Here is a 444,315-nt window from a genome sequence, read left to right as displayed (position 1 = left end):
ATTGCATACGGTCAAAACTGTCCTTGCTAGTCTGACTCTTATCCTTAAAGGTCACCTTCTTGTTCCAAAAGAAACTGTTCGCTGTCCCTGCGCTATAAGAAATAATCTGTGCCGGGGTATTCATCATACCCAGAGAATGCAGCAAGGTAAATACGGCGAAATCAATCAGCGTATTCAGTAAGCCTACAGCATTGAATTTTAAAAACTGGACAAATCCCGCATTCAGCTTCCTATCTGCCATAATCATTGTCCTCTTGCCGCTCCTCATGCTCTCTACCCCGGTAACCCTTGGTCTCACGCACGATATACAGCGGTCTATCCTTGGATTCATCATATATCCGTCCAATATATTCACCTATTACGCCAAGCAGCATCAGCACGATGCCGTTAAACAACAAATTGACGCCGACGATGGAAGCCCAGCCCGGAACCGTCCATGAGGTGAAAAAGATTCTCTGGAACAATACAAAGAACAGATACACAAAACTGGAGAAGGAGAGAAAGAAGCCTATATATGAGGCTATCTTCAGCGGCTTATGTGAAAATGAGGTGATGCCGTCAACCGCAAACCGGATCATTTTCTTCAACGGGTATTTGGTTTCACCTGCAAAACGTTCCTCCCGCACATATTCCACCATCGTCTGCCGGAAGCCGACCCAGCTTACTAAACCTCTGACATAGCGGTTTTTCTCTTTGAGACCGCGCAGCACATCGCATACTTTACGGTCGATGAGCCGGAAGTCGCCTGTATCGGTTGGAATCTCCACACTGGTCATGCTGCTGAGCAGACGGTAAAAGAGCTTGGCGGTCACTTTTTTGAAAATAGTCTCCCCATGCCGTTTCAGCCGTTTGGCGTAAACTACCTCATAGCCCTCTTTCCACTTGGCAATCATCTGCAAAATGACCTCGGGCGGATCTTGAAGATCCGCGTCAATCACCACGACAGCCTGGCCTTGCGCATAGTCCATTCCGGCCGTAATCGCGACCTGATGACCGAAGTTACGGGAGAAGTCAATCAGCTTAACATGCTCGTCGCTGCTGCTGATTCCACTCATGATCTCAGCTGTGCGATCACGGCTCCCGTCATTGACGAAGATCAGTTCATAGGTATCACCGCATTCGTCCATGACTTTCTTAAGCCGCTCATACGTATATTGAATAACTTCTTCCTCATTGTACATGGGGACAATTACACTGTATCTGGCTTTCACCTTTGTTCCTCCTAAAAGTTTTGTAGCATTACGCCTCCCTTCCTAGAATACCCAGGAAGGGAACCAGCGCAGCACATCCGTCACATATTCTTTGTCAACCACCATTCCCGACAATACCGGATAGAACAGTACAAAAAGCAGGGCAGCGACAGCCACGTATGCATACCGGATGTACCTAGCTTCCCGATATTTGCTGTCCAGCAGCTTCATGATATATACAATAGCAAGAATCATGAACGGTACCATCGCAAAATAATGGTATAGGAACGTCTCACGCGGTACAAGCATCCAAGGGACATACTGCGAGAAAAAGCCGATCCAGATCATATACATGCTTTTGTCTTTCCGTTTTATGGTAAGCCATACCGTAGCCAGCATCGCGAAGATCCCGGTCCACCAGATTAGCGGATTGCCTATGGTGACTATGCTGCTTACCTTGCCTTCCGGCAATCCTTCGCCGCCGCTGAAGAACCATACCGGCCTTTTCATAAACGGCCATTCCCACCAGGAGGAAGCAAACGGATGCGTGGCGACAAGCTGGCTGTGGTAGTTATACATATTCTTTTGCGCATCGATCAAGCCTTTTAAAGTAAACCCGTCGGCTGTTACGGACAGCACAGGAATAAAGGACAGGCTATAGATCACGGCAGGAATAACTACAAAGAATACAACACAGCTGGCCAGCGTAACGATGGTGTTCTTCCAGAAGGAACTATCTGCCGTCCGGCAGGCGTCCTTGAGCTCCTGGTCACTTAATTTGCCTTCTGCCAGCACACGCCCAGCGGCCTTATGTTCCCTATAGCGTTCAAATAAGGCAAGCGCCAGCATAATGGCCAGCCCGGCTCCTCCATAGAGCACAATCCATTTGGAGGCGACGCCGATGCCGAAGAACAATCCGGACCAGAACAGCGGGACGAGTGTCTTGCGCAGCGGAACACGGTAGAAATTCATCATGAAATACCGCTGCATGAAATAGAACATTAACATGATGAAGAATACGCCGTATACATCAATTGTAGAAATCCGCGTCTGCGTGAAATGCATGAAATCCAGTGCGAACAGTCCCGCGGCAAGGGCGGCGTAAATGCTCTTTTTGAACAAACGCAGCGCCATGATATAGATTAGCGGCAACATAGCGATTCCGAACAAGGTACCGATAATCCGCCAGCCGAACGGATTAACACCGAATACCTCCATGCCGATAGCAATCAGAAGCTTGCCGAGCGGCGGGTGGGTATTCTCATAAGGGACGATGCCATGCGTGTATTCATAAGCTGTCCGTGCATGGTAAATCTCATCAAAATAGGTGCTGTTCATGAAACCGGTATTTTCAGGTATGATTGACTGTTCGTCAAACAGGTTGGAGGGGACGCCTCTTTTTGGCGCTGCACCGGCATCCGGGGTGACACTTGTAACCGGAAGCGGAGTTTTTCCGCCCCCCTGCTCGTAGAAGGCCATTTCATTTAAAGTAAAACCCGGTGAAGTCACTGTAAGTTTCACGTATCTTGCCGCAACGTTCAGCGGCTGGCTTTTCCAGATGAATACATTGCCGACATCCTCATTCACATCGAGCGGACTGCTCCAGGCATCCGGCGTCTGGCTGAATTCGAGTTTGAATTTACCGGTCCCGACACCTCCAAATACGTTGACACGCTCCAACTGGCGGCTCTGGCCCAGGTCGACATAAAAGCTTTCGCCGCTGGCAGCTGGTTCCCATAAGGTTTCGGGAGCTTTTGATGAGCCCAAGTGGTAAAGAGCCAGGGCTGCGAAGATGCCAGTAATAGCCAGCATCCAGATCCAGTCTTTACGCTGCAGTCTGAACCTGGATTTCTTACCCGGCTGCGGAAGCGGACGAAGCTCCCCGGCGAGTTTCATATCAGCTTCATACTTCTCTGCAGGGGCAGAAGGCAGCGGAAGCAGCTTCGTTTCGTTACGGATATACACCGAATACCCAATGTACAGCATATATAACAACAAAGCGAGATTGGCAATCGACGTAACCAGAACTATTCCGTCCGAAGGCGGATTATTTCCGGCGTTCAGATGGGCAAGCGTGTAGCCTACATTAATGTATTGCGTCAGCGAAAATCCGAGAAACAACGTCAGAAAACGGCGGTCCCGGCTTTCAATATAAGCGAACAGCGAAAGAATCAGAACCGGATACATGTAACGCTCATGCATTTTGGTTCCGAGTACAAACATAATGACAATCAGCACCATGCCGATGAAGAAAGATTTGGACAGCTCCTTGCGGTCCCGCTTGAAGGAATAATAAGCCGCCACGGCTACCGCTGCCAGGATGCAGACATAACCCCAGACCCGGTATGTAATCCCAAGCCATGTAAAATCGAGCGGGGACCACATCGGGTCAGTCAGTGCATAGAGATTAAACGCATTAACCGTAGAGTACGGATAGGAAGACAGCGTGCTCTTATACAGATCAATAAGCGCATCTAACCCGCCGTTATTCCAGAAGAATGGTGCCGCCAGCAAGGCAAAGATCCCAAGTCCGTAAAGAGCTCCCACCGCAAGCTGCTTCCAGGCCCGGTGATGATAGAAGGCAAACAGCAGGACTGGTGTAAAGATAAGTGCCTGCGGTTTGATCAGCGTGGCCAAGGCAAAAAATATCGCTGCACGCACAAAGGCCTTATCGGAGGCCCCGGCAACGCTAAGCAGCAGGAACAATAAAAAGAACGAATCTGCCTGTCCCCAGGCAGCAGAATCCATCAGCACCGCCGGATTAAACAGGAAGAGCAGCGTTAAGCCGATTGCCATGCCTGATCCGAGCTTTTTGCGGCCGCCTTTGTAAATCAAATACCCCAGCACCAGATCGGAAAGGACCGCCGGCAGTTTAAAGAGCAGCGTTTCCCCGCCTGAGCCATGCGCCAAGCCGAATAAACCGCGGATCGAGGCCAACAGGTACAATATATATAAATACCCTGGAGGATAGTCTGCAAAATACCCCTCCTCATAGAACTTGCCCGGACCCAAATCCACCATGCGCTGACCCCAGGCTATAAAGGTATTCATGTCATTCTGATAGCCCTGCGCAGTCAGGCCAATCCAGACCCGCAGGATTAAAGCAGCTCCAACGATGAGATAAAGCCATCTTGTATAAATCACATCCGGCTGCTTCAGCAATCTGTCGCTCCTGAAGGCTCTATTATATAGAAAAGCGAAGAACACACTGAATAACGCCGAGATCAGCAGCAGCTTGGCTGGTGATACCTTATGCGGTGTTTCCTCTGCCGGATTGTCACCTCCCTGGGCGGCGGCGCCGCTATCCAGCGAAATGACGCCAGTTCCCTCGGGGGCGGCATCCAGCTGTTCTACAGCCAAATCATCAAAATAAGCTTTGCCCTGAATCAAATTGGCGTATCCGCCAAGGGCTGCACCTATACCAAGTTCGGTCTGCTCTTTCCCGGTCTGACCGATAAACTCAAGATACTGCCAGTCTCCGGCAGTATCCGTTGTAGCAGGATACCCGCTGCCGATGCCGACCGGGAATATATTAGCCCCCAGCCCCTGGCCTGCGGCGCTGGCGATTTTGACAAACCCCGAGATCTTGTAATAGCTGTCTGGAGCAACGCTTATGTTCTGCACCCATTTCAGATGGTTCGGTTCAAGATTCTCAATGACTGCGGCTTTACTGCCGGAATGAACCTCCTCAGACTGGACCGACAATACGCCGGAGCCGTCTCCGGATATCCATGCATCCTTGGTCCAGCTGGAGGGTGCACCCTCCTCCCCATCTTCAAAGCCTGGATTCTGCAATAAGTTTCCTTCTGCATGGATGCTTGTTGCCGGAAGCACAAACAATAACAGCATCAAAACAATGATAGCAGCCGCGCGTGTATTTTTGATCATCGTTCCAACCTCACCTCGTCAATGTTAATCCAGCCGTTCCCGCCGGTTATGAAAATCTCTGCCCGATCTCCCTGATTTAGAGCAACAGGCGGCAGTGTAATCTGATGGTATTCATCTCCCTTGGTCAGCTCTGCTTCAGCCTGCACGATACCGTTCACCCGCAAGCCGATCCTTCCACCCTCGCCGCCGGCACTGACCATGGCTGACAGCTTGTATTCCCCCGGCTCTGTTGGTGCTGCAAAAGCCTGAACGACACTTTTGTCACCACCGGCATCAAGATAGGCAAGATAAGTTCCGGCACCCGGGTTATTGCTGGCAACCCCCGTTCCCTCTGAAAAACTCCAGCCTGCGGCCCCCTCTTCAAAACCACCGTTTGAAAACTCCTTATCCGCTGTTGTGTCCAGGGGCGTTGCCCCGTCTGCATACTCTTTAACAAGAAGAACACTATAATTAGCAAAATGCTTGACCGTCCCCTCTCCTGCCACGGCTTCAGGGAGGGGGGTTCCATTCCTGAAGAGGTATGCCGAATTCCCAGTCACAACATCCGGTTTGCCGAACCTGTATCTGCCAAAGGCAGATACCTGCTGAAACGCCGCCCCCGGATTGGCATAGACAACAGATTCCAGAAAATCATGCGGATTGATTCTTTCGTAAAACAGCACAAAGATATAAGGCATATTGATTTCGTCCGTAATGTAGACGTCTTCTGTACTGTGTTCAGATGCATATTGTATCGCCTCACCCAGCGAATCATAAAACGCCGGACCGATACGCCCGGGGAAATCACGGAAATATGCATTCGTGAATGACCCGAACAAAATGGTGAAAGTAAGAGCAGACAGGATACCTGCAATTTTTATTTTTTGGTATAGCCATGTAAAACCAGCTGCAACCAGCAGGATCAACGGATAAAAGATAATGTTGATCCGGTTGATATTCACAGTCGTGATAGAGCTCATGAGTACGGCAAGGGAGAGCCACAGCAGCACAACCGCATGCGGGATACCTTCGCGGCCGCGTGTCCGCAGCGCATGAATCATCACAAGAAGGCCAGCTATAGCAAAAGGCAAAGCGATCGGGTAAGCATAGCCATACGGTGAGATTGAATTCCACGGCAGGCCGTCGCTTCCGCTGAGTAGTATTTTGCCAAAAGCACTAAAATTGTCTGCAGCGGTCTGCAGCAGCTGTCCGCTGAATACGGAAGAGACCTCTTCTACACGCGGCATAGTTAATTTGGGAATAGAAAAGAATGGAGTCGCTATCCCCTGCTGTTTATAGCGGTTGATAACTACAAATAAAAATATGGGAAGGGCCAGCAGGATAAATAGTGCCCCGTTCCACAATAATGTCCGTAATTTTAGCGCTCTACTATACAATAGAAGAAGTGCGGTGCCTAAGGCAAATAAAGGTACAAAAAAGTAGGCTGTTCCGTATGCATAAAGCGACAGGGCAAGCATGATTGTAAAACCGCAAGTCCATTTGGCGCTGCGGAAGGATTTCAGCCCAAAATATACCGCAATACATACCAGGGTAGGCAGCAGGTTGGACTCCAGTGCCCATCTCGACATCATAATATGCCAAGGATTAATCGCGATAAAAGACATGGCGGCAAGACCCGCCACTTTTGATGGGAACAGCTGCCTCATAATTAAATAGAAAAATAGCATGCCCAGCAGCCCCATCACGATACTTACCGCCCGCACAGACAGTGGTGTCAGACCGAACAGCAGGAGAAAAGGCAGCGATAAATAGGCATAAAGTGCATTTTGCCCGCTGCCCCAGGAAATGAGATGAATGGGCAGATGAACGCCGTTCCGGTCTATCCCATAATGGAGGATAGCATAAGCATCATAGCCTATGGATGCTTCATCCTGGTTAAGTCCCGGAGGGATACTCCCTATGTATATCACCCGCACGATGGCCCCCAGCAGGAAGATCAGCAATGGCCAAGGGTTGTTCCTCCAGGAGCTGTACGCTCTATTAACAATGCCGGACAACATTAATCACCTCTTCAACAATATAATCTAAATGCCGGTTGAAGAAAAGACCGGGACCGGTTGATGTCCCTGGCCGAAACTGTAAGATACAGGTGCATTGATTCTTGTTCTGCTATAGCAAAACGGCCCCTTCATCACTGAAGGAGCCGTAATATTCGGGTTTATATTAAAAGTAAACTTAGCCTTGGCTGCCGATCAACACGTAGCGCAGCACAATTAGAACGGCAAGCACCCACATCATCCAGTGGATATCGTATTTTTTCTTGCCGGCCAGATTGGCTACACAAGCCAAGATTACATAGGTAACAATCCCGAACGAAATGCCGTTGGCAATGTTGTAAGTGAATGGCATGATGACGAAAGTCAGGAAGGCTGGAATAGCATAAACCATATCCTGAAAGTCGATCTCGCGAATCGATTGCGCCATAAGCACGCCGACCACAATCAATGCCGCTGCCGTAGCGGAACCAGGAATTAGCGCAACCACCGGAGCAAGGAACAGAGCAAGCAAGAAGCAAACACCGGTTGTTACAGCAGTCAGACCTGTCCGGCCGCCTTCAGCAACCCCGGCAGCACTTTCTACATAAGCAGTAGTTGTGGAAGTACCCAGCATCGCACCACCGGCAACAGCAACCGCATCAACAAACATCGCATTGCCGACACGTCTCTTGCCATCTTCCTTGTCCTTCATAATTCCTGCACGTTCAGCAGTACCGACAAGCGTGCCAAAGGTATCAAACAATTCTACGAACGTAAAGGTGGCAATGGCGGAAACAATACCGGTGTGCATAATGCCTTCCCAGTCAAATTCCCAAAAATTCAGCTGTGTGAAATCAGGAACCCAAGGCGTCTGTGGATTGTTCAGCGAGCTGAAATCAACTGCACCCATGAGGATGGCGACAACGGTAGTTCCCAGAATTCCGAACAAAATCGCGCCGCGGACTTGCAGCACCATCAGAATAGAAATCAGCAGCAAGCCGATGATGACCAGCTGGACATTGGTATTTTCAAGGCTGCCCATATGAATAACAGTTTCGAAGGACAAAACATCAGTGAACTTGTTAGCAGCAATGTCGCTGCCGGCTTCAACGCCGATAGTCATAAGACCGCTGTTCTTCAATCCGATAATGGTAATAAACATCCCGATCCCCACGGTAATGGCATGCTTCAGATTGTCAGGGATGGCTGTGAGTAATATTTGCCGCACCCTCGTTACCGTCAGCAGGATGAAGATGATACCGGAAATGAATACGGCAGTCAGACCCATCTGCCAGGTAAATTCATGTTCAGTTGTAGCCGAGGATAAAACCACGGATGCGAAATATGCATTAAGGCCCATACCAGGCGCCAGAGCTACCGGGAAATTAATGAAAAGTCCCATGGCAATTGTAAAAATACCAGCTGCCAGCGCTGTAGCCAGAAACACGGAATACCAGCCCATGTCAATCCGCCCAAAAGCCGTCAAAGTCCCGGGATTAACCGAGAGAATGTAAGCCATTGCCATGAATGTGGTCAGACCGGCCATAATCTCTGTGCGTACTGTGGTGCCGTTTTCTTTCAACTTGAAAAAGCGATTCAAATTGTTCTCCCCCTAAGATCTATGTGAGTGTCTCGCGTGCAACAGAAAAGCCGGTATCTTGGTAGACACCGGCCCGAAAAAAGAGGATTCACCTGCCTGTCTTCAGCGCAAAGGCCAAAGATGTCCGGGAACTCGCTCTTCTTAATCGTAGCCAGGTCATTACGGTGACCTTGTAGAGACTTTCGGGCCGATTCCCGAAATTATACGAATATTTATGTTGCTCAACGCTTTATCATTTTAGGTGTACATCACATAAGTTGTCAATGGCAAATACGAACAATACGCGTTATATTTTTAATATTGTTCGTAAATCAAACATTTTCATGACAAAATCTGCAGGAATGGTTAATCTGGAACCTCACTCATAGGATACGGGCGGTATTTCTCTGGCTCACTGCAGGAGATGATGGAGCATCCGTCAAAAGTGCTGGTTTTGCCATCATAAAGACAAGTAAAGCGCCAAACATTGCTTACGGTTTGCTCCTTGGCATCAAAAAAGGATTCAAGGATATCCCATTGCAGAACCTTATTCCCTGAATCATGCCAGCCGCGAAACCACTCCTGACATTCGAGAATGCCGGAGTATTCTGCCCCATCGCATTCTTCTATTCTGACCTCCGCCTCCGTTCTCCATTCATTCGTTAATGTCTGCGTGCAATTGCATGCTATCATTTTACCACCTGACACGAAATTCATTTTCTTACATTAAACAAAAAAAAGCCGGAAACACCCTGTTAAAATGGTGTTCCGGCTCTGGATATACTCTTATTCAACTGATTGCTATTCCCATTCAATTGTTGCAGGCGGTTTCGAGGTAATATCATAAACGATGCGGTTCACGTTATCCACTTCGTTGACGATCCGCACGGAGATCTTCTCCAGCACATCCCACGGGATACGCGCCCAGTCGGCGGTCATACCGTCGATGGAAGTTACTGCACGGATGCCCACGGTGTAGGAATAAGTGCGCTCGTCTCCCATAACCCCGACACTCTTCATGTTAGGAAGTGCAGTGAAATACTGCCAAATCTCCTGATCCAAACCGGCCTTGATGATTTCCTCGCGCAGGATGTAATCGGAGTCGCGGACAATCGTCAGCTTCTCTTCGGTCACTTCGCCCAATACGCGAATAGCAAGTCCAGGACCCGGGAATGGCTGTCGCCAGACGATGGCACGCGGCATGCCCAGCTCTTCTCCCAGTTTGCGGACCTCATCCTTGAACAGCGTGTTCAAAGGCTCGATCAGGCTGAACTTCATGTCTTCCGGCAATCCGCCGACATTGTGATGCGATTTGATAGTCTGTGCTGTTGCTGTTCCGCTCTCCACAATATCCGTGTACAGTGTACCTTGGGCGAGGAATGCGAAGTCACCCAGCTTGGCCGATTCTTCGTCAAAGCAATAGATAAACTCGTTGCCGATGATTTTACGTTTTTGTTCGGGATCAGATACACCGGCCAGCTTGCCCAGGAATCGCTCGCGGGCATCGATCTTCACGACATGAATATCGAACTTGCCGACGAATGTCTCCATTACACTCTCTGCTTCGCCTTTGCGCAGCAGGCCGTGGTCAATAAACATACAGGTCAATTGATCGCCGATGGCCCGGTGAATCAGCATGGCCACAACGGAGGAATCCACACCGCCGCTGAGTGCGCAAAGCACCTTCTTGTCCCCGACTTTAGCACGGATATCCTTAATGGCATCGTCAATGAACGATTCCATCGTCCATTTGCCCTCACAGCCGCAGATCTCGTACAGGAAGTTCGAAATCATCTCATTGCCGCTTACGGAATGGCGAACCTCCGGATGGAACTGAACAGCGAAGAATTTTCGGGCAGCATGGCTCATTGCGGCAATCGGCGCACTTTCCGTACCGGCATCCAGATTAAATCCGGACGGAAGCTCCACTACATGGTCGCCGTGGCTCATCCATACCATCTGTTTGCTCTCAAGCCCTGCTGCAAGCACAGCTCCCGCTTCGAAATCGACATCAGCTTTGCCGTATTCGCGTTTGGCTGCACGTTCCACCTTGCCGCCGAGCTGGTGAGCCATGAGCTGCATGCCGTAGCAGATGCCGAAAATTGGCAGTCCCAAATCATAAATAGCCGGATCCAGATGTGGTGCGTCCTCAGCATACACACTGCTTGGTCCTCCGGAGAATACGATCCCCTTCGGCGAAAGTGCTTTGATCTTCTCAATTGGCGTATTGTACGGCAGAAGCTCGCTGTATACCCCCAGGTCCCGAATTCTGCGCGCGATAAGTTGATTATACTGTCCCCCGAAATCGAGAACGACGATCATTTCATTTGGCTTGTTCATTACGTGCCTCCCTTGATTATTGGATTCATTATACTCATGGATAAATCTCATCGTCAAGGAAAGGAGGACACGTATCTCTTACGCTTTTGGCGCAGTTCATCCGGCCGCTTGAACGATCTGAGGATAGCGGAAAAGACTTATGGCATCTTTTGGTCAAGGTATCCGCTTCCATGCGGCCCGTAAGGATTTATTGCCCAGCCGGTGCCTGCCAGAAAGCCTCAGGTCAGGCGAAAAATGATGAGCAGGCAGCGGCTGATAAAGCCTGCGGCCTCCGCAGCGGCTGCATCCGGCGGTGGCGGCGCCGGGCCGGGACGCGGCGTGGCACGCTGAGCCTGTGCCGTACCGCTGTACGCCAGGGTTTCCCACTGGCGGACGAACCCCCGGACGGCGGTGCGCAGCCCCGCGTCCTCTATATTCAGGGAGGCAGCGTACTCCCTGGCCGTCACACCGGGCAGCGGCGGGCCGTACCGCGCCGCCAGCCCGCGCCAGGCCAGAGCGGCTGCGCGCAGCTGCCGCTCGCGGCTCACGCTGCCGGCGCGGCGCGCCGCCGGCAGCAGAGCCAGGCTGCGCCGCCAGCGCCAGGCGGCGGCGAGCACCAGCGCCGCAGCCGCAGCGGGCGGCGCGGGGTTCCCGCCCGCCAGCGGCAGGGCGGGCAGGATGTCCGCGCCGGCAGCTGCGGACGCGGGGGTTCCCTGCGGCGCAGATGCAGCCGCAGCGGGGGCCGCCGCCGGACCTGCTGCGGCGAGGGCAGCGCCGGGGGTGGGATCAAACGGGATCCAGCCGGCGCCGGGGAAATAGACCTCCACCCAGGCATGGGCATCGCCTTGGGTAACGGCATAACGCTGCGGCGAGGAATCGGCCTCCGGTGTCCCCGGTCCATAGCCCTGGACATAACGGGCCGGAATGCCGCTGCTCCGCAGCAGCACCGTCATCGCCGTGGCGAAATGCACGCAGTAGCCCTGCTTCGTCGTGAAGATGAAATCATCGGCGAAGTCGGCGCCGGCCGGCGGAATCCTAGTCTGCAGGCTGTAAGAGTAGCCGCTCTGCAAATAATTGCGTACAGCAGCAACGGCATCATAGCGGCTTACGGCAGAAGCTGTGAGCCGCTGTGCCAATGCGGCGACCCGCTCCGGCATTGCCGCGGGAAGCTGCAAATAACTATCGGCAATGGACTCTGGATCCTCGCTGCCCAGAACGCGCAGCACAGCCGGATCACTCTCCGGCAACAGAGAGCTCACTGTATACCCGGCAATCTTCGCAGAGCTTGCCGTCTCGGGCAGGCGGAAGCTATTCTTCTCCCGGTTCGCCAGCACATAGCCTAGCCGGCTGCCGTCCGCCAGCCTCACCTGTTCCACGTTCACCACGGTTCCGGCACTGAACAGCGGCAGGTTGCCGGAGGAAGGCACGGCAAACTGGATTTCCTGTACCAATGTCTGATCTTCGTTATTAGCGAATACCGGCAAGTCCCCGGCAGGCAAGCTCGTTAAACTAAGCGGGATGTATGCCGTCCCTTCCCTGATCCAGCGGCGGCCATCATAATAAGCTGAGCTTTCTCCTCTCCAGTAAGCCGTGCGGCTGGATGTGACCGTAAATACGGCTTTTGTACTGGGGGATAGCGCTGCCCCAAGCTCACCTTTGCCCGAACCGTAACCTGTAGTTCCTGCCTCAAGCCGGATTTCCTCCTCCGTCTGCCGCTGAACTTGTCCAGTCGCCCATTCCTGTAATTGGTTAAATACCGGCTTCAGGGTAATAGGTACAGCCGGCTGCGTTCCATACAGCTGGCCGCCTATCCAGGATGCTGCCGTCAGCAGCATTGCTCCTGCGAGAGCAGAACCTCCCCAGCGGACATAGGGAAGACTAACCCGGCCGGTTCGCTCCTTCAGGCGCAGCAGCCCGCTCATGCCCTGCATCCACAGAATCAGTCCCGCAGAGACCAGCACTTCGCCGGTTGTCTTTACCCCAAATCCTATATCCAGCATCAGAAGATAACATACAGTCACAGCTGCGAACAGAGCCGTGCTTCCTCTGTACAGCGCAAGCTGCTGCACGGAAGAAACCAGCAAACCCCAGCCCAATATCAGAATCAACAGCCGGCTGTGTTCACTTAGCTGCGAAATCTGTCCCGTGAACAACAGGACCGCGTCCTCCGGAATTCCTGCAACATAAGGGCCAAATTGCGCTATTCCTTCACTGCTGGCGCAGGTGTATAGCCAAGTCAGAGCAATCAGAATAGACCGGATACTGAGCTGCAGCAATCCCGGGAGCCTAAAGCAGCCCCATAGCAGCAGTGCCGCAGCAGAGAGCATCAGAATTTCGAGCAACTCCGCAGTAGGGGGCAAAGTTGTGGATCTGTGCAGCGGAAGCAGCCATGCCATAAACAAACCCATAATGGCCAAAGAGAACAGCAAACGATAATGCAGGGGGATGTCCTCCCTGTTATCGGTATAACTGTTCTCAGCTTGTCCATCCACCGCCTGCGGTTTAACCGTCACTGCCGGTTTGCCGAACGGCCCTTCGTCCTTCCAGGTGCTGGAAGAATCAGCCGATATTCCGGCAGTCCCCCGATATCTACCGTTCTGTCCGTTTCCCCGGAGATTCATGGAATTCCGCCCCCTTGTACCCGTATGACAGAGAGGAATTCTCCAGACAGTAGATTCGCGCTCCAAGCCGCTCCAGACTGCCCCTTACCGTCCCGGTATTACGCTGTGTGCCATTCCCCGGCCATTCTTTCATCTCCGTTGAATGCTGCTGATTTACCGGAGCAGGCAGGTCCCACACATAATAAATCTCCACCTGCACGCCCTGTACCAAGAACCGGGCAAGCGTCCGCGCGGATTCCTCCTCCAGCTTTCCTGTGATCACCGTTACCGTCATCCCCGGAATCCAGCTCCGTGAAGCATCTTCCAGCAGGCCGCTCAGGCTTCGGGTACCGTCGGGAGCAATTTCCGTTAGCATATCCTGCACTCTGGCAGGGATTTTGCCGAGTCCCTCATGTCTGGCTATACCTTCCGGCCATCCGCCGCTGAACAGCTGCACATATGTGCCGGAGCGCTCCGCTGCAAGCATCAGGCCCATTGCTGCAGATACGGCTTTTTCGAATGCCGGAGTTGTTGTGCCACGCAGCCCGCGCGGAGTGAGTGCTCCGTAGGGAATCTCATAATTTTCCGGGCTGTTGGCAAGAACGATACAAGCCATCCTGCCCTGTTCACGCACCGGTACCCTGCTCTGCAGCGTTCCCTTGCGGGCGCTGTTCTTCCAGTCAATCCGGCTAAGCGGATCACCCGGGGCATACTCACGGAGATCTGCCGCTTCACTGCCGCTGTCTCTTCCCCTGCCCATGAGCATCATATCCCCGGCCAGCAGGCCGCTCCCCGGTACAGCTGCCCCTACATAGAGCGGTCTGGGAAGCACTTTGAAGCTGTCCTTGAACTCCGGCTTGGTTCCGCCTGTGAACAGCCCCGGCAGATCTCCCCAGCTTATGCTGCAGCTCTGAAGCCGATGAGTTCCCCGGGGGACTTCCTGCAGCTCATAAGAATAAGTGAATTTGCGCCGGAACCCGGGAAACAGTAATTCCTGATGCCGCCGTCCGCCCCAGTAATCGGCAATGATCATCCACGGGAGTGGAATCCGTGAAGAGAAGCTAAGCTGTACTTCTACTGTCAACGTATCTCCGGCTGCCGGATGCAAAGGGGATATACGGCGGACAATCTGCACTTTCCGTGGACCGCAGAGCTGCAGCAGGAGTCCGCCGAACATAAGAATTCCGGCTGCCGACAAGAGGAACAGCAGAGACGCACCTCCGCGCCATGCATATAAAGCACCGATGACTGCCGTTATAGCCAGCATCCGCAGCCATTCACCTAAAACGCTGCGGTTTCGCGGGACAGGCCGGAGCATGTCTCCCGGAGAATCAGACTTCTGCTGCTGCATATTTTTTTCTTGCTCTATTAATGATGAAGAGGACAAGGTGACACCCTTCCTTCGGCGATAGACTAGCTCCGCCCTGCTGCCGCGATCAACGTGGAAGTACTTTCGGGAGCCTATTACTGTCTATTCTTCCCACGAACAAGAGTGCCCAAACCCTTGGAGTTACTTTGGTCCCGTACTTGGACGGCATGCCGAAGGGCTGCTTAAGTTGTTCTAACTCTGCGCTCCTCTGCCGTCGCGCGGGCCTCCTGCGGCAAATGCCCCGCTGTTGTGAGCAATTCCCGCAGGGATATCCAGAGAGAGGAACCAATCATTTGCACCTCTGCCCCGCTTGTTTCCAAACTTCCGTCAGGCAAAGCAAGTTTTAGCTGCTTCTGTAATGCATCCACTGTCAGGTTCCGCCCGTTCCAGGCAATCAGTCCGCTGCGGCTGGCGCTATCCCAGCTAACCCGTCCGCCCAGCCGTTCAATGACCGCGCGCAAGGGAACCATGTATTGCCCTTGGCTGATTCTGTATTCTCCCGGGTCCAGTTTGGTCTCCAGCCTGCCCACCTCCAGGACCAGCGGCTTGCCGGAGGCAAATAATCCGGCATTCGGCACAATGTTAGAATGAATCCAGTCCTGTGAAGGTTTCGAGCGGTTGGCGCCTGCCATAGTTGCAGATACTCTGAAGTGTACAGGCTGCTGACTTGCGTCCAGCTGACCAAAGTTATACCCGGCAGCCTTATAACGCTCAATAATCTTGGGCAGTGCTTTGGCACTCTCTTCATGTCCCGCACCGTCATGCAGCAGCAGGATGACTTGGGAGGAAGACATGTCCGCCACCGATCCCTGCAGGATTTCCGACGCCGGCACACCCCTGCGTCTGGAATCTCCGCTGTCCACTGTCCAGTCCATTACCGAGTAGCCCGCTTGCTTCAGCAGGTCGAAATAGGTTGCATCAAAATGTCCGAAGGTGCCTCCCGGCGCACGGACAAGCTGTGGACGGACCCCGGTAATCTCTCTGACAATCTCTTCAGTTTTCTTGATTTGCGTCCAAAATTCTGTGAATCCGCTATATAAATCATGATAATTATGATTATAGGTATGATTGCCAATGACATGCCCCTGCTCCCAAATCGCATTAATCAGCTCGGGGCTGCTCCGGGCCCGCTCTCCCAGCACGAAGAAGGTTGCCTTCACCTCCTGCTGGCGCAGTATTTCCAGCACCTTTGCAGTGACTTTGCTGGGCCCGTCGTCAAACGTAAGATATACTGTCTTCTGTGTTTTCTTTGGGGCAGCGGCCACCACAGCTGCTGCGGGTGCAGCCTTGGATTTGACTAACGCTGATATAGCTGCCGAATCTTCTGGATTCTGGAGATTTTGGGTCGATGTTATTGCCGTGGAGACAACCGGGGCTGGTGAGGCAGAGCCTCCTGAATTCACAGCCGGGGCAGGCAAATCTTGCGTCTGGGCAGCCGGCAGATTATTCTTAGAGAGTGCAGGCTCAATTTTACCAGCCTGTAGAGGATACATTTTCGGCGATGCCGAAGACTGTCCAGTTTCCCAATCAGGCTTTACCAATAATATAATTGCCATAGCAAGCAGCCCGCGGATAAGGATCCGGCGGATCTGGGTACTTTTGCTATCTTTCATCTTCTCTACCTCCAGCATTCTATTCACTTCCAGAACCATTTGGTAGATTGTATGAAGACAAGCTTCAAAATAGAATTAGGCATGCGGCCCTTGGAGAGTGACAATATTATGGAAATGTTGAGATGGATACAGGAATTGTTCGCCAGTTACGGATACAGTGTGCTCTTCTTCGGATTGCTGCTGGAATTTATTGCGCTGCCCTTTCCCGGGGAAACAACAATGGCTTTTGCAGGCTTTCTTTCCTATACCGGCAAGCTTGATTTCATGACACTGGTAGTACTGGCTTTTGCAGGTACAACAAGCGGGATGACCATTACTTATTTCGTCGGGCTCAAGGCAGGGATGCCGTTTATCCAGCGCTACGGCAAATGGTTTCTCTTTTCACCGGCCAAGCTGGAGAAAACGCAGCGCTGGTTCGAGCGTTACGGCAGTTTTCTGATCTCGATCGGTTATTTTATTCCCGGCGTCCGGCATTTCACCGGCTATTTCGCCGGTATTATCGCTTTGCCTTTCCGCAAGTTTGCCCTGTATGCTTATGGAGGAGCGCTGCTCTGGGTACTGGCTTTTCTGGGCATAGGCAAATTATTCGGGCCGCAGTGGATGGGCATCTTCCACCTGTTTGAGCTGTATGCCCTATGGATTGTCTCCGGTATCCTGGCTATCGCAGCCCTGATCCTTCTTTACCGCTACCGCCGGGGCATTTCCGCCCGCCTGCTGCGGCGCAAGGTCAAAGGTTAAATCTTAAGCATAATGCAAAAAATATAGAGAGTTTCCGGGGACGCCACGCAACCTGAAACATTAAAAAAGCAGCCGTTTGACGCATCATTCGAAGAACCCTTCGAAGAGCATCGACAGCTGCTTTTCTTATGCAACTCGAGATGAATTTACTGACTTTAAATACGGGACAGACTCTTTCGTTTGCTGCGAACCAGGTAATATCCTCCCAGCAGCAGCGCAATTCCGGCAAAGCCGGCACCTCCGGCAAACCCTAATTGCCGGGGTTTCACGTAGTCAAGCAGCCAGCCTGCGCTTAGCATTGATATCCCAATCAGTGAACCGCCCGCCGCCGACAGCATTCCGAAAATAACCGGCTGCATGGAAGACGGCGTCTCTCTCATCACCAGCGTGTCCAGACAGGCATTGCCAATTCCACCCGATAAAGACAGCAGAATATACAGGAGAAATGCGGCCGCAAAATGGCTGCTGGCACTGATCCCCATCAGCAGCAAACCTTCCGCCAGCAATCCTGCCAGCGCCACCGCGAGCAGCCTCTTCTTCACCAGGCGGCCGGCAAAAAAACTGAGGCTTAGCCCGATGCCAAGTGCCGCATAAAACGCTCCGACTCCGACATCGCCGGCATGAAACACCTGCACGGCATACACACTGATCAGCACATTGTCCCAGCCGTTGATAACCGGCACCAGCAGCTCATAACCAATAATAACCTGCAGCACGAGACTTCCCCCTGCCACGTATTTAAGCGTCCGCAAGCGCCCTTTATCGCCTTGCTTTAGTTCGCTCTGTTCTGCAGAAGAATCATGTTTTGTTCCCGCTTCAGCTTTCCCGGCATTATGCGGAAACTGCAAACCCCATAGCAATAAAGCTGCAACCAGAAAAGATGCGGCGTTCATGACGAATGCCGTCTCCGGCCCGAACCAAAGGGACACCAGCCCTCCCGTAAAGGCCCCTAGAATGAGCACAGAGCCATTCATCAGCTGTTCCAGGCCATTAATGCGGAGCAATGAACCCGGAGCAGCCAGGAGCGGGATAGAAGACTTGCGGACCGGACTGTAAACCGCCTCTCCCGCTGCCAGTATAAAACTGCCTGCATACAGCAGCCACAGCCGGTCCTCCCCATTGATCCAAAGAAAGGATAAGGCTACAGGCACTCGCATAATATCAACGGCTATCATAATCGTTTTGCGCGGCAGCCTGCCAGCCAGCATCCCGCCGAGCGGAGCCATAAAAAGATAGGGCAGCACCCTTACACCAAGCGATATGCCTACCGCCATTCCCGATCCGGTCAGTTGAAGCACCAGCGCCAGCATGGCCACACTGCTGAACCGGTCGCCTATTCCATTGATTAATCCGGCTGCGAACAGCCTGGAATACCCCTGCCCGCCCAGAACAGATAATCCATTTCCGGTTTGTGTCATTTCATGAGCCCTCACAATCGAAATTAAATATATATCTAATTAGATAGTAATCGAATATTATATTTATGACAATGTATTATTTTCTTTCTTTGACCAAGATTATAGAATGAGGGTTGACTGAACTCTCCGGGAAAGAAGGGACTCATCTTTTGAAAATAGATCGTTTGCTCTCCATAGTCATCCTGTTGATGAACCGCCCGCTCATTCAGGCCAAGGAGCTGGCCGACATGTTCGAGGTCTCCGTCCGCACCATCTACCGCGATATCGACAGCATTAACAGTGCTGGCATACCTGTCGTAACCTATCAGGGTGCAAACGGCGGGATTGGCCTCATGGAGGGATACCGCCTGGACCGCAATCTGCTGACGGAGCGTGAGCTGGCCGATATTTTCACCGCTTTGCAAAGCGTCTCTTCCTATGTCGGAGGAGAACACACGCTGCTGATGGAAAAAATCAGCAGTGTAATCCCCCCTGCCCAAACCGCTGCCTTCCGGAGCAAAACAACCCAGTTGATCGTCGATTTCTCTCCTTGGGGATTGAATGGACCCCTGGAAGAGCGGCTAACCCTGCTCAAGGAAGCGCTGGAGGAAGGTGTCACTGTCGCCTTCGAATATGTGAACGCCGACGGCAGGATGAGCAAGCGCTCCGTGGAGCCTTACACGCTGGTGCTCAAAGGGCAAGCCTGGTATTTGTACGGCCTGTGTGCAAAGCAGGGGGAGTTCCGCCTGTTCAAGCTGCTGCGTATGAAAGCGCTGGTGAAGGAAGACCGGGTGTATGTCCGTCAAGATATCCCCTTGAAGGATTTCCCCTGGACTAAAGGATGGATGCGGCCCGCTGACTCACTGCCCGTGGTACTGCATTTCTCGGCGGCAGGCAAACATCTAGCCGAAGATTATTTCGATGCTACTGAACTTCAGCCGGACGGCAGCGGCGGGTACACCGTTAGGGTTCATTATCCGGAGGATAACTGGCTTTACAGCTTTTTGCTGGGATTCGGAACCTCGGTTGAGGTGCTGGAGCCGGAACATATCCGCCTCCGGATGGGCGAGCTCGCTGCAGGCATCGCAGCAAAATACAAATAATTTCCAAACGCTATGTAGATTGAACTTGAGAATATACATTTGGGAAAAGTGCGGAGGGGAATTTTGGAACTGTAGGAGCGATAGCGTCCGCCTGAGAGCTTTCCGTAGGAAGGCTCTCTTCGGAAGCATGGGCAAGGTTTGGATTTCTACGGCGATTCGCAGTTAAATTCAGGAAATCCAAACCTAGCAGCGGCCGGAAGTCCAAACATTCTCTGTAGTCACTGCCAGTCCCAAAATAGAAGAATTATAAGTTCAATCTATATAGCAACTCTCCAACAAACCTGACTGAATGCTGTCTAGTTTGATGGTTTATACTGGACTGGAATGCGGGCGGTACTCGTCCCGCGAAATCTAAGGGAGTGTGTTGATATGAATATGGAAAAGACTTCGCCCCATCAACATGAGGCCGTATTCTGCCAGAGCTGCGGAATGCCAATGCCTGAAGCGGAGCTCCTGGGCAGTGAGCAGGATGGCACTAAGAATGAGGATTATTGTATCTACTGTTACGAAGCCGGAGAATTCAAGCAGCCTGAAATAACACTGCAGGGTATGACCGATCTCTGCACCGGATTCATGGTGGAGGAAGGCATGGATGAGGCTGCGGCGCACAAGCTGCTCGCCGAGACGCTTCCTTTACTGAAACGCTGGAAGACGGCAGCCGCGGTGCAGTAAGCGGGGTCTTCTCCATAACAAAAGGGACTAGCTATACACCCGCCGGTGCTGGATAGTCCCTTCTTTAGTACATCACAAGTTATGCCTGTTGAGATTTAACTGCTTGAGGTTGTAAAGACTCGGCTTCTTCCGTCTTCAGAAAGTCCGGCTGCGGTGAAGTCTTCTTGATGAACAAGGCCAGCACCAGAGCCACTACAGTCACCCAGGTTGCCACGGCGAATGCATGGGTAATCCCATTGATTGTCGCTTCCTGTGTAAGTTTGAGCATCGCCGCCTTATCGGTCTGTGAGACAGCGCCGCTGGTTACTGCTTCCGTAATATTGCTCTTCGTGCGGTTGGTCATCAGGCTGACAAACAGCGCCATCCCAAGTGCTCCCCCGACCGTACGCAGCGTGTTCGACATCGCTGTACCGTGCGAGCTGAGCCGCTGCGGCAGCTGGTTAAGTCCGGCTGTCACAATCGGCATCATCAGCATCGACATCCCGAACATCCGCGCCGTATACGTCAGGATCAGATGTGTATAGGTTGTGGAATCCGTAATTTGACTGAATTCCCATGTTGTAATGGTGGTAATCAGCAATCCGATAACCGCCAGCCATCTTGCACCAATCTTATCAAAGATAATTCCGGTGATCGGAGACATAATCCCCATCAGAATGGCACCCGGCAGCAGCATCAACCCGGATTCCATCGGTGTAAAGCCGCGGATGGTCTGAAGATAGATTGGCAGCAGGATCATACCTGCGTACATGGCCATGGTAATAATAATATTGATTACCGTTGTAAGTGAGTACATGTTATAACGGAAAATGCGGAATTCGAGCAGTGGTTTGTCGGCGGTAAGCTCGCGCCATACAAACAGGGCCAATGCCAGGGTTCCGAGGATCAGACAGGCAATAACAGTCGTGCTGCCCCAGCCGTCTGTTCCGGCATCACTGAAGCCGTACAGCAGTCCGCCGAACCCAAGGGTCGAGAACACGATGCCGGTCTTATCCAGCTTCGGAGAAGTCAGCTTCCCGACGTTCTGCATGGTCTTCATCCCAAGCAGTGTGGAGAAAATGGCCAGCGGCAGTACGATAAAGAACAGTACGCGCCAGGAATAGTTTTGCACAACCCAGCCCGAGAGGGTAGGTCCGATCGCCGGGGCAAAAATCATCGCTACCGCCATGAGTCCCATGGCTTTACCGCGTTCTTCAATCGGGAAGATACGCAGGAACACAATGTTCATCAGCGGCATCAGAATTCCAGCACCGACGGCCTGGATTACTCTGCCGACCATAATCATTTCAAATCCGGTTCCGATACCGCAGACAAGCGTACCTATAGAGAATAGTATCATTGCTGTAGTAAACAATTGGCGGGTGGTAAACTTCTCCACCAGATAAGCACTGATTGGAATGAGCACACCGTTCACAAGCATAAACCCTGTGGTCAGCCATTGTGCCGTATTGGCGACAATGTTAAGATCCTCCATCATTTTCGGAAGCGCCACATTCATCAGCGTTTGATTCAACAACGCGACGAAAGCGCCAATTAAGAGCGCTGCGATGATAGGCCCTTTGCGTATAGCCTTAGTTTCCGCAGCAGCGTTAGCAGTTATTGTACTCATGGCTACTTTTTATCTCTCCCTTGTACCAAAATTTTTACGATTTCACCATGAAGCCGCAGCAGTTCCTTGACATCCTCTGGAGGGATGCCGGACAGCGGCTGCAAATGCTTTCTCATGGACTGCTTGCTTCGTTCCCGGATTTCCTGACCTTTGTCCGTCACCGCAAGATTGAATATACGCCGGTCGCTCTGAGAGCGTTGTCTGGTGATCAGTCCTGCCTTTACCATACGGTCAACTACTCCGCTAGCAGCGCTGTTCCCTAAATGGAGCAGGTCGGCAAGCTCGGTAATTCCGATGTCCGGGTGCATGGCCAATTTGCGCAGCACCATCAGTTGGGTGGAGGTAATCTGCAGCTCCTCTGCGTCCTTCCACAAAAGCTGCTGGAAATTATGATTGATACAGCGGAAAGAGCTCAGAATATCATCAAGCTGCTGTTCTTTTTCCTCCAACACCATCACCCCGTTAGTTTGATAAATAAATACTTCGTATACGAACTATTTTACTATTTACCTATTTATCCGTCAATCAAATTACTGAAAATTTCTGAAAAACTCTTTCTTTGTTTCATTTAACTAACATGCTCTGCCGCCCCGGAATAGACACCCTTCCAGAGTGCCCAGCTTTGGGGATTTTAGATATAATTCAGATGGATGACAATACTCGAAAGCGGTGATTGTGCAATGAATCCTGAACAGCGAAAAATTTGGAGTGACGGACATAAAACTTTAACGGGACTCTTGAAGCGGCCGGAGGAGCATGAGAATGCGGTTGCTTTATTCCTGAGATTGCATGCCTCTCTTTACGCGTCAAACGGGGAACATCCGGAGCAGCCAACCTTTGAAGACGAACTTCTGAAAGATATCCGCGAGTCGACCCTGCGCAGCTATCCGGTACATACCCCCGGCAGTAAAAATTCTATAGTGTGGCATCTTTGGCACAGTGCGAGAATTGAAGATATCACAATGAATATTCTTGCCGCCGGCAGCGGGCAGATTCTTCACGAGGCGAATTTTACCGACAAATTACAGACAGTTTACATCCATTCAGGCAATGGCATGACCGATGAGGAAATTTCCGGTTTCAGCTCGTCGGTTCATATCGAGTCTTTATTGGAGTACAGGAGAGCGGTTGCCGGCAGAACGCGGAGCATCATATCTTCATTGAGTTCCGAGCAATTGAGGGCGAAGCTGAGTCCTGCCAGGATCAGAAGAATATCAGAAGAAGAGGCGGTAAAAGATACGGAGCAATGGCTGATTGACTACTGGGGAAATAAAAACATCGCCGGTCTGGTGCTGATGCCTGCCACAAGGCATAATTTCATCCACCTCAACAAGGCGATGCGCGTAAAGCTTAAACTTCAGAAATAAGATCATTCAAATGTTTCTTATAAATTAAAGCGGGCCCGGGAGAATTGCCCCGGACCCGCTGTTTAATGTGGATTGCACTTTATGGATTGTACTTTTCTTATATCCCGCTCCCTAAGCTCCCCACCACCACCGGCCGCTGTGGTCCTGAGATTTCAGCAGGCGTTGAACTACTGCCGCTTTCCAGACCGCAGGCGATCGACATCATCAGTTTGATCCGGTTGGCCTGGTTCACTACACTGACCCCGGCATCATAATCAATAGCTGCGATATTGGCCCCGGGATACAGCTCCTTCAGTCCTTTGATAGAGCCGCGTCCGGTAATATGGTTCGGCAGACAGGCAAACGGCTGGATGCAGACAATGTTATTCACACCGTTATCCAGCAAATCCATCATCTCCGCCGTCAGGAACCAGCCTTCGCCCATCTGATTGCCGACAGACACAAGCCGGCTGGCCTTCTCCGCGAGGCCGTAAATATTCTCGCGGCCTTTGGCCAGTCCCGCTTCCTCCAGCGCCACTTTAACCGGCTTGCGGTAGATTTCCAGGTACGAGATCAGCATGGGATTGATGTATCCCAGCTTCTTGCTTTTGCCGAATTGCTCCGCTTTGTAGATCGGATTGTACACGCAATAAAAGATAAAATCGAGGAAGTCCGGCATTACTGCTTCGCCGCCTTCGGCTTCGATCATCTCAATGATCCGGTTGTTGGCGTCGGGATGGAACTTAATCAGTATTTCGCCGACAATGCCCACCCGCGGCTTCACTGCCGGTGTGACCGCCAGGCGGCTGAACTCGGCGACGATCTCGCGGATCACCCGCTTATACTCCCGGAAGGAGAACGTCGACAAGCTGCTCTTGCAGCGCTCCATTCCTTTGCGGTAGAGGGCTTCCGTGCTTCCCGGAATCCGCTCATAGGGTCTGAAGCGGTGTAGCAGCCGCATCATCAGATCACCATAGCAGGCAGCGGCGATCAGCCGGTTCGCCAGCTTGAGGTGGATGCGGAAGCCCGGCTGATTCTCCATCCCTGAGGCATTGAGAGAGATGACCGGAATTTGCCCCAGGTCGGAATCCTTCAGCGCCTTGCGCAGCAGCGAGATATAGTTGGTAGCCCGGCAGCCCCCGCCTGTCTGCGACATGATGACCGCCGTCCGGTTAGGATCGTAGTCCCCGCTCTTCAGAGCCGAGAGGATTTGCCCGATGGTGACAATCGCCGGATAACATGCATCATTATTGACGAATCTGAGGCCTTCCTCGGTCTCCTGCGGACCGGTGGTTTCCAGTACCTTGAGACGGTACCCGGCGTCACGGAAGACGCGTTCGAACAATTCAAAGTGAACCGGCGACATCTGCGGCGCCAGAATGGTATAGGTCTCCTTCATTTCCTTCGTAAACGGAACGTTGGCCTGTGTCTTATAGAGGAGCTGCGGCTGCACATCGCCCTTCTCACGCTCACGCATCGCTGCCTGCAGCGACCGCAGCCGGATACGCGCAGCGCCGAGATTGCTGATCTCATCAATCTTGATCAGGGTGTATACCTTGTTGTGGCGCTCCATAATCTCCTGCACGGCATCGCAAGTGATCGCGTCGATGCCGCAGCCAAAGGAGGTGAGCTGCACCAGCTCCAGATCATTTCTGCCGGCTGCAAGGCGGGCGGCACGGTACATCCGGGCGTGGTACGTCCATTGATTCACCACAGCCACATCGCCTTCGCTGCGGTCCAGATGGCAGACCGAATCCTCGGTCAGCACGGCGAGCCCCATTCCGGTAATCATATCGGCGATGCCGTGATTGATTTCCGGATCGGCATGGTAGGGATGGCCGCAGAGCAGAATCCCCTTTGTCCCGGTGGAGGTCAGAAACGCCAGCGTTTCTTCGCCCTTCGTACGCAGATCATTTTTGGCTTGCTCAGCTTCGGCAATTCCAGCCTGTACCGCTGATGCTATCTCTTCTCTCGGAATATCCATAAAGGTCTTGATCAGGCTCTTGGTCAGGGCCGAAATATCGTCGAAGGTCAGAAACGGGCTGACGAGCGGAACCCCACTTTCCTTGAGACCATCCATATTATTGCGGATAACCTCAGGATAAGAAGCAACCACCGGGCAGTTGAAGTGATTCTGTGCCGCATCGTCCTCCTTCTTCTCATACACAACCGCCGGATAAAAGATAAAATCGACGCCTTTGCCGATCAGGCTCTGCACATGTCCATGGGCCATCTTCGCGGGATAGCAGATCGATTCCGAAGGAATCGTATCCATTCCGCTCTCATACAGCTTCTTGCTGGACTTCGGCGACAACACTGTCCGGTAGCGCAGTGTTGTAAAAAAGGTGTGCCAGAACGGATAATTCTCGAACATATTCATGGTCCGCGGAATGCCGACGGTGCCCCGCTCTGCCTGTTCTTCCGGCAGCCCTTCATAGTCAAAGAACCGTTCATATTTATACTGCATCAGGTTCGGCAGGTTGTTCTTCTCTTTCTTGCCTCCCGCACCGCGTTCGCAGCGGTTGCCTGTAACGTGAAAGCTCTTATCGGGGAAACGGCTGATGGTCAGTGCGCAATTGTTGGCGCAGCGGCTGCAGCGGCCCGGCGATACCTGATATTGGAAGGTTTCCAGCTCTTCCGGGCCAAGAATCGTGCTGAAGCCGTCCAAGCCGGCATGTTCTCTGGCAATAATCGCACAGCCGTAGGCTCCCATAACACCGGCAATATCAGGTCTGACCACAGTCCGGCCAGTCAGCAGCTCAAAGGCCCGCAGTACGGCTTCGTTATAGAAGGTGCCACCCTGCACAATGATATTGCGCCCGAGGTCCTCGGGGTTGCGGATTTTGATAACCTTTTGCAGGGCGTTCTTGATTACGGAATAGGCGAGTCCTGCGGACAGATCAGCCAGGGAAGCCCCTTCCTTCTGCACCTGCTTCACCTTGGAATTCATAAATACGGTACAGCGCGAGCCCAGATTCACCGGTTTGCTAGACTCCAGCGCGGACTTGGCAAATTCCTCGATACCGAGCTCCAGCGCGGAGGCGAAGCTCTCAAGAAAAGAGCCGCAGCCCGCCGAGCAGGCCTCATTCAGCATCAGGCTGTCAATTGCCCCTCCGCGGATCTTGATGCATTTCATATCCTGTCCGCCGATATCCAGAATAAAGTCCACCTCAGGCATGAACTTGGACGCAGCCTTATAGTGGGCCACTGTCTCCACTTCACCGCCGTCGGTACGAAGCCCGGCCTTAACCAATCCTTCGCCATAACCGGTCGCATAGGAGCCGGCAATATAGCAGCCTTCCGGCAGAATCCGGTAAATCTCCTTCAGTGCATCGGTGACGGACTGCAGCGGATTGCCTTTGTTGCTTCCGTAAAAGGTATAGAGAATTTCATCGGCGGCGCCGGTAATAACAAGCTTTGTTGTCGTCGAACCGGCATCAATGCCGAGATAGCAAGGTCCGCGGTATGAAGCCAGCTCAGCGCGGGCAACCGAGGCCCTGCCATGGCGGAGCCGGAACTCGGCTAAATCCTGCGCCGTCTCAAACAGAGGCGCCAGTTCAGCATCCTCTGCACGGTCCGCCTTGAAGTCCACCGCTTCAATCCGTTCCAGCCAGCCGGATAGCGGCAGCACGAGCTGATCGCTCTGTGACAGCGCCGAACCAATCGCCACAAAATATTGCGAGCGTTCCGGGAAGAGCACCTCCCCTTCCCTCAGCCCCAGCGTCTCCGCGAAACGCTCCCGCAAGGCGGGCAGAAACGTCAGCGGTCCGCCCAGGAAAGCCACCCGCCCGCGAATCGGACGGCCGCAGGCGAGGCCGCTGATCGTCTGGTTCACGATACTCTGGAAGATCGAAGCCGCGACATCCTCACGCCGCGCCCCTTCGTTCAGCAGCGGCTGTACATCGCTCTTGGCGAATACGCCGCAGCGCGAGGCGATCGGGTAGATCCGCTCATGCTTCTCTGCCAGCGTATTCAGTCCGGCAGGGTCAGTCTGCAGCAGCGAAGCCATCTGGTCGATGAACGCTCCGGTGCCGCCGGCGCAGGCGGTATTCATGCGCTGTTCGATGCCGCCGCTTAAATAAATAATCTTGGCGTCCTCCCCGCCAAGCTCAATCGCCGTATCGCATCCTGGAATCAGCTCGCTGATCGCTTTGGTGCAGGCGATGACCTCCTGGACAAAGGGTACTCCGCCAAGCTTTGATAAGGACAACCCCGAGGAACCGCTTACAGTCAATGCTGCCTCTCTATCCGGGAACCTGTGCTGTACGTCTGACAGGAGGGATAGAGCCGCTTTTTTTATATCGCTATAATGTCTCACGTAATCCTGATAAATAATTGTACTTCGTTCCATAACAACCAATTTGGCCGTAGTTGATCCGACGTCCAGCCCAATACGCAGTATCATCATGCCATCACCATGCCTTGCTCCAAATTTGAAGTAATATGAGGCAACTATATCATGAGAGCGCATTAGGAAGGCTGTTAAAAATGTAACAGACATTTACAATTCACTACTAGCATACTTAATTATTTCGTGATTTCACTCAATGCTGTCTCCACATGACCTTTAACACGAATTTTTCTCCACGCCGCCGCAAGCTTGCCTTGCTCATCTATAAGAAAGGTGGAGCGCACGATGCCCATAAACTCCTTGCCGTACAGCTTTTTGAGCTGCCACACCCCGAATATCTCGCTTACACTATGCTCCTCGTCGGACAAGAGCGGAAAAGGCAGGCTGTTCTTCAGGGCAAACTTAGCGTGCGAGGCCAGATTGTCGGCACTGATTCCGAGTACCACGGCACCCTGCGCAGCAATCCGGTCGTGGGCGTCACGGAAATCGCAAGCCTCCTGTGTGCAGGCGGGTGTCATATTCTTCGGGTAAAAATAAAGCAGCACCTTGCGGCCGCGATATTGGCTTAAGCTGATGTTCCGGCCCGTGGAGGCGGGAAGGCTGAAGTCAGGGACTTCATCACCGATTTCGATTTCCTTCATTTATGCTTCACTCCTAAAGTTATTGGGGGAATAATCCGAAATTGCTTGTATTCCTAAAAGAAATTATAATGTAGAGAATGCAAATGTGAAAGGAAGAACGAAATGCCTCCAAGAAAGAAACGGCACGTAAAAGCCGGCAAATCGAAGAAGAAACCGCTGCTCTGGACTCTGGCAATTATACTTCTCCTAGTGATCGGCGGAATTGTCTACTATTTCTCCTCTGTCTACAACCAGCTCGACAATATGCACAAGACGGGTGATAAATCGCCGTTCGCGTCTGTTCCCTCCCCTTCGGCGGATATAGCTGAGCCTCCTAAATGGGAAGGCACGGAGCCTGTAAATATCCTGCTTATGGGCGTGGATGCCCGTGGTGTGAAGAAAGGGGAAGTCCCGCGCTCGGATACGATGCTGGTTGCCTCCCTTGATCCGGTGCGAAAGAAGTTCTATGTCTTCTCCATTCTCCGGGATACCTATGTATCTATACCAGAACATGGCAAAGACCGTATTAATTCGGCAATTACACACGGACCCAATACGGCGATGCAGACAGTAAGCGACTTGCTGGGCATCCCGATTCAATATTATGTCTATACCGATTTCCAGGGCTTCATCAAACTGGTGGATGCCGTCGGCGGGGTGGATTACGAAGTTGAAAAAGACATGGTCTATAAGACAAAAGCTGACGGGCCGGAATTCGACATTGATCTGAAGAAAGGCTTTCAGCATCTTGACGGCAACATGGCGCTGCAATATGTGCGTTTCCGTCATGATAAGACATCCGACTTCACCCGGACGGAACGGCAGCGGGGTTTCCTCAAAGCTGTTGCGGACAAGGTGATCAGCACCACTTCCATTCTTAAACTGCCTAACATATTGTCTGAGGTGATCCCATACATCGATACCAACATGGAAATCAGCGATATGTGGAAGCTTGCCACCGTCGGTTATGACGGCTCGATGGGCGGCAGTGAGCAAATACCGCCGATGAACTTGCTGACTGAAGAGACAACAAGCGGAGGCTCCTCCGTTATTGGCATCAGCAGTGAAGATAAACTGAAGCAATTCGTGCAGGATACCATTACTGCACCTGAGCCGACGCCATCGACTGAGGCTTCCCCGGACAGCAGTCCGTCCGCTAGCGCAGAGAACAATTAAATCAACAACCCATGCTTGGCCTCAGGACGGGCGAACAGCGGCATCCGCCGCCAGTTCGCCCGTTCCCTTGCCCCAAGACATATGAAAGGATGATTTTTCATGAACCGTACCACATCAGAACAGTTGTATCAGGAAGCCCTTCAGCATATCGTCGGAGGCGTCAATAGCCCCTCCCGGTCCTTCAAGGCTGTTGGCGGCGGCGCGCCGGTATTTATGAAACGCGCGGGTGGCTCACGCTTCTGGGACGAGGACGGCAACGAGTACATCGATTACCTCGCAGCCTACGGGCCGATTATTACCGGCCATGCCCATCCACATATCACAGCGGCGATTACGGAAGCCGCACAGAATGGCATCCTGTATGGCACACCCACCCAGCTTGAGATCAAGCTGGCCAAAATGCTCAAGGAAGCAATCCCTTCGATGGATAAAGTGCGGTTCGTCAACTCCGGCACGGAGGCCGTAATGACCACAATCCGGGTGGCCCGCGCTTATACCAAGCGCAGCAAGATCGTGAAATTCGCCGGCTGCTACCATGGCCACTCCGACCTAGTGCTGGTCGCTGCCGGCTCCGGCCCTTCCACACTGGGCATTCCTGACAGCGCCGGAGTTCCCGGCAGCATCGCCCAGGAAGTCATCACCGTTCCGTTCAACGATCTTGGCGGACTGCGCGAGGCGCTGGAGAAATGGGGTGCTGACGTAGCCGCTGTTATGGTGGAACCGATCGTCGGCAACTTCGGTATGGTTATGCCGGAGCCAGGTTTCCTGGAGGGGCTGTGCAAGCTGGCCCATGATAACGGATCGCTTGTCATTTATGACGAGGTCATCACCGCTTTCCGTTTCCATTACGGTTCTACTCAAACTTATGCAGGCCTTGATAATCACGAAGACATTACACCTGACCTGACCGCGCTCGGCAAAATCATCGGCGGCGGTCTTCCGATCGGCGCTTACGGCGGCCGCAAGCATGTGATGGAGCAGGTTGCGCCGCTCGGTCCGGCATACCAGGCCGGAACTATGGCCGGCAACCCTGCCTCCATCTCAGCAGGTATCGCCTGTCTTGAGGTGCTGCAGGGTGAAGGGGTGTATGAGGAAATGGAACGGCTCGCCATCCGGCTGACAGAGGGACTGCAGCAATCGGCAGACCGTCACGGCATTCCGCTGACGATCAACCGGATCCGCGGGGCGTTCTCCACCCATTTCTGCGCTCATCCGATCACCAATTATGAGGAAGCCCAAGATACAGACGGCGAAATGTTCGCCAGCTTCTTCCGCCATATGCTGAACCGCGGGATCAACCTTGCCCCGTCCAAATATGAGGCCTGGTTCTTGACCACAGCGCATACGGATGCCGATATTGACGCAACACTGGAAGCTGCAGAAGCTTCCTTCCAGGCAATGTCGGCAGAGAAATAATCTTTAACACCTGCCCGGCTGCAACACTGATTACTTAAGCTTACTAGACCTGCTTCCATTAACAAATTCAAACCCACTGCGGCAAGCCGCAGTGGGTCATTTGCATTGCCGGATTCAGGTGTGAGAATCAAGCCAGCTGATCAATAGAAATCAATCTGCTTGTCCAGTTTGACCTCTTCGAACGCGGGACGCTGGAATCTGCTGCTTCCGGGCACCAGAGAAAACTGTGTGGTGCTGAGATCGTCCGGAAGCGGCGGAGAGATCATGAACTGCATGTGAACATGCGCTCCGCCGCCGTTTGCACCGTGATTTTCTACTTCATAGCTTGTCTCACTTAGAACAGCAAGCTTAAGCATGGGATTAATATGGACACGCTCCACCGTTTCTTTCAAGCACTTGATTTCCAGGGTGACGATGCTTAACTTCTCATACTGCATGGAGTGGGTCAGCATATATTCAAAATCGCCATCCAGCGTAGTCTTCATTATTGCCAGCACCCCCAGCAGCGGCCCGGGCTCATCCCAGAAATGCCGTCTGGGCCGGGCTTCGTTCAGATTGCTTAGAATCAGCGATATTTCCGAAACCTCAAGACCAGACTCCGCCGCCAGCTGATTCATGGCTTCCTCTTCCGGAAAAAGCCCCCTCCCTCCGGAGAGCGCCTTGCGCTGCTGCACCAGTCTTAAGATCTGTTCATCAATTACTCTGGCCTCATCATTATAATCATTCGGTATTCCCCGTAGTGGCATCCTGCTCCAGCCCATTTCTTTCCCCTCCCGGATTCAGTGTAATCTGTTAACATCCTATCTACGATTGTTCTATTGTATCATTTTTTCCATTTATAAGAAATTCAGATACACAGCACAAAAAGCTGTCATCCCTAAGGACAACAGCTTTCTGCCATCAACAACTCTCTTCAGTTTGCTTTCTGATCATATAGGCTGCGGATTTCTACATCCTGCGGAAGCTTGAACGGATTCTCCTGGTTGATCCGGTCATAGAACATAATCCCGTCCAGGTGGTCCATTTCATGCTGAATCACAATGGCCTGGTAACCCTTGAACTTCAGGACGACTTCCTTGCCGCTCAGATCATAGCCCTTTACTTTTACCGTCTCATATCTCGGAACAAAACCATGAACCGGGCGGTCCACAGACAGGCAGCCCTCGCTCTCCGGCAAATACACCATCGCCAGCGAATGGCTGATGATCTTGGGATTCACCCAGGTATGCTCCACAATCTTGCCCTTGTCATCCTTCAGGTACATCACGAACATCCGCTTCTGAAGGCCGATCTGGTTCGCGGATAAGCCAATGCCGGAACGCAGCTTATGTTTGGCGGAAGCCTCCGGGTCCTGGCTGTTCTTCAGAAACTGCATCATGCATTGCAGCGCTTCACGGTCAGTATCCTGCAGCGGCAGCTGTACCGGCTCGGTTACACTGCGGAGAATAGGATGACCTTCCCGTATAATATCATCCATCGTGATCACATAATCTGCACTATATTTTGTACTAGACAACAACACTCATCCACCTTTGCCATGCGGGCTAAATTCATAATGATGATTTATAAATTGCAACTTGCACCTATAAGTATTTGCTCAAGGCGTTACACTATTATCTTATGCAGCTTTATGGATTTATGAAAGCAGTCTTCAACTGGCTGCTGTATTTCACGTCGAAACCGAGTCCCGTAGCAAGTGCGGCAAGCGGCAGGTAAGTTTTCTCCTCTTTGCCGACCTTTTGCAGAAACGCCGGTGTATCAATTGCTTGATCTTCCCCGTTGACCTTAATATACTTCGAGCCAATGGTAATAACCACCGTCCGGTCACCGTAAACAATTGTTGCGCTGGCTGTCTTCCTGTCCCACTTTCCACTGGCACCCACAGCATTAAGAACATCGCGCAGTGCGAGAAAGTTCTGGCCGTTCTTAATGACTGGCTTATTTGGGGTATTAAGCTCTGTGCCTTTTACCACAATCGACATCGGTGCCGAACCCGGCGCTGTTGCAAGAGCAGACGGTGTGCGGTATTCTCCCCACTGCAGTTCTGCAAACACCCGGGCGATTTTCTCATACCCCAGCTGTGTGGGATGAAAATCCAACGATATGATATGTGTCAGCGAGCCCTCAAGACCCACGAATTGTTTGGCAATATGGGCTACCCGCACCGGTGCTCCGGTCTGGTCGAAACTGGCCGCAATACTGTCCGCCATGGCTGTCAACCGCTCCGCTGCGCCCATCAGCTTGGGATAGGCCTCTTTTACCGCAAATTTGGGAGCCGGCTGATACTGGTCGGCTAGCAGAATGGTTGCTTGCGGGTTCACGGCACGGATGTTCTCAAGCGCTGTCTTCACATTCGTATTGTAGGCGCTCAAACGCTGCTCCAGCTGAGCCTGGAAATCTTCATCCGTCAGTTGCTTGTACTGAAGGAATAGGCTGCTGACATCATTTCCGCCGATCGTGACTGTAATTAGATCCGCCTGAGCAAGCTCGGTCCGAATCTGCGGAGTCAGTGCCGCAAACTGCTCTATCCGCGGATCGGGCAGCCCTGCCTGAATACCCTCAGCTGTAATCACAGCCCCGTCTTTAATCGCTCCGGTATAATTAAGCAGCCCTGTTGAGGTTAGCCCCAGAATACCGTAATTGCCGAGTGTGCTTCTTCCATGATAATACCCCTGTTCCAGCAGTCTTTCTGCGTAACCGTAGGGTTTCACGTTTACATCGGTCATCCCCGGCTCATATCCGGCAGTTATCGAATCTCCCAGTGCTACAATGCGAAAGATATCCTGCTCCGCTCCCTGGGTTGCTGCAGCAGCCTCCTCGGCCTTGGCGTATCCTGCACCTGCGCTAACCAGTATGGCGAGCAGCAGCAGACCGCTTGTTCCGGCAGCCGCTATTTTCCTCCATGTATTCAGCATCGTTCCCCTCCTAAAAGTAATATAATTCCATTCTAACATTCGGCCGCTCTGCGCAGAAGAGCGGTTTCCCGTTCGGGAAACCGCTCCTGCTGTTGGCCCGGTGACTTATTCCTGTCCGCTGCCGGACCCGGTGCTGTTCTTTGTACCCTCGGCGTTGCGGGGAGCATGGCTCTTCCCTGCACGCTCCAGATATCTGTCATAACGGTCATCCAGTTCATAAGCTATTTTACGGTAGCGCAAGGTTTCTTCTACAATAGGATCGAGTGTAGTCTGGATCCGGATTTCATACTTGGGCGAGATTTGACGGATTTCTTTGTCCTTGTTGTCGCCCTGCTCCATGTCCCCGTCTTCCAAAAGCTCACTGAGCTTGCGCTCCAGATCATCATTACTGCTCATGGTTCCAGTTGCCTCCTTAAAGCTAAAATCCCGTTGCTTTGGCTTCCTTCAGGGATGAAACCAGATAATCATGAATTTTACCGTTGCTCGCCACAACATGGCGAGTGCCGATGTCATAAGGATTACCCAAGGTATCGGTAACCTTGCCGCCGGATTCCCTAACGAGCAGCACGCCCGCTGCGCAATCCCAAGGACTCAGGCCGACCTCCCAGTAACCATCCACCCGGCCAACCGCCACGTAGGCCAGATGCAACGCAGCTGAACCTCCGGCACGGATGCCGCGGACCTGAGGCAGAATCTGCTGCAGTCCCGCCATATTTGCCGGCTGTGCAAAGGTGCGGTCCGGTGGAAAACCCATCGCAATAAGACTGTCCCCAGGCACCGTCTCGGCAGAAACCGAGGTAGGCACGCCGTGCATGTAAGCTCCTTTACCCTTCTCGGCGACGAACATCTCGTCACGGATAGGGTCGTAAATAACACCAACAGTCAGTTCTCCCTTAACGGCGAGAGCGATGGAAACACAGTAGAACGGAAATCCGTGCACAAAATTGGTGGTGCCGTCAATCGGATCGACAATCCACAGGTATTCGTGTTGGCGTCCCTCTTCCAGAGCGGCGGCAACCGAATCTGTTCCCGGCTGAACACCCTCTTCCCCAAGGATAGCATGGTCGGGATAATGGGTCAGGATCAGCCGGCGGATCATCTGCTCCACGCCTTTATCAACTTCCGTTACCAGGTCCTGGGCCGATGTCTTGCTGCCCAGCTCCTTCACTTGACCTTGTCTGCTCTTGATCCATTCCCCCGCTTTGGCTGCCGCGTTAATCGCTACCGCCGTGTGCCCCTTACTTGTAACTACATAGGGCTCCCGTTCCTTCCGGTTCTCAGGATTTAAAGGATTCATATCTTCACTCCACTTTCTTTTACTTAATCGCTCTCCCATGAAACATTGCTGCTACACACAGGCTCACTGCTGCTTAAGTTTCATTCAACGTACCTTATTTCAGTCTACTTATCAAGTCAAACCTGCCAGGCTTCCTGCCCAAATCTTCTGGCATGGTGCAGGTTACGGCTCAATATTAATACTCGCCCCGTCCAATATCGTAATTCCGTTGCCGGCCTCCGCCAGCTCCTTCATAGCCTCCATCAGACCAAACAAGGCACCATCCTTCGATTTCGCTTCAATCATGGCATCCACAGCAGGGGTATCGGCTGCAATCCGCTTTAGAAAAGCCAGCAGCGGCGCCGGTTCCACACCATCGGCATGGCTGCGGGGATCAGAAGGACTGCGCGGACTGGAGACATGGATCTTAGGCGGCAGCAGTTCACCTGGAAGCACATCCTTCAGTGCCAGCGGACTCTTCCAGGTCTTCTGAATCTCCGGCCACAGCTCCCATGGAAGCTCGCCTTCATTATTCACCCACTGGTGATGAATATCGAGCACCATCGGCAGCCCGAGACTACGGGCAACCTCCAGCGTCTCCCGCGCGTTAAATGTCTTATCGTCGTTCTCGAGCGTAATCCGCTCCTGCAGTTCAGGCGCAAGCCCTGCAAACTGCTCCCGGAACCGCGCTGCCGCCACAGGCTTGTCCCCATAGGCTCCGCCGATATGAATGTTGCTCTTGGCTGTTGCCGGCAGCCCCATTGCAACGAGCATATCCGTATGATGCTGCAAATCACGGATAGAACTCGCCAGCACCTCAGGACGGGGCGTGCTGAGCACCGTAAAGTGATCAGGATGAAAGGACACCCTCATCCCGTGCTTCTTCACATAGCTGCCCACTTCGGCAAACTCTTCAGCCAGTACGGCCAACGGGTTCCAGTCCCGCAGATCAGGATGCGTTGCCAGCGGAATCAGCTTGGAAGTCATGCGGTACACCATAATATCTGAGCCGGCATTATGCTTCAGGAGGCGCAGCGTATTATGCAGGTTCATCTTCGCAAGGGTCGCCAGACGCCGCAGCCCGGCTTCACGGTCGTTCAGCTTCGCAAAGCTTGCCATCGTCATTGTCTTGGATGGTGAACAGTCTGGGATGACAGTGGACATGGCTACATATCCGAAGCGGACAATCATCCTTCTTCTCCGAAGAACATCTCATAGGCAAGCGCCGTCTGCACCCGCGACTCTTCTTCGTTCAGCTTGCGTACCAGCTCCATCTCGACCGCTGTAACCTCATTGCCCTGGAAGTTGATCTCCGCGATCGAAGCGGAGATCTTGACGATCGCCACAGCCACATTCTCCGGTGTATAGGCAATAACCTTCTGGCCGGTCGGATACACGCGAAACCCCTGCTTCACCATCTTGGTGCGGCCGTACTCGAGCAGTTCATACAGCTCCTGCTCATTCTTGAACTTGCAGACCGAATTGAATTCCGATTGAAACCCCATGCTGTTGTCTCTCCTTTCCGGCCGGAAGGACCCCGCCGCTCACCTGATTTTATTCATTGTCGTATTTGAGGCCTTGTTTATACTTGTAACGTTCCAGCGCCAGCTCGATCATGCGGTCCAGCAGAGCAGGATACGATACACCTGTCTCGCGCCACAGCAGCGGGTACATGCTGAACGGCGTAAAGCCCGGCATTGTATTCACTTCATTAATCAGAATTTGGCCGTCGGACTTCCGTACGAAGAAGTCGGCACGGGTAATCCCGCTGCCTTCGATCGCCCGGAAGGCAGCAATCGCCGATTCACGCAGGCGGTCCGCCACCTCAGGATCGACAGGAGCCGGAATCAGCATCTGCGATTTGCCGTCGATATATTTTGCCGCATAGTCATAATATTCTCCGGAAGAGACGATTTCACCCGGAACGGAAGCCTCGGGGTCCTCATTGCCAAGTACGGCAACCTCCACCTCGCGGGCATCAACAAATTCTTCAATGATGACCTTGGTATCATAGCGGAAAGCAAAATCGACAGCCTTGATTAGACTTTCCTTGTCTACGGCTTTGGAAATGCCCACACTGGAGCCCAGATTGGCCGGCTTGACAAACACAGGGTAACCCAGCTTATCCTCTACCCCCATAATCAGCTCATGGCTTTTGTGCTTCCATACGGCAGCGTTGAAATAACAATAATCGCATTGCGCAAGACCCGCTTCGCCGAACAGCTTCTTCATCACGACCTTATCCATACCTGCGGATGAAGCCAGCACACCTGCGCCGATATAAGGAATATTCGCCATTTCAAACAGGCCCTGAATCGTACCGTCTTCCCCATTGGTACCGTGCAGCAGCGGGAACATCACATCAATGCTCTTCTCCCCGCCCGCTAGCCCGCTGAATACCGTATTCAATGCTGCGCCCATATCTCCGGCTGCCCCGGCAAGCTTCAACTGCTCAATTCCGCTGTAAGCGGCAGTGAGTGTTTCGCCGACCTTCCACAGCCCCTGTTTGGAAATATAGAAAGGAATAATCTCATATTTATCGTAGTCAAAAGCGTTCATAACCGCGAATGCCGTCTGCAGCGATACCTCATGCTCTCCGGATTTGCCGCCGTACACCAGTCCTACGGTTAATTTTGTGTTCCCCATGCCCTAACCTCTTTCTGGATTATAAGTAGTCATTGATATGAAAAAAACGGTAGGCCGTTCTGTCGGTCCATGCATAGGAATCACGGTAATCCCAGAAACGGTGACGGCTGCTGACCGTTCTTGCATTCACCAGCGGCATTCCGCCCGCGTCAAAAGCAGTGACGATCGTGCTGTGCTGGTAATGGCCGTTGCCGTCCCAGTCGTACAGGATGACATCGCCAAGCATCAGCTGATCCGGCCGCTCCACGGCCTCAGCGCGAAGTCCGCTGTTCCGCTCCCCGCTCAAATAGCGCTGCAGGCTGTCCGACACAGCCCAGCTGAAGCTCCACCATTCCTGCGCTCCATTGTAGCCTTTGTACCACCAGCCGGTTTCTCTTTTACCAGTATAGTTGATAGGTGCGCCCCCTGCAAAGAGACATTGAGACACATAATTTGTGCAGTCCACATCAAAAACCTCAAACTCCGGGTTGCCGTCCTTCCACCAGCGGTCAGCATAAGCCGCCGCTTCTTCCCGGCGGTAACGGACCTCCTTTGATCCGGCAATCCCGCGGAGCACATTCCGGTTAAGCAGGGGCTGCGACGGCTGCGGGGCAGGCAGTACCTCACCCCATTTGGACAACCGCAGTGCGGGATCCGCCTCCAGTGCTCTGCGCTGCGTATTTCTTTCCTGCACACTGCGCTCCACAGTGGCTATCTCCCATGAACTGCCTTCCCGCACAAAAGTCAGACGTTCCGTCTCGATCGTATCCTCGCGGTGCGTCATTCCGCCCTTCTCATAATACAGTGCACTGTGCAGCGCTACATCGGCTACGACCTCACCCGGATTCTGGCGGACGGTGCGCAGTGTCCTGACACCGGTCTCCGCACGCAGAGGAGTAATCCCCCGGCGGTTATACCACTGGGCAAGCCGCCGGGAGCGCTCCCCCTGGGCCACGAGATAACGCGGGTCCATGACGGCAGTACGGCGCGGATCGGCCCCCGGTGCCACACGCGCCTTGTTTAACTGATCCACATAAACATACAAGCTTTTCTTCCACTCTAATTCCATCCCGTTTCCCGCCCCTTCATCCCTGTTTGGCTGCTGTCCTATGTATATGAAGGAATACCTGCGGCTATACAGATGGAATCAGTGAATGACAAGCAGGCCAAGCTAATTTCCAAGCTTTAGGCAAAGCGCAAGAAAGCGCACGGGACAGGGCAAATCTGGGTAAAAAAGCAGCAAAAAAAACTTTACTCCCCCCTTTGTAACCGTTATACTTAACATACAAACAATATGAAATGATGTTTCACCAGATGAAACGAGGAGGCGCATATATGCCAAGCAAGGACCATTTTTCCCTGGCTAAGAACCTGGAGTCAGGCGGCAAAACCTACCGCTACTATCATCTTAATTCCCTTGAAGAACAAGGCGCAGGCAGCATTTCATCCCTGCCATTTTCCATCAAAGTACTGCTTGAGGCGGCTGTCCGCCAGTATGACGGACGGGCGATCACGGAAGAGCATGTAAAACAGCTGGCCGGCTGGTCAGGTGGCATAGACCGCAATAAAGAGATTCCTTTTATTCCTGCGCGGATCGTCCTGCAGGATTTCACCGGTGTGCCCGTGGTCGTCGATCTTGCTGCAATGCGCGATACCGTCAAGAAAGCGGGAGGCGATCCCAAGAAGATCAATCCGCTCGTTCCGGTTGACCTTGTCATTGACCACTCTGTCATGGTCGATGCCTTTGGCACCGCCGATGCGCTCGAATACAACATGAATGTGGAATTTGAACGCAATGAAGAACGCTACCGTTTCCTGCGCTGGGCGCAGACAGCCTTCAACAACTTCCGCGCTGTTCCGCCGGCAACAGGAATTGTGCATCAGGTCAACCTAGAGTATTTGGCGTCCGTGGCCACCACTAAGTCCGTTGACGGTGAAACTGTAGTCTATCCCGATTCCCTGGTCGGCACAGATTCCCATACCACTATGATCAACGGTCTTGGAGTCGTTGGTTGGGGTGTGGGCGGTATTGAAGCCGAAGCAGGCATGCTTGGGCAGCCGCTCTATTTTGTTACACCAGATGTGGTTGGCTTCAAGCTTACAGGCAGCCTGATGGAAGGTGCTACGGCAACCGACCTGGCCTTGACAGTAACGCAAATGCTGCGCAAGAAAGGCGTTGTCGGCAAATTCGTAGAGTTCTACGGACCGGGCCTTGCCAACATCAGCCTTGCTGACCGTGCGACCGTAGCCAACATGGCTCCCGAATACGGAGCGACCATCGGGTTCTTCCCGGTTGATGAAGAGACGCTGGCCTACCTGCGCAGCACCGGACGTCCGGATGAGCTGGTCGAGCTGGTTGGTGACTATTACAAAGCTCAAGGCATGTTCCGCACCGCGGATACACCGGACCCGCAGTTCAGCGACATCATCGAGCTTGATCTTGCCTCTGTTGTTCCCAGCCTTGCCGGACCGAAACGTCCGCAGGACCGTGTCGAGCTGACACATATGAAAGAGAACTTCGAAGGCATCATCCGCACACCTGTAGACAAGGGAGGCTACGGCCTCAGTGATGAGAAGATTGCTGAAGTCGTGGAAGTGCAGCACAAGAACGGCAGCACCAGCAAGCTCAGCACCGGTGCCGTCGTAATCGCAGCGATCACCAGCTGTACGAATACCTCCAACCCGAGCGTTATGCTTGGAGCCGGGCTGCTGGCCAAAAAAGCCGTGGAACGCGGTCTGACTAAGCCAGGCTACGTGAAGAGCAGTCTCACTCCGGGATCGCTTGTGGTTACGGAATACCTGGAAAAAGCCAATCTCCTGAAGCCGCTTGAGGCTTTGGGTTTCTATCTGGCCGGCTACGGCTGCGCCACCTGTATCGGCAACTCCGGCCCGCTGCCGGATGAAGTCAGCCAGGCCATTTCAGAACATGATATGACAGTAGCTGCAGTAATATCCGGCAACCGGAATTTCGAAGGCCGTGTGCATGCCCAGGTTAAAGCAAATTACCTGGCCTCACCGCCGCTCGTTGTAGCCTATGCCCTGGCCGGCACTGTGAACATTGATCTGAAGACTGAGCCGCTGGGTTATGATCCGCAGGGTGAGCCTGTATTCCTTGCAGATATCTGGCCGACTTCGGCAGAGATTCGTGAAGCAATCAGCCTTTCCCTAAGTCCCGAGATGTTCCGGCGTAAATACGAGAATGTATTTACTGCCAACGAACGTTGGAATTCGATCCCTGTGCCGGAAGGCGAGCTGTATGAATGGGATGACAACTCCACATACATCCAGAACCCGCCGTTCTTTGAGCATCTGGCGGATGGTGTCGGAGATATCAAGGACATCAGCAACGCGCGGGTATTAGCGCTGCTTGCCGACTCCGTCACTACTGACCATATTTCACCGGCGGGCAATATCTCCACCTCCGGTCCTGCCGGAGAATATCTGCGCAGCCATGGCGTGGAACGCGCCGACTTCAACTCCTACGGCTCACGCCGCGGGAACCATGAGGTGATGATGCGCGGCACGTTCGCCAACATCCGGATCCGCAACGCGGTTGCACCGGGTACGGAAGGCGGAGTAACCACCTTCCTGCCGAGCGAAGAAGTGATGTCGATCTACGATGCGTCTATGCTGTACCAGTCGGCTGGACAGAACCTGATCGTTATCGCGGGCAAGGAATACGGCACAGGCAGCTCACGTGACTGGGCCGCCAAAGGTACACTGCTGCTTGGGGTCAAGGCGGTCATCGCCGAGAGCTTCGAGCGGATTCACCGCAGCAATCTGGTCGGCATGGGCGTTCTGCCGCTGCAATTCCAGGAAGGTCACGGCTGGAGCAGCATGGGGCTGACCGGACGCGAGACCTTCAATATCACCGGACTTGACAACTACGTGCTCCCAAGCCAGGAACTCACCGTCACCGCCACCCGCGAGGACGGCACACAGTTTGAATTCCCGGTCATTGCCCGGTTAGACAGCACCGTTGACATCGACTACTACCGCAATGGCGGCATTCTGCAGACGGTACTCCGCCAGATGCTGGCTGATGCTGCCGCTTCGGAAACTGCACTGCCTGTAGAATAACTACAGCTGGTCAGGATGGGTGGAACCCACTGTGGCTTGCCTTCCATCCTGACGGTGCTGAACAGACTAAATAGCCCCCGACAATCCCGTAAGGGAGATTGTCGGGGGCTATTTAGCTTACCCTGTGGCTATGCTTGATCCAATCCAAGCGGTATCCGCAGCTTCGGATCGGGCCTAAATCTCGATGCGTTCAGCATCTAGTATCTTCTTATAGATAAGTGCAATTATTTGCGAGCGGTCGGTTACGTTCATCTTGTTAAAGATACGGCTCAGGTGATTTTTGACGGTATGTTCGCTGATAAACAGCGTGCTGGCAATTTCCTTATTCGTCTTCCCATGGACAATTAGCTCAAGTACTTCTTCTTCCCGGGGTGAGACCCCCCATTCTTCCTTCAGTGTAGTCAATGCCGGGCTATCCAGCAGCCTCGCTGCCGATACGATTCTCTTCTTAGGCCGCGAATCCTCCCGGCTCAGCAGAAACGACTGGAACGAGGAAATCCGTTCATCCTCAATCCAGGAAGCAATATTGTAGTCCTTGCTGTATCTGGATGGATCAATCCATTTGTGCGGAAGGCTGCCCAGATGTTGCTGATCGGCACCTCTTCCTGTATGCTGCAGTATCAGCGCAAGCACCTGGCCGGATAGAGGCAGGGGAGGCTTCTCCACAGTAAAGAATTGAGAGGCCAACTCGTCTACCTGCTGCAACAGCAGGATTTCATCCGGGTAATATCCAAACTCCGTTAACGCGTCAATCTGGAAAGGAGACAGCAGAGCCGCCCTTACCACCCTTTCAGCTTCCTCTTCAGTCAGGCCTATGTAACGGGCAAAATCTGCCGCCATATTGGAAGCGTCCAGCGATAGACTGCTCAGTTCAGTGTTTACATTCTGGAGGTAACGGCGCAGTTCGGTCAAAAAGGCCTCGGCCTGCTCTAGATACCTTTCTTCCTTCTCAAGAAGACGAATGGCAGCAGTGGCCAGACAGGCTACCGATTCGATGAAGGTCTGCCATTGCTCTGCTTCACTTCTCCCCCTGAATCCGACAGACAAGAGTCCTTTGAACTCGTTCCCGGATAGCAGCGGACATTCGAGCAGAACCGAACCTCCTGCCACCTCAAAGATGACAGCAGACGAGAGAAAGGATTGCCGGGAGTAGCGGGACTCCAGCCCTTTGACATACAATGCATCCTCATCTGAGGCCCAGCCCCTGGAAAAATACGTAATGTTTGAACTCACGATTTCCTGAAAGTAAACCAACGTGGATAGGGGATAAAAAGGCATGGCCATGACAACATCCAGCAGTTGCATACCCAGGTCTTTCCTCGACAACGCTTGCGGCAGCAGTCTAGCAGCTTCCTTAAGAAGGAACGTCCCTTCTTCAAGCAGTTTTCCCCTGCGCAGCAGCATTTCTCCCCAGTCGGATATTCCCAGCAAAGAGGCAACGATTTGCTCCTGCCGGTCGTAGCCCTGAACCTGTTCGTTTCTTCCAAAGCTGATTGCCAGCATAAGCGATCTTTTGCCGTTGTTGATCAAAACCGGATAACAGGACAGGCATTCCGGCAGCGTCATCCCCCGCCGGGTGAAGTAAAGAGATCTTGGATCCTTGGCAATGTCTGTCCAATGTCTCGGATCTTTGCCGAGGACCGCTTGTCCAAAAAAACCGTCCCCTTGCGAAAATACAGCATTCAGCAAAAGATGTGCCTCTTTTCCCGCAGCATAATTCACCTTGAATTGCCCTTCATCGTTCTCCTTGGCAAACGCATACAAATCAGCGGCTGAAAAAGTCCCTGCCAGTTGCTGGAGCACCTCTTCAATCTTCAGGAAATCCTCCTCCAGATGAGTCAGAAGCCGCGAAATCATCATAGCGTTTCTTTCCGTCACCGGCTTAAGGGCAGAGCCTCCTATTAATTTGCACAGGATACTGCCAAGAACGGCTATCTTGTCCCTGATCTCAAATATACGTTCACTACTGCTCTCGGGTAAGGCAGATAGCTCGGAACTTAGCTGATCATATTCCGGATGATTCTTCATCTTGGACTCGAAGGCTTGCAATACCAGTTCCTTCGCACCTTCCTCCATATAGAGGCCTGACCAGAGATAGTAAATCTCTCCGTACTCCGGAACCAGCGGGGTAATGATATACTTCAATCCAGGAATCCACCGGTCCAAGACGGCAGGATATGACAAGGCCCCCAAGCGGCGCAGTGTCTGCTCAAAAGGACGGTGTATGTGCTGCAAGGAATCAATAATTTCCTTATAAAACCTTCCTGCAATGGTTGGACGGGTTATCAGGTTTCCTTCCTGATCCGTTAGCACAAGAGCCTGACTCGTAACAGCACCGAATGTGTCTTGAAGTTGTTGAATCTCTTCCATTAATGAATCGGGTACTGCAGCGCTCAATGGAATCACCCATCCCCCCCGGAATAAAAGTTTAATTACTTATAAAATCTGAAACTTATAATTTGTAATCATAGTTCATTTTTACTATAGTTACAAATTGAATATTACTGTTCCTGGCAGTTTTCTCTTTAATTTACCCCCATAATTCGACTACATAACCAGACTTTCCCGATTAACCCATCATTAATCCCATTTCGGCTGCATTTTCCGAGAGAACCACAGCATATTCCTCGAGAGTTTCCCGGGACAAGCGGCTGACAGGGCCGGACAGGGAAAGGGCTGCCACCACGCTGCCATTGCGGCCGACAATAGGCACAGCCACCGCAGCAGCTCCTGGTTCCCGCTCCTCGAAGCTGGTCGCATAACCCCGGCGGGTAACTTCCTTAAGCTGCTCCAAGTATAGGCTTCTATCTACAGTTTCCGGCCAAGCCGGATCTGCCAGCAGCCGGATCTGCACCTCATGCGGCGCATAGGCGGCCAGCACCTTGCTGGAAGCGCCAACAGATAAGGGCAGCCGGGCACCAATCTGCGCCACCCGTCGGATTGCCTGCCGGCTCTGCACAGCCTGAATGCGCACACGTTCCAAACCATCGCGCAGATAGAGGCTGACCGTCTCTCCCAGCCGGTCGCGCAGCCGCTCCATCGCCGGAAGCAGCAGTGCCGCCGGCTCATCCAGCGTCGGCAGATGGGTTGACAGCTCCCAAATCCGCATACCGAGCCGGTATTTCTCGGTACTTTCATTGCGCATCAGAAAACCCTTCTCCTCCAGGGTAGTGAGCAGCCGGTGCACAGTACTCTTATGGAGGCCGATTTTGGCAGCAATCTCAGTCAAGCTTAAATCATCATTCTCCTTCGTAAAACACAGCAATATATCCAGCGCCCGCTCTACAGCACGTACGGTCAGTTTACGATCCTCCACAGCAATCTCCCCTTACCTGTTTCATTAAATGAAACCCGGTTACATAATTGTACATAGTTAATTCTATCTTAGAGCAAAAGCCCAAGGAAAGTCCAGTATATTAACTAACAGGAAAAGGCTGGGCCGCACTTTACAGTTAGATTACAAAAACGGCGAATTCATTGACTTTATGAGGGCGTCACCATACGATTAAACATATGAATTAATTATGCCGATACAAATGGAAATAGTTCATAACATGAAGCAGTTCAGCTTGATTTTGACTTTGCGATTTTAGGAGTGGATCTTATGGATCTGGCAACTCACCGTACCGGCAGACCGGTCTCACGCAAGACCAAGGAGGATAAGTCAGACATCGCCCCCAACCTTTCACTGGGGATGATTCGCGTTAAACATATTGTAGTTGCATTGCTGTTATCCGTATTTTTCTTCTTTGTGTTCTGCTTCATTGCCCTGCATGGCTATATTGCCTGGGTGCTGTCTAATCCGACAGTGGCTCCCCTGTACTCCAACCCTTCACTGGCCAAGGGGCTGGACTATGAAGATGTGACCTTTCAGGCGCATGACGGAAGCCGGACGATGCAGGGCTGGTATATCCCGTCCAAGGACTCTACCAAAACCATTGTCTTCAGTCATGGCTACGGCGCCAACCGCGAGGAATCCTGGGTACCGATGTATGATCTGGCCCATTATGCCCATAGCCTGAATTTCAACGTCGTCATGTTCGACTACGGCTTCGCTGCCCAGACCAACAAGGATATCGCTACCGGCGGCAAAAAAGAATCCCAGCAGCTCTTAGGCGCCATACAGTTTGCTAAGGACCGGGGGGCCAGAGAGATCGTCGTTTGGGGCTTCTCCATGGGTGCCGGCACAGCGCTTCAGGCGGGGTTAGTTACCAAGGACGTCGATGCGATGATTCTGGACAGCACTTTTTTGCTGGAGCCGGATACACTTTACCATAATATCAAACAAAATATCGATCTTCCCCGCCAGCCTTCCCTGGAAATTATGGAGCTGCTCTTTCCGGTACTGAACGGCACAGGGCTGAATCAAATTCCGTATTCCAAGGTAAAAGCTGAAGATTATCCTTTTCCCGTTCTGTTCATGCACGGCACGAAGGATGACAAGGCGCCATACCCGATTGCCGAAGAGCTTGCGGCCAACCAGAGCAACCCGTACTCGGATTCATGGATCGTCGAGGACAGCCACCATGAGCTGCTGTTCCGCGAGCATCCCCGCGAATATCTGCGCCGTGTTTCCGCTTTTCTGGGCAATGTGCATTTGGCTAAGAACCAGGAGAATGAGCAGACTTCCATTGCTGGCAAATAACCTCATAAGGTATCATCTTTTTTCAAAAATAATAGCGTGCAGAATGTATTCATAAAATACAACTCTGCACGCTATTTTTGTTATTTAGCTGCTACCGTCTTAGCAAAGCCCATGAAATCAGCCAACCCTTTGCAGTCTGCAGCTTTGCAAATGATCTCTTTAAAGATGTTCTCTCCCGGCAAGGCCACATAAGACACTGCTTCCGCTCATATAATGAACCGTTTAAGAAATCGGACGGGGGGACTGCATGTAATGCTATATGTATACGGACCGCTGCTGCCAGCACGAATACTCGAAGAAACTGTATTTTGGAAAACCCAGGAGAAAGAGCATACCGAAGTCATCAAAGCAATTGTGCCTCAATTGGAAGAGCCTTATGTCAAACTGCTCGATGAATGGGCTGTTGTCTTTGGTGCCACAGAGCAAGCCGCGCGGCGGCTGCTGGAAACTTCGCTCACTCCGGCATTTGCCGGACAGCGTGAGCTCGCTGCCCAAACAGAGCTGCTGCTGCAGACTGTCTGTTCCCAGTCACGTGAGTTCATCCGCCAGCTATACGCACTGTGCGAAAGCAGCAAGGCGGTGAAAGCCCAGCCGCTGGCGGCTATTGTACTGCTGCATATTATTCGCGAGTCCGAGTATTTCCTTGCTGTTCTGGAGGGACTGGGCACGCCCGGACAGGTTTCGGTTCTAATGCGGGATAGCGCAGCGGACCCGGCGGAGTATGCGTCTGTAGCTTCTGCAGAGGGCAGCGGCAACGGGTTTGGGCCTGCAGCCCCGGCAGTCCAAACCCGTGAACCCGGTTCTGTGCCTATAGGCGGGCATAAGCTGCCTCCGCTCCCTTATGCTTATAATGCGCTTGAACCGTATATCGACGAGAAGACCATGACTATCCATCATGACAAACATCACCAAAGCTACGTAGACGGACTGAACAAAGCAGAAATCAAGCTGGCGGAGGCCCGCAAAACCAACGATTTCGATCTCGTCAAACATTGGGAACGAGAGCTTGCTTTTAATGGTGCCGGACATTATCTTCACACCATCTTCTGGAACGTAATGTCTCCACAAGGCGGCGGACGTCCAACCGGCGCCTTGCTGGACGCCATTGAACGCAGCTTCGGCAGCTATGATGCCTTTAAAACGCAATTCACCGAAGCAGCGAATAAGGTTGAAGGCGGGGGCTGGGCTATTCTTGTCTGGAGCCCGCGCAGCCGCAGACTGGAAATTCTCACTGCAGAGAAACACCAGAATTTGTCGCAATGGGATGTTGTGCCGCTGCTCGCCCTGGATGTGTGGGAGCATGCCTATTACCTCAAGCATCAGAACAACCGCGCCGCCTATATTCAAGACTGGTGGAAGGTCGTCAATTGGCCTTATGTCTCACAGCGTTATGCCGCCGCCCGCAAGCTGGTCTGGCAGCCCTTTTGACACTCCGGGAAAAAACCAATAAGTTCTAAGCCCCGTGGACTGCCATTGCGTTACGGCAACTTATAAATAAACAGAGCCCTGCTCTCATCTAAAGTGAAAGCAGGGCTCTGTATGTGTACAAATCCGGGAGAATCTCCCCTATCATCTTATTCCTTGATCAAAGCCAAAAACTCCGCGCGTGCGGCAGCATCCTCACGGAAGCTTCCTCTCGTCGCCATGGTCACCGTCTTGCTGCCGGGCTTCTTCACCCCACGGGCACACATGCACAGATGCTCGCCTTCCACGACGACCATAACCCCATGAGGATTCAGTACCTCGGTCATGATGTCGGCAATTTGAGTCGTGATCCGCTCCTGCACCTGCAGACGGCGGCTAACCGCTTCAACGAGACGGGCCAGTTTGCTTAGTCCGGCAATACGCCCGCTTGGGACGTAGCCGATATGCACTTTGCCGAAGAAAGGAGCCATGTGATGCTCGCATTGGCTGTAATAGACGATATCCTTTACAATGACCAGCTCTTCGTGAGATTCATCAAAAGTTACACCTAGCGCCTCTCGGGGATCTATCGAATAACCGCCAAATATCTCCTCGTACATCCGCGTGACCCGTGCCGGTGTTTCCAACAGCCCTTCGCGGCCGGTGTCCTCTCCGATTAACTCCAATATCTTCTCAACATGGTACTCGATCTGCTCGCGGTTCACCGTGACCTTGCCGTTTACGTATTCCTTGATGCCCCCCATGAAACCTCCCCCTTCCGCACCCGCGTACACCTTCATCTATCCGGACCGTGTTACTTGCCCTTGCGCCGCTGCCCTTTGTTTGCAACAGGAGCACGTCCAGGCTGATTATTGTTCTTCATCATTTGCTGTGCACGCTGCATTTGCTTGCCGTTCAGGTTGTAACCCATTTGCTTCGCAACCTTCTGCAGCATTTCCGGATCATTTTGCATCGTTGTCATTTGTCTGCGTAGATAATATACGCCGATAAAGAATCCGCCGATCAGACCAACAACAAGCGTAATAATAGGCCATACAATATCCATCTGGAATCCACCTTTGTACTCAATTGTCTGCAGCGCCCGCTGCGGGCATGCGAATCTATCATAGCATTTCAAGAACTGGACAGCAATTGGTAAATCCCATGAGTCAGAAGAGGTAGGTTCCGGTGCCATCCGGGAGGGCGTGCTCTGCTTCGAGCTGCAGCAGCCGGGTCTTGATCGCAAGGCCACCGGCGTAGCCGACCAGCGTTCCTCCCGCACCGATTACCCGGTGACACGGTACAATTACCGGAACAGGATTGCGGTTATTAGCTCCGCCTACAGCGCGCACAGCCTGCGGATTGCCGATCCGCACAGCAATATCCTTATAGGAAGCGGACTCTCCGTAGGGAATACCGCGCAGCGCCTCCCATACCTGAAGCTGGAAGGCCGTGCCACGCATATCCAGAGCCAGCGTGAAGTCCTGCAGTCCTCCGGTAAAATATGCCTCAAGCTGTGCTATAGCCGGCTTCAGCCGGGACTCATCTTCGATTAATATCACGGTTCCAATCCGTACCTTGAGCCATTTCTCCAGGTTCTCCCGGCTCCCGGCAAATGTCCCGAATTCTATAAGACATAATCCCGCCTCTGTTGCACATAAGGTCAGCGGGCCAATCGGCGATTCCATTTCACTATAATACACAGCAGTTTCAGTTCCCAGACTGCCCCCCGCCAGCTTGCTCATTACTCTCCGTCTCCTCCCGCTTCAGCAGCTTCTCCCGCGCCCGTTCAAGCATCTCCCGGACCTGGTTGTCCTCTTCAGCCAACTGTGCCTTTTCAACAGCCGCCAGCGCCTCTCCGCCGCCAATGCGCCCAAGCGCCCAGGCCGCAGTCCCGCGCATTTCCGGGCGTGACTCCCGCAGCACAATTTCGGTCAGCTTCGGTACAGCGCCAGCCTCTTTGAAATTGCCAAGCGCGATAATCGCATTGCGCTGGATCGGCTTTTTGCCACGCCAGGCCGCCGAACTGCTGCCGAATTTCTCTTTAAACTCACGATTGCTGAGCTCAAGAATCGGCAGCAAAAGCGGCTTGACGATCTCCGGATCAGGCAGCAGCTCCGGACGGTGGTTCCAGTTCTTCCCGCGATTTATCGGGCAGACAATCTGGCAGGTGTCGCAGCCATACAGCCGGTTGCCGATCTTGGTCATATACTCATCGCTTAAGAACCCTTTGGTCTGCGTTAAATAGGAAATACAGGCCTGGGCGTTAAGCTGACCCGGGCCAACAAGTGCCCCGGTAGGACAAGCGTCAATACATTTCGTACAATCTCCGCAGCCTTCCTCCACGGGTTCATCCGGGGGAAACGGAATATTCGTCACCATTTCCCCAAGATAGATCCATGACCCCCACTTGGGAGAGATGATCGCACAGTTCTTGGCACTGAAGCCGATTCCTGCCCGCTCCGCTACAGCTCTGTCTACCAGCACGCCTGTATCCACCATACTCTCCAGCACAGCATCCGGCACACGCTCACGGATAAAAGCCTCCAGCTTCCCCAGCGCTTCACGCAGCACATGATGGTAATCCTGGCCCCAGGAAGCCCGGGCCAGAATGCCCCGGCGTGCACCCGGTTCAGATTTGGGCGGATTCTCCATCTTGGAAGGATAGGCCACCGCAATCGCCAGAATGGATAGCGGCGTCTCACCGGACGGAAGTGCCGGAATAGTCCGCTTATCCAAATCAGGCTCTTCAAAACCGGATTCATACCCCTTGTCCCGGTGATCCTGCAGGATGTTTTTTAAATATAGAAACGGCTCCGCTGTCGCAAAACCGATATCATCTATGCCCAGCGCCGGAGCGGCAGCCTTGATCTCCGCCTTGAGATCTTCCCATATGGAAGGCGGCGGAGCATAGGATGACTGAGTTTTAATGTTCATTTCCGCCTTCACCTTCTCTTATAATGAATTCAGTTTGGAAAGCGGCCACCAGATATAAACTGCCTTGCCGACAATACTCTTCTGCGGGACGGTGCCAAAGTAACGGCTGTCCTTGCTGGCTCCGGCATGCCGGTTATCACCCATCACAAAATAGCTTCCCTTTTCAACAGTCAGCCCCGAAAAATCAGGATCCTGAATCTCCGTATCAATATACGGCTCATCGGCCATTTTTCCGTTAACATACAGTTTATGGCCCTGTACCTCTATGAAATCACCGGGTACCCCAATGACGCGTTTCACCAGATATTCCTTGCGGTCCGGGCCGGTGCTGGGATCATGCAGCACAATAACATCTCCCCGCGACGGGTTCGCAAAGCTCAAAGTGATCTTGTTAATGATCAGCTTCTCCCCCTCAACCAGCGTAGGCTGCATGGACTGGCCGACCACAGTAGATATGTTGAAAATAAATATATTCAAAAGCGACATGAACCCAAATACAATTGCCGCGGTGATTACCCAATCCCGCAGTTCTAGAATCCATCTGTTTCCCGGCTGCAGTTTGGAGCCGTGATGTGTGACAGATCTGTATCTTTGCTTGCGGCTTCGCATAAATTCCCCTTCAAGCTCCTGGTCCATATGCCACCTTCTTGCCCAGATTGGTAGATCAAGTCTATAACAATAGAAAAGCATATCTCCCGGCCATTTGCAATGGACTCCAGGGAGATATGCTTTAGTATAATGGATCAGACTATGCAAGTCGCTATAGTTCTCTATTTAGTAAATGTTTCCGCTTACGCAGCACCCAAGATAAAGGACATTATCCAACGATGCTGAGCTTCCGTACTGATTTGAAGATTTGATTCTCGTCATATCCCATAGCTTCATACAGCGGCAGTGCAAAGGAATTGTGCTCATCAACGGCTACGAAAATACCGCTGACCTTGCGCGCCTGAAATCTGTGTTCCATCGCCGTTACAAGACTTCTGCCGATTCCTCTGCGGCGGTAGTCGGGATGGACGGCAATTCGGAAATAACAGCCGTGGTTCTTCTCGATTGTACCTATCAGCGCACCAACAATTTCTTCTTCATCCTCAGCAACTACAATGAGATCTGAATCCCAAGAAAGCTGTCTGGAGAAGGGCTCGATCGTGCTTTCAAAACATTCTTCCGATAATGCGCTCTGCAGCAGTTCAGTCACAGGGGTAACGTCGCTTAATTGAAAGGAACGAACGTGCATTCTTTAAAATCTCCCTTTTCTATGGCTTAGAATTTAACAAAAAGAAGGAGTTCCCGTAACAGTATAAAGAGGAAAAAAGGCATCAGAAAAGCAAAAATGGATGAATTTCGAGAATGTTGTCGAATCCATCATTTCAAGCAGCTTTTCGTGCGATCAAAGAAGTATTAACCTAATGTAAAATAGTCGGAAACTTCTCTAATCTCCAAAAACCGAGGAATACCTGCTTTTGACTCTATTAAAGCACACTTTTCCCGTTATATCACCATTTTTCTTTTGAAAGCGCTTAATATCAAGCGTTTTCATGAAGTATGTTTACATATTTTCTTTATAAAGGTAAATTCTAAGGTATAAAAGTAGAGTCTCCACGGAATTCTATAAGTTTAACACAGCATTTACACTTCCGGTCAGGTTTGTTAGATCGCAACTTTTTAAACGTTTATGTTTGTTTAATGTTGCATTATTGTTCCAGATACGGTTTAATAAAAGTATCTTATCGGATATAACCAATAAGAGGCATTGGAAATAAGGGGTTTTGACGTCAAGACTGCCAAAATTCTTTATCTATACAATTCTAATAAACTCAGGAGGGATTTTTCCATGGCATTTCAATTACCGGCACTTCCTTATCCGAACAACGCTCTTGAACCGCACATCGACGCATTGACGATGGAGATTCATCATGACAGGCACCATAATACTTATGTGACGAACCTGAACGCCGCTCTGGAAAAAGCACCTGAACTTCAAAACAAGAGCATCGAAGAGCTTCTCACCGACCTGAACGCTGTACCTGAAGCCATCCGCACTGCTGTTCGCAACAATGGTGGCGGACACGCCAACCATACCCTGTTCTGGGAAGTCATCGGACCAAACGCCGGCGGCGCACCTGCAGGTGCACTGGCAGCTGCGATTGACAGCGAGCTGGGCGGATTCGACAAATTCAAAGAAGATTTTGCTACTGCAGCAACTACCCGTTTCGGCAGCGGCTGGGCTTGGCTCGTGGTTAAGGACGGCAAACTTGCTGTAACAAGCACACCGAACCAAGACAACCCAATCAGTGAAGGTGCTACTCCGATCCTCGGCCTCGATGTATGGGAGCATGCTTACTACCTGAACTATCAAAACAAACGCCCTGACTACATCAAAGCCTTCTGGAATGTAGTAAACTGGGAAGAAGTCGGCAAGCGTTACGAAAGCGCGAAGTAAGGAACTGCGGCGACATCGCCGCGCCTCGCTCAGCCTACTCTAATCTATAACTCAAACGGCCCCGTCCTTTTTTAAGGACGGGGCCGTTGCTGTACGCAGGATGTGGTGTCCAGCTTACACCTTATCCCTAGATGTGAAAACGGCTGCGCCGTGTCCGGATTGGACATAGTGCAGCCGTTTTTCATTGATAGGCCCGTTATCTAGACTGAACTTGATTCGTAGCGCTTATGTCTGATTCCTGCCAGGCATTTATATGTGAATGCACTTTCTGCAGTAGAGCTCATTGCTCAGCAATAAATGACATTCTGCTGTATTTTGTACAACAGATTTCTGGATTTATCGCCAAAAACGCCTTTTCCACTAGATTCTGCTGTACAGCGTGCAATAGATTCTATTCTTTCCCGGACTTTGGACACCATTTCGTACCGCCCGTTCCGCCAGCCTATTCAGCCCTATTCCCCTCATCAAACCAATCTCCTCCGGTCTTACAGTTTCTGTGCTTCCAGCTCATCGAAATAATGGTTAAGCAGCTTTAAAAAAACGTTCGGAAAGGCGTAGTTCGCCATGTCCTCGCGGTTGATCCACCGCACGGCTCCGGCATCCTCCGGATTTCCGCTGCCGTCTGCGAACTGCTCGACCGGGCTGTCCGCGGCGGAGAAGAGATCAACCACATACGCATCTGGCGTGTCCATGGCGGGCACAACACTGGCTGCCGGCATGCCTGAGGCCAGTGCAGCACCAGCTTGCGTGCCATCTGCGGGTGCAGCGCTACTCGGTGTGCCATCAGCAGGCACACCGCCGCCTAGTGTGCCATCTGTGGGCACAGTAGTGCCTGGTGTGCCATTTACAGACACAGCACCGCCTTGCAGGCCATCAGCAGGTGCAGCACCAGCCTGCGTGCCATCTGCGGTCCCTTCGCTACCAGCCGTGGGCACGGCGGCAGCCGCGTTCCCAGCCGCGTATGCCGCCCGTCCCTCCGCCGCCAGCGGCAGCGCCGGGGCGTCCTCTTCCCTGCAGCGGTACACCTGCAGGGTCCACACGATATGGCTGAACGTATGTTCCGCAGCCATCCAGTGCTCTTCAGGCCGGGCGAAGATCCCGGCCTGCCGTAGTGACCGGCGCAGCCGGTCCAGCGCTGCCGCCTCAGGCAGCAGCGCTGCGGAAGCGCAGCCCTCCGCAGGCGGCGCCGGCCAGTGCGGCAGCTCCCACATGCGGGCCAACAGCCCGCTGGATGGCCGCTGCCGGATCAGCACCCGGCCCGCGTGCTCGCCGCGGCCCGTAACAAGGGCCGCCAGCCGCTCCTCGGGGCGCGGCGGCTTGGCCTTGGTCTTGACGGGCAGCGACGTCTCGCAGCCCGCCAGGCGCGCGGCACAGTGCTCCATCACCGGGCAAGGCAGACACCGCGGTGATTTCGGCGTGCAGACGAGCGCCCCGAGCTCCATTAGCGCCTGGTTGAAATGCGAAGCCTCCCCCTCCGGGATCAGCTCCGCCGCCAGCCGCTCCATCTTCACCCGCGTCGGCCCCTTAGCGATGTCATCCTCCATCAGAAAGTAGCGGGACAATACCCGCATCACATTTCCGTCTACCGCAGGTTCAGGCCGGTTGAACGCAATGCTGAGAATAGCTCCTGCCGTATAGGGGCCAACCCCTTTAAGGCTGAATACGGCATCGCGGTCATTCGGAACCATTCCGCCGTATTGTTCCTTCACCTGCCGCGCGGCATGCTGAAGATTCCGTGCACGGGAATAGTAACCAAGACCCTCCCAGCATTTCAGCACATCCTCCTCCGGTGCGTCGGCAAGCGATTCCACCGTAGGAAACCGCTCAATGAAGCGGTTGAAATACGGAATAACCGTATCGACTCTCGTCTGCTGCAGCATAATTTCCGAAATCCAGATATAATACGGATTGCGATGGCGCCGCCAAGGCAAATCACGTTTCTGCCCATGGTACCATTCCAGCAAATTACGGCTAAAAAACAACTTAGTATCTTGCTGCGCCTGCTCCTGTTGTTCATGCGTTGTCATCATTTATTCTCCTTGATTCTTTATATTCACTTCACACAGGCATCAGTGGAGCTACGGCCTGTCAGTTCATTCAAGTCCCATACTATAAGCTCCAGCCTTCCTTGCCGCTCAAACCGTCCGTTCCATTACCGCAAAGGTCGAAGCCAGCTCACGGCTGTGGGTAATGGTAAGATGAATAAGGTACTCCCGGCCTTTCAGCCGGAGCCGTTCCCAGGCCTCCTCCGAGAGTGTAACGATCGGTTTGCCATATACATCCGGCAGGATCTGAATATCCTGAAACCCCACTTCCCGGCCGATGCCGCAGCCCAGCGCTTTCACAACCGCCTCCTTGGCCGCGAACCGCCCGGCTATGAACTCCGCAGCGTTACCGCCCCGCCGCTCCAGAAGCTCAAGCTCTGCCTCTGTAAGGATGCGCCGGATAAACTTCGCTCCAGATCCTTTATTCATTAATGCTTCAATCCGCTGGATTTCCAGCACATCATGCCCGATCCCGTATATCAAAATCCCACGCTCCTTATGGACGTGCAGTCATAAACCGCTTCAATCTGATAGCTATCCTTAATAGCTTTGTTAATGGTATGATCTTCATATACATTATCCGTAAATCATATAGATTATAGTTGTCCCGGATTCTTTCTGCTATCTTAAAAGAAAAAACTGCTGAAGTCTATTCTGCTGCTTCCCTCATCATGAATCTTAACCACAGAATCTCAATTCTACATTAAGAAGACATAATAATCTCTGAAAGCTATAGAGAGGGGAATCGACCATGAACCGCAATTTTCAGTTGCCTGCCGGAGAAGATGCCGTCCTGCGCTGCTCACATTTTCCAGCTCAAGGCAAAGCCAATAGTTTGATTGTTATTGCCCACGGGTACAAGGGCTTTAAGGATTGGGGAATGTTCCCCTACCTAGCAGCCGCGCTCAGCCAGGAGCATGAAGTGATCTCCTTCAATTTCTCCCATGCGGGAATCGGTGAGGATCTGCAGAATTTCACCGAGCTTGAGAAGTTCGCCCGCAATACCTATAACCGCGAGATCAAAGACATGGAGATTCTGCTCTCCTATCTCAGCCAGCATCATAAATTTGGCAGCCTGCCCTTATTCCTGCTGGGTCACAGCCGCGGCGGCGGCGATTGTCTGCTTTACGCACTGGACCACCCGGAGGAGATTGCCGGAGTCATCTCCTGGAACGGAATCACCGATCTGGATTTATTCACAGATGAACAAAAACGCGAAATGAAACAAAGCGGCCGGACTCATGTACTCAATGGCCGCACGGGTCAGCAAATGCCGCTCGATGCCGTCATTATTGAAGATCTGGAGCGGCAGGCCGAGCGTTACAATCTTCTGGAGCGAATGAAGACCGCCGCTTTTCCCGTTGTCCTTGTTCAAGGGACCCAGGATAGCGAACGGCTGCGCCGCGGCTCGGAGCAATTGGTCAACCTCCGGCCCGATATAGAGCGGGTGCAAATTCCGGAGGGAAATCATACCTTTGGCAGTGTTCATCCTTTTGCCGGTACCACTCCGCAGCTGGAACAGGCGATCGACGCTACCCGCCAATTCATCCGCAGCGTACTGGCCGGATAACCGCCATATCATATAGTACTACACACAAAACCGCCGGAAAGTCTGAGTATGCACACAGATTCTCCGGCGGTTTTGTGTATAAAATTCTCCTTCTAGATGCCCGGTATTACATTGCGCTTGTGCGCCGTTCTCCGGTAATAAGCTTCCAGTTTCCCGGCAACCTCAGTGCTGACCTGTTTGCCCTCCAGATAGTCGCTGTTGTCATCATACGTAATACCCAGCTCGGTTTCATCCGTCTGTCCGGGCCAGAGGCCGGCCGTCGGTGCTTTGGTCACGATATCCGCTGGTACTCCCAGATAGGCTGCAAGCTGGCGTACCTGGCGCTTGTTCAGCGAGCTCAGCGGTGTAATATCGACTGCGCCATCGCCCCATTTGGTGTAAAAGCCGGTAATGGCCTCGGAAGCATGATCCGTTCCCACTACCAGCAGATTATTCTCGAAGGAGAGTGCGTACTGCATAACCATGCGGGTTCTCGCCTTCACATTGCCTTTGCCCTGATGTGTAATGTGACGGTGCTGGCCCAGCGCTTTCAGGCTGTGTTCAACCTCAAGTGCGATCTCATTTACAGCTTCCTCAATATTGGTCTCAACCTTATGTGTCAGTTCAAAAGCTTCAGCCACCGCGTAGCTGTGCTCGATATCCTCCTGAACACCGTAAGGCTGGAATACGCCAAGGGTGATGTACTCCTTGCCTTCTTCTGCGGTCAGCTCATCGGTTGCCCGTTTGCACAGGCCTGTTGCCACCGCACTGTCGACTCCGCCGCTGATCGCAATGAGCAGCCCTTTTGCTCCTGCCTGCCGTACATATGCTTTCAGGAAATCGACACGCCTCCGTACCTCTGCCTCTTCATCAATGGCCGGCTTTACGCCGAGGGCAGCAATAATCTCTTCTTGCAAGCTCACAAACCACACCCCGTTTCATCACTTTGAATGGTTCATCCCAAGTTCAACATAATTTATAGCATGAAGCATATAAATTCTTATGTTTTGAAAAAATCCCGCAGCAGCCGGATTGCCGGCCACCGCGAGATCCTATGAATTAACCGCTATTACTGGCACAAACGGTTGAATACTTCCTTCAATTCAGCAGCAATTTCGGCAGCTGAACGGTCTTCTACCCCATGACGCTCAATAAAATGCACAAGCTCCCCATCCTTCATCAAAGCGATAGATGGTGAAGAAGGAGGATATGGAGCGAAGTATTCACGTGCTTTAGCAGTGGCTTCCTTCTCCTGTCCGGCGAACACGGTGAACAGATGATCCGGCAGAATTTCGTTCTGCAAAGCTTGGGCTACACCAGGACGGCATTGGCCGGCTGCACAGCCGCATACAGAATTGACGACAACGAGCGACGTCCCCTTTGCGGTTGGAAGAGTGGTTTCCACCTCTTCTGGAGTCAACAACTCCTGGAACCCGATACTTGTCAGGTCATCACGCATAGGCTGAATTGAATCTCTCATATATTGATTAAATGACATGGACATTCCTCTGCACTCTCCTTTGCCTTGTAAAGTGTTTGGTCAGGCTGCATTACAGCAGCACTTACTAACTTTATTATACATGCATACTCTGTGAAAGCAAGGAGGGCCCTGCTGCTGCAGCGGAGCCCATCGTCTGTGACTTGTGCCTCTATCAAGGGATGTTCACTTCAGCAGCCTAGTCGTTGCTGCACTTTCTTCCTTCTCAAAAGGAAAGGATACGGTGAACACTGTGCCCACGCCCTCCTGCGATTCAACCGCGATCTTTCCGTTATGCCGCTCGGCAATGCTCAGACAAAGCGATAACCCGAGCCCGGTTCCATGATTTTTTGTTGTGAAAAAGGGGACAAATAAATTCTCAATCTGGCTTGTTGAAATTCCGCCTCCAGTGTCCTTAATCATCAGCTCAACTCTATCCTCATTCACACGTGTCTCCAAGGTCAACACCCCCTTCGGGTCCATGGCCTCCATCCCGTTGCGGGCCAGATTAAGGACGAGCTGCTTAATCTCCCTGACATTCAGCATCAGCAGAGGCAATGACGGGTTTAGCCGGAGTTCAATGCTCTGGCCCCTGAGATTGGCATCTGCCCAGATCAAAGGACTCAGCTCTTCTACTATAAGATGAAGCTGCACCATTTCTTTATCCGATACACGGGTCTGTGCCAGGGACAGAAAGTCATTGATGATAGCGTTGGCCCGGTCTAGCTCATCCATCACGATCTGGTAGTATGAATCCAGCTCGCCCGGACTCTTCTCTCTCATAAGCTGGAGAAATCCGCGTACGACTGCCATGGGATTGCGGATCTCGTGCGTGATGCCTGCAGCCATCTGTCCAACCAGCGTTAGCCGCTCTACATTATCAAGCTCGCTGCGAAGCTTCGCCTCCTCGGTCAGATCCTGAACGATCATCACAACGCCGCCAGGAATTCCGGAATCCTGCAGCAGAGGCTCTGTATAAATTTGATATGTACTCGTTGCACATGTAATTTTGGCATTGGTGCGCTGTTTGCTGCGGACGATGTCCTCCAGCCGGGAATAGGTCTGCTCGTCAATATATTTTCTGAAAAGCTGGCCTGCAGGTTGGGACATTATAGTCTCCCTTGTCAGTTCAGGATAATGGCGATGAATCAGCTTGAGCATAAATTCGTTAAGTTCTGTCACATACCCGCTGTCATCCATCGACATAATATTCAGCTGTACTGCATCGGTAATCTGCTGAAGCTTCTCTGATTCCAGCTTGAATTTCTCAGAGATCCCCTTCATCTGCTCCTTATATTGAAGCTTATCCCAAGCGGTTTCGATACAAAATATAAATAATCCGCCGAGCATGATAGTAATAAACAGATATACCGTGATCAGCAAGGTATCTGCCGAAAGGGTTTCATATGTATTCTTGCCGTACATTTTGGGTACGAGCACAATAAAGAGCATGCTGGGGGCTAAAACAGCCCATAACCTGCCTATCTTCTGGACAATCTTTGCTTTCTTAAACGGCCGGACAAAGGCAAACAATAGCGGATACATAAGAACCCCAGTATTAATTACCCATTTGTCTATTCCATGTGATACCGAAAACAGAGCCGTGCAGAGCATAAAAAAAGCAGCCAGGCTTATCCCGGAGCGGAAATTCCCATATAATATACCGATATAAGCGGGTAATATAGCCAAATTCAAATAAACAACCCCGAATAATGTTGTTGAGAAAATGGTGCAAAGGGTAATGCTAATGGCACAGCAAATCATCAGCAAAGCCTGATCATCCGGGAATTGCCGATTTCTGCGTATAATGTGGCTTTGATCCAGCCACCATTGAAATAGAAATATAAAGGAACTGGCAGATAAGATTTGCAATAAAATATCCTTTACCGCATCTAAAATTGCAATCACTCCCCAAGTTGGACAAATTACCCTTTCCACTTAGATTAAAGCACAGCCGGGCTTTTCTGACAACGATAATCACAAGCCGGTTCCACAGGTCTGGCTACACCGCGGCCGGAATGGTATGATGCCGTTAGTAGAATACCGAAAATGCTGAAATTCGCTATACCTTAAGCATGTAAAGGAGCAGATTCATGAGCAACTATGATGTAATCGTCATTGGGGGCGGCCCCTCCGGGCTGATGGCCAGCGTGGCCGCTGCGGAGCACGGCGCCTCCGTATTACTGATTGATAAAGGGGCTAAGCTGGGCCGGAAGCTGGGAATCTCGGGCGGCGGGCGCTGCAATGTAACCAACGTCAAGGAAACCTCCGAGCTTATTGCCCATATCCCGGGCAACGGCCGCTTTTTATACAGCGCATTTGATCATTTTAATAATCGGGATATTGTCGATTTCTTTGAAAATTTGGGCATCGCCCTGAAAGAGGAAGACAACGGGCGGATGTTTCCCGTGTCGGACAAGGCCTCCAGCGTCGTTTCCGCTCTAATCGGCAAAGTTCGCAGCCTGGGTGTGCAGATTATGACAGATAGCCCGGTGCAGGAGGTCCTGTACGGAGACGGTAAAGTAGAAGGAATCCGCCTGAAATCAGGCAAGGGGGTTGCGGCTGGCGCTGTCGTAATCGCCACGGGAGGCAAATCAGTGCCTCAGACCGGTTCAACCGGCGACGGCTATCCTTGGGCGATCACCGCCGGACATACAATTACGGAGCTGTTCCCGACGGAAGTGCCCATTATTTCTAGGGAGGAATGGATCAAGTCAGGGGAACTTCAGGGGTTGTCCCTGCGGGATGTGACGCTGAGCGTCTGGAATCCCAAAGGCAAGAGGGTGATCTCCCACCGGGGAGATATGATCTTCACTCATTTCGGGCTGTCCGGCCCGATTGCGCTGCGGTGCAGCCAGTTCCTGCGCCAGATCCAGCGTAAATCCGGAACGGACACAGTTGAGCTGTCCATTGACCTTTTTCCCGACCATCACCCGCAGGAGGTGGAGTCCCAGCTGCAGAACAAGCTGGAATTGGAGCCTAAGAAGGCCATCCGCAATTCCTTGAAAGGTTTGATTCCGGAGCGCCTCATTCCGCTGCTGCTGGCCAAAGCCGGGGTGGACGGAGACATCACCGGCTATCATCTTCCCAAAAGCGCCTTGCAAGCGCTGGCCGCCCTTCTGAAACGGATGCCGGTCTATGTTCACGGCACCCGGTCTCTGGCTGAAGCTTTTGTTACCGGCGGAGGTGTCAATCTGAAGGAAATCGATCCCAAGACGATGGAGTCTAAGCTTATGCAGGGACTTTATTTCTGCGGTGAGGTGCTGGATATTCACGGCTATACCGGCGGCTACAATATTACCGCTGCTTTCTCCACAGGTTACACAGCGGGCAAACATGCAGCTGGACAGCATTAGAAGCAAGGGGGCATCCACCGTCTAGGACTACAAAGCCCGCCCAAATAGCGTCCCCTCTAATTAAAAACAGCGTTACTTGCGTAAATCGGCAAGTAACGCTGTTTTGTATTTAGCGGGTCTGCGGCAGCTATCTCTGAAACCGCATTGTGCTGAACATTCTGGCAATGAAAGCCCCGGTTAAATAACCGAGTGGAATAAACAGCAGCAGCCCCCACCATCCATACAAAGGAATGCACACCACACCAGAACAGATTGCTGTATATGGAACTAGCAGAATCGGTATTGCTGCGGAACCGGCATCGGCTTTCTGAGCTTTGGTAAAGGGCAGGATCCCGATATAGTCGTCCCCTGCAAACAATAACCAGAAAGAAGTCAGCCAGTAGGCCATTAATAACGCCAGAATAATGAGCAACCCCCATTTCAAAACCCCTGGAACGATAAAAATAGCTATCATAGAAACGCCCGTGAACGCAAAATAGAGCTTCAGGTGTGCCGGATTGCGCACAAGTGCTTTAATGCCAGCCGCCGCGAAGCGGCTCTCCGGCTGCTTCGAAGCCAGGAGCGGCTCGGATTTGCGGAAAATCCAAGGTTTATAGCGTGTGGGACGCGGTTTATCAAGCACGCCCCGCAGCAATAAACCGGCAATTCTCATTCGCTGCTTGTAGTCTTCCCGCACATCGCTCATAAAGGTTGCGTGCAGCCGTAAGCGGAAGCGTATCGCCCATACAACCACAGCACCATATACGGCGGCAGCGGCCAGCAGCAACAGAGGCTGGCTGTCCCAATAAATAGCAGCCCTGACATAAGCGGCACAGGGGACGGTCACGGCCGGAATGAGCCACAGCCAGCGGCGGAAGCCCTGGCGTTGTACCTTAACGAGGTGTCCCAGCAGTTTGACGCACCAGCTGCAGGTTATGGTCATTGCAAGAAGCGATGCGGCAGCTGCCCCGCTGAGTCCATACCCCCGGACGATGAAGGGCAGCAGAATAGCAAATACCGCTGCCATCTTGAGGGCAGTTACGGTAAGACTATACAGAAGCCCCCGCAGCATAATGCTTCTGATCCAGTTTTGCCGCTGCCTGAGAAACAACGAATCCCCTTCCTGGAGCAGCAGCACCATACCTCCGGTAGCAATTAGAGCCGCCAGCAGCAGCGGAAGCAGCATAAAGGGGGTCGCGGTCGTCCATGTTGGCATTTCCCCGCTCCAGAACCCGAAATAGAACCGTCCGCCCAGCAGGCCGCCGGGAATAACTAGGTAGAGCAGGACCGTCCAGTCGGCCGCCGTGCGGATAATCGCCGATTGCTCACGCCAATGGGAGATCAGGCGCCGCCGGAACAGCTGCGGAGCCGTAGGAAACGCATACCCGGCTTTTTTGCCGGAGGTTTTAGGGTTAAGAACAGCCTGTTCCTGACTGCTCATGTCAATTCGTCGAAGCAATCAAACAACGACCCCTCCGGCAATCCGGCAATGTCGCGGATTTCCTCCAAAGTGCCTGTTGCTGTTACTTCCCCGCTGGAGATCAGCACGAAGCTATCGCAGATTTTCTCCGCAGTATCCAGTACATGCGTGGACATCAGAACGCCCGCACCGCGCTTCCGCTCGGCCTCCAGGAGACGCAGGAAATCCTTCGTGGCACGGGGGTCAAGCCCGATAAACGGCTCGTCCACAATGTAGACGTCAGGCTGGACCAGGAAGCCAAGCATCAGCATCATCTTTTGCTTCATACCTTTGGAGAAGCCTGCAGGCAGGTCATCCCGCACATTTCCCATACCAAACTGCACCAGAAGCTTCTCGGCGGTGGCCACAAAAGTCTCGTAGCTCAAACCGTAGGCAGCGGCTGCCAAATCGAGATGCTCCCACAGTGTCAGGTCCTCGTAAAATACCGGCTGTTCCGGTACGTATGCATACGATTGACTCTCTCCGCCGATAACCACTTTAGCCTTGGCATATTTCAACAAGCCGAGCAGCGTCTTGATGGTAGTGCTTTTCCCTGCTCCGTTTGGTCCGATCAATCCCAGCAGCTGGCCGCGCCGCACCTGGAAAGAAATATCTGAAATCCGTTTGTCGCCCGCTTCGTAACCGGCTTCCTCAATGGAAACATCGAGCACGATATCTTCCTCTTCCCATTCGCCCTCAGCTTTGAACCCCTCTGCAGAATCATCTTCAAACTCTGTCTCTTTCATACGGCTTCCATCTCCTAAGTATCAATTCACAAGTGTCCCGGCTGCTTTTACCGTTCTTTTTTATCCATTATACGGACAAATGGGAAGAATCATCAAACATTACTTCCCCGAAGTGCAGAAAGAGACTTCTCCGGCTTAAGGAAAGACCCCCAGATTGCACCAGATTGCACTATGATCAGGCAACACTTCCCATGCTAATCTTTGCTTCTTTGTAATTTATAGTAAGGGAAGCCAAAGGTTTGTTCATCAATCCCCGGGAGTAAATCTCCACCGCGCCAGAGGCTGAAAATGCCCTCCCACCGGAGATGTACACCAAAAAAACCAATTCAATATGCACCTTTTGCGTGCTCTAAAAAAATTGTTTGATTTTTAATAATTAAAAGTGTGCTCATTGTGACAAATCACATGTTCTTGATCCATTGTTTGACGTATTGTAAAGCTATATCAAGTCATTGCACAGCTAAACCGTGCAATTCAAGCCGTGATTTAGTACCGTACGGGGCAACCCGTACGATTAACGATAGAGGGTGGAGAAGCATGATACAATCCTATGAACGCGATACTCAACTGACATTGCATTTGTACCGGGTTTTTGCCAAGTCTTTCAAGAGCATCAACGAGCATGCCGTTACCGGAAGCAAGATTGAAGGTTTCAATCCTACTGCTTTTGCTGTTATGGAGGTCCTCTACTATAAGGGGCCGCAACCCATTCAGCAGATCGGTGCCAAACTGCTCTTACAGAGCGGCAATGTTACTTACGTGATCGACAAGCTTGAGGAACGCGGCTACCTGCAGCGTAAGCCTTGCGCAAACGACCGCCGGGTTATTTTCGCCGAGCTGACTTCGGAAGGCGAACATCTGATGAACGAAATGTATCCGAAGTATTCGGAGCGCCTGCACCTCGCTTTCAGTGGCCTGAGTGATGAAGAAAAGGAACAAATGATTACTCTTTTGAAGAAGATGGGTCTCCAGGCTGAGAAACTCTCCCCGCTCCCGCGCAAATAGGGTTCGGGTCAACAAGATTGTGAATATATTCACTTCTTAGAATAGCTCCAGAACAAGTAGAAACGGCTGAGCCGTCCTGTTAAGGATGACTCAGCCGTTTCTAGTTTGTTGCAGCAATAGATGGGTTCTGACACAAGTGTTATTCACTAAGCCTTCTTAAGCGCCGGATTCTCCTCCGCAATGGAAGGAACGCCACTCCGCAGACCTGAAGAAATAATCAGGGACAAGACTGCGAATACCGCCATTACAATAAAAAGTGAATGCAGGCCGCCTTCCAGCGCACCATGCAGACTGCTCAAGGCCTCCCCGGTCAGTGTGCTGCCGCCATGCGGATTAAGTAGTGTATTGATGTCATCCCCTGTAACTGCACTGCCGGGCTGCTCCGCCAGCCGTCTGTCAATCGTAAGGTTCAGCCAGGAACCGAAAATTGCCACCCCAACCGTCTGCCCGAGTGAACGGGTAAACGTATTGAGTGCCGTTGAGGCCCCGCGCTGCTCATGCTCCACAGAGGACTGGGCGATAATGGTAAAGACGGTAGAGGCATAGCCAAACCCGACTCCGCAGAACAGCATAAGACATAGAAGCAGCAATTGTGAGGAATCCCCGTTCATAAACGCAAGGCCGATGGCCCCTATGGAAATCAGCGCCAGACCAAGCATGCCCGTCCGGCGGGAGCCGGAGCGCAGGATCATCCGTCCTCCGGCAATGGAGCCCAGCATCCAGCCTACAGACATCGGAGCGAGCAGCAGGCCTGAGAGGGCAGCACTTTTTCCGAACACTCCTTGTACCCACAGCGGTACATAGGTGGACAAGCCAATGATCAAGGTACTGACCAGCAGATTGGCCCCGGTGGATACAGCAATATTACGAACAGAGAACAGCGTGAGCGGCAGCATCGGTTCAGGAGCACGGCGCTCCACAAACAGAAATACTATCAGCAGCAGAATTGCCGCCCCCAATATCGCCAGCAGGAGCGGAGACGTCCAGGGCAGATTCTGCCCTCCTGTCGTCAGTCCGAAGAGCAGAGCCCCCATCCCTGCCGCGAACAGCAGCACACCGGCTACATCAATCTTCGTCTTGCGTCTTACCCGTTCTTCCTTCAGATAGCGGGAAATAAATATAATAGATAACAGGCCAAAAGGCAGATTAAACACAAACACCCAGCGCCAGCTTAAGTAATCTACAACATAGCCGCCGAGCAGCGGTCCAACCAGAGAGGAGATCCCCCATACCGAACTCAGCAGCCCCTGTGTCTTTGCCCGTTCTTTAATGCTGTAGATGTCACCGATTATCGTAAAGGTCATCGGAATCAGTGCTCCCGCTCCGATTCCTTGGATGCCGCGGAATATAATAAGCTGTTCCATGCTCTGCGATATGCCGCACAGCAGCGAGCCAAGCAAGAATACCACAGCTCCACCGATGAATACAGGCTTGCGGCCAATCAGATCGCTCAGCTTGCCAAATATCGGGGTCGTGACCGCCATGGCCAGCAGATAGGCGGTAAATATCCAGCTCAGCCACTGCATCCCCTGAAAATCCCCAACAATCGCCGGTCCGGCAGGCCCGGTTACTGTCCCTTCAATTGCAGCCAAAAATGTAGCCAGCAGCACCCCTATCAAAATAAGCTTGCGTTCTGTTTCTCCTGGAGACTTCAATGAATCCAAATCCTCTCACTATATATTAGCGTCTAGCCTCACTGCGCAGCAGCGCATACAGAATAACGTCCTGAAAGCCTGAGGACGTATGACGGTATTCCCGCAACAGCCCTTCCTCCCGGAAGCCCAGTGCTGAAAACAGCCTCTGCGCCCGGACATTGTCCGGATGGCATAATACTTCAATCCGGTTCAGCCCCATGGTGCCGAAGCCGAAATCCATTACAAGCTCCAGCGCTTCCTGCATATATCCCTGCCCCCAATGGGACGGTGACAGCTCACAGCCGATTTCCCCCCGGTACGCTCCCGGCAGCTGCCAGTAGTTATAGCCGCAGCTGCCGATTACGTCACCCTCCGGTCCTATGATGCTCCAGCGCAGACTCGCTTCTTCCCGCGCCATCTGCCGCAGTAATCCAATCAGATGCTCTGCATCAGCAGCCGAAGACAGAGGGGGCATGTCCAGCCAGAGCGCCACCTCAGGATGACACCAGAGGTCATATAATGCGGCGGCATGATCTTCGGTCATAACACGCAATTCCACTCTTTCTCCGCTCAAAGCCGGTACCATCCCATTGCACACGTACAACGCTCTCGTCCCCTTCCAACCTTATAAGTATACAACATATGTAAGGATGTCCTGAATAGAAACATAAATTTCACACACATAGAAACGGTACTGTCCTTAACCGGGACGGTACCGTTTCAGTGAGAAACCGTTTGAAAAACGCCTTTATCAGGGCGGCTTGGTCCCACCCTGATGCAGACGTTTGTTTTTGTGCATAAGGTTCGCTCATGCCGTTGTATAGTGGAAATGGGCATAATCTTCAGGATTAACCTGAGGCCCCTGCTGCCTTGACCGGCTTAAGCACCTCGGTGCAGAGAACCTGAAGCTTTTCCTGGATCGCCTTGAATTCTTCAATCCCCGTCCCGGTAATGCTGAATCCCTCGCCATGGGCAGTCAGGAAGTTCTCCTGAGAGAGCCGCTCCAGTTCCTGCTTCACTTCACGTTCCGCCACCCGGTATCCCAGATTCTCGAGTTCCGGCTGCATTTCTGATACTGTAAGGTCCCTCTCATGTGCAAAATAAAGCATATGAATCCCTACGAACAAGTTCTGTACATCGGCGCGCATATTCCACTCCTTCCGGCCAAAAGCCTCCAGTTTTAGTAAATTCAATCACTGCTTATTCTTATAAAAGCATTACCCTAGTGATGGCTTGTGGAAACACGAGGGACTGTTACGGTAAGGGGGTAAGCTCTGCAATCTGCATAAATCCGGTAATGCTTGACGTATTGAACGTTGCTGTACTATGTTGTTAGTTACAGTTATGGATTCATACTGACTCAAGGTACAGGAAGGTGATGCTTCATGTTTCAGGCTATGCCCTACGACGGAACGCGCAGCGAGCGTTTTGAAGCGGTTCTATCCCAGCTGGGAGCGCTGATGGAAGGGGAGCCAAATGCCGTTGCCAATCTGGCGAATGCCTCGGCACTGCTTAAGTTCTCTCTACCGGATACCAATTGGGCCGGTTTCTATTTATTTGACGGCAAGGAGCTTGTGCTTGGACCCTTTCAGGGACTGCCTGCCTGTATCCGCATTCCACTGGGCCGCGGAGTATGCGGAACGGCCGCAAGCGAGCGCCGGACACTCGTCGTGGATGATGTGCATGCCTTCCCGGGACATATTGCCTGCGATGCCGCTTCGAACAGCGAAATCGTCGTGCCGCTGATTAAGGAGGACCGGCTGCTGGGTGTGCTGGATATCGACAGCCCGCTCAAGCACCGCTTCGATGATGAGGAACGCCGCTTCCTGGAGCGGTTCGCGGCTATGGTTTCGGACGTAATCTAATTTTCCCGGCTGCATGTAAAAGGCCGCCACATTCGCAGGAGTACCTGCGTTTGTGACGGCCTTTTTGCTGTTGATCGTTTTTATGCTGAGGACAACGCCCGATTACTGCCGGACCGGACTAATATTCCAGATTTCAGAGGCGTAGCGGCTGATCGTGTTGTCACTGGAAAATTTGCCGGAATGGCCGATATTGATAATCGACTTTTTCAGCCATTCCTTCTGGTTGCGGTAGGCGAGATCGATTTTGACATGAGTCTCCACATAGCTGGCAAAATCCTTAAGCACAAAAAATTCATCATTATTGTCGAGCAATGACTGATAGAGCGAATCGAACTCCTGGGTATGGCAGCAGATTGGACCCGGTGTGATGAGCTGATCCAGCACTTCCTTGACTCGTCCATCGCCATTATAGATATCACGGGAATGATAGCCTCCATACTGGTAGTAATCAAGCACCTGCTCTGCCCGCAGTCCGAACAGGAACATGTTGTTGTCACCCAGCATTTCGTGCATTTCCACGTTGGCCCCGTCCATCGTGCCGATGGTCAGCGCACCGTTCATCATAAACTTCATGTTGCCGGTGCCGGAAGCCTCCTTGCTTGCTGTAGAGATTTGTTCGCTTACGTCAGCTGCGGGAATAATCTTCTCCGCCAAAGAGACCGAATAATTCTCCAGGAAAAAGATGCGGATCTTGCCTTTGATATCCGGATCCTTGTTGACGACATCAGCCACTGTATTAATCAGTTTAATAATCCGTTTGGCCAAATGATAGCTGGGTGCAGCCTTGGCCCCGAATATAAAGGTGCGCGGCACCATGTCCATAGATGGATTATCTTTAAGCTGATTGTACATATGCATAATATGCAGAATGTTCAGCAGCTGGCGTTTGTAGGCATGCAGCCGTTTGACCTGTACATCGAAGATGGAATCCGGGTCTACCTGCACCCCATGCTTCTTGCCGATGTATTCCGCCAGGCGCTGCTTGTTACGGCGTTTGATGCCAGCCACCTGTTCCTGGAATGAAGCATCCTCACAATATTTAATTAGCCCGATCATCTCCTGCGGATGGTGAATCCAGCGTGTACCAATGGAATCATTGATCAATCCGGCCAGCTCGGGATTGGCATGCAGCAGCCAGCGGCGGTGTGTGATACCGTTCGTCTTATTATTGAAGCGGTGCGGATACATCTCATTGAACAGCCGCATCTCGCGTTTCTGCAAAATCTCTGTATGCAGCGCAGCCACTCCATTCACGCTATGGCTGGCTACTATCGCCAGATGGGCCATCCGCACCTGATCATCATGAATAATTGCCATCTGGTTGATCCGGTCCTGATCGCCGGGATATTTGCTCATCAGCTCACCGCAGAACCGGGCATTGATTTCCTCAATAATGAGGAAAATACGCGGCAGCAGCTCCCGGACCATCCCCATCGGCCATTTCTCCAGTGCCTCGCTGAGAATGGTATGGTTGGTATAGGACACCATCCGGGTCGTCATGCTCCAGGCCTGATTCCAGCCGATGCTGTGTTCATCCATCAGAATCCGCATCAATTCGGGGATAACCAGTGTTGGATGCGTATCATTGATGTGCAGAGCCACTTTGTCCGGGAGCAGTTCAATCGGCAGGCCCGTCTTGCTGTACGTCCGCAGAATGCTCTGCAGACCTGCGCTGCACAAGAAATACTGCTGCTTCAGACGGAGCAGCTTGCCTTCATACTGTGAATCATCCGGGTACAGGAATTCAGAAATTGATTCCACTGAACGTTTGTATTCCAGAAACTTGTGATAATCCGTTCCAGCCAGGGAGCCGGTTATTCTCGAGGACGGGTTGATCGATTCGGCACTCCAGTTCCGCAGTGTATTCACATGCTTGCGGTCCGCCCCAATAATCGGAATATCATAAGGAACCGCCCGCACCGCTTCATAATCCTTATGCTCGAAGGCCAGCTCACCGTTCTCCTCACGGGTCTCCACATGTCCCCAGAACCGTACTTCCACCTGCTTGTCTTCCCGGCGCAATTCCCACACATTATCGTTCTGCAGCCAATAATCGGGCAGCTCCACCTGATATCCGTCAACAATCTTTTGCTCAAACAGGCCGTATTTATAACGGATGCCGCAGCCATGCCCTGCATACTGCAGGGAGGCCAGCGAATCCATGAAGCAGGCGGCCAAACGCCCCAGACCTCCGTTGCCGAGGCCTGCATCTGCTTCTTCCTCTTCAATATCCTGAAGACAAAAGCCCAGTTCTGCAAGTCCTTCGCGTACTACCTCCAGCACGCCCATGTTGAGCAGATTATTGCCCAGAAGCCTGCCAATCAGAAATTCCATGGAAAAATAGTAAACCTGCTTTTCCTTATCAGCCTTAAATTTCTGGTTGGTATCCGCCCAGTTTTTACCTGCATTCTCACGGATCATATTGCCGATGATGTTATACACATCAGCATTCGAAGCTTCTTCAAGCGGCTTGCCCAATTTCCTGATGAGTGCCTCGCGGAACGCTTGTTTAAAGGTTTCTTTATCGTTGAACAACAGCGGGTTCCTCCTGACAGAGCCTTATTTTGTGAATGGCGTATTTATGAAAACTCAGGATCAGCTGAACTGGGTGCTGCCCGGTGTTCAACTGATCCTGAGGTTAAATTTTGCTGCTCTTGGCTATAACAAATGGACGTTTGTTATCTCCGACCAGAATCCGGTCTCTGCTTAAGTGTACATCTTTATCCATAATGACATTTTCAATCACGGCATTTTCTTCAATTACACATTTCTGCATGATGACAGAATTGATGATTCTGGCCCCTTCTTTGATCTGCACGCCCCGGAAGATCACGCTGTTCTCCACGGTTCCGGCAATGATACAGCCGTTGGCCACCAGCGAGTTGCTAACCTCTGCGCTGTCCAGATAACGGGTTGGCGCTTCATATTTAATCTTGGTCTGCACCGGATTCTCCTTGAACAGGCTGAAATAATTATCCTGGCGGAGCAGCTCCAGACTATTTTTGTAATAGCTTTCCAGCGAATTGATCACCGCATGGTAACCTTTGTACTCGTAGGCGGAAATTTTGAATTTGTGCCGGTTCTTCTGGATCACATCGCGGAAGAAGAAGCTTTCGCCATGGGCGATGCAATGTTCTACCTGCTCCAGGAACATTTTTTTCTCCATGATGAAGATATCCAGATACACATTGTGATGGTCCTTCTCATGATGAATATTCGTAACCGCATTCTCTTCGTCTACCTCAACACGCAGGCAGGGATCATGCTCAGGCTGCAGCTGGTCTATCGTTTTGTAGACAAGTGTTACATCCGCGCCCTTCTCCAGATGGTACTGGAATACCTCCTGGAAATCCACAGTGTTGATATGCTGACTGCCGGAGAACACAATATATTTGGCCGAGGCCCGTTTGAAGAAATCCAGATTGTTATGATAATGCTGTAAATCCCCAAGCGAGGTGTCTGTCGGATCATTCCAGTCAGGCGGCAGAATAAACAGTCCTCCATGCTTGCGGTTCATATCCCAGGACTTGCCGTCGCCGAGATGATCCATCAGCGAACGGTATTTACGGCGGACAAACAGTCCAACGCTTTCCAGCTCTGCCCGCATCATATTGGAAAGAACGAAATCGATCAGCCGGTAGCGGCTGGCAAAAGGCACGGCAGCACCGCAGCGGAAATAGGTCAACTCATTTAATTTATCCAGTTCATGATCAAGATTGATTACACCCATAAGCTTTTTCATCCCGGTTCACCGTCCTCTAATGGTTATATGGTTTTGGCTGCAACTGATTTACGTTTCTTGCTCCGATTATCGATCAGCAGGATTTCGTCCTCATTCTCCCGATCGACTCCGATCTCCATATAATCCTCGATTACCGTATTTTCGCTGATGATAGCCTTATGGATCCGTACATTCTTGCCGATCTTAACCTTGGGCATAATGACGGAGTCGGTAATGACGCTGCCTTCTCCCACTTCCACGCCGTAAAAGAGCACCGAATGCTTCACCTCTCCGTACACGATGCAGCCCTCATTAATAATGCAGCTCGATACCTTTGCTCCTGGAGCTACATATTGTGCCGGCTGATTCGGATTGCGGGTGAAAATGCGCCAATTGGGATCATTCAGATTCAGCGGCGGATGATCACTTAACAAATCCATATTGGCCTCCCACAGGCTGGCCACTGTACCTACATCTCTCCAGTAGCCTTCAAATGGATAGGCAAAAAGGGATTTATCGTCCTCCAGCATCAGAGGAATAATATCTTTGCCGAAATCATGGGAGGAGTCTGCATTCTCCCCGTCTTCCAGCAGATGCTTGCGGAGGACCTCCCATTTAAAAATATAAACGCCCATCGACGCCAGCGTGCTCTTCGGCTTCACCGGCTTCTCGTCAAACTCATAAATCTTCAAATCTTCATCTGTGTTAAGAATGCCAAAGCGGCTGGCCTCCTCGAGCGGAACATCAATGACCGAGATGGTGCAGTCAGCATTTCTAGATTTGTGATATTGCAGCATAGCATTGTAATCCATTTTGTAAATATGGTCGCCGGAAAGTATAAGCACATGTTCCGGATCAAATTGATCAACAAATTTCAGATTGCGGTAAATTGCATCAGCCGTTCCCCGGTACCAGCTGCTTCCATTCTCCCGTTCATGCGGCGGCAATACAAATACACCGCCATCCTTACGGTTCAAATCCCAGTCACTGCCTACCCCAATGTATGAATGCAGTACAAGCGGCTCATATTGAGTGAGCACACCAACTGTATCAATACCTGAATTGGAGCAATTGCTTAAGGGGAAGTCGATGATTCTGTAAGTTCCCCCAAAATAAACAGCGGGCTTGGCAAGCGTTTTGGTCAATCCCTTCAACCTTTTCCCTTGGCCTCCCGCCAATAGCATGGCTACCATTTCTTTTTTCTTCATGGAAGAGCCTCCTTGACATATGGGTAGTAAAACATGTAATAAATAAGGTTGAATGAAGTTTGGTGGTGCGAAATAGACCCAAGATAGAATTCAAAAAGAAGTGAACCAGCAAGAAGTAAAATGAAAGAAATGTGCTTGATAGGAAATTTGGATAAGGTTAACAAACGGGGGGACACCTGATATCGGGACAAGTTGCCGGATTCATGAGAAAAGCTCTCCAAAAACCGGGTTTGTATCCTTATTGTAAAGTGTTCTAGAGTCGCCGTCAAAACCCTTTATTGAATTCCAAAAACCTTAGATTGTAATTATATTCCTTATTAATAACACTTATATTTCTTATAATTAGATTAACCAGAATGATTAACCATGAACTAAAAATTCTAATCTGATATTGAACTTAAGGAGACGCTTCTTTCAGCAAACATTCAACGTAATGGGTCATAATGAACTATCTTTTACTGTAAACGGAGGTACTACTCATGAAAGCTGCCCAAGGCGTGCGACTACTGCTCGTAGATGACGAGCCTCATATCCTGCAGTTTCTGGAACTGGGTCTGATGAACGAAGGATTTGAAGTAATGACTGCACCTGACGGTGTCAGCGCGATCGCAATGGCTGCCGATTTCAAACCGCATGTGGCCATTCTGGATGTGATGATGCCGGGCATGGACGGCTTTGAGGTCTGCCGTTACCTGCGTTCAGAAGAAGCGGAGATTGCGGTCATCATGCTGACTGCAAAAGACGAAGTGGACGACCGGGTCAAGGGCCTCTCCATCGGGGCTGACGACTATATGGTCAAGCCGTTCAGCTTCGACGAGCTGCTGGCCCGGATTCAGGCCCGGCTGCGCAATCAGTTCCCGGGATTGCTTGGGGAAGTGCGCTGCGGCCCCTTCCGGATTGACGGCCGCCGCAAGGAAATCCGCCACAAGGAAGAGGTTCTGGAGCTGTCCCCTACCGAATATGAGCTGCTGCAATACCTGGTCATCAATCATGGCCTGGTACTGAGCAAGCCGATGATTCTGGACAAGGTATGGGGATATGATTTTGGCGGAGAGGAAAATATCGTGGAGGTCTATATCCGTTCCCTCCGCGAGAAGCTTGGCGATAAAGAGCATAAGATTATCCGCACGCTGCGCGGCGCGGGATACCGCGTGGACCTGGTATGATTGCCCGCCTCTCGGGCTTCATCAGCAGGCTTCCGTCTCCACGTTCCCTGCGCAAGCAGCTGCTGGCCATCTCGCTCATCATTTTGTCCGTGCTGCTGCTGCTGATCGGTGTGCTGCAGTATGTGCTGATGCGGAACTTCATCTACACCAACCGGGCGGAATCCATGGAAACGCAGCTGCGGTCCGTGCCGCGTGAGTTCTATTTTACGTTTCTTAATTCCGGGAAGCCGGAACTGCCTGGTACCAGCCCCGCCACGAGCGGCGGTTACGCAGCACCCGGGGAGAACCAGAACACCAGCCCGGACGGGCAGCGGATGGGCGGTGACAGGCGTCCTCTCCTGCTGGATGCCCATACAACTATCGCCATCTATAGCCCGGACGGCACCTTCAGGGACTTCCAGGAGGATACGCTTTCCGATTCTGCCGCTCCAAGAATGACGAACAAAGAGTATGATGAGCTGCTCAAACATACTGCGGACAAACAAACGGGAAAATACCGGCTGATAACCGCTGAGGATGGCAGTGAACACCTGGCCGTGTTCATGAATCTGCGCAAGCCGGGTGCACCCAAAATGCTGCTGCAAATGAGCGTAGCCACCGGCCCGCTGAGAGATGTAATCATGCAGCAGCTGATGATCTTCGCCGGCTTGGCGGTAATTGCTTTGCTGGCCGGGCTGTTCCTGTATTTGCCTGCACTGCGCAAAACACTGGTTCCCTTATCCAATATGGGCGAAGCCGCGCAAATCATCGACGCAGGCAATTTGGACGTACGTTTCCCCGTCAACCAGGGACAGACAGAAATCGACAAGCTGTCCCAGTCCTTCAACGGGATGCTGGAGCGTCTGGAAATTTCGTTCCATAATGAACGTGAAGCCAAGGAACAGATGCGGCGTTTCGCCGCCGATGCTTCCCATGAGCTGCGGACTCCCCTCACTTCGATTCACGGCTTCCTGGAGGTGCTGCTGCGGGGAGCTGCGGATAATAAAGACCAGCTTTACGGCGCCCTGAACAGCATGCACGGTGAATCCAAACGGATTAATAAGCTGGTCGAAGACTTGCTCCTGCTGGCCCGTATGGACGGCGCGCCTCAGCTAAGGGTCAAGAACCTGCTGCTGGGTAAAGTCATCGATGAGATGCAGCCGCAGCTCCTGGTGCTGGCCGCGAACCGCAAGGTCAACTTCGACATTTCTTACGGCATCCGCGGCATGTATGATCCCGACAAAATCAAACAGGTCATTCTCAACTTGTTCCACAATGCCGTGCAGCATACGGATGCAGACCAGGGGACGATCCATATCGCCCTGCACGCCCGGGACACCGGAGCAACGCTGACTGTCAGGGACAACGGCTCCGGCATCTCTGCTAATCATCTCCCCCATGTGTTCGACCGGTTCTACCGCAGCGATTCCTCGCGCACGCGCAAATACGGCGGTTCGGGCCTTGGATTGTCCATTACAAAGTCTATTGTGGATGCACATAACGGGAACATCAGCGTGGAGAGTACTCCCGGTGGAGGCACTGTCTTTAAAGTCTCTCTTCCATGCTTGCTGGATTAGCTTATGTAGTGTAATCAACGTTATAATAGTGTGTGAAAAGTATGCTATGCTCACAAAACTTAAGTTATGCTTTCGAAGTAAGTTTATGCTTTCGAAGTGAGTTTTGTACGAAGTCGATTCAAGGATGTTATGCTTATAAAACTTTTAGGAGGTCGAATTCATGTACGAAATCGCCGTGATCGGAGCCGGACCAGCCGGTGCCAGTGCAGCCCTGTTCGCCGCCAAAGCGGGCAAAAAAACGCTGCTGATTGACAATGACAAAGGAATGACCCGCAGAGGGTGGTATGAGAATTTTTATGGAATCTCCGAAATCGGCGGTCCCGACCTCGTGGAAACCGGACACAAGCAAGCCGTCAAATTCGGGGCGGAATTAGTAGCTGATCAAGCTGTGGGTCTTACCACGGGCAGTGAAGGTTTTGTCATTGAAAGCGAGAGTGGTGCCACTTATGAAGCGAAACATGTGATTCTGGCTACAGGCGTCCTGACCGATTTGGCTGCTAAAGCCGGTGTGGAAACCAAGGATGGCACGGAGCCAAGAATCAAGACTGTGGTAGCCGTCAACGCCGAAGGTAAAACAAATGTCGAAGGCATCTGGGCCGCCGGAACCGTTGCCGGAGTAAGCGTGCACGCTATTATTACCGCAGGTGACGGCGCGAAGGTCGCCATTAATGTCATAAGCGAATTGAACGGTGCAAGATATGTCGATCACGATCTGCTGAAGGCATAATTATATTCATACGAGAGGGACTCCGGGCGGATACTTCGCTTCAAGAGTCCCTCTCTTAGCTGAATTGAGGCCAGCCGCGATTGCGGTTGGCCTTTTTCATCCGATAATTGCAGTTTGTACAGCTATTTCTCCACTTTTAGCGGCCTACGAAGAGGTAGTTGCACTCTGTACATTTATTTTCACGAAATTCCACTGAACCGCCACGGTTCACAATTTTTAATTGTACTCAATACACTTATACTCTAGAATCGGCCCTTAACGCACCAAATAGCTGTAGTAAATACAACTACGTTCAATTCAAGCGTTCAAATAATTATCTCCATGCGGATCACCTGCACGTTCTCTGCACTGCGGCGTGATAGCGGGGGGAACAACCCACTTTTGAAAGCAAATTTAAGGGATGCTCTTTAGCAGCAAAGGGCGCACGTGACAACTCTAAATTTGTAATATGTACAGTTTCGATTGGCGGGCCTGCACAAAAGGCTGCTCCAAATTAGGGATGGCTGTACGCCAATCATTATCCGGAACAGCCTATTAAGTTTACACGAGGTCTGCCTGATATTTGCCCCGGCTTCAGCATCAAAGGATGCGGCTGCTTCTGCCTGCTGCCTTACTCCCCAATACAGCCTGAGCTTCCTCACTGCTCTCCAGGCTGCCGAGCAGCTTTCGTAAATACGGCAAAAGCTGCGGCCGCAACTCTTCACGCTGCAGCCCTATTTCCATGGTGGCCTGAATGTACCCGAACTTGTCGCCAATATCATAACGTTTGCCCTGCAGATCTAAGGCTAACAGCCCTTCATTCCGGCACACTTCATGCAAAGCATCCGTCAGTTGATATTCACCGCCAGCTCCGCGCTCAAGTCTAGCCAGCACCGAAAAGATCGAAGGCTGCAAAATGTACCGGCCCATAATCGCATATTCCGAAGGCGCGGCCTGCGGCACAGGCTTCTCCACCAGTCCGCTTACGGCATGCACACCGTCTATGGAACCTCCTGAAGCAATGATCCCGTATTTGCTGACTTCCTGCCTTGGCACCCGCTGAACACCGACAATCGTCTTCTCCGCCTGCTCATACAGCTTCATCATCTGCGAGAGTGCCGGGGGCTCGGACACCATAATGTCATCACCGAGCAGCACCGCGAACGGCTCATCTCCGATAAATTGCTCTGCACAATGAATGGCATGACCCAGCCCCAGCGGTTCTTTTTGCCGGATGTAATGAATGCTTGCCAGCTCGCTGATTCCCTGCACCTCGCGGAGCAGGTCCAGTTTTCCTTTCTCCAGCAAGGTCTGCTCCAGCTCCACCGATTTGTCAAAATGATCCTCAATCGATTTTTTGTTACGGCCGGTTACGATAATAATACTCTCAATACCGGAGCGGACCGCTTCCTCTACGATGTATTGAATCGCCGGCTTATCCACAATGGGCAGCATTTCCTTCGGCTGGGCCTTGGTAGCCGGCAGGAAGCGCGTGCCCAGACCGGCCGCGGGTATCACAGCTTTTCTGATTTTCACGTTGGATCGCTCCCTTCGTTATTTGTTAAGTGGAGCCATTCTGCGCTCCCGCACATCCTGCTGCTTTTTGCCGCCATAGAACTCCTGGACGATATAGAGTGGACGGCCCTTGGACTCATCATAAATCCGGCCGACATATTCACCGAGAATGCCCAGCATAATAAGAACGAATCCGTTAAAGGTCAAAGTAATCCCGATCATCGACGCCCAGCCCTTAACGGCCTCGTCCGTAAAGAGCACCAGGTACAGCACATACATAAGGTAGAGAAACCCGGAAGCGGACAGCAACGCTCCCAAGTATCCCGCCAGCTTCAGCGGTTTGTAGGAAAAGGATGTGATGCCGTCCAGAGACAGCTTGAGCATCCGCTTGAGGGGATATTTGGTTTCTCCCGCCAGCCGTTCATCGCGTTCATATTCGATCGCCTTTTGACGAAAGCCCACCCAGCTGACGAGGCCGCGTACAAAACGGTTTTTCTCCGGCAGACGTTTCAGCTCATCGCAGACCTTGCGGTCAATGAGCCGGAAATCTCCGGTATCCACCGGGATCGAGATGTCCGTTGAGTAGCGCAGCACTCTGTAAAAGGCGCTTGCCGTCCACTTTTTGAACAAGGACTCGCCGCGGCGTTTGATGCGCTTGGCGTATACAACCTCATAACCTTGCTTCCATTCTGTGATCATGTCCAGAATCAGCTCCGGCGGGTCCTGCAAATCGGCGTCGATAATGACCACCGCATCGCCCAGTGCATAATCCATACCCGCGGTTATCGCGATCTGATGCCCGAAATTCCGCGAAAGGTCGATCAGCTTCACACTTTCATCCCAGTAGCTGTATTCTTCAATCATTTGCGCACAGTTGTCAGTACTGCCGTCATTGACGAAGAGCAGTTCATACGGCTCACCTGTCGTTCCCATCACTTTTTTGATCCGGCGGTATGTCTCCTGAATCACTGCCTCTTCATTAAACATCGGTATAATTATGGAATAGCGCACGTTGTAGCCCATGAGCAGCTCCTCCTCAAATTGTAGTGATGAAGCGCGCCGGACAAATAATGCGGCGCGCTTCACGTATATCCGGCAAACAGAACTAGTTCAGGGTGATCTCGTACAAGGTTCCGCCATTGCTGCCTGTTACTGTACCTTGCCAATCGGCTGACGGCACCTCTGTACCGTTCTCGGTAATCCATCTAGTGATATCGGAATTGCCGCCGCGTCCGCCGCCCATACCGCCGCTGGTAACGAGGAAGTATTTCACTTTGCCGCTCTCTACCAGGGCCTTCAGGGTGTCGGTCGTATAAGGCACATCCGAACTGTTGAACCCGTTCAGGATCACAACCGATTCACCTTCGTCGATAATGTAAGGGCCTGCCGTTCCGTAATCCATAGCGGCGAACAAATACTCCTCGCCGGTATTATGCTCCTTCAGGTAGGTCAGCAGAGTCTCGTTCACACCGGCGGTACTGTTTCTGCCGCCTCCAGCTCCAGCTCCACCTGGGCCCATGCCTCCGCGGCTTTCACTGCTGTCAGGTCCTGCTGCCGGGGTCATGCTGTTCAAGCCATAGGTGATCGGTGTAAATGCCCAATAAAGCGGACCGATCAACAGTACGAGCAGACCGGCGATGGCTGCAGCTTGGGCAAATGGCCTTCTGTTATCTTTAACTATTCGAAGAATCAAGAGCAGAAGGGCGGCAATCATTCCTGCTGCCAGAACCCCAATCGCCCAGCCCTTGCCGATGGTGTCGTCATAAGGATGAATAATGTACCATTCAAAAACCGCTGTTGTGAGAACTGCCGGCGGCAGCAGCCAGGAAAGCCAGGTTGAACGTTCCTTGTAATAGCTCCACAGCTGGGACCAGCCTGCTCCAGCCAGCGTAGCAATCGGCGGTGCCATCATAATCAGGTAATATTGATGGAAGAATCCGGCGATGCTAAAGAATCCCATGACCGGCACCAGCCAAGCCAGCCAGAACAGTGCTTCCCTATGCTTCTGCGTGAAGTTTGTTCTGCGCAGGCTGGCAAAGATACCGATGCACCCGAACAATACGAATGGCAGTAGCCAACTGGCTTGACCAGACAGAGCGGACTGGAACAGCCGCAGGGGACCAGCTGTCCCCGTATTGAACATTCCGCCACCTCCGCCGTTCATGCCGCCGCGATTGCCTTGGTCCCCGTCGCCGCCGAACTGCCGTCCTCCATCATCCGTTCGACTTCCCGGTGCCTGCCCTGGCATTCCTCCATCCTCGGAGGATTGGCCTCCGGTGGCTGAGCCGTCGGTTTGGCCCGGAGCTGTTCCCCGGCCGTCAATTTGTTCGCCGTCAGCTCCATTCATCGCCGGCATCTCACCATTTAACGCCGGCATCCCACCGTTCATTGCCGGCATCTCACCGTTCATCCCAGGCATCCCACCGTTCATTGCCGGCATCTCACCGCCACTGCCGAACATTCCGCCGCCAGTACTGCGGTCGCCGGTTAAACGGGATACCCCGTTATATCCAAAGGCCAGATTTAATACAGAGTTGGTACCGCTGCTGCCCATATAGGGCCGTTTACTCGCTGGAATGGAATCGACAATGACGGCCCAGGAGAGTGAAACCGCCAGAAGTACTGCGGTGCAGGCTGCCAAAACCCCGGTTTTTTTCTTCCAGTTCACTTTGCCGGCCAGAATATAAAAGAGATAAAATGCCGGTAAAACCATATATGCCTGCAGCATCTTCTCATTGAAGGCAACTCCAATTAGCCCAAATGCAGCGAGAAGACTGCCGATTCTATTCGTCTTTGTTCCTTTGAACAAAAACCATGCTGCCAGCAGCAGCGTGAACACCAGCATGGCATCAATATTGTTCGTCCGGCTGACAGCAGCGGCTACCGGCGTGGAAGCCATGGCCAGTGCCGCCAACCGTGCTGCGGTTCTGCCGAAGGTTGGCTTGACCATCAGGTATACGAGAAGCACTGACCCTACACCGCCAAGTGCCTGAGGCAGGATGACGCTCCAGCCATGCAGCCCGAAGATCAGGGCGCTGACCGTCTGAATCCAGAATGTAACCGGCGGCTTATCCACCGTTACTGAACCTGCTGAGTCAAGCGATGCGAAGAAGAAATTGTGAAAGCTCTGCATCATGCTGCCCACCGCAGTGGTATAGTACGTATTTACATATTGATCATTCCAGATTCCATAGCCGTACAGAAACGCTGCAAGCAGCAAGATGCACAGCAGCACAACATCTGAATCCAGCTTCTTAAGCAGTCTCATCTTTCTCCACTCCCATTCCTCTATAACTCAATCATTCCGGCAGTGCTCTGCCCCCCGGCCCAATCTTTGATTAGCTGTATTATTGCATCCGTACCTTAACTCATAATGAAATGTGGCTGAATGTTTGCTGAAAGCCAGGAGAGCGGCATAGCCTTCCTAATAACGCAGGCTTCCGGGTGCTGGCTGTACTTGGTATCGCGCCGAAGGATTCTTTTCTGCGAGTAATACAAAAAAAGCCCCGGAATCCAGGGCTTCGTCTAAAGACTGCTATGTACATAAATGCAGCAGATTGCATAAACCGCAAAACCATAATTACGTGATTTGTATTCTAAACCGAACGTCCTAATGCAGCCAGCTTGTTTACCGTATTCCAATTGCGGGCAGTAATAGGCGTCCCGAGAAGCTTGTCCAGCTGAACCTTAAACAGCGGCGATTGGCTCACACTCACCTCATACAGCGTGTACATCTCCTTGCCTGTTACCCGCACCTTATCCGCTCCATCCTCGTAGGGACGCAGCTTCTCCAGTGCCTCTGCCGTAGGTTCATCAGCCAGAAAGGAGACATACAGCCGCTTGAACTCGTCAGCTTCCGTAAGCTGAAATGGGTTGCCCGCAATCGCTGCTTCCAGCTCTTCCAGACTGCGGATAATTACGGATACGTCAAAACCAAAGGTCTCCCGGATCTGCTCTCCGATCACTGCAGCAAGCTGGTGGCCTGACCCCTCCGCGCTTTCAAATACAACATTGCCGCTCTGGATATAGGTGCGGACATGCTCAAAGTGCAGTGCCTGGAACATGCTTTTCAAATCCTGCATTTTAATGATTTTGTTGCCGCCGACATTAATGCCGCGCAGCAGCGCAATATATGTAGTCATAGCACACCTCTTCCATAGGTAATTCAAATGGCCGAACTCTTGCTCAGACGTTTGCGGATTTCCCGGACAAGCTGCTCCTTCTCCTGCACAGGAACACCCTCAACAAGGCGCGCCGCCGCTACGGGCAGAATCCAACCGTCTATTGCGGCATAGGATTGCCCCGACAATGCGAGGTATTCCCGGATATATCCTTTGGTAAGCCTTTGTCTCATAAAACCTATAACGAATTTAGCCATCTGGGAGGCTCCTGGTGGCATAGCGCCCATACTAAAGAGAAGCACCGAACGCGCCGCATCACCGGCAGGATTCCCCATGATACCGGTCATCCAGTCGATGATCCAGACTTGTTCATTGATAAGCACATTGTCGGGGTGAAAGTCTCCATGGCACAGCTTATTCCCCTCTGGAAGTCCTTCCAGGTGGTCCAGCACTGCCGACTTCTCCTCCATGGTGAGCATGGGTGCTGCAATAATGCTTTTTCTCAGCTCCGCCTTTTGCCGGCCAAAGTCTTCTGTTCCCTCCAACTGATGCAGGTTATTATGCAGTCTAGCCATCTGCTTGGCATATTTGCCAAGCTGCCAGGGCTGTCCGCTGATCATCCCCAGCAGGGAACGGCCCTGAATTTGCTGAAATACGATTCCTTTACGTCCGTCAATCCCGACAAGCTCCAGCGGCTCAGGAGTGCAGAAACCCTGTTCAAATACATATTTACTGACCAAATATTCCCGTTCCACATACGGCTCCGGGATGTCCCCGTTGTAGAGTTTAATGATTCTTCCTTCGCCATGCTCCCACACCTCTGCCGTGCGCCCTTTTCCAACCTGCTTCCCCTGCATCTTATGTTACGCCTCCCGTTTATTCCAAATGGATACGTTCAAAATGCTCTACGGCCGGGAATGGGCTGTAATAATGGTGCAGCAGCGCCTTCCATTGCTGATATTGCCCGGATTCCCTGAAGCCGACGGTGTGGTCCTCAAGCTTGCGCCATTTGACCAGCAGCAGATATTTGTGGTCATCCTCCAGACGGTGCTGCAGCTCATGCCCCAAATAGCCTTCTATAGAAGCAATTAACGGAGACGCCTCCTTAAAGCTTGCTTCAAATTGACTTGTCATTCCCGGTTTCACCTGAAGCATTGCCGCTTCTAGTATCATTCGATCCACTCCTTGAGATAGATTAGATGGCTATTCAATGCTACAATGCATCGCGGAAAAATTCATGATAGAAATTAATAATCACCAGAAGCACCGCCAGTGACTCATTGACGCTGCCTACCTCCAGCGCATGATTGGCATCGTCGATCCTGTATACCCTGATGTTCTGCAGTCCGGTGATCTCAGCGGAATGCTGTTCATTGAACAGCGGATCGCTGCCGCCGTAGATCATGCTGCCCCGGCTCTGCTTTATCCAGGGAATGGAGTCTACAAGCGGTGTCAAATAAAGATGGGAGGTTTTCTGCTGGACACCCATTTCAGCCGCCACTCTTCCGGCTATGACGGTACCCATGCTTTTACTGATGAACAGCAGCTGTTCATATTCGGGAAGTGCAGGAAGCGCAGCAATCGCCGCCTTGCATTCCTCTATAACGATATCCATGTCTTCGCGCTTAAAGTCCGCCCGTGCACTCTGATAGCCGTACTCCAACAGCAGCAGATCACAGCCATGTTCCCGGGCCACCTTGGCCGCATAATCGAGCAGGGAGCGCTCCACGGAATAATCCTTCCCCGGAAAGACGACAGCCAGTGCCTTCGCTTCGCCTTGGGCCACATATTTATGTCTGACTTCCCTGCCCCAATGTGAGGACATAACGATACGTGATACACTCATAATGCCTTCTCCTTCCCGTTATCCGTCATCAGCCGTTCTAAACGGATTTGAAATATTTAAAGAAATCAATCGTTTCCTGCAGATCAGCCTCGTCCTGATAAATGTCCATCATCCTGCCGAGTTCAAGCGCAAAATCAACATACCCGTTGGGCTTAGCCGTAAGAATATTCCCGTCCCTGATTACATTGACCTCGTCTGATGTTTCCGCGTCCGGCAATCCTTTGGCATTCTCCGCAGCTTCCCTGCCCTCCTGATTGTCCACATAGGATCTGCCTTCCAGAACCCCGGCAGCTTTCAGCACCGTAACCCCGCCGCAAATACCCGCGACCGTTTTACCTGAAGCGTTCATGCTGCGGATCAAGGCAAGCAGACTCTCATTCGCAGCAAGCTCTCCCACTTCACCCCCAGGGATAACCAGCAGATCTATAGCGTTCACATCCATATTCCCGAGTACCGCTGACGGGTTAATAGAGAAGCCCTCACAGGAAATAACGGGCATACTGTTCAGCCCCAAGGTGTGGACCTCGCTCTGTGTCTTCATAAAATAAGCAGCCAAAACTACCTCAAACTGAACAAAGCTGTTATATACAAGTACATATGTATTCATCGTTAAGCTAACAGCCCCTTCCACCTTTACGGTCGCAAACATCCTATTCTCTATGACTATCATTATAGCTATCTTCCCTGCAGCTGGGAAATCACAAAAAAAACCCGGCCCGGGAGGAGGTGGATTTCAAGCTTTTCAGATCCGGCACTACGGCTGCGGGGCTGTCTGCTTGCGGCTCGCTTTTCTGGACATAAACTCGGCAACAATCCATAAGAGCAGCGGAATGACCACCTGAAACGGCAGGGCATAAATTTTGTAAATATGGTAGGCAAAGTATTGCATTTGAAGAATATCCTTGTAGATAAAGACAGACATATAGACCATGATCAGGCCCATCTGCATCACAACGGAACGGTAGCTCTTCAGCTTAAAAACTTTAGCTACCCCATTACTGGCTACATACAGACACAAACTCGTTTTAATGAACAGCGCAGTTACAAAAGTAATGGAGGAGGAGCCTTCGATTCTGGTGAGAAAATCCCCCACATTAATTCTGCTCACCGCGACATAAGAGGGGAAATACAGGCTGGATAAAATCTCGGGACCCAGCACCAGCAAATTCCGCAAAGTAACGAAGAGCATAATGATTCCTGCAATCAGCAGGCTGCTGAGCAGCACGCGAAACGCTGAACCTTTCTTCGGGAGCACACTAAACGCGCCGAGAAAAATAACAATTTCGCCAAACGGAAAGGTAAAAGAGCCTATTGCATCTGTAAAGACAGGTCCCCAGCCGCTTTCCAGCAGCGGTTTCAAATAATGGAACTCATACTTGGGAATGGAAAGCAGCTGTGCTAAGGCAGTCGCCATTATTGTAAACAGCAGCAGAAATTTGGCGCTTCTCCCAAGCACCTCAAGTCCCGCGTTCACCACCCAAATGCAGAGGAGGACGATGATCAGCATCGGTGCTAACATTGGTGTCGAGGTTAAGGCTACCGTCTTGCTGAATTCCCCGAAATTCCGCAGCACAAGCGATCCCAAATGCAAGGAATACCAGATATACAGGCAGGAAAACAACCTCCCGAATATAGAGCCGAACACCGCATGCAGCATGTCATACAGATCCTTGCCCGGGAAAAGTTTATGGAGCCTCGCGTAGAGAAGCATAAGCGGGACCGCCAGCACAATGGCAAAAATCAGCCCGATCCAACTGCTGTTGCCGGATTGCCCCGAGACTCCCATGAACAGCGAACTGCCGATAATAAACAGGATCGCTATGCTGATCGACTGTCCCGCCGGTACGATTTCCTTGCTCATGTCTTCCCCCTCCTTTCAGGAGTGCATTCTAGAACAGCTTTTTAATCAAATAAACGATCGGCTCTGAGGGACTGGGAATTTCCCAATGCATCGACAAGGCAAAAGCAAGGGAGAAGGAGATCAGGCACAGCGCGGAGCAAACGTACAAATCCCGCCTCTTCCCTTGCTTGAGCAGACCATAGGGGTCAACCAGCACGACAACAGCATACATAAGCACTACATAAATGACCATGCTAATCCCCCAGCTTAATCGCCCGTGTTGTTTTGGCAGTGCTCTGAATGATCACCTTGGAGCTGACGTCGACATCCAGATTGACAAATTCATCCGGCCATTGCTTGCGAAGCTTAGTCCAAGTCTTAGGCAGATGCTCATGAACAGCTTCGCCAAAGCCAAAGATATCGGCATGGTATTTCTGCTGCGCCTTATGAATTACCGAGAGTATCTCCTTTTGCAAATTCTCGCCTGCACGTTTTTCAATGGCCGCTATGCTTTCGTTGCCGGATAAACCCTCTGCAGTCATCACCTCATCCAGCCCGGTATGCGTCACTGTATTGATCTGTATATGAACTTTACCATCTATCATTGTAGGCCTGACTTTCGTCCTGCTTGATAAAATTTCAAGGGAATAAGCCGGTGTCCCCTGCATATTATTCACCTCCAGTACACCACCTTTTATATCATTTTTGGCGAAAAGCATGCTTTTTGCCTCTTTCCCGTTCAATTTCCCGACCATTATATCCTTTACAAATACTGCTGCTCCATCTACACGCTCATTTTTCTTCCCGTTCTTCTCATTGATATACACCAGCGGTGCGACGGCACTATAACCTGAGGTCTCCAGCTTGTCGATGAAATCCCAGATTTCCACAACCGGAGCGCTGCCGAGATACTTTTCATCACGCATCATCTGTGCCAGTTCAAAGGACATAATGGCCTCTGTTGTACTGTTCAGGTTAATTATCTCCCGTGCATTTATCTGTTCGGATACAAAAATAAAAACATCGGACCGGGTCTCTGTATCCCTGCTGTACCAGTCTATCGCTTTGATCAAGCCTTCCCGCGCAACCTCTTCACTGAAAATAATCACCTTGGCGTGACTCCATAACAGCTTCTTGCCAGTCGTCGATATCATATCGCGGGCAATTTCAAATATAGTATTTCCTGTGAAACTAAGCGTCTTGAAGCCTGTCTGATTCTGCTGAAGCCCACCCTGAGTGTCCACCATTTCCACTGTCATCTGCAGCTTGCCGTCCGCCTTGTTCCTGTCGATGGCAACACCGGCTACGATGGACATATCATCAATTTCGGTATAATTCCAGCAGCCCGGCATGATAAGCAGGAGCATTGCAGAGAGCAGCGCCAACAGCATTTTTTGTCCCCTGTTCATAAACGCTTAACCGGTTTCTTGGGTGGCTTCCGCTTCATGTTGCGCGCCCCGATGATCGCCGGACGCAAATACATGTCCCACCAGGGTGCACGGATGGCGGTGTCCTTGATATCCTGCGGCCGGATCGAGCCCACCCCGAGCATATAGGGAACTCCGAAGGAGCGCAGGCTCATCAAATGGATGACCAAACCGAGCAAACCGAAGAAATAGCCGTAGATTCCAAAAAGGAAACTCATCAGCAGCAAAAGGACCCGGACTACGATTAACGGTCCGGTGAGCCGGGGATTCAGCAGGGTGGTAATCCCGGTAAGGCCCACAACAATGACCATCGGGGCACTGACGATCCGCGCATCCACCGCAGCCTGGCCCAGCACCAGCGCGCCTACAATGCTAACCGCCTGGCCAATGGAATTGGGAATCCGCGCCCCCGCTTCACGCAGAATCTCAAAGATGGTCAGCATAAGAATTGCCTCAACTATTGTGGGAAAGGGTACCGATAATCGTGCGGTGGCAATGCTTAGCAACAGCAATGTAGGAACCATCTCCTGGCTGTAAGTAACAAGTGCGACATAAAGCGCAGGAATACTGATGGACATGAAGGCTCCCATCACTCTGAGCAAACGGTTGAACGTAGAAAACATATAACCGATATAATAATCCTCACTGGCCTGAAAATTCTCTACAAAAACATAGGGCAGCGTCAGGGCAAACGGACTTCCTTCAATCAGCAGGGCAATTCTGCCCTCCATGATCTTGCCCACCACCGAATCCGGCCGTTCCGTACTGCCGATCATCTCAAAAGGCGAATACGGTTCATCACGAATCAGCTCGGCCAGATAGCCGGTATCCAGCAAATGGTCGAGCTGCACCCTCGCAAGCCTTACATGCAGCTCCTTGAGAATATCCGGTGAAGCAAGGCTTTCCATATAGCAGATACAGACCTGGGTTTTAGACCGGGTACCGATGTCGGTAAATACAAACTTCAAATCGGAATTCTGCACTCTGCGGCGGATCAGGGTCAGGTTGGTCATCAGCGATTCATTGAAGCCTTCCCTTGGGCCCCGGACCGCTTTGTCGGTCGTAGGTTCTTCAATAGCGCGGGTCTGCCAGCCTTGGGCATTAATATTCAGCGCACCGGCGTATCCGTCCAGCAGAAATACCGTTTTCCCTCCGACTATCGCCCCTATTAATTCATCCAAATCTGTAGAGACCATAATGTCACTGATATTAATAATCTGAAGGCGGATTAGTTCCATAAGCTCTGCCGGGGTTCCCAGATCCTTGTCCGGGAATTGATGAGTCATCAGCGGTTTGGTAATTCCATTTTGAATCAAATCCCGGTCGGTCATCCCATCCACATAAATCAGACCACAGCGGATCCGCGTGTTATTTGTATTCTCAATAATCCGCACTCTCAGTGTCCCGTCGTTGCTGAAGATACGCCGGAATAGAGCCACCGTCTCATCCAATGAGGGACTGAGCGGCTGGGAAGAAGCTATTTTGCCGGAAGAACGGTCGCGTGTTTCCACAGCCTCTGTATTCTTCACAGTATTCACTCCCGTCACTATTCTTTTGATCTGATTATCCCCCGACACTCTAACTCCTATTCCCCAACTTTTTGCTGTAGAGGAAATTATGAGCTTGTCTCTCACAAGTGGAAACGGCTTCGCCGTCCTCAAAAGGAGGGTTTCCGTTTCAGCGAGAAATAGAAGGATAATTTATAGCGTGAAGCCTATAAATTCTTATATTTGCAAAAAAAGAAGCCGCGGCTGCGGCTCCTTCTTGAAGAGTGTGCTATGTAGTTAATTGATAAATGTGTTGCGCACTCGGCGCGACCGTATAAAGTAAGGAATCCATACCAGGAGTAGAACCATGCTTCTGCCAATACTTTGCACGTCCGGATCCTCTCCGAACTCGGCAAGCAGCGGAATATTGGTGAGCAGCACGTAATCAACGATATGAAACAGCGTGTTGGCGGCATAAAAAAGGATCATCCAACGCGGAAAAGAAGCCTTTTTGCGGTACATCAACACGACCAGAAAAGCAGCAAATAAAAGAAAGACAACGTTGCCTGCCAATTCGAAAATCAATGTCGGCTTCCATAGCGGGTCATAAACGTTAGAATCCGGTGAAGTAAGTATATCCCATACCTCTCCGCCAAGCGTTGTGAAGAAAAAATGAATTACAGATAAAATCAAAGTAAAAATAGTAAGAAAAAGTCCAATCTGCACAAGCACCAGCCAGCCGCCAATCCCCTTCGGCTCATTGGACATCAGCTTCATCCCGCGTTTATCGGGTATCAATGTTCCCAAACCACATGCCCCCTCTGTTATAATTCATTGTAATGATCTGAAGATACTACTGCCTACGTAAGCTTAAGGAGCCGTTATGACACCATTTACAGAGAAGGTTATTTGTATTATTCAATCCATCCCCGAGGGGAAGGTTATGACCTATGGCGGGATCGCCCGTGCAGCAGGAAGCCCCAGGGCGGCCCGGCAGGTCGTGCGCATTCTCCATTCCATGAGCCGCAAATACAAGCTGCCTTGGCATAGAGTTGTTAATTCCCAGGGCAAAATTGCACTTGCCGAAGATGAGGCAGTCTCTACACAAAGATTGTATCTGCTGGGAGAAGGCGTTCTTTTTGATGATGATGGCGTGATCGACCTGGAGTTGTTTCAGTTCCATCCGGAGCAGGACGATTATCTTTTTCCGCCTTTGGAATAAGCCTGCACACTCCCTGAGCCCAGACCATTCAGCAGGAAATACAGCGTGGCATAGATGACCAGCAGAACAGCTGCGACGAACAGGCTGAAGAAGAGCGATTGCCGGTTCAGGCTGTCAACCACCAGCTGGTAGAGCTGATGCCGGTCGGTCAGAACATCCCAGCTGTTGAGCCGGTATACCCGGCCGAGCAATACGCCATATCCGCCCAGCGCACAGGCTGCGAGGACAAAAATCCAGGAAAGCAGCAGATTGCTTCTGCGGAAGATGACGCTTTGAAATTGGTACAGGGAGAAAAAACCGGTCAGCCAGCCACTCCAGGTGAACAGCAGCAAGGTAATTAAATCGTACCAATACCGGCTCTGAACAACTCCGTCTACGAAATATATGTTTTTTCTGATCGTCAAATGCAGCAGGTCGGTCATCAGGTAGGGCGCATTCGGAAAAAACAGCAGCCATGCTATGCCAAGCGGCAGCAGCAGCAGCCCGGAAACCTTACGCTTATCCAGGCCGTAAGCGGCCATGGAGAATAAAAAGGGAATCCAGGCCAGAAAGAAGTTCCAGAGCAAAAAGTCAAAAAACGTATCGGTCCGCAGCGAGACCACACGGTAGACAGCCAGCGTCGCCAGTGACAGTCCTGCCAAAAGCATGAATACTTTAGGATAATTCAATTCCTTCATTAGGTTGCGGTCTCCTTATCAATCGTAGTGAGATCTGTTCCAGTATAGAACAGATTCATTACGTTAATTGTACAAATCTGGCAGTCATTAGTCCATTATAATATAACAGCCCGGGCAAAATGCACCCGGGCTGTTATATTATGGTGAAATTCAGCAACACAGGGATGGGCCCATGCTGTTCCCGCTGGTTCGGCAGTGCGTGCTTAAACTTCGCTGCCCAGTTTACCCGCCACTGCCGGTTTGCGGGCTCTAAAGACGCTGCGGCCCGGCGATTCTTCAAGGCCGCACAACGCGCTGCATTCCCGAAACGCCCCATGCCGGCAGCCGGCGCAGCGGACCGGATTGATCAGTTCCAGCGCTTCATTGATCGCTTCTCCAGTATGGTCAAAAAACTGCGCAGCCCCAATTCTATCGTACAGTCCCGTCTTCTTCAGCAGATCAAGCGGCTGCGGCTGAATACCGGAGATCATTAGCCTTCCTCCGTCTGCCTGCAGCTGCTTCACCAGTCCAGACAGATTGGCCTCCCCGGTGGTATCCATAAACGGCACCTTGCCCATACGCAGCAATATAATTTTTGCAAGGTCCGGTCCAAGCTCCGGCATCGTTGACTCGAATCTATAGGCTGCTCCAAAAAACAGCGGGCCTTCCACATTATAAATTCCGATTTGCGGGCAGTCATGGCTCTCCGTTACCATATGCGCCTCTACCTTGACCGACGAGGGGTCGGGCAACACCTTAGATACCAGATGCCCTTCACCCATCCGTTTCACAAACAGGACTACGGCAAGCACCAGCCCGGCCTCTACCGCAATCGTTAAATCCGCAAATATCGTTAAGAGGAAGGTAAGGAACAACACCAGGGAATCCCCGGTTTTGAGCTTCAGCAGGTGCAGAAATTCCTTGCGTTCGCTCATATTCCAGGCGACCACCATCAGGATCGGCGCCATGGCTGCAAGCGGAATGCTGGAAGCATAAGGCGCAAACAGCAGAAGAATAAGGAACACTACGACACCGTGAATCACTCCCGACAGCGGGGATGCGGCCCCGCTGCGAATGTTGGTGGCGGTTCTGGCAATTGCACCTGTGGCCGGGATGCCGCCAAACATAGGTGCGGCTATATTCGCGATACCCTGGCCGATCAGCTCACGGTTGCTGTCATGGCGGCTGCCAGTCATCCCGTCGGCTACCACCGCCGACAGCAGCGACTCAATCGCCCCCAGCATGGCGATGATAAACGCCGGACGAAGCAGCTGCCTGATCCGCTCCCAGGTGATCACCGGAAAGTGAAAACTCGGCAGCGTGTTTGGAATATCGCCGTATGCAGAGCCGATCGTAGTCACCTTGCCGCTGAAGAACAGCACCGCAACTAACGTTGCGAACAGCAACCCGATCAGCGATCCCGGCACCTTGGGTGCAAAACGCATGCCAAGCACGACAACCGCCAGACAAATGACTGCTGTCAGAACACTGTACAGATTGACCGTTGAGATATGCTGGCCGATCTCTTGCATGTTGTCCACGAAGCTCTCATGCCGCTCCATATCCTTCAGGCCGAGGAAATTGGCAATCTGCCCGCTGAAGATAATGACGGCAATCCCTGCCGTAAAGCCGATGGTTACCGGCTTCGGGATAAACTTGATCAGAACTCCCAGCCTCAGCAGCCCCATAACGACGAGGATGACTCCGGCCATCATTCCTGCAATCAGCAGGTTCTCGTACCCGTACTCCATGGCGATCGCGAACAAAATGGGTATAAAGGCTCCCGTAGGTCCGCCAATCTGAAATTTCGAACCTCCGAATAAGGAGATTAGTATACCTGCGACAATGGTTGTATAAATCCCGTACTCCGGCTTCACGCCCGAGGCAATAGCAAAAGCCATCCCAAGCGGGATGGCAATAACGCCGACGATCGTCCCTGAAATGATATCCTTACGCAGAGAAGCAATGCTGTAGCCTTTAAAGCGGCCCCACCCTGTCATCATCTAACCTTCTTTTCTTTGAATATCTGATTATTTGAATATAAGAGCAACATTACTCCTGCCTGCCGCTCTTGTCAACGGGAAATCCGCCCCCGGATGGTCCGGGGTTATTCGCTGCGGATGCCCTCCAGGAGTGAAATGGCATTCACGAGATGGTTATCGAATATCTGTCTGGCCACCGCCAGCAGGTCTTTAATCAGGGGGTCGCGCAGAGAATAAATGACGGTGGTTCCTTCTTTTACACTGGCTACTACATTCTTGGCGCGGAGTACAGCAAGCTGCTGGGATACGGCGGAGCCTTCCGAGCCGAGAATCGCCTGCAGTTCGTTCACATTCTTCTCGCCTTCGCTCAGCAGCTCCAGGATGCGGATCCGCATCGGATGAGCCAGCGCCTTGAAAAATTCTGTCTTAAATTGCTGAATATCGCTGTTCATTGGACTTCTGCTCCTCATAGCTTTACTTCAAATCTATTGTTATCTTAGCTCATTTCTTGTGCAGTGGCTATGCCGGCAGTAAATTGCATGCCGTATACGGCTGCAGCACCCCGCCCCGCTTACAAGAATACGGGATACATCCCCAGCTCTCCGGTCCGGATCTCCACATAGCCGCCCAGCGCCATCGGCTCACCCAGGCATTCGAACATGATCAGGTCGCCGGCAATCCGCAGATAACCTGTTCCGTCTGCCTCAATATTCTCCAGCACCCCGGTTAAGATCATCTTATCCCCATCCATTCGGATGCCGTATTCCACGCCGCTTACAGGCACAATATCCACCCAGCGCATAAATAGCGGGGAGAGCTCAAATTCGACCTCAAGCTCCTCACCCGCTTTCACAGGATTACCATTCCATATCCCCTTGCCTTCGCCATACTCCGCAGCAAAATACACTTCGTTCTTACGGGGGCCGTTCCGTAATATTGTAATGTTCATCTCTTCCGCTCCATCATCATAGTGTTACCGTTTATTATACAGGATAGTGACCCCATTAACGATCAGGTGTAGTTCTGGGTTGCCTTATTTAGATAAGTGCTGGGATGCATCCACGGATGCTTGAAGAACTCTTTCTTGTCGCTGATCTTTTTCGAAACGCCAAGGTCATAATCAATCATGGATTTAATTTTCTTCGCGAATCCTACTCCCTTGACCAGCAGTCCCAGCTCAAAGTCATGGCAGGCGCTTCTTTCATTGATATTATAGGAGCCGTGAAAAACGGCCCGCGACCTGTGGTCATAGGTGATTTTCCAGTGGGAGAAGCGCCCCGTAAAGCTGTAGTCATAAAAAGAAACACCGTTAAGAAAAGGCTCATACATATTGCTGCGTACAGCCGCCCGGTTCGTCGGGTGGTCATTGACTTCCAGCGGATTGCATATGGCCAGATGGCAGGAACAGTCCGGGCCAAGCTCACCCAGCCGGTCCCAGAAGGCCTGATCAATCAGATAGGGGTTCACGATCACCGTCTCCTCGGCTGCATAAGTAATTAAATCCAAATAATATTGCTGGATCAGATTAACAGGGTTGCCCGGAAAACTCACGAAGAGCGTGCACTCCTCCTCACCGAATGCATAATTTATATCAGGATGGTAGAAGTCATCTTCCGGATCAAAATGATCGCCCCCAAGCAACAGCCATCTTGATTGAAAAACAGCATTCAGCGGCAACGCCGCCGCGCCCTGAATCCGGAAGCAGCCATCATGCCACTCCTCCTCACCGCTTGGAATACCCAGCGGCCGGCCGTCTACTTCTACCGGTGAAGAGGCCTCTATCGGTGTCTGATACGTATATTGATCCCCGAAGTTCAGGCTGCCGACAATCGAAGTAATCCCGTCAATGACCATGAATTTCCGGTGGTCAATGACATTGAGTCCTGTAATCTCCACATCCTCCTGTACTTTATCCTGCAGGAAGAGAATACTTTCGGATACCCCACGGGACTTCAGCTCGGCCCGTTTCTCACTCCATTCTGCCGCAGAATAATAGGAGTTGAACGTATCGAGCAGCCTGGCCCCTGCATTCTCCAGCATTGTGGAGATCTTGGAGAACTTACCCACCTCGAGATTCTTCCCATAGCCAAGTGCGGTAACCGTATAATTCACCATGATGCGGACTTCGACACCCCGTTTTAGTGCCTGCAGCAGCGCTGCCCCAATCAGATTTCCCGAATGGTCGTTAAAGAATAGCATTATGGACAGATGAATATAACGGCGCGCCTTCCCGATTTCCTCAAGGATCATTTCCAGGCACTGCGGTCCGTTCACATAAGGGTCTACCCGGTTATGACGTGTCGTCTGCGGAGCCAATATTCGAAGCTTATCTGAGTCCAGTCCGCTGACTTCAAGCGCAAGCCGTTCAAGCAGCTCCCCGCTAATACCCGGTATGCCGGACAACTGGCGAATCTCTGTAATCACTCCGCCGAGAGCCTGCCGGTGCGCACGCGCCTCCCGGCCATTCAATACATCGGCAAGCAGCTCCTGGGCCTTGTCCATTTCCTTTGCAGCCTTCAGGGAGCCACCGGATAAATAATAATTCACAACATTTATGATATCCTGCTCTACCCTGTTATCCCATTCCGCTTGCGGAAGTTTGTTGTTCATATGTAAGTCCTCCATTCCACTGCCTTCCTCTCAGGTGCACATAGGTCTCTGATCGGGCTAAGGTTAGATACCCCTCAGGATTTACTTATAAACAGCCGCTACCCGCACACGCAAATGCCTCATACAAAATCGCCTTATTTCATCCGTCAAATCGTTATGGTTGCACCGGATCAAAAAAGCTTCAGTCCCGCTATCCGTTCCACCGCTTCTGCAAGCCGCGCTTCATCGCTTACCAGCCCAACCCGCACATAACCTTCGCCATAAGCACCAAAACCCATCAGCTTAGCCTTGGCGGCTAGCTCCGGGCTGATGTCCCCATAGGCTGGCAGAAATCCATGTTCCGCAGTCAACGGCATCATCTCCATGACCGCCCGGGCCAGTTCGATGCCTGACCAGTAATCAGGATATCCGGGATCCGGCACAAGTGCTGTATCCCCCGGATTGAGGAGACACTGCACCACTTCAACCAGCCCGGTTTTCCCGCTGAACAGAATGGCGATCTCCTGCTGCGGATCCAGCTCCACTCCGTACTCCCGCTTATAAAAGCTGGCTGCAGCTTCCTTGAGATAGCTGTGGCCGCGAAACGGCGGATACCTGTGGTTCAGCGGGTTAACCGCTGCCGCCTGCAGTGCTTCTACAATGTGGGCCGGTGTAGGCATATCAGGATTCCCCTGTCCAAGATGGATCACATCATGTCCTGCGGCGGCGACAAGGCCAGCCTTGGCAACCAGCGCGGCGAAGAACTGCTTGGGCAAAGCATTCAACACATCGGAAGGCTCAAAAATATTCACTGGCAATGGTCACCCTTTCCTCAGAGGTTACTTGCTGTAATCGTCATTCATATTATAATACAAAAAAAAGAGCCTCCTGGTAGACAATGTCCTGGTGGAGTGCTCTTTTCTTCCTGGATACAGTTATTCCCTGCTGCCAATAAACTTTCGGATAAATACGATTTGACCAATGTGATAGGCATTGTGCATTGCCGCGTTGCTGATAATCTCCCACCATTCCGCCGGCACAGGAAACCCTGCCGCTTTAGCCTCAAGTCTGTCTTCCTGCAGCAGCGGCTGCCAACCAAGCAGCACCTCCAGCAGCTTCGTTCTTAACTGATCAAAGGCTGTGCCCTCCGGTATAACAAAACTGCTGTTGTTATCCTCAACCGGAGGAACAGCATCTACCCGGCCCAGATGGTATCTGGTTTGCCAGGCATTGTTCCAATACAGCAGATGCTGCGTAATTTCAGCGATACTGTTGCTGTTCCCGTCAGGCTTCCAAAAGGCTTCTTCCTCTGTTAAACCCTCAACCGCCTGCGCGAACGGAGAATACCAGCTTGGATCATTAGCATTGGCTAGTAACTGATTGGCCAGAACATCTTTTGCATGAACGATTCCCTATCCCTCCCCACTTGTTACATTGCCCTTACTGCTGCAACAGCTCGCCGTTATATACCTTCATATCCAGCGGCGCAGTCAGAAACTCGCCTGCCTTAGCGGCAAACCCCGTTAAATGCGGGCTTGTGTTATGGCTGCCTACAGCAGCTGCATCGCGCCAGGTTTCAACCATAATATATACATTCTCTTGCGCGGCATGCTTGTACAGCTCATAGGAGAGGTTGCCTTCTTCCTCATGAGTTGCTGCAAGCAGCGTCTTGGCTTCAGCCAGGAACTGCTCCTCGCGTTCAGGGTTCACTTGCATTAAAACGTGGATAATGATCATAATTTTGTTCCTCCTAATGGTTTTGTCAGAATGAACTTCATAACTCTGAAATTGGGAGCTTACGCTCTTATTTCCACTCGGCGATAGTGTCAATCGGCAGGCGGACGGATGCGTATCCTTCTCCATCCGCTTTGCCGATCGAAATCAGCATAACCGGGATGTAACGGTCTTTGTCCATACCGAAGACTTCAGCAATTTGGTCCTTTTCGAATCCGCCGATAGGGTTGGTGTCATAGCCGTGGGCACGGGCAGCCAGCATCAGCTGCATGGAAGCCAATGCACCGTCAATCATCACAGTCTCTCTGTTCACATCTGCTGGCAGTGTCGCGAAATGGCTGGCCAGACGGGTTAATTGATTCTCTTTGACATCCTGAGGCATAAGTCCGCGCTCAACAGCCGTACTGTAAATCTGTTCAGCATAATCAAAATTGTTCAAGTCGCCGAATACGGCAATAACTGCTGCGGAGGTTTCTACCTGCAGCTGATTGAAGCGGGCGATAGGAGCCAACTTGGCTTTGCCTTCCGCACTTTCGATCACGAGGAAGCGCCAAGGCTGCATGTTGACCGAGGAAGGAGCCAGTGTAGCCTCAGTTAGAATCTCGGTCATTTCCTCTTTGCTGATTTTGACGGAGGTATCATATTTGCGGACCGAGCGGCGGCCTGTAATAATAGAATTGAAATCGTTGGTTCTGGTAGCATTCATTTGTAATAATCTCCTTTATAATTGGTATATAAGTCAGGCTACAGTAAATCGATGTTTTGCTGCAGCCGGGTAAGCATATCTATAAGCACTTTGAGCTCCTGCCCTTCAAATCCGGTGAGCAATGAGCGGAGGAACCGGATCTTCTCCTCCTTGTAGGAGAGAATTTTCTCCCGTCCTTGTTCAGTGAGCGAGACCAAAGTCACCCTGTTATCAGCAGGATTGTTGCGGCGGGAGATCATGCCGTTCTCCTCCAGCCCCTTCAAATGGCGGGTGACAGCTGCAGCATCAATGTCGACTTCCTTTTGCAGCGAAATCTGGCTAATTTCTGCAACCTGAAACAGCTCGTGAAGCAGGCGGAGCCGCGTAGGGCTGATGCCTGCACAACGTTCAAACTTGGGGCTGATTCCCTTGTTCAGCGCCTGCAGCAGTTCTAATATTCGCTCTTCTTCCTCAGGCAGATGTTCAGTCAAAATTAACCCCCTTAAAGTTTTATAAGCTACACTACTGTGGATTGCTTTGTACAAGACTAGATTTAAAAAGAATACACTAACGCAAATATATTGCGCAAAATCCTTTTGATAAAAAGTAGTTTACACCGATATGTTTGACCCGTCAACTAATTTATCAATAATTATGAAAGAGGAGGCTGGAAATATGAAAATTTCCCTGATTCAGCTCGATATAGCATTTGGCAAACCAAAGGCAAATTATGTAGCGGCTGAACACAAAATACGCCAGGCCGCGGCAACTCGTCCTGACTGCCTCGTTCTCCCCGAATTATGGACGACCGGATACGATCTAACGCGGCTTGATGAAATTGCCGATCCAGAGGGGCAGATTACGAAGGACTTTATTTCCGGCCTTGCCCGCGAATATGGCATCAACATCGTTGCCGGTTCCGTAGCCAACAAGCAGGCTGGCGGGATCACCAACAGCATGTTCGTCTTTGGCCGTAATGGCGGGCTTGCCGGGGAATACAGCAAGCTGCATCTGTTCCGCCTGATGGATGAACACCTGTATCTTCAGCCAGGAGAAGCCAAGGGGCTGTTCAGCCTGGACAGCGCGTTATGCGCCGGATTGATCTGCTATGACATCCGCTTCCCGGAGTGGGTGCGTGCCCATACGGCACTCGGGGCGGAGGTGCTGTTCATCAGCGCAGAATGGCCGTTGCCCCGGCTGTCCCACTGGCGTGCCCTGCTGATCAGCCGGGCAATCGAAAACCAATGCTACGTCGTTGCCTGCAACCGCGCCGGGGCTGATCCGGCGAACATTTTCGCAGGGCATTCCATGATCATTGATCCGTGGGGCGACATTATATGTGAGGCCGGAGAAAGCGAGGAAATCCTGAGCGGCGTTATTGATTTGCAGAAGGTACGGGAGGTAAGACAGCAGATTCCGATCTTCTCAGACAGACGGCCAGAGCTGTATACGTAGCCGCTGCCTGCAGAAAAGCCGAAACAAAAACTATATAGTTTGAACAAAACAGCGGTCTCATTACACCGCACCATATACTCATTACACCGCACCATATAGATGTATTTACTGCAACTAATTAGGTCCAAAATGGAGATTTCTTGGGAATAAGTGTATTTTCTGCAATTAAAAATGCCGGAAAGCTATGTTTGGGCCGGTTCGACACTTTTTAAGTGTACAGAGTGCAGTTATCTCCTTGCAGGGCCTAAAAGGCCAGGTTTTAGTTGTATGGAGTGCAGCTATCCGCTTAGCAGTGCCTCTTATTATCGTGGACACTGTGCGGGTTAACATGGGCACGGGATTAGTTGCAAACTTGCGTTCAGCTCTGCATATATCCGTAAAATTGCGGTTCCTTATCACCTCATAACAAAAGATGCTGCCGCAGCTGCTTAAAGCAGCTGTCTTGCAGCACCTTTTGTGGGATTTAGCCGGAATCGCCCAACCCAAACCCCAAACTCAAACCCCAGTTCCAACTCAAACTCAAGCTTTAGCTCAGAATCCAGCTCAACCCCTGCAGACGCACAAATCTCAGCGGGCATACCGTTCCCGCAGCACCCGTGCTGCTTCCAGCACACGCTGATCCGCATACTGCAGGTCATAACTTGTCTCCTCCCTTAAGAGGGCAGCCGGTTTAAGCTGCACTCCGCGCCCGGATATCGCCTGCCGGATGCTTGAGACGAACACCGCCGCCGAAGCCGGCCCGCCGAGTTCGCTTAACGCGGCGATGGTCTCCGGGCGGACCCGCGGATAAGCCAAAGACTCGTCCCCGCCGGACGCAGTCTCATAGAATCCGCGGATCAGCTCCCCGCGCTCCTGCCCGGAGCCGGAGACCACAACGAACGCGTGAACGAAATACGCGCTGCTCTGCCGCCGCTGGGCAATGCCGCAGAACTTGCGGCCGCCGATAGCCAGATCGAAATCACCGGGACAATAGGAACCGGTGATTTCTCCGGCCTGGATCAACGCCGCAGCCTGCGGATGGCTTACCGCTACAGCTTCCTGAATCAGGGAAGCCAGCAGCCGGAAATCGTCATGAAAATCCAGCTTGCCCGGAGTTTTGGGAAGGACCAGCGCCACATTGACGATCCCGGCATCCAGCGGCACGGCAGCCCCCCCGGAGTGACGGACCGCTGTACGAAACCCGCGCCGCTCAAGCCCGGCCATCGCCTCATCTGCGCGGGGCAGTTTGCTGTCCCGCAAGCCCAGCGCAACACCTGCGGGATGACTCCAGAGATGCAGGGCTGGAGGGGCCAGTCCCGCTCCAATGTCCCGGCACAGCGTCTCCTCAAATGCAAAGGGAACCAGCATGCCTCCCGCCTCTCCAGCATCTCCTGCCATCACAGCATGTTCCGTCTTCCCGGCATCTCCTGCCAATGTAACATGTTCCGCTTCTCCTGCTTCTCTGGCAATCACAGCATGCTCCGCCACCACTCCACCTTCAGCAGCCCCACTTCCGCCATATTTTGCTGCCTTCCCGTCATCATCTGACAAATGCTCAAACAACACCATTACATTCGGAAGAGCGCGCTCCGCGCCCGGTTCTACTATGTTAATTCCTTTATTAATCATCATTCATCCCCCGAGTACCTATTGAATGTTAACCACTGTCCGAACCAATAGTCATATTGTAACCGATCCGCAGCCTGGCGCGAAGGCAAAGCGTGGGTTCAGCATTTGAAATAGTTGCTGGATACCGTTATCCTAATACCATAACAAGTTTCAATCAGCGGCAAGATTAAGCGCTGAAGCTCATGCTATACACAACCTTGAGGAGTGATGCCGCATGACAGTCGAACAACTTGCGAAGGACAGGCAGTTAAGCAAGACCAGGCAATGGGAACAGGCGATGCACAAGCTGTATATCAACTTTAGAGACTACAGCAAAGACGCGCTCAAAAACTTTGATGACGAGGATATTCATCAAGCCAGAGTCAACAGCCGCAAGCTGCTGACCCTGCTGTCCATTCTCGATCCGGATCATTCCGCAGCAGCCGAGCTGTACAACGTATTCAAGCAGGCCCAGAAAAGGCTGGGCAAGGTCAGGGATGCAGATGTTCTTATTGAATCTTTCAAGGAAAGACGCAAGAGCGCCAAGGAAGCCGGCGAGGCGAAAACTGCCGAACTGCTGAAGGCGGTCATCAAACACCAGAAGGATAAGCGGAAAGAATACCGCAAGAAGCTGGAGGCGGAGCTCCCAAAGCTGGCCGGCAAGGAATTGGACGGGTTATGGGAAGCTTTTAGGAGCAGCACGCTTGAGCCGCTGGCAGCAAAAAGAGATGTAAACGTCGTCATGCGCGAACTTGAAGTAGCTTTTGAGCAGAAGAAAAAAACATGCAAAACCCTATTCAAAGGTGCCGAGGCAGAATCCAAGGAAGCCTTCGACGCACTGCATGAGCTGCGGATCGCCGCCAAGGAGCTGCGCTATACAGCCAATGCGGCCGCATTCGCACTCAGCCAGAAATTCCATGCCCATGAGGAGATTTACAGACAGATCCAGGAGCAGCTTGGCGAAATTAATGACAAACACGTGTGGCTGGAAACACTGAATTCTATCGGACGCGATGAGCTGGGTGTTGGCAAAAAGACGTGGAATGAGTTCACAGATGCTCTTCGGACCGAAGTGCTGGAGGCATTGCATCATAATGAGGTTGTTCCCTTTACAGAGAAAGCCAAGTCACTTTGAATTCATAATAAGACATAGGAAGAGGCAGGAAGCGCATGCTAGGCATGCCGCTCCCTGCCTCTTATTCTCTTATCTGTTGTTTACAGCCGCATACTTGTTCAATACACCCTGGTAGGCCGATTTAGGACGCAGGCCGACCAGCTTCTCCACTGGTTGACCTCCACTATACACAATCACCGTAGGCAAGCCCATGACTCCGGCCTCCCCCGCCAGCTCCGGCAGTTCATCACAGTTCACCTTAACGATAGCCACACTGTCTCCATACTCGTCATTCAGCTCCTCCAGAACAGGCAGCAGCATCTTGCAGGGCGCGCACCACGGTGCTCCGTAATCAACCAGTACAGTCCCGCTGCCGCTTAGCTTGGCTCTCAGATCCTCAGTTTTCTCTGCATTGATAATAGCCATCGTTAGTTCCTCCCATATATCTTGAATAATACAAAAGTGCATTCTTTGGCCCGTCTTCATTCAGACAGCACGTTATCGGGTGCCTCCGCTTCCAGCCGTTCCTGGTGGATGGAAGCCATCCGCTGCTGCAGGTTCAGCTTAATTTGGCTGAGCTGCACAATCTGGCGCTCAATCTCCTCCAGCTTGCTGCGGTATAGGGGCATCACTTCCGCGCAGAACGCTTCTTTATTCTTCAGCACGCAGTGCAGAAAACCGGAAATCTCTTCCGTGGACAAGCCCAAATTTAAATAGAGCTTAATCGTCTCCACCGTCTCGACAGCAAGCGCTGAATACTCCCGGTATCCATTCGCCTGGCGGAGGGGAGCGATAAGTCCCTGACGCTCATAATAACGCAGTGATCGGACACTGACGCCCGTCTGTGCTGCAAGTTCACCTATTTTCATAGCATTCATTCTCCCCGGGGTTCATGAGAACTTCTATTCCAAGTATAAACCCTGACACCAGTGTAAGGGTCAAGGACTTTCTTGAATAACCTTGCTTTATTCGGTGGAGGTCCCGGAAGCTCCGTATTCCTCTATATGCAGCTTGACATCAATGGTTATCGGAACCCGGCTGAAGGTATCATCCCAATTCTCCTTCACCTTTCTCCATACGGTAGGATGCTGAATACGCAGGATTTTGCCGAATCCTGCGGCGTCAGCATGCAGCTTTTGCTGCATTGTCTCCATAGAGGCTCCGACCATTTCCTTTACCTTATCCTGCAGCACCAGTTCATCCTGCTTCATATAAACAGCGTCCAGCTTTTCTCCTCCACGCGCAAAAGTCTCGGCATATCTGCCTGTAGACTCGATCTTCACGGCGAAAGAGATATTGCCCTCCTCGACCTTGGCTTTAATTTTGCTGTCCATGGACTTAATCTCATAAGTAATCAGCCTGCCGCTGCCATCCTCATTGGTCTTAAGTACGCCGCCCTTTCCTTTTCCCGTAAGCCAGACCACACCTTCCAGCTCCTCTTCGTTTAAGAAGCCTTGCAGCTTGCCCGTCTCCCCCTTGATCACACCGGCTCCGGCAAATTTCATCTCATTCTTAGCAGCAATTACATTCTGCAACATAAAGGTGGTTTTTCCATGCAGGGGACCTGCAGCCTTGGCGATAGACACTGGATCCCAGATCCGCAGGTTCCGGTCCCGGTTGTCAAATATCCCCTCCAGCACAAACGCCGGTGTCTGGCCCGGCAGCACGTTGTTCAGCACATCACTGGCCTTTCCCTTGCTGACGAGAAGCAGCACACTAGGGCGGATATCATTATCCCGGCTGAAAAAATCGATCAGCTCTGAAAGCTTGGTAGAACGTGCCAGCTGCTCGCCGATCACGATGATCTTCAGATGATGTCCAATGGGAGGATTGTTTGTACGCAGCGACAATTCACGGATCGCTTCGAAAACGGAGTCTCCAGTTTCAGTCATATTATAGAAATTTCTGGAGGATGCGCCTTCTTTTTTTGAACCCACTGAACCTTGGGGTACGATAAACTGATAGGTGCAGGACATTCGTTTTTTCTTCGGATACCCCCCGCCCCTCTGCTCAAAATCCTCTTCAATTGGTGTTTCATCCGCTATGTCGAGCGCAACGGCCACTTCCATATTTAGGTTCTCAATGGGCGTGCTGCTCCAGCAGCCGGATAACCCTATGCTTTGAATTAGAAGCACGGCAAGCAGTACAATTCGCTTCATGATCCGGCTCTCCTGAAATGAGCAATAAGCAGCAGCGGCAGCGGCAGTAATCCGAACAGCAGAATGGCCCAATTGCCAAGGCTGGTACCAAATGCGAACAGGCCATTGATATTCGGAGGAGTTTCCGTAATAAAAAAAACAAGCGGAAGCAAGGCGAATAGACAATGGTCGAGCTTTTTGTTGAAGATTTGCGATATTCCCAGCGCTGCCCCATAGAAGGAAATGCAGAAGGTACAAAAAATTTGCATAATCCAGATGACCAGGAGCAGAGATTCGAAACGTTCAAACAGCAGGTTTACCTCAAAGCTGCGTATCAGATCGATGAAGGGCCATGTGCGGGTGACTACACCCTCTACAGAGAATGCTCCTATCGTCATGACAACAGCAACAATATAAAAGATCATAGAGATCAATGTCCCTGCAACAAGCACCCGCCCTGCTTTTTTTGGTTTTTCCATAAAGGCTACCAGGAACAGCAGTGCTTCACCTGCCGTATAAGTCAGCGCTGTCGGCTTAACGCCTCTCCATACCGGACCCAGCCCTTCCCCGAGCACAGGGCGGAGATTGTCTATATCAAATATTTTCAGGCTAAGCAGACAGACACCGAAAAAAATCGCCCCGGCCATAGGGGCAATCAGCCTGCACAACCGGGACAGCGCATTGATTCCCCCTCTGCATAAATAAAGCGCAATCCATAGGAATACAGAGGATACCGCCCAATAGGGCGTCCCCTCCAGCAGAAAGAATCCGGTGACCTCCTGCATCGAACGCAGCTCATATCCGGAAATACATAGAAAAAATGCGGCGATGACCACTCCCAGAATCGCCGCAAGCGGCTTGCCGATAATACTCCTGCTGTATTGATAAACGGTTTTGCCCGGAAACCGCTGGCTAAGCAGCACAATTACCATCCCGGCCACCATGGATAACAGGGCGCTTACAATAAGTGATATCCATACATCAGGAGTACCGGCGGCCTGTACAGTTGTCCGGGGAAGGGTGAATACGCCTGCTACGAGGATGTAATTGACCATAATAATGGTCGCTTGGCTCGTCGTGATGCTATCCTGTACTTTTGCATTCATGATTCTCACCTCAGTCTCCTGAATTCAAGTTTATTTTTTACGAATTGGATCCTTGGGCTGCAGCAGTGCCGGACGGCGCTTCATCAATTGCAGGGGGATGCGGATAATGAAATCGCGCAAATCGCTCATCCTGTAGGGAGTAACCATGCTTAAGTAGGGAACCCCAAAGCTCTTCAATTTAATCAAATGGCTGCTGAGCAGGAGGAAAAACATAACAACACCGTAAAGCCCGAATACAGCTGCGAAAAACATCGCTATGAAACGGAGAAAGCGCAAGGTAATCCCCGCACTATACATGGGAATCGAGAAAGAGGAGATCGCTGTAACCGCAACGACAATGACTAGAATCGGACTGACAATCCCCGCCTCTACCGCCGCCTGGCCGATAATCAGACCTCCGACAATGCCCATGGCCGGTCCAATGGGTTTGGGCAGGCGCAGGCCGGCCTCACGTAATATTTCGATAGAGATTTCCATAATCAGCGCTTCAATTAATGTAGCAAAGGGGACGCCCTGCCGGGAGCTGATGATTGAAATCGCCAGTTTGGTAGGAATCAGTCCGGGATGAAACGAGAGAAAAGAGATGTAGAGCGCCGGAGCAAACAGCGCAACTGATGCGCTGAAAAAACGCAGGAGCCGCAATAGTGAACCCGAAAACCAGCGGTCATAATAATCCTCCGGTGACTGCAGCAGCATTCCGAAGGTAGTCGGCATTATCAGCGCAAACGGTGTGCCATCCAGAAGAATGGCCGCCCTTCCCTCCAGCAGCGCCGCCATGACCCGGTCCGGCCGTTCTGTGTTCTGGATCTGCTGAAAGGGGCTGAGGTAGTTGTCTTCCATGAGTTGTTCCAAATATCCCGATTCCTGCACATCATCTATATTGATCGTCTTGATTCTCCGGGTGATTTCCTTAATCAGCTCATCGTTGGCGACGCCTTTCAAATAGGTCAGCACCAGTTCCTTCTCAATTCGCTCTCCCACCGTAAAAGAAATCATGGCCAGCTCCGTGCTCTGCCCGTGTCTGCGCAGCATCGCTGTGTTATCACTGAGCGTTTCATTGAAGCCCAGCCGCGGACCGCGCAGAAGCGCCTCCGATATCGGCTCCTCCACGCTTCTTGTGTTGCCTTTCGGGGTACCTAGTATAAAAACCTCCGACATTCCGTCAATTAACAATACCGCAGAGCCGAACAATACCTTTTGCAGCGAGAGTCTCAACTGGTCGGTAAATTCAATTTCCGAGACCTGTACTACCTGGTGCACGATAATCCCTTTCAATATCTCTGCTGGCGGGGCTGCATTCATGCCTTCAAAGGGCCTCACCGTGTTCATCAAGGGCATCAGGATGTTCTGATCCATGCCTTCTTTGTCCGTAAGTCCATCCACAAAAAACAGCGCTGCCTTGATTTCCAGACTTCCGATGCGCAGCTCTCTGACATTAACGTCGGACATATCGGTACTTATCTCCCTGAAGGACTGAACATCATGTTGGAACTCTCCGGTATAGGTCAGGGAAGGAGTGGCCTGTAAAGCGTTGTTTTGAGCAGGGGGTGCGGGTGCGGCGGATTTTTTATTCTGCACAGCGATGCTGGTCTGATCCGCCTCCCCAGTATCTTCGGAACTTGGAACCCCCCCGCCTTTTTTGCCTTCAGCCCGCATTCCCCGGGTGCTCGCCTTGCCCTCTTTCATTCGGAGCCAGATCATTAGGCGGGTTAAGACAACCGGAACGATGAAGATGACAAAACCTTGAAACAGCACCTTCCAGCCGGGCACAAGATCCCATAGCATCTTCCACATTCCATGCGCCCCCCTTTTTATTCGTAACCCTATTTTGACCGAAGCTGGAACATTCATACATCAAAAAAAACAGCTGCATGCTCCTCTTGGGGAACGTGCAGCTGTTATGATGTGCGAAAACGATTCAAAGGTAGGAGTTACAGCAGACCCGCTGCCCACATTCCGCCTTGGCGGATCATTTGGCGGAACGGCTCTACCGAGAAGGAAGGCAGATGATGCCCCGGCATCAGATAAACTACACGGCCAAGTCCGAACGCATGGCACCAGGCTGCCTGACGCATGGCCCCTTCATGAAGGTACTCTGCCAGCACAGTCGTCTCAAAATAAGGATGCATTTCAAAGTAGTACGGCTCGTCCTCAATGACGAACTCGCTAATCCCCTGCATAATGGGATGCCCGTGTGCCGGTATTTTCATATGCAGGGAGGTGTATTCCGGATGGTGGGTGAAATGCGCGCCTAGCATAGCGCCCAGCTCCTGATTCCGCTGCAGGGAGATTCCGTTATGTACAACGAGCAGACCTCCGCCCCCCGCTACATAAGACAGCAAAGCGGCACTTTGCTCCGGGGCTATTTTCTGTTCGGAAAATTCGGTATAGGCGATAACCAGCTTCAAGCCCTCAAGGTTGTCTTTGCTCAGGAGACTGTAATCTTCGGAAGCCTCCACCTGCAGATCAGGTGACAGAATGCGCTTAATCTCGTGATCCACACCGGTAAAAGGATGGTATTTCACCTCACTGTAGCTGCCAAGTGCTAGTGCTTTCCATTCAGACATGTTCTTCCCGCCTCTCTTCCTGCTTCTCTTAGTGTATAGTTACCAGGGCCAGGCATTTCCGTCCAGGTCGAGATAAGCCGGCTCCTCACCCAAATACTTCTTGTGCCCCTGCACGATATTCATAATCTTACGCGCCGACTCTTCAGGAGGAATAGGTGCCTCCAGAGCCTTCTCACCATTCATATAGGATTGCAGCCAGCCGGGGTGAAAGACCATAACCTGCCCGCCCATCACCTTCAAATGGTTGTGCAGCAGGGAGGACTGCATATTAAGCGCTGCTTTGGACATACAGTATCCGTACATATTAATCCGTTTGTTCCGGCCAATGCTTCCGGCTTCTGAGGAGATATTAACAATCAATTTCTGCTTGCTCTGCATCAACAGGCCCATCAGTTCATTACTGACCCTCAAAGAACCAAGCGTGTTTACATTATAAATGTGAGCCATGGCTTCATCGTCCATATCAACAAGCATCGTGGCATCATCGGCTCTATGAATAATACCGGCATTATTGATAATCATATCAACATGAGCGGTACTGCCCGAAATACTACGTGCCGCTTGCTTGACACTCTCACGGTCGCCGATATCCAGCGGGATCAGAGTTAATCGGTCCGGGTACTGCTTTTTCAGTGCGTCCAGCGATTCCGACTCCTTCATATACTGACCGGCAAATACGGAATATTTGTTCTCTAGAAGCCAGCTTGCCAGAAAAAAACCTAAACCACGGTCAGCACCGGTAACAAAAGCAACCCTTTTCATGATTATGGACACACCCTTTACGATTCTTCAGGATACACGCGGCATCTCTCTCACATTAGCATGGCAGTCACGTTTTTTCAACGTCCTTCATGGGACTGTAATTCCGCTGAAAGGGGTGCTCTAACTTCCTTTTTGATTTAATTTTGAACTATGTTACAATCGTAGTTACAAGTACTTATAGGAAGGTGAGATACCGATGTCTATCCAACAACTTCATACTCTGGAAGAACTGCAGCAATATGTTGCGCAACCAGGTAAAAAACTGCTTTTCAAGCATAGCACTACCTGCCCGATCAGCGCCAAGGCCAACGAGGAATTCACAGCCTATGCGCAAGGCTCCGAGACTCCAGCTGCCATTGTCCATGTGATTGAAGACCGTCCGTTGTCCAATCAGATTGCCGAAGATTTCGGGATCAAACATGAATCTCCGCAGATCTTCCTCCTGGAAGACGGCGAAGTCCGCTGGAACACCTCCCATTGGAAAATCACCCGGGACGCCATCAAGGCAGCTGTGAGCCAATGAGCCAGCCGGTAATTGTCTATTCCACCACAGGGTGCAGCGACTGCAATCAAGTGAAGCAGTGGCTGACCGAGCAAGACGTTAGCTTCGAGGTGCGTGATGTTATGACAAGTACAGTGTATCAGGAAGAAGTCGAGAAGCTGGGCTTCATGGGTGTGCCTGTTACCGTGTACGAAGGCCGCGCAGTCAAGGGCTTCAATGTTTCCGAGCTTAAGGAGCTTATTGGAGCAACCGCTGAATAATTTATAGCATGAAGCATATGAATACTTATATTTTGAAAAAGGCATCCCCTTGGACCTCTGTCCAGGGGATGCCTTTTATTTGCCCTTTTATTTGGCCTTATCCTGGATTCGTTGAGACATCCGCCAGAAAAGAGACATTTCCGCTGTGGGAATAGATGACGGAATCCGCTCCAAGCCCTTTATAGACCAGTCTGGGATTCATCGAAGTCGTAATTACGTATATTGGCTTTGTCGTCCAGGTCCGGCACATCTGGATATACCGGCAGCATAAGGTCACACTGCTCTCGAACAGAAATACTCTGCCTACCGGAAAAGAGGGGCGGAACCATGTATTCTGATGATGTGTATCCACCACGAGATTGACCTCGATTCCCAGCTCCTCCAGACGCCGCTTCTCCGCCGCATTGTTGGCGATTCCTGCGATCTTATAGCCTCTAAACTTTAAGATTTTGATAAAATGCTCCCCCGCTTTAGTCGGAGCGTTAATGAGTACATATTCTTCCGAATTCGCCATATCTTCCTCTCCTCCGGCTTAGGACTTCCATTCATTTGCCATACGAACACAGCAAAAAACCACAAAGGAATTCCCTCTGTGGTCCAATTAACGGTCACATTGTGCTCATCCTCTCTAATACGCTTACGAGGTTAGCTGTCGGATTCGGGCAGTGAGAGTCGCCCTACCTGTATCCATGCGAGCATTCTCTCGCACTTTCACAGGATTCACCCCATAACCGGCTCCGACTCTCACATCGGCTGCCGATTGTTGGTTCCCCCGCTTTCCATAACGGAAATTAAGCGGACTGCGTATTCGATTGTGTAGTAAACAGAAGTAATCATACTCTGGCGATCACGACCTTGTAAACCGCCAAACCTGCCAAAATAATGCATTTAGTAAACCCAAACCAGATCAGGTAGCGCTTACTTAAGCCTCGATCTCATCATTCCTCTTATTTACTCGGCTTATCAGCGATTTGCGAAAAAGCATTCAGTATTGTGATTATATTCACCCGATGTTGAGCAAATTGCCTTTTATGCTCTGATCACCCTAAATCAAAAGCAGTCGTATGAACGAGATAAAAAGCCGAAAACCGTTGATAAACACCCTTTTAGCACATCCTACCGTTTCCTTTGCCAGAATTCCCTGAAATTCGGCTCAGAAGAATGTTTTTTCCTTTTTACAAAGCTCATGCGAAAAGAGTATGATTCGGTTTGAATCCAATGCACGAAATGCGATATAAACGCTGAATTCCCGCAATGCGGGAAACGGGGGAACCATCAGGCCCGCAGGGGCCTTACCTGGAAGATAAGAATCTTTCTTGGGGTGAATCCGAAGGAGACTGTGGTCTCATTAGGTAGGGCGACTCTCACCGTCCGAATCCGACAGCTAACCCCGTAAGCGACTAGAGAGAACCTTGATCCGCCACGTTTTTGCGCCAGGTGTATTTAAGCCTGTACCAAAACCGCAGCAGAGGTCCTCCTCTGCTGCGGTTTTTTGTGCTGAGGCTGCAGCTTATAAATGGGTAGGAGGGAAAACGAAATGAACCAGCGCAGGCTGTTACGTATAGAAGTGTTTGTATTCGATGCCCCCTGGCCATTCCATCAGGCCACGGAGTCATCCGGCAAATGCCGATATGGTGTGCTGAAGCTTACGTGCAAGGCTGGGTGCAGCTGGGGAGCGGGGATACTGTCTGCGGAAGGCGATCATTTTGACGTCATTAAATGGAGCAGCTTCCTGAGAAGTATACGCAATCACAGGCTGGAAGAAGCCATAGAAATTGTACAGCAGCTAGGTGCGCAGTGGGAGCCGGGTCAGCAAGAAATCGTGCAAACGGCCCTGCTGGATTTAAAAGCCAAGCTGCAAGGCAAGGTCGTCACGTCACATCTGCAAATGGTCCCCTATTCCCGTACAGCCGGGGCCGGCGGTACGCCCCCCTTCAGACGGATGTACTATAAACCTTCAAGTTCCCTGCTGCATAAAGGCAGCTGGCAGGAACCGGACATAGCCGAGCTAATGGACAGATCCATCGCTTATTTCTCCCTCTTATAATTTCTTATTCAGAAAGGAACGTGAAGACATGCCAGACCCATTATCCCCGGAATGGACAGCTGCCAGCGAGTTTGCGGAATATGTCCAAAAGAACACCGGAAATATTTATGCACTCACCAGTCTGCTGCTGGGAGAGGGTGCCGTTGCGGAAAAGACTGCGATGAAGACCTTCACTGAGCTTTACACCCGGTACCTTCATGATGATTTCATACCGCAGCCTTTCTCGCTGGTTGCCTACCGGGAGTGCATTCAGCAGTGCTCCCGGGCTGCGGAGGAGTGCAGCCTCTTTGTTTCCAATGGATTAGCCTGGGAGGATCAGATTGTCCAGGTGTTATGGTACGGCATGCTGCTGCCCCTGCCTGCAATCAGCACCATTCTTGAGCAAAGCGTGCCGGTGCTGAAAACCCGGCTGAGACATGTGCGCGAGCAAATGTGCCGGTTAGAAACATTGCGGCCTGAAGCAAATTTATTTGTTGTATAGCTGCTCACATAGATTAAAGAAGCACTGTGGGCCCCTCTCTTATCTCCGCTGATGTAATGGGCAACTTGTCGAAGCGCATGAAAAAGCCGCAGCATAATGCCGCGGCCTTTTCTATTTATACTCAGCTCTTGCCCTTGCCGCCTTTGGCGAATCTCCAGGCCGCTGTACAGCAGCCCAGCAAGCCCACTCCGAGCATTAACGTCTGCAGCACACCCAGCAGGGTAGAGCCCTCCGGCTTAAGCATGCTGCTGAGCAGAATCAGCAGCATTGAAGCTGCGAGTATCGCGGGGATTTGATTGTTTTTTTTCAAGATTACCACTCCTTATTCAATAACATACACCATAAGCCTTCACTGATCCAGTTTGGCTCTGAACTCCCCCGGGAGCCGCAAAAAAGCCGCGGTTTCCGAACCGCGGCTTCCTCAGTAAAACCTATGATCACTTCTTAGTGTGCGCGTTTAGAATGTCTGCCAAAAATGATTAATGACGCAATCATACCGGCAATGCCCATTCCTGTCATAAGCCCTTGAATGAAATCAAGCAGATTCGATCCATTGGACGGCATTAACCTGGCGACCAGTACGATTAACGAAGAAACTGCAAACAGCAACCCGAATGTTTGTTCATGCTTTTTATTCATCCTTGCCACTCCTCAAAAGGTATATATTGATGATTCCAATTAAATTTTGTAGGCCTTCATTGCTTTTCTGATCTCCTTGATGCTTGGGCGTTTGCCGTACATCAGCACTCCCGTGCGGTAGATCTTGGCGGCAAGCCAGCCGAACAGTAAGGTGGTTGCCAGTAAGATGAGAAGCGAGACCAGAATCTCCCAGGTCGCTACCTCGCCAACACCAATGCGCAGCAGCATGCTGAGCGGAGAAGTGAACGGAACAAAGCTTGCTACTTTAACCAGCAGGGTATCCGGGACAGAGATGCTGAACATTGGAAGATATAAATTGACGAAGCCCAGCATAAGAATCGGCATGATCGCCTGACCCAGGTCCTCGGTACGGCTGACAATGGAACCTACAGCTGCGTACATCATGGCGTACAGGAAGTATCCCAGAATATAGAATATCAGTCCGTATAAAAGAATGCTGATATCCAGCTGCCCCAGGTCAAGATCAAAATCGGTCAGGATACTGGCATTATGCGGAAGCATAAGGTTCGCAGCTACGCTTGCGGAGATAACCGCAATTTGCAGGATGCCGACCAGGAAGATGCCGATTACCTTGCCGAACATTTGCGTCAGCGGTGCAGCGCTCGTAATCAGGATCTCCATGATACGTGAGCTTTTCTCCGAAGTGATTTCGGCGGAGATCATATTGCCTGTCATCATAATCGACATAAAGAACAGCATAAGCAGGGCATATACAATCACGTAGTTGATAATTGGCGGTGATTCCTTTGCCGCACCTTCATTTCCGGCACCTTCTGAGCTGATCTGCTGGGTACCGATGGATACCGGGGTGTACATCGCAGCTACCTGTTCCGCAGTCAGCTTATCACCTACGATCAGCTGAGTATTGGCTTGCTGCAGTGCATTCTGCAGATAGCTCTGCACATCCGAATCAATCTCACCGTTCTTGCTATAGTAGGTAACCGCGGGAATGCCTTCACCGCTCTGTGCACCCAATGTGATATAGCCCTCAATGTTTTCCTCATCCAGACCTTTCTTGAGCGCTGCATCGTCAGCAGTAGCATATGGACTGATCGTTACCGGTGCCACGCCCTCTGGCGGACTATAAGCCTGGAGGAGCTCAGCTACTCGGTTGCCATCCTCTGCCACGACTCCGATCTGCACTTGGTTCTTTGCGGACCCGTCGTCTCCCTGGAACAGCTTCACCATATACGGAATATTCATCCCGATGCTCAGCAGAACCACCAGAATCAGCGTAGTAATCAGAAATGCCTTGGTTCTTACTTTATTCTTGAATGTAAAACCGATAATCGTCCCCATCTTATTCATTGGATTCACCTACCGCTCTAATAAAGATTTGGTTTAGCGTCGGTTCCTTGATCTCAAAATGCTCTACCTCACCCTGTGCAACAGCATGCTGTAAAATGCGCTGGGCCGCACCGATCTCGCGGATCGAAAGAACATATCCCCGTTCCTGCCGCTGGACGGCAGTTACACCGGCGATACTTTCCAGGCCAGCCACTTCGCCCGTTGTGCGGAGTATAACCTCCTCGCGCGGGTAGCCTTTCTTAATCTCGCGGATATCTCCCTGGACCACTGTATTGGAACGGTCAAGAATAGTAATGTTACGGCATAATTCCTCAACATGCTCCATCCGGTGTGTAGAGAACAGGATACTGGTGCCCTGATCCCGCATTTCGCGGACGGTATCCTTCAGCAGTTCCACATTGACGGGATCAAGCCCGCTGAAGGCTTCATCGAGAATCAGAATTTGCGGTTTATGAACAACCGCGGCGATAAAGCCCATTTTCTGCTGATTTCCCTTGGAGAGCTCTTCAATCTTCTTATTGTAATACTCCGGGACTTCAAAGCGGTCCAGCCAATAACGCAGGCTCTTGTCCGCATCGGCTGCTGCCATGCCGCGCAGGCGGCCCAGATAAATAATCTGGTCGCTCACCTTCACCTTCGGGTACAGTCCGCGTTCTTCCGGCAGATAGCCCATCAGATGCTGCAGTTCATTGCTATAGGACTTGCCGTTGTAAAGAATCTTGCCCTCGTCGGGATAGATCAGGCCAAGCACCATGCGCATTGTTGTTGTTTTGCCGGCGCCATTGGCTCCGAGCAGACCGTAAATCTCACCTTGCTCTACTTTTAGACTGATTTTGTTTACTGCGGTTTTGTCTCCGTACTGCTTTACTACCTGTTCAAGCTTCAAAGCTTCCATTCGTTAGTCCCCTCTCTTCTGGTCGATCAGGATCGGACGATGTCCTTGTGTCCATAAGCTTAAAATCTCATCCAGCTCCAGACTGCGGCTCTTGATAACCTTTACGCCCAAGTCCTGAATGCGTTTCTCATTCTGATTAAATTGCTGGGTTATAAATGAAGCGACTCCCGGTGTCTCCAGTGCTAACTGCTGAGCCCCCGGCAATTCAGCCGCCAGCTCCCTAAGCTCTTCCTCATCCTGCACGCCCACCCACACCTCGCTCCATGAACCAAACAGGCTGTCCTTCTCCGCCATTCCAAGCAGCTGTCCCCGATGCATCAGCACAATAAAATCAGCCAGCCGCCGAACCTCCTCGACGATATGGGTGGAGATAACAACGGTCGCATCGCTCTCATCCATATACTTGCGGATCGACTCAATCATACTCTTCCAGGCGAAGGGGTCGAGACCCGAGGAGGGCTCATCCAGCAGCAGCAGCCGGGGCCGGGAAGCCAGCGCAGCGGCAATCTCGAATTTACGGCGTTCACCCTTGGACATCTTGCCCAGCTTGGCTCCCCTCGGCACTTCAAATTTATCCTGCAGCTCCTGAAAATAGTCATGATCCCAGGAAGGGTACCAATGCCGGCGGAATTCGGCAGCCTCATCTGAGGTCCAGTAATTCTCCTCCGTTAGCGAGGTTTCCGGCACATAAGCAATGCTCTGGCGCAGTTCAAGCGGCAGACCTGCCTTGTGCTGCTGTTCAAACCAGAGGATCTCGCCTTCCTCCGGAAAGGTCAGCTGCAGCAGCATATGAAGTAACGTGCTTTTGCCGGAGCCGTTCTGGCCCACCAGTGCGGTAATATAGCCTTGCGGGAGATTCAGATTAAGTGGCCCTATCGTCCTGCTGCGCCGCTTCTTGCTTACATTCCGCAGCTCTATAGCCTGCTGTACCATGAGATGAACCCACCCTTCATTCCTGTTTGTTGTATTTGTCTTTTACAATCTCCACAAATATTCCCGTCAGTTCCTCTTCACTGCATTGGACCGACAGGCCAACATCCACCGCACTTTCCAGAGCTTTACGGACGGCATCCCGTTTGTATTCTTCCATCGCCCCGTCACCCACATGGGAGACAAAGGTTCCGGTTCCCTGTCTTGTCCGCAGCAGCCCCTCATTCTCCAGATCCTGATAGACCCGGCGGACGGTGATTACGCTGCATTTCAGATCTCCGGCAAATTCACGTATGGAGGGAAGCAGTGTCCCTTCGGTGATGCCTCCGCTGATGATCAGCGACCGGAGCTGGGTTTCGATCTGATGGTACAGCGGCTCGGCACTGTTCTCGTTAATCTGTATCGGTATCCACATAAGTTACCTCCGCCCTCTCATACGAGATCGCGGCTTTTAAGCCGGTGTATCGTCAATTTGGAAAATAATTGCACGGATACCGTGCCCAGCAGCAGCGTTCCCCACATCAGCGGAGATAACAGCCCCCATTCCTTCGAGCAGGAGACGCTGTACAGAAACAAATTTCCATCCGCCCATTGAATCAGCAGTGCAACCCCGAAGGACAGCGTCATCAGGGCCAGGGTGATCCAAAAGTACACTTTGCCGCTAACCAGAAACTCCACAACAATATAGATGCCAGTCATTATCAGGCCATAACCGATCCAGGTAAATGCAAACGCAACGTATGAAGTCCCTGGCAGCTGGCTGCGTATATCGTCACTAATCGCGTACATTAAACCGAAGAACAATACGCCATTCAGACAAAATGAGAACATTGCATCCAGCTTTCTTTTGCACAGGATCACCGCAGCCGGAACAGGCAAACTCCGCATATAGGCCAACATCCGGGTATAGGAGTCTTCACTTAAATATTTCATGGTACGCCGCGAGAGCGTGAAGCCCAGCATGGGAATCATAGAAATCAGCAGGAAGTCGGACATCAGCCTTCCGTCACTTCCGCTCAGCGCGTCTTCCGTGACCATTCCAGTCATAGCGGCCATATAACCCATAAAGATAATGGAAAACAGCAGGGCCCTCACTATGTTCAGCTTGTCACCGCGGAAATCTGCACGGACCAGCACCCAGGCGTCTCTAAATATTGTCATTACCTTTAACCTCGCTTTGTTGTTTCTCCTGCGGTAGGCTGCAGCGGATAGACACGGTTCAGTGTGTATCTCTCTGTGCTTACTGTATATATCTATATACACAGTATATGACCTGTATTTTCCATTGTCAAGAATCATTTGTAATAAAATTCAATCGGCTATAAAGTAGGAATCAGCGGAGATTTGTAGGCTACCGAGAGAAAACACTCAGGATCGGGAGGTTCATATGATTAGTGACCCATGGTTTACTGTTCAGCAAATGGATGAAGCCACATTCGCAATCAGCGAATACGGGCATTGGGAGAAGGTGCATTCCTTTCTGCTGCTGGGGGAGGAAAAAGCTGCACTGATTGATACCGGTCTTGGCATCGGCAATATCAAAGAAATAACGGATCAGCTGACCCGCTTGCCGATTGAAGTGCTCACCACTCATGTACATACGGATCATATCGGCGGCCATGGACTATTCAGCAGTATTTATGTCCATGAAGCGGATAAGGACTGGCTGGTCCATGGCATTCAGGGTTTGTCTATCGAGCAAATCCGCAGGGACATCGGCAGAGATCTGACCCGGCCTGTGCCGGAGGGCTTTGACCCCGACGCTTACAAGCCTTTTCAGGGCGAGCCCGCCGGCTTATTAAACGACGGGGACCTCATCTCTTTGGGCGGCAGAACACTTAAGGTGTACCACACTCCCGGGCATTCTCCGGGTCATGTATGCTTTGTCGATAAAGACCGCGGTTATTTGTTTTCGGGTGATCTGCTGTATGATGAGACGCCTGTGTATGCTTTTTATCCTTCAACAAGTCCTGCCGATTTGGTCAATTCCCTGGAGAGAATGGCTGCATTAGAAGGAATCAACAAAGTTTACGGTTCACATAATACACTGGGTCTAGAAGCGGAGATTCTGGAGGAAGTGAAGCTGGCGGTTAAGTTTCTGCGGGAACATGAACTGGATCATTTCGGGACGGGGATTCACCGGTTTGGCCGCTTCAGCGTGCAATTCTGACCTTAATGAGAACACAGCCATGGCCGGGATGCCCTGGAGATTGCAATAATCAAGCGTGAAGCATATAAACTCTAATATTTAGAAAAAGCCTGTGCTGTCCGCTCCCCACAGAAAGGTTGCAGATGCACAGGCTTATTCCAATTTCAGCTACGCGTTCAATATGATGTCCCAGACCGGCTTTGTGTGCCCGCCCGGATAAAAGATGTACAGCAGCACATACACAGCCACACCCGTAATGGCGGTAATAAACCAGATGACCGCAGTCACTCTTCCCCATTTCCGGTGTTTGGCAAATTGAGCCTTGAAGCCCAGCGTCAGCGTAGTGATGCCGAATACGGCGGCTACCGTCGCCAGCACGATATGGAAAATCAGAAAGATGTGGTAGAGCGTCGACAAATCGGCCGGTCCGCCCCAGGATGTATTGCCTACGAATGCCGTTCTGGACACGTACACAATGAAAAACAAGATGGCAGCAACAGCAGCGGCAATCATTGTCTTCTTGTGTGCTTCACGCTTGCCCTTAATGATTTGTCTCCAGCCAACCGCCACCAATAGCGCACTGATTACGATGAAAGATGTGCTGATCGTTGGAAACAATGTGAATATATCCATGATTATCCCCCTCGGCGCTCGCCAGCTATGCACGAGCAAGAAGAAGCCGCTACATTGTTCTTTGCAGAACGTAGCTTCCGATGCCAGCAATACTCTATATCGCTCTCAGGTATCCGTTGCTTTAGAAATACAAGGATAATTCCGGTGTGGGACTCAACCTTCCTTATATTTCAAATAGCCACCCCCCGGTTCGGCGGATGGCGCGGATACCTCCGCATCGTCTTGCCCGTTCTCTTTTTTATACCAATGATAGAACACATAAGCAAGCATCGAGGCAAAAATAAATTCCTGAATGAACTTCATAGCGATGCCCCCCACCTGCTGATCGACCTTGGGCGACAGCCACCCGAAGAACGCCGGACCGCCGAACGTCTGCAGCAATGAAGCCGGATTTCCCGATACACAGTAGCCCATCGCCCGCGCCCAGGTGTCGGGATCACTGTACGTGGAATATAGTGGAGTCCCCGCAAAAATAATCAGCCCGCAGGCCGGTGTCAGCAGCACCATATTCAGGAAAATAAAGCCCACCTGGCCCAGGCCGCCAAGTTTCCGGCACTCTGGCAGAGGATTTATCAGATTCCACCACATGAGCACAGAGGTCAGAAAAAGCAGGCCGTAATAGAGCCGGTGAACTGTAAAATGCAGCATCACGTAATCATGAACCACTGGAATATGGTAGAGCGAGAACAGTCCGTTGAACAGAAGGGCCGCCACCACCGGCTGTGCCAGAAAAGCAAAACGCCGCAGCGGGTTCACCTTAAGAAAGGCACGCCAGACCCAGGCCGGAATCCCGAGCATAATCAGCGGCACTGCTACCAGATAGGACAGAGCCATACTGACCATATGGAAGGAAAAGAAGATATGACCCAGCAGGCTGACCGGCCCGCCCTGCGCGAGGTAAAGAGCCAGCATTCCGCTAAGAAACAGCCCCCTGCGCCATACAGGAACTGCAGAAGCACCGGAGAACCGACTGGCAAGCGGACCGATCCATACGAAATATCCAGCCGTCAGCAGCAGCAGGACCGCCAGAAAAAGCGGACTCCACAAATCCTCAAAGCTGAAATACTGTAATCCCAGCATGATCAGAAGCCTCCTTAATCCCACCAAACCCAATACAGTGCCATGATAATGCTGGTTCCGGCGATAAAAAATCCGCCCAGCATAAATAGAATCGGTATCAAGTGTCCCTTGTCCTTCAGATGCATCCAGAAGCCCATCTGCAGAAAAACCTGCAGAACAGCCATGACCAGCAGCAGAATCACAGCAAAGGTCGCGTTGACTCCTCCGGCCGCAACAGCTGCGAAGGCAATCAGCGTCAGAATAACAGAGAAGATAAACACCACGATATGCCGCTGCGGCCCTTCCTGCCGGTGGCGGTGCTTCACCGGGCTATCCGGAGAATGCTGTTCTGTCGCCATAGCTAACCCACCTTTCCGAGCAGGTAAACAACCGTGAAGATAAACACCCATACCACATCAATAAAATGCCAATACATCGCGGACACATAAATCTTTGGTGCCGTGACCACCGTCAGCCCTTTATAGCTCAGCTGCCCGATCAACACGGCGATCCACACAATGCCGAAGGCAACGTGAGCCCCGTGGAACCCGACCAGCGTATAGAACGCCGAGCTGAATGCACTGGTGGTCATCCCGAACTTCTCGTGTCTTATATACTCGCTGAATTCGTAGATTTCCAGCCCGAGAAAGGCCGCGCCGAGCACTACAGTAACCAGCAGCCAGTTCCGCAGCAAGGCGGGCTGGTTCCGGTGCATCGCCTGAATGGCAAATACGCTCGTCAGGCTGCTCACCAGCAGCAGGAAGGTTGCAGCGGCAACCAGCGGCAGATGGAACAATTCGTTCGCAGACGGACCGTCATTCGTCTGGTTTCGCAGCGCCAGGAACGTAGCGAACAAGGTGCCGAAAAGCACCGCTTCTCCACCAAGGAACAACCAGAAGGCTAGGACTTTGTTGCGGCCTTCCGCCGTTGCTTTCTCCAGTTCGTGCGGAAGAGTACCTTTTGCAGCTTCAGCATGTGCCGTTGTCATGTCGGTTCACCTTCCTTCCAGCTCTTCAGGTTCGATATGCCAGCCATGATCGTCAAATAGCGAGCGCATCAGCATCGATCCGAAGGTTATCAGAAGACCAAGCGCAGTAACGATATAGTTATTAAAGAGAAAACTCATAAAGCTGTTGCCAAAATCATCACGGCTGAACATAAAGCCAAGCCCGGCAATAAAGATACCCACCGACATCAGGAACGGGTGCACCGTCGCTGAAGGCATATGAATGGAGCCTACCGGTTCGGATGGCGTCATGCCCTTGTGCCCGGCTGTTTTTTCCTTCCAGAAAGCATCCAGGCCGCGCACCAGCGGCGTTTGCTTGAAATTGTATTCCGGAGGCGGTGAGGAAATGGTCCATTCCAGCGTCCGCCCGTCTTCCCACGGATCATCCGCCGCATCTGCCGGCTTTCTGGAAGTGATGAAGACATTGGCCAGGAAAAACAGCATCCCCACACCCATAAGCCCTGCCCCGATCGTACTGATCAAATTGAGCAGGTCGAATTGCTGATTCGGCAAATACGTAAATACGCGGCGCTGCATCCCCATAAGCCCCAGGAAATGCTGTACAAAAAAGGTCATGTGAAACCCGATGATAAAGGTCCAGAAGGTCCATTTGCCCAGGTGTTCGCTCAGCATTCTTCCGAACATTTTAGGCCACCAATAATGCAGGCCCGCGAACAAGCCGAGCACCAGGCCGCCGACAATCACATAATGAAAATGGGCAACGACAAAATACGTGTCATGAAACTGGAAATCGGCAGGAGCAGAAGCCAGCATGACACCCGTAACCCCGCCCATGGTGAAGGTTGGAATAAAGCCGACCGCGAATAAATTCGGGGTGGTAAAGCGTACTTGCCCGCCCCACATCGTGAACAGCCAGTTGAAAATTTTGATTCCTGTCGGAACGGCGATCAGCATCGTGGATACAGAGAACAAGGCGTTCGCTACCGGACCGAGGCCTGTGGTGAACATATGATGCGCCCAGACCATGAAGCCAAGGAAAGCGATCAGGATCGTGGCGAAGACCATGGAGCTGTACCCGAACAGGCGCTTACGCGAGAACGTCGGGATGACCTCGGAGATAATGCCGAAGGCCGGAAGAATCAGAATATACACTTCGGGATGACCAAAGATCCAAAAAATATGCTGCCAGAGCACCGGATTTCCTCCGCCGCTGGTCTCGAAGAAATTGGCGCCGAGAATCCGGTCGAAGGTGAGCAATACAAGTCCTACTGTAACTGCGGGAAAAGCGAACAGGATAATAGCGGAAGTGATGAAGGTAGCCCAGGCGAACATCGGCATCCGCATAAATGACATTCCCGGAGCCCGCATCGTAATGATCGTAGCCAGGAAGTTAATGCCGCCGATTAGTGTGCCTAGTCCCGCAATCTGCAAGCCGATCGTGTAGAAATCCACCCCGTGGGTGGTGCTGTAGGAGCTGGAGGACAGTGGGGTATAAGCGGTCCAGCCGGCATCGGGCGCTCCACCCATAATCCAGCTGAGATTGAGCAGAATGCCGCCGAACAGAAACGTCCAGAAGCCAAGCGCATTCAGAAAAGGAAAAGCTACGTCGCGCGCACCGATCTGCAGCGGGATGACCGCATTCATCAACGCAAAAATGACCGGCATGACCCCGAGAAAAATCATCGTTGTCCCGTGCATCGTAATCAGTTCGTTAAAGGTCTGGGCATCCAGAAAGGTATTCATCGGCTTGATCAGCTGGATGCGGATCAGAATGGCCTCCAGCCCGCCGATGCCAAAAAAGATCCCACCGGCCCAGAGGTACAAAATGGCAATCTTCTTATGATCGACGGTGGTAATCCAGTCCATGATCCCGGTATGCCGTTTGACGCTGTGGCCATGCCTCAAGGGCTGGGAAGGATTCAAGGATTGCGCTGCTTGAGCCAAGGTACGTACCCCCTTTTCAAATATGCTGCTTCTGCTTTGGGCAATAGGCTTTATTCCAGCGTGTAGCCGGCCAGATATTCGGCAATTCCGTCAATCTCTTCATCACTGAGTCCCAGTTCCTTGGGGTCAGGCATCCGGTTGCCCGGCTTGACGCTTTGCGGATCATGCAGCCAGGTCTTAAGATTCTCCAGGATCGGCGCTCCGTCGACACCTGTATCGTCGTTCAGCAGGATACCAGCCACCGACTCGCGGGACCCGACCCCGGTGAGGGATGGACCGTTGCTGCCTACCATATCACCCACTGCGTGGCAGGTCAGGCACGCGGATTTGAACTTTTCCGCAAGCGCCGGATCTTCAGGCATCACTGCCGGGGCTTTCATGGAAGCAATCCATGCCGTGAACGCATCCTTGCTGACCGACTTCACTTTAAATTCCATAAAACCGTGGGAAGGACCGCACAGCTCCGCGCATTTGCCGCGGTAAACGCCTTCATTTGGCGCACTGAAGCTGAAATGGTTCGTTGACCCGTCCGGGTTGGTGTCTATTTTGCCGGAGAGAGAAGGTACCCAGAATGAGTGCAGCACATCCTTTGTAGTCAGCTCAAAGGCGATATCCACGCCTGCAGGAATCACCAAGTCCTGCGCCGTTGTCACACCGTAATCGGGGTATTCGAATTCCCACCAGTATTGGTGACCGGTCACCTTGACCTTAACTGCATTCTTATCATCCGAATGATCATCTCCTGCGGCAAACACCGCCTGTACGGTCGGAACCGCCAGCACAATTACAAGGATCAGCGGGATGACCGTCCACAGCACTTCAAGCTTGAAGCTGCCTTCCACCTGTTCAGGGATCTCATGCTGGCCCGGCTTCCTGCGGTAACGGATAAGCACATAGGCCGCAATGGCAAAGACGATCAACAGCACGACAATCATGATGGTAATCGACAGCTTCATGAGTCCGAACGAGCTCTCCGCTGCAGGTCCCTGCGGTCTGAGCACCGACAAGTCCTGCCGCCCGCATCCTGCGAGAATGAGTCCAAGCGTTGCTGTCATGGGAAGAAGCCGTTTACCAGCCTGCCACGTTTTCATCATTGATCTACCCCGCTTTTCCCGATTTCGTAGATTAGAGGATTTTCCTGTCAATTATAACAATCACTATTAATATAAGTTTATGGGGGTCTTTTGTCAATCGTTCACAGCAAGTTCACAAAGCATTTTTTTAAACAGCAAAAGCTTGTCCTTACTGTATTTAAGAGCGCTTACAAAAAATGAATCTTTTATCATTTTTTCTTTAAAGCGCATACATATCTATTTGTGTCTATTAATTCATTTGACTATTTCATGGTTTATGATCATGCAATAAATATGCGCACAAAAAAAACCGCTTCCTGCGGCGGCAAGCCGCCCGGGCACGGTTTATGAGAATCCTCATGGATGTAATTCCAAATTTGATGTCGTCAAATAGCAGGAAGTATTCCTGTCTGTAAATTAGGAGACGGATGAGTTTATTCTTCCCAACTCATGCTCCACGACCATAGTCAGCTCTTCTTCATAGCCTCCCGTGATCCGATACTTCCGGACATACTCCTTCACAAATTTCTTGGGATCTTTGGGCCGGAAAATGCGTGTCATTTCCCGTAGACTTTCCTTCACTTCGTTATGACCTTTACTTGCCATGATCAGTTCCCTCCCAAAACATTGAAAATGAATGCTCCGTTGTAGAGAATGCATGATGAAAAGTCCGCCGTAACCTCGAAATGCAAGTCAAGAAACCGTAACACATACGTGGCTTGCATTATCCGCCTAAACGTTCATTCCATAAATATGGAGGTCCGCCTTGCCGGTGAAGCAGGTTCGTCGTGATTTGGGCTGAGAGTAAGATGCACCAAATGCGGAACACCTTGACACTTTACTTACCCGAAGAGCCACTTGCTGAATCACTCCTTTCGGGCCTTATCGTTATATTGTATCATATTCCAGTCCAACTTCCACCTTTCCTTGTAAAATTTACGTACGTAAAATATTTTTTTACTCTTCTCTACCGCAGCAGGTGAGTCTTGCAGACTTTTGGTTAAAATAACATATCCGCCGCCGCATCCTAGACTCCGGCAGGCAGCGTGGAAAGGGGATTGCTATGAGCAAGCAGCTGTCTTTACTAAACACACCTAACAACCCGGCACCCGATATAGCAACAGCCCGTCCGGATGACACCGGAACCTGCCCTCTTCAACTGGAGAAGGCCCATCAGGCAGTTACGAAAGAATATCCCAAAATGCATAGTATGCTTGTCGTCCGCCACGGGCAACTGATATTTGAACGGTATTACGGGGGATATCATGCCGGAATGCTGAATGATCTTCGTTCGGCCACCAAAAGCTTCCTCTCTCTTCTTATCGGCATTGCTATCGGCAAAGGCCATATTCCGGGAGTCCACACCTTTGTAGCCGAAGCGCTTCAGAGGTATTTGCCGCCCCGCTGCTCTCCGCAGCTATCGGAAATTACGCTGTGCCACCTGCTGACCATGACCTCCGGCTTCAGGTGGATTACCGGCAAGAGGCTCGGAGAACCGCTCGTGCGTAATCTGCAGCGCAGCCGCCGCTGGACTTCGTACGCACTTAGCTTGCCCATTGATCATGAAAATATTGGGCAATTTCAATACCGCAGCAGCGACTCGCATCTAATATCGGTTATGCTGAGCGAATTCTCAGGGCTGGACGCTTACAGCTATGCCAGAGAGCATCTGTTTGGACCGCTGGACATTCACCATACCGCCTGGCTGCCCAGTCCTGAAGGGCACAGCATGGGCCATATCGGCTTATACCTGACCTCGCGTGATCTGGCTAAGGTCGGTATGGTCCTGCTGGGCGGCGGCCTTTACAAAGGGCAGCAGATGATCCCGCAACATTGGCTGGAAGAGGCGTTCATAGCCCAGACCCCTGGATATCCGGCCTACGGTAATTACGGGTATCAATTCTGGAACGGCATAATGAGCAGCCAGCCCTACGTGCTGGCCCATGGACACGGGGGCCAGCAGCTATTGCTGCTGCCGAAGCTGGACGCCGCCGTTATATTCACCGCCGAGAGCGCGGTCAGCCGGTGGAAGCACCCCCGCAGACTGGTTGAACAATACATTATACCGGCTATGGAGCTTTAGCATGTCTAACGGAAAGGAAGAATGCTTTTTTACTTGAAACCCTTCCCGGTCCACATACTTTGCCGGGACAAATCATAGGCTCATAGAGAAGAGGGAACCGGGTTAGCCGCCTTCTTCTCCCAAGTACAAGGAGAGTGAGCCTTTTGTCCCCTTTCAGATCCTCCACCGGACTGCCTGACCATATTGCCGCCGCCCTATGCTACTTCTTCCCCTTTATTGGGGGCATCGTTTTTCTGGCCCTGGAGAAACGCAGCCGCTTCGTGCTCTTTCATGCGTTGCAGTCGCTGATCGCCTTCGGGACACTGATGATTGTCCATGTCCTCAGCGGATTCATTCCGCTGCTCGGCGCTCTCGTCGCCGCTTTAATTTCCCTTTGCAGCTTCGCCGTATGGCTTCTCATGATCTACCATGCTTTGGGCGGAAGATGGTATAAGCTTCCCTGGGCAGGGGAGATCGCCGAAAGCCAGCTCCGTCAGTTGTAGCCTGCCTCCTGCTATTATCCTTATTTTTAAGATTCCCTTTTGAACGTCCACTCCGTACAATGGAATCAGGACATAGAGGAATCGACAGGCTGGAGGAACATACATGTACTTATTGATCATAAATCCCCGTTCCGGCGGCGGAGCAGGCCAGCGGACATGGCAAGCGGTCGAAGGGATGCTGCATTCACGCGGCATCCCTCATGAGCCCTTGTTCACGCAAAACGCTGACCGCGCCGAAACCCAGGTGCTTGGGGCGCTCGCCCGGCGCGACGACTGGCGCGCCGCCATCGTCATCGGCGGCGACGGCACGATCCACAGCGTGCTGGGCGCGCTGCGGCGCAGAGGTGTACCGCTCGCCGTCATCCCCGCCGGCTCCGGCAATGACACGGCACGCGGCTTCGGCATCCCGCTGTCCACAGAGGCCGCGCTGGAGACTGCGCTGCAGGACCGTTGCCTCGAAGCCGATCTGCTCTCGGGAGCGGGCGGCCTCACCCTGACCGCCGTAGCCAGCGGCTTCGATGCACAGGTAGCCGTAAATGTGAACAACAGCTTCTACAAACGGCTGTGCAACGCCATCGGTGCCGGACAGCTGGCCTATATCATCGGCATTCTGCATACGCTGATGACCTTTAAGCCCTGCCGGGTGAGCGTCACCTGCGACGGGAAGGAGCAGGCTTTCGAGAAAGCCTGGCTCGTCTCGGTCTGCAACCTGCCAAGCTATGGCGGCGGGCTGCTGATCTGCCCGCAGGCGGAGGCCGATGACGGCCTGCTCGACGTCTGCGTCGTGCACGGCTGCAGCCGCATGCAGGTGCTGCGGCTGTTCCCGACGCTGCTGAAGGGCACGCATGTTGCGCTGCCCTTCGTGACGATGCTGCGCGGGCACAGCGTAGCTGTCCGCTTCGCGCAGGCCCGCCATGCCATCGGCGACGGCGAGCCCCTCGGCACGGCGCCGCTGGCCGTGCGCTGCGAGCCGGGCGCGCTGCGCGTGCTCTCGCCGCTGGCGGCGGCCCGCGAACAGGGCGCAGCTGGCCCTTGCCAGGCAAGCGTGTAGGACGCGGCTGGACCGCACACAGTCAGCGTCATGTAGGACGCGGCGGCTGGGGTACCCGCAGCGCGAGTTCCATCGCGCTTGCGAATGAATGGCCTGCGGTGGCCACGCTTCGGCGGCCGGCGGCTGGCCCGCACACAGTCAGCGTCATGTAGGACGTAGCGGCTGGGATACCCGCAGCGCGAGTTCCATCGCGCTTGCGAATGAATGGCCTGCGGTGGCCACGCTTCGGCGGCCGGCGGCTGGCCCGCACACAGTCAGCGTCATGTAGGACGCGGCGGCTGAGGTACCCGCAGCGCGAGTTCCATCGCGCTTGCGAATGAATGGCCTGCGGTGGCCACGCTTTGGCGGCCGGCGGCCAGCCCGCAAGCGCAGCTCTACTCTGCTTTTACTTAGCCTTCCAGTTGCGGGGTATGCTGCTGCCCTTTGAGTTTGAAGGGGATAATTGCAGTTTGTACAACTAAACGGGCTGGTTCCGCTTCCGTTCAGCACTTAACTGCACTCTGTACATCTAAATTCTGGTTTCCGGTCCATTTTCGGCATTAAGACGGATATCTACTGTACAAAATACAACTAAAACGGTACGCCGGGCAAATAAGGAACATTTAGTTGTACAAATTACAATTACTGCGCAGTACTCCCTATAGCCACAGCATAAAGACCCCATACTCCGCAAAGCTGGAGCATGGGGTCTTCATGAGCTATAATACTGCGGGGTCAGCCCGGCAGGCCGCCGGCTTCCTCCACGAAGGAGATCAAGCCATCGTCAAGCGAAGCAATCCGTACCAGCGATTCCACACGGTAGCCGGCTTCCTTCAGCAGCTTGTTGCCGGGCTGGAAGGCTTTTTCGATCACGATTCCGATTCCGGCTACGCTGCCTCCCGCCTGTTCCACGATCCGGGCCAGCCCGAAGGCCGCTTCACCGTTGGCAAGGAAATCATCGACGATCAGCACGCGTTCACCGGGAGCAATGAACTTTTTGGAAACTGTGATATCATTGCTTTCTTTTTTCGTAAAAGAGTAGACCTTCTCCACATAAATATCTTCGGTCAGGGTCAACGATTTCTGCTTGCGTGCAAAAATGAGCGGAACCTCAAGCTCCAGCGCCGTCATAATGCCGGGAGCGATCCCCGAGGATTCGATGGTCAGCACCTTCGTCACCTTTTCTCCGGCAAAACGGCGGGTAAACTCGCGGCCGACCTCACGCATCAGAAACGGGTCCATCTGGTGATTCAGAAAAGAATCGACCTTGAGCACACCTTGACCGAGAACAATACCTTCATTGATAACCTTCTGTCTCAATAACTCCATTCTGTGCTCCTTCCTCTCCATCTCAAATGGACCCTGTCTTAGTTTTTACAGGCCAGACGGCTTCTGCGGCAGCAAATTGCCGACAATCGACTTCAGTTCGTTGTCCTCTTTGCTATTCGCCTTGCCGCTGTCAAAGCTCGTGATGCGGATTTCCGAGTACTTCTCTCCCGGATTCACAGGTTTAAAAACCAGCTTCTCACGGTCTTCCAGCCGAACATTGAACTTCATGTCCTTGAACATGCCAATCAGTTCATTTTCTCCGGGGACTTTACCGGCTTCCAGAAACAAGAGACCTCTGAGTGACTTGATCCCTTCCGGATGCTGCACATCAAAATGAATAATACACTCCACGCTTTCACCTCCCCAGCTTAATTTCGGCTTGCGAGCAGCTTGACCCTTACCCAAACACGTTTCCTAATGTCCTGGCTCTTGCTGTTCTTGCTGCTCTCCCGAGTCTTCCAATTCTTCATGTTCCTCTTGTTCGTCCGGTTGCTCCTGTTCGCCCAGTTGTTCATACTCCTGGTCATGCAGTACATATTTACCGTAAATGTGGCTGTAGCGTTCCCCGTACCTTTTTGTTAGCTCGGGGCCCATATCCTCTTCCAGCTCGAAGAGCACCATCTCCTGCGTAAAGTGGTTCAGCAGCAGTTCCACCAGCACCTGATGTTCGGTTACGACCGCCTGTGCCGTTCCGTCCTCATACCGCATGCCGAGCATGCACCAGTTCCTGTCGATCACAAAGGAAAACTTCCGCCCGCCGCTCCGGCGCGGCTTGCCGCCCAGCGGCGGCCATACCGGATAAGGTGCGGGAACCTCGTTGCCGCCGTCAAAGGCCCACAACAGCTTCACTCCCCGCAGCTCTGCCTGCTCCAGCTCATTGCGCAGCAGCGAAGCCTCCTCACGCCATACATCTACTACGATTTCCTGCTCAGCAAGATTCAATTGGCGGATCAGTTCCTCCATCACATTCCGGTCACCCTCCACATTGTAGAAAGAGGGATTGACCGGGCCGCCGCGCGGCATTTCACTTTCCATATAAGCCAGTGAAGCCGATACCCGTCCGGAGATCATGGTCGCGAGCTCTTCCGGGTCCAGCACACTGTAACGCGCCGGTTCCCCTTCACCGCATCTTACATAACCTTGCTGAGTCAGACGCTGAAGCGCCGCATATACGTTGGATCTTGATACTCCGAGCTGCTTTGCCACTTCATAACCCGAAGCCTGGCCTTTGCTGGCCAGCTCGACCATAATTTTGGATTCCATCTCTGTGAAACCCAAATTTCGCAGATGCAGCAGCAACTGTTCCATCTATGTTGTCCCCCTAAGCTGACTGTAAATGCTGACTAGATTTGTTCTGATCCGCAACGCGGGCACCACATGGAACCCTTGGGTAAATCCGCCCTGCAGATCTGACATTTGACGATATCCCGCACGCCGCCTTCACTGGATGCAGCTTCTTCCGCAGGCTCACCGGCTTTCCAGTCACGGATACGCCGGTCAAGCTCAAGCTGTCTTTCCCGCTCCCGTTCGAGCTCATCGGCTTCACGGCGGCTGCGTTCGGTATCCTGCACCGCTCCGCCATATTCCTCCTGCGGCAGTTCATGGTCTACCGGAAGCACTTCGGTATACACCGTACGCTGCTCCGATCTCATCGCCAGCTCTTTCTCCGCTTCCGTCAGCTCCTCCTCGCCATAATATTGATCTTCCTCTTCATCCTCATGAATGCTGTGCACTGTGACGGGCACCGCTTCTTTTCTTGAAGCCGGTTCCTCCAGCTTACGTCCGCATTTCGGACAGAAATTGGCGTCCAGAGCTACAACATTCCCGCAGGTGCAGAGCTTTTCATTCTTCAGCTCGGCAATCCGGAAGCGCAGCTCCTCAATCTGTTCCTGAAGCTTCAGGCAGGCCCGGGAATGCTCCACCATCTTGCCTTCGGCCAGGGACAAATCCTTCGAACGATATCCGTCGTAGAACAGCTTTCCCATTTTCATAAATTCAATTTCCATCTCATGTTCGATATCGGAAATATGCCCGTTAAGCTTGCCGATCTCCACCGAGCTTTGCGCTTTTTCACTCACCCGGCTGGCACCGTCTTTAATGCGTTGCAGAAAATTCATTGTAGTTCCTCCTTCTCCAGAGTGAGAACAGGGCCGATTTGCAGCCAAATATTATTCCAAATAAACCCTTAACGCTCCGTTCAATAGCGGTAACGTGCTTCTATCATACCAAATGTCTCGATTAGATTCATTATTTGTCGTTCTGTGTATAATAGTAAAAAATAACCATGGACAAGCTTACCGACAATGGAGGGATTAATCTTGCCGGACGAAGAGAAAAAACGCTATTTCGTATCCGTAAACCACAGCCTTATTCAGGACGTGCGCAATGACTCCAATGAATTTGAAGTGCTGCTTAACGCTGAAGAGCTTACCCTTCTCCAGGATCTCCTGAACGAACTCGAACGCGGGGATGATTACGCCTTCCGGCGCGCCTTTGTGCCTTATAAGTCTGCCGATCACGATGAAGCTGCCCGGCAATTTGACGATGAGACCGTCAGACTGTACCAGACCCTGCACCGTTTTGGCAGCATAGAGACGCAGCAGACCATTAAGCAGCTGGGTATACTCCCCAAACTGGAAAATACCGGGTATCACGATAAAGGTTATGACGGAGGCTCACCTACGAACAAATAATCAACGTAAGCGCCGTACTTTCTATCCCTTATGTGTGCTAATACGCTGCTGCGGGAAGAATGTTGCGCTATTTTGGGTTGGCCGGATTATAGTTGCAAACCGCCTGGACTCTTCAGCACTACAGGGAGGTCTGGTTTTTTTTGCTTCTGGGGCAGTACATCGGTTAAAATAGGAATATAGACTGGTCCCGGAATATATAACATATCTTTACTCATGGGTTCATTTTATCCAGTCACAAATAACTAAACTTGGGAGAGTCTCAGTGGAAGAATATGATAGTACACAGGTTACACTGAATCAGCTGCAGGTGCATGTCAAGGATCTGAAGAAGTGGCAGGTTAATGGGGATTTCGCCAAACAAATCGAGGATTTCAAAGCTTTGCCGGCGCTGTACCGCCATGCCCTGAATGAGCTTGAGAATAAAATTGATGTGATCAAAACGGAATGGCAGGTGCGCGACGGCTTCAGTCCGATTGAGCATGTCAAGTCGCGGATCAAAGAGCCGAAGAGCATTCTGCAAAAGATGGAACGCAAAGGGCATGAGTTTACCCTGGAAAATATGGAGCAGCACATTCATGATATTGCAGGCATGCGGATTGTCTGTGCTTTTGTGAAGGATATCTATCGTCTGGTCGATCATCTATGTGCGCGGGAGGACATCCGTGTGCTGGAGATCAAAGACTATATTGCACATCCCAAACCTAACGGCTATCAAAGTCTGCATCTGATTGTGTCGATACCGCTTGTGCTGCTGGAAGGAACCCACTGGGTAAAAGCGGAAATCCAGCTGCGTACACTTGCCATGGATTTCTGGGCCAGTATGGAGCATATCCTCTACTACAAATTCGATAAACAGCTTCCGTCGCATGTCGCCGAGGAACTGAAAGAAGCGGCACGTGCCGCCGATGAGCTGGATCAAAAAATGCTCCGCCTGCGCCGGGAGATTCTTGAGTTGTCCGAGGGAAGCAGTGCGGGTGAACCCCCGTCCGGGGAGTAATGCCATTTCTGTTTATGGAACGTGGCTGAAAAGGTAATAAAAGAAGGCAGTGCCCTACAGCTGAGCTGTTGCGGCACTGCCTTTCTATTATTCTCAAGAAGGAATCAGCAGGTTTCTCCAAGTGTGGCCCCCGTCTGCCGTGCTCCAAAGGATTTCCGGCCCGGAAATCCAGCCGGTTCGAGATGTAGAGAACTGTATCTCCGTTGCCTTATCGAACGCTGAACCTTTGGCAGCCTGTTTCCAGCTACCTCCGCCATCGCCTGTAGCAAGCAGCCTGCCGCCTGCCTGCAGCGCCCAGCCAGAACGGGCATTCAGCCAAGCTGTCCTTGACGCTTCAACCCCTTGAATGCCGGGGCCATGCTTCCAAGTCTCTCCGCCATTATTGCTGGTGTAAAAGACCATGCTTTTAACACCGTTCAGGACAATTTCCAGCGGCAGCACCCCATCCTTCTTATCCTTGCCGGAAAAGACAGGAGGGTAGCTGTTGCTATACGCATACCCCGAAAGCGCTGACGGGGAGATGAGTTTCTCCGGCTTCCAGCTCTTGCCCCCATCAGCAGTTCTAAAGGTAAGAATGGACTTCTGTCCGTGATTACTGGAGGTTATCCAGCCGTTATCGCTGTCCCGGAAGGTTATGCCCGTTGGATAGGCAGCAATGCTTGCGGTAAGATCGCCCACTCTGCTCCAGCTTGTCCCTCCATCCACCGTGCGGTATAACGACTTCTCCATCATGCCAAGTGCCGGTTCGGAACATAGCAGAATATACCCGCCCTGCTTATCGGGAAAATGCATAAACCCGCTGGCGTATCCTTGCTCCCAGCTTTTCTTCACCGGAAGGCGAATAGTCTTCCAGGACTTTCCCTTGTCTAGCGTATGAAAAAGGGCTGTAGGCTTGTGCGGGCCATAGGCGCTTAGAATCCACGCCTCATTGTCACCCGTAAAGTAATGCGCCAGTTTGCCAAGCTGGACATCATTACCGGGCATGGGCACCGTATTGCTGAGCGGATGCTTCCAGCTTAACGCACCGTCCGCTGTATGCCACACTCCGCCCAGCGTGATTCCCCAGCCCTCTTTCACGCCTGTCATTTGGAAATTGTCCGGATATCCCTTCAAGGTGATGCTGGAGCTTTGCGCCGGTGTCGCCCCGATGGTTGAGGCAGAAATTAGAAGCGTACCTGCTATGAACAGAGAAGCCAGAATTTTATAAACTCTCAAGTTAAGCTCTCCCTCATTTCCTGTTTGTCCTGTTATCATAAGACCCCAGCAGGAACATTAGGTTACGATCAGTTCATTCCGCAGTGAAAATATTGTTAATTAAGAGCAACTAGAGCAGCCTTACAGCTTACCCAGCCCTGCCGCCCTGCGGGCTGCGGCTTCTGCAACGCGCTGCATGATGAGCACAAGCCCCTCACCGGCACGGGGTGTCTTGTCGAGCAGGGCACCCCAGTTTTCGGTCGGCTTCGCAACCACCGGTGAAGCCGGAAACGGCCGGGCTGCGATTTCATGAAACATGGGACCCGGCTGGTGGAGCGAGCCTTCAGCAGCCGCTTCGGCCAGCCATTCTCCCGTCGGGACAGCCGGCCCTTTCCGCTCCAGCCGGGCCAGTTCGGCTGCAAGCAGGCCGGACGGGGACGGGCCGGCATCCTCGCTGTCCTCCGCTTCCTCTTCCGCCCAAAGGGCAAAAACTCCGGCCAGCAGCGTCTCTTTGTCCAAACCGCGCAGTTCAAACGCCAGCAGCGGTTCCTCTTCCAGCTGCTTTTTGACCAATCCCAGCAGGGCCATCTGTTCCGGCCCTGAAAGCTTCTGTCCGGCCAACGCCAGTTCTTCATCGCCGGGCAGAAGCTTCATCGCCGCCAGGCCTCCACTCAGGTTGCCTTGCAGCAGGTTATACAGCTCACCCGGGTGCTCCGCGAGCCGGACCAGCACTTCCTGTTTCACTTCATCAGACCAGCGCGGAATTTCCAAAGAGAGAACCGTCGTTGGCGCTTGCCCTTGGGCAACAGCAGCAGCGGCGTTTCGCTTGGTTTTCACCCCCGGCGCTTTGGCCGAGAGCTGTGTTCCCGTCGCCTTAACCACCCCGGGCTCAATTTCCAGCCGCAGTTCCAGCAGTTCACTCATTGCCCATTCCTCCTTTATGCCAAGCTTATTCCACTACATCCAGTCCTGCCCCTGAAGCTCGATAAGCTCCTTGAGCTCATGATTGGACATCTCTGTCAACCAGTTTTCTCCGGAACCGACAACCTGCTCCGACAGGCTTTTTTTACGCTCGATCAGTTCATCAATCCGTTCTTCCAGTGTTCCCTGGCAGATCAGCTTATGAACCTGCACATTCTTATGCTGGCCGATCCGGAACGCCCGGTCGGTCGCCTGATTCTCCACCGCCGGATTCCACCAGCGGTCATAATGTATGACATGGTTGGCCCGTGTGAGGTTCAGACCCACACCGCCGGCTTTGAGTGATAGTACGAAAAACGCCGGCCCTTCCCCCTCCTGAAAGGCATGCACCATCTCATCGCGTTCCCGTTTGGGGATGCCGCCATGCAGGAACAGCGGCGGCGAGCCGTAACGTTTCGCCAGCCTGCTGACCAGCAGCTCGCCCATCGCCACATATTGGGTGAAAATAAGTGCGGATTCCCCAAGTTCGGCAATGCTGTCCAGCACCTCGAACATCACATCCATTTTGCCGGAATGCTCACTGCGTTGGGTCCGGCCCTCCTCCTTGCGGTACAGCTGTGGATGGTCGCATATTTGCTTCAGCTTGGTCAATGAAGACAATACCAGCCCCCGGCGGGCCATGCCGGAGCGTTCCCCGATGACACCGAGCATTTCATCCACTACACCCTGATACAGCGCCGCCTGCGTTTCTGTAAGCGGACAATAAGACTTCAGCTCCAGCTTCTCCGGCAGATCCTTGGAAATGTCCGGATCACTCTTGAGCCGCCGCAGCAGGAAAGGCGAGACGAGGCGGTGCAGCTCCCGCAGCCGCTCTCCGCCTTCACCGGATACATACCGCTGGCGGAACGAATGATAAGTCCCCAGATACCCCGGATTCAAAAAGTGAAAAATGGACCACAGCTCGCCAAGCCGGTTCTCTACTGGTGTGCCTGTCATCGCAATTCGATGCGGTGCTGACAGCTTCATCACACTCTGTGCCTGCTTGGTGCGGTGATTCTTGATATACTGCGCTTCATCCAGCACAACGGTCGACCAACGGACTCCAGCGAGATCCTCGCTGTCCCGGCCTGCGAGATGATAAGTGGTCAGCACGATTTCATGGCTGGTGGCCAAGTCGATGAAGCCTTCCCCGCGAACCCGTCTTCCCCCGTGGTGAATATGCACACTCAGAGATGGTGCGAAACGCTGCAGCTCCCGCTGCCAGTTGCCAAGCAGCGAGGTCGGGCAGAGAATCAGCACCGGCTCACGCTTCTCCTCCGGCGGAGCAGTCAGGGCACGGTCTAGCAGACAGGTGATGACCTGCACCGTCTTCCCGAGGCCCATGTCATCGGCAAGGCACACACCAAAGCCGAGACCGCTAAGCGCAGCCAGCCATTGAAAGCCGCGCTCCTGATAAGGTCTAAGCGTTCCATGAAGACCCTGTGGCACAGAACGCAGCGGAAGGCCCCGCAGAACATCGCCATGCATGAGCGAAGCGAGCATGCCGGAGGTTTCCATGCCGGTCACCGACATTCCCTTCCAGAGCCGCTCGTCACCATCCTCGGCCTCCAGACGCATCCAGTCCGCCGCCGACATTTCTCCGCTTTCGTTGCGCTTCATATATCTCAGAACCTGACGGATCTCCTTCGGATCGACTTCAATCCATTCTCCCCGGAAGCGTACAAAAGGCACTCCGGCCTCCACCAGCGCATTCAGCTCTTCCTCGCTGATCGTATTATCGCCCAGCGAGGCCTCAATGCGGAAGGAAATCAGCTCTTCCATGCCAAGGGAAGGCTGGGTTGAACCATCTATGCTGCCGCCGGGCGGCTGCATCTTCATCTTCATTCCGATCCGCCGCCGGCCTTCACGGCTCCAGCGGGATGGCATCTGCACCGTAATTCCCCGCTCCCGCAGCTGCTGCACGCTCTCCTTCAGAAAGAAATAGACGCGGTCCGGCTCCAGTTGAACTCCATCCGGAGCCGGTCCGGCTAGCGCACGCTCAATATCTGGTGATATTTTCGCGGCCCGGCCGAGTGCAGCCAGCAGCTGCTGCTGAATATTGCGGTAGCGCTTGCCCCATAAAGTGAACTCCCGTTCCCTGCTGCTCCAGATCGCCGCCGCAGGAATCCAGAATTCTCCTTCCTCCCGGTTCTCCGCCCAGAAGGTTAAATTCCAGGCATCGCCTTCGTTCGCAGGCGGCTCCAGGCGCAGACCCAGACTAAGCTGGCCGCTGTGGACCTCCTCCGCCCCGGAGTTCGGAATCTCATTCTCAGCCGTACCGTTTACAGCAGCAAGGAGGTCCGCCACCTCGGCCGGAGTCCCCTGCACCGGGATATCACGGCTGCCGGTGAGCAGGCTGTTCCACCACAGCTCGGTCAGCGGTGAATAACCACGGCGATAATTCGCTTTGAATGGCCCCAGCTCGCTTTCCATTCCCGCAATAACCTTTTTGATCTCGGCGGTCATTACAGCCTGCAGAAAAGAATACAGCACATAAGCTCCCGCTTCTTCACGCGACGACAAGTCCCCCTCCTCCGCAACATGGGTTCCCAGTGCCAGCACCGGCATGGAAGCTGCCATCTGCAGAAAGAAATCCTTGTCTGACTCCTGCCGAAAGGCCGGAGACCAGCAGGCCGCAGCGGCTTGTTCTCCCCCGCGGCGGCGCGAGCCTATAGGCCTTGGCGGCATTGCACCGGGCACAATCCCGCCTGTGCCCATCAGTTCAAGGGCAAAACGGGCCGCAGCCGCCCAATAGCGCAGTTCTCCGCCAGGCTCCACTCCCTGTGCACGGCACATTTCCTCGTCCCAGGCCAGCAGCAGCTCAAAGGCGTCCTTCGGGGCCAGGGCAAGCCCTTCCAGCGTGCGTCCAGGCAATCGCCGCGATGTCCTCCCTTCCGCAGAGGCAGCAGCCGGATACTTCACTTCCGCCAGCCGCAGCGCAGCACCCGCAAAAGGACGTCCTCCTCCCCGAAGCTCCAGCCGTTTGACCACACGTGTCCATGCGTCAACTTTCGGCTCTGAAGTTTCGCCAGAGAAGCAGAATAATACGTCCCCTAACCATATTGCATACAGATGCTTAATCATTGGTGATCTCCTGTCTTTTTATGCAAACAGAAAGCGTCAGCCGGTTCCGCCAGAAGAAACGGCTTCGCCGCCCTAAAGGACGGAATCCGTTTCTAACCTTGCAGAAGGCTGAATCCTTCTCCGCGAGAAATATATTTTTAAGCTGAATCAACAGATGTGAACCCTAACGAGAAACATAATCCCCATTATTCCAGAAGTTTTTTTCTTCATCCCTTCATCTTATACGAAAAAGTCCTGATTTAAAAACGTTTCTGTATATTTTCTGCAGATTTTATATTCCGGCACCGTCCGTAATTGAAAAAAACCCGCCAGCAGGCGGGTTCAAGTCGTATCAAAGGGTTCTAAAGTGTTCCGTTTTCTGCTCCGCTACCTCCATCCGCAGCTCCCCGCCTTCCGGGTCATCGTCCACTTGAATAATTACCGCACCGCTCTTGCCATTGCGTGCCCAGCCCCGCCGTCCTTCCTTAAGCTGCTCCAGACTGATTTCGGAGAGTCCTTCCACCGATCGGGTGAAGAAAAACGGATAACAGAGCGCGAAGCGCAGCATCTCCCTGCGGGGCATAAATTCACGGACTTCATAAGACCAGCCTATCCGCAATATCCCTGCTCCTCCGGCGGCCTGCACGTTGATTTGCGAATATTGCCCTCCTCTGTACCCGAAGCTGTGCCCGTCATCTTCATACAGGGTAAAGGCAGCCGAGAATCCTTCCTTGGCTTCCGCACCGTACAGGTGAAACACTACCGTTTCCTCTGTTTCTTCGAGTGCGTATTGTTTGAGCGGACCTTCGGCGACAAAACTTCCGGCCTTCACATACATCGGCATAATGTTTAGCGGTGCATCGGCGAGGATATGGCGTCCGCCCTCATGAACTTCACCATCCCAATAATCCAGCCAGCACCCTTCAGGCAGATACACCGAGCGATGCTCCGTATCCGGGCGGTAGACAGGGGCGATCAGCACATTTTCCCCGAGCAAAAATTGATCGCACAGGTTGGTCACATAGGGGTCGCGCGGATACTCCAGAATCAGCGGCCGGATCACAGGAAGCCCACAGGTTTCCGCCTCATGAAAAAGGTTGTAGATATGAGGCATCCAGCGGTAGCGCAGGCCGATGAATTCGCGGAGAATCCCTTCGACCTCCTCACCGAACGACCATGGCTCCTGGCGCAGGGTACCGATGGAGGAATGGTTGCGGCAATAGGGGAAGAAAACACCCATCTGTGTCCAGCGCACCAGAAGCTGTGCGGAGGTATGGTGGGCGAAGCCGCCGATATCCGGCCCGGAGAAGGCCAGCCCCGAGAGTCCCATATTGAGCACCATAGGTATCGCCATCGCCATATGCTCCCAGAAGCTGCGGTTATCCCCCGTCCATACCGCGGCGTAACGCTGTATCCCGGCATAACCGGCCCGGGTCAGCACAAAGGGGCGCTCTCCCCCCATATGCTCCGCCAAGCCTTCATAGGTTGCCTTGGACATCATCATCCCATACAGGTTATGGTATTCCTCATGTGTGATCGGATGCCCGTTGTTGAAATGCATCACATCCAGATCCATCGTTTTGCTCTCATTAAACACCGCCGGCTCGTTCATATCATTCCAGATTCCGTCAATGCCGAGGTCGGTATAGTATTTATGCAGATCGCCCCACCATTCAGCCGTCCGGCTGTCGCTGAAATCAGGGAAGGCACTGATGCCCGGCCACACCTCGCCGAAGAATATATCGCCTTCCAGCCTGCGGCAGAAATGCTTTTCGAGAACCCCCTGCTTGTACACCTCGTAATTGGGGTCTTTCTTGACGCCGGGATCAACAATCGGTACGATCCGCACACCGAGCTCCTTCAGCTCCGATATCATCTTTTCCGGCTCGGGAAAGTTAACAGGATCAAAGGTGAAGACACGGTATTCATCCATATAATGAATATCCAGATAAATGACGTCGCAGGGAATCTTCTTCTCACGGAAGGTCCGGGCGAGCTGCAGCACCTCCTGCTGGTTCATATAGCTATAACGCGACTGGTGATAGCCGATCGCCCATTTAGGCGGAAGCGCAATCCGTCCGGTCAGCGAAGTGTATCTTGTTACAACATCCTTCATTTCGGGACCATTGATAAAGTAGATATCATAAGCTCCAGTGGAGCAGCCGATCGTAAAAGCAACCCCATGGGACCGCATATCAAAATCGCTCCGGCCCGTATTGTCGAGAAATAATCCGTAGGAGAGGTCGCCATGCATATGAATAATCAGTGGAATGGACTCATACAGGGCTTCTATCTCCGGCAAATGTGGCGCAAATACATCGGTGTTCCAGTTCGTATAACGCTCCCCGCGTTTGTCTAGAAAGCTGGATTTCTCCCCCAGCCCGTAAAAATGCGAATCCGGCTGCATATCATACTCGGCATGACTGGCCCCGCGCGGATTCCAGCTTGTCAGGTTCTGCTGCATGATGACCTTGCCCTCAATATTTTCCACACGGAGAAGAAAAGAGGTTTTCTCAAGGATCAGCCGAATCGCGCTGGTAGTGAAGATCAGTGCATCCTCTGTCTCCTCCACCGGGAACAAATGCGGCACACAGCTCTCCGCCAGCACTGCCGCAGATGTTGTCAGATCCGGAACGCTGCTGCGAAACACCTTCATCCGGAACATTTCATCATTCAAAAAGACAAATACAATCCCGCCGCGCTCCCCGCGGACGATATAAATATTCTCTGAACGTTCCCAGGATTCAATGCTCCCAGGGGTATTCCAGGTTTCCTTCATAACAAGTGGACCCATTTTTTCGGGACGTATTGCTTCGCTGCTCTCCATCGCCTCTTATCCCCCTCCGGCTGTTGCCGCCTTGTTAGAATTTCCTATTCTACTTCTATTACCCCGCTTGTGCGGACGGCTATCCGCAGCTTTATGACCTGCAGGTCATTTTTTTGGGTAATATAGTCTTAACCGCTGATAAAGCGGGTATATTCTATGTAGACTCAGACTTCACCGTTATACAATTTACTTAAGTATCCTACCTATTTCACACCGGCCGGTTATGCTTTTTCCATCTGGTCGCTGATCTATCTCCTGCTTGCCGGTTTTATCGTATATCAATTCCGCGGGAGCACCGGGTCACGGGATTCGGTTAACTCTTTGGGCATTTGGTTTGTGCTGAGCTGCGTCTTTAATATGGGCTGGCTGTTCCTCTGGCATTATCTTTACATCGAGCTGTCGCTGGTTGTCATGGTGCTCATGCTGATTACACTAATCGTCATCTATCGTAAAACCCGCAGCGTCACCGATCCGGCTGCAGGGGAAAAATGGCTGATCAAGCTGCCCTTCAGTATTTATCTCGGCTGGATCTCGGTTGCCACAATTGTAAATGTCAGTGTCGTGCTGGAGAAGAACAACTGGGACGGATTCGGACTCAGTGCTCCCGCCTGGGCAGTTATCATGCTCTGCGTAGGCGTACTGCTTGCTGTAATGGTCAGTTTCCCTCACCGGGACAGCATTTATCCACCGGTCTTCGTCTGGGCGTTTATCGCGATTGCCCTTGAGCACAGAGACACCGGAAATGTATTCGTGACCGCTTCAGCGGCGGCAGGACTCCTGATGCTCTACAGCATTTGGCTGATGTTTACTTCGCGCCGCCGGAGCAGATATTGACGTGTGGTTCCCGGAGTTTCAACAACAGACTGTTTACAGCCCATTCACTGGTCAAAAAAAAACCCGTTGCCTGCTCGTACCGGCAACGGGTTGTTAAATTCATTTGATTTCGTTCAGTTAGCTATCGTAATTAACAACTATAAGGCCCATTATTTCTTGCGCGCTACCGCTTCAATCTCCACAAGACCATCCTTCGGCAGTCGGGCAACTTCAACCGCACTGCGGGCAGGATAAGGTTCTGTAAAGAAACTGCTGTACACTTCATTCACAGCTGCAAAGTCATTCATATCCTTGAGATACACGGTCGTCTTCACGACATGATCCAGCGTTGCGCCGGCCTCTTCCAGAATGGCCTGAACGTTGCTTAGCGACTGGCGTGCCTGCTCCTGTACACTTTCCGCAAGTTCTCCTGTTTCCGGATTCAGACCCAGCTGTCCTGAAGTATATACCCAGTTTCCGGCTACAATCGCCTGACTATATGGCCCGATGGCTCCTGGGGCTTTGGTTGTAGCAACCTGTTTTTTACTCATGATACGCTCCTCCTGTGGGTACACGACATTAATGTCATGATGTACATATGAATTTATGTCCCATTGTACGTGCTGCACTCTGTTTAATGCAAACTTCCCTTCTAGCGGCGACCAATAACATGTATCACATCATTGGGATAAACATGTACGCCGCCTGTGTTGGCAAGTGCAATATTCACCATTGCTTTCGCCACTTTGGCACCGGGGATAGCCCGGTACTTCGCTGCTTTGCCGACCATCGCAAAATCAAGTGCCTTCATCAGCACGGCAGCAGCACGTTCTCCCAGCCTGAATTCCTGACGTTCTCCCAGCAGCAGCGAGGGCCTGAACAGGTGCAGGCCATGAAACCCGGCGACGATTAACCCCTCTTCCGTCCGGCCCTTGGTACGGCTGTAGAAATTGCGGGATTTGGCGCTGGCCCCCATGGAGGAAACCGCCAGAAACTGCCTCACACCGCATTCTTTGGCAAGTGCAGCGGCCGCAAGCGGATACTGCAAATCCACACGTTCAAATTGCTCCTGTGAGCCTGCTTTTTTAATCGTGGTGCCCAGGCAGCAGAAGACAGCATAGGCTCCGCTGAATTGTTCCTTATATTGCCCAAGCTTTTCCCAGTCAATACTGGTTTGCTTCAGCTTGGGATGCTGCAGCTCTAGCGGACGGCGGACCAGCACCCGGACCTCATCCCAATCCCCGGTTAGCAGTTCCTCGGTAACTGCCTTGCCTACCAAACCGGTCGCTCCCAGCACTACGGCTATTCTAGTCACGTAATCCCTCCTTTGCTCTAGCACTGCAAATGTATATATGATAAGTCTATTCATCTCTGAGAATACGGCGTCCCAGCAGCAGCGCCAGGGCGATCATCAGCACCCCGACAACGAGCTGCATGCCATAGACCTGCGTCCAGCGGGGCCACTGTGCGATCCATTCGTAAATTCTGCCCCCGATCAACGGCCCGAAAAAAGCAGCCAGACCTGTAAGCGCCGCATACATTGCCATATACATTGGCCGTTCCTTTTTCGGCGTATCCCCGATAATGAAGTTAAAGGCCAGCTGGTTGAAGCCGCCTACCCCCATGCCGAATACGATATGGGCCGCAAACAGAACCGGCAGCATCGGGAGAACGGAGAGCATTCCCCACAGCAGCGAGGATGCCGCGATAATCGGCAGCGTCCAGAGCAGCAGGCGCTTATTGCTGTATTTTGCATTCAAATTGCCCCACACGTAAAAGCTGGCCATCATAAAGAGGGTCTGCGACACATTGAGCAGCGACAAGGTCTCATAATTGATATGGAGAAGCTGCAGCATCACATAGGAATAAAGCGGAACCGTAAGGTTCTGCAGCAGCAGCCAGGCGGAAAGAAATAAGGTTGATTTCATAAACAGCGTATCATGTAGCGGTTTCCTGAACATCGGCAGAAAGTCCTTCTCCTCTGATTTCTCAAAAGGCACATCCGGATAGAAGAAGAACACGATGATGTTCGAAATAGAGAATATCCATACCACGATATATAAAATAAGGAAGCCATGCCCGCCGGGATACCGGTCAAGAACAATCCCGCCGCCATACATCACAAGGCTCCCCAAAGCGTTCAGGAAGGTGTTGCGGATGCCAAAATACCGGCCTCTCACACGGGCAGGGACGAGATCGCTGATGACTGAGCTCCACAGCACACCACCCGCCGTGTTAGCAATGAAAGCGATTGTATATAACACTATAAATGCAATAACCCAATGCTCTTTAGGAAATATGAACGGTACAAGTCCCGTTGAACCCCACAGCAGTCTGTGCAAGCCGATAAAAGTTACCATAGCCCACTTGCGGCTTGGCAGCTTCTGAATCAGAAAGGCTACACCGATTTGTGCAACATTGACCAGGGTAGTAAGCGCCAGCACAAAACCAATCTGGCTGGAAGTGGCTCCTAAATATAATAGAAAGCCGGTCAGAAACTGACCTTGCAGCAGCACCTGGAAGATAGTAGACGGTATCCCCTCGAATGTAGCAATCTGCAGATTCTTGCGTTGTACCGAGGCTTTGCGGATACGCTTTGGGCGAATACCGGGCAGCCTGTTTCTCATGATGTTCATGGGGGGTATTAACACTCCTTAGATGCGGCGTTTGCTTCATTCTACTCCGCATCATCGTCCTGTCAATACACCAAAATCACAAATTAAATTGGAGCAGAAATCCACCGCAGCGCTGAGCCTTACAAGGGCAAATAAAGGGAGAATTGACTACCCTTATCCTCCTGGCTCTGTAAAGTGATGAATCCGCCAAGCAGCCTGGCCAGATCATTGCTGATGGACAGTCCCAGCCCTGTTCCGCCATACTTCCGTCCAATGGTCTGATCCGCCTGCTGAAAGGCTTCGAAGATGATATCATGCTTCTCTGCGGCTATTCCGATGCCGCTGTCTTCCACATCAAAAACAATCCAGCGCCGTTCGAGCGCCCCCTCCTTACGCTCCAGTGTACGGATGTTTAAGGAGACATGCCCTGACACTGTGAACTTAATGGCATTGGAGAGCAGGTTACGGAGAATCTGCTGCACCCGCTGGGGGTCTGAATGAATGACCAGAGGCACGTCATCATGCAGTGCGATATTGAACTCCAGCCCCTTTTGTCTGGCTGATACACTAAACTGCATAGCCAGCAGTTCAGGAATTTCACTGACATTCAAATCTTCCTTAAGAATATCAAGCTTGCCTGCCTCTACCTTCGACATGTCCAGAATATCATTGATCAGCGTCAGCAAATCCTCCCCCGAACGGTGAATGATCCCGGCATATTCGGCCATTTCCTCCGGAGTCAGCGATGCCTCATTTTCTTCTATTAATTGCGAAAGATTAATGATACTGTTCAGCGGTGTTCTAAGCTCATGCGACATATTAGCCAGAAACTCAGACTTGTACTGGGAGGCCATCATCAGCTGCTCAGCTCTCTTCTCCAATACGATCTTATTCTTATGCAGCTCCTCCGTCTGGGCAGAGAGCAGCTCATTCGCTCTGACAACCTGTCCGTTACGCATCAGCTCTAATTGGAAGTCACGGATAATTAGCGCGAAAAGTATGCTTAGACCCAGCCCGGCGGGCAACGTAACCGGCATGATATCCGTTATGTATTCCCGGGCAGGTATAACTCCAAAAATGGTGATATTGATTACGTTCATTAGGTTAACTACGATAATAGTGACTAACCCTTTGTTCATCATGGAAGTAGTGGTACGCCGTATCCAGAAGCCCAGGCCCGCGCAGACGAAACCCAGGATAGATAAATTCAGCACTCCTACCACTGCTGCTTCATTAATGCCGAAGGTTAACCTCGTGAGCCCGGTTCCTACACCAATAATAATAAGGATGAAGGGATGCGGGTAAGCCAGAGTAGAAATAATGAGCGGCACAAAACGCAAATCAAAGATAACGTGCTCTTCCAGTCTGTACCCGAAGAAGGAACTGATCCAGCCGGCAAAGATAGCCAGCAGCACCCAACTAACCTTTTTAACCCGTTCCGGAGCATATGTAATTGTGTGTTTATATATTAAATTCGCCAGATAAGCCAATGTTATGAGAAGGGCTGTGTTCATAAAAAATATTTTCAAATACTCCATGGCTTCACTCCTACATCATTTACGTAATAGCAAACATCTTATCTATACTATCACAGTGGTGGATTGAATTCATGAAACTACAGCTCTATTACTGTATATCCGGACAGTGCGCACAAGCTAGTTTCTTACAATTAAAGAAGACCGCAAATGAACAGGAGCGCAAATCAAATGCGATTTGCGCTCCTGTCTTCCAGCTCTATAGTAGGCTCTTCCAGGTCATATTCGGGCTTGTGTCCACATCTCTGCATCCGGATTTGTCCATAAGACACCGCCTCTTCATGAATATGGACTACCCTTTCATGAGGCCTGATTGTCTGCTAGCTGCGGAACGACTTCTCCCAGCTGTTATATTCCGCCTCTGCGGCATCCTTGGTATGTCCGTAACGTTCCTGCAATTTACCGACCAATTTATCCTTCTCTCCGTCAATTACGTCAAGATCATCGTCAGTAAGCTTGCCCCATTGCTTTTTGGCTTCACCTTTAAGCTGCAGCCATTTTCCTTTAACCACATTGTTATCCATTACATGTCATCTCCTTAGCCTTATTTAGGTATCATTTAGAAGCTCATGTCTAGTAAATACTTAACCGTGCTCCCCGGATATGAATCTGGACAGTCTGCGGAATGAAGTCGTATTTTGTCACATAATAGTCTTTTAAAATAGGTATCAATATATTATTAAAATTGATATAATCCAGATGTAAATTAATTTTTTGTTCATTAAGTGATTATTTTCACATGATTTTCCCTTCCCTTGTGCTAAAATGCCATCGAAGTAGAAACAAGATGTCTAAATTTTTTTATAATGCTGACCGATATATGTCAAGGTAATGCTACAATTAGGGTCTAAAGCCTTGGGTACACGTGACATATGTCATTTATAAAGTGATTTTTGTCACTTCCAACGACTATTAAAATGTTTTACATTTTAATATATATATTTTAAACTATTTTTGGAGGTCATATCAAATGAAAAAAGCTTCTGTAATCTTGTCGAGCGCTCTTGTACTCGGTACTCTGCTCGCAGGTTGTGGCAACAACAATGATGCTAACAACGCTGCACCAACTAATGCTCCTGTAGAATCTACTGCACCAGCTACCAACTCCGGCAGCAACACTGCTGGAACAGAGACTGGAAAATACAAGGACGGTACTTACTTCGGAACTATTGAAGCTGATGCAGAAACCGGCTGGCAAACTTACGCCCTGTTGACTGTAGAAGGCGGAAAAATCACCAAAGCGGATTGGAATGCTTTTAACGTTAAAAATGCAGGCGATCTGAAGAAAAAAGTTTCTGAAGATGGTAAATATGGTTTGGTTGAAAAGGGCGGCGCTCAATCCGAATGGCATGAGCAAGCAGTTAAAGCCGAAGCTTACCTGATCGAAAAACAAGATCCTGCAGCAATCACTGTTGATGCTGAAGGACATACAGATGCAATCTCCGGTGTATCCGTACATGTAAATGACTTTGTCGCTGCTGCTCAAGCTGCACTTGCTGCCGGTCCTGCCGAAGCTGGTGCTTACAAAGATGGCGGATATCATGCAGAAGGCGAAATGGATAAAGAATCCGGCTGGAAATCCACAGTTGACCTGACTGTTGCAAACGGAAATGTTGTTGCTGTTAAATTCAGCGGTTTGAATGCTGCTGGCGACGATAAGAAACAATTCTCTGTAGACGGCAAATACGGCATGAAAGCCGGCGGTGCTTCTGCTGAATGGCATGAAGAAATCGCATTGGCTGAAAAGTATTTCCTTGAAAACAAAGGTGCTGCTCCTACTTTGGATGCCGAAGGTAAAACAGATGCCATTTCCGGCGTATCTATCCACGTAGGCGAATACTTTACACTGGCAGAAAAAGCACTCGAAGGCGCGAAATAATAATTCGCACTCCTCTTGCAGCTAATCAGACGAATGAGGTGAGTTTCTCTTGAAGAAAATAGTCATTTTGGGCGGCGGCTACGGCGGCGTACTCACGGCTAAGAAACTGGCAAAGAAATTTAAGAACGACAAAGATGTAGAAATTAAACTGATCGACCGGAATCCCTATCACACTCTATTGACTGAGCTGCATGAGGTTTCAGCGAACCGCGCGCCCGAGGATTCAATTAAGATTGATCTGAAGAAAATCTTTGCAGGTCTTAAAGTAGATGTAGTTCTTGATGAGATCAGCAACATTGATTTCAAGAACAAGAAGCTTAAATCCGACAAAGCTACCTATGCTTATGATTACCTGGTAATCGGCACAGGCAGCAAACCTACTTTCTTCGGGATACCGGGAGCTGAAGAGAATACCTTCTCCTTCTGGTCCTATGACGACGCGGTTGCGCTCAAACGTCAAATCCGCGACATGTATACCAAAGCGGCTCAAGAAAAAAATGCGGCTGTACGCCGTTCCATGCTGACCTTCGTTATTATCGGCGCCGGCTTTACGGGTGTCGAGCTGGTTGGGGAAATGGCCGAACAACGCGAAGAATTGTGCAAAGAGTTCTACATCGACCCATCTGAAGTGCGGCTGATTGTAGCCGATATGGCTCCTAAGATCCTGCCTATCCTGCCGGATAAGCTGATCCAGAAAGCAGAAGCCCGCCTTCGCAAGATGAATGTAGAAATCGTTACAGGCGCCAAGATCACCGAGGTAGGCAAAGGCAGTGTAGCTCTCGGTGAGAAAAACATCGTGGATGCACAGACCATCGTCTGGACAGCCGGTGTTGAAGGCTCGGAAATCGTTGGCAACCTTGAAGTTCAGCAACAAGGACGCAAGCGGATTGTAACGAATGAAAACCTTGAAAGTGTAGACCACAAGAACGTATACGTTGTAGGGGATAACATCTTCTTCATCCCTGAAGGCGAAACACGTCCTGTACCACAAATGGTTGAGAACGCCGAACAAGCAGCTCCAGTCATTGCCGGCAACATTACCGCCGACATCAAAGGAACTGCCAAGAAAGCTTACAAACCAGGTTTCCACGGTACAATGGTTTCCATAGGCAGCCGCTACGGTGTGGCCAACGTCGGCCTCCCAGGCAAGCTGTTTATGCTTACCGGCTTTATGGCTATGCTCTCCAAACACTTTATCAATATGTTCTACCTGTCCCAGGTTGTTGGTTTCAACAAAGTCTGGACTTATATGATGCATGAGTTCTTCCATGTGGAAAACCGCAAGAGCTTCCTCGGCGGCCACTTCTCCAAACGTTCGCCGAACTTCTGGCTCGTTCCGCTCCGCATGCTTCTCGGGGGCATGTGGCTGTATGAAGGTATCGACAAGATGAAGAAGATATGGGAAGATCCGGATAAGATTTTCTTGATCCCTGCAGCACCATTCGCTACAGATGCCGCATCATCGGCCAGCGTTGCCGTTGATGCTGTAAAAGATACAGTAGATGCACAGTCAGCTGCTTCTGCAGTTACGACAGCCAAAGAAGCGGTTGAAGCTTTGCCGGTTCCAGGCTTCGTATATGATATTACGAACTGGTTCATGGATCTAATGTTCTACAACAATGACGGAACTTATACGTTCCTGGCTAAATGGTTCCAAATCGGTATGGTTTGTGCCGAAATCGTCTTTGGTATTATGCTTATCGTAGGTCTGTTCACAGCAATTGCTTCGATCGCTACCATCGGTATGGCCGTCATGATCTGGTCTACGAAGATGGCGTCGACGGAAATGCTCTGGTATGTTGGTGCGGCAATCGCCACAATCGGCGGATCCGGCAGCATCTTCGGTCTGGATTACTACGTTCTTCCTTGGCTCAAAAAACAGTGGAAAAGGATACCTCTCGTCCGGCGATGGTATCTGTATACCGACTGACGTTAGGCAGGAATGAAATACCGCTGCAGTTGAATATGATGTTCATAAGAGTAATGTGTCCCTAGGACACATTACTCTCCTTATTTACACAGGTGAAAGTATCTTTCACGTCCTAATTTGTATTTCCAGCAAGCAGGCAATGATTCAAGCAAACGCCTGTCTTTGTTTTAAACAATGGTTTTGTAGGGATAATCAAGGCTATGGTTTCTTCCGGCAAAACCGACAAGAAGGAGAGAATATGGTGAACAAACAACTCATTGAAGATACCTTCCGGCTATTGCAGACTGAAATGTCACCGATTGCCGGAATTCAATTGCATCTCTCTCCGGCAGAATGTGAGCAGCTGCTCCCGGTACTGGACCGCCATGATCTGGAATATAACCGCAAAGTCCATTTGCTAGGTATTTACACGATTCTTACCATGGCGGCAAGGCGCCATATGGAATGTGTCCCACATCATCCCGACCTGACCCGCAACATTTTGGATGGAGACTACTTATACAGCTTCTACCTTCAGTTTGCGGTGAAATGCCGCGAGCTGGATCTGGTTGCATATTTGGCTCCCTCAATCAAAAAAATGCAGATACGGCGTGCAAATGGAGACTTCACGGATCAAAATCCGGCTGCGGGAATTGAAGAATTCCTTCTCCAAGAGCAAAGGCAGCAGAACCGCACAAGCAAAGCCATTTGACAGGTGGGAATCTTACTATGAAGCTGCATGAAGCCTTGAATATAGACATTAATGAAATTAACCGCGAAATTGAAAATCTTGTAGCCCGTGACCGGGATGTGCCCAAAAAGTCACAGCTGGCCCAGAGTATTCTTGAGCTGATCGGCTCAGGCGGGAAACGCCTGCGTCCGCTGATGGTCATTGTGGGCAGCCGGTTCGGACGCAAGTTCCCAGGCCGCAGAGCGCTGCAATTATCCGCTGCTGCCGAGTTTATTCACGCGGCCTCTTTAATTCATGATGATATCATTGACGATGCAGAGCTTCGGCGGGGCGGGGCAGCGCTTCATACCAAAACCGGTGTATTATCCGCTGTGCATATCGGAAACTATATGTCCGCCCGCGTCATTGAGCTCTTAAGCAAATACACAGGTGACAAAAACCGCTACGTCCATGATCTATCCTCCGTAGCCACCGCTCAATTATGCCTGGGTGAATACCAGCAAATGGAGCATGCCTACGATTATGAGCTGACGTTTGAGCAGTACCTGGAGAAATCGCGCAATAAAACAGCGCTGCTGATGGCTACCTGCCTCAGGGTAGGCGCACTGTCCGCTGAAAGCACTGAAGAAGTGGCGAATCTTCTCTATGCCTTCGGTGAAGCGCTCGGAATGTCGTTCCAGATCCAGGATGATCTCTTAGACTTCACCCAATCTGCCGAGGTGCTTGGTAAACCGGCCGGAAGCGACCTGCGCAACGGTCAGGTAACCCTGCCCACCCTCTTTGCACTGCAGGACCCGGAGCTGGCCCCTCTCATCCGCAGGATCGGCCCCGGCTCATCCGGGAAGGAAGTCGCCGAGGTACTGGAGCTGATCAACCGCAGCGATGCCTTGTCCCGCACAGAGGACGTCAGCCAGAATTACCTGGATCAGGCCTCAGCCATAGTGCAGCAACTTTCCGGTTATCCGGCTAATGCCGACCTGGAGACGCTGCTGCAGTATTTTGCGGGACGTGACCGCTGAACTCCGGCTTAGAGATCCAATGGATGCTGAATAGAGCAAGCCAATTCCCTAAATACTATGTCCACATACAAAAGAGAGCCTCACAGCGGGCTCTCTTTTGTATGTATTCAACTGTCATGCTATTCTTCTTGGTGCTGTGATTAACTATCGGACTCCAGCGAAGTTATTTCGAGAATTAACTCAATATCCGCGCTCTATCGGACCGTAGTGCAGTTACTTTGCATTTTCGAAGCCCATCTTGCTGCTTTCTGCAGGAATAAGGTCTCTCCAGTCCGCGTGCAAAGGAAATGAGCTAAGATCAGGTGAATAGCGTCTCCCTAGTCCGAAACAGGAGTAAAGGAAAGCTGTCTGCTTTGAATCCTTCTTGCCCACGCAAAAAAAGCGCGTCAGCCTAAGCTTTCCGCGCTCTTCTGCCCCCCCCCCCCGCTGGGTAGGCATGTTGTCTTTTTTGAAGTTAACTGCCGGAAAGGTTAGGACGGAACGGAGCGGAATTTTGGAACTGGAGAAGCGTCAGCGTTCGCCTTTAACCTCGGATTCCTACCGCGATAAGTGGTTCCAATCAGGGAATCCGAGGTTAACAGCGATCGGAAGTCCAAATATTCCGCGTAGTGCAGCTCCTAACCGCCCCACCACCTAGTTAACGTAAAAATAATCAATCAGCGTACACAGCAATATCACCATACTGATCACCTGATTCAAATTATAAGAAGCCACCTTCATCAGCTTCCGGTTCGACGGCTTGATGATCTTATGCTCTGCCATCAGAAGCAGCGTGGCAATACCGATGCCCACAAGATACATCCAGCCCAGATCACGCCAGAGATAGAGGAACAGCAGCAGCAGGATCATAATGAAATGCAGGCCTTTGGAGATCCGCAGTGCATTTTCGAGCCCGAAGAAGCTGGGAATCGACCACAACCCGTGCCGCCGGTCAAAGTCGATATCCTGAGTGCCGTAAATGATGTCAAAGCCGGCAATCCAGAGCATCACGACTGTACCAATCACAAACGGCGTAAAAGCGATATTTCCTGTCACGGCGAACCAGGCACCGATCGGTGCCGAGGCAATGACAAAGCCTAGGTACAGATGGCTGAGAAAGGTAAACCGTTTCGTGTAGGAGTAAGTAGAGATCAGGACAATAGCCACTGGCGACAGCAGCAGACAAAGCAAGTTCAGCATACCGGCAGCGACTATAAACAGAGCATAGTTGATGACAATGAACAGGATGACTTCCTTCTCCTCAAGCAGCCGCTGCGGCAGATGGCGGTGCGCCGTGCGCGGGTTCTGTTTGTCAAAGGTGCGGTCCACCAGCCGGTTAAAGGCGTTCGCGCCGTTGCGTGCTCCGATTAACGCAATAAGCCCCCACAGCATCATATGGCCGGAGGGCCATCCCCCGGCAGCCCATACCATCGAGATGATCGCAAACGGCAGCGAAAAGAGCGTATGCGAGAACATAACCAGTTCGCTGAACATTTTCAGCTTGAGCGCGGTGGTTTTGAAAGCATTCAATATAACCATATCATTCTTCCTTCATCTTCATTTCCCGTGCCGCTGTGAGGCTTGAAGCAGCACTTCATTTAGTGCTTTTATCATACCATCAATATCTTCCGCTGTAACGATCAGCGGCGGTTGAAAGGCGAGAACATTACGGTTCACACCGTTTTTGCCGATCAAATAGCCACGGTCCTTCATCTCTTCCAGCACATCGTCCGTCAGCTCTGCCGCAGGAATGGCGTCGCTGCCTGCCAGCTCCGCCCCCAGCATCAAGCCGGTACCCCGCACATCGGAGATCAGTGCCGGATAACACTCCTGCAGCTGCTGCAGACCGCGCTTCAGCAGCTCCCCAAGCTCTGCCGCCCGCTCCGCCAGCCGTTCACCCTCAATATAATCCAATACGGCCAGTGCCGTAGCCGCTGAGACAGGATTGCCTCCGAAGGTGGAGGCTGAAGGCCGGTTCAACGAGGCGGCAATTTCATCCGTAGTCGCGAAGGCAGCCACCGGAACCCCGTTGCCCAGCGCCTTGGCCATGCTGATGATGTCGGGAACCACACCGAAATGCTCCATGGCGAACATGACTCCGGTGCGGCCGTAGCCGGTCTGAATCTCATCATCAATCAGCAGCACACCGTATTGGTCCAGCAGCGCCTTGACTTCGCGGAAATACCAGGAGACCGGCATAATCATGCCGCCATTGCCCTGAATCGGTTCGACGATCATCGCAGCAATGTGTTCCCCTTTCTCCTGCAGCACATGTTCGAGGTTCTGGAGCGACCGCGCCCCGGCCTCTTCCAGCGTAAGTTCAGGATCATACGGGCGTGCAATGAACGTTACATCCTCATCCAGATACTTGTCGGTTCTCCACATTTGGAGACCAGTGACGCTCATCGTAAGATTAGTCCGTCCGTGCAGCCCGCTTTCCAGGGCAATGAATCCCTTGCGTCTGGTATGCATTCGGGCCAGTAGCAAAGCCCCTTCATTGGCCTCTGAGCCGCTGTTGACGAAGAAGGTCCGGCGCAAGCTGCCCGGCAGCAGCTGTTCGAGCCGTTCCGCCAAGTCCACACCCGGCTGTGTAAGGTAGACCGTGGATGTGTGCTGGAGCTGCTGAAGCTGCTCGATCGTGCGGGCTGTAATCGCCGGGTTGCAGTGCCCACAGGCCACGACAGATACCCCGGCGAAAAAGTCCGTATATTGCTTGCCGTTCTCATCATAGACAAACTGCATGCTTCCGCGCACCAATTGCGGCGCATCACGGTAAAAGTGTGCGGTGCAGGGATAGAAATACTGCTTTCTTTTAGCGGCTACCCCATCTCTTCCAATGAATTGCTGTTGTTCCATCTATGGTCCCTCCCCTTCTGCTGCTCATCTATAACTCTCTTAATATGGAAAATAAATCAGTGCAATAGTTTGTGAAAAAAATAACTTATCACTCTAGCATATACTGTTAAAATTGCTATCCAGAAACACTTAAAAATTCAACTATCAATTAAACTGTAGCGAACCCAGGGTATAACCTGCATACACCGGCTTCAAACCGCCGAGCAGCTCTTGCTTTTCCAAAGAACCGTTGATTGCTGCCTGATAGGCCTTAATAATACCGCGCAGCTCTTCCACACTATAGGTCGCTCCTTCAATCCGCAAGCTGGCAATGCCAAGGCCCTTCATCTCCTCCACCATAGGCAGATAGCAAAGCTCCTTGGAGAACAGCAGGTGGCAGCGGCCATATTGGTCACGATACACCGGATTCTCACCTTTATCCGTCTTCAGCACAAGTACCTCATTGCTTACAAACAGGTTGTCTTCTTCACCAATCGGCTCCATTACCTCGGTATTCTCGAACAGATCATGCTCCATATACATCAGCGCCGGTGTGCCGTGAACGACAACTTCGAGCGGCAGCTCGCAGCCGGAGGTAAAGGATGCAAAATGCTCCATCGTCATTTCCGGTGAAACCGTTAGCTTAGCCAGTCCCAGTCCGGCATACAGCCCGGCAGAAAGATGGTTGTATACATTCAGATTGGCGTCCCCGATCATCGGGTATCCCGTCTGGGCGAAACGGCGAATCGCTCCAAGGTTCGTAATCAGCAGCCCGTCAATCGGCAGGCGTTCCCCGCTCAGCAGATGATCGTATTGATCAAAATGCAGCTCCGTCATCATCCGCGGCATCCCGAGGTAGAGCTTAGTCTTTCCTTTTAAGGCGCCAAGTTCCTTAATGTCCTGCTTCGTAAACGGACGGTCCGGCTCGAATACATCACCTGGCAGATATAAATGATCAACACCCAGCTCAAGCACCAAACGGGCCTGCTCCATATTATTCACGCGTACCGCAAGCTCCGGTTTACTTTGCTCACTGCGTCTGCCTTCCGCAAGCCGCTCGCGCAGCTGCATTACCCGGTCCACCGATAGCTCCCGCTCTGCAGTAGGTGTACTGAATACCTTGCCTGTACTGTAAAATTTGCCTGTACCTTCATAGCGGCGGTTGATGTTCGCCAGTCCCGGCTTGCCAAAAGCATACGCGGTGGAAAAGTCACGTTTCCGGTTTTGGTGCAGCATCTTGGTATCTACGGTACGGTCAAAACCGATTGGATCCTCAATATAACGGTCAATGGCTTCACCATAGCTGTTCGCGAGCATCACCATGAACTCTTTGTCGCGCATCCGGCCCTCAATTTTAAAAGAAGTAATGCCTGACTCAATCAGCTCCGGGAGATGCTCATACATGAACATGTCTTTGACAGCCAGCGGATATTCAGCCGGGAAGACATAGCCGTCTTTCTTGATCCGGTAATCCCAGCGGCAGGGCTTCATGCATTTGCCCCGGTTGCTGCTCATGCCGAAGACCTGGGAGCTGAAATAGCAGTTCGCCCCGTGCACAGAGCACATGTCTCCGTGAATGAAATACTCCAGCTCCATGCCGCTCCGCTGCCCCAGCAGCTTTGCCGTCTGCAAATCCATCTCACGCGAGGTGACCACCCGGCTTACCCCAAGATCACGCAGCGCATAAACCATCTCCAGATTGTGCACATTCATCATCACCGAGGCGTGAACCGGAAGCGTAAGCTCCATCTCGCGGATCAGCTCCAGCACAGCCATATCTTGAACGATCAGCGCATCGGGATGAACTCCGTCGAGAAAACGAAGATATTCTCTGGCTTCCTCCACATCATCCTCACTGAACAGGTTGTTTACCGTAATATATACTTTTTTGTCCAGGCTGTGGGCGATCGCAAGGGCTTCAATAATCTCCTCATGAGACAGGTTGTAGCCTTTGCGCATCATTCTCATGTTCAGCACAGGACCGCCAAAATAGACGGCGTCACATCCCGACTGCACCACTTCCTTGAAAATTTCAAACGTTCCCGCCGGTGCCAGCAGTTCGATTTCCTTGCCATTAAAATAACGTGCCATTTTTGTTTCCCCCTAAAATTACAATAATGCTACTGCAACTCCCATGATGATGAACATAGCGACAAAAACAGTATCGGCCCAGCCCCACCTGAGGCGGTGATACCGGCTGCGCGGCGCATCCATGCGGAACCCGCGGGCTTCCATGGAATAGACCAAATCCTGAGCGCGCCGGAAGGCGCTGGAGATTACCGGCACAAGCAGCGAGACGAGCATCCGCCCTTTTTCCTTAAGCGGCAGCTCCTTCAGGTCGGCTCCGCGTGAGGCTTGCGCCTTCATGATGATCTGCGATTCGTCAAGAATCGTCGGAATGAAGCGCAGGGCGATGCTGATCATCAGCGTAATCCGTTCCGGCGACAGCCCCAGCTTTTTGAACGGGGACAGGATGCCCTCCAGACCCCGGTTCAGCTTCGCAGGATTTGTAGTGAAGGTAAGCAAGGCCGTGAAGGTGATCAGGAAAAACATGCGGATGACGGAAAACGCGGCCAGCCGCAGCCCGCCTTCATGCAGCGAAAAGGAGCCGATAGAGAAAACTGCATCGCCCTCCTTAACAGTCAGGGCCTGAACGACAAAGATAAACAACATTAAATAACGCAGCGGCTTGGCCGCTTTGACGAAATATTTAAGCGATATTCGGGTTGATGCCATGACCGCTATCGAAAATACGGCCAGCAGCGCCATCGCCATCCAGGAATGCGACAGTAAAATAACAACTAAATATAAGATCATCCCGATGATCTTGGCCCGGGCATCCAGCTTGTGCACCCAGGAGCCGGTCTCAATGCTGCGCCCGAGCAGCAGCCGATCATTCATAGCTATCCCTCTTTCCTGCAAGGCCCGGGCCCTCCGCTGCTCCAGGCAGCGAAGCAATCAGCTCGGCGAGGCTGCCCGCGGTCAACCGCGGCTTCTCCCCCGCAAGACCGAAGCGGTCGGCAACCGCCCGCCAGTAACGGAGCGACTGCGGCACCGTCAGGCCGCAGCGTTCCAGAATATCCGAATCGGCAGCAAGCTCCTGGCTACTGCCTTGAAAAGCCAGCTCGCCTTCCTTAAGCAGCACCCAGCGGTCGGCATAGGGAAGCAGCTCATCCATCCGGTGCGTCACGATGATAATTGTCCGGCCCTGCTCACGGCAGAGCCGCTCCAGCAGCCCGATCAGCTCCGCCCGGCTGATCGGGTCGAGTGTCGCTGTCGGTTCATCCAGCACAACGATATCCGGGTCCATGGCCAGCACCGAAGCGATGGCCGCCTTGCGCATCTGTCCACCGCTTAGACGGAACGGATTGCGCTCCAGCAGTCCAAGATCGAGCCCCATGTCCGTCATCGCCTTGCGCGTGCGCTCTTTGGCTTCTTCAAGACTCATGCCAAAGTTAAGCGGGCCGAAGCACAGATCCTTCTCTACCGTCTCCTCGAACATCTGCTGCTCGGGAAACTGAAAAACCAGACCGACCCGGCGGCGCAGCGGCAGCAGCTTCGGAGATTTCTCGCCGGCGCGGATAGTCACATCAAGGACACTGACCGTCCCCTCCGTCGGCTTCAGAATTCCGTTGAACAGCTGCAGAAGTGTCGATTTCCCCGAGCCGGTTGCCCCGGCAATGCCCACCATCGATCCACTGGGGATGTTAAGATTAATCCCGTCCAGCGCTGTCTGCCTCCAAAGGCTCCGGTCCGCGTAGGTGTAGCTTACTTGTTGTAGTTGTATGGCCATAATGTGTCTATAAGCTCCTTTTCACTGGCGGGAACATCCACCTTGATCCCCAGGTTCTGCAGTTCACGGGCAAGCTGCCAAGGATACGGCTCCCGCAGGTGGCACTTCTCCAGAAGCTCTTCATTCCGGAACAATTCCGCAGGGGTTACATCTGCGGCCAGTCCGCCCCCGTGCAGGGCCAGCACACGATCCGAGGCCAGGATTTCATCAGCATCATGTGTAATCATGAGCAGGGTATAGTTCCCTTCCGCGCGCATATCCTGCAAAATGCCCATCAACTCGTTCCGGCTTCCTTCGTCCAACATAGAAGAGGCCTCGTCAAAGATGACGATGCCTGGCTTCATGGCTAGAATGGAGGCAATGGCGACCCGCTGCTTCTGGCCGCCCGACAGCTCGCCGGGATGCTTGGCCAGCAGATGGCCGATCCCCAGTTTCATGGCATAGGATTTCAGCCGTTCCTCCATCTCCGCGTGGGGTAAACACAGCCCCTCCAGGCCGAATACGATGTCTTCCTCTACCGTTGCCCCGATAAACTGGTTGTCAGGGTTCTGGAACACCATGCCAATGCACTGACGGATCGTTCCAATATTCTCTTCCTGCAGCTTATGGCCGCAGATGAAGATATCTCCGCCACTTTTAGGCAGCAGGGCATTCAGCAGCTTGACCAGCGTTGATTTGCCGCAGCCGTTCGGTCCCACGATGCTTACCCACTCACCCTGCCGGATAGACAGTGTGATATTCTGGAGGATCGGGTGCTCGGGGTCATATCCAAACGATACGCCTGCCAGTGAGATCACTGGCGGTTCCGTTCCAGCTTCCAGCTCATTATTAAATTCATTCATGTTAGTCATCCTTCCCAGCTAGTGACCCGTTCCGCCCAAGAACTCTTCAAACAGCGATATTTTGGATAACGAGGCTACCACATACCGCACCGCGAAACCGACGACAATCCCCGTGACCACTCCGGTAATCAGCAGCATCGGAAAGTAGTAGAACGTGCTCGATGATTTCAACACTATGGAAGCGGCGAGCAGCTGCCCTGTGTTGTGAGCCAGTCCGCCGGCAATACTGATCCCAATGACACTGAGTCTTTTCCCGCCAAACCGGACGAGCAGGTACATGACTACAAAGCTGAACAACGAGCCGAACAAGCTGAACAGCAGACTTGAAAAGGTACCCAGCAAAAATGCGGTAAGCAAGGTCTTGAGGATTACCAGTACAAATGCGTCACGTGCGCGCAAAAAATAGATGCAGGTCAAAATCATAATGTTGGCAAATCCCAGCTTGGCACCGGGCATCAGCCCCATCCCTGCGAGTGGAATCTGAGCTTCCACAATACTCAGCACAACCGCCACCGCGGCAAAGAGCGCTACAATCACCGTTCTTTTCAGGGCTGTTGAAGACTCACTACTGGACATAGGCATCTATATCATCTCCTCCCGACGCGCCTGCAATTTCTACTAATACCCTGTGCGGCAAACAGACGATCGTCTGCTTGGGCAAGGTAATAAACCCAAAACCAAGACAAACCTTGTCGGGACAGTCAGCGTCATACATTTCAATACCATAATCATGCACTTTTAAAAGGTTATACCCGCGATCGGTACGGACTTCTACCGTTTGTTCTTCCTCTGTAAGCTGAACCGTCTTGAACAGCTTGCCGTCCACCATTATATTGGCCACAAGATTTTTCCCCGGGCCGCCTTTATCGTCTGAAAACCACCTCGGTGCAAGAAAAGCGAGAGCGGCAATGAGCACGATGGAAACCAGCAGCACATCTGCGCGTTTCATAAAATTCTCCCTTATTTTTTAATTAAAATCCAGACTTAATAATTATAACGGTCTACCCTCAATCCTTCAATGAATGTAGTCGTTAATTGTCGGTTTTAAAGACCAGTTCACAAAATAGGCACTCAACGAGAAGCGGATACCCCCATAAATTGGATGGTATCCGCTTCCGCAAGAAATATTAGGATAAACAGCAAGCAACCCCCTGCTTGCCCGTTTCACCCCGCCCTTCCGGGAACTTCCGCTTCTTCTGAACTTGCCGTCTTCCCGAAGTATGCCAGGAATAACCCGGCGAATTCAGGATCCCACTGGCTTCCTCTGCCCTGTTCCAGAATAGCCAGCGCCCGCTCATGATCCATCCCTTTCCGGTAGGGGCGGTCCGATGTCATGGCGTCGTAGGCATCGGCTACGGCAATGATTCTGCCATGCAGCGGGATGGACCTTCCGACAAGGCCATCCGGATAACCCTTGCCGTCGTAACGCTCATGATGTGAGCGGACTCCACTTATGTAAGGCGCCATCTTCTCCACAGGCTCAATCTGCCGCAGAATATTTTCCCCAAGCACCGGATGGCTCTTAATCTGATCGAATTCCTCATCCGTAAGATTTCCCTCTTTAAACAGGACATTGTCGGGCACACCGATTTTGCCGATATCATGCAGCAGAGCTGATTTCCGCAGATCATCGAGCCTTTGACCCGTCAGCCCCGCCAATTGTCCAATAATGACCGAGTACTCCGCCACCCGTAGTGAGTGTCCCGCGGTATAGGAATCACGCGCATCCAGAGCCACGGCAAGAGTGGTGAAATAACTGTCCAGAAGCTGTCTATTCTGCTGTTCCCGGGCCTGAAGCCCCCGCACCATCATATTAAACCCGGCCACCAGCTTGGAGAATTCATCCGAATATTCATCCTGCACCTGCAAGAGGCGCCCGTCCTTGACGTTATTCATCGCCTTGTATAGTTCATTGATCGGGTGTTGAACGCTGTTAGTCAGGAGCCAGGCGGCAATGGAGGAGAATAATGTGCCGACCATCAGCACCATCCCTGCCCAAGCCCAATAGCTCTGCAATCCGGCAAGCGAACTGCTGTTGAGGCTGTCCATGCGGATATGTGTTGCCATGATAAAAAGAAACAGCGGGAATGTCCCGATCAGCATGCAGCTGATCAGAAATTTTGGGCGGATGGCTACAAAAACATGTCCTTCCAGCGAAAAGTCCACATTATACATATCCAAAGCGCGGTTTCTGAATTCTTTGATTAGCGGAATAATGGCCGAGCAGGTCAGGAAAAATTCGATCAGCGCATGCATGCACGCCACCAGAGTCGCCCCGACCATGGCCAGCAGCAGATAAAAATAAGGGAGGTTGATTAATCCGGTCTGGATCATCCAGAAGGTCATTAGGGCCGCCGGCAAGGATAACCCGAGAAGATGCGGGCCTAGAATCCGCTGTACTGCATTTCTGGGCATTCGGTGGGTATAGAGATAAACTTCTTCCAGCATGGCCAGCGTAGGCTGCTGTTCTTTCATTGCAGTCCGTATCGGTTTGAGTTGATTCATGAACACACTGACTTCCGTGATTGCCATAATTAAAAAAGAGATCAGCAATACGATTAACAGGCGGGAATACTCCACCGCACTTATCTCCAGCGAAGAGAGCAGCAACAGGCTTCCCACGGCCAGCACACCAATCACGGAGCCAAAAAAATAATTTCTGATCTGCTTCTTCAAAAACACCCCGTAGATATTCATCTGTTCCCCCATTTCCAGCCTTACCCTGCTGCTTATATTCTACTTGCATTACTATATATTCCGTGATATAATAAAGTAATATTTGTTTTCGTGTATATACATCCCCATCAAGAAGATGTCAGGCCGATTGGTTACTTTTTATTTATTATCGGTATTTTGGACACAAAATCTTACGTTTTCTTGCATGACTCTTCCTTTTTATGAGACTAAATTCGAACATAGCATTCCGATTCACACTGGCGCGGTCACGGAGCCGCAAGGACAAAAGAGAGGTAGGGCTTTTGTCGTTTTGGAAGGATTATTCTCGCCATATGGCTGCTGGAAATAACAGGGAATTACGACACCCGTTTCGCTCACAAACGGCGGGGGATTAATATACGAGAAGATATGGACGTGCCGTTCCCCGTTGCAAGGAACGCTGCCATATGTGGAACATATAAGCGCCCGATCTCCGCAGCTTGCGGAGATCGGGCGCGTCTACTTTCTAGGGGCTTAATCCGGAACTAATGTACATAACGGGCAACAAACTGGCTTACCTTGCTGATATATCCTGCCTTATCCGTATCATACGCAAGTCCATGCCCTGCTCCACGAACCATAAATTTCTCTTTTGGGCTTTACAAGGCACGAAAAAAATTTCCTGCATCGCCATGGATAAACATAATCGGCACCTTTTCCTCACACCTGCCTCAGCACTGAGGCCTCCCCGAAGAAATTCCCAGCCCTAAAGGGCTTAGATCCTGTAAACCAATCAAATAATATACATATTTTTACTATAATTGTGATATGCTAGAAACGGTAAGCTTTTACAAATTTAATTGAGTCACAACTTCGGGATTTTTTTTAATTCAATTAAATAAGTTTAAGTTTTTATTGACTCTAAGGAGGGCATATGATTAAAAAAAGCAAAACAATAGCATTCATTTTTTTAGTACTTACACTGGCTTCAATTTTAGGATGTTCCTCATCTGGAGATGCTGATCTCGCGAAAGCTAACGAAAAAGTTAAGAAGCTTAGTCCTCTCACCGAAACACCCAAAATTGCCGGTTTGGATATTAAGGAAATAATTGTTAAAAAGGGATTAGAAACCGATAATCCCCCTCAAAATACAGTTATACTAACTTACACCGACAATAAGGGTGAAAAAGAGAAAGCAGAAGCCTATGATAAAAGCATTGAGTTGCTTTATGGTCCATATGAGGGCGACAAAGTATCTACACTTTCTGTAAGCGACATTGAAGTAGAACTTACTAATAACATGAACACAAAAACTGTAAATGGTCTCGAGCTTCTCTATACAGAAATTAATGATTCATTATTAATATATGCTCGTCATAATGGACTCTCGTACACTTATGAAGCTCAAATAACAAATAAATACACCAAAGATAAACAGTTCGAATTATTCTCAAAAGTAATCACTTACAATGAAACTGATTAGAACATCTTATCAATATGCTTCGCTCATCTTTAAAAGAATCATCTTTTTATCATAAAGTACAAAGCGATAGAGAGATGATTCTTTAATGATCATGTGATTACATTGCGCAATACATCAACAGGTACATAACTAATACACTCGATCGACTCAGGGAATAAACACCCCCGAACGTAGGCGAGTCTACTTTCCGGGGGTTATTGGACTACTTCACGTACCGGTTAACAAACTCACTTACCTTGCTGATATATCCCGCCTTATCCGTATCATAAGCAAGTCCATGCCCTGCGCCATGCACTACAAACTTGTCCTTGGGGCTGCGGCATGCCTGGTACACTTTGTCCATCATGGCATAGGGTACGAACTTATCGGCATCACCATGGATGAACAAGATCGGCACCCGTGCCTTACGCACCTGCTTCAGCGCTGATGCCTCACCGAAGAAATAGCCTGCTTTCAGCCGGGTAATCAGACTGGCAATCTGCACGAAGGGAAAGCTTGGCAGATGATACATCCGCCAGAGCTGATAAGAGAGCTGTGCTTTGACCGAGCTATACCCGCAGTCGGCAACAACCGCCTTCACCTGCGGCGGAAGCTCTTCACCCGCGGTCATCATCACCGTTGCTCCCCCCATAGACACCCCATGCAGCACAATCTGCGCCTGCAGCCCATTCTCTTCAATGATGTATTCGATCCACTTTACATAATCCCGGCGTTCGGGCCAGCCAAAGCCTATGTAATTGCCAGTGCTTTCACCATGTCCTCTGGCATCGGGAATCAGCACATTATAGCCCAGGTTTTCATAATAAATCTTGGCGTAGGCCCCCATATCCTTTGCTTTGCCGGAATAGCCGTGGGCAACGATAGCTGTACGTCCGGCTGCCCGCTCTGACGGCAGATAATAACCCCGCAGCTTCAGTCCATCCTCTGAGCTCATGTCGACATTCCGGAAGCTCTGCCGGGCGATCCACTCCGCCCCTTCTCCCCAGGATGCGCCGGCCACCGGTGGGTCCACCTTCAGTGCAGGTGAAGTCGCCAAAAACTCCTTAGGTGCCCGATGGATCGCCACTCCATAGAAAAAGAAACCCGCATAGGTTAATCCTCCGGTAATGACGATAATAATCGCCAGTATAATTACACTCCACATGAATATTCTCACCTTTCCTTCTCGTAGCTGTAGGATACTCCAGTCACCATCATGCGGGCTCCGCAATGATTTCTGCATAGTATAACATGGTAGCCTTGCCTGCGAGAAATGTACGTATAACAGATGATTGAAATCTAAACGATTGTTGTATAATAACCCTTAAAACGTAGTAAACACCGTATAAAAAGGCCGCTTCCGGGGATTTCCCGAAAGCGGCCTGAATTATGTTAAGAACATAGCTTATAGACTGCTATTGGCCTTAGTGTGATTCAATGAAAGCCTCAGCGTTTTCGTCTGCTGGTTCTTGCCGTTCTGCTCAGCAGCAGACCTACTCCGGCAATAGCGAGACCGGTAATATAATAAGGTGCCGGGCTGGCTTCACCCGTCTGCGGCAGACTCTCGGCTGGATCCACAGGACCCAGCGGTATTTCTTCATCAAGAATAACTTCTTCATCCGGTACCGAAGCAGGTACTGGGACAGTCACTGGAGTAGTCTCCGGCGTTGGCTGCACAGACGAAGGTGTGGTCACAGGGCCCAAAGGCAGCGGATCCTCATCAATCGTAATCTCCTGATCGTCATTCGTACCAATCACCGTTGGTGTCGGAGATGGCGTTAGCGTCGGGTCTACCGTTGGTGCTACACTCGTCGGCGCTGGCGTTGGGTCTACCGTTGGCGCTACGCTTGTCGGCGCTGGCGTTGGGTCTACCGTTGGCGCTACGCTTGTCGGCGCTGGCGTTGGGTCTACCGTTGGCGCTACGCTTGTCGGCGCTGGCGTCGGGTCTACCGTTGGTACTACACTCGTCGGCGCTGGCGTTGGGTCTACCGTTGGCGCTACGCTTGTCGGCGCTGGCGTTGGGTCTACCGTTGGTGCTACGCTTGTCGGCGCTGGCGTTGGGTCTACCGTTGGCGTTACACTTGTCGGCGCTGGCGTTGGGTCTGCCGTTGGTGTCGGTGTTGGTGTCGGTGTCGGTACCGGCGTTGGCGTTGGCGTCGCCGTCGGTATCGGCGTCGGTGTTGGCGTCGTCGTCGGTATCGGCGCTGGTGTTGGTGTTGGCACCGGTGTTGGCGTTGGTGTCGGCACCGGTGTTGGCGTCGTCGTCGATATCGGCGCTGGTGTTGGTGTTGGCACCGGTGTTGGCACCGGTGTCGGCGTTGGTATCGCCGTCGGTGTTGGCGTCGCCGTTGGTGTCGGTGTCGCCGTTGGTGTTGGTGTTGGCGTTGGTACCGGCGTTGGCGTTGGTGTCGGCACCGGTGTTGCTGTCGGCGTTGGCGTCGGTGTCGCCGTTGGTGTCGGTGTTGGTACCGGCGTTGGCGTTGGTACCGGCGTTGGCGTCGCCGTCTGTGTCGGCGTTGGCGTTGGTGTCGGCACCGGTGTTGCTGTCGGCGTTGGCGTCGGTGTCGCCGTTGGTGTCGGTGTTGGCGTCGCCGTCGGTGTTGGCGTCGCCGTTGGTGTCGGCGTCGCCGTCGGTGTTGGCGTCGCCGTTGGTGTCGGTGTCGCCGTTGGTGTTGGTGTTGGCGTTGGTACCGGCGTTGGCGTCGCCGTCGGTGTCGGTGTCGGTGTTGGCGTCGCCGTCGGTGTCGCCGTTGGTGTCGGTGTCGGTGTTGGCGTCGCCGTCGGTGTCGCCGTCGGTGTCGCCGTTGGTGTCGGTGTCGGTGTTGGCGTCGCCGTCGGTGTCGCCGTTGGTGTCGGTGTCGGCCCGACTGGCGGCACCGTTCCCTCAAAGGTATGATGATGCATCTGAATATAACCGCTGAATCCTTTTGCAATAAGAGTACCATGCAGCTCAGCACGGCTGAACGCCACAAAGGCATGAGGCGCTAACATGGAGCCTTCAATGGTCGTGTTGCCATTAGCTACAGAAGAAGCTTCGTAGAAGTTGAACAACACATTATGAGATTTTCCGTTCCACATTTGAAAATCCGGAATGACGACCTTATTCCCGCTTACATTGATAATTACCGTGGCGTTTCCTGCAATATTGAACTGGAGACCGTTGGTAACCGCCAAATCCGCAGCAGTCAAATGAATGACATTAAAGGAATCCGGAGCGTTAATCGTCATTTTCCCTCCATCTCTGACAAAGGGCTGCGTTTGTTTCAGAGCAGCGAGTTCACTCGAACGCTGAATCAAAAATTGCTCCTCAGCTTGAAAATCGATCGGATGATCCTGCCGCTTACCTCCTTTAAGATCGGCTCCTGAACTTTTCATACTGCCTCCATACACAGAGGTGCCATAAACTGTTCCATTTGAAAAGTCGATGTCTTTGCCGGCGATAAGCACATCTCCGCCCACAGCATCCTTGGATACGCCATATCCCTGAAGAGTAATGTTCCCTGCAGCAGCGAGCCGTCCGTGGATCTGGTCATTGCTTTGTGCAAAATCTCCAAAGATAAAGGCGTTGAAATTCCCGGCGACTCCCAGCACCGGTGTTGGGGTGTACGGCATACTTGCCGCCGCTTCTGCATTGATCCCCGGATGAAGCATATTGCCGACGGTTAAAACCCCCGTCAGAATCAAGGCTAATGATTTTTTCCTCAACAATGATATGTACCTCCTATGTAACTATTCTATGAATGCACAGATTAGCCCGTAACAACAAAAAGACCGCCAAGAAGGGTTAGCTTCATGGCGGCCGGACGATCGTGGCACCTTTAGAGTGCTGTAGATTCCTGACTTTGCGTCCCGCTCTTTCGAACGGTTTGCGATTATACATGAGAAGTTGGTAACAGTTGTTTTCTATGTAGTCTATGACTTTTGTTACTTTCGGACTAGAATCAGTCTATCTCTTCACCCCTCCGTTTGTCAATCTATTCCTTATTTTTTTTGCTAGATTCTCTGAAAAAGTCCTCAATTCCGCAACACATAAGGGTTTCGTTGTATTCACCGATCACATAAAACAAATTTTCAATATTAAAAATTAGTATATTCGAACCATTTTTCAACTCATGTCGAAACAGCAAAAAAACTGTCGCCAGCTCTTGGCAGCAGTTTTTAGTCATTGTCAATTTACATAAGTCAGCGGGCAACGGCCGGACTTAGGATTTGTATATTTTATAACAGCTGAACCCAGCCGATCATGGACATCCATAGTGGAACACTTAAAAACAACCCGAACAACAACCCGCGGCGGAGACTTCCCTCATAATTCATCACAATTCTCCTTTTTAATGAGCTTTATTTTTCAATATTTATTATTTCAATTTTAATATAAAATAATTCTTATAATTATTTTGTGAATTATGTCACATTGTTTCAGTTGTTTAGAAATTCCATTGATTAATTTTCGAATAATCGGTTAAAATACGAATATACGTTCTTATTAGAGGTGATTGAATTTATGCATAGAGCGGAGAGTAACGATAATACACTGGTCAAATCCTATATATTGCTTCCGCTGATTTTATCAGCCTTTGAACGGGATTCAGCCATTATGTCGACACAACTGCGGACCCCCGCCCCATACATGGATGTTCTCCGTACTGCTGCGAATGCGGCTACTGCCGATCTGAGGGATGTGCGCGCCGAAATGAGGAAACGCGGAGTTAAAGTCTATGAACAGCAGCGGCTCCAGGTCGGCATCGAGGCCAAATTTATATGCCGGGGATATCATGAACGGATGCTGCTACTGGATGACGTCATCGCTGCACAGGCCGCTATCCATATGCGCAAATACCTGGGACTCGATATCTCCGGCTACTACAGTTATGAGGAACAGTACAAAATCAAACCCGGTCCTCAAGCAAGCCTATAGACTTTGGAGCGTTGAAGAATAAAAACAGGCCTCGCCATGGGAGTCGGCAAGACCTGAATAAAGTACCTGCTATAAATTACATTAAAACCTTCCAATAGCCCAATGTGCCGAAAATAACTACCAGCGCCACGGGATATAGAATTCTCCGGCTTACCTTATCCTTAAACGTAAGAAATAAACATAACATGCAAAGCCACGCAATAAGAAGACTGCCCATTTCCTATGCATACGCTCCTTCCTGAACAACCTGATTGGCTCCGGCAGAGATAAAGATACACAAAGCCCTATATTTAAAAAGATACCCGGGCGGTATCCCTTTCATACTTGTATTTCACCGGACCGCCGGAACAGGATACTCCCAGAAGCCCAGTCGGCCCTTGGCCGGAATGTTCCCCTCCAGAGGAGTGACCCCCGTCAGTTCCCAGGCAAACCGTCCCTCCCTATAATCTCCAAAGATATATTCGCTGCCGTAGGGCCAGCCTTCTTCAGCCATACCAGCTGTAACTTCATAACAGTTTATCAGCGAACCTGTCGCTATAATCGCTCCGGCAGGCAAATTGTCCGCTGTAAGACCGTGACGGGCGAGCACCGATTGGAAAGGCTCCTGTAGGCATATTGCCTTATCAATCTTCAAACCGGCATGAATGGCGATTTCACCCCGGTAAGCCGTTCTCCAGGAACGGGTCTCGAATGATTTTTCACCAAGCGCAATGAGCGTCGCCCAAGGCTGCCGTATCGTCAGGCATCGCATAACATCCTGCCCCCTCTCTGCAACAAAGGAAAGACGCAGTCCACCGGAAATCCGGAAAACCGCGCCGCATTTAGTTTTTTGAGATGATGGCGAAGGGATCCCCCCCCCGGCTTAAACATTGTGAGCGTAACCCACACCTATCTATAAGGTTCAATTAGGTTCTGTATGATCTTTGCGGCGCTTCACTACTCATTATAAGGTTCAATCAGGTTTTGTAAAGTTTCTCTCAACGGTAGAAGAAATGCCAGATGGATGGATGGCTATTCCAAGGTTAAGGCTCCGGCTTTGCTTCATGCTGCAACTTTTTCCAAATCAGCAAGTCTAAATAAAAAAAGTAAAGGATGGATTAACTTGAAGAAAACAATATTTTTGTTTTTTACTGTAATGTGTAACTTTTCAATCGGCGGTACAGCGAATGCTGCTAACCCCTAAAACTAAATGTAAACGGGGTGTTACAGGATGAGTTACCTTCTCCTTTCGTCAGGAAGAACGTGAGTTATGTTCCTATTCGCACTGCGCAGTCTTTGGGTTAGGTTTGCCCCGGGTTCAATTTTATTATTCCACTGTGCATCCGGAAGGCCCTATGACTAGTTTTATTTACACTGAAAATGACTATTCTAAGTGGTATTTCCTGCACAGCGATAGCGTTTATTATTACGAGTTGAAGAATGGATACATGAGCCTTGTTTGGGAAGGTCAAATGACGGCTAAGACTCCGGGAAACCCATCTAGTCCCTTGGCCAAATTTTTGGTTACAGGCATAGATACTCTACCCTAAACAATTGAGTGACATTATCGTTAATTTCAAAGAAGAAAATCAATGAGCATTCTCTCCTTAAGAATGTAATACATCAAATAATAATTAATGGGCATTCGCCGTCAACAATATAGGTTATAGTCCATAGACTGTTGTCAGGATGTATTTATCTGAGGAGGTATTATTTTATGGACGCAAATAATTATCAACAGGTCGCTTGGAGTTGCATGAATAAGTACGTTGGTGTAACTACTACGGATGGTCAGTCTCATGATGGGTTTATTGCCCATGTAGACCAGGATTTCGTTACTCTTGCTATTCCTACAAACGAGATGTTTCAGGGTATGCCTGCGCAAAACTCTACCTACAGACAATTCGGTTTCCATCCAGGCTTTTTCCCCAGACGCCGCTTTATCCAGAGACGGATTCCTTTTGGTGCCATCACTGCATTGTTTTTACTCCCGTTTTTTATTTAATGATAGGAGGGAGGCAATTCCCCCTCCCTTCTCCTATGCCATTACCTCAAAATAACGTTGTCGTGTAACCGATATCCCCCGCGTGCAATCTCTACATATTGTGGTCCCCTCTGGAATCCGTTTACACATTCATCCTGACCGGCTAGCTGTCTCTAAATGATTGCCTCCCTGCGGACGAACTCTTTGAATTAGCTGCATACCATATCTCAAAAACTATGGGAGGCTTGATGTATGACACGTTTACTCGATGCTCGGACTTCTCAAAACGCTAGCATTGCCGGCAGCATGAATGGCGCAGGATTGACAGCAAACCAAAATGTATTAATTGGCCAGATTGGATTAACCACTGCCGGATCTCAGGGCCCTATTAGGGTACAGTTCAATGGCGTCGCAACTTTTTTTGTGTTTTCAGGAGGATTTATCACTTTAAACCTGTTTGTGGTTAGGGGGAGTGCAGCTACTGATCCCATAGTTGCTTCAAACCGGCTTCAGTTAAATCCAGGGGCAACAACACCTACTAACTTGTTCCCGCTTTACTTAATAGGCTCTGACTACAATCCCGCTCCAGCAGCTGAGATCATCTATTCCTTATTTGTGAACAGCACTGTAAACGTTAACCGTGTCGGACCTGAAAGTTTTAATGGGTGTGCTTATTCAGACTAGCGCTTATATAGCAAAAGAGCCTGCATGTTAATGTTTAACTATGTATGACTAGCCATAAAATTATTAAATGATGACAACAACTATCAAGGAGGTTTTGAAACTTTTTTATGACCACGGTTCTGTCTGTACGGATATTGATTGGATTAATTTCAACAAGCATTGGGTTTCTTCAACGCGTTCACCAACCTTTTCGATGAATGACGGCATAGAGAAATGGTCTTTTGCCCGACTGAGCAAACGGGGCAAACCGGATCGTGTTAAAGCAATCAAGGAGGTCATAAAGTTCAAAAATACGGATCTGCGATCCATGGAGAACTATTTATCTGACAGCGCCTAACAGCAGCTCGTGGAGTGAAACCGGCTATGTAATGCGTTAAAATTAGCAGCTGTCCCGTAAAGCAACTTAAACCTAATCCCCTTTAATCAGCAACTGGGGCTGTCTCAGTTGCTGAACTCTCGTATGTCCAAACCACGCTATGTGAGTAACACAATTTGGGTTAAAATAGGAGTTTACCAAACCGTAACGGTTGCCAGCAGGTCATATTTCCCGTTTTTTCGTAGGCAGAGGGGATGTTTCGGTCAAATAAGCCCCATAAAACCATTAAAAAAACCGTTAGTGTAGCAATGTTCCAAGGTGTTTACTTCAAGTCTTACAATTCGCTCAAGTTATCTTGAGTAAGTTCTAGCTCCTTACCATTTTGATTAACAATATAAATTTTCTCAGGTGGACTTTCTAGGCTTTTCCCCTTAATTAACAGTTGGTGTCCTCCTTCAATTTTGTACTTTCTTATATATATTCCTGATCCGATATCCTCAAAGGAATACTTGTCAAAATCCCCCCAATTCAATGATACGCCTTTTTCAGCTAAGCTTTTTAATTCATCATACGAAATGTACTCCTTTGGCCCTTCTTCTTTGTTGCTTTGGCATGCTGAACAAATAATTAAAATGAATAATAATGTCATTGAGAACTTAAAGCATTTTGCTAGTGTCATTAGAACTTCTCCTTTTTTACCATTATTTTACTGGTAATATTTAGAAGATAATCATACCATAAAAAGGTAAAACAAGCATCTTTTAATCCCGATCCGGAAAAGTGGTTGGAATGGTTTAACAGCTTGCCTGAAGAAGTGCAATTAGAAGTCAATTATAGACCTGCAGGATTTGATTCCACATTAAATAAAGCAGTTTTACCAAACAATGATATACCAATCAATGAAACGCAATATAGTCAAAATTCATCTGAACCAAAAGAGGATTCCAAAAAGTCCGTAGGATTGCAGTTACTTGAAACAATGGTAACTGGTGGATACGAACATCCTTATGATACTAGTGTTTGGGCACCATTAACAGATAAGGCCAATTGCTATGCTTATATGTTAAACATATCTACTTATTCTGGGCACAAACTTCAACCAGGTGAAAAGGCTGGGAATATTTTCTCAAGCTTAACAACTACAAGCATAATTAATGCTGCACAAGCTGATATGCCTTACCTGAGTAAATCTATTCGTAGTTCTAGTTATAGTGAAGTTCCAGGTTATCGGGAGTACAAAGTAGCATTAGTAATTGCTCCTAATTATGATTATCACTGGTATAGACAAGATGCTGACGGCGGCTGGTCACACAAAAGAGGCTTAACTGCAATTGATTTTAGAGATGCAAGCGGAATTTCAATTCGCAACCCGCAAACAGCTAATCGCAATTATGGTAATGGTCTGAATTATTCTACATTTAGCGGATGGTATATTATTAAATATTAACAAAAATTATAAAAGCCATCATGCACATCCCCTCTCCCTAGGATACCGGGCTTCTAAATTTCCATGTGAAATTTTAGGTGTATTCATTCCAATTGAGCGAAGCTAAATTACACTTGTTTCTAGGTGTAGCGGTTGGTAAATGCCTTCGCCAGTTTGAGTACAGTGGGGTAAAATAATTTTTTCAAGGAGTTTAGTAATGTAGAATTGATATGCCATGAGAAACCGCCCTTTTAATAGAGCGGTTTTTTGTTAATTCGCAAATTTATTTATCACACAGCGATTGTTGGCTTTTTTTATGCCGAGTTATGAAATTGACTCAAAACAAAACTTTATATCTTTATATTATGTACGCTCCTTGAATTCATTCTGTTATCGGTGCTGCCACCCGTGCCCAAAATCTTCTTATCCTACACAATATGCAGAGTACGTAGTCTACATTTAAGTAATAAACAATTATCTGCCTGGCAATTGAGGTCAGCGCGACTCAGAAACACCCCTTTACTCGGGTAAAAATAAGAAGAATGGTAGAAAAATCAAAAAAAAAGCGCAGCCCCCCCGAAATTCCAAGAAGCCGCGCCGCGTATGTTTTTTTGGGATGCTGGTGAAGGGAATTGAACCCCCGGCCTACGCATTACGAGTGCGTTGCTCTACCCCTGAGCTACACCAGCTTAAAGCATTTTTTCTGTCAAACAAAAAATATTATACAACTTTCAGCCAAAAACGCAACCTTTTTTCACAACATCCGGGCTTCAATTCTCCTGCAGCTTGCGTTCAACGGATTGCAGCTTACTGCGGCTTGTAGACGGCTTGTCGCGGCGGTCATCAATCTTCAGCGACGTGGATACCCGCTGTGCCCCGGCAGCGAAAGGCGACTCATGCAGCGCTTCTACGGCAGCGAGAATCCGCGGGATCGGTCCTTCGATAATCGTCCCCATAGATGTAAGCTCATAAGTGATCCCTTCCACTCCCCTGAGCACACGCTGCATATCGGCCACATAACTGCTCAGGCTCGTGCTGCCTGTGCCGATTGGAATTACGGTTACTTCGCCAATTGCCATTCTGAATCCCTCCTTAATATGCTGTAAATAAAACCCTTTATTGGAAATTTCCTCGCGCGACCTTATTACGGACTATAAACCTAAAGTTCCTGATATATGTCTCCGGCCTGTTCTTATTGTAGCAACTCCGCCGCACACCCACAAACCGCTAACCCCCACCATTCGTAACCCTTCGTCCCCCATATTTCTTCATTAGGCATTCCAGTGTCACGCTCACAATATTTATGGACTCTTTGTGGCATCTTTTAAGACAATTTATGACTTTATCCAGACACTTTTTGCACCCAACTTGTGGATTACCTGTGGACTAACTGTGGATCATTTGTGAGTAAAACCGCAGAACCCGCTCCCCGCGCGGAGTTTCAAAAAATGGTTTACAAACACAACATATTGGGTTATTTTTATCTAACGACAACAAAATATAGTGGAAACAGGTGTTTCGCTCTTTCAAGCGAGCTGAAGCTTAATAGGGAAACGCGGTGCAAATCCGCTGTGGTCCCGCCACTGTAACCGGATGCCTGCAGGCTTTCTGAAGCCCGTCAAGCAGCGTCTACCGGCAATAGCCACTGAGGGGCCTCAAAGCTCTCGGGAAGGCGCCGGAGGATTCACCGGAAGCCAGGAGACCTGCCTGTTTCGCCGACACCATCATTCATGCCTGCGAGGACCAGGTGAGGTGTCCGCAATGCGGCCTGCACAAGCAGACATAGCCTTCCCGTGTTTTAAGGAGCCAAGGCTGCCGATACCTGAGGGCTATAAACCGTTATCGCCCTCAGGTATCGGCTTCTGCGGAATATATAAGAACAGGACAGAGATTACCCCTGTCCCCTGCTTGTATGTTCATCAAGACAACCGGCAAATATCCTTGTAAGGATATTTCGTACGCATTCGGGCATTTTCCGCCTCTTCGGCGGGAGATGCTTTTTTACTGCTATCAGGAAGTATATACTTCGTTCTTACTATACCGAGGGGAGAGAGCTAGACAATGACGCTGCTGGAGAAACGGTACAACGGTGGACAAGCTGCACAGGAAGTTCTTTTGGAGGAAGTTATTCATTTGGGACGGGATATTATCGACAGCCGGGATTTGGATCTGCTGCGCGAGAATGCCAATTTGAACGGAGAAAGCTTCTCCGGCAAAATGAGCAAATTCGGCAGTGAATATTCCAAGTGGTATGCCCGCAACTTCACGATGCCGCCACAGCTCGTGCAGGCCATTCAGGATAATGTCGTGTACGTCCACGATCTGGATCAATACGCCATCGGAACGACCAACTGCATCTTTATCCCGTTTGAGCGCCTTCTCCGCGAAGGCTTCAATACCGGCAACGGCAGTGTCCGTCCTCCGAACTCGATTATGACCGCAATGTCGCTGGTGGCGATTATTTTCCAATCCCAGCAAAATGCCCAATACGGCGGCGTATCCGCCAATAAACTGGATTATGATCTTGCCCCGTACGTGACCAAATCCTTCGCCAAGCTGTTCCGCAAGGGACTGGAGTACTTTGAAGAAGGACAAGCCGGTGATCACCTCGGCGAAATCTCGATGAGCCGCAGCGATCTGGCGGAGCAGTATCCTCGCGCCTTCCGCTTTGCGCAGAAAGAGACCGAAAGCGAAACACTGCAGGCAGCAGAGAGTATGATACATAATCTCAATACGATGTCCAGCCGTTCCGGCGGACAGATTCCTTTTACCAGCATCAACTATGGCACCTGTATCTCCCCCGAAGGCCAGCTTGTGATCAGCTCCCTGCTGACCGCCACCATGAACGGCCTCGGCAGCGGAGAAACACCGGTGTTTCCGATCCAAATCTTCAAATGCAAGCAGGGCGTCAACCAGCAGCAGGGCGATCCGAACTATGAGCTGTTCCTCAAAGCAGCCGAATGTTCCGCACGCAGACTGTATCCGAACTTTGCCAATCTGGATGCTCCGCTCAACATGCAGTACTATGATCCGGCTGACCCGGACACTGAATTTGCTACGATGGGCTGCCGCACCCGGGTACTGGGCGACCGTTTCGGACGTAATCACTGCTCCGGCAAAGGCAATCTGTCCTTCAACACCCTGAATCTGGTCCGTCTGGGCCTCGCTCACGGCACTGTAACAGGCCGCCGTCTTGCTCCCGACGAGGAAGGCTTCTACGACGACCTGAATCATTATATGGATATTGCACTGGAAGGCCTGCTGCACCGTTTCCGGATTCAAGCGGCCCAGAAAGCCAAAGCCTCCGATTTCATGATGCGCGAAGGTGTCTGGGAAGGCGGCGAACAGCTTGCTCCCGAGGACAGCGTAGGCGAGCTGCTGAAGCACGGCAGTCTGTCGCTCGGCTTCATCGGTATGGCGGAGTGCATGAAGGCCATGTACGGCAAACATCATGGCGAGGACATGGAAGTCCATGCCAAAGCGCTCGCCGTTGTCCGCCATATGCGCGAGTACTGCGACCGCAAGAGCGAAGAGCTCAATCTTAACATCACGCTGTTTGCAACACCTGCCGAAGGCTTGTCCGGCAAATTCACCAAGGTGGACCACAAGGTGCTTGGCTCTATTCCCGGCGTAACCGACCGCGAATATTATACGAACTCCTTCCACATTCCAGTGTATTACGAGCTCAGTGCGGCCAAGAAGATTAGCCTTGAGGCCCCTTTCCATGAGTACTGCAACGCCGGAGCCATTTCCTATGTGGAACTGAACGGCAATGCCCGCAGCAACCCGGCGGCTTTTGTCAAAATCATCCGCTACGCGCTGGAGCAGGAAATCAGTTATTTCAGCATTAACCACCCGATTGACCGCTGCTCCGGCTGCGGCTATGAAGGGGTTATCGGCACGAACTGCCCTTCCTGCGGCGCGCATGAGCATGACACCCATATCCGCCGCCTGCGCCGGGTAACCGGATATTTGACCGGCGATTACCAGACCCGCTTCAACGCCGCCAAGCAGGCCGAAGTAAGAGACCGCCTCAAGCATCTATGAATATTTGCGGCTACTACCCGGAATCAATTAATGAGGGAGAGGGCATGCGGGCCGTCCTCTTCCTCAGCGGCTGCCGCCACCGCTGCCCGGGCTGCTTCAATCCGAAAACGTGGAATTTCAATTTTGGTGAAGTGTTCACCCTGGAGCGGCAGCGTGAGATTATTGCCGAAATTGCCGCTAATCCGCTGCTGGACGGCCTGACGCTGGCCGGCGGGGACCCTTTTTTCTCGGCAGAAGAGGCTGCGGGCTTCATTCATGAGCTTCGCGCTGTGCTGCCGGATTTCTCAATTTGGATTTATACCGGTTATACGTATGAAGAGCTGACGGCTTCTCCGGGCTCGCCGGAATGGAATCTGCTGGCCTTGTGCCATGTAGTGATTGACGGACGATTTGTAGAAGAGCTTAAAGATACTACCCTTCCCTACCGGGGAAGCAGCAACCAGCGGATTATCGACATTCCGGCCAGCCTTGCCGGCAAGGAAGTCATCCATTGGCAGCCTGCTGTACTTTAGCTTTTTGGAAATATAAATTTCATGGTATACTTTAAGCTTCTGTTTTCCGCAGACCCGGATTCCAGCACGCGATACGATCTATCGCCTGCTTCGAAGGCAGCTTTGAAATGTCGGCTTAGCCGCCATTTCCTGGCCGCTTTCTGCGCTATAATATATCAATTTTTAATATTGAAAATTAAACCCAAATACGAAAGGATGAATCCCCTATGCCAGAACTCGTAGTGAAACCCGACAACCGCCAATTGGCTTTTGATGAAATCCGCCTCTCCGTTTACGCCGACCGTATCCTGAACGGCCTTGAGCAATTAAGCAAAGAAACCTTGCTGCGCGGGGTGCAGTCCAAGCTTCGCCGGAGCGAGGTCAGCGGAGAGGAAATCAGCAGCGCCTTCACCATGAGCGCCCTTGAGCTCGTAACCAAAGAAGAACCGGATTGGAAGTTTGCTGCTGCCCGCTCGCTTTTGACGACCCTATACAAAAAAGCCGCGGTTAACCGCCGCTATAAAGCCTACCCGGATGAGCCATACGGCGAGCTGTACCCGCTGATTTCCGATCTGGTGAAGAAAGGCATCTACCGTGAAGAGCTTCTGACCCACTACACCAAAGAACAGATTGCCGAGCTTGGCGGCTGCATTGATCATACACGCGACCTGCTGTTCGATTACATCGGCTTGCTTACATTGTCAGACCGTTACCTGGCCCATGACTTTGACGGGCGTGTGATGGAGCTTCCGCAGGAGCGTTATATGATTATCGCCATGTTCCTCATGCACACAGAGCCGGAAGAGAAACGTCTGGATCTGGTTAAAGAAGCCTACTGGGCGATGAGCAACATTTACATGACGGCTGCAACGCCAACGATGTCCAACGCTGGTAAAAAGGTTGCCGGACAGCTCTCCAGCTGCTTCATCGACACCGTAGACGACTCGCTCGAAGGTATCTTCGACTCCAACACCGACGTAGCCCGGCTGAGCAAAATGGGCGGCGGCATCGGCGTCTACCTCGGCAAGGTACGGGCCCGCGGCTCCGATATCCGCGGCCACAAGAATACCAGCTCCGGCGTTATCCCGTGGATCCGCCAGCTGAACAATACCGCCGTCAGCGTCGACCAGCTCGGCACACGCAAAGGTGCGGTTGCCGTTTATCTCGACGTCTTCCATAAAGATATTCTCGCCTTCCTCGACCTGAAGCTTAACAACGGCGACGAGCGGATGCGCGCGCATGATGTGTTCCACGGCGTCTGCCTGCCGGATCTGTTCATGGAGGCCGTAGAAGCGCGCGGCCACTGGAACCTTTTCTGCCCGCATGAGGTGAAGAAGGTAATGGGCTGGAAGGATGAGAACGGCCGCGCACTTGGCCTTGAGGATTTCTATGACGAAAAGCTTGGCCAAGGCGCATTCCGTGACAAATATGCCGAAGCTACCGCCAATCTGGAGCTGTCCCGTATTACGGTTCCGGCCATCGACATTATGAAGCGGATTATGAAATCACAGCTGGAAACCGGCACACCTTATATGTTCTACCGCGATACGGTGAACCGCTCCAACCCGAACCGGCACCAGGGGATGGTCTTCTCCTCCAACCTGTGCACAGAAATTATGCAGAACCAGTCGCCAACGGTCATTGAGAGTGAAGAGCTGGTTACCAAAGACGGCCAGACCCGGATCGTCATCTCAAAGGTTCCCGGCGACTTCGTAGTCTGCAACCTGAACTCCATCCACCTGGCACGGGCCATCCCGGCCGGAGTACTGGAGCGGCTGGTGCCGATTCAGGTACGCATGCTAGACAACGTCATCGACATTAACAATATCGAAGTGCTGCAGGCGCAGTACACAAACAGCCAATACCGTGCAGTCGGACTCGGCACCTTCGGCCTGCATCACCTGCTGGCGCTGGAGGGCATCCGCTGGGAGTCCGACGAAGCCGTGGAATACAACAATCACCTGTATGAGCACATCAACTATCTGCTGGTACGCTCCAGCATGGAGCTGGCCCGCGAGAAGGGCCGCTATCCGAAGTTTGCGGGCTCCGACTGGGATACCGGAGCCTACTTCGACTCGCGCGGTTATACAAGCGGCGAGCAGGAAGGCAAATATGTGACAACGGAGCAGTGGCGTGAGCTGCAGCAGGAAGTAGCCAAAGACGGCGTACGCAATGCCTGGATGTTCGCGATTGCTCCAAACGGCTCAACCTCGATCATCGCCGGCTCCACAGCCAGCATTGATCCTCTGTACGAGCTGCTCTCCTACGAGGAGAAAACAACTTACAAGATCGCCAACCCGGCACCGGATCTGTCCGAGAAGACGATTTGGTACTACAAAACGGCGTTCCTGATTGACCAGAACTGGTCGATCCGTATGGCCTCAGCCCGCCAGCGCCACGTCGATCAGGGCCAGAGCTTCAATCTGTACGTGACGCCGGACATCAAGGCCACCGATTTCCTGAACCTGCATCTGAACGCCTGGAAGGGCGGACTCAAGTCGACGTATTATGTGCGGAGCCGTGCATTAACCATAGAAGAGTGTGAATCTTGCGCGAGCTAATTGTCTTCATGCCTTGAATAGAAACACGGTGATGTATTCGTAACTACGAGGAATGTTTGGGCTTCCGGCCGCTGTTGTCATCAGATGTTTTGATTGTCCAAACTTCCTCTACGCGTCATTTTTCTGCCCATCTTTAATCAATAAAGGGAATTACCACCGCTATCTGTGCCCTGGATTGAAAATCGCACAAGGAACGGGAATTCTGCCCGCTAAGTTTTCATAAAAGGGCTCTATTTGATAAACAGTCCCTAATAGCGACATGAATTCCCTCTATAAGAATAAATAGAACCATTTATATAAAATTACCGGGCGACTTTCCCGTTACCCCCTTTTAGCAGTCAGGAAGCTTGCTCCCCTTCTCCTTTTGGAAGCCCGCTTCCGGCGAGAGGCCATGGCGGCGGAAACCTACCACAGTTTGAGCGCAAAATATAGGAGGGAATATAAATGCAACTGCAAAAGATTTTTAATACAGAAGCGCCGAATATGTCTACCCGCATCATTGACGGGGAATGCTCGGGCATTCTGAACTGGAACGATATCCGCATGCCGCATATGTATAAGCTGTACAAGGTGCTGCTGCTCAACCACTGGATCGCCGATGAAATCCCCATGTCCAAGGACGCCCAGCAGTTCCCGATGCTGGAGGCTGAAGAACAGCGTGTGTTCAAGATCAACATCTCCCTGCTCGCAGTGCTGGACTCCATGCAGACCATGTTTGTGGGCGACGTAAAGCGGTATTTTACCGATTCTTCCCTGGAGGCGATCTCCGCGATCATCGGACAGCAGGAGGTTGTGCACAACCAATCCTACTCCTATGTCCTCTCTTCCATCGTTTCGGACAGCGAGCAGAAGGAAATCTTCGAATACTGGAAACATGATCCTGTCCTGCTGGAGCGCAACCAGTTCATCTCCGATATTTATCAGGAGTTCCGCGACGAGCCGTCGAAAGAAACCTTTTTCCGCGCGCTGGTAGCCGATCTCATTCTGGAAGGGATTTTCTTCTACAGCACGTTTGCTTTCTTCTACAATCTGGCCCGTGACCAGAAGATGATGGCAACCAGCCAGATGATCTCCTACATCCAGCGCGACGAGAACCAGCATTGCTACTTCTTCGCAGAAGTGTTCAAGCAGCTGCTCGTGGATTTCCCAGAGCTCAACACTCCGGAGAATATGGATTACGTGTACCGCACCATCGACCGCGCCGTAGAGCTGGAAACCAACTGGGGTCACTACACACTTACCAACGTGCGCGGCATTGACATGAATGAGCTGAGCGATTATATCAAATACACAGCTAACAAACGCCTGACCCTGATGGGCATGGAAAAAGCCTATAAAGGCGTGGACGTCAACTGCATGCCATGGATTAAGCCTTTCTCCGACGAAGCGCTGAACGCCACCAAAACCGATTTCTTCGAAGCCAAGTCACGCAATTACGGCAAAGTCGGCGACGACAACGGGTTCGACGATTTGTAAATGCGGCGAAGTAACGGATCACGCTAATCTATGCAGAATGTGCACTAGATTAACCTGATCTCAGCCCAAAAAGACCATCTGCTGTATTTCATGCAGTTGATTGCCTGAAAAAAGCCTTTTCGTCTGGAACGCGGCAATTCTGCTGCACAAAACGCAGTCAAGTCTGATTAGCGTCTGAAACGCGGCAATTCTGCTGCAAAAAGTGCAATCAGCCTATGTGCCTGCCCTTTCCATATACAAAAGAGCTCCTTCTATCCACCGGATAAAGGGAGCTCTTTAAATTATTGTAAGACAGGCATGGCTAGCGCAGCCGGTTACTCTCCGGCCTTCCGGGCCGCTTTATGTGCAGTCTCTTCCGCCAGCTCCGCCAGTACGCTGTTCAGCCGCAGCTTGAGTTCCTCGGCCAGTTCAACTATACCCTGATCGCCCCTCACAGCCTGTGAGTCCACGGCATATACGCCGCCCAGAATATGCCGTGCGCCCAGCACGGACAATACCGGCTTCAGTGCGTAGTCTATGGTGAGCAAATGTGCCAGGCTGCCGCCCATAAAGAGCGGGAGCACGATTTTGCCGGCCAGCCCTTTTTGCGGGATCAAATCGAGGAAGGTCTTGAGCACTCCCGTATAGGAGGCTTTATACACCGGACTAACCACGATTACTGCGTCTGCTTCGGCTACAAGACCATTGGCTTTGACGATCGCTTCACTTTCAAACTTGGTATGGATCAAATCCTCCGCCGGCAGCTCAGCGACATTAATGCGTTCCACCTCAAACCCTCGCCCGCGTAAATCGTCCTCCGCATATTCAATAACCGCGTTGATCCGCGATACCAGAGACGGCGTTCCGTTGATCACAACTATTTTGCCCATTTCTCCACCTCTTCCGTTCATTTCACAATATATGCAAGATGCACCTGATCTCAAGCCTGAATACTTTAAATTAGTAATAATCCTATCAAAGAGCAAGGATTAATGTCAAACAGGAATTACCCTTGCACCCCGCAAAATCATGGGATATAATAAGCGGCAATACTATATCCCGACCAGGCCAATGAACGGCATCCAACCGCGAGGCGTCTGCGACCGGAGCATTTACTTGTTCCCTAAGTTTACCGGGTTTCGCCCGTTACCGCGAAGACCAAAGAGGATCGGATTCCGCTAATGAAGCAGCTTTACAAGGATTCGGTCAACCTGGGTGGCACCGCGAGCTGACGCTCCTCGTCCCATGGATGAGGGCGTTTTTTGCATTTTTTTAAACCAAAAGGAGCGAAGCGGTATGCTGGACATGAACTGGATCAGGGAGAATGAGGAACTCGTAAGAAACACGGCAGTGTGGAAAAAGGTGGATTTCCCGCTGGATGAATTGCTGGAATGGGACGATAAGCGGCGGGTTTTGCGCCGGGACACGGAGCAGCACCGGGCACAGCGCAACACGCTGACCAAAGAAGTGGAACAGCTGCTGCGGCAAGGCGACACCCAAGGCGGAGAAGCTGCCAAGGAGCAGGTGCGAAAGATCAACGCCCTGCTCGGCAAGCTTGAAGCTGATCTGGCGGAGGCGGACCGCCGCTGCGGAGAGCTGCAGCTGCTCGCCCCGAACCCGGTATCGGGTGATACGCCTATCGGCGACGATGATAGCCAGAATGTGGAGCTGCGGCGGACCGGTGCGCTGCCGGATTTCGGCTTTATACCACGCGATCATGTCGAGCTTGGCGAACTGCATGATATCATCGATATACCGCGTGGCGTCAAGGCTGGCGGACCGCGCAGCTATGTGCTGAAAGGCGCGGGTCTGAACCTGCATCTCGCTGTGCAGAGGCTGGCCCTGGATGTGCTGGCAGCACGCGGCTTCACGACAATGGATGTGCCGGTTATCGTCCGGCCGGAGGCGCTGGAGCGGACGGGATTTTTCCCCGGAGGCATGGATCAGACCTATGAGCTGACCGGTGAAAAACGCTGGCTGGCCGGAACCTCGGAAGTATCGCTTGTTTCATTATATAGCGATGAGATTGTCGATCTTGCGGAGCCTATGCGGTTAGCGGGGATGTCCACCTGCTTCCGCCGCGAAGTCGGCTCAGCGGGACGCGATGTGCGCGGCCTGTACCGCGTGCATCAGTTCTCGAAGATCGAACAGGTTGTGTTATGCAGAGGTGATAACAAGGTCTCGGAGCAAATGCTGCAGGAAATTCTGGCGAATGCCGAGCATATTTTGCAGTTGCTCGAGCTGCCTTACCGGGTCGTGGCCGTCTGCAGCGGTGACATGGCGCTGAAAACGCATAAGCAGTACGACATCGAGACCTGGATGCCCAGCAGAGGCGCTTATGGGGAGACCCATTCAGCTTCGAACCTGCTCGATTTCCAGGCCCGCCGTTCGGGCATCCGTTACCGGGATGAGGACGGACAGCTGCAGTACTGTCACACCTTGAACAACACCGCAGTGGCTACGCCGCGGATTCTGATTCCGCTGCTTGAGAACCATCAGCAGGAGGACGGAACGATTTATATTCCGAAGGCACTCCAGCCTTATATGGGGGGCAGGGAGTATCTCCCTGCTCCGGCACAGACAGAGTAATAGCAGAATACAATCCTGCAAATCTTTTTATCGTTTCACAAATGCCCTTGGCCTTACCGTGGCCGGGGGCATTTTTACGTTCTCTTCACATAAACATAACATACAGATAACACTAACTAATTCACAAAAGATAGTCTCAAACCTATCATTTCATAAATTCAACACAACTGTTTGGATTGAACGAGAAAAATATCATCGTCTTTTGTGCTCTGAACCAAAATTTCCAATTTTTCTATGTTATTCAACCCATGTTTAATATATATTTAATGGTAGACAACCTATCATTTAATGAACAAATGATAGAGTTAGGTTAGGTTGAGTGATTATCGTAAACGAGAGGAGAAGATTCGAACAAATGAAAATCTCATCAAGGCAAAGAAAATGGTGGTCTGCGGCACTCTCAATGCTGCTCGTTACCGGTATTGCCCTGCCCGCACCACAGACCGCTTCTGCGGCCGGGGATAACAGCTCACCCGTAATCTCCCAGGTATATGGCGGCGGAGGAAACTCCGGAGCCAAGTACAAAAATGACTTCATTGAGCTTTATAATCCGACCGATACAGCTGTCGATCTGACTGGCTGGAAGGTTAGATATGCAGCAGCTGGCGCATCATCAAATTTTGAAGATAAAGAAAAAATGTTCACCCCATTAAGCGGGAGTATCCCTCCTGGCGGATTCTTTTTGATACAAGAGGCGGCTGGCTCTGGAGGTACTGATGCCTTGCCGGCACCTAATTTGGTTTCCGAAGGTACCGCTGTCATTTCTATGGCAGGTGCAAGTGGCAAGGTTGAACTATTGGATGCTTCGGGCACCCGGGTAGACCTTGTGGGGTATGGTTCTGCAAGTATTTTTGAGGGTTCAGGCCCTACTGGTTCCTTAACTAACACAACTGCGGCCGTGCGCAAGTCATCTAACGCTTTACCATCCGGAAATCGCGGACAAGATACCAATGATAATGCCGCAGACTTTATTACTACACAAGCACCAGATCCGCGCAGTTCCGGTTCCGGGGTAGTCGACCCCAAATCTCCGGCCGTTGCCGCATCCATCGCTTCCGGCCTGCTCGTGGGCAAGGGAACTGAACTCGCCCTTACTACAAGCAGTGTAACCGCAAGCGTATACTACAGTGTATACGCAAATGGCAGCACTGACGCCTTAGCAGATTACGCATGGTATAATGCCCCGATTGTTCTGCAGGATGACAGTATCCTGATCAAAGCTTTCTCTAAAGAAGAAGGCAAACCCGACAGCGATATTTCACAGTTTAACTATACGACCAAGGATGCCGTGAGCGGACTGACGATTCCCCAGATCCAGGGCACCGTCCAATCCTCTACGTACACAGGTCAATTGGTGAAGGGCGTGCCGGGCATTGTGACTTACACAAGCGGCAGCACCTTCTATATCCAGAACGCTGCGCCGGACAGCGATGTCCGGACCTCCGAGGCAATCATGGTCTACCTCCCCGGGAACAAGGTGAAGGTTGGCGATTCCGTGCTCGTGGACGGATCGGTCAAGGAGTATAAGGAAGGCGGATATAATGATGCCGTAGATCTGCTGACTACGGAAATTGCCGCAGCTCAGGCAAAAGTCATATCTTCCGGAAACGCTCTTCCCGCTGCTACCGTTCTTGGCACCGGTGGCCGCGCTATTCCCGCTGCTGTCATTTCTGGCGGTTTGAGCAAAGAGCTTGAACCTGCCAAATATGCGCTCGACTTCTACGAGAGCCTTGAGGGCATGCGCGTTCAGCTCAATACCCCAAAGATTATCGGACCTTACGATCATGAAATTCCGGTTACCGTAAACAACGGTACCAGCACAACAGAAGTCAGCTCCCCGGCGGGCGGTCTGGTCCTTACAGGAGCGGACTATAATCCCCAGCGGATTCTGATTGCCAAGAAACCAGGCAGCCCGGTCAAAACAGGGCAGGTTTTTGCCGGCAACATCACCGGTATTCTCGGCTATGATTACGGAAACTTCAAAGTGCGTCCAGATGCCGAGCTGCCTGCGGTAAACCCGGGAACCTCCAAGGACCGGGAAACTACCGCTTTGACAGCCGAAGCGGACAAATTGACGGTTGCTTCATTTAATGTGGAGAATTTCTCCAAGATCATAGATCCCAAGAACCCCAATAAAATCAGTAATGTAGCCAAAGCCATTGTAAGCAATTTGAAAACACCGGATATCGTCGGCCTGCTGGAAATCCAGGACAACGACGGTGCCACGGACAGCGGCAATGTCGATGCAGCTGAGAGCTACAAGGCGCTGATCGACGCCATCACAGCACAGGGTGGTCCAGTCTATTCATATACTGACATCTCCCCTGCAAACAACATGGATGGCGGTGCACCAGGCGCTAACATCCGGGCCGGATTTATTTACAACACTGCACGCGTTAAACTGGCTGGATCAGCCAGCAAAGGCGACGCAGCAACAGCAGTTGCTTACACTAAAGACGGCGGACTCAGCCTGAATCCGGGCCGGATTGATCCTACCCACTCCGCATTCAACAGTTCCCGCAAGCCGCTTGCGGCCGAATTTATGTTTAACAATGAAAAAGTTATGGTTATCGCTAATCACTTCAATTCCAAAACAGGTGATACTGGCCTTTATGGCGGCACACAGCCTCCGGTTAAGGCAAGTGAAATTCAACGGGCGGAAATCGCCAAAGTGGTAAATGGCTTCGTGGCAGATGTCCTGACCAAGAATCCGGATGCCAATGTCGTCGTTCTTGGCGATCTGAATGACTTCCAGTTCTCGAATACACTAAAGGTCCTGAAAGGCAGCGCATTGACCAATCTGATCGACACCCTGCCTCTGGGAGAGCGCTACTCCTATATTTATGAGGGCAATTCCCAAACGCTGGATCACATGCTGGTCAACAATAAGCTGGCCTCCAGATCCACACTCGACATCGTGCACATCAATGCCGACTTCCAGGAAGAAGAAGGACGGGTAAGCGACCATGACCCGCTGCTGACTCAAATTGACTTCGGTACCGACACTTTCAACCTGCGTGTGCTGCACACAAATGATACGCACAGCCACCTGGAGAATGTGACCAGACGCACGTCGGCGATCAGCAGCGAACGCACAGGCAACACGGTGCTGCTGGATGCAGGGGATGTGTTCTCCGGAACCTTGTATTTTACCCAGTTCAAGGGGCAGGCAGATATCAAGTTCATGAACAACATCGGCTATGACGCGATGACATTCGGCAACCATGAGTTCGATCTGAATAAGGATCAGCCGGAAGTGCTGAAGGACTTCGTGACGGCAGCCAAATTCCCGTTCGCCAGCTCCAACATCGATTTCACTACGAAGAAAAGTGAACTCGCGGAGCTCTATCACAATACGATCGGAACGCTGGAAACCGAGGAGTCCCTGAGCACGGCCAAGGATGGCAACATTTATCCTGCGGTCATCAAGGATATTTACGGTGAGAAAATCGGTATCTTTGGCCTAACAACCGAGGACACCGTTGGACTGGCATCGCCAGGTGATAAAATCAGCTTCAAGGACCATGTGGAAAGCGCCAAAAACACAGTTAAAATGCTGGAAGACCAGGGAATTAACAAGATCATCGCCGTTACCCATCTGGGTTACACTGTTGATCAGGAACTGGCGAAGGCTGTTCCCGGAATTGACATTATCGTTGGCGGACATTCGCATACGAAGGTCGATAATCCTCCGACGCCAATTGTTAATGCCGGAACCGGCAAGAATGTACTGATCGTGCAGACCGGTGAATACAGCCAATTCCTCGGCGAATTGGACGTAACCTTTGATAAAGACGGTGAAATTCTCACCTACAACGGCAAACTGCTGGATGTTAATCTATTCGGCGAGGATGCTGCAGCCAAAGCTTTGCTTGCTCCTTACGACGCTGAATTGGCAGCTGTCCGCAGCGAAGTCGTAGGCTCGACTGACGTCGACCTCTACACCAACCGCACCATCGACGGTAAGTCTGTACGTGTTGTGCGTCAGGAAGAAACACCGATTGGCAACATGATTGCCGACAGTATCGCGGAAAAAGTCAAAGAGCTTATGCCGAATTTTGTGCCGGAAAGCGACCTTGCTTCCATTAAGGGCGTTGTGGCCATCCAGAATGGCGGCGGCATCCGTGCAGCCATCGACAAAGGCGACATCACGATGGGTGAAGTGCTGACTACACTGCCTTTCGCCAACAGCCTTGCTGCGCTCAAAGTAACGGGCTCGGAAATTATCTCCTCTCTGGAGAACTCGGTCAGCGGCCTGAGCTCCGACCAAGGACGTTTTGCTCAGGTTTCCGGTATGAAATACACGTATGATTCCACGAAAACACCTGAAATTGTGGATTCCATAACAGGCAAAGTAACACAAACCGGGGAACGTATCGTATCCGTCGATATCCTGCAGGCTGACGGCTCCTACGCACCGGTTGACCCGAACGCTTACTATCTTCTGTCCACGAATTCCTTCATGGCAGGCGGCGGAGACTTCTACCGTGCCCTGGCTGCTGCCAAGGCAGACGGACGTTATTATGAGCTTGGTCTTCCCGATTTCGAGGTTCTCTTGTCCTATTTGAACAAGCATAAACCGGTCAATGTCGAAGTCGAGGGCCGTATCACGGACCTGAAGGGAACCCCTTCACCGGACGAAGATTTCTCTTTACGCATTCTGCACACCAACGATACGCACAGCCATCTGGAAACTGTAGTTAAACGGATGACGGCGATCAAGCAAGAACGAACCGGCAACTCCATCCTACTTGATGCAGGGGATGTATTCTCCGGCACACTATATTTTACGAAATTCGAAGGACTGGCCGATCTTGAATTCATGAACTATATCGGTTATGACGCTATGACCTTCGGAAATCATGAGTTTGATAAAGGACTGCCTGCATTAAGAACGTTTATTAATGAGGCCAAGTTCCCGTTCATCAGCTCAAATATCGACTTCACGAGCAAGGATAACGAACTTAAGGATATTTTTGTAAATCAAACCGGCGGCACCACTGCCACACCAGCACTGGACGGCCACATTTATCCTTCGGTCATTAAGGATGTGTATGGTGAAAAAATCGGCATATTCGGACTTACCACTGAGGACACCGTAGGCTTGTCTTCACCGGGTGATAAGATTGCCTTTAAAGATTTCAAAACAAGCGCAGAGAACACAGTGAAAGCACTGAAGGAACAAGGCATCAACAAAATCATTGCTGTCTCCCATCTGGGGTATAACATGGATCAGCAATTGGCTGTTCAGGTGCCGGGCATCGACGTAATTGTCGGCGGGCACACCCATACCAAGCTTGACGCTCCTGTAATCTTCAATAAGGACGGCGAGCCGACACTGGTTGTACAGACCGGGGAGTATGGCCAGAACCTCGGCGAACTGGATGTTGAATTCGACGACAACGGCGTTATTACCAACTATACGGGCAAGCTGCTGGACGTAAGCAAATTTGCCGATGATCCGGCCGCCAAGGAAATGCTGGTCAAATATGACGCGCAGCTTGCGGAAATCCGCCAGACCCTCGTCGGCAAAACCAATGTACCTCTGGTCTATGAACGGCTTGTCGACGGAAAAACAACCCGTGTTGTACGCAAGGAAGAAACCAATCTGGGCAATCTCATTGCCGACGGCATTAACGCTAAGGCCAAGGAATTGGTAAGCAAGCTGATTGCTGCCGAAGATCTTTCCACGATTAAAGGCTTTGTCGCTATTCAGAATGGCGGCGGCATCCGTGCCGGCATTGATCAGGGAGACATTACACTCGGTGAAGTGCTGACTGTAATGCCGTTCTCCAATAGTCTGGTGGCTCTCAAGGTTACCGGACAGGAGATTATTGATTCTCTGGAGAACAGTGTCAGCGGACTTGAGACCGACCAAGGACGGTTCGCACAGGTTTCGGGTATGCGCTATACCTACGACTCCACCAAACCGGCAGAAAAAATCAATGCAACTACAAACGTTCTGGAGCAGGAAGGAGCGCGCATAATCTCGGTTGATATTAAACAAGCCGATGGCAGCTACGTAGCCATTGACCCTGCAGCTTACTATATCCTGTCCACGAACTCCTTCATGGCAGGCGGCGGAGATTTCTACCGCTCACTGGCTACAGCTAAGGCAGACGGCCGGTTCTATGAGCTGTACCTGCCCGATTATGAAGTCTTTACCGACTATCTGAAAAAATCCGGCACTGTAAACCCTGCTATGGAAGGCCGCATTACCGATCTGAAAGGATCGGCGCCAACAACACCACCTTCCACAGGTGGCGGATCGCTGCCAACGCCAACACCGGCACCTAGTGCAACACCGGCATCATCAGCAGCACCGCAGGTGACTACAATTACAGCAGCCGATCTGACTGGAAAATTGGCATCACTGCCTAGCGGCAGCAATGAGCTCGTCATTCCGGTTACCGCCACAGCAGGCGGAGTACAGGTTGTACTGCCGGGCAGCGTGCTGGTCAAGCAGGCCGCAACCAACCCTGCGACAGTTCTTACGTTCACTTCACAGGGAGCTTCCTACTCGCTTCCGTTAAGTGTCTTGAACGGAACAGCACTGGCTGCGCAGCTTGGGACCACGGACTTTACGATTACAGTTTCCATGCTGCTGGCAAGTCCGGCAACACTCAGCAGCGTGAATCAGGCGCTGGCTTCCCAAGCCGGTTCCGTCACTCTGGCGGCTCCGGTCATTGAATTCAGTATTACCGCACAAGCGGGAACTAACAGCGTGCCGCTCAACAGCTTCGGAAGCACTTATGTGAAGCGGAGTATCACTGCTCCAGGGAAACTGAACTCCGAGAGTGCAACAGCGGTATCCTTTGATCCGGCAACGGGCAAAATTTCCTTCGTGCCTTCTCTCTTTACAACAAAGGCTGACGGAACTACCGATGTCACCATTAAGCGGAACAGCAACAGCTATTACACGGTTGTGAAATCAGCCAAAACATTCGGAGACACCACGGGGCACTGGGCCAAGTCGGCCATTGATCTCTTGGCCTCCAAGCTGATCATTACCGGAACCAGCGATACGGTGTTCTCCCCTGCCCAGAAGGTGACACGGGCGGAATTCGCAGCACTGATCACACGCTCCCTTGGACTTACGGCAACAAGCAGCGGAGCTGCCTTCAGTGATGTCAATGCAAGCGCATGGTATGCCGAGGCCATTCACACGGCAGCCGCAGCGGGCCTGATCACGGGCTACACAGACAGCAGCTTCAAGCCGAACAGTCCAATCACCCGTCAGGAGATGGCCTCCATTCTGTCGAAGGCGATGAAGTACACCGGGGCAACCCTAACTGCCGATCCGGCCCGGCTTGCGAAATTCAGCGATGCCGCCGACATTGCCGCATGGTCGCAAAGTGCGGTAGAGGAAATTGCTGCAGCGGGCATCATCCAGGGCAGAGCAGACGGCTCATTCGCTCCACAGATGTTTGCTACCCGCGCGGAAGCAGTTACCATGCTGGAGAAGACTCTGAAGTCCCTTCAGTTCATCAACTAAGCTAAGACAACTTTTACAGCAGCATAAAAAGGCGGTTCCAAAGGCGCAAATGGCGTCCTGCGGAACCGTCTTTTTTATTTTTCCTTTATATTGAAATTATTATTTAGTTCGTATATAATAAAACAAACAAATAGTTCTATATTTATAGAACAAAAATCCTGCACACACATTTACAGAAGGAAATGAGGAACCCCAACAATGTACAAAGTAGAAGTCGACTTTGCGCCCATGTATGAATGTATCGCCAGCCTGAACGCTTTTCTCTGGAAGCAGAATCATAATGCCATGGATGGAGGAAAGCTCTGGGTCCGCGAGGTCCAGGCCAGATTTGCACCGGTGCAGCTCCAGAGAATGCGGGAGATTATTACCCTTGTCGAGGATTTCAGTTTGGCACCATATATTTGGAGTTGTCCGGGGGACCGTTCGGTCAGCGGCTTTTTGCGCTGGTTCGAGGATCTGTCTGCGGGTGAGCTGTTTGAGATTGCCGGACGCTTCGGACAATCCGTCCCGTCCAACCTTGCTGAGCTGCGGGACTCCACCTCTGAGATTCTGCGTGCCTGGGATGCAGGTTACTTCAGTGGAATCAATCCCGAAATCCTTGAAGGGTTAAGCCGGGAGGCTGAAGCCAGACGGGCGATGCTGAACGGTGAGAATGACATGGAGGTCTTCGAACAAGCAACCGAGGGCATGCGGCTGTATCCTGCCGGGCAGCTGAAGCAGGTGATTATTATTCCGCAATATCATCCCCGGCCTCTGATTACTTCCGCTATGTACGATGAATTTGTATTTACCAGCTACTCCTGTGATGTTCTTCCTCCGGAAGCAGGACGTCCGGCTCCCGCACTGCTCCGGCTTACCCGGGCGCTGTCTGATGAGACACGGCTGTACATTCTCCGTCTGCTTGCAGGCAAACAGCTGAACTTCACCGAGATCGTCAAGCAGGTCGGCCTGTCCAAAAGCACGATTCATTATCATCTTATCGCTCTGCGCGCAGCAGGTCTCGTCATTGTCCACTCCAGCGGAAAAAGCGTATCGTACAGTCTGCGCCTTGAAGCACTGGACAATCTGCCTCATCAGATCGGGGCCTACCTGGAGAGCTGAAGCAGCGATTGGAACTGATCTTTAGTAAGGTTTGCCTTGAAAGGGGAGTACATCCTGTGAAAAAACGCAGCTATTATGGTTTGCTGTCCACCATATCTTTGAGCGCCTTCGGGGATGCTTTTGGCCTGCTGGCCATGGAATGGCTGGTCTACGAGCTGACCGGCTCCAAGCTGGCTATGGGGGCACTGGCCCTCAGCTCCGGCATTCCGGAGCTACTTCTGCGCCTGCTGGGCTCGCCGCTGTCCGACCGGCTGCACCGCGTGCGCTTCATGGCCTGCCTGGCGGCTATCCGCCTGCTGGCGATTGCGCTGCCGCTGGGCATGGGCCTGGCCGGGAAGCTGGAGCTCTGGCATCTCTTCGCCGCCGCCAGCCTCAGCGGGGCCTGCGCCGCGCTGTTCATGCCGACGGCCATGGCGGTGATTCCCGGCGTCACCGACAGCCGGAAGCTGGTGCGCGCCTTCGCCATTATCGACGGCTGCAAGGGGGCGGCTGCCTTGCTGGGCCCGGCACTGGCCGGTGTATTGACTGCCGCCAGCGGTGCCCTGCCGGCGCTTGGCATCAACGCGGTTTGTTATACCGCTGCTATAGCCACCCTGCTGTGCCTGCCGAAGATGCCGAAGCCATCGCCGCGCTCCGGCACCTTCTCCATACCGGCTTATATGCGGGAGATTGCCGAAGGCTTCACCTTCTATAAGCAGTTTCCGGCGATGTTGACCATTATGATGATGGCCTCCATCAGCAACTTAAGCTCCGTTGCCGTCTGGACTATGATGGTTCCCTATGTACGCGAGGTACTCCACCGTGACGCGGCGGCTATGGGCACACTAACAACAGCTTCCGCACTTGGAACCTTAACCGGACTCGGCATAATTTCCCTGCTGGGTGAAATCAAACGAAGACGTTTCGTGATGCTGGGCAGCCTGGGAGCCATTGGGCTCTCCACTGCGCTCTGGGGCCTGATTCCGAGCTTTCCGTTTGCGCTCACTGCCGTGTTCGCTGCCGGAGTCCTGGGCCCCTTCTTCGGCTCGTTAAGCTCCTCCCTGCATGGCCGGCTGGTTCCCGGCAACCTGCAGGGCCGGGTCAACTCGATCCGCTTCCTGATCGGCGGCAGCCTGCAGCCCTTTGGCGCTTTTGCAGGCGGAGCCGTCGCCGAGCTTTACGGCGTACCAGCACTGTTCCTGGCCGCCGGGCTGCTTCCTCTCCTTTGCGCCGGACTGGCGCTGCTGCTCCCGGGCCTGAAGGCGCTGGACGGTGACCTGTCTGCACTTGAAGCTAAGACCCGGCAGAGCGGCGGGACCTTTGTAGCACAAAACGCAATCGCCGAACAGTGACGAACAGATATTTCAATATATTCAGATCAACATTCAGATCAGCCCACCGGAAACAGGCGATGCCAGATTCCCGGGTCATCGCCTGTTGGCCGCTTCTATTCAATTAATAATCTACCGGAACACAAATCACGAATCAGCTAGGATTCCATTCCGGCTTCGCTTGTTTCATAATGGCTCGTATCTCCATGCAGCACAATTTCCGGCACACCGTCCGTAATATCAATTCTGCACAGGCAGGTCGGATAAATATATGGCAGATCCCATAGCTGCTTCATTGCCCTGCCTTCAAAATAGGCCATCAGCACCTTAATCACTACAGTATGCGTAACAATGAGTACGGTCTGCCCTTCATGCTTGTCCACAATCTCCAGAAGCTTCCGCAGTGCCCGTTCCTGCACTTCCCGGAATGTCTCGCTGCCTTCTACAGAGAATTTCTCCGGGTCTTTCCAGAAATAATGATGCTGCTCCGGATGAGCAAGCTCAATGTCCGCAGACTCGCAGCCTTCCCACAAGCCCATTCGGATCTCCTTGAATTCATCGCAAGCGATTACCGGGAGCGTCCGTTCTCCGCAGACAATCTCTGCCGTCCGCAGGGTCCGCTCACTGGAGCTTGCGTAGACGGCATCAATCTGTACCTTGTTTAATCCACGGTTCAACCATTCCGCCTGCTGCACGCCAAGCGGCGTAAGCGGCGAATCCTGATGTCCCTGCATCCGCTGCTGGACATTCCACTCCGTCTGTCCATGCCGCGTGAGATATATTGTTGTCGTCCCCATGTTCGCTTCTCCTTTTCCTGGCTCAGATTGTTCGTAATTCATTCATTCCGGCGGATTCAGAGATTCCGCTTCTTCTCCAGCCACTTCACCGCATAATCAACAATCTCCTGCTGCGGAATCAGCTGTGCTGCAGAGGCGGCAACCATACCATATGTAATCCGCCCCGTATCTTGGCCAAATTCCTCGCCAAGCGCTGCGAAGTCATCCGAATCCCAGTTGAAATCTCTGAATTCAACCCATTGTCTGGCTCCGTCCACCAGCATTGGCGCTCCGGCGGTGACCTCCTGCTTCCCGGCATAGCTGGCCCGGTGCTCGGCCAGATGAAGGGAGGTATTGTTAACATGATCCACCCCAAGCAGCAGCACGCTTCCCTTCAGATCATAGATCCGGGCGAGGGGAGATTGCTCCCCCAAGCCAAATTCCAGCGCATGGCCGTCAATAATCACATCCCGGTGTTTCCCCCATGCGGCGAAGGAATGGATCGGATGGCTGCTGCGCCTAACCCCCTTCTGCTTGCGGAAGCAGTCGGGGATGATCCCCATTCCCCTCAGCAGCGTCATGTCCGGATCATAGGCCGGCATCTGCTCCCGGATACTCTGCCACCATTCCTTGGGCACCGGAGGATTGCTCCAGCCGGCAGGATCGGTCAGATCGGAGGAATGGGTAGGCATCACGAGCGTCCCTTCCTCTCCCAGCACCTGCTCCAGGGCGAGTATAACACTCACCGGTCCACCGGCTACCCACTGGCCCAGCGATTTAAAGGACGAATGCAGCAGCAAAGTCATGCCTTCGGTTACTCCCAGCTTCCGGAAATCTGATGCAAGCGTCTCAACCGTATTCAAATCCCCTTGTATTTCTTCCATTTTACACTCTCCAAACAGCTAGGCTAATAGAATTCCTTGTTATCTGCACGGGAAGGCAGCCTCTCCAGCTGCTTCATCCGGTATTCACCCGGGGAGATGCCCTCCAGCTCTTTAAATACGCGGGCAAACTGCTTGCTGTTCTCGAACCCGACAGCCTCAGACACCTCCGCCAGCTTGACACGGTTTTCGGACAATAGTTTCTTTGCATGGCGGATACGGACCTTTTTCAAGTATACGACAAAGCTCTCGCCGGTATAAGCCTTAAAGGCTTCACTGAAATAGGAGTAGCTAAGCGAAACGTAATTGCTGACCATCGCCATATTCAGCGGGCGGGAATAATGCTCCTCGATGTAAGCCAGTGCCTCTTCCATATCGGCATGCTCACTATGAGCAGTCCTAATGCCTATAATATAATCGTTTATACTGATGAGCAAATGCTCCAGTGCACGGTAATAGTCATGGAAATGGCGGTAATTGTACAAATCACCGACCGTACGGTAAAGCTTCAGCACCTCTACGGAGGCCTCTCCGTGTACCCGGAACACCTCATCCAGCACACGTTCATTCATACTCCGGCCTACACTCTCCAGGTAAGCCAAATCCAATTGCGGCAAATGCTCGATCTGAAAAATAACGCCCAAAAGACTCCTGATCTCCTTCTCACGGTCTGTGCCCAGCATGTTGAGCAGCTTGCGCAGCTCCTCGTCCGGTGACGGAAAGTTAAGCCGGTTGGCCTGGATATCGGCATAATCCATGAAGCTTGCCTGCGGGGACAGGAAGGTATACTGCAGCGCGCGGCAAGCCTCTTTGTAGCAGGTCTGGAATTCCTCCGGACTGCGGCCTGTGCTGCCTATACCGATGAGCAGCCCCTTCGGCTCCCTGGCCCCGGCTTGCCGGGACAGCTCCAGAAAACCTTCCCTGCTGCTGCCGACCAGCACCAGCTTCCCCTCCCAATCCTTCAGAATCTCGATAAATTTCTGTTCCAGCGGACCGACCAGCCGTTCGGCCATCCCCTGCACTTCCTCCGGCTTCATTCGCGCACCGTCACTGTAATAATAATTCAGTACACCAACTGTAAAAGGCAGCTCCAACCGGCCCAGTTCCTCTTGCTGTTCGGGCGATGGCTGCACCCTCTGCGGCATCAGTAGTCCCTTCAAACGGGCCGAACGCAGCTCCCTGCGGAAACCCTCCGTTTCCAGCTCCAGTCTGTGGACGCCGGACTCACGCTCCTTCTTCTCCTGAACGATTTGCTCCAGAATACTGAACAGCTCATCCCGGCGGATAGGCTTTAGCAAGTAATCTTTGGCACGGTAGCGGATAGCACTTTTGGCATATTCAAAATCATCATAGCCGCTCAGGATGATAACAGCCGGGTCTTCACCCGGCGCTGCCTCCGCAGACAAGTGCTCCAGCAGTGCAATGCCATCCATGACCGGCATGCGGATATCCGTAATAATAATGTCTCTGTGTTCCTGCCTGAACAGCTCCAGCGCCTCCGTACCATTACCTGCCAGCACAATACTATACTGCGACGGATATTCCCTTTCGATCATCGCTTGCAGGCCCTGGCGGATCATTCTTTCATCATCTACAATCAGCAGTTTCATCATGGTTGTTTATCCCCCGTCAAAAGAACTTTAGGCAGCGTCATGAAGACCGTAGTCCATTTCCCTGGCTCACTCTGCACTTCCAGCCCGTAAGCGCCGCCATAAAACAGCTGCAGCCGCTGGTGCACATTCCTTAGCCCGATTCCGCTTGCTCTAGGATTACTGGCTCCCGTACCGCTAAAGCTTGCGGCCGGCTGCTCTTCTTTGACAGCGTACACGCTCTCGTTCAAAGTGGCCTGCCGCTCCGCTGTAAGCCCGATCCCATTATCATGGACAGCTATAAGGATATCACCTTCGGATTCCGAGATATCAATACAGATGATTCTCTCCTTCATTTCCTCTTTATCTCCGGTCCAGGCATGCTTAACACTGTTCTCAACTATAGGCTGCAAAGACATCTTCAGCACCTCCAGCTCTAAATAGTGAGCTTCAATGCGAAGCTTCAAAACAATAGGATACTCGAAGCGGATATTCATCACTTCAATGTAATTTTCGATATGGCGGACTTCATCACGCAGCTTCACATACTCGCCAGACCATTTGAAATTATAACGCATCATACCGCCGAGCGAGGTCAGTGCATCGGAGATTGTACGCTGATTCTCCATTTCAGCCAGCATTTTAATATTTTCGAGTGTATTATACAGAAAATGGGCATCGATCTGGTTGTGTAATGTACGAAGCTCAGCCTCCTTGGATAGTGCTTGCTTTTGTACGGCCTGAGCAACTAAAGTATTGATCGTATTCATCAGCTTTGAGAAATGATGCGCGAGTTCGCCCACTTCCCCGCCGCCCCGGATCGTAATCCCCGTGTATGCCTCACCTCTGCGCACTTTTTTCATCGTTTCGGTCAAGCGGCGCAAGTTCTTAAGAATAAATGCATTAAGCACGTAAGCAATAGCGGTCACTAATATAATAAAACCGATGTTAACGCCGATAATTAAATTCCGTGTATGTGAAATCTCCTTCATGACGCCTTCCATAGAGACTACATTGAGCAGGTGCGCATTAATCCGGTCCAGCGGAGTGTTTATAAGCAGAAAAGACTTCCCGTTCTCCGTATAGTGCATATTCCAATCCCCTGTCTTATTATACGATTGCAGACGATCCGTAATTGCTGCAGCCATCTTCCTGTTCTCTTGCAGAAAAGAGTGATCCGGCCGCGTAAACAGCTGCATTTCCCCATCGACCAGAAACATTTGAGATTGGCTATCCTGTATAGTTGTATAAGTCTTAGGTGTAAACCGCTCCAGCAGCATATCAACTTGCACCATTCCGATATGGTTATCCTCTGGGATGCTCATTTCACGCAGTAGCGATACTTTTGGCACAAGCTTTGGTTTTTGTCCGTAAAAACGCTCCAGCAGATCCCGGTCACTATTTAGAAAAGACCAAGAAAACTGCCCCTTCAGCTTTTCTGCTTTCTGGTACCAAGGCTCAGAGGCTACACGGCTTTCACGGAAGATAATGGGCCACATCTCATGAACATTACTATTTGAATACAAGCGCAAGTGTTCGATGTTCGGATTGTTATATTGGACACGTGTAATATTCCTAAAGACATTGGTGTTAAAGTCTACCAGCTCTACCAGATCCGGTTCTTCTGTATTTGCCAGATAATCCTTTACCTCCTTATCCTCATAGGCCATTTGAACCGCACGTTCCATCACTTCGATCTGATTATTGATATGCAGCTTCTCCATCTGCAGCAGATAGCTGTTCTTGTCGACTGCATCCTTGACGTAAGTATTATTGATGGCCTTATATGAATAAAAGGACACCATTAAACAGGGGCCCAAAATAATAAAAATATATGCGGCGATTAAGCGGCTTTGCAGTGAACGCCGCCCCCACCAATAAAAAAAAGATTCCCATATAGCTCCAGTACGCTTGCCCAGTCTCACGCTGTAACGTTCACCTCACCGTTAGTACGACTACTTATTTTAAACGCCCAAAAGCCCGCGGTCAGCGGGCGTTTTGGACTATTCTTTTTTACATACCGAGTTTTTTCTTGTTCTCTTCATATTTCGTTTGTTGGAAGGCCTGCACCTTTTCAAGGCCCAGATCCTTTTGTTTGTCGATGTACTCTGTCCAAATTTTGTCGAATTCCCCGTCCGAAGAAGCCATTAGCAGCTTCGGCAGTGTTTTGCTGCGCAGCTCTTTAACTTTGGCTAATATAATCCCTTCTGGAGAGTTGGCCAATGGATCAATCTGGTCAAACTCGGAGATACTGTGTGTTTTTCCCCGGGTCCAGTCTTCAAGCTGTTTGAAAGGCTCTACCGATTTAGGTGCCCATTGATCTGCGATATTGTTATTCATCAGCATCCAGAAGGTAAAGGAGGAGCCGTATTTCTTGTCGAATGCCGAACGGTCTTTATTCATCAGTTCAAATACTTCGGGTTTGAATTGATCTTTGCCATCAATGGTATCATAGCTCACACCTTTTTCCCCTAAGTAAAGATCTTTATTGCCTTCTTCACTGTTCAGGTAGCTGAGGAACTTAATGGCACGGGCTTTATCCTTCACATCTTTGGAGATAAGGGTTACTGTCCAGCCGGAAATAGCAGGCCCGTTCAGCGTAGGCGCATCCAGGTTCGTGTTAGCCGGTCCGTCTACAGCGATATAGATTTTATTCGGATCTTGCTGATACAGGGTGCCAAGCTGTGTTGCAAAGTCGGTACGTTGATACAGCATTGCGAAATAACGGCCTTGAGCAATTTTTTCTTCCATTTGCGGACGTTTGTCGATAAAGATATCCTTGGCCAGCAGTCCGTCCTGATTAGCTTGGCGAAGTGTCTTCATCCATCTGATATATTCTGGATCTGTCTCGCGGTTGTACAGCTTGCCGTCTTTTTCTCTTGGGATCGCCAGGAAGTTCTGAATGTATTGCTCCAACGAATCGTTACCGGTTGCGGTAAACTCATGCAGACCCAGCGGAATCATCGGTTGTCCATTGATATCAGGGAATTTCTCTTTTGCAGCCTTCAGTGCGTTCAGGAATCCTTCCGGTGTGCGCATGTCCGGGCTGCCGATAGCTTCATACATATCCTTGCGGACAACGAAGGTTTGGTTGGATACATATTTATCGCCATATTTCTCGTAGTCGGCTGGAGAAGAGGAAGCATTAGGATAGCCGTAAACATTACCATCCGCTTGCGTATACCAGCCTAACTTGTCTGGATCGGATACTTTGTAGAAATAAGGGTCATATTCATCAGCCAGCTTATTAAGCGGAAGCACAAGCTCGCCTTCGATCATTTTCTTAACAGCATCTTCGTACCAGCCCAGCGTGATGAAGTCGGGCAGCTTACCGGAAGCCATAAGGGTATTCAGTTTTTCATTTTCATTACCTGCAGGAACGATGAAGTTAATATCTACACCGGTTTTTTTGGTAATATATTGGGAGGTTGGGTCTACACCCCATTTATTAGGGAACCAGGCGAAATTTAGATACCAGTCAAAGGTAATCGGAGAAGTATCGGACTTCCATCCGGGTTCATCCGCAGATACGGGTGCTTTGGTCGCCTCTGCTGTTGCTGACGCATTCGCCGCTTTTCCGTTATTAGCCTTACCCTCGTTATTCTTGTCACCATTGCCGCTGGAACAGGCTGCTGTTGAAAGTGACATAATTAATGTCAACAGCAGAAGCACCATTTTCTTTGGCTTACGTTTGATTCCCATGCTTTATTACCCCTTTTCTGAGAATGTGTAATTATAAGCTATAACCCCAGAACCGTTGCGAAACGACTGGAGGAGTTACCTTGGTGTGCCGAAGCTTTGTTTTACAGGTCACTTTTAGCCCTTGATCGAGCCAATCATCATTCCCTTGACAAAATAACGCTGCAGGAACGGGTATACAAACACAATTGGAAGTGTAGTGACCACCATGGTAGCTAATTTAATCGACTGTGACGTTACCGTTTTGGTAAGGGCGCTGCCCTGAACGGCAACCATCATCTGGTTTGAACTGGACTGGGCCACCACACGGTACAAATAGGTCTGAATGGGCTGCATATTTTCATTGTTGATATAGATCATCCCTGTAAAATAGTCATTCCATTGATACACACCATGGAATAGTGCAATCGTAGCAAGAACGGGCATCGACACCGGCAGTACAATCCGCAGGAAGATCGACCAGTCATTGGCCCCGTCAATCCGGGCCGCCTCTTCTAATCCGTCTGGAATTTCCCTGAAGAAGGTCATCAGGATGATTAGATCATAGAAGCTGAACAACACTGGAATAATATAAACCCAGAAGTTCTCTAGCAGATGCAGATCCCGCATGAGCAGATAGCTTGGAATGAGCCCCCCCGCAAAGAAGAGAGTTACTGTACCCATCAGAATATAAATTTTGCCTCCGATCAGATCCTTGCGGGAAAGCGCGTATGCTACCATGGCTGTAAAGAATACATGGGCGACAACACCGATTACGGTCTTAGCAACGGTAATCCACATGGCCCGCATGATGCCGGGGCTTGCGAATACCGCCTCGAAGTTCTTAAAGGTGAACATGCGCGGCCACCAGTAAATATTGCCCAGCATGGCGTCTTTGCCATCGTTAAAGGCGTTGATCAGCACGTACCAGATAGGATATAGGGTAATGAAACATATACATAACATGAAGACATTGTTGGCTAGATCGAAGATGACTTCGCCCTTTGTTTTGCGTTTCAGTGCAAACATGTGCAGGTCCTCCTTGGCCTAAAACAACGATGTGTCGTTGATTTTTTTGGTTACTCGATTGGCAATCAGCAGTAGAATGAGAGCGATAACTGATTTGAACAGCCCGATGGCAGCAGAATAAGAGAAACGCGCCGAAAGCAGGCCGGTCTGGTAAACATAATAATCAATTACATTACTTCTGCTGTCATTAAGCGAATTGCGCAGGACCAGGATCTGGTCAAAGTTGGAGTTCATCACACCGCCGACCGCAAGAATAAACAGGATGCTGATCGTCGATTTGATCGATGGCAAAGTAACATACCACATCTTCTGGAACCTTCCGGCTCCGTCAATCGTTGCTGCTTCATACATCTCGGGAGATACACCGGCGATCGCTGCCAGATAGATGATAGCTGACCAGCCAAGCTCTTTCCAAATATCGGAAGAGATAATGACGGTCCAGAAATACTTGGGCTCAGCCAAGAAAGTAATGGGCTGGTCGATTAAGTGAAGCCCCATCAAGATATGATTGATGATCCCGACATCCGCCAGCCATGTGGCGAGAATCCCGCCGAGCACTACCCAGGAAAGAAAATGCGGCAGGTAGGAAATCGTCTGAATGGTTTTCTTATACCGGATCGAACGGACTTCATTCAGAAAAAGCGCGAATATGATCGGCAAAGGAAAACCGACAAACAGCTTGATTAAACTGATCCCCAGGGTGTTTTTCATGACATTCCCAAAATTATCATCCGCCAGAAACTCCCTAAAGTGGGTAAGACCTACCCAGGGGGCCTCGGAAATCGACTTGACGATATTAAACTCCTTGAAAGCGATGATGATGCTGTACATTGGAATATAGTTGAAAATGATCATCCAGACCACGCCGAGCAATGCCATTGTCTGCAGATGGCGCTGGGCCAGAAATCTCCTCCAGAGTGGCCTTCTGTTACCAAAACCGGTTTCGATTGCCGCAGGAATCAGCGGCCGTTTCGCCGGATTTATTCCGTCGCCTCTTTTGTTCTCCATGATATGGACCTCCAAAACCAATCTATCTATATTTAAAGCGCTTACAGCTCTATGTATTTATTGTAATTGTATTCCGCGTTCCCCGAAAGGCCGCAATTTTCATATTTAGGGGCTCATTTTTCGGATAAGGACGGAATTTAAGATATTTCACACAAAAAGAGAAAGGCCTTTTCAGCCTTCCTCATTTGCTCAGTCTCTTTAACCCATAACTGCACGGATCGCCACAATCTCTCCCCGGCGCAGGGCTTCAGCTTCCGCACCGCGCAGCAGCGCTCCCGAAATCGGGGTAACGGTCCCGTCACGGTAGACCAGCGTAAGGTTCTGGATCACCGCCCGCTCTGCTCCAAAGGTATCGGCCCGTTTAGGGTTGTAATAGGTGACCTCCGTGCCCCCCAGGAAGGTGAACGACAGATTGCCCTGTTCATCGAACAGCCAGCCCGGCAGTGCCGGTGCAAGCGCCAGCGTCAACTCACCATCCTCTACTGTGAACACACGGCTTCCGGCCATCATCGTTCTCCACATGCTCAGGAACTCTGCGGTGGAACCGCTGAGTCTGGCTACAAATCCCCGGCCGTGAGTGCCCGGGTCCGGATTCCCGCCCGTAGCAATGAACGAGGAATTCTCCAGGGTGCTGCGCCCGTATACAGCCGGATCGAGGAACGGAATCAGCGAAGTCTTCATTTCACTGAAGAACTCCTCGTACAGCCCCGATTTCAGCAGCTCCAGCAAATATTTATAGGACATATGCAGGAAATTGGACTCCCGCTCCTGCCAGCCCGGAGTAAACGCCCGTATCCGCCCGATATCGTTCGACTCCTGCTCCAGCGAGACCGACGTCCGGTACATCGAAGTGACTGGATCGTATAGACCGGTATTTTTCACTCTGGTATAGATGTCCTTTGCCTGCTCCGGGCTTTCCAGCGTTTTGAGCCAGCGGGTTGGCCCCTCCAGGAAATACGGCAGGACATAGGCTTCGAACTCTTCCACCACTGCCTTCGGCAGGCCGTAGCCGCTGATTACCGGTTTACCCGCCTCATCCGTCACCGGCTGAAAGCGCACGGCCTCGAACCGGAAATAAGTTGGAGCAAGCCCGCCGCCCATTTCTACGGCTCTATCAATGCCTTCATTAATTTTGAGCAAGAATTTGCCAAGCGCCTCACGGATGACGGTAAGTGGGACCTCGGCCAATTCACCGGCAATTCCGAACCGGATGCTCTCCCGGTAAGCTTCACGCGCCGAAGCCACAGTATCCCAGTAGCCAAATTGGCTGGTCCCGCCGGCAAGCATAACCGTCACGGCTTGATGCACCCGCTCCAGCAGCCGCGCCATCTCCACCGGAAGCGCTACAGCTTCGGTGCCGTCCCCCCCGTTCTCCAGCGCCTCCAGTAAGAAGAGGATCATCCGTTTCAGCTCGAACGTCTCACTCATCCCTGAACCAAATAATCCGGGCAGCCCGTTCATAGCATCATTCCAGCCTGGTTTGTTGCCCTCCATTTCCACACCCATACCATACGGATCAAGGGTCGCAAATTTGTTCAAGGCAAGCGAGATCATCTTCACGAACAGATTTGTGCGGTAAATCTCCCCGAACCCGCCTTCCGTGCGCAGCCACTGGGTATCTCCGGCTTTGCGCTGCAGTCTGTGCAGCTTCTCCTCGTCCTCCAGCAGTGAACCGTACTGCCGGACCTTCCCGCCGCTCAGCACATATTTCTCGCTGCGCGGAAGCACATAGGCCGGACTGTCATAGAACGTGTAGGATTCATCCCCGAACAGAAGCTCCTGCTGTTGATCCGGGAATACATCCAGATAACCTTCGACCAGATCAAGATTGTACGTCCAATGGTCGGACCAGAAGCCTTCGCCAAAGGCAGCCTCTATATTCTGCTGCGCCAGGGCAAGCACACCGCTGAGAAATTGCTGTTCGTCTACCTTCAGCGTAACGTTGTGGTCGGCGATGTAATTGATCAGGCGGCCCGGTGTGAAGCGGCCTGCGCACAGCTTCACGAGTTCCTCCCGGTGATCGGCTGCAGCTTCGGCAATCCAGCCGTTCAGCTTCTCCGCATTCTCCGGCAGCACTTCAAAGCTGGTTCCCTGCACACTGAGCGGGTTATAGCCGTCCGCCTGAATCAGGCTGTAGAACATCTTGATGTTGAAGCTGCCGACCTGCGGATGGAAAAATACATCGTTGCGCCGGTTCTGGTTCATATCGCGGAAATTCCCGTTGCCCTGGGAATAATATTCCGGTGCCAGAGAGAAGAAGTTATAATCCCGCTCCATATCGCCGTGCTTGCGCGAGTATAGATGTACGACAAAGCCGTCTTCCCCGTTGTCAAAGATAAACGGATAGCCGCCGCGCAGAAAGTTGTCAAGATAGGACTGCCGGCAGTAGGCATCGAACACTGCTGAGGAGGTACGGGTGGCGATATCCGCCGTCAGCTCCTCGGTCAGGCTGGCCGCCTCCTGCGCCTTGGCTGTAATATACTCCTCGCGGCAGATCTCCGCCGATTTCTGATTGATCTTCCCGATCTCGTTGACATGCCCGATGATCGTATTCAGCGTCAGCTTGCCGCCGGGAGCAAGCGTACGTGCTGTACCGCTGAAGCCGCAAGGCACCTTGTTCACCGGATATTGCGGCTGTTCCAGCAGCACTGCAAGCGGCTGTCCGGCGAAGCCGTCCGGGTAGGCAAGCGAGGTGTTTCCGCCAAACACAAGCTCGAAATCTACAATCGGTGCCAGCATTTCCCCCTCAGCTGTGAAGGAAAGATAGAAATGGCCGTTATTGATTTCACTGATTTCCGCATCATCATTCGTGCTGGAGCGCAGCTTATAGAATGGAATGCCATTCTCCAGGTTGTATACATCCATCCAACTGCGCAGCAGGTTGCCCATTTCCTTGTAGCCGCTGTTCTCCACACCGTAAGGCAGAACCTCTGGCAACCCGTCCAGCAGCTCAAACTCCAGCTTCTCAGTGCCTGTATTTTCGATTTCCACCCGCCGGATAAGCGCGGCGTAATCATCATTTGGCAGGTTAAAGTAGTGTACGGTCGTCTTCAATCCATGCCCGGCATGAGCTTCCTCAATGGTTAGCCCGTTCGGCAGGATGGTCATGGTCCGTTTGGCTGCTGGATCAGGACGTGCCGACTGGAACGGCTCATAGATTTCCGGCGTATTGCCCAGCTTGATGAAGGTGCGGAAGCCGGAAGACGCTACATTTTTATAAGAAATATTCGCCGGAGAAAATTCCATGATCGGCGAGTTTTTATCCCGTACCCCGAAGCTGCAGACCCCTTGGCCCCGGTTGACATAGAAGGTCCACATCGGAATTCCCTTGAGCCCGGCGAGCCCGGGCAAAAAGCTGGCAAACGGCTTACTCTCGTGAAATTGCTCCATAATAAATTTGCCTGCATCAAAATAAGATTTGCTCATGACAAGCCCTCCTAAAAGTTTTGTGAGCTTATGCTTCCTGAATTGACTTCGTACAAAACTCGCTTCGGAAGTATTTGCTTTAGTTTTGTGAGCTTATGCTGACCTACGAGAGGACATGCGTAACAATGGAGTGCGGCGCCAGGCAGCATTCAGCCAGCTCTGCACCCAGACCCAGGGTCAGGGAACGCTCTCCCCCGCTCTCATTCATCAGCACCACGGCAATGCTGCCGTCCGGATTGCGGAAAGCTGTGGAAAGCACACCTTCTGCAGTGGACTCCAGCCCGATCCGCACAGCACCCGGAGCGATAAATTTACTGAAATGCCCGATGTAATAATAAGAGCTGTTATAGTGCACCTCGTCTGTCGTCGTATCGGCAATGATCGGAGCATCACAGAAATTGCCTACATGGTTCGGTCCTCCGGTCTCATCCAGCACCAGATTCCAGTCCAAATACCCTTCGGTCCAGGCGTTAAGATCACCGATCATATTCCGCCCGTAACGTTCTCCTGTGAACCACTCTCCAAGCCGTACTCCGCCCTCCTGGCAGCCTTCCGTGAACAGTAGATGCTTATCCGGGAAAAGCTCATGCACCTTGGCCACCTTGTCGAATTCCTCACCGCCATACCAGTGAAGACCGCTGCCCCATACATATTGCGCCGCTTCGGGATCGGACAGGATAGGTGTTACACGTTCGACCATAATATCGCGGTTGTGGTCCCAAATCACGATATTCACATCCGCCAGTCCCGCTTTGTGCATGACCGGTCCGAGGTGATTTTTAACAAAATCCCGTTCCTCTTCCGCGCTGTAGACACAAGAATCCCAGGTCTGAACAGCTGCCGGCTCATTCTGAACCGAGACCGCCCATACCGGAATGCCCTCTTTGCGGTAGGCTTCAATGAACTTTGTATAATAACGCGCCCAGGCATCCCCGTATTCCGGTTTCAGCGAACCGCCGTTATTCATCTCCCCGTTCGTCTTCATCCATGCCGGAGGGCTCCAGGGAGAAGCCAGCATTGTGAAAGGTCCGCCTTTTACCTCCATGGCATCCTTGATCAGCGGCAGCACCCACTTATGGTCATGGGAGATGTCAAAGGTAGCCAGCTCTGTATCATGTTCCTGCACATAGGTGTAATTGCCGAGTGCGAAGTCACAGCTATGAATATGCACGCGGCCCATACTGTAATTCAATCCCTCAACAGGGTGAAAATAGCGGTGTATAACCTCTGTACGTTTGCCCGGACTCATACGCGATAAAGTATAGGCCGCCGCTTCAGTGAAAGCGCCGCCAAAACCTATCATCTTTTGAAATTCCACCTCGGGCTGCAGCTGCACATCGGCCTGCTGTCCGGCAGTACGGGCTTTAAACTGGATTGCCTCCTTGGGGCTTAAGCGTTCTCCTGTTTCTTTGGCGGTTACTACTGTGCTTACCTTTGTCATTTTGTCTGTCTCCTTTTGGATAAATTATGAATGCTATGATAATCGAAACCGGTTTCGATTATTTCGAAAAAAAAGCGCACCGAGGCGAACTTCCTTTTATTCATTGCCTGGCGGTGCGCAGGAATCCCGCACGACCACTTCGACGGGAAGCACAAGCGCCTCCATTTCTTGCTGATTGCCGTCGATCGAAGCCAGAAGGATCTCAGCCGCACGGGTTCCGAGATTAGCCGTATCCTGCCTAATAGTCGTCAGAGCTGGAGTAACATACCGGGCAAGCTCAATATCATCGTAACCCATAACGGAAATATCCGCCGGTACCGCCAGCCCTTTGTCTTTGGCTGCCATAACCGCGCCTAACGCCAGCAAGTCACCCGAAGCAAAGACGGCTGTCGGGCGTTCCGGCAGTTCAAGAAGACTCTGCATCGCGGCATAGCCGCTCTCCAGGGAATAAAAAGCCCCCACCGAAACATACCCCTCCTGTACCTCAAGCCCGTGCTGCTTCATTGCAGCCTTATATCCATTCTCCCGCTGTTTGCCCGGAAATGTATTCTCCCCCCCGGATATATGGGCAATTCTCCGGTGTCCCAAAGAAGTCAGGTATTCCACCGCCTGCAGCGCACCGGCAATATTGTCCGAGCAGACCGTATGTGACTGCGTTGTCTCATAATCCAGTATAACCGTGGGAATATTGCTCTCCAGCAGCTCCTGAAAATAAGGATCTTCATAATCAGAGAGAAACACCACGACTCCGTCCACGCCATGAATCCGGCAATTTTCCAAATACCCGCTTTGCTTGCCGCCGACATCCTTGGAGATAAACATCAGGGCATACCCTTTGGCCACAGCAACCTGCTTGAAGCTCTCAATCACCGCGCCGAAAAACGGATGACGGATACCGACACCTGTGCCCTCTACGAACAGCACGCCAAGAGTCCATGATTTCTTCGTAGTCAGCGTGCGCGCATGTGCATTGGGTAAGTAGCCCATCTCGCGGGCAGTCCGCAGAATCTCCTGTCGCGTCTTCTCCCGCACATCGGAGTAGTTATTAAATGCCTTTGATACCGTAGTTGGAGAGTAACCGGTTCTTTTGGCAATATCATATATAGTTGTCATTCCGGTACACTCCCCCGGCTCAAATGAAAGCCCTTTATTTGTTCACTGCCATTCTAACGTCTTTCCGCACGTCCGTCCAGCATAAAATACCCCTGTACCGCAGGCAGCAGTGTAACAGCCTGAATCAGCAGGCCCAGGCTGGTATAGATCACATGGACAACGGATACGGCGTCCATCATGTAGGTCTGCACCATGATCCAGATAATTTGCCCGAAGCCGATATAGAGGGAAAGTGCCCACGCACTATGCAGTGTCCTGAACGGATTCAGCGGGGCCGCCCACTTCCAATCCGGCTTCTTGACTAGGCCATACAGCACCAGCAGCGGCAGAAGTCCAAAGATCACCAGCAGCAGAACGCCGGGGATTGCAAAATCCTCAAAGGGCGATCTCTCCAGCACGGAAGACGGCATCCCGATCATTTCACCACTGGGGTCGGCCAGCAGCATCAGTCCTCCCCCTACCGCTCCGACTCCCAGAAAAGCCTGAAGAATATACAGTAAAATTACAGCACCCGGTCTTTTCCTGCCTTGTATCATTGCTAATCCCCTCGCATTCATCGTCCCAAAATATCGATCTTAACTTGCTTTGAGTAGATTTTACAGGTTCTTCCTCTATCCTGCTAAGACAGATGTCACAAATTTGGGGATCGGCGAATTTTTATGCTTGCGGTGTGAACAGGCGCACTTTACGTTATACTAAAGTTATTATCTGTTGAACAGGAAGCCTTTACTAATCCATAAAAAAATGAGGGGACTGGGTGATGCTGGCAAAGCATCATCCACACATGCCTATGACCGATACGAACCAGCCTTTATCCAAACAATGCGCCTATTGCCATAAACTAAAACCACTTGCCGAATTCCGCCGGCGGACCGGAAAACGCTCCAAGGGCCAGTCCCGCCGCGGGGCCTGCCGGGAATGCCGCAAGGCCCGCGAAGCGGGATCCGCTCCTGCACTGCTCCGCAGTATAGGGGCTGTGTCTGTGTCCGCTGTTTCAGCTCAGACTTCCGAACCCGGACCTGCGGCTGCATCCCGCCGTTCACCGGCCCCATCGGCACCGGCTTCTGCAGCTTCCAAAGCGCCTGCACCCAAAACCCATCTGCACTCCTTGCCGGAGCGCTCCAAGGAGGGCAAGGCCGCAACCCTTACCTCCGGAGTCAAGGGAAAGACGCGTCCGCGCGGAGCCGAGCAGCGGCGGAAATCGCCGCAGCCGTTCGGACCGAAGCCCGATCCGCAGGACGCCTCCGCCCTGATCCCTTCATTTAAGGGGATGATTCTGATGCGCGGACATAGCGACAAGGGGCGCCGCTGGCACCAGAAAATTGATCTGGAGCTGGCTGTGACCCTTGTCAGAGAGCATGCCGCAGTAGTTGTGAACCGCCGCACGATTCGCCGCCTGTACAGCAATAAGGATTTTCGGACGTTAATTCTAAACAGGGACAACTATACTTGTCATTTCTGCGGCTTGTACGGAGACACTATTGATCACTTGCTGCCGCGCGCCAAAGGCGGCCACACCACTCCCGACAACTGCGTCTGTGCCTGCAATCAATGCAACCAGACAAAAGCGGACCAATATGTAGAAGAATTTATGGGCCGTTAAGAGCGGCGGGGCAGCTTTAGGAATCCACCTGCTGATCTAGCTTGATCTATTATATTGTCCAATTCAAGCAGAATTTTCTCTACTCTCCAATGATCAACACCAATTGCCTAAACAACAATAAACGCTCCTTCCGCCGGTGGCTGCTGTGCTGTTAGGCAGCAGTAGCCAGGCGAAAGGAGCGCTATTGAAAGTTAAAAATAGGGATGCAACGGCTTGTTCATTCAGCTGGTAATATTCTTAACCCGGCCGACTTGTCCGTCCGTCAGCCGCACCTTGATGCCGTGCGGATGGCGGGGCGAATTGGTCAAAATATCTTTGACCGTGCCATGCGTAAGTTTGCCTGTTGGCTGGTCTTGCTTGAGTACAATATCCACTTCAAGTCCGGGGCGGATGTCTGCTCTGGATTGCCCACTCATGATCTTCTCCCCTTTCATAGGTTATAATGGAGTCAACAATTACTGAAAAGAATAGGGATGAGGACAGCTATGGCCTTCGGAATTAACAGAGAAGAATTAACCCGGTGGAAACAGGCAGTCTCGGCAGGAGAGATCGCTTTTCTGACACATTATTGGATTGACCCGCGTTTTCCGGGAATTACTACAGTGACTAAAGTAGGCTGCAGTGACCTGCCCCGTCTAAAACGCTGGTGTACGGAGAATGGTCTTCCGCCGCAGTATATCCACAACCGCAAACCCTTCCCCCATTTCGATCTTATGGGTCCAAAACAGCCGGAAATACTCCGGCAGGAGGGATTATGGGAGCAGTTGGAGCGGTTCCGCATGATTTGATATATACCGTATTTGCGTGACCCGATTATTTCTTGTTCCGCAGATCCTTCATAATCTGGCGCCCGGTAGGGGTCTGAGCCAATCCTCCCCCTGCCGTTTCACGGTGCTTCTCAGGCATAGCGGAACCGACTTCCAGCATTACCTTAATCACTTCGTCAGAAGGGATTACGCTGCGCACGCCGGCCAGTGCCATATCCGCTGCGGCAAGTGCCGTAACGGCACCAAAGCCGTTGCGCACAATGCAGGGTATTTCCACAAGGCCGCCCACAGGATCACAGATTAGGCCGAGTGTATTTTTGAGTGCCAGACCGACAGCATGCACGGCCTGCGCCGGGGTTCCGCCGCGCAGCTCGGTCAGCGCTCCCGCAGCCATCCCGATCGCCGAACCAACCTCTGCCTGGCATCCGCCTTCCGCACCGGATACAAAGGAGTTATTGGCGATCACATAACCAATGGCACCGGCGGCGAACAAGCCCGACACCATATAATCATCGTCCCAGCCAAACCGCTCCTGGCAGCTGAGAAATACACCGGGAATGATTCCGCAGGAGCCTGCGGTCGGTGTGGCAATAATGCGGCCCATGGACGCATTCACTTCAGATACAGCCAGCGCATAGGCCATCGCGGTACCGGCAGATCCACCAAGACACGGTTCATCCGCCTCATTGTAGGCAGCAACCCGCTGCGCATCAAGGCCGGTCAGACCGCTGCGCGAGGTGGTATCTTCGTGCATACCGCGGTGCACCGCCTCTTTCATCACTCCGTAGTACTGGCTCATCGTGGCGAACTCCTGCTCTGTGGAACGTCCAGACTCTGCGCTTTGCTCCTCAAGCATAAGCTGGCCGATACCCAAACCCCGTTCCTCGCATAGTACCGCCAACTGGCTTAATGTTTGAAAATTCATGATGAGCTATCCTTCCCTTTCTTTACTTGCGTTGGTTCGTTTAAATCAACAACCTTCACCGACTTCACGGCCGGCAGGCCTGCCAGATCCTTGAGCAGCTCTGCTGTGGCTGGCTCATCCAGCTCCAGCACTGTCAAAGCTGCACCGCTGCGGTTCTTGCGGTCCAGGGACATATGCCCGATATTAAACTGGCCTTTGCGCATTACATCGGTAACACTCGCGAGTACTCCCAGATAGTCCATATGGTTAATCAGCACTGTCGGATACATTCCCGTAAGCTTAACCCCGAAGCCGTCGATATCTACAATTTCAATATTGCCGCCGCCAATCGAGATCCCCGTAAGCGTCATTTCTGTTCCGGTCTCCCGGCCGACAAGACGTAAGCGAACCGTATTGGGGTGGGGGAACAGCCCCGTTCCCTGCCGGAAGGAAATCTCCATCCCGTCCTCTTGTGCAAGCTCGATAGAATCGGGCAGACGGTGGTCATCCGTAGCGAAATCCAGCAGCCCGCCGGCAATTGCCCGGTCTGTGCCATGCCCCTGATAGGTTGCGGCAAAGGAACCGAAGAAAATGACCTCAGCCTCGCCCGGCACTTCACCAAGCACCTGACGGGCTGCTCTGCCAATCCGGGCCGCTCCCGCAGTATGCGAACTGGAAGGCCCGACCATCGCCGGGCCGATAATTGAGAATACATCTTTAAAGCGCATAGTTCAGATCGCCACCTATCAAAATTCGACAATATACTCACATATATTATACTGCACGAATGCAGAAGCTACACTATTACATTGGTATGTCACCTTACGATAGATCATTATCAGGGCCGATGCTCTGAAATCTCTCCGCCTGATTCAGTATCCTGTGAGAAAAGAACAATCCCGTCCCGTTCCTGCCAGCCGATGCCCGACCAGAACCTGCGGCCCAGCTCATTCCCCTCAATAACCATCAAGTGGCATTTCACAATACCGGCTTCCCGCAATTTGCCTAGACAACGGGAGACCAGTTCACGGCCGACTCCTGCTCCGCGGCATTCTCCGCTGACAGCTACATGATACATATACCCTCTCCGCCCGTCATGTCCGCACATTGCAGTCCCGGCAATTTTACCCGCTTCATTCTCGCAGACTAGACTCAGTCCGGGGTTGCGCTCCAGATAACGAACAATTTCTTCCCGGGAGTCAGCCTGGCTGAGGTTCATACCTGTAGTATTCCCCCATAAAAAATAAGCTTCCTCATAATCATCTGCAACCATTGCTCTGTACTTCAATATTCCTCCCCCGTTTCCATTGTTCATTGTATGTAGGGATAAGCCTTCTTGCATATGTATTCCAGCTCCTCTTGACGAAGCCCGCCAAGGTCCAGCAGCGCCTCATAAGGATCGCCTTCCAGCTTCAGCAGTCTCGCAAAAGCCGGTTCCGTCTTCATTCCGCCTGACTTCAGCAAAATAATTTCTTTGCGGAAGCTTTCTCCCAGCAAATCCAATATCTGCCCCTCTACCAGCATATGCAGCCAAGCGTTCTGCTGCCGCGCTGGCTTGGCTTGCCCGAACAATTCAATCGGCCAGCCTCCGGCATGAAAATTAATCTTGGTGCGTGTTATTCCCCCAACCAACCGGGTTACGGCGGAATACCCAGTGCACTGCCCGAAATTAATGTGAACCTCGGCGGTAAAGCGCACGGGGTCATGTACCTCGCAGATCAGATCGAGATCGCTGCCCTCCACTTGAATTCCCAGAGGTATCGTACCTGCAAGCAGCGGATCATAGTCCGCAAGAAGCTCCATAATCCGCAGTTCCTGAAGCAGATTGTATACCTCTCTTTGAAGTACCGTGCCCTGCTGCAAATAGGCAATATTGAACCAGTTCACACGATCCGCCATACGTTCCTCCCAGGTAATATATCATTTTCTTTTTTCATAGAATGCAAGAAGATTTGTCGCCCTGATCATTGCCTGTTACAAATGCCGGATTCACACTGCGGGAGCGCACGCTTTTCTGGGCGCATGCATAAAAATATACGAATGACAGCATCCAAGGAGGAAACCTGCGATATGAATCCCACTTATCCCTATTATGGGGAACAGACGGTATGCCGCAAGCAGCCCATTGCCTTTCCACCTCAGCACCAGAACCGCCAGCCGGGACTTGAAAGTCTGATGAACCCCCGTCCGATCAGTGAAAATCCTGAGAGCCTCGGCAGCCGAAAGCTCGAAGGCAAGGTGGCGCTGATTACCGGAGGAGACAGCGGCATCGGCAAGGCGGCGGCGATCGCATTTGCCAGAGAAGGGGCGGATGTAGCCATTGCCTATCTGTACGAAGCCTCGGATGCCGAAGTCACACAGCGGCGCATTGAACAATTGGGCCGCCGCTGCCTGCGGATCGAAACTGATTTGCGGCACAAGCAAAACTGCCTCCAGGCCGTAGAGCAGACGGTACGGACCTTTGGCAAGCTGGATATCCTCGTCAATAACCATGCCGTGCAGTATCCGCAGAAGAGCATTCTCGATATTTCAGAAGAACAGCTGCTCCAGACCTTTCATACCAACATTATTCCGTTCTTTTACCTGACACAGGCCGCACTGCCGCATTTAAAAAAAGGCAGTTCCATCATTAACACCGCCTCAATTACCGCTTACCAGGGCCACAAAGAGCTCATAGACTATTCAACCACCAAAGGTGCCATCGTCACCTTTACACGCTCTCTTGCCCTTTCGCTCGCCGATACCGGAATCCGTGTCAACAGTGTCGCCCCCGGGCCGGTCTGGACACCGCTCATTCCCTCCAGCTTCTCCGCTGCCGAGGTTAGCGTCTTCGGAACGGATACTCCGCTCCGGCGTGCCGCTCAGCCTTATGAATTGGCCGGAGCTTATGTCTATCTGGCCAGTTCCGATTCTTCTTATGTCACAGGCACATGTATTCATGTTAATGGAGGGGACATGGTCACAAGCTGAGCCGCCGTCGTTTAGAGACCCTGAGTCCCCCGTGGCGTTAATCCCACCCTGAAAGGAAGTTTTAGGATGAATAAAATCAAGGATTACGATCTTCCGTCCGTCCGCCTATCCGCAGGCATGTACGCACTGACGAAACTCTCTGCAGCCGGTCTGACCTTTATGCTCGTCTCCCTGCTGATGCTGTTCTTTCCGCACGAAGGCGGAGTGCCGGAAGGCTGGCCGATATCGGTACCCTATGCCATTTACGCTTATGGACTGCCGGCGACACTGCTGGCAGATCTGCTGCTGCGCATGTTCCGTTCGTCTTCTCTTGGACCGTCACTGGTCCTGTATGCGGCTGCCGGCTATGGCGCAGGTCTGTGGCTGGCCTCAGAGCAGGGCGGAGAAGCCATGACCTGCGGCATCTACGGTATAGCTGTACTCCTGGTATTCCGGCTCGCCCAGGTAGCCGGCGAGCGGCAGCCGCTGCTGCTTCCCGTATTCGCGCTATTCATCCCGCTGCTCTGCCTGCTGCTGCTCTAGCCTGCAGGCATCAGAGTGCTTCAATGATATCCCCGGCAATTAATGCCGCCGGATGATGCCGCAAGCGGGCTGCCCGTTCCCCGGCCAGTCCGTGCAGATACACGCCAAAAGCCGCAGCCTGTGCGGCATTCAGCCCTTGAGCCAGCAGTCCGGAAATGATGCCTGTCAGCACATCGCCCGCTCCGCCGGTTCCCATACCCGGATGGCCTGTGACATTTACATAGGCTTGTCCTTCAGGCGTTGCAATAACTGTATGCGCCCCTTTCAGCACAAGCACCACGCCATGCTCCCGGGCATAGTCCAATGCCAGACCGATCCGGTCGCGCTGCACTTCTGCCGTGGCAAGACCTGCCAGCCGGGCCATTTCTCCCGGATGCGGCGTCAAGATCACAGGCCCCCGGCGGGTCCAGGAGCTGTAATTGGCATCAGACAGGATGTTCAAAGCATCGGCATCGATGACCAGGGGCATTTCCGTCCCCTCCCAAATCGTGCGGAGCCAATCCGTATCGCCCTCGAACCGGCCAAGACCAGGACCAACGGCGATAACCTCTTTTCCGGCACCCAGCCGCAGCACCTCGGCTGCCGTGTCTGCTTTCCAGGTGCCATCCTCTGCGCTGCCGGCTGCAGCCAGCATAATTTCAGGGGCGGCACCGATCACATAGGGCAGCAGCCCGCCGGGCAGTGCCCAGGTAACCAAGCCGCAACCCGCCCGTAGCGCAGCCCGGGCGGAGAGCAGGCCTGCACCGCTCAGCCCTAAGCTTCCGCCGGCCAGCAGGACATGCCCGTAAGTGCCCTTGTGGCCTTCGGGCGAGCGGCGGCGCGACACGTCGATCTGAAGACGTGTCCGCAGCACCTCCGGCGTCAGCAGGCAAGCCTGCACGCCGTGTTCCCGGGCCAAGGCAGCCGGAATGCCGATGGAGCGGACCACCACATGCCCGGCTGCTCCCGCGCCGGGATATTGCACCAGCCCGCGTTTGAGAAACGCGAGGCAGACTGTCACTGCTGCATGAATGCACGGCTCATGCAGCTCGCCCGTGTCCGCGTTCAGCCCGCTCGGGATGTCCGCGGACACCACCGGTTTGCCGCTGCCGTTCGCGGCGGCAATCAGCTCCGCATAGGCACCGCGCGGGGCTCCCGCGCTGCCGGTGCCGAGCAGCGCATCCACGATGCCGCTGCATGCGGCAAAGTCCAGCCGGTCCACGCCGTAGACGACGGCGGGCAGGCCCATGGCTGCAGCGGCATCCCGCTGCAGGGCGGCTTCGCCGGCCAGCGACTCCGGCGCGGCCGCGTACACCAGCGTGACGGCGATACCCGCCTCACGCAGATGCCTGGCGGCGGCGAGGCCGTCGCCGCCGTTATTGCCTTTGCCGATGAGAATCAGCCAGTGCTCGGCTTCGGCAGAGTCCAGGGTCAGCGCGGCATCGCCGCTGACCCTGAATCCCGGCGGCTGAATCCCCGGGCCGCCGCTTCCACGCCCCACATTCGCTCCCTCGTCCCTGCCGTTCTCTGCACCCGGTCCCGCGTTTATATAGCCGCCGCGCCCCGCTATATCTGCATCAGCACAGCCGCCTCCCGCTCCGGCCCGTCCACCGTTCCGGTCTTCTCCGCCTGCGCCTCCGCCGTGCCTGCTATGGCACAGCGCGATAACCTCCTCGGCGATGGCCCGGCCTGCATTCTCCATCAGCGCAACCGCCGGAATGCTTAAACCCTCAATCGTTTTGCGGTCCAATTGCCGCATCTGCTCAGCAGTTACCAGATCCATGACTCGCACCCCTTTGCACATAGCCGGAATCCACTGTCCCGGCACTGTATCTGTCCTGTTGTTCAGTTCAAGGCAGCCTTACAACTGCTTCTGTTCTGTACCGGCTCGACTAATAAGCTACCGTAAATCTCTCCCGGCTGAAATTGCCTTCCTCCAGTTCATCAATGACAGCCACGGCGAAATCCTCCACGCTGATGCTGCTCTCGCCATTTTCATCCACGATAAGCCGGTCCAGTCCGATGCGGAACATGCCTGTCCGCCGGCCCGGCACGATGACCGCAGGCGGGCTGATATACGTATAATCAAGTGCCGAACCTCTATAGATTTCATAGGCGTTGGCATGTGCGGCAGCCAGCGGCCGCAGCTCCTCCGGGAATTCAGCCGTGTCCATCAGCCACTCTCCCGATTCCGTCTTCAGACTGCCTGCTCCGCCGACGATCATCAGCCGTTCCGCCCCGGCTATGCGCATCCCCTCCAGCAGCGAATCCGCTGCGCCAAGCAGATCATTTTCCCGCCCGGAATCCGGTCCGAACGCGCTGATGACTTCCCCGTGCCCGCCAACTACGGCAGCTACCGAGGAAGGATTCAGGATATCAACGGTGGCAATCTGCAGCCGCTCATGCTCGATTTGCAGCGAATCCGGATGGCGGACGGCTGCGGTTACTTCGTGTTTTCTTCTTAGTGCTTCCTGTACAATTGCTTTTCCCAGCGTCCCCGACGCACCTAGCACAACAACATCCATCTCTAATTTCCCTCGCTTTCTCAAGCCCTAATTCTAATTTATCCCATAGTGGCGTTCTGAAACCCTTCGGGTAGAAGAAGCATTCAAATACCCCCGCTAGGTGGGGGGCGGCCAGCCTCAATATCATAAGGTTACAATCTGCCATTCCGGCCCGCTACCGCCGCAGGAACATCCCTTGCGAATAAGGCATTACCGGAACAAAACCATACTGATCATACAGCTTCGAAGCATTTCCGTCAGCAATGAGGCTAATATACGACGGATTGGGCACCGTATCCAGGAATGCCCTGATCTCACCCATAATGACTTTTCCGAAGCCACGCCCTTGACGGGAAGGCTTGACGGCAATATCCGTCACCTGAAAGAAACAGCCTCCGTCCCCGATGACACGCCCCATCCCTACCAGCATGTCCTCTTCATAGAGGGATACTGCATAACAAGAACGCGGAAGCCCAGTCATAGCCCCTTCTACACTCATCGGACTAAGTCCTGCCTCAACCCGCAGCGCCAGATATTGCTCCACCGAGGGAGATTCATGTCTAATTTCTACTTTTTCTGCTGCATCCATACGGTCCTTCCCTTCTCGTTCCTACAAACGGTCTCAGATCTGCAATGCTGTTACCAATATATACTTAAGCATTGATTTCAAGCAAGGCCGGGTAACCTGACGGAATGGGTACATGCGGAGATTTGAAACGTTGAAGGAATTCTGACGTAACAGAACTAATAAATTGTTTAGAAAAGAAATAATACTATTCTCAGCCTGCATCCCGGGGTAACCTAGAGATAAAGCCAAATATTCACAATATCATAAAGAAAGGATTGGTGAAGCACTCATGTCTTCTCTGGGGAAATTATTGAAATGGGGGACTTTCACTTATGAAGCGTTCCTGGCCCTGCCGATTATTGGAGGGGTGTTCGTTGTAGCCAATGCATGGGTCCCGCTCGGCATCGCCTTTTTGCTGCACGCAGTGGCTGTTATAATCATGCTTAAGGAACGGGGGCCTTTTATCGGCAACGTCATTGGTATCATTACCTCGATAGTCGCTCTAATTCCGATCGTTGGCTGGATCATGCATGTGATCACGGCGATAGTCTTGCTGCTTGAAGGCCTCTCCTCTTCCCGTCGGGGACCGCGTTATTAAGGCAATACTTATGCAATAGCCTGGAATTGATGTGCTCTGTCCAGGTTCCGGCAGAGCTGAAGCATATCACTGACAAATTATCTTTTGACGAATGGTAAGCTTCGTTAAATCAAAAAAAAGAAAGACCTTCAACTGATGGAGGTCTTTCTTTATACCTTCTATCCTCGTCCCGCAGAACGGGTATCGGTGCGCCGGCTTCCGGTCTCTCCACTATATCGTGCATTTGCAGTGCTGTTCTCGAAACGTTTGCGTTCCGTACGCTCCATCTGTACTATTTGACCTTCATGCACCACGATGTGCAATGAGCCAAACTCCATGTCATCCAGAAGTCCTGCAATCCGCGTCAGCCATACCTCATCCACTTTCAGTGGCTTAGCCATTCTCCAGCCTCCCTTTCCCCGGACAGGGGATGTTCTCCGCCTCGAATCCCGTTATTACCAACTTGTTTACTAAGATTTAACTTAGCATGGAATCAAAAGAGCTGTCAATGAGCATTTTTTCGTAACAGCCAGCTTTTGATGATCATCGTTACCAAGGCGAGCAGCAGCAGCAATGAAGCCACCGCAAACGATGCCGATAATTGATATTCATTATACAAAATCTCGACATGCAGCGGCAGCGTATTCGTTTCTCCCCGGATATGCCCGGAAACTACGGATACCGCACCGAACTCGCCCATAGCACGGGCATTACAGAGAATAATCCCGTACAGCAAACCCCATTTAATATTGGGCAGTGTCACACGCCAGAAAATCTGCCAGCCGTGCGCCCCCAGTGTAATCGCCGCTTCTTCCTCCTGTGTACCTTGATCTTCCATCAGCGGAATCAGCTCACGGGCCACAAAAGGAAAAGTCACAAACAGCGTAGCCAGAACAATGCCCGGGAGCGCAAATACGATCTTGATATCATGGTCGCTGAGCCAGGACCCGAACCAGCCATGTGCACCGAACACCAGAATAAAGATCAGCCCGCCGATAACCGGTGACACGGCGAAGGGCAGATCGATTAAGGTAATAAGGAAGCCTTTGCCGCGAAAACGGAATTTGGTCACTGCCCAGGCGGCCGCCACGCCAAAGATTGTATTCAGCGGGACGGTAATCGCGGCCACCAGCAGCGTCAGCCTAAGCGCCGAAGCGGCGTCGGGATCACTTAGCGCGGCCCAGTAGACATCCCAGCCCCTCTTCAGCGCTTCTGTCAGCACGACAATCAGCGGCAGGGCGATCAGCCAGAACAGCACCAGCCCGGCGGCGGCAATCAGCCCCCACTTCACCGCAGGAGATTCGTTCGTCGCAGGCGAGGATACGCTGGTCTTCCGCCCTGGAGCGAGCAGCGGCACAGTACCGGCCATAATTATTCCTCCTAAAAGTTTTGTTAGGATAGCAGCTTTGATTAATCATCGTACAAAACTGGCCTCGGAAGCATACGCTTAATTTTTGTGAGCGTTACCTCACTGAATGGGCTTCGACAAAAATCGCCTCGAAAGCATACTCTTAAGTTTCACTCTTCTCCTACCGTGAGCTTTTGCGGGCCCAGCGCTGCAGCAGGTTAATCACGAACAGCATCAGGAAGGAGATCAGCAGGAGAAGAAGCGCCACCGCTGTGGCTCCGGCATAATCGAATTGCTCCAGCTTGGTCATAATGAGCAGCGGGGCAATCTCTGTTCTCATCGGCATGTTGCCGGAGATGAATACCACCGACCCGTATTCTCCGATCCCCCGGGCAAAAGCAAGTGCAAAGCCGGTGAGCAGCGCAGGGAACAGCTCCGGCAGCACAATCCGCAGAAAGGTCCGCCAGCGGCCTGCCCCCAGCGTCGCGGCGGCCTCTTCCATATCCCTGTTCAGATCCTCCAGCACGGGCTGTACGGTCCGGACAACAAACGGAATGCCGATAAACATCAGCGCAAGCGTGATGCCCAGCGGTGTGAAGGCAACCTTCAGGCCGAGCGGCTCCAGAAGGGAGCCGATCCAGCCATTCTGCGAATATAGTGCTGTCAACGAGACACCTGCTACGGCTGTCGGCAGTGCAAACGGGAGATCGATCAGAGCGTCGAATACTCTTTTTCCCGGAAACTCATAGCGTACCAGCACCCATGCCAGCAGCAGTCCCAGAAAAGCATTCGCCAAAGCTGCCGCTGCCGCAGTGCTCAGGCTGACCCGGTAAGAAGCCAGGACGCGCGGATCTGTGGCTACATCCCAGAATTTAGCCCAGCTAAGCCCGGTGGAGTTGAAGAGCAGCGCCGAAAGCGGCAGCAGGACAACGAGACTCAAATACAGTACACTGTAGCCCATCGTAAGCCCGAAGCCGGGCAGCACCTTGCGCCGCACTGCAGCCGTAGTAGTGACATTCATTTACGTATTCATCCTTTCCTGCCTTCAGCTTATGGGCTGATCAGCACCCTTCACGGGACGAACTTTCCAAAGCCTATCTTTACAGACCCTGCGGCAATATCACCAGCATCGAGATCTAAATGACCGCACTTAAAGGAAGAGTTATTAGCTGCCCGGGACATAAATCTTGTCGAAAATGCCTCCGTCATTGAAATGTTTCTCCTGCGTTTCTTTCCAGGTGCCGAATTTATCAGCCAGCGTAAACAGCTTGATGTCCGGGAATTGGTCCTTGAACTGCTCCTTCACATTTTCCAGTGTGGGGCGGTAGTAGTTCTCTGCAGCTATTTTTTGACCTTCTTCGGTGTAGAGATATTTCAGATAAGCCTCGGATACCTCACGTGTTCCTCTTTTATCGACAACCTTGTCGACTACAGCAACCGGAGGTTCAGCCAGAATGCTCCCGGAAGGATTCACAATTTCAAATTTGTCCGGCCCCAGCTCTTTGATGGACAGATAGGCTTCATTCTCCCAGGCAATCAGCACATCACCGATTCCGCGTTCCACAAAGGTTGTCGTAGAACCACGCGCCCCGGTATCCAGTACCGGCACATGCTTGAACAGCTCCTGCACAAATTCCTGTGCTTTGGCTTCGTCATTATTGTTGTGATCGAGTGCATAACCCCAAGCCGCCAGATAGTTCCAGCGTGCACCACCGGAGGTTTTCGGATTCGGTGTAATCACCTCTACACCTTCCTTAAGCAAATCCGGCCAGTCCTTTATGCCCTTCGGATTGTCTTTGCGCACGAGGAAAACAATAGTCGACGTGTAGGGCGAGCTGTTAAGCTCAAATTTATTTTGCCAGCCTTCATTGATGAGTCCTGTTTCCTGCAAAGCGTCAATGTCATATCCTAGCGCCAGCGTGACTACATCCGCTTCCAGACCGTCAATAACGGCACGGCTTTGTTTACCTGACCCGCCATGGGACTGCTTGATCGTTACTTTCTGGCCAGTTTCCTGCTCCCAATAAGCCGAAAAAGCCTTGTTGTAGCTCTCATAAAGCTCACGTGTAGGATCATAGGATACATTCAGCAGCTCTACCGGATCTTTAGACGGTGCTTTGGTCGCTTCTGCCGTTGCCGCCGCATTGTTGCTCTCCGACGTACCGGTTGCTGCACCTGCGCTGTTGTTCGTATTGTCAGTATTACTTCCGCAAGCAGTAAGCCCTGCCGTCAACAACAGTGTAAATCCGGCGAGCAGCCCCTTCTTGATCCCTTTCTTCATCACAATCACTCCCCCATGTTTTCTCTTAAATAGATGATTGCTGAACTCTCTATGCGCTAATTTTTGCAAAAAAAGGACGGAGGAAGGCCCACGTAAGGCAGGTCAAACCGGTCCTGAAAGACACGTATCTGCGAGCCTGAAGCGGGCGTTCCTCCGTCTGTACGGTAAGAACTATTGTTCAATTATTCCTACCTATTTAGTAGGTTATAAAGACATAATACTGAAAGCTTCTTACCCTGTCAAACCTTTTTTTAGAAAAAGACGGCAATCAGACATTCTCCGGCTTAGCGGCAGCAAGTGGCGGCCGTTCCTGCAAGATCCACTTGTCATTAAAGCTCTAAAGTAATAAGATTGCTACATCTAATAGGGGAAAAAGAGAGAGTGGAAATCACCGCAAACTGTCGGGGGAGACAATCATGGGAATGGATTTGGAGTATGCTCCGGCGCCGGGGAGACCGCGGCTGCTCCGGAGGATACGCAGCAGTCTTGCAAAGCGAATTAGGGAAACTTACCGTTATGATACAGCACTATGGAGGATGGCACTTACCGGTCCTTGGATAATATGTGTTCTCATATTTACGGCGGCTATTCTGGGCATCCCCACCGGCCTGGGTGCCCCGGCGGATATTATATTGGCGGCCGGAACCGGGACCATCTTCCTCGCTCTGGCAGCCAACATACTGGCTCTGGTGCTGGCATTGACCGGACTGCCTGTCCCGCGGTTATTTACAGGCTCTATATTGAGTGCGGCGGGCGCCGTTCTGCTAATCCTCTATTATGCTGAATTGGAGATTGAAGCAGCGGCTGCCGTTGCTGTTCTTGCCGCTTTATTCGGCGGGTTCGGAGGACTCGTATTGGGCCTGCTGCGCAGCAGGCGGATCGTTTCGGGACTGCTGCTCGCAGTTGCTGTCGCCTTATCTTCGATAGCTCTGCCCATCAAGAGCCACGGCGGAGCGGTGCCCGTGTTGGCAGCGTCCACGATGATGGAAGATGATATCCCCGCAGCAAATCCGGGAGAGCCTGGTGACTATACCTATCGGAGCTTTACTTACGGCAGCGGCGAGGACTTGCACCGTTCTGAATACGGCAAGGAAGTCGGTCTTCTCTCCTCCACTGCGGATGCCTCGGCTTATATCAAAACCTGGCCCAAGCTGCGGACTATATTCTGGGGATTCGACTACAGCTCGCTCCCGTTAAATGCCCGTGTCTGGATGCCCGACGGTGAAGGCCCCTTCCCGCTTGTGCTTATGGTTCATGGCAACCATATGATGGAGGACTACTCCGACGAAGGCTACACTTACTTGGGCCAGCTGCTGGCCAGCCGGGGATTTATCGCGCTCTCCCTGGATGAGAACTTCCTGAATTATTCAGCCTGGTCCGGCATTCCCGACAACGACTTCAAGGTGCGGACCTGGATGATTCTAAAGCATCTCCAGCAGATCGGTGTCTTCAACGAGCAGGCCGGCAACCCTTTCTATCACAAGGTGGATTACACCAAGACCGCCCTGCTTGGCCATAGCCGCGGCGGGCAGGCTGTTGCCATGGCTGCCGATGCCGGACGCTGGTTCAAGAGCGATCCCGTGCTGGCTGACGCCAATAAGTTCTCGATAGCCTCAGTCATTGCCCTCGCTCCCACAGATAAGGCAATCGACGAGCAGCAGGCTAAGCTGGTTGACGTCAATTACCTGACCCTGCAAGGCGCACGGGACGGGGATGTGCATGACTTCTATGGAGACCGCCAGTATATTCGTTCTAGTTATTCCCGCGGCTCCTCCGCTTTCAAAAGCTCTCTATATATCGCCGATGCCAATCATAGCCAGTTCAATACCGACTGGGGACTCTTGGATCAGTCATTGCCGGCAGGATTGTTCCTCAGCCGAACGCATATTATGGACGGAGACGAGCAGCGGCAAATTGCCAAGGTCTATGTAGCCGCGTTCTTGGAAACAACCCTGCATGGAGAGGCAGACTATCGCGGGCTATTCCGCGATTACCGCCGCGGAGCGAGGTGGCTGCCGGATACTGCGTATTATAGCCGATTCCAGAGCGGAGAATTCATCCCGGTAGCCACTTTTGACGAAGACCGCAACAAGAACACAGCACTAGGCGGAACAGCAGCTGCCACGGGTCTTAGCTGGACGGAAGAAGTTGCCCGGGACCGTGAGCTGAAGAGCAAAGCAACACATGGCATCCTGCTGGAACGCAGTGCCAGCAACAGCGGTGAAGAAGCTGCTTACACCCTCACGCTTAAGGATAGTGTCACTAACGACATTGCCGGGTCCGGTGCAGAAGGCCTGAGCTTTTCCCTGGCTAACCGCAACGCCGATACTGATGAGGATGAGAATACCGGCACTGGTGACAATACAATGCCTTCCCTCTCGCCTGATGTAGTGGTCGAACTCACGGATAGCAATGACATTGCCGCCCGCCTGCCGCTGGATGAGGTGATGGAGATTCTGCCGCTGCCCCAAACCCAGTTCACGGTAAATCCCTGGCTGGAAAAACGGATAAGCGACGGCAAATACGGTGATCTTTCGGAAGCCGTATTCCAGACCTACGAGCTGCCGCTTGAAGCCTTCCTGGAGGAAGAGCCCGCACTTAATCCCGGCAAGCTGACTGAAATAACCTTCTATCTGCAGGAAGAAGGCGATAAAATCATGCTCGACGATATCGGATTTTATAACAAATCCGGCGAAATCAATGGATTGCAACAAATAGGGCCTCTCCCTTTTGCTGATTAACAGCGAAGGGAGGGCCCTTATCCTATTATTCCTATTACAATTCCTTCTTGCTTCTTATTTCAGGGCTTTTATGCAGACCGGTGAAGGAACTTCCAGTTCATTGCCGGTAGGAATCAGCCTGCCACTCTCACAGTCGATTCTAAACGAGACGATATTGCCGCTGTTCTGATTGGCAGCGAGCAGCATTCCGCCCATAATGGCAAAGTTGCGCGGCGTGCGGCCGCCCGAATTGACCCAGTCCGCCGGTTCAAGCAAACCTGTAGCTGCATCAATAAGGAATAGGGCGATACTGTCATGCCCGCGGTTAGAGGCATAAAGGAACCGTCCGCAAGGAGAAACATGAATGTCGGCAGCCGTATCATCACTGCCCGCTGTGTACTGCTCCGGCAGTGAACTGACACTCTGGAGTACTCTCAGGTCCCCCTGCTGTTCGTCGCTTGCAAATACCGTAATGGTGCTGTTCAGCTCATTGATCAGATATAACCATTGTTCTGTGGGGTGATAGGCCAGGTGGCGCGGTCCCGAACCGGGAGGCAGATCCACTTCACGATGTGTAATCAGCTTGCCGTCCTGCACACGGTACAGCAGAACCTGGTCGAGACCCAGATCGCAGACCAGCACCCGCCCGCCGGTACTGTCGGGAATTACCGAATGGGGATGCGGCGCTTCCTGGCGGTCTGTGCGAATCCCTGAGCCTTCATGCCGGACCTGGGCCGACATCTCTTGGAGAGAACCGTCCCCGCCCACAGGGAACACGTTGACATTGCCGCCCGTGTAATTGGCGACATATATGTAATCCCCTTGCGGATGAACGGAGACATAACAAGGGGCACCGCCTTCTGTACTTCTGCCGCCTAGCGGATGCAAGGCTTTGGTTCCCGCTTCAATGGCAAAGGCATGAATTTCGCCCTCATCCTGTTCGCTCGCTGCATATAGAACAGTTCCCGCACGGTTTACAGCCAGATAGGACGGATTCTCAATCCCCTTGGTACCGTCCAGTACTCTCATTTCCCCTGTATCCTTGTTCAAAGCCCCCAGCAGAATAGCATCCTCTTCCTTGGTATTATAAGTCCCCACATAAAATAGTACTTCATTAGGCTGTTCCATAGCAGCGTCTCCTTTTAGTGTAATAGCAGCGTATCTTGCTTGACCCCGGGAGACCCGCTTTCGGAGCTATCGTTTGCAGGTGTATTCCCTTACTTCTTATATACCCTGCAAAGCACCCTGTTCACTCATATCCGCGCTTCATTTTCACTATAACATGTTTATATACCCAACACATTATGCGGGTTAAACAGCATCTTTTGGGGCATACTTGAATACTGATAATAAGCAGCTAGGCAATATTTTACACATGGTTTAAACGTTCCGCTTGCGGTTAATAGTAACCATCGAAGATAACAAACACAAAGGAGCTGAAGCATAATGAGTTTATTATGGATGTTAATTGTAGGCGGGGTAATTGGTTGGTTGGCAGGTCTGATCATGGGCAGAGATATTCCTGGAGGCATTATCGGCAACATTATTGCCGGTGTTCTGGGTTCATGGCTCGGTGGCATGCTGCTTGGAAGCTGGGGACCAAAAATCAGTGATTTCTATGTCTTCCCTTCATTGATTGGTGCCATTGTCCTGATCTTTATCGTCAGCCTGATCCTCCGTTCGGTCGGTGGACGCAGCCGTTCTTAAGCTTGCCGACGAGCCAAGCTGACCAGATGAGTTGAACATTTGAACACAACCCGCCAGGGTCACCCTGGCGGGTTTATTGTGTCCCGACGAGCAGATATCCTCAGCATACCCGCCTGAATTTTTAGTTTCAGCTGCGATTCTGAACATCACAGAATTTCTGCTATAATGGAGAAATAGTGACACAAATCACAGAGAGGAAAGTGAATCATGGGCAATATTAACCCCTCGCTTCTGCATGTGGGCTCCACACTGGGGGCCGTGTTTATGGCGCTGATGGTTATTTTTATCCGCCTGAAGGCAAGCGCGAGACCGGTGACCCTCCGTAAAATATGGATACCGCCGCTCGGCATGTCCACAGGTTTTGCCATGTTCGTTGTACCAGAGGTCCGGTTTCCCTGGTGGTGGGCCGTTGCGGCTTTCCTGATCGGCTGGTTCATTTTCGCCTATCCGCTAATTCGCAGCACGGTATTTGAAGAACGGGACGGGCAGATCTATGCCCAGCGTTCCAAGAGTTTCGCCTTCATTCTGCTCGGATTGCTGCTGATCCGCACAGTGCTTCATGAGTTTATCAACCGATATGTATCCATACCGCAGTCAGGCGGATTATTTTTTATTCTGGCCTTTGGCATGATCCTCCACTGGAGGGTGTACATGTATAAGCGCTATACCCGAATGGCTCTGCCGAAGGCACCTATTCCCCAGCCCCGCGGATAAGAATGAAGCCTAAAATGAGTAAAAAGAGCATTTCATTGACCCTTAGGGCCGCACGAATGCTCTTTTTTTTATTCCTGGAAGTCCACCTTCACGCTACAAGCATAGAATATTCTATAACTCCGCCCAGTCATTCCTAACCTTTCATGTCATTTGTGGCAGAAAATGTTCGGTAAACACCCTCTTTTTTCACCTTCATGTCAGGTAACTTGCAATCAGATCAGTTAGAATATAAGCATACTTCACCAAGGATAGGAAACTCATACTTTTTAGAGAGCGAGGACAGGCAATTGAAAACAAAATCGAGAAAAGTGGCGATCGTCGGCTCCGGTAATGTGGGCTCCAGCTGTGCCTATTCCATGGTCAACCAGGCGATTTGCGATGAGATCATGATGGTCGACCGCACCTATGACTGGGCCATGGCACAAGCGCTTGACCTCTCGCATTGTATGGATTTCGCAGGGACACGCACCAAAGTATATGCCGGCACCGCCAGCGATTGCAGCGGAATGGATGTCGTTATCCTGACTGCCGGAGCCAATCCCAAACCGGGCCAGACCAGACTTGATGTCCTGGATGATGCTGCGGTTATAACCAAGGCTATTATTACAGAAATTATGGCTGGCGGATTCGACGGTATCTTTGTTGTTGCCGCCAATCCGGTTGATATTGTCACCTATATGGTATGGAAAATCTCCGGACTGCCGCGCCACCGCATTATCGGCACCGGCACCTCCATTGATTCATCGCGGCTGAAGACGCTGCTATCAGAAGTATTCTCCATTGATCCCCGCAGTGTGAACGGCTATGCACTCGGCGAACATGGAGAATCCCAGTTTGTTGCCTGGTCGCATGTAACGATCGGCGGCAAACCGCTTCTGCAGATTATGGAGCAGCACCGCGAGCGGTTCAGGGATCTGGATCTGGAGGACCTCGCCCGCAAAACGAAGGATGCCGGCTGGGAGATCTTTACACGCAAAGGCTCCACACATTTTGGCATCGGCAGCGCTCTGGCTTATATCACGCGCTCCATCCTGAATGATGAACACAAAATCATTGCCGTCTCGGCGATTCTGGACGGAGAATACGGGCAAAAGAATGTATGCGCCGGAGCTCCTGCCATTATCGGCGGGGGCGGCATTCAGGAACTGCTGGAGCTCAATCTCAGTGATCAGGAGTATGCGAAGTTTGATGCTTCATGTGGCATCATCCGATCCGGCATCGAAAGCCTGCACCTGGAAGAGCAGGTTTAATTCTCAAGTGGAAACGGCTTCTCGGTCCTCAAAAGGACGGTATCCGTTTCAGCGGGAAATAGAAGGATAATTTATAGCGTGAAGCATATAAATTCTTATCTTTTCAAACGAAAAGCCCCCGGCTGCCGCGCTGCAACTCGCGAAGCCGGGGGCTGTTCTTATTTTATCTGCTGATTAACGGAATTTCTCGATCTCTTCTTTCAGCTCGGACATCATCAGATTCAGTGATTCCGCAGAATTGACTACCTGCTTCATTAGCTCCTTCTGATCTGTCGAGGCCTCAGCGACCGCCTGGGCGTTGTCCGCGGAAGTCTTGGCGATAATCAGCATATCTGAAATGGATGCCGTAATTTCTTCCGTGCCTGCAGACATCTCTTCATTAATAGCAGATACGTCCTGGATCTGCACCGAGACCTCACGGATGGAGGAGCGGATATGGTCAAAGGCGGACCCAACTTTCGTCATCTTGTCCATACCATCACCGATTTCGGAAATACTTTTTTCCATGGATACTGCGGCATTCGTTGTCGAATCCTGAATTTGTCTGATTAATTCAACAATATGCACAATCGCTATATTGGTACGCTCGGCCAGCTTCTTCACTTCATTCGCTACCACTCCGAAGCCCCGTCCATGCTCGCCCGCTCTGGCTGCCTCGATGGAAGCATTCAAGGACAGCAGTCCTGTCTGGTTGGATATCTCTGAAATCACATCGACGATTTGCCCGATTTGTTCCGATTGCTGTGTCAGTGTGCCGATGAGTTCAGCAGTCTGGCCCGCCGTAGAACTGATTACCTTCATCTGTTCAAATGTCGCCTTGATCTCATGATAGCCGTTCTCGACCTCCACACTTACGGACTCCGCCTGATCGGATACACTCACGGAGGATTCAGCAATTCTTTGCAAGCCTACCGCCATCTCTTCCGTAGCCCGTGCGGACTGCTCTGAACTTCTGAACTGCTCCTCCATTCCCTGCGCCACTTCCTGAATCACCTCTGCAATCTCTGCCGAAGTGTTGGAGGACTGAGTGGCGTAATCCAGCAGACCTTCCGCAGATACCGCTACCTCCACTACGGTTGTATCGATCTTGCTGACAATTCCGGACAGGGATTCAATCATATGATTAATACTCCGGCTCATCTGGCCGATTTCATCCTCTGAACCAACAGCCACACGCTCATTCAGCCGTCCGTCTGCCACCCTTTTCATCACTTCTGAAATAGCGACAATCGGCTTAACAATCTTCCGGGTAAGATAGAGGGATAATACCACGACAAGCAAAATAACGATGACTATAAAAATTGTCGTCAAGGTCTGGGCCGAATTCACTTTAGCGTAAACTTCGCTTTTGGGAACATTAATCAGCAGCTTCCAATCGGTGCCAGGGATAGTTTTGAAATATGTAATAAGAACTTTACCCTCTTCGCCCTTATAGGTTACCGAACCGTTAGGCTTACTCAATATACTTTTAACCGCTTTTTGCGTCCCGGGTTTCTCTGCATAATCCGCAATATTTTTCCCGATCTTTCCCGGATCAGAGGAGGCATAATAGTTCCCTTCCCCTGAAACTATAAATCCGTACCCGGTGTCTCCCACCTTGATATTTTTGGCCATTTCCATCATTATCTCCGGTGTAACCGAAAAGGCAATACCGCCGTTAAACTGGTTATTCTTATCCATAATTGGGACCATAATCGTAATGATATGTTTATTCAGCTGTTCCAGAAAAGTCATATCAGCTATTGACGGTTTATGTGTCTCCTTAGCCTCCAAGAAATACGGGGAGGTACCCGAATCCGCCGTCATCCCCATCATATTGCTGAGTTTACCTTCTTTACTGATAACGCTATAGCCTTCAGACTGAATGTCACTCTCTTCGAGCACCTTGATTACCGGGAAAATGCTCTCCGGCACTGCCGTATCAAATTCGGGATGCGTAGCGATCAGTTCCTGCACCGCAGAGGTTTTGGACTCCAGCCATTCCCCGAGCTTGGAACTATTCATGTCCAGAGTAGTTTCCGCCAACTCTTGACTATCCGACTTGGTTACACCGCCGAAATACTGCATAAAAAAGATGGTAGCTCCCAGCAAAGGCACGATGGAAATGGCAAGAATCACAAGCGACCATTTCGTCTGCACAGATGCTGGCTTTCTTTTCTTTGCTTTCATTTTCATTTTTTCCCGCTTCATTTCTGTCTCTTCCACCTTAAGTCCTCCTAGCAGTACTAGATACAATTTTCCAATTGCTGTAAATGTATACTAATATATCGGCAAAAACAGACATAAATCATTATATTCAATACAAAAAATAAGCCCTTAGTCCCACAATATGGAATCTAAAGAGCTTACTTTTTCATACTATTTTCATGTTTTTTCACATAATTTTCAAGCTATACAAGTTGAACTTAAATTTACCGAGCCGGCATAAAACGCAACTGCGGTGAATGTTTGGACTTCCGGCCGCTGTTGTCTACAGATTTCTTGAATTTATTCCGCTGCTTTTGCCTCTTGGTAGTTCTTTAGTTCAACTGATATAGCTTCAGGACTCCTATGACATTCATTCCGATTTAGGTGCCTGCAGCGCCCTGATGCTGTTCAGCACAGCAAGTACGGTTACACCCACATCCGAGAATACTGCCTCCCACATTGTAGCAATCCCGAATGCACCCAACAGCAGAAAGACCGCCTTGACCGCCAGGGCAAAAATTATATTCTGCCATACAATGCTCCGCGTCCGCTTGGCTATTCCGATGGCTGCCGCAATCTTCGACGGTTCGTCGGTCATAATGACAATATCCGCCGCTTCAATCGCTGCATCCGAGCCAAGTCCGCCCATTGCAATGCCCACGTCTGCCCTCGCCAGCACAGGGGTATCGTTGATTCCGTCGCCGACAAAAATAATTTTCTCCCGCTGTGACTTTTCCTTCTCTAATCTTTCGACAGCTTCTACTTTATGCTGCGGCAGAAGCTCGGCATAAATTTCATCAATTCCCAGCTGGCGCCCGACAGCCTCCGCTACCGACGAAGCGTCACCTGTCAGCATGACCGTCTTGCGGATGCCCAGCGCCTTCAGTTTGCGGATCGCCTGAAGGGAGTCGTCCTTCACTTCATCAGATATAACCAGATATCCTGCATATTGTTCATCAACAGCGATATGAACGATTGTTCCGCTCACCTCAGGAGTCCGGCTGGAGATCCCCTCGCGCTCCATGAGCCGGGCATTTCCGGCGAGTACTGCCCTGCCTTCTACAGTAACGGCTATCCCATGACCGGAAATTTCATTGTAATCAGCAATAGCTTCACCCGGAATATCTGCGCCGTAAGCCGACCGGATGGATTCCGCAATAGGATGGGGCGAATGACTCTCCGCATAAGCGGCAAGCCGCAGCAGCTCGCTCTCGGCAATACCTTCCGTTGGAAAGATGCCAGTAACTTTGAACTGCCCTTTTGTCAGCGTTCCCGTCTTATCGAACACAACAATCTTCACATCATTCAGTGCCTCAAGATAATTGCTGCCTTTAACCAGAATGCCATTCCGGGAAGCCGCTCCAATGCCGCCGAAGAAGCCAAGCGGAATGGAGACAACCAGCGCGCAGGGGCAGGAAATGACGAGGAAGACAAGCGCCCGGTAGATCCAATCCGAGAAGGTGGCCCCACTGATAAACAGTGGCGGCAGTACTGCCAGCAGCAGAGCTGTAATGACTACAACCGGAGTGTAGGCCCGGGCAAATTTCGTAATGAAATTCTCTGTTTTCGCCTTGTTGCTGGAAGCATTCTGCACCAGTTCAAGAATTTTGGATACCGCTGATTCTCCGAAGGTTTGAGTGACCTGAACGGTAATCACACCGTTGCGGTTGATAAAGCCGCTTAGCACCTGAGCGCCCGGCTCAGCCGAGCGTGGCACCGATTCTCCGGTAAGTGCGGACGTATCCATCATTGCACTGCCCTCGAGGATTGTTCCGTCAAGCGGCACCTTCTCACCCGGCTTGATAACAATGATGTCTCCAACGGCTACTTCCTCCGGCGATACTTTTCTCAGCTGCTCCCCTTCCTTAAGAAAGGCAAATTCCGGACGGATATCCATCAGCGCTGTAATGGAGCGGCGGGAACGGTTAACTGCCAGGCCCTGGAAGAGTTCGCCGACCTGATAAAAGAGCATGACAGCAACGCCTTCCGGGTACTCGCCGATGGCGAAAGCTCCGATCGTCGCCAGTGCCATCAGGAAATTCTCATCGAACACTTGGCCGCGGACAATATTCCTTGCGGCTGACCAGACGACCTCGCCGCCGACAATAAAATAAGCAGCCAGGAAAATCAGCAGCTCCGTGAATCCGCTGACCGGCAGGAACATTCCGGCTGCCGCTAGAATTCCGCCGGCGCCCAGCCGCAGCAGGATTTTGTGCGTATCCCCTTCCCCATGCTCATGGCTATGGGAGTGGCCATGAGCTTCATCATGTGCATGATCATGATTATGGGCTTCATCACTGCCATGAGTGTGACTATGTCCGTGGGCCTCCCCCTGGCTATGTCCGTGAGTGTGGCCCTGATGTTCATGTTGAGCATGACTGTGGGCTTGCCCTTGTGCTTCTGAGGATGCAAAATTCACGGCAGCAGCCTGTTGCTTCTTCCTTGCACCGGCAGTTTGAACCTCCTTCAGCTTCACATGCGGCTCAAGGGTAGTTACTGTCCGCTTTGCCTCTTCGGCTGCCGTGTCCGCATAAGCTGCGGCAGTCTCCAGTGTCATCATCTTCATGGTGAAATTTACGGAGCAGGATGACACTCCTTCAATCTTTTTCACCTTGTTCTCAATTTTCATGGCGCAATTTGCGCAATCCAGACCTTCGAGCACCCACTGACGTCTTACGTTTCCCTCCACCGCATTCAAATCACTCATCTCCCTTGGAAAAATCTATATATGAGTATCTGTTCATATGTTTACTTACACATATTATATTCTCCCTAAACTTGCAGTGTCAATGCAGATTCCGTATACTTCACCACTTTTTTTAAAATGATAAGAAGATCACAATTGTTTCCAAAAGGGACTTGTAATTCAGCTCAGTTGCGAATACTATTAACATATGAGCAATCATTCATATGTTATTTTAGGAAGGGGTACCTGTATGACAAATCATCAACACAACGATAGCCACCATAAGCATGAACATCAGGAGCAGGAGCACGGACACCATCATTCGGAACATAATCATTCCGGCCATTCTCATTCTCATTCCCACTCTCACGCCCCCGATAACCTCAAAGGCCTATTAATCGCTCTGATCATTACCGGAAGCATCATGCTGCTGGAGTTCTTCGGCGGCCTGGTTACGGGCAGCTTAGCCCTCCTGTCAGACTCCGGCCATATGCTGGGCGATACGGTTTCGCTGGCCTTAAGTCTTGTCGCCATGATCTTTGCTGTAAAGCCCCCTTCTCTGAAAAATTCTTACGGCTACTACAGATTTGAGATTATGGCAGCCTTATTCAACGGAGTTACGCTGTTTATCATTGCCGGATTTATTATATGGGAAGCGTACCAGCGGTTCTTCTCACCCCCGGAGGTAGCAAGCGGTACAATGATGATCATTGCGGCAGTCGGACTGCTGGCTAACCTGGTCAGTGCATGGTCTTTAATGCGAAAAAGCAATGTGCAAGAGAACATCAATGTCCGCAGTGCCTATCTTCATATCGTTAGTGATGCATTAGGCTCGGTCGGAGCTCTGCTTGCCGGGTTAATCATGAAATTGTTCTCCTGGTATATTGCAGATCCAATCATCAGCGTGCTTGTAGCACTGCTCATCCTGAGAGGAGCCTGGGGCGTAATTAAACAGGCATTCCATATTTTAATGGAAGGAACTCCGCTTAACGTGAATACCCGTGATGTACAAGAAGCGCTGCTGCGCATTGACGGAGTCATCGAGGTTCATGACCTGCATATCTGGACCATTACCTCAGGGCTGGATGCGCTTAGCGGCCATCTGCTGATTCAGGACCCTAAGGATCATCAGCGTGTTCTCCAGGAGGCCACCAGTCTCGTGGAAGAAACTTTCGGCATTCATCATTCGACACTGCAAATTGAGGACTCCTCCATGAAGCACAGAAGCTTGAAGGTATAACGTGCGCTAGGACGGTGAAATCTCCTGACGCAAACAAAAGAAACCGTCCTTGCGCTAAAGCTAGCGCAGGACGGTTTTGTGTTTACAGCTGAGTTCTCATGAAAATCTATTCATGTCTGATATGCTCATGCGTCTGCAGAAAAATCTGTTCCACATGCGCATCGTTTAGTGAATAATAGACCGTCTTGCCTTCCTTGCGGCGCTTTACGATCCGCAGATTGCGCAAATAGCGGAGCTGATGGGATACGGCCGATTGCCCCATGTCGAGGATAACCGACAAATCGTGCACACACAGCTCTCTCTGCGACAAAGCGTAAATGAGCCGTACCCGGGTCGGGTCGCCCAGTGCTTTGAACATTTCCGCCATTTTATCCGTTGTTCCGCGGTCCGGCAGAATCAGCGCCATAGATTCCGGTTCCAGCTCCGAACCATTGCATGTGTTGTCGCATTCTTCAAGTGCCTCAGGCTCCATGCTCTCGCCCTCCTCTAATATGCTTATCCGGTGTTACTGGTTGTTAATAGTATCTTCTACGATTAATTATAGAAAAAACTTCACCGGATGTCCATGAGAAGGATTCAGCACTGCATGCAGCATAGAGATATTATACCGCTTTGCGCAAGAAGTGGAGCAGGCCTCCCGCCAAAAAGAGAACCAGGCTTCCTGTAACTACCAGCATCAAACTCTCCATCGGCAAATTAAAAGCTCCGAACTTATCTTCACCGTAAGGAGACATGGCCAGCAGCGGCTGCACCCAGGGATAATATGGGCCGTAGGTGGCTGAATTGGAGATGAGCATATTCGGTAAAGTCAGGCTTACATTCAGTGCCAGCGGTGCGCCGAAGCTGCTCCAGCCCTGGGATACTGCCAATTGCAGCGCGGCCAGCGGCAGGCAGGCGAACCAGCCGCCGAAGAGGCTGGTGAGAAGCAGCTGCCAAGGCACAGCACCTTCCGCACCGCGATATATCCCCATGCTTACCACCATAACTATAAACAGCAGCTGCACGGCGGCCAGCATTCCCATTATCAGTGTGAATTTAGCCAGGTACACAGAACTTCGTGTTACAGGCAGGGACAACAACTGCTTCCAGCCACCGTCGGTATGCTCGGAACGGCAGATTAAAGCCGCAAATATGCCGGCGAGCACGGGAAGGAACAACATTGAATGCATTAGCGACATTACACTCAGCAGCACCTGCCAGGTGATCTGCCCATCATCCTGCATATCGGCTAGCCCTCCGATAGGCAGCGCGACAGCCGGACTGAGCAAAATAAGCAGCCAGATATGAGATTTGGACATTTTCAGCTTCTCAGCCGATAGAACTCTCCAAAAGGTTCTCATCCTAGTCCACATCCTTTCGCGCAAAATGTATGGATCCCGGCAGCAGAATCAGCAAGCCAAGCAGCAAGCCTGCTCCGCTGAACAGCCAGGGCCGGGGAGCGCTCCAGGCTAGGGCCGGCCAGCTCAGGGGAACCCATTCCGACAGAAACAAGGAGAAGATGCTTAGCAGCGACAAGGTAATTCCCACCGACACCGGAAACGTCTGATTGCGGCTGGACAGGGAGAACCACAGCTGCAGTGAGATCACCGGGAGTGCTGCAGCATAAGAAGCAAAGCCGATTTGCAGCACCTTCGCATAAGGGATTGGCTGCGACTGGAACCCGAGGATCACTCCCAAGCCCACCGTACCCGCCGCCAGCAGCAGACAGGAGATAGTAAGCAGCAGCAGGCAGAGCAGCAGCTTGGCCATAAAGACAGAGGTCCGGGAAATCGGCAACGCCAGGAGCTGCTTCCACGAGCTCATTTGGTGCTCCACGTTGGCCATCATCGAACAGATCAGCGTGCCCCCCAGATAAAGAGCCACCGGAACGAAGTCAGCCACATTGCTGAGCAGCCCGCCCCATAAATCGGCATGATATTGCTGGGTCAGATAATCGTAACGTAGCCCAAAGTTCAGCCCCTGCATGGCAAGCAGGCCGATGGGGCCAAGGAAGACCAGAAACCACAGCCCTTTGCCGCGGATTTTGAGCCAGTCAGCCGACAGCGCCCGCCACATCATGATGCGCCTCCCTCAACAACCTGCAGGAAGAATTCCTCCAGTGATTGTCTGCGTTCTTCCACCCTGTAGATTGCATGTCCATCCTCGACCAGTTCTTTAATCAGGAGCGCCACTCTGGCATCGCTCATCCGCGGCAGCACGAGCCGCCCTTCCTGCATTTCACCGCCGCAGCCTCTTCGCAAGGCGAGCGCCAGTGCTGCTTCCGGCTCGGATACGGCAAGCCGGAGGTCTCCTGCCGCCTGCTGCTGCAGATGGACAATGGAGTCCTGATAAACCATCTTGCCCTGGCGGATAATGCCGACCGTATCCGCCATCTGTTCAATTTCGCTCAGCAGGTGACTGGACACAAGCACGGTAATTCCCTGCTCTTCCGGAAGCCGCTTGATCAGCGAGCGGATCTCCTGTATACCTGACGGATCAAGTCCGTTGGTCGGCTCATCAAGGATCAGCAGCTCCGGACTCCCGAGCAGTGCGGCAGCAATACCCAGCCGCTGCTTCATGCCCAGCGAGAAGCCCTTCACAGGCCGCTTTTCTTCTCCTGTCAGCGAGACAATATCCAGCACCTCGGCGATCCGCTGCTTAGGCACATTAAGAATCCGGCGGATCGCCTCCAGATTGTCCAGTGCACTCAAATGCCCGTAATATGACGGGGACTCCACAAGCGACCCCACTTTGCGCAGAATCTGCAGCTTGTTTTTACGGAGCTCCTGGCCGAATACCTTGATTTGCCCCGATGTCGGCTTGATCAGCCCCAGCAGCATGCGGATAGTCGTTGTTTTGCCTGCGCCGTTGGGTCCAAGAAAGCCGTAAATTTCACCTTTACCAATATTCAGGTTCAAACGCTCCACCGCAGCCCGGCCGCGGTATTCCTTCAGTAAATCCTTTGTTTCAATCACAGTTTCTTTCATTCTCGTTCACCTCGGTAACTAGCATAACGTCCCAAGGTTAAAAGAGCGGCGGCAGCAAGTTTAAATTTCGTTTAAATTTTATCCCGGCGCTGAGAAATGACAATAGAGGTACCCTGCTCACTGCTGTCGACCGTCCATTCCAGCTCCATCCGCTTAAGCAGCAGCTCTACAATAGACAAACCAAGTCCTGCCCCTTTGGAGTCAGAGTTGCTCATCATTCCCTTGCCATGGTCCGAGACGATAATCACAGGGCGGCTGTCCCGGACTTCCAGCGCAATGCCTACATATAGTCCGCAGCGGGCATGGCGCAGGATATTCTGAAACAGGTTGTCCAGAATCCGGCGGAACCAGCTCTCGTCTATAGTCCAGTATAGAGGTTCACCCTCCAGGTCAATATCAACCTGGAACCCTTCCTTCTCCCAAAGCGGATACCAGGCGGCGGCACTTTCGCGCAGCAGCCGCAGCACGTCCCTGCGCTCCAGCTTCAGCGTTATCTTTCCGCTGCTGAGCAGATTATAAGAGAGCAGATTCTCGATCAGCACGCTGAGCCCGGCAATCCGTTCATCCATCAGCTCCAGCGATTCCTGCCCGCGCGGCGATAGGCTTTCCTTGCCCAGCACATGGAGATGAGTACGGATTACGGTGAGGGGAGTCCGCAAATCATGCGACAGATCGGAAACCAGGCGCTTGCGCAGCCCCTCCTCTTCCGCCTCTCTAGACCGGCTGGCAGTAAGCTCAGTCACCATCGTATTAAAGGCCTCCTCCAGACGGCCAATCTCATCCGTTCTGCCGCCAGAAGTAACGGGCTTCGGAATTCCGGCCCCGCCCGTGAAACTCATCGCCGTCTGCAGGCGCAGCAGCCGGGTCCGGATCCCTATGAAGAACAGCAGCGACACCACAATGAAGCCGGCAAAAAACAAAACCAGAACGATTAAATACCACGAGCTTAGCCCATCAATACTTTCTTCATCCCTCAATGCATCCGGAATTTGCATCACCATAAAACCTTCTCCGGCTTCCGCACGGTCTCCTACAAAGGCGACAATGGCGAGCGGATTAAGCTCTGTGCTCTTTTTCATAAAGGCAACCGCCTCTGCAGCACTCCACTGCGCGGGCAAAGCATCACCCTTTACCTGCTTCTGCAGCTCGGGATCTTCCGGCATAAGGCTTAGCCTGGTTTTCCCGTGGCTGTCTACCCAGAACATCCCGGCCAAAGGATACTCACTGCTGAGCTGCCGCATCCGCTCATTGATCGCCTCCGGCGGTTTGCCCAGCAGATCCAGCGCTTCCTGATGCCACATGGTCTCCAGCTTGGTGATTCTGGAGTAAGGGGCATACTCATCAGGCGGACCTTCCCGGGTCCATGCGCTGAATAGGCCGTATCCGACAAAGGTTGCCGTCATCATGACAGGCAGGAACAGCAGCGCTGCAATAATGATCAGCAGGTAGCGGGAGAGCAGCGAACTGCGCAGTTTATACAAGCGCCTAATGGCCCTCATGCTCTCACCCGGTAGCCGATTCCCCGGACCGTCTCTATAATCTCGGGTGCAGCCGGGTCAAGCTCCAGCTTCTCGCGCAAATAACGGATATGTACCATCAGTGTCTTGTCGCCCTCTATGTAAGCCTCACCCCAGACGGCTTCATAGATCTGTTCCTTGGTCAGAATCTGCCCAAGATGGCGGAGCAGGTAGGAGAATATCTGAAACTGCTTGCCGGTTAACAGGATTTCTTTGCCGCTTGCCGCTTCTTGAATAAGGTGTTCCCCTTCATGGACGATCAGATGCTTAATCCTTAACGGTGCAGGTGCCGCAGCACCGCTCCTTCTCAGCAGGACTTCAATCCGTGCGACCAGCTCATCCGGGTGAAACGGCTTGGTTAAATAATCATCGGCAAATTCCAGCCCCTGGAGCTTATCGTCGATGGAGGTGCGGGCGGAGAGCATCAGAATTGGCAGCCCCGGATACGTCCGCTTCAGCCGCTGCCCAACGGTGAAGCCGTCAAGACCGGGCAGCATGACATCGAGAATGGCTAACTGACAGCCGGCAGCCGCCTCCACTGCCCCTTCACCGCTCTCCAGCCAGCGGACGGCATACTGGCGTTCCCGAAGATCGGCGGAAACCGCACTGCCAATCTCCCTGTCATCTTCAACATATAACAATGTAACGCTCATTTAGCTTTCAATTCCTTTCTCGGTGGAAATGGCAGGACATCATAAAAACCCGAAGGCGGCGGATTACCGTCTGCGCTTCGGGGAGGGTATAGGTTGTATTGATTAGCACCAAAGGAACCGGACCGGTAACATTATCGAGTACGTCTAAATTTCAAATTTTCAGCCCTCTAATTGTAACATGATTTACCATAAGCCAGCTATCCTCCGGACGGCAAAAAGCCATCTATAAACCGTAGGGTTTACGATGGCCAGCTGTTTCATATCTTAGGTTTATTTGCCGTTAACTGCGGCCGCAGGCTGCCAAACGCCATGCTCTTCGTTTTTGCCGACATACTCTATCCGTGCCGGTGTAAGCTCCAGAATGACATAGTCAGGATCATCCGGTCCTTTGAACCATTTCTCCAGTGATTGGTCCCATACTTTGGCCCGTAAGCCTTCATCCCTGGTAACGGCGACTGTTGCTTCGATCTCCAGCACATCCTTGCCGCCGCCCTTTTCATATCCAAGCAGCAAAAAAGCATGCGGATTATCCTTCAGCTCTTCTACCTTATGCGTCTTCCGGTTGGTAGCGAGGTAAATGTTTAACCCCTCATGAAATACTGCCATATAACGCACCTTAGGTTTGTTGCCGGCTTCTATCGTGCCGAAGGAACCGAACTTATTGTCATCCAGCGCTTTGATGATATTTTGCTCCAGCTCATTGTTATCCATTGACGAAACAGCTCCTTTCCAATATGTGTGCTTATTATAGTGTACCCGTCCGGTTCAGAATGAATCCGGGACAAAATCATGAACTCACTTATGCTTTTCTCCCGCCCTGGGGCTGGGTGTATGTCATCGCCGTGGCTGCAGACGCTGGCCATTATTGCAGGAATCCTATTTTCACTCAGCTTGGCAGCCTGGAAATTAGGGTAATATAGAAGATGTCAAAATCCTGTGCATAAGGGTGGAATCGTTAATGACTGAGCATTTCTCCGAACACACCGAACCTACACTACATACCGTTCTGCTGCAGTTTATTTTCCCCTTCTCCATCAAGGACGGTGAGGACAAGAGCCTGGCCCGGCAGCTTGGGCTTGACGGCTTCACCCGATTTTTTCTCAACAACAAAGAGCTGGAGGATGCTTATTACGGCGAAGGCTACTGCGTATCCCATGAGAAAATGGAGCGGAGCTATCTGCCGTTCGCAGCCCATGTCTTATTCCCGCGGGACAAGGATAAAGAAGATTCCTTCCGCCGGTTTTCCCGGGTAAACAATCTGGCCTGCAGGCTGGAAATGACACAGCAATCCGTAAACTTCCGGGTACTCTCGACGGATGTATTCATTTGTCCGTTTCAGCTTGGATTTCTGACCGTAAGAGTCCGCATCGAGGAAGAGAACCTGCCCTTCAGCACAGCGCTGGAATTCGCCGACCGTTTCCGCACACTCGAGGATGTCTCCTACCAGGACAAACATACCTATATCCATTACCAGGACAAAACCTTCGATCAGGTGGAGGATTTTGTGTTCAGGAATCTGGCCGATGGCCTGCAGCCGTTTATGGACCAATCGGAAATTGACGGGGCCTATTTTGAGACACTTCCCTTCTTCGTAGACGAACGAATGCTGGTCCAAGCCTTTTATGGCTTCAACCGGCAGGAGGATGCAGACGAGATCAGCGTGGAGCTGCGTTACCGCGCCTCCCAGCTGGATGGGCTGAATCTGGACGGAAAACCCTATATCAGCGCCAGCGATCCCGAGTATATCGAAGAGTACTGCCAGGCACATTCGTACAACCGCTGGGGGCCGGATACCTACTATATGACCAACGAGCAGACTTTCTGCTGCCTGAGCCGGGCCGAACCGGAGGTAGCCACTCCACTGGTCAATCAGATGTACGGGCAGTATTACTACGGGCTGCTCCTTAGTATTTTCCACAAAATCGTCCTGTTGAAGCTTTCCAATCTCCACTCCCGGCTGCGTATCAACCACGATTATGATCAAATTGAAAATCTGATCTTCCTGATCAACAAGTTTTCGGCCAAGTTTTATTTTCTGGAGCTGATTTCACAGTCGCAGGGCCGGGAGATCTTCATCCAGCTGCGCAAAGTATACGGCAATGACGCCCTCTTTGATGAAGTCAAAATGACCCTGAACGACCTGTTCCAGTACCAGGAGAAATTCCAGGCTAAACGCCGGGATACGCTGCTGATGATTCTGACTGTCTTTACAGTGGTGAGCGGCATCTACGGGATGAACCAGGTTATTGAAGACTTGAAGGGACGCATTGAATGGAGCAAAATGCTGGAATACTCTCCTTTTGAATATTTGGCACTGCTGCTCACCTTCACCGGGATCCTCGTCAGCATCCTCCTGACGCTGAAAGAGCTGTGGAACGGAATCCGCAGCCGCCGCAGAAAAAGATTTTATACCAAGGATTGATAAGCTTCCGGAAACTATCATGAGTGATTTGCCCTTCGGGCGACGTAGTATTGAATAGTATATACGCCGGAGGTTGCCTATGACGTTCAATCCAAATGACAGCCTGGCATGGGCCGGGCGGTTCAAAAACAAAGATAAAAAGGCACTCGCAGAAGCGATTGATCTCTTTGGCCCCGATGTGCAGAGACTGGTCCGGCGTATTCTGTCCGGCACCGGAAGCGCGGAGGATGTTGAGGAATGTGTGAGCGATGTGTTTATGGCGGCATGGAGCGGAATCAGCCGTTATGAGCCCGAGCGTGCCTCCTTCCGCACCTGGCTGTTCCTGCTGGCCAAATACAAAGCACTGGATCTGAGGCGCAAGCTGCTGCGCCGGGGCGGAACCGGGGAAGCAGCTGCTGCCGGAGCTGCACGGAACGAAATTTCCGCCGAACAGGAAGTTCTTTCCCGCGAGACGGCCAGTGAATTGATCGGCTGCGTGCAGCAGATGGGCGAACCGGACCGCAGCCTGTTTCTGCGCAGATATTTCCTCTATGAGAGCCTTGATCAGCTTGCGCAAACCTTCAGTCTCAGTAAAAAGGCAGTCGAAAGCCGCTTATACCGTTGCCGGACGCTGCTCAAGCAGGCGCTAGGCCTGTCTGAGAGTCAGGGAAAGGAGGCGCAACATGGCCAAAGACATGAAAATTGAGGAACAGCGCCTGTTCGGAATGATTGATTCTATGAACTTCAGTGATGCGGAGCTTGCCTTAGGTGTACTGCCGGAGATTAACCAAGGTCCGCACCTGGCAGACGAAGAGGAGACAGCTTCGCTCGCCCGCATCAAAGCACGTACACTTGCCCGTCTGGAGCCTGAAGCCGCTGTCCACACCGTCCGTTCCTTCGCCCGGAGATCCCGGAGGCGGAATATCTTCGCGGCCGCAGCAGCGGTAATACTCATTGCTGCCGGTATGCTCGCCTTCTCTCCTGAGGTACAGGCCGGGTTAAGAAAGGCGCTGAGTTTCCTTCCTGGCTTCGGCACCGTCGTGGAGAACAGCCCCGGTGACCGGATCTATGTGCTGGGCAAACCCTATGATATTGCTCTGGGGGACGGAAGTCTGACCGTAGATGCCGTTCTCCTGCAAGAGCTTGGCGGGAGTATTACGCTTCGCGGCCGGAAAGTCCCTGAAGTCAGCGAATTTGAGGCAAATATCGGCGGCAACCGCTATACTTTCACCTCTTACATGCGTTCGTCCTCGGAGAGTGAGTGGTACGGCAGCTACAGTTCAACTCAACCGCTGCAACTGAAGAAGGATAATCTTCTAACCCTGCATCTGGTCGGCACAACCGTTGGTCCGTTACAGCTCACCGCTCCGAAGACAGCTGAGGAGCTCGGGGAACTCGGCGCAAGCGATATACAGCAGGATGTGCGGATTACTGCTTTTCCGGTGGACCTTGGCGGCGGGCTTGTCCGTGTCCAGTTATTGCCCACTCTGACGGCGGAATCCGGGCTGACTGTCCATGCTTACGGACTGGAGCCGCTGGTCCCTGGATCAGGTCTCTATATAGAGAACGCAGCAGGAGAAAAGGCGGCACTGGAGCAGCCTGAATCCATGTCCTATCCTTCCGACTTCCGGTTTCATGAGACTGCCGGGGCGGGCGCTTGGCCTTATACGGTCTTCATTCCTTATATTGAAGTTTCAGATCATGACGCTGTATCTGCAGAAGTAGAGATTCCGCTGCCTGATATCGGCCAGGAGCAAATGCTCCACACACGCGCGGAAATCGCGGGCTTTCCGGTAGAGTTCACCCGCATTGAACGTACCGGCGAGACGGCTGCCAGCGTCGATGTGAATGTGAATTTCAATGCCGCAAAGCTGCGGACGCTGAAGCATTTTCTTATTCGCTATCCGGGGCAGGCGGACAACAGCTCGTTCTCTTGGGTGAATATGGACCAGACCTACGGCGTGATGAAGACCCTCCATTTAGAAACAAAACCCGGGGAGGATAAGCTGCGTTTTAAGCTGTCCGAGCCGCATTTTCTGCTCAAAGGGCCGTGGCGCCTGCCGCTGAAGCTTGATAGCTAAGCAGAGTTGCTACTGGACAACTATGGAGCAGGCGTCTATAATACACCGTAAGAACACAGCAATACCTATAACTTCATAGTACCAGGGGTGCTGGAATTGGCCGGCTGAGATTGTATCCCACAAGATACTGACCCTTATACCTGATCTGGATAATGCCAGCGTAGGAATCGTCAATCGCTTACGGCCGTTTATGGCCCAAGCCACAACCTTGCGCAAGTAACTGGTGTCCCGATTCTCGGGGCACCTTTTTTGTATGGGACTATTCAGAATTTGGAAGACTAGGGTTGCTGGAAGGAGAGAAGAAGAGAAATGGGAGTCACAAAAGTATTAAAGCTCAGCCTCACCTGCATGCTGGTCTTTGCCATTGCCGGATGCGGCAATAGCAATGGGAACTCCGGGGGGAATGCGGCAGAGACTGCCGGGAACAGCACCGCTGCTCCTGAAACCACTGCCGGGGCAGCAACGGACGCTCCGAAGGAGCTGACCAAGGTCAAGGTCGCGCTGGACTGGACGCCGAATACGAATCATACCGGGCTTTATGCGGCAAAAGAGCTGGGCTATTACGAAGAGGAAGGGCTGGATGTTGAAATCGTGCAGCCGGGCGCTGCCGGTTCCGACACGATGGTTACCTCGGGCGAAGCCGCTTTTGGCATCAGTGCCCAAGAGGCACTGACGCTGGCCCGCCTGCAGAAGGTGCCGCTTGTGTCCATCGCCGCTATCATTCAGCATAATACCTCCGGGTTCGCTGCACCGAAAAACCGCAATATTAAGACACCGAAGGATTTCGAAGGCAAAACCTACGGCGGCTGGGGTTCCCCTGCCGAAGAAGCGGCCATGAAAGCCATTATGGACCCCGAAGGCGGAGATGTGAAAAAGGTGAAGCTGGTGAACATCGGTGAAGCGGACTTCTTCACCGCCGTGAAACGCGACATTGATTTTGCCTGGATCTTCTATGCCTGGACCGGGATTGAAGCGGAGCTGCGCGGAGAACCGCTCGACATGCTCTACCTCAAGGATTATGCACCCCAGCTCGATTACTACACGCCGGTACTGACTACGAGCGAGAAGGAAATTGCCGAACATCCGGAGCTGGTGAAGACTTTCCTTAAGGCTACCTCGAAAGGTTATCAATACGCCATTGATCAGCCGGAGGAAGCCGCAGCCATTCTTTCCAAAGCTGTTCCTGAGCTGGACCCCAAGCTGGTCCTGGCCAGCCAGAAATGGCTCAGCCCGAAATACAAGGATGATGCCGTCCGCTGGGGCGAGCAGAAGAGCGAGGTCTGGCAGGATTACGCCGACTGGATGTATGGCCTGAAGCTGCTCGATCAGCCGCTGGATGTTCCAAGCACATTTACGAATGAGTTTTTGCCAGCTAACTGATTAAGGATGAAGTGATTTAAACTGAGAGGATTGATATATTGTGGCCAATACATTGCTAAGCATTCAGGTAATTCCCAAAACTCCGAACAACGAGGATTCGATTCCTTACGTGGACAAAGCCATCGAAGTGATTCAGAAATCCGGTGTAAAACATCAGGTGAACCCGCTGGAGACCACGATGGAGGGCGACATCACCGAGCTGCTTGAGGTTGTGCGCCAGATGCATGAAGCGCTGATTGCCGCAGGCAGTCCGAGCGTCATCTCCCAGATCAAAATCGCCCATAACCCGAATGGAATCAGCATGGACAAACTGACGGAGAAATACCGGCCGTGAGATCGTATTGGAAACAGATTTGGCCGCCCCTTGTGGCGGTCGTCTTTTTTCTGGGGTTATGGCAAGTTTCGGTATCCCTGTTCCATATCGAGTCATGGATCCTTCCCAGCCCAAGCGATATCGCCCGGGAAACCTCGGGCAATGCTTCCGGCATTTGGGCACATACAGCGGCTACGCTGCGCCTTACCCTGATCGGCTTCCCCATCGGCACAGGCGTGGGTCTTATTGTTGCCCTGCTGCTGCATCTGCTGCCTTGGCTCAAGAGAGCTCTCTACCCGCTGCTCATTCTCAGTCAGAATGTGCCCTCGATTGCGCTCGCGCCGCTGCTGATTATCTGGTTCGGCTTCGGGCTGCTGCCGAAGGTTGTCCTGATTACACTTGTCTGCTTCTTCCCGGTTTCAGTCGCCGCCATGGGCGGCCTGATGCAAAGCGACCGGACCATGCTGAACTATATGAAGATGGCCGGCGCGAACAAATGGCAGATCTTCACCAAGCTGGAGCTTCCGGGCTCCCTGCCCGCCCTGTTCTCGGGGCTTAAAATTTCGGCCACCTACGCCGTAATGGGCGCTGTTGTCGCGGAATGGATCGGAGCTGACAAGGGCATCGGCTACTACATGCTGCTGCAAAAATCCGCTTACCGCACAGACCGCGTATTCGTCGCCATTGCCATCATCGTGCTGCTCAGTCTTGTGCTGTTCGCACTTATCGCGCTGCTGGAGAAATGGCTGGTGCGCTGGAAGCCGCGCAAAAGTTCCTAGAAAAGGAGGATGGCCGACAATGCCGCATATTACAGATAACCCGCCATCCGGCACTGAAGCAGCCGGCATTCCTGAAGCCAGGACCTTACCGCCTGCACTTGAGGTAAAAGGAATCTCCAAAACCTTCACCCACCGCCGCCGCGAAACCCGCGTGCTGGATAACGTATCCCTTACAGTGCGGCCGCAGGAATTCGTCTCGATTGTCGGACCCTCAGGCTGCGGAAAAAGCACTTTATTCCATATTATCGGGGGCCTGGAGCTGCCGGATGCCGGAACGGTAAGCATGAACGGCAACCTTGTTACAGGGCAGCGCGGAGAGATCAGCTACATGCCGCAGCAGCCCGCGCTGTTCCCTTGGCGAAGCATCGAGGACAACGTCCTGCTCGCCGGTGAGCTTAAGAGCGCGCCGCAGGCTGCGGCGCGGGAAACCGCCCGCCACTGGCTGGCCAAGGTCGGCCTTGGCGGCTTCGAGCGGGCCTACCCGCATATGCTGTCGGGCGGCATGCAGCAGCGGGCTGCCTTCCTGCGGGCGCTGCTCGCGCCGCAGGAGCTGATGCTGCTGGACGAGCCGTTCAGCGCGCTGGATGCGCTGACGCGCAGCGAAATGCAGCGCTGGCTGCTGGAGCTGTGGGAGGAGAACCGCCGCTCCGTGCTGTTCATCACCCACAACATCGAAGAAGCGCTGCTGCTCTCCAGCCGCATCTATGTGTTCTCTGGACGTCCCGGCTCCGTCCTGCATACGGTCGATGTCCCGTTTCCCCGGCCGCGCCGTGAGGAAATCGCCGATTCGCCGGAATTCCTCCAGCTCAAGCGCCAGCTGTCACAGTGGATGCGGGAAGAGCAGGCGAAGAGTTCCAAGTAGTCTTAAGCGATATCCGCTTAACAGCCTCTACAAAAGACCAGCCGCCCTATGAACCGGACGGCTGGTCTTATTAATATGTAGTTATTTCAAGATAACGGCACACGAATGCGCACTGATTCAGCAGCGCAGGGCTCAGCAACACAAACAAAAGGAAACTTGTCCGCTAATTTTATATAAAACCCACTTAATATTGATTTAGAGGGAATTACTACCTGTATTATTCAGTAATTAGGCCATTTTTCCATTTCTCAAGGAATTACCGGTAGTAAATCCCTCTGATTACCCATCATTCTGTCGGTGGCAAAATTAGCGGGACCCTTTCCCTTTAAGCTATAGGCATACATCGGCTCCACAAAGAGACTAATAGCCCCCTTCCCGCCGCTCCATATAGCATTCAGCCTTATCACAATTTATCCGTACATAACCAGTAACAATCCACCTGTAGCACGCCCGCCACAGCATTCGGGAATATCAAGAAATAATAAACGCCTAGATCCAGCCCTTCTCCTCAGCCAGCCGTACGGCTTCGATCCGGCTTTTCACTTCCAGCTTACCCAGAATTTCCGAGATGTAATTGCGGACTGTGCCATACGAGAGGTGCAAACTCCCGGCAATTTCACCAGCCGTCTGCCCTGCACCGGCCAGCCGCAGAATCTCCCGTTCACGGGAGGACAGCGGATTCTCTTCCCGCAGGCTGCCGAAGACCAGTTCCGGAGAGACCTCACGGTGTCCTTCCATGACGCGCCGGATCGCATCCGCCAGCTTGTCGACCGGCTCGTCCTTCAGCAGATAGCCCTGAATCCCGGCCTTCACGCCCCGTTCGAAATAGCCCGGCCGGGCAAAGGTCGTCAGGATAATGATCTTCGTCCGGCAGCCTTTGGCTTTCAGCAGCTCCGCAACCTCCAGCCCGCTCTTCAGCGGCATTTCGATGTCCATAAGACACACGTCCGGCTCCAGCCGCCCGATCAGCGCAAGGGCCTCTGCCCCGTCACCGGCCTCTCCGAGAACCTCAATGTCCTCCTCCAGGTCAAGCAGCGAGGCCATCGCCCCGCGCAGCAAACGCTGATCCTCGGCGATTACAATGCCTATCATGCCAATTCCCCCTCCTTATGTTCCTTGATAATCCTCGGAATTACTACAGATAATGCTGTCCCCTTGCCCGGATTGGAGCTAAATGTCATGGAGCCGTCAACGAGCGATAACCGCTCGGCCATCCCTTTCATTCCGTTGCCTTCGCGGCGTTCACGGCCTGCTCCATCAGGAGTGAGGCCGATTCCGTTATCCTCAACGGTGATCCGCACCGCCCCCTCCGTCAGTGCAATTCCGATTCGGCAACGGGTGGCTTGGCTATGCTTCACTATATTTGTCACCGCCTCCTTGATGCAGAGGCTAAGGATATTCTGTGTCAGGTCAGGCACGTCCTCCAGCGACACCTCCCCCTGCACTTCAAGGGCGATCTCCGCAGCCCGCAGCATTCTCCCGGCCTCTGCCAGTTCCTCGGCTACGGTAACTGCCCGCATCTCCGAGACCAGCTCGCGAACCTGGCGCAGTGCCGCACGCGAGGTGCGCTGAATCTCCCTGGCTTCGGCCTGCGCGCGCTCCGGGTCCTTGGCGACAAGCCTCTCGATTAGCTGGCTTTTCAGCGTAATCAGCGACAGGGTATGGCCCATCGTATCATGCAGGTCCCGGGCAATCCGCATCCGCTCTTCGCGTTTGATTAGCTCCTCGATGACTTCATTAGCCTGATCCAGCTGTTTCTCCAGTATTTTCCTACGCCCTAGAGATTTTATCCCAAACGGAGAGACCAGCATGATAATTAAAAAAGGAAAAAAGAACAGCAGGTCATATGGATTCATCCCCCATGCCGCTATAACCAGTGGTATCAGAATCACGCCGCAAAAAACTACATAAGCTATCTTAAACTCTCTCTTGCCGGCATACCAGCCGACAAAGTTGGAAGAGAAAAAGCCCATGAAAAAATTAACCGGGTTGTAGCATAGGCTCAGCACCACAATCAGCAGCATTTGCAGCCCCAGCCAGTAGTTAAAGGCTTTGTCACCGGCCCAGTATAACTGGCGGTATGTCACGGCGAAGAGCAGCAGCAGAGCTGCTCCAATGATCAGCTTCAGACCCCGCTCCTCCTGCAGATTAAAGGCCGGAAGCAACAAATAGAACATCCATACAAAAGGGAAAAAACCGTATTTTTGCGGGAACAACCGAAACTTCCTGCCTGACAACATGCATTACACCGCTTCCTGTTTTTTTCGAATATACAGCGATAGTAACATAAATATTGCCAGATAGCCGAGCAAAATCAGCACACCGCTCCACTGTGGATGGCCTCCGCGTACAATCTCCCACGCCCCGTTTCCATAATTATAAGAAGGCAGCCAGCGGCCGATCCGCTGCATCAGCTCCGGAAGAATATCCAGCGGCATCCACATGCCGCCCGCCAGCGCCAGCCCCATATAGAGCACATTGCTGACACCGCTTGCCGTGTCTACCCGTTTCATAAAGCCGACAAGTGTGCCCAGTGCCAGAAAAGGCAGGGAGGCGACAACAATCCATAATCCGCTGAACAGCCACTGCCCTGGAGTCAGGGACACCCCGTTCATCACATAACCAGCGGCAAATATGCATACCACGGAGAAAAGCTGCATCATCATCTGAGCGAACATTTTGCCGGTGAAATAGACATAGGACGGCAGCGGAGTAATGCGGATAAAGGTGTTCCAGCCCTGGGTCCGCTCCTGCACAAGCCGGATGCCCAGCGTCATGATCGCTGACCCCATTACACTGAACGCCGCCATCGACATCAGATAATGAGCCTGCCAGAGGGCAGCGTCGTCCATGCCTGTATTCACCACTTTAGTGAAGATGAAATAGAACATGATCGGCATGACCAGCGACCAGAACACATAATAAGGATTGCGGAAGATCCGCAGCAGCTCGGACTTGCATTGGTTGATCATTATTTTCATGGCTTGACGCCCTCCTCCGGTTGAATCGTCAATTGCTCAAAGGCCTCATCCAGCCGGCCCTGATCGATGCGGACATCCTTCACTTCAAGCCCGCCGGTAAAAATTGCACGGAGCGCCTCGTCCGTATTCTCTGTCGTGACCACAATCCGGCCGTCCTTATCGTACATTTCCTCGACCGCCGCCAATTGCCGCAGCCGTCCGCGCAGCTCTTCAGGATCGCTTGCTGCCAGAAAGGACAGCGATTGCCGCACAATTCTCCCCTTAATCTCATCCGGGCTGCCGTCCGCCACCAGCGCGCCTCGGCTGAACAGCAGAATCCGGTCGGCAATATCCTCGGCCTCCTGCAGATAGTGGGTCGTGAAGAGGATCGTCTTTCCTCCAGCGGCCAGTCCGCGTACCCTGTCCCAGAAATGCCGCCGCGCTGTAATATCCATCCCAACCGTAGGTTCGTCAAAGAACAGCAGATCGGGATTGCCCGCCAGGGCCAGGGCGAAATTCAGACTGCGCCGCTGGCCGCCGGAGAGCTTCTCGGCATACCGCTGCAGATCGGCCTTGGCCAGGCCCGTCGCCTGCAGCAGAACCTCCATAGCCATGGGCTGCGGGTAATAGCTGCGGATCAGAGCGATGATCTCCCGGACCTTCAGCCGGTCCATTACGCTTACTTCCTGCAGCATGGCCCCCGTTTTTTCCCGGACCAGCCGGCTTCCGGGCGGAAGCCCGAACACCTTTATACTGCCTTCCGTCTGCTCCTTCAGTCCAAGCAGCATGGATAACACGGTTGTTTTCCCCGCCCCGTTAGGCCCCAGAATCGCAGTAACCGACCCCCTGCTGATCTTGAAGCTAATGCCGTCCACCGCTTTTTTGCCGTGAAATATCTTGCTTACCCCATCCATTTCGATCACGTTGTCTATACCGTCCATGTCCGTTCCCCCCGTATCTTAAGCCCTGATCTATATTTCTATGGTATAAAAAATGGGGAAATGAGATCAGTATGGACTGTCATTCCTTTGAGATGACAACTGTCACCTGGCTCTAAACGCATAGCAAAAAGCCCCGGCACCAAACGGCAAGCATTTGGCATGAGGCTCTTTGGATCGCTTCAAGAAGCTTATAACCATGCTATTTTTGCATGAATCCCTTTTCCTGCAGAAATTCCTTCATATGCATGCGGGCCGGCTCCGCGAAACGTTTAGCCATCATAGCGGACCAGGGTGCATCACTCTGTCCGCCCGTCCGCTCACGCATATATGCACTCGACACTTCGTCATAAGCTGCAACTTGCCCGGCAGTTTTGGCCTTGTCATAGCCGTTCCGGTGCAGTACAGCTTCCAGCGGAAGACGCGGACGACGTCCGGAGGCCCCGGCAGGATAGCCGAGACACATGCCGAATACCGGATAGACCCGTTCAGGAAGATTCAGCAGCTCCGACAATTCGGCGATATTGTTGCGGACTCCGCCGATGTAGACGATGCCCATGCCTAGCGATTCTGCAGCAATGGCAGCGTTCTGCGCCGCAAGTGCTGCGTCAACGGTGGCAACAATGAAATTTTCAGTGGAATCGAAGGATTCGGCTGATTGCAAATAGGGTGCCGTTGTTTCATGCAGCCGGTACAGATCGGCACACCAGACCAAAAAGACCGGACACTGCTCGATATAAGCTTGATTGCCCGAGAGAGCGGCAAGCTGTGCTTTAAGCCCGGGCTCAGTGACTGCGATGACACTATAGGCCTGAACATTGCTGGAGGTCGAGGCCATCTGGCCTGCGCCGATGATGGCAGCAAGCTGTTCTTCACTTACCGGCTTGTCCAGGTACTGGCGGACGGAGACATGCTGGTTTAATAATTCAAGGGTTTCGTTATTCGGTTTCATGATCTGTTCGCCTCTCTTTTCTCCTTATTAGCCACAAACAAATGAATATAGGCCACACTCTTACCATCCGCCCCCGCGTTTCACTTCTTCGACAATGGCCTTGACGCCTTCGTCGATCTGGTCCAGCCGGGCGCGTGAAATGCTGATCCGCATAAACTTCTCCCGGTTCCCGTAACCGGTCATATAGAATCCCTTGCCTGATACGACGCTGATCTTTCTCTGCGCAAGCCGCTTGACCACACGATCCAAATTCACTGTCTCCGGCAGCTTATACTGCATGTAGATCCCGGAGCTGTCCGAAGACACTTCAATCAGACCTTCCGTATTGTGCTGCTGGAGTGCCTCATACATTGCACTGATTCTTTCGGCATACAGAGCTTTTATTTTGTGCTTGTGATGCTCATACATGCCATTCCTGATATACACCTCAAGAGCTGCCTGGGACAATAATGAATTGTCCGTGTATCCTTTATACGCGCAGAATGTCTTAAACAGGGTTTCCGGCACAACAGCCGCACCCAGCCGGAGGCCCGGAAAAATGATTTTGGAATAGCTTTTCAAATAAATAACATGTGAAGTCTGGTCATACGCATAAATAGGATCAAAGCGCCGTTCTGCACCCAGGTCTGCCATATAATCATCCTCAACGATGTACACATCGTATTTGCCGGCCAACCGGGCAATGGCTTTCCGTTCCTCCGTACTGAGAGAGGTTCCGAGCGGATTATGATATCTGGGCATGGTATAAAAGAATTTGATCCCCCCGGCTCTGAACCTCTCCTCCAGCTCCCGCAGATCAATACCGGCTGCCGAACGGGTAATCCCGCTCACCGGCATCCCCTCAGCCTCCAAATAACGCAGGTACAGATCGTATCCGGGCTGTTCAACAAGGATTTCTGTCCCGCCATTCGGAAATGGCATCTTGGCAAGTACCTCCAGCGCCTGCTGGGTTCCCGAAGTGATGATAATCTGCCCCACTTTGGCAAAGACCTGATATTCCGCCAGATGGGGCACAAGGGTCTGGCGCAGCGTACCCAGTCCCAGCGTATCTCCATAGGTGAACAAGTGGTATTTGTGCCTGTCAATCGCTTTATTGAGACAATGCTGGAAATCCAAATATGGAAACACATTCAGATCGGGCGAGGCCGAGGCAAAATCAATCGTCTCCCCGCCCCTGGCAGGTCCCGCATCTTCAGACCTTTCAACCATGTAGTATCCGCTCTGCGGAATAGAATAAATCGCATGTTGTCTTTCCAGCTCCCCGTATGCCCGCAGAATAGTGCTGATGCTGCAGCCGTAGAAATCTGCACTGCTACGCACAGAGGGCAGTTTTTGCCCCGGGCTGTATTGCCCCTCTCTGATCCGGTTTTCCATATCGGACAAGACCGAAAGATACTTTTTCATAATGCGCCTCCTGAATGGCCTTCTACACTAAGTAAGTTCATGTTACCACTATTCGTCTCTATTCATTATATAGCAATCAACAAACTGTATCGGTACAGTCATAGAAAAACAGTATTGTTCGCGCAGGCATTTCCCTTTAATTTTAAAGTAACAGATAAGACGTTTAGACGATCCTGTCCTGTTAACGAAAAGGAGATGCTACTATGCCGCAAAAAGGACTCAAGCTGGCTTATATATTTGCCGTGCTTAACGCAGTTATTATCGGATTCTCATTCTTATTCACCAAAGTAGCGCTCGGTCATGCCGGACCGCTCGATACGTTAACCTACCGCTTCGCGGCTTCGTTTATAGTGATGTCGATCCCGGTTGCCTTCGGCTGGGTCAAAATATCCTACAGCGGCAAGCCGATTGGTAAAGCACTGCTGCTGGCAGCCATGTACCCGCTCGGATTCTTCACCCTTCAGGTATTCGGACTCCAGCATGCCAGCTCTGCCGAGGGAGGAATTCTCTATTCTTTCACCCCGGTTGTGACGATGATCATCGCCTCTATATTTTTGAAAGAGCGCACGACGCTTCTGCAGAAGCTGTGTATCTTCCTGTCCGTATTCGGCGTTGTGTTCATCTTTGTCATGAAAGGGAGCAGTATTAATCTGTCCAACATGACCGGGATTGTGTTGTTATTCCTGACCTGTCTGGCCTTTGCCGGATACAGCGTACTGGCCCGGTCACTCTCCAAGCATTTCAGCCCCACTGAACTCAGCTATTTGATGATGGGAATTGGCTTCGCCACATTCCTGATCATTTCGCTTACCGGACATGTGTCCAGCGGCACGCTTGGCGATTTCTTCAAACCGCTCGGCAGCAGCACCTTTATCTTGTCTACCCTTTACTTGGGTATTATAGCGTCGCTCGTCACCACCCTAACATCAACCTATATTTTGTCCAAAATCGAAGCTTCCCTTATGAGTGTGTTCACCAATCTCTCGACCATCGTCTCCATTGCGGCCGGGGCGATCTTTCTCGGGGAAAACATCACTGTGTATCACTGGATCGGATCGTTCCTGATTATTGCAGGGGTTATTGGCACCAACCGTCTGGGACGCAAGAAAGCCGCCGGGGCTTAATGCCCGGCGGCTTTTTTATCCGTTCTGCTCCAAGAAAAGAGCATTCCCCTGTGGAGAAAATGATGAGATTTACAGCTTGACCCGCTGCAGCCGCAGCGCATTCAGCACGACCGATACAGAGCTGAAGGCCATTGCCGCACCGGCAAGCCATGGCGCCAGAAAGCCTAGCGCAGCAATCGGTATCCCAATGGTATTGTAAGCAAGCGCCCAGAACAAATTCTGCTTAATATTGGTCATGGTTTTGCGGCTCATCAGGATCGCATCCGGAATGCTCATCAGATCACCCCGCATGAGGGTAATATCCGCTGCTTCCATCGCTACGTCGGTGCCGGTACCAATAGCCATACCGGTATCGGCAGTGGCCAGGGCAGGGGCATCATTGATGCCGTCCCCGACCATCGCCACCTTGGTTCCCCCGCTCTGCAGCCTGCGGATCTCGGCAGCCTTCCCTTCCGGCAGCACCTCGGCCAGCACCGTACGGATGCCAGCCTGCCCGGCAATGGCCTCGGCTGTCAGCTTGTTGTCTCCCGTAATCATGACCACTTCAATGCCCATATCATGCAGCTTGGCTACGGCAGCCCGCGAAGTATCCTTGATGGTGTCGGCTACCGCGACAATCCCGGCAATGGCCCCGTCCACGGATACCAGCATCGCGGTCTTGCCTTCCTGCTCCAGCTTCTGCATCAGCCCGGTCCACGGACCGGTGTCTGCACCGCTTTCTTCCATCATCCGCCGTGTTCCCACACGGATGCTCTGGCCGTCAACCACCGCAGAAATGCCGCGTCCCGGCACCGCCTCAAACTGCTCGGCACCCGGCAGGTCCAGGCTTCTTTCCGCAGCACCAGCCACGATGGCATCGGCCAGCGGATGCTCTGACAGCTTCTCGGCAGCAGCCGTAACGGACAGCAGCCGGTTCTCGGCCAGTACTCTGCCATGTGCGGCGATTTCCGTTGTCGTTATAATATCCGTCAGCACCGGCTTGCCGCTGGTTACAGTTCCCGTCTTATCCAGTACAACGGTCTTGATCCCCTGTGCGGCTTCAAGATGTTCGCCGCCCTTGAACAGAATCCCGAATTCAGCCGCGCGTCCTGATCCGGCCATAATTGAGGTTGGTGTAGCCAGACCTAGTGCGCATGGACAGGCGATAACCAGTACAGCGATGGCTTTCTCCAGTGCATCGGCGAACTGGCCCGGCGCTCCCCAGATATACCAGACTCCAAAGGTTACAGCTGCAATTACGACCACTATCGGCACAAAGATGCCGGAAATCACATCGGCAATCCGCTGAATCGGAGCCTTGGAGCCTTGCGCTTCCTCTACTACTCTGATGATTTGCGCCAAGGCGGTGTCACGGCCAACTTTGAGTGCCTTAATCTTCAGCATTCCATTCTTGTTCAGTGTTGCCCCAATGACAGTATCTCCCGGCTTCTTCTCTACCGGAATGCTCTCGCCTGTCAGCATGGATTCATCCACAGATGACAGCCCTTCAACGACCTCGCCGTCTACCGGCACCTTCGTTCCCGGCTTAACCAGCACAATGTCTCCCGGAATGACCTCTTCCACAGAAATGCTGAGCTCAACACCGTCACGGATGACCAGCGCCGTCTTAGCCTGCAGGCCCATCAGGCTTTTAATGGCGTCGGAGGAACGGCCCTTGGCCAGTGCTTCGAACCATTTGCCTACCAGAATCAGCGTAATCAGAATCGCGCTGGTCTCGTAATATAATTCCACCGAATGGCTCATGCCTGCCATCGACAAGGAATCTATCGTCAGGTACAGACTATAGAAATAAGCAGCCGAGGTGCCCAGAACAACCAGCACATCCATATTGGCACTGCCGTTCTTCAGCGCCTTATAGGCGCTGACATAGAACTGCCAGCCGATAATGAACTGCACAGGGGTCGCCAGCACAAGCTGGAACCAGGGGTTCATCAGTATATCCGGTGCAGGAATCCATGAAGTGAAGGAGAAATGCGCCGCCATCGCCCAGAGCAGGGGAAAGGACAGAACTGCGGAAATGATCCATTTATTCCGCTTGCGCACAATTTCCTGGCTGCGCTGATCGGCCGTGTCCTTGCGGTCCTGTTTCAGCGCAGCCTTATATCCGATGCTGCTTACTTTCTCCATGATCTCAGCCGTGCTGATGTTTCCGGGTGTATATTCCACATGTGCCGTCTCCAGGGCCAGATTCACATTGACCGCCGCGATTCCGGGCATGCGCCCAAGCACCTTCTCAATCCTTGCAGAGCAAGCGGCACAGGTCATTCCTGTAATATCAAAATCTGCCGACTCCTTCAGCGTATCGTATCCCAGCGAGCGGATCTTCTCTTCAATTTGCGGCAATCCCGCTACCGCCGGATCAAAGCCCACTGTCGCTTGCTCCAGCGCCAAGTTGACGTTGGCCCGCGATACCCCCTCCATCCGGGACAGCCCCTTCTCGATCCGGGCCGCGCAAGCCGAGCAAGTCATGCCGGTAATCTGCAGCGTGGTCTGCTGCAGGCCGGATTCTGTCGTTTTCTCCACGATCTCCGCGCCTCCTCATACCCCTTAGGGGTATATTAATGTGTAAAAGAAAAGGCTGAAGCCTACGGAACCTGCAAAGTTCCCCGCCCCAAGCCTCATTATTCATTCATCCGACTTAAACCACGTCGTATCCCTGGTCCTCAATCGCTGTCTTAATTGCACTAAGGCTTACCTTGTTCTCATCGTATTCAACAGCGACTGTCTTCGCAGGCAGGTCGACTTTGGCGGCAGCGCCAAGACCGCTTACGGCTTTCTCCACAGCACTGACACAGTGACCGCAGGACATTCCTTCTACAGTTAACGTTACGTTTGACATATTAAAAACCTCCTTAAAGTTTTGTGAGCTTAACTTCATTGATTCTACTTCGTACAAAACTGTCTTCGAAAGCATACGCTTAGTTTTGTGAGCTTTACTTCGTTGATTCTACTTCGTACAATCCTTATTTCATAAGCTTGTTAACCGTGATCAGCAGCTCATCAATAACCTCATGCTCACCGGCTTCAATGCGCTCAATAATACAGCTCTTCATATGTCCTTCAAGCAACAGCTTTCCGACACCGTTCAACGCAGCCTGTACTGCAGCGAGCTGATTAAGCACATCGTCACAGTAGGTATCCCGTTCAATCATGCCCTTGATGCCGCGAATCTGGCCTTCGACCCGGTTGAGGCGGTTCGTGAGGCCATTCTTGAATTCCGGTGAATGGTGGCTCTTGCGTTCTCCGGGGGTATGACAACCGCTATCACATGATTCAGGTGACAGCTTCTCTTCTTTGGGCGCCATCTACGCACCTCCTTGTATCCTGGCTGCAACTTAATCTTAATATACCCCCCATGGGTATGTCAAGAAAAATCATCTTCCTAAAAAAAGGTATTTTGGCGAAGTATAACGAATGAAAGACTCAGGAATCCAATTATTTCATATTTCCCATTCTTGAACAGAGGCAGGTAGGGTAATGGTTTACGATGGCATCATTCTTGGTCTAATTGTAGGGTTCTTCCGGGGCGGTTTAAGACACGGCCTCGTCCAGTTCAGCAACATTCGGCTCAAGGCAGGATGGATCTTCCCGCTGCTACTGGTATTCCAATTTTTTATGTATTATATTCAGGAGCGGTCGTCCACTGTAGCCGCAGCCAGCGGTTATATCTTTACCGCTGTGTATGTGGTTGGGCTGATTTTTTTATGGTTGAACCGGCACAACAAAGGATTCTGGCTCATTATGACGGGTGTATTCCTTAACTTCCTGGTTATGCTCGTTAACGGGGGGAGAATGCCGGTATCCTTTGAAGCGGCTTCTGTACTCGATCCGGTTTATCTGGAGATGCTGCAGAGCGGCGATGTGGTGACCAAGCACTATCTGCTTGACGCCTCAACACGCCTGCCGTTTCTTGGCGATATCATCCCCCTGTCCAGCCCTTATCCGCGTACTCAGGCGATCAGCATCGGAGATGTAGTGATGAATCTCGGGATTTTCCTCTACATTCTGTCGATCATGACACCGGCTGCTGCAGACCTGAAAACATTGCCCAAAGTAGAGGGATAAGCCGTTAACCAAGTGAAAGGAGGAGTTCCCATGAAAAAGAAACTGGAAGGCATCAAATATTCCCGTCTTGCGATCAATGCTATTATTGTAGCTTCCGTAGTTATCGCGCTTACTTCGGGTTTCAGAATCGGCGGACACTAATTCCTCCACAAGAAGCAGGCTGAAAACAGCCTGCTTCTTTGCAAATTACTATTCATTTATCCCTAAAACCATTATTATGTACACAGGCACATTTTGTTAATAAAGAGGGGTAATCATGACCAAGCTTAAAACGTTTGCAGGCAATATTAATTCAGGCCATATCTATGCACTGCTCATATCTCTTCTGGGAGTAGCGCTTTTCACGTATAGCAATCATTTGGAATTTCTGCAGTATCCAACCCCAAGGTGGGTATGGATTTATGCGCTTACCGGAGCCAGTTTAATACTCACCATTTCCCTGGTGCAGCTTCCTCCGGAGGGCAACGAACTGACCATGGAATCAGCGGTGTATTTGGCCTGCATTTTTGTCTTTGGCGGCTCTGCCACTTTGACTGTTCTTCTTCTCAACTGCCTGATCTTTTTCTTTTTTGACACAAGCACCAGCTGGTGGAAACACCTGACAAATTTCTCAATTTACTCCATTATGATCTGTGTTTCTTCCTATACCTTTGATTTGTTTGGAGGACATCCCGGACCGCTGATCAATGACGAACTGCCGGCTTATCTGATGACACTTGCGGTCTATTTTATAGGTAACACCCTCTTGATCGGACTATATTACTACATTATATATAAAGGCACCCTTTATGAGACGATTAAGGATATTATTAAAGATTCTTTCGTCGTTTATCTGTGCACATTGGTTCTTTCTCTGGTTCTCGTTGTACTGATCGTCCATAACAGCTTTTTCGGGCTTGTCCTATTCTTGTGCCTGAGCACGCTGCTCTGCTACTCCTTCAAAAGATTGTTCTCCATGTACCGCAGCATTGAAGAACGGGCCAACACCGATCAGCGGACCGGGCTATTCAATCACAGCTACTTTGAGGAAGCTTTGGAACAGGAAATCCAGAAATCAAGGGCATCGGGCGTTCCGCTTTCACTCGCCATGATCGACCTTGACGACTTCAAGAAATATAATGACCATTTCGGCCATCTGCAGGGGGACAAGCTGATCGCATTTGTTGGTGAGACGCTTAAGAGCGAAGCCCAGCAGCATGGGATTATTCCCGCCCGTTATGGCGGTGAGGAATTTACGCTGCTCATGCCGGCCTACGATATCCTTCAAGCCCGTGTTTACATTGACCAGCTGCGCAAAAAGCTGAACAACAGCCGGTTTGACGGCGTTGAAATTTTCCCGCTTGGCTGCCTCGCCTTTTCCGCCGGCATTGCCTCCTGCACCAGCGATATCCACGATAAATCACAGCTCGTCGACCAGGCCGACCAGGCTCTCTACTATTCCAAGCGCCAGGGCAAGAATACAGTGCATACGTACGGAGCATACTCCTCACTGGAGCAGGAGCTTGACTTCAGCCAGGATGTACGCGACATCGAGCAGCAGCTGAACCTGTTTATGTATAAGGATATGGAGACCTTCCGCCACTCCAAACGCGTATTCCGCTATGCGATGGATATCAGTGAGCTGCTCGACATCGACGCCCTTTCCAAAAGACACTTCACACTCGGCGCGCTGATCCATGATATCGGCAAGCTGGAAATTCCGTGGGGCATCCTTAACAAGAAAGACAAGCTGGAGCCGGAGGAGTGGGAAATGGTCAAGTGGCATGTCACCTGGGGCAAAAAAATGGCACTCACCAACGACAAATTCAAGGATCTCGCCCCCTACATCGAGCTGCATCACGAACGGTATGACGGCAAGGGATATCCCTACGGGTTTAAGGGTGAGGAAATTCCCCGCTTATGCCGGATGCTGACCATTATCGATTCCTTTGACGCCATGACTACGGAAAGACCCTACCAGCCAACCAAGTCCGTGGAGGAGGCGATCATTGAGCTGAGAGCTTGTGCGGGAAGCCAATTCGACCCTGAACTGACTGAATTTTTCATTACCTATATTGAAGCCCGAGAGCTTAGCGCCGGAGATGCAGCTATATAGCTGCAGAATTCCCCGGCCGAAGCTCTTTTTTTGTTCCCTCGTCTAGAAGCCCCCAATCCTGACCACAATACAAAAAGCTATACTTTAATTACTTAATTCCCCCCTAAAAAAAATAACTCTTGCTCACCTATTCAAATTTGAATATAATGAGTTCTGTTTCCACTTGCCGTTTTTTCTTAAGGAAATCATTAACTTTACAAAAAGGAGCCTGCGAAGCATGCACACTAAAGAAAGCAATCTCAAACTCGTAGTTGTCGGTCTGCTGCTTGGTATTCTAATGTCCGCTATGGACAATACCATTGTTGCCTCAGCTATGGGTACTATTGTTTCCGATCTTGGCGGACTCGATAAAATCGTCTGGGTCACCTCGGCTTATATGGTCATGGTCATGGCCGGAACACCGATCTTCGGCAAGCTGTCCGATATGTACGGGCGCAAGCGTTTCTTCATTTTTGGCCTTGTCGTGTTTCTGGCCGGCTCGGCACTCTGCGGGATCGCAACCAGCATCACGCAGCTTAGCATCTACCGCGCTATTCAAGGCGTGGGCGGCGGCGCACTTATGCCAATCGCCTTCACTATCGTATTTGATATTTATCCGCCGCAAAAAAGAGGCAAGCTGACCGGACTTTTCGGTGCCGTCTTCGGCATCTCCAGCGTAATCGGCCCTTTGCTCGGGGCCTACATTACTGAGTATGTAGGCTGGCAGTGGATCTTCTATATCAACCTGCCGATCGGCATTGTCGCTTTTATTCTGATCTCCATGTTCTATAAGGAATCCGTCTCCCATGCCAAGCAGCGGATCGACTGGGGTGGAGCTTTTACCCTTGTAGGCTCCGTCATCTGCCTGATGTTCGCCCTTGAGCTGGGCGGCAATGAATATGCCTGGGACTCCGCGGTCATCCTTGGCTTATTCGCCGGCTTCGCAGTACTGCTGATTGCGTTCCTCTTTATAGAACGGACAGCAGCCGAACCGATTATATCCTTCGACATGTTCCGCAAGAAGCTGTTTGCAACGAGCAGCATCATCGGTTTATTCTACGGCTCGGCCTTTATCGTAGCTACCGTGTATATCCCGATTTATGTACAGGGTGTATATGGAGGTTCCGCCACCAACTCGGGACTGATTCTGATGCCGATGATGATCGGCACGGTAATCGGCAGCCAGACCGGGGGGCTGCTCACCACCAAAACCAGCTTCCGCAATATTATGATGCTGTCAGCCGTTTTCTTTGTGGCAGGCGTCTTCTCCTTAAGCACCTTGTCGCCGGATACTTCCCGCCTGCTGCTTAATGTATTTATGGCGCTGACCGGCTTCGGTGTAGGCTTCTCCTTCTCCGTGCTCAGCATGTCCTCGATTCATCATTTCGAGATGCGCCAGCGCGGTTCGGCTACTTCTACCAGTACCTTCATGCGTTCCCTAGGCATGACGCTGGGCATTACCATCTTCGGTATTATCCAGCGCAACGGATTCACAAGCAGCCTTAGTGATGCCTTTGGGGGTGGTGCCGAAGCTTCCTCGTTCGGCGATCCACGCGCCGCCCTGACACCGGAAGCCAGAGCACAAATTCCGGCTCCTGTACTGGAGAAGATTACGGGCGCATTGTCCAGCTCCATTGCCCACACCTTTATGTGGGCGCTGATTCCGGCGGTGCTGGGTCTGGCTTTTGTACTGCTGATGCCCAAAGACCGGCTCACCGATCACAGTAAGGAAACTCAGCCTTCGGGCGGAAGAGGGTAAACGGAAATGTCCATGAAGATGGTCATTCTCGGGCTGCTGCTGGAGAAGGACAGGCATCCCTATGAGATCACACTCGTAATGAAAGAGCGCATGTATGACCGGATGATAAAGCTGCAGATGGGGTCGCTGTACTACGCCGTTGATAAACTGGCACAGGAGGGACATATTGAAGCTGTAGAGACCATCTCCAGCAACGACCGCCCGGATAAGACCATCTACCGGATTTCTGATAAGGGCAAAACCCTGTTCGAACAGCTGGTCATTCAGCAGATCAAGAAGACCGATGAGGTCTTTCACCCGCTGTACATGGCTCTTGCACTCTCCCGGCATATTGATCAGGGCAAGGTGGAGAAGCTGCTGCAGGAGCGGATACGCGAAGTTGAGCATCAGGTCAATTATGCTTATCAGGTGTACGAGGAGCATATCTCCATCGTCCCCCGGTCCGCGCTGCACTTGATGTACGGCAGATACGAGCATAGCCTCACTGAGCTGAAGTGGCTTAAGCGGCTCTATGACGATGTAGCCGCCCGCAAGCTCAGCGACATCGGAACACCGCTCGATTTGCAATAAACGTTATACACTGGAGGCCCTCAGGGGCCTCTTTGCTGTTTAACACAGGTCAAAACCGTTTATTAACGAGCAACTGCAACTGAACATCAGGCGGGTATATAGGGCCGTTCCGCCTCCTAACTTATAAGAGAGCGAGGGAATCACACATGAGTGAAGAAAAGAAATTTCAAGGAGACAAACGCGACCATCCCGAGCAATATCCAACCGACACTCCCAGTCTGTTCGACCTGGACGAAAGCGAGCAAAATGTGGATCCGATTCCGCTGGAAGACCTGAAGCTGGAGAAAGAAGAAGAGAAGGATAAAGAGGGCACGAAACACCGCTCCTCCAGCGACAAAAAATACCATACCGGTTTCTAAAGATGTACAATATTCGGTATAACGTTAATCCTATCTCACGGAGGGATATTATTGCTGAAAACGCTACCACTGCATACGCGCGGGATTCCAGCCAGCCGCATTGCTCTGGGCTGCATGGGACTGGGCGGAGGCTGGGACCATGAGCCGATCACTGCCGGGAATGTCAGACAGGGACATGAGGCCGTTGAGGCTGCACTGTCTATCGGAATCAACTTTTTTGATCATGCAGATATCTACACCCGCGGAAAGGCGGAGAAGGTATTCGGACAGCTCTTCAAAGACCGCCCCGGACTGCGGGAAGAGATTATTATCCAGTCCAAATGCGGCATCAAGCTGATTGAGCCAGGCGATACCTCTAACAGCTTCGACCTCTCCGGGGAGCATATTCTGAAGAGTGTCGAAGGAACCCTCTCCCGGTTGGGCACGGAATATATTGATATTCTGCTGCTGCACCGTCCCGATCCGCTTATGGACCCCGAAGAAGTAGCCGAAGCGCTGCGGAAACTCAAAGCGGCGGGAAAGGTGCGTCACTTCGGCGTTTCCAACATGAGTGCCGCCCAGATCCGGCTGCTGGAGCATTATTGTGACGAACCATTCGCCGTGAACCAGCTGCACATGAGTCTGGCCAAAATAAGCTGGCTGGATGCCATGGTCAGCGTAAACCGTGAACCCTGGAAAGACATCACCTTTCCCGAAGGTACCCTCGAATATTGCCGGACGCAGAACATCCAGCTGCAGGCCTGGGGTCCGCTGGCCCAAGGCTTATTCAGCGGGCGTTCACTTACAGGCCAGCCTGAGAGTGTCGTGAACACGGCGGCTATGGTCCAAACGCTCGCCGAACAGAAGAACACTACCCCTGAAGTGATTGTCCTGTCTTGGCTGATGACTCATCCTGCGGCCATCCAGCCGGTAATCGGGACGGTGAATCCGCAGCGGATCGCCGCCTGCGCGGGTGCGGACAAGCTGGAGCTTACGCGCAAGGAATGGTACGACCTGTATGTCAGCTCGCGCGGCGAGAAGCTGCCGTAAGCCTCATATCCTCATCCGCATGCCAAAAGGAGCGTCATCTCCGGTTCATGTAGCCGGAGATGACGCTCCTTTTATGTCCTATTCCCGATTCTAATTATTCTTCACCTGCTCAAAGTTATTCTTGAAGGTGAAGTTAACCGATTTGCCCTGCAGACTGTCATTATCAAAGCCGAGGCCGGTATCATCAACAAAAGTCACGTTATAGGCCAGATGCATCGTCTTCTTGGCAGGAAGAATCAGGTTCGGGAGGTTAGCATCCCGCCCAGCCCCGCTGTTGTACAAATCCTTAAGTGAACCTACATACGCATCGGAAACGCTGACCAGTACAGTCTGGCCGTTATTGTCTACGCGGTATGTCCAGTCGAGCACAGCTTCTCTGGCAATCGCGAAGGCTTCCTGTCCGTTACGTGCCAGTGCCTTCAGGAAGGAAGGACCGTTAATCAACGATTTGAACAGCCGGTCCGCAGCTTCGTTCACCTCATTGAGCGCATCGGCATTAAGAGTGACGCCGCCTGGAGCAGCCAAAGCGGCTACAGTAACCACCGCTTGCTCACCGAATGCGAGCGCATCGGCCTGCTGTGCAGGTGTTCCTTCCGGGATGGCAATCAGATCGGTCAGTTTGGCATCCAGCGTTCCGGTATTCTTGATCAGCATGGCGCGGGTATGGGTATCTTTCGGTGCCCACAATCCTGTTCCCATGCGTCCGGCATCGGAGTCGCTGGTATAGAACATCGGGCCTTCAACCGGCACGTCATTGCGGTGAGTACTTAAGGACAACGTACCGGAAGCAAAGGTGTTGCCGGTGTTTTGGGCGGAGCTGGTGAACAAGGCATACGTGCCTCCACCAATGGCGGCGCAGAGCAGCACCACAGAGGAAAATGCGGCAATCAGCATTTTTTTCTTTTTCATCATTGAAGTAAGCTCTCCTTATTAAAAAAGGGGGCAGCCCCCTTTTTATTTGATTTTTAGTTATAGATCCGTTCGTTATGAGGCTTAGTTATTTTTAGTCTGCTCTGCATCTACTTTAATGGAGGCTGTACCCGACTTACCTTGATAGCTGTTGTCAGCTGCTTTCGGGAACTCTGCTTTGACATAAATCGTCTCCGATCCGCCCACGGTAAGTACACGGTCGGCAACGGTAAGCGGTACCGTTCCAGCCGCATCTGAATATGCGGTAATAACCAGCGGGGTTGCTCCGCCGCCGAGGTCGCCGCCTACAGCCAGCGAGAGATCATAACGCAGCTCAAGCGTTCCTTTGTTGCTAACTACTACAGGCTGGATTTCAGAATCTCCCGGAGCCCAATTTGTGATGTTGAAATATTTCTGCTGAGCTTCATCCTTCTTATCCAGTTCAATCTTGAGCGTGCCAGCAGCAAACGTATTGCCTATATTTTGTGCGGAGCTCGTAAAGATAGCGAAGGATCCCCCGGCAATTAATGTTGCCCCCAGTGCTGTAGTCGCCATTGCCATTGCCATCGTTTTTTTGAGATTTGCCATTGTTATTTGTCTCCTCCTGGATCTCCATGAATGGAGTATGTTATGAATTATTTATTGAATCTTCCCTAACCACGTTAGGAGAAGCATCAACCGTTCGTAACAGGCGGGGATTCTCCGGGCGCAAGCTGCACCTCTGCAGGATCCTCTATGCGCATGATCGATTTGAAGATTGTAATAAGGGACGAGATGACCAGAAAAATCCCCGGAATAACCATTACGACAATAATCCCGGCGGTCGATTTTACCCAGTTCATGAAATATCCCAGAAACGGAACGGTAAAGTCCGCGTACTGTGCAACAACATTACTCGAAGGAATAGGATCTGCATCCTGCGCATCGTTATTGTCGCCTTTGGTGATATACTGGGTGTTTTCTCCCGAGCCGAGCACGCTGACAATGCGGTGGGTAATCAGGCTGTTTGATCCATCCAGAGCTTTGTAAGTGATTACATCTCCTGGTTTAAAAGATCCCTGACTCTGTTCACTCACCGGTTTGACGGCAATGACAGCCCCCGTCTGGATTCCAGGCTCCATGGAGCCTGAGAGCACCGTTAGAATCTCCTTGCCCAGAATCTTGGGCGTTCCGCCATTCATCCGGCTAGTGATTGCAGATACCAGCGTAAGTAGAAAAATAAGAATTAACGCATACATCAATAGGTTACGAGTCCATTTAAGTATCACTGGAGAGCACCGCCTTGGTTAGAATACGTCTTGCTTTTCGCCTGTTTTTACCGTTATGCTGTCAGGATTCGCGTCCGGGACAGGGGCTTCCGGCTCAGCAGCCTTATCAGGCTTTGCCTTCTCCTCGGCTTCGAGCTTCGCTTTCTCCTCAGCCTCGAGTTTCGCTTTCTCCTCGGCTTCGAGCTTCGCCTTCTTCTCAGACTCGAGTTTTGCTTTCTCCTCGGCTTCAAGCTTCGCCTTCTTCTCAGCCTCGAGCTTCGCTTTTTCCTCGGCTTCAAGCTTCGCCTTTTTCCCAGCTTCGAGCTTCGCCTTTTCTTCCGCTTCGAGCTTCGCCTTCTTCTCAGCCTCTTTCAGTCCTTGGATCACGTCAGCGGCCTCCGTATGCATCAGCGAGGTTTCGTCCGCATAACTCCTGGCCTGTTCGGCCGCGGTCGATGCCTGATGATAGGCTGCCTGCACATAAGCGTCCACTCTTCTGATGGAGCTTAACTTTCTAACCATCTCCTGAAATTCGCGCAGCGTCAGATTGGCTTGGCTGAGCAATTGTTCGAATACCGGGATAGCATTATTTTGTGCGGTTGTTAATTGATTAAAATCGACCTCATATGGAGAAAGTCTCTGGTTCACTTCATTGACTTGCTGCTCCAGCTCTAGTTGTGAGCGTGTTAGATAGCCTTGAAGCTCAGCTAAAAGGGCAGCCGCGCCGGCCGCAGCCTCACGCGTTTGTGCAGCAGCCTCTTGAATACCTCCAATACGTCCCTCTGCGGTCTCCGAGTCCGTATTCTTGTCCGTTATCTCCGCTAACGCCTCTCTCGCCGCTTCACGCTGCCAGGCAGCAAGCTTCATCGCCTCGCTGGCTTGGTTGGCAATGTGATCGACCGTACTTGGAAACACAAATGCTGTGGTGATATTGGAGGATTCGGTTGCTGCGACGTCAGTCAGCAATGCATACGTGGGCGTTGTAATTTGGCCGATGCCATAAGCCGAAATCACTACGATCCCTGCAATTTGGGGAAGCGTATACCGACGGATGTTTCTATTCCGGGAAGAACGTGAAAGCCTCACAGGAGCCTCTCCTTTAGCTGCTTGCAATTTCCTGCAAACAAGGTAATCTATTAACATCCAGCCTTTATGACGAACGTTATTCGTTCGTTATAAAGAACTATGACGTAAGTATATGCCATTACTCCTACAAATCAAAAATCGCATTTTGTTGCAATATTCTCAATAAAGAACAATTTATAGTTAACTTCCTGCTTTAAGCTTCATTTTCCTCAGTTTATCGTACTTTTTAACGAACGTTTTTTGCATGAAAAATCTAAATGATACCGCAGAGGAAACAAAAATAATGGGGATGTGGAGTGGAAACGACATAAAAGGGGGATCATTCATACCGGAACTGATTCTATAGTGCTTTGTCCGTCTTACGGTTATTTGATATACTGTAACAAAAAGTACGGAGGGACGTTTTTATCGTGCCAGATAATATGGGAAGTCGTATCCACCATCTCCGTCTGGAAAAAGGCTTGTCTCTTTCGGAGCTTGCGGATAAGGCTGATGTGGCGAAATCATACTTAAGCAATGTGGAAAGAAATATACAATCCAACCCCTCTATTCAATTTATTGAAAAAATCGCTGACGCACTTCAGGTGTCCATTCATGCGCTTCTTTACGGAGAGCCTTCCGGTGTACAAGAGTCACCTCTGGATGGAGAATGGTCCCGGCTCGTACTGGAAGCTATGGCTTCGGGTATAAGCAAGCGGGAATTCAAAGAGTTCTTGGACTATCAAAAATGGCGGCTGGAGCAGAAGGATTCCTGATTCATGCAGGTTCCCTCTCCTGCCGGTCATACAGAAAGGGCACAGCGGAGAGATCCGCTGTGCCCTTTCTGTATGTACAAAGCTATTAACAACCAACCGCTACATTGCCTGCAAAGTCTTCTCATTAAAAAATTGGCGGATTTCATCCGCTTGGATGCCAGCCTGCTTAGCCGACATCAGCAAATAGACCCATTCTAAATCCAGATCAACTGTCTGCAGTTCTCCGTTGTTCCCCTGGTTGGACTTATCCAAGAAATCTCCTCCTAAGATTACGCGTCCCCAGGCAGTCCGGCCGTCGTAGTATTTCTACATTAGACCCGAGACTTTGTGCCCCTGTCTTTCGGCAGGTTTACCCTTTACTGGATCCTTTACATGAAAGGATCTGGCTAGAAATTCATGAAACCGTTATCCGCAATAACATTATACAATATCTTACACGAAAAGTGTGTCGATTTATGGGAATATTGTATAAATGGAAACGGAAAATAATTGATTATTTTGCCAACTGCTTGTACGAATTACTCGATAATCCCAAAAAATTGTAGAACAAGCCTCTTTATCTATGTATGTATATATGAAAACTGAAAACAACATTTTTATTTCATTCATTTCAATCACACCGCCGCATTATTTTCATATAGTTAAGAAACCAAACTTATAATAGTTCTGTATGAATTAGGCACTGAATCATACCGTTTTGCGAACGGATTCAACCAAAGTATGAATTGATTACCCGGCTTGAAAGTTGCACAATAAGATGAGGAATGAAACCGCAAACATCGAAGCTCCACAAGGGCGCCGGCGAAATTTTGGCGCGCGTGGAGTTCATCCGTTAGGAGGATGTATTCATGGCAGCCAAAGATCCCTATAACGAAACTGTGTGGAGCAAGTATTACGGACCCAATTTGGGTTACATCCAAGAGAAATATGAGCAATTTGTAAAAGATCCAACTTTAGTAGAGCATAATTACCGCGATCTTTTCACCCGTTCCGGCCCCCCTCCATTGGCTCCCGATGCTGAACAGGCACCGCTGCCTGTGGTTTCAGGAGATACTGAGTGGCTTAGAAAGGCCGTAAGGGCATCCAAGCTGATCGCCAATATCCGCATACATGGCCATATGGCCGCCAATATCGACCCGCTGGACCGGGGAAACAATCCGATGGCGAAATATTTGGAGTACGAAACCTATGATCTGACCCGCGAGGATTTAATGGCTATGCCCGCCTCGCTGATCTGGGAGAATGCCCCGAATGACGTTCATACGGCCTGGGATGCCGTTCACCGGATGCGCCAGGCCTACACGCAGACCATTGCCTATGAATTCGGGCATGTGCGTGACGAGCAGGAGCTGCGCTGGCTGAACAGCCAGGCGGAATCTACCAGCTCTCCCGCGCCTCTAAACAACACAGAGCGCAAAGAATTGCTGAAAAGGCTGATTCAGGTAGAGCAGTTCGAAACTTTCCTTCATAAAACCTTTGTCGGCCAGAAACGCTTTAGCCTGGAAGGCAATGACGCCTTGGTGCCGATGCTGGATGAAATCGTGCGTGCTGCCGCTCATGACGGTGCCGAGCATATCCTGATGGGTATGGCGCATCGCGGACGGCTTAACGTCCTGGCTCATATCCTGGGCAAACCTTATGATATTATTTTCTCGGAATTCCATCATTCGCCGAACAAGGAGCTGTTCCCTTCCGAAGGCTCCATGGGCATTAACTACGGCTGGACCGGCGATGTGAAATATCATCTCGGCGCTGACCGCGCTGTCCGTGAAGGCGAAACCGTCCGTACACGGATCACTCTGGCCAACAATCCCAGCCACTTGGAATTCGTCAATCCGGTGGTCGAGGGCTTCACGCGTGCGGCCCAGGAAGACCGCAGCACTCCGGGTCTGCCTAAGCTAAACACCAATAAAGCCATGGCTGTGCTGATGCATGGCGATGCTGCCTTCCCGGGTGAAGGCATCGTGGCCGAAACCCTTAATATCGGCAAGCTTAAAGGTTATCAGAACGGCGGTACGGTGCATATTATCGTCAATAACCGGATCGGATTCACGACGGAAAGTGAGGATTCCCGTTCTACCCACTATGCCAGTGACCTGGCTAAGGGCTATGAAATTCCGATTGTGCATGTCAATGCCGATGATCCGGAGGCTTGCATTGCAGCCGTCCGTTTGGCCAGCGCCTACCGCAATCTGTTCAAGAAGGATTTCGTGATCGACTTGATCGGCTACCGCCGCCACGGACATAATGAAATGGATGATCCGGAAACGACACAGCCGATTGTTTATGGTAAAGTGCGCAATCATCCTACTGTATACAAAGTGTACGCGGAACGGTTACAGGAGGAGCGCGTCATCACGGTAGAAGACGTTACGGCAATGAATGCCGAAGCCGAAGGCGTACTGCAGCAAGCCTTTGATAAGATGAAGGAAGGCAAGCATAAGAACGCAGACGCCAAAACCTCAGTTGCCCTGGACAGCGCACCTACACCGCAGCGCCCTACAGCGGTTCCGCTTGACAACCTGCAGGAAATTAACCGGGAGCTGCTGTCGGTTCCGGACGGCTTCCAGGTCTATCCGAAGCTGGAGCGGATTCTACAGCGCCGCAAAGACGCTTTGAATGATGGAGAACGCGTGGACTGGGCACTCGCAGAAGCACTCGCCTTCGCTACGATTCTGAAGGATGGCACACCGATTCGTCTCAGCGGCCAGGATTCCCAGCGCGGTACCTTCGCGCACCGCCATCTGGTGCTGCATGACAGTGACACAGGGGCACTTTTCTCTCCGCTGCATCAGCTTAAGGACTCCAGCGCCTCCTTCGGGGTGTACAACAGTCCGCTGTCGGAAGCGTCGGTGCTCGGGTATGAATACGGCTATAACGTGTTTGCCCCGGAAACCTTTGTCATCTGGGAAGCACAGTATGGTGATTTCGCCAACGCCGGACAGGTCATTATCGACCAGTTCATTGCTGCCGGACGCGCCAAATGGACCCAACGCAGCAACCTGGCGATTCTGCTGCCGCACGGCTACGAAGGCCAGGGGCCAGAGCATTCCAGCGGAAGGCTGGAACGGTTCTTGCAGCTGTCGGCTGAAGAGAACTGGACCGTAGCCAATCTGACCTGTGCGTCTCAGTATTTCCATCTGCTCCGCCGCCAGGCTGCCCTTTGCGGCAGATCGGATGCCCGCCCGCTGGTGGTCATGGCTCCGAAAAGCCTGATCCGCAACACACGCAGCACTTCCCCGGGAGCCGAACTGGCTTCGGGAAGCTTCCAGCCGGTCCTGCCGGAGCCGCTTCTGGGCAGCAAGCCCGGCGAGGTTAGACGACTGGTTGTCTGCAGTGGTAAGGTCGCTATCGACCTGCAGACTGAGCTGGATTCAGCCAAGGGGCAGGATTGGTCCTGGCTGCACATTCTGCGGCTGGAGCAGCTCTACCCGTTCCCGGAACGGGAACTGGCCGCTCATCTGAGCACCTTCCGCTCCCTGCAGGAAATCATCTGGGTACAAGAAGAACCTAAGAATATGGGCGGCTGGAGTTATGCCGAACCACGGCTGCGCGCCATCGCCCCGCAGAATGTCAAAGTGAAGTATATCGGCCGTCCGGAACGTTCCAGCCCGGCCAGCGGTTACGCGGATGTGCATAGCTTTGAGCAGCGGCGTATAGTTACGGAAGCCCTGAAACTAAATTCGCAAGTACAAGCGGCTGTACCGTCCTCCTGAAAGGGGACGGTGTCACGATAACGTTAACTATTATATTTGGGGAGGTAAGGGCCTGTGTCCGAAATTAAAGTACCCGATCTGGGCGAATCCATTTCCGAAGGAACGATTTACAAATGGCTGGTTAAAGAGGGCGATACTGTCGGCCAGGGGGATGTGCTTGCTGAGCTTGAAACCGACAAGGTCAATCTTGAAATCAGCGCGGAGGAGGACGGCGTCATCTCCTCCATCCTGCGCCAGGCCGGCGAGAATGTAGCCGTTGGCGAGGCTATCGGCGTGATCGGCAGCGCAGACGCTGCTGCCGGAAGTGCGCCGCAGGCCGCTGCGGGCGGCAAGCCCGAGGCGGCACCTGCGCCAGGCAGCGTTGCACCTGCCGCTGCCGCACCTGTGGCAGCGCCTTCGGACGCTGCCGTTCCTGCCGCCGCACCCGAAGGTGCGGCAGGCAATGCGGCCCTGGCTTCGCCGGGGGCGCGCAAGCTCGCGCGTGAGCGGGGCATCGACCTCGGCGAGGTCAGCGCCCGCGACCCTATCGGCCGGATTGGCCAGGCCGATGTGAAGGACCATGGCGCAGCCGGCCCAGGGGCCGCTGCGCCCGTGTCTCCGGCGCCGCAGGGCAAGCCGGAGCCTGCCAAAGCTGCGGCGGGCAAAGCGCCGCAGCAAGAGGACGGCAAGGCCGTGGAGCGCAAGCGCATGTCGCGCAGACGGCTGACGATCGCCAGCCGCCTGGTCGAAGCGCAGCAGACCGCGGCCATGCTGACCACCTTCAACGAGGTGGACATGACTGCCATCCTCGACATCCGCAAGCGCCGCAAGGATGCCTTCAAAGAGAAGCATGAAGTCGGACTGGGCTTCATGTCCTTCTTCACCAAGGCTGTGATCGGCGCGCTCAAAGCCTATCCGCTGCTGAATGCTGAGATCGACGGCGAGGATCTGCTGCTCAAGAGATATTATGACATCGGCATCGCCGTCGCTGCCAAGGAAGGGCTGGTAGTGCCGGTCGTCCGCGATGCGGACCGGCTCAGCTTCCCTGAGATCGAACGGCGGATCGGCGAGCTCGCCTCCAAAGCACGCGCCAACACGCTCAGCCTGCAGGAGCTGCAGGGCGGCACGTTCACCATCACCAATGGCGGCGTGTTCGGCTCGCTCTTGTCCACGCCGATTCTCAATACGCCGCAGGTTGGTATCCTCGGCATGCACAAGATCCAGCTCCGTCCGATCGCCCTGGACGAAGAAAGAAGCGCCAACCGCCCGATGATGTACATCGCGCTTTCCTACGATCACCGGATCGTGGACGGTTCCGAAGCGGTAAGCTTCCTCGTCAAAGTCAAGGAATTGCTGGAGGACCCGGAAGCATTGCTGCTTGAAGGCTAACACGGCCTCAAGAGGCCGCTCTTCATCGCCAGCGTATGGATAATCACATACCAAGAGGGATACGAAGACAGCTCCATCGTCCTCGTATCCCTCTTTTCTTTAACGAACCGTTATCTACTATAAGCTGGGCCACTTTCGCGAACTGGTACCTCGGACTGTGAGTCCTGACACTTAAAACAATGAACCCGTTCTCCACATGACCGCCGCGTAAGCCGTTACTGTGATCAGCAGCCCTGAGGTTGCAGCCGTTTTGCCGGCATATCTTATTCCGCTCCGGCTCCGGACCTGCTCCAGTCCCCTTATCCGCGCCATAACGCGCTCCGTTACGTTAATGCTCGGCAACTGCTCCTCACGGGCAGCGGCTCCTATTATATCTTGGTATCCGCTATGGATTCCGGTTCTTTTCAAGAGATCCCCTCCTCTGTCTATAAATTCCCTGACTTTCCGTTTAATCCGTTCCAGCCGCTTGTGCAGCGCATTAGGACTGCTATTTCAGAATGTGGCCCATCTCCAGAAAAGTCAGCTCCTCAAACAACCGCAGCACAAGAATATTCCGCTCCTCCAGTGCAGCCATCAGCGCTAACTCCAGGGCAGGGCTAAACAGCTGCGCTTCCATCTGTTGCTCCGCACTCCAGCAAATTAAGACAATGATTGCCGGCAATTGTATAGCTCTATAACACTTGCGCCCTGCAAAAAGCCTAAGCCTGAATTATATTCTTTACGCCCCGAGCTATTTTCCATCCTATACATTCGAGTAGCGGCTGCACCTTCCTCCTACCCGATCTGGACAATCCATTTCCGAAGGAACGATCTACAAATGGCATGATTTTTATCCCCGCTTAAAATGGGTGCTTGACTTTGAGCATACTCCAAGTAGTACATTCATCACAGGTGGCCACCGTATCTTGGAACATGAAAAGGGGAAACAAGAAATGACACAACCAACAACCGTTCTGATCACAGGGGCAAATAAAGGGATCGGCTATGAAACGGCCCGGCAGCTCGGAGCCCTCGGCCATACAATTTTGATCGGCTCACGCGATGAGCAGCGGGGCAGCGAAGCAGCCGCCGCTTTGGTAAAGGAAGGCGTCGATGCACGCTTTATCCAGCTTGATCTGCAGAACCAGGATAGCATTGCAGCAGCAGTGCAGACTATTGCCAAGGAATATGCTGGTCTTGATGTGCTAATCAACAATGCGGGCATTTCCCTTGGAGGCAGTGCTGCTCCCAGCCAATTGCCGATGAATGACCTCAAAGTCACATTCGACACCAACTTTTTCGGTACGATTGCCGTAACTAAGGCTATGCTTCCACTGCTATTGCAATCTCCTGCTGGGCGGATTGTCAACATGTCGAGCGGTCTGGGTTCCTTAACCTTCAACAGCGACCCCCATCACGAGCATGCCGAATTTAATCTGCTTGCCTACAATAGCTCCAAAGCAGCGCTTAATATGGCTACAATTACTTTTGCCAAGGAATTCAAGGATACTCCGCTCAAGGTTAATTCTGGCGATCCCGGCTTCACTGCCACCGATCTCAATGGCTTCACCGGCCATCGTACCGTGGAGCAAGCGGCGGTTATTGCCGTACGTCTGGCGACACTGGATGCGGATGGCCCGACAGGAGGATTTTTCGACGAGAATGGAGAAGTTCCTTGGTAACATTACTCAAGGAGGTTTCCATGAATATCACCACGCAGGAAATTCCCGATACCGTCACCTCCATCAGCCAGGCTGCCGAGCTGACCGGCTTGACTGAGGATACGATACGCTATTATGAGCGAATTGGTCTGCTACCCTATGCCGACCGCAAACCTAACGGCCATCGGCACTACAGCAAGGATCAGATTCTGGGCATTCGTTTCCTGATGCGCCTCAAGGCTACGGGAATGACGCTGGAAGAAATGCGGCATTATCTGACACTGACCCATCAGGGCGGGGGTACGCTATCCGAACGGTACACTCTGCTAGAGGAACACAATGATAAAATTTCCCGTGAGATTGCAAAGCTTCAAGAGACGCAAGAGGTTATCCGCTATAAACTCCGCCACTTTCGCGAGCTGGCGGAGAATCCGAATACCGATTCTTATGACTGTGAGGCTCCGAAGAGCAGCGGGCAATAAGCAGCTCAGGAAAGAGTCAGACTGCTGATTGCCAGACACCGTCCAATACCGAACCCGGCGTTCACATCCATGTGGAGACCGGGTCCGATGTATTCTATTCCGTTATCACCACACCACTATATAAAAGAGATATCGCCAGCCGTTTCCACGAAGGGCCGGGATATCTCTTTTTTGAATAACTATTCTCTTTGTCTGTATACTTCTTAAGCCAACATGTTTGTATATGGTTAAGCCGTATGCCGTGATGGCTTGAGGCTCATTCCCTTTTCTCTTGCCTGTCTCTGCACCGGAGGCTTTAAGGAAACCGCCAGAAGACAGGCTACAATACACAGTGCGCCGATGACGATGAAGGTAGGCTTGAACCCGCCGAGAGAAGCGGCGATGAACGAGCCGGACAACGCCCCGATTCCGAAGCCCTGATAGACAATGCCATAGTTCTTGCTATGGTTCTTAAGGCCGAAGAAGTCGCTGACAATCGCCGGGAACACCGTAATGTTACCCCCGAAGCAGAAAGCAATGGCGGCCACACAAGCAAAGAACAGGCCGTAGCTCAAGGTCGCATAGCTTAGGGTTAGCATCGCTAGGGCTGTGACCAGCAGCGTGGCACTGACCAGCTTCAATCGGCTCATACGGTCGGACAACGCTCCAAGAATCAGCCGTCCTGCAGTATTGAAGATCGCGATCATCGCAACGGCATTAGCCGCTGTAGCGATATCCAGACCCGCCAGCTGTACCCCGATATCCTTAACAATGCCAATCAGGTAGAGACCGCTCATGCAGGCGGTGAAGAAAATTACAAACAGCAGGTACGCTTCCTTGGTGCGCAGCATTTCTTTGACGGTATAGTCTTTCACTGCAGCCGGAATTGTTGCGGCAGAGGAATCCGTCCCTCTGCTGTTTGCTTGTGCCAGTGCCGGAGCAGCCACAGGAGCTTCCCTGACCAGTAGCGAACCCGCGACAACCATGATCATAACGGCCAGGCCCCAATACAAGAAGGTATTCGATACGCCTGCCGACTCGATCAGGCTGCCGTTGATATATTTGAAGATCAGACTCCCGGTTCCGTAAGCGCCGACCGATACGCCGGAGATCAAGCCTTTATGTTTAGGGAACCACTTAATCAGATTGGATAACGAAGTAATATAGGCCGTACCATCGGCATAACCCACGACTACGCCGGCCAGCAGGTAGAACATCAGGAGGGAATTGGCCTGCGAGCTAAGCATCAGACCGAGCCCCAGCATAATCCCGGCGGAAGCAGTCAGCTTGCGGAGGCCGAACCGGTCCTGCAGTTTACCGGCAAACAAGGTTGCGAAGGCAAGGGCAAAGCTCGTAATGGAAAAAGTTATCGAAACAGCGCTGAGCTCAAAGCCGAATTTGCTGACAAGCTGCGCATTAAACAGGCTCCACGTGTAGATTGTGCCCAGTCCCATTTGCATAATCACTGTACCCAGCACGATCATCCAGCGCTTACTGCCAGATTTAGCCGTAGTCATGAGTCATTCCTTCTTTCTCTCTATTGTCGCTGCAAGGGCTTTCTTTGCTCCTTCATTGTAGCGAAACAACGCTTTCTTGAGAGAAATCGGGAATGAGATGACCGAATGCGGGAATGAAATGCCGCTACAGGCGCATGATCTGCCTGAATTCCTTGACCTTGCTGCGGCTTACCGGCACTTCAAAGTCCAAATCACGAAGCCGGAGCAGATACGTATTATTGAACCAAGGGATAATTTCCTTGATCTTGGACAGGTTCACAAGATAGGACCGGTGGCAGCGGAAGAAGCTGTCCTGCGGCAGCCGGCTGTGGAACTCGCTGATGCTCAGAGCCATGCTGTATTCCTCTCCCTTAGTCATCACGCTCGTTGTCTTCTCCTGCGCTGATGCATAATAAATCTCGTCGGCATCGACGACGATGATCTTCTCGTTTTTCCACAGATTGACCTTGTTGCTGACCGCAAGATGCCCTTCTTCTCTGGGACGGCTACGCGCCGCGAATGCCGCTTCCAGCTTGTTCAGCATGGCTTTCATCCGCGATTCACTGTAGGGCTTCAGAATATAGTCGAATGCTTCAATCTCGAAAGCGTCGGCGGCATGCTCCTTGTAGGCAGTGATAAATACTATATAGGGTTTGACCGAGAACCTGCTGATATTCTGGGCCAGCAGCACGCCGTCGATGGACGGAATATTGATATCCAGAAAAATCACATCGACTTCCTCAGCCTGCAGAAATTTCAGCGCATCCAGTCCGTCCTCAAACTCGGCGGTGATCACTATATCGCTGTGTGCTCCGATCAGAAAGGCAAGCTCACTCCTTGCCAGCACTTCATCCTCTACAATTATCGCTCTCATCGCTTCTCCTTTGTGACGTCGAAATAAATGTCCGTCCCTTTATCCAGCCGGTGAATAGTCAGACCCTTGCCATAAATCAGCTTTACCCGCTGTTGTACGTTATATAGCCCGATTTTGTTATCCGGCATGCTTCCGCTGTAGACCTTCTCCATCGTCTCCTGCGCGATACCCGCTCCGGTATCGGCGATGCCGATCCGTACGGTCTCTCCCCGGTCCTTCACCGAAATCGTTACCGTGCCCGGTCCCTTCACTTTTAAAATGCCGTGAACAATCGCATTCTCCACCAGCGGCTGAATAATCAGGCTGGGAATACGCACCTCCACTTCGTCGATATCATACTCAACGGCCAGGCGGCTGCCGAAGCGGGCTTTTTCAATCTCCACATATTGCTGGACCTGCTGCAGCTCACGCCGGATATCAATAAATTCATCGGTCAGCTCCAGATTGTATCTCATATAGCCTGACAGGTTGATGATCAGCTCCCGCGCCTTATCCGGGTTGATCCGGATCAGGGAACTAATCGCGTTCAGCGCATTGAACAGAAAATGGGGATTAATGCTCGTCTGCAGCGCCTTCAGCTCAGCTTTGTTGGCCATCTCCTTAATGCCTTCGACCCGCGATACCTCCATCAGCGTAGAGATCATCTGCGACAGCCCTACTGCCATTGCCTGCAGTGAGTAAGTGATTTTATGGGCTTTGGTATAGTAAATTTTAAGTGCTCCGGTCACTTCGCCTTTCTCTTTCAGGGGAATGATAATCAGTGACCGGATTGCCCGGTTCATATATTCAGTATCGTCATCGCGGATCGTAATTTCGCCGTCCCTCAGCGTCTTTTTCGTCTCTTCACTGATAATCTCGTTCGTCTCGGTGTAGTATTCCTCCCCCACTCCCACATAGGCGCGGATGAATCGGGTATCCGTGATCGCTACCGCATCGGCACCGATGTCCTCCTTGATAATCCCGCAAATGGTGCGCAGCGACTGGGGATTAATGTTGCGGAAATACGGCAGCGTCTTATTGGCAATGTCCAGAGCCAGCTTGGACTGCTTCGCGGCGATCCGTTCCTTCTCCCCCTCCACACTCTGGACAAGCATAACAATGAGGCCGACACTGATCTGACCCACAATCATCGGAAAAGCGATCTTCGAAACGATATCCACACCCAGCGATGAAGGATCTGCCATAACCAGAATAAGCAGCATGGTCAGTGCTTCGCAGCCCATCCCGGCCAGAATGCCGGCAATCCAGCGGCGGTCAGCCGAGGTCCGGCGGTAAATAACGCTGGATACAATTCCCGCCGTGACACTTGTAATCAGGCAGGGCACGGAAGTCACGCCGCCGATATCAATCAGAAAACGGTGAACCCCGGATATAATGCCGGTAATCAGTCCGACCCAAGGACCAAACAGAATCCCGCCGGCCATGATAGCGATAATCCGCACATTTACCAGCGAGCCGTCGACTTTAATGCCGCTGTAGGTTCCGAAGATCGCGAACAGGCTGAAGATCACCGTCACGATCACAAGATCCTGTGGAGCGTAAGCCCCTTTGACAAAAATCTCTTTAAACCGCGGCACCCGGGTCAACACAAACAGGCACATCAACAGCAGTGCCGCCCTTTCGAACAGTTGCAGCAATATCGTCAAGTTATGTTCCACAGCCACGCCTCCAATGGTCAATCTACCGGTCCATTATAAGATGTGCCAAATCATAATAGCAATCCGCCCTATTGTCTTTTTAGAGTACCCAAGCCTGTAAATTGGGCCTTATAATAAAGGCATCGGATAAAAATCCCGTTGCTTTATGTAGTTCAACTATTTAAAGGAGGACCTATGCTGCTGATCCATACGGAGGAAGATCTCCTGCGGGCCGTGAGAGAAGACCCGTGGATGATGAATATTCTATCTGCCGCCCGAGCGCTAATGCTGCCCGATTCCTGGGTCTGCGCCGGATTTGTCCGCTCTAAAGTCTGGGATGTCCAGCATGGATTTACGGAAAGAACACCGCTGGCAGATATTGATGTTATTTATTATGATAGCAACGACATCCGCGAAGAGACCGAAAAAGCCTGGGAAGCGCAGCTGCGAGCTGCCGATCCTTCTATCCCCTGGTCGGTCAAAAACCAGGCGAGAATGCATGTGGTTAACGATATTCCGCCCTATACCTCTTCTGCCGACGGCATGTCCAAATTTCCCGAGACGGCAACCGCGCTTGGGCTTTCGCTGGATGAACACGGTAATTTAAGGTTGGCCGCCCCTCATGGCATCCAGGATGTCATCCAAATGGAGCTCAGACCCACTCCGAGTTTTATAAGCAACCGCCAGTTGCACTCTATCTATGAGAAACGGATCGCCAGCAAGAATTGGAGGTTGTTATGGCCTCGGGTGCAAATTACAGCTGTCGGCCAGCTCGCCCAAGAAGATAGGAACGCTTGGTAATATCACTTCAGAACATTTACGAGCAACACCCTTGCCGCCTTTTTACTGTCTCCGTCCAACCAGACTCTGACTGTAGGGGCGACTGGGGATGATTCTACTATGGAGACCAGGCCGGAAATCGTACTTTCTTCGTAGGTGGTGATGATCCTATTTTGATCAGACGCCAAGTGCCTGATAATGATTTTGGTGGAGGCACCTACTGGAATGGTACTATTCTCTTGCCCAAGTTCTGTTGTTTCCGCTGTTTTCTTCAGCATACTATACTTAGGATTGTTATATAGGGTTATAGCGTCAGTCTGGGCAGCGGTCAAATCGCCGAACAGATCCGCCGTACTCTCATCTACGCCTGTCATGAGCTGCTTATTCTCATCTATGTATTCCATCTCCTGATCGGCAAAAGGCAGCAGGCTGCGATCCAGCACCCCCGTCACAACACCTCCGCCAAGTCCCGCCAGTAAAAAGAATCCAATGATCGCTGCAAGGAGCTGGTTTCCGGAAGGAGCGATCTTGAAGAGTGCTTTATACAAGGCTACGCCAATCACACCTCCTGCACAGTTCAACAGAATATCGTCAATATCACTGCTTCCCAGCGCAAAGATATATTGAATGATTTCAAAAGCTATACTAACCGAGAAGACGAAAACAAACTTAAATCCCCAGTTCCTGCTCTTTCCTATATAAGCTGCGGCAAGGCCTAAGGGGATAAAAATCCCGATGTTGCCCAATACATTGGTCACCATTCTATCGCTGCCGATGGATTCATCTGTAAAAAATCTGTAAATCGTATGGAAGGGGATCAAGTTCACACTTCTTAAGGCTGCGTCACCCTCTCGAATTTACAATTATGATAATTATTGTATACCATATGAGCGGGAGTTCAAATGATAGATAAATAGAAGAAGGGCAGACTCAACGCAGAAATTCCTGCAGTGAGTCTGCCCTTCTTCACTTATTCTATTGTCTTTAAGCGCCGGTTTGTTCCAGCATCCCCCGGGCAATCCATACCCCGGCGGCTCCGGCTTGAGCCAGACCGCGGGTAATGCCCGCACCGTCTCCGCCGCAGTACAGTCCGGAAATTTCCGTCTCCAGATTGTCCGTAAGCTTCGGACGGGCCGAATAAAATTTCGCCTCTACTCCATAGAACAACGTATGTTCGGAGGCGATACCCGGAGTTACTTTTTCCAGCGCTTCCACCATTTCAATCAGGCTCTTCATGGTGTTGTACGGCAGTACCAGTCCCAGATCGCCGGGTACCGCTTCCTTCAGCGTCGGCTCCAGGAATCCTTCCTTGATTCGCGTTTCCGTTGAACGCCGGCCACGGAGAATATCACCGTATTTCTGTACAATCACGCCGCCGCTGGACAAATCGTTCGCCCGCTTGCAGATTTCCCGGGCATATTCATTGGGCTTGTCGAAGGGTTCGGTGAACGTATGCGAGACCAGCAGGGCAAAGTTGGTATTCTTCGAACCCAGTGCAGGGTCTTTATAGGAATGTCCGTTGGCCGCCATCACACCGCTGTGATTTTCCACAACAACATGTCCTGACGGATTGCTGCAGAAGGTGCGGACACGGGTGCCTACAGATGTATTGAAAATGAATTTCCCCTCATAGAGATGTTCATTGATCTCCCGCATTACCACATCCGAAGTTTCGACTCTTACACCTACATCGACCTGATTATTGTACATTTTCAGCCGGCGCTTCTTCAGCACCTCGGTCAGCCAGGCCGAACCGTCACGGCCCGGGGCAATCATAACCTTATCCGCCTCATGGCTTTCCCCGTTTTTCAGCGTAATGCCTGTAATGCGGTGCGTTCCATTGTCTTTTACGGTTACTATATCCTGAACCTCTGTCTTGAACAGCATTTCAATACGTGTTTTCAAATATTCGTATATGGATTTAAGGATTTCCAAATTTTGCTCTGTCCCCAGATGGCGTACCTGTGCCCGCAGCAGCTTCAGTCCGGCAGCGTAACCCCGTTGCTCAATATTGCGGATACTCTCGGTTGTCGGATCGGTAATGACCGGTGTTGCGCCATGCTCCAGGTTAATGCTGTCTACATATTCGATCAGCTCCAGCACTTTGGAGGGTGCCAAATAATCGGTCATCCAGCCGCCGAACTCCGTCGTGATATTAAATTTGCCGTCACTGTAGGCCCCTGCTCCCCCGAAACCGGCAGTAATTGAACAGGCAGGCAGACAGCCGGCAAATTCCTTGCGCCCCGAAGCGGGCGGACAGAGCTTGATCTTCTCCTCAAGGATCGGGCAATTACGGCGGTAAATATCATGACCCTTGTCCACAAGCAGCACCTTCAAATCAGGCGCCTTTCGTGTCAATTCATAGCAGGCGAATATTCCAGCCGGACCCGCACCAACGACAATCACATCATATTTACTCATCTGTTTCTCTGTTCCTCCTAGGGAGAAACGGCATCGCCGTACTCATGCAGGCCATTGTCCGTTTCTGCGAAAATAGATAGTTTATTAACCACAACACAAAAATCCCGGATACTTCATAGGTATGCAAAATGCACCCTATTCGTAGCCAGGAATTTACGGTCCCCTGTAGAAACCCCCAAACCTTATCTTTGAGGATATACGAACAGCTTAACTTTATTATATGAGCCAATAGAAATTCTACAGATTATTCACGAATGTGTCAAGGACAAAACCATACAATAATTCGCCTTTAGATCTTAATTATAGAATCTTTAACTATATCTCCTGATTTCAATTCACTTAAACACGAACATTATTAGATGAATTCCACTGGAAGGAAACCTGAAATATTTGTCGAATATATAGTCGAATATATAGTTAAATCGCCACTGGAAAAGAGGAACCGCTCATGCACATCCCAACGCTAACTCCTCGCCAAATCTATTGGAATCGGGTACTCCTCAATTCATTCTGGATGGTGCTGATTGTACATTTGGCAAGCCAGCTATTTGCCTCCCTGTCTATGTGGGGACATCTTCCACAATTTACGAGCGGGCAATATTTCATTCCCCATATGCTGATTCCAGATTCCATCATATTTGCTCTAATTGTCGTTCTGGAAGCTGTCTACAAGTGGAAGCCCTTATTTTCGGAGTTTTCAATAGTTTTCACCAGCCATATTTACGCAATTTTGATGATTTCAAATCTTAGCCCGGAATATCATGTTAAACCCCTGATCATGCTCCTCCCATTGCTCGTCTCTATGATTTATCTGAAACAAAGCTATATGAAGGTTTCCTCAGCCGTCTGTCTGCTGTACGCCGTTATGCTGTTTCTTAATACATCGCCCTATGACTATACGCTGCGAATTGAGCATATTATTATCGCTCTCATCTTCGCCGGAACATCCCTGGCCGGATTCGGGGTGATCGTCAGAGGCCGCGAGCTCATACAATCACTGGAGAACTCTGTGAAATCCGAGCAGGATCTGCGCATTCAGAATATCATTATGGACCGTCTGTCCAAGATCGACCCCCTGACGGATTTGTACAATCACAAAACCTTTCATGAGTATTTAGGCTGGCTGATTGAGCATCAGCAGAGCACCCCCTTCCCGATGCAGCTGGCGGTGATGGATATTGATAATTTCAAAAAGGTAAATGACCAATATGGGCATTGGGTCGGAGATATCGTCCTTAAGCAGGTTGCAGGAATGGTACTGAAGCATATTGGCTCAGATGACTTTGCCGCACGTTACGGCGGAGAGGAATTCGTCATTATTCTGACCGCCAAGAAGCTGGAGGAATCAAGCGAAATTATAGGGCGGATCTTAACGGGGATTGCAGGCATGCCAGTCACCGAAATGGACGGTAAATCCGTAACGGTGAGTATCGGGATGCATGACTACCGGGGAGAGGATTCCAAGAGCTCCACCTTTCAGCAGGCGGACGATGCCCTGTACGAAGCGAAGAAGACCGGCAAGAACAAAATTATCATTTTCTAAGCCGTCCAGTAGACATTTGATGAGACTTTCCCAAGACTATTCCTGCGTGAAAAGATAAAGCGAACCCGCGGACTGTATCGTCCCGGGCTCGCTTTGCTATGCAGCCATCTCTATTTCTATTTCAATAATGAGGCTCCAGCAGTTCCCATACTCCGCGCTCAGGAACCGGCCTGCTGATTAAATAACCCTGTACCTTATCGCAGTCGAATTGTTTAAGAAATTCCAGCTGTCTGGCATCCTCTACTCCCTCTGCTACCACATCAAGACCCATTTTGTGGCCGAGAACGATGATTGTCTGAACAAAGGATTGGCTGTAGGCCTTATCCTCCAGAGAATCTATAAAGATTTTATCCATCTTCAGTGTGGAAATCGGCAGCTGCTGCAAATAACTCAAAGAAGAATACCCTGTTCCGAAATCATCCAGGGCGATACGGATCCCGCGCGACTTGAGGAATCCCAGCTTGCTTACAGTGCTTTCGAAGGATTCCATAAAAATGGATTCCGTGATTTCGAGTTCCAGACAGCTGGGCTCAAGTCCGCTTTCCGCAAGGCTGTCCAGCACCATTTCCACGAAATCATCCTGCAGCAGCTGAATGATCGAAATGTTGACGGATATTTTATATGGAATTCCGGTGCGGTCATGTACGCTTTTCATGAACCTGCTGGCTTCTCTAAGAACCCATTCGCCGATATAGATAATCAGCCTGGAATCCTCGGCAATCTTGATAAATGACAGCGGTGATACAAAACCAAGCACAGGACTGTTCCAACGAATCAAGGCCTCAAAGCCGGAAATCATCCCGGTCCCGATCTCCACCTGCGGCTGATAATGCAGCTCAAATTCATTGTTGTTCATCGCACTTCGCAGATGCTTCTCAATGTTCATCCGTTCATTAAACGCGGTATGCATGGACTTATCATAGACTACATACGTGCTTTTGCCCTCTTCTTTGGCCCGGTACATCGCCACATCGGCATTCTTCAGAATCTCCTCTGTGGTCTCCCCGTCTTCCGGATAGAAGGAGATCCCGATGCTGACAGAGACATACAGATTGCTTTCCCCGATAAGGAAAGACCTGCGGAATGACCGCATGATGTCCTCCGCCAAATTCAGCACGGCTTCACGGTCATCCGTATCCTTGAGAAAAATTACAAATTCATCTCCGCCGAGTCTGGAGAGCATGGCTCTTTCATCCACAAGCGACTGCAGCCGTTCACTCGCCTTGCGGATGAGAATATCACCCGATTTATGACCCAGCGTGTCATTGATGTATTTGAAATTGTCGGTATCCACAAACAAGAGCGCCGCTTTGCCGCCCGGCCGCTGGAAGTAATTCTCCATCGTCTCCAGCAGGCTGAGGCGGTTGGGCAGATTACTTAGTGAGTCCACATAAGCCAAACGGTGCATATTCTTCTGATTTTCGACCAGCATATCATATTGTCCTACCAGTTCCTGCTGTGTTGCCGTAAGCTGCTCATACGTCGCCTCCAGCTCCTGATAGCTGTTACTCAGCTTGAACTCAGCTTGCTTGCGTTTGCTGATGTCAATCAGGGAACCCAGGAACAGCACAATCCTGTCCTTTGGATCGACAATCGCTTTGCCGCGCACCTCAAACCATACATAGTTGCCATCATGGGTTCGCATGCGGTATTCAGTCTCGTAAATCGGGGTCAACCCGGACAGATGCTCTTGTCTCGCCTTTCGTGCAGTCTCCTGGTCATCGGGATGAATGATACTGAGCACCCCGCCGTCGAACGAGTTGATTTCTTCTTCATTGTAGCCCATCACTTCGTACCAGCGGTCAGATAGCTTATAGACCCCTGTCTCCCAATCCAGCTCCCACATATAAGCACCAGAGCTTTCTGAGGCCAGCCGGAACCGGCGTTCACTGACCCCCAGCCTGTTAAGCTGTTCCTGCAGCTCCACCTCTGCCGCCGCCAGCTCCTCATAGGTCGACTCCAGCTCCTCGTAGCTGAGCTGAAGCTTAAGCTCACTCTCCTTACGCTCATCAATATCCAGTCCAACCAGTACGAAGATGTCCTCAGCCTGCTCATCCATCCCCTTAATCAGAGTAGTCCGTATGGAGAAATAGCGGGCATCCGGCACATGATCGGGAAGCCGCACTTCAACGTTGCCTGCGTAGTCCTTGTACACCGCTTTGATAAGGAGATCTCTGAGCAAGGCTGCGCTGCCTTCCAGACCGGGAATATCATCGAGGCTTTTTCCGAGCATGTCCTGCTCCTTCAGCCCCGTCATCTTTTCCGCATACTGATTGAAACGCACGATCCTCTTATCACCCTGCACCGCCCAGACAATCATTCCGGTATGCTCAATAACATCCTCAAAAAATTCCTGCTCGGAGTGGATAGTCCGGCGTAAACGCCTGATGTAAGCCCTTATTAGAACAATACCAAAAAGCAGCACACAGAAGCCGATGACAATTCCTGAAATGATTCTCCCTTTGGTTAGGGATTGGTAATCATCCGAATGAGCGAAAAAATATTGCCGGTACAGCTCCTCAAAAGCACCGGACCGCTGCAGCCGTTCCAGCCGTGCATTAACGTAGGAAACCAGCTCCGGTGCTGATTTGCTGATACCATAAGCGATATCCTCAGGATATAAATTACTCATTTTATGAATAATCGCACCGGTTAATCCACGGTCAATAATCAAATAATCGACGACACCCTGGTTCTCGAACAAGAGATCAATCTCGCCTTTCTGCAGAGCCTCCAGCGCTTCTGGTACTGTTGCATATTCTATGTAATGTGAGACTCCTGCTTTGCCGTGCAGCACCATCTCGGAGTACTGACCCTTGCCCACTCCTACCTTATAGTTCTCCAAGGTGCTTAGCTTCACTTCTTCTTTCAGCGCCTGGCGCGAATAGACAGAGATATAGCTTTTGAACACAGGCTTAGAGAACAGTGCCTGCTTCTTTCTCTCCTCCGTAACGGCCATAAGTCCGGTGGTATCAATCTCTCCGTCAATTAGCCGTTTATACGTTTCCTCCCATTCGCCGGTGCTGTATTGAATCAGATAATCCTGCTTCTCAAAAATCATACTTGTCAGGTCAATATCAAAGCCGGTCAGATATCCGTTCTGTATGTATTTATAAGGCGGATAACCCAGTTCTGTCTGATATCTTATCTCTTGTCTTTCAGCGTGAGCGGCAGCAGGGGGTGCAATCATGAGCACAATGCTAATTAGAAGGATGAGTTTACACCGCTTCATCGCAATTCTCCTTTTTCCAATAAAAATCGGGCTAAGAGCATTTATAAGAAGCTGTATTCGACAAAAAATGGTATGGTTCCTGCAAGTTTACCCGACCTATTGTGATAAAATGTGCAAATATACCAGTTCACTGCCCCGCTTGAGTAAGGTGCTGCGCTGTCCATTACAAAAAACAGTTCATCTTTTTAATTTTTTATATTGCTTTTTTAGCTTAAAATGTGGATAATAGCAATAACACTTGATAATGATTATCATTATTAAATAAACGAATATATCCAATTCACTATATGGAGTTAAAAGGAGACTGAACACCCATGAACTCAGCCAATACCCGGACCGCTCTGCAGGTTGACGACTATCTGGATCTGCTCAATCTTGCTGTTAAAGTTGGAGATTTGAAATGGCAAAAAGAAATTAAATCCAGATTACAATATATTCTCTGCCTGCAAATCAGATAATGATCGTGCAGAATGCCGCATTCCCGGATTACGGGGGTGTGGCTTTTTTTGTTTCCATTTATAGAAAAACAATTGATACAAGCTGCGAAAGGGCCATTAATTGCTTTAAAGTGCATCTGCAAAGCTTAAAATGTTTAATGATATAGTATAATAATCAGCATAATATACTGAACAATAGTCCTATAGATCGGAGCGTGCCAGTTTGAAAAAATATATATCCTTGTTCCTGATCATCAGCCTGCTATGGATGCCAAGTATCTATGCGGCAGCGATTCCCGCTCAGCAGGGACTGATTATCGATGAAGCCGGTCTGCTCACGAAGCAGGAGACAGCTGCTATTGCCGCTATTGCTGAGGGAGACCGCTATACCATCCGGGTGCTGACTGTCGATTCTTTGGATGGCGCCGAGCCTGGCACCTATGCCACTGAAGTCTATGATTCCTGGGGCCTGACGCCGCAGGATGTTCTCCTTCTGATCTCTGCGGGAGACCAGAGAGTTGAACTGAACTTCAACAATCCGGGCCTACAGGACTCTATCAACTCCTGGTCTCAAGCTAAAGGCGGAGCCTTGGATACCGCAGCCCTCACGGGGCTGCTGGACACGTATTTTAATCCTTATGCCCGGGAAGGGGATTTTGCCGGAGGAATCCGTTCCATGATTCAGAAGCTGCACTCCTTCGGCGGCACTGGCAGCAGCAGCAGCAGCGACCCAGGCCTTGGACTGCTGAAGATGGCCGGCATTGTCATTGGGATAGCGCTGCTGGCATTAGTGCTGTATGTGCTGTTCACCGGCCTGCGCAGACGGGGGCAGCTCGGCAGCCAGCAGGAGCAGCTGGCCGACTTGCTGGTCCGGGCGAACCGGGCGCTGGAGTCCCTGCAGCCGTTCCAGGGAATTGTTCAAGGCAAGACGGGAGAAATGGTCGAGGGAATCTCCAAGCGGCTGTCTGCACAGCTGGTGGAGATCTCCGCATTGCAGAGCAGCCAAAGCTCACAGCCTCCCTTCTACCGTCTGAAGGCGCTTAAGGCTGCCAGCTCACAGTTGCAGCAGACTGAAACAGCTTTCCGCTCCTCGCTGGAGGAAGAAGAGCAGCACATTGCCGTAATCAGTGATGCTGACCGCAACGTTAAACAGCAGATTACCGAACTGAAGAAGGAAGCGCCTGAATTGAACCTCCAGCTTCAGAGTGCGGTCAAGGAGACCGGCTATGGGCTGCAGGAAATTGCCGATGATCTGAAAGAGCTGGCTGAAGAGACCGCCAAAGCGGATGAGCTGGAGCTGTTCGACCCAATTGCCGCACAGGATATGACCGGGGAGGCGCAGGAGAAGCAGGCGCAGATCGAGCAGGATCTGCACGATGTCGATACGTATGACGACAAATTGAATAACTTCCCTGGAGTTCTGGCGGCTGCCCGCAGCACAATCGCCGCATTGATCGAACAGAATTCCCTCCACAATATGAAGGTCAAACCTTATGAGAATCTGGATCAGGCCTCCGCAGCAGCCGCAACACTTGAAGCTCCCCTGCGCAGTGGAGACATGGATGAGGTGCGCAAAATCGCTGCCCGTATGGATTCCCTGCTGGGCGATGCCATTGCCATGACAGAACGCCAGGCCCTGATCCGCCAGAACAACCTGAGGGATCTGGATACGATCCGCAGCCGTTGGAGCGGGCTGTCTCAGCGGCGCAATGAGCTGAACAGCCGGATCTCCGAAGCCCGCAGCCGGTTTGCGGAGATCCACCTGACCCTGCTTGAGGAGGTAATGGAGACTGCGGGAACACAGCTCCGTCAGGGTGCGGGAGAAGTTCCGCAGATCGAAACCTGGACCAGTGACCAGCGGGGGGAATATGACAATGCCCGCAATAGCCTGGACCAGTTGCTCAAACTTCAGGAAGAAACCGCCCAGAAGTTCGACAATGTCGGCGAAAGTCTCAATATGCTGGGCCAACGCTTAGCTAACGTCACCCGGCTCCTGCCGGAAGGACAGGAGCGTGTGGATACGGCCCAGCGGCGGCTTCAGAGCAAGGGAATCGCCTCCAGAAGCCAATTCCAGCTCTCCCTAATCCCTGAGTATGGTGAACTGGAGCAGCGGCTGTCCATCCGGCCTTATAACCTGGATGAACTGGAAGCTGTGGCACATGCCTACGAGTCCCGGATTTCCTCCTTCGTGGAGGAAGCGAACCGTCTCGTACGCCAAAAAGAAGAAGAGGAGCGCCTGGCACAGCTGGCCATCCTGCGGGAACAGCAGCGCCGGGAGCAGGCACGCAAGCGTGGCTCCTCTTCCGGCGGCTTCGACGGCGGCAGATCATCCGGCGGTTCCTCTTGGGGAGGCGGCGGCCGCTCGACTGGCGGGTCATCCTGGGGCGGTGGCGGCGGCAAATCCGGCAGAAATTCCTCTGGCGGCTCCAAATGGTAGACAGCGAACATATCTATGCAAAACGCCACCGGCCCGAAATAACGGGCCGGTGGCGTTTTTGACTTGAACTCTTTTTCACTTTTCATTCGTTTTTTCTGAAATAACCAGAAACATCCAGAAAAACAATGAAAATGATAGAACGGCTTCATTATATGAGTATACAAGGCCCCATACATATCAATATGTTAATTTTTGTATTTATTTGAACATTGAGTAAAATGAACATTAGACTTACGATTAATTTGCTAATTAATTCCAAATAAGGACGAAAGAAGGCGATCAAACTATAACGCTCACTCTCTCATGCACCGTGGTATATACCCGCATGTAAGTTTCTTAAACACAGTGAAAGGAATGTGAGAACTTGTGAAAAAAGTTGCATTGGTAAGCCCATTAAGAACAGCCGTCGGTTCTTTTAACAACGGACTTTCGTCAGTTAGTGCCTCAGAATTGGGGGCAAACGTGATGACGGCCTGCCTTCAGCAAAGTCAACTAGAGCCTGCATTGATTGATCAAATTTACTTAGGAAATGTCCTTCAAGCTGGCACTGGCCAAAATCCTGCCAGACAGGCGGCATTAAAAGCCGGCATTCCCATTGAAGTACCTGCATCAACAATAAACACGGTTTGCGGTTCAGGGCTTCATGCCGTCGCTTTAGCTTACAACTCTATTTTGGCAGAACAAGGCGGCGTCCTCTTAGCTGGAGGTATGGAGAGCATGTCGAACGCCCCTTATGTACTAAGGAATGCCCGAAATGGCTACAAGCTGGGCAACAGTGAATTGATAGACACCGTGGTAGCCGACGGCCTTACATGTCCCATCAACAAATATCATATGGGAATTACCGCAGAAAACATTGCCGCGAAATATAACATTTCAAGACTTGAGCAGGATGAATTTGCCTATGGAAGCCAGATCAAGGCTATAGAAGCAAAAAACAAGCATGTTTTTGCAGAGCAGATTGTTCCCGTTCTGACCAAAAGCAAAAAAGAGAATATTTGGTTCTCAGAGGATGAACATGTAAGAGGAGATGCAAGCAAAGAAAAACTTTCTAATTTAAAACCTGCATTTAAAACAAACGGATCGGTTACTGCCGGAAATGCCTCGGGGATCAATGATGGAGCGGCGGCTGTACTTGTTATGTCGGAAGATAAATGCAAGGAACATGCGGTACAACCGTTGGCCTATATCAAGGGTTATTCACTTGTTGGTGTTGACCCTGCATATATGGGGATGGGCCCGGTGAAAGCCGTTTCGTCACTTCTTAAGGATCAGGGAATCTCCCTTGATGCCATCGATCTGTTTGAGATTAATGAAGCCTTCGCTGCACAAGCATTAGCGGTAATAAAAGAGCTTGGGGTCAACCCGGAGAAGGTGAATGTCAATGGCGGCGCAATCGCGATTGGACACCCTGTCGGTGCAAGCGGAGCGAGGATATTGGTTACGCTTGTGCATGAAATGGTACGAAGCTCTGCGCGTTATGGCATAGCCTCGTTATGTATCGGAACGGGTATGGGAATCGCGATGCTGATTGAGAATGCACTCATCTAACACTCTTCTACAAGAAAGGGAGATCCGATTGTTATGAATCCACAAGAGATTTTTTCACTACAGTCCATGCCTGCAGCCAGCGCTAGTTATGGCCGTCCCCCCTACCGCTTCATCGACAGGGAATTTTTTATAATTACCTATGAATCCGATCCCGCTGCGATTAGACAGGCGGTCCCGGAGCCTCTTCAGCCGGATGGAAGCAACACCGTTTCCTATGAATGGATCAAGATGCCTGATTCATCCGGTCTAGGAAGCTATGAGGAGAGCGGTATTGTCATCCCGTGTACCTTTCAGGGCGAACCCTGCAATTTTGTTGCCCAAATGTATTTGGATAACGCACCTGCTATTCTTGGAGGACGTGAAATTTGGGGGTTCCCCAAAAAATGGGCGAATCCCCGCCTGAGTGTTGAAGGTACAGAAACGCTGACCGGTACATTACATTATAACCATGCCCTGGTCGCCATGGGAACCATGCCTTTCAAACATAACATTCTCGGTGAAAAGGACACGGCTACAGCCATCGCAAAAACCCAAGTGAATCTAAAATTAATTCCCGATGTTGATGGTACCCCTAAAATTGCGCAGTTAGTGGCCTACAATCTCGAGAATATTACAGTAAAGGGTGCCTGGTCAGGGCCGGCCCGGTTAAGTCTGACCCCCCACGTCCATGCTCCTGTGGCAGATTTTCCTGTTAAGGCGTATATCGGCGGCAAACATTTTATTGCCGATTTAACGCTGCCCTACGCAAGAGTCATTCATGATTATCTCCAGTAAACTTTGCTTTCCAAGTGGAAACGGCTACGCCGTCCTTTTAAAGGACGGGGTGTTTCAGCGAGAAATAGACGGATAATATATAGCGTGAAACATATAAATTCTATATTTTCAAAAAAATATACAAGGAGTCAGAAACCATGAATAACAAATTAATCTCCGCAGAAGACGCCGTTAAGAAGGTCAAAGACGGAGACACGGTGATGGTCGGCGGTTTTCTGGCCGGAGGCCATCCGGAACAGTTGGTGCGTGCGCTTGTCGAGACCCATTCCGCCGGTAATCTCTCCATTATTTCCAATGATACTGGCACCACAGAATTATCTATATATAAGCTTGTAAAAAGCGGCAGAGTCAAGCGGATTTATGCATCCTATATCGGCTCCAATCCGGAAACGGGAAGACTCCTTATGACCAAAGAAGCTGAGGTAAACCTCTTCCCGCAAGGCACGTTAGCTGAAAAAATACGTGCAGGAGGAGCAGGCTTGGGCGGTGTTTTAACACCTGTAGGTGTAGGTACCATTGTAGAGGAAGGCAAAAGGAAAATTGATATTGACGGAAAGGAATATCTGCTCGAACTGCCGCTCAAAGCGGACGTGGCGCTAATCAGAGCCCATAAGGCAGATGAAGCGGGCAATCTTGTGATCAACGGATCCTCACGCAACTTCAATTTCGTTATGGCTACGGCGGCAGATTATGTAGTTGCCCAGACAGACGAATATGTAAAGCTCGGGGAGATTGATCCCAATCATGTCAACGTACCCGGAATATTTATCGACGCCATTGTAAAGGTAGGGGATATGCATGAATAACCGAGAATTCATTGTGAGAAGAATCGCCCAGGAATTCAAAGACGGCGATGTGGTCAACCTGGGTGTCGGCATGCCTACCATGGCAGTAAACTATATTCCCGATAATGTTCATATTATGCTGCAGGCTGAGAACGGAATCCTTGGTGTTGGCCCCAAAGCCACAAAGGAACAAGAAAATATCGATTGTATTGATTCTGGCGGAAGTTATGTTACAACAATGGCAGGAGCTTGCTATTTTGACAGTGCGCTTTCATTCTCCATCATCCGTGGAGGGCATGTGGACATCACCGTCTTGGGTGCCTTGGAGGTTGATGAGAACGGCAACCTTGCAAGCTGGATGATTCCAGGAAAAAAAGTGCCGGGCATGGGGGGAGCTATGGATTTGGTGGTCGGGGCCAAGCGTGTCATTGTAGCCATGGACCATGTGAACAAAGATGGGGAACCGAAAATATTAGAACATTGCAAGCTTCCCCTGACTGCTGTAAATGTTGTGCAAACCATTGTAACCGAAATGGCTGTCATCGATGTGATTCCGGGCACAGGGCTGATGCTGAAGGAAATTGCGCCGGGTCTGTCGGTGGAAGACGTTCAAAAGGCAACCAGGGCAAAGTTGTTGATCTCGCCAAACTTGAAGGCCATTGCCGTTTAAGCAAAAAGGTAACCTACGGTATTTGGCTAATTCCAAACACCACCGTCCCCAAAAAACCAGCCCGCCCTCCCAATCTGGGGAAGCGGGCTGGTTGGTCTTGGGTTAATGCGTATCCTTGGGCTTGTCATGCTCCTCGTCAAGAAACGGCTTGTTCACATAGTAATACATTACACCCATCAATACACCGCCGCCAATCAGATTCCCAATGGTGACAGGCACCAGATTGTGCACCACACCGCCCCAAGAAATCGTACCGGGATGATCGAGCACCAGTGCAATCGCAAAGGTACACATGTTAGCTATGCTGTGTTCATATCCGGAAATAAAGAAGCAGAATACGAACAGGACCATGGCGAACATTTTAGCCCCGTCGCTTTTCATTGACATCGGAACAAAAAACGCCAGACAGACCAGCCAGTTACACAGAATCGCGCGGAAGAACAGCTGCATTGCCGGGGCTTCCATCTTGTGGGCCACCACATTCAACAGGAATCCGTTCACACTGGAGTCATAGAACAATCCTGTCAAAAAAATCAGCAGCGCAAAGGCGGTGGCCCCGAGAATATTGCCGATGTAGCTGATGACCCACATCCGCACCACCTCGGTCCACTGCATCTTGCGTCTTAAGGCAGCATACGTGTAATAAAATGTATCCCCGGTGAACAAATCGCCTCCGCCGTAGGAGATCAGGATGATGGCTGCGCCGAACGTAATCGCAGCCATCGGATAGGTCATCGGTGATTGCTCCATGTAGAAAAAGTTGCCCGTCTTGAAGGCTACAATTACGCCGAATCCGATAAACATACTAGCCAGCATTGCTCTGGCGATATAACGCAAAATGCTTTGCTGATAAATCTTCTGTTTCTTCAGCGCCAATTTCTCAACCTGCAGCAGTGCCTCGTTCTCCATATGACCTCCGCTTAATGCTTGTATTTTCCGCGATGATGGCAGGCTGATACAGCCCCCTAGGGTATTATACCCAATAAACCGCTGGAAATTGCTTGAATCACGGAGCGTCAATATATTACAAATTTTATTTAGTGAGAATCCGTTGCCGCTGTGCTAGCTGCCGTCATCCGGATCATTCAGCTTGGCAATGGCTTCCGCCTTTTCGCTGCTGGCTACGACAATAAGCACAAATATCAGGCATCCCAGAATCATCCGCAGTTCCTCACTTCCTCCATACGTTGCCTTAGTGACAACTTATGTAGGGTAGTACTCTATTATGAATGAATCTTAAGCTGCTGATATCCGAGGCTTAACCGCTATGCGCAAAAAAATCCTGCTGAACCATCCAGCAGGCTAGAACGAAATAGCTGTTTATCTATACTCGGACAAGGTGTCAGTTCAAGAAGCTGCTCAGCTCGCTATCGCTGCCGGCTTGCTTCAGCACTTGCGGCTGCGAGGCTTCGTTCAGCCCGAGACGGTTGTTCAGCTGCGTGTTGATTGTCGTCATTTTGGACGTATAATCCTGGCAGCTTTCGATAATCCGGCGGTTGGACTGCTCGGAGGTATCCAAGGCACTGAGCAGATCGCCGATGGCCTGATTCACTGCCTCCAGCGACATGGAAGGCTTGGACAGCAGCTCTGTCGTCTTCTCAGTCGTGGTGCGCAGCAGACGCGCATTCTCCTTGAACTGGTCCTCAATCGTCTTGTTCGTCGCTTCCACGGCGGAAATGACATTTTCCTGATCGGCCAGGGACATTGCAATCATCGCGGATACGGTGATCAGATTTGACGTCTTGTCAATCGCATTGTTGACCGAATCAATCAGCTTATCATTGTTGTCATTGATGATGTCCGTGGCGGCAATAGCCTGATTATAAAGCAGAATCATCTCGGTCATGGACTGGATCCGCACCATGACCTTGCGCAGACCGCGCTCCAGATAAGCCTTGCGGAATTCATTCTCCGGTTTGGCGATTTCCACCTCGAACAGCTCCTTCAGCTTGTTGCCAAAGGCAATCTTGGTCTGCAGGTTGTAGATTTCGTCCATGGAGGTGCGTTTCAGCTGCCGCATGTTGACAATGCTCTCTTCAAGCGTATCACGTCCGTCCCGCAGGCCGGTCACGATGGCATCGATATTTGTGCGTACGGACTGATATTTGTAGACATAATTCTTGAGCGGACTCTTGCGCAGCATTTTGCCGAAAAAGCTGACATTTTTGCTCTGCTGCAGATTCTCACATTCATTACGCAGCTTCATAATCATATTCGGCACTTCGACGCGTTTGCCGGACATCAGATCATTGACCGGGCGATCCAGCAGTATCAGGGTTTGTCCCGCTTTTTCCTGCGTCTTCACCCCAAGCTTGCCGATATCATCCATTAAGGAATCCAGTGCAACGGTATCGGTCTTGGCTACCTTCTCAATTAATTGGGAAGCTTCTGCAACTACCTTCTGCTCATCTTCTTTTTTGAGCTCTATCAACTGCGTGGACATGGGTTTCCCTCCTATAATTCGGAACTGCTGTACCGCTGATGAATCAGTTCCGCCTTGGTCTGAAGTTCCATCAGGTCTTTATGCTCGATCGTAGAGGCAATCTCCGTAATTTTAGAATCAACATCCCGCAGACCGTTCAGCAGCATTCTCCGATTTTTCGTTTTGGCCTCACCGCCAAGCCGCAGGAAAGGATTGATGACCCCGTTCAGGTCCTTCAGCACCAATCTGCGAACCGTGTGGTTGATCTCACCGTTGCCGAGCTCCTGAAGCAGCGGAATGATCCGCAGGAGCCTGGCGATCAGTGCCAATGATTTCTCGACAATTTCATTGTCGAGCGTATCCTTCTGACCCTCCGAAATAATCATATCCTCCAAAATGCTGAGATACTCCACCACCGGAGCGAATTCCGCTCCGATCCTGACCTCAGCCTGTCCTCTGCCGGACAAGGAATGTGGTGCACCGGTTTCCGATCCTGCGGGAGCAGCCCGGATCACTTCAGGACTGCCCGCAGCAGAAGCGGGGGCGATCGCTGCCGGCTCCTGCCCGGCCGGAAGTATCTCCGCCGGCAGGTTGGTTCGTGTGCGCTTGCCTCCAAGCAGCCCGATGGCAGCTCCGGCAACCGGGAACAGCAGAGAGAGCAGCTCTGGCAGGAAAGCGCTCGTCAGCAGAGCCACAACATAGCCGGCTCCTGCATACAACAATACTTTTGATTTCGAATAAATTGTCATCACCTCTTGCGAGCGTGTGAAATCACACTCAATTCACGGGATCCGTAATAGCGGATTCATCGTGTATTCTCATGATCATAGGCTGCTCTATATGGCTGGCCAGTATATCACCGGCAAACCCGGCAGGCTGAACCTCGCCGCCCAGCGCGCTTTTAACCGCCAGATAAGGGAAGTTGATACCAGTCAGACAAGAAACATGCAGCCCGCCGGACATCCGGGGGTTAATCTCCAACAGCTTGGGAACTCCGCCGCCGTATTTCATTTGTATATTGTAATTATAAGGGATCTTATAGGTTTCGGCGACACGCTTCGCAATATTCTCAAGTTCGGGAATATGCTCCATAACCCGCAGCCGCCCGTTGTCCTTGCGGCGCGGCACGGCGGAAAGCAGACTGCCGTTCTCGTCCGCCAGACAGTCGATACTGTACTCGTACCCTTCGAGAAGCTCCATAACCATCAGGGCAGGAAACGAGTCTACTCCGGAAAGGACGCGGTATGCCTCATCAAACGAAATATGCTGCGTCACATAACCGAAGAGCTCCTCTATAGGGCTGCGGCTGTTATTAATGATACGGAAGCCAAGCCCGCCTTCCGTCTCGGTAGGCTTAAAGCAGACCTCATGCCCTTTGGCCACAAGATCCTCGTAAGCCGCCTTGAATTGTTCCGCTGTATCAACAACATGATAATCGGGAATTTCCATTATTCCGCTATCCTTAACTTTGTTATAGAACTTGCCTTTATCCAAAATCATCTCCAGCAGCTCCAAATCGCGGCAGACCAGCACTTTCGTGCCGACGGCATCAAACATTGCAGCATGTAGGGCGATATCCATCATATGCAGACGCGGGATGAAGATATCAATCTCATTGCGGCGGCAGAAATCTACACAGAACTGCACGTATTCGATCCCTTCCAGAGCAGGTTCAGTTCCTGCAACGTCAGCGCCTTGCAGCGACATATGCCGGATATCGGAGTGGGTAGCAAAGATTTGAACAGGAATGCCGTCCTCATTATTCCGTATGAGATTCATATAATGAAAAGCCACGGAGAACCAGCGGTTGAAATAAATATTTACCTTTTTCATTGCGGCCCAACTCCCAATGTCGTTAGATTGTTATAAATCTTCTGAACATACTGCATAATTTCTTCCCCGGCATGGACGCCCGACAGCTCTGTAAAGGGATAGTTCAATTCTACTAGAGTGGCCTGCTGCTCGGCAAATATTTCCCCATGCCTCGGGGCAATGGCATAATCCGCGCTCTCCAGCAGACATTTGTCCAGCAGGGAATCCCCCGAAGCAACCATCGGCTCCGAATGAACCGTGCGGCGCACATGAACAATCGCATCGCTTTTGTTCACAGCCTCCGGCACTACATACAGCTTGCGGCCCTGCAGAGAAACCTTCCAGCCCAACCCAAGCAGACGTTCTGCCAGATGGTTAATCTCATCCAGAGGCAGGAGACCGCGGTACACCATAAATGTATAGAACAGCTCATCGCAATACCGTTCGTTGATAATCCATTCCGGACGCACCACCGATCGTACAAGCTTTCCCACTTCTTCAGCGGCAGCTGAATTGCGTTCCACCAGCCTGCCGATCAATGCCCGCCACTGCTGATCTACCACTCCGCGAACAAGAATGTTGCCACCGTTGCTGGTGACGGCATAATCCGGAATAATCGTCTCCTGGAACAGGTTGATCCGCTTATACTCCGCAATGGTCCGCGTAGTCACCGGCATGAAGATGATACTTGCGGTGAGCTCCTTCAAGCGTTGCAGTGCTGCGTGTGAAATATAGGAGACCGTTTTGCCGTCAATAATTTCAGCCGGCACCAATCCCGGTGAATCCTCTGGAACAAGCAGCGCGCCCAGGGAATAGATCAGGGTACGGTCTAAATCGCTGGCGTAAATCAATCGCTTTCCCCTCCTTTCAGCGGCTGGATAATTCCGCAGCAGGAATAGGTAAGCCCGGGATACACTTCTACCGGAACCCCCCGCTCCTCCGCCAACAGCAGAATGTGGCGCAGATTCGGGTTATCCATAGTATCGACAAGAATTTTCCAGGGTACTCTGCGCAGCAGCACACGCGTCGTCTCTCCCACGCCCGGCTTGACCAGATTGATGTTATCAATGCCGAACGTCTCCTGAATACTCTGGACATCACGCATTCCCTGCCAGGTAATCTCCGGCGGCGCTTTCAGCATGCCTGCAGCTATTGCCGCAGCATCCGCGGTTACGGAAGCGAAATGGGGTGTGATCGCTTCGATAAACACATTGGAGAGGTCACTGTCCAGCCATTCCCTATAGAACTTCGCACCATGGAACTCCTCCGGGCCGATCAGATCCTCACGCAGCACTGTACGGCTTATGAGTCCTGACACCGTCGAATTTAAGCAGGCGCTTGGAATCAGATAATCCGCCCTGGTCCCGAAAGTCTGCGAACAGCTTCCCGGATCCGCAAGTACGGCCAGATCGTCATTCAGCGCAATCCCGTATTTCTTATAAAAATCGGCGCAGGATTCAATAAGCACCTGGGTGATTGCGCCTTTGCCCGTCCAGCCGTCAATAAACTGCAGATTGGCATCCATACCATGCTGCTGCAGCATGTAGAGAATTGCGTTCTCATCCATGCCTTTGCCGCGGATAATTGAGATGCTGTAATGCGGCAGATCCACGCCGTACCGTTCGGCAATATAGCGTTTAATCAGTACGCCAATCGGCGTTCCCGCTCTGGCCAAGGAGACCAGCACCGTATGGTCTGTCCCCCGCCGGGATACGATCAGCTCGGAGACAACCGCAACCGCCTGCGCAACCTTTACCGCAGAGTGCCGGAGTGTCTCCTGAAACAATGCAATATACGGCTCCGTCGGCTGGTATTCCACAGGAAGCATCTCCGAATAGCTCACCCCGGACTGAATGGCTTTCTCCCGCTCCGCCGTACCCAGCTCCAGGGATACATTACTGAGATCCTTAAGCAGAAAACGAACATCCGATGGAGGATAGCTGCCGAGCGGAACCGGAGGGGCTATTCTTTTGCTCATGATCGTTTCTCCGCTATCCGTTCCCTTCATCAGCGGGCACCTCCACTTCCAGTTCAGGACCCAGTACAATCAGATGCACCTTGTTGCCGGCCAGCCCCTTCAAAATATCCATCATCGGCTCAATCCGACTATGAGGTACATCACGCTCCAGCAGCACAAAAATATCCCCATATTGTCCGGGGTCAACATTGTAGATATAATTCGTAATCCCCGTGTCTGTGGCCGATGGATAAGCAGCTGCGCTATGCACGCCATAATCCGGCCGGCGATCCGGATGAATCGGGCTGCGGGTGGATGACTGATAGGCAACCCCTTCCCCCATTTCGGCCGCAATCCGCATAGGCAGATACATAAATTCACCGACACCCATCACCAGGGCAGAGGGGCTCTCGCGCAGTTCGCGAAGCTGCGCTGCCACCTGTGCTGCACCCTTGTCGATCCAGACATTATCCTCCGAGCTAAGACCGAAGCGGCCGCTAAGCTTCAGATACGGCGAAGTGTTGATTTCCCCGCGCGAGTCGGTAGAGCTTACTGCCAGCCGCTCCAATCCGTCACGGATATACGTAATCATAACAGGCGCCTCACGGGCAGGCTTCGCCTGTCCTTTACCAACTTCTGCATCCAGCACAGGCGTCCCCTTCACTTCAATACAACCCTGCAGCAGAGACAACGCCTTAATCTGAATCCCGAGCTCCTGCTCCAGATCACGGTAAGCCTGAATATGCCCTTCGCTTCTCCAATCCAGCAGGGAGGCTACTACGTATTCTTTGCGCGGGAACTTGGACTGGATATCCCTGATCGTGTTGATCGCCGTATTGCCGGTCGTAATCTCGTCATCTACGAGTACAATCGGCTCTTCTCCAGATAACAGGGCAGCGTCCAGGGCATAACAGAGATGGTCAACCGCATGAGAATGCTCTTCTTCAAAGCTGATAATTGACGCCATCTCCGGAATGTCTTCACGGGTGGTATGAATATATGACGCGCCTCCGGCAAAAATGTTGTACATGCTATGACCCAGCGCAGTAGCAGTCTCGGCAAAACCTACAAAAACGACCGGCCGCGGAAGCACCAGCTGCGCGGCCAGCAGCTCGTGATAGGCTTCCTCTGCATGGAGAGGATGAATAAGTCCGTGAACCGCCGCATCCAGCAGCTTGTCCATCTGCTCATTGCCGGCAGCTCCGCCGTTCATTTCCCGGTATAAAAGCAGCCCCAGCGCTGCTCCGCTGAGCAGTGGAGTATAGGGCATTACCGGAATATGCTTGCCGAGCACCTTGCTGACAAAGAGAAAGGAACGCTTTTTATTGATCCGTGCAGCCATGGAGAATAAAGCTTCAACCGGCATATCAAAGGGGTTGGATGTTTCGGTTACCGTAACTTGCAGGTTCTGGACGATATTAAACGTGTGTATATTCGTTCTCGGGCAGTAATCCGACAAAATGCTGTTGTTCATGTAACACCCCGTATACTTGAGATCGTAGTAAAATACGTCTTGCCCAGTTCAAATGCGGCTTAATTTCATTCATTTTGTTATAGTATTCGCTCTTGAACACTCCACGGCTGCCATCATTGCTCTCTACAATGCTGAGTGCATCCACATATTCCTCATGCATCACCGTATACAAGGCCTGCACCGGTCTTAGATGGGAAGGATGGATAATCGTCTTGCCGACAATCCCGTTTTCTTTATCCAAAATCACTTCACGGATCAACCCGTCCATGGCGCTGGAAATATAATTGTTGCGCATCTCCCGGCCCTCCCGGCCGAAGGTATCCTCAAAGGGGGTCTGCCGCAGCTGCGGGCGGAGCACCCGGTGTCCTTTGCTGGAGAAATACTCCCAGACCGGTCCTGAAATGACATAACCTTCTTCCACCCGGCCGAACACATTAATAATATCCGACATGCAGTCGCGGATGGGCGTTAGATCATAGATGCTTATGTCCAGGCTGCGGCGCAATCCGAACAGACTGGAGAAATCGGTCGCTCCGATCCGGACATTCAGCACATAATCACGGTAATCGCCAAGCAAGTTGCGGATGGCCAGCAGGCTGGCTATCCGGCTCTCCCGGTAAATAATCGGGGCGCTCTCCAGAATCGGCATGCCATACAGCACAGGGGCCAGATAACTGCGTGAACTGTTATAATCGGCAATCGCCTCAAAGTACTCCACGCCATTGTCTACTGAGAACTTGGGAAAGACAAACCCGGTAAGCATGGTGATAAGCGCTCCCAGCCGGAAAATCAGCTGCTGCAGCTGTTCCGGATTGCGGACGCGGATAAATAGCAGGGGAAGACTATTTCCGGGGTCAGACTCATTCTCGGCATAAGCCGACAGAAAAGAAAGATGCCTTACCACTGACTCTTCAGCGTAATCAACCTCTCCATCGCCTATCGCATCCTCCAGATCAATAATGACCGTCACCAGTCCCGAAGCTCTGAGCTTCAAAATATCTTCAGCCACAGAGGACCGGGTAGCCGGCATATAGAGAGCGGCCCCAACCGCATAAGCCAGCAGTTCCTTGCTTGTAGTATGATTAAATGAAACAGGCGGAGAGTAGAATAATGACGTTTCTTGTTCTTGTGTCAGGTAATCGAAGTATCTCAAAGGCCTTCCCCCTTATAGTTTTGCAAAGCGGAGCAAAACAAATAGCCTCTCCTTATAGAGAGCTGCAGAACCGGCTATGCCGTCCTCTCGGGGACGGCTTCCGGCTCTCTCAAATACAAGCAAAGGCCATGCTATTCCATATACGATTACCCGGGATAAAAGGGAGTCACACCTTCCCTGTGATGGTCCTCTTTATCCTATGAAACCTTAAAATTACGCGTTTCTGTTCATTTCTTTCTTTTTCTTTCCGGAACTGTACAGAATGGTTCCCACAAAGACCGCAATCAGAATGGTGAAGAAAATGAAATGCGGCATTTCAAATCCGAATGCTCCAGCAAGCATTTTGCCTGCAATCAGGGCAATCAACAGGAACGCTGTCTGCTCCAGTTCAGGGAACTTGGCAATGAGCTTCAGGAACACCTGTGCCACACCACGCATCATCAGCACGCCTAGGATACCGCCCAAGAAAAGTACCCAGACTTTGTCGCTCAGACCAAAGGCGGCTACCACACTGTCGATACTGAACGCAATATCCATCAATTCAACCAGCAGTACAGTTTTCCAGAAAGAGGTGCCTTTATGTTCTTTCCCTTCTTCACCTTCACCGGGTTCATTGCGCTTGAATAATCCTTTATAAGCGATATAAAAGAGATATAATGCCCCAAGGACTTTGACGAGCGTAAATTTAATCAGGAATGTCCCTAATCCAATCGCCAGGAATCTAAAGAGGTAAGCTCCCAGAATCCCGTAAAACAACGCCTTCTTCTGCTGTTCTTTCGGCAAATGCTTAACCATTACCGCAAGCACAAGCGCATTATCTGCCGATAGCAGCCCTTCGAGCAAAATCAAGCTCCCGATAATCCCCCAGCTGACCGGGTCAGAGAGCGTTCCTACAATGTCGCTCCAAGAGAAAAAGTGCCCATAATTCTCGCTGATACTTCTAAAAAAATCACTGAACCAATCCATTTTGCTTGCGCCTCCGGAAAAATTAAATTATTTACTGCCTGCTACCCAGCGCAGTCCCCAGCCATAGGCCTGATCCATCTCCTGATGGCCGCTGAAATATTGCACAAGCCGTTCAATGCTGAATGTATCGCCTACGTTCCGGATTAATGCAATAGCGCACATGCCTTTCCGGTTGTTATGCTCGTCCAGATTCACAATAATCTCCGGACCCCCAGCCTGAGTGATGGTGACGACTCCATCGGCTTCAGACCAGTGCGTAACCCCCTTGTAAATAAATGAAAAGATTAAAACTCGTTCTATTTCCGCAAGCTTACTTCCGTTTATACGCAAGTTCTCGCCGGATGTTACGGTGCCTGTCCGGTCATCGCCATCGAGCACCACATAAGGCGGCTGCTGAAGATTGCCGAAAGCATTGCCCAGCGCTTGAACGACTCCTTTACGGCCATTCTTCAACTCGTACAGGCAAGCGAGATCCAAATCCACGCCCCCTTTACGGCTGAATAACCCTCCGCCTTGCTTCTGATTCCAATTCAGATTGATGAGCACTTCTCCAAGACCGGCAGCTGATTTCTTCAAATTTATGGAATCGCCCTTTTTCTTCAGCTCAATCTTCTTGAGGTTGAGATTCAGAGGTGGCGCAGAAACCTCTTCAATCCTGGGTGGTGCAGGCGGTACAGCCGCCGGGATACTCCGGGATTCTTGCACGGGAGGTACGGTTGGCCGAACCAATTCCGGCGCAGAACCTTTCTGCGGTTCACGGAGTTCAGGAACCGGATCATCTTCGACATCAATTCCATAGTTAGCGCACAAGGCTTTAAGTCCGCCGTTAAATCCAGCCACAATAGCACTGAATTTCCACTCACCGCTATATCTATATAATTCTCCTACTACAACAGCTGTTTCCACAGAGAAATGATTTTCAAGATTACAGCGCAAAATCTCTATACCCGTCGCCCGATCCAGAATCCGGCAATGGGCCTCGCTCATCTGCCCGAACATTTGATTGCGGTTTTCGCCATCGTACAGTGTAATTGCAAATGCAATCCTCATCGTCTGAGCAGGAATGATATCCAGCTCGATTTCAAAGTGTTTAAGACCGCTTGATTTGGTACCGGCTACATCCTTATCCTTATATCTGATGTATGCCGTAGATGGATTGTTATAAAAGATCAGATCTTCATCGCTGCACACTTTGGCTTGTTCTCCAAGCAAAAATGCAGAGGCATCAATTTCCATAGAGGACGGAGCCTGCCAGCCAATCTCCACGATAATAGAGCGAAGCCCGGGATTTGCTTTGGTCAGGTCTGCCTTCTGGCCTTTAACCACTTCAATATTCATTCTTAAGCCACCTTTGTAAATGGATAAGAGTATAAAAAGGGCAGGATCGATGAGATCCCGCCTTTCAAGCCTTTGAAGCTGTTATTGCGCGTCCAGTCCATAGTTTCTGCATAGAGCACTTAGGCCGCCGGCAAATCCGCTTCCAATCGCCTGGAATTTCCAATCGGCACCATGCCGGTAGAATTCACAGAATACAACAGCTGTCTCCGTTGAGAAATCTTCACCCAAATCATATCGCAGCACTTCGCGATCGCTGGAAGCATCCACGACACGAACAAATGCATTGGACACCTGTCCAAAGTTCTGTGCCCGTGCATCACAATCATAGATCGTTACCGTGATCCCGATACGCTGAATATGGGCAGGAACCTTGCTGAAATCAACAATGATCTGCTCGTCATCCCCGTCGCCTTCTCCTGTACGGTTATCCCCCGAATAGGTTAAAGAGCCTGCACCGCCGGTTGGATTATTGTAGAATACAAAGTCGTCCGCACCTTTAGCTTTGCCGTCTTCATGCAGCAGGAACGCTGAAGCATCCAGGTCAAAATCCTTGCCGCCACTGTATTTGTTCGTATCCCAGCCGAGTCCCACCACTACCTTCGTCAGACCCGGATTGGTCTTGGTAAGATCAATCCGTTGTCCTTTAGAAAGACTGATCGTCACTGGCATCAACCCTCTTTCGTGAATGGTTTCATCTAAGGTCTAGATGTCTAGGTTGGCTGCAGCAAATTTTATTGCAGTCCGTAATCGCGCGTCAGACCGGCAAGACCGTCTTTGTAGCCTGCGCCGATAGCATTAAATTTCCACTCTGCTCCGTGACGGTACAGTTCACCAACCACCACGCCCGTTTCAACGGAGAAATCTTCACCAAGGTCGAAGCGGATCAGTTCTTCATTGTTTTCCTCGTTGATGATACGCACATAAGAACGGGATACTTGTCCAAAGTTCTGGCTTCTGGACTCCGCTTCATAGATGGTAATGGTAAAAGCAACCTTATCAACATCAGCAGGGATGTTCTTCAGATCCACTTCAATCACTTCATCATCGCCATCACCTTCACCGGTACGGTTATCGCCGGCATGAACAACGGAAGCATTCTCATTCTGCTTATTGTTGAAGAAGATGAAGTTGCTTTCTTTCCCAACTTTACCTGCGGCATCTGTCAGAAAAACGGAAACGTCGAGGTCGAAATCCTTGCCGCCATCGTATTTGTTGGTATCCCAACCGAGGCCGACTTTGATTTTGGACAATCCCGGATTACTTTTAGTCAAATCGATCTTTTGCCCTTTGGATAAATTAATTGCCATAGTTATTAAACCTTCTTTCCGAAATTAGATTTAAATGTATCGTTCAGCCAATTGATTGATATGTGCCGCATGGGCACCTTCACCGATTGCGGCAAACTTCCATTCTTCGCCGTGCCGGTAAAGCTCTCCACAGATCAGCGCCGTAAAGCCTGTGTAATTGTCGGTCAGATTAAACCGGATCAGCTCGGCATTTCCGGCAGCATTGATAATGCGGATATACGCCGATTTGATCATGCCGAAATCCTGCTTGCGGTTCACGGCATCATAAATGTTAACTACTACAAGGACCTTGTGCACATCGGAAGGGATCGCCTTCAGATTGACATTGATTTGCTCATCGTCTCCGTCACCATCACCCGTCAGGTTATCCCCGGAATGAACAACGGAATTGTTAGGATTCTGCTTGTTGTGAAAGCATACCAAATTCATCTTGCTGGTCAGCTTACCATTCTCGTTCAGCAGCAGCGCCGAAGCGTCGCAGTCCACATTCGCCTGTTTCTTCGCACCGAAGAACCCGCGGGCAGGTTCGGCAGGGTCCCAGCCCAAACCTACAATAACGTTAGCCAGCCCGGCATTTCCTTTAGTTAAATCAATCTTCTGTCCTTTTACCAAATTAATTCCAGCCAACTTTACGTACCTCCGTTTCCGAAAAGAATCACAGCCTGTAAGTCTAGCATTCTTGGTTGTTATACCACTCATACGGTAAAAAACCCAATCCGTTTCATCCGATTAGTGGATATTTGTTCCTGTTTTAGAGACTGAATTCGCTTGGACTAAGTCCCAGTACACTGCAGATATTCCGCACAACCGCTTTCTCATGCTCATCAAAATCACCGTCTGCTGCACCGATAGCCGAACATACACCAACAATTACGCGTCCAACCTCCGGCTTGCTGCTGAATTTAGCAATAGCTTTGAGTGCTTCCTGTTTGCCGATTTCCGGGGAAAATTCAAAATTGCTTACGTAGAAATTGAACTGGGCAATGACATCTCTCATGTCAAACACTTTGAGTTCATTGCTGAGATTCATATACCCCGCCATTTTGTTCTTTTCGGTTTCTTCAATCTTGCCATCAGCCGCCGCAACCAGCGCGCAGCCTGCAACTACCGCGTTCATGAAATCTTTATTTTTAAATTTCTTAACTTGTTCGGTTAACCCGCTCTTCGTTGTATTCAACCAATTTTTAAATGTGCTCATCGTATTCTCCTTCTATCATTATAGAGTATGATAAATAAAGATATCCCAGAGCCTCCTCTCCTTCTATTCGACAGATATTCTTAGTATTTGTCGATCCGTAAGTTTACTATTCTAATATAACCGATAAAAAAACAATATTCTAGTTTGCCACAATTTCACAGTACTTTCGACAAAAATTCCTTAGTTCGTTCATGTGAAGGATTGCCAAACAACTGCTCCGGAATACCCTCCTCAACAACAACGCCCTGTTCCATAAAAAGTACACGATCGCCTACTTCGCGCGCAAAGCCCATCTCATGCGTGACTACAACCATAGTCATACCCTCGCGGGCCAAATCCTTCATTACCGCCAGCACCTCACCGACCATCTCCGGGTCCAGCGCCGATGTCGGCTCATCGAAAAGCATGATCTTCGGCTCCATCGCCAGCGCCCGGGCAATTGCGACCCGCTGGGCCTGCCCGCCCGACAGGGATGCCGGATACATTTCCGCCTTCTCGCTTAAGCCGACCTTTCGCAGCAGTTCCAGCGCTTTCTGCCGCGCTTTGTCCTCAGGCCATTTACGGACCTGCATCGGGGCCAGCATAATGTTCTCAATGACCTTCTTGTGCGGAAACAGATTAAATTGCTGAAACACCATGCCAACCTCTGTACGGATATCGTTAATTCTTGTACTTTTGGCCATCAAGGAAGTTCCTTCAATGATAACATCGCCCTCTTGCGGCTCCTCCAGCAGATTAAGACAGCGTAAAAAGGTCGATTTTCCCGAACCCGAAGGCCCGATAACCACCACAACCTCCCGGCCGTGGATATCCACGTTAATATCGGCCAGCACCTGATGGGCACCGAATGATTTATGTAAATGTCGCACTGAAATAATAGGCTCCATATAAGGTTACACCTTCCGTTCAATATAATTGAGCAGCTTGCTGAGTGAATAGGTAAGAAGGAAATAGATAAAGGCAGCGGTCAAATAAGGCTCCCATATCCGCAAGTATTGGCCTTTCATCGTATTGCTCCAGTACATAATCTCCGGTGCGGCAATAAGCGCAAGCAAGGAGGAATCCTTGACCAGGACAATAAATTCATTCCCGAACGCCGGAACCATCCGTTTGATCGCCTGCGGCAGAATGATAAAACGCATCGCCTGCCATTTACTCATTCCAAGCGACAACGCGGCTTCCCGCTGTCCAGGATCGATCGACTGGATACCGGCACGAAAAATCTCGGCGGAATAGGCGGCAGAATTCAACGAAAGTGCGACAAATGAGGTCATCAGGACGTTGGTCGTGCCGTACAAAAGTGGAATTACCCCAAAATGCACGATCAGGATCTGTACATACAGCGGTGTGCCGCGAAAGAAGTTAATATAGGAATGGAACGGCCAGCGAAAATACCATTTCGGAGCCATTTTGCCGAAGCCTATCCCCAAGCCCAGGATCGAGCCGCAAAGAATAGATACAATAGATACTCCAATTGTGAATAGCGTTCCCTTCAGTAAGACCGGCAAATAATGAACGATGATGTCGAATCTGAAGTCCATAGAATTCTTCCCTTCTCTTCTGCTCTAATTTTAAAAAAAAGAAGCATGCGCAATAGCAATCATTACGCACGCTTTATTGTTCCTGCTTGCTTACTCCGCGCTAAGAAGTGTGGCTGTATCCGGTTCTTCCCCGAACCAGGTTTTGTAGATCTCGGCATACTTCCCGTTCTCAATAACAGCTTTGATTGCCGGATCCAGTTTGGCTTTCCACTCACTGCCCTTAGGATACAGAATGCCGTAATATTCGGAACCAAAGTTCTCCTTATCGAGGATGCCCGTTACTTTCTCTTTCGGATTGTTCTTAATGTATTCATTCACGATGGCGATATCAGCCACCACCGCGTCGGCTCCGCCGCCTTTCAGTTCCATCAGCGCTACTGCATTGCTGTCAAAACGTCTCAGGTTGGCGTTGTCGACACCCATAATCCCGCTCATCAGATCATCGGCCGTTGTAGCCCCTTGTACCGCTACGGTCTTATCTTTCAGGTCCAGCGCATTCTTAATATCACTGCCCTCTTTAACCATAATCATATTAGTGGATTCAAAGTAGGGGATAGAGTAGTCATAGGTTTCCTTGCGTTCGTCCGTAATGGATACCGAGGATAGACCTGCCTGATATTCCGTGCCCTGTTTCACACTGGAAAGCATTGTGTCCCATCCCGTATTCGTCACTGTATAATCGATACCCGCTTCTTCCATAACCGCCTTGATGAAATCAATGTCAAAGCCCTTGATCGTATCCGTATCCATATACTCCATTGGTGCGTAGCTGGCGTCACTTGCGAATTTGATCGGCTCTCCTGCCGCATCTCCGCTTTTGGCGTTATTGTTGGAACCACAGCCCACCATAGACAAGACCAAAAATGCCGCCAAAGCTGACATTGCCCACTTTTTTCTGATCCCCATTTTCCAATCCCCCACTCATTTTGTAAAATACTTAAGGAGATTTTAACAGATCACAGTGGTGATGACAATTAACTTTTCTCATTTATGTAATGTTTTATAACACCAAATCCATAGATTGTAACATCCATTGTTAAAAACAGTCCTCATATCTGCCATGAACATGCCATAAAAGCAAAAAAAGACACGGCCAAGAGATCATGATTCTCCCTGGCAGTGCCTTCTTATTTCATGTTATATACTTCTGTTCGATGGTTCCTTAAAAGGTTAAGTCCCCATCATACGAAGATATCATTCTGTACAGCTCCGGACGGCGGTCACGGAAAATGCCCCACTCTATCCGGCCCACTTCCAAAGCATCCAGATCAAATTCGCTGACCAGTACCGTCTGCTCATCCCGCCCGGCTTCAACGATTTTGTTGCCCTGCGGGCCGGCAATGAACGAGGAGCCGTAGAAGTTAATGCTGGAATCCTCGTCAATTTCCTCGCCGATCCGGTTGGAGGCCACGACAGGAATCAGATTCGCCGCCGCATGGCCCAACATGCAGGCCTGCCAGTGATCCTTGGAATCAATGGATCCGTCCTGCGGTTCCGAACCGATGGCTGTAGGATAGAACAGAATCTCCGCGCCCATTAGACTCATGACTCTGGCGGCTTCCGGGTACCACTGGTCCCAGCAGACGCCGACACCGATCTTGGCATAGCGGGTATTCCATACCTTAAACCCGGTATCCCCCGGATTGAAATAGAATTTCTCTTCATAGCCGGGACCGTCAGGAATATGGCTCTTGCGGTATTTGCCCAGCACCGTGCCGTCGGCATCAATTACCGCCAGCGAGTTGTAACGGGCGTAGTTCTTTTTCTCGTAGAAACTGATCGGCAGCACGACTTGCAGCTCTTTGGCTACAGCCTTGAAATGATTCACTGCTTTATTCTGCTCAAGCTCAGTGGCGTAGACGTAATAATCAGATTTCTCCTTCTGGCAGAAATACGGGGTTTCAAACAGCTCCTGCAGCAAAATAATCTGTGCGCCTTGAGCCGCCGCTTCCCTGACCAGACTGTCAGCCTTGCGAATATTCTCATCAATGTCGCCGGAACAGCTCATTTGTGTAGCGGCTACTTTTACTTTTCTCATGATTCTGTCCTCCCTAGCGAGTAAGTTATTTTGTGGCAGGCATCTGCTGGGTCGTGCAGTGTACGTTTCCGCCTTCGCCGATGACCGCCATACCGTTCACCGTACGGATTCTACGGTCCGGGAACAAAGCAGCCAGTCTCTGCTCCGCCAGCTTATCCGTCTCGGAAGCCGTCCCGCCGAATACCGGCAGTATAATGCCGCCGTTGACGAAATAGAAATTCAAATAGCTAAGCGTCAGGCGGCTGTCCTCATAGTCCACGCGTGGCGGCTGCTGAATCTGGATAATCTCCAGCTTCCGGCCTTTGGCATCCACCGCATTCTCCAGAATACGGAGATTCTCCTGAGTGATGCCGAAGTTCTCATCCTGCGGGTCGTCGCAGACCTGAATGATGACTTTGCCCGGAGCGGCGAAGCAGGCAATATTATCTACATGGCCGTCAGTCTCGTCACCGCTGAGGCCTCGCTTCAGCCAGATGATCGACTCGGTGCCGGTATATTTCCGTACATATTCCTCAATGTCTGCCCGGTCCAGCTCCGGATTGCGGTTCGTGTTCAGCAGACATTCCTCCGTGGTGATCAGTGTGCCTTCACCATCAGTATGGATAGAGCCGCCTTCCATTACCAGCGGTGCGTCAAAACGTTTCATCTTCAGCTGCTCCAGAATTTGCGGAGCCACCTCATCATCCAGATCCCACGGCGAATATTTGCCGCCCCAGGCGTTAAATTTCCAGTTCACACCGGCGAGCACGCCGTCTTTACCCAGAACAAACGTCGGCCCGTTATCACGCAGCCAGGCGTCATTATGCCGGATCGGCAGCATCGTTACATTCGCCCCGAGTTCTAGTTCCTCTACCATCCCCAGATCGTCCGGATTGACAACCACGGTAACCGGCTCGAACTCAGCGATGGCACGGATGATTCCGGCATAACCGTCACAAACGGATTTATGGTTGTCCGGAAAAACCATGGACGCCTTAACCGGCCAGGAGATGAAGGTCCGCTCATGTTTGCCCCATTCCGCCGGCATTGTATAGTTCAAATCTTTAGGATACATTTGTTGTTTACCTCTGCTGTTTATATTTGAAGCGGGAAGATCCCTGAAAGCTCCTTACCCATCATACAATAAACCGTCATTACGCTCAATGCCGCGCAGAATAAGGTCACCCTACAGTTTGATATGCTTAACGACGTTGCCCGTAAAATCTTTAACCGTGAACTCGCCGTTCTCAATAATACCGTAGGAATTCGGGTTATTCTCTTTGGGCAGCGAGATGGAGCCTGGATTCAGCACATAGATGCCTTCTTTTATACCGGCTACCGGCAGATGGGTATGTCCTTGGATAAATACATCCCCTTCAGCAAGTGCAGGCAAATGCTCAATGCTGAAGCCATGCCCGTGAGTAGCATAGATCTTCCGGCCTTCGTGGAGAATCAGTACATAATCCCCCATCATCGGGAACTCCAGCAGCATCTGATCGACCTCTGCATCGCAGTTGCCTCTAACAGCCACCAGAGATTTCCCGTACGCGTTAAGCTTCGTTGCGACTCCCTGGGGATTATAACCGTCCGGCAGCGGATTTCTCGGACCGTGATATAAGAAGTCCCCCAGAATCACTAGCGTATGCGGCTGCTCCTCTTCTACTTTTGCCAAAGCCTGCTCCAGCCAAAATAACGATCCGTGAATATCAGAAATAAACATCAGCTTCATCGTATAATCTCCCTCTCTGTTCAATCCGTTTAAATAGCTTATCTTTTATCTTAACTTTCCTTGGCCCCGGAACGCAAAGCGGACGCCCCGCCGGGACGTCCACATGAAACACCTATCCAAGATATACTTAAGGCAAATTGGAGGCTCCTGTCAGGAAGCGGTCGACTTCGCGCGCAGCCTGGCGGCCTTCATTAATCGCCCAGACTACAAGACTCTGGCCGCGGCGGATGTCTCCTGCGGCAAATACACCCTCGACATTGGTCGCCTGCGCACCGAATTCCGCTTTGGCGTTGGAGCGTTCATCACGTTCTATCCCAAGCTCATTCAGCACCGTTTCTTCCGGACCGGTGAAACCCAGCGCCAGCAGCACCAGCTGCGCCTTAATTACCTCTTCGCTGCCCGGAACTTCTACCGGAACCATCCGGCCCTGCTCATTGCGCGTCCATTCGATGCGCACCGTGTGCAGCTCCTGCACATGTCCGCCGTCATCCCCGGCAAAACGTTTCGTGGAAACGAGGTAACGGCGCGGATCTTCCTTATACAAGGCAGCGGCTTCCTGCTGGCCGTAGTCCACTTTGAGTACCTTTGGCCATTCCGGCCAAGGATTGTTGGATTGGCGGGTCAATGGAGACTGTGGCATAATTTCCAGCTGGATGACACTGCGGCAGCCGTGCCGGATCGAGGTAGCTACACAGTCGGTGCCGGTGTCTCCGCCCCCGATCACAACAACATCCTTGCCGGCCGCAGACAAATATTCACCGTCAGCCAAATCAGAGTCAAGCAGGCTCTTTGTATTCAGCGTCAGAAATTCCATCGCCTGATGGATTCCCCGAAGCTCGCGGCCTTCCAGCGGAAGATCACGGGCTTGTGTCGAGCCGCCGCAGAGCACTACAGCATCATTATCTTCTTTGAGCTGCGAAGCAGCAATGTCTCTGCCGATTTCGGTCCGGGTTACAAAGGTAATGCCTTCCGCCGCCAGCAAATCCACCCGACGCTGCACGGTTTTCTTATCCAGCTTCATGTTTGGAATGCCGTAGGTCAGCAGACCTCCGATCCGGTCAGCCCGTTCATATACAGTTACGCTATGGCCTGCTTTGTTAAGCTGTGCGGCACAGGCAAGGCCGGCCGGTCCGGAGCCGACTACGGCTACCTTTTTGCCCGTACGGGTCAAAGGCGGCTCGGGAACAATCCAGCCCTCGGCGAATCCTCTATCTACAATCGACTTTTCAATGGATTTAATCGTTACGGGATTACCATGAAGGCCCACGGTACAAGCACCTTCACAAGGAGCCGGACACACGCGTCCTGTAAATTCAGGAAAGTTATTGGTCTTGTGCAGCCGTTTCAGCGCAACTTCCCAATTGCCGCGGTAGACCATGTCATTCCATTCCGGAATGAGATTATGCAGCGGACAGCCGGAGGCCATCCCGGACAGCAGGCGTCCTACATGGCAGAATGGTGTTCCGCAATCCATGCAGCGCGCTCCCTGCTCCCGCAGCTTCTCCTCTTCCAGGGGCACCGAAAATTCATTCCAGTTCTTAATCCGTTCTAAAGGCTCACACTCCGCAGGAGTCTGCCGCTGATATTCCAAAAATCCGGTTGTTTTACCCATTCCTGTCATCCTCCGAGTCTCTCTAATTGACCGCCGAAAACTTCAGGGGCGGCATGTTGCCCATTCGGCTCCAAAAAGGCAGTTACGCTCTGTCACCGACTGATCATTTGTCACTGTAAAGCAGCAAAGCAAAAAACTGCGAGGAGGCCAAGTTCTCCCTCCTTCACAGGTCCTGCCAGGTACTGTCGTGGATTGAAATGCCTTAATATTATCATTGTTCCACTATACCCTAAATGAGCAATGTCACTTTTTTAAATAAAATTCCGGAGAATGGGCAGAGCTGGCTGAAAGCGTTATTTCACCTTAATCATTTTATACACAGCATTTAATACTTCCAGCAAAATCGCTGTAACCGGGAAGATCACCCAGTTGATGTCCCAGCGTTCAAAAATAAATCCGCTAATCAGAAAACAGCCGGTAGCCAGCGGCCAAGCGATGGCTGCGATAGAGCTCTTGAAGCGTTTTTCCTCTTTCTCTTCAGGGACCTCGGTGTACTACTTCTCCTTGAGCAGAAAGCCAAAGCTTTCCTTGATACTCCCATAGTAGATGAACAGGAAGACAGGCAGCGCAATGAGCACAAGCAGAATAGTGACCCCGTAGCCGCTGGCATCCTCATTGATTGCAGACCAGGCAAGGACAGGAACCGGAGAGAGTACACACAGGGATACACCCAGAGTCAGAGACAGCGTATAGGTAGGGGCAAATGCACGGCTGCGCTGCTCGATCTCGGTCCGCAAAAAATAGGGCAGATTAAAACCCTTTTGCAGATATTTATACCGCTCCAGCCTTGTGTCGCTGAATATGAACAGTGCAACCGCCAGCGCCACCAGCAGCAGCAGCACAATCACGCCAATAATTCCGGCAGTGTCTTCTGAAATCACCCCACGGAGAAAACCAAACTCTGCCAGGGTAACAAGCAGAATCAGCAATGCAGGGCCGATGATGCACAGCATTACTCCAATCCCCACCATAAAGCCGCTGGTCTTCTTGGCAACCAGATATCCCCATGTATCCTCCGGGGCAAGTACAGGCAGCAGTGTATCCTCTCCCCCCATTGTAATTCCAAGCTCGTCAATCAGCTCATCAATGTTGCCGAACTCGGAGATGACAATACCGACCGCCTCATTCTCTGATTTGCCTTCTTTCTTCAGTTCGTAATATTTCTCCTCCATACTAGCCAGCAGATCCTGCTTCAGCTTATATGTCTGTTCTGTCCTGGGCAGGGAAGTAAACATGTTGTTCAAATAGCCCATAATGGTATCCATCCTGATCACAGCTCCTTTATGAATTTGTTAACGACCTCTTGCGTAACTTTCCATTCCTCGCATTTTTCCAGATAATAAGCCAGACCTTGCGGAGTTATACGGTAATAGGTGCGTCGTTTCCCAAAGGTCTCATCCATAAAAAAGGAATCGATGTACCCATTCTTCTCAAGCCGGGTGAATGCGGAGTACAGCGTAGTCTCTTTCATGATGTACTTCTCCTCCGACAGCTTCCTGATGTTCTTGGAAATCTCATAGCCATAGGATTCTCCGTCCAGAAGCATATAGAGGATGAGCGTATCGTTGTATCCCCGTATGACATCACTACTGATCAAAAGCCTTCCTCCTAACTTATTCCTCATTACTTCATCTGTCGTAGTAATTGCATTGTAGCATAATTACTACGACAGATAAAGTAGTTTTATAAAAAATGGGCCTCGGATTCCAGTGTCCTTATTGGGTGGCTGCGCTCCGTTTATTAAGGTTTGCGGACGCTAACGGCGTTATCTCTCCAGATTGCCACCTGCGTTCTTCCCTAACGGGCAGATAACGCCCATGAAGTCCACCAATCTCACAAAACCACTGATTTGGGCACACTAGCGCCTCCTCGGTCCGTTTGGTCAGAAATCAGCCTTGCTTCACGGGAGATTGGTTGAACATGGATAGCTTCTTACTGCTCATCTCTTGTTGCTGCTGTTGGGACAATATGGATCGACGCAAAAAAAGGATGCCACTCTCCAACCGAGTAGCATCCTTTTTTATCAAATCATTATATACAGTGTATTCGGGAACTTATTGCCGGACGGCCAATACGACCATTCCAATGCCCTTGGCGGTCAGCTTGCCCCCGGCAAGCTTCGAGACCAGATCCTCACCGAAGAGGATGCTCCACTCGCCAAGCTGTGGCACATCCAATGACACTCCGGCTGTATTTGAATTATAAAGCACGTATAAGTGCAGCGCCGGATCGCCTCCGGCGTGATCCCGGAGTGTATAGGCTATTGCCCCGGCAGGCGCCTTCTCAAACATCAGCTGTGCGCGGATTTCCTCCGCGCTGCGCAGGCGAAATGCCGGGTGGGCTTGCCTTAGGGCAATCAGCTGCTTCATATAAGCAATATCCTCCACATGTGCCGCTGCGCGTTCCCAGTCCATACGGTTGATCTCAACGGGAGACTTAAAGCTGTTCTCCACCCCGTCCTTAGTTCGCATAAATTCCTGTCCTGCATGAAGAAACGGAATCCCCTGGCTCGTCATTACCATTGCCGAAGCCAGACGATGCATCTCTCTGCGCCGCTCATCGCTTTCCCCTTTGCTGGAAATTACAATTTTATCCCAGAGAGTATGATTGTCGTGGCATTCAACGAAGTTCACACACTGCTGCGGCTCATCAGCAAACGCCCCCATGGATTGACCGTACACGACTCCTCCGGTAATCCCCGTCTTCACCACCTGCTCGAGGCCAGTCTTGCCGCCGATAAATCCAGGCTCTTCATAGCGGAAAATATTCCCCTTTACTGCATCGCGGAACCCGTCGTTGAACTGTCCGATGCCCGGAAGGGCATCCGCATTGCTCTGGCTGGCAAGGCGCTCCGCCGGAAGCTCCGTATCCAGGAGCCAGCCTTCCCCGATAGTCATCAGTGAAGGATCAATTTCGTCCAGACGGCGGCGGATCTCCTGCATGGTTTCTATGTCAAGCAGTCCCATCAGATCAAAGCGGAAACCGTCGATATGATATTCATGGGCCCAGTACAGCACCGACTCCACAATAAACCGGGTCATCATGATCCGCTCAGAGGCGACATCATTGCCGCAGCCCGATCCGTTCGACAGACTGCCGTTCTGCTTATAACGTAAATAATAGCCGGGAACAAGCTTGGTGAAATTAACAAGGTAGCCGTCATAAACATGATTGTAGACCACATCCATGATTACGCGCAGTCCGCGGTCATGCAGTGTCTGGATCATTGTCTTCAGCTCGCGGATTCGCAGAGCCGGATCATACGGATCCGTAGCGTAGGAGCCTTCTGGAGCATTGTAATTTTTGGGGTCATAACCCCAGTTGTAATGAGGCTGGTCCAGCTGGGTCTCATCAACACTTTCTGTAGCATAGTCATAAATAGGGAGCAGCTGCACATGAGTCACTCCAAGATCGGATATATGATCCAGTCCGGTAAGAATCCCGCCCGGTCCGCGCGTCCCTTCTTCGGCCAGACCCAGATATTGTCCCTTATGGGCAATGCCGCTAGCCGGATGAACAGACAGATCCCGCAGATGAAGCTCGTAAATCACCGCGTCCACAGGGTCAGCCAGAGGTGGCTTATCTTCTGTCCAGCGCTGGGGATCGGTCTTGCGCAAATCGAGAATCACCGCTCGATCTCCATTCACGCCGACAGCCCGGGCGTAAGGATCGGCCGCTTCATTCCACTGCTCCCCGATGCGCACACGATATGTGTAGAACTTGCCCTCCAGGTTCCCGGCCACGCTCAAACGCCATGTTCCCCTGACATCACGGATCATCGGCAAGATATCTCCGGCGGCTTCATGCCATGAGCCATAGAGCACAACCGCTGCTTCTTGCGCGGTAGGTGCCCACAAGCAAAAGGCCGAGGAAGCAGGCGTATACGTCACACCAAGGTCATCCCCGTCATAACTGAAAAGCTCATCAAATTCCTGGGCGAACACGGATATTCCTCCGGTAGCCGCCGGATCACCATAATAAATCGGTTCTTTCAATTCCTTTTGTACGGACAAGGCCATCTGTCTCCTTTACCCTTTAATAATTGGAATTATATCCTAATTACTGATTTTGTGCAAACGTTTGTACTCGACGGTTTCATCAAGCTGCCCTTCCTGCCGCCTGAAGGTTACAGCTGATGCCCTATGGTAGCTTCCTTGATATCCAAAGCCACCATGGTTATAACATCTTTATTGACGTTATAAGGGATAAGGCGTGCCTGCCCGGGAGTGAACCCGCCGTGCTTATGCCGCATCCCGTTGTCATGAACAATAAGTACAGGGCCTCCTCCGCCCTCAGACTCCTGATAACCGATTCCCAGCACCCAATGATAATCATAGGCGTATTTTCCCCGCCAGCGAAAAGTGAGCCATTTATCGAATTTGAGCGCCACCGGCCGCTCCGCATCAATCTCTGCTTTGTACCGGTCTATATCATTAAACACACTTACGGAGAATAGTCCGTGTTCCTTCGCCTCCAGAGGAGCAGAAGACCGGATATAAGCTGTGACGCCTTTGGTAAAGCTACCCACGCTCATTCCCCAAGGTGTTCCGCCATGATGGCTGTATATGTGATTAATATGCGCCGCTTTGGAAGTAAAATGACTTGCTCCGGGAATAAAAGTCCGGCCCTTCCGCGTGCGCCAATATTCCATTAATGCGGCGATGGTCGCCGGACCGCAGGCCGAGCCGGGTGAAGCAACACCCGGTTCCCACTGCGTATAAGGTTCAGCGGGCAGCTTGTGCTGCTGCGGTGCTCCCCTCATAAGGATATCTTCTCCTGACGCTGCTGTAGTATCCGTTCAATGTCGGAGGTGAGAAACGGTTTACTGATGAAATCCTCCATACCTACAGCCAGGCATCTTTCACGGTCCTCCCGTCTGGCATAAGCAGTCACAGCCACCATAAAGGGCCGCTTGGCCTGGGGGAGCTGTTCCCTGATTCTGGCCGCTGCGGTAAGCCCGCTCATCTCCGGCATCTGCACATCCATAAATACCAGATCATAGGGCTGCTGCAGAACGGCTTGCACCGCCTGCTGGCCGTTCTCCACCAGGTCCGCAGTATATCCGCGTTTCTCCAGCATGATCAATAGAAGCTTTTGATTAACGGGATGATCTTCTGCGACCAGAATCCGCAGCGGACCGTATTTCGGCTCCAACTGAGGAAGGCCTTCAGTAAGCAGAAGGCCACTCCCTTCCTCCTCAATCCGGGAATAATCATCGGTATCGGCAACATCAAGGCTACTCTCCGGTACTGACGGAGTCTGCTCATGCACCGGTTCCTCCTCCAAATCACTAGGATCATGATCAATATCCAAGGGCAAGGTAAAGTAGAAGTTTGAACCTACGCCTTCCACACTGTCCACTGCAATCGCTCCGCCCATAAGCTCAACCAGCCGCTTGCAGATGGAAAGTCCCAGTCCGGTTCCGCCATACTTGCGGTTAATGGACGGATGCAGCTGGGAGAACGATTGGAACAGCAGAGACTGTTTCTCCGGCGGAATTCCGATTCCCGTATCCCTGACATTAAACTTCAGAGTCAGCTTATTCTGGTTAGGACAGAATTCCGTCCCCACCTCAATAGAGATATGACCTTCTTCAGTAAATTTCACTGCGTTGCTGACCAGATTCACCAGTATCTGGCGCAGCCGGGCCGCATCGCCCATGATCAACTCCGGAACATCGGAAGCAGCTTGGCAGGTCAATTCCAGGTTCTTCTCTTTCGCTTTCAGCGAGAACAGCTCGGTTACGCTTTCCAAGACCCATTCAAGACTTACCGGCTCATGCACAAGGATCATTTTTCCGGCTTCTATTTTGCTGAGATCCAGAATTTCATTGAGGATATATAGCAGAGAAGTACTGCTCTGGCTAATAATCTCCGCATATCCGCGCTGCTCTTCATCCAGCTCGGTCTCTGACAGGAGATCCGTCATCCCCATAATTCCGTTCATCGGCGTCCGCAGCTCATGGCTCATAATCGCCAGAAACTCCGATTTCGCCTGATCCGCTTTCTCTGCCGATTCCTTGGCGCGGATAATCTCCTTCTCATCCGTAATGTCACGGAACACAACAACTGCACCTTTACGGTCTCCTTTATCAAACAGCGGAGTAACCTGATACTCGGCCAGAAAGCTTGAACCGTCTTTGCGCCACAATACCGCATCTTTGCTCTGATGGGATTCCCCCGCACGGACGGCCTGCATCAGCGGGGAATCCTCCGGCCGGTAATGCAGGCCGTCCAGCGCTGTGTGCTGTATGTGATCCAGATAAGGATGGCCCATAATTTCACCGTAGGCGAAGCCCAGCATCTGCGCCCCCGCCGGATTGATGAAGGTTACCTTCCCCTCCGTATCAAGACCAAATATGCCTTCGGAGACTGCATTTAAGATCAGTGTGTAATCATTGCCCAGTTTCTCGATCTGCTCGGTATACCGGATACGCTCCGTAATGTCACGGGAAATTCCGTATACACCGACGACCTTGTCCCCGACAATAATCGGAATGTTGGTCGTACTGATTTCTACCAGATGGCCATCTTTATGAATAAGGGTCAGATCATAGCTTTGAGGCATTCCCTGGCAAGCCAGATTAAAATGATACTGCGTCTTCGCCATATCCTTCTCATGCACAAGGGGGCCGAAATAGTTGCCCACCAGCTCCCCCATTGAATATCCGCTCAGTACCTCCAGATTGGAGTTGCAGGTTAAGTAATCTCCCTGCAGATTCATGGAGTATACAGCTGACGGATTATATTCAAACAGCGACTTATAGCGCTGTTCATTCTCTTGAAGCTTGGACTCAAATTGCTTACGCTCCGTTATGTCACGGCCGACGGCAATAATCTCCACAATCCCGCCCTGCTCATCTAAAATATACCTGCTGTTCGTCTCAAACCAGACATAGCCTCCGTCCTTGCGCCGGTAACGGTAGACCGCCGCCGGGATGCAGCGGGTCTGCTCACTTTGTGCCATCATTTCTTTCATTGCTATTAAATCATCGGGATGCAGATAATCAAAAGCACTAGTGCCGACCATTTCCTCCGGCTCATAACCGAGCAGAGAGCGGCTGGCCGGAGAGCAGTATAAGAAAATGCAGTCTTCTATCGCATGGCGCGAGATCAGATCCAGGGAATTTTCCGACATTAGCCGGTAATTCCGCTCATTTTCTCTAAGCTTCTGCTCCATCTGCTGGCGTTCAGTGATATCCTGCATCATTCCGATAAGCTGAACAGGCTTGCCGGCCGGTCCCAGTACGGTATCCCACTGAATATGTACCGCAAGCAAGGTTCCATCCGCAAGGACCAGCCGGTAGGTATTCTCACCGGAATTCCCGTCTTCCAGCGTCTCCCGCACCCTTGTGAACATGTCATTGATGTCGTCCGGATGAACCAGATCGAGAAACTTCTGGTACTCGACCTCGGCTGCTCCAATACCAAGCTTCAGCATACGCTGCAATTCTTCCGAGAGAGACAGCTTGCCTTTCGTCAAATCCCATACCCAGGAACCGATTCTCGCGACTCTTTGCGCCGTGGCCAAAGCCTCCTCATTATGCTTGCGGCCCGTCACGTTACGGCCAATACCCATGATCCGGATGATTTCATTGTTTTCTCCCCGAATCACATGAAAAGAGCTTTCGAACCACAAATAATGCCCGTCTTTATGGCGTAAACGGCGGACATAGATGTCATTCTTCAGAAGACCGTCAGACTTGTCCATGCCCTCGATATCATCAGGATGATAAAATTCCAGCCGGTTTTTACCAATTAATTCCTCAGGTGCAAATCCGATTAGCGAAAGCGATGAGGGGGAAATAAAGCTTAGTGTGCCGTCGGGCAATGTGAACGAAATCATGCTCTGATCGTCTTTTAGAAATAAATCATACAAATCACGGCTGTCTACTGTCAGCTGATCGGCGATTTTCCGGTCGGTGATATCCTGCGCGTATACAATAATATGTGAAGAGTCTTGTCCTGCATCAGCCCGCACGAATGTAAGGGAAACCCATACAGAATGTCCTGCACGATTATAAAACCTTTGTTCACTCTTTAAGGTATCACCGGGGGTGTAGGAAAGACCCTCCAATACACTCATTAGTGTGAGCCCTTCCCGGTCTTCCTGTTCTGGCTGTGACGCACTCTTGTTTCTCAATAAAGCTCCGGCTAGAAATTCCGTTTCACTGCAGCCGAGGATGTTGCAAAAAGCGGAATTGACCTTTATCCATTTGTCCTTTTCTGAGGCCAGGACGGCCATTCCTACCGGAGACATCATGAAGGCTTGATCCAAAATATTGCTATTATATGCCAATTCCATTAAACAAGGCCCCCTTCGTCATGAGCCGGCTCGTATGCAGCTCTCTGTTGTATTATTAACCAGTATACGATAAGAGAAGTTCGGAATAAACGCGCAGCCTGGTTTCCATGGAAAAAAGTTTAAATTACAAATATTGACTGGGTTTTGTCCTTCCTTTATAGTTTAGATAATATTTCATTCGTGACCTATTACGACGGAAGCACCCGTAATAAAGGCTTAATAGCCTTTACTGCGGGTGCTTTTTTGTTGTTGCGGAATTAGGGATGAGAATAAGGAGGAAAAAGATGAACAAGCTTAAGAAGATTTCCCTGGCAATGCTGGCACTTCTGCTTGCAGTATTATCTTCAACAGGTGCTGTAAATGCATCCGGAACAGCACTGACCCCTTCGATTCAAGCCTCGTTTGAACTGACTGCCGCCACTGCTGACGATACTGCAAGGACCAGACTTAAAGGGTATTACAGTGATTTATCCGTTCTGATTACCCAGTATGACAGCCGTGAGGCGCAAATCCGCCGGCTCCATGACAGCAATACGCAAGCGCTGATCATTGTCCGAAACCAAATTAAGGAAATAGATCAATCCACCGTGACCCGGCTGTCCTCAGCCGTAAGCGGCACCAAAGAACGTTACCAGCCTCTCTTTGATCAATACAGCGCACTCAACCGCCGGATTAACCTCCTCAGGGGGCTTAAGGACAAGGTCCTGAAGGATGTGCTCCGCACACAGGCTGATGCTATGAAAATTCTCGTTCAATTTGCCCGTGAGGATATCCGCAATAAAGAAGCCCTGCTGAAAGCGGCCAAAGAAACCCGTACCAAAAAGATGGCCGCCGCACGTAAAACCTTGGCGGGGATCGAAAGCCCCCAGGCCTCTATCAAGTCCCAGAAAAGTGTGGCAGCCTCCTTGAACAAACGGATATCGGCCGATTTCAGCGACTTCAAATCGGCTATCCGCAAGCAAAATCAGGCTTTAACTGCTCAATCCTTGTCATCCCTTGTCTCAGGCTACCGTCAAATGGCAGCCAGCAAGCTGAAGATCATTGAGCTTGAGCAAAAAATTGCCGGTGTGATTGCGGACGTGGCCAAGCAAATCGCAGCATGATTGCTGAAGGAATGTGTCTTCCGACTCTTGGTCCGCATATGGTAGGTAGAGACAATATCCATCAGCGGGCCTTGAGGAGGCTTATATTATGCATATCTGTATTATTGCACCGGAGCAGTTCCCGGTGCCGGGGAACGGTTCAGTGGAGATCTGCATCTGGGCGATTGCCAGAAGGCTGGCCCGGCGGCATATGGTAACGGTACTAAGCCGCAAGTCACCAGGACTGCCCGACTCTGCAGAGCTTGAACAGGTCCGTATTATCCGTCTGGCTTCAGGCAGTCCTTCCCGTTATCTTGCCTCGGTACTCAAATATCTTGAGAAGACGTCCTTCGATATGATTCAGATCGATAACCGGCCGCTGCTGATGGCCGCCGTGAAACACCAGCATCCCCTGACTCCGGTACTGCTGTATCTGCACTCTCTGACGTTCGTACCGGCAGAACGTCGAATTGCCCGCAGCCTGGCGAAGGCTGACGGAATCGCTGCCAACAGCCGCTCCCTGCAGCAACGAATTTCCCGGCGTTTTCCCGGCCTGGACAAGAAACTCAGTGTCATTCCGCTGGGAGCGGACCTGTCCCGGTTCATACCGGCCGAAGAACCGGAACGGCAGCGTCTCCGGCGGTTATACAGACTCCCGCAAGTGTTCACGGTGCTGTTCGTCGGGCGGGTGATCCCCCGTAAGGGAGTGCCCGTACTCCTGCAGGCCATGCGCATTCTCAATAAACGCCTGCCCTCTCATCTGATCATAGCCGGCCGGGGCAAACCTCCATATATCCAGCGGCTCAAGACCCTCTCGCGGAGACTGGGTGTATCTGTATCTTTCGTTGGAAACATCGCCCACGAGGATATTCACAGCCTGTATCAGATGGCCGATTGCTTTGTCTGCCCTTCCCAAGGTCATGAATCCTTTGGATTGGTCAATGTGGAGGCCATGGCCTCCGGGCTGCCGGTTATTGCTTCGAATAACGGCGGCATCCGTGAGATCATCACGTCAGGCCACAACGGCTACCTGGTGGACCGTTACCGTCAGGCCACCCCTTTTGCCCGACGTCTGCTGATGATCGGACGCAATCCCGCGAAGGCGGCAAAGATCGGGATGCAAGGGCGGAGTGATGCCCTGCGGGCTTTTGAGTGGAGGCATACCACAGCACAATTGGAGGAGCTGTACCGCTCGCTTTTGCCGTAATAACAGAGGAGTCTGCCGCAAGGGTGCTCCTCTGCAATGCGACAATGTGTAACAAGAAATTAGTGATCTTATTCGCAGGATATGGCCTGCAGTAAATATTATACTCGTATTGTAAGCGTTGCCATTAACAAAATGTATTGCTTATACCGCTATCATGAAATTGGCAACCCCCTACAACACACTAATGGCTGTAGAAAGGGTGCATCGTTATGTTAATGATCAAAGCTATAGTTAGACCCGAGAAAGCGGATGAAGTCATGGCTGAATTAATGCTTGCCGGCTTCCCCTCCATCAGCAAGATGGATTTGCTAGGCCGCGGGAAACAAAAGGGAATTCAGGTCGGCACCAACTATTACAATCAAATTTCCAAGAAGCTGCTGATGATTGTCATCCAGGATGATGAGAAGGACGATGTAATCAGCATTATTATGAGAACGGCAAGAACCGGTGAGCACGGCTCCTTCGGTGACGGTAAAATCTTCGTGCTTCCTGTACTGGAAACCTTCACAATCAGCAACGGTAAAAACCAACTGTAACCCTTGTCCCTTTGATAGACAGGTCAATAGAAAAGAGGCAGCACAACATCCCCCGGTTCCGGCTGTTCCGGTTCAAGGGTACGCTTTGCTGCCTCTTAATGTTGTAGTCTTCTGACTTTAGATCATCTGGATGACTGTAAGCACAAGTCCCACGACAAAGCCGCATACCGCGCCGTTGACACGAATCCACTGCAGATCCTTGCCCACCTTGTCCTCCAGCATGTTCACCAGGCTGGCATCATCCATTTGATCAAGGTTCTCCTTGACCAATACGCCAAGCCGGTAATGGTTAGCCTCCACGAAGGTGATTAATGAAGCGCGAATCCGCTCCTCCCAGCTCTCCGTCCACTCCTTTTCCGTACTGATGCGCCGGGCCAACAGGGCATACAGTGCAAACAGCTTGCGTCCTCCGGAGCTGCGGTCCTCTTCCAGCATCGCAACCGCCTTGCCGCGCAGAGCCTCCAATTGCTTATGCAGAAACGCTGAAGCCGCTTCGCCTTGCAGCTCCTCCAGCGCCCATTCCTTCAGTGAAAGGATCCGCGCTTCGTCGTTCACAAGCTGAAACAGCGCGACGCGGATTTCCTGAATGATCTGCTCACGGTAAGGATTATCCGCTTCACGGAAATCCCGGATACCGGATTGCAGCATGCCCTGGAGCATTTCTCCCAGCATTTCGGCATCCACAAATCCGACAAATGCCTGAAAGGCCATGCCTTTCAGCCCCCCCAGCTTCACCTCAGCCAGTTTCTCACTGGCGATCTTGCCGAGCATCGCCCGTGTCTCAGGGCGGCTGCTCCAGCCGGAGATGCCTTCAAGCGCATAATCAAGCGCGGCAATATCCTTGCCGTCGTTCATTAGTTTGGTGACGATGTTGTCGGCGGCGGTACCAAGCTCCGCTTCACGGATATAATCTGCAACAGCCGTCTGAAGATAAGGAACCGCCTTATCTACCGGAAGCCGCTGAACAAAGGTGCTGAGCTGCTCCAGCATGCCGGCTCTTGCTTTTTTCCTTGCTACGAACTTCGTCAGCAGTCCGCTGCCGAGCGACACGAAGCGGATCTTGCGTAGCTTGTTCTCGATGCTCTCTTTGTTCAGCAACTCATTCTCCATAGCGGAGATAAGAGACTGAATGATCTTATCCCGGTTCTTCAGCAGAAGCGAGGTATGCGGAATCGGCAAGCCCAGCGGATGGCGGAACAGTGCGGTAACTGCAAACCAGTCGGCAATTCCCCCTACCAGCCCGGCTTCGAAGCCGCCTCTCAGCAGAACAACAGCCAGATTATCCGGCAAAAACAGTGTAAGCAGAAAACCGCAGGCCATGACAGCCAGCGATATCGTAGCTAAATTTCTGGATTTCATCTTTATCCCCCTTACCTAAAGCGTCGGACAGCTGTTTCCCTGGACAGGGAAATACCGCCAATCACATTGTGACCCTATGAGCTGACGATTACGGCGGCCGTTCACTTATTAGTCTGCCTTTCATTGTACCACGAGTAAACTCCTTTCTGAAAATTCCAGTGCGCTACACATTTTCTACGGTTGGTTTCTTTACATGAAAATGGATTTTTTATTTTCAGAACATTAATGATAAGATACTAGGAACGATCATTGCCCTAGAAGGGGACAACCTGCAGTACAGGAAGGAATGCAAACGATATGCTGATAGCACTCGATATGGATGGAACACTGCTTAACGAAGAAGGAATCATTAGCCCTGAGAACCGGGAAGCGATAGTACACGCCCAAAACCAGGGGCATATTGTAATCATCGCCACAGGCCGCTCTTACATGGATGCCGAGCGGCAGCTGCGGCTGGCCGGGCTGGAATGTCCGGTAGTCAGTCTGAATGGAGCCGTAGTGACGCTGGCTGACGGGACGCTCGTGGCAAGCAAGCCGCTGAACAAAGAGAATATTATTCCCGCGCTGCGCTGGATGAACGAAATTCCTGAATTGTATTATGAGGTGTACACAGAGGATAACGTGTATGTAGAGCTCGATAAACGGGTGCATCTGGAGAAAATATCGGAGCTTAAAGATGACGAGGTGCCGGAAGAACTCCGCTGGCTGCTTAAAGCCATGATCGACCAGCAGTTTCAGCAGGCTGCCGTGACCTACGTGGAAGACATGGAGAAAATCTGGGGCAAAGAGGATAAAGTCATCTACAAGACGCTGGCGTTCTCGCTGAACCTTGAGCTTCTGAAAGAAGCCTCTACACGTTTCGCCGCCATTCCCGGACTCATTATCACCGCTTCTCATGCCAACAATATTGAGATTAACCATCAGGACGCTAATAAAGGGGCCGGTGTAAGCATGCTGGCTGAGCATTTCGGCCTGGCTCTGGAGCAGGTAGCTGTAATGGGCGACAGTTACAACGATCTGCCGATGTTTGAGGTGGCCGGCTACCGGATCGCCATGGAGAATGCTGCTTCAATCCTCAAGGAAACGGCCGATTTCATCACGCTCAGCAATGCTGAGCATGGTGTGGCAGCGGGAATCCGCCATCTTTTGGACAAGGCGTAGGGGGAAGCTAAATGAACATGTATCCAGGCATTGCCCTGCTGTATGATAATCGGATGCTGCGCACAGAGCTGGAGTGCGAACAGTTTGAGCAGGCCCTGGAAGGCCTGGCTGGGGATACGGAGGATGCTGTGATCCAGCAGATTTTCAAGGTGTTCGATGATGATACCGAACAGGAGGAGGTTATGTTCGGTCTTGTTCATTTTCTGGAGAGCTACCAAATGGAGATGTACCTGACCCAACTGCTGGAATCGCTGCCGGAGCTGCTGGAGACAGGCCGTAATTGGGCGATTATTTTGATCCAGAGAATACTGGGCGATGACAGCTACCGCAAGGAGTTTGCCGACATCGCCGCCGGCATGCCCCTGCGGATCAAGAGATGCCTGGCGTTCCTGCTGGAAGAAATCAAGGAAGACAAGCCGCGGCTGTTCGAGCGCAGAGCCAATTCTATTCTGGGGAAATTAAAATAAGCGCAGCAAAACCCCGTTCCCAGGATACTTCACGTTGCATGGGAAGGGGCTGCAGAAGCCTATTATTGTTCAAAATCGAGATTGACCGGCGCAAGCGGCAGGGTATCTTCCCCGCCTTCATCTGTCGTGGGCGTCTTGGCATCTACGACTTCGAAGCGGAACTGATCGACCCATGCCTTGCCGGAACCGTTCAGCAGGACCCCGAAAGCTATCGCATGGCTGTCCTGCGGAATATCCAGAATGACGTTGTATTGATTCCATTCTCTGGAGCCTTTAATGGGCCTCTGGGCCATATTATCAAATTTCAGCATTTCCCCGTTCGCGGCATCGACTCTCATCCATAAGCCGGCCCATCCGAAGATATCCCCTGCTTTGACAAAAGCAGACAGCTTCAGCCTCTGCCCGCGGTAGGCTTCCGAGCTGAATATTTGCATGAGTGTAACAAATCCGTTTTCGCTTGCATTACCGGATTGCAGCAACGCCGATGCCTTGCCCATATGCACTTCCGATTTGTCCACCTTAACATCATAGCCTCCGCCGTTCATGCCGGTTATGGTCCAGCCCTGCAATGCCTTTTCTGTACTCATCCTGATCTCTCCTTTATTAAGTTCTCTTGAATAGGTCCGGTATTGTCCGGGGGTGAGCCGGTATGCTTTTTTGAAAGCGCGGGAGAAGGCCTCCTGAGATTGAAAATGGTACTCCAAGGCGATATCGAGAATACGCTTATTGCTGTAGATCAGTTCCCCTGCCGCTTTCGCAAGTCTTCTCCGCCTTACGTAATCCGCCAAGGTTTGCCCTACTACCGCATAGAAAATCCGGTAGAAATGGTGGGTAGAAAATTTGCTGTGCACCGATACTTCCCTTAGGGTAATCCGCTCTGTGAGATTCCTCTCTATATAGTCCAGTGAGCTTCTCACCGTTTTGAAGTGCATTTTATCGCTCATTGGCGTTCCCTCCTCTGTTCCAAAAATAACATAGCGGCCAAACGGATATTTGATCTTTTATCTCATAAATCGGCTGTTCTATACAGAAAGGGAAATACAGTGGTATAGTGTAAACTGGCTAAAAATTAAACCAAACCCGTATTGTAAACAAACGAAGGTGAATCTAATGAACAAGCTCTTATTTCATAATATACCGCTGGGCGCTACCGGCGAACGGATTCCCCAGGCGGCAATCGCCTCAGCCCGGACCAGCCGCGAGATGGTGAAGCCGGAGGACGGCGATGCGGCTTATTTCCGTTTGCTGGAGGAAGGCGGAATTCTCCTGAATCAGCCGCAGATCGCCGCAGTACGGCATTACCAGGGTCCGCTGCTGACGCTGGCCGGGGCAGGCTCCGGCAAAACTTCGGTTCTGATCTGCAGAACCGGTTATTTGCTGTCGGTGCGCGGCATATCCCCCAGCCGCCTGCTGCTGTTGACCTTCTCCAGCAAGGCGGCAGCGGAAATGCGCGAACGCATTGCAGTGCTGCCGGGCGTGAGCGAAAACGACGCAGCGCGCCTTCAGGCCCGCACGTTCCACTCCTTTTTCCTCTATTTCCTGAGGCGTCAGGGTCTGCGGCAGGACATCTTCCATGAGACACGCCGCCAGCACATTTTGCTGAAGCAGATCATGCGCGAGCTGGGGCTGCCAAAGGATGCTTATCCGCCGGAAACCCTGCTTGCCCTGCTCTCTTCCTGCAAGATGAATATGGGTGAGCCGGAGAATCTGCCGGAAACTACAACCGCCGAGCAGGAAATGAAGGCCGTCCTGGCCCTGTATGAACAGTGGAAACGGGATAATCACAAAATTGATTTCGACGATGTGCTGCTAATTGCCTACAGGATGCTGCAGGAGCAGCCGGCGCTACTGCAGGAATTGCAGAATAAATTTCAATATGTAATGGTTGATGAGTTTCAGGATACGAATGCGCTGCAATATGAACTCGTCAAAATGATCGCCCATCCGCAGCATAATCTGATGGTCGTCGGGGATGATGACCAGACGATATACTCCTTTAACGGAGCGCGCAGCGAGTTCATTCTTGAATTCGAGAAGCTTTATCCTGGCGCGAAGGTTATTACGCTTGATATCAATTACCGTTCCGGTCCGGCGATTGTTGGCTTGGGCAACGGAATCATCCGGCATAATACGCGGCGGCGCTCCAAAACGCTGCAAGCGGCCAAAAATGGCGGCAGCCCGCCACGGTACCTGCGCCCGCAGACGGCGGACGAGGAAGCCGAGCAAATTGTGGAGCATATTGTAAGCCAGGTTGACGGCCATTCCCGGGAATACCGCCATTTTGCACTGTTGTACCGGGCGTCGAGCAGCAACCGGGCAATTCTGGAGCTGCTGCTGCTGCGCGATATTCCCTACATTGATTACGGCGAAGGCCAGCTGCTCTACGAGCATTGGCTGATTTCCCCCGTGCTGGACCACCTGCGGCTGTCCGTGAACCGCCGGAACTTTGCCGCGATGGAGAATATTCTGCCGACCCTCTATATGAACCGCGAAAAGGGTATGGACCATATCCGCCGGATGGAGGCCATCCAGCCCAAGCAGGGACCGCTGATTCATCTGCTGTCGATGCCCGGCATGGAGGATTTCAAAGGAACCAAGCTGCGGGAACGGCTGGAGCTGATCCGGGGGCTGGGCAGCGTAACTCCAGTACAGGCTATCCGCCAGATCCGTATCAACTTCTATGATTACTTCATTGAAGCCAATGAGCGTCATCAGGCTACACTGCACCGGGAAACGCTAAAGGAAATGCTGGACGAGCTGGAAACCTCGGCGGAACGGTTCGACAACATCACCGTCTTCCTTGATTTTATTGATAATATTACCGAGCGGAATGAGCTAAGCCGCCAGACCGGCCTGAAAGAGCAAGGCAACCGGATTGCACTCATGACCATCCACAAATCAAAAGGGCTGGAATTCCCGGTAGTCTTCCTGATCGGAGCCTCTGAGGGGATTCTTCCCCACAGTTCCGCGCTGGAGGGTGACCGGCTGAAGGACCGGAAGACAGCAAAATCGACAGTAGGCAGCCCCCTGAAGACCGGTCCGGAGTCCGGCATTGCAGCGCTGGAAGAAGAACGCAGACTGGCCTATGTTGCCGTCACGAGAGCCCGGGAAGAGTTGTTCATCAGCTCGCCGGCAAGGCATCGGGGCAAAAAAGCTGAGGTCTCCCGCTTTATGCTGTCCGCCTTCCGCTCTGCCGTAGCTTCTTCTGCGCCTGCTGTGTCGGGATTAAGAAACGGGTATAACAGAACAGAGCACAACTCCACCAGAACGTCAGCGACAAGAACCCATACCGTTGCCGTCTGGAAATGCACCGGTACAAATTGTCCGGGCTGGACCCGGATGAAAGCCGGCGGAGCCGAGGATCACTTACCCTCCAAGCCCTGCCCGCTCTGCAGCTCCCCTATGGAACAAAGCACACGGGTAGTTCCCGTATAACAGATATTTCGCAAAAAAAAGCCCCTTCAGGCAGCTTTGGCTGGAATCATGAAACCATGAGTTCCCTGCACTGCTGCCGGAAGGGGCTATTAATGTCCTCTTATACTTGAGCCGGAGTCTCCGCCGGTTCTTCAACTTCTTCATGTACTGTTTTGATCTGAATCATTACTGTGCTCGGATCCGTCAGCACCTCAATGCCCTTCTGGAAGATCAGATCGGAGACAGCCAACTGGTCGCCAATTTCCAGACCGCTGATATCTACTTCCATGGAAGAAGGCAGATCGCCCGGCATGCAGCGAACTTCTACTTCATAGATTTCAACCTGAAGTACCCCGCCAGCTTTGACACCAGCAGCTTCACCGGCAAAATGGATCGTTACCTTGCTGTCCATACTGATCGACATATTCACATGCTGAAAGTCGATATGCTGCACTTTGCCTGAAATGGAGTCCTTCTGGATATGTTGAACAACTACCGGAACCACCGTATCGTCGGACAATTTCCCTTGCAGGATTGCCCGCGGGTTGGTTCTAATCACGTTCAACAGCTCTTTCTCTCCCACTTCAAGGCTTAGAGTATCTTTTCCAATACCATACAGCACAGCCGGAATCCGTCCTTGCTTTCTTGCGACGTTCAAGTTGGACTGTGTTTCTTCCGTACGATTGTTCAATAGAATAAATTTACTCATTTTTGTTTTCCCGCTCTCTTCGACCATAAATTCTTGTCATTAGAAGCATAACACGACCATAGAATCTAGTCAATTCTCACCCGTTTAGCTCATACTCCAAAAAGGGATCGGGAAGTTCAATTCTGTAGGCTTCGGCATCGCTGACGCCCACTGACAATACCGCCAGCCCGTGCTCTCCCCGAACCAGCCCGCCGCTAAAGATAACGTCCTGAAGATCCGGACGTTTGCCGGGACCGATCGGAAAATCACTCCTTGCGGCAATAATCTTGATCGGTGTGGTTTCAAACGTACCGGGATTAAGCGAGAAGACCATGGAGTAGTAATGTTTTTTTCCTAAGCGGTCAAAACAGGCGATATGTCCCAGAACGCCTATATGACCGTTCTTCAATAATTGGGCTTCATTCGCCCCGCCCCACTCCTCGGGCACAAACTGATCTTGAAATATTTCCGCTTCCAGAAAGGTCTGCTCATTTAATTCCTCCAGCGAATCGATAATCGTGAAGCCGATCATCCCTCTTCCGCCTTTCTCTCCTTGCGGCCGAGTGAATACACCGATCCGGCCATCCTGAAGCTCTATCAGCCGGATATCCTTCATCATTGCCGGCCCGGACGAGAAGTGGCGCATGGAATCAATGCGGTACCCGCGGTAGAACTGCGTAACCCACGAGACGATTTTCTGCGGGTCATCCCCTGCGGTAATCACTTCAACCCCGCCCACAATCAGTTCTCCCTTGATGTGGGTTACACAGGGGTCCTGCAGATTATAGGTATGTGTATGCGCACGGGGTATCCAGACGCCATCGCAGAGTGTAAAAAAGAAGACTTGAGAGAACTCACTGTCCCGTTCCTCAACTCTTCCCAGAATCACTTCCTCCCCGTCATGTACAAACGGGGCCGTTATATTGTATACATCGCGTTTCCCAACACCGGAAAAAGCCAGCTTCTCCACGCTCACCTGACGGAGCCTAGCATAAAAGGTGTCCAGCAGTTCGTTACAGGTTGCCGTCTTGAACGGTCTCCTTGTCATTGCCTTCCTCCTCATATTCGTTTGCTTTATCTATCGCCCAATCGTTCTCATCCGCTTCCATCCGGATCAATTCACCGGGCTGGATATTGAAATAGGTACAGAGCTTCAGAAGCAGATCCCGGGGATACTGCACCATCTCGTCTTTGTACATCCGCCGGACGGAATCGAAATGGTAGTTAATCTCTTTGGCAAGCTTGCGGATTGATAACTTGGGGTCATGTTTCTCCATAACCTCACTTAATTTACTGCGTATAACCGGCATTCCTTCACCTCCTACATCACTATATCTGGAGAACAGAGGAGAGTCAATAAATTGACAAGAAAAAATGGTCATGTTATAGTATGGGCAGGAAATAAATTGCAGAAGTCAAATTTTATACCACTTCACTTCAGAAAATAAGAACTCCTTATTTTCTTTTTTTTTCATAAAAATTCTTAGGAGGCTCTCTATGTTGAATCATGACAGCAACAACCGAAACATTGTTTTTCTATCTACAAGCCTGCCTAGAGAATGCGGAATTGCTACGTTTACCCAGGATTTATTAGATCAATTTACCGGGCTGCCGGGCTTCAATACGCCTCGGGTCATCGCCATGAACAACAATGAAACTTACCAGTACAGCAGCCAGGTCATGAGGGAAATCAACCAAGATACGTTGTCTGACTATATAGAGGCCGCCGATGAGCTTAACAAATCAGACGCCCATTTGCTCGTCATCCAGCATGAATTCGGCATCTACGGCGGGGAAAGCGGAGAATATCTGTTGTCATTGATCGAAAGGCTCGAATTGCCGTATGTAGCTATTTTTCATACCGTATTAAGAGAACCTACAGCCAAGCAGCACCTTATCATCAGCCGGATTGCAAAGGGAAGTGTCAAGGTAGTAACGATGGCCCAGTCCACCCTGCACGATCTGACCTCCATCTATAATATCGAGGATTCGAAGATCGCCTGCATCCATCACGGTGTGCCATATGTAAAAACAGCTACTAGAGCGGAGCTTAAAGTGCAGTATGGTTTCGGAGAACGCAAGATCCTCTCTACCTTCGGCTTTTTAAGTCCCGGCAAGGGAATTGAATATGCCATTCAGGCCATGCGCGGAGTGGTGAAGCAGCATCCGGATGCGCTATATATCATCTGGGGCAAAACCCATCCCGTAGTCAAGCTGGAAACGGGTGAAGTGTACCGGCAAAAACTGACGGACCTCGTCGGCGAATTCGGTCTGTCCGATAATGTGCTCTTTGTCGATAAGCTGTTGACCCAGGAGGAAGTTATTGAGTCGCTGGTGATGTCCGATATCTACTTGACCCCCTATCTCGGCAAGGATCAAGCCGTAAGCGGCACGCTTGCCTATGGCGTCGGCTATGGAAGAGTAATTGTTTCCACCCCTTACCGCTATGCCGAAGAAATGCTTGCCGAAGGCAGAGGCCTGCTGGCAAAATTCCGTGATTCAGCTTCGCTGGAGGACTGCATCCTCGAACTCCTGGATGATCCGGCCAAAGTGGAGGCCATGGAAAAACGGACCCAAGAGCTGGGACAAACGATGATGTGGAATGAAGTTGCTAAATCCTACGCTGCGATTTTTCGGGAGAAAATTTCGCAAGTGAGCCTGGCAGACCGGAGTGTGATTTGATGCAAACCTCCGTTGCTGTAACGTTCAAGGCGGATTACATGCGCAGAATAACCGATGATACGGGAATTTTTCAGCATACCAAGTTTGGCGTCCCCGACCGTTCGAAGGGCTATACGACCGATGACAACGCCCGGGCTTTAATTGCAGCTGTTCTGTTGTATAAGAAGGATCAGGATTCCGTCTCGCTCGACCTGATCCACACGTATCTCTCCTTCATTCATCACGCACAAAATGATCAGGGCAACTTCCGGAACTTTATGGATTATAGCCGTTCATTTCTCGAGGACAACGGCTCCGAGGATTGCCAGGGGCGTACGCTTTGGGCACTTGGCTTCGCCCTCTCCTATTCGTCGATTCTGCCCGACAACCTGCTGAATACCTGCCGTTATCTGATCAATCAGGCGCTGCCGCATATAGAAAAGCTTGGTTCGCCCCGTGCCGTAGCTTATGCCGTCGTAGGCCTCAGTTATCTGATCAAAACGCCCGGCGCGTTAACCTACTCCTTTCCCTATCCCCATACGCCAAGTACGGCAGAGGAAAAGGCATTTCTGTCCAAAGACTTCATCACCGGCCTGATTGAGCGCATCGCTGTCCGGCTGCATAATCAGTATAACCGCACCAAGGGAGAAGGCTGGAACTGGTATGAAGACAGCCTTACGTACGGAAATTCCATGCTTCCCTGGGCGCTGCTGAGGGCTTTCAAGCTCTCCGGAAATACTGCGCTTAAGCATACAGCCAAAGAAAGCCTTGATTTCCTTGCTTCACGGACTTTTGCCCGGGAGGGCTATTACAAGCCCATCGGCAGCCACGGCTGGCTGCTGCGCGGCGGGGAGCCGGCTCTCTACGACGAGCAGCCCATCGAAGCCTGCGAAATGCTGCTGACCTGCCGGGAGGCTGCGTCCGTTCTTCAGGACCCGTCTTATCTGCAGCAGGCTGACTTATGCTATGCATGGTACACAGGGCATAATTCCTTAAATTTGCCGCTGATTGATCCACAATCCGGGGCTTGCTATGACGGTATCCACAGCAGCGGGCTGAATCTGAATCAAGGGTCGGAAAGCATCATTTCCTTCTCCATTGCCCACCTGGTGACCCATCATGGATAAATACGCGACCATCCTTGCCGGCGGAGGGGGCACCCGGTTCTGGCCGCTGTCCAGGCAGGAGATTCCCAAGCAGCTGCTCAATATCAGCGGCAATGACATCATGCTCAACGATACGATTGAACGCTTCAAGGGCATTATTCCCCAGGAGAACACCGTCATCGTGACAAACCGCACTCAGGCTGTGCTGCTGGAGAGCATTATGCACAGCAGCGTGCAGAAGAGCAATATTCTGATTGAACCCGTGGCCCGCAATACCTCCGCCAGTATCCTGTTCGCTGCGTTCTCTATACAGCATATGGCCCAAGAGGATTCCTTAATGGTCGTCCTGCCCTCCGATCACTATATCACTGATGAACCGCAGTTCCGGCTTACGCTGGATGAGGCTTGTACGGTAGCCATGGAAAGTGACCGGATTGTCACGATCGGCATCAAGCCTACCTTCCCTTCTACAGGCTATGGTTACATCGCTTATGACAAAGAACCCATCTCAGCAAGTCCGGTAGCGGTCTATGATGTGGCTGAATTTGTGGAGAAGCCGAACTTCCAGAAAGCCCAGGGTTATCTCGCGTCAGGCAATTATTTATGGAACAGCGGGATTTTCATCTGGAAGACATCCGTAATCCTTGATAATTTCAAGCGTTACCTCCCCCGGCTGTACAACACCATGCTACCGATCAGCGAGGCGCTTGGTACGGATCAGGAAGCGGAGACGATTAACCGCATTTATCCCCTGCTTCAAAATATTTCGATTGATTACGGAGTCCTGGAGCGTTCTGACGAGGTGGTAGTCCTGTCCGGCCAATTCGGATGGAATGATATCGGCAGTTGGGATGCGCTCGGCGCTATCTTCCCTCCGGATGAGTCCGGGAACATTATTAAAGCCAACCATATAGGCATTGATACCCGCAATTCGATCATTTACGGAAACGGGCGGCTGATCACCACGATAGGTGTAGACGGATTTATCATTGCCGATACCGGAGATGCGGTCCTCATCTGCCCTAAGGACAAAGCTCAATCCGTCAAGGACATCGTCGATCTGCTCAAGGAAAAGGGCATGACTTCATATATCTAAATTCCGCAAAATGTAAGAATGGCTGTGGCTCCCGGCTTGTTTATTTCAAAAAAAGTGACCGTTGCTCTAATAGCAACGGTCACTTTTTTTGAATTCATTTATAGATGTTCGGGGTTCCCGCAATTAAGTCCACGCCCACAGGAAGCCGTCGCGGTCCCAGGCAATCCTTCCGGCATGCAGCTTGCGGAAAGCCTTCTTCACTTCCTTGGACAGCGAAGCATTTCCGTTCTCGTTCACAAATACAAATTGCTCACCAAAATTCGCCTTCACGTATTCAATCGCAGCAGCCTGGTACAAGGTTCCGGTAAATTGGATCTCCTTGACCATCCACTCCGCAACCTCTTGCGCAGTAACTTCCATCAGGTGTTGCCCCTTTCGATCATCCTCTATTTCAATGTTCCCCCATTATAGCATAAACAGCGCCGAATCCTGGAAATGTCCAGATAGGGTGTAAGTGTCCAGATGAAACTTATATCACTTCACTGCGTCAGTATTTACAGAAAGTTAGATTCCGATCTTCCGGAGGAACTGAAAATGAATAAAGCGTACAAAGAGTTATTTCTGAATACAGTCTATCTCTCCCTTGGAATTAGTGCAGTTTTCGCAGGTATAGGAGCGACAGTTAACGATGAGTCCCCGCTGGGGTTCTCCTGGGGGTTTAATTTTCTCGGTATTTTTCTGTTTATATATTTTTATAATCTGATCGTGAGTGTAATAAATTTCATCCTGACCAAGCTCTGTAAGTTATTGGCCGTACGGCTTATTGTCTTTAATGCTGCGGGGCTTTTATTGACTGCACTGCCTGCCTATCATTTTCATGAGTGGTTCCTGCTCAGCCTGTATGCTTCATTTATTGTCCTGTCGGCCCATTCCATATGGAGCCAAGGAACGGCTGACCGCCCGTAACCCCGCCTATTCGTCATTATTATAGAAGATCAAACAACCGCCCGGAGAAACTGGGCGGTTGTTTGAAGATTCAATATGAAGGAAATAGAATAGCTACCGCTTCCGCACTGCCACGCTGACCACACCGTAGCGATACAGCACCTTACGGCCGAACCAGTTGAACAACCGGTCGGTGAAAAAGCCCATAAATCCAAGGCAGAACAGCCCAACAAAAATCCAGTCCGTGCGGAAAAACAGCCGCGAATTCCAGATCAGATAGCCTACGCCTTCGTTCGAAGCGATCATTTCAGCACCGATAATCGCCATGTAGGAGGCTCCCATCGCCAGACGTACGCCGGTAAAAATATACGGAGTCGTAGCCGGAACAATAACATGCAGCAGAATTTGCCATTCACTTGCGCCCATGCTGCGTGCCGAACGGATTTTATCCTCTTCCACAGACACCACCCCGGTCAGCGTATTCAACACCACAATAAAAAATGTCGCGTACATGATCAGCGCGATCTTCGATTGCTCTCCGATGCCGAACCAGACCAGAAACAGCGTAATGAAGGCGATCGGCGGAATAAAACGGATAAAATTCAGAAACGGCTCCGCAAAAATACGGATTACATGGACTTTGCCGATTACAAGTCCTACAGGGATAGCAATCAGACTGCCCAGCACCCAGCCGACCAGCACCCGGTAGAAGCTGATGCCGATATATTTCATCAAGGTACCGTCACTAATCAGCTCCCGCCCGCCTTTAAGTGTAGCCCACGGTCCGGGGATCACATCAGGTCCATAGAGCACTGCACCCAATTGCCAGATCGCCAGTGCGGCCAACCACAGCAAAGTGACGGAGACCCATTTTTTCTCTATCCATTTCATCATGCTTCACACCCTATCCTATTCTTCGAAATGGCCTTGAATTTGGTTGTACAGCGAGTAGAACTCCGGTGATGCCACATCTCGCGGATAGGAGAGCGTGTTGTCGTAAATATCCGTAATATTGGAGGATGGACCTACGGACATAATGCCGATCCGTTCACCGAGCAGCAGCGCCTCTTGAATATCATGGGTGACGAAAATAATAGTCTTGTGCGTCTCACGCCAAATATTGACCAGTTCCTTCTGCATCGTCCGCCGTGTCATCGCATCCAGCGCACCGAACGGCTCATCCATCAGCAGGATGGCAGGATCGTTCGCAAGCACGCGTGCCAGCTGCACCCGCTGCTTCATGCCGCCCGAGAGCTCTTTGGGATACTTCTCCTCATGACCCTTCAATCCGACAAGCCCGATATAGCGGTCCGAAATTGTGCACCGCTCCGGCTTCGGTGTCTTTTTCATCCGCAGCCCAAATTCCACATTCTCACGCACCGTCAGCCACGGGAACAAGGAGGAGTCTGCCTGCTGGAATACAACTGCGCGGTCCCGGCCGGGTCTATCCACTTCAACATTGTCCACTCTGAGGTTTCCTCCGGATTTGGAGATAAACCCGGCAATCATATTCAGCAGCGTCGATTTCCCGCAGCCGCTCGGTCCGAGCAGAACAAAAAACTCCCCGCCTTTAATGACCAGATTCACATCTTTGATAATGTAATGGACGTCTCCGGCTGCAGGCTCGCTGTAGCTTTTGCGAAGCTGCTCGATATGAATGGCATTCTGCTTGGCAGTTAAGGCCATATGGACACCTCCTAAAAGTTTTGTATGCATAGGGCTCCTCGGTCAGCCTTGGTCAGAACTGGCTTCAGAACCCGCTTCATAAGAGCATGTTATTTGCCGTAGGTTACTGCATCCGGCAAAGCCCTCTTCAGCGGCTCCAGATTGAGCTTGCTGTCCAGGTCAAAATCCTGTGCGATGATCCCCGTCTCGACCATGTATTTCTTCTGGCCTGCCAAGCTGTCATAGGCAGCCTGTGTAAAACCAACCTCCCATGGGTTTACAGGCAGATCCTTCAGCGTATTTTCTCTCGGCTGCTTCACTTCCTCGTACATGAGATCCGCCACTTCATCTGGATGCTCCTGGGCATAGTCTGACGCTTCAGCAACAGCCGCCAGGAATCCTCCGATCACATCCGGCTTTGCCTCCAGAAGTTCATTGCCGGCCACAATTCCTGTACCCAGCCGCACTGGAGTTTTGGACATGTCAGTTAACTGGTGTACACCTTCCAAGGCATTCAGCTTATCTTCCAATGCTGAACCGATGACCCAGGTGGCATCAATATCTCCTTGCTTCAGGGCAATAAAGGCTTCGTCAAAAGCCCCCTGCCCGGTAAGCTTCACATCACTTAACGCGATGCCCTGCTCCTTCAGGTATTCATCCCACAGATACGGCAGGAAGGTTCCGCGCAGGAAGCTAAGATTCTTGCCTTTCAGATCGGCGGCACTCTGGATCTCATCCCTCACGTACAGCTTCCAAGCCGCCGCAGCCTGATCGGTAGCCAGACCGGCAGAAGCAATAATCGAATATTCGCCTTTGGAAATAGCGTTCAGCAGCGGGAAGTCAGCGCCGTAGGCTACATCCACCTGCTTGATGAAAAGAGCATTCACACCCTCTGCGGGGGTGCCAAAGTTGACAATTTCCGCGTCGATTCCATGATTTTTGAAGAAACCTTTATTTAGAGCTACACGGAAGGTCGGATTGGAATTCGTGTCGGCAATCTTGATTTTCACGGTCTTCTCCTTGCTGCCGGATGATCCCTCAGACGCGGCGGCATCCCCCTTGGAACTGCAGCCTGACATAAAAATTACGAAAGATAAGGATAAGAGCAGAAAAGCAGAACCATACCAGGATTTTTTCAAGTAAACACACCTCTTCATTTTCGAATTAATCTATCTCGCTCTCTGAACAGCGCTCTCATCAGCGGTAGCCACACAAGCAGCTCCTTCTACAAACGGCAGGGTTGTCGCTACACTTACTACAGAATCCGAGCCCTTCGGCGCTGCACCAGGCACTCTGAAGGTGGTCACATCTATTGGTTCAATCGCAATTTCCTTCGGCTCCTCCAATTGCGGCACCCATGCATACGGCAGCCGGTAGGAACGGTAGACCATATTCGTGTTTCGGCGGTCGGTAAATGGCGAGACATACTCCCAGACCAGCTCATACTCCGCAGTAACCTCAAACAATCTGCCGTTCGATCCTTCTGTAATCAGCGTGTTTCCATTGGCTAGCCGCTGGGCCGAGCTGATATAAGGACTGTAAAATTTATAGGAATCCGTCGGAACTGAGAATCCGGCCTCTGCCGAAGTGTATTGCCATACGACCTCTAACGTTACGGGATCAATCTCCAGGATACGGGAGTGATCGCGCACCGCATTCTTCTGCCCGAAAGATGATGCCGGATTCGGCAGACCGTAACCGCCCCAGCCGCCGTTGTCGAATACGAGAAGATTGCCTTCACCCGGCAGCCCTTTTGGAATAATGTGAGCGTGATGCTGGCCGATAATCCATCCAATATGCTTCACTTCAGGGAGAGAATAGTCCGGTCCGAGCCGCCAGACAATAGCACCTGTTTTCCTGTCCGTAATCGCGATGATGTTCGCTTCCCGGGCATCCCAGATGACGTTATCCGGGTGAAACCGTTCGTCTCCATTATCATAGAACTTGTTCAGCCCCACGTACGATGCAGAGTTGATATGCAACCAGTCGCCTACGCCGCCGCCGAGATTGCCGAAAGAACGCGTGTTAGGGTCGCGGAACAGGACATTACGGGCCGCTTCGTCAAAGCCCAGTTCAGCAAAGTGATCGCTGGCCTTCCACTCCCAGATCATTTTGCCTTCCCAATCCACTTCAAGAATGGTGTCATCCAGCAGCTCTTTGTTGGAGATGATTTCGTTGTGCAGGTTCTTATGGGCGAGAATTAATGTCTTGCCGCTGCTTACCTTAGGCTCAAGCCCCGGAGCGTAATAGCCGACCGGATTACCTTCCCGCTGGTAATCGTGGTGCTGGCGGGCATACCACAGCGGCTCATAGCCGGGATCTTCAATATGCTCATAGCTGTTGTACTTCCAGACGATATTGCCATCCCAATCGACCTGCACCAGATCCACATTATCCTGAATGCCAAACTTCGGATCTCTCCGGCCCGTGCTGCCTAGTACATAACCTCCGGGGAGGATTTTGGCCGGAAAGCCAAGCAGCCCCTGCCACAGATGAACCTCTTTGCCGTTCATGTCGATCAGCACTACACCTTCTTCACCCGCCTGAAATACCGTGTAGCCGCTCCACGCCTTGGCCGGATTGTACACTGTTGCTCCTGTTGGATAAACTGTTGAATGTCCCATAATCATCTCTCCTTAAAGTTTTGTGTATATTGGCTTCCTGAATCGGCTTCGAACAAAACTGTCTTCGGAAGCATTTGCTTAAGTTTTGTGTGTATACACTTCCTGAGTCACTTCGAACAAAACTGTCTTCGGAAGCATAGACATTATTTTCTCAGTAACTAAGATATTTGCTCTCTGTCGCGGTTCTCGGCGGCTTCAGTTCAGGGCTGGCAGGAACGGGGGGCTCGGCATTCTGCTGCGCCAGCTCCAGCAGCGTATCCGAGAATCCCTCCAGATTGCTGATGATCCGTTCATAAAAGCGGCTCTGCAGCTCAAGCTCCTCCTCCGTGAAGCCCTCGAACAGAAGCGTGATACATCGGGCCCCGATGTTGCTGTTGCGCTCGGCCACTTCCCTGCCCTTGGCTGTAATATCGAGTAATACGGTTCTGCGGTCATCTTCCTTGCGCCTGCGCACTGTATACCCGCCGGCCTCCAGCTTATCGCTTAGTGCAGTAATCGCACCGGAGGTGAAATCGAGCTGCCCGGCCAGATCGCCAAGCCGCTGCTCACCCTCGCGGATGATTTTGTGCAGAATCAGCATACCCGGCAAGGTAATCCCCGCAACACTTACACGGTCACGCTCCTTCACAAACCTGCGCACCATTTTGCGGAACAGATAATCCGCCTCTTCCAGCTTCTCCCATTGTTCTTCCGTCATGCTCTCCCTACTTCCCCTCCATCAGCCAACAAAAAAAGACTCCCGGCACACTCCCCCATAGGGAGATCATGCGGGAGCCTTTGGCGGTCCAATCGGCTCAGTTAATTATTTCACTGTTCATTTAATGACTGGTGAATTATTGCAGTAATCATAAACCCCTTTAAACCAACCTGTCAAGTGAGGATTTGAAGAAAATAAAAAGCATCCCTCAGGATGCCCCGTCCTTCATATTAAGTTAACCGGATCACGTAAGTTATGAACTGGTAAGCATTATCCTTCAAAATACCGGAAGAAGCGAGCAGCTTCTTCCCGGAAGGGCTCCAGCGCAGCTGGTCGGCCACTTCAATGTCAGCCAGAACCGGTGTTTGTTCGCCCGTTTCCACTTCGGTGATAAATAAACCATCCTGGCCCGGAGCAGCGTTTCCGGCAGTCAATGCATAAGCCAGCTTGCTGCCGTCCGGGGACCAGCTGGTTCCGAATATTTGCTGCGCCGAAGCTAGTGTTGACTGCTCATTGCCCTCCGTATCGCAGAGAACCAGGACCATCTCTCCCGGCTTGGTCCGTTTTACAATAGCCAGCCTGCTCCCGTCCGGTGAAGGAATGACCCACATGACACTTTTCTTCAGCAGCTTGGATTGCTTCGTTTCGGTATTATAAGCGTTCAACTCCTCTTCTTCACCTGTGACGTAATAGACCAGGTTTCCCGACTGCACCACCTCATGAACATACACCGCACCGGGTTTAACCACAATTTCTTGATCACCTTTTAGATCGACTCTTAGGATGTTGCCCTCCATATCAGGAAAAAGAATCTGCCCGTTATCAATCCATTTCCCCTCTTCGCTCCTGAACTGCGTATCGTCCACCTTTACGGATACTCCGGTCTCCAGATTCATAATGTAGCCAAAGCCGGTGAAATCCTCCAACTCTTTGTAGAGAAGATGCTTCTTGTCGGGAGACAGCAGGGCCGAGCCGTAATTCTTCTCCCCTACCAGGAGCGGAGTATCCTCACCCGTGGACAGGTTGTGCAGATAGAGATTATGCGGATAACGTTTCTGTCCCTCAACCGTCTGCGCAGGAAGCTGGCGATTCTCCTTATCCACAACGAGACTGTCTTCACTGACAAAATCCATTCCACGGACATTCTCCACCTTATCAATGCCCTCCAGCTCCAGCTTCGTGTAAACCGATTCGCTGGTATTGTCCAGAACGGTGATCTTCTGGCCGGATTTCTCTATGACCTGCCGGGACTCCGTTTCGCCCGTATTGCAAGCCGCCGTGCACAACAGTACTGCCGTGCACAACAGAAACAGCGCCGCCTTGCCCGGCTTTCCGCCTATCTTTGCAGCCATGATCGTTCCCCCTACAAGCTTAAGTTGCTCCAAGCATACCGGAAGAGTGTTTCCAAAGCGCCTCCGGATGTTTCCAAATTGTAAATTAAGTGACCCTCGGAAAAGACAGTTCAAATGCCGTACCTTCCCCTTCTGTCTCCAGCAGGGTAATGGTTCCGTTCTGCTTCTCCACCAGATTGCGCACCAAGGATAGACCCAGGCCAGTCCCGCCTGAGGCTCTGGAACGGTCACGGTTGACTGTGAAGAAGGGTTCAAAAATCTTGTCGCGGGCTTCGGATGGAATCCCGATACCGGAATCCTTGATGGTGATCCATACCCGCTGGTCCCGGACCCCGCTATGAAGATGAACACTCCCTTGCGGGACATTATATTTGATCGCATTGTCGAGAAGATTGATAAAGATATGCATAAAGCTCTCCTTATCAATCCAGATATGGGCGGGCTCGGCATCCAGCGTAATCGTAATCCCGTAGCGCTCCGCCTTGCCGTTCATACGCCCGCAAATATCCTCCAGGCTCCCAGCCACCTCCAGCAGTTCTGCCTGTGACTCGAAATCGTATTTCTCCAGCGCCGTCAGCTGCAGCACCTTCTCAACCATCTCATACAGCCGCTCAGTTTCTTTGGAAATATTTAGCTTGGCATCAAACAACAGCTTGGGATCATCGTCATACATATTCAGCAGGTCTACATAAGCTTTTATAGAGGTCAGCGGCGTCTTGAATTCATGGCTGATATTACCGATATACTGCTTCTGCTGCTGCTCCAGCGCCTGCAGCTTGGTGACGGCCAGCTGCAGCTTGCGCTGCTCCTCATCCTTCGCGGCAATGCTGCTCTCAATCTCGCGGCTCATGAAGTAAATGCCTTCAGCCAGCTCGCCCAGCTCATCTTTCCGCTTTACTGGTGGAGCAGAGATATATTCGGCGCGGCGGATCGACTCCGCCGCTTTCTTAAGCCGCCCGATCGCCGCAGCGGCACGGTTGAAATATAGATAGCCGACGATGAAGCTGAGCACCAGCACCGCCGCACCGGTCGTCAGGAACAGGTTCTGTAAGGTTTGCTGGAAGCTTTGGGCGCTCTTCAGCGAATACTGCAGCTGCACAACACCCATCTGCTTCTCCGGTCCTTGCACAGGAGCCAGATAAAGCAGCTTATCATCCGCTGCGTTCTGGTAGGCAATTTTATTCTGCAACGCATAAGCCAGCGCACCGGAGACATCCTGCCCTGCCGGGGCAGTCTCTCCTTGGACCGAGCTGCCAACGACCTGCCCAGCCGCATCGTAAAGTGTGACTTCCAGGCCGGTGAACCCGGCCAGCTCCACAGCCAGTGATCTGCCCCGCTGCTGCATGAATGCCTGCGGCTCGAGACGGGCACCCGTATAATATGTCTGCTTCACCCGCAGATTCACTGTTTTGACATGCTGGTCCAGGTAGTCTTCAGCCTGCAGCTGCTGGTTCCTTGCTACACCTTGCAGCACAAAATAACTCAGCACACTTACAGCCAGAATGAGCAGTACGGCCAGGAACAGGCTGAATTTCAGCTTGATGCTGATCCTCATGGGTAACTCCCGGCAGGAATGGCTTTATATCCGACCCCATAGACGGTTTGCAGCACATTCTGGTACGGCTCACCCAGCTTTTTGCGCAGCCGCTGGATATGTATGTCCACCGTACGCGTGCCTCCGGCGTAATCCATTTCCCATACCTGTTCCAGCAGCTCTTCGCGCATATAGACACGCTGCGGGTGGGACAGCAGGAGAAGCAGCAGATCAAATTCTTTTGGCGTCAGCTCAAGCTGCTGCCCGTCAAGCTCGGCGCTTCGCCGTCCGGGATACACGCGCAGCGCCCCATATTCGATAATCTCGCCCGGAGTCTCTCCGCCTTGTTTGTCCAGCCTGCGCAAGAGCGCCTTGACACGGGCCAGCAGCTCACGGATTTCGAACGGCTTGGTCATATAATCATCCGCACCCAGCTCCAGGCCGACGATTTTATCAACGATATCATTTTTGACGGTCAACAGAATAATCCCGATGTCCTTCCGGTTCTCCAGCCTGCGGCATACATCGTATCCGCTCAGCTTCGGCATCATCACATCCAGCACCATGGCATTCGGCCGGAAGGTCAACACCTTGCCAAGCGCCTCTTCGCCGTCAGCGGCGGTGTCCACCTCGTAACCTTCACGGCGGAGCGCATAGGCAATCGCACTAACAATGCCCGGCTCGTCATCGACAACAAGCACTTTTTTAGCCATCTTCGGTTCACCTTCACGCTTCCGGTTTAATTATTTCTTGGCCAATTGTTCTAGTTGTAGTATACCTTTGTTCGCCTGTTTGACCAAAATCCTTGCCTGCTTCCAAAAAAACGAACCCGCTTGCCAATTTAAACGTAGTATCCGTCAGGAGCCCAATTTTTAGGTTATCTTAAACCAGACTTAAGCTTAGCCTCAGCTTCACCGTTTACAATAAGCTTAAGCTAAAGTCCTAATTACCGTAACCTACGCCCCTTGATTGATATAACATTACACTTAAAGTGAGGATGACACTGATGAATATAAAAGATATGAACATTAAACGCATGAACATTAAACGGGTGATGATTGTCGGAACGATGATTGTAGCCATGTCCTTCGGAGGAACCACTTGGGTCAAGCCAGCTGCAGCCGCAGCCGCTCCGGTCGCCAAATGGTCCACTTCTACCAATGTGGCAGACAAAGATGAATTACTGGAGGCACTGAATCAATCCTCCGACGAGGAGCTGTACGAGGCACTCTATGACGGGAAGTCCTTACATGATATCGCTGTAGAAAACGGCGGGAATATTGACAGTGTGATTCACCTGCAGGTTGCCCAGCTAACCCAACAGCTTGATGCCAGACTGGCAAGCGGAAGCATTAGTTCGGAGCAATATACCGCTCAGAAAGCCGAACTCAGCGAACTTGTGGCTCAAAGCGTTCTTACCTCATTTGATTAACAGGAACTACATAACAATTTGAACAAAGAAAAAGTGGCATTCCAACTTTCGTTAAGTAGGAATGCCACTTTTTTATTGTGCCGCAAGGAATCTGACAGGTTATTGAATCTTTTTCGCTTCAATATCCAGAGGTACCTGCTTCTCCCGGGTAATATCCAGAATATCTAAGAAGAAGACAAAGATCGGAATGCCGAGAATAAGTCCCCATACGCCGATATAATGCTCGGAGAACAGCAGCACGATAAAGGTGTAGAACATCGGCAGGTTCATTTTGGAAGACATCAGCTTCGGGTTGAGGAAATAGCCTTCTACAAAATGCAGTACTGCAATCATCGCCAGCACATAGATCGTCATTTCCAGCCCGCCGATGCTATAGCCGATAATGCAGAGCGGAATCAGGGAGATGACAAAGCCTACAACCGGGATCAGACTGAGCATGAAGATCATGATCGACAGCGCGAAGAGGTACGGGAAGCCAAGAATCCACAGCCCGATGACCGTGAAGAAAGTATTGAACAATGCTATCAGAATTTGGGCCTCAATGACTTTGCCGAAGGAGGAGATGAATTTTTTGCCGAAATACTCCAGCTCCACATAGAACCAGGAAATCTTGCTCTCTCTCAGGCGGGAGGTAAAACTGACAATCCGGTTCTTCTCCAGGATGAAAACAAAGCTCAGAATGGTTGACAATACGAAGGTTGTGCCCCAATTGCTGATCTTGAGCACATAATCAATGCCGCTCTTCATATAGGACTCATAGTTCAAATCCTTCAGCATGTTAAATAAATACTGCATAATCTCATTCTGCGGAATATCTTCAGAGGTTAAGGTGCTGAGAAAATTGGTTAATTGCTTAATTTGCTCAAAAACCTTGGGCAGATATTTGACGAGGGCCATCACGATCATGCTGATTAAAGCGAGATATAAGATGATAATAATAACCTTACTGTTCACCTTAACAAATCTACTGGTCCGCTTGGTCAGCAATACCTGAAAGCTGTTCATTACATAAGCAATCAAAAACGTCAGCAGCACCAAATTCAGCATGTCTCGAATACTGTACAGCAACAGTGCGATCAGCGCCAGAATCAAAAACCGCCGGGCTGTTAAATTCGCGTAGTAACGCTTGAATACTTCCATTGTTCCTCTCCATTCGCTTGCAATTAGGACTTTTACTTATAGTCTACAGTAATGAAATCACTTATAGCAACTTGGAGGGCTTCTAAATTACGCGGAAATACAAACTTTATGTCAACTTATCATAGCCGAGCCTTTATTATGCTATAATGTGGAAAATAATCGCTAAATCCGCAGAATTATTTCTGCCACTGGAGGTCTTTATCTTATGGGAAAAATCATCTGTATTACCGGAGCCTCATCCGGAGTTGGCCTGGCCTCGGCCTTGAAGTTCGCACGTGAAGGCTGGATCGTCTACGCTGGTACACGAAACCCCGCACGCGATCAGGAACAGTACCGTGGAGAGAGCAATCTTCATTTTGTGGAGCTGGAGGTTACGAAGCCGGAATCGGTTCAGGCTGTGATCGAGCGGATTGATCAGGAGCAGGGCCAACTTGATGTGTTGTTTGCCAATGCGGGCTTTGGCTATCTCCGGGCGCTTGGACAAGCACCGCTGGAGGACATTCAAAAGGTGTTCGACACTAACGTATATGGCGTCATGCATACGATTCGGGCCGCGCTGCCGCTGTTGCGCCGCACCGGGTATGGACACATTGTAGCCACTTCAAGCGTCGGCGGACTGGTTGGCCAGCCGATGAACGAGATCTATTGCGCAAGCAAGTTCGCGGTGGAGGGCTTGCTGGAAAGTCTGGCTACCTACTACAAGCCGCAGTTCAATATTGATGTCACGCTGCTTGAGCCTGGAGCCATCGCCACTGAATTCAACAAGACCGTGCTCGGTCATGTAGCCGACACCGGAGGAATTCTGGAGGACGAATATAAGCCGGTTCTTGATGCCTATACCGCGACATTCCTGCAGCGGAACGTGGTGCCGCAGACCGCTGCTTCTGTAGCGGACGTCATGTGGGACCTGGTGCATATGGAAACCAAGCCGCTGCGGATCCGCACCTCGGAACAGGCGGAAGCCTTCGTCACCCGCAAGATAAGCACAGACCCTACCGGACTCGAAGGTGTGCTCAACACCCGCAAGATCCAGCTCAATCTATAAACGGCTTGAAAGAGGAGCTGGCTCTAAACTGCGTTTCCGGTCTTCAAGTCTGACCGGCAGTTTCAGCCAGCTCCTTCTCTATCAGCTCCCTGTTGCACAGTCCATCACCCGTATGCCCCGGCGCAACATAGCCGTCAGCACCTTATCTCCGAATACTAGCGTTTGCCCATCCTGTAACACCAGCGCTTTTCGATTGTAACACTGATTCCCCTCCTAGCCCGGATTAACGTTTCTATTTCATATTATATTTCAACAAAAAAAGATTGCCCCGGCAGAGCGCCGGGCACAATCTTCTCTGATGTCGATAAAACTTTATGAATGCCTTGTACCCCGTTTACCGCTGGATCGGCTCGATCCGGTATACTCCGGCCTCAGCCTGTCCAGAAATCATCTGCCATCCGAAGGAGAGCACCGCTTCCAGACGGCTTTTCTCAGTGTCCAACAGAGCCACCTCCACCGCTTCCTTGCCTTCCTCCAGCTCAAGCTTCGCCTCTTTGCCGAGGGCTACAGCAATCCAGCTGCGAATCCCGCGAATGGTATTGTACTTGATCTGGTAGCCATCCGTTACCGCACGGCGGTACTCCTCCGGCTGCTCCGCAGCGAAAGCTGCCAATTGCTGATAGTCAAAATGGAATTCACTCTCGTCCACCGGCAGCTCTCCACCGGAGGTTATTCCGAGCAGTTGCCCGCTCTCCCAACCCAAGGACCGCAGCGATTCCAGCAGCAGCGCATCCCATTGCGATAATTTAACTTTGCCCGATGTTTCTGTCATTGTATGACCTCCCTCCAGTAATAACACCATTAACTCAGCCTATCCTTATTTCAAATCATAGCACAGCTGCCCTTTATTCCGCGAAGTCGTAGGCCACAAAGTGGCCTGGGCTCACTTCCTGCAGCTTGACGGCTTCACCCTCGCCGCGCGAGACAGAGAAGCCGTCCAGATGAATTCTCTGATTCACCTTCATTGGGTCAGTCTCCAGAATGGAAGACAGCAACGCTTTGGTATACGGATGAATTGGGTTGTCGTACAGCTCATCGCTCTCCGCAACCTCGACAAGGCGTCCGCCGTACATGACGCCGATCCGGTCGGAAATATGCCGGACCATCGACAGATCATGGGCGATGAAGAGATACGTCAGTCCGAATTCGGACTGCAAATCCTCCAGCATATTGACGACTTGAGCTTGGACGGAGACGTCGAGCGCCGAAATCGGCTCGTCACAGACGACAAATTCAGGGCGCACGGAAAGCGCTCTGGCGATGGAAATCCGCTGGCGCTGGCCGCCGCTGAACTCATGAGGGAAGCGGTACAAATGATCTCTCTTGAGTCCTACCTTCTCCAGCAGCGAGGCCACCGCTTCTTTGCGTTCTTCACCTTGGTGCACGCCATGGATTTTCATCGGCTCGCTGATCAGCTCCAGCACATTCAGACTGGGATTCAACGAGGAATACGGATCCTGAAAGATCGACTGAATCCGTCTGCGGAAAGGCTTTAGCTGCTTCTCGCTAAGAGAGCCGAGCGACTGGCCGTCAAATGACACCCCGCCGCCTGTATAATCATATAGCCGGAGCAGGCAGCGTCCTACCGTCGACTTTCCGCTGCCCGATTCTCCGACCAGTCCGAAGGTTTCGCCCCGGCGGATTTGGAAGCTGACGCCGTCGACTGCTTTCAGCACGGCGGTGTCGCGTCCGCGCATATCTTTGCCTTTGGAGAAATGCTTCTTGAGATTGTTCACATCCACCAGCACATCGCTTTTACTCACAGGGCTTCCCCTCCTTCCGCACGAACTGCAGCAGCTTCCGGCGCGCCTTCCGCCAGCCAGCACATGGAGCGGTGGCCCGGAGACAGCTCGGTTACCGGAGGCCGCTCGCTGCAGCGGGCAAAGGCATGCGGGCAGCGTTCCATGAACGGGCAGCCCGGCGGCGGATTCAGCAGATCCGGCGGCGTGCCCTCAATTGGAATAAGCCGCTCGCGCGAGCCGCCGCCACGTTTCGGGATCGAGCGCAGCAGGCCCTGGGTATAGGGATGCTGGGGGCGGTAGAAGATATCCTGGACCGTCCCCTCTTCCATAATAAGCCCACCGTACATCACGATAACCCGGGTGCAGACCTGAGCTACCACACCGAGATCATGGGTAATCAGCGCGACAGCGGTCTCCGATCTTCCCTTCAGCTCTTTAAACAGGTCAAGAATCTGCGCCTGGATCGTTGCATCCAGCGCGGTTGTCGGCTCGTCGGCAATCAGCAGCTCCGGCTGGCAGGAGAGCGCCATGGCGATCATCACCCGCTGCCGCATTCCTCCGCTGAATTCATGCGGATACTGCTTCAGCCGCTGCTCCGGATCACGGATGCCCACTTGGCGCAGCATGTCCGCCGCTTCGGCATAAGCCGCTTCTTTATTCAATCCGCGGTGTCTGCGGATCACTTCCGTTAATTGCTGCCCGATTCGCTTGACCGGATTCAGCGAGGTCATCGGGTCCTGAAAGACCATGGCGATCCGGTTACCGCGCAGCTTGCGCCACTGCTTCTCCGAGAGCCCGTTCAGACTCTCGCCACGGAACTCAATATTTCCGGCGGTAATGCGGCCCGGAGGTGTAATCAAGGACATAATCGCCTTGGCCGTGACACTTTTACCACTGCCGGATTCCCCGACGATTCCCACAGTTTCACCGGCATCTATATGAAAGCTGACTCCCCGGACCGCCTGATTCTCCCCATCGCGGGTAGAGAACGATACTTGCAAATCCTCAACAGACAGCAGCCTCTGCGTCATGATGTCTTCACTCTCCTATCTCCGGATCAGCTTCGGTTCAAAGCCAACCCGCAAAATATCACCCAGCACATTAAAGCTCAATACGGTTAACAAAATCATCAGCCCGGGAAACAGCGCCAGGTAAGGCGCCTGGGCAATATAGCCCTGCGCGCTGTTCAGCATGCTGCCCCAGGTGGCATGCGGCGGTTGTACGCCGAAGCCGAGAAAGCTCAGCGAGGACTCCATCATAATGGCCGAAGCAATATTGTTCGTTGCCCCTACAATAATGACCGGCACCAGGCCGGGAAGAATATGCCGCCAGATAATGCCTGTGGCGCTTTGTCCCGACGCCTTGGCGTACAGCACATATTCGCGTTCCTTGATCGTCATCGCCTCCGCACGGATAACCCGGGCTACATTCATCCACATCAGGAGCGCAATAATGATGATAATATTGCTGACGCTTGGTTTCAGAAACACGCTGAGCAGCAGCAGAATCAGGAAGGAAGGAATCGACATGATAACGTCCAGCATACGCATCAGGAGATTATCCAGCCAGCCGCCGAAATAGCCGCTGATTACGCCCACTGTTACCCCAATGACGGTTGCCACAACCATCGAGGCGAAGCCGACCAGCAGGGACACGCGGCCGCCGTACAACGCTCTGGCCAGATAATCCCGTCCATAATCATCCGTTCCAAACCAATGGGCGGCCCCCGGCGGAGTTAGTCTCGCCATCGCATCCATTGCATTGGGATCATAGCCGGACAGGAAGGCAAAAATGGCTCCAAGGGTAAATACAATCAATATTACGAGAGCGGCGACACCCAGACCGTTCGTAAACAGCTCCGATTTTAGATTTTTCCATTTACTGCGATTCATGAGGTCACCCCTTTAATTTAATTCTCGGATCAACGAAGCTGTAGAGAATATCCGCCACCAGATTGCCGATAATCAGCATCAGGGAAGAGAATAGCGTGATCCCCATAATGACCGGGTAATCCATTCCCTTGACTGCCGTCATTCCCAGCGACCCGATGCCCGGCCAGGAAAATACCGTCTCCGTCACGATCGCCCCTGCCACCAGATCGCCCATGGACATGCCGAGCAGCGTAATTACAGGCAGCAGCACATGCTTCATAACATGACGAAACAGTATCGTCGACTTCTTCGAGCCAAAAGCATACTGAATCTGCACATATTCCTCTTTCAGCTGACCGATAGTGCTGGAGCGGATGTAGCGCACGTACGTGGCGAGAAAACCAAAAGCCAGAACAGAGCAGGGCAAAATCCCGTGCTTCAGCACATCAACCGCCGATTCCACGCCAATCGTACGCATCCCCATACTCGGCAGCAGATGCAGTTTAATGGCAAATAAGTACATTAGCAAAATGGCCAGCCAGAATAATGGCACCGAAATCCCGATGTAGGAGATAAAATTAATCAGCTTGTCGGCCCAGCGGTTGCGGTTCGCACCGGCAATCAGGCCAAGGGGAATCGCCAGCAGCACCGCAAGCAGGATCGCACTGCCCATGAGTCCGGCTGTCGCCGGCAAACGGTCCAGTAATTGATCCAATACCGGCTGATGGTTGACCAGGGAATACCCGAAGTCACCCTGGGCGATTTCTTTGATCCAGATAAAATATTGAATATACGCCGGCTTATCCAGCCCCAGGTTATGGCGGATGCGCTCGATATCATCGGCATGCATATTCGGTGTTACAAAGGACAGCACCGGATCTCCCGGAGCCAGCTTGATCATCGTAAAGCAGACAACCGACACGAAGAACAACATCGGGATCGTTTGCAGCAGTCTACGAAAAATGAGTTGTCTCATACGCATATTCTCCCAGCTCTTGATCAGCAAAAAATAAGCTGGATGTCCAGCTTATTTTTTGCCGTACTTATTTTTCGCTGCGCTTTATTTCAAATAGATTTTGGACAAATCTTCGAAAATAACGACAGGCTTCAGAACAGCTTCTTCAATTCCGCCATAGGCGTTGGACACGGCTACAACAGTTTTAGTATAAGCGATTGGGTAGATCGGCGCATCTTCAGCAACAATTTGCTGTGCTTTCTTGTAGATCTCGCCGCGTTTGGCTGTGTCAGCCTCGCCGGCTCCATCCTTCAGCAACTGGTCAACCTCTGGATTCGCATAATGCGAGTAGTTGGAGGAAGCGCCCGAAGTGAACAGGATGCGGTAAGCATCGGGATCATATCCCATGATATATCCGGTCAATGCCAGCTCGTAGTCCTTAGCCTTCAGGTCAATAAACTTCTGCACCCAGGCTGAGGAATCCATATTCTGCAATTCAACCTCTACGCCGACCGCTTTTAGCTTCTGCTGTACATACAGGGAGATGGCTTCCTGTGTCTTGTTGCCGCTTTGCACAATATATCTCAGCTTGAGGTTGCTGACCCCAGCCGCCTCCAGCAGTTCCTTTGCTTTGGCGACATCATTGTCATACGTAGTCACGTCATTGGTGAAGTATAGCGCGTCCGGAGTCAGGAATGACTTCGCCGGATCGGCATATTCACTGGAAGTGTATGCCGTTTGAATCAGTTCATCACGGCTAAGCGCCAGGGACAGAGCTTGACGTACTTCTTTTTTAGCCAGAACACCTGTGTCGCTGTTGGCATTGAACATCAGATAAGCCAGGCGGCCTTCACTGTAAGGCAGGATCTGAAAATTATTTGTAGCCTGGATAGTCGCTACATCCTTTGGATCCAGGTACTGCACGTTGATCTCGCCATTCTGCAGGGCAAGGTTGGCAGCGTTCGTATCCTTGGCAATCCGGTAAGTTACGGAATCCAGGTGCGGCTTACCGCCGAAATAGTTATCAAATCTTTCCAGTGTAAGATACTCACCGGCTTTATACTCTTTAAACTTGAATGGGCCCGAACCTACAGGAGAGGCGTTTTTGGTGCTTTTCTCCAGATCGGTTTCATTCTCAAAGATATGCTTTGGAATCGGGAACACCTGCACCAGTGCAGCTTCGAAAGCCGGGCTGACTTGTGGCAGCTGGAATTCTACAGTCACATCATCCACCTTCACCGCTTTGACCGGCTTGTCGCCGATAACAAAGCTGGCTCTGAGGAAGCTGTTCTGTGCCTCATCCAAAATGCTGTCAATGGTAAACACTACGTCGTCCGCTGTCAGCTTCTCTCCGTCATGCCAGGTGAGCCCGCTTTTCAGCTTCAGTGTATAAGTAAGATTATCGGCCGAAGGCGTAAGGCTGTCCGCCAGATAAAATGTTTTCTCTCCGTTATTAACCTGGAACAACGGGGCATACAGCGCCTGGTCAATCGTCAGGCTGACCCGGTCACCTGCATAGTTCGGATTAAGCACTACCGGATCGGAAGCCACCCCGATAATCAGGTTCCCGCCGTCTTTGGGTTCACCTGCCGCAGGCTGCTGCGAGGCGTCCGGTGACTGGCTTGCATTTGTTGATGCTGCGTTATTCCCCCCGGAGCACGCACTGATCATAACCGTTAACAATATTAGAACAATAACCCCTGATAATCCTCTACGCATTTGTTTCTCCTCCATGTCTATGAGCAACTTCATTACTTCTTTTATGAATTATATATCGGAATACTCGGAATTACAATGGATGCAATTTCACAATAATGGGAGTTCGAGGGAATCGCCTATAAAGACGGGTAGGGCGTCTAACGATTCCACACCTTAACCTCTGACATGACGTCCCCGCGCTTCAAGGCGTCCACATGCTCCATTCCTGCCGTGACTCTTCCGAACACCGTATGCCAGCGATCTAAATAATCAAACGTATCATAGCAGATAAAAAACTGGCAGCTGCCGGTATTAGGTCCGAAATGAGCCATCGACAAGGCGCCGCGCACATGCTTGTGGGGATTATTCTGCGTTTCACAGGGGATTTTATCGGTGCCTCCACGCCCCGTGCCTTCGGGACACCCGCCCTGAGCTACGAACCCGCGGACTACACGCTGAAAAGTCAGGCCGTTATAAAAGCCGCTGTTCGCCAGCTTTTCAAAATTGGCTACGGTACCCGGGGCTTCCTGCTCATGAAGCTCAAGCTCAATAAATTGTCCTTGCTCCAGCCTGATGGATGCCTGCTTCATGATCTCCCCTCCGGCTCTTCATTTCTATAAGGGCCGCCAATATGGGCAACCGTCTTGGCAGTTTCCTGCGGCGCATAGATCTCCTGTACATCCTCATCCCGCAGCGGCCGGTAGTTCCCCTCCGCATCATGCCAGAACACCTCGGCACGAGGATTCATTGCCAGCAGCAGATTGATCAGCTGTTGTACTTTCAGCGGTGATTTATCCATAGCGATAGTGCCACTCCTCCCGTCAGCCTGCCGACTGCCCGTTGCAGTCTTTAAGCGGTATTGTACAACAGGCTGTCCCCAGACACCAATCCATAAATTCCCACCCCCTATAAAAAATAAGGCTTAGTCTAGTACCTCTCTAAATATATTGAATACATATAATCTAAATCATCTATTTGTAAATCCAAGGGGATGTTCTATTAATGATGACCCTGTACTGGAATGGAAAGCTATGAGCGGACCCCAGACACGCGTACTGCTCGGCAGCCCGATCCACCAAAAACCGCTGATCCTGCACCAATTTCTAAAATCACTGCTGCGCCTGCAGCTTGAAGGTGTTGAGCTGGATTTCTACTTCATTGATGACAATGAGGATGAAGCGTCCAGTTCGCTGCTGCAGGAATTCTCCAAAAGCGCCAATAATGTATTCCTGCAGTCCTCCGGCTTCCGCGATACCTATGTCCGGGATGATCATACCCATTTTTGGAATTCGGGCCTGGTCTGGAAGGTAGCTGGCTTCAAGAACCTGATGATCCGGCGGGCTGAAGCCTTCGGCTATGACTATCTGTTCCTGATCGATTCGGATTTAATCTTGCATCCAGACACGTTACTCCACCTGATCCAGACGCAAAAAGATATTATCTCGGAGGTCTTCTGGACGCAATGGCAGCCGAACACGATGCTGCAGCCGCAGGTCTGGATGCATGACGAGTACAACCAGTGGGAGGCACTTCCGGGGGAGAAGCTTACCCACGAGGAGATCAACCACAGATTTCACGCCTTTCTGGCCAAGCTGCAGCAGCCGGGAATCTATGAGGTTGGCGGCCTTGGCGCCTGCACGCTGATCAGCCGCCGGGCTATCGAGTCCGGGGTAAGCTATGATGTGATCCGGAATATCTCCTACTGGGGCGAAGACCGCCATTTCTGCATCCGGGCCGCCGCTCTGGGCATTCCGCTATATGTCGACACCCACTATCCTGCGCTGCATCTCTACAGGGACAGCGACCTTAGCAAGGTGGAGGATTATATCCGGCTGACGTCACCCGCTCCGGAAGCAGCTGTAGGCGGGACTGATAACGGGACAGATACAGCCGATACGCTGGGAACGATGGGAGGCGCACAAGCTGCCGCTGCACCGGGAGGCGTACAAGAAGCGGAGGCAGTTCCGGGAGTGGTAGAAGAAACGGAGGGTTCTGCGGCACCCGGGGATGTACAACAAACGGAGCCTTCTGCGGCACCCGGGGATGTACAACAAACGGAGCCTTCTGCGACACCCGGAGATGTACAACAAACGGAGCCTTCTGCGGCACCCGGAGATGTACAACAAACGGAGCCTTCTGCGGCACCCGGAGATGTACAACAAACGGTGGCGGAGGCTGGCCAAGCTGCAAAAGCCGAGCCGGAAGCGGGATCCGGGGAAACGTTGGTTCATCAGGATTCACCGCAGCACTCTGCTCCGTGGACAGCGGCTGAGGCGAAGGTACGCCTGAGCAAAGACCTGCCGGCACTGCCGGGAGATGAACCCGCTGAGGCAGCGAATCGTACCGCCAATGCCGTCCCGTCGGCGTCTGCTGCCACTGCTTCTCCGGCTGCCAGACGACCAAAGCTGACTCTGACGATGGTCGTCAAAAATGAGAGCCAGCGCTTCCTGCGGCAGATTCTGCAGGAGCATCGCAAGTATATCGACGAAGCCGTCATTATTGACGATGGCAGCACGGATAACACGGCCGATATTTGCCGGGAAGCCCTCCAGGGCATTCCACTCTTTCTTATACACAACACTGTCTCCAAGTTCAGCAATGAGGCGGAGCTGCGCAAGCAGCAGTGGGATGAGGTTGTTAAGAGTGGGCCGGAATGGATCCTGAGCCTGGATGCAGATGAGATTTTTGAGGAAAGGTTTGCCGGGGACATCGACGCCCTGCTGCGGGAGGATGCTTGCGACCTGTTCTGCTTCCGGCTCTATGATTTCTGGGATGATCATCACTACCGTGAAGACAGGTATTGGCGTTCCCACCACAGCTATCGGCCGTTTCTGCTCCGCTACCGCGAGGGTTTCCCCTATATCTGGAATGAATCGCCGCAGCATTGCGGACGGCTGCCGGAGAATATTTTTGAGCTGCCCCATCAATTAAGCAATTTGCGGCTAAAGCATCTCGGCTGGTCCCGGCCAGAATTCAGGCTGGATAAATATTTGCGCTATATGCTGCTTGATCCGGATGGAATATACGGTTGGAAAGAGCAATATGCCTCCATTCTGGAGCAACACCCCAACTTGGTTCCTTGGATAGAGTGAGTGGTAGTATACTGGACCCTATGCGGTTTTTCATGCAAACTTTACTGCACACATCAACTAAACGAAACTATATTCTGCAGCTGCTGACCGTGTTCGTCAGCTTTCTGATCTGCGGCTGTACGGAATACAGCTTGGTACGCTTTTATCGCTAAATTCGCTGGGTTACCTGCTGGCCTGCTCCCTCACCGCTCTATTGATCCGCCGTATCGGCATTAAGGCTGTAAGTTTGATTTACCCTCGCCTCGATGGCCGTTTCGGGCATATTCATCTTCCTCCCGCACTGCTATCCGGCGCTTTCCAGCTCCTTCTTCCTGATATAATATACATCGACAACGGGATGCTGGAAATTGGTCTAGCTGTGCTGGGAGCGTGAATCTTCGTGAAGAATACGGACACAATGATGAATCTGTCCCATTTCTTTTACGGCCTCAGCTCAACAGTAGCACCTGATTGCTCTACCGCCATTTGAAGAAACGCGATCAACTGCTCTAGGGCCGCTGTTGCCCTCAGTTTTCTTGAGTAAAGAGCATTTTTAGTTGAAAGCTTCGGTGGACGCTCGTTTTGTGCCGGACTTGGACAATTTGATGCAGCAGAAGCAGTAGATAGCAGTAGATAGCAGTAAATAGCAGCAGATAGCAGTAGATAGCAGTAGATAGCAGTAGATACCCTTAGTCTGCTCCAGTTTTTGCTTCATCAAATGCAATAAATGGATGCCTGCCGTAAGCAGATTGATTGCAGAATTGCGGAGTACAGAATTTCAATTCCAGATCTATAGCTGTATTTCGTGCAACTATTCCCAGCCAAAAAGGCCAAAAGCGGGTTATAGTTGCAGTTCCTGCAATTAAAAAACCGTCACAAGGCTGAATGGGCGGGAAATCAAAAAAATAGCTGCACGAAATACAATTAAACCTCCACCGCTTGGATAACGGGTCGATTTAGTTGTACGAAGTGCAGCTATCTGCTGATCAGACCGGAAGAACTGCCTTGGCGGCCAATTCCAGCCAAGGCAGGGCATCAAATAGTCTGAACTGAGCGGTGCGCGATGTGGAACGCAGAGTACCAGCGCCCTGCTTCGCTGCGCGGAGTGCGGCACTAGTAATGTTACGCAGCACAGAGTGCGCACCAGCAGTGTTACGCAGCACAGAGTGCGGCACTAGTAATGTTACGCAGCACAGAGTGCGCACCAGCGGTGTTACGCAGCACAGAGTGCCTCGTATCGCGAGTTTCTTCGTGGCGCGGAACACAAGCGAACCACAAGCCGCTTAGCAGCTCAGAACGCAGCGCATCAATGCCGGCTGCTCCCTGCCCGACACGACTTGTCTGCCAGCTTCTCACACCGTGCTTATTTCTCCGCCGGCTCCGGCTTAGCAATGGAAACTTCCAGCTCACCGCCCGCATGGTGAACCTCCAGGACAGATCCCTCCGGCGCCTCCCCGGCAATGAGGGCGCGCGCAACAGGTGTCTCCAGACTGCGCTGGATGAACCGCTTGAGCGGTCTTGCTCCGTACACCGGATCAAACCCCTCCTTGGCGATGAACCGCACCGCCGCCTCGCTTAGCTTAAGGCCAACCCCCCGGTCGCTCAGACGCAGACGCAAGCCGTCGACCAGCTTGACAACGATCTGCTCAATTTCAGCCAATGTCAGCGGCTTGAACATTACGATATCGTCGACCCGGTTCAGGAACTCGGGACGGAAATGCCCGCTCAGTTCCTTCATGACTCTGTCCTTGACCGCCTTCGTCAGCTCCCCGTTATCATCGGTACCCTGGATCAGATGCGGCGAGCCGATATTCGAGGTCATAATGATAATCGAGTTTTTGAAGTCGACGATCCGGCCCTGTGAGTCGGTCAGCCGCCCGTCATCCAGCAGCTGCAGAAGAATGTTGAACACATCGGGATGGGCCTTCTCCACCTCGTCCAGAAGGACAACGGTGTAGGGCTGACGGCGCACCGCTTCGGTAAGCTGGCCGCCTTCCTCATAGCCGACATACCCCGGAGGCGCACCGACAAGGCGTGAGACGCTGTGCTTCTCCATATACTCCGACATATCAATACGGATCATGCCGTCTTCACGGTCGAACAGCGATACGGCCAGCGCCTTTGCCAGCTCGGTTTTGCCAACACCGGTCGGCCCGAGGAACAGGAAGGAGCCGATGGGCCGGTTTGGGTCTTTGATGCCTGCCCTGGCCCGGAGTACGGCATCCGCCACCAGCCGGACCGCCTCCTCCTGCCCGACAACCCGCTCATGCAGCGTATCCTCCAGCCGCAGCAGCTTATCCCGCTCGCCTTCGACCAGTCTGCTCACGGGAACTCCTGTCCAGCGAGAGACGATATCCGCGATTTCTTCCTCTGTCACAGCCTCGCGCAGCAGCCGGGTCTCCTGATCTTGCTGCGCCGCTTCCTCCGCAGCCTTCACCTGCCGCTCCAGATCCGGGATGATGCCGTAGCTCAGCTCCGCCGATTTGTTGAGGTCGTAGATTTCCTGCGCATCCACCAGGTCCTTGCGCGCCTGCTCCAATTTTTTCTTCAGCTCACGGATGCCTTGAATAGCTGACTTTTCCTTTTCCCAGCGCGCCGTCATCCCAAGATGCTTCTCCTTAAGGTCGGCCAATTCACGCTGCAAGGATTCCAGCCTGCGTTTGCTGGCGTCATCAGTTTCTTTCTTCAGCGCAGCTTCTTCAATCTCCATCTGCATCAGGCGGCGGGTCACCTCATCCATTTCTCCCGGCATGGAGTCGATCTCCGTGCGGATCATTGCACAGGCCTCATCTACCAGATCAATCGCCTTATCCGGGAGGAACCGGTCCGTGATATAGCGGTTCGACAGCACGCCCGCTGCTACAAGTGCGCTGTCATGGATTTTGACCCCGTGATGCACCTCAAAGCGGTCCTTCAGCCCGCGCAGAATGGAGATCGTGTCCTCTACATCCGGCTCGCTGACCAGCACCTGCTGGAAACGGCGCTCCAGCGCCGGGTCCTTCTCAATATACTTGCGGTACTCATCCAGCGTCGTCGCCCCGATACAGTGCAGCTCGCCTCGGGCCAGCATCGGCTTCAGCATGTTCCCGGCGTCCATCGCTCCTTCGGTTTTGCCTGCACCGACAATCGTATGCAGCTCATCAATGAAGAGAATGATCCGCCCGTTGCTCTCGCGTATCTCCTTCAGAACCGCCTGCAGCCGCTCCTCGAATTCCCCGCGGTATTTGGCTCCGGCGACCAGTGCACTCATATCGAGCGAAAAAATCGTCTTGTCCTTCAGTCCCTCCGGCACATCCTTACGGACGATCCGGTGAGCCAGCCCTTCGACGATGGCCGTCTTCCCTACGCCCGGCTCCCCGATCAGCACCGGGTTGTTTTTGGTTTTGCGGGAAAGGATGCGGATGACCCGGCGAATCTCCCCGTCACGTCCAATAACGGGATCAATCTTGCCGGCCCGCACTTCGGCCACCAGATCACGGCCGTATTTCTCCAACACCTCGTAGGTGGCTTCCGGCTCCCGGCTCGTCACCCGCTGGTGCCCGCGGATATCTGCAAGCACAGCCAGCAGCTTGTCGCGTGTAATCCCCCGGCTGGCAAACAGTTCGCGCAGCTCGCGGTTTTCGCTGCCGGAAACAGACACCATGGCCAGTACGGCATGCTCTACAGCAACGAACTCATCCTGCATCCCTGCCGCTTCCTTCTCAGCCTGCTCCAGTACGGCAATCAGCGATGGCGAAGCATACCGCCGCATCGTGCCGGCACCCGATCCGCTGACACTGGGCTTCCGCTGAAGCAGCTCATCCGTACCCTGCAGCAGCTCGGCAGCGGGAATGTTCATCTTCTGCAGCAGCCGCGGCAGCAGTCCATCCTGCTGCTGGAGCAGCGCCTTAAGCAGGTGCAGGTTACCGATCTCCTGATGTCCGCCCGCACCCGCCAGCGATTGTGCGGCTGCAACGGCTTCCTGCAGTTTTTGTGTTAGTTTGTTGAAGTCCATCTCCTTCATCACCTTTCCCTTTCTTCATCGCTCCTATATCTAATTACCCTCTGGCGGCTGTGCGCCGCTGCGCTCTGGAGCCTTGGCGTTTGGCTCCGGCCTGAAAGCTTGCACCCTCGGCCAGACGGCGGTAAATGTTCTTCTCCGCTTCCGTAGTTCCGGGCGGGATGACAATCTCAATCGCGAACAGGATGTCACCGTTTGTGCCGTTCGGGCGTTTCAGCCCCTTGCCCGGAATCCGCAGCGTTTTCCCGCCCGTGATCCCGGCGGGGATCTTCAATTTGACACTGCTGCCATCGGGCAGCGCCACCTTGGCTTCTCCGCCCAGCACGGCTTGCCATGGGGCAATTTCTACCGTCCCATACAGATCGCCGCCTTCGGGCTCGTAAATCTCATGCGGCAGGATATGCAGCGTAATCAGCACGTCTCCACCCTGCACAGCAGCATTCCCGCCGCCGGGAATCCGCAGGACCGTGCCTTCGGGTGACCGCGCCGGGATGCTCACGTTCACGTCTTTGCCAACGACCTGCACCCTTACTTTCCCGCCCTTATAAGCCTGCTCCAGCGTAATCTCCAGCTGAGCCTGCATGGTGCCCTGCGCTTGACCCCACGGTCCTCCCCCGCCTTGCCGCACACCGCCGCTGCCGGAGAAGAAATCAAATCCGGCCCGGTCCGCCGCACCACGGCTGCCGAAGAACATTCCGAACAAATCCTCTTCGGAAATACCGCCGCTCCCGGAACCCGAATGCTGCGTGCTGCCCGTATTTGCGCCGCCAAATCCGTAGCGGAGCTCTTCATCGTAGGCTTTGCGCTTTTCCTCGTTGCCCAGCACCTCGTATGCTTCTGCCGCTTCCTTGAATTTCATATCCGCTCCAGGAGATTTATTAACATCAGGATGCCACTTTTTGGCGAGCTTTTGATAGGCTTTTTTAATCTCCTGCCTGGAAGCCTGCTTGCCTACCCCCAAGGCCTCGTAATAGTTTTTTGCCGCCAATCTAACCTCTTCCTTTCTGCTGGCTGCACCCATCCTCCGGCGCTTTCCGCTTGTATTCTTAAATATACTCTTCCCGTCCCATCAACTGGTAATTCGTCAGCCGGATCATCCCTGTGCTGCAGCTTTACCTTGTCTCTTCTGCTGCCCACAGGGAATATACTCTCAGAAAAGACGCACCATAGCCGGAAATCCCACTACAATGCGCCTTCTATGGTTACTGCTATATGAAAAGCCCGGTGAAGCCGCTGCAACTGCAGGGATCAGAGGGGGCATGCGGCATAGGCCGCTCTGCCCGGGACCCCTTTTACACAGCTCATTCCTCCAGGCTTGAAAGTCTCACTTCACCTTCCATCCGAGTGCGGGACTCTCCGCTTCCCCCGGATGTTATAGCCTTGGAATATGTTACTGAAGCTGTTCCCCGGATGAACCATTATCCTGGATCTCAATGCGTTTGCCCTGAGATTTCTGCTGCTTCGGTACTTCCAGCGACAGCATGCCGTCTTTCAGGGAAGCCCGGATTTCATCTTCGGCAATATCCTGCACATAGAAGCGGCGCACATACTCCCCGTAGCGGCGTTCCCTGCGCACTAGCTGATGCTCTTCGTTCTCTTGAGCATTCTCTTCCTTGCGTACCGCTTTGATCGTCAAATAAGGACGGGTGTAATCAATGTCGATTTCCTCTTTTTTGAAGCCGGGAAGCTCGGCCTCGATCAGATAGGCCTGACCGCTCTCCCGGATATCCGTCCGGAAGGACTGGGCAGCACCGGTCATGGGAGCAAAAAACTCATCATTAAACACTTCGTTTAAAGACTTAGCCAGCACACCAAACACATCATCTCTGCGTTTTCCAAAAGGCACCAAATCAAACATGATCCATTCTCCTCTCAATGTCTTGAATTTTGAACTCAATTTTGACTTTGACTTTATTTGACCTTATGGCTTCATTATAGTCCCGCTCCCGCTGGATGACAAAACCGGAATAAGCCGAAAATCCGGCAAATCCCGGCGTTTCGGCTTATTTTATATTACAAATTTTAGCTTTTTTAACGATTTGACCTTGTTTGACCTTTATCGTAAATAACGCTCCCGGTACTCCTGCTCCAGCATGCCCATCTTGATCACATCATGGTATTCATGGTTATAAAAAAGCGCCTCCCGCTGTACGCCCTCCCTGACAAAACCGATGCTCTCATATACATGTACAGCACGGCTGTTGTAGCAAAAGACCTCCAGTTCGATCCGGTGCAAATTCAGAATCCCGAAGCCGTAATCCAGCATGAGCAGCAGAGACTCCCGGCCGAAACCCTGCCCCTGATGTTTCCCCTCGCCGATGGCGATCCGCAGATTCGCAATCCGGTTGTTCCGGTCGATATCCTGAATCGCAATGTCACCGATCACCTCGCCATTCTCCTGAAGGGCAATCAGCAGAAGCACTGCGCTGTCATCCCCGGCTTTTCGTTCAATATACCCCTCGATCTGTTCCTTGTTGATATGCTTCTGGGTGCCTGTGAGGTAGCGGGTCTCCTTATCGTAGAACATGTGGTAGTACAGTTCGGCATCTTCCCCGTTAAGCGGACGCAGATACACTTTATCTCCATTTAATAGCCCGGACTGCTTGTTCATTACGGCCAACTCCTGTCTCTTAGTGTAGCTCTATGATATTGCAAGACTGTATACTATAAAATAGACAAAATCATTCAATTTCAAAGGACAGATGGAGAGGATAATATGCTGCTTGTCCCCGCTCTCAGCGAGAACCGTGAAGTTCCCTACTATATTCAGCTATATCATTATTTCAAAAAAGAGATCATCAGCGGCTCCTTGCCGGCCGGTACCCGTCTGCCTTCAATCCGTGTGTTCGCCGCCCAGCTTAGCCTCAGCGCTACACCGGTCGAGCTTGCTTACCAGCAGCTGCTGTCCGAGGGCTTCATCGCAAGCAAGCCGCGCAGCGGCTATTATGTTCAGCCTATGCATATGTTCAGCGGGCTGACAGCCGCTGCAGGCGCTCCACCGCTTCCCGGCCGCCCGATAACAGCCCGTGACTCCCGGCCGTATGCTTATGATTTCCATATGTCGAAAAATGACTTTTCCCTATTTCCCCACAAAATATGGCGCAGCCTCTATCAGGAACAGCTCGCCAACCCTGATCTGCTGCAATATGGCGATCCGCAGGGTGAGCCTGCCCTCCGCGAGAGCATCGCCGCTCATTTGCGGCAATTCCGCGGGCTTCGCTGTACGGCGGAGCAGGTTGTAATCGGCGGGGATCAATATACGCTATGTTCTCTGCTCTGCCTCATACTGCAGGGCAGCAGCAAACGGCTCGGCATTGAAGATCCGGGCTATCATCTGCTGCCGGCAGCATTCCGCAGACACGGATTTAAGATGATTCCCATTCCTTTACAGGAAGACGGAATAGATGTGGAGAAGCTCTATACCAGCAAGGCCAGCAGCGTGTATATCTCGCCTTCCCACCAGTTCCCCAGAGGCATGACCCTGCCGATCGCCAAACGCCACGCCTTGCTGGACTGGGCCCGGTCAACGGACAGCATAATCATTGAAGACGACTACGACGGTGAGTTCCGCTATCACGGAAGGCCGATTCCCGCACTGCAGGGACTACTGGAAGACAGCCCCGTAATCTACATGTGCAGCTTCGCGCAGTCAGTAGCCCCTGCCCTTAGCATTCACTACATGGTTCTGCCGAAGGCACTGCTGCTGCTGTATCACCATCTGGCGAGGGAGCTGTACCTGGAGCATTCAGCCTCCCGGCTGAATCAGATCGCGATGCATTATTTTATGGAAAGAGGACATTTCGAGAAGCATCTGCGGAGAATGCGGCTGCTCTACCAGAAAAAACATGACCTTCTCCTCCGCTCCATTCAGCGCTATTTCGGAGACCGGGCAGCCGTAAGCGGAAGGGACGCCGGATTTCACATTCTGCTTACACTGAAATCCGGCGGCAGTGCACGGCAGCTTGCGGCTGTGGCAGAAAAGGCCGGCATTCGGGTTACCCCGATGTCTTATACCTGGTGGGAGCAGCCCGAAAACGATGACCCTGAGTTTATCCTTGGATTCGGGGGCATCCCTGAAGACCTGATCGAAGAGGGGATCCGCCGCCTGGCTGAGGTATGGCTCCCCTTGATTTAACGAAGTAATTCAGCAGACCATTCAGGAAGGTGAATCCCAATGACCCTCAATCATTACCTTGGCTCGGACAGACCGCTGCCGACCGGAAGCTTCGGATATGTATACACGTATCAGAAATATTCCGACATTCCGAAGTCGGACGATAAACATGCGCTTCACAACATTATGGATTTATCCCATCTGAACGATACCCTTGTTCAAGTGTTCGAAACGGATCTGGATGCGTCAGGACTGGACATCGGGGAAGTAAGCTCAATGCCCTGGAGGCATGAGCTGCCCATATCCAAGCCATACGTTTATGGATTTAATGGTTCTTTCACTCTCAGCAAGGAGATGAAGACGCAGAATCCGCAGGGTTATGCCTGCAGTCTGAAATCCATCCGGCTGCTGCTCTCCCATATGAATGAACATTTGGCCGCAGGCGAATCTATGGAGATCTATACCTGTTGGGACAGTGATTTCCCAAAGACCATCAACCCGGATCTAAACTGGACCCTTCATCTGCCGGACTTCGAGCCGGAAGGCCCCTTTAACCTGGTGGATAAGCAATTCATCCGCGTGACCAAATAACGAAGTTATCACCCGGCCCGCTCGGGCCGGGGGTTCGTGTACGTTATTTCCTGTCAGCTGTATTTCTCCAGCATTTCGGCAAGCATACCCTTTAGTTCCCCCACCAGCTCCGGCGGTCCGTGGACCGTTGCCCCGTTTCCAAGCCCCATAACAAATCTGGCAAAAAAGCGCAGATCGCTTCCAGGTACCTGGCCTTTCAGCCATCCGGTTCCATCTTCACGCCTATGCAGCAGGGATGCCGACCACAGCTCGGCCTCACAGCTCTGGACCCCTGCTTTCCCAAGCTCTACGTGAAGTTCGACCCGTTCCTCTTCAGGTACCTGCTCCATGGCGCTGTAAATTTCCTTATTTCCCAGGTGGATATGCCGCAAATCCAGCGGCGTTAACCCCGAATGGTCATAGTCTGCCGAATAGATCCGGTCGCAGCGGAACACGCGGATATCCCCGCGCACAAAACAATAAGCCGGGCAGTACCATAAGCCGTTGCTGGCATAAATGCCGATAGGCTGTATCGCTCTGCACGACTGCTGCCCTTTGGATTCATAGTCGATCCGCAGTACTTTCTGATCGGTAGCCGCCTCCAGCAGAATCGGCAAATAAGGAAACTCTGCCTGCCTTGACGGGGTCACGAAATCAATCCGGTTCTTCATCTCATCAATCCGGTCGCGGACATCGCCGGACATATAATTATAAAATTTGTGCAATGCTGATAGGGACTCTCCCTTAAAGGGCAGATACTGATAGTGGCGCAAGGCATGGCTGGCAAAAAAAATCGCCACCGCCTCCGCTTCCGTAAAAGCAATCGGCGGAAGAATCCGTTCGTTCAGCACCTGATACCCCCCGTGGGGGCCTACTTCGGAATACAGCGGCACCCCAAGCTCGCCAAGCTCCTGTAAATCCCTCAGAATCGTCCGTGTAGAGACCCCGAATTCGTCGGCCAGCTCCCTGACGGTAAATTTCCGCCTGCGGTTGACGGTCATCATCAGGTCCAGCAGTCTTTTCGATTTGGACATACGCCAGCCTCCATTCAGATGATTTGAAATTGGCTTCATTTACTTTTCTATTCATGACAATACTTGTCACTATTATAGACTAGAATGAAATCAAAGCCCAGCCGCAACGGGCAAATACAGCTTGAAGGAGTGAATTAGAAATGAGTATTCAATTAAATCCTTTTATCCTGCTTGACGGTACGGCAGAGGAAGCCATTGCTTTTTATCAGGACACTCTGGGAGCAAAACTTCAGTTTAAGCAAACCGTGGGACAAGGCCCGCAGAATCCGGATTCACCATTGTCGGACGAAGAAAAAGCGCGTATCGCCCATTCTGTCCTGAGTGTGGGAGACACGGATATTTTTGTGGCCGATCTTGACATCGGACAGGTGCTGCAAACAGGCAACGGCATCAACATCTGTCTTTCGACGGAGGACGCCGGGGAAGCGGAACGGTTATACAACACCCTTAAGGAAGGCGGGCAGGTAAACGTTAAACTCGGTCCGGTCTATTTCAGCCCAGCCTACGGCATGATCACCGACAAGTTCGGTGTAACCTTTCAAATTTTCACCAAACGACCACGGTAAAAAACAGGCCATGGCTCCTGCCCCTCCAAGGGCAGGCAGCCATGGCCTGTATCTGTATTAAGTGCCACGATTGAAGCGGCTTGAACAAATGTTGATTTTGTTCCTTAGATTAAACTTCGGCGATAGTAACCTTCCCGGTACCGCCACCTAATGTAGATAGAACATAAATCAAGCTGTGTTGGTCCTCATTCGAAAGTCTTACGCAACCATGTGTCGGACGTAGCGGATAAGAAGGGGCACCTGTATCTGCTGGATCTCCACCATGAATCCATAGACCTGAGCGGCCATTTTGTTCTGCAATTAACGCATTGCCACTAACAGGGTCCATTATGATATATTTCGACGGGCCATATGAACGTTTATTTTTAACCGTCTGGGGCATTGGCTCTTTCGATATTGTTGCTGAATATACTCCGGTTGGTGTATGTCCGTCAGTCTGAGACCAAGGATAACCGTATTCTGAGCGGCCAAGTGCTTGTACAGGACCAAATACTAAAGCCCCGCTATCATTATACATTTTCAGTGAACCCAATTTTGTCCGGTTTGCGTTCAAGTTAACCCTAATGTGGTATCCCATTTATAAAACCTCCAATTTTTTTGAAGGATTAGCTGATGGAGTGGCAGAGGCTAATAGATAACTCCATATCATTGTGCTCTGCATCAACCGCCTTCTATTTAATAGGGAGTTAGAGGAGGAGAATTTACAACCTTGGATTACTAATTTTCTGTATCTTGCTTTCCGCTTCCTAAAGTAGTATTTGTTAATTGTTGAATAATTCTACATTTGTGAGGTGAGGAATTGAAAGTTGTCGAATTGGCTGTTGTATTAAATGATGATCCTGGAAACCGCGTTGAGTATTTTGACTTGGTTGCCTTACCTTTTGTCCCAAGAGTAGGAGAAATGCTTTTATGGAATTATAAATCTTACCTTGTGACAGATGTTTTGTATGCTTTTGAAACAAATCCGGCTGATTATAATTATGACGCTAATCCCGCTAAACAAAGCTTGGTTGCACATGATGTATGCTATAAAGTTTATTTGAAACCCTATCACTAACTAGAGCATGTCTTCAAACTGGAAGAGCTCTGGGGAAGCAAGGATTTAGTATTGAAAGTAGGGTCCCTAAAAGCCCGCAGCGGGTTCGTTTACTCGTACCGGACTCAGGGGGCGCTATGGAGAGTAAAATCCCTGTTTATTCTCTTTTGGCGGACTCAGTTGACCTTATCTGCTCTGCATTCTATCTAAAAACGGCCGCAGGGAGAAATAACTGCGCTGGAGTCCGTTGTCCTCCTGTAACAGGCTAAAAGCCTCAAATAGTTGCAACTCGGTCCGTTCGTACTCGAAGCCAAGAATACACTTTCCGGACGCACACACACGCCTTCGGAAGAAGAGCGAAGTTTTTTAAACACCGAGACATAAGCCTCCACCGAAAAAACTGCCTAGTGGCGAAACGCCTTTCTCCGCGTGTGATCAGAAAATGGTACTGTACCCATGATTCCTTAGGGCATACAGCGGCAGTTTTGGCGGGGAAGCGGTTTAAAGACATGCCCTATACAACTTTGATTATATCTGCGACATAAACTCTGAGGTGTTCTTTAAAATAGACGTTGCCTTCCTTTCGATATTGCAGCGTCTGAGCTTATTTCAGGCGCTTTTGTATGGCATGTACCGGATGTTCTGCTTGTTTTCCATATAATGATTTTTTATGTATAAAAATACCTTTAAGTGTGACATGCGTCACTTACTAGTATGGGTGAAATAAAGAACAATGATTAGACAAAGAAATTCTTATTTTGTATTTTGTGGAATAAATGGAGAGACTTTTTTTCGTTTTTTACGGAAGGATGGATCATATTGGAGTTGGATCTTAACGGGATCAATGCTGATTCATTGGTTCAGATGCTGCGGGCATCATTTACCCTTGAAAATTGGGACGGTATCCTCCAAATCGCCGATAGGCTATACAGCGAGATTAATCAATTCTACAGCATCTATCAGCGGGAGCATGCCGATGGCCAGAAGGTGTGCAACTTCGGATTAAACCGAAGCATCGTCTATTACTTCGGCTATTCTATGTGTTTGAAAGGAATCGCGCTTGAGAAGCTGGGCCGATATGACGAGGCGAGAGAGTGCATCTCGAAGTATGAGGATTTGGGATGGATTAACGGTATGAACGCCGAGGGACGGGCCGAGGTTGAATATTATTGTGAAATTGCCCTAGCTAATCTGCACGTGATCGAACTGAACGAGGGGAACACGACCGCGCTTTCGGATTACCTGGTTTTCCTGCGGCATAACGAAGAAGAAATCCTGCCAGGCATGATATACATTCTGGAGTCAGCAATCAAGCATAAGTACAACGTCGATGAGGTGCTGATCGAGTTCAAAGAGCAGATCGACTCAATGGGGGAATACTACATAACAAAAAGGAACATCCGTTATTACATAGATTACATCTACTTGAAGGCAAAATATTATTACATAAATGGAAATATATATGATTCTATAAATGCGCTTCTATGTTCTTTGGCATCATCAGTTAAGCTTAAAGATGATACAGGGTTCCGTAAGTCAGCGGTTCTCTTTGAGAAACTCCGAAATCAAACAACTTCCGGGCAACTGGACGAGTACCTCTGCTTGATGGAACAAATACAAGACTAGGGAGGATTTCAAAATGAAGAAAAAAGTGTTTACGCTCATCTTTATTGTGGTCGCTTTGGTAAGTGTTAATGCTGCTGTTGTCAGCGCGGACGCAGGATCCACCGGCACGGATAAGTTTGCAAGCGGCGGCTTCGAACCGCTGCGCCACGGGGTAGACCATTAAATAAATCAATAGCCGGACGAGCCTCTGCAAACTCTGCAGGGGCTTTTTCATGAGCTTCTAAAAAGTGTGGGGCTATCAAAGCTGGTCTTATTTCCATTGATGCATGGTTAACTGCTGGAGGATTATAAAACACTATACCTTTAGCGATAAATAAACCATTGTATAGTAAATAGCTAATATGGAGGATTAAAGTGAAAAAGAAGCAGTTAAAAAAAAAAGAACACATAGCATCTGGAAAATACAGGTGACGAATTAATTTACCTGCAGATTGATTTAGAACGTGCGCATATGGCTTGGTATAATATTCCAGTACAATGGCATAAGGGCGGTCGGCTAATCTCCCGGAAGGGAGGTGATGCCTGTGGAGGTATACCAAGCACTGACGCTGATGATTTCATTTGCGACACTGGTTGTGCTTATACTGTCTTTTCACAAAAAAAAGTAGACCGCCCCGTCCTAGGATAGCGGTCTACTACTGACCAAACTCCGAAAGCCAACCGCTCTTATAGCGGATTGCACATGAGTGGGAGTCGTGTTGACGCACGGCTCCTTCTTTAATTGTATCTTAGCATATCGGTTTTTATACAACAAGGTGATACAAAAACAACCCAAAACTATTGACCGATTAGAATACTCGTTCACAGGCAGCGGATAGTCAATATAACGCCCGCCACAAATAAAATGTGGCATAGGCTTCCCAGCCGCGCCAGGGTACCGACAGTTCCAGCAGTTCCGCCGGGGTCGGCTTTCTATCCATTCCAGTGAGGAATTTCACCGCATTCTGCAGGCCGACATCTCCTACAGGGAAGGCAGTGGCGTCTCGCAGGCAACGCATCCGCACATACTGCGAGGTCCACGGACCGATTCCCCGGATCTTCAGCAGCCGCTGCTCGGCGGCTTCAGGGGACGGCAGGGCCAGCAGCTCCTCACGGCTCAATTCTCCTCCCGCGATCAGTGCAGCCACATCCAATAGGGTCCGCGCTTTGCTGCGGGTCAGCTGCAGACTACAGAGATCTTCCATCGAGACCTGTAGAAACGTCTCAGGCCCCGGAAAATGATAATAAGTATGCCCTTCATATTCCAGCGACTTCCCGTATTCAGCGGTGAGTTGCTGCTTCAGCCTGTAGGCAAAAGCCAGATTGACCTGCTGGCCGAGAATAGCCCAGCATAAAGCCTCGAACAGATCGGGGATGCCGATGATCCGCAAGCCCCGTTCACTCGCCGCGAGCTTCTGCAAGAGCGGGTCTGCGTCAGCCAGCCGGTAGAACGGTGCAAGATCGCGGTCCAGATCGAACCATTCCACGATATACTGCGCCAGTTCCGCCAGAGGTTTCGGACCGGGAAAAGCACCGGTCAGCAGCGTGGCCTGCAGACGCGGCGTACCAGCCGCGACCGTCAACCTCACCAGCGACGGCGTTCCTTCCAGCATGAACAGCCGGGTAACCCCTTCCCCATCCGAACGGAACAGGCATTCCAGCGGAGAGCGGTTCATGTATTCCAGACATGCGGACAAGTCAAAAAACTCCGGCAGCGGCAGCTCAAAAAGCAAATCGTTCATGTCCCGCCGCCCCCACATTCGTAATGCCTTCCAATTTCAGCAGCTCCTGCTTCAGCTTGAGGCCGCCCCGGTATCCGGTTAGTGTGCCGTTCGTACCAATGACCCGGTGGCAGGGCAGCACGACCGGCAGCGGATTTTGCCCGTTAGCCGCACCCACCGCGCGGACTGCCTGCGGTCTTCCGATGCTTACGGCAAGCTCCTTGTAGGTCACTATTGCACCATGCGGAATACCGGCCAGCCCCATCCAGACCTCCTGCTGAAACGGGGTGCCCCAGAGATCCAAAGGGATACTGCTGAAGCTTACAGGCTCTCCGTTAAAATACCTCTCCAGAAGCTGCGTGGCCCCGAATTGATCGAAGATGCCAGCGTCCTCGCTGAACTGAGGTGACGGTGCATAGGTTTTCAGCCACGATGCCGGAAGCACACCTTGATCCTCCTGATAAGATATGCGGATTAGGCCCTTCTTGCTGGCCCACAAAGTCCAGTCTCTATTCCCGACGTTAAGGGTATGATGGAAAATCTCAATGGTCTTGAGTATCTGGGTCATGCTGGATTCCTCCTTTGAACTCTGTACGGTATTCTGTCGGCGCAAGGCCGGTCTTCCGCGCAAACCATGCGGTAAAATGGGACGGTCCCTGAAAGCTGACCGCCTTGCCAACCTCAGCAATGGCGAGCCCGGTGTCCGCGAGCAGTCTGCTTGCTTTCTCCAGCCGCAGCTGGTCCAGCCTCGCGGCAGGAGACTGGCCGGTTACCCGCTTATAGGTTCTTTGCAGGTGAAACGGGCTGACTTTCAGCTGTTCAGCCAGTGACTGCAGCGTCAGCTTCTCTCCATAATGTTCTGCCATAACGGCATCTGCCTGCGCGGCAAGCACCGCGTCGGGTCTTAGCCTGCCGCCTTCCTCGGGGCGGCATCTTTTGCAGGGGCGGAATCCTGCTCTTATCGCCTCCTGCAAAGAACCGTAAAAGACCACATTGCCCGCCTTTGGTGTTCTTGCCCGGCAGGAAGGGCGGCAGACAATATGTGTAGTCAACACTGCTGTATAATAAACTCCGTCGTAGGTTGATTCCCGCTTGACTACCGAATCGTAAACCTGTTCGAATAATGCCTGATCCATATGAAATCACCTCATACCGCCAGTATAAACGATTGCTTTGGCCTTATGCAGCCTATCTCAATAGGAGAGCAAGATTACGACAGTGAAGACCTATGCAACCGGACTCTGACCAGTCACCATGCTGCGCGAAATGCGTTACAGCGGTCCGCTTCAGCCAGAAGGGAGCTTTCAACGCTGCCGGACTGGAGAGACGCTAAATAGCAAAAAAGCCCACTTTCTTGCTCAGGGGACTGCATTGACGTTATTTCCTGTTTCCTGCGGCAATTAGACAGTTTTTGTGAAAATAGCGGCGCTGGGGTCCGTTTCGCCCCCAATAAGACTGATTTTTCCGAAATGGCTGCTTCCACATGCCGGCTCATCTAAACCGGCAATCTAAAAAAGGACCCTCCGGCACCGCCCATTAGGCGCCCGGAAGATCCCAGCTTTTTGAAGCTAATCTTAGCTTTTGTAATCATCAAATATAAAAAAATTCCGTTGTTATATGATGTTATTAGATTGCAGCTTTCTGAGTTTTTAGATCCACAGGGCCATCGGCAGCCGGGGGATTCTTTTTCCGCATATAGTCGGAATAGTATGCGGTAATGATCGGAACGAGAATAGAGGTGACAATGACGGAAGCCGCAACAAGTGCTGTTGCTGATTCTGCAGCCGGCAGGAGCTCAGGCTTCATATTTGCCACAAGCATCGGATTGGCTACGGCTGCCCCGGCGGTGCTGGAGGCCGCAAGTCCGGCAGTGCCGTTGCCGCCGCCGATAAACTTATCGGCCAGAATCAGCGGAATCCCTGTAATAATGATGACTACGATACCCAGCAGAATGCCGAGCAGTCCGGTATCTACGATGACGCCGAGGTCGATGGAGCTGCCCAGTGCGAAACCGAAGAACGGAATAAGTGTTTGTGTCGCTTTGCCAAAGTAGGTACGGAGATCATGATCCAGGTTACCCAGAACAAAACCGATCAGGAAAGGAAGTACAGCACCGACAAAGACATGCGGTTCAAATACAGCTACCCCGGTGCTGCCCAAGATAAGCATCGTTACCAGCGGGCCGGATTCCAGTGACATCAGCACGAATGCGCCGGATTCTTCTTTGGTGCCATATTGCTGCATAATGGAGGCGTACAATCCTCCGTTGGTCATATCCATTGCGGAGATAATAGCCAGCACCGACAATCCGGCGAAGAAGCCGTTTTGAATGCCGCCCTCCGGCAGGAACTGGATCGCGATCAGGGCTATTACCCAGGCCACGGCAATTTTGGTCAGTACCAATGTGCCTGATTTCCGCAGCACACTTCCCGTAGCGCGTACATCTATAGCCGCCCCCATACAGAAGAACCAAACCGCCAGAATCGGTACAGTCCCCGTCATCAGCCCTTTCGTGAAGCCGCCAAAATATTCGCCAGCATTCGGGAATGCGGTGTGAATAATCGCCCCGAGGAACAAAGGTACCAGCATCATGCCGCCGGGAATTTTGTCCAGCGCTTTTTTAATTTTCATATCTTATCAAACCTTTCATGTCGGATTCTAAATTATTGCATAAATTGATGATTTTACCTGAAGAAGGCGCAGCAAATCAGCCCCAAGACCTTACCAGTCCACTAAAGGTAAATCATCAGTGAGCAGCAGATTCCGAGAAAATTTGCCTGACGGCGCTTTCATGTTACTTACGGCTTAGCCCTAGCTGCGGAATCATCCCGGAGAATAAATCGTCGCTTTCCTTCAATTGCTTGGAGAACGCTTTGCCGTCCGTGACCAGCAGCCCTAATCCGTTGATTTTCATATACTCACGGAAGTCCCTGTCCTCTGTCCCTTTGATAAAGGCCCCGGCCAGCAGCTCGGCAATAGCGTCCGGCGTATCCTTCGGTACAGCAAGTCCCCTCCATGTACCTGTGAAATTGACATGTATCCCCGTCTCTTCCTCCAGTGTAGGTACGCCTGGCATTGCCTCCGAGCGCTTGTCAGCGTTGACCGCCAGCGTCCGCAGCTTCCCTTCATCCACATACTTTTTCACTTCGGCAGGGCTTACAGGCACTGCATCGACAAAACCGTCCATCAAGGCGGAGACGGCAGGGCCTCCCCCTTCAAAAGGAATATGTGCAAACTTCACACCGGTTTCCCGCTCCAATGTTACGGCAGCCAAATGCCAAATACTCCCCGTTCCTGCGTTCCCCATTTTCAATTCACCTGGATGCGCTTTCGCAAAGTCGAGAAACTCATTTACGGTTTGCCACGGCGCTTCGGCTCTTACGGTTATGGCGGAAGGATCAAAATTCGTTTGGGCGATCGGTTTGAACTTCTCATAGGTAATCGGAAGCAGTCCCAGATGCGGCAGGATGGTGAGCTCGGCAGGAAGAAATGTGACCGTATACCCATCGCCCTTGGCATTGGCACCCTCCATGAGTCCGACGGAACCTCCGCCGCCTGTCCGGTTGAGCACAATAATCGGCTGGCCCAGTACCTTCTCTGTTGCTTTTGCTAAAGCTCTTGCTGTGGTATCCGTCCCTCCGCCCGCTGCATAAGGCACGATTAAGGTAATCGGTTTCACCGGAAAATCACCGCTTACATTCTCCCGGCTGTTATCGCTGGTTATCATGCGGTTTCCAACCCATACCATCGTCAAAACCGCCAGGACGGATGCCGTCCAAATGCCTATTTTTGTTGTCCGTTTCAAGACCATCCCTCTTCCTTAATAATGACAATTGAGCCGCAAGGCACAATGGATATACTGCGATGCGTGCGCCGCTTCACCCCCCAAATTTCTTCAATCACAGTCTCATTCACGAATCTGTGAAAGTTTTCTCAAATAGAACTTTAACGTAAACGGGGGGTTGCCATCAATCGTATAATCTTATTCTGAATCGTCAGAAACGCCGGAATGGCGCGGTTTTGGCCGATCTGCATACTCATTGGGATATTTGCTGCTCTCACGGAACTTGCCCGGTGTAACCGATTTGATCTTCCGGAAAGCACGGATGAAGCTGTTCTCATTCTGGTATCCGACCCGAAGCGCAATTTCGGCAATCTTCAGGCTGCTGCCCTGCAGCAGTTCACAGGCTTTATCTATTCTCAGGTTGGTCAAATAATCATATAGTGTCGTACCCGTCTCTTCCTTGAAGATGGTGCTTACGGAGGAGACGCCCATTTTGACATGGGCAGCGATATCCTGCAGTCCGATGTTATCCTGCAAATGAGATTCCATGTACCGGATCAGTTCCTGTACCATCAGATATTCTTTGGACTGTCTGTGCACTTCAAGTACACCTGACATATGAATAACAATACTGCAGAGCATCTCCTCAATATCGGACAAATCCATCGTCATCACCTGATGCCACGTATAATCCGCCAGCTCGGCAGGCAGCGGATGCCCCCCGGAAGTCGCCATATTTAGAATTTCTCCTATTAAATCGTCTACAACACGAACAACTTTTTGCGGCTGCACGGCTTTCTTGCGGGTATCAGCCGACCACTTGCGGACCCATTGCAGGGCAGTCGCAGCATCGAAAGACTTCAGCGCATGCAGCACCTCCAGCCTCCAGGCATCATCTGCCGCTGCGCCGCCTTCCTCATATTTGCTCTCCTTCGCCGAAAACTCACGGACATGGCCGTAGCCTTCATATAGACGATAAGATAAAGCCAGCTCGGACTCCGAGTAGGACCGGGCTGCCTGTGAAATCGCGGAGACAGGTTCGCCGATGCCTATGGATACCGATATTTTTAAGACGTCGGACAGGATAGCAATCAGCTTCCCGGCATCCTCGCGCAGATCGCCGCTGTTATCATCTTTGGGCTGCAGCAGCACCACGAGGTTGTCCTTCCGGGGAGTGGCCGTAACCGTCCGCCAGGCAGGCTCGAAGAACTCAACTACAATGTTGTTCATCGCATATTTAAGCAGCAGCTGATCCTCTTCCACATATGCGGAGGTCCACTTAGAATGGCGGTCTACAGAGATCGTCAGAATTACGAAGGGGCCTTCCTTCCAGCCTCCAAAGTAGTGCTCCCATTTCGTCAACGTCTCCTGCGTCCCGATGCTCCGGGTAATCAGATCGCTAACAAATTTGGACCTTAGCTCAGGCAGGCTCCATTCGGCCACCAGCGACTTGCTCTGAAAATCACCGACCAATTTGCCGATGACCGGCTCCAAATCATAAAGATTTCCATGACCGGCCAGCTTCTGGTCGGGCATCAGGAGTTTATTGATCCGCTTCAGCGGCCGGAATGCGGCAAAGCTGTAATAATAAATCGCGGAGCAGCCAACAGCGATCGAAATCAGCGAGAGCATCAGCATCATATTGCGCGCCGTCTTCACATTCTTCAGCAGCTGCTCCATCGGAACGAGGGAAATCAGCCGCCAGCCGGTGACATTTGAGAACGTCTGGTTCGCCATATAGGCCTTTCCTTGAAGCTTCACATGGGCAAACGGACTTACATCAATATCCGACAGCACGTTATTCATGTCCGCCAGAGGGAAAGGCAGATTGAGCTTGGGGTAAATCAGCTCTCCCTCCAGGTTATATACAAATTGATAGCTGGATAAATGGGTATACATCTTGGAGAACAGCATGTCATAGTCCAGATCGATCAATACCGCACCAGTGACGTCCCCGTTCCGGACAATCGGCCGGGCCAGAGAGAGCAGCTCCGTGCCGGTCAGCCGGGCATCCGTGCCGGTATATACTCTTCTTTTGATCAGAAGCGGCTTCTGTTTCATTTCATCAATCCATGAGTTCCAGGCATGCTCCGGTGCTTCTTCCCAAAGAGCTCTATACCCGTAATTGCTGGAGACGACGGAATGATCCCCGAACTTGATTACACTGATGGCATGGACATCCGGCTCCGTAGCGAGCGTCTTCAGGAAATTCTGCGGCTCTGCAGCCGCCAGCGCATTATCCGCCGGATCGGCATCCATATATTTAAGGACGGCCGGATGAAACGCCAGATCGACCGCTTTATTATCAGATTCCCGGAATGCCCGGTTAGTCACATCCATGTTAATTTGCAGCAGCTCTACATTTGGCGTGTTCAGCTCAGTATCCAGCGCATTCCTGTACTCTCTATAGGAAAAAAGGCCAATTAGAGTAATTAATAGAGATACACTGAATGTCAGCATCAGAATTAGCCGGGTCTGCTTATTGTTCAGCAAGTATTTTAATTTAAATCGCAGCATGGGTGCAGCTTCATCCTTCCGCAGTTCGCTTAGTTCAGACCTTAGAGTAGCATGTTCGCCTATACGGCAATATGGAGCATGTCATATTCTTTAAGATTTTAGGGAGTTAAGGATAAGATCGTCACAAATGTTATAATGAGAAAATGAGTTAAGACTAATTTGCTACAGGAGACCAATTGCGATGCAGCGAAATTTCTACATGGCCGATCAGGAATGGGACAAGCTTATTTCGGACGTAGCCTATCAATTCAGTGACATCACCCTCAAGCGGGGATTTCAGTATTATAAGCAGGACCGTGTTCATGCGTTCAAAATGATCTCAGTCGGGAGCATTCTGGCACTTGTGGAAGGCGGGGAAGACTACAGCGTAACTATTGATCTGGATACCCTGTCCGCCAGCCGTTGCAGCTGCCCGGTACAGCATTCCTGCAAACATATGGCCGCTGTATTAATGAAGTATGCCGAGCAGCAGGGCCGGCTGGTGCATATGCTGGCCAATGCCAAGACGACAAGTCAATGGATCCGCAATCCTGTGGTCAAGGAGACTCCCGTTGCCGGTGGCTCCGCCCGCCGCAAGAAGCAGCTGGAGGAGCTGGCTGCCCTGGTTCCATCCGGAAATGTGGAGCAGTGGCGTGAATACTTAGCGCTGCTCACCGCACCGCTGGCGCCTACCGTGCGAAATTCCCAATATACCGACAGGGCGCTGGCGGCCATCTCCGGGGCCACTCCAGCGCTCCCTCCGGCCTCCGGGCTGTTATATAAGCTTCATGCCCATCTCTTTGTGCTGGAAAGCTTACTGAAACCGGCAGGCCCTCACGTCCCGGGAGCAGGTGCTTCTCTGGGTTATTATACCTCTGTTGCTGTCTCCGAGCTGCAAAAAGCGGTAACGGATCTCATGAAAAATAGTCTGCCGCTCGGCGCAGAGCCGGAAGCCTGGCCGCGGGTCAGTGAAACGCTGGCCTATCTGCGGCGGGAAATGCTGAGTGAGCCGCGCGACCGTTCACGGGAACAGCCCTATTACTCCCTCTGCTACGATCTGATCTGGAGAGGCTGGATTGCACCAAATGCAAGCGGCCCGGCTATGTACCTGGAAGAGCTGGAAGCGCTCCGCCAGGCCGGCGAGGAAGCCGGCATATCACTCTCGCGCCACTCGCAGCAGTTGGCGGAGAGCCGGATGTATTTCTATCTGAACGATGACAAAGGCGCCTGGGAGCTGCTTGACAAAGCTTCCGAACGCCCGGGTCTGTACCCGGACGAGCTGATGAGTTTTCTGGCTCCCCTGGCGGAGGCCGGGCATTGGTCCCGCCTTGCCCTGTGGCTGGCCAAAATCGGCCCTCTGCTGACCAGCCGCCTATTTAACCTGAAGAATTATGCCGGATACTGGGAGGAAGCCGTCCGCCGCATGCCGGAGACCGAACCCCGGATGTGGGATACGCTGATCGGCATGCTGCCGCTGTCCCGGGAGATTTATGAAGAAATGCTGCTGGACCACGGGCGCTGGCAGGAATGGATGGATTACCAGCTCTCCTCCGGCAAGGAACCCGCCAATTTCCGTGTCAGCGACCTCCAGCCGATCGAGAAAAACGCGCCGGAGCTGCTGCTCCCGTTCTATCATCAGGCGGCAGAACGGTTCGTGCTGGAGAAGAACCGGCACGGCTACAAAGCGGCTGTAAAACTGTTAAAGCGCCTGTCCAAGCTCTATAAAAAGCTGAAACGCGAGGAGCGGTGGGAACAATTTCTGGATTCCTTCACCTCCCGGTACAGCCGGCTGCGCGCACTGCAGGAAGAGCTGCGGAAAGGAAAGCTGATCCCATGAGCAAATATATGCGAAATATTACTGTCCAGCTTGCCTTAACCCAATATGGCGATGCTCTGATCTACGGCGTGGATGACAGGGATGATTATATGCCCGGTGTTCAGCTTAAGCAGAAGCTGTTCTCCTGGCATGAGGAGTCTTTTTATGGAACGGAGTTAACGCTCCAGAACGCCGATGGGGTTGACCTTGTGGTTCTGCCCGCCGAGCAGGTCATCCCCTTCTTTGCGGAGCGCAGGCTGCTGCGGCATGTCGGCTGGAGCTGGCAGGGTGACGCCGAACTGCTGACCGGGCTGGCGCCCGCCATCGCCGGGCTGCTGGCGGAGAAGAAGTATGCGCCGAGCCTGTCCGCCTATCGCGAAGGCAAACTGCAATGGGACTGGGATGACAAGGCGCTAGAGCTGGTTACGGAAGGCAACGAGAGCGCACAGTCCGCCCTGCGCGGGCTTACCGGGCGCCGGAACCTTGCGGACGGAATGCGCGCTGCCTTCTCGGCGGCGGTGTTCCGGCAGTATTACGGCACCGAGGCCGAAGCCGCAGACCTGCGCAGCGAATACCCGCTGCTGTTCAGCAGCAGCGCGGGCGCGGCAACTGCCGGCATGGACGATGACAGCTGGCTGATGTCCATCGGCTGGAAGGCGGACACGGCGCCTTTCCGGCCGGCCCTGCAATTGCTGGAGCCGGACGACGAGAAGTCGTACTGGCGGCTCCAGCTGCTCCTGCAGGACAAGCGCGATGCATCCGCGCTTGTGCCGCTGCGGCTCACCGGGGACGGCGAGCCGCATGGCCTGTGGCCGGCAGCGTGGACGCCCCACGTCCACGAGCGCGCGTCCGGGTGGCTTTCGCGCCTGCGCGAAAGCCTGGCCGGGGAGCACATCGGCCACGGGGACGATGTGCTTGGTGAACCGCTCAGCGACGGAGACGCCTGGCGGTTCCTGACCGTGGACAGCCGGCTGCTGCTGGAAGCCGGCTGGCAGGTCCTCCTTCCGGCGTGGTGGGAAGCCGCCAGCCGGAAGAAACCCCGCCTGCGCGCCAAGATCAGCTCCGGCGAGGGCAGCGACAACAGCGGCGGCCAATCGCTGTTCGGGTTAAATGCGCTGGTCGATTTCGACTGGCGCATCTCCATCGGCGACGCCGAACTCTCCGAGGCGGAGTTCGCCGATCTGGTCGCACGCGGCGAGCGGCTCGTGCAGTTCAGGGGCAAGTGGATTCCGCTTGACCCGGCTCTGCTGGCCCAGATCCAGCGGGCCATGGCCGGGATGGACAAGTCCCAGGGCTTGTCCTTTCAGGATGTGCTCCAGTTGCACCTGCTGGGCGGCGGCGAAGAGCAGGACAACGAGGCGGCCGAGGCGGAGCAGGCCGAAGAGAATGCCGCCCGCTTCCGGCTGGAGGTCGAGCTGAACGAGCATCTGGTCCGGCTGATCGGCCAGCTCGGCCACCGCTCGGATTGGCCGAAGCCCGGGGTGCCGGCTGGCCTGCATGCCGAGCTGAGAAGCTACCAGCATGAAGGGTACGCCTGGCTTGTATTTCTGCGCCGCTTCGGACTCGGCGCCTGCCTGGCCGATGACATGGGCCTCGGCAAAACTGTGCAGCTGATCTCCTACCTGCTCCACTTGAAGGAACAGCAGAGCGAAGCCGGCCCATCAGCAACGGGGACCGGGCGGCAGACCGACCCGCCGGACTGGCCGTCGCTGATTATCTGCCCGACTTCGGTGCTCGGCAACTGGCAGAAAGAGCTCCAGCGGTTTGCTCCGTCCCTGAACATCATGCTCCACTACGGAAGCAGGCGTCTCGATGCAGGTTACTTCTACGGTGCCGCTTCCCAGGCCGACGTGGTCCTCACCTCCTACGCCACGGCCGCGCTCGACCAGGAATTGCTGAAGCAGTTCACTTGGGCTACGGTTTGCCTGGATGAGGCGCAGAATATTAAGAATGCCGGAACCAAGCAATCTGCGGCGGTGCGCAGCTTCCCTGCCCTGCACCGGATCGCCCTGACCGGAACACCGATCGAGAACAAGCTGTCCGAATTGTGGTCGATTTACGATTTCATCACACCCGGCTATCTCGGCAGTCCCAAAGCATTCCAGGACCGGTTCGCAAATGCGATTGAGAAGGAACGCAATGCGGAGCGCACGGCGGATCTGCAGAAGCTTGTAAAGCCGTTCATGCTGCGCCGAAAGAAGAAAGACCCGGCCATCCAGCTCGATCTGCCCGACAAAAACGAGATGAAAACCTATGTTCATCTCACGGCTGAGCAGGCCGCCCTCTATGACCAGAACGTAACCGGGCTGCTGGAACGGATGAAGCAGCTGGAGGGCATTGAGCGCAAAGGGGCGATTCTTGCTGCTCTGACCAGCCTTAAGCAGCTCTGCGACCATCCGATGCTGCTGACGAAGGAGGCGCTGCCTGATCCCGATGGCGAGGGTGGGCTGGATACCACGTCCCTGATTGAGCGTTCCTCGAAGCTCGAACGGCTGCTGGCGATGGTGCGGGAGTTGCGCGAAGAGAACGAACGCTGCCTAATCTTTACCCAATATGTCGGCATGGGCAAAATGCTGCAGGCCGTGCTTCAGCAGGAGCTGCAGGAGCCTGTCCTTTACTTGAACGGCAGCACGTCCAAAACGGCACGTGACCGGATGATCGAACAATTCCAGACGCCGCCGCAGGAAGACGGGGACCTTCTGGCGGCAGGCGAGCGCCAGTCCGATCAGCCAAACGTCTTTATTCTTTCCCTCAAGGCGGGGGGCGTCGGCCTCAATCTGACAGCGGCCAATCATGTATTCCACTTTGACCGCTGGTGGAATCCGGCTGTGGAGAACCAGGCCACCGACCGCGCCTACCGCATGGGCCAGACCAAGGATGTGCAGGTGCATAAATTCATTTCACTCGGCACGCTGGAGGAGCGTATTGATGAGATGCTGGAGAGCAAGCAGCAGCTCAGCGACGATGTGATCTCCGGCTCCGAGGGCTGGATTACCGAGCTGTCTACAGATGCGCTGAAAGATCTGTTCACGCTGCGGCAGGAGTGGGTTGGCTAACCCGGCCCCCTCCTTTTTCCTTCAAACTCTTGAAGAAGCAGGCAGCACCTATAAAGTGCAAAAAAGAACATCTGCTGCATGCTGCATGCGCCGGTGTTCTTTTTATATGCCCGGATTATTGAAAAAGATCGCTGTTCGGCGCAGCCAATCTTACCATTGCTCCACCATTCTAAAGGTGGCTGCCAGATTATCCTTCCCGGCGAGCGAGCTGACCACAAGCGTTACCGGTTCCTCCTGAAGGTCATATACAAGCTGCTGATTCAAAAGATTAACCACCACATCCTGATAAGCACCGGAAATCCCGGAGCCCAGGCCCTGCGTAATGACTCTGCCGCCCGTAACCGTCGAGCAGGTATAATTCACCTGCAGCGCCGTGTCATTCACGGAAATAGCGGTAGTGGGTGTCGGAAAATTAACAAAGCTGCCGTTAACGGTACCGCCGGCCACGATTTTGTAGCGGATGGGCGTTGACGCCAGAATTTCCACACCGTCAGGCCGGATCTCGGCGGCTACCCCTTCCGGAATCGTCAGCGCCCCATTTTTGCGGAAGCTGATTGCGGCGAAATCAGTACTGGTTACGGCGATGTTATCGCGAAACTCCGAGGTAATCCGGCTCACCGCAAGCTGCATCAGGCTGACCGGAAACCACTTCCCTGCACTATCCACAAGAAAAATCTGAACACCCAGCTTTTCCTGAGAATAAAGTACATTAAATTGAAAAAAATTTTCGGTGATATTATAGGTTTTGCTCACCACTTCCCTGAAGTTCACTTCAAACAATTCCTGGGCAAAGAGGGTTGCCGGACTTACATCATTGTTGAGGCCCGTTATATAGACCACTGCTTTGGCTGTTCCACTATTTAGAATTTTTACAACAGCCTGGCTGATCGGTCCTAATCCGCCGGTAGGATTCCTGGTGATCGTATTTGTAGTTAGAACTGGCATGGCTCATCCCTCCTTCCTATTAAGACAATTAGTATATTGTATGCAAACAAGAAGGTAGGAAGTTTCTGGTTGAATGGCAAATGGCCAAAAAGCCGCGAATTCCAGAAGGTGCTTGCAAAGGAACAGGATTGCCATAAAATGACTGATGTGCTAAAATGAACACAACTTTTAGGAACGGAGGGTTGCAAATGAATGTGATAGATTATATCCGGATTCGTACTTTACGCGGCTAATCAGCTTTTAATAGCGCTAAAGCTCTGCCTTGTGCAGAGGACTCAGGATAGGTCTATCCATTTTTAAAGGCAACCCACAGATTAACCAGCGGACCGATAATGTTCCGCCGCATTCGCCTTTAGAGATTCGCACAGCCATAGACAAGGAATTACCGCATGCACCAGCGGTGGAATAGGCAGCTATTCCCCGTTGCTGATGCCGGTTCTTTCCTTTTACCTTCTATGGTTATGCCCAGCTGGAAGAATCATTGCATCCTTTTGTGATGCTCTCCCAGTCCTATTCTGTTTCCTCTACGATATTAAGCACAGGCCGCTGATTGCCTGTGTTTTTTTATGCTTTCGAAGCCAATTTTGCACGGAGTCTATTCAGTGAGGTTATGCTCACAAAACTAGGTGTATTCTTTCGAAGCCAGTTTTGCACGAAGCTTATTCAATGAGGTTATGCTCACAAAACTTTTAGGAGGTTGATAAATATATGGAATCCACACCACAACACGCAGTAATCGTCGGGGTTCAACTGCAGAATGAAACTAATTTCGCCTATGCCATGGAGGAGCTGCGCAATTTGGCAGCCGCCTGCAACATCAAGGTGATCGGGGAACTCAGCCAGAAAGCCAGCCGGATCAACCCCTCCCACTATATTGGCACAGGGAAGATTCAGGAATTGTCCCTTATGCTGGAGGACAAAGATACCCTTGTTATCTTCAATGATGAATTGACTCCTTCACAGATCCGTAATCTGGAATCGTCGCTGGACCGCCAGGTGATTGACCGCACGATTCTAATTCTAAATATCTTCGCTGAACGGGCCAAAACCAAGGAGGCTCAGCTGCAGGTTGAAGTTGCCCAGCTGCAGTATATGCTTCCCCGTCTGACCGGAATGCGCGAGTCCCTCGGCCGACAAGGCGGCGGGGCGGGCCTGAAGAACCGGGGGGCCGGTGAAACCAAGCTGGAGCTGGACCGCAGAAGAATTGAGGAACGCATCTCAGCACTGCAGACGGAGCTGCAGACCCAGGTATCCAGGCGCCAGATTCAGCGGAAGCAGCGGCACAAGAATGAAGTCCCGGTGATTTGTCTTGTCGGTTACACCAACACCGGCAAATCGAGCCTGATGAATGTCATAGTAGAGACGTATCATCCGGGTTCAGGCAAGCAGGTATTTGCCAAGGATATGCTGTTTGCCACGCTGGAGACTTCGGTCCGCAGCATTAAGCTGCCCGATCAGAAAACGTTCCTGCTTACGGACACTGTAGGCTTCGTCAGCCAGCTGCCCCATCATCTGGTCAAGGCGTTTCGCTCCACGCTGGAGGAAGTGACCGAGGCCGACCTGCTGATTCATGTCGTCGATATTTCCGATCCGCAGCATAAGCAGCATATGGCGGTAACCGCTGAGACTCTGAAGGCGCTGGGCGCAGACGGCATTCCGACAATCTATGCCTACAATAAGGCGGATTTGACGGACCAGCCCTATCCTGTTGTCCATGAGGATTCTGTTATTCTTTCGGCTAAGCAGAACAGCGGAATCGCCGAGCTTACCGGGCTGATCCGGGGGCATGTCTTCAATGACTATATCCAGTGTGAAATTCTGGTTCCGTTCGATCGCGGCAGCGTCGTCTCGTACTTCAATGAGCATGCCCATATTCAGAAGATCAGCTATGAAGAGCAAGGCACAAAACTTCAGCTGGAGTGCAGGACGGCCGACTATGAAAGATTCCGCGGGGATTTCATCGAGCTTCCGCAATAACAAGGTGCAGACAGAATAGGAGCTTGCCTCAGGTCCGGTGACCAGGGGCAAGCTCCTTTGTGGTTTAACTAAATACAGCTATGGAGGAGACCATTTTATATTATATATTCGGTGTCCCTGATCAAATTTCACCTTGTGATGCGTAAGACGTTGCCACTCCGCTACCTTACTTCCGTGCTTCCTTGCTTCCTAGCAGCTCACGGATTCATTAACGGGATTTACTGCCGCTATATAGAGATTACTCCGACAATCGAACACCTAACGGAAATTCTGCCCGCTAATATTTTATAAAAAGGCTTTATTGAAGAATAAGTCCATATTAACGCCATGTATTCCCTGTATATCCCTCAAAAGGGCTGTCTGCACAAATATAGCGGGCATTTTTCCCGGTGCAATCATCATTTGCTGCTTTTCTCATAGATGCCAGTATCTTCGTTGAGGCTGCCTTCCCTGGAGATTAGCTGTACTCTTCTACTTCTACTTCTACTTCTACTTCTTCTTCTTCCTCTTCCTCTTTCTCTCCCTCTCCCTCTCCTTCTGCTGCTTCTGCTTCTTCTTCTTCTTCTGCTTCCTCTTCCTCTTCCTCTTCCTCTTCCTCTTTCTCTTTCTCTTTCTCTTTCTCTTTCTCTCCCTCTCCCTCTCCTTCTGCTGCTTCCTCTTCCTACTCTTCACCCGCAGCACGCACTCCCTAGGCCTCAAAAAGCCGCTGCCGGACCGGCCTCGCCAAGCAGCAGCGGAAGCATCTCCGTCAGGCTGCCAAATTCCTGCTGCAGCAAGGGCAGCACACCACTGCTGCGGATATTGCCGCCGGTCACGCCGAGCGCCGCAAATCCGGCCAGACGGATCGAGATGACACCCGCCGCTGAGTCCTCAATGCCGACCACCCGGCGGCGCTTCTCCGTACCCAGGCCCAGGCCGATCCTTGCCGTCTCGGCATATAGCCAGGGATGCGGCTTCGGCGACAATTCACCCAGCGTGCCCGCCTGGCCGGGATGAAATGTCTGCCCGGCCGTAATGACCGCATCGTACATGCCAAACGGATCGCCTAGATCCAGCATCCGGAAGGCTGACAGGATTTCCGGCCACGCCTTCTCGTACAGTCCCGAGGTTACAAGCCCAATCTTTACGCCCTTAGATTTCAGGGTCTGGAGGAACTCTCCCAGACCGGGCGCAGGAACAAAAGCCCCCGGCTTCCCCCGGCCCTGCATAATCTCATTCATTTCATAATGGGTAATGTCAAAGTAAAGCTGACGGGCCTCCTCTACACTGTGCTGCGGACAATATTTGGCTATGCAATACTGCAGATGCTCCGACACGGAATGCCCGGAGACATGCGGCTCATCTCCGGGGCGCAGCGCGAAGCGGGGATTTCCCAGCAGCCGGGCTACCGTCTGCTCAATAATCCACATCCAGAAGCCTTCGCTGTGGACACTGGTTCCGTCCAGATCCATCAGCACCGCTTCTGCCGGACCCTCGAAAGCTGCATCGTAAAAAGGATACAGCGCTGGGGAACCCATCGAAGACTTCACATAACAAAGTGTTTTGTCTTCATATATGATAAACTCAGTCTTCCGGTCCTTCGGTGTCAGAATAGCGGAAACACCGCCAACTCCCCTGCGGAATAACCCATCTCCTCCGCTCTCCTGCTCAAAGAAGCCGGCGGCCAGCTGTGACATTCCAAGACCAAATCCAGGCAATTTCTTCTCCGTCATCTCGCCCAAACCCCCATAGAGATCTTATAGCTAGCGATCTTTTTGGCCGGTATCGTCACTGCCAAGAGATTGGCAGCCAGCTGCAGCTCCGGCTCATCCAGAAGCGTTTCGTCCATCCGGCAGCACTGCACCTGCTCCGGGGCGATGCCGAAGGTGATGTCCGCCTTCTGTTCCGTATCCGAACCGTTAAAGAGCCGGAGAATAGTTCCGCTGCCATCCTCCGCCTGCTTCACACAGCTGACATGAAGGGCAGGGTTATTCAGCGTAAAGAAGCTGGCCTCTGCCGGAAGCGTGCCCTGCCCACGGCCGGAGGCTGCGAGCCGCACTGGAGTGTACAGCTGCGCCGCCTGTGCAAGCAGATCTGCCTCCTGCCAATCTCCTTCATGTACGTGGATGGCATATTCGAAGCTTTGCAGGCCAGGGCACTGAATGCCCTGGTCGGGCAGCTCCGTCAGCTTCTCTTCGCTCACTGCCAGCTTGATCCGGCAGGCCCGGATTAAGGTTAGCGCCAAGGTACTGTGCTCATCCTCAAAGGCTTCATATTCATAGATCCCTTTGGGCAGAACCGCGAGTCCATCTCTTCCATCCGTCATGTCGGCAAAGGTGCGCAGCGGATGAGTACCTTCGGCCCGTTCCGCCCAATCCGTGGAATCCGGCAGCGGGATGGGCCGTGATAACACATCATAATGGCTGTCGGCCCAAGTAACCCCGGTACGCAGCCCTGTAGGGAAATTGGCGCGCAACCAGTGATCTTTGGCCCTATTATCTACCGTTAGCTTCACAAGTACATGCTTGGCGCCCTTTTCCAGCGTATAGGCTACCTTCACCGGAAGCTTTGCCATTACCCGGCTGCGCGACTCTCCGTCCCCGTAATCTGCCGGAACCGCAAATTCATACTCCGCCTCGATCGTACTGCTCAAGGGACCGCTCACCGTTACCGCTACCTGGCTCGGCACACCAAGGCTGCTGTATTTGCGCTCATGCAGAGGAGACACATGCTTCCAGGCGTTTCCGTTCTCTCCCTGATCGCTCAAATAGTTGAGGCTGCTGTAGCTTCTGCCGGTTGTTTTATTGTGCAGATCCAGCGTCCCGTCAGGATTCACCTGCACTTTCAGAAATTCATTCTCCATTGTGTCGGGTCCTGTAATCAGCGTGCCGCTGCTGCGCAGCTCGCGCGCCTCCGGCACAATCCGGTACGCCCGGTAGCCGAGTCCGGGCAGACGGGTCAAGCGGGCCAATAACCGGATGCGGCGGCTCTCCAGGATCGTGGGCACATCCCATATGCTGTCCACGAACACGCTGGAATTGCCGCTGGCAATGGCCTGGCGTTCTACCAGCGGATCCAGCGCCGAGCTTAGGCTGACGGAAAGGGCCCCATTGACTCTCGGCACCTCCAAATCGAGCAGCACGATAGCATTCCGTTCCATCGGCAATGGATTATAAACGATCAGCTGCATCTCATCCTGCTCCATGCCTTCGGGTGACAGCTGCGAGGCGATGTACGCCATCGCATCCTCCGTTACGATATCTCCAATATCGCTGGCTTTCCGGTATCTATACTCCATATCGGCGCAGACGTTGTCCGGCGCACAGCCGCCGTTGGCATCATGGGTATGGTTGGACAGTAAATACCGCCATCCCCGCTCCATGTATCCAGCGGGATAGGCGGACCCCAGCGCCGAGGCCAAGGAAGCGAGCGGCTCCGCATAATACACCAGCGCATTGCTGGCCGAGAAGTCCATTTGCTTCAGATAGGTTCTCGCACTGATCGTTCCCGGGAACAGGAATGTCCACATCCCTTCCTTAAGGTAAGACCGGCGCTCCCCCGTGAGGACAGGAAGATGCTCCCGGTCCAGATGTTTTTGCGCCTCCTTCCAGAAGCCCTCCAGATCTGTCTGCTCGATGTTATATTTGTCCCCCAGCAGTTCCCGGGCATCGGCAATAATCCGCGATTCCAGAGGATGGGCTACCGAAATATCGTGCCCATGCATCGCCAGGAACACTTCAGTCGTGAAATGGCGGCCTTCACGCTCAATCATGTCCTCAACCGCCTGCTTCAACTTCTCCTTGTCGTATTGGACAACCGGTGACTTTATCTCGTAAGCCTGATCCTCTCCGGACAAGGTATCCGACAGCCGGAAAGGCAGATCATTCTCCTTGCCCCACTGATAGGTCTTGTCAAAAACCGTACCGCGGGTCACTGCACGGTGAACCTGGTAATACCAGTTATAACGTGCATACAGGCCAAAACGGCTGGCAAGTACCTGCGTTCCGTCAGGCGCGCTCCAAATCCACTCCGCATCGGCCTCGTGATGGGAGATGCCGCGGTAGAACATCATTTTATCAAGTCCGAAGTCCTGGAGAATCTGCGGCAACTGCCCGGTCTGCCCCCAGGAGGACGGGGTGTAGGCGACCGTTCCTGTCTTACCGCCGAATTTCTCCACCACGCTCCGGCCCAGGATCAGATTACGGACCAGCGCCTCATGCGAGATGCTGAACTCTTCAGCCAGCGTATAATATGGGCCTGCGATCAGCCGCCCTTCCTGCATCAGCTGTTCAAGCTGTCCCCTGCGCTCCGGCCGCATTTCCACATAATCCTCCAGCAGGATGGAATGGCCGTCCAGCGTAAAAGACGCATAGTCCGGATCAGCGGCGAGAATATCCAGTGTCGTATCCAGCATGGTCAGCAGATTCCGGCGGGTCCGCTCAAACGACCGCCGGAACTCCCGGTCCCAGTGTGTATTAGAGACAACCTTGATTTGTTTGATATGGGAGGTGTCTGGTTTCATGAGCTTCCTATCTCCTTTGTCATTCCAGTCTCGGGGAACTTCATTCTGCGGGACCCGGGCGCAGGGTCAGGGAGAAAGCTTCAGGCTCCTCTGTGCTCCCGCTGATCCGCAGCCTGCCGCTGCTGGTCATCTCCACCAGCGGCCTTGGAATGTCCCCGCCCTCCTGAATATCCAGAGAGAATACAAACGCCGCTTGCCGCAGATGGGTGAAATTAATGCTTTTACGTAGGCCGGAATACAGCACCATATCCACCAGGATGGCATCCTCGTCCGTGTGGATCTCCCAGCCCCAGCTCCGCTTGGCTCCTGAATGTCCCGTGAATGCCGCGAACCATGTGGTTAGACGCAAGACGGTCTCTCCTATCTTAATCACAGCCCCGTCTTCTACAGTTTCGGTGAAGATGCCGTCCAGGCTGCCCCCGATCTCCAGTCTCAGCCGGAAATCCCCAGCCTCAATCTCACCGTCAATGCGGTCTAGATTGGGGTGCGTATCTCCGCCATTGGTCAGAAAGTCCACTCCAAACAGGAGATGCCCCTGATCCTGTCTGGCTTTGAAACGGGCTGAACAATAGTCATAGCCGTCATGCAGACAGCGGAGCTGAATATAGGAGGGTGAACCGTTATTATCCACGTAAGCCACCAGCGGTCTTCTCTGATTCCACAGGTCACTGTCTGTAAAGGAACCTATGCTAACCTGCGGGGTCATAAAGGTGACTGCCCATTTGCCGCTGCCGTCGCCCGCATTTCCTTCGTAGAGCTGCCGCACTTCTTTTGTCCCCCTAACCTTAAATGCATCCAGATAAGCGGCTGGGCAATAGAATCCGCTCTTGTACCACTCCTCTTCATAAGGCAGTTCCTCCCAAGGAAAAAACATAACCTCCCCTTGAGTTGCGACCTGCAGAAAAGCCTTACTCTGATCATTCAGAAGCGTCTGATAGGAGCGTGAATGCGGCCCGGACCATTGGGCGGTCGCAGGATGATAATACCCGGCGACCGTCTGCCAGGTCAGCTCGATCAGCTCATCGCTGAGCCTTTTTACCGTGCTGTCTGTAGTCTCGGAACGCAGCTTGGACAGCTCCAGAATAGCGATATAGGTATAGACCGGGCTGTTGTACTCCTGAAAGGCCCCGCGCTGCTGTGTATACGCATACAATTTTTTCAGGCGTTTCAGGCCGTACTCGGCATAATCCTCGCGGCCCAATTGCTCCCCGGCAATTCTCGTAACGAAGGCTCCAATAATGGCAATATTGGTGTAATCCGGACCGACATTCCGCTTCATAATCGCCTCGCAGGCATATTCAATAGAGCGTATGACGTCTTCACGCAGAGCCTCCGGAAAGCGCCAGCCATGGCGCGACAACGCCTGAATCAGCCGGCTGCCGCAGAAATCGGCCCAGTTCCAGTCCGGAGGCGACATTTGCGCAAGCGGCTCTTCATAGAACCATGACCAGATTCCGAAGGTATCATGGCTGCGGTCTGTATCCTGCAGGGAAATCACCTGCCTGATAATATCAAAGGCCCGCTGCTCCAGCTCAGCCAGCTCGGTATCCAACAGCCCGAGTGCATACGAAAGCGAATCTCTGGTGGAATGGATAAACTCCGCCTGCTTCAGCGTTGTATGATATCCCGGGCTGCCGAACGGCGAGCGCAGCATGCAAATTCCCGGATCATATCGGGACTCCAGCATGCGCATTTTACGGATCAGCATTTGCTGCTGGTCTATCCCTTGATTGGTATTGCCGGTCATCTTGTTCATCGATATCCCTGCCTTTCTCTGGTAAAACGGTTTGGCTGATCCTACTGGGCCAAGGCCGGATCACCGACCCAGACCCAGATCTAAATTCAGATCCAGATTCAGTGCCTGCGCCAGCAATTGCATGACCAGCCCCTGCCCGTACAGCGACGGGTACAGCGCAATTTCGTTATACGCCTCCTCCGACGGCATGACGGGGGTGCCTCCCGACACCCCCTGCACCTCTCCGTTATCCTGGATAAGCGGGAGGATGCCTTCAAGTGTGACCCGGGCGCTGCCAAGATAAGAAGGTTCGAGCATACCGTGCCTGACTCCCTGAATGAAGCCGCAGGCGATACCCGCGCTCCCCGATGTTTCCTGGTAATAGTCCGGCCTGTCGAGCACCGTATGCCAGAGTCCGCCTGTATCCTGGCAGGACCTCAGCGCTGAAGCAAGCTCCGAATAGCGGCTGTACAGCTCTTCAGGAACCGGTACAAGCCCCTTGATCCCGGCTACAATTTGCGGAACGGCAAGGGTAATCCAGGCGTTGGCCCGCGCCCAGCGGACCGCCGACATATGGCTGCCCTCCCGGCAGTTCCAGCCGTGGAACAGCAGGCCCGTCCCCGGGTCCTGCAGCAGCCGCAGATGAAGCAGAGTCTGCTGCAGCGCAGCCTCGGCCATGCCGCGGTCTCCGGTGAGACTGGCGAGCCGCGCCAGAAACAGCACAGCCATATATACCGTATCTGCCCATACCTGCTCAGGGAACAGGGCCGCTTCAGTGACGGTATGCTCCAGCGCGCCTTCCCGGGTCCTCGGTGCATCTTCCAGCATCCAGGCGGCGGTTTCCTGCGCTTTATGCAGAAACCACTCATCCCCTGTCCGCCGGAACAATTCGGGGAACACGGCATAAGGAGCCATGGAATTAATGACTTTCACGCCTTCTGCCTTCTGCTTATTCCGCTCCACCCATTGCAGCAGGTAATTCATGGCCTTGTCCTGTCCGCCAGCCGCTCCATAATCCAGTATGGAAATCAGCCCTACCCCGGGGACCCAGTCCCAGTGATCCATGTCCATTCCCCAATTTCCTTGGTGCCGGGGGGAAATCATACATTCGAACAGCAGGTCCAGCTTTTCCTGCAATAACTGCTTAGTATCGGGCATGCTGAAGCCCCCTTGGGACATTGTTCATTCCCTCAGGATCTGCCTGCACCGGTGATTCCCCTTGAAACGGAATCTCCCCGAACAGCGCCTTAACCGTCAACGCCACCGTATCTTCATGCAGTGAATACGCATTTACCAGCGTGTCGAGAAACGGCATATCCCGGAGCAGGTACGGTGTGGCAAAAGAGATCCCGATCGGGTGGATCGTCTCCGCATGCTGCATCGCCCAGATCGCCTTGGCAGCCTCCCCCACCGGACGGGCCGTGTTCATCATGCCGTGGAGCGGCAGAAAATAAGGCGTGAACGCAGCATCCCAGCGAATCCCGGATTGTTCCCACTTCTGCAGCGTATTCAGCGGTTCGAATTCATCCAGAATATCCACCTGCAGCCCTCTGGCCTTCAAGTGCCCGACAAACAGCTCCATGCGGTCATATTTGCGTCCCTCTGTCACTTTGTTCAGCATAATGACGAGAACTCTGCGGGTCGTCTGCGGATTCAGGGGCAGGAGATTTCTCCGGTTACGGACCAGCGTAATACACCGCCCGGCAAGTGTCGTGCTTAGTTCTCTGGCCTCCCGGTCCAGCTCAGGATGCAATTTGTCATTCAGCAGCGGCACAGCGGAGTGATCCCGGCCCTCGGCATCCAGATGCTGCATACCCAGTTCTGCCTTCATCTCCAGAACCCGCCGGACACTTACGTCCAGCCGTTCCATCGTTACCTTACCGCTGGCGACTGCCCTTTCCATGACTTCAAAATAGTTCACACCCGGCCATAGCAGCACATCGGTCCCGCAGTTGAAACAATCTATGGTCCGCGTCTCATAATCGCCCCAGGCCAGAAATCCGCCCATATCCAGCGCATCCGACAGGACAACTCCCTCAAACCCCATACGCTTCCGCAGAAGCTCCGTTGTAATACGTGCCGAGACCGTAGCCGGAACAGGCTTATTCCCCTGCGCATTCGCCTCCAGCCAGGGAAGGGCGATATGTCCCGTCATATACGACATCACGCCCTGATCAATCATCTGCCGGGACACCCGGCCATAAGTGGCGAACCATTCCTCTTCGGACAAACCGTTGATGGTGGTAATGATATGCTGATCCCTGTAATCCACCCCGTCTCCCGGAAAATGCTTGGCACAAGCGGCAATACCGTAATCCTGCATTCCCCGCATCACAGCGCTGGACAGGCGCAGTGCCCGCTCCGCATCATCTCCCAGACAGCGGGTCGTAATCACCGGATTCATCCAGTTCAGCAAAAGATCCGTACCCGGTGCCAGCGCCCAGGTAAACCCGGCCGCACGCCCTTCGATTGCTGTATACTTGCCGTACTCGTAAGCCAGCGCTTCATCATCTACTGCGGCAAGGGCAAGCAGCGGAGGAAAAGCGGTTAAGCTTTTGACTGCAGAGCCAGCCCCGAACTCCAGGTCGCCCGAGAACAGCAGCGGATATTTGCTGACCTTCTGAAGCAGCTCCACCCACTCGCGGTATTCCTCCGCTTTTCCGGCAGCCTTCTGAATCACCTCTCCGCCGATAAAGAAGCTGCCCACCGGATATTTCTCCAAATACGCCCTTATAGTCCCTTCGTCCATCCCTTGGAATGGCAGCCTGCCCGCATGATCCTGCATCGTCTGCCCGATCTTTTCACGCAGGCTCATGGATCGTAAGGTGCGCTCTACCCAGTCCCGCTCTTCCTTAGCTAATGCCTTTCGCATGGTCACGATTCCTCCCGGTAGTTTCTAACCCCAGTGTAACGAAACCCGGCGCCACTCTAAATAAAGGCAACTACAAAATAAGTTCAAAATTCTATAAACATATAGAATCTTCTACATTTAGCAAACTGAAAAACCCCGCTGCCTCGTGATCCAAAGCAGCGGGGGAGGCTGGCCGATCCTTCGATCAATTCAAACTGATTTGAAGGGTCTTGTTTAACTTGTTATTCTCCTTGTTCATCTCCTCATACCGCCAGATATCGTTGACAAAAAAGCTGATGGTGAAGTCTCCGATGGTCGGCACTGTCCACCTTGGCGTTCCCTGGGCACTGCTGTTGGCCGTAAGGGTAATTTCCTCGCCCGGCTGGATGACCGTGTTATTCGTGTCCGACCAGGATACGACCCCGCCGTTAACAGAGAAAGCACCGCCTGTAATCTGCCCCAGCCCGGTGGAATTGTTCAGCGGGGTAGGACGCACGCCGACGTTTTTAACCTTGGCCCAGAAGATTAAGGAATCGCCCAGCTCGGGGGTCACATGGCTGGAAGGTGTGCCGTCGCTGTTTACAATATTCCAGCCGACCTCCGTGACGGTTAGATCCGCCATTGGAGCCGGGAGTGTTGACTCATAGCCCTCGAACTCGAAGCCGTGCACCATTACCGTTCCAGTGTTATGGACGACCTCGATCCGGTGCAGCCCATAATCCAGGCCCGTCAGCTCGTAGACGATCTTGTTGTCGCCTTCCAGCCCTGCCTGGGGAATGACAACGGTCTCCTTATATTGCCCATCAACGTACACATCCGCGCTGCCCATATTGCTCTTAATATCCGATCTCCAGCGGACACCGATTCCGTTAAAGTTAAACACCGCCGACGAATCCGGCGAGTAGGTTACATGGGACACCCCGTTCGGCGCTGTTTCAAACCCGGTATAGTCAATATAGGCATGGTCATGCTCTACCGTGTACCAGTCGGACACCGGAACATAAAGCCCTTCCTCCAGCTTGAAATAATCGAGATTCGCTCCGTTGCCAGCGGAAGTGAAGCTGATCGTGTTATAGCCCGGCTGAAGTGTAACGCCGAACTGTCTGGCCGTAATGTTGCTGTTCCAGCTGCCTGTTGAAGGCAAGGTAACCGTGGACTGCCTTTGTCCGTTCACGACAATATTTTTCTTCGAATCCTGATTGGAAGCGTATGCAATAGTCAGGGTATAGCTTCCGCCCACTTCCGAATACAATCCCTGGATGGAAATGCCGCCTCCATGGGTCTGTTCCACAACCTTTCCTCCGGATGCACTGCTGTTGTTACCAATTCGCAGAGGCAGGGCAAATGAGGCTGCTTCCGCTTCAAACTTGGTGGGATCACCCGGGACATGCGGCGTGATCGGCATGGCCGATGTAGTTGCCGATACGGCCGGGCTTAATGCTGAAATATTGCCGAAGTCATCCACGGCTTGAACCCTGTAGCTGTACTGCGTTTCCGGGGCCACACTATAGTCGCTGAAAAAGGTTATCCGGCCCGGAACCGTCATCACCGGAGTAACCCCGCCGTCACGGTACACGTTGTAGCTGACCACCGCATCATTGTCAGCCGAGGCATTCCAGGTCACCTTGATCTGCTCATGGCTGAGCGCTATAGCTGCAGGACTTCCCGGTACTGTCGGTGCTTCTGTCTCCAGTTTATCCAGAATATACTGGACTGTTTCGCCGGCTCCCAGGGTAACCGTAAGGGTGATATTCGGAGTTGCCGTAAGCTGCACGGTGGAATGTGCGGCAGCATAGGAATTGCCCGCTCCGAACACTTCTCCGGCATATTGCCCGCTGCTAGGCATGGTTACCCGAACCTTCATCGTCATCGGCTTTTTCTCGAAATTGACGAAGTTCAGCAGGATTTTATCCGATTCTGCCCCGATAGCCGAGGTACCCAGTGCCGACGTATCTACCGCGCGGAAGTAGACCTTTTTCATGTTCATGTTCGAGCTGCATCCACATGTATTCAGCACCTCGTAGCTTAGCGGACGGCCATGGGTAGCGTACGCGGCAGCCAGCCTGCGGAAAGTCTTCAGCCGCGTTTCTCCCGCCTCACTGCTGTTGGCCGGTACCGCAACAGTATCTTCATAACGGTGCGTGTTCCAATTGATCCCGGAAGCAAACAGCCCAAATTCCGTGCCGTCGTTAAAGAAAGCCGCATGCTGCATAATATGGTCCACATATCCAATATTTCCGCGCATCTCCCGGTCAAAAGCAGCAGCGAACCTGTAGGCATAGGTTCCATACTTCGTGTTGTCGGAATGGTTGTCATTGGCACCTGTTTCACTCATCGCCATCTTTTTGCCGAAGCCGTCATCTGCGTCGTCATAGACCTGCAGAGTCTCATAAAGGCTGCCGCCCGGCAGCGGCTGCACTCCCGTTCCGCCATAGCTGTGCCCATTCGTCACATCGGACAGCTCCTCGATCTCCCTGCGCTGCTCCGCGTCCCGCTCCCAGCCGTCGGGAGCTCCGTTATACGGCCAATACGCCCAACCCGGAGCAACAATCTTGAGATAGGGCTGACTGTTCGTTGCCCGTTCTTCATCCATCAGCTCGTGCGTGGCTACTACGGCTTTCTGGGCCCAGCCGAACAGTCCCGGTTCATTGCCGGTTTCGGCATACTGGTACAAATCACCGAACTTACTGACGAAGTTAGCGTAGTAACTCCGGAGTGCTGCCGGGACTGTGCCGCTGCTTAGCTCGCTGTTATTCCTCCAGTTGCCTCCTATGATATTGACCATCGGCTCAAGGTTCAGATCACGGAGCGTTGCCAGGTAGTTTCGCCCCTGCGGGTCCCAGCCTGCGCTGGTATCAGACCAGAAAGAAGCCCGCATCCAGTTGCCGCTATAGGCAATGCCCATCCACTTGGCCATAGGCCCCAAATGGCGGATCGCATGCTCGTCGTATTTGAAGGTTGCCGCGGCAATTGTACTTCCCAGATGGACATACCGTCCATGGATCGGCTCGACAGCCGGTGCATTCAGCGACTCCAGCTTGAAGTAATCCCACTCGAACCATAAATATTTGTCTCCGTTATAACCGGGAGCCTGCGGATCCGCGTACAATCCGCGATCCACGGTTAGCCGGACTGCATTTCGCCCGGTCTTCAGCTGTTCCTTGGGAATGTATAGCCTATAGGTTTGTTTCCAGGTATTCTCCAGCGTCTTCTCACCGTCATTCAGGCCGGTGATCTGAATAAGCCCGCTCATCAGACCGTTTGTAAATACAGCAAGCTGGGGAATAGCTGTGCTTGCATCGATAACTTTGAGGCTAAACTGGACTCCATATTCTGGAACCCGGCTCAAATGGAAGGAAAGATTCATGAATCCATTGGCATCGGCCTTCATGCCCTTGGGGACGTTATCCCAGTGGCCCGGGGGTACGGGAACTTGGAGAGTCTTGCTGTAGACATTGTTAAAGACGGTAAATTCTGCAGAGCTATTATCCGAATCGCCCACCTGCCACAACAAGGTCATCGGAGGTTCATAGGTTGATGCAGTCACCGTGCTATTGTGTACGGAATCCGCGGCCGCTTCTTGTGAATCGGCCTGATGTTCAATCTCCTGACTTGTAACAATTGCATCTTCAGCAGCGGCGGATGCCTGACCCATTGACCCATCCGGTATCCAAAAGGTCATCAGCATCAACGCCAGAATGAGCAGTAAAGCAATGTTTTTTTGAATTCGCACAATAAACACCCTCTTCTAATAAGGTAGATTCGGGGCACCCCAAGTGCTGGCTAGGCGAATATGAATACCCGAAATCCGGGCAGGCGGCCATTACGGCCAGGCTGTTTGCCGGATATCGGGTCTGCTACTGCTGCGGCTCCTTATTTGGCGGCCAAAAATGCATCCATTTGCGCTTGAATCTCGTTAATCACAGCTTCCAGTCCTGCGGCCTTCAGCTTGCTGTTCATTTCTTTGAGGATAGGTTCCGGATCTTGCTCCCCGGAGTACAAGGTATTCTTATACTGCTTCGTAATATTGATCAGTGCCCCAATCTGCGATTGCACCTTCGTCGAATCAAATACAAATCCGATAACCGGCGAAACTTTGGAGTTCTTGTTCCAGTCCGTGTAGAGCTGCACGCGTTTCGGGTCTTCATTCTTATTCAGGTAGTTGAGCAGCACGTTCCCGATCATCCAGGAGGATACGGAGTTGTAGCCGCTGTCCGCAATGAAATCAACAGTGTTCTCGCCAACCTTGTTGTAGTGTTTGCCTTCAATACCGAAGGTAAGCAAGTTGTAGAGGACAGGATCTGTATGAATCAGGTTCATAAACATCATAGCGCGTTCCGGATTCTTCGATGTTCTGGAGATGGCGAGCATCGAGCCCTGCAAGCTTTTGGTGCTTACTTGAACCGGAAGCAGCGTTTTGATAATCATCGGTTTCTCAGCGAGCCGGGTCCAGTCGTTGGTGGATGTAGGATTCATATTGCCGTACACGAACCAGGCTTTGCCGCTTTTCACCGCATCCTTAAGCTCGGTCTTGTCAGTGGCTCCGTTCTTGTTGATGTATCCGGCCTCATACCACTTGCGGATCAGCTTAAGTCTTTCCACAATTTCAGGAGTGTCATATTCGTTGAACACCTTCATGGTTTTGTAATCAAGCAGCGTTGGAATTTCATTGCTTCCGTCCAGATCTTCACTTTCCGGATACACCGTGAACCAGTTTAGGCTGTCTGTATGGTTCATGAACAGCGGCGACATGGCCGGCTCCTTCTCTTTAATGGTCTTCAGCATCGGCTCGATATCCTCCAGCTTGGTGATGCTGTTCACATCGAAGCCGTACTTGTCGACAATCGCCTTGTCAAAAGCGAACCCTACGGATTGGCCCAGCTCTTTTTCGGTTGGAACCGCATACAAATGTCCGTTTACAGTAGCCGCTTGCAGATAAGCAGGGTTGATCTGTGCCTTGGTTTCTTTGGCGTAGGTATCCAGCAGCTCTTCCAGCGGCAGATACGCGCCTTTGGCAGCATTGGTCATGAAGTTCCAGGTAAAGACCATGTCGAACACTTCACCGGATTGGATCATGAGATTCACTTTATCCGCCGGTTTATCCCAGCTCAGCTGGTTAATCTTGATCGTGGCATTAATTTTATCCTTCAAATAAGCATTGATGGCCTGCTCAACAGATGCTACATCCTTATCCGGACCGCCCGGGAGATACAGGGACAGCTCCACCTGCTCCAGCTCATTTGTTGTTTCGGCTGCTTCGGTTGCTTTGGCAGTTTCAGTGGCGGCTGGGGCTGCTGTGCTTTCCGCGGTTTTCTCGGGGGCGGCGGTTTTATTGTTATTATTATTCCCTGAGCACCCGCTGAGTGTCATTCCAATCATAAGTACAAGTGAAAGCAGTAGACCCGTGCCTCTTTTACCTGTCATTACTCTTTTCCTCCCTTTGACTTGAAAATATATGCTAAATCGGTGGATTCCGAGGTTAGCCTTTAATGGACCCAAGCGTTAAACCCTTAATGAAATAGCGCTGGAAGAACGGATACGCCAGCACAATCGGACCGATTCCGATCAGCGCCATCGCCATGCGGATGGTTTCTCCCGGCAATTTGGCCAGTTCTGTGGCCGAGCCTTGAATCAAGGCGCTGTTGCGGCTCAGATAATCCGCCTGCGAGATCATTTTATACATCAGGTATTGCAGGGAATAGAGCTTGGTGTCGGTAATAAAAATCATGCTGTTAAACCAGTCATTCCAGTAATGCAGGGTGTTGAACAATCCAATGGTGGCAAAGACCGGCAGGGAGAGCGGGAACACAATCCGAAAGAAGGTTCTTAGTTCCCCGGCACCGTCAATTTTGGAGGCTTCAATCAGCGCAGGCGGCACAGACATCTGGAAGTAGGTTTTCATAATCAGCACGTTGAAAGGAGACAGCAGCATTGGGATAATCAAGGACCATATGGAGTTTTTCAGATCCAGCACCTGGGTGTACACCATGTACCACGGCACCAGCCCCCCGCCGAACAGCATCGTGAAGAAGATCAGAAAAGCGAAGAAGCCGCGATATTTGAAATCCGTCCGTGAGATCGGGTACGCATAGAGTGAAGAGATAAATACGCTGAGCAGTGTACCGACTACCGTCACAAAGATGGACACGCCGTAGGCTTTTGCAATGATGGTGTAATCCTTAAAGATATAGGCATACGCCTCCAGACTAAGCTTCTCCGGGAAAAATTGATAACCGTTGAGCACAATATAATCATAGTCGGTAATCGAAATCATAAAGACCAGCACAATCGGCAAGAGACAGGCTATCGTCAGGATGATAAAAATAATATGGAGTATCATATTCGTTACTTTGGATATTTCGTTATTGGTCACAGCTTCTCCCTCCTCTCACAAATTTAGAAAACGGCCTGGTCTTTGTCGACCTTGCGCACGATCCAGTTCGAGCCCAGGACCAGGAAGAAGCCGACCACCGATTGGTATAAGCCTGCCGCTGCGGACATGCCCAGATTGCCCATATTGATAAGCGCGTTGTATACATAGGTATCAATGACCAGCGTTGTCGGATACAGCGCCCCGGAGTTTAGCGTGGTCTGGTAGAACAGCCCGAAGTCGGAGCGGAAGATGCCGCCGATCGCCAGGATGGTCGTGATGATAATGACCGGCCGGATGAGCGGAATTGTGATATGAAGAATCTGCTTCCACTTGCTGGCGCCGTCGATCAGAGCTGCCTCATAGTATTCGGAATCAATGCCGATGATGGCCGCAAGATAAATGACACAGCCGTAGCCCACACCCTTCCAGAGGTTAATCAGCGGCAGAATAAACGGCCAGTATTTCGGCTCCGAATACCAGTTGATTTCATTCAGTCCAAACAGGGATAAGACACCTTTATTAATGAAACCGTATTCAACATTAAGAAAGGCGAACACCAGATAACTTACAACAACCATAGATAAAAAATAGGGAAAAAACATAATACTTTGATAAAATTTCGCGGCCAGCTTATTTCTCAGCTCGTTCAGGGCAATCGCAATCGAAACCGCAATGACCAGATTGAGAATAATAAACACGAAATTGTACAGCACCGTATTTCGGGTAATAATCCACGCGTCCGAGGTCGCGAACAGAAATTTGAAATTATCCATCCCCACCCACGGGCTTCTCAGGATTCCATCAACATAGTTGATATTTTTGAATGCAATGATGATTCCGAACATCGGCAAATAATTGTTGATGAGCAGAAAGATCAAACCGGGCAGCAGCATCAGCAGCAGCACCTTATGTTTCAGCAAATGCTTAAATATGGACCCTTTTCTGGCTCCCGGCCGGACCGGTGAGCTTTGTCCAGTGTTGATCGCGCTCCTCTTCTCATGAGTAATCATCACTTCCGCCTCCTGATTCCTTAAGCAGTCTCTCTCTTCCACGACTTAAGTTTAGCCGGAGAGCGGCGGCTTCTAAATAAGGTGATCTATAATAAAAGTTCGAAATCCTACAGTCTTTTGTGTTGAAAAAGAGAGGGCTTGAAAAAACACACATGCAAAAAAGAGCAGCCCATCCTGCTGGGCCACTCTTTTGTGAATAGATGTTCTTAAGTGAGTCTGTGAACAGACCACACAATGCCTGAAGATGTGCTGCCCAGATCCAAAGGAACCGTCAACCCATCGGATTCATAGAACAGGCCGATCACATCGCCTGCCGTCAACTCGAATTCTCCTGCCAAGGTTACTGTACCGTTACCTAGTATCGTGCGGAGCGTTAACAGGAGGGCAATGTTTACATTCAGCAGCGGAAATAACCCGCTTACCAAATCTGTTGTTACAGGCGAGGTTCTCCGTACCACAAAGGCCGGATCGACTCCTGCGCCCAAAGCTACCGAAATCGCAGCAGTTGTAGAATAATTGACGGTCGCTTCAATGGAATATCTGCCCGTTGCCGGTATGGTATAGTTCCCTGCAGTTTCATCGAATGTTGGACTATCATAATATGGCGACGCCACAGTCCAAGACTGTTCCGCAGCCCGGTCGGCTTCAGCACAGTCTCTTATCGCAATACAGCACATTTTCAGTTCACATACATTCCGGCCTGCTGCGTACTCCCGTCAGCAGCTTACTCGGTCCATCCTAATCCTCACTTAACAGATTCTCCAGACTGTCATCCTTCAATGGATCTTTAGGGTTGAACTCGGGATAAATATACTCCTCGTGCTTAAAAGAATACCCGGTAGCCGCGATATCCAGCATCCGGTTCAGCCGCTGCGTCTCGCTGCGCAACGCCTCCTTCAGCTCCTTCTCCCCGGAGAGGATCTGCAGGTACAACTGCATCCGCGGACGGTCACCCGAGTCGCGCGGCTCGATCGAAACCGTATTGGGATCATATTGGTCCATGATTTGCGGGGAGAGCGGATATATTGAATCTTCTGCGGTAGGATAAAATTCCGAGAAATGCCCCAGCCCCGGAGCCATGTTGGGGAGCTCCAGGATGCCGTCAACCACCGGCAGTGCCAGTGCCTGCTTGAATAAAATCGTCAAAAACTCCTTCGATTGCAAAAATTTCCAGACCTTTACCGCTGCCTCGCGGTTGGAGGCGGCACTGTTCACAACAAGCGGAGAATGTGGAATCATCATCAAGGCTCCGGCACCCTTTTGGGCTGCTGATGTTACTGGCGGCAAAGCCACTGCCCAGTCATCCTTTGGCATATATTCCTGCAATTTCACATAATCTTTGCTCGTTACGTACATCATCCCGATATTGCCATCGGCGAACTGCCGCAAGGCGCTGTTGCGCTTCAGCAGGGTTTCTCCCGGATACAGGCTGCCCTGTGCCTTCATATCCAGCAGCATCTGCAGCCATGGGGCATATCCGCTCAGATCATAGCGGCCGGTGCGGTAATTATAAAGATAAGTCCCGCTGTAGGTACTCGACATCTCAAGTCCCGTCTGCAGACTATACTGGCTGTCTCCCGCCGGCAGGCCAAATCCGTATTTATTTACACCGACCCCGGCCTGGCTGATCTTCCCGGCGAACCGCTCCATATCCGCAAACGTAACGGGCGGCTGCTCCGGATCAAGACCGGCATTGCGGAACAGCTGCTTGTTGTAAATCAACCGTACCGTCTCAATACTGGAGGGCATAAAATAAATGCCGCCCTTATACAGCGAGCTGTCCGCAAAGTCTCTCGCCCAAATCGGGAACCTGTCTAAATCGCCGGTATTCAGAAAAGAAGATAATTCGGCCAGATACCCCTTCTCCACATACGTTGCCAGCCAGCCATTATCGACGCTGAACACATCCGGCCCTTGACCTGATGTCATCAGCATGTTCAGTGTATCCCCATAGACATCTGTTGAAAGATTCATGATTATAATCTCAATGTGGTCCGGATTGCTCTTATTGTATTGATGGATCGCATTCTTCACTTCCAGGTTCTCCGTCCAGTCATATAGTGCAATTCTGATCTGGGTAACCGGGACTGCCTCAGAGGCAGGTTCGGAAGCGAAATCAACCAGCAGCGGACGTTCATAAGCAATGGCATAGGCCACAAGCCCGCAAAGGACCAAGGTAATTCCAAGGAAGAGGATTCGTTTCACCGTGCACCTCCTGCGTTGACATCAAGACTTATCGCGTTTTACAATGGATACCAGCTATTGGGTTAAACTCATTCAGCATTTAATATATTCCAATAATATCCGTTAAATGGCAAGCGAAGAATATTCACAGGGCCAGAGGAGGACTCAAATGAAAAAACTATTTGATACTCTCTCCAAAACTCTCTTCCTGTACAATTTCAGCATCCGCAGCCGGCTCATCCTCTACTTTCTCTTTCTTGTCCTTCTCCCGACGACTATCATCTCTATTACCGTTTACAATAAATCGGCGGATATCATCACCCGTAATGTCAATACATCGATTGAGAACAATCTTAATCTTGTACAGGATAATCTCGCACAGCGTTTCGAGAGCGCCAACAATTCCATGGTCTCCCTTTACCTCAATACCGAATTTGCAGATTTGATCTCTTCCAACCGGCCCACCGACAGCACCGGCATTATCAATGAGTTGGCTGCCCTGAACAAAATGCTGGAGAACTTCCCTGCAAACGGGACCTCGGGAAGCAGCTTCGTCCCTATGCTGTATATGCTGAACCGCCCGGAATATACCCAATACAACTTCTCCAGACGGGTCTTTAATATCGACCAGATCTCACTGAAGCCATGGTATCTCGGCATACCGGCCAGATCCGATTTCACAGTGGTCGGCCTAAGCTCGCTGGACTCCCGGTTTACGCTTAAATTCGCCAAACGTCTGTTTGGCATACGGCATGCCCAGCTGCCTTATGTCGGGCTGCTCACCATTGATATTCCCGTGACGGAATTCAGCACATTGCTGGAGCACTATAAGCCAACGACGGGCAGCAGAATTTATATTGCTGACCAGACTGGAACCATTGCCATCAGCCCTGAGGAGACCCTGATCGGGCAGAACATCAGCACACAGGATTATTACGGTAAAATGGCTGCCGAACCCGCAGACCCCGACATCTTTCATTCCTTCGATCATGTGATTCAGGGCGAGAATATGCTCGTGAGCTACAAAAAAATAAAAGCCACCGGCTGGACCATTCTTTCCATCTCGCCCATAAGTGAACTGAATGGAGAATTGGCCTCGTTCCGGCGGGTGATGTATGTCGTCATCGGCATATGCATGCTGGTATCCCTGATGATGGCCCTGCTGCTGTCGGAGAACATCTCTGCTCCTATACGCAAATTCATCCAGTCGATGTCACATGCCGAAAGCGGGAATTTCAACATCATCATCCGCTACCGGCGCAAGGACGAATTTTCCTATCTGTTCAACCGTTATAACAAGCTGCTGCAGCAAATCAAAGCACTGATCGACAAGCTCTATGTCACTGAACTGCGTAAGAAAGAGGCCGAACTAAAGACATTGCAGGCCCAGATCAATCCCCATTTTCTTTATAACACCCTGGATTCGATCAACTGGCTGGCCATCAATCATGATGTCCCCGAGATCAGCCATATGGTGACCTCCTTATCCGACTTCTTCAGGTACAGCCTCAGCAAGGGGAGGAATATTATCCCGCTGCGGGATGAACTGAAGCAGGTGGAGAGCTATCTGGAAATCCAGCAATTCCGCTTTCAGGATAAACTCGCCTATGAGCTGGAGAAAGCCGACCCCCGGCTGCTGGAGGAATGTCTCGTGGTGAAACTAAGTATCCAGCCGCTCGTGGAGAATGCGATTATTCATGGGATCCAGCAGCGGCGGGGGAAGGGTACAATCCGCATAAGAGTGGACTCTTCCCATGATATCCTTTGCATATCGGTTTTTGACGACGGCGTAGGGGCGGACCCGGAGAGGCTGAACCAGCTGCTTACCGATCAGCAAGGTAACCAGTCATATGGCATCCGCAATGTGCATATGAGAATCCAGCAGTTTTTTGGCGAGTCCTACGGCATCCGTTACTATGCCAACACCGAAGATCAGGCAGGCCTGCTGGCTGTGATCCGGTTTCCGGTCGTTACTACTTGGGATGAGGTGATTGAAGATGTTGACGATGATCATAGCGGATGACGAGCCGTTTATCCGCCGCAGTCTGATCCACGGGTTCAAGTGGCAGGAGGAGTTCGGGCTTGAGGTCATCGGTGAGGCGGCAGACGGCGAGGAGGCCTATGAATTATGTATGAAGCATACTCCGGATATTCTGTTCACCGATATTATGATGCCCTTTCTGAACGGCCTTCAGGTCGCCGAGAAGCTGAAGGCCGCCGGTTGTCTAACCAAAATCATCATCATTAGCGGCGCGCAGGATTTCTCCTATGCCCAAAGTGCGATGAAGGTTAATGCCGAAGGTTATATTCTAAAGCCGGTTAAACTCGGTGAAGTCAAAGACATCTTTCATAAAGTCATTGCCCGGATTCACCACGAAAGAGATAACCAGCTGAATTTGAATCAGTTGAAGAAGCAGCTGCACGACAATATGCCGCTGATCCGCGAGAAATTCCTGCAGAACCTGATTGCCGGACTATACCGCAATGAAGGGGAGATTTGGGAGAAGGTCGACTATTTTACCCTTCCTTTTAAACGAAATGACCCACTGTCGGTAGGTGTATTGCAGCTTGACGATTACGGGGCGGCAGTAGACAAATTCACGGAGGAGTATAAGCAGCTGCTCTATTTCTCCATCCAGAATATTATGAGCGAATGCCTGAATAGCCACCCCTGCGGAATCGGATTTGTAGCCAGCGAGAATGAGTTTATTATGATCTTTTGTCCGGGGGAGGAGCCTGCATCAGACTCCATCTCAAGCCTCTGCGAGCAGATTATCGCCAGTATCAAAGAGTATCTGCGTCTTGACGCCTCGATTGGTATCGGCAGAACCTGTAGGCTCGCCGGACAAATCGAGAACTCCTATAAAGATGCGTTGGCCGCGCTGGCTTACAAATTTTATACCGGCCATGCTTCCATTCTCCATATCAAGGATATTCAGCCGGATACGGAAACGCTGCAGAGCACTTTTTTTTATAAATTCCATGCCCAGCTGATGAATGAGCTCAAAGCAGGCCATACGGACAAAGTAATGGAGCTGCTGGAAACCCTGTTCACCATGCTTGAAGGGCCCAAGCTGCAAATCGGTTATGTACAGAGCATCTGTGCGGAGATCATCTTCACTTCTGCAAGAGCCCTGTATGAAATTGATGAGGAAATCGAACGGGTGCTGAATGACCGGATTACCATCATGGATACACTCTATATCCAGAAAAATATTGCCGGACTCAAAAGCTACATGCTCTCTCTTTTTCATGATTTAAGCGTATATGTGGCAGGCAAAAACACCTCAAAGAACAGCAGAGCCATCAACAAAATCCGGAGTATCGTGCAGGAAGGGTATGCCCAGGAGCTATCCATCTCCAGGATTGCAGAGGAGGTCTTTCTGACCCCCAACTATATCAGCCTGATCTTCAAAAAAGAAACCGGTGAAACGATCACGGACTATATCACCAAAATCCGCATGGGCAAAGCCAAAGAGCTGCTGCAGACTACAGATCTGAAAGTGATGGAAATTTCCGAAAGGGTGGGCTATGAGAACCCCCATTATTTCAGCACCGTGTTCAAGAAAACCGTGGGCGTCCACCCGCTCAAATACCGGTCTGACCAGGAAGAGATGCCGTAATCCGGCTATTTATAAATATAGGATTTCACACCTATCCTGGAAAAAATGGTGTTTCTGGCACCCTTGTTCTCCGGCGTAGGGACAGCCGCCCTCATCGCTAATCCACTAATATAGGCAAAGTTGGGATGCAGCGCCTCGTCGGTAAAATAAGCAGAAGTCCGGCTTCCCGGCACTCTGTGCCGGTTGAGTGCGGCAATCATTTGCGCCGAGCTTTTGATGCCCAGCCCATGCCCGTAGTAGCGGTCATCCCCAAGCATGATCGCATTCTCCCCCTGCCATTCCGGCTTATCCGGGTTATGGTCGGGATTCTTGAAATAGACCACATCTCCTGGCAGCATATCAGACTTCTCGAAGGTAGTAATCATCTGCAGATTGCTGTCATAATTCCAGTCCCACAGGAAGATGTCTCCGAAATGCCGGTCAAAGGCGGCGTCCCCGATCGCCCCGATCGTCGCTTTATAAAGAATCATCACCATAGCCATCGCGCATTCGAATGCATAGAGAGATCCGTTCTCAAAAATATCATTGATTGCCGCCGAGGGTGCGGCACCTTCCTTCAACTGAAATCCGCCGTTGTCCGTACGGGTCCAATACCTTGGATTGCAGCGGGAGTTCTTAAAGTTGGAAAATTCAGTTCCGCCGGCATTCATGGATTCCGCCGCCGCGATAATTCCCGCCCGCATGCTCCGTTCAAACGACGGATCCCCGGGTCCATATCCAATCCCCATTCTGCTCTGCCCCTTTCATCTTAAGTTCACAAAATATAGGTTATTGTACGTGTCGGGACTTCGGTTGGTGCAGAGCAGCTGAAATTTATCGAGATAAACTTCAGGCGCTTTATTCGGAGCTGCCGGCTTCCTCCAGAAACCAGCGGTTCACCCGTGCGGTCTCTTCGGTCAGGATATCCAGATAGATGGAGGTCCGGTAATCGGTCTCCTTGAGGCTTTTGCCCGTAATCTCGGCGATCCGGTTCAGCCGGTACATTAATGTGTTGGTATGGATATGCAGAAATGCGGCGGACGCCTTCAAATTGCCGTTGAACGACAAGTAGACGGTGATCGTTTTCAGAAAATCGCTTTTGTGTTCACGGTCATGCTCCTTCAGCGGATACAGCAGTGCGCTTCGGCGGGTCATGCTGCGTTTCTGCTCCATAATGGCCGGAATATACGCCCAGAAGCCGATTTCCTCATACAGCAGCAGCTCGCGGGCATGATAGGGCAGCAGCTTTTTAAGCTCCAGAATGGACAGGGCCTCCCGGTAGGCGACAGCAGCAAGGGTATACTCCCGGTATCCCGGACTGCAGCCTGCCGCTAGCGTACAGCTTTCGCTTTTGCCCATATCGCGGATCAGCTTGTGCACGAATGAAGCCAGCCTCTCTGTCCCTTCTACCGGAAAAAGAAACGAAAACAAAATAATCAGCCGGTTCTGCTCCGACGTCAATAACAGCAGGCGCTGCCCGGCATAGGTGTCCATCATCTGGCGAAACCTCAACAGAAAATGCCCGTCGATCACCCGGTTGCTCTCCAGCACGCCGATATAGTAGCTTTCCGGCAACAGGATCGCCCCGTTCTCCGCTTCCTGACGGATGCGCGGCTCATTTTCATAATGCGAGGTCAGCAGCTTCCAGAAGAAATCTTCATGTGTCTTGTCCTGCTTCATCTTCCATCCGCGCTGCTTCAGCAGATAACGCCCGGCGATGCCGGCGGCCTTCTCCACAATGCTCTCCGCATGGCCTGAGGCCAGATTGCCCCGGTCCACAACCCAGATATAACCGAGGATTTCCTGCTGGTGTCTGATGCACATGGCAAGCCGGGGCCCCAGCCCAACCTCCATAACCGCCGGAATGCGGATTGGATGTGCGGCGTTCTCCAGCTGATGCATTACGCCCTTTTTTCGAAGGCCAATAATGACTGTATTCGGAACACGTTTGCCGATGATGGTGGAGATGCGGGCCGGGTCGCTTTCAAACTCATGGGAGCTGTAGCCGATGACATGGTGGTTGCTGTCTTCAATCGTTACCTGGGACTGAAGGGACTCGCTGAGGGTATCCGCCAGGGATTCCATGCTGTCAAAAAAACGGTCAAATATTGGCTCTGACTCTGTCATATTCCCACCCCAACCTGAAGAATAGCCGAATTTGCGCTATAGAGTGATTACATTATAGTACTCCGAGCAGCGGCTGACTATAGGATGATGAAAGAAAACCTAACATGTCCCAACAAAAACAGCCCGGTAATTTCACCGGACTGCTTAAGATTGACCTTTTGCTCTTTTTTCGGTTCTATATTAGATCAGAGTGAACTTTTGTTCTAATGCTTTCTCTACCGTGAAGTACTCTTCCCCGAGTGCTTCCGCTACAGCCTGGCAGGTGATCTTTCCATTGGCCACGTTGACACCGCTCTTCAGACCGGCATCGTCCTCAATCGCCTGGAATACCCCTTTATTGGCAATTTGCAGCGCATAAGGAACTGTAACATTGGTTAATGCAATCGTTGAGGTTTTGGCTACAGCGCCCGGCATATTCGCTACCGAATAGTGCAGTACACCATATTTCTCAAATACCGGATTATCATGTGTGGTGACCCGGTCGATGGTTTCAACGATACCGCCCTGGTCAATCGCCACGTCAACAATGACCGAGCCCGGCTTCATCGACTTAACCATTTCTTCAGTGACCAGCTTCGGAGCTTTCGCACCCGGGATCAGCACTGCACCAACCAGCAAATCCGCTTCAGCAACCGCCTTGGCAATGTTGTAAGGATTGGAGATTAGCGTATTAATCTGTGCGCCGAAGATATCGTCCAGCTGGCGGAGTCTGTCTGCGCTGAGGTCAACAATCGTCACTTCCGCGCCCAGGCCAATCGCCATTTTGGCTGCATTTGTGCCGACTACCCCACCGCCGATAATGCTGACCTTGCCTCTGCTGACGCCGGGAACACCTGAGAGCAGAATGCCTTGTCCGCCGTAGTTCTTTTGCAGAAATTGTGCCCCGAGCTGCACAGACATCCGTCCGGCCACTTCACTCATTGGCGTAAGCAGCGGCAAGGTACGCTCATGGACAACTGTCTCATAGCCGATGGCGAAGACGCCTCTTTCTTTCAATGCGGCGGCGAGGGACGGTTCCGGGGCAAGGTGCAGATAGGTGAAAAGGATGAGACCCGGGCGGAAGTAGCCATATTCGCTTTCCAGCGGTTCTTTCACCTTCATCACCATTTCGGCGTCTGCCCATACGGCAGAAGCTTCGGCGATCAGCTCCGCTCCGGCGGAAGCATAGTCTTCATTCAGAAATCCGCTGCCTGCTCCGGCTCCGGCTTCCACCAGTACTTTATGTCCTTCGGCTACCAGGCTGACTACTCCGGCAGGGGTAATGGCTACGCGGTTCTCATTGTTTTTGATCTCTTTGGGTACACCAATAATCATCGTTAATCGCTCCCGTCTTATGTGTTTCTCTTATGTAAAGAATTATAACATGTGATTTCTCGAGACAATTTGGTGAAAAATAAAAACTTTATCTGCCATGATTGTGTTTTTACACAATGAAGGTGATGGACATCCGTTGATCATTTTACCAAAGCATTGGTGTATATAGCAAACCAGTGAATCCCGCGCACAAAAAAAGACACCAGCTCAGGTGTCTTTCGTACTGAATTATTTTGTTAAGAAGATGGGTAACATGCCGGTCATAGGAAGGATTTAAGAGAAAATCATATCTAATGTTATGTTTAATAACATGAGTTACTTAGATAATACAGCCAGTACCGTTTCCAGTACAACATTCACCCCTTTTTCGCAATCTTCATAGGAAGTAAGTTCTTCTTCACAGTGGCTTTTCCCGTTCACGCTGGGCACAAAAATCATTGCCGATGGCAGAAACCCGGCCACAAACTGCGCGTCATGCCCCGCTCCGCTGGCCATCTTTTTACTGCTGTAACCCAGTCTCGATGCTGCCTGCTGAGTCAAAGCACAGATCTCCGGATCGAACCACACAGTATCGCGGCCCCACAGCTTGGTCTTGGACACCGAACACTCCAGCAGCTCTTCGGGCAGGCCGCCTATGATATGCTCAACTTCACGTACAATATCCATATCCTTATGTCTAGCCTCGACGGTAAAAATCACCTTATTAGGAATCACCGTATGAATATTAGGCAGCACGTTCATTCTGCCCATCGTATAAACTAACTCCGAATCCAGCACACCCAGCTTGCTCCGCAGCTCTGCAATCAGGCCGGTGGCGGCAAACAAGGCATCCTTGCGCATATCCATCGGCGTAGTTCCGGCGTGATCCGATTCACCCGTCACTTCAATCTCATAGCAGGCCATGCCTACGACACAGTCAACCAGGCCAATGGCGAGATTTTCTCGCTCCAGCACAGGTCCCTGCTCGATATGCAGCTCCAGATATGCAGTTGCTTCCTTGATCCGGTTCGCAGCCTCTCCCGCATAGCCGCTCGCTTCCAATGCCTCTCCAAAGGTCGTCCCTTCCGGGTCCTTTTTCTTCAGCATTTCCGTCTTGCCGAACTTCCCGGACAATACGCCGGACGCCATCATCGAAGGCTCGAAGCGCGCACCCTCCTCATTGGTGAAATTCATCACCGTCACCGGCAGCCGGGGCTTGATGTCATGGTCAACCAGAGTGCGTACCACTTCCAGGCCGGCTATGACGCCAAGCACACCATCGAAGCGTCCGCCCTTCTTGACAGTGTCCAGATGTGAGCCAATCACCACAGGCGGCCCTGCTTCCGTTCCTGCAAGCGTGGCGTACATGTTGCCCATATCATCCACTTTGACCGGCATACCCAGCTCTTCACAACACGCAGCGAAGTAATTCCGCACCTTCACATCCTGCTCCGACAACGACAACCGGGTAACTCCGTTATTGTCCGTACGCCCAAAATCGGCAAAGGCCTCAATCGTATTCTTCAATCTCTCACCGTTCACGAATATTTGCTTAAGCTGCATGGGCCTATCCCTCCATTTTGAACGCATACTTATACAGATACATTGCTTTCTATATATGTTATACCATTGCGTCAGATTGTCATTTTACACACTGTAATAATTATTTTTCTGAATTGTTCACGATGTGTTACAACGCCGCTAAGGAAGTCTGTTAAAATATGAGCTGTCAGCAAGGAAGACGGGCTGGCCAACCATTGTGAAAGGGGAGTAATTTTATGAACACCATTTTGCGCAGCGGCTCAGCACAGGCTGAGATCAGCACCCTCGGAGCGGAGCTTGTCAGCTTCACCAGAAAAGACACAGGCACTGAATATATATGGAGCGGCGATGCCGCCTATTGGACAGGCCGTTCTCCAGTGTTGTTCCCGATTATCGGCGCTGTCCGTAACGGAGAGATCAAGGTTGGTGGACAAGCGTATAAGCTTGCCAATCACGGCTTTGCCAGACGCAGCGAATTTACAGTCGTTGAAGCGGACGAGTCCCGTGCGGTCTTCCTTCTCACCAGCAGCGAGCATACCCTGTCCAGCTATCCGTTTAAGTTCAACCTGTATATTACATATACGCTGAACGATAGCACTCTTAAGCTGGATTACCGGGTGGAGAACATTGACGGAGGGAACATTTGCTTCCAGCTCGGCACGCATCCTGCATTTAACTGCCCGCTGGATGAGAACGGAAGCTTCAGCGACTATGTGCTCGAGTTCTCCGAGTCCGAAAACCTCGACCGGGAGTTCCTGAATGACGGCGGACTTCGGATCAGCGGTAAATCGGAGCCTGTGCTGAGGGAAGAGCGCAGCCTTCCATTATCCCATGAAATGTTCAAGGACGGCGCGCTTATTTTCCAGAATGTAACCTCCCGGCAGATCTCGCTGAAAAGCAGACTTACCGGAAAAAGCGTTGCTGTATCCTTCGAAGGCTTCCCGGATCTCGGCATCTGGCAGCCGCTGAATGCACCTTTTGTCTGCATCGAGCCTTGGCAGGGATTCGCAGACAGCGATGTCTTCGAGGGCGAGCTTTCGGAAAAAGAAGGTATTATCACCCTGTCGCCAGGAGAACATTTCGCCAGCTCACTGACGATAGAAATTAATTAATACCTGCATGCTTCATAACAGCTTTCCGTATTTCCAGCGAGAAATAGAAGGATATTTTATAGCGTGAAGCATATAAATTTTTAAAAAAAGAAGGCCGTTAGCCCACTGATGGGCTACGGCCTTCTTCGTACTTATATGCTTTTATTGACTAAGCGTTTCTCCACCTTCAATCCGCACTGTGAACGTGTGGTTATTGGAAGCTTCCTCAATTTCAGCATAAGCCCAGTGTGTCGTTGGGACGTCGGGCCAGCTTGGTGTGGTGACACCATATAACGGTCCGCGTCCGAACAGTCGATTGACAACCTTTACAGCTTCAGCGCGTGTCAGGCTACCGGTTGGACGGTACGTACCGTCCTTATAGCCGTTAAGGATGCCGGCCTTGCTTGCGGCCTCAATTTCTCTGGCGGCCCAGTGGCTAGCCGTATCCTTGAACCCGCCGGATGTAATAGCCGCAGTATCCAGCTTCTTATATCTCGATGCAACGGCCGCTATCTCTCCGCGGCTGATAGGAGCATCCGGGAGGAACAGGCCTTTATCGTTACCCTGCATCAACCCTGCCTCCTTGACGAATTGAATCGCCCCCTTCGCCCAGTGACTATCCTTCACATCCGGGTAAGTGGAAGCAGCTGGCGCAGCGGATGCGTCATAGCCAAGGTTTCTCGCCAGAATCGCGGCCATTTCCGCACGGGTAATGGAATGGTTCGGCTTGAAGGTTCCATCTGTAAAGCCGTTGATGAAGGCTTTGTGTTGGTTCAGCTGCTGCTGTTGTTGCTGCTGCGCTGCCTCTGTTGCCGCCAAATACTGCTCCCAGCCTTCCATGTTCAGAATGGTGAAGGTACTGAATTTGTTCACCTCGAACTGTAAGCCAAGTTCGCCGGATTTGTAATCAACAACCTTCGCCTTCTTCAGTTCCTTATCGCCATCACTATGCTCGATAAAGATGACCAGATTGGACAGGAATTCTTCTCTTTCCGAGAGATTGGCTGGCAGCTGCACGTCACGCAGAGGGAGCGTTAATGTAACCGGTCTACTCTGCATATTGGTCTCGATCGTCATCGGACGGGCGACAACATCAATTTGTTTGTCAGCTGCGATTTCTCTGACAATCCGCTCGATTCTTGCCCGGTCTTCCACCTCTTTGCGCAACGTCTGGTCTTTAATCGGCACTACATGAAAATATAAATCTTCAGTGAAATTATCCAGTGATAATTGTGATATGAGAATTCTTACGTTCTCCGTGAAGATCTCCATGTTCACGTTGGAGCCGCCGAGCGTCTTAATCGCATCTTTAGGAACATTTACATTAATATCCGCAACCTGATCCTTCTCATCAGGGATCATAATCCGGGCCGTATTATCCAAGGATCCGGCAATTTTCCGGACAACCTCCTCCACCCGATCCGTGGTGAAGTTGACTACATCATGCAGGATTCCACTTGAATCCTGCGTGCGTTGGATAACCGTTTCAGCCAGCACTGAACCTTGACCCAGTTGTCCCGATTCTACCTTCACAGTTATCCGCTCTGTCGACGCTGTCGCAATTGGTGCGGCTGGTACCGCCGGTTCAGCTGTCGGCGTGGCCGGTGTCGGCGTAGCCGGTGTTGGCGTGGCCGGTGTTGGCGTGGCCGGTGTTGGCGTAGCCGGTGTCGGCGTGGCCGGTGTTGGCGTAGCCGGTGTCGGCGTAGCCGGTGTCGGCGTAGCCGGTGTCGGCGTAGCCGGTGTCGGCGTGGCCGGTGTTGGCGTAGCCGGTGTCGGCGTAGCCGGTGTCGGCGTGGCCGGTGTCGGCGTAGCCGGTGTCGGCGTAGCCGGTGTCGGCGTGGCCGGTGTTGGCGTAGCCGGTGTCGGCGTGGCCGGTGTCGGCGTGGCCGGTGTTGGCGTAGCCGGTGTCGGCGTGGCCGGTGTTGGCGTAGCCGGTGTCGGCGTGGCCGGTGTTGGCGTGGCCGTCGGTTCTGCCGTTGGCGTAGCCGTCGGCTCTGCTGTTGGCGTCGCTGTCGGTTCTGCCGTTGGCGTCGCTGTCGGTTCTGCCGTTGGCGTTGCTGTTGGCGTTGGTGTAGCTACAGGCTGGGCCTTAATAACTTTAACTGTGTATATCTTTACAGTCCCATCCTCAGCAGTGACCTGAATATCAAATACGTTGTCCCCTTCAATCAGATGATCTAGAGAGGCCCCGTCTCTTCCAGTGATTTGGCTTTTCGCCTTTCCATCAGCCACTATCGGACTCAAGACGATGGAGTTCACATCATTTCCTACCTCTACCGTATAATCGGAAACGGCAGGATCAAAGGCCGGGTCCAAAGCTCCGACATCTACACCGATACTCCCCAAAGTAGCATCGGACGAACGTGATTGTCGGGTGATTTCCACCTTGTACACAGTTTCTGTCTTTCCATCCTGAGCTGTAACCTTCAGGTTTACGATGTTCAGCCCTTCCACCAGCGAAATAGGCATCGGACTATCTGCCGTAACACCATTTACGGTTATCCGTGCATCCATGTCCCCTTTGGCAGCATCCAGTTCAACCCGATCCACTTCATAGGGTACCGGCAAGAAGTACTTGAAGACTTCTGCGGAGAACTGGGGATTCAGAGCTTCTGTTCCTCTTGCAGAGCTGACGGTCAAATCAGTAAGAGAGGAATCCTTTGGCAGAACGGCACGATTCACAGTAACGGAATAGGTTTTTTTAGTGCTGGCATCACCAGCCGTAACCTCTACTGTAATTTGATTCGTGCCCTCATCCAGTGCTACGCGGTCGCCTGTTACGCCGGTAGAGGTTCCATTCTTCTTTAAGATGTAGGTTGCCAGCTCATTATTAGTCCTAATTAAAAAATCGGCGTCGCTTACATTGTTGTCCACATTGACCGAATAATCACTGATGCCTGCCTGGAAAACCGGTGTTAATTCGCCGGGGAAAATCGTCATATTCAGCAGAGTTGCATCTTTACTTGGATTTCGCACCAGATTAATGGTGTATACCTGCATGCTTCCGTCTTGAGCTGTGACCTTAACTTCAATAACATTCAAGCCTGTGGTCAGAGGCACAGCGTTCAGGTCTTCGATCCAAACCCCATTCACAAATACAGAGGTGCTTGCATTTGCATCATCAACAACTGCACTTAGCTTAGCTACAGAAACTTCGTCCTCGACCGTGCCGCTATAATTGAAAGTACCCGGAATGGATGTAAGGGTAATCGCATTATCCGTTAAGTCAGTCATCGTCAACTCGAGCAAATTCGCATTCGACGAAGCTGCACGGACGATAGTTACCGTGTATTCCTTGGTAGTAACTTTATCAGCCGCTGTAACAACTACTGTAACTACATTTCCTCCTACCCCCAAAGGAATAGGCACTCCTCCTGCCGACTCCAGCCCATTGATGGTATAGGTTGCCTGTTCATCACTTGTAGTTGCTGCAACTGCCATGCTGGTAACATTGTTCGGCACATACTCATAATAGGTCGAGGTTCCGCGGTCGAAACCTCCAGATAATGTTGTGCCGGACAAAGTGATATTGGTCAAATCCGCATCGGAGGAAGCTTCACGGACAATCGTCAATACATAATTTTTTGACGTTATCCCATCCTGAGCCTTGACCAAAATATTGAATTCGTTGACACCAACCCGTAGATTTACCAGTCTTGGCTGAGCATTCGCCGCTACATTCCCACTCAGGCTGATCTCTGCGTTTGCATCCTCAGGAGTAGGAGTAATCGTAAGCTGAGAGACACTGTTAGCCACGGTCACACCATACCCGGTTTGATTTTTGTCAAAAGAAGGATCGACTCCTCCTTCTGAAAGGACCAAACTGGACAGATCGGCATTGGAAGAAGCCTTTCTGATAATATTTACAAGGGTTGTTTTTACACGGACACCGCTCTGTGAAGTAACCACGATCTCAACCGTGTTCAGACCCACATTTAAGTTCTTAGTATAAGCAGTATCATCAATATGAATATTGCCGTCCACTACGAGGCTTGCCGCAGCATCCAGAAGCTTCGGAGTAAGCTCCAGCGAGGATACCTCATTAGCAACCTCAACCGAATATCCCGTTTCGTTGTTATTAAAGACAGGCGACAACGTTCCCGAAGAGACGGTCAAACCCGAAAGATCTGCCACATCCGAAGGTGCACGCAGAATAACCAGACTGTAAGACTTCTTCGTCACTCCATCCTGTGCCGTTACCTCGATCAAGTACTTGTTATTTCCTGCTGCAAGACCCGTAATGAGAAAAGGTGTACCGCTCGGGTGATCCACGCCATTCACCTTAATGCTTGCACCGAATGCGGCTGCCGGAGTGAATTCCGCAGTCGTTACTGCGTTTGCGACTTCCATTGCGTAGTCCGCCTGATTGGTATTGAAGACTGGCGAAGGTCCGCCCGGGGAAGCGGTCAGATTAGTCAGAGAAGCATCCCCCAACAGCTTTCTCACAATCACAACCTCATAGGTTTTCTTTGTTTTTCCGTCCTCTGACGTTACTACAACGGAAATCAGATTCTTCCCGTAGGCCAAGCTGACATTCCCAGTAGCATCAACAGATTCCGTAGAACCAATAGCTCCACCGTTTAATGTCGCTGTAGAGAACAGATTCGACTTTTTCAGTTCCACTTTAACCGAACTTACATCATTTTCGACGGTAGCGGTATAGTTGGACGTATTACTGCTGTAGCTTGGGGACAGCGCAATAGCTTGCCCGCCGCTGGACAAAGCCAGTCCATTCACTGCAGCCAGATTGGCATCATTTCCTGGATAACGGATGATATCAAGCTGATATTCCTTGAAATTAGATGAGAATTTATCGGCTACCTTAATCTTTATGGGCTTATATACACCCACAATCAGGCCGCTGACAGTAAACGTAGGGTAGGAGCCTGCTACCGTCACGCCAGATCCATTGTCTGCGTACGCTGTTACATTTACATCAGCAGGATTCACCGCTCCTACATTTATATCGATACTGTTGTTCGGACTGCTTCCGCTTTTGTTGGGAACATGCACTTTATTGTAGATAATCCCCCGGTTAAAAGCAGGTGCCATCACACCCACAGAGGGCGAAATGAATTTAAGATCAAATTTCCCGGCCACAACACTCAATAAAAAGCTGCTGTTACTTGAAGTAATTCCATCGTTTACTGTGACTTTGATGGTGGAGGCGCCTGTCATGTTTGCTGCCGGAGTAAGATGGATACTTCTTTCCGGGCCTTCCCCTGAAAAGGTGATATTGCCATTCGTCAAAAGGGCCGTATTCGACGAGGTCGCAGAAAGCGTCAGCATGTCGCCGTCATCCACATCAGTCAGTTTAAACGGCTTAGATACAGGAGTGTTCACCGGTGTTACCACGTTGGTGTTGAACCCTGTGTCGGACTGCCATCTGCCACTTACAATGCTGCCATTTCTTGCTCCCGTGGAGGAATCCTTGGCGACCGCTCCATCACTTGGATTATTGAATTTGTAGTTGGCCATCAGACCCGCTTCAGCTCCGCTCAGACTGGTGCTCATCTGACTTTCAATCTCCGCCTGGGTCTTTGCCTTATTCCATATCCGGTAGTCTCTCATGCCCCCCGTATAATTGGCATCCTGGGACCATGTACTCTCACCTATAAAGTTATAAGCTCTCGGCAGATTGGAGTTCTGCGCCTTGGCTTTAGCCATGTCCGTCAGATCCATAAATCCGCTGCCTTTCAGAATTCCATTCCAGTAAATATAGGCCTTTTTCTCCACATGATTATATACGGCGGCCACATGAACCCATTGATTCAAAGGCAATCGCTCCGTTGTCCTTACCAGGTAAGCTTTAACTCTGGTACCCTTTTGCGGCAACGCTTCAAGTGCTATTCTCCCTGTATTTCCTTCAAAGGTAAAATGCAAATTAAAATTATCAGGACCATAAGAGGTATCAAAGATACGCCCCCATGATGGAGCACTGCTGGCATTCACCCACGTTTCAATCGTTAGGGAATTAGCATATATGTCCAGATCGGGAAGGGTTACGTATCCCTTACCGTCAAAATCAAGGTAATCATTGCCCCCAGACTCGGAAATATAAGGAGTATCGTTAACAGGCAGGACTTTGATCTGCGCGGTTTCCTCAAATTCCCCAAAAGCCGATTCTTTTCCTGTATAGGCCTCATTCACATTTACATAGTTAGGAGGATTTCCGCCGGATTCCGCTGGAATCAACCAGTCGCGATACTTGATGCCTACAGTTCCATTCCAATCCTTCTTCGGAACAAACCGGATCATTACACCGCTGCCTAACACAACCATGTTGCCCGGACCAGGAGCTACAATCGACAGCCATACGCCCGAGTTGTTTTTGTACTGCCATTGCCCGTTGGTGTTATCCACCTCAGTGATGCCAACTCCGCTTTGATTTAAATCTGAAATGTTTTTCCCCGCAGGTTCCAGCGTGTCCTCGAGAATGGTATCCAGCGGTATTGAAGTCTGTGCCTGAGCAACATAGGGTATACCGTAAAAATTGCTAATGATCAGAATGACAACCAAAGCCATGATCAAGTGTTTTGATCCTCTTTTTATTCCCACAAATTCAGCCCCACTTTTCTAAGATGTCCTTGCTATTCAACTATGTCTGGTCTGCCCTCCCTGGCTTAGTCTGGAAAATGCTTATAATCTAATTATCGGAATTTTAGATAGCGCTGATTATGTCGAATTTATAGAATTTATTGTTAAATTCAAAAAAATTGTTACTGCTCCATGGCGGCCAATAAGTAAACTAAAGTAGTATATACAACCTTTCTCTGCCAATAGTAAGCTTAAGTTAGCTTATAATCCCAAGATTATTATGATTAATATAGATGGGAGAATCGGATAAGGGAGTGGAGTATATGCAAGGATTGTCAGTGGCTATCTGCACGAGGAACCGGGTACAGGACCTGACACGGTGCATTCATTCTATAACTAAACAAAGCATAGGCCGGACGTATCCTATAGAGGTCATTATCATTGATGACGGAGAGATTCCCGAAGGAACCCTTAAGGGGTTCGAAGCCTTATTGGCCGGTTGCGGTTATCCCCTTTTGTACCACAGCAAAACTGAGCGGGGATTATGGCTGTCCCGAATCAAGGCGGTGGAGCTGTCTACCATGGACAAGATCCTCTTCCTTGATGACGACGTCGAAATCCCCGATCATTATCTGGCCACTTTAATCCAAACCTACCTCGACCATCCGGACTGCGCAGGTGTCGGCGGGGTCGCCATCGGGATGCGCAACAGCTTCCTCGGCACGATCCGCTGTCTGCTCTCCTTCCAGCAATCTCTATCGAGCGGCAAGCTTTCCTTAAGCGGCCAGGCCGGCTCCATGTACAATTGGCATAAGGCACGGAAGATCTTCAAGACAGAGTTCCAGCACGGCTGCAACATGTCCTTCAAGAAAGAGGCCATTCAAGACATCAAACCCGTCCCCTGGCTCCAAAGCTACAGCGTCGGTGAAGACATTCTTATGTCCCGTATCGCGCAAGGTTCCGGCCCCCTTTATATCAATCCCGAACTTAAACTTCTGCATCATGAGTCCCCGGCCTCCAGAGACAATCTTGAGAATGTAGCTTATATGAGAGTGCTGAACCATGTGCATTTGCTCAAGGATAAACGTTCGGGACCTGTCGGTTATCTCGCCCTGGTCTGGACGACGCTCTATCTGATTTTGCGGGAACAGCCCAAGAAGAATACAGCTGCCATCAGCGGCTACAAAAAAGGGCTGAGAGAAATATTCTCCAGGCAAACCGCCGGTTAATCCATCAAACCTCAGGAAGGGAGTGGCCGCATGAGTGTGAGTATTGTAGTGCCCATGTACAATTTAGAACGTTATTTAACACCTCTGCTGCTCTCACTCCTGGAACAAAGCGGGAAGAGGTTCGAGCTGATTATGGTCGATGACGGCTCAACAGACCGGACGTATGAGGTGGCCGCTGACTTCCTGGAGCAGCATCCTGATCTACGTTCGAAGCTGATCCGCACTCCTAATTCTGGAGTGAGCGCTGCAAGAAACACCGGTTTGGCTTCAGCTACAGGAGATTATGTGCTGTTCCTGGACGGAGACGATTATGCCGACGTCAACCTCACGCTGAGTATCGAGGGCGCCACACGGACCACGGGTCCGGATGTGGTCTGCTGGGGCTACAACCTCGTCCGGGAGGATCAGTCGACAATTGTAAGCTTCACTTCCGGTCAGTCCGACACTACGGGAAGCGAGGCGCTGCAGAATATTTTTGTACACAAAAGCCTGAGAATCTGGACCGGAAGCATTGCCTTCAAGCGGAGCTTTCTCCTGGAGAACGACATCCGTTACACAGAGCGCTGTGTGAACGGAGAGGATCAGGAATTTATCTATAAAGCCTTATCCAGAGCGTCCCGGGTGATCTCGATCCCCGACGTATTATCCTATTATGTGCAAAGGACGTCATCCATTACAGGCACATATAATGTGAACAAATTCGATGTTGTCGATGCCTTCAAGCGGGTGGATGAATACTTCAAAGCCCATCCCTTCAGCGAGGCCAGCACCATCTCAGAGCTCCTCTTGACCCGGGAGATGACGGAGAACTACTTTTACAATCTCAAGACCTGCCTGAACGGCACTTCGGGAATCCGCATGCGTGACCTGCTTCATGACATTGAGAAGACCTACCCTCATTTGAACGAAGAGATGCTGCTCATTATGAAACGCTACAGCGGGGATGACAGACAGCTCGCTTTTAGAATCAAAGCCTTCTTAATTTCCCCGGCTTTATATGCGCGGTTGATCCACATGGACAGAAGCTGGCTCCAGTTCAAACATAAGCTCAAAACCATGATCACCAGAAAGGAAATTAAGATATGAAGAAGATGATGGTAAGCGCATATACAGAATTCAATTTGGGCGATGATTTGTTTATCAAGGTACTCTGCGAACGGTATCCGGATACCCGTTTTATGATCATTGCTCCCCGTTTATATAAGCTGGTATTCAAGGACATCAAGAACCTCAAGGTCTATGCTTCGGACTCCGTCCTGTTCCGGGGAATTAATTATGTCTTCCGAAAATTAAAGCTGCATAACAACTTTCTGCAGAGATTTCTGGGTGATCAGTCAGATGGAACCGTGCATATCGGCGGGTCTATTTTTATGCAGGGAGAACACTGGGCGGAATATGTGGCGAACGCGGAAGCCATGCGCAACAAGAGCAAGCCGTATTATTTGATGGGCGCCAACTTCGGTCCCTTTACGGATGATGAGTATTACCAGGTGCACCGGCGGATATTCCCGGAATATACTGACGTCTCTTTCAGAGAGCAATACTCCTATGATTTATTTAAGGATTTGGGCAATGTCCGAATGGCTCCGGATATTATCTTCCAGCTGAAATATAAGGCAAACGAAACCTCATCCGGACACAAACCTCCAGCGGGCCAAACGATTGCGATTTCGGTGATTAAGCCGTCGTCCAAGAACTTAAGCAGTTTTGACAACCTCTATTATGAAAAAATGAAAGATGTTGCAGTCTATTTCATCAAGCAGGGTTATGCCGTGCATTTCATGTCATTTTGCCAGCATGAAGGCGACCAGGAAGCCATTGGGCAAATTCTCGGTCTGATTCCGGCAGAATTTCAGGAGCAGACCCATGTTCACCTCTATAAAACAAACATAGATGACATCCTCGCCGCGCTGGCAGGTGCCAGCTGTATTGTCGCTTCCAGGTTCCATGCGATGATTCTCGGCTGGGTGTTTGACAAGCCTGTCTTCCCGGTGGCCTACAGCAGCAAGATGGTCAATGTCATGCAGGATGCCTATTTTACCGGAAAATACACCGATTTCGCCCATTTGTCCGAGCTTACACCGGAAGAGGTGTATGACAGTATGGCCACTAACCGGCTTGACGTGACGTTACAGGCAAATCAGGCAGAAAAGCATTTTGAACAATTGGACGCTTATCTGTCACCGGCACCGTTTATGGAAGGGAGAAGAAGCTATGAAAGCTAAACGGAGCCTGCTGAACCTCGGCTTTGGCCTTACCAGCCAGGTGATCACAATTATTCTCGGCTTCTTCATTCCAAGACTGATTATGGTCAACTACGGCTCCGAAGCCAATGGTCTCATTGCATCCATCGTGCAGATCATCAGTTACTTCGCCCTGCTTGAAGCCGGGGTCGGTGCAGCTTCGCTGCAGGCTCTGTATAAGCCGATAGCCAGCAATGACCGGGGTCATATCAATTCGATTCTCGCGGCAACCTCACGCTATTATAAAAAAACGGGAATGTACTATTTTATCTCCGTCGTATTGCTTGCAGTCATTTATCCGCTGGTCATCCACTCGGAGATCAACAAAGTGAGCATCATGGCGATTATTTTATTCTCGGGTCTGGGCGGGGCCATCAACTATTACTTCCAGGGCAAATTCAGAATTCTGCTGATCGCCGAGGGCAAAAGCTATGTGGAGACGTCCATCGTCACCATCGCAAATATTCTGAACAATGTCGTTCGGATCATCCTGCTGCTGCAGGGTGTGAACATCATTGCCGTGCAGGCTTCCTTCTTCGTGCTCACCCTGCTGCAGATCGTCGCTTTCTATTTCTATTCGAAGAAATATTATAAGTGGATCGACCTCAGCCACAAGCCGGATTTTGCAGCCATTGGCCAGAAAAACTCGGTTATGGTGCATGAGATTTCCTATCTCATCTTCCGCAATACCGACGTGTTGATTCTGACTATATTTACGAACCTGAAGATCGTCAGCATCTATGTGATGTACAACATGATCTTCACCATTGTCGACAACATCGTTCAGACCGTCAACGGAAGTATAAAGGCCGCCTTGGGGCAGAGCTACCATGAGGGCAAAGAGGCTTTCGTGAAGTTCTATGATGCTTACGAGGTCTATTTCATGGGCCTCATCTTTGCCATTCTGACCGTTGTCTATATCATCATCCTGCCGTTCATGAAACTGTACACGGCCGGCGTCAACGATGTGAACTATATTAATACCTGGCTGCCGGTTCTATTCGTGGTGATTAAATTGTTGACCAATGCCCGCACCACCTCCAACAATATCATCACGATTGCCGGACATTTCAGAAACACCCAGTTTCGCTCTATTATGGAGTCGGCGATCAATCTGGGGGCTTCGATCATTTTCGTCATCTTCTTCGGAATTTATGGCGTGCTGATGGGCACCATCGCCGCGCTGCTGTACCGTTCCATTGATATTGTTGTCTATGCCAGCCGGGTATTGCTGGAGCGCAGTCCATGGATCACTTTCCGCAGATGGCTGACCAACGTTGCGGTCTTCGCTGCCATCGTTTTTGTCACCACCAAGCTCGACCTCAGCATCACCTCATACACCGGTGTGATTCTCTGGGCCGTGCTGCTCGGCATCATCACTCTGCCCATCTATTTCCTGGTCGGATCGCTGATGGAACGCGAGGTATTCCTCTATACCTGGGGTTATCTCAAAGGCTTCCGTACGAAGCTCAAGCTGAAGCGCAAGGTTACGGCCGGGCAGGCTTAATTAAGCGGCGCAGCGCGTATGAGATGTGTGGACGGGCGGGATGCGGGCGCGCGGATGCGGATGCGGGCACGCGGGATGCGGGTGCGCGGGATGCGAGTGCGCAGGATGCGGGATGCGAGTGCGCAGGATGCGGATGCGCGGATGCGGGCACGCGGGATGCGGGTGCGCGGGATGCGGGATGCGAGTGCGCGGGATGCGGATGCGCGGATGCGGACACGCGGGATGCGGGAGTTGCGTAAGATGAGGGGGCTGACTTACTAAATGCCTAAGCCTTAGCTGCATTTCGTACAACTAAAACTTGGTATTTTGGGGCCGATACTGAAATAATTGTATTCTGTACACTTAAATAGAGTCAAACTAAGTAAAATGAACCCAATTGCCATTTATAACTGTATACAATGCACTTATTACTCAAAAATCGCTGTTTAGGCTCCATATAGTTGCACTAAATACACTTATACAACTTGCCGCGCTGCAGAGTCATTTCTCAGTTCGATTCTTGTAACAAAACCAAGGGTATGCTTCCACAGCGACTTTGCACGAAGTACATCAATGAAGCAGATGCTCACAAAACCAAGCGTATGCTTCCGCAGCGAGTTTTGCACGAAGTACATCAAGGAAGCAGGAGCTAACAAAACTTTGAGGAGGGCTGAATATGGATCACAGCGAGGAATTGCAACAGGCCGGCTACCGATTACTCCATCAGCTCCATGACGATATTCAGCATTTCTCCGCCGAAGAGCTATCACGCGAAGCCATTGTACGCCGGGGTCGGGAGATTAGCAGCAAGGAAAGCGCACCTGCGATCCAGGAACATCTGGCAACCTTGACTGAAGTGATCGAGGCTTATTTGGCGGGGAGAGCGTCTGAGGATGCGCTGGAGTACTATTTATTGCGCCAATTTCATATTGAATTGAATACGATTGAGGGACTGCTTACGCAGCTTGCCAGACTCAGCAGCGGAGCCGGGGAAACAGAGAGCCTGCTGCCTGAATCCGCCGATCCTGCTGCTTATCCGAAGGTCAGCGTTATTATCACTACTTATAATAGAAAAGACTTCCTGCATCAGGCGATTCAGAGTATTCTCCGGCAGGATTATCCCAATAAAGAAATTACCGTCATTGACGACTGTTCCAGTGATGGCACGGGCGAGATGATGCACACGAATTTTGGCGGTGACCCGCGTGTCATCTTCATGCAGAATGAAACTAACAGCGGGCCGGGGAATAACCGGCGTAAGGCTTTTGCCGCTCATGGAGATGGTGAATATATTCTGTTCCTCGATGATGACGACTATCTGATTGATTCCAGTTATTTAAGCAGAGCTGTGAATTTTCACCTGGCGCATCCTGAGGTATCATTTGTGGCCGCAAACGTATTTCTGGAATACTCCAAAAGCCGGAAGCTCACGATCTCCAGCCTGCAGCTGGCCAGCATTACCGGCAAGAAGGATTATTTCATGAATTTCGAGCAGAAGGGTTATCCCAAGCCTGCCTCTACACTAACCACAGTCTTCAAACGCGAAGCGCTGATGAGCATGGACATCCTGAACATGAACATGGTCAACGATGCCTCGATTTACCTGCGTGCCCTGCTGATCGGCGATGCCGGGTTCATCGATGGTTTGGCCGGGGTGTACCGGATTCATGGCAATAACATCACCTTTCATCTCAGCCAGTCGTTCCTGATTGAGAACCTGGAGGAGAAGCGGCTTATCCGCAATATGGCGATTGAACGCTACGGCTACAATAAGCAGGAAATGAACGAGTGGTTCAACCACAATGTGTATGACACGATCTCTTATTACCTGATGAATTCGGCCAAAAGTCATACCGACTTCAAGTTCATGTACAGCTGGGCCAGCAGCCATTCCCCCAAGGCTTACAGCCAGCTGAAACGCCAGTTCCGCACCAAGCTGATGAAAAAACAGCTGCTGCGGGTATCCTTCGTTCGCTCACTGCTCAACCGGTAACTTCGACTGCGCCCATACCAATGTAGTAACCAGGCACCTTGCGGGGTGTCTTTTTTTCGTGTAACCAATACCCTTTATAGATTGTCAAAAGCAAACTATTGCAGGACAAAAAAACAGCACCCTCCTTCATCGGGAGGATGCCATTTGAAGCTTGTTACGCTTGCTTTATCAGCTGATCCAGCAGCTTAACCGCTGCGCCAAGCTCTGCTTTGGGGATACTGCCATAACGGGCACCGATATGCATCTCAAAAAAGCAGGAGGCTTCCCCTGTTTCCCTCAGCGATGCAGTCAGCCCCACTCCGGTTTGCTCGTACACTGTAACCAGTATCGGCTCAAGCTGCTCCTTGGCTATGGCAAAATGGACATGGAACATGTTCGAGACCGGCTGCTGCGGAAGCGTGGACATCTTATGGCAGCCGCCCAACAAAGCGGCAAGCTCCTTGGCCTCCTCATAGTATTGTCCCATCTTACCGGCTCTCTGCCGGTAATAATAGCGGGCCGGGACAATGTACGGGTAAAGGCTGACCAAATCGCCGCCATGCCGCCGTTTCCAAATCTTCGATTCCTCTGTAAACTCCCTGCTACCCGCGAGAATGGCACCTGCGATACCGCCAATCCCTTTATAGAAGGAGATATATACGCTGTCAAACAGACTGCATACCTCAGCCGCCGTCTTCCCGTAATACGGCAGCACCTCAAACAATCTCGCGCCATCAAGATGCAGAATAATGCCCTGCCCGCGGCAATAGGCGGAGATGGCTTCAAGCTCTGCATACTCGGGCAGCTGACCGCCGATTTCGCGCTGCGGCAGCTCCAGCAGCAGACAAGCAATGTCCCTTCCGATGTTCTTCACATCATCCAGTGTAATTAAGCTGTCCTTATCCGCAAGAAGCAGCGGCTCGATATGATGCAGCTCTTTAAGCCCGTCCTGCTCATGAATTTCCAGATGGCATAAAGGATGATACGCTACCGTCTTCATCCCTTTGCGGCCACACCAGATTCTTAGAGCAATTTGCTGGGCCATGGTCCCGCTGGGGAAAAAGACCGCCGTCTCCTTCCCGAGAACATCCGCCATTTCGGCCTGGAAATCCTCAATCAGCCTGCCTCCTCCGTAAATATCGCTGTCCGTATGTCCATCCACGCCGGCAAAGGCCTCTTTCAATACTTCAATGTCGCGTTTCCCGTGTCCGGCCAACTTCATAGCCGTGGCGTTAAAGGCTTCAAGCAGTGATTTCGTCTCACTCATCCCGGTAAATTCCCCCTTCATTTATGCCAGCATCTGCATCAAATATCTTAAATTATATCATTTCAGGCCAAAACTCCTGATTTTTTTGAATGTTCACGTTTTATTCCCGGTACCGAGGTGAAATAAATTGACCGCTGTGCTACAATATTGAAATTGCAAAGGCAATCGCTTAGGGAGGTTTATTAAAACACCATGCTTATTATTGGTATCGCCGGCGGGACCGGTTCCGGCAAAACGACAGTAGCTCGCTCCGTCATTGACCGTCTGGGAACAGACAAAGTGACGTTCATATCTCAGGATAACTACTATAAAGACCATTCTTACCTCAGCATGGCTGAGCGCGGAGCAATCAATTACGATCATCCGCTGGCCTTCGATACGGAATTGCTGATTGAGCACCTGGATTGTCTGAAAGCCGGACAAGCTGCGTACGCTCCAGTGTATGACTTCACAGTTCACGCCCGCTCCACTGACAAGACGGTTGAGCTTGCGCCCAACAACATTGTCATTCTCGAAGGGCTGCATGTGCTTTCCGATGAGAAGCTGCGGGAACAGCTGAACATCAAGGTATTTGTAGATACAGATCCGGATGTGCGTATTCTCCGCCGGGTGCTGCGGGATATTGAAGAACGCGGCCGGACCATCCGCTCCATTCACACGCAATATCTAACGACGGTAAAGCCAATGCATGAGGCGTTTATTGAGCCTTCCAAGAAATACGCCGACCTCATCATCCCTGAAGGCGGACAGAATCAGGTTGGCATCGAGTTGTTGTCCGTATTGACCGGGAAGTATCTTTCGGGCGATGAGCAGTGGAACGGGAACACGCGGTAAACAAGTGGAAACGGACCGTCCTCAACAGGACGGTATCCGTTTCGGCGAGAAATAGAATTTTGAAATGATACGTAACAGGTACCGTTCTTTTTATAAGGATGGTACCTGTTTTTTTGAAGTAATATCGGCAATCCATGGAATAAAAGCTCCACTTTAGCAGTGGATTCTAGTCAAGAAAACAAATCGGCATCAAACAAACCCCGCCCAACTCACACTATGGAGTTATATTACCTTACATCTGTATGAAATCTCCATGTTTTTTCAGCAACAAAGTATAAAAAAACTTACCGAATGTTATTTTATTTGACTGGTAGCGCTTTATTCAATAAAATAAGGGTTGATTATTTCCGGTTCATCCACTATGATAATGTCATCAGGTGGATTTAAAAGTTAAAGCGATTAAACTTTATAAATAATAAATACAGTAATATTGCCTTTTTACGACATTTATTTACGACAAAAGTTAAAGCGCTTATACTTTTAAGATCGAAAGGTTGGTGTGTCTGTGATTAAGAGTGAGAGCAGGCGTCGGACGTTCTACATGTATTTGTTTATTTCGCCCTGGCTTATCGGTTTCCTGGTCTTCGCGCTGTACCCCATCATGTCATCGCTCTACTACAGCTTCACCGATTACGACATTATTCACCCTCCCAGGTTTATCGGCCTGGCCAACTACACTGAAATGTTTCACAATGATCTGTTCTGGAAGTCGGTAACGGTCACGCTTAGATACACCTTTATCAGTGTTCCGGTACAGATGCTGCTGGCTCTCGGCTTTGCGCTGCTGCTGCACCAGACGATTCCCCTGCGTGGCTTCTTCCGGACAGCAATGTATTTTCCCAGTATGGTGTCAGGCGTCGCGATGTCTCTACTCTGGTACTGGATCTTCAATCCACAGATCGGCCTCTTCAACTACATGCTCTCCTGGTTTGGCATTCACGGCCCGGCCTGGCTGATGAGTCCGGACACCGCACTATATGCCCTGATCATCATGTCCTTCTGGACAGCCGGGTCCGGTATGATTCTCTTCCTTGCAGGGCTGCAGGGCGTGCCGTCCAGCCTAATTGAAGCCGCCAGACTGGACGGTGCGGGCCGCTTTAGAATTTTCAAGAACATTACGCTGCCGATGATCTCTCCCGTGCTGCTCTTCCAGCTGATTATGGGCCTGATCGACTCCTTCCAGGTCTTTACCCAAGCGTTCGTCATGACGCAGGGCGGTCCCAATTATTCCACCTGGTTCTATGTTTACAATCTGTACAACACCGCCTTTAAGGAATACCGGGCAGGGTACTCGTCAGCTCTGGCTTGGGTGCTGCTGATCGTCGTTCTGGTGTTCACAGCCATCATTATGAAGCTGTCAAACCGTTATGTTCATTACGAAGGAGGGGAACGCCGATGAGTACCGTCAAGGCCACCAGCCCCCGGGTGCCAACTTCCCATTCTCGGCGGAAAGCGGATCCCGTAAAGATCGCCAGCTTCATTACTTTGCTGATTACCACCTTCCTTATGCTGCTTCCGCTCTTCTTCATGGTCTCGACCTCCCTGAAATCGAAGCGGGAAATGCTGAAATTTCCGCCGACCTTTCTCCCGGAGAGCTGGGCCTGGAGCAATTACACGGAGATTTTTGATACGCTGCAGTTCGGCACACTGTATAAGAACAGCCTGATCATCGCCGGACTCACCGTCATTGGCACCCTGCTCTCCTCGGCACTGGTGGCCTACGGCTTCGCCAGATACAGAGGGCGGGGCAACCAGCTCTGGTTCGCCCTGCTGCTGAGCACGATGATGCTGCCTTATCCGGCGATCATGATCCCGCAGTTCGTGCTCTTCTCCAAAATGAACTGGATCGACACCTTCCTGCCGCTGGTCGTGCCTGCATTCTTCGGTTCCGCCTACAACATCTTCCTCTTGCGGCAATTCTTCTCCACGCTGCCCGAGGAGCTGTTCGACGCCGGACGGATCGACGGCTGCGGCGAACTGAAGATGTGGCGTACCATTGCGCTGCCGCTGTCCGCACCGGCACTGGCGACCGTCGCCATCTTTGCTTTTATATACAGCTGGAACGATCTGCTCACACCGGTGCTCTACTTAAGCTCCTCGGACAAATTCACACTGCCGGTCGGCATGGCCTCGCTCACCTCGTCGCGGTTCCGCATCCCGCCTTGGCATCTGCTGATGGTCGCCTCCGTGCTGGCTATGGTTCCAATCGTCACCCTGTTTGCGGTGGCCCAGAAGCAGTTCGTGGAAGGCATAGTACTGACAGGTATCAAGTAATCTCCGCTGTACTCTTGGCGGCCAAATATACTTGAAATGATGGAGGGATTCGCTCATGAAAAGGAACAGTACAAGGAAGTCATTCGCACTGCTGCTTGCAGCGTCCATGGCCTTGATGGTGATGCTGTCTGGCTGCGGAGGAGGCAAGTCGGCAGGCAATGTGGCCCCGGGAAACAAGAACACCGGAGACTCCGGCGGTTCAGAGAAACAAGTGACCATTACCCATTACACGATTGATTCAGAAGACCGCACCTTTATCGAGAAGCTGATTCCCGATTTCGAGAAGGAGCACCCGAACATCAAGGTCAAGGTGGAAAAGGCGCCCTATGAGCAGTTTGACAGCAAGCTCCAGACGCTGATTGCCGGAGGCAAATCTCCCGATGTCACCAGCCACTACGGCTACGGCGGGTTCGCGGAATATTACAACAAAGACATGCTGCTTGATCTGACTGACCTGATGGCGGAGGAAGGCTTCAAAGCCGGAGATTACCACATACCGGATAACCTGATGAAGATCTACACCGTAAACAACCGTACCTACGGCATCCCGGTCAATATGTATGTTACCCTGATGCTCTATAACAAAGATATGTTCGATGCTGCGAAGCTGTCCTATCCGCCAAGCGACTATGAAGATAAGAGCTGGACGTTTGAAAAGATGGTCGAGGAAGCAAAAAAAATGACGCTCGTCTCCGACGATATCGCTAAAACACAATACGGTGTCGACTTTACCTGGGCCGAGCGGGATATGCGCCCGCTTTATTTTGGGGCGGAGCCTTACTCCGAGGACACCTGGACCAACGGCGGCGTTCCTTCCGAAACTCATTTCGATTCTCCGGAGGTTATTGCCGCGTACCAAAAGCTGTTCGATCTGATTTTCAAGGATAAAGTCTCGCCGAGTTCCGAGTGGAGCAAAAGCGTAGCCGGCCAGAACGGCGATCCCTTCGTCGCAGGCAAAATCGGCATGTCGATCGGCGGTTCGTGGAACCTCGCGGGAGCCAATGATTTCCCGTTCAACATCGGCGTAGCCGCAGTGCCATGGGGCGGCAATGATAAGGTGCGCAGCACACTGTTCGTTGACCCGCTGATGATTCTGAAGGACTCCAAACATCCGAAGGAGGCTTTTGAATGGATTAAATTCCTCCTGACGACTGAAGTTCAGGAGAAATCGATTGAGCTGAGCGGCGGCAACCCGCCTGTGAATACCGAAGCTGCAGAAGCCTACTACAAGCATTTTGACGGCATTGATCCCGCGGATGTGAAGAAGGTATACGAAGGCGCTGTTAAATATGGCTATGAATCCTACAACCATCTCATCACTAAATATTCGCAGATCAATGATATGTTCATCAATGAGCTGCAGCCTGTCGAGACCGGACACAAAACTCTTGAAGAAGTGATGCCGGTCATCCAGAAGAAAGTTACCGAAATTATTAAGAGATAAGACGTTTAGCGGAGATTCGATAAGCCTTGTATACTGGAGATAGAATATAGCTTCGGAAAATCCGCCGCAAGGAGCGCTAGCGATGAAAGTAAGTATTTTTGATGTAGCCAAAAAATCGGGACTGTCCGTTGTCACCGTCTCCCGGGTGCTGAATGGCGCCGGGACGGTGCGGGAGAATAACCGCCAGAAGGTGCTGGATGCAATCAAGGAGCTGGATTACCGGCCCAATGCGGCTGCGCGCAGCCTTGCCAGCGGCAAGACCGGGATTATCGGCCTTATCGTAACTACACTGCAGGATTCCTTCTTTGATGCCGTGGTCAAGGAGCTGAATGACGTTCTTGCCCTGCACGGCTACTACCTGGCCATCTCCATCTCGACAGGCATCGACTTCAATGAGAACCACTATCTGATTCAGGAGGACCGGGTAGATGGCCTGATTCTGCTCTCCCCGATGCAAGAAGACAATTATATTGTGGAATTGAAACGGCGCGGAATCCCCTATGTGCTGATTGATAATCAGCAGGAGGGGAATGACGCCTATTCCATCACCATTGATAACTTCAAGGGCGGCTATGCGGCGGGCAGCCATCTGCTTGAGCTTGGCCATACCTCCATCGCCCACCTCTGCGGCAATGAGATGTTCCGCAGCACACGGGAGCGGCGCGGCGGCTTCCTGCAGGCCCTGCAGGAGAAAGGGCTGGAGCCGTTTGAGATTGTCCATGGCGATTTCGACATCGGCATGGGCTATGACACCGGCAAACGCTGGCTGCAGGCGGGCAAGCTGCCCACGGCTGTATTTGCCGGGGATGACAATATCGCGTTGGGATTGATCAACGCGCTGATGGAGGCCGGCATCTCTGTGCCGGAAGAGGTAGCCATCGTCGGATATGACGACCACTATATCGCCTCACAGCTGCGCCCGCATCTGACAACTTTGCGCCAGCCGGCGGATAAGATCGGGCTTGCCGCCGCCGATATGCTGCTCAGACGCATCAACGGAAATATGAAACGCGGTGCTAACATCCGGATTGATCCGGAGCTGATTGTACGTGACTCCACCTCTTCCAGGTAGAACCGCACCTGCAATCATTCCACCTGCAGGCTTTCGAAGCCAGTTTTGTATGAAGAGATTCAGAGAAGTGATGCTCACAAAACTAAGCAAATGCTTTCGAAGCCAGTTTTGTATGAAGAGATTCAGAGAAGTGATGCTCACAAAACTTTAGGAGTGACGACCATTGGCTTACTATTTGGGGATCGATGGGGGAGGAAGCAAAACCTATGCCCTGCTCTGCGATGAGCACGGCAATGTGCTCGGCAAGGGCAGGAGCGGCAACGGCAATCACCAGATTAGCGCTGCGGAAGCCGCTGCGAGCATTCGCGAAGCCTCCTTCGCCGCACTGGCGGAAGCCAGGCTGCAGCTTGGCGATATCAAGCACGCTTATCTAGGGCTTGCCGGCGCCGACCGGAAGACGGATTATGATATCCTCCACCCGATGATACGCGGGATCGGATTTACAAATTATACACTCAGCGGCGACCCGATGATTGGACTAAGGGCAGGTACGGGCCGGCCTTACGGGGTCGCTCTGATCTGCGGTACAGGCACCAACGCCGCCGGACGCAATCCGCAGGGCCAGCATTATCAATGCGGCGGCTTCGATTACATGTACGGCGACTTCGGCGGCGGCGGCTCGCTGAATATCGAAGTGTTCCGCACTGTTATCCGCGCCTGGGACGGCCGGGAATCCCCCACCCTTCTGACTGCGCCGCTGCTGAAGCTGCTCGGCTATGAGCGGGTGGATGATATGTACAATGACTTTCTTGATTACGGCAAGCATGTGCCACTTGACGCTGCCCGCCTGCTGTTCCCGGCAGCCGCCGAGGGAGATACTGCCGCGCTAGCGATTCTGCAGCACCAAGGCATGGAGCTGGGCAAAGCTGCCGCAGCAGTCATTCACAAGCTGGGCATGGAGAATGACGCCTTCGACGTAGTGCTTGTCGGAAGCTTGCTCACCCGGGGCGACCGCGGCTGGATCCGTGGACCCATCAGCCAGGCCGTACAAGAAGCGGCTCCGCTTGCTGCAGTAGTCACCTTATCCACCGAGCCTGTGGTCGGTGCTGTCTGGTCAGCCCTGGAAAGTGACGGCCTCACCATTACCAGCGATATTTATGAGAAGATGCGTGTGTTTCAGGATTTCGAACTTATCCCTATCACAACAAGACAGGAGTGATTTATCTTGACAGCTAAGCAAGGACTGAAAATCGCCGTTATCGGCGGAGGCTCTTCGTATACACCGGAACTGGTAGAAGGATTCATTCTGCATTATAAGGAGCTCCCGGTCCGCGAGCTCTGGCTCGTGGATATTGAACAAGGACAACGCAAGCTGAACATTGTCGGCAGTCTGGCTAAACGCATGGTCGAAAAGTCCGGCCTGCCGATTGAAGTCCACCTCACCACCGACCGCCGCAAAGCCATAGAAGGCGCGGACTTCGTCAGCACACAAATCCGCGTCGGCATGCTGGATGCCCGGGGACGCGACGAATCCATACCGCTGAAATACGGCGTTATCGGCCAGGAAACGACCGGCCCCGGCGGAATGCTCAAAGCGCTGCGCACGATCCCCGTCATCCTGGACATCTGCCGGGATATCGAAGAGCTAGCGCCTGACGCGTGGCTGCTGAATTTCACTAACCCGGCAGGAATGGTGACCGAAGCCGTACTGAGATATTCGAACGTGAAGAGCATCGGCCTCTGCAATGCCCCCATCGGGCTGATCAAGGAGGTATCGGCCAAATATAACGTCGCACCTGACCGGATCTATGCCGAATTTGTCGGCCTAAATCATCTGCACTGGATCACCCGCATTGATGTCGAAGGCGAAGACAAGCTGGATGACATGCTGGCCGACACCGCCGGCTACAGTGCAAAGAATGTGCCCGCACGGGAGTGGAATCCCGAGTTCCTGCAATCACTGCGCGCCGTGCCCTCATATTATCTGAAATATTTCTATATGACCGATGCGATGCTTGAAGAGCAGCAGAAATCGTTCAAGGAAGGCGGAAATCGCGCCGAAGTGGTAAAGCGTGTGGAAGAAGAGCTGTTTGAGATCTACAGCAATCTGGAGCTGAAGGAGAAGCCGAAGCAGCTGGAGCAGCGCGGCGGATCCTTTTATTCCGAGGCGGCGGTCAACCTGATGCGTTCGCTGTACAACGGCACCAATGACATCCAGACTCTTAATGTCGCCAACCGTGGTATCCTTGACTTTCTTCCAGAGGATGCCAGTATCGAGGTCAACTGTGTCGTGACCAAGACCGGACCGCTGCCGCTGCCGCTGACCAGAATTCCGCAGATGGCCAAAGGGCTCATCCATGCCGTCAAAACCTACGAGCAGCTTGCGATTGATGCCGCCGTAAGCGGTGACCGCAGCCTGGCTATTCAAGCGATGGCTCACCATCCGCTGGTCCCTTCGGTCGAAGTAGCTATCGCTATGCTCGATGAAATGCTGGAAGCGAATAAGGAGTATCTGCCGAACTTCTTCCCATCCGCAGCAGTTCCCGCTCCGGCGCAATAAGCAACTCCTCCCCTAACCCAGAAGAGACTGCTCCACCCGCGTATGATGTAGCGGGTGAGGCAGTCTCTTCATTTTATTGCTGATCATCACCCGGCAGAAGATTTCCGACATCGCCGGGCAGTGCGGATTCAACAGCTTCTCCCAGTTCAACCGCGTATTCAATAAGCTTAGCGGCATGTCTCCATCTGCCTTCCGTAAGCATCAGGCCTCGTCCAGTCCAAGCTCCACCCTGTTGTCCTACTAAGATGAGTGAAGCTCATTTTAGCCGCTGAACCCAATGAAAAAAAGCTCCCGAGCTGTCCGTAGGGACAATTCAGAAGCTTTCATTCTTGGTATGCGGTCAAGAGGACTCGAACCTCCACGATATTGCTACCACTGGCACCTGAAGCCAGCGCGTCTGCCAATTCCGCCATGACCGCAAAGTAATGTTAATTGCAGTGCAGGAATTAATATATCATGAATTTAACAGAAGGGCAAGTTAATTTTTATTTAGCATTTAAATTTTCCAATGAAAGGCCTAACGTTTAAGACTAATATCATAGGTATACCGCTTTCATAGCTATATATTATTACTAACGATTTCCCATTTGGTCACAGATCAATAACGAGGTGATTCTGTATGAGCAGGCCTTATGTAACGGCAACAAGCACCAACAAACTTCATTTATTCTTCGCGGAACTGGATAGCAGAATGAAGGATTTTGAATCTCTGGACGGCGTCCTGGGCATCACCTTGAACGGCGGATTATCCCGCGGGTATGCCGACGAGTTATCGGAGATCGATTTGGTTTTCTACTTGGAGTCCTCCCCGTATGAGCTGTGGAACAGTGGGCAATCCCCTATCCCCCTAGGTATTACCAGGATCGGCAGCTATCTGTATGACATCAAGATCTCAGATCTGGAAGAAGAGCAGCAGCGGTCTTGGGAGAGTGTGGCGCTGTGGGATTTATCCTATGCAAAAATCCTGTACGATCCCACGGGGCAAATCGCCGAAATGATGTCAGAAAAGCTGGCGCATACACCAGAGCCGCTGCATGCCGAAGGGTTGTTATTCAATTGCTGGTGGTATTTTCGGCTGGCCGGGGATATCTGGATTCACAGAGGTGATCCCGTGCAGGGCCACTCCATGCTCAATATGGCAGCGATCCGCTTGCTGGAGGCCTTATATATTGCCAACCGTGAATATGTGCCGCATGAGAAATGGCTGGTCCACATGAGCAGAACGCTGCCATGGACTCCGGCCTGCTGGGAAACAAGACTCAAGGAGATGATGAGCACCGGGGACCTCTCCAAGGAGAGCCTGATTGTAAGACAAGCCATAATCGAGCACCTTTGGCGGGAAGTCGATTCTTATATCATCAGTAAGGAATGTCCGGGCTACAACTTGAATGTAATGCACAAAAGCTTCTATGATCTGCTGAAATTTCTGCTGCCTAAAGACAGTCTCCCCATCAAGGAATGGACGGATCGCATGGGTTTATCCATGTTGTCGCGAGAACCTTTTGTCCGCTTTACCTCCGTTACGAAAGACCAAATCATTGTAGATAAGCACAAACTTCTATCCATTCAACCGGAGGAGCTAGACTCGTGGTTTGCGGCCTTAGTAGAACAAATTAAGGAGGATTCTTGAGTGAGTAGCCAGCGATTATGTGATAAAGAAGTTGTTCCTACGGAAGAACAGATCTATACGTTTATTGGCGCAGAGGCCAAGCAAGCATGGATCGAACTCAGCCGCTTTGCCGAACAAAATTACGATCACCAGCCAGAACTCAATTTTGGCGGAAAAAATTATGGCTGGAATGTGAGATACCGCAGGAGCGGGAAGACCTTATTTGCTATGTTTCCGGAAAAAGAGGGCTTTACCGTTCTGCTTGTACTCGGGAAAAAGGAGATCGAAGCGTACACGGCTAGAATGGAAGAGTTCGGGACAACTTTCAAGTCGGTGTATGACGCTGCTGCTCAATTCCACGATGGACGATGGCTATGGATTAAAGTGCATTCTATAGATGAACTTAAAGATATTGAGCAAATGATCCTGATCAAGAAAAAACCCAAGAAGCGGGGGTGATTGGATGAACTGGAGAATTAAAGAACGGCTGCATTTCGGAAAAGAACGGAAGCTTATCGACGGCTACTGCCACTTTGGCTTTCATAATCCACAGGGTACCCGGTATATTCTAGACCATGATACACACTGGGTTGGGGAAATCGCGACGGATACGGACACTCTGAACTGGACGGCCGGAAATCAGATCGTCAGAGAGCATGTTAGGCATATCTATGCGGATATCCTCAACCCTACTTATATTACCTTTCCGGATAAGGAGACCTTTATCGTCGCCAGCAGCGGAAATAATAAAGTGTTCGCAATTAACCCTGCTGCCGGAGAAGCCCGGTTGCTGATAGATGGAGCGGCTTGTGGGTTTAAGGATATTGGGAATTGTGAGTATGATTCTGCCGGCTTCTTGTGGATCAATGAAGTGACTGGCTGCCGGGTCCATAAATTTGATCTGAAAGGTAATTTAATGACTACGCTAGGAACGGGTGAACCGGGATTTCAGGCGGGCACAGTATCTTTTACACAGGTGCAGTTTAACTGGATTTATGATTTAAGACGGGGAGCGGATGGAAACCTGTATGTGCTGGACAGCAAAAACTACTGTGTGCGCAGGATTGACCCCGTCAATGAAGAAGTCACGGTGATTGCGGGAACGGGCCGCGGCGGTTACACCGGTGATGGGGGATCTGCGCTCCAGGCTACCTTCGGTTCAAGCAGCGGAGAACATTTTGACGGGCCATGGTCACTATCTCTCGACGAAGCCTCCAATCTGTATATCGGAGACACGCAAAATCATGTCGTCCGCAGGGTTGACCATAGCTCCGGGATCATCACCACCATTGCCGGAACCCCGCACATCGTTTCTCCAGCGGAGCATGTTCTGGATACTCCCGATCTCTTCAGCCTTCAGCTGCCGAGAATATGCAGCCTCGATTATTATGACGGCCAGCTGTTTGTTCCTGAATGGGACGGGGAGCTGATTATTCTGGAAAAATGCCCATGACTGTCCGGCTCAACTGTCGGTTGGAAAACGCCGCCCCTCTCCTCTCCTTGAATCCATGGATAATGTCCAAGAGTTAAAAGAAAGTGTCTGAGACCCTATAGAAGCGCTCAAGGAGAAGGGCTAACCACTAAAAAAACAGGGAACTCGAAATTATCCGAATTCCCTGTTTTCATTAATTTTCTTCCGGAAAATTAATAATAATATCGCTCAATTGTTTAGGATTTGCAACCGTATGAGAGAACTCTACCGATCCATCCATACCAATGATCCCATATTCTCCTTTATCGTAAACAAACGCTTCATCTTCAAAATAGACTAGTCGAGACATTAATTTAGGCTGCACACCCCAAAGAGTATCTATGCCTGTATTAAAAAATTTAGCCAACGGACTAGACGAGTTCTTCTGATTTGAAGCCACCATTTGAGCTTCCCAAACAAGGCTCATATATCCGTTTTTCATCTCGTAATAGTAAATGCTACTATCCAAAATGAAATAGAACTTAGAATAGTCTTTTTCATTAAAAATATAGCTGTAACTATGACTTTCCGGACGCACAGTGGATATATAAAATTCCACCCTTGGCATCCCAATAACAGCTAATCTGGCTTTAGCCAGATCGCCGCTTTTTATCTGGGTTTGAGTTTCAGGATCTGGAGAAACAAGCACAATACCGTTATTTTTTGAATCCCAATCGACAAGCACTCCGAAATTTTCACTCATGAATCGCAGAGGAACATAAACTGTGTTCCCCTTCACAAGAGGAGGCCTATCTAAGTCTAGTTTTTTGTCATTCATCATCGCAACATCACTGTTTATGACAAGACTCAATCTATCAGAGGTGACCTTATTAATAATTAATACTGTTTTGGACCTGCTGTCCCAATTCACCTTGTAACCCAAAGATTGAACGGTACGAATAGGAACGTAACTAATACTGTTTTTAATCAAAGGTGCAGCCAAATCAGTTAAAAAGGCTCCACCTACATTTAACTGAATAGGCTTTGCTGCACTAGCTATACTGTTTAATGAAAATAAAATAAAGAAAGTGCTAAGAATCGAAATTAATGTTTTTTTCAATTTAATCCACCCTTTACTTTTTTTAGTTGATGCATCCATTTAAAGAATATTTCAGTTTAAAGTAACGCTAAATAAAGAGAAAGTAGACCCTCATCTAATTCACAACTTTATCCGTTCGAGTTTCATCAGGAATGGATTGAAGCATTCCAACTAAAAAATTCGGACTATCGTCTCGCATGCTTCTTAAGACATCTTTTGAATCCACTCTACCATAGGTTACATCTTTTGAATCTCTCGCAAGATCAAAATAAACCTCGTTTTTTTCTGGTTCAGGCCGCTCTCCATTCTCTTTTGAATACACACCTGATTTGCCTAATACCTCTACTCCCTCCCAAACTAAATAGGTTAGATCATTTTTAATCTCATAATAGGAAATTAAATTCCCCCATATGTGGTAATATCGCAAGACCTCCCCTTCAGGGAAATACAACTGATGGGATGACATTTCTTTACTTGAGGATAGTTTATTTTCTCCAATCAAAGGAAGAGACAGGGCGATTTTACGAGCAGCTAGTAAATCATCCCCCTGATATAGGGTAGAATAGGTATTTATCTTATCCCAACTATGAATAATTATTTCATTTGCATCTTTAACCCATTTCACCTCTGCTTTAAAGGCTTCACTAATAAAACGTAAAGGAACCATAATCCGCTTATTTTTGACTTGAACAGGGGACTCCAATTTTATTGTATTCCCTCCATATGTTACCTCTTTCTCTCCTGCTTTAAGAACTAACTTATCCTGGTTCACTTTTGTTGTTACAGTAACTATTTTATTTATTGAATTCCAATTCAAATTAAGATTTAACTTTCTCAGGGAATCTAATGAGACCATAGTTATTCCATTAACTACCATAGGTGGTGAATCTGAACTAACTACTTCACTATTGATAATAAGAGTAACCGGTGATTTTGCATATATTGGTATTGAACTACACAAAAACACTAAACACATT

The 444,315-nt window shown here is 51.6% G+C and carries 383 protein-coding genes, 2 tRNA genes, 7 pseudogenes and 8 riboswitches (2 of these 400 cut by a window edge); of the genes and pseudogenes, 130 read left to right on the top strand and 262 right to left on the bottom strand.

Going from position 1 to position 444,315, the window contains the following annotated elements; translation table 11 throughout:
- From NST99_RS03100 to NST99_RS03055, 10 genes are all read right to left on the bottom strand, one after another.
- Positions 1–241, bottom strand: partial view of a GtrA family protein gene (locus NST99_RS03100; protein WP_341089660.1) — the 5' portion only. The gene continues 164 nt to the left of window position 1, outside the view; 241 of the gene's 405 nt are visible here — the first part of the coding sequence; its start codon is at positions 239–241; the stop codon falls past the left edge of the window.
- Positions 231–1,211, bottom strand: a complete 981-nt coding sequence (locus tag NST99_RS03095) for a glycosyltransferase family 2 protein (RefSeq protein ID WP_341089659.1) — start codon at positions 1,209–1,211, stop codon at positions 231–233. Before NST99_RS03095 ends, NST99_RS03100 begins: the two co-directional genes overlap by 11 nt.
- A gap of 42 nt (positions 1,212–1,253) precedes the next feature.
- Positions 1,254–5,078: a phospholipid carrier-dependent glycosyltransferase gene (locus tag NST99_RS03090; RefSeq protein WP_341089657.1), complete on the bottom strand. Its 3,825-nt coding sequence runs from the start codon at positions 5,076–5,078 to the stop codon at positions 1,254–1,256.
- Positions 5,075–7,078: a glycosyltransferase family 39 protein gene (locus tag NST99_RS03085; protein ID WP_341089656.1), complete on the bottom strand. Its 2,004-nt coding sequence runs from the start codon at positions 7,076–7,078 to the stop codon at positions 5,075–5,077. The genes NST99_RS03090 and NST99_RS03085 overlap by 4 nt, the downstream gene beginning before the upstream one ends.
- Positions 7,079–7,253: 175 nt before the next feature.
- Complete coding sequence (locus tag NST99_RS03080) at positions 7,254–8,654, bottom strand: NCS2 family permease (RefSeq protein WP_341089655.1); 1,401 nt, start codon at positions 8,652–8,654, stop codon at positions 7,254–7,256.
- 128 nt (positions 8,655–8,782) lie between these two features.
- Positions 8,783–8,882, bottom strand: a riboswitch (purine riboswitch).
- Positions 8,883–8,999: 117 nt separating this feature from the next.
- The gene (locus NST99_RS03075; RefSeq protein WP_341089654.1) at positions 9,000–9,326 is read right to left on the bottom strand and encodes a hypothetical protein; all 327 of its coding nucleotides are present in this window, start codon (positions 9,324–9,326) and stop codon (positions 9,000–9,002) included.
- Positions 9,327–9,434: 108 nt separating this feature from the next.
- Complete coding sequence (gene guaA / locus NST99_RS03070; RefSeq protein ID WP_341089653.1) at positions 9,435–10,973, bottom strand: glutamine-hydrolyzing GMP synthase; 1,539 nt, start codon at positions 10,971–10,973, stop codon at positions 9,435–9,437.
- A gap of 218 nt (positions 10,974–11,191) precedes the next feature.
- Entirely contained in the window at positions 11,192–13,573 is a 2,382-nt protein-coding gene (locus tag NST99_RS03065; RefSeq protein ID WP_341089652.1) for a DUF4129 domain-containing transglutaminase family protein, read from the bottom strand.
- Positions 13,542–14,903, bottom strand: coding sequence for a DUF58 domain-containing protein (locus NST99_RS03060; protein ID WP_341089651.1), 1,362 nt, complete (start codon positions 14,901–14,903; stop codon positions 13,542–13,544). Before NST99_RS03060 ends, NST99_RS03065 begins: the two co-directional genes overlap by 32 nt.
- Before the next feature lie 200 nt (positions 14,904–15,103).
- Positions 15,104–16,534 carry a polysaccharide deacetylase gene (locus NST99_RS03055; RefSeq protein ID WP_341089650.1) on the bottom strand — a complete coding sequence of 477 codons (1,431 nt, stop codon included), beginning with the start codon at positions 16,532–16,534 and terminating at the stop codon, positions 15,104–15,106.
- Positions 16,535–16,642: 108 nt separating this feature from the next.
- On the opposite strand from NST99_RS03055, the gene NST99_RS03050 reads away from it, so the two are divergent.
- Complete coding sequence (locus NST99_RS03050; protein ID WP_341089648.1) at positions 16,643–17,272, top strand: DedA family protein; 630 nt, start codon at positions 16,643–16,645, stop codon at positions 17,270–17,272.
- 155 nt (positions 17,273–17,427) lie between these two features.
- On the opposite strand, the gene NST99_RS03045 is transcribed toward NST99_RS03050, so the two are convergent.
- Entirely contained in the window at positions 17,428–18,690 is a 1,263-nt protein-coding gene (locus NST99_RS03045) for an MFS transporter (RefSeq protein ID WP_341089646.1), read from the bottom strand.
- 149 nt (positions 18,691–18,839) lie between these two features.
- On the opposite strand from NST99_RS03045, the gene NST99_RS03040 reads away from it, so the two are divergent.
- Complete coding sequence (locus tag NST99_RS03040) at positions 18,840–19,772, top strand: helix-turn-helix transcriptional regulator (RefSeq protein ID WP_341089645.1); 933 nt, start codon at positions 18,840–18,842, stop codon at positions 19,770–19,772.
- Positions 19,773–20,141: 369 nt separating this feature from the next.
- Positions 20,142–20,444, top strand: coding sequence for a zinc ribbon domain-containing protein (locus tag NST99_RS03035; protein WP_341089644.1), 303 nt, complete (start codon positions 20,142–20,144; stop codon positions 20,442–20,444).
- A 79-nt stretch (positions 20,445–20,523) separates the two neighbouring features.
- On the opposite strand, the gene NST99_RS03030 is transcribed toward NST99_RS03035, so the two are convergent.
- Together NST99_RS03030 and NST99_RS03025 are read right to left on the bottom strand one after the other, a co-directional pair.
- Positions 20,524–22,053, bottom strand: a complete 1,530-nt coding sequence (locus tag NST99_RS03030; RefSeq protein ID WP_341089643.1) for a DHA2 family efflux MFS transporter permease subunit — start codon at positions 22,051–22,053, stop codon at positions 20,524–20,526.
- 2 nt (positions 22,054–22,055) lie between these two features.
- Positions 22,056–22,502, bottom strand: a complete 447-nt coding sequence (locus tag NST99_RS03025) for a MarR family winged helix-turn-helix transcriptional regulator (protein WP_341089642.1) — start codon at positions 22,500–22,502, stop codon at positions 22,056–22,058.
- A 201-nt stretch (positions 22,503–22,703) separates the two neighbouring features.
- Here NST99_RS03025 and NST99_RS03020 point away from each other — a divergent pair, with 201 nt between their 5' ends.
- Positions 22,704–23,420, top strand: a complete 717-nt coding sequence (locus tag NST99_RS03020) for a DinB family protein (protein WP_341089641.1) — start codon at positions 22,704–22,706, stop codon at positions 23,418–23,420.
- A gap of 97 nt (positions 23,421–23,517) precedes the next feature.
- On the opposite strand, the gene NST99_RS03015 is transcribed toward NST99_RS03020, so the two are convergent.
- Together NST99_RS03015 and bcp are read right to left on the bottom strand one after the other, a co-directional pair.
- Positions 23,518–27,807: an acyl-CoA dehydratase activase-related protein gene (locus tag NST99_RS03015; RefSeq protein ID WP_341089640.1), complete on the bottom strand. Its 4,290-nt coding sequence runs from the start codon at positions 27,805–27,807 to the stop codon at positions 23,518–23,520.
- A 119-nt stretch (positions 27,808–27,926) separates the two neighbouring features.
- Complete coding sequence (gene bcp, locus NST99_RS03010; protein WP_341089638.1) at positions 27,927–28,391, bottom strand: thioredoxin-dependent thiol peroxidase; 465 nt, start codon at positions 28,389–28,391, stop codon at positions 27,927–27,929.
- A 102-nt stretch (positions 28,392–28,493) separates the two neighbouring features.
- On the opposite strand from bcp, the gene NST99_RS03005 reads away from it, so the two are divergent.
- Both NST99_RS03005 and NST99_RS03000 read left to right on the top strand, forming a co-directional pair.
- The gene (locus NST99_RS03005) at positions 28,494–29,546 is read left to right on the top strand and encodes an LCP family protein (RefSeq protein WP_341089636.1); all 1,053 of its coding nucleotides are present in this window, start codon (positions 28,494–28,496) and stop codon (positions 29,544–29,546) included.
- Between the two features lie 99 nt (positions 29,547–29,645).
- Positions 29,646–30,962, top strand: a complete 1,317-nt coding sequence (locus NST99_RS03000; RefSeq protein ID WP_341089635.1) for a glutamate-1-semialdehyde 2,1-aminomutase — start codon at positions 29,646–29,648, stop codon at positions 30,960–30,962.
- Between the two features lie 140 nt (positions 30,963–31,102).
- Here NST99_RS03000 and NST99_RS02995 read toward each other — a convergent pair whose 3' ends face one another.
- From NST99_RS02995 to NST99_RS02955, 9 genes are all read right to left on the bottom strand, one after another.
- The gene (locus tag NST99_RS02995) at positions 31,103–31,723 is read right to left on the bottom strand and encodes a hypothetical protein (RefSeq protein WP_341089633.1); all 621 of its coding nucleotides are present in this window, start codon (positions 31,721–31,723) and stop codon (positions 31,103–31,105) included.
- A 152-nt stretch (positions 31,724–31,875) separates the two neighbouring features.
- The gene (def, locus tag NST99_RS02990) at positions 31,876–32,439 is read right to left on the bottom strand and encodes a peptide deformylase (protein WP_341097536.1); all 564 of its coding nucleotides are present in this window, start codon (positions 32,437–32,439) and stop codon (positions 31,876–31,878) included.
- 151 nt (positions 32,440–32,590) lie between these two features.
- Positions 32,591–33,877 (bottom strand): stalk domain-containing protein, encoded by a 1,287-nt coding sequence (locus NST99_RS02985; RefSeq protein WP_341089631.1) that lies wholly within the window; start codon positions 33,875–33,877, stop codon positions 32,591–32,593.
- A 105-nt stretch (positions 33,878–33,982) separates the two neighbouring features.
- Positions 33,983–34,273, bottom strand: a complete 291-nt coding sequence (locus NST99_RS02980) for a hypothetical protein (protein WP_341089629.1) — start codon at positions 34,271–34,273, stop codon at positions 33,983–33,985.
- 22 nt (positions 34,274–34,295) lie between these two features.
- Positions 34,296–35,174 (bottom strand): inositol monophosphatase family protein, encoded by an 879-nt coding sequence (locus NST99_RS02975; protein ID WP_341089628.1) that lies wholly within the window; start codon positions 35,172–35,174, stop codon positions 34,296–34,298.
- Positions 35,175–35,336: 162 nt separating this feature from the next.
- On the bottom strand, positions 35,337–36,344 hold the full coding sequence (gene uvsE / locus NST99_RS02970; RefSeq protein WP_341089627.1) for a UV DNA damage repair endonuclease UvsE: 1,008 nt from the start codon (positions 36,342–36,344) through the stop codon (positions 35,337–35,339).
- Positions 36,341–36,658, bottom strand: a complete 318-nt coding sequence (locus NST99_RS02965; RefSeq protein ID WP_038585586.1) for a hypothetical protein — start codon at positions 36,656–36,658, stop codon at positions 36,341–36,343. Before NST99_RS02965 ends, uvsE begins: the two co-directional genes overlap by 4 nt.
- Positions 36,659–36,707: 49 nt before the next feature.
- Positions 36,708–37,799 (bottom strand): D-alanine--D-alanine ligase, encoded by a 1,092-nt coding sequence (locus NST99_RS02960; protein WP_341089625.1) that lies wholly within the window; start codon positions 37,797–37,799, stop codon positions 36,708–36,710.
- 19 nt (positions 37,800–37,818) lie between these two features.
- Positions 37,819–38,847, bottom strand: coding sequence for an amidase domain-containing protein (locus tag NST99_RS02955; protein ID WP_341089624.1), 1,029 nt, complete (start codon positions 38,845–38,847; stop codon positions 37,819–37,821).
- Positions 38,848–39,113: 266 nt separating this feature from the next.
- Between NST99_RS02955 and acnA the strand changes: the two genes are divergently transcribed.
- On the top strand, positions 39,114–41,858 hold the full coding sequence (acnA, locus tag NST99_RS02950) for an aconitate hydratase AcnA (RefSeq protein WP_341089623.1): 2,745 nt from the start codon (positions 39,114–39,116) through the stop codon (positions 41,856–41,858).
- Between the two features lie 174 nt (positions 41,859–42,032).
- Here the strand turns inward: acnA and NST99_RS02945 are convergent.
- A pseudogene (locus tag NST99_RS02945) lies at positions 42,033–42,236 on the bottom strand (response regulator transcription factor); the annotation flags it as partial.
- 2,191 nt (positions 42,237–44,427) lie between these two features.
- Complete coding sequence (locus NST99_RS02940; protein ID WP_341089622.1) at positions 44,428–45,174, bottom strand: IclR family transcriptional regulator; 747 nt, start codon at positions 45,172–45,174, stop codon at positions 44,428–44,430.
- A 288-nt stretch (positions 45,175–45,462) separates the two neighbouring features.
- Here NST99_RS02940 and NST99_RS02935 point away from each other — a divergent pair, with 288 nt between their 5' ends.
- The gene (locus tag NST99_RS02935) at positions 45,463–46,503 is read left to right on the top strand and encodes an alpha/beta hydrolase (protein WP_341089621.1); all 1,041 of its coding nucleotides are present in this window, start codon (positions 45,463–45,465) and stop codon (positions 46,501–46,503) included.
- Between the two features lie 252 nt (positions 46,504–46,755).
- Positions 46,756–47,931 carry a Fe-Mn family superoxide dismutase gene (locus NST99_RS02930; protein WP_341097534.1) on the top strand — a complete coding sequence of 392 codons (1,176 nt, stop codon included), beginning with the start codon at positions 46,756–46,758 and terminating at the stop codon, positions 47,929–47,931.
- A gap of 146 nt (positions 47,932–48,077) precedes the next feature.
- Here NST99_RS02930 and folE read toward each other — a convergent pair whose 3' ends face one another.
- The 5 genes and pseudogenes from folE to NST99_RS02900 all read right to left on the bottom strand — a co-directional run bounded on the left by folE (position 48,078) and on the right by NST99_RS02900 (position 52,081).
- Entirely contained in the window at positions 48,078–48,671 is a 594-nt protein-coding gene (gene folE / locus NST99_RS02925; protein WP_341089620.1) for a GTP cyclohydrolase I FolE, read from the bottom strand.
- 50 nt (positions 48,672–48,721) lie between these two features.
- Complete coding sequence (locus tag NST99_RS02920; RefSeq protein WP_341089619.1) at positions 48,722–48,973, bottom strand: YneF family protein; 252 nt, start codon at positions 48,971–48,973, stop codon at positions 48,722–48,724.
- Positions 48,974–49,076: 103 nt separating this feature from the next.
- A pseudogene (queG, locus tag NST99_RS02910) lies at positions 49,077–50,844 on the bottom strand (tRNA epoxyqueuosine(34) reductase QueG).
- Between the two features lie 18 nt (positions 50,845–50,862).
- A complete protein-coding gene (gene lepB / locus NST99_RS02905; RefSeq protein WP_341089616.1) occupies positions 50,863–51,480 on the bottom strand; it encodes a signal peptidase I in 618 nt (205 codons plus the stop codon).
- 181 nt (positions 51,481–51,661) lie between these two features.
- Entirely contained in the window at positions 51,662–52,081 is a 420-nt protein-coding gene (locus tag NST99_RS02900) for a GNAT family N-acetyltransferase (protein WP_076112803.1), read from the bottom strand.
- A gap of 597 nt (positions 52,082–52,678) precedes the next feature.
- On the opposite strand from NST99_RS02900, the gene NST99_RS02895 reads away from it, so the two are divergent.
- Positions 52,679–53,287, top strand: a complete 609-nt coding sequence (locus NST99_RS02895; RefSeq protein ID WP_341089615.1) for a superoxide dismutase — start codon at positions 52,679–52,681, stop codon at positions 53,285–53,287.
- A gap of 1,010 nt (positions 53,288–54,297) precedes the next feature.
- On the opposite strand, the pseudogene mutY reads toward NST99_RS02895, so the two are convergent.
- Together mutY and acpS are read right to left on the bottom strand one after the other, a co-directional pair.
- Positions 54,298–55,314: pseudogene (mutY, locus tag NST99_RS02890) on the bottom strand (A/G-specific adenine glycosylase); the annotation flags it as partial.
- A 108-nt stretch (positions 55,315–55,422) separates the two neighbouring features.
- A complete protein-coding gene (acpS, locus tag NST99_RS02885; protein WP_341089613.1) occupies positions 55,423–55,815 on the bottom strand; it encodes a holo-ACP synthase in 393 nt (130 codons plus the stop codon).
- Positions 55,816–56,083: 268 nt separating this feature from the next.
- Between acpS and NST99_RS02880 the strand changes: the two genes are divergently transcribed.
- Positions 56,084–56,902, top strand: coding sequence for an alpha/beta hydrolase family protein (locus NST99_RS02880; protein ID WP_341089611.1), 819 nt, complete (start codon positions 56,084–56,086; stop codon positions 56,900–56,902).
- A gap of 92 nt (positions 56,903–56,994) precedes the next feature.
- Here NST99_RS02880 and nadE read toward each other — a convergent pair whose 3' ends face one another.
- The 3 genes from nadE to NST99_RS02865 form a co-directional block, all read right to left on the bottom strand.
- On the bottom strand, positions 56,995–57,804 hold the full coding sequence (nadE, locus tag NST99_RS02875; RefSeq protein ID WP_341089610.1) for an ammonia-dependent NAD(+) synthetase: 810 nt from the start codon (positions 57,802–57,804) through the stop codon (positions 56,995–56,997).
- Positions 57,805–57,950: 146 nt separating this feature from the next.
- Positions 57,951–58,385, bottom strand: a complete 435-nt coding sequence (locus NST99_RS02870) for a BrxA/BrxB family bacilliredoxin (protein WP_038585544.1) — start codon at positions 58,383–58,385, stop codon at positions 57,951–57,953.
- Between the two features lie 159 nt (positions 58,386–58,544).
- The gene (locus NST99_RS02865) at positions 58,545–59,810 is read right to left on the bottom strand and encodes a two-component system sensor histidine kinase NtrB (RefSeq protein WP_341089609.1); all 1,266 of its coding nucleotides are present in this window, start codon (positions 59,808–59,810) and stop codon (positions 58,545–58,547) included.
- 641 nt (positions 59,811–60,451) lie between these two features.
- On the opposite strand from NST99_RS02865, the gene NST99_RS02860 reads away from it, so the two are divergent.
- Positions 60,452–61,714 (top strand): BaiN/RdsA family NAD(P)/FAD-dependent oxidoreductase, encoded by a 1,263-nt coding sequence (locus NST99_RS02860; RefSeq protein WP_341089607.1) that lies wholly within the window; start codon positions 60,452–60,454, stop codon positions 61,712–61,714.
- A 127-nt stretch (positions 61,715–61,841) separates the two neighbouring features.
- Here NST99_RS02860 and NST99_RS02855 read toward each other — a convergent pair whose 3' ends face one another.
- Both NST99_RS02855 and NST99_RS02850 read right to left on the bottom strand, forming a co-directional pair.
- Positions 61,842–63,152, bottom strand: a complete 1,311-nt coding sequence (locus tag NST99_RS02855; RefSeq protein WP_341089605.1) for an ABC transporter permease — start codon at positions 63,150–63,152, stop codon at positions 61,842–61,844.
- Positions 63,131–63,898 (bottom strand): ABC transporter ATP-binding protein, encoded by a 768-nt coding sequence (locus tag NST99_RS02850; protein WP_341089604.1) that lies wholly within the window; start codon positions 63,896–63,898, stop codon positions 63,131–63,133. The genes NST99_RS02855 and NST99_RS02850 overlap by 22 nt, the downstream gene beginning before the upstream one ends.
- Before the next feature lie 537 nt (positions 63,899–64,435).
- Between NST99_RS02850 and NST99_RS02845 the strand changes: the two genes are divergently transcribed.
- Positions 64,436–64,903 (top strand): MarR family winged helix-turn-helix transcriptional regulator, encoded by a 468-nt coding sequence (locus tag NST99_RS02845; RefSeq protein WP_038585538.1) that lies wholly within the window; start codon positions 64,436–64,438, stop codon positions 64,901–64,903.
- 146 nt (positions 64,904–65,049) lie between these two features.
- Here the strand turns inward: NST99_RS02845 and NST99_RS02840 are convergent, their stop codons facing one another.
- The 3 genes from NST99_RS02840 to NST99_RS02830 form a co-directional block, all read right to left on the bottom strand.
- Positions 65,050–66,558, bottom strand: a complete 1,509-nt coding sequence (locus NST99_RS02840; RefSeq protein ID WP_445744942.1) for an MDR family MFS transporter — start codon at positions 66,556–66,558, stop codon at positions 65,050–65,052.
- Positions 66,559–66,583: 25 nt separating this feature from the next.
- Positions 66,584–67,111 carry a GNAT family N-acetyltransferase gene (locus tag NST99_RS02835; RefSeq protein ID WP_341089602.1) on the bottom strand — a complete coding sequence of 176 codons (528 nt, stop codon included), beginning with the start codon at positions 67,109–67,111 and terminating at the stop codon, positions 66,584–66,586.
- Positions 67,112–67,385: 274 nt separating this feature from the next.
- Entirely contained in the window at positions 67,386–67,685 is a 300-nt protein-coding gene (locus NST99_RS02830; protein ID WP_038585534.1) for a hypothetical protein, read from the bottom strand.
- Positions 67,686–67,922: 237 nt separating this feature from the next.
- On the opposite strand from NST99_RS02830, the gene NST99_RS02825 reads away from it, so the two are divergent.
- A complete protein-coding gene (locus tag NST99_RS02825) occupies positions 67,923–68,402 on the top strand; it encodes a GAF domain-containing protein (protein WP_076112815.1) in 480 nt (159 codons plus the stop codon).
- Between the two features lie 102 nt (positions 68,403–68,504).
- Here the strand turns inward: NST99_RS02825 and NST99_RS02820 are convergent, their stop codons facing one another.
- The 3 genes from NST99_RS02820 to NST99_RS02810 form a co-directional block, all read right to left on the bottom strand.
- Entirely contained in the window at positions 68,505–70,937 is a 2,433-nt protein-coding gene (locus NST99_RS02820) for a glycogen/starch/alpha-glucan phosphorylase (RefSeq protein ID WP_341089601.1), read from the bottom strand.
- A gap of 103 nt (positions 70,938–71,040) precedes the next feature.
- Positions 71,041–72,144 (bottom strand): glucose-1-phosphate adenylyltransferase subunit GlgD, encoded by a 1,104-nt coding sequence (gene glgD / locus NST99_RS02815; RefSeq protein WP_341089600.1) that lies wholly within the window; start codon positions 72,142–72,144, stop codon positions 71,041–71,043.
- Positions 72,145–72,167: 23 nt separating this feature from the next.
- Positions 72,168–73,331 carry a glucose-1-phosphate adenylyltransferase gene (locus NST99_RS02810; protein WP_038585522.1) on the bottom strand — a complete coding sequence of 388 codons (1,164 nt, stop codon included), beginning with the start codon at positions 73,329–73,331 and terminating at the stop codon, positions 72,168–72,170.
- Positions 73,332–73,810: 479 nt separating this feature from the next.
- Here NST99_RS02810 and NST99_RS02805 point away from each other — a divergent pair, with 479 nt between their 5' ends.
- The 3 genes from NST99_RS02805 (at position 73,811) to NST99_RS02795 (ending at position 76,780) form a co-directional block, all read left to right on the top strand.
- Positions 73,811–74,497, top strand: coding sequence for a response regulator transcription factor (locus NST99_RS02805; RefSeq protein ID WP_341089599.1), 687 nt, complete (start codon positions 73,811–73,813; stop codon positions 74,495–74,497).
- Positions 74,494–76,053 (top strand): sensor histidine kinase, encoded by a 1,560-nt coding sequence (locus NST99_RS02800; RefSeq protein WP_341089597.1) that lies wholly within the window; start codon positions 74,494–74,496, stop codon positions 76,051–76,053. The genes NST99_RS02805 and NST99_RS02800 overlap by 4 nt, the downstream gene beginning before the upstream one ends.
- Before the next feature lie 160 nt (positions 76,054–76,213).
- A complete protein-coding gene (locus NST99_RS02795; protein WP_341089596.1) occupies positions 76,214–76,780 on the top strand; it encodes an FAD-dependent oxidoreductase in 567 nt (188 codons plus the stop codon).
- A 579-nt stretch (positions 76,781–77,359) separates the two neighbouring features.
- On the opposite strand, the gene galU is transcribed toward NST99_RS02795, so the two are convergent.
- The 13 genes from galU to NST99_RS02730 form a co-directional block, all read right to left on the bottom strand.
- Positions 77,360–78,295, bottom strand: a complete 936-nt coding sequence (galU, locus tag NST99_RS02790) for a UTP--glucose-1-phosphate uridylyltransferase GalU (protein ID WP_341089594.1) — start codon at positions 78,293–78,295, stop codon at positions 77,360–77,362.
- 18 nt (positions 78,296–78,313) lie between these two features.
- A complete protein-coding gene (locus NST99_RS02785; RefSeq protein ID WP_038585510.1) occupies positions 78,314–79,297 on the bottom strand; it encodes a glycosyltransferase family 2 protein in 984 nt (327 codons plus the stop codon).
- 82 nt (positions 79,298–79,379) lie between these two features.
- On the bottom strand, positions 79,380–81,542 hold the full coding sequence (locus NST99_RS02780; RefSeq protein ID WP_341089591.1) for a glycosyltransferase family 39 protein: 2,163 nt from the start codon (positions 81,540–81,542) through the stop codon (positions 79,380–79,382).
- 328 nt (positions 81,543–81,870) lie between these two features.
- The gene (locus NST99_RS02775) at positions 81,871–82,416 is read right to left on the bottom strand and encodes a DUF1697 domain-containing protein (RefSeq protein WP_341089588.1); all 546 of its coding nucleotides are present in this window, start codon (positions 82,414–82,416) and stop codon (positions 81,871–81,873) included.
- A 23-nt stretch (positions 82,417–82,439) separates the two neighbouring features.
- Entirely contained in the window at positions 82,440–83,252 is an 813-nt protein-coding gene (locus tag NST99_RS02770) for a phosphotransferase family protein (RefSeq protein ID WP_341089585.1), read from the bottom strand.
- 19 nt (positions 83,253–83,271) lie between these two features.
- Complete coding sequence (locus NST99_RS02765) at positions 83,272–83,568, bottom strand: antibiotic biosynthesis monooxygenase family protein (protein ID WP_341089584.1); 297 nt, start codon at positions 83,566–83,568, stop codon at positions 83,272–83,274.
- A 40-nt stretch (positions 83,569–83,608) separates the two neighbouring features.
- Positions 83,609–84,241, bottom strand: a complete 633-nt coding sequence (locus tag NST99_RS02760) for a hypothetical protein (RefSeq protein ID WP_076112825.1) — start codon at positions 84,239–84,241, stop codon at positions 83,609–83,611.
- A gap of 37 nt (positions 84,242–84,278) precedes the next feature.
- Positions 84,279–84,848: a DJ-1/PfpI family protein gene (locus NST99_RS02755; RefSeq protein ID WP_341089583.1), complete on the bottom strand. Its 570-nt coding sequence runs from the start codon at positions 84,846–84,848 to the stop codon at positions 84,279–84,281.
- Between the two features lie 147 nt (positions 84,849–84,995).
- Positions 84,996–86,102: a GerAB/ArcD/ProY family transporter gene (locus NST99_RS02750; protein ID WP_341089581.1), complete on the bottom strand. Its 1,107-nt coding sequence runs from the start codon at positions 86,100–86,102 to the stop codon at positions 84,996–84,998.
- 28 nt (positions 86,103–86,130) lie between these two features.
- Positions 86,131–86,334: a hypothetical protein gene (locus NST99_RS02745; protein WP_341089580.1), complete on the bottom strand. Its 204-nt coding sequence runs from the start codon at positions 86,332–86,334 to the stop codon at positions 86,131–86,133.
- Position 86,335: 1 nt separating this feature from the next.
- Positions 86,336–87,490, bottom strand: a complete 1,155-nt coding sequence (locus tag NST99_RS02740; protein WP_341089579.1) for a Ger(x)C family spore germination protein — start codon at positions 87,488–87,490, stop codon at positions 86,336–86,338.
- Positions 87,487–89,037, bottom strand: a complete 1,551-nt coding sequence (locus tag NST99_RS02735; RefSeq protein WP_341089577.1) for a spore germination protein — start codon at positions 89,035–89,037, stop codon at positions 87,487–87,489. The genes NST99_RS02740 and NST99_RS02735 overlap by 4 nt, the downstream gene beginning before the upstream one ends.
- 255 nt (positions 89,038–89,292) lie before the next feature.
- A complete protein-coding gene (locus NST99_RS02730) occupies positions 89,293–89,802 on the bottom strand; it encodes a DUF2569 domain-containing protein (protein ID WP_076112829.1) in 510 nt (169 codons plus the stop codon).
- 76 nt (positions 89,803–89,878) lie between these two features.
- On the opposite strand from NST99_RS02730, the gene NST99_RS02725 reads away from it, so the two are divergent.
- A complete protein-coding gene (locus tag NST99_RS02725; RefSeq protein WP_341089575.1) occupies positions 89,879–90,217 on the top strand; it encodes an MGMT family protein in 339 nt (112 codons plus the stop codon).
- Here NST99_RS02725 and NST99_RS02720 read toward each other — a convergent pair.
- The 10 genes and pseudogenes from NST99_RS02720 to NST99_RS02675 all read right to left on the bottom strand — a co-directional run bounded on the left by NST99_RS02720 (position 90,193) and on the right by NST99_RS02675 (position 98,354).
- The gene (locus NST99_RS02720; protein ID WP_341089574.1) at positions 90,193–90,894 is read right to left on the bottom strand and encodes a DUF1361 domain-containing protein; all 702 of its coding nucleotides are present in this window, start codon (positions 90,892–90,894) and stop codon (positions 90,193–90,195) included. The genes NST99_RS02725 and NST99_RS02720 overlap by 25 nt on opposite strands.
- Positions 90,895–91,097: 203 nt before the next feature.
- Positions 91,098–92,873 carry a SulP family inorganic anion transporter gene (locus NST99_RS02715; protein WP_341089572.1) on the bottom strand — a complete coding sequence of 592 codons (1,776 nt, stop codon included), beginning with the start codon at positions 92,871–92,873 and terminating at the stop codon, positions 91,098–91,100.
- A gap of 107 nt (positions 92,874–92,980) precedes the next feature.
- The gene (locus tag NST99_RS02710) at positions 92,981–93,307 is read right to left on the bottom strand and encodes an ArsR/SmtB family transcription factor (RefSeq protein WP_038585474.1); all 327 of its coding nucleotides are present in this window, start codon (positions 93,305–93,307) and stop codon (positions 92,981–92,983) included.
- A gap of 119 nt (positions 93,308–93,426) precedes the next feature.
- The gene (locus NST99_RS02705) at positions 93,427–93,804 is read right to left on the bottom strand and encodes a hypothetical protein (protein ID WP_341089571.1); all 378 of its coding nucleotides are present in this window, start codon (positions 93,802–93,804) and stop codon (positions 93,427–93,429) included.
- A gap of 62 nt (positions 93,805–93,866) precedes the next feature.
- Positions 93,867–95,465: a phospholipase D-like domain-containing protein gene (locus NST99_RS02700; RefSeq protein WP_341089569.1), complete on the bottom strand. Its 1,599-nt coding sequence runs from the start codon at positions 95,463–95,465 to the stop codon at positions 93,867–93,869.
- A 275-nt stretch (positions 95,466–95,740) separates the two neighbouring features.
- Positions 95,741–96,256 (bottom strand): annotated as a pseudogene (locus tag NST99_RS02695) (aminotransferase class I/II-fold pyridoxal phosphate-dependent enzyme); the annotation flags it as partial.
- Positions 96,257–96,379: 123 nt separating this feature from the next.
- Positions 96,380–96,853, bottom strand: a complete 474-nt coding sequence (locus NST99_RS02690; RefSeq protein ID WP_341097530.1) for a DinB family protein — start codon at positions 96,851–96,853, stop codon at positions 96,380–96,382.
- A 31-nt stretch (positions 96,854–96,884) separates the two neighbouring features.
- Positions 96,885–97,181, bottom strand: coding sequence for a putative quinol monooxygenase (locus NST99_RS02685; RefSeq protein ID WP_341089566.1), 297 nt, complete (start codon positions 97,179–97,181; stop codon positions 96,885–96,887).
- A 67-nt stretch (positions 97,182–97,248) separates the two neighbouring features.
- Entirely contained in the window at positions 97,249–97,884 is a 636-nt protein-coding gene (locus NST99_RS02680) for a nitroreductase family protein (protein ID WP_341089564.1), read from the bottom strand.
- Positions 97,885–97,922: 38 nt separating this feature from the next.
- On the bottom strand, positions 97,923–98,354 hold the full coding sequence (locus NST99_RS02675; protein ID WP_341089562.1) for a MarR family winged helix-turn-helix transcriptional regulator: 432 nt from the start codon (positions 98,352–98,354) through the stop codon (positions 97,923–97,925).
- 184 nt (positions 98,355–98,538) lie between these two features.
- Between NST99_RS02675 and NST99_RS02670 the strand changes: the two genes are divergently transcribed.
- Complete coding sequence (locus NST99_RS02670) at positions 98,539–99,318, top strand: carbon-nitrogen family hydrolase (RefSeq protein ID WP_341089560.1); 780 nt, start codon at positions 98,539–98,541, stop codon at positions 99,316–99,318.
- Positions 99,319–99,885: 567 nt separating this feature from the next.
- On the opposite strand, the gene NST99_RS02665 is transcribed toward NST99_RS02670, so the two are convergent.
- Complete coding sequence (locus tag NST99_RS02665) at positions 99,886–100,926, bottom strand: lipoate--protein ligase family protein (RefSeq protein ID WP_341089558.1); 1,041 nt, start codon at positions 100,924–100,926, stop codon at positions 99,886–99,888.
- A gap of 214 nt (positions 100,927–101,140) precedes the next feature.
- On the opposite strand from NST99_RS02665, the gene NST99_RS02660 reads away from it, so the two are divergent.
- Positions 101,141–102,040 (top strand): CHAD domain-containing protein, encoded by a 900-nt coding sequence (locus tag NST99_RS02660; protein WP_341089557.1) that lies wholly within the window; start codon positions 101,141–101,143, stop codon positions 102,038–102,040.
- Between the two features lie 69 nt (positions 102,041–102,109).
- On the opposite strand, the gene NST99_RS02655 is transcribed toward NST99_RS02660, so the two are convergent.
- The 7 genes from NST99_RS02655 to NST99_RS02625 all read right to left on the bottom strand — a co-directional run bounded on the left by NST99_RS02655 (position 102,110) and on the right by NST99_RS02625 (position 108,592).
- On the bottom strand, positions 102,110–102,445 hold the full coding sequence (locus NST99_RS02655) for a thioredoxin family protein (protein WP_341089555.1): 336 nt from the start codon (positions 102,443–102,445) through the stop codon (positions 102,110–102,112).
- Between the two features lie 56 nt (positions 102,446–102,501).
- Positions 102,502–102,888: a MerR family transcriptional regulator gene (locus NST99_RS02650; RefSeq protein ID WP_341089553.1), complete on the bottom strand. Its 387-nt coding sequence runs from the start codon at positions 102,886–102,888 to the stop codon at positions 102,502–102,504.
- Between the two features lie 96 nt (positions 102,889–102,984).
- Positions 102,985–104,178 carry a Ger(x)C family spore germination protein gene (locus tag NST99_RS02645; protein ID WP_341089552.1) on the bottom strand — a complete coding sequence of 398 codons (1,194 nt, stop codon included), beginning with the start codon at positions 104,176–104,178 and terminating at the stop codon, positions 102,985–102,987.
- A complete protein-coding gene (locus tag NST99_RS02640; RefSeq protein ID WP_341089550.1) occupies positions 104,175–105,263 on the bottom strand; it encodes a spore germination protein in 1,089 nt (362 codons plus the stop codon). The genes NST99_RS02645 and NST99_RS02640 overlap by 4 nt, the downstream gene beginning before the upstream one ends.
- A 30-nt stretch (positions 105,264–105,293) precedes the next feature.
- On the bottom strand, positions 105,294–107,057 hold the full coding sequence (locus NST99_RS02635) for a spore germination protein (protein ID WP_341089548.1): 1,764 nt from the start codon (positions 107,055–107,057) through the stop codon (positions 105,294–105,296).
- Between the two features lie 137 nt (positions 107,058–107,194).
- Positions 107,195–107,830 (bottom strand): ThuA domain-containing protein, encoded by a 636-nt coding sequence (locus NST99_RS02630; protein ID WP_341089546.1) that lies wholly within the window; start codon positions 107,828–107,830, stop codon positions 107,195–107,197.
- Between the two features lie 39 nt (positions 107,831–107,869).
- Positions 107,870–108,592 (bottom strand): SDR family NAD(P)-dependent oxidoreductase, encoded by a 723-nt coding sequence (locus NST99_RS02625; RefSeq protein ID WP_341089545.1) that lies wholly within the window; start codon positions 108,590–108,592, stop codon positions 107,870–107,872.
- Positions 108,593–108,788: 196 nt separating this feature from the next.
- On the opposite strand from NST99_RS02625, the gene ytxJ reads away from it, so the two are divergent.
- The gene (gene ytxJ, locus NST99_RS02620) at positions 108,789–109,115 is read left to right on the top strand and encodes a bacillithiol system redox-active protein YtxJ (protein WP_341089544.1); all 327 of its coding nucleotides are present in this window, start codon (positions 108,789–108,791) and stop codon (positions 109,113–109,115) included.
- Entirely contained in the window at positions 109,112–109,354 is a 243-nt protein-coding gene (locus tag NST99_RS02615; protein WP_038585436.1) for a glutaredoxin family protein, read from the top strand. Before ytxJ ends, NST99_RS02615 begins: the two co-directional genes overlap by 4 nt.
- A gap of 97 nt (positions 109,355–109,451) precedes the next feature.
- Here the strand turns inward: NST99_RS02615 and NST99_RS02610 are convergent, their stop codons facing one another.
- Positions 109,452–109,868 carry a hypothetical protein gene (locus NST99_RS02610; protein WP_038585433.1) on the bottom strand — a complete coding sequence of 139 codons (417 nt, stop codon included), beginning with the start codon at positions 109,866–109,868 and terminating at the stop codon, positions 109,452–109,454.
- A 105-nt stretch (positions 109,869–109,973) separates the two neighbouring features.
- A riboswitch (cyclic di-AMP (ydaO/yuaA leader) is annotated at positions 109,974–110,162 on the bottom strand.
- 421 nt (positions 110,163–110,583) lie between these two features.
- A riboswitch (cyclic di-AMP (ydaO/yuaA leader) is annotated at positions 110,584–110,767 on the top strand.
- A gap of 124 nt (positions 110,768–110,891) precedes the next feature.
- Here NST99_RS02610 and NST99_RS02605 point away from each other — a divergent pair.
- Both NST99_RS02605 and NST99_RS02600 read left to right on the top strand, forming a co-directional pair.
- Positions 110,892–111,401: a hypothetical protein gene (locus tag NST99_RS02605; protein ID WP_341089543.1), complete on the top strand. Its 510-nt coding sequence runs from the start codon at positions 110,892–110,894 to the stop codon at positions 111,399–111,401.
- A 28-nt stretch (positions 111,402–111,429) separates the two neighbouring features.
- Positions 111,430–111,882, top strand: coding sequence for a hypothetical protein (locus tag NST99_RS02600; protein ID WP_341089542.1), 453 nt, complete (start codon positions 111,430–111,432; stop codon positions 111,880–111,882).
- Between the two features lie 121 nt (positions 111,883–112,003).
- Here the strand turns inward: NST99_RS02600 and NST99_RS02595 are convergent, their stop codons facing one another.
- The 7 genes from NST99_RS02595 to NST99_RS02565 form a co-directional block, all read right to left on the bottom strand.
- Positions 112,004–112,192 carry a hypothetical protein gene (locus NST99_RS02595; RefSeq protein ID WP_341089541.1) on the bottom strand — a complete coding sequence of 63 codons (189 nt, stop codon included), beginning with the start codon at positions 112,190–112,192 and terminating at the stop codon, positions 112,004–112,006.
- A gap of 134 nt (positions 112,193–112,326) precedes the next feature.
- Positions 112,327–112,521, bottom strand: coding sequence for a hypothetical protein (locus NST99_RS02590; protein WP_341089540.1), 195 nt, complete (start codon positions 112,519–112,521; stop codon positions 112,327–112,329).
- 39 nt (positions 112,522–112,560) lie between these two features.
- A complete protein-coding gene (locus tag NST99_RS02585) occupies positions 112,561–113,850 on the bottom strand; it encodes an ABC transporter permease (protein ID WP_341097528.1) in 1,290 nt (429 codons plus the stop codon).
- A complete protein-coding gene (locus NST99_RS02580) occupies positions 113,843–114,745 on the bottom strand; it encodes an ABC transporter ATP-binding protein (protein ID WP_341089538.1) in 903 nt (300 codons plus the stop codon). Before NST99_RS02580 ends, NST99_RS02585 begins: the two co-directional genes overlap by 8 nt.
- A 3-nt stretch (positions 114,746–114,748) precedes the next feature.
- The gene (locus tag NST99_RS02575; protein ID WP_341089536.1) at positions 114,749–115,678 is read right to left on the bottom strand and encodes an ABC transporter ATP-binding protein; all 930 of its coding nucleotides are present in this window, start codon (positions 115,676–115,678) and stop codon (positions 114,749–114,751) included.
- A gap of 16 nt (positions 115,679–115,694) precedes the next feature.
- Positions 115,695–116,090, bottom strand: coding sequence for a GntR family transcriptional regulator (locus NST99_RS02570; RefSeq protein WP_038585414.1), 396 nt, complete (start codon positions 116,088–116,090; stop codon positions 115,695–115,697).
- 17 nt (positions 116,091–116,107) lie between these two features.
- Positions 116,108–116,836 carry a hypothetical protein gene (locus NST99_RS02565; RefSeq protein ID WP_341089534.1) on the bottom strand — a complete coding sequence of 243 codons (729 nt, stop codon included), beginning with the start codon at positions 116,834–116,836 and terminating at the stop codon, positions 116,108–116,110.
- A 226-nt stretch (positions 116,837–117,062) separates the two neighbouring features.
- Here NST99_RS02565 and NST99_RS02560 point away from each other — a divergent pair, with 226 nt between their 5' ends.
- Positions 117,063–117,845 carry an MBL fold metallo-hydrolase gene (locus tag NST99_RS02560; protein WP_341089533.1) on the top strand — a complete coding sequence of 261 codons (783 nt, stop codon included), beginning with the start codon at positions 117,063–117,065 and terminating at the stop codon, positions 117,843–117,845.
- Positions 117,846–117,992: 147 nt separating this feature from the next.
- On the opposite strand, the gene NST99_RS02555 is transcribed toward NST99_RS02560, so the two are convergent.
- The 7 genes from NST99_RS02555 to NST99_RS02525 all read right to left on the bottom strand — a co-directional run bounded on the left by NST99_RS02555 (position 117,993) and on the right by NST99_RS02525 (position 124,106).
- Positions 117,993–118,457 carry a DUF420 domain-containing protein gene (locus NST99_RS02555; RefSeq protein ID WP_341089531.1) on the bottom strand — a complete coding sequence of 155 codons (465 nt, stop codon included), beginning with the start codon at positions 118,455–118,457 and terminating at the stop codon, positions 117,993–117,995.
- 153 nt (positions 118,458–118,610) lie between these two features.
- The gene (ctaG, locus tag NST99_RS02550; protein ID WP_341089530.1) at positions 118,611–119,537 is read right to left on the bottom strand and encodes a cytochrome c oxidase assembly factor CtaG; all 927 of its coding nucleotides are present in this window, start codon (positions 119,535–119,537) and stop codon (positions 118,611–118,613) included.
- Positions 119,538–119,551: 14 nt separating this feature from the next.
- The gene (locus NST99_RS02545; RefSeq protein WP_341089528.1) at positions 119,552–119,875 is read right to left on the bottom strand and encodes a cytochrome C oxidase subunit IV family protein; all 324 of its coding nucleotides are present in this window, start codon (positions 119,873–119,875) and stop codon (positions 119,552–119,554) included.
- 2 nt (positions 119,876–119,877) lie between these two features.
- Complete coding sequence (locus tag NST99_RS02540) at positions 119,878–120,504, bottom strand: cytochrome (ubi)quinol oxidase subunit III (RefSeq protein ID WP_341089527.1); 627 nt, start codon at positions 120,502–120,504, stop codon at positions 119,878–119,880.
- Positions 120,505–120,510: 6 nt separating this feature from the next.
- On the bottom strand, positions 120,511–122,349 hold the full coding sequence (gene ctaD / locus NST99_RS02535) for a cytochrome c oxidase subunit I (RefSeq protein ID WP_052092420.1): 1,839 nt from the start codon (positions 122,347–122,349) through the stop codon (positions 120,511–120,513).
- A 128-nt stretch (positions 122,350–122,477) separates the two neighbouring features.
- The gene (coxB, locus tag NST99_RS02530; RefSeq protein WP_341089526.1) at positions 122,478–123,521 is read right to left on the bottom strand and encodes a cytochrome c oxidase subunit II; all 1,044 of its coding nucleotides are present in this window, start codon (positions 123,519–123,521) and stop codon (positions 122,478–122,480) included.
- 396 nt (positions 123,522–123,917) lie between these two features.
- Positions 123,918–124,106, bottom strand: a complete 189-nt coding sequence (locus tag NST99_RS02525) for a hypothetical protein (RefSeq protein ID WP_038585388.1) — start codon at positions 124,104–124,106, stop codon at positions 123,918–123,920.
- Between the two features lie 457 nt (positions 124,107–124,563).
- On the opposite strand from NST99_RS02525, the gene NST99_RS02520 reads away from it, so the two are divergent.
- From NST99_RS02520 to NST99_RS02505, 4 genes are all read left to right on the top strand, one after another.
- The gene (locus tag NST99_RS02520; RefSeq protein WP_341089525.1) at positions 124,564–125,583 is read left to right on the top strand and encodes a serine hydrolase domain-containing protein; all 1,020 of its coding nucleotides are present in this window, start codon (positions 124,564–124,566) and stop codon (positions 125,581–125,583) included.
- A 143-nt stretch (positions 125,584–125,726) separates the two neighbouring features.
- Entirely contained in the window at positions 125,727–126,065 is a 339-nt protein-coding gene (locus NST99_RS02515; RefSeq protein ID WP_038585383.1) for a DUF4870 domain-containing protein, read from the top strand.
- Between the two features lie 103 nt (positions 126,066–126,168).
- The gene (locus NST99_RS02510) at positions 126,169–127,116 is read left to right on the top strand and encodes a diacylglycerol/lipid kinase family protein (protein WP_341089523.1); all 948 of its coding nucleotides are present in this window, start codon (positions 126,169–126,171) and stop codon (positions 127,114–127,116) included.
- Positions 127,098–127,268, top strand: coding sequence for a hypothetical protein (locus NST99_RS02505; protein ID WP_341089522.1), 171 nt, complete (start codon positions 127,098–127,100; stop codon positions 127,266–127,268). The genes NST99_RS02510 and NST99_RS02505 overlap by 19 nt, the downstream gene beginning before the upstream one ends.
- A 562-nt stretch (positions 127,269–127,830) precedes the next feature.
- Here NST99_RS02505 and NST99_RS02500 read toward each other — a convergent pair.
- The 4 genes from NST99_RS02500 to NST99_RS02485 form a co-directional block, all read right to left on the bottom strand.
- A complete protein-coding gene (locus tag NST99_RS02500) occupies positions 127,831–128,424 on the bottom strand; it encodes a xanthine phosphoribosyltransferase (protein WP_038585377.1) in 594 nt (197 codons plus the stop codon).
- Between the two features lie 45 nt (positions 128,425–128,469).
- Positions 128,470–128,775 carry a hypothetical protein gene (locus tag NST99_RS02495; RefSeq protein WP_341089521.1) on the bottom strand — a complete coding sequence of 102 codons (306 nt, stop codon included), beginning with the start codon at positions 128,773–128,775 and terminating at the stop codon, positions 128,470–128,472.
- A gap of 63 nt (positions 128,776–128,838) precedes the next feature.
- Entirely contained in the window at positions 128,839–129,732 is an 894-nt protein-coding gene (locus tag NST99_RS02490; protein WP_341089520.1) for a TrmB family transcriptional regulator, read from the bottom strand.
- A 35-nt stretch (positions 129,733–129,767) separates the two neighbouring features.
- Positions 129,768–130,541: a zinc ribbon domain-containing protein gene (locus NST99_RS02485; RefSeq protein ID WP_341089519.1), complete on the bottom strand. Its 774-nt coding sequence runs from the start codon at positions 130,539–130,541 to the stop codon at positions 129,768–129,770.
- Positions 130,542–130,727: 186 nt separating this feature from the next.
- Here NST99_RS02485 and NST99_RS02480 point away from each other — a divergent pair, with 186 nt between their 5' ends.
- Positions 130,728–131,117, top strand: coding sequence for a hypothetical protein (locus NST99_RS02480; protein WP_341089518.1), 390 nt, complete (start codon positions 130,728–130,730; stop codon positions 131,115–131,117).
- A 292-nt stretch (positions 131,118–131,409) separates the two neighbouring features.
- Positions 131,410–132,114 (top strand): GTP pyrophosphokinase, encoded by a 705-nt coding sequence (locus NST99_RS02475; protein WP_038598433.1) that lies wholly within the window; start codon positions 131,410–131,412, stop codon positions 132,112–132,114.
- Positions 132,115–132,207: 93 nt separating this feature from the next.
- On the opposite strand, the gene NST99_RS02470 is transcribed toward NST99_RS02475, so the two are convergent.
- The 4 genes from NST99_RS02470 to NST99_RS02455 form a co-directional block, all read right to left on the bottom strand.
- On the bottom strand, positions 132,208–133,329 hold the full coding sequence (locus NST99_RS02470) for a WD40/YVTN/BNR-like repeat-containing protein (RefSeq protein ID WP_341089516.1): 1,122 nt from the start codon (positions 133,327–133,329) through the stop codon (positions 132,208–132,210).
- A gap of 120 nt (positions 133,330–133,449) precedes the next feature.
- Complete coding sequence (locus NST99_RS02465; protein WP_341089515.1) at positions 133,450–134,232, bottom strand: hypothetical protein; 783 nt, start codon at positions 134,230–134,232, stop codon at positions 133,450–133,452.
- Positions 134,233–134,265: 33 nt separating this feature from the next.
- Complete coding sequence (locus NST99_RS02460) at positions 134,266–137,352, bottom strand: DEAD/DEAH box helicase (RefSeq protein ID WP_341089514.1); 3,087 nt, start codon at positions 137,350–137,352, stop codon at positions 134,266–134,268.
- A gap of 331 nt (positions 137,353–137,683) precedes the next feature.
- Positions 137,684–140,158: a glycoside hydrolase family 31 protein gene (locus NST99_RS02455; protein WP_341089513.1), complete on the bottom strand. Its 2,475-nt coding sequence runs from the start codon at positions 140,156–140,158 to the stop codon at positions 137,684–137,686.
- A 180-nt stretch (positions 140,159–140,338) separates the two neighbouring features.
- On the opposite strand from NST99_RS02455, the pseudogene NST99_RS02450 reads away from it, so the two are divergent.
- Positions 140,339–140,992 (top strand): annotated as a pseudogene (locus NST99_RS02450) (TspO/MBR family protein); the annotation flags it as partial.
- Between the two features lie 149 nt (positions 140,993–141,141).
- Here the strand turns inward: NST99_RS02450 and NST99_RS02445 are convergent.
- The 5 genes from NST99_RS02445 to NST99_RS02425 all read right to left on the bottom strand — a co-directional run bounded on the left by NST99_RS02445 (position 141,142) and on the right by NST99_RS02425 (position 145,645).
- Complete coding sequence (locus tag NST99_RS02445) at positions 141,142–141,522, bottom strand: RidA family protein (protein ID WP_341089512.1); 381 nt, start codon at positions 141,520–141,522, stop codon at positions 141,142–141,144.
- Positions 141,523–141,623: 101 nt separating this feature from the next.
- Complete coding sequence (locus tag NST99_RS02440) at positions 141,624–142,286, bottom strand: oxidoreductase (RefSeq protein ID WP_341089511.1); 663 nt, start codon at positions 142,284–142,286, stop codon at positions 141,624–141,626.
- A gap of 46 nt (positions 142,287–142,332) precedes the next feature.
- Positions 142,333–143,607 (bottom strand): MFS transporter, encoded by a 1,275-nt coding sequence (locus NST99_RS02435; protein ID WP_341089509.1) that lies wholly within the window; start codon positions 143,605–143,607, stop codon positions 142,333–142,335.
- A gap of 119 nt (positions 143,608–143,726) precedes the next feature.
- Positions 143,727–145,124 carry an ATP-binding protein gene (locus NST99_RS02430; protein WP_341089508.1) on the bottom strand — a complete coding sequence of 466 codons (1,398 nt, stop codon included), beginning with the start codon at positions 145,122–145,124 and terminating at the stop codon, positions 143,727–143,729.
- 317 nt (positions 145,125–145,441) lie between these two features.
- A complete protein-coding gene (locus tag NST99_RS02425) occupies positions 145,442–145,645 on the bottom strand; it encodes a CsbD family protein (protein ID WP_038585347.1) in 204 nt (67 codons plus the stop codon).
- A 446-nt stretch (positions 145,646–146,091) separates the two neighbouring features.
- Here NST99_RS02425 and NST99_RS02420 point away from each other — a divergent pair, with 446 nt between their 5' ends.
- From NST99_RS02420 to NST99_RS02405, 4 genes are all read left to right on the top strand, one after another.
- Positions 146,092–147,000: an FMN-binding protein gene (locus NST99_RS02420; protein ID WP_341089507.1), complete on the top strand. Its 909-nt coding sequence runs from the start codon at positions 146,092–146,094 to the stop codon at positions 146,998–147,000.
- A gap of 49 nt (positions 147,001–147,049) precedes the next feature.
- Complete coding sequence (locus tag NST99_RS02415) at positions 147,050–148,930, top strand: FAD-dependent oxidoreductase (RefSeq protein ID WP_038585341.1); 1,881 nt, start codon at positions 147,050–147,052, stop codon at positions 148,928–148,930.
- Between the two features lie 241 nt (positions 148,931–149,171).
- Entirely contained in the window at positions 149,172–149,621 is a 450-nt protein-coding gene (locus NST99_RS02410) for a hypothetical protein (protein ID WP_341089506.1), read from the top strand.
- A 17-nt stretch (positions 149,622–149,638) separates the two neighbouring features.
- Complete coding sequence (locus NST99_RS02405; RefSeq protein WP_341089505.1) at positions 149,639–150,619, top strand: polyprenyl synthetase family protein; 981 nt, start codon at positions 149,639–149,641, stop codon at positions 150,617–150,619.
- Positions 150,620–151,252: 633 nt separating this feature from the next.
- Here the strand turns inward: NST99_RS02405 and NST99_RS02400 are convergent.
- From NST99_RS02400 to NST99_RS02360, 9 genes are all read right to left on the bottom strand, one after another.
- Positions 151,253–152,137: a UbiA-like polyprenyltransferase gene (locus NST99_RS02400; protein ID WP_341089504.1), complete on the bottom strand. Its 885-nt coding sequence runs from the start codon at positions 152,135–152,137 to the stop codon at positions 151,253–151,255.
- Between the two features lie 18 nt (positions 152,138–152,155).
- Positions 152,156–153,454, bottom strand: a complete 1,299-nt coding sequence (locus NST99_RS02395) for an aspartate aminotransferase family protein (RefSeq protein ID WP_341089503.1) — start codon at positions 153,452–153,454, stop codon at positions 152,156–152,158.
- Between the two features lie 144 nt (positions 153,455–153,598).
- Entirely contained in the window at positions 153,599–155,524 is a 1,926-nt protein-coding gene (locus NST99_RS02390) for a peptidase U32 family protein (RefSeq protein ID WP_341089502.1), read from the bottom strand.
- An 18-nt stretch (positions 155,525–155,542) separates the two neighbouring features.
- Positions 155,543–156,334 (bottom strand): energy-coupling factor transporter transmembrane component T family protein, encoded by a 792-nt coding sequence (locus tag NST99_RS02385; RefSeq protein WP_341089501.1) that lies wholly within the window; start codon positions 156,332–156,334, stop codon positions 155,543–155,545.
- A complete protein-coding gene (locus NST99_RS02380) occupies positions 156,327–157,226 on the bottom strand; it encodes an energy-coupling factor transporter ATPase (RefSeq protein ID WP_341089500.1) in 900 nt (299 codons plus the stop codon). The genes NST99_RS02385 and NST99_RS02380 overlap by 8 nt, the downstream gene beginning before the upstream one ends.
- Positions 157,202–158,068, bottom strand: a complete 867-nt coding sequence (locus tag NST99_RS02375) for an ATP-binding cassette domain-containing protein (protein ID WP_341089499.1) — start codon at positions 158,066–158,068, stop codon at positions 157,202–157,204. Before NST99_RS02375 ends, NST99_RS02380 begins: the two co-directional genes overlap by 25 nt.
- Before the next feature lie 18 nt (positions 158,069–158,086).
- Positions 158,087–158,650: a Gx transporter family protein gene (locus tag NST99_RS02370; RefSeq protein WP_076113706.1), complete on the bottom strand. Its 564-nt coding sequence runs from the start codon at positions 158,648–158,650 to the stop codon at positions 158,087–158,089.
- Complete coding sequence (locus NST99_RS02365; protein WP_341089498.1) at positions 158,634–159,017, bottom strand: NusG domain II-containing protein; 384 nt, start codon at positions 159,015–159,017, stop codon at positions 158,634–158,636. The genes NST99_RS02370 and NST99_RS02365 overlap by 17 nt, the downstream gene beginning before the upstream one ends.
- 215 nt (positions 159,018–159,232) lie before the next feature.
- Positions 159,233–160,765, bottom strand: coding sequence for an HD domain-containing phosphohydrolase (locus tag NST99_RS02360; protein ID WP_341089497.1), 1,533 nt, complete (start codon positions 160,763–160,765; stop codon positions 159,233–159,235).
- Between the two features lie 892 nt (positions 160,766–161,657).
- Here NST99_RS02360 and NST99_RS02355 point away from each other — a divergent pair.
- On the top strand, positions 161,658–162,206 hold the full coding sequence (locus NST99_RS02355) for a hypothetical protein (protein ID WP_341089496.1): 549 nt from the start codon (positions 161,658–161,660) through the stop codon (positions 162,204–162,206).
- A 202-nt stretch (positions 162,207–162,408) separates the two neighbouring features.
- On the opposite strand, the gene NST99_RS02350 is transcribed toward NST99_RS02355, so the two are convergent.
- Together NST99_RS02350 and NST99_RS02345 are read right to left on the bottom strand one after the other, a co-directional pair.
- Entirely contained in the window at positions 162,409–163,350 is a 942-nt protein-coding gene (locus tag NST99_RS02350) for an alpha/beta hydrolase (protein ID WP_445745013.1), read from the bottom strand.
- 281 nt (positions 163,351–163,631) lie between these two features.
- Positions 163,632–165,893 carry a collagen-binding domain-containing protein gene (locus NST99_RS02345; RefSeq protein ID WP_341089494.1) on the bottom strand — a complete coding sequence of 754 codons (2,262 nt, stop codon included), beginning with the start codon at positions 165,891–165,893 and terminating at the stop codon, positions 163,632–163,634.
- 83 nt (positions 165,894–165,976) lie between these two features.
- A riboswitch (cyclic di-GMP riboswitch) is annotated at positions 165,977–166,066 on the bottom strand.
- 623 nt (positions 166,067–166,689) lie between these two features.
- Here NST99_RS02345 and NST99_RS02340 point away from each other — a divergent pair.
- Positions 166,690–167,103 (top strand): hypothetical protein, encoded by a 414-nt coding sequence (locus tag NST99_RS02340; protein WP_341089493.1) that lies wholly within the window; start codon positions 166,690–166,692, stop codon positions 167,101–167,103.
- 331 nt (positions 167,104–167,434) lie between these two features.
- On the opposite strand, the gene NST99_RS02335 is transcribed toward NST99_RS02340, so the two are convergent.
- A complete protein-coding gene (locus NST99_RS02335) occupies positions 167,435–167,854 on the bottom strand; it encodes an ASCH domain-containing protein (RefSeq protein ID WP_341089492.1) in 420 nt (139 codons plus the stop codon).
- 945 nt (positions 167,855–168,799) lie between these two features.
- Here NST99_RS02335 and NST99_RS02330 point away from each other — a divergent pair.
- The 3 genes from NST99_RS02330 to NST99_RS02320 all read left to right on the top strand — a co-directional run bounded on the left by NST99_RS02330 (position 168,800) and on the right by NST99_RS02320 (position 170,087).
- Positions 168,800–169,087: a phosphatidylinositol kinase gene (locus tag NST99_RS02330; protein WP_341089491.1), complete on the top strand. Its 288-nt coding sequence runs from the start codon at positions 168,800–168,802 to the stop codon at positions 169,085–169,087.
- 231 nt (positions 169,088–169,318) lie between these two features.
- The gene (locus NST99_RS02325) at positions 169,319–169,750 is read left to right on the top strand and encodes a hypothetical protein (RefSeq protein ID WP_341089490.1); all 432 of its coding nucleotides are present in this window, start codon (positions 169,319–169,321) and stop codon (positions 169,748–169,750) included.
- Between the two features lie 94 nt (positions 169,751–169,844).
- Positions 169,845–170,087 (top strand): hypothetical protein, encoded by a 243-nt coding sequence (locus NST99_RS02320; RefSeq protein ID WP_341089489.1) that lies wholly within the window; start codon positions 169,845–169,847, stop codon positions 170,085–170,087.
- A gap of 313 nt (positions 170,088–170,400) precedes the next feature.
- Here NST99_RS02320 and NST99_RS02315 read toward each other — a convergent pair whose 3' ends face one another.
- Entirely contained in the window at positions 170,401–170,745 is a 345-nt protein-coding gene (locus tag NST99_RS02315) for a hypothetical protein (RefSeq protein ID WP_341089488.1), read from the bottom strand.
- 123 nt (positions 170,746–170,868) lie between these two features.
- On the opposite strand from NST99_RS02315, the gene NST99_RS02310 reads away from it, so the two are divergent.
- Positions 170,869–171,513 carry a hypothetical protein gene (locus NST99_RS02310; protein WP_341089486.1) on the top strand — a complete coding sequence of 215 codons (645 nt, stop codon included), beginning with the start codon at positions 170,869–170,871 and terminating at the stop codon, positions 171,511–171,513.
- A gap of 596 nt (positions 171,514–172,109) precedes the next feature.
- On the opposite strand, the gene NST99_RS02305 is transcribed toward NST99_RS02310, so the two are convergent.
- Both NST99_RS02305 and NST99_RS02300 read right to left on the bottom strand, forming a co-directional pair.
- Positions 172,110–172,181: transfer RNA gene (locus NST99_RS02305), tRNA-Thr, on the bottom strand.
- An 81-nt stretch (positions 172,182–172,262) separates the two neighbouring features.
- A complete protein-coding gene (locus NST99_RS02300) occupies positions 172,263–172,571 on the bottom strand; it encodes an MTH1187 family thiamine-binding protein (protein WP_341089485.1) in 309 nt (102 codons plus the stop codon).
- Positions 172,572–172,986: 415 nt separating this feature from the next.
- A riboswitch (cobalamin riboswitch) is annotated at positions 172,987–173,217 on the top strand.
- Positions 173,218–173,553: 336 nt separating this feature from the next.
- Between NST99_RS02300 and NST99_RS02295 the strand changes: the two genes are divergently transcribed.
- The 4 genes from NST99_RS02295 to NST99_RS02280 all read left to right on the top strand — a co-directional run bounded on the left by NST99_RS02295 (position 173,554) and on the right by NST99_RS02280 (position 180,067).
- Positions 173,554–175,539, top strand: coding sequence for an anaerobic ribonucleoside triphosphate reductase (locus tag NST99_RS02295; protein ID WP_341089484.1), 1,986 nt, complete (start codon positions 173,554–173,556; stop codon positions 175,537–175,539).
- Entirely contained in the window at positions 175,536–176,051 is a 516-nt protein-coding gene (nrdG, locus tag NST99_RS02290; RefSeq protein ID WP_341089483.1) for an anaerobic ribonucleoside-triphosphate reductase activating protein, read from the top strand. Before NST99_RS02295 ends, nrdG begins: the two co-directional genes overlap by 4 nt.
- Positions 176,052–176,257: 206 nt before the next feature.
- Positions 176,258–178,591 carry a ribonucleoside-diphosphate reductase subunit alpha gene (locus NST99_RS02285; protein ID WP_341089481.1) on the top strand — a complete coding sequence of 778 codons (2,334 nt, stop codon included), beginning with the start codon at positions 176,258–176,260 and terminating at the stop codon, positions 178,589–178,591.
- Positions 178,592–179,035: 444 nt separating this feature from the next.
- Positions 179,036–180,067 (top strand): ribonucleotide-diphosphate reductase subunit beta, encoded by a 1,032-nt coding sequence (locus NST99_RS02280; RefSeq protein WP_038585280.1) that lies wholly within the window; start codon positions 179,036–179,038, stop codon positions 180,065–180,067.
- A gap of 314 nt (positions 180,068–180,381) precedes the next feature.
- Here the strand turns inward: NST99_RS02280 and ssuE are convergent, their stop codons facing one another.
- Positions 180,382–180,936, bottom strand: coding sequence for an NADPH-dependent FMN reductase (gene ssuE / locus NST99_RS02275; RefSeq protein WP_341089480.1), 555 nt, complete (start codon positions 180,934–180,936; stop codon positions 180,382–180,384).
- 406 nt (positions 180,937–181,342) lie between these two features.
- Here ssuE and serS point away from each other — a divergent pair, with 406 nt between their 5' ends.
- The 4 genes from serS (at position 181,343) to NST99_RS02255 (ending at position 192,562) form a co-directional block, all read left to right on the top strand.
- Positions 181,343–182,635, top strand: a complete 1,293-nt coding sequence (gene serS / locus NST99_RS02270; protein WP_341089478.1) for a serine--tRNA ligase — start codon at positions 181,343–181,345, stop codon at positions 182,633–182,635.
- Positions 182,636–182,990: 355 nt separating this feature from the next.
- The gene (locus NST99_RS02265; RefSeq protein WP_341089476.1) at positions 182,991–190,130 is read left to right on the top strand and encodes a 5'-nucleotidase C-terminal domain-containing protein; all 7,140 of its coding nucleotides are present in this window, start codon (positions 182,991–182,993) and stop codon (positions 190,128–190,130) included.
- Between the two features lie 198 nt (positions 190,131–190,328).
- Positions 190,329–191,231, top strand: a complete 903-nt coding sequence (locus NST99_RS02260) for an ArsR/SmtB family transcription factor (protein WP_341089475.1) — start codon at positions 190,329–190,331, stop codon at positions 191,229–191,231.
- A gap of 56 nt (positions 191,232–191,287) precedes the next feature.
- The gene (locus NST99_RS02255; protein ID WP_341089474.1) at positions 191,288–192,562 is read left to right on the top strand and encodes an MFS transporter; all 1,275 of its coding nucleotides are present in this window, start codon (positions 191,288–191,290) and stop codon (positions 192,560–192,562) included.
- Between the two features lie 137 nt (positions 192,563–192,699).
- Here NST99_RS02255 and NST99_RS02250 read toward each other — a convergent pair whose 3' ends face one another.
- The 11 genes from NST99_RS02250 to NST99_RS02200 form a co-directional block, all read right to left on the bottom strand.
- Positions 192,700–193,338: a histidine phosphatase family protein gene (locus NST99_RS02250; RefSeq protein WP_341089473.1), complete on the bottom strand. Its 639-nt coding sequence runs from the start codon at positions 193,336–193,338 to the stop codon at positions 192,700–192,702.
- 56 nt (positions 193,339–193,394) lie between these two features.
- A complete protein-coding gene (locus NST99_RS02245; RefSeq protein WP_341089472.1) occupies positions 193,395–194,201 on the bottom strand; it encodes an aminoglycoside N(3)-acetyltransferase in 807 nt (268 codons plus the stop codon).
- Positions 194,202–194,224: 23 nt separating this feature from the next.
- Complete coding sequence (locus NST99_RS02240) at positions 194,225–195,811, bottom strand: response regulator (RefSeq protein WP_341089471.1); 1,587 nt, start codon at positions 195,809–195,811, stop codon at positions 194,225–194,227.
- Complete coding sequence (locus NST99_RS02235) at positions 195,808–197,592, bottom strand: cache domain-containing sensor histidine kinase (protein ID WP_341097525.1); 1,785 nt, start codon at positions 197,590–197,592, stop codon at positions 195,808–195,810. Before NST99_RS02235 ends, NST99_RS02240 begins: the two co-directional genes overlap by 4 nt.
- A gap of 208 nt (positions 197,593–197,800) precedes the next feature.
- On the bottom strand, positions 197,801–199,489 hold the full coding sequence (locus NST99_RS02230) for an extracellular solute-binding protein (RefSeq protein ID WP_341089470.1): 1,689 nt from the start codon (positions 199,487–199,489) through the stop codon (positions 197,801–197,803).
- 114 nt (positions 199,490–199,603) lie between these two features.
- The gene (locus NST99_RS02225) at positions 199,604–200,494 is read right to left on the bottom strand and encodes a carbohydrate ABC transporter permease (protein ID WP_341089469.1); all 891 of its coding nucleotides are present in this window, start codon (positions 200,492–200,494) and stop codon (positions 199,604–199,606) included.
- 18 nt (positions 200,495–200,512) lie between these two features.
- Positions 200,513–201,502: an ABC transporter permease gene (locus NST99_RS02220; protein WP_341089467.1), complete on the bottom strand. Its 990-nt coding sequence runs from the start codon at positions 201,500–201,502 to the stop codon at positions 200,513–200,515.
- Between the two features lie 198 nt (positions 201,503–201,700).
- The gene (locus tag NST99_RS02215; protein ID WP_341089466.1) at positions 201,701–204,928 is read right to left on the bottom strand and encodes a cellobiose phosphorylase; all 3,228 of its coding nucleotides are present in this window, start codon (positions 204,926–204,928) and stop codon (positions 201,701–201,703) included.
- A 103-nt stretch (positions 204,929–205,031) separates the two neighbouring features.
- Positions 205,032–206,369, bottom strand: coding sequence for a glycoside hydrolase family 30 protein (locus tag NST99_RS02210; protein WP_341089465.1), 1,338 nt, complete (start codon positions 206,367–206,369; stop codon positions 205,032–205,034).
- A 96-nt stretch (positions 206,370–206,465) separates the two neighbouring features.
- Positions 206,466–207,482: a LacI family DNA-binding transcriptional regulator gene (locus NST99_RS02205; RefSeq protein ID WP_341089464.1), complete on the bottom strand. Its 1,017-nt coding sequence runs from the start codon at positions 207,480–207,482 to the stop codon at positions 206,466–206,468.
- Between the two features lie 53 nt (positions 207,483–207,535).
- Entirely contained in the window at positions 207,536–208,018 is a 483-nt protein-coding gene (locus tag NST99_RS02200) for a hypothetical protein (RefSeq protein ID WP_341089463.1), read from the bottom strand.
- Between the two features lie 224 nt (positions 208,019–208,242).
- Between NST99_RS02200 and NST99_RS02195 the strand changes: the two genes are divergently transcribed.
- The gene (locus tag NST99_RS02195) at positions 208,243–209,085 is read left to right on the top strand and encodes an HNH endonuclease (RefSeq protein ID WP_341089462.1); all 843 of its coding nucleotides are present in this window, start codon (positions 208,243–208,245) and stop codon (positions 209,083–209,085) included.
- 221 nt (positions 209,086–209,306) lie between these two features.
- On the opposite strand, the gene NST99_RS02190 is transcribed toward NST99_RS02195, so the two are convergent.
- Entirely contained in the window at positions 209,307–209,501 is a 195-nt protein-coding gene (locus NST99_RS02190; protein WP_038585239.1) for a YwbE family protein, read from the bottom strand.
- Positions 209,502–209,570: 69 nt separating this feature from the next.
- On the opposite strand from NST99_RS02190, the gene NST99_RS02185 reads away from it, so the two are divergent.
- A complete protein-coding gene (locus NST99_RS02185) occupies positions 209,571–209,873 on the top strand; it encodes a hypothetical protein (RefSeq protein WP_341089461.1) in 303 nt (100 codons plus the stop codon).
- A gap of 25 nt (positions 209,874–209,898) precedes the next feature.
- Here the strand turns inward: NST99_RS02185 and sdaAA are convergent, their stop codons facing one another.
- The 4 genes from sdaAA to NST99_RS02165 all read right to left on the bottom strand — a co-directional run bounded on the left by sdaAA (position 209,899) and on the right by NST99_RS02165 (position 212,655).
- Positions 209,899–210,777 (bottom strand): L-serine ammonia-lyase, iron-sulfur-dependent, subunit alpha, encoded by an 879-nt coding sequence (gene sdaAA / locus NST99_RS02180; protein WP_341089460.1) that lies wholly within the window; start codon positions 210,775–210,777, stop codon positions 209,899–209,901.
- Positions 210,774–211,484, bottom strand: coding sequence for an L-serine ammonia-lyase, iron-sulfur-dependent subunit beta (sdaAB, locus tag NST99_RS02175; RefSeq protein WP_340895185.1), 711 nt, complete (start codon positions 211,482–211,484; stop codon positions 210,774–210,776). The genes sdaAA and sdaAB overlap by 4 nt, the downstream gene beginning before the upstream one ends.
- Before the next feature lie 110 nt (positions 211,485–211,594).
- Positions 211,595–212,044 (bottom strand): GNAT family N-acetyltransferase, encoded by a 450-nt coding sequence (locus NST99_RS02170; protein WP_341089458.1) that lies wholly within the window; start codon positions 212,042–212,044, stop codon positions 211,595–211,597.
- Positions 212,045–212,067: 23 nt separating this feature from the next.
- A complete protein-coding gene (locus NST99_RS02165; RefSeq protein ID WP_341089456.1) occupies positions 212,068–212,655 on the bottom strand; it encodes a DUF4269 domain-containing protein in 588 nt (195 codons plus the stop codon).
- A 171-nt stretch (positions 212,656–212,826) separates the two neighbouring features.
- Between NST99_RS02165 and NST99_RS02160 the strand changes: the two genes are divergently transcribed.
- Together NST99_RS02160 and NST99_RS02155 are read left to right on the top strand one after the other, a co-directional pair.
- Positions 212,827–213,726, top strand: coding sequence for an SDR family oxidoreductase (locus NST99_RS02160; protein WP_341089454.1), 900 nt, complete (start codon positions 212,827–212,829; stop codon positions 213,724–213,726).
- Between the two features lie 66 nt (positions 213,727–213,792).
- On the top strand, positions 213,793–214,248 hold the full coding sequence (locus tag NST99_RS02155; protein WP_341089453.1) for a hypothetical protein: 456 nt from the start codon (positions 213,793–213,795) through the stop codon (positions 214,246–214,248).
- Positions 214,249–214,258: 10 nt separating this feature from the next.
- On the opposite strand, the gene NST99_RS02150 is transcribed toward NST99_RS02155, so the two are convergent.
- From NST99_RS02150 to NST99_RS02140, 3 genes are all read right to left on the bottom strand, one after another.
- Positions 214,259–216,010 (bottom strand): NAD(P)H-hydrate dehydratase, encoded by a 1,752-nt coding sequence (locus NST99_RS02150; RefSeq protein WP_341089452.1) that lies wholly within the window; start codon positions 216,008–216,010, stop codon positions 214,259–214,261.
- A 109-nt stretch (positions 216,011–216,119) separates the two neighbouring features.
- Entirely contained in the window at positions 216,120–216,752 is a 633-nt protein-coding gene (locus NST99_RS02145; protein WP_341089451.1) for an NAD(P)-dependent oxidoreductase, read from the bottom strand.
- A gap of 154 nt (positions 216,753–216,906) precedes the next feature.
- Positions 216,907–217,320: a GNAT family N-acetyltransferase gene (locus tag NST99_RS02140; RefSeq protein ID WP_341089450.1), complete on the bottom strand. Its 414-nt coding sequence runs from the start codon at positions 217,318–217,320 to the stop codon at positions 216,907–216,909.
- Positions 217,321–217,609: 289 nt separating this feature from the next.
- Here NST99_RS02140 and NST99_RS02135 point away from each other — a divergent pair, with 289 nt between their 5' ends.
- Entirely contained in the window at positions 217,610–217,897 is a 288-nt protein-coding gene (locus tag NST99_RS02135; protein ID WP_231578364.1) for a hypothetical protein, read from the top strand.
- 158 nt (positions 217,898–218,055) lie between these two features.
- On the opposite strand, the gene NST99_RS02130 is transcribed toward NST99_RS02135, so the two are convergent.
- From NST99_RS02130 to NST99_RS02115, 4 genes are all read right to left on the bottom strand, one after another.
- Positions 218,056–218,277 (bottom strand): YezD family protein, encoded by a 222-nt coding sequence (locus tag NST99_RS02130; protein WP_341089447.1) that lies wholly within the window; start codon positions 218,275–218,277, stop codon positions 218,056–218,058.
- Positions 218,278–218,381: 104 nt separating this feature from the next.
- Positions 218,382–219,245, bottom strand: coding sequence for a sulfate ABC transporter permease subunit CysW (gene cysW, locus NST99_RS02125; RefSeq protein ID WP_341089446.1), 864 nt, complete (start codon positions 219,243–219,245; stop codon positions 218,382–218,384).
- A gap of 160 nt (positions 219,246–219,405) precedes the next feature.
- Positions 219,406–220,245 (bottom strand): sulfate ABC transporter permease subunit CysT, encoded by an 840-nt coding sequence (gene cysT / locus NST99_RS02120; protein WP_341089445.1) that lies wholly within the window; start codon positions 220,243–220,245, stop codon positions 219,406–219,408.
- A gap of 144 nt (positions 220,246–220,389) precedes the next feature.
- Positions 220,390–221,505, bottom strand: coding sequence for a sulfate ABC transporter substrate-binding protein (locus NST99_RS02115; RefSeq protein WP_341089444.1), 1,116 nt, complete (start codon positions 221,503–221,505; stop codon positions 220,390–220,392).
- A gap of 416 nt (positions 221,506–221,921) precedes the next feature.
- On the opposite strand from NST99_RS02115, the gene NST99_RS02110 reads away from it, so the two are divergent.
- The gene (locus NST99_RS02110; RefSeq protein WP_341089442.1) at positions 221,922–224,246 is read left to right on the top strand and encodes a poly(ethylene terephthalate) hydrolase family protein; all 2,325 of its coding nucleotides are present in this window, start codon (positions 221,922–221,924) and stop codon (positions 224,244–224,246) included.
- A gap of 54 nt (positions 224,247–224,300) precedes the next feature.
- Here NST99_RS02110 and NST99_RS02105 read toward each other — a convergent pair whose 3' ends face one another.
- A complete protein-coding gene (locus NST99_RS02105) occupies positions 224,301–225,353 on the bottom strand; it encodes a lactonase family protein (protein WP_341089441.1) in 1,053 nt (350 codons plus the stop codon).
- Positions 225,354–225,671: 318 nt separating this feature from the next.
- Between NST99_RS02105 and NST99_RS02100 the strand changes: the two genes are divergently transcribed.
- From NST99_RS02100 to NST99_RS02090, 3 genes are all read left to right on the top strand, one after another.
- Complete coding sequence (locus tag NST99_RS02100; protein WP_038585188.1) at positions 225,672–225,932, top strand: GlsB/YeaQ/YmgE family stress response membrane protein; 261 nt, start codon at positions 225,672–225,674, stop codon at positions 225,930–225,932.
- Between the two features lie 207 nt (positions 225,933–226,139).
- Positions 226,140–226,646 carry a CcdC family protein gene (locus NST99_RS02095; protein ID WP_341089439.1) on the top strand — a complete coding sequence of 169 codons (507 nt, stop codon included), beginning with the start codon at positions 226,140–226,142 and terminating at the stop codon, positions 226,644–226,646.
- 287 nt (positions 226,647–226,933) lie between these two features.
- Entirely contained in the window at positions 226,934–227,896 is a 963-nt protein-coding gene (locus NST99_RS02090; protein WP_341089438.1) for an L-lactate dehydrogenase, read from the top strand.
- Between the two features lie 174 nt (positions 227,897–228,070).
- On the opposite strand, the gene NST99_RS02085 is transcribed toward NST99_RS02090, so the two are convergent.
- A complete protein-coding gene (locus NST99_RS02085) occupies positions 228,071–230,101 on the bottom strand; it encodes a methyl-accepting chemotaxis protein (protein ID WP_341089436.1) in 2,031 nt (676 codons plus the stop codon).
- A gap of 352 nt (positions 230,102–230,453) precedes the next feature.
- A complete protein-coding gene (locus NST99_RS02080) occupies positions 230,454–232,781 on the bottom strand; it encodes a heavy metal translocating P-type ATPase (protein ID WP_445745012.1) in 2,328 nt (775 codons plus the stop codon).
- 238 nt (positions 232,782–233,019) lie between these two features.
- On the opposite strand from NST99_RS02080, the gene NST99_RS02075 reads away from it, so the two are divergent.
- Positions 233,020–234,009 carry a cation diffusion facilitator family transporter gene (locus tag NST99_RS02075; protein WP_341089432.1) on the top strand — a complete coding sequence of 330 codons (990 nt, stop codon included), beginning with the start codon at positions 233,020–233,022 and terminating at the stop codon, positions 234,007–234,009.
- Positions 234,010–234,115: 106 nt separating this feature from the next.
- Here NST99_RS02075 and NST99_RS02070 read toward each other — a convergent pair whose 3' ends face one another.
- The 7 genes from NST99_RS02070 to NST99_RS02040 all read right to left on the bottom strand — a co-directional run bounded on the left by NST99_RS02070 (position 234,116) and on the right by NST99_RS02040 (position 239,856).
- Complete coding sequence (locus tag NST99_RS02070) at positions 234,116–234,481, bottom strand: ArsR/SmtB family transcription factor (protein WP_341089431.1); 366 nt, start codon at positions 234,479–234,481, stop codon at positions 234,116–234,118.
- A 130-nt stretch (positions 234,482–234,611) separates the two neighbouring features.
- Positions 234,612–235,349 carry an ABC transporter permease gene (locus NST99_RS02065; RefSeq protein ID WP_341089430.1) on the bottom strand — a complete coding sequence of 246 codons (738 nt, stop codon included), beginning with the start codon at positions 235,347–235,349 and terminating at the stop codon, positions 234,612–234,614.
- 1 nt (position 235,350) lies between these two features.
- Positions 235,351–236,067, bottom strand: a complete 717-nt coding sequence (locus NST99_RS02060; protein ID WP_341089429.1) for an ABC transporter permease — start codon at positions 236,065–236,067, stop codon at positions 235,351–235,353.
- Positions 236,064–236,975, bottom strand: coding sequence for an ABC transporter ATP-binding protein (locus NST99_RS02055; RefSeq protein WP_341089428.1), 912 nt, complete (start codon positions 236,973–236,975; stop codon positions 236,064–236,066). The genes NST99_RS02060 and NST99_RS02055 overlap by 4 nt, the downstream gene beginning before the upstream one ends.
- A gap of 71 nt (positions 236,976–237,046) precedes the next feature.
- Positions 237,047–238,474 (bottom strand): sensor histidine kinase, encoded by a 1,428-nt coding sequence (locus NST99_RS02050; RefSeq protein ID WP_341089427.1) that lies wholly within the window; start codon positions 238,472–238,474, stop codon positions 237,047–237,049.
- On the bottom strand, positions 238,471–239,145 hold the full coding sequence (locus NST99_RS02045) for a response regulator transcription factor (RefSeq protein WP_341089426.1): 675 nt from the start codon (positions 239,143–239,145) through the stop codon (positions 238,471–238,473). Before NST99_RS02045 ends, NST99_RS02050 begins: the two co-directional genes overlap by 4 nt.
- Positions 239,146–239,415: 270 nt before the next feature.
- Positions 239,416–239,856 carry a pyridoxamine 5'-phosphate oxidase family protein gene (locus NST99_RS02040; RefSeq protein WP_341089423.1) on the bottom strand — a complete coding sequence of 147 codons (441 nt, stop codon included), beginning with the start codon at positions 239,854–239,856 and terminating at the stop codon, positions 239,416–239,418.
- Between the two features lie 247 nt (positions 239,857–240,103).
- Between NST99_RS02040 and NST99_RS02035 the strand changes: the two genes are divergently transcribed.
- From NST99_RS02035 to NST99_RS02005, 7 genes are all read left to right on the top strand, one after another.
- A complete protein-coding gene (locus NST99_RS02035) occupies positions 240,104–241,567 on the top strand; it encodes a hypothetical protein (RefSeq protein WP_341089422.1) in 1,464 nt (487 codons plus the stop codon).
- Positions 241,568–241,646: 79 nt separating this feature from the next.
- Positions 241,647–242,252, top strand: coding sequence for a sigma-70 family RNA polymerase sigma factor (locus tag NST99_RS02030; RefSeq protein WP_341089420.1), 606 nt, complete (start codon positions 241,647–241,649; stop codon positions 242,250–242,252).
- Positions 242,230–243,627 (top strand): hypothetical protein, encoded by a 1,398-nt coding sequence (locus NST99_RS02025; protein ID WP_341089418.1) that lies wholly within the window; start codon positions 242,230–242,232, stop codon positions 243,625–243,627. Before NST99_RS02030 ends, NST99_RS02025 begins: the two co-directional genes overlap by 23 nt.
- 73 nt (positions 243,628–243,700) lie before the next feature.
- Positions 243,701–243,811: riboswitch (TPP riboswitch) on the top strand.
- 125 nt (positions 243,812–243,936) lie between these two features.
- Complete coding sequence (locus tag NST99_RS02020; protein ID WP_341089416.1) at positions 243,937–245,007, top strand: ABC transporter substrate-binding protein; 1,071 nt, start codon at positions 243,937–243,939, stop codon at positions 245,005–245,007.
- A 40-nt stretch (positions 245,008–245,047) separates the two neighbouring features.
- A complete protein-coding gene (locus tag NST99_RS02015) occupies positions 245,048–245,341 on the top strand; it encodes a thiamine-binding protein (protein ID WP_038585151.1) in 294 nt (97 codons plus the stop codon).
- Positions 245,338–246,099: an ABC transporter permease gene (locus NST99_RS02010; RefSeq protein WP_341089414.1), complete on the top strand. Its 762-nt coding sequence runs from the start codon at positions 245,338–245,340 to the stop codon at positions 246,097–246,099. Before NST99_RS02015 ends, NST99_RS02010 begins: the two co-directional genes overlap by 4 nt.
- Before the next feature lie 19 nt (positions 246,100–246,118).
- Positions 246,119–246,961, top strand: a complete 843-nt coding sequence (locus tag NST99_RS02005) for an ABC transporter ATP-binding protein (RefSeq protein WP_341089412.1) — start codon at positions 246,119–246,121, stop codon at positions 246,959–246,961.
- Positions 246,962–247,450: 489 nt separating this feature from the next.
- Here NST99_RS02005 and NST99_RS02000 read toward each other — a convergent pair whose 3' ends face one another.
- From NST99_RS02000 to NST99_RS01975, 6 genes are all read right to left on the bottom strand, one after another.
- Positions 247,451–248,053 carry a response regulator transcription factor gene (locus NST99_RS02000; RefSeq protein WP_341089410.1) on the bottom strand — a complete coding sequence of 201 codons (603 nt, stop codon included), beginning with the start codon at positions 248,051–248,053 and terminating at the stop codon, positions 247,451–247,453.
- Complete coding sequence (locus NST99_RS01995) at positions 248,050–249,138, bottom strand: sensor histidine kinase (protein WP_341089409.1); 1,089 nt, start codon at positions 249,136–249,138, stop codon at positions 248,050–248,052. Before NST99_RS01995 ends, NST99_RS02000 begins: the two co-directional genes overlap by 4 nt.
- Positions 249,139–249,204: 66 nt before the next feature.
- Entirely contained in the window at positions 249,205–249,942 is a 738-nt protein-coding gene (locus NST99_RS01990) for an ABC transporter permease (protein WP_341089407.1), read from the bottom strand.
- Positions 249,939–250,853 (bottom strand): ABC transporter ATP-binding protein, encoded by a 915-nt coding sequence (locus tag NST99_RS01985; RefSeq protein ID WP_341097524.1) that lies wholly within the window; start codon positions 250,851–250,853, stop codon positions 249,939–249,941. Before NST99_RS01985 ends, NST99_RS01990 begins: the two co-directional genes overlap by 4 nt.
- 208 nt (positions 250,854–251,061) lie before the next feature.
- Entirely contained in the window at positions 251,062–251,811 is a 750-nt protein-coding gene (gene nfsA, locus NST99_RS01980; protein ID WP_341089405.1) for an oxygen-insensitive NADPH nitroreductase, read from the bottom strand.
- Positions 251,812–251,871: 60 nt separating this feature from the next.
- Positions 251,872–253,215, bottom strand: coding sequence for an aminotransferase-like domain-containing protein (locus NST99_RS01975; protein ID WP_341089403.1), 1,344 nt, complete (start codon positions 253,213–253,215; stop codon positions 251,872–251,874).
- Positions 253,216–253,418: 203 nt separating this feature from the next.
- On the opposite strand from NST99_RS01975, the gene NST99_RS01970 reads away from it, so the two are divergent.
- Complete coding sequence (locus NST99_RS01970; RefSeq protein WP_341089401.1) at positions 253,419–254,339, top strand: DMT family transporter; 921 nt, start codon at positions 253,419–253,421, stop codon at positions 254,337–254,339.
- A gap of 69 nt (positions 254,340–254,408) precedes the next feature.
- Here the strand turns inward: NST99_RS01970 and NST99_RS01965 are convergent, their stop codons facing one another.
- The 3 genes from NST99_RS01965 to NST99_RS01955 form a co-directional block, all read right to left on the bottom strand.
- On the bottom strand, positions 254,409–256,862 hold the full coding sequence (locus tag NST99_RS01965; RefSeq protein ID WP_341089399.1) for a heavy metal translocating P-type ATPase: 2,454 nt from the start codon (positions 256,860–256,862) through the stop codon (positions 254,409–254,411).
- A 115-nt stretch (positions 256,863–256,977) separates the two neighbouring features.
- Positions 256,978–257,178 (bottom strand): copper ion binding protein, encoded by a 201-nt coding sequence (locus NST99_RS01960; protein WP_038585127.1) that lies wholly within the window; start codon positions 257,176–257,178, stop codon positions 256,978–256,980.
- A gap of 124 nt (positions 257,179–257,302) precedes the next feature.
- Entirely contained in the window at positions 257,303–257,644 is a 342-nt protein-coding gene (locus NST99_RS01955; protein WP_341089397.1) for a metal-sensitive transcriptional regulator, read from the bottom strand.
- 172 nt (positions 257,645–257,816) lie between these two features.
- On the opposite strand from NST99_RS01955, the gene NST99_RS01950 reads away from it, so the two are divergent.
- The 6 genes from NST99_RS01950 (at position 257,817) to NST99_RS01925 (ending at position 264,195) form a co-directional block, all read left to right on the top strand.
- The gene (locus NST99_RS01950) at positions 257,817–258,404 is read left to right on the top strand and encodes a DUF5317 domain-containing protein (RefSeq protein ID WP_341089395.1); all 588 of its coding nucleotides are present in this window, start codon (positions 257,817–257,819) and stop codon (positions 258,402–258,404) included.
- A 256-nt stretch (positions 258,405–258,660) separates the two neighbouring features.
- Positions 258,661–260,499: a bifunctional diguanylate cyclase/phosphohydrolase gene (locus NST99_RS01945; RefSeq protein ID WP_341089394.1), complete on the top strand. Its 1,839-nt coding sequence runs from the start codon at positions 258,661–258,663 to the stop codon at positions 260,497–260,499.
- Positions 260,500–260,716: 217 nt separating this feature from the next.
- On the top strand, positions 260,717–262,237 hold the full coding sequence (locus NST99_RS01940; protein WP_341089393.1) for an MDR family MFS transporter: 1,521 nt from the start codon (positions 260,717–260,719) through the stop codon (positions 262,235–262,237).
- A 6-nt stretch (positions 262,238–262,243) separates the two neighbouring features.
- Positions 262,244–262,807, top strand: coding sequence for a PadR family transcriptional regulator (locus NST99_RS01935; RefSeq protein ID WP_341089392.1), 564 nt, complete (start codon positions 262,244–262,246; stop codon positions 262,805–262,807).
- Between the two features lie 146 nt (positions 262,808–262,953).
- Positions 262,954–263,166, top strand: a complete 213-nt coding sequence (locus tag NST99_RS01930; RefSeq protein ID WP_340895250.1) for a hypothetical protein — start codon at positions 262,954–262,956, stop codon at positions 263,164–263,166.
- A 51-nt stretch (positions 263,167–263,217) separates the two neighbouring features.
- Entirely contained in the window at positions 263,218–264,195 is a 978-nt protein-coding gene (locus tag NST99_RS01925) for an aldo/keto reductase (RefSeq protein WP_341089390.1), read from the top strand.
- Positions 264,196–264,285: 90 nt separating this feature from the next.
- On the opposite strand, the gene NST99_RS01920 is transcribed toward NST99_RS01925, so the two are convergent.
- The 4 genes from NST99_RS01920 to NST99_RS01905 form a co-directional block, all read right to left on the bottom strand.
- Positions 264,286–265,107 carry a TasA family protein gene (locus NST99_RS01920; RefSeq protein ID WP_341089388.1) on the bottom strand — a complete coding sequence of 274 codons (822 nt, stop codon included), beginning with the start codon at positions 265,105–265,107 and terminating at the stop codon, positions 264,286–264,288.
- A gap of 81 nt (positions 265,108–265,188) precedes the next feature.
- Complete coding sequence (locus tag NST99_RS01915; protein ID WP_341089387.1) at positions 265,189–265,692, bottom strand: TasA family protein; 504 nt, start codon at positions 265,690–265,692, stop codon at positions 265,189–265,191.
- Positions 265,693–265,778: 86 nt separating this feature from the next.
- Entirely contained in the window at positions 265,779–266,372 is a 594-nt protein-coding gene (gene sipW, locus NST99_RS01910; RefSeq protein ID WP_341089386.1) for a signal peptidase I SipW, read from the bottom strand.
- Positions 266,373–266,390: 18 nt separating this feature from the next.
- Complete coding sequence (locus NST99_RS01905) at positions 266,391–267,437, bottom strand: hypothetical protein (RefSeq protein ID WP_341089384.1); 1,047 nt, start codon at positions 267,435–267,437, stop codon at positions 266,391–266,393.
- A gap of 422 nt (positions 267,438–267,859) precedes the next feature.
- Here NST99_RS01905 and NST99_RS01900 point away from each other — a divergent pair, with 422 nt between their 5' ends.
- On the top strand, positions 267,860–268,192 hold the full coding sequence (locus tag NST99_RS01900) for a helix-turn-helix domain-containing protein (protein ID WP_341089383.1): 333 nt from the start codon (positions 267,860–267,862) through the stop codon (positions 268,190–268,192).
- Between the two features lie 99 nt (positions 268,193–268,291).
- On the opposite strand, the gene NST99_RS01895 is transcribed toward NST99_RS01900, so the two are convergent.
- A complete protein-coding gene (locus tag NST99_RS01895; RefSeq protein ID WP_341089382.1) occupies positions 268,292–268,444 on the bottom strand; it encodes an anti-repressor SinI family protein in 153 nt (50 codons plus the stop codon).
- A gap of 27 nt (positions 268,445–268,471) precedes the next feature.
- A riboswitch (cyclic di-GMP riboswitch) is annotated at positions 268,472–268,556 on the bottom strand.
- A 484-nt stretch (positions 268,557–269,040) separates the two neighbouring features.
- On the opposite strand from NST99_RS01895, the gene NST99_RS01890 reads away from it, so the two are divergent.
- On the top strand, positions 269,041–271,908 hold the full coding sequence (locus NST99_RS01890; RefSeq protein ID WP_341089380.1) for a 2-oxoglutarate dehydrogenase E1 component: 2,868 nt from the start codon (positions 269,041–269,043) through the stop codon (positions 271,906–271,908).
- A gap of 54 nt (positions 271,909–271,962) precedes the next feature.
- Positions 271,963–273,276 (top strand): 2-oxoglutarate dehydrogenase complex dihydrolipoyllysine-residue succinyltransferase, encoded by a 1,314-nt coding sequence (gene odhB, locus NST99_RS01885; RefSeq protein WP_341089378.1) that lies wholly within the window; start codon positions 271,963–271,965, stop codon positions 273,274–273,276.
- 171 nt (positions 273,277–273,447) lie between these two features.
- Here the strand turns inward: odhB and NST99_RS01880 are convergent, their stop codons facing one another.
- Both NST99_RS01880 and NST99_RS01875 read right to left on the bottom strand, forming a co-directional pair.
- On the bottom strand, positions 273,448–273,684 hold the full coding sequence (locus NST99_RS01880) for a hypothetical protein (RefSeq protein WP_341089376.1): 237 nt from the start codon (positions 273,682–273,684) through the stop codon (positions 273,448–273,450).
- Between the two features lie 79 nt (positions 273,685–273,763).
- Complete coding sequence (locus NST99_RS01875; protein WP_341089375.1) at positions 273,764–273,937, bottom strand: hypothetical protein; 174 nt, start codon at positions 273,935–273,937, stop codon at positions 273,764–273,766.
- 271 nt (positions 273,938–274,208) lie between these two features.
- Between NST99_RS01875 and NST99_RS01870 the strand changes: the two genes are divergently transcribed.
- A complete protein-coding gene (locus NST99_RS01870) occupies positions 274,209–274,937 on the top strand; it encodes an SDR family oxidoreductase (protein ID WP_341089373.1) in 729 nt (242 codons plus the stop codon).
- A 20-nt stretch (positions 274,938–274,957) separates the two neighbouring features.
- A complete protein-coding gene (locus NST99_RS01865; RefSeq protein WP_341089371.1) occupies positions 274,958–275,398 on the top strand; it encodes a MerR family transcriptional regulator in 441 nt (146 codons plus the stop codon).
- 227 nt (positions 275,399–275,625) lie between these two features.
- Here NST99_RS01865 and NST99_RS01860 read toward each other — a convergent pair whose 3' ends face one another.
- The 3 genes from NST99_RS01860 to NST99_RS01850 all read right to left on the bottom strand — a co-directional run bounded on the left by NST99_RS01860 (position 275,626) and on the right by NST99_RS01850 (position 279,405).
- Positions 275,626–276,894: an L-lactate MFS transporter gene (locus tag NST99_RS01860; RefSeq protein ID WP_341089369.1), complete on the bottom strand. Its 1,269-nt coding sequence runs from the start codon at positions 276,892–276,894 to the stop codon at positions 275,626–275,628.
- Positions 276,895–277,018: 124 nt separating this feature from the next.
- Positions 277,019–277,747: a LytR/AlgR family response regulator transcription factor gene (locus NST99_RS01855; protein WP_341089367.1), complete on the bottom strand. Its 729-nt coding sequence runs from the start codon at positions 277,745–277,747 to the stop codon at positions 277,019–277,021.
- Positions 277,744–279,405, bottom strand: coding sequence for a sensor histidine kinase (locus tag NST99_RS01850; protein WP_341089366.1), 1,662 nt, complete (start codon positions 279,403–279,405; stop codon positions 277,744–277,746). The genes NST99_RS01855 and NST99_RS01850 overlap by 4 nt, the downstream gene beginning before the upstream one ends.
- 177 nt (positions 279,406–279,582) lie before the next feature.
- On the opposite strand from NST99_RS01850, the gene NST99_RS01845 reads away from it, so the two are divergent.
- A complete protein-coding gene (locus NST99_RS01845; RefSeq protein ID WP_341097522.1) occupies positions 279,583–280,185 on the top strand; it encodes a nucleotidyltransferase family protein in 603 nt (200 codons plus the stop codon).
- Positions 280,186–280,187: 2 nt separating this feature from the next.
- Here NST99_RS01845 and NST99_RS01840 read toward each other — a convergent pair whose 3' ends face one another.
- Both NST99_RS01840 and NST99_RS01835 read right to left on the bottom strand, forming a co-directional pair.
- Positions 280,188–280,991 carry a VanZ family protein gene (locus tag NST99_RS01840; protein ID WP_341089365.1) on the bottom strand — a complete coding sequence of 268 codons (804 nt, stop codon included), beginning with the start codon at positions 280,989–280,991 and terminating at the stop codon, positions 280,188–280,190.
- 157 nt (positions 280,992–281,148) lie between these two features.
- Entirely contained in the window at positions 281,149–282,585 is a 1,437-nt protein-coding gene (locus tag NST99_RS01835; RefSeq protein WP_341089364.1) for an NAD(P)/FAD-dependent oxidoreductase, read from the bottom strand.
- A gap of 122 nt (positions 282,586–282,707) precedes the next feature.
- Positions 282,708–282,807, bottom strand: a riboswitch (purine riboswitch).
- Positions 282,808–283,387: 580 nt separating this feature from the next.
- Here NST99_RS01835 and NST99_RS01830 point away from each other — a divergent pair.
- Positions 283,388–284,128 carry a GGDEF domain-containing protein gene (locus tag NST99_RS01830; protein ID WP_341089363.1) on the top strand — a complete coding sequence of 247 codons (741 nt, stop codon included), beginning with the start codon at positions 283,388–283,390 and terminating at the stop codon, positions 284,126–284,128.
- A 121-nt stretch (positions 284,129–284,249) separates the two neighbouring features.
- Here NST99_RS01830 and NST99_RS01825 read toward each other — a convergent pair whose 3' ends face one another.
- Positions 284,250–287,360 carry an EAL domain-containing protein gene (locus NST99_RS01825; protein ID WP_341089361.1) on the bottom strand — a complete coding sequence of 1,037 codons (3,111 nt, stop codon included), beginning with the start codon at positions 287,358–287,360 and terminating at the stop codon, positions 284,250–284,252.
- Positions 287,361–287,674: 314 nt separating this feature from the next.
- Between NST99_RS01825 and NST99_RS01820 the strand changes: the two genes are divergently transcribed.
- The 6 genes from NST99_RS01820 (at position 287,675) to NST99_RS01795 (ending at position 294,014) form a co-directional block, all read left to right on the top strand.
- Positions 287,675–287,818 (top strand): hypothetical protein, encoded by a 144-nt coding sequence (locus tag NST99_RS01820; protein ID WP_179091777.1) that lies wholly within the window; start codon positions 287,675–287,677, stop codon positions 287,816–287,818.
- A gap of 202 nt (positions 287,819–288,020) precedes the next feature.
- Complete coding sequence (locus NST99_RS01815; protein WP_341089359.1) at positions 288,021–290,234, top strand: TPM domain-containing protein; 2,214 nt, start codon at positions 288,021–288,023, stop codon at positions 290,232–290,234.
- Between the two features lie 366 nt (positions 290,235–290,600).
- Positions 290,601–291,785, top strand: a complete 1,185-nt coding sequence (locus NST99_RS01810; RefSeq protein ID WP_341089357.1) for an acetyl-CoA C-acetyltransferase — start codon at positions 290,601–290,603, stop codon at positions 291,783–291,785.
- A 33-nt stretch (positions 291,786–291,818) separates the two neighbouring features.
- Positions 291,819–292,559, top strand: coding sequence for an acetoacetate decarboxylase (locus NST99_RS01805; RefSeq protein ID WP_341089356.1), 741 nt, complete (start codon positions 291,819–291,821; stop codon positions 292,557–292,559).
- Between the two features lie 137 nt (positions 292,560–292,696).
- Positions 292,697–293,365, top strand: coding sequence for a CoA transferase subunit A (locus NST99_RS01800; RefSeq protein WP_341089354.1), 669 nt, complete (start codon positions 292,697–292,699; stop codon positions 293,363–293,365).
- On the top strand, positions 293,358–294,014 hold the full coding sequence (locus NST99_RS01795) for a 3-oxoacid CoA-transferase subunit B (RefSeq protein WP_341089352.1): 657 nt from the start codon (positions 293,358–293,360) through the stop codon (positions 294,012–294,014). Before NST99_RS01800 ends, NST99_RS01795 begins: the two co-directional genes overlap by 8 nt.
- 102 nt (positions 294,015–294,116) lie before the next feature.
- Here NST99_RS01795 and NST99_RS01790 read toward each other — a convergent pair whose 3' ends face one another.
- From NST99_RS01790 to NST99_RS01665, 26 genes are all read right to left on the bottom strand, one after another.
- Positions 294,117–294,923 (bottom strand): formate/nitrite transporter family protein, encoded by an 807-nt coding sequence (locus NST99_RS01790; RefSeq protein ID WP_341089351.1) that lies wholly within the window; start codon positions 294,921–294,923, stop codon positions 294,117–294,119.
- Between the two features lie 433 nt (positions 294,924–295,356).
- Positions 295,357–296,457: a toxic anion resistance protein gene (locus NST99_RS01785; protein ID WP_341089350.1), complete on the bottom strand. Its 1,101-nt coding sequence runs from the start codon at positions 296,455–296,457 to the stop codon at positions 295,357–295,359.
- An 11-nt stretch (positions 296,458–296,468) separates the two neighbouring features.
- The gene (locus tag NST99_RS01780; RefSeq protein ID WP_341097521.1) at positions 296,469–297,179 is read right to left on the bottom strand and encodes a hypothetical protein; all 711 of its coding nucleotides are present in this window, start codon (positions 297,177–297,179) and stop codon (positions 296,469–296,471) included.
- Positions 297,180–297,213: 34 nt separating this feature from the next.
- Positions 297,214–298,269: an ATP-grasp domain-containing protein gene (locus tag NST99_RS01775; protein WP_341089349.1), complete on the bottom strand. Its 1,056-nt coding sequence runs from the start codon at positions 298,267–298,269 to the stop codon at positions 297,214–297,216.
- Entirely contained in the window at positions 298,266–299,099 is an 834-nt protein-coding gene (locus NST99_RS01770; protein ID WP_341089347.1) for an HAD family hydrolase, read from the bottom strand. Before NST99_RS01770 ends, NST99_RS01775 begins: the two co-directional genes overlap by 4 nt.
- On the bottom strand, positions 299,096–300,256 hold the full coding sequence (locus tag NST99_RS01765; protein ID WP_341089345.1) for a cysteine protease StiP family protein: 1,161 nt from the start codon (positions 300,254–300,256) through the stop codon (positions 299,096–299,098). Before NST99_RS01765 ends, NST99_RS01770 begins: the two co-directional genes overlap by 4 nt.
- The gene (locus NST99_RS01760; RefSeq protein ID WP_341097520.1) at positions 300,240–301,547 is read right to left on the bottom strand and encodes a phosphoribosyltransferase family protein; all 1,308 of its coding nucleotides are present in this window, start codon (positions 301,545–301,547) and stop codon (positions 300,240–300,242) included. Before NST99_RS01760 ends, NST99_RS01765 begins: the two co-directional genes overlap by 17 nt.
- 76 nt (positions 301,548–301,623) lie before the next feature.
- On the bottom strand, positions 301,624–302,832 hold the full coding sequence (locus NST99_RS01755; RefSeq protein ID WP_341089344.1) for an HpcH/HpaI aldolase/citrate lyase family protein: 1,209 nt from the start codon (positions 302,830–302,832) through the stop codon (positions 301,624–301,626).
- 213 nt (positions 302,833–303,045) lie between these two features.
- Entirely contained in the window at positions 303,046–303,798 is a 753-nt protein-coding gene (locus tag NST99_RS01750; protein WP_341089342.1) for a TerC family protein, read from the bottom strand.
- A gap of 27 nt (positions 303,799–303,825) precedes the next feature.
- Positions 303,826–305,136, bottom strand: coding sequence for a TerD family protein (locus tag NST99_RS01745; RefSeq protein ID WP_341089340.1), 1,311 nt, complete (start codon positions 305,134–305,136; stop codon positions 303,826–303,828).
- Positions 305,137–305,217: 81 nt separating this feature from the next.
- The gene (locus tag NST99_RS01740; protein ID WP_341089339.1) at positions 305,218–305,799 is read right to left on the bottom strand and encodes a TerD family protein; all 582 of its coding nucleotides are present in this window, start codon (positions 305,797–305,799) and stop codon (positions 305,218–305,220) included.
- Between the two features lie 68 nt (positions 305,800–305,867).
- Complete coding sequence (locus NST99_RS01735) at positions 305,868–306,443, bottom strand: TerD family protein (protein ID WP_341089338.1); 576 nt, start codon at positions 306,441–306,443, stop codon at positions 305,868–305,870.
- A gap of 30 nt (positions 306,444–306,473) precedes the next feature.
- Positions 306,474–307,070 carry a TerD family protein gene (locus NST99_RS01730; RefSeq protein WP_341089337.1) on the bottom strand — a complete coding sequence of 199 codons (597 nt, stop codon included), beginning with the start codon at positions 307,068–307,070 and terminating at the stop codon, positions 306,474–306,476.
- 124 nt (positions 307,071–307,194) lie between these two features.
- Positions 307,195–307,641 carry a tellurite resistance TerB family protein gene (locus tag NST99_RS01725; RefSeq protein ID WP_038585038.1) on the bottom strand — a complete coding sequence of 149 codons (447 nt, stop codon included), beginning with the start codon at positions 307,639–307,641 and terminating at the stop codon, positions 307,195–307,197.
- 155 nt (positions 307,642–307,796) lie between these two features.
- Complete coding sequence (locus tag NST99_RS01720; protein WP_341097518.1) at positions 307,797–308,519, bottom strand: amino acid ABC transporter ATP-binding protein; 723 nt, start codon at positions 308,517–308,519, stop codon at positions 307,797–307,799.
- A gap of 15 nt (positions 308,520–308,534) precedes the next feature.
- Positions 308,535–309,182, bottom strand: coding sequence for an amino acid ABC transporter permease (locus NST99_RS01715; RefSeq protein WP_341089336.1), 648 nt, complete (start codon positions 309,180–309,182; stop codon positions 308,535–308,537).
- Positions 309,183–309,272: 90 nt separating this feature from the next.
- Positions 309,273–310,088, bottom strand: a complete 816-nt coding sequence (locus NST99_RS01710; RefSeq protein WP_341089334.1) for a transporter substrate-binding domain-containing protein — start codon at positions 310,086–310,088, stop codon at positions 309,273–309,275.
- Positions 310,089–310,344: 256 nt separating this feature from the next.
- Positions 310,345–311,220: an N-carbamoylputrescine amidase gene (gene aguB, locus NST99_RS01705; protein ID WP_341089332.1), complete on the bottom strand. Its 876-nt coding sequence runs from the start codon at positions 311,218–311,220 to the stop codon at positions 310,345–310,347.
- A gap of 25 nt (positions 311,221–311,245) precedes the next feature.
- On the bottom strand, positions 311,246–312,274 hold the full coding sequence (locus NST99_RS01700; RefSeq protein WP_341089331.1) for an agmatine deiminase family protein: 1,029 nt from the start codon (positions 312,272–312,274) through the stop codon (positions 311,246–311,248).
- 111 nt (positions 312,275–312,385) lie between these two features.
- Positions 312,386–312,928 (bottom strand): phosphodiesterase, encoded by a 543-nt coding sequence (yfcE, locus tag NST99_RS01695; protein ID WP_341089330.1) that lies wholly within the window; start codon positions 312,926–312,928, stop codon positions 312,386–312,388.
- 127 nt (positions 312,929–313,055) lie between these two features.
- On the bottom strand, positions 313,056–314,540 hold the full coding sequence (locus tag NST99_RS01690; protein ID WP_341089329.1) for a glutamate synthase subunit beta: 1,485 nt from the start codon (positions 314,538–314,540) through the stop codon (positions 313,056–313,058).
- 494 nt (positions 314,541–315,034) lie between these two features.
- Positions 315,035–315,805: a permease prefix domain 1-containing protein gene (locus NST99_RS01685; RefSeq protein ID WP_341089328.1), complete on the bottom strand. Its 771-nt coding sequence runs from the start codon at positions 315,803–315,805 to the stop codon at positions 315,035–315,037.
- Positions 315,806–315,810: 5 nt separating this feature from the next.
- Positions 315,811–316,137 carry a PadR family transcriptional regulator gene (locus tag NST99_RS01680; protein WP_038585016.1) on the bottom strand — a complete coding sequence of 109 codons (327 nt, stop codon included), beginning with the start codon at positions 316,135–316,137 and terminating at the stop codon, positions 315,811–315,813.
- A gap of 457 nt (positions 316,138–316,594) precedes the next feature.
- A complete protein-coding gene (gene pulA, locus NST99_RS01675) occupies positions 316,595–318,553 on the bottom strand; it encodes a type I pullulanase (RefSeq protein ID WP_341089327.1) in 1,959 nt (652 codons plus the stop codon).
- 113 nt (positions 318,554–318,666) lie between these two features.
- The gene (locus NST99_RS01670) at positions 318,667–319,302 is read right to left on the bottom strand and encodes a C39 family peptidase (RefSeq protein WP_341089325.1); all 636 of its coding nucleotides are present in this window, start codon (positions 319,300–319,302) and stop codon (positions 318,667–318,669) included.
- Positions 319,299–322,844: a PAS domain S-box protein gene (locus NST99_RS01665; protein WP_341089322.1), complete on the bottom strand. Its 3,546-nt coding sequence runs from the start codon at positions 322,842–322,844 to the stop codon at positions 319,299–319,301. The genes NST99_RS01670 and NST99_RS01665 overlap by 4 nt, the downstream gene beginning before the upstream one ends.
- A gap of 284 nt (positions 322,845–323,128) precedes the next feature.
- Here NST99_RS01665 and NST99_RS01660 point away from each other — a divergent pair, with 284 nt between their 5' ends.
- The 3 genes from NST99_RS01660 to NST99_RS01650 all read left to right on the top strand — a co-directional run bounded on the left by NST99_RS01660 (position 323,129) and on the right by NST99_RS01650 (position 325,669).
- Complete coding sequence (locus NST99_RS01660) at positions 323,129–323,947, top strand: hypothetical protein (RefSeq protein ID WP_341089321.1); 819 nt, start codon at positions 323,129–323,131, stop codon at positions 323,945–323,947.
- Between the two features lie 88 nt (positions 323,948–324,035).
- Positions 324,036–325,133: a glycosyltransferase family 4 protein gene (locus tag NST99_RS01655; protein WP_341089320.1), complete on the top strand. Its 1,098-nt coding sequence runs from the start codon at positions 324,036–324,038 to the stop codon at positions 325,131–325,133.
- Positions 325,134–325,342: 209 nt separating this feature from the next.
- Positions 325,343–325,669 (top strand): P-II family nitrogen regulator, encoded by a 327-nt coding sequence (locus NST99_RS01650; RefSeq protein WP_038585008.1) that lies wholly within the window; start codon positions 325,343–325,345, stop codon positions 325,667–325,669.
- A 117-nt stretch (positions 325,670–325,786) separates the two neighbouring features.
- Here the strand turns inward: NST99_RS01650 and NST99_RS01645 are convergent, their stop codons facing one another.
- Positions 325,787–327,028: a DUF445 domain-containing protein gene (locus tag NST99_RS01645; RefSeq protein WP_341089318.1), complete on the bottom strand. Its 1,242-nt coding sequence runs from the start codon at positions 327,026–327,028 to the stop codon at positions 325,787–325,789.
- A gap of 297 nt (positions 327,029–327,325) precedes the next feature.
- Between NST99_RS01645 and NST99_RS01640 the strand changes: the two genes are divergently transcribed.
- Together NST99_RS01640 and NST99_RS01635 are read left to right on the top strand one after the other, a co-directional pair.
- Positions 327,326–328,189 (top strand): Cof-type HAD-IIB family hydrolase, encoded by an 864-nt coding sequence (locus NST99_RS01640; protein ID WP_341089316.1) that lies wholly within the window; start codon positions 327,326–327,328, stop codon positions 328,187–328,189.
- 11 nt (positions 328,190–328,200) lie between these two features.
- A complete protein-coding gene (locus NST99_RS01635) occupies positions 328,201–328,656 on the top strand; it encodes an Imm30 family immunity protein (RefSeq protein WP_341089314.1) in 456 nt (151 codons plus the stop codon).
- Positions 328,657–328,718: 62 nt separating this feature from the next.
- On the opposite strand, the gene NST99_RS01630 is transcribed toward NST99_RS01635, so the two are convergent.
- Positions 328,719–329,600, bottom strand: coding sequence for a helix-turn-helix transcriptional regulator (locus tag NST99_RS01630; protein ID WP_341089313.1), 882 nt, complete (start codon positions 329,598–329,600; stop codon positions 328,719–328,721).
- A gap of 166 nt (positions 329,601–329,766) precedes the next feature.
- Here NST99_RS01630 and NST99_RS01625 point away from each other — a divergent pair, with 166 nt between their 5' ends.
- Positions 329,767–332,091, top strand: a complete 2,325-nt coding sequence (locus tag NST99_RS01625; protein WP_341089312.1) for a UvrD-helicase domain-containing protein — start codon at positions 329,767–329,769, stop codon at positions 332,089–332,091.
- A gap of 100 nt (positions 332,092–332,191) precedes the next feature.
- Here the strand turns inward: NST99_RS01625 and NST99_RS01620 are convergent, their stop codons facing one another.
- The 3 genes from NST99_RS01620 to NST99_RS01610 form a co-directional block, all read right to left on the bottom strand.
- The gene (locus NST99_RS01620; RefSeq protein WP_038584991.1) at positions 332,192–332,779 is read right to left on the bottom strand and encodes a 50S ribosomal protein L25; all 588 of its coding nucleotides are present in this window, start codon (positions 332,777–332,779) and stop codon (positions 332,192–332,194) included.
- Positions 332,780–332,855: 76 nt separating this feature from the next.
- On the bottom strand, positions 332,856–333,806 hold the full coding sequence (locus NST99_RS01615; RefSeq protein WP_341089310.1) for a DUF1861 family protein: 951 nt from the start codon (positions 333,804–333,806) through the stop codon (positions 332,856–332,858).
- Positions 333,772–334,068 carry a helix-turn-helix domain-containing protein gene (locus tag NST99_RS01610; protein WP_052091753.1) on the bottom strand — a complete coding sequence of 99 codons (297 nt, stop codon included), beginning with the start codon at positions 334,066–334,068 and terminating at the stop codon, positions 333,772–333,774. Before NST99_RS01610 ends, NST99_RS01615 begins: the two co-directional genes overlap by 35 nt.
- A 187-nt stretch (positions 334,069–334,255) precedes the next feature.
- On the opposite strand from NST99_RS01610, the gene NST99_RS01605 reads away from it, so the two are divergent.
- The 3 genes from NST99_RS01605 to NST99_RS01595 are packed head-to-tail and all read left to right on the top strand — an operon-like array spanning position 334,256 to position 337,621.
- Positions 334,256–335,440 (top strand): glycosyltransferase family 4 protein, encoded by a 1,185-nt coding sequence (locus tag NST99_RS01605; RefSeq protein ID WP_341089308.1) that lies wholly within the window; start codon positions 334,256–334,258, stop codon positions 335,438–335,440.
- Positions 335,440–336,546 (top strand): glycosyltransferase, encoded by a 1,107-nt coding sequence (locus NST99_RS01600; RefSeq protein ID WP_341089306.1) that lies wholly within the window; start codon positions 335,440–335,442, stop codon positions 336,544–336,546. The genes NST99_RS01605 and NST99_RS01600 overlap by 1 nt, the downstream gene beginning before the upstream one ends.
- Complete coding sequence (locus NST99_RS01595) at positions 336,539–337,621, top strand: mannose-1-phosphate guanylyltransferase (RefSeq protein WP_341089304.1); 1,083 nt, start codon at positions 336,539–336,541, stop codon at positions 337,619–337,621. Before NST99_RS01600 ends, NST99_RS01595 begins: the two co-directional genes overlap by 8 nt.
- A gap of 123 nt (positions 337,622–337,744) precedes the next feature.
- Here NST99_RS01595 and NST99_RS01590 read toward each other — a convergent pair whose 3' ends face one another.
- The gene (locus NST99_RS01590; protein ID WP_341089303.1) at positions 337,745–337,981 is read right to left on the bottom strand and encodes a DUF6953 family protein; all 237 of its coding nucleotides are present in this window, start codon (positions 337,979–337,981) and stop codon (positions 337,745–337,747) included.
- Positions 337,982–338,155: 174 nt separating this feature from the next.
- Here NST99_RS01590 and NST99_RS01585 point away from each other — a divergent pair, with 174 nt between their 5' ends.
- Positions 338,156–338,527, top strand: coding sequence for a hypothetical protein (locus tag NST99_RS01585; RefSeq protein WP_341089302.1), 372 nt, complete (start codon positions 338,156–338,158; stop codon positions 338,525–338,527).
- 93 nt (positions 338,528–338,620) lie between these two features.
- Here NST99_RS01585 and NST99_RS01580 read toward each other — a convergent pair whose 3' ends face one another.
- The 8 genes from NST99_RS01580 to NST99_RS01545 form a co-directional block, all read right to left on the bottom strand.
- Positions 338,621–339,397, bottom strand: coding sequence for an ABC transporter permease (locus NST99_RS01580; RefSeq protein ID WP_341097517.1), 777 nt, complete (start codon positions 339,395–339,397; stop codon positions 338,621–338,623).
- An 18-nt stretch (positions 339,398–339,415) separates the two neighbouring features.
- Complete coding sequence (locus NST99_RS01575; RefSeq protein WP_341089300.1) at positions 339,416–340,192, bottom strand: ABC transporter ATP-binding protein; 777 nt, start codon at positions 340,190–340,192, stop codon at positions 339,416–339,418.
- Between the two features lie 89 nt (positions 340,193–340,281).
- Positions 340,282–341,310 carry an ABC transporter substrate-binding protein gene (locus tag NST99_RS01570; RefSeq protein ID WP_341089299.1) on the bottom strand — a complete coding sequence of 343 codons (1,029 nt, stop codon included), beginning with the start codon at positions 341,308–341,310 and terminating at the stop codon, positions 340,282–340,284.
- Between the two features lie 30 nt (positions 341,311–341,340).
- Complete coding sequence (locus NST99_RS01565) at positions 341,341–342,795, bottom strand: aryl-sulfate sulfotransferase (RefSeq protein WP_341089298.1); 1,455 nt, start codon at positions 342,793–342,795, stop codon at positions 341,341–341,343.
- Positions 342,796–342,946: 151 nt separating this feature from the next.
- Positions 342,947–343,492, bottom strand: a complete 546-nt coding sequence (locus tag NST99_RS01560) for a MarR family winged helix-turn-helix transcriptional regulator (RefSeq protein ID WP_341089297.1) — start codon at positions 343,490–343,492, stop codon at positions 342,947–342,949.
- 230 nt (positions 343,493–343,722) lie between these two features.
- On the bottom strand, positions 343,723–344,844 hold the full coding sequence (locus NST99_RS01555) for a TolB family protein (protein ID WP_341089296.1): 1,122 nt from the start codon (positions 344,842–344,844) through the stop codon (positions 343,723–343,725).
- Between the two features lie 85 nt (positions 344,845–344,929).
- Positions 344,930–346,399, bottom strand: coding sequence for a sensor histidine kinase (locus NST99_RS01550; protein WP_341089295.1), 1,470 nt, complete (start codon positions 346,397–346,399; stop codon positions 344,930–344,932).
- A complete protein-coding gene (locus NST99_RS01545) occupies positions 346,396–347,091 on the bottom strand; it encodes a response regulator transcription factor (protein WP_341089293.1) in 696 nt (231 codons plus the stop codon). The genes NST99_RS01550 and NST99_RS01545 overlap by 4 nt, the downstream gene beginning before the upstream one ends.
- Positions 347,092–347,384: 293 nt before the next feature.
- On the opposite strand from NST99_RS01545, the gene NST99_RS01540 reads away from it, so the two are divergent.
- Entirely contained in the window at positions 347,385–347,810 is a 426-nt protein-coding gene (locus tag NST99_RS01540) for a hypothetical protein (protein ID WP_341089292.1), read from the top strand.
- Between the two features lie 99 nt (positions 347,811–347,909).
- Here the strand turns inward: NST99_RS01540 and NST99_RS01535 are convergent, their stop codons facing one another.
- On the bottom strand, positions 347,910–348,950 hold the full coding sequence (locus NST99_RS01535; RefSeq protein ID WP_038584955.1) for an AI-2E family transporter: 1,041 nt from the start codon (positions 348,948–348,950) through the stop codon (positions 347,910–347,912).
- A 205-nt stretch (positions 348,951–349,155) separates the two neighbouring features.
- On the opposite strand from NST99_RS01535, the gene NST99_RS01530 reads away from it, so the two are divergent.
- Complete coding sequence (locus NST99_RS01530; protein ID WP_341089291.1) at positions 349,156–349,995, top strand: SDR family oxidoreductase; 840 nt, start codon at positions 349,156–349,158, stop codon at positions 349,993–349,995.
- Positions 349,996–350,329: 334 nt separating this feature from the next.
- Here the strand turns inward: NST99_RS01530 and NST99_RS01525 are convergent, their stop codons facing one another.
- From NST99_RS01525 to NST99_RS01490, 8 genes are all read right to left on the bottom strand, one after another.
- Complete coding sequence (locus NST99_RS01525; RefSeq protein ID WP_341089290.1) at positions 350,330–350,767, bottom strand: hypothetical protein; 438 nt, start codon at positions 350,765–350,767, stop codon at positions 350,330–350,332.
- A gap of 73 nt (positions 350,768–350,840) precedes the next feature.
- Complete coding sequence (locus NST99_RS01520; protein WP_341089288.1) at positions 350,841–351,758, bottom strand: ABC transporter ATP-binding protein; 918 nt, start codon at positions 351,756–351,758, stop codon at positions 350,841–350,843.
- Positions 351,755–352,768 carry an ABC transporter ATP-binding protein gene (locus NST99_RS01515; protein ID WP_341089287.1) on the bottom strand — a complete coding sequence of 338 codons (1,014 nt, stop codon included), beginning with the start codon at positions 352,766–352,768 and terminating at the stop codon, positions 351,755–351,757. The genes NST99_RS01520 and NST99_RS01515 overlap by 4 nt, the downstream gene beginning before the upstream one ends.
- Positions 352,769–352,783: 15 nt before the next feature.
- Positions 352,784–353,629 carry an ABC transporter permease gene (locus NST99_RS01510; protein WP_076114552.1) on the bottom strand — a complete coding sequence of 282 codons (846 nt, stop codon included), beginning with the start codon at positions 353,627–353,629 and terminating at the stop codon, positions 352,784–352,786.
- A 4-nt stretch (positions 353,630–353,633) separates the two neighbouring features.
- Positions 353,634–354,584 carry an ABC transporter permease gene (locus NST99_RS01505; protein ID WP_341089286.1) on the bottom strand — a complete coding sequence of 317 codons (951 nt, stop codon included), beginning with the start codon at positions 354,582–354,584 and terminating at the stop codon, positions 353,634–353,636.
- Positions 354,585–354,668: 84 nt separating this feature from the next.
- Complete coding sequence (locus NST99_RS01500; RefSeq protein WP_341089283.1) at positions 354,669–356,282, bottom strand: ABC transporter substrate-binding protein; 1,614 nt, start codon at positions 356,280–356,282, stop codon at positions 354,669–354,671.
- A gap of 137 nt (positions 356,283–356,419) precedes the next feature.
- A complete protein-coding gene (locus NST99_RS01495; protein WP_341089282.1) occupies positions 356,420–356,851 on the bottom strand; it encodes a peptidylprolyl isomerase in 432 nt (143 codons plus the stop codon).
- Positions 356,848–357,060, bottom strand: a complete 213-nt coding sequence (locus tag NST99_RS01490; protein WP_341089281.1) for a hypothetical protein — start codon at positions 357,058–357,060, stop codon at positions 356,848–356,850. Before NST99_RS01490 ends, NST99_RS01495 begins: the two co-directional genes overlap by 4 nt.
- Positions 357,061–357,292: 232 nt before the next feature.
- On the opposite strand from NST99_RS01490, the gene NST99_RS01485 reads away from it, so the two are divergent.
- A complete protein-coding gene (locus NST99_RS01485) occupies positions 357,293–359,353 on the top strand; it encodes a glycosyltransferase (protein ID WP_341089280.1) in 2,061 nt (686 codons plus the stop codon).
- Positions 359,354–360,318: 965 nt separating this feature from the next.
- On the opposite strand, the gene NST99_RS01475 is transcribed toward NST99_RS01485, so the two are convergent.
- The 6 genes from NST99_RS01475 to NST99_RS01450 form a co-directional block, all read right to left on the bottom strand.
- Complete coding sequence (locus tag NST99_RS01475; RefSeq protein WP_341089279.1) at positions 360,319–360,465, bottom strand: hypothetical protein; 147 nt, start codon at positions 360,463–360,465, stop codon at positions 360,319–360,321.
- A 19-nt stretch (positions 360,466–360,484) separates the two neighbouring features.
- A complete protein-coding gene (locus tag NST99_RS01470; protein ID WP_341089278.1) occupies positions 360,485–360,688 on the bottom strand; it encodes a hypothetical protein in 204 nt (67 codons plus the stop codon).
- A 7-nt stretch (positions 360,689–360,695) separates the two neighbouring features.
- Positions 360,696–363,326 (bottom strand): ATP-dependent chaperone ClpB, encoded by a 2,631-nt coding sequence (gene clpB / locus NST99_RS01465; protein WP_341089277.1) that lies wholly within the window; start codon positions 363,324–363,326, stop codon positions 360,696–360,698.
- A 43-nt stretch (positions 363,327–363,369) separates the two neighbouring features.
- Positions 363,370–364,320, bottom strand: coding sequence for a DnaJ C-terminal domain-containing protein (locus tag NST99_RS01460; RefSeq protein WP_445744941.1), 951 nt, complete (start codon positions 364,318–364,320; stop codon positions 363,370–363,372).
- 402 nt (positions 364,321–364,722) lie between these two features.
- Complete coding sequence (locus NST99_RS01455) at positions 364,723–365,190, bottom strand: Hsp20/alpha crystallin family protein (protein WP_341089276.1); 468 nt, start codon at positions 365,188–365,190, stop codon at positions 364,723–364,725.
- 198 nt (positions 365,191–365,388) lie between these two features.
- Positions 365,389–365,943 carry a GNAT family N-acetyltransferase gene (locus NST99_RS01450; RefSeq protein ID WP_341089275.1) on the bottom strand — a complete coding sequence of 185 codons (555 nt, stop codon included), beginning with the start codon at positions 365,941–365,943 and terminating at the stop codon, positions 365,389–365,391.
- 105 nt (positions 365,944–366,048) lie between these two features.
- Here NST99_RS01450 and pdxR point away from each other — a divergent pair, with 105 nt between their 5' ends.
- Positions 366,049–367,467: a MocR-like pyridoxine biosynthesis transcription factor PdxR gene (gene pdxR / locus NST99_RS01445; protein WP_341089274.1), complete on the top strand. Its 1,419-nt coding sequence runs from the start codon at positions 366,049–366,051 to the stop codon at positions 367,465–367,467.
- Positions 367,468–367,506: 39 nt separating this feature from the next.
- Positions 367,507–368,037, top strand: coding sequence for a hypothetical protein (locus NST99_RS01440; RefSeq protein ID WP_341089273.1), 531 nt, complete (start codon positions 367,507–367,509; stop codon positions 368,035–368,037).
- A gap of 53 nt (positions 368,038–368,090) precedes the next feature.
- Here NST99_RS01440 and NST99_RS01435 read toward each other — a convergent pair whose 3' ends face one another.
- Positions 368,091–369,050, bottom strand: a complete 960-nt coding sequence (locus NST99_RS01435; RefSeq protein ID WP_341089272.1) for a helix-turn-helix transcriptional regulator — start codon at positions 369,048–369,050, stop codon at positions 368,091–368,093.
- 140 nt (positions 369,051–369,190) lie between these two features.
- Here NST99_RS01435 and NST99_RS01430 point away from each other — a divergent pair, with 140 nt between their 5' ends.
- Positions 369,191–369,616 carry a VOC family protein gene (locus NST99_RS01430; RefSeq protein WP_341089270.1) on the top strand — a complete coding sequence of 142 codons (426 nt, stop codon included), beginning with the start codon at positions 369,191–369,193 and terminating at the stop codon, positions 369,614–369,616.
- Positions 369,617–369,725: 109 nt separating this feature from the next.
- Here the strand turns inward: NST99_RS01430 and NST99_RS01425 are convergent, their stop codons facing one another.
- Positions 369,726–370,193: a L,D-transpeptidase gene (locus NST99_RS01425; RefSeq protein WP_341089269.1), complete on the bottom strand. Its 468-nt coding sequence runs from the start codon at positions 370,191–370,193 to the stop codon at positions 369,726–369,728.
- 222 nt (positions 370,194–370,415) lie between these two features.
- Here NST99_RS01425 and NST99_RS01420 point away from each other — a divergent pair, with 222 nt between their 5' ends.
- The 4 genes from NST99_RS01420 to NST99_RS33620 all read left to right on the top strand — a co-directional run bounded on the left by NST99_RS01420 (position 370,416) and on the right by NST99_RS33620 (position 372,886).
- On the top strand, positions 370,416–370,673 hold the full coding sequence (locus NST99_RS01420; protein ID WP_341089268.1) for a hypothetical protein: 258 nt from the start codon (positions 370,416–370,418) through the stop codon (positions 370,671–370,673).
- A gap of 798 nt (positions 370,674–371,471) precedes the next feature.
- A complete protein-coding gene (locus NST99_RS01415; RefSeq protein WP_341089267.1) occupies positions 371,472–372,278 on the top strand; it encodes a DNA-binding protein in 807 nt (268 codons plus the stop codon).
- A gap of 13 nt (positions 372,279–372,291) precedes the next feature.
- A complete protein-coding gene (locus NST99_RS01410) occupies positions 372,292–372,441 on the top strand; it encodes a hypothetical protein (RefSeq protein WP_341089265.1) in 150 nt (49 codons plus the stop codon).
- Positions 372,442–372,796: 355 nt separating this feature from the next.
- Positions 372,797–372,886, top strand: a complete 90-nt coding sequence (locus NST99_RS33620) for a putative holin-like toxin (RefSeq protein WP_222850467.1) — start codon at positions 372,797–372,799, stop codon at positions 372,884–372,886.
- 210 nt (positions 372,887–373,096) lie between these two features.
- On the opposite strand, the gene NST99_RS01405 is transcribed toward NST99_RS33620, so the two are convergent.
- The 6 genes from NST99_RS01405 to NST99_RS01380 all read right to left on the bottom strand — a co-directional run bounded on the left by NST99_RS01405 (position 373,097) and on the right by NST99_RS01380 (position 380,279).
- Complete coding sequence (locus tag NST99_RS01405; RefSeq protein WP_341089264.1) at positions 373,097–373,999, bottom strand: DNA-3-methyladenine glycosylase family protein; 903 nt, start codon at positions 373,997–373,999, stop codon at positions 373,097–373,099.
- Entirely contained in the window at positions 373,980–374,546 is a 567-nt protein-coding gene (locus NST99_RS01400; RefSeq protein ID WP_341089262.1) for a methylated-DNA--[protein]-cysteine S-methyltransferase, read from the bottom strand. Before NST99_RS01400 ends, NST99_RS01405 begins: the two co-directional genes overlap by 20 nt.
- Complete coding sequence (locus tag NST99_RS01395; RefSeq protein ID WP_341089261.1) at positions 374,521–375,114, bottom strand: bifunctional transcriptional activator/DNA repair enzyme AdaA; 594 nt, start codon at positions 375,112–375,114, stop codon at positions 374,521–374,523. Before NST99_RS01395 ends, NST99_RS01400 begins: the two co-directional genes overlap by 26 nt.
- A gap of 490 nt (positions 375,115–375,604) precedes the next feature.
- On the bottom strand, positions 375,605–376,609 hold the full coding sequence (kdgT, locus tag NST99_RS01390; protein ID WP_076113900.1) for a 2-keto-3-deoxygluconate transporter: 1,005 nt from the start codon (positions 376,607–376,609) through the stop codon (positions 375,605–375,607).
- Between the two features lie 163 nt (positions 376,610–376,772).
- Complete coding sequence (locus tag NST99_RS01385; RefSeq protein WP_231578447.1) at positions 376,773–377,705, bottom strand: tripartite tricarboxylate transporter substrate binding protein; 933 nt, start codon at positions 377,703–377,705, stop codon at positions 376,773–376,775.
- Between the two features lie 255 nt (positions 377,706–377,960).
- A complete protein-coding gene (locus NST99_RS01380; protein ID WP_341089260.1) occupies positions 377,961–380,279 on the bottom strand; it encodes a helix-turn-helix domain-containing protein in 2,319 nt (772 codons plus the stop codon).
- 181 nt (positions 380,280–380,460) lie between these two features.
- On the opposite strand from NST99_RS01380, the gene NST99_RS01375 reads away from it, so the two are divergent.
- Entirely contained in the window at positions 380,461–382,095 is a 1,635-nt protein-coding gene (locus tag NST99_RS01375; RefSeq protein WP_341089258.1) for an SWIM zinc finger family protein, read from the top strand.
- Complete coding sequence (locus NST99_RS01370) at positions 382,092–385,130, top strand: DEAD/DEAH box helicase (RefSeq protein WP_341089256.1); 3,039 nt, start codon at positions 382,092–382,094, stop codon at positions 385,128–385,130. Before NST99_RS01375 ends, NST99_RS01370 begins: the two co-directional genes overlap by 4 nt.
- 150 nt (positions 385,131–385,280) lie before the next feature.
- Here the strand turns inward: NST99_RS01370 and NST99_RS01365 are convergent, their stop codons facing one another.
- Positions 385,281–386,075, bottom strand: coding sequence for a hypothetical protein (locus NST99_RS01365; RefSeq protein ID WP_341089255.1), 795 nt, complete (start codon positions 386,073–386,075; stop codon positions 385,281–385,283).
- Between the two features lie 708 nt (positions 386,076–386,783).
- Between NST99_RS01365 and hflX the strand changes: the two genes are divergently transcribed.
- Entirely contained in the window at positions 386,784–388,052 is a 1,269-nt protein-coding gene (hflX, locus tag NST99_RS01360) for a GTPase HflX (protein WP_341089254.1), read from the top strand.
- A gap of 489 nt (positions 388,053–388,541) precedes the next feature.
- Here the strand turns inward: hflX and NST99_RS01355 are convergent, their stop codons facing one another.
- The 12 genes from NST99_RS01355 to NST99_RS01300 form a co-directional block, all read right to left on the bottom strand.
- Positions 388,542–388,724, bottom strand: a complete 183-nt coding sequence (locus NST99_RS01355; RefSeq protein ID WP_341089253.1) for a hypothetical protein — start codon at positions 388,722–388,724, stop codon at positions 388,542–388,544.
- Between the two features lie 23 nt (positions 388,725–388,747).
- Positions 388,748–389,764 carry an HAD family hydrolase gene (locus NST99_RS01350; protein ID WP_341089252.1) on the bottom strand — a complete coding sequence of 339 codons (1,017 nt, stop codon included), beginning with the start codon at positions 389,762–389,764 and terminating at the stop codon, positions 388,748–388,750.
- Complete coding sequence (locus NST99_RS01345; protein WP_341089251.1) at positions 389,761–392,553, bottom strand: alpha-mannosidase; 2,793 nt, start codon at positions 392,551–392,553, stop codon at positions 389,761–389,763. Before NST99_RS01345 ends, NST99_RS01350 begins: the two co-directional genes overlap by 4 nt.
- A 40-nt stretch (positions 392,554–392,593) precedes the next feature.
- The gene (locus tag NST99_RS01340; protein WP_341089249.1) at positions 392,594–394,309 is read right to left on the bottom strand and encodes a hypothetical protein; all 1,716 of its coding nucleotides are present in this window, start codon (positions 394,307–394,309) and stop codon (positions 392,594–392,596) included.
- Between the two features lie 60 nt (positions 394,310–394,369).
- Positions 394,370–395,446, bottom strand: a complete 1,077-nt coding sequence (locus NST99_RS01335; RefSeq protein ID WP_341089248.1) for a glycoside hydrolase family 88/105 protein — start codon at positions 395,444–395,446, stop codon at positions 394,370–394,372.
- Positions 395,433–397,160: a glycoside hydrolase family 3 protein gene (locus NST99_RS01330; protein ID WP_341089247.1), complete on the bottom strand. Its 1,728-nt coding sequence runs from the start codon at positions 397,158–397,160 to the stop codon at positions 395,433–395,435. Before NST99_RS01330 ends, NST99_RS01335 begins: the two co-directional genes overlap by 14 nt.
- A gap of 184 nt (positions 397,161–397,344) precedes the next feature.
- Positions 397,345–400,872: a carbohydrate-binding domain-containing protein gene (locus NST99_RS01325; RefSeq protein WP_341089246.1), complete on the bottom strand. Its 3,528-nt coding sequence runs from the start codon at positions 400,870–400,872 to the stop codon at positions 397,345–397,347.
- A gap of 140 nt (positions 400,873–401,012) precedes the next feature.
- Positions 401,013–402,563 (bottom strand): ABC transporter substrate-binding protein, encoded by a 1,551-nt coding sequence (locus tag NST99_RS01320; RefSeq protein ID WP_341089245.1) that lies wholly within the window; start codon positions 402,561–402,563, stop codon positions 401,013–401,015.
- Between the two features lie 55 nt (positions 402,564–402,618).
- A complete protein-coding gene (locus tag NST99_RS01315; RefSeq protein ID WP_038584856.1) occupies positions 402,619–403,512 on the bottom strand; it encodes a carbohydrate ABC transporter permease in 894 nt (297 codons plus the stop codon).
- 23 nt (positions 403,513–403,535) lie between these two features.
- Positions 403,536–404,522, bottom strand: coding sequence for an ABC transporter permease (locus NST99_RS01310; protein ID WP_341089244.1), 987 nt, complete (start codon positions 404,520–404,522; stop codon positions 403,536–403,538).
- A 206-nt stretch (positions 404,523–404,728) separates the two neighbouring features.
- A complete protein-coding gene (locus NST99_RS01305; protein WP_341089243.1) occupies positions 404,729–405,136 on the bottom strand; it encodes a hypothetical protein in 408 nt (135 codons plus the stop codon).
- A 124-nt stretch (positions 405,137–405,260) separates the two neighbouring features.
- Positions 405,261–406,727: an ABC transporter substrate-binding protein gene (locus NST99_RS01300; RefSeq protein WP_341089241.1), complete on the bottom strand. Its 1,467-nt coding sequence runs from the start codon at positions 406,725–406,727 to the stop codon at positions 405,261–405,263.
- Between the two features lie 148 nt (positions 406,728–406,875).
- On the opposite strand from NST99_RS01300, the gene NST99_RS01295 reads away from it, so the two are divergent.
- Both NST99_RS01295 and NST99_RS01290 read left to right on the top strand, forming a co-directional pair.
- On the top strand, positions 406,876–408,729 hold the full coding sequence (locus NST99_RS01295; RefSeq protein WP_341089239.1) for a cache domain-containing sensor histidine kinase: 1,854 nt from the start codon (positions 406,876–406,878) through the stop codon (positions 408,727–408,729).
- A complete protein-coding gene (locus tag NST99_RS01290) occupies positions 408,704–410,329 on the top strand; it encodes a response regulator (RefSeq protein ID WP_341089238.1) in 1,626 nt (541 codons plus the stop codon). Before NST99_RS01295 ends, NST99_RS01290 begins: the two co-directional genes overlap by 26 nt.
- A 5-nt stretch (positions 410,330–410,334) precedes the next feature.
- Here NST99_RS01290 and NST99_RS01285 read toward each other — a convergent pair whose 3' ends face one another.
- From NST99_RS01285 to NST99_RS01270, 4 genes are all read right to left on the bottom strand, one after another.
- Positions 410,335–411,057, bottom strand: a complete 723-nt coding sequence (locus tag NST99_RS01285) for a protein-glutamine gamma-glutamyltransferase (RefSeq protein WP_341089237.1) — start codon at positions 411,055–411,057, stop codon at positions 410,335–410,337.
- Positions 411,058–411,166: 109 nt separating this feature from the next.
- Positions 411,167–412,435 carry a PucR family transcriptional regulator gene (locus NST99_RS01280; protein ID WP_341089236.1) on the bottom strand — a complete coding sequence of 423 codons (1,269 nt, stop codon included), beginning with the start codon at positions 412,433–412,435 and terminating at the stop codon, positions 411,167–411,169.
- A gap of 180 nt (positions 412,436–412,615) precedes the next feature.
- Positions 412,616–413,749 (bottom strand): alanine dehydrogenase, encoded by a 1,134-nt coding sequence (ald, locus tag NST99_RS01275; protein WP_341089235.1) that lies wholly within the window; start codon positions 413,747–413,749, stop codon positions 412,616–412,618.
- Between the two features lie 315 nt (positions 413,750–414,064).
- Positions 414,065–415,291, bottom strand: coding sequence for a Zn-dependent hydrolase (locus tag NST99_RS01270; RefSeq protein WP_341089233.1), 1,227 nt, complete (start codon positions 415,289–415,291; stop codon positions 414,065–414,067).
- 215 nt (positions 415,292–415,506) lie between these two features.
- On the opposite strand from NST99_RS01270, the gene NST99_RS01265 reads away from it, so the two are divergent.
- A complete protein-coding gene (locus NST99_RS01265) occupies positions 415,507–416,382 on the top strand; it encodes an aldose 1-epimerase family protein (protein ID WP_341089232.1) in 876 nt (291 codons plus the stop codon).
- 141 nt (positions 416,383–416,523) lie between these two features.
- Here the strand turns inward: NST99_RS01265 and NST99_RS33615 are convergent, their stop codons facing one another.
- The 3 genes and pseudogenes from NST99_RS33615 to NST99_RS01260 all read right to left on the bottom strand — a co-directional run.
- Entirely contained in the window at positions 416,524–417,201 is a 678-nt protein-coding gene (locus tag NST99_RS33615) for an S-layer homology domain-containing protein (RefSeq protein ID WP_445745011.1), read from the bottom strand.
- Between the two features lie 745 nt (positions 417,202–417,946).
- Positions 417,947–418,273 (bottom strand): annotated as a pseudogene (locus NST99_RS33610) (hypothetical protein); the annotation flags it as partial.
- Positions 418,274–418,464: 191 nt separating this feature from the next.
- Positions 418,465–422,619: pseudogene (locus tag NST99_RS01260) on the bottom strand (cadherin-like beta sandwich domain-containing protein); the annotation flags it as partial.
- Between the two features lie 572 nt (positions 422,620–423,191).
- Between NST99_RS01260 and NST99_RS01255 the strand changes: the two are divergent.
- From NST99_RS01255 to NST99_RS01235, 5 genes are all read left to right on the top strand, one after another.
- Positions 423,192–424,127 (top strand): glycosyltransferase family A protein, encoded by a 936-nt coding sequence (locus tag NST99_RS01255; RefSeq protein WP_341089231.1) that lies wholly within the window; start codon positions 423,192–423,194, stop codon positions 424,125–424,127.
- Between the two features lie 30 nt (positions 424,128–424,157).
- Positions 424,158–425,213, top strand: coding sequence for a glycosyltransferase family 2 protein (locus tag NST99_RS01250; RefSeq protein ID WP_341089230.1), 1,056 nt, complete (start codon positions 424,158–424,160; stop codon positions 425,211–425,213).
- A complete protein-coding gene (locus NST99_RS01245) occupies positions 425,210–426,352 on the top strand; it encodes a polysaccharide pyruvyl transferase family protein (protein WP_341089229.1) in 1,143 nt (380 codons plus the stop codon). Before NST99_RS01250 ends, NST99_RS01245 begins: the two co-directional genes overlap by 4 nt.
- Positions 426,342–427,877 (top strand): lipopolysaccharide biosynthesis protein, encoded by a 1,536-nt coding sequence (locus tag NST99_RS01240; RefSeq protein WP_341089228.1) that lies wholly within the window; start codon positions 426,342–426,344, stop codon positions 427,875–427,877. The genes NST99_RS01245 and NST99_RS01240 overlap by 11 nt, the downstream gene beginning before the upstream one ends.
- A gap of 90 nt (positions 427,878–427,967) precedes the next feature.
- Positions 427,968–428,138 (top strand): hypothetical protein, encoded by a 171-nt coding sequence (locus tag NST99_RS01235; protein ID WP_341089227.1) that lies wholly within the window; start codon positions 427,968–427,970, stop codon positions 428,136–428,138.
- A gap of 194 nt (positions 428,139–428,332) precedes the next feature.
- On the opposite strand, the gene NST99_RS01230 is transcribed toward NST99_RS01235, so the two are convergent.
- On the bottom strand, positions 428,333–428,491 hold the full coding sequence (locus NST99_RS01230; RefSeq protein ID WP_341089225.1) for a hypothetical protein: 159 nt from the start codon (positions 428,489–428,491) through the stop codon (positions 428,333–428,335).
- A gap of 41 nt (positions 428,492–428,532) precedes the next feature.
- Between NST99_RS01230 and NST99_RS01225 the strand changes: the two genes are divergently transcribed.
- Positions 428,533–429,849: a glycosyltransferase family 2 protein gene (locus NST99_RS01225; protein WP_341089223.1), complete on the top strand. Its 1,317-nt coding sequence runs from the start codon at positions 428,533–428,535 to the stop codon at positions 429,847–429,849.
- Between the two features lie 154 nt (positions 429,850–430,003).
- Here NST99_RS01225 and NST99_RS01220 read toward each other — a convergent pair whose 3' ends face one another.
- Entirely contained in the window at positions 430,004–431,095 is a 1,092-nt protein-coding gene (locus NST99_RS01220) for a threonine aldolase family protein (RefSeq protein WP_341089222.1), read from the bottom strand.
- Between the two features lie 192 nt (positions 431,096–431,287).
- On the opposite strand from NST99_RS01220, the gene udk reads away from it, so the two are divergent.
- The 8 genes from udk to NST99_RS01180 all read left to right on the top strand — a co-directional run bounded on the left by udk (position 431,288) and on the right by NST99_RS01180 (position 439,463).
- A complete protein-coding gene (gene udk / locus NST99_RS01215; protein WP_076113420.1) occupies positions 431,288–431,929 on the top strand; it encodes a uridine kinase in 642 nt (213 codons plus the stop codon).
- A 541-nt stretch (positions 431,930–432,470) separates the two neighbouring features.
- Entirely contained in the window at positions 432,471–433,328 is an 858-nt protein-coding gene (locus NST99_RS01210) for a carbohydrate ABC transporter permease (protein WP_340895418.1), read from the top strand.
- Positions 433,325–434,203 (top strand): carbohydrate ABC transporter permease, encoded by an 879-nt coding sequence (locus tag NST99_RS01205; protein ID WP_038584816.1) that lies wholly within the window; start codon positions 433,325–433,327, stop codon positions 434,201–434,203. Before NST99_RS01210 ends, NST99_RS01205 begins: the two co-directional genes overlap by 4 nt.
- Before the next feature lie 55 nt (positions 434,204–434,258).
- Positions 434,259–435,647, top strand: a complete 1,389-nt coding sequence (locus tag NST99_RS01200) for an ABC transporter substrate-binding protein (protein WP_341089220.1) — start codon at positions 434,259–434,261, stop codon at positions 435,645–435,647.
- An 82-nt stretch (positions 435,648–435,729) separates the two neighbouring features.
- Positions 435,730–436,719 (top strand): LacI family DNA-binding transcriptional regulator, encoded by a 990-nt coding sequence (locus NST99_RS01195; RefSeq protein ID WP_038584810.1) that lies wholly within the window; start codon positions 435,730–435,732, stop codon positions 436,717–436,719.
- 163 nt (positions 436,720–436,882) lie between these two features.
- Entirely contained in the window at positions 436,883–437,878 is a 996-nt protein-coding gene (locus NST99_RS01190; protein WP_341089218.1) for an N-acetylglucosamine kinase, read from the top strand.
- Between the two features lie 6 nt (positions 437,879–437,884).
- Positions 437,885–439,219, top strand: coding sequence for a 6-phospho-beta-glucosidase (locus NST99_RS01185; RefSeq protein WP_341089216.1), 1,335 nt, complete (start codon positions 437,885–437,887; stop codon positions 439,217–439,219).
- A gap of 76 nt (positions 439,220–439,295) precedes the next feature.
- Positions 439,296–439,463, top strand: a complete 168-nt coding sequence (locus NST99_RS01180; protein WP_341089214.1) for a helix-turn-helix domain-containing protein — start codon at positions 439,296–439,298, stop codon at positions 439,461–439,463.
- Between the two features lie 91 nt (positions 439,464–439,554).
- On the opposite strand, the gene NST99_RS01175 is transcribed toward NST99_RS01180, so the two are convergent.
- Positions 439,555–439,638 (bottom strand) — tRNA-Leu (locus NST99_RS01175).
- Positions 439,639–439,838: 200 nt separating this feature from the next.
- On the opposite strand from NST99_RS01175, the gene NST99_RS01170 reads away from it, so the two are divergent.
- The 3 genes from NST99_RS01170 to NST99_RS01160 are packed head-to-tail and all read left to right on the top strand — an operon-like array spanning position 439,839 to position 442,281.
- Entirely contained in the window at positions 439,839–440,849 is a 1,011-nt protein-coding gene (locus tag NST99_RS01170; RefSeq protein WP_341089212.1) for a DUF4037 domain-containing protein, read from the top strand.
- On the top strand, positions 440,850–441,287 hold the full coding sequence (locus NST99_RS01165; protein ID WP_341089210.1) for a DUF3788 domain-containing protein: 438 nt from the start codon (positions 440,850–440,852) through the stop codon (positions 441,285–441,287). It abuts the gene before it with no gap.
- A gap of 4 nt (positions 441,288–441,291) precedes the next feature.
- Positions 441,292–442,281: a hypothetical protein gene (locus tag NST99_RS01160; protein WP_341089208.1), complete on the top strand. Its 990-nt coding sequence runs from the start codon at positions 441,292–441,294 to the stop codon at positions 442,279–442,281.
- A gap of 172 nt (positions 442,282–442,453) precedes the next feature.
- On the opposite strand, the gene NST99_RS01155 is transcribed toward NST99_RS01160, so the two are convergent.
- Positions 442,454–443,398, bottom strand: coding sequence for a copper amine oxidase N-terminal domain-containing protein (locus tag NST99_RS01155; RefSeq protein ID WP_341089207.1), 945 nt, complete (start codon positions 443,396–443,398; stop codon positions 442,454–442,456).
- A 55-nt stretch (positions 443,399–443,453) separates the two neighbouring features.
- Positions 443,454–444,315, bottom strand: partial view of a copper amine oxidase N-terminal domain-containing protein gene (locus NST99_RS01150; protein WP_341089205.1) — the 3' portion only. 29 nt of this gene lie beyond the right edge of the window; only the last 862 of its 891 coding nucleotides appear in the window; its start codon lies beyond the right edge, outside the window; its stop codon occupies positions 443,454–443,456.

Source organism: Paenibacillus sp. FSL L8-0470, from assembly GCF_038008625.1.
Classification (GTDB): domain Bacteria; phylum Bacillota; class Bacilli; order Paenibacillales; family Paenibacillaceae; genus Paenibacillus_AQ.
Note: the sequence above shows the minus strand (reverse complement) of the source record. Positions and strands in the feature narration are given on the sequence as shown.

Bases quoted from the DNA above. Each gene is read 5' to 3' on its own strand.
- NST99_RS02590 (WP_341089540.1), bottom strand. From the start codon at position 112,521: ATGAATAAAAAGCATGAACAAACATTCGGGTTGCTGTTTGCAGTTTCT.
- NST99_RS01600 (WP_341089306.1), top strand. From the start codon at position 335,440: ATGCAAACCTCCGTTGCTGTAACGTTCAAGGCGGATTACATGCGCAGA.
- NST99_RS02995 (WP_341089633.1), bottom strand. From the start codon at position 31,723: ATGGGCTGGAGCAGGATGCCACTACGGGGAATACCGAATGATTATAAT.
- NST99_RS01750 (WP_341089342.1), bottom strand. From the start codon at position 303,798: ATGGATTGGTTCAGTGATTTTTTTAGAAGTATCAGCGAGAATTATGGG.
- NST99_RS02870 (WP_038585544.1), bottom strand. From the start codon at position 58,385: ATGTCCATGTCATTTAATCAATATATGAGAGATTCAATTCAGCCTATG.
- NST99_RS02140 (WP_341089450.1), bottom strand. From the start codon at position 217,320: ATGGATGCAGCAGAAAAAGTAGAAATTAGACATGAATCTCCCTCGGTG.
- NST99_RS02375 (WP_341089499.1), bottom strand. From the start codon at position 158,068: ATGAATGAATTTAATAATGAGCTGGAAGCTGGAACGGAACCGCCAGTG.
- NST99_RS02060 (WP_341089429.1), bottom strand. From the start codon at position 236,067: ATGATGTGGCGGGCGCTGTCGGCTGACTGGCTCAAAATCCGCGGCAAA.
- NST99_RS01310 (WP_341089244.1), bottom strand. From the start codon at position 404,522: ATGATTACTCATGAGAAGAGGAGCGCGATCAACACTGGACAAAGCTCA.
- NST99_RS02780 (WP_341089591.1), bottom strand. From the start codon at position 81,542: ATGAGACTGCTTAAGAAGCTGGATTCAGATGTTGTGCTGCTGTGCATC.
- NST99_RS02955 (WP_341089624.1), bottom strand. From the start codon at position 38,847: ATGGAATTAGAGTGGAAGAAAAGCTTGTATGTTTATGTGGATCAGTTA.
- NST99_RS02805 (WP_341089599.1), top strand. From the start codon at position 73,811: ATGAAAGCTGCCCAAGGCGTGCGACTACTGCTCGTAGATGACGAGCCT.
- NST99_RS02420 (WP_341089507.1), top strand. From the start codon at position 146,092: ATGAAAAAAGCTTCTGTAATCTTGTCGAGCGCTCTTGTACTCGGTACT.
- NST99_RS01820 (WP_179091777.1), top strand. From the start codon at position 287,675: ATGAACTCAGCCAATACCCGGACCGCTCTGCAGGTTGACGACTATCTG.
- NST99_RS02350 (WP_445745013.1), bottom strand. From the start codon at position 163,350: ATGTGGAGTGTAATTATACTGGCGATTATTATCGTCATTACCGGAGGA.
- NST99_RS01725 (WP_038585038.1), bottom strand. From the start codon at position 307,641: ATGAGCACATTTAAAAATTGGTTGAATACAACGAAGAGCGGGTTAACC.
- NST99_RS01655 (WP_341089320.1), top strand. From the start codon at position 324,036: ATGCATATCTGTATTATTGCACCGGAGCAGTTCCCGGTGCCGGGGAAC.
- NST99_RS03035 (WP_341089644.1), top strand. From the start codon at position 20,142: ATGAATATGGAAAAGACTTCGCCCCATCAACATGAGGCCGTATTCTGC.
- NST99_RS01160 (WP_341089208.1), top strand. From the start codon at position 441,292: ATGAACTGGAGAATTAAAGAACGGCTGCATTTCGGAAAAGAACGGAAG.
- NST99_RS01335 (WP_341089248.1), bottom strand. From the start codon at position 395,446: ATGCCCGATACTAAGCAGTTATTGCAGGAAAAGCTGGACCTGCTGTTC.
- NST99_RS02095 (WP_341089439.1), top strand. From the start codon at position 226,140: ATGGGCAATATTAACCCCTCGCTTCTGCATGTGGGCTCCACACTGGGG.
- NST99_RS01610 (WP_052091753.1), bottom strand. From the start codon at position 334,068: ATGCCGGTTATACGCAGTAAATTAAGTGAGGTTATGGAGAAACATGAC.
- NST99_RS02575 (WP_341089536.1), bottom strand. From the start codon at position 115,678: ATGGTACAGCAGGCTATAGAGCTGCGGAATGTAAGCAAGAAGCGGCGC.
- NST99_RS02580 (WP_341089538.1), bottom strand. From the start codon at position 114,745: ATGGAAGCTTTGAAGCTTGAACAGGTAGTAAAGCAGTACGGAGACAAA.
- serS (WP_341089478.1), top strand. From the start codon at position 181,343: ATGCTGGACATGAACTGGATCAGGGAGAATGAGGAACTCGTAAGAAAC.
- NST99_RS02445 (WP_341089512.1), bottom strand. From the start codon at position 141,522: ATGAGTAAAAAACAGGTTGCTACAACCAAAGCCCCAGGAGCCATCGGG.
- NST99_RS02795 (WP_341089596.1), top strand. From the start codon at position 76,214: ATGTACGAAATCGCCGTGATCGGAGCCGGACCAGCCGGTGCCAGTGCA.
- NST99_RS02770 (WP_341089585.1), bottom strand. From the start codon at position 83,252: ATGCAGGGGAAGCAGGTTGGAAAAGGGCGCACGGCAGAGGTGTGGGAG.
- NST99_RS02070 (WP_341089431.1), bottom strand. From the start codon at position 234,481: ATGGAGCCTGAGGCACTTGAAGAATGCGACAACACATGCAATGGTTCG.
- NST99_RS02745 (WP_341089580.1), bottom strand. From the start codon at position 86,334: ATGGTCATTTATGTAGTGCTTATGTATGCTGTTGTCGTGCTGGTTGAC.
- NST99_RS02435 (WP_341089509.1), bottom strand. From the start codon at position 143,607: ATGAACATCATGAGAAACAGGCTGCCCGGTATTCGCCCAAAGCGTATC.
- NST99_RS01225 (WP_341089223.1), top strand. From the start codon at position 428,533: ATGGATCACAGCGAGGAATTGCAACAGGCCGGCTACCGATTACTCCAT.
- NST99_RS02215 (WP_341089466.1), bottom strand. From the start codon at position 204,928: ATGAGCAAATCTTATTTTGATGCAGGCAAATTTATTATGGAGCAATTT.
- NST99_RS03000 (WP_341089635.1), top strand. From the start codon at position 29,646: ATGAACCGTACCACATCAGAACAGTTGTATCAGGAAGCCCTTCAGCAT.
- NST99_RS03090 (WP_341089657.1), bottom strand. From the start codon at position 5,078: ATGATCAAAAATACACGCGCGGCTGCTATCATTGTTTTGATGCTGTTA.
- NST99_RS01645 (WP_341089318.1), bottom strand. From the start codon at position 327,028: ATGAAATCCAGAAATTTAGCTACGATATCGCTGGCTGTCATGGCCTGC.
- NST99_RS01345 (WP_341089251.1), bottom strand. From the start codon at position 392,553: ATGAAACCAGACACCTCCCATATCAAACAAATCAAGGTTGTCTCTAAT.
- NST99_RS01155 (WP_341089207.1), bottom strand. From the start codon at position 443,398: ATGGATGCATCAACTAAAAAAAGTAAAGGGTGGATTAAATTGAAAAAA.
- NST99_RS02390 (WP_341089502.1), bottom strand. From the start codon at position 155,524: ATGGCACGTTATTTTAATGGCAAGGAAATCGAACTGCTGGCACCGGCG.
- NST99_RS01210 (WP_340895418.1), top strand. From the start codon at position 432,471: ATGTATTTGTTTATTTCGCCCTGGCTTATCGGTTTCCTGGTCTTCGCG.
- NST99_RS02465 (WP_341089515.1), bottom strand. From the start codon at position 134,232: ATGAGTGAACTGCTGGAACTGCGGCTGGAAATTGAGCCCGGGGTGGTT.
- NST99_RS01230 (WP_341089225.1), bottom strand. From the start codon at position 428,491: ATGTACTTCGTGCAAAACTCGCTGCGGAAGCATACGCTTGGTTTTGTG.
- NST99_RS02755 (WP_341089583.1), bottom strand. From the start codon at position 84,848: ATGAATACATATGTACTTGTATATAACAGCTTTGTTCAGTTTGAGGTA.
- coxB (WP_341089526.1), bottom strand. From the start codon at position 123,521: ATGATGAAAACGTGGCAGGCTGGTAAACGGCTTCTTCCCATGACAGCA.
- NST99_RS02935 (WP_341089621.1), top strand. From the start codon at position 45,463: ATGGATCTGGCAACTCACCGTACCGGCAGACCGGTCTCACGCAAGACC.
- NST99_RS02880 (WP_341089611.1), top strand. From the start codon at position 56,084: ATGAACCGCAATTTTCAGTTGCCTGCCGGAGAAGATGCCGTCCTGCGC.
- folE (WP_341089620.1), bottom strand. From the start codon at position 48,671: ATGGGGGGCATCAAGGAATACGTAAACGGCAAGGTCACGGTGAACCGC.
- NST99_RS02645 (WP_341089552.1), bottom strand. From the start codon at position 104,178: ATGAAGCGAATTGTACTGCTTGCCGTGCTTCTAATTCAAAGCATAGGG.
- NST99_RS01700 (WP_341089331.1), bottom strand. From the start codon at position 312,274: ATGTATCCTAAAGATTTGAACTATACAATGCCGGCGGAATGGGGCAAA.
- NST99_RS01735 (WP_341089338.1), bottom strand. From the start codon at position 306,443: ATGGCAATTAATTTATCCAAAGGGCAAAAGATCGATTTGACTAAAAGT.
- NST99_RS01915 (WP_341089387.1), bottom strand. From the start codon at position 265,692: ATGGCAAATCTCAAAAAAACGATGGCAATGGCAATGGCGACTACAGCA.
- NST99_RS02825 (WP_076112815.1), top strand. From the start codon at position 67,923: ATGTTTCAGGCTATGCCCTACGACGGAACGCGCAGCGAGCGTTTTGAA.
- hflX (WP_341089254.1), top strand. From the start codon at position 386,784: ATGGAATCCACACCACAACACGCAGTAATCGTCGGGGTTCAACTGCAG.
- NST99_RS03055 (WP_341089650.1), bottom strand. From the start codon at position 16,534: ATGAAAGATAGCAAAAGTACCCAGATCCGCCGGATCCTTATCCGCGGG.
- NST99_RS02715 (WP_341089572.1), bottom strand. From the start codon at position 92,873: ATGACAGGGTGGGGCCGCTTTAAAGGCTACAGCATTGCTTCTCTGCGT.
- NST99_RS02240 (WP_341089471.1), bottom strand. From the start codon at position 195,811: ATGATGAAACTGCTGATTGTAGATGATGAAAGAATGATCCGCCAGGGC.
- NST99_RS02340 (WP_341089493.1), top strand. From the start codon at position 166,690: ATGCATAGAGCGGAGAGTAACGATAATACACTGGTCAAATCCTATATA.
- nrdG (WP_341089483.1), top strand. From the start codon at position 175,536: ATGAATATTTGCGGCTACTACCCGGAATCAATTAATGAGGGAGAGGGC.
- NST99_RS01555 (WP_341089296.1), bottom strand. From the start codon at position 344,844: ATGGCTGCAAAGATAGGCGGAAAGCCGGGCAAGGCGGCGCTGTTTCTG.
- NST99_RS02395 (WP_341089503.1), bottom strand. From the start codon at position 153,454: ATGGAACAACAGCAATTCATTGGAAGAGATGGGGTAGCCGCTAAAAGA.
- NST99_RS02315 (WP_341089488.1), bottom strand. From the start codon at position 170,745: ATGACACTAGCAAAATGCTTTAAGTTCTCAATGACATTATTATTCATT.
- NST99_RS02895 (WP_341089615.1), top strand. From the start codon at position 52,679: ATGGCATTTCAATTACCGGCACTTCCTTATCCGAACAACGCTCTTGAA.
- NST99_RS02865 (WP_341089609.1), bottom strand. From the start codon at position 59,810: ATGCTCTTTATTGTGCTCGTACCCAAAATGTACGGCAAGAATACATAT.
- NST99_RS02750 (WP_341089581.1), bottom strand. From the start codon at position 86,102: ATGAGCAAGGAAATCGTACCGGCGGGACAGTCGATCAGCATAGCGATC.
- NST99_RS02195 (WP_341089462.1), top strand. From the start codon at position 208,243: ATGCTGGCAAAGCATCATCCACACATGCCTATGACCGATACGAACCAG.
- NST99_RS01855 (WP_341089367.1), bottom strand. From the start codon at position 277,747: ATGAGAGCGATAATTGTAGAGGATGAAGTGCTGGCAAGGAGTGAGCTT.
- bcp (WP_341089638.1), bottom strand. From the start codon at position 28,391: ATGAAGGAAATCGAAATCGGTGATGAAGTCCCTGACTTCAGCCTTCCC.
- NST99_RS01235 (WP_341089227.1), top strand. From the start codon at position 427,968: ATGCGAGTGCGCAGGATGCGGGATGCGAGTGCGCAGGATGCGGATGCG.
- NST99_RS02850 (WP_341089604.1), bottom strand. From the start codon at position 63,898: ATGAAAGAGACAGAGTTTGAAGATGATTCTGCAGAGGGGTTCAAAGCT.
- NST99_RS02045 (WP_341089426.1), bottom strand. From the start codon at position 239,145: ATGAGCGTTACATTGTTATATGTTGAAGATGACAGGGAGATTGGCAGT.
- NST99_RS02280 (WP_038585280.1), top strand. From the start codon at position 179,036: ATGCAACTGCAAAAGATTTTTAATACAGAAGCGCCGAATATGTCTACC.
- NST99_RS02685 (WP_341089566.1), bottom strand. From the start codon at position 97,181: ATGATCATTATCCACGTTTTAATGCAAGTGAACCCTGAACGCGAGGAG.
- NST99_RS02605 (WP_341089543.1), top strand. From the start codon at position 110,892: ATGAACCAGCGCAGGCTGTTACGTATAGAAGTGTTTGTATTCGATGCC.
- NST99_RS02050 (WP_341089427.1), bottom strand. From the start codon at position 238,474: ATGAGGGCCATTAGGCGCTTGTATAAACTGCGCAGTTCGCTGCTCTCC.
- NST99_RS01450 (WP_341089275.1), bottom strand. From the start codon at position 365,943: ATGAACAAGCAGTCCGGGCTATTAAATGGAGATAAAGTGTATCTGCGT.
- NST99_RS02710 (WP_038585474.1), bottom strand. From the start codon at position 93,307: ATGAACAGCGATATTCAGCAATTTAAGACAGAATTTTTCAAGGCGCTG.
- NST99_RS01295 (WP_341089239.1), top strand. From the start codon at position 406,876: ATGAAAAAACTATTTGATACTCTCTCCAAAACTCTCTTCCTGTACAAT.
- NST99_RS02235 (WP_341097525.1), bottom strand. From the start codon at position 197,592: ATGGTGTCCTTTTATTCATATAAGGCCATCAATAATACTTACGTCAAG.
- NST99_RS01800 (WP_341089354.1), top strand. From the start codon at position 292,697: ATGAATAACAAATTAATCTCCGCAGAAGACGCCGTTAAGAAGGTCAAA.
- NST99_RS01955 (WP_341089397.1), bottom strand. From the start codon at position 257,644: ATGGCGCCCAAAGAAGAGAAGCTGTCACCTGAATCATGTGATAGCGGT.
- NST99_RS03020 (WP_341089641.1), top strand. From the start codon at position 22,704: ATGACAATACTCGAAAGCGGTGATTGTGCAATGAATCCTGAACAGCGA.
- NST99_RS01665 (WP_341089322.1), bottom strand. From the start codon at position 322,844: ATGGAATTGGCATATAATAGCAATATTTTGGATCAAGCCTTCATGATG.
- NST99_RS01510 (WP_076114552.1), bottom strand. From the start codon at position 353,629: ATGAATCGCAGTAAATGGAAAAATCTAAAATCGGAGCTGTTTACGAAC.
- NST99_RS01595 (WP_341089304.1), top strand. From the start codon at position 336,539: ATGGATAAATACGCGACCATCCTTGCCGGCGGAGGGGGCACCCGGTTC.
- NST99_RS03030 (WP_341089643.1), bottom strand. From the start codon at position 22,053: ATGAGTACAATAACTGCTAACGCTGCTGCGGAAACTAAGGCTATACGC.
- NST99_RS02960 (WP_341089625.1), bottom strand. From the start codon at position 37,799: ATGGGGAACACAAAATTAACCGTAGGACTGGTGTACGGCGGCAAATCC.
- NST99_RS02610 (WP_038585433.1), bottom strand. From the start codon at position 109,868: ATGGCGAATTCGGAAGAATATGTACTCATTAACGCTCCGACTAAAGCG.
- ctaG (WP_341089530.1), bottom strand. From the start codon at position 119,537: ATGCTGGGATTACAGTATTTCAGCTTTGAGGATTTGTGGAGTCCGCTT.
- NST99_RS33620 (WP_222850467.1), top strand. From the start codon at position 372,797: ATGCCTGTGGAGGTATACCAAGCACTGACGCTGATGATTTCATTTGCG.
- NST99_RS02860 (WP_341089607.1), top strand. From the start codon at position 60,452: ATGAGCAACTATGATGTAATCGTCATTGGGGGCGGCCCCTCCGGGCTG.
- aguB (WP_341089332.1), bottom strand. From the start codon at position 311,220: ATGAGAAAAGTAAAAGTAGCCGCTACACAAATGAGCTGTTCCGGCGAC.
- NST99_RS01220 (WP_341089222.1), bottom strand. From the start codon at position 431,095: ATGAGTGAGACGAAATCACTGCTTGAAGCCTTTAACGCCACGGCTATG.
- NST99_RS02100 (WP_038585188.1), top strand. From the start codon at position 225,672: ATGAGTTTATTATGGATGTTAATTGTAGGCGGGGTAATTGGTTGGTTG.
- uvsE (WP_341089627.1), bottom strand. From the start codon at position 36,344: ATGATTGTCCGCTTCGGATATGTAGCCATGTCCACTGTCATCCCAGAC.
- NST99_RS02975 (WP_341089628.1), bottom strand. From the start codon at position 35,174: ATGAATCCTTTAAATCCTGAGAACCGGAAGGAACGGGAGCCCTATGTA.
- NST99_RS01365 (WP_341089255.1), bottom strand. From the start codon at position 386,075: ATGCCAGTTCTAACTACAAATACGATCACCAGGAATCCTACCGGCGGA.
- NST99_RS01265 (WP_341089232.1), top strand. From the start codon at position 415,507: ATGAACACCATTTTGCGCAGCGGCTCAGCACAGGCTGAGATCAGCACC.
- NST99_RS01195 (WP_038584810.1), top strand. From the start codon at position 435,730: ATGAAAGTAAGTATTTTTGATGTAGCCAAAAAATCGGGACTGTCCGTT.
- pdxR (WP_341089274.1), top strand. From the start codon at position 366,049: ATGCTGCTTGTCCCCGCTCTCAGCGAGAACCGTGAAGTTCCCTACTAT.
- NST99_RS01685 (WP_341089328.1), bottom strand. From the start codon at position 315,805: ATGGATACCATTATGGGCTATTTGAACAACATGTTTACTTCCCTGCCC.
- lepB (WP_341089616.1), bottom strand. From the start codon at position 51,480: ATGGACCAGGAGCTTGAAGGGGAATTTATGCGAAGCCGCAAGCAAAGA.
- NST99_RS01970 (WP_341089401.1), top strand. From the start codon at position 253,419: ATGCCGCAAAAAGGACTCAAGCTGGCTTATATATTTGCCGTGCTTAAC.
- NST99_RS02425 (WP_038585347.1), bottom strand. From the start codon at position 145,645: ATGGATAACAATGTGGTTAAAGGAAAATGGCTGCAGCTTAAAGGTGAA.
- NST99_RS02145 (WP_341089451.1), bottom strand. From the start codon at position 216,752: ATGGATGTTGTTGTGCTAGGTGCGTCGGGGACGCTGGGAAAAGCAATT.
- NST99_RS33615 (WP_445745011.1), bottom strand. From the start codon at position 417,201: ATGGAAGGCTGGGAGCAGTATTTGGCGGCAACAGAGGCAGCGCAGCAG.
- NST99_RS01540 (WP_341089292.1), top strand. From the start codon at position 347,385: ATGAATATAAAAGATATGAACATTAAACGCATGAACATTAAACGGGTG.
- NST99_RS01950 (WP_341089395.1), top strand. From the start codon at position 257,817: ATGGTTTACGATGGCATCATTCTTGGTCTAATTGTAGGGTTCTTCCGG.
- NST99_RS02455 (WP_341089513.1), bottom strand. From the start codon at position 140,158: ATGGAGAGCAGCGAAGCAATACGTCCCGAAAAAATGGGTCCACTTGTT.
- NST99_RS02560 (WP_341089533.1), top strand. From the start codon at position 117,063: ATGATTAGTGACCCATGGTTTACTGTTCAGCAAATGGATGAAGCCACA.
- NST99_RS02115 (WP_341089444.1), bottom strand. From the start codon at position 221,505: ATGAAGAAAGGGATCAAGAAGGGGCTGCTCGCCGGATTTACACTGTTG.
- NST99_RS01280 (WP_341089236.1), bottom strand. From the start codon at position 412,435: ATGACAGAGTCAGAGCCAATATTTGACCGTTTTTTTGACAGCATGGAA.
- NST99_RS02965 (WP_038585586.1), bottom strand. From the start codon at position 36,658: ATGGGGTTTCAATCGGAATTCAATTCGGTCTGCAAGTTCAAGAATGAG.
- NST99_RS02985 (WP_341089631.1), bottom strand. From the start codon at position 33,877: ATGCTGAATACATGGAGGAAAATAGCGGCTGCCGGAACAAGCGGTCTG.
- NST99_RS01620 (WP_038584991.1), bottom strand. From the start codon at position 332,779: ATGAGTAAATTTATTCTATTGAACAATCGTACGGAAGAAACACAGTCC.
- NST99_RS02335 (WP_341089492.1), bottom strand. From the start codon at position 167,854: ATGCGATGCCTGACGATACGGCAGCCTTGGGCGACGCTCATTGCGCTT.
- NST99_RS02630 (WP_341089546.1), bottom strand. From the start codon at position 107,830: ATGTCTGAATGGAAAGCACTAGCACTTGGCAGCTACAGTGAGGTGAAA.
- NST99_RS02155 (WP_341089453.1), top strand. From the start codon at position 213,793: ATGAATAAAATCAAGGATTACGATCTTCCGTCCGTCCGCCTATCCGCA.
- NST99_RS02150 (WP_341089452.1), bottom strand. From the start codon at position 216,010: ATGGATCTGGTAACTGCTGAGCAGATGCGGCAATTGGACCGCAAAACG.
- NST99_RS01790 (WP_341089351.1), bottom strand. From the start codon at position 294,923: ATGGAGAACGAGGCACTGCTGCAGGTTGAGAAATTGGCGCTGAAGAAA.
- NST99_RS01995 (WP_341089409.1), bottom strand. From the start codon at position 249,138: ATGTTCTATTTGTTGCTTCCGGCCTTTAATCTGCAGGAGGAGCGGGGT.
- NST99_RS01495 (WP_341089282.1), bottom strand. From the start codon at position 356,851: ATGAAGCAGGCATCCATCAGGCTGGAGCAAGGACAATTTATTGAGCTT.
- NST99_RS02225 (WP_341089469.1), bottom strand. From the start codon at position 200,494: ATGTTTGCACTGAAACGCAAAACAAAGGGCGAAGTCATCTTCGATCTA.
- NST99_RS02380 (WP_341089500.1), bottom strand. From the start codon at position 157,226: ATGGCCATACAACTACAACAAGTAAGCTACACCTACGCGGACCGGAGC.
- NST99_RS01860 (WP_341089369.1), bottom strand. From the start codon at position 276,894: ATGACTACGGCTAAATCTGGCAGTAAGCGCTGGATGATCGTGCTGGGT.
- NST99_RS01320 (WP_341089245.1), bottom strand. From the start codon at position 402,563: ATGACAGGTAAAAGAGGCACGGGTCTACTGCTTTCACTTGTACTTATG.
- sdaAB (WP_340895185.1), bottom strand. From the start codon at position 211,484: ATGCGCTTTAAAGATGTATTCTCAATTATCGGCCCGGCGATGGTCGGG.
- ctaD (WP_052092420.1), bottom strand. From the start codon at position 122,349: ATGGACTGGATTACCACCGTCGATCATAAGAAGATTGCCATTTTGTAC.
- NST99_RS01825 (WP_341089361.1), bottom strand. From the start codon at position 287,360: ATGAAGCGGTGTAAACTCATCCTTCTAATTAGCATTGTGCTCATGATT.
- NST99_RS01920 (WP_341089388.1), bottom strand. From the start codon at position 265,107: ATGATGAAAAAGAAAAAAATGCTGATTGCCGCATTTTCCTCTGTGGTG.
- NST99_RS02480 (WP_341089518.1), top strand. From the start codon at position 130,728: ATGGAGGGATTAATCTTGCCGGACGAAGAGAAAAAACGCTATTTCGTA.
- NST99_RS02765 (WP_341089584.1), bottom strand. From the start codon at position 83,568: ATGATACTAGAAGCGGCAATGCTTCAGGTGAAACCGGGAATGACAAGT.
- NST99_RS02545 (WP_341089528.1), bottom strand. From the start codon at position 119,875: ATGGCGACAGAACAGCATTCTCCGGATAGCCCGGTGAAGCACCGCCAC.
- NST99_RS02775 (WP_341089588.1), bottom strand. From the start codon at position 82,416: ATGACTACATATATTGCGCTGCTGCGCGGCATTAATGTCGGCGGCAAC.
- NST99_RS02365 (WP_341089498.1), bottom strand. From the start codon at position 159,017: ATGAAACGCGCAGATGTGCTGCTGGTTTCCATCGTGCTCATTGCCGCT.
- NST99_RS03005 (WP_341089636.1), top strand. From the start codon at position 28,494: ATGCCTCCAAGAAAGAAACGGCACGTAAAAGCCGGCAAATCGAAGAAG.
- NST99_RS01290 (WP_341089238.1), top strand. From the start codon at position 408,704: ATGTTGACGATGATCATAGCGGATGACGAGCCGTTTATCCGCCGCAGT.
- NST99_RS03050 (WP_341089648.1), top strand. From the start codon at position 16,643: ATGGAAATGTTGAGATGGATACAGGAATTGTTCGCCAGTTACGGATAC.
- NST99_RS01425 (WP_341089269.1), bottom strand. From the start codon at position 370,193: ATGGGATACCACATTAGGGTTAACTTGAACGCAAACCGGACAAAATTG.
- NST99_RS02105 (WP_341089441.1), bottom strand. From the start codon at position 225,353: ATGGAACAGCCTAATGAAGTACTATTTTATGTGGGGACTTATAATACC.
- NST99_RS01430 (WP_341089270.1), top strand. From the start codon at position 369,191: ATGAGTATTCAATTAAATCCTTTTATCCTGCTTGACGGTACGGCAGAG.
- NST99_RS01690 (WP_341089329.1), bottom strand. From the start codon at position 314,540: ATGGGTAAAACAACCGGATTTTTGGAATATCAGCGGCAGACTCCTGCG.
- NST99_RS01200 (WP_341089220.1), top strand. From the start codon at position 434,259: ATGAAAAGGAACAGTACAAGGAAGTCATTCGCACTGCTGCTTGCAGCG.
- NST99_RS01395 (WP_341089261.1), bottom strand. From the start codon at position 375,114: ATGGATCAGGCATTATTCGAACAGGTTTACGATTCGGTAGTCAAGCGG.
- NST99_RS01410 (WP_341089265.1), top strand. From the start codon at position 372,292: ATGAAGAAAAAAGTGTTTACGCTCATCTTTATTGTGGTCGCTTTGGTA.
- NST99_RS01900 (WP_341089383.1), top strand. From the start codon at position 267,860: ATGGGAAGTCGTATCCACCATCTCCGTCTGGAAAAAGGCTTGTCTCTT.
- NST99_RS02510 (WP_341089523.1), top strand. From the start codon at position 126,169: ATGTACTTATTGATCATAAATCCCCGTTCCGGCGGCGGAGCAGGCCAG.
- NST99_RS02005 (WP_341089412.1), top strand. From the start codon at position 246,119: ATGCCGCATATTACAGATAACCCGCCATCCGGCACTGAAGCAGCCGGC.
- NST99_RS03015 (WP_341089640.1), bottom strand. From the start codon at position 27,807: ATGATGATACTGCGTATTGGGCTGGACGTCGGATCAACTACGGCCAAA.
- NST99_RS01760 (WP_341097520.1), bottom strand. From the start codon at position 301,547: ATGGCTGCACGGATCAATAAAAAGCGTTCCTTTCTCTTTGTCAGCAAG.
- ssuE (WP_341089480.1), bottom strand. From the start codon at position 180,936: ATGGGCAAAATAGTTGTGATCAACGGAACGCCGTCTCTGGTATCGCGG.
- NST99_RS02400 (WP_341089504.1), bottom strand. From the start codon at position 152,137: ATGGTTATATTGAATGCTTTCAAAACCACCGCGCTCAAGCTGAAAATG.
- NST99_RS02230 (WP_341089470.1), bottom strand. From the start codon at position 199,489: ATGGGAATCAAACGTAAGCCAAAGAAAATGGTGCTTCTGCTGTTGACA.
- NST99_RS01940 (WP_341089393.1), top strand. From the start codon at position 260,717: ATGCACACTAAAGAAAGCAATCTCAAACTCGTAGTTGTCGGTCTGCTG.
- NST99_RS01330 (WP_341089247.1), bottom strand. From the start codon at position 397,160: ATGCGAAAGGCATTAGCTAAGGAAGAGCGGGACTGGGTAGAGCGCACC.
- NST99_RS02355 (WP_341089496.1), top strand. From the start codon at position 161,658: ATGATTAAAAAAAGCAAAACAATAGCATTCATTTTTTTAGTACTTACA.
- udk (WP_076113420.1), top strand. From the start codon at position 431,288: ATGCTTATTATTGGTATCGCCGGCGGGACCGGTTCCGGCAAAACGACA.
- NST99_RS01500 (WP_341089283.1), bottom strand. From the start codon at position 356,282: ATGCGTAGAGGATTATCAGGGGTTATTGTTCTAATATTGTTAACGGTT.
- NST99_RS01380 (WP_341089260.1), bottom strand. From the start codon at position 380,279: ATGCTGCGATTTAAATTAAAATACTTGCTGAACAATAAGCAGACCCGG.
- NST99_RS02665 (WP_341089558.1), bottom strand. From the start codon at position 100,926: ATGATTAATAAAGGAATTAACATAGTAGAACCGGGCGCGGAGCGCGCT.
- NST99_RS01585 (WP_341089302.1), top strand. From the start codon at position 338,156: ATGAATAAAGCGTACAAAGAGTTATTTCTGAATACAGTCTATCTCTCC.
- NST99_RS03065 (WP_341089652.1), bottom strand. From the start codon at position 13,573: ATGAATCTCCGGGGAAACGGACAGAACGGTAGATATCGGGGGACTGCC.
- NST99_RS02635 (WP_341089548.1), bottom strand. From the start codon at position 107,057: ATGTGGAAGATGCTATGGGATCTTGTGCCCGGCTGGAAGGTGCTGTTT.
- NST99_RS01710 (WP_341089334.1), bottom strand. From the start codon at position 310,088: ATGGGGATCAGAAAAAAGTGGGCAATGTCAGCTTTGGCGGCATTTTTG.
- NST99_RS02265 (WP_341089476.1), top strand. From the start codon at position 182,991: ATGAAAATCTCATCAAGGCAAAGAAAATGGTGGTCTGCGGCACTCTCA.
- NST99_RS02300 (WP_341089485.1), bottom strand. From the start codon at position 172,571: ATGGCAATTGGCGAAGTAACCGTAATTCCAATCGGCACAGGCAGCACG.
- NST99_RS01870 (WP_341089373.1), top strand. From the start codon at position 274,209: ATGACACAACCAACAACCGTTCTGATCACAGGGGCAAATAAAGGGATC.
- NST99_RS01795 (WP_341089352.1), top strand. From the start codon at position 293,358: ATGAATAACCGAGAATTCATTGTGAGAAGAATCGCCCAGGAATTCAAA.
- NST99_RS02565 (WP_341089534.1), bottom strand. From the start codon at position 116,836: ATGACAATATTTAGAGACGCCTGGGTGCTGGTCCGTGCAGATTTCCGC.
- NST99_RS01615 (WP_341089310.1), bottom strand. From the start codon at position 333,806: ATGACAAGGAGACCGTTCAAGACGGCAACCTGTAACGAACTGCTGGAC.
- NST99_RS01590 (WP_341089303.1), bottom strand. From the start codon at position 337,981: ATGGAAGTTACTGCGCAAGAGGTTGCGGAGTGGATGGTCAAGGAGATC.
- NST99_RS01930 (WP_340895250.1), top strand. From the start codon at position 262,954: ATGAGTGAAGAAAAGAAATTTCAAGGAGACAAACGCGACCATCCCGAG.
- NST99_RS01240 (WP_341089228.1), top strand. From the start codon at position 426,342: ATGAAAGCTAAACGGAGCCTGCTGAACCTCGGCTTTGGCCTTACCAGC.
- NST99_RS02065 (WP_341089430.1), bottom strand. From the start codon at position 235,349: ATGAGAACCTTTTGGAGAGTTCTATCGGCTGAGAAGCTGAAAATGTCC.
- NST99_RS01865 (WP_341089371.1), top strand. From the start codon at position 274,958: ATGAATATCACCACGCAGGAAATTCCCGATACCGTCACCTCCATCAGC.
- NST99_RS01535 (WP_038584955.1), bottom strand. From the start codon at position 348,950: ATGGAAGTATTCAAGCGTTACTACGCGAATTTAACAGCCCGGCGGTTT.
- NST99_RS01625 (WP_341089312.1), top strand. From the start codon at position 329,767: ATGAACAAGCTCTTATTTCATAATATACCGCTGGGCGCTACCGGCGAA.
- NST99_RS01935 (WP_341089392.1), top strand. From the start codon at position 262,244: ATGTCCATGAAGATGGTCATTCTCGGGCTGCTGCTGGAGAAGGACAGG.
- glgD (WP_341089600.1), bottom strand. From the start codon at position 72,144: ATGAAAAAGCTTATGGGTGTAATCAATCTTGATCATGAACTGGATAAA.
- NST99_RS01245 (WP_341089229.1), top strand. From the start codon at position 425,210: ATGAAGAAGATGATGGTAAGCGCATATACAGAATTCAATTTGGGCGAT.
- NST99_RS02570 (WP_038585414.1), bottom strand. From the start codon at position 116,090: ATGTGGATACCGATACAGATTAACGAGAACAGTGCCGAGCCGCTGTAC.
- NST99_RS01255 (WP_341089231.1), top strand. From the start codon at position 423,192: ATGGGAGAATCGGATAAGGGAGTGGAGTATATGCAAGGATTGTCAGTG.
- NST99_RS01575 (WP_341089300.1), bottom strand. From the start codon at position 340,192: ATGGCCTTAACTGCCAAGCAGAATGCCATTCATATCGAGCAGCTTCGC.
- ytxJ (WP_341089544.1), top strand. From the start codon at position 108,789: ATGTCTATCCAACAACTTCATACTCTGGAAGAACTGCAGCAATATGTT.
- NST99_RS01765 (WP_341089345.1), bottom strand. From the start codon at position 300,256: ATGAAGGGAACGGATAGCGGAGAAACGATCATGAGCAAAAGAATAGCC.
- NST99_RS02800 (WP_341089597.1), top strand. From the start codon at position 74,494: ATGATTGCCCGCCTCTCGGGCTTCATCAGCAGGCTTCCGTCTCCACGT.
- acnA (WP_341089623.1), top strand. From the start codon at position 39,114: ATGCCAAGCAAGGACCATTTTTCCCTGGCTAAGAACCTGGAGTCAGGC.
- NST99_RS01400 (WP_341089262.1), bottom strand. From the start codon at position 374,546: ATGACCCAGATACTCAAGACCATTGAGATTTTCCATCATACCCTTAAC.
- NST99_RS02190 (WP_038585239.1), bottom strand. From the start codon at position 209,501: ATGAGTGGGCAATCCAGAGCAGACATCCGCCCCGGACTTGAAGTGGAT.
- NST99_RS01945 (WP_341089394.1), top strand. From the start codon at position 258,661: ATGACCAAGCTTAAAACGTTTGCAGGCAATATTAATTCAGGCCATATC.
- NST99_RS02165 (WP_341089456.1), bottom strand. From the start codon at position 212,655: ATGGCGGATCGTGTGAACTGGTTCAATATTGCCTATTTGCAGCAGGGC.
- NST99_RS01805 (WP_341089356.1), top strand. From the start codon at position 291,819: ATGAATCCACAAGAGATTTTTTCACTACAGTCCATGCCTGCAGCCAGC.
- NST99_RS02525 (WP_038585388.1), bottom strand. From the start codon at position 124,106: ATGGCAAGTAAAGGTCATAACGAAGTGAAGGAAAGTCTACGGGAAATG.
- NST99_RS01605 (WP_341089308.1), top strand. From the start codon at position 334,256: ATGTTGAATCATGACAGCAACAACCGAAACATTGTTTTTCTATCTACA.
- NST99_RS02360 (WP_341089497.1), bottom strand. From the start codon at position 160,765: ATGAATATCTACGGGGTGTTTTTGAAGAAGCAGATCAGAAATTATTTT.
- NST99_RS01340 (WP_341089249.1), bottom strand. From the start codon at position 394,309: ATGAACAAGATGACCGGCAATACCAATCAAGGGATAGACCAGCAGCAA.
- NST99_RS01205 (WP_038584816.1), top strand. From the start codon at position 433,325: ATGAGTACCGTCAAGGCCACCAGCCCCCGGGTGCCAACTTCCCATTCT.
- ald (WP_341089235.1), bottom strand. From the start codon at position 413,749: ATGATTATTGGTGTACCCAAAGAGATCAAAAACAATGAGAACCGCGTA.
- NST99_RS02810 (WP_038585522.1), bottom strand. From the start codon at position 73,331: ATGAAGAAAAAAGAAATGGTAGCCATGCTATTGGCGGGAGGCCAAGGG.
- NST99_RS02295 (WP_341089484.1), top strand. From the start codon at position 173,554: ATGACGCTGCTGGAGAAACGGTACAACGGTGGACAAGCTGCACAGGAA.
- NST99_RS02220 (WP_341089467.1), bottom strand. From the start codon at position 201,502: ATGGAGAACAAAAGAGGCGACGGAATAAATCCGGCGAAACGGCCGCTG.
- NST99_RS01505 (WP_341089286.1), bottom strand. From the start codon at position 354,584: ATGAGACAACTCATTTTTCGTAGACTGCTGCAAACGATCCCGATGTTG.
- NST99_RS01485 (WP_341089280.1), top strand. From the start codon at position 357,293: ATGAGCGGACCCCAGACACGCGTACTGCTCGGCAGCCCGATCCACCAA.
- NST99_RS02285 (WP_341089481.1), top strand. From the start codon at position 176,258: ATGCCAGAACTCGTAGTGAAACCCGACAACCGCCAATTGGCTTTTGAT.
- NST99_RS02760 (WP_076112825.1), bottom strand. From the start codon at position 84,241: ATGAGTGTATCACGTATCGTTATGTCCTCACATTGGGGCAGGGAAGTC.
- NST99_RS01660 (WP_341089321.1), top strand. From the start codon at position 323,129: ATGAACAAGCTTAAGAAGATTTCCCTGGCAATGCTGGCACTTCTGCTT.
- NST99_RS03075 (WP_341089654.1), bottom strand. From the start codon at position 9,326: ATGATAGCATGCAATTGCACGCAGACATTAACGAATGAATGGAGAACG.
- NST99_RS01515 (WP_341089287.1), bottom strand. From the start codon at position 352,768: ATGACGCAGAGGCTGCTGTCTGTTGAGGATTTGCAAGTATCGTTCTCT.
- NST99_RS01745 (WP_341089340.1), bottom strand. From the start codon at position 305,136: ATGAATATTGAAGTGGTTAAAGGCCAGAAGGCAGACCTGACCAAAGCA.
- NST99_RS02615 (WP_038585436.1), top strand. From the start codon at position 109,112: ATGAGCCAGCCGGTAATTGTCTATTCCACCACAGGGTGCAGCGACTGC.
- NST99_RS01715 (WP_341089336.1), bottom strand. From the start codon at position 309,182: ATGGACTTCAGATTCGACATCATCGTTCATTATTTGCCGGTCTTACTG.
- NST99_RS01990 (WP_341089407.1), bottom strand. From the start codon at position 249,942: ATGAAAATAATGATCAACCAATGCAAGTCCGAGCTGCTGCGGATCTTC.
- NST99_RS01375 (WP_341089258.1), top strand. From the start codon at position 380,461: ATGCAGCGAAATTTCTACATGGCCGATCAGGAATGGGACAAGCTTATT.
- NST99_RS02740 (WP_341089579.1), bottom strand. From the start codon at position 87,490: ATGAACAGGGGACAAAAAATGCTGTTGGCGCTGCTCTCTGCAATGCTC.
- NST99_RS02200 (WP_341089463.1), bottom strand. From the start codon at position 208,018: ATGATACAAGGCAGGAAAAGACCGGGTGCTGTAATTTTACTGTATATT.
- NST99_RS02520 (WP_341089525.1), top strand. From the start codon at position 124,564: ATGAGCAAGCAGCTGTCTTTACTAAACACACCTAACAACCCGGCACCC.
- cysT (WP_341089445.1), bottom strand. From the start codon at position 220,245: ATGAATGTCACTACTACGGCTGCAGTGCGGCGCAAGGTGCTGCCCGGC.
- NST99_RS02040 (WP_341089423.1), bottom strand. From the start codon at position 239,856: ATGGATAACAATGAGCTGGAGCAAAATATCATCAAAGCGCTGGATGAC.
- NST99_RS02020 (WP_341089416.1), top strand. From the start codon at position 243,937: ATGGGAGTCACAAAAGTATTAAAGCTCAGCCTCACCTGCATGCTGGTC.
- NST99_RS01285 (WP_341089237.1), bottom strand. From the start codon at position 411,057: ATGGGGATTGGATATGGACCCGGGGATCCGTCGTTTGAACGGAGCATG.
- cysW (WP_341089446.1), bottom strand. From the start codon at position 219,245: ATGGCCGGTACTGTGCCGCTGCTCGCTCCAGGGCGGAAGACCAGCGTA.
- NST99_RS02210 (WP_341089465.1), bottom strand. From the start codon at position 206,369: ATGACAAAGGTAAGCACAGTAGTAACCGCCAAAGAAACAGGAGAACGC.
- NST99_RS01775 (WP_341089349.1), bottom strand. From the start codon at position 298,269: ATGAAAAAGGTAAATATTTATTTCAACCGCTGGTTCTCCGTGGCTTTT.
- guaA (WP_341089653.1), bottom strand. From the start codon at position 10,973: ATGAACAAGCCAAATGAAATGATCGTCGTTCTCGATTTCGGGGGACAG.
- NST99_RS02000 (WP_341089410.1), bottom strand. From the start codon at position 248,053: ATGATAGGCATTGTAATCGCCGAGGATCAGCGTTTGCTGCGCGGGGCG.
- NST99_RS02900 (WP_076112803.1), bottom strand. From the start codon at position 52,081: ATGCACGTTCGTTCCTTTCAATTAAGCGACGTTACCCCTGTGACTGAA.
- NST99_RS02500 (WP_038585377.1), bottom strand. From the start codon at position 128,424: ATGGAGTTATTGAGACAGAAGGTTATCAATGAAGGTATTGTTCTCGGT.
- NST99_RS02660 (WP_341089557.1), top strand. From the start codon at position 101,141: ATGACAGTCGAACAACTTGCGAAGGACAGGCAGTTAAGCAAGACCAGG.
- NST99_RS02845 (WP_038585538.1), top strand. From the start codon at position 64,436: ATGATACAATCCTATGAACGCGATACTCAACTGACATTGCATTTGTAC.
- NST99_RS02930 (WP_341097534.1), top strand. From the start codon at position 46,756: ATGCTATATGTATACGGACCGCTGCTGCCAGCACGAATACTCGAAGAA.
- NST99_RS01640 (WP_341089316.1), top strand. From the start codon at position 327,326: ATGCTGATAGCACTCGATATGGATGGAACACTGCTTAACGAAGAAGGA.
- NST99_RS01670 (WP_341089325.1), bottom strand. From the start codon at position 319,302: ATGAGGGGAGCACCGCAGCAGCACAAGCTGCCCGCTGAACCTTATACG.
- NST99_RS01565 (WP_341089298.1), bottom strand. From the start codon at position 342,795: ATGGGACATTCAACAGTTTATCCAACAGGAGCAACAGTGTACAATCCG.
- NST99_RS01270 (WP_341089233.1), bottom strand. From the start codon at position 415,291: ATGCAGCTTAAGCAAATATTCGTGAACGGTGAGAGATTGAAGAATACG.
- NST99_RS02110 (WP_341089442.1), top strand. From the start codon at position 221,922: ATGGGAATGGATTTGGAGTATGCTCCGGCGCCGGGGAGACCGCGGCTG.
- NST99_RS02130 (WP_341089447.1), bottom strand. From the start codon at position 218,277: ATGGCTAAGCCACTGAAAGTGGATGAGGTATGGCTGACGCGGATTGCA.
- NST99_RS03060 (WP_341089651.1), bottom strand. From the start codon at position 14,903: ATGCAGCAGCAGAAGTCTGATTCTCCGGGAGACATGCTCCGGCCTGTC.
- NST99_RS02485 (WP_341089519.1), bottom strand. From the start codon at position 130,541: ATGAATTTTCTGCAACGCATTAAAGACGGTGCCAGCCGGGTGAGTGAA.
- def (WP_341097536.1), bottom strand. From the start codon at position 32,439: ATGGATGATATTATACGGGAAGGTCATCCTATTCTCCGCAGTGTAACC.
- NST99_RS02385 (WP_341089501.1), bottom strand. From the start codon at position 156,334: ATGAATGATCGGCTGCTGCTCGGGCGCAGCATTGAGACCGGCTCCTGG.
- NST99_RS01960 (WP_038585127.1), bottom strand. From the start codon at position 257,178: ATGTCAAACGTAACGTTAACTGTAGAAGGAATGTCCTGCGGTCACTGT.
- NST99_RS01545 (WP_341089293.1), bottom strand. From the start codon at position 347,091: ATGGCTAAAAAAGTGCTTGTTGTCGATGACGAGCCGGGCATTGTTAGT.
- NST99_RS03045 (WP_341089646.1), bottom strand. From the start codon at position 18,690: ATGACACAAACCGGAAATGGATTATCTGTTCTGGGCGGGCAGGGGTAT.
- sdaAA (WP_341089460.1), bottom strand. From the start codon at position 210,777: ATGAATTTTCAAACATTAAGCCAGTTGGCGGTACTATGCGAGGAACGG.
- NST99_RS01525 (WP_341089290.1), bottom strand. From the start codon at position 350,767: ATGACAGAAACATCGGGCAAAGTTAAATTATCGCAATGGGATGCGCTG.
- NST99_RS01350 (WP_341089252.1), bottom strand. From the start codon at position 389,764: ATGACGGAGAAGAAATTGCCTGGATTTGGTCTTGGAATGTCACAGCTG.
- NST99_RS02055 (WP_341089428.1), bottom strand. From the start codon at position 236,975: ATGAAAGAAACTGTGATTGAAACAAAGGATTTACTGAAGGAATACCGC.
- NST99_RS02720 (WP_341089574.1), bottom strand. From the start codon at position 90,894: ATGAAGGAATTGAATTATCCTAAAGTATTCATGCTTTTGGCAGGACTG.
- NST99_RS02075 (WP_341089432.1), top strand. From the start codon at position 233,020: ATGACAAATCATCAACACAACGATAGCCACCATAAGCATGAACATCAG.
- NST99_RS02585 (WP_341097528.1), bottom strand. From the start codon at position 113,850: ATGAATAAGATGGGGACGATTATCGGTTTTACATTCAAGAATAAAGTA.
- NST99_RS02555 (WP_341089531.1), bottom strand. From the start codon at position 118,457: ATGGATATATTCACATTGTTTCCAACGATCAGCACATCTTTCATCGTA.
- NST99_RS02185 (WP_341089461.1), top strand. From the start codon at position 209,571: ATGGCCTTCGGAATTAACAGAGAAGAATTAACCCGGTGGAAACAGGCA.
- NST99_RS01550 (WP_341089295.1), bottom strand. From the start codon at position 346,399: ATGAGGATCAGCATCAAGCTGAAATTCAGCCTGTTCCTGGCCGTACTG.
- NST99_RS02705 (WP_341089571.1), bottom strand. From the start codon at position 93,804: ATGAACATTACAATATTACGGAACGGCCCCCGTAAGAACGAAGTGTAT.
- yfcE (WP_341089330.1), bottom strand. From the start codon at position 312,928: ATGAAGCTGATGTTTATTTCTGATATTCACGGATCGTTATTTTGGCTG.
- NST99_RS02260 (WP_341089475.1), top strand. From the start codon at position 190,329: ATGTACAAAGTAGAAGTCGACTTTGCGCCCATGTATGAATGTATCGCC.
- NST99_RS02035 (WP_341089422.1), top strand. From the start codon at position 240,104: ATGACTGAGCATTTCTCCGAACACACCGAACCTACACTACATACCGTT.
- NST99_RS01580 (WP_341097517.1), bottom strand. From the start codon at position 339,397: ATGAAATGGATAGAGAAAAAATGGGTCTCCGTCACTTTGCTGTGGTTG.
- NST99_RS02160 (WP_341089454.1), top strand. From the start codon at position 212,827: ATGAATCCCACTTATCCCTATTATGGGGAACAGACGGTATGCCGCAAG.
- clpB (WP_341089277.1), bottom strand. From the start codon at position 363,326: ATGGACTTCAACAAACTAACACAAAAACTGCAGGAAGCCGTTGCAGCC.
- NST99_RS01435 (WP_341089272.1), bottom strand. From the start codon at position 369,050: ATGTCCAAATCGAAAAGACTGCTGGACCTGATGATGACCGTCAACCGC.
- NST99_RS02250 (WP_341089473.1), bottom strand. From the start codon at position 193,338: ATGGGGACGACAACAATATATCTCACGCGGCATGGACAGACGGAGTGG.
- NST99_RS02540 (WP_341089527.1), bottom strand. From the start codon at position 120,504: ATGACAACGGCACATGCTGAAGCTGCAAAAGGTACTCTTCCGCACGAA.
- NST99_RS01785 (WP_341089350.1), bottom strand. From the start codon at position 296,457: ATGTCCACGCAGTTGATAGAGCTCAAAAAAGAAGATGAGCAGAAGGTA.
- kdgT (WP_076113900.1), bottom strand. From the start codon at position 376,609: ATGAAAATTAAAAAAGCGCTGGACAAAATTCCCGGCGGCATGATGCTG.
- NST99_RS01650 (WP_038585008.1), top strand. From the start codon at position 325,343: ATGTTAATGATCAAAGCTATAGTTAGACCCGAGAAAGCGGATGAAGTC.
- NST99_RS02330 (WP_341089491.1), top strand. From the start codon at position 168,800: ATGGACGCAAATAATTATCAACAGGTCGCTTGGAGTTGCATGAATAAG.
- NST99_RS02785 (WP_038585510.1), bottom strand. From the start codon at position 79,297: ATGGGCTACAACGTGCGCTATTCCATAATTATACCGATGTTTAATGAA.
- NST99_RS02490 (WP_341089520.1), bottom strand. From the start codon at position 129,732: ATGGAACAGTTGCTGCTGCATCTGCGAAATTTGGGTTTCACAGAGATG.
- NST99_RS03085 (WP_341089656.1), bottom strand. From the start codon at position 7,078: ATGTTGTCCGGCATTGTTAATAGAGCGTACAGCTCCTGGAGGAACAAC.
- NST99_RS01635 (WP_341089314.1), top strand. From the start codon at position 328,201: ATGAACATGTATCCAGGCATTGCCCTGCTGTATGATAATCGGATGCTG.
- nfsA (WP_341089405.1), bottom strand. From the start codon at position 251,811: ATGAAACCGAATAACGAAACCCTTGAATTATTAAACCAGCATGTCTCC.
- NST99_RS02245 (WP_341089472.1), bottom strand. From the start codon at position 194,201: ATGGAAGAAATACAAGGGGATTTGAATACGGTTGAGACGCTTGCATCA.
- NST99_RS02655 (WP_341089555.1), bottom strand. From the start codon at position 102,445: ATGGCTATTATCAATGCAGAGAAAACTGAGGATCTGAGAGCCAAGCTA.
- NST99_RS02025 (WP_341089418.1), top strand. From the start codon at position 242,230: ATGGCCAAAGACATGAAAATTGAGGAACAGCGCCTGTTCGGAATGATT.
- NST99_RS02830 (WP_038585534.1), bottom strand. From the start codon at position 67,685: ATGCGCGCCGATGTACAGAACTTGTTCGTAGGGATTCATATGCTTTAT.
- NST99_RS02980 (WP_341089629.1), bottom strand. From the start codon at position 34,273: ATGAGCAGTAATGATGATCTGGAGCGCAAGCTCAGTGAGCTTTTGGAA.
- NST99_RS01630 (WP_341089313.1), bottom strand. From the start codon at position 329,600: ATGAGCGATAAAATGCACTTCAAAACGGTGAGAAGCTCACTGGACTAT.
- NST99_RS01370 (WP_341089256.1), top strand. From the start codon at position 382,092: ATGAGCAAATATATGCGAAATATTACTGTCCAGCTTGCCTTAACCCAA.
- NST99_RS01890 (WP_341089380.1), top strand. From the start codon at position 269,041: ATGGCAGCCAAAGATCCCTATAACGAAACTGTGTGGAGCAAGTATTAC.
- NST99_RS02700 (WP_341089569.1), bottom strand. From the start codon at position 95,465: ATGAACAACAAACTTCCGCAAGCGGAATGGGATAACAGGGTAGAGCAG.
- NST99_RS02640 (WP_341089550.1), bottom strand. From the start codon at position 105,263: ATGAATGCAAAAGTACAGGATAGCATCACGACGAGCCAAGCGACCATT.
- NST99_RS01490 (WP_341089281.1), bottom strand. From the start codon at position 357,060: ATGGATAAATCACCGCTGAAAGTACAACAGCTGATCAATCTGCTGCTG.
- NST99_RS02370 (WP_076113706.1), bottom strand. From the start codon at position 158,650: ATGCCTATGTCCAGTAGTGAGTCTTCAACAGCCCTGAAAAGAACGGTG.
- NST99_RS02405 (WP_341089505.1), top strand. From the start codon at position 149,639: ATGAAGCTGCATGAAGCCTTGAATATAGACATTAATGAAATTAACCGC.
- NST99_RS01455 (WP_341089276.1), bottom strand. From the start codon at position 365,190: ATGTTTGATTTGGTGCCTTTTGGAAAACGCAGAGATGATGTGTTTGGT.
- NST99_RS02030 (WP_341089420.1), top strand. From the start codon at position 241,647: ATGACGTTCAATCCAAATGACAGCCTGGCATGGGCCGGGCGGTTCAAA.
- NST99_RS02430 (WP_341089508.1), bottom strand. From the start codon at position 145,124: ATGGAGTATTTGAAAATATTTTTTATGAACACAGCCCTTCTCATAACA.
- NST99_RS01835 (WP_341089364.1), bottom strand. From the start codon at position 282,585: ATGAGTAAATATGATGTGATTGTCGTTGGTGCGGGTCCGGCTGGAATA.
- NST99_RS02920 (WP_341089619.1), bottom strand. From the start codon at position 48,973: ATGGATATTGTATGGCCTATTATTACGCTTGTTGTTGGTCTGATCGGC.
- NST99_RS01560 (WP_341089297.1), bottom strand. From the start codon at position 343,492: ATGACGGAAGAACAATGGGAGAAGCTGGAAGAGGCGGATTATCTGTTC.
- NST99_RS02670 (WP_341089560.1), top strand. From the start codon at position 98,539: ATGAAAATTTCCCTGATTCAGCTCGATATAGCATTTGGCAAACCAAAG.
- NST99_RS01530 (WP_341089291.1), top strand. From the start codon at position 349,156: ATGGGAAAAATCATCTGTATTACCGGAGCCTCATCCGGAGTTGGCCTG.
- NST99_RS01170 (WP_341089212.1), top strand. From the start codon at position 439,839: ATGAGCAGGCCTTATGTAACGGCAACAAGCACCAACAAACTTCATTTA.
- NST99_RS01385 (WP_231578447.1), bottom strand. From the start codon at position 377,705: ATGATAACCAGCGATAACAGCCGGGAGAATGTAAGCGGTGATTTTCCG.
- NST99_RS02205 (WP_341089464.1), bottom strand. From the start codon at position 207,482: ATGACAACTATATATGATATTGCCAAAAGAACCGGTTACTCTCCAACT.
- NST99_RS01405 (WP_341089264.1), bottom strand. From the start codon at position 373,999: ATGAACGATTTGCTTTTTGAGCTGCCGCTGCCGGAGTTTTTTGACTTG.
- NST99_RS02625 (WP_341089545.1), bottom strand. From the start codon at position 108,592: ATGAAAAGGGTTGCTTTTGTTACCGGTGCTGACCGTGGTTTAGGTTTT.
- NST99_RS02600 (WP_341089542.1), top strand. From the start codon at position 111,430: ATGCCAGACCCATTATCCCCGGAATGGACAGCTGCCAGCGAGTTTGCG.
- NST99_RS02325 (WP_341089490.1), top strand. From the start codon at position 169,319: ATGACACGTTTACTCGATGCTCGGACTTCTCAAAACGCTAGCATTGCC.
- NST99_RS02725 (WP_341089575.1), top strand. From the start codon at position 89,879: ATGACACCATTTACAGAGAAGGTTATTTGTATTATTCAATCCATCCCC.
- NST99_RS01975 (WP_341089403.1), bottom strand. From the start codon at position 253,215: ATGAAAAAGTATCTTTCGGTCTTGTCCGATATGGAAAACCGGATCAGA.
- NST99_RS02650 (WP_341089553.1), bottom strand. From the start codon at position 102,888: ATGAAAATAGGTGAACTTGCAGCACAGACGGGCGTCAGTGTCCGATCA.
- NST99_RS02680 (WP_341089564.1), bottom strand. From the start codon at position 97,884: ATGAATGCTACCAGAACCAACGATTTCAATTCTATTATTACAGGCCGC.
- NST99_RS02460 (WP_341089514.1), bottom strand. From the start codon at position 137,352: ATGATTAAGCATCTGTATGCAATATGGTTAGGGGACGTATTATTCTGC.
- NST99_RS01440 (WP_341089273.1), top strand. From the start codon at position 367,507: ATGACCCTCAATCATTACCTTGGCTCGGACAGACCGCTGCCGACCGGA.
- NST99_RS01250 (WP_341089230.1), top strand. From the start codon at position 424,158: ATGAGTGTGAGTATTGTAGTGCCCATGTACAATTTAGAACGTTATTTA.
- NST99_RS01830 (WP_341089363.1), top strand. From the start codon at position 283,388: ATGATTTATCTGAAACAAAGCTATATGAAGGTTTCCTCAGCCGTCTGT.